The 461,373-nt window shown below is 41.1% G+C and carries 395 protein-coding genes, 2 tRNA genes, 1 other RNA gene, 2 pseudogenes and 1 riboswitch (2 of these 401 running past the window's edge); of the genes and pseudogenes, 177 read left to right on the forward strand and 223 right to left on the reverse strand.

The window, feature by feature from the left end:
- Together ACOI22_RS06565 and ACOI22_RS06570 are read left to right on the forward strand one after the other, a co-directional pair.
- On the forward strand, positions 1–105 hold the end of the coding sequence (locus ACOI22_RS06565; RefSeq protein WP_420671216.1) for a LysR family transcriptional regulator. The gene continues 756 nt to the left of window position 1, outside the view; only the last 105 of its 861 coding nucleotides appear in the window; its start codon lies beyond the left edge, outside the window; its stop codon occupies positions 103–105.
- 293 nt (positions 106–398) lie between these two features.
- Positions 399–623: a hypothetical protein gene (locus ACOI22_RS06570; protein ID WP_420671217.1), complete on the forward strand. Its 225-nt coding sequence runs from the start codon at positions 399–401 to the stop codon at positions 621–623.
- A gap of 145 nt (positions 624–768) precedes the next feature.
- Here ACOI22_RS06570 and ACOI22_RS06575 read toward each other — a convergent pair whose 3' ends face one another.
- The 4 genes from ACOI22_RS06575 to ACOI22_RS06590 are packed head-to-tail and all read right to left on the reverse strand — an operon-like array spanning position 769 to position 5,130.
- On the reverse strand, positions 769–1,950 hold the full coding sequence (locus ACOI22_RS06575; protein ID WP_420671218.1) for an FAD-dependent monooxygenase: 1,182 nt from the start codon (positions 1,948–1,950) through the stop codon (positions 769–771).
- Positions 1,947–3,236, reverse strand: coding sequence for an FAD-dependent monooxygenase (locus ACOI22_RS06580; RefSeq protein ID WP_420671219.1), 1,290 nt, complete (start codon positions 3,234–3,236; stop codon positions 1,947–1,949). The genes ACOI22_RS06575 and ACOI22_RS06580 overlap by 4 nt, the downstream gene beginning before the upstream one ends.
- A gap of 44 nt (positions 3,237–3,280) precedes the next feature.
- A complete protein-coding gene (gene pepP / locus ACOI22_RS06585; protein ID WP_420671220.1) occupies positions 3,281–4,603 on the reverse strand; it encodes a Xaa-Pro aminopeptidase in 1,323 nt (440 codons plus the stop codon).
- On the reverse strand, positions 4,600–5,130 hold the full coding sequence (locus ACOI22_RS06590; RefSeq protein WP_420672329.1) for a UPF0149 family protein: 531 nt from the start codon (positions 5,128–5,130) through the stop codon (positions 4,600–4,602). Before ACOI22_RS06590 ends, pepP begins: the two co-directional genes overlap by 4 nt.
- Positions 5,131–5,418: 288 nt before the next feature.
- Between ACOI22_RS06590 and ssrS the strand changes: the two genes are divergently transcribed.
- From ssrS to serA, 6 genes are all read left to right on the forward strand, one after another.
- Positions 5,419–5,601, forward strand: a non-coding RNA gene (gene ssrS / locus ACOI22_RS06595) — 6S RNA.
- Between the two features lie 53 nt (positions 5,602–5,654).
- On the forward strand, positions 5,655–6,551 hold the full coding sequence (locus ACOI22_RS06600; protein WP_420671221.1) for a ribokinase: 897 nt from the start codon (positions 5,655–5,657) through the stop codon (positions 6,549–6,551).
- 22 nt (positions 6,552–6,573) lie between these two features.
- Positions 6,574–7,515 (forward strand): nucleoside hydrolase, encoded by a 942-nt coding sequence (locus ACOI22_RS06605; RefSeq protein WP_420671222.1) that lies wholly within the window; start codon positions 6,574–6,576, stop codon positions 7,513–7,515.
- Positions 7,516–7,538: 23 nt separating this feature from the next.
- On the forward strand, positions 7,539–8,132 hold the full coding sequence (locus tag ACOI22_RS06610) for a 5-formyltetrahydrofolate cyclo-ligase (RefSeq protein WP_420671223.1): 594 nt from the start codon (positions 7,539–7,541) through the stop codon (positions 8,130–8,132).
- 12 nt (positions 8,133–8,144) lie between these two features.
- Positions 8,145–8,822 carry a ribose-5-phosphate isomerase RpiA gene (gene rpiA / locus ACOI22_RS06615; RefSeq protein ID WP_420671224.1) on the forward strand — a complete coding sequence of 226 codons (678 nt, stop codon included), beginning with the start codon at positions 8,145–8,147 and terminating at the stop codon, positions 8,820–8,822.
- A gap of 140 nt (positions 8,823–8,962) precedes the next feature.
- Positions 8,963–10,192 carry a phosphoglycerate dehydrogenase gene (gene serA / locus ACOI22_RS06620; protein WP_420671225.1) on the forward strand — a complete coding sequence of 410 codons (1,230 nt, stop codon included), beginning with the start codon at positions 8,963–8,965 and terminating at the stop codon, positions 10,190–10,192.
- A 67-nt stretch (positions 10,193–10,259) separates the two neighbouring features.
- On the opposite strand, the gene ACOI22_RS06625 is transcribed toward serA, so the two are convergent.
- The 9 genes from ACOI22_RS06625 to ampE all read right to left on the reverse strand — a co-directional run bounded on the left by ACOI22_RS06625 (position 10,260) and on the right by ampE (position 21,526).
- Positions 10,260–11,012, reverse strand: a complete 753-nt coding sequence (locus ACOI22_RS06625; RefSeq protein WP_420671226.1) for a DUF481 domain-containing protein — start codon at positions 11,010–11,012, stop codon at positions 10,260–10,262.
- Between the two features lie 113 nt (positions 11,013–11,125).
- Positions 11,126–11,965: a DUF481 domain-containing protein gene (locus ACOI22_RS06630; RefSeq protein ID WP_420671227.1), complete on the reverse strand. Its 840-nt coding sequence runs from the start codon at positions 11,963–11,965 to the stop codon at positions 11,126–11,128.
- A 46-nt stretch (positions 11,966–12,011) separates the two neighbouring features.
- Positions 12,012–12,833, reverse strand: coding sequence for an HDOD domain-containing protein (locus ACOI22_RS06635; RefSeq protein ID WP_420671228.1), 822 nt, complete (start codon positions 12,831–12,833; stop codon positions 12,012–12,014).
- 107 nt (positions 12,834–12,940) lie between these two features.
- Positions 12,941–13,183 carry a DUF1289 domain-containing protein gene (locus ACOI22_RS06640; RefSeq protein ID WP_420671229.1) on the reverse strand — a complete coding sequence of 81 codons (243 nt, stop codon included), beginning with the start codon at positions 13,181–13,183 and terminating at the stop codon, positions 12,941–12,943.
- Between the two features lie 164 nt (positions 13,184–13,347).
- A complete protein-coding gene (lpdA, locus tag ACOI22_RS06645) occupies positions 13,348–14,772 on the reverse strand; it encodes a dihydrolipoyl dehydrogenase (protein WP_420671230.1) in 1,425 nt (474 codons plus the stop codon).
- A 176-nt stretch (positions 14,773–14,948) separates the two neighbouring features.
- Positions 14,949–16,913: a pyruvate dehydrogenase complex dihydrolipoyllysine-residue acetyltransferase gene (aceF, locus tag ACOI22_RS06650; RefSeq protein WP_420671231.1), complete on the reverse strand. Its 1,965-nt coding sequence runs from the start codon at positions 16,911–16,913 to the stop codon at positions 14,949–14,951.
- Positions 16,914–16,927: 14 nt separating this feature from the next.
- A complete protein-coding gene (aceE, locus tag ACOI22_RS06655; RefSeq protein WP_420671232.1) occupies positions 16,928–19,600 on the reverse strand; it encodes a pyruvate dehydrogenase (acetyl-transferring), homodimeric type in 2,673 nt (890 codons plus the stop codon).
- Between the two features lie 116 nt (positions 19,601–19,716).
- Positions 19,717–20,490: a GntR family transcriptional regulator gene (locus ACOI22_RS06660; RefSeq protein ID WP_420671233.1), complete on the reverse strand. Its 774-nt coding sequence runs from the start codon at positions 20,488–20,490 to the stop codon at positions 19,717–19,719.
- Between the two features lie 190 nt (positions 20,491–20,680).
- Positions 20,681–21,526, reverse strand: coding sequence for a regulatory signaling modulator protein AmpE (gene ampE, locus ACOI22_RS06665; protein WP_420671234.1), 846 nt, complete (start codon positions 21,524–21,526; stop codon positions 20,681–20,683).
- A gap of 143 nt (positions 21,527–21,669) precedes the next feature.
- On the opposite strand from ampE, the gene nadC reads away from it, so the two are divergent.
- The 8 genes from nadC (at position 21,670) to ACOI22_RS06705 (ending at position 28,082) form a co-directional block, all read left to right on the forward strand.
- A complete protein-coding gene (gene nadC / locus ACOI22_RS06670) occupies positions 21,670–22,518 on the forward strand; it encodes a carboxylating nicotinate-nucleotide diphosphorylase (RefSeq protein ID WP_420671235.1) in 849 nt (282 codons plus the stop codon).
- 228 nt (positions 22,519–22,746) lie between these two features.
- Positions 22,747–23,175 carry a pilin gene (locus ACOI22_RS06675; protein WP_420672330.1) on the forward strand — a complete coding sequence of 143 codons (429 nt, stop codon included), beginning with the start codon at positions 22,747–22,749 and terminating at the stop codon, positions 23,173–23,175.
- Between the two features lie 84 nt (positions 23,176–23,259).
- A complete protein-coding gene (locus tag ACOI22_RS06680) occupies positions 23,260–24,468 on the forward strand; it encodes a type II secretion system F family protein (RefSeq protein WP_420671236.1) in 1,209 nt (402 codons plus the stop codon).
- A 79-nt stretch (positions 24,469–24,547) separates the two neighbouring features.
- Complete coding sequence (locus ACOI22_RS06685; protein WP_420671237.1) at positions 24,548–25,408, forward strand: prepilin peptidase; 861 nt, start codon at positions 24,548–24,550, stop codon at positions 25,406–25,408.
- Positions 25,409–25,434: 26 nt separating this feature from the next.
- Positions 25,435–26,076: a dephospho-CoA kinase gene (gene coaE / locus ACOI22_RS06690; protein WP_420671238.1), complete on the forward strand. Its 642-nt coding sequence runs from the start codon at positions 25,435–25,437 to the stop codon at positions 26,074–26,076.
- A gap of 62 nt (positions 26,077–26,138) precedes the next feature.
- Complete coding sequence (zapD, locus tag ACOI22_RS06695; RefSeq protein ID WP_420671239.1) at positions 26,139–26,891, forward strand: cell division protein ZapD; 753 nt, start codon at positions 26,139–26,141, stop codon at positions 26,889–26,891.
- 35 nt (positions 26,892–26,926) lie between these two features.
- The gene (gene yacG, locus ACOI22_RS06700) at positions 26,927–27,166 is read left to right on the forward strand and encodes a DNA gyrase inhibitor YacG (protein ID WP_420671240.1); all 240 of its coding nucleotides are present in this window, start codon (positions 26,927–26,929) and stop codon (positions 27,164–27,166) included.
- 16 nt (positions 27,167–27,182) lie between these two features.
- Positions 27,183–28,082, forward strand: a complete 900-nt coding sequence (locus ACOI22_RS06705) for an aspartoacylase (RefSeq protein WP_420671241.1) — start codon at positions 27,183–27,185, stop codon at positions 28,080–28,082.
- Positions 28,083–28,350: 268 nt separating this feature from the next.
- On the opposite strand, the gene ACOI22_RS06710 is transcribed toward ACOI22_RS06705, so the two are convergent.
- The 3 genes from ACOI22_RS06710 to ACOI22_RS06720 all read right to left on the reverse strand — a co-directional run bounded on the left by ACOI22_RS06710 (position 28,351) and on the right by ACOI22_RS06720 (position 30,262).
- Positions 28,351–29,241, reverse strand: coding sequence for a trypsin-like serine protease (locus tag ACOI22_RS06710; protein ID WP_420671242.1), 891 nt, complete (start codon positions 29,239–29,241; stop codon positions 28,351–28,353).
- Positions 29,242–29,360: 119 nt separating this feature from the next.
- Positions 29,361–29,669: a hypothetical protein gene (locus ACOI22_RS06715; protein WP_420671243.1), complete on the reverse strand. Its 309-nt coding sequence runs from the start codon at positions 29,667–29,669 to the stop codon at positions 29,361–29,363.
- A 128-nt stretch (positions 29,670–29,797) separates the two neighbouring features.
- Complete coding sequence (locus ACOI22_RS06720) at positions 29,798–30,262, reverse strand: nuclear transport factor 2 family protein (protein WP_420671244.1); 465 nt, start codon at positions 30,260–30,262, stop codon at positions 29,798–29,800.
- Positions 30,263–30,733: 471 nt separating this feature from the next.
- Between ACOI22_RS06720 and ACOI22_RS06725 the strand changes: the two genes are divergently transcribed.
- Positions 30,734–31,006: a hypothetical protein gene (locus ACOI22_RS06725; RefSeq protein WP_420671245.1), complete on the forward strand. Its 273-nt coding sequence runs from the start codon at positions 30,734–30,736 to the stop codon at positions 31,004–31,006.
- Between the two features lie 33 nt (positions 31,007–31,039).
- Here ACOI22_RS06725 and mutT read toward each other — a convergent pair whose 3' ends face one another.
- The 33 genes from mutT to ACOI22_RS06890 all read right to left on the reverse strand — a co-directional run bounded on the left by mutT (position 31,040) and on the right by ACOI22_RS06890 (position 72,771).
- A complete protein-coding gene (gene mutT, locus ACOI22_RS06730; RefSeq protein ID WP_420671246.1) occupies positions 31,040–31,459 on the reverse strand; it encodes an 8-oxo-dGTP diphosphatase MutT in 420 nt (139 codons plus the stop codon).
- A 4-nt stretch (positions 31,460–31,463) separates the two neighbouring features.
- Positions 31,464–34,172, reverse strand: a complete 2,709-nt coding sequence (gene secA / locus ACOI22_RS06735; protein WP_420671247.1) for a preprotein translocase subunit SecA — start codon at positions 34,170–34,172, stop codon at positions 31,464–31,466.
- A gap of 174 nt (positions 34,173–34,346) precedes the next feature.
- Positions 34,347–35,219: a M23 family metallopeptidase gene (locus tag ACOI22_RS06740; RefSeq protein WP_420671248.1), complete on the reverse strand. Its 873-nt coding sequence runs from the start codon at positions 35,217–35,219 to the stop codon at positions 34,347–34,349.
- Positions 35,220–35,509: 290 nt separating this feature from the next.
- Complete coding sequence (lpxC, locus tag ACOI22_RS06745; protein WP_420671249.1) at positions 35,510–36,439, reverse strand: UDP-3-O-acyl-N-acetylglucosamine deacetylase; 930 nt, start codon at positions 36,437–36,439, stop codon at positions 35,510–35,512.
- Positions 36,440–36,713: 274 nt separating this feature from the next.
- A complete protein-coding gene (gene ftsZ / locus ACOI22_RS06750; protein ID WP_420671250.1) occupies positions 36,714–37,859 on the reverse strand; it encodes a cell division protein FtsZ in 1,146 nt (381 codons plus the stop codon).
- 73 nt (positions 37,860–37,932) lie between these two features.
- Entirely contained in the window at positions 37,933–39,162 is a 1,230-nt protein-coding gene (ftsA, locus tag ACOI22_RS06755; RefSeq protein WP_420671251.1) for a cell division protein FtsA, read from the reverse strand.
- A 16-nt stretch (positions 39,163–39,178) separates the two neighbouring features.
- Entirely contained in the window at positions 39,179–39,985 is an 807-nt protein-coding gene (locus tag ACOI22_RS06760; protein ID WP_420671252.1) for a cell division protein FtsQ/DivIB, read from the reverse strand.
- Complete coding sequence (locus tag ACOI22_RS06765; RefSeq protein WP_420671253.1) at positions 39,986–40,933, reverse strand: D-alanine--D-alanine ligase; 948 nt, start codon at positions 40,931–40,933, stop codon at positions 39,986–39,988.
- A complete protein-coding gene (gene murC / locus ACOI22_RS06770; RefSeq protein ID WP_420671254.1) occupies positions 40,926–42,401 on the reverse strand; it encodes a UDP-N-acetylmuramate--L-alanine ligase in 1,476 nt (491 codons plus the stop codon). The genes ACOI22_RS06765 and murC overlap by 8 nt, the downstream gene beginning before the upstream one ends.
- Positions 42,402–43,505 carry an undecaprenyldiphospho-muramoylpentapeptide beta-N-acetylglucosaminyltransferase gene (gene murG, locus ACOI22_RS06775; protein ID WP_420671255.1) on the reverse strand — a complete coding sequence of 368 codons (1,104 nt, stop codon included), beginning with the start codon at positions 43,503–43,505 and terminating at the stop codon, positions 42,402–42,404.
- On the reverse strand, positions 43,498–44,709 hold the full coding sequence (gene ftsW, locus ACOI22_RS06780) for a cell division protein FtsW (RefSeq protein ID WP_420671256.1): 1,212 nt from the start codon (positions 44,707–44,709) through the stop codon (positions 43,498–43,500). Before ftsW ends, murG begins: the two co-directional genes overlap by 8 nt.
- Entirely contained in the window at positions 44,706–46,082 is a 1,377-nt protein-coding gene (gene murD, locus ACOI22_RS06785; protein ID WP_420671257.1) for a UDP-N-acetylmuramoyl-L-alanine--D-glutamate ligase, read from the reverse strand. The genes ftsW and murD overlap by 4 nt, the downstream gene beginning before the upstream one ends.
- Before the next feature lie 5 nt (positions 46,083–46,087).
- Positions 46,088–47,170, reverse strand: coding sequence for a phospho-N-acetylmuramoyl-pentapeptide-transferase (mraY, locus tag ACOI22_RS06790; RefSeq protein ID WP_420671258.1), 1,083 nt, complete (start codon positions 47,168–47,170; stop codon positions 46,088–46,090).
- Positions 47,170–48,609, reverse strand: coding sequence for a UDP-N-acetylmuramoyl-tripeptide--D-alanyl-D-alanine ligase (locus tag ACOI22_RS06795; protein WP_420671259.1), 1,440 nt, complete (start codon positions 48,607–48,609; stop codon positions 47,170–47,172). Before ACOI22_RS06795 ends, mraY begins: the two co-directional genes overlap by 1 nt.
- Positions 48,606–50,180, reverse strand: coding sequence for a UDP-N-acetylmuramoyl-L-alanyl-D-glutamate--2,6-diaminopimelate ligase (locus ACOI22_RS06800; RefSeq protein WP_420671260.1), 1,575 nt, complete (start codon positions 50,178–50,180; stop codon positions 48,606–48,608). Before ACOI22_RS06800 ends, ACOI22_RS06795 begins: the two co-directional genes overlap by 4 nt.
- A complete protein-coding gene (locus tag ACOI22_RS06805; RefSeq protein WP_420671261.1) occupies positions 50,167–51,963 on the reverse strand; it encodes a peptidoglycan D,D-transpeptidase FtsI family protein in 1,797 nt (598 codons plus the stop codon). Before ACOI22_RS06805 ends, ACOI22_RS06800 begins: the two co-directional genes overlap by 14 nt.
- Complete coding sequence (ftsL, locus tag ACOI22_RS06810) at positions 51,963–52,283, reverse strand: cell division protein FtsL (RefSeq protein ID WP_420671262.1); 321 nt, start codon at positions 52,281–52,283, stop codon at positions 51,963–51,965. Before ftsL ends, ACOI22_RS06805 begins: the two co-directional genes overlap by 1 nt.
- Positions 52,280–53,212: a 16S rRNA (cytosine(1402)-N(4))-methyltransferase RsmH gene (gene rsmH / locus ACOI22_RS06815; RefSeq protein ID WP_420671263.1), complete on the reverse strand. Its 933-nt coding sequence runs from the start codon at positions 53,210–53,212 to the stop codon at positions 52,280–52,282. The genes ftsL and rsmH overlap by 4 nt, the downstream gene beginning before the upstream one ends.
- Entirely contained in the window at positions 53,209–53,667 is a 459-nt protein-coding gene (gene mraZ, locus ACOI22_RS06820; RefSeq protein ID WP_420671264.1) for a division/cell wall cluster transcriptional repressor MraZ, read from the reverse strand. The genes rsmH and mraZ overlap by 4 nt, the downstream gene beginning before the upstream one ends.
- Before the next feature lie 522 nt (positions 53,668–54,189).
- Complete coding sequence (locus ACOI22_RS06825) at positions 54,190–54,963, reverse strand: SapC family protein (RefSeq protein WP_420671265.1); 774 nt, start codon at positions 54,961–54,963, stop codon at positions 54,190–54,192.
- A gap of 188 nt (positions 54,964–55,151) precedes the next feature.
- Positions 55,152–56,216: an alpha/beta hydrolase gene (locus ACOI22_RS06830; protein ID WP_420671266.1), complete on the reverse strand. Its 1,065-nt coding sequence runs from the start codon at positions 56,214–56,216 to the stop codon at positions 55,152–55,154.
- Positions 56,217–56,233: 17 nt separating this feature from the next.
- Positions 56,234–56,959, reverse strand: a complete 726-nt coding sequence (locus tag ACOI22_RS06835) for a glutathione peroxidase (protein ID WP_420672331.1) — start codon at positions 56,957–56,959, stop codon at positions 56,234–56,236.
- A gap of 26 nt (positions 56,960–56,985) precedes the next feature.
- Positions 56,986–58,353, reverse strand: coding sequence for a PEP-CTERM-box response regulator transcription factor (gene prsR / locus ACOI22_RS06840; RefSeq protein ID WP_420671267.1), 1,368 nt, complete (start codon positions 58,351–58,353; stop codon positions 56,986–56,988).
- A complete protein-coding gene (prsK, locus tag ACOI22_RS06845; protein ID WP_420671268.1) occupies positions 58,350–60,395 on the reverse strand; it encodes an XrtA/PEP-CTERM system histidine kinase PrsK in 2,046 nt (681 codons plus the stop codon). Before prsK ends, prsR begins: the two co-directional genes overlap by 4 nt.
- A gap of 5 nt (positions 60,396–60,400) precedes the next feature.
- Entirely contained in the window at positions 60,401–61,525 is a 1,125-nt protein-coding gene (locus ACOI22_RS06850) for a beta-ketoacyl-ACP synthase III (RefSeq protein ID WP_420672332.1), read from the reverse strand.
- Between the two features lie 134 nt (positions 61,526–61,659).
- On the reverse strand, positions 61,660–63,198 hold the full coding sequence (locus tag ACOI22_RS06855) for a sensor histidine kinase (protein WP_420671269.1): 1,539 nt from the start codon (positions 63,196–63,198) through the stop codon (positions 61,660–61,662).
- A gap of 1 nt (position 63,199) precedes the next feature.
- Positions 63,200–65,101 carry a PAS domain-containing hybrid sensor histidine kinase/response regulator gene (locus tag ACOI22_RS06860; RefSeq protein ID WP_420671270.1) on the reverse strand — a complete coding sequence of 634 codons (1,902 nt, stop codon included), beginning with the start codon at positions 65,099–65,101 and terminating at the stop codon, positions 63,200–63,202.
- A 16-nt stretch (positions 65,102–65,117) separates the two neighbouring features.
- Positions 65,118–66,029, reverse strand: a complete 912-nt coding sequence (locus ACOI22_RS06865) for a hydrogen peroxide-inducible genes activator (RefSeq protein WP_420671271.1) — start codon at positions 66,027–66,029, stop codon at positions 65,118–65,120.
- Between the two features lie 44 nt (positions 66,030–66,073).
- Positions 66,074–67,366 (reverse strand): inorganic phosphate transporter, encoded by a 1,293-nt coding sequence (locus ACOI22_RS06870; RefSeq protein ID WP_420671272.1) that lies wholly within the window; start codon positions 67,364–67,366, stop codon positions 66,074–66,076.
- A gap of 120 nt (positions 67,367–67,486) precedes the next feature.
- The gene (gene phoU / locus ACOI22_RS06875; protein WP_420671273.1) at positions 67,487–68,200 is read right to left on the reverse strand and encodes a phosphate signaling complex protein PhoU; all 714 of its coding nucleotides are present in this window, start codon (positions 68,198–68,200) and stop codon (positions 67,487–67,489) included.
- Between the two features lie 14 nt (positions 68,201–68,214).
- Positions 68,215–69,021 (reverse strand): phosphate ABC transporter ATP-binding protein PstB, encoded by an 807-nt coding sequence (pstB, locus tag ACOI22_RS06880; RefSeq protein WP_420671274.1) that lies wholly within the window; start codon positions 69,019–69,021, stop codon positions 68,215–68,217.
- Between the two features lie 4 nt (positions 69,022–69,025).
- Complete coding sequence (gene pstA, locus ACOI22_RS06885; RefSeq protein ID WP_420671275.1) at positions 69,026–70,621, reverse strand: phosphate ABC transporter permease PstA; 1,596 nt, start codon at positions 70,619–70,621, stop codon at positions 69,026–69,028.
- A 2-nt stretch (positions 70,622–70,623) separates the two neighbouring features.
- A complete protein-coding gene (locus tag ACOI22_RS06890; protein WP_420671276.1) occupies positions 70,624–72,771 on the reverse strand; it encodes an ABC transporter permease subunit in 2,148 nt (715 codons plus the stop codon).
- A gap of 94 nt (positions 72,772–72,865) precedes the next feature.
- Between ACOI22_RS06890 and ACOI22_RS06895 the strand changes: the two genes are divergently transcribed.
- The 4 genes from ACOI22_RS06895 (at position 72,866) to ACOI22_RS06910 (ending at position 77,640) form a co-directional block, all read left to right on the forward strand.
- Entirely contained in the window at positions 72,866–73,372 is a 507-nt protein-coding gene (locus ACOI22_RS06895; protein WP_420671277.1) for a glycine cleavage system protein R, read from the forward strand.
- 21 nt (positions 73,373–73,393) lie between these two features.
- Positions 73,394–75,454: a polyphosphate kinase 1 gene (gene ppk1, locus ACOI22_RS06900; protein ID WP_420671278.1), complete on the forward strand. Its 2,061-nt coding sequence runs from the start codon at positions 73,394–73,396 to the stop codon at positions 75,452–75,454.
- Between the two features lie 4 nt (positions 75,455–75,458).
- Entirely contained in the window at positions 75,459–76,988 is a 1,530-nt protein-coding gene (locus ACOI22_RS06905; RefSeq protein ID WP_420671279.1) for an exopolyphosphatase, read from the forward strand.
- Between the two features lie 70 nt (positions 76,989–77,058).
- Entirely contained in the window at positions 77,059–77,640 is a 582-nt protein-coding gene (locus ACOI22_RS06910; protein WP_420671280.1) for a YSC84-related protein, read from the forward strand.
- A 69-nt stretch (positions 77,641–77,709) separates the two neighbouring features.
- Here the strand turns inward: ACOI22_RS06910 and ACOI22_RS06915 are convergent, their stop codons facing one another.
- From ACOI22_RS06915 to tkt, 4 genes are all read right to left on the reverse strand, one after another.
- A complete protein-coding gene (locus tag ACOI22_RS06915; protein WP_420671281.1) occupies positions 77,710–78,609 on the reverse strand; it encodes a fructose bisphosphate aldolase in 900 nt (299 codons plus the stop codon).
- A 140-nt stretch (positions 78,610–78,749) separates the two neighbouring features.
- Positions 78,750–79,925 carry a phosphoglycerate kinase gene (locus ACOI22_RS06920; RefSeq protein WP_420671282.1) on the reverse strand — a complete coding sequence of 392 codons (1,176 nt, stop codon included), beginning with the start codon at positions 79,923–79,925 and terminating at the stop codon, positions 78,750–78,752.
- A gap of 25 nt (positions 79,926–79,950) precedes the next feature.
- Positions 79,951–80,970 carry an erythrose-4-phosphate dehydrogenase gene (gene epd / locus ACOI22_RS06925; RefSeq protein WP_420671283.1) on the reverse strand — a complete coding sequence of 340 codons (1,020 nt, stop codon included), beginning with the start codon at positions 80,968–80,970 and terminating at the stop codon, positions 79,951–79,953.
- A gap of 29 nt (positions 80,971–80,999) precedes the next feature.
- Positions 81,000–82,991 carry a transketolase gene (gene tkt / locus ACOI22_RS06930; RefSeq protein ID WP_420671284.1) on the reverse strand — a complete coding sequence of 664 codons (1,992 nt, stop codon included), beginning with the start codon at positions 82,989–82,991 and terminating at the stop codon, positions 81,000–81,002.
- A gap of 410 nt (positions 82,992–83,401) precedes the next feature.
- Here tkt and metK point away from each other — a divergent pair, with 410 nt between their 5' ends.
- Positions 83,402–84,553, forward strand: coding sequence for a methionine adenosyltransferase (gene metK, locus ACOI22_RS06935; protein WP_420671285.1), 1,152 nt, complete (start codon positions 83,402–83,404; stop codon positions 84,551–84,553).
- Between the two features lie 37 nt (positions 84,554–84,590).
- Entirely contained in the window at positions 84,591–85,397 is an 807-nt protein-coding gene (locus ACOI22_RS06940; protein WP_420671286.1) for a M48 family metallopeptidase, read from the forward strand.
- A gap of 109 nt (positions 85,398–85,506) precedes the next feature.
- Here the strand turns inward: ACOI22_RS06940 and ACOI22_RS06945 are convergent, their stop codons facing one another.
- Complete coding sequence (locus ACOI22_RS06945; RefSeq protein WP_420671287.1) at positions 85,507–86,346, reverse strand: mechanosensitive ion channel family protein; 840 nt, start codon at positions 86,344–86,346, stop codon at positions 85,507–85,509.
- A gap of 216 nt (positions 86,347–86,562) precedes the next feature.
- Between ACOI22_RS06945 and ACOI22_RS06950 the strand changes: the two genes are divergently transcribed.
- The 5 genes from ACOI22_RS06950 (at position 86,563) to ruvX (ending at position 89,708) form a co-directional block, all read left to right on the forward strand.
- Positions 86,563–86,754, forward strand: coding sequence for a hypothetical protein (locus ACOI22_RS06950; RefSeq protein WP_420671288.1), 192 nt, complete (start codon positions 86,563–86,565; stop codon positions 86,752–86,754).
- Between the two features lie 185 nt (positions 86,755–86,939).
- Positions 86,940–87,668, forward strand: a complete 729-nt coding sequence (locus ACOI22_RS06955; RefSeq protein WP_420671289.1) for a 16S rRNA (uracil(1498)-N(3))-methyltransferase — start codon at positions 86,940–86,942, stop codon at positions 87,666–87,668.
- Between the two features lie 73 nt (positions 87,669–87,741).
- Positions 87,742–88,686, forward strand: coding sequence for a glutathione synthase (gshB, locus tag ACOI22_RS06960; RefSeq protein ID WP_420671290.1), 945 nt, complete (start codon positions 87,742–87,744; stop codon positions 88,684–88,686).
- A gap of 21 nt (positions 88,687–88,707) precedes the next feature.
- A complete protein-coding gene (locus tag ACOI22_RS06965) occupies positions 88,708–89,289 on the forward strand; it encodes a YqgE/AlgH family protein (protein ID WP_420672333.1) in 582 nt (193 codons plus the stop codon).
- A complete protein-coding gene (ruvX, locus tag ACOI22_RS06970; protein WP_420671291.1) occupies positions 89,289–89,708 on the forward strand; it encodes a Holliday junction resolvase RuvX in 420 nt (139 codons plus the stop codon). Before ACOI22_RS06965 ends, ruvX begins: the two co-directional genes overlap by 1 nt.
- Positions 89,709–89,718: 10 nt before the next feature.
- Here the strand turns inward: ruvX and ACOI22_RS06975 are convergent, their stop codons facing one another.
- Positions 89,719–90,027 (reverse strand): DUF2007 domain-containing protein, encoded by a 309-nt coding sequence (locus ACOI22_RS06975; RefSeq protein ID WP_420671292.1) that lies wholly within the window; start codon positions 90,025–90,027, stop codon positions 89,719–89,721.
- A gap of 233 nt (positions 90,028–90,260) precedes the next feature.
- Between ACOI22_RS06975 and ACOI22_RS06980 the strand changes: the two genes are divergently transcribed.
- The gene (locus ACOI22_RS06980; RefSeq protein ID WP_420671293.1) at positions 90,261–90,425 is read left to right on the forward strand and encodes a hypothetical protein; all 165 of its coding nucleotides are present in this window, start codon (positions 90,261–90,263) and stop codon (positions 90,423–90,425) included.
- A gap of 57 nt (positions 90,426–90,482) precedes the next feature.
- Here the strand turns inward: ACOI22_RS06980 and ACOI22_RS06985 are convergent, their stop codons facing one another.
- A complete protein-coding gene (locus tag ACOI22_RS06985; RefSeq protein ID WP_420671294.1) occupies positions 90,483–91,601 on the reverse strand; it encodes a PilT/PilU family type 4a pilus ATPase in 1,119 nt (372 codons plus the stop codon).
- Between the two features lie 48 nt (positions 91,602–91,649).
- Complete coding sequence (locus tag ACOI22_RS06990) at positions 91,650–92,693, reverse strand: type IV pilus twitching motility protein PilT (RefSeq protein WP_420671295.1); 1,044 nt, start codon at positions 92,691–92,693, stop codon at positions 91,650–91,652.
- Positions 92,694–92,728: 35 nt separating this feature from the next.
- On the opposite strand from ACOI22_RS06990, the gene ACOI22_RS06995 reads away from it, so the two are divergent.
- From ACOI22_RS06995 to ACOI22_RS07010, 4 genes are read left to right on the forward strand one after another with little or no spacing between them, the layout of a single operon-like run.
- Positions 92,729–93,427 (forward strand): YggS family pyridoxal phosphate-dependent enzyme, encoded by a 699-nt coding sequence (locus tag ACOI22_RS06995; RefSeq protein ID WP_420671296.1) that lies wholly within the window; start codon positions 92,729–92,731, stop codon positions 93,425–93,427.
- 41 nt (positions 93,428–93,468) lie between these two features.
- The gene (proC, locus tag ACOI22_RS07000) at positions 93,469–94,287 is read left to right on the forward strand and encodes a pyrroline-5-carboxylate reductase (protein WP_420671297.1); all 819 of its coding nucleotides are present in this window, start codon (positions 93,469–93,471) and stop codon (positions 94,285–94,287) included.
- A 15-nt stretch (positions 94,288–94,302) separates the two neighbouring features.
- Positions 94,303–94,848 carry a YggT family protein gene (locus ACOI22_RS07005; protein WP_420671298.1) on the forward strand — a complete coding sequence of 182 codons (546 nt, stop codon included), beginning with the start codon at positions 94,303–94,305 and terminating at the stop codon, positions 94,846–94,848.
- Between the two features lie 57 nt (positions 94,849–94,905).
- Positions 94,906–95,355 (forward strand): DUF4426 domain-containing protein, encoded by a 450-nt coding sequence (locus ACOI22_RS07010; protein ID WP_420671299.1) that lies wholly within the window; start codon positions 94,906–94,908, stop codon positions 95,353–95,355.
- A gap of 8 nt (positions 95,356–95,363) precedes the next feature.
- On the opposite strand, the gene ACOI22_RS07015 is transcribed toward ACOI22_RS07010, so the two are convergent.
- Together ACOI22_RS07015 and yaaA are read right to left on the reverse strand one after the other, a co-directional pair.
- A complete protein-coding gene (locus tag ACOI22_RS07015; RefSeq protein WP_420671300.1) occupies positions 95,364–95,870 on the reverse strand; it encodes a DUF3087 domain-containing protein in 507 nt (168 codons plus the stop codon).
- Positions 95,871–95,897: 27 nt separating this feature from the next.
- On the reverse strand, positions 95,898–96,683 hold the full coding sequence (yaaA, locus tag ACOI22_RS07020; RefSeq protein ID WP_420671301.1) for a peroxide stress protein YaaA: 786 nt from the start codon (positions 96,681–96,683) through the stop codon (positions 95,898–95,900).
- Positions 96,684–96,965: 282 nt separating this feature from the next.
- On the opposite strand from yaaA, the gene tal reads away from it, so the two are divergent.
- From tal to ACOI22_RS07035, 3 genes are all read left to right on the forward strand, one after another.
- Complete coding sequence (gene tal / locus ACOI22_RS07025; protein ID WP_420671302.1) at positions 96,966–97,922, forward strand: transaldolase; 957 nt, start codon at positions 96,966–96,968, stop codon at positions 97,920–97,922.
- A 20-nt stretch (positions 97,923–97,942) separates the two neighbouring features.
- A complete protein-coding gene (pgi, locus tag ACOI22_RS07030; RefSeq protein ID WP_420671303.1) occupies positions 97,943–99,592 on the forward strand; it encodes a glucose-6-phosphate isomerase in 1,650 nt (549 codons plus the stop codon).
- Positions 99,593–99,822: 230 nt separating this feature from the next.
- Positions 99,823–99,996: a DUF3545 family protein gene (locus ACOI22_RS07035; RefSeq protein WP_420671304.1), complete on the forward strand. Its 174-nt coding sequence runs from the start codon at positions 99,823–99,825 to the stop codon at positions 99,994–99,996.
- Between the two features lie 13 nt (positions 99,997–100,009).
- Here the strand turns inward: ACOI22_RS07035 and ung are convergent, their stop codons facing one another.
- Genes ung through thrA form a run of 4 tightly spaced genes read right to left on the reverse strand, consistent with a single transcriptional unit; the run spans position 100,010 to position 105,506 of the window.
- Positions 100,010–100,705: a uracil-DNA glycosylase gene (gene ung / locus ACOI22_RS07040; RefSeq protein WP_420671305.1), complete on the reverse strand. Its 696-nt coding sequence runs from the start codon at positions 100,703–100,705 to the stop codon at positions 100,010–100,012.
- 35 nt (positions 100,706–100,740) lie between these two features.
- Positions 100,741–102,024 (reverse strand): threonine synthase, encoded by a 1,284-nt coding sequence (gene thrC, locus ACOI22_RS07045; protein ID WP_420671307.1) that lies wholly within the window; start codon positions 102,022–102,024, stop codon positions 100,741–100,743.
- Between the two features lie 14 nt (positions 102,025–102,038).
- Positions 102,039–103,010: a homoserine kinase gene (gene thrB, locus ACOI22_RS07050; protein WP_420671308.1), complete on the reverse strand. Its 972-nt coding sequence runs from the start codon at positions 103,008–103,010 to the stop codon at positions 102,039–102,041.
- Between the two features lie 21 nt (positions 103,011–103,031).
- The gene (gene thrA, locus ACOI22_RS07055; protein ID WP_420671309.1) at positions 103,032–105,506 is read right to left on the reverse strand and encodes a bifunctional aspartate kinase/homoserine dehydrogenase I; all 2,475 of its coding nucleotides are present in this window, start codon (positions 105,504–105,506) and stop codon (positions 103,032–103,034) included.
- A 452-nt stretch (positions 105,507–105,958) separates the two neighbouring features.
- On the opposite strand from thrA, the gene ACOI22_RS07060 reads away from it, so the two are divergent.
- Both ACOI22_RS07060 and ACOI22_RS07065 read left to right on the forward strand, forming a co-directional pair.
- Positions 105,959–107,107, forward strand: a complete 1,149-nt coding sequence (locus tag ACOI22_RS07060; protein WP_420671310.1) for a tetratricopeptide repeat protein — start codon at positions 105,959–105,961, stop codon at positions 107,105–107,107.
- A gap of 117 nt (positions 107,108–107,224) precedes the next feature.
- Complete coding sequence (locus ACOI22_RS07065; protein WP_420671311.1) at positions 107,225–108,325, forward strand: polysaccharide lyase family 7 protein; 1,101 nt, start codon at positions 107,225–107,227, stop codon at positions 108,323–108,325.
- A 64-nt stretch (positions 108,326–108,389) separates the two neighbouring features.
- Here ACOI22_RS07065 and ACOI22_RS07070 read toward each other — a convergent pair whose 3' ends face one another.
- The gene (locus tag ACOI22_RS07070) at positions 108,390–109,973 is read right to left on the reverse strand and encodes an ABC-F family ATPase (protein WP_420671312.1); all 1,584 of its coding nucleotides are present in this window, start codon (positions 109,971–109,973) and stop codon (positions 108,390–108,392) included.
- Between the two features lie 288 nt (positions 109,974–110,261).
- On the opposite strand from ACOI22_RS07070, the gene ACOI22_RS07075 reads away from it, so the two are divergent.
- Positions 110,262–110,744 (forward strand): DUF1456 family protein, encoded by a 483-nt coding sequence (locus tag ACOI22_RS07075; protein WP_420671313.1) that lies wholly within the window; start codon positions 110,262–110,264, stop codon positions 110,742–110,744.
- 4 nt (positions 110,745–110,748) lie between these two features.
- Here ACOI22_RS07075 and ACOI22_RS07080 read toward each other — a convergent pair whose 3' ends face one another.
- The 6 genes from ACOI22_RS07080 to ACOI22_RS07105 form a co-directional block, all read right to left on the reverse strand.
- Positions 110,749–111,264 (reverse strand): GNAT family N-acetyltransferase, encoded by a 516-nt coding sequence (locus ACOI22_RS07080; RefSeq protein WP_420671315.1) that lies wholly within the window; start codon positions 111,262–111,264, stop codon positions 110,749–110,751.
- Positions 111,264–114,257: a M16 family metallopeptidase gene (locus ACOI22_RS07085; RefSeq protein WP_420671316.1), complete on the reverse strand. Its 2,994-nt coding sequence runs from the start codon at positions 114,255–114,257 to the stop codon at positions 111,264–111,266. Before ACOI22_RS07085 ends, ACOI22_RS07080 begins: the two co-directional genes overlap by 1 nt.
- 102 nt (positions 114,258–114,359) lie before the next feature.
- Positions 114,360–114,857 (reverse strand): hypothetical protein, encoded by a 498-nt coding sequence (locus ACOI22_RS07090; protein WP_420671317.1) that lies wholly within the window; start codon positions 114,855–114,857, stop codon positions 114,360–114,362.
- Positions 114,858–115,025: 168 nt separating this feature from the next.
- A complete protein-coding gene (locus ACOI22_RS07095; RefSeq protein WP_420671318.1) occupies positions 115,026–115,661 on the reverse strand; it encodes a GntR family transcriptional regulator in 636 nt (211 codons plus the stop codon).
- Positions 115,658–116,827 carry a benzoate/H(+) symporter BenE family transporter gene (locus ACOI22_RS07100; RefSeq protein ID WP_420671319.1) on the reverse strand — a complete coding sequence of 390 codons (1,170 nt, stop codon included), beginning with the start codon at positions 116,825–116,827 and terminating at the stop codon, positions 115,658–115,660. The genes ACOI22_RS07095 and ACOI22_RS07100 overlap by 4 nt, the downstream gene beginning before the upstream one ends.
- Positions 116,828–116,936: 109 nt before the next feature.
- Positions 116,937–117,359, reverse strand: coding sequence for a hypothetical protein (locus ACOI22_RS07105; protein WP_420671320.1), 423 nt, complete (start codon positions 117,357–117,359; stop codon positions 116,937–116,939).
- Between the two features lie 393 nt (positions 117,360–117,752).
- Between ACOI22_RS07105 and ACOI22_RS07110 the strand changes: the two genes are divergently transcribed.
- The 3 genes from ACOI22_RS07110 to aceK all read left to right on the forward strand — a co-directional run bounded on the left by ACOI22_RS07110 (position 117,753) and on the right by aceK (position 121,108).
- The gene (locus ACOI22_RS07110; RefSeq protein ID WP_420671321.1) at positions 117,753–118,037 is read left to right on the forward strand and encodes a hypothetical protein; all 285 of its coding nucleotides are present in this window, start codon (positions 117,753–117,755) and stop codon (positions 118,035–118,037) included.
- Positions 118,015–119,214, forward strand: a complete 1,200-nt coding sequence (locus ACOI22_RS07115; protein WP_420671322.1) for a hypothetical protein — start codon at positions 118,015–118,017, stop codon at positions 119,212–119,214. The genes ACOI22_RS07110 and ACOI22_RS07115 overlap by 23 nt, the downstream gene beginning before the upstream one ends.
- 157 nt (positions 119,215–119,371) lie before the next feature.
- Entirely contained in the window at positions 119,372–121,108 is a 1,737-nt protein-coding gene (aceK, locus tag ACOI22_RS07120) for a bifunctional isocitrate dehydrogenase kinase/phosphatase (protein WP_420671323.1), read from the forward strand.
- Here the strand turns inward: aceK and ACOI22_RS07125 are convergent.
- Positions 121,105–121,491 carry an MAPEG family protein gene (locus tag ACOI22_RS07125; RefSeq protein ID WP_420671324.1) on the reverse strand — a complete coding sequence of 129 codons (387 nt, stop codon included), beginning with the start codon at positions 121,489–121,491 and terminating at the stop codon, positions 121,105–121,107. The genes aceK and ACOI22_RS07125 overlap by 4 nt on opposite strands.
- Positions 121,492–121,563: 72 nt before the next feature.
- Between ACOI22_RS07125 and ACOI22_RS07130 the strand changes: the two genes are divergently transcribed.
- A complete protein-coding gene (locus ACOI22_RS07130; RefSeq protein ID WP_420671325.1) occupies positions 121,564–122,244 on the forward strand; it encodes a response regulator transcription factor in 681 nt (226 codons plus the stop codon).
- Between the two features lie 3 nt (positions 122,245–122,247).
- Positions 122,248–123,630: an ATP-binding protein gene (locus tag ACOI22_RS07135; protein WP_420671327.1), complete on the forward strand. Its 1,383-nt coding sequence runs from the start codon at positions 122,248–122,250 to the stop codon at positions 123,628–123,630.
- Here the strand turns inward: ACOI22_RS07135 and ACOI22_RS07140 are convergent.
- Entirely contained in the window at positions 123,627–124,166 is a 540-nt protein-coding gene (locus tag ACOI22_RS07140; protein ID WP_420671329.1) for a DUF3833 domain-containing protein, read from the reverse strand. The two genes, ACOI22_RS07135 and ACOI22_RS07140, sit on opposite strands and share 4 nt — an antisense overlap.
- An 18-nt stretch (positions 124,167–124,184) precedes the next feature.
- Positions 124,185–124,706 carry a chalcone isomerase family protein gene (locus ACOI22_RS07145; protein ID WP_420671330.1) on the reverse strand — a complete coding sequence of 174 codons (522 nt, stop codon included), beginning with the start codon at positions 124,704–124,706 and terminating at the stop codon, positions 124,185–124,187.
- Positions 124,707–124,902: 196 nt separating this feature from the next.
- Here ACOI22_RS07145 and ACOI22_RS07150 point away from each other — a divergent pair, with 196 nt between their 5' ends.
- From ACOI22_RS07150 to ACOI22_RS07165, 4 genes are all read left to right on the forward strand, one after another.
- Entirely contained in the window at positions 124,903–125,856 is a 954-nt protein-coding gene (locus tag ACOI22_RS07150; protein WP_420671331.1) for a 1-aminocyclopropane-1-carboxylate deaminase/D-cysteine desulfhydrase, read from the forward strand.
- Positions 125,857–126,056: 200 nt separating this feature from the next.
- On the forward strand, positions 126,057–127,256 hold the full coding sequence (locus ACOI22_RS07155) for a saccharopine dehydrogenase family protein (protein ID WP_420671332.1): 1,200 nt from the start codon (positions 126,057–126,059) through the stop codon (positions 127,254–127,256).
- A gap of 76 nt (positions 127,257–127,332) precedes the next feature.
- A complete protein-coding gene (gene nspC, locus ACOI22_RS07160) occupies positions 127,333–128,472 on the forward strand; it encodes a carboxynorspermidine decarboxylase (RefSeq protein WP_420671333.1) in 1,140 nt (379 codons plus the stop codon).
- 257 nt (positions 128,473–128,729) lie between these two features.
- Positions 128,730–131,054, forward strand: a complete 2,325-nt coding sequence (locus ACOI22_RS07165) for an EAL domain-containing protein (protein WP_420671334.1) — start codon at positions 128,730–128,732, stop codon at positions 131,052–131,054.
- A gap of 139 nt (positions 131,055–131,193) precedes the next feature.
- On the opposite strand, the gene ACOI22_RS07170 is transcribed toward ACOI22_RS07165, so the two are convergent.
- On the reverse strand, positions 131,194–134,220 hold the full coding sequence (locus ACOI22_RS07170) for a TonB-dependent receptor (protein WP_420671335.1): 3,027 nt from the start codon (positions 134,218–134,220) through the stop codon (positions 131,194–131,196).
- Between the two features lie 197 nt (positions 134,221–134,417).
- On the opposite strand from ACOI22_RS07170, the gene udk reads away from it, so the two are divergent.
- From udk to ACOI22_RS07185, 3 genes are read left to right on the forward strand one after another with little or no spacing between them, the layout of a single operon-like run.
- Positions 134,418–135,053 carry a uridine kinase gene (udk, locus tag ACOI22_RS07175; protein WP_420671336.1) on the forward strand — a complete coding sequence of 212 codons (636 nt, stop codon included), beginning with the start codon at positions 134,418–134,420 and terminating at the stop codon, positions 135,051–135,053.
- Positions 135,053–136,264 (forward strand): NupC/NupG family nucleoside CNT transporter, encoded by a 1,212-nt coding sequence (locus ACOI22_RS07180; RefSeq protein WP_420671337.1) that lies wholly within the window; start codon positions 135,053–135,055, stop codon positions 136,262–136,264. Before udk ends, ACOI22_RS07180 begins: the two co-directional genes overlap by 1 nt.
- Positions 136,265–136,306: 42 nt before the next feature.
- The gene (locus tag ACOI22_RS07185; protein WP_420671339.1) at positions 136,307–137,146 is read left to right on the forward strand and encodes an isopenicillin N synthase family dioxygenase; all 840 of its coding nucleotides are present in this window, start codon (positions 136,307–136,309) and stop codon (positions 137,144–137,146) included.
- Between the two features lie 11 nt (positions 137,147–137,157).
- Here ACOI22_RS07185 and ACOI22_RS07190 read toward each other — a convergent pair whose 3' ends face one another.
- The 4 genes from ACOI22_RS07190 to ACOI22_RS07205 all read right to left on the reverse strand — a co-directional run bounded on the left by ACOI22_RS07190 (position 137,158) and on the right by ACOI22_RS07205 (position 141,745).
- Positions 137,158–137,826, reverse strand: coding sequence for an exonuclease domain-containing protein (locus ACOI22_RS07190; RefSeq protein ID WP_420671340.1), 669 nt, complete (start codon positions 137,824–137,826; stop codon positions 137,158–137,160).
- Positions 137,826–139,658, reverse strand: coding sequence for a DUF294 nucleotidyltransferase-like domain-containing protein (locus tag ACOI22_RS07195; RefSeq protein ID WP_420671342.1), 1,833 nt, complete (start codon positions 139,656–139,658; stop codon positions 137,826–137,828). The genes ACOI22_RS07190 and ACOI22_RS07195 overlap by 1 nt, the downstream gene beginning before the upstream one ends.
- Positions 139,659–139,768: 110 nt before the next feature.
- Positions 139,769–141,475 carry a sodium:solute symporter family protein gene (locus ACOI22_RS07200; RefSeq protein WP_420671343.1) on the reverse strand — a complete coding sequence of 569 codons (1,707 nt, stop codon included), beginning with the start codon at positions 141,473–141,475 and terminating at the stop codon, positions 139,769–139,771.
- Positions 141,476–141,478: 3 nt separating this feature from the next.
- Positions 141,479–141,745 (reverse strand): DUF4212 domain-containing protein, encoded by a 267-nt coding sequence (locus ACOI22_RS07205; RefSeq protein ID WP_420671344.1) that lies wholly within the window; start codon positions 141,743–141,745, stop codon positions 141,479–141,481.
- Positions 141,746–142,029: 284 nt separating this feature from the next.
- On the opposite strand from ACOI22_RS07205, the gene ACOI22_RS07210 reads away from it, so the two are divergent.
- Positions 142,030–145,464: a PAS domain-containing hybrid sensor histidine kinase/response regulator gene (locus ACOI22_RS07210; protein ID WP_420671345.1), complete on the forward strand. Its 3,435-nt coding sequence runs from the start codon at positions 142,030–142,032 to the stop codon at positions 145,462–145,464.
- Positions 145,465–145,531: 67 nt separating this feature from the next.
- On the opposite strand, the gene ACOI22_RS07215 is transcribed toward ACOI22_RS07210, so the two are convergent.
- From ACOI22_RS07215 to ACOI22_RS07265, 11 genes are all read right to left on the reverse strand, one after another.
- Complete coding sequence (locus tag ACOI22_RS07215) at positions 145,532–146,179, reverse strand: response regulator (protein ID WP_420671346.1); 648 nt, start codon at positions 146,177–146,179, stop codon at positions 145,532–145,534.
- A 233-nt stretch (positions 146,180–146,412) separates the two neighbouring features.
- Entirely contained in the window at positions 146,413–148,356 is a 1,944-nt protein-coding gene (gene acs / locus ACOI22_RS07220) for an acetate--CoA ligase (protein WP_420671347.1), read from the reverse strand.
- A gap of 231 nt (positions 148,357–148,587) precedes the next feature.
- On the reverse strand, positions 148,588–149,640 hold the full coding sequence (locus tag ACOI22_RS07225; RefSeq protein ID WP_420671348.1) for an aldo/keto reductase: 1,053 nt from the start codon (positions 149,638–149,640) through the stop codon (positions 148,588–148,590).
- 89 nt (positions 149,641–149,729) lie between these two features.
- Positions 149,730–150,653 (reverse strand): histone deacetylase family protein, encoded by a 924-nt coding sequence (locus ACOI22_RS07230; protein WP_420671349.1) that lies wholly within the window; start codon positions 150,651–150,653, stop codon positions 149,730–149,732.
- Positions 150,653–152,524, reverse strand: a complete 1,872-nt coding sequence (locus tag ACOI22_RS07235) for a GNAT family N-acetyltransferase (protein ID WP_420671350.1) — start codon at positions 152,522–152,524, stop codon at positions 150,653–150,655. The genes ACOI22_RS07230 and ACOI22_RS07235 overlap by 1 nt, the downstream gene beginning before the upstream one ends.
- Positions 152,525–152,683: 159 nt before the next feature.
- Positions 152,684–154,030 (reverse strand): CDC27 family protein, encoded by a 1,347-nt coding sequence (locus tag ACOI22_RS07240; RefSeq protein WP_420671351.1) that lies wholly within the window; start codon positions 154,028–154,030, stop codon positions 152,684–152,686.
- Positions 154,031–154,045: 15 nt separating this feature from the next.
- Positions 154,046–154,651, reverse strand: a complete 606-nt coding sequence (locus ACOI22_RS07245; RefSeq protein ID WP_420671352.1) for an energy transducer TonB — start codon at positions 154,649–154,651, stop codon at positions 154,046–154,048.
- Between the two features lie 3 nt (positions 154,652–154,654).
- A complete protein-coding gene (locus tag ACOI22_RS07250) occupies positions 154,655–155,059 on the reverse strand; it encodes an ExbD/TolR family protein (protein WP_420671353.1) in 405 nt (134 codons plus the stop codon).
- Between the two features lie 60 nt (positions 155,060–155,119).
- Positions 155,120–155,647 (reverse strand): MotA/TolQ/ExbB proton channel family protein, encoded by a 528-nt coding sequence (locus tag ACOI22_RS07255; RefSeq protein WP_420671354.1) that lies wholly within the window; start codon positions 155,645–155,647, stop codon positions 155,120–155,122.
- 11 nt (positions 155,648–155,658) lie between these two features.
- Positions 155,659–157,014, reverse strand: coding sequence for a MotA/TolQ/ExbB proton channel family protein (locus tag ACOI22_RS07260; protein ID WP_420672334.1), 1,356 nt, complete (start codon positions 157,012–157,014; stop codon positions 155,659–155,661).
- 64 nt (positions 157,015–157,078) lie between these two features.
- Entirely contained in the window at positions 157,079–157,843 is a 765-nt protein-coding gene (locus ACOI22_RS07265; protein WP_420671355.1) for a DUF3450 domain-containing protein, read from the reverse strand.
- Positions 157,844–158,108: 265 nt separating this feature from the next.
- Between ACOI22_RS07265 and ACOI22_RS07270 the strand changes: the two genes are divergently transcribed.
- Positions 158,109–158,837 carry a hypothetical protein gene (locus ACOI22_RS07270; RefSeq protein ID WP_420671356.1) on the forward strand — a complete coding sequence of 243 codons (729 nt, stop codon included), beginning with the start codon at positions 158,109–158,111 and terminating at the stop codon, positions 158,835–158,837.
- Between the two features lie 76 nt (positions 158,838–158,913).
- On the opposite strand, the gene ACOI22_RS07275 is transcribed toward ACOI22_RS07270, so the two are convergent.
- The 5 genes from ACOI22_RS07275 to phoB form a co-directional block, all read right to left on the reverse strand.
- Positions 158,914–161,613, reverse strand: a complete 2,700-nt coding sequence (locus ACOI22_RS07275; RefSeq protein ID WP_420672335.1) for a TonB-dependent receptor domain-containing protein — start codon at positions 161,611–161,613, stop codon at positions 158,914–158,916.
- 211 nt (positions 161,614–161,824) lie between these two features.
- Positions 161,825–165,892, reverse strand: a complete 4,068-nt coding sequence (locus ACOI22_RS07280) for a hypothetical protein (protein ID WP_420671357.1) — start codon at positions 165,890–165,892, stop codon at positions 161,825–161,827.
- Between the two features lie 155 nt (positions 165,893–166,047).
- On the reverse strand, positions 166,048–167,055 hold the full coding sequence (locus ACOI22_RS07285; RefSeq protein WP_420671358.1) for a PstS family phosphate ABC transporter substrate-binding protein: 1,008 nt from the start codon (positions 167,053–167,055) through the stop codon (positions 166,048–166,050).
- Positions 167,039–168,349, reverse strand: coding sequence for a phosphate regulon sensor histidine kinase PhoR (gene phoR / locus ACOI22_RS07290; protein WP_420671359.1), 1,311 nt, complete (start codon positions 168,347–168,349; stop codon positions 167,039–167,041). Before phoR ends, ACOI22_RS07285 begins: the two co-directional genes overlap by 17 nt.
- Positions 168,350–168,406: 57 nt before the next feature.
- A complete protein-coding gene (gene phoB, locus ACOI22_RS07295) occupies positions 168,407–169,096 on the reverse strand; it encodes a phosphate regulon transcriptional regulator PhoB (RefSeq protein WP_420672336.1) in 690 nt (229 codons plus the stop codon).
- A gap of 143 nt (positions 169,097–169,239) precedes the next feature.
- On the opposite strand from phoB, the gene ACOI22_RS07300 reads away from it, so the two are divergent.
- Together ACOI22_RS07300 and rdgC are read left to right on the forward strand one after the other, a co-directional pair.
- Positions 169,240–169,386 carry a hypothetical protein gene (locus ACOI22_RS07300; RefSeq protein WP_420671360.1) on the forward strand — a complete coding sequence of 49 codons (147 nt, stop codon included), beginning with the start codon at positions 169,240–169,242 and terminating at the stop codon, positions 169,384–169,386.
- Positions 169,368–170,267, forward strand: coding sequence for a recombination-associated protein RdgC (gene rdgC / locus ACOI22_RS07305; protein ID WP_420671362.1), 900 nt, complete (start codon positions 169,368–169,370; stop codon positions 170,265–170,267). Before ACOI22_RS07300 ends, rdgC begins: the two co-directional genes overlap by 19 nt.
- 79 nt (positions 170,268–170,346) lie before the next feature.
- On the opposite strand, the gene ACOI22_RS07310 is transcribed toward rdgC, so the two are convergent.
- From ACOI22_RS07310 to folB, 5 genes are all read right to left on the reverse strand, one after another.
- Positions 170,347–171,180 carry an HDOD domain-containing protein gene (locus ACOI22_RS07310; protein ID WP_420671363.1) on the reverse strand — a complete coding sequence of 278 codons (834 nt, stop codon included), beginning with the start codon at positions 171,178–171,180 and terminating at the stop codon, positions 170,347–170,349.
- A 137-nt stretch (positions 171,181–171,317) separates the two neighbouring features.
- Positions 171,318–171,680: a histidine triad nucleotide-binding protein gene (locus ACOI22_RS07315; RefSeq protein ID WP_420671364.1), complete on the reverse strand. Its 363-nt coding sequence runs from the start codon at positions 171,678–171,680 to the stop codon at positions 171,318–171,320.
- A 94-nt stretch (positions 171,681–171,774) separates the two neighbouring features.
- Positions 171,775–172,575: an undecaprenyl-diphosphate phosphatase gene (locus tag ACOI22_RS07320; protein WP_420671365.1), complete on the reverse strand. Its 801-nt coding sequence runs from the start codon at positions 172,573–172,575 to the stop codon at positions 171,775–171,777.
- The gene (folK, locus tag ACOI22_RS07325) at positions 172,572–173,072 is read right to left on the reverse strand and encodes a 2-amino-4-hydroxy-6-hydroxymethyldihydropteridine diphosphokinase (RefSeq protein WP_420671366.1); all 501 of its coding nucleotides are present in this window, start codon (positions 173,070–173,072) and stop codon (positions 172,572–172,574) included. Before folK ends, ACOI22_RS07320 begins: the two co-directional genes overlap by 4 nt.
- An 11-nt stretch (positions 173,073–173,083) precedes the next feature.
- Positions 173,084–173,455, reverse strand: coding sequence for a dihydroneopterin aldolase (folB, locus tag ACOI22_RS07330; protein WP_420671367.1), 372 nt, complete (start codon positions 173,453–173,455; stop codon positions 173,084–173,086).
- Between the two features lie 148 nt (positions 173,456–173,603).
- Here folB and plsY point away from each other — a divergent pair, with 148 nt between their 5' ends.
- Positions 173,604–174,197, forward strand: coding sequence for a glycerol-3-phosphate 1-O-acyltransferase PlsY (plsY, locus tag ACOI22_RS07335; protein WP_420671368.1), 594 nt, complete (start codon positions 173,604–173,606; stop codon positions 174,195–174,197).
- An 8-nt stretch (positions 174,198–174,205) separates the two neighbouring features.
- Here plsY and tsaD read toward each other — a convergent pair whose 3' ends face one another.
- Positions 174,206–175,219, reverse strand: a complete 1,014-nt coding sequence (gene tsaD / locus ACOI22_RS07340) for a tRNA (adenosine(37)-N6)-threonylcarbamoyltransferase complex transferase subunit TsaD (RefSeq protein WP_420671369.1) — start codon at positions 175,217–175,219, stop codon at positions 174,206–174,208.
- A 388-nt stretch (positions 175,220–175,607) separates the two neighbouring features.
- Between tsaD and rpsU the strand changes: the two genes are divergently transcribed.
- The 4 genes from rpsU to rpoD all read left to right on the forward strand — a co-directional run bounded on the left by rpsU (position 175,608) and on the right by rpoD (position 180,314).
- Positions 175,608–175,823: a 30S ribosomal protein S21 gene (gene rpsU, locus ACOI22_RS07345; protein ID WP_014109792.1), complete on the forward strand. Its 216-nt coding sequence runs from the start codon at positions 175,608–175,610 to the stop codon at positions 175,821–175,823.
- A gap of 137 nt (positions 175,824–175,960) precedes the next feature.
- Positions 175,961–176,404, forward strand: coding sequence for a GatB/YqeY domain-containing protein (locus ACOI22_RS07350; protein WP_420671370.1), 444 nt, complete (start codon positions 175,961–175,963; stop codon positions 176,402–176,404).
- Between the two features lie 14 nt (positions 176,405–176,418).
- Positions 176,419–178,188: a DNA primase gene (gene dnaG, locus ACOI22_RS07355; RefSeq protein ID WP_420671371.1), complete on the forward strand. Its 1,770-nt coding sequence runs from the start codon at positions 176,419–176,421 to the stop codon at positions 178,186–178,188.
- Positions 178,189–178,484: 296 nt separating this feature from the next.
- Positions 178,485–180,314: an RNA polymerase sigma factor RpoD gene (gene rpoD, locus ACOI22_RS07360; RefSeq protein ID WP_420672337.1), complete on the forward strand. Its 1,830-nt coding sequence runs from the start codon at positions 178,485–178,487 to the stop codon at positions 180,312–180,314.
- A 99-nt stretch (positions 180,315–180,413) separates the two neighbouring features.
- Here the strand turns inward: rpoD and ACOI22_RS07365 are convergent, their stop codons facing one another.
- Positions 180,414–183,524, reverse strand: coding sequence for an efflux RND transporter permease subunit (locus ACOI22_RS07365; RefSeq protein ID WP_420671373.1), 3,111 nt, complete (start codon positions 183,522–183,524; stop codon positions 180,414–180,416).
- The gene (locus ACOI22_RS07370; protein WP_420671374.1) at positions 183,524–184,588 is read right to left on the reverse strand and encodes an efflux RND transporter periplasmic adaptor subunit; all 1,065 of its coding nucleotides are present in this window, start codon (positions 184,586–184,588) and stop codon (positions 183,524–183,526) included. The genes ACOI22_RS07365 and ACOI22_RS07370 overlap by 1 nt, the downstream gene beginning before the upstream one ends.
- A gap of 128 nt (positions 184,589–184,716) precedes the next feature.
- On the opposite strand from ACOI22_RS07370, the gene ACOI22_RS07375 reads away from it, so the two are divergent.
- The 4 genes from ACOI22_RS07375 (at position 184,717) to ACOI22_RS07390 (ending at position 189,371) form a co-directional block, all read left to right on the forward strand.
- Entirely contained in the window at positions 184,717–185,250 is a 534-nt protein-coding gene (locus ACOI22_RS07375; protein WP_420671375.1) for a hypothetical protein, read from the forward strand.
- A 241-nt stretch (positions 185,251–185,491) separates the two neighbouring features.
- A complete protein-coding gene (locus ACOI22_RS07380; protein ID WP_420671376.1) occupies positions 185,492–187,252 on the forward strand; it encodes an acyl-CoA dehydrogenase family protein in 1,761 nt (586 codons plus the stop codon).
- Positions 187,253–187,500: 248 nt separating this feature from the next.
- On the forward strand, positions 187,501–188,526 hold the full coding sequence (locus ACOI22_RS07385; RefSeq protein ID WP_420671377.1) for a GGDEF domain-containing protein: 1,026 nt from the start codon (positions 187,501–187,503) through the stop codon (positions 188,524–188,526).
- 377 nt (positions 188,527–188,903) lie between these two features.
- Positions 188,904–189,371, forward strand: coding sequence for a DUF3718 domain-containing protein (locus tag ACOI22_RS07390; RefSeq protein WP_420671378.1), 468 nt, complete (start codon positions 188,904–188,906; stop codon positions 189,369–189,371).
- A 128-nt stretch (positions 189,372–189,499) separates the two neighbouring features.
- On the opposite strand, the gene ACOI22_RS07395 is transcribed toward ACOI22_RS07390, so the two are convergent.
- Positions 189,500–190,690, reverse strand: a complete 1,191-nt coding sequence (locus ACOI22_RS07395; protein WP_420671380.1) for a methionine gamma-lyase — start codon at positions 190,688–190,690, stop codon at positions 189,500–189,502.
- 124 nt (positions 190,691–190,814) lie between these two features.
- Between ACOI22_RS07395 and ACOI22_RS07400 the strand changes: the two genes are divergently transcribed.
- Positions 190,815–191,273, forward strand: a complete 459-nt coding sequence (locus ACOI22_RS07400) for an Lrp/AsnC family transcriptional regulator (protein ID WP_420671381.1) — start codon at positions 190,815–190,817, stop codon at positions 191,271–191,273.
- A 68-nt stretch (positions 191,274–191,341) separates the two neighbouring features.
- Here the strand turns inward: ACOI22_RS07400 and ACOI22_RS07405 are convergent, their stop codons facing one another.
- The 3 genes from ACOI22_RS07405 to ACOI22_RS07415 all read right to left on the reverse strand — a co-directional run bounded on the left by ACOI22_RS07405 (position 191,342) and on the right by ACOI22_RS07415 (position 196,288).
- The gene (locus tag ACOI22_RS07405; protein WP_420671382.1) at positions 191,342–191,878 is read right to left on the reverse strand and encodes a hypothetical protein; all 537 of its coding nucleotides are present in this window, start codon (positions 191,876–191,878) and stop codon (positions 191,342–191,344) included.
- A gap of 33 nt (positions 191,879–191,911) precedes the next feature.
- Entirely contained in the window at positions 191,912–195,589 is a 3,678-nt protein-coding gene (locus tag ACOI22_RS07410; protein WP_420671383.1) for an ExeM/NucH family extracellular endonuclease, read from the reverse strand.
- 213 nt (positions 195,590–195,802) lie between these two features.
- Positions 195,803–196,288 (reverse strand): GNAT family N-acetyltransferase, encoded by a 486-nt coding sequence (locus ACOI22_RS07415; RefSeq protein WP_420671384.1) that lies wholly within the window; start codon positions 196,286–196,288, stop codon positions 195,803–195,805.
- 184 nt (positions 196,289–196,472) lie between these two features.
- Between ACOI22_RS07415 and ACOI22_RS07420 the strand changes: the two genes are divergently transcribed.
- Positions 196,473–197,810 (forward strand): magnesium transporter, encoded by a 1,338-nt coding sequence (locus ACOI22_RS07420; RefSeq protein ID WP_420671385.1) that lies wholly within the window; start codon positions 196,473–196,475, stop codon positions 197,808–197,810.
- Between the two features lie 116 nt (positions 197,811–197,926).
- Positions 197,927–198,793 (forward strand): protease HtpX, encoded by an 867-nt coding sequence (gene htpX / locus ACOI22_RS07425; RefSeq protein WP_420671386.1) that lies wholly within the window; start codon positions 197,927–197,929, stop codon positions 198,791–198,793.
- A gap of 84 nt (positions 198,794–198,877) precedes the next feature.
- On the opposite strand, the gene ACOI22_RS07430 is transcribed toward htpX, so the two are convergent.
- Together ACOI22_RS07430 and ACOI22_RS07435 are read right to left on the reverse strand one after the other, a co-directional pair.
- Positions 198,878–199,426, reverse strand: coding sequence for a DUF3016 domain-containing protein (locus ACOI22_RS07430; protein ID WP_420671387.1), 549 nt, complete (start codon positions 199,424–199,426; stop codon positions 198,878–198,880).
- 68 nt (positions 199,427–199,494) lie between these two features.
- On the reverse strand, positions 199,495–199,863 hold the full coding sequence (locus ACOI22_RS07435; protein WP_420671388.1) for a hypothetical protein: 369 nt from the start codon (positions 199,861–199,863) through the stop codon (positions 199,495–199,497).
- A gap of 426 nt (positions 199,864–200,289) precedes the next feature.
- Here ACOI22_RS07435 and ccoG point away from each other — a divergent pair, with 426 nt between their 5' ends.
- From ccoG to ACOI22_RS07475, 8 genes are all read left to right on the forward strand, one after another.
- Positions 200,290–201,723 carry a cytochrome c oxidase accessory protein CcoG gene (gene ccoG, locus ACOI22_RS07440; RefSeq protein ID WP_420671389.1) on the forward strand — a complete coding sequence of 478 codons (1,434 nt, stop codon included), beginning with the start codon at positions 200,290–200,292 and terminating at the stop codon, positions 201,721–201,723.
- The gene (locus ACOI22_RS07445) at positions 201,716–202,702 is read left to right on the forward strand and encodes a serine/threonine protein kinase (RefSeq protein ID WP_420671390.1); all 987 of its coding nucleotides are present in this window, start codon (positions 201,716–201,718) and stop codon (positions 202,700–202,702) included. Before ccoG ends, ACOI22_RS07445 begins: the two co-directional genes overlap by 8 nt.
- A gap of 97 nt (positions 202,703–202,799) precedes the next feature.
- A riboswitch (cobalamin riboswitch) is annotated at positions 202,800–203,047 on the forward strand.
- Between the two features lie 65 nt (positions 203,048–203,112).
- Positions 203,113–205,011 (forward strand): TonB-dependent receptor plug domain-containing protein, encoded by a 1,899-nt coding sequence (locus tag ACOI22_RS07450; protein WP_420671391.1) that lies wholly within the window; start codon positions 203,113–203,115, stop codon positions 205,009–205,011.
- A 137-nt stretch (positions 205,012–205,148) separates the two neighbouring features.
- On the forward strand, positions 205,149–205,775 hold the full coding sequence (locus ACOI22_RS07455) for a thiol:disulfide interchange protein DsbA/DsbL (protein ID WP_420671392.1): 627 nt from the start codon (positions 205,149–205,151) through the stop codon (positions 205,773–205,775).
- Positions 205,776–206,183: 408 nt separating this feature from the next.
- Positions 206,184–207,176 carry a polysaccharide deacetylase family protein gene (locus tag ACOI22_RS07460; RefSeq protein WP_420671393.1) on the forward strand — a complete coding sequence of 331 codons (993 nt, stop codon included), beginning with the start codon at positions 206,184–206,186 and terminating at the stop codon, positions 207,174–207,176.
- Positions 207,176–208,333: a glycosyltransferase family 4 protein gene (locus tag ACOI22_RS07465; protein ID WP_420671394.1), complete on the forward strand. Its 1,158-nt coding sequence runs from the start codon at positions 207,176–207,178 to the stop codon at positions 208,331–208,333. The genes ACOI22_RS07460 and ACOI22_RS07465 overlap by 1 nt, the downstream gene beginning before the upstream one ends.
- A 1-nt stretch (position 208,334) precedes the next feature.
- Entirely contained in the window at positions 208,335–209,507 is a 1,173-nt protein-coding gene (locus ACOI22_RS07470) for a glycosyltransferase family 4 protein (RefSeq protein WP_420671395.1), read from the forward strand.
- The gene (locus ACOI22_RS07475) at positions 209,504–210,865 is read left to right on the forward strand and encodes a putative O-glycosylation ligase, exosortase A system-associated (RefSeq protein ID WP_420671396.1); all 1,362 of its coding nucleotides are present in this window, start codon (positions 209,504–209,506) and stop codon (positions 210,863–210,865) included. The genes ACOI22_RS07470 and ACOI22_RS07475 overlap by 4 nt, the downstream gene beginning before the upstream one ends.
- A 28-nt stretch (positions 210,866–210,893) precedes the next feature.
- Here ACOI22_RS07475 and ACOI22_RS07480 read toward each other — a convergent pair whose 3' ends face one another.
- Genes ACOI22_RS07480 through ACOI22_RS07500 form a run of 5 tightly spaced genes read right to left on the reverse strand, consistent with a single transcriptional unit; the run spans position 210,894 to position 216,624 of the window.
- Complete coding sequence (locus ACOI22_RS07480) at positions 210,894–211,592, reverse strand: sugar phosphate nucleotidyltransferase (protein ID WP_420671397.1); 699 nt, start codon at positions 211,590–211,592, stop codon at positions 210,894–210,896.
- 10 nt (positions 211,593–211,602) lie between these two features.
- Positions 211,603–212,202 (reverse strand): D-sedoheptulose-7-phosphate isomerase, encoded by a 600-nt coding sequence (locus tag ACOI22_RS07485; protein ID WP_420671398.1) that lies wholly within the window; start codon positions 212,200–212,202, stop codon positions 211,603–211,605.
- Complete coding sequence (locus tag ACOI22_RS07490) at positions 212,190–213,233, reverse strand: dehydrogenase (RefSeq protein WP_420671399.1); 1,044 nt, start codon at positions 213,231–213,233, stop codon at positions 212,190–212,192. The genes ACOI22_RS07485 and ACOI22_RS07490 overlap by 13 nt, the downstream gene beginning before the upstream one ends.
- Positions 213,230–214,165 (reverse strand): NAD-dependent epimerase/dehydratase family protein, encoded by a 936-nt coding sequence (locus tag ACOI22_RS07495; protein WP_420671400.1) that lies wholly within the window; start codon positions 214,163–214,165, stop codon positions 213,230–213,232. Before ACOI22_RS07495 ends, ACOI22_RS07490 begins: the two co-directional genes overlap by 4 nt.
- Positions 214,159–216,624, reverse strand: a complete 2,466-nt coding sequence (locus tag ACOI22_RS07500; protein ID WP_420671401.1) for a hypothetical protein — start codon at positions 216,622–216,624, stop codon at positions 214,159–214,161. The genes ACOI22_RS07495 and ACOI22_RS07500 overlap by 7 nt, the downstream gene beginning before the upstream one ends.
- 317 nt (positions 216,625–216,941) lie before the next feature.
- Here ACOI22_RS07500 and ACOI22_RS07505 point away from each other — a divergent pair, with 317 nt between their 5' ends.
- Entirely contained in the window at positions 216,942–217,961 is a 1,020-nt protein-coding gene (locus ACOI22_RS07505; RefSeq protein ID WP_420671402.1) for a diguanylate cyclase, read from the forward strand.
- Between the two features lie 38 nt (positions 217,962–217,999).
- Here ACOI22_RS07505 and ACOI22_RS07510 read toward each other — a convergent pair whose 3' ends face one another.
- The 3 genes from ACOI22_RS07510 to rlmE all read right to left on the reverse strand — a co-directional run bounded on the left by ACOI22_RS07510 (position 218,000) and on the right by rlmE (position 220,665).
- Positions 218,000–219,565, reverse strand: a complete 1,566-nt coding sequence (locus ACOI22_RS07510) for a SulP family inorganic anion transporter (RefSeq protein ID WP_420671403.1) — start codon at positions 219,563–219,565, stop codon at positions 218,000–218,002.
- A gap of 103 nt (positions 219,566–219,668) precedes the next feature.
- Positions 219,669–219,989 carry a BolA family protein gene (locus ACOI22_RS07515; RefSeq protein WP_420671404.1) on the reverse strand — a complete coding sequence of 107 codons (321 nt, stop codon included), beginning with the start codon at positions 219,987–219,989 and terminating at the stop codon, positions 219,669–219,671.
- A 55-nt stretch (positions 219,990–220,044) separates the two neighbouring features.
- The gene (gene rlmE, locus ACOI22_RS07520) at positions 220,045–220,665 is read right to left on the reverse strand and encodes a 23S rRNA (uridine(2552)-2'-O)-methyltransferase RlmE (RefSeq protein ID WP_420671405.1); all 621 of its coding nucleotides are present in this window, start codon (positions 220,663–220,665) and stop codon (positions 220,045–220,047) included.
- Positions 220,666–220,812: 147 nt separating this feature from the next.
- Here rlmE and ACOI22_RS07525 point away from each other — a divergent pair, with 147 nt between their 5' ends.
- Entirely contained in the window at positions 220,813–221,556 is a 744-nt protein-coding gene (locus ACOI22_RS07525) for a TrmH family RNA methyltransferase (protein ID WP_420671406.1), read from the forward strand.
- Between the two features lie 87 nt (positions 221,557–221,643).
- Here the strand turns inward: ACOI22_RS07525 and ACOI22_RS07530 are convergent, their stop codons facing one another.
- A complete protein-coding gene (locus tag ACOI22_RS07530; RefSeq protein WP_420671407.1) occupies positions 221,644–222,285 on the reverse strand; it encodes an alpha-ketoglutarate-dependent dioxygenase AlkB family protein in 642 nt (213 codons plus the stop codon).
- An 89-nt stretch (positions 222,286–222,374) separates the two neighbouring features.
- Entirely contained in the window at positions 222,375–224,348 is a 1,974-nt protein-coding gene (locus ACOI22_RS07535; RefSeq protein ID WP_420671408.1) for an alpha/beta fold hydrolase, read from the reverse strand.
- A 239-nt stretch (positions 224,349–224,587) separates the two neighbouring features.
- Between ACOI22_RS07535 and ACOI22_RS07540 the strand changes: the two genes are divergently transcribed.
- The 7 genes from ACOI22_RS07540 (at position 224,588) to ACOI22_RS07570 (ending at position 232,099) form a co-directional block, all read left to right on the forward strand.
- Entirely contained in the window at positions 224,588–225,769 is a 1,182-nt protein-coding gene (locus tag ACOI22_RS07540; RefSeq protein ID WP_420671410.1) for a methyltransferase, read from the forward strand.
- Positions 225,770–225,806: 37 nt separating this feature from the next.
- The gene (locus tag ACOI22_RS07545; protein ID WP_420671411.1) at positions 225,807–226,430 is read left to right on the forward strand and encodes a peptidylprolyl isomerase; all 624 of its coding nucleotides are present in this window, start codon (positions 225,807–225,809) and stop codon (positions 226,428–226,430) included.
- Between the two features lie 108 nt (positions 226,431–226,538).
- The gene (locus ACOI22_RS07550; RefSeq protein WP_420671412.1) at positions 226,539–227,003 is read left to right on the forward strand and encodes a hypothetical protein; all 465 of its coding nucleotides are present in this window, start codon (positions 226,539–226,541) and stop codon (positions 227,001–227,003) included.
- Positions 227,004–227,101: 98 nt separating this feature from the next.
- On the forward strand, positions 227,102–227,323 hold the full coding sequence (locus ACOI22_RS07555) for a TIGR02450 family Trp-rich protein (RefSeq protein ID WP_420671413.1): 222 nt from the start codon (positions 227,102–227,104) through the stop codon (positions 227,321–227,323).
- A gap of 158 nt (positions 227,324–227,481) precedes the next feature.
- The gene (locus tag ACOI22_RS07560; RefSeq protein ID WP_420671414.1) at positions 227,482–229,122 is read left to right on the forward strand and encodes an acetolactate synthase large subunit; all 1,641 of its coding nucleotides are present in this window, start codon (positions 227,482–227,484) and stop codon (positions 229,120–229,122) included.
- A 15-nt stretch (positions 229,123–229,137) separates the two neighbouring features.
- The gene (locus ACOI22_RS07565; RefSeq protein WP_420671415.1) at positions 229,138–230,592 is read left to right on the forward strand and encodes an aldehyde dehydrogenase family protein; all 1,455 of its coding nucleotides are present in this window, start codon (positions 229,138–229,140) and stop codon (positions 230,590–230,592) included.
- Between the two features lie 121 nt (positions 230,593–230,713).
- On the forward strand, positions 230,714–232,099 hold the full coding sequence (locus tag ACOI22_RS07570; RefSeq protein ID WP_420671416.1) for a diguanylate cyclase: 1,386 nt from the start codon (positions 230,714–230,716) through the stop codon (positions 232,097–232,099).
- Between the two features lie 55 nt (positions 232,100–232,154).
- On the opposite strand, the gene ACOI22_RS07575 is transcribed toward ACOI22_RS07570, so the two are convergent.
- Positions 232,155–232,952: a siderophore-interacting protein gene (locus tag ACOI22_RS07575; protein WP_420671417.1), complete on the reverse strand. Its 798-nt coding sequence runs from the start codon at positions 232,950–232,952 to the stop codon at positions 232,155–232,157.
- Between the two features lie 143 nt (positions 232,953–233,095).
- On the opposite strand from ACOI22_RS07575, the gene ACOI22_RS07580 reads away from it, so the two are divergent.
- Complete coding sequence (locus tag ACOI22_RS07580; RefSeq protein ID WP_420671418.1) at positions 233,096–233,521, forward strand: MarR family winged helix-turn-helix transcriptional regulator; 426 nt, start codon at positions 233,096–233,098, stop codon at positions 233,519–233,521.
- A 79-nt stretch (positions 233,522–233,600) separates the two neighbouring features.
- Here ACOI22_RS07580 and ACOI22_RS07585 read toward each other — a convergent pair whose 3' ends face one another.
- The 8 genes from ACOI22_RS07585 to efp all read right to left on the reverse strand — a co-directional run bounded on the left by ACOI22_RS07585 (position 233,601) and on the right by efp (position 242,122).
- Complete coding sequence (locus ACOI22_RS07585; protein WP_420671419.1) at positions 233,601–234,698, reverse strand: PepSY-associated TM helix domain-containing protein; 1,098 nt, start codon at positions 234,696–234,698, stop codon at positions 233,601–233,603.
- A 30-nt stretch (positions 234,699–234,728) separates the two neighbouring features.
- Entirely contained in the window at positions 234,729–236,876 is a 2,148-nt protein-coding gene (locus ACOI22_RS07590) for a TonB-dependent siderophore receptor (RefSeq protein ID WP_420671421.1), read from the reverse strand.
- 129 nt (positions 236,877–237,005) lie between these two features.
- Positions 237,006–237,431, reverse strand: a complete 426-nt coding sequence (locus ACOI22_RS07595) for an acyl-CoA thioesterase (RefSeq protein ID WP_420671422.1) — start codon at positions 237,429–237,431, stop codon at positions 237,006–237,008.
- Between the two features lie 47 nt (positions 237,432–237,478).
- Complete coding sequence (locus ACOI22_RS07600; RefSeq protein WP_420671424.1) at positions 237,479–238,417, reverse strand: DUF808 domain-containing protein; 939 nt, start codon at positions 238,415–238,417, stop codon at positions 237,479–237,481.
- A 190-nt stretch (positions 238,418–238,607) separates the two neighbouring features.
- Positions 238,608–239,552, reverse strand: coding sequence for an exopolyphosphatase (locus tag ACOI22_RS07605; protein ID WP_420672338.1), 945 nt, complete (start codon positions 239,550–239,552; stop codon positions 238,608–238,610).
- 219 nt (positions 239,553–239,771) lie between these two features.
- Entirely contained in the window at positions 239,772–240,440 is a 669-nt protein-coding gene (locus ACOI22_RS07610; protein ID WP_420671425.1) for a hypothetical protein, read from the reverse strand.
- Positions 240,427–241,452 carry an elongation factor P--(R)-beta-lysine ligase gene (gene epmA / locus ACOI22_RS07615; protein ID WP_420671426.1) on the reverse strand — a complete coding sequence of 342 codons (1,026 nt, stop codon included), beginning with the start codon at positions 241,450–241,452 and terminating at the stop codon, positions 240,427–240,429. Before epmA ends, ACOI22_RS07610 begins: the two co-directional genes overlap by 14 nt.
- Positions 241,453–241,552: 100 nt before the next feature.
- Positions 241,553–242,122, reverse strand: coding sequence for an elongation factor P (gene efp / locus ACOI22_RS07620; RefSeq protein WP_420671428.1), 570 nt, complete (start codon positions 242,120–242,122; stop codon positions 241,553–241,555).
- Between the two features lie 91 nt (positions 242,123–242,213).
- On the opposite strand from efp, the gene epmB reads away from it, so the two are divergent.
- A complete protein-coding gene (gene epmB, locus ACOI22_RS07625; protein WP_420672339.1) occupies positions 242,214–243,248 on the forward strand; it encodes an EF-P beta-lysylation protein EpmB in 1,035 nt (344 codons plus the stop codon).
- 39 nt (positions 243,249–243,287) lie between these two features.
- Here epmB and ACOI22_RS07630 read toward each other — a convergent pair whose 3' ends face one another.
- The gene (locus ACOI22_RS07630; protein ID WP_420671429.1) at positions 243,288–243,464 is read right to left on the reverse strand and encodes a hypothetical protein; all 177 of its coding nucleotides are present in this window, start codon (positions 243,462–243,464) and stop codon (positions 243,288–243,290) included.
- An 89-nt stretch (positions 243,465–243,553) separates the two neighbouring features.
- Here ACOI22_RS07630 and ACOI22_RS07635 point away from each other — a divergent pair, with 89 nt between their 5' ends.
- Positions 243,554–243,859 (forward strand): hypothetical protein, encoded by a 306-nt coding sequence (locus ACOI22_RS07635; protein WP_420671430.1) that lies wholly within the window; start codon positions 243,554–243,556, stop codon positions 243,857–243,859.
- Between the two features lie 18 nt (positions 243,860–243,877).
- On the opposite strand, the gene ACOI22_RS07640 is transcribed toward ACOI22_RS07635, so the two are convergent.
- The 4 genes from ACOI22_RS07640 to ACOI22_RS07655 all read right to left on the reverse strand — a co-directional run bounded on the left by ACOI22_RS07640 (position 243,878) and on the right by ACOI22_RS07655 (position 247,521).
- Positions 243,878–244,747 carry a TraB/GumN family protein gene (locus ACOI22_RS07640; protein ID WP_420671431.1) on the reverse strand — a complete coding sequence of 290 codons (870 nt, stop codon included), beginning with the start codon at positions 244,745–244,747 and terminating at the stop codon, positions 243,878–243,880.
- Between the two features lie 2 nt (positions 244,748–244,749).
- A complete protein-coding gene (locus ACOI22_RS07645) occupies positions 244,750–246,033 on the reverse strand; it encodes a hypothetical protein (protein ID WP_420671433.1) in 1,284 nt (427 codons plus the stop codon).
- A 117-nt stretch (positions 246,034–246,150) separates the two neighbouring features.
- Positions 246,151–247,245 carry a DUF748 domain-containing protein gene (locus tag ACOI22_RS07650; protein ID WP_420671434.1) on the reverse strand — a complete coding sequence of 365 codons (1,095 nt, stop codon included), beginning with the start codon at positions 247,243–247,245 and terminating at the stop codon, positions 246,151–246,153.
- Positions 247,246–247,362: 117 nt separating this feature from the next.
- Entirely contained in the window at positions 247,363–247,521 is a 159-nt protein-coding gene (locus tag ACOI22_RS07655; protein WP_420671435.1) for a YqaE/Pmp3 family membrane protein, read from the reverse strand.
- A 188-nt stretch (positions 247,522–247,709) separates the two neighbouring features.
- Between ACOI22_RS07655 and ACOI22_RS07660 the strand changes: the two genes are divergently transcribed.
- On the forward strand, positions 247,710–249,242 hold the full coding sequence (locus tag ACOI22_RS07660; protein ID WP_420671436.1) for an AbgT family transporter: 1,533 nt from the start codon (positions 247,710–247,712) through the stop codon (positions 249,240–249,242).
- Positions 249,243–249,331: 89 nt separating this feature from the next.
- Here the strand turns inward: ACOI22_RS07660 and parE are convergent, their stop codons facing one another.
- From parE to nudF, 4 genes are all read right to left on the reverse strand, one after another.
- Positions 249,332–251,221: a DNA topoisomerase IV subunit B gene (gene parE / locus ACOI22_RS07665; RefSeq protein ID WP_420671438.1), complete on the reverse strand. Its 1,890-nt coding sequence runs from the start codon at positions 251,219–251,221 to the stop codon at positions 249,332–249,334.
- Positions 251,222–251,369: 148 nt separating this feature from the next.
- Positions 251,370–251,939 (reverse strand): YqiA/YcfP family alpha/beta fold hydrolase, encoded by a 570-nt coding sequence (locus ACOI22_RS07670; protein ID WP_420671439.1) that lies wholly within the window; start codon positions 251,937–251,939, stop codon positions 251,370–251,372.
- A 48-nt stretch (positions 251,940–251,987) separates the two neighbouring features.
- Entirely contained in the window at positions 251,988–252,344 is a 357-nt protein-coding gene (locus tag ACOI22_RS07675) for a DUF1249 domain-containing protein (protein WP_420672340.1), read from the reverse strand.
- 99 nt (positions 252,345–252,443) lie between these two features.
- Entirely contained in the window at positions 252,444–253,055 is a 612-nt protein-coding gene (gene nudF / locus ACOI22_RS07680) for an ADP-ribose diphosphatase (protein WP_420671440.1), read from the reverse strand.
- Positions 253,056–253,326: 271 nt separating this feature from the next.
- Here nudF and tolC point away from each other — a divergent pair, with 271 nt between their 5' ends.
- Positions 253,327–254,712 carry an outer membrane channel protein TolC gene (gene tolC / locus ACOI22_RS07685; RefSeq protein WP_420671441.1) on the forward strand — a complete coding sequence of 462 codons (1,386 nt, stop codon included), beginning with the start codon at positions 253,327–253,329 and terminating at the stop codon, positions 254,710–254,712.
- Between the two features lie 67 nt (positions 254,713–254,779).
- Here the strand turns inward: tolC and waaA are convergent, their stop codons facing one another.
- Positions 254,780–256,105, reverse strand: a complete 1,326-nt coding sequence (gene waaA, locus ACOI22_RS07690; protein WP_420671442.1) for a lipid IV(A) 3-deoxy-D-manno-octulosonic acid transferase — start codon at positions 256,103–256,105, stop codon at positions 254,780–254,782.
- A 201-nt stretch (positions 256,106–256,306) separates the two neighbouring features.
- Between waaA and ACOI22_RS07695 the strand changes: the two genes are divergently transcribed.
- Positions 256,307–257,371: a glycosyltransferase family 9 protein gene (locus tag ACOI22_RS07695; RefSeq protein WP_420671443.1), complete on the forward strand. Its 1,065-nt coding sequence runs from the start codon at positions 256,307–256,309 to the stop codon at positions 257,369–257,371.
- Between the two features lie 7 nt (positions 257,372–257,378).
- Complete coding sequence (locus ACOI22_RS07700; protein ID WP_420671444.1) at positions 257,379–258,476, forward strand: glycosyltransferase; 1,098 nt, start codon at positions 257,379–257,381, stop codon at positions 258,474–258,476.
- Positions 258,477–258,481: 5 nt separating this feature from the next.
- Here the strand turns inward: ACOI22_RS07700 and ACOI22_RS07705 are convergent, their stop codons facing one another.
- Entirely contained in the window at positions 258,482–258,712 is a 231-nt protein-coding gene (locus tag ACOI22_RS07705; RefSeq protein WP_420671445.1) for a hypothetical protein, read from the reverse strand.
- Between the two features lie 108 nt (positions 258,713–258,820).
- On the reverse strand, positions 258,821–259,831 hold the full coding sequence (locus ACOI22_RS07710) for a LacI family DNA-binding transcriptional regulator (RefSeq protein WP_420671446.1): 1,011 nt from the start codon (positions 259,829–259,831) through the stop codon (positions 258,821–258,823).
- A 119-nt stretch (positions 259,832–259,950) separates the two neighbouring features.
- Between ACOI22_RS07710 and manD the strand changes: the two genes are divergently transcribed.
- The 5 genes from manD (at position 259,951) to pckA (ending at position 266,959) form a co-directional block, all read left to right on the forward strand.
- A complete protein-coding gene (gene manD, locus ACOI22_RS07715; RefSeq protein WP_420671447.1) occupies positions 259,951–261,168 on the forward strand; it encodes a D-mannonate dehydratase ManD in 1,218 nt (405 codons plus the stop codon).
- A gap of 27 nt (positions 261,169–261,195) precedes the next feature.
- Positions 261,196–262,338 carry a Gfo/Idh/MocA family protein gene (locus ACOI22_RS07720; RefSeq protein ID WP_420671448.1) on the forward strand — a complete coding sequence of 381 codons (1,143 nt, stop codon included), beginning with the start codon at positions 261,196–261,198 and terminating at the stop codon, positions 262,336–262,338.
- An 11-nt stretch (positions 262,339–262,349) separates the two neighbouring features.
- Positions 262,350–264,122, forward strand: coding sequence for a sodium:solute symporter family transporter (locus tag ACOI22_RS07725; RefSeq protein WP_420671449.1), 1,773 nt, complete (start codon positions 262,350–262,352; stop codon positions 264,120–264,122).
- Positions 264,112–264,957 carry a hypothetical protein gene (locus ACOI22_RS07730; RefSeq protein ID WP_420671450.1) on the forward strand — a complete coding sequence of 282 codons (846 nt, stop codon included), beginning with the start codon at positions 264,112–264,114 and terminating at the stop codon, positions 264,955–264,957. The genes ACOI22_RS07725 and ACOI22_RS07730 overlap by 11 nt, the downstream gene beginning before the upstream one ends.
- Positions 264,958–265,336: 379 nt before the next feature.
- Positions 265,337–266,959, forward strand: a complete 1,623-nt coding sequence (gene pckA / locus ACOI22_RS07735; protein ID WP_420671451.1) for a phosphoenolpyruvate carboxykinase (ATP) — start codon at positions 265,337–265,339, stop codon at positions 266,957–266,959.
- A 50-nt stretch (positions 266,960–267,009) separates the two neighbouring features.
- On the opposite strand, the gene ACOI22_RS07740 is transcribed toward pckA, so the two are convergent.
- The gene (locus tag ACOI22_RS07740) at positions 267,010–267,807 is read right to left on the reverse strand and encodes an ion transporter (RefSeq protein ID WP_420671452.1); all 798 of its coding nucleotides are present in this window, start codon (positions 267,805–267,807) and stop codon (positions 267,010–267,012) included.
- Between the two features lie 108 nt (positions 267,808–267,915).
- Positions 267,916–270,705, reverse strand: a complete 2,790-nt coding sequence (gene prsT / locus ACOI22_RS07745; RefSeq protein ID WP_420671453.1) for an XrtA/PEP-CTERM system TPR-repeat protein PrsT — start codon at positions 270,703–270,705, stop codon at positions 267,916–267,918.
- A 260-nt stretch (positions 270,706–270,965) separates the two neighbouring features.
- Between prsT and ACOI22_RS07750 the strand changes: the two genes are divergently transcribed.
- The 10 genes from ACOI22_RS07750 to ACOI22_RS07795 all read left to right on the forward strand — a co-directional run bounded on the left by ACOI22_RS07750 (position 270,966) and on the right by ACOI22_RS07795 (position 289,576).
- Positions 270,966–272,702 carry a DEAD/DEAH box helicase gene (locus tag ACOI22_RS07750; RefSeq protein ID WP_420671454.1) on the forward strand — a complete coding sequence of 579 codons (1,737 nt, stop codon included), beginning with the start codon at positions 270,966–270,968 and terminating at the stop codon, positions 272,700–272,702.
- A 136-nt stretch (positions 272,703–272,838) separates the two neighbouring features.
- Positions 272,839–274,224 (forward strand): siroheme synthase CysG, encoded by a 1,386-nt coding sequence (gene cysG / locus ACOI22_RS07755; RefSeq protein WP_420671455.1) that lies wholly within the window; start codon positions 272,839–272,841, stop codon positions 274,222–274,224.
- A gap of 78 nt (positions 274,225–274,302) precedes the next feature.
- Positions 274,303–275,235: a hypothetical protein gene (locus tag ACOI22_RS07760; RefSeq protein ID WP_420671456.1), complete on the forward strand. Its 933-nt coding sequence runs from the start codon at positions 274,303–274,305 to the stop codon at positions 275,233–275,235.
- A gap of 201 nt (positions 275,236–275,436) precedes the next feature.
- The gene (locus tag ACOI22_RS07765; RefSeq protein WP_420672341.1) at positions 275,437–276,720 is read left to right on the forward strand and encodes an ABC transporter substrate-binding protein; all 1,284 of its coding nucleotides are present in this window, start codon (positions 275,437–275,439) and stop codon (positions 276,718–276,720) included.
- Between the two features lie 54 nt (positions 276,721–276,774).
- The gene (locus tag ACOI22_RS07770; protein ID WP_420671457.1) at positions 276,775–279,495 is read left to right on the forward strand and encodes an ATP-binding protein; all 2,721 of its coding nucleotides are present in this window, start codon (positions 276,775–276,777) and stop codon (positions 279,493–279,495) included.
- 89 nt (positions 279,496–279,584) lie between these two features.
- Positions 279,585–282,944 carry an amidohydrolase family protein gene (locus ACOI22_RS07775; protein ID WP_420671458.1) on the forward strand — a complete coding sequence of 1,120 codons (3,360 nt, stop codon included), beginning with the start codon at positions 279,585–279,587 and terminating at the stop codon, positions 282,942–282,944.
- A gap of 179 nt (positions 282,945–283,123) precedes the next feature.
- Complete coding sequence (locus ACOI22_RS07780) at positions 283,124–284,383, forward strand: HlyD family secretion protein (RefSeq protein WP_420671459.1); 1,260 nt, start codon at positions 283,124–283,126, stop codon at positions 284,381–284,383.
- Positions 284,380–286,593: a peptidase domain-containing ABC transporter gene (locus ACOI22_RS07785; protein WP_420671460.1), complete on the forward strand. Its 2,214-nt coding sequence runs from the start codon at positions 284,380–284,382 to the stop codon at positions 286,591–286,593. The genes ACOI22_RS07780 and ACOI22_RS07785 overlap by 4 nt, the downstream gene beginning before the upstream one ends.
- A 1-nt stretch (position 286,594) precedes the next feature.
- Complete coding sequence (locus tag ACOI22_RS07790) at positions 286,595–286,810, forward strand: response regulator transcription factor (RefSeq protein WP_420671461.1); 216 nt, start codon at positions 286,595–286,597, stop codon at positions 286,808–286,810.
- A gap of 453 nt (positions 286,811–287,263) precedes the next feature.
- A complete protein-coding gene (locus tag ACOI22_RS07795; protein ID WP_420671462.1) occupies positions 287,264–289,576 on the forward strand; it encodes a TonB-dependent receptor in 2,313 nt (770 codons plus the stop codon).
- Positions 289,577–289,640: 64 nt separating this feature from the next.
- Here the strand turns inward: ACOI22_RS07795 and ACOI22_RS07800 are convergent, their stop codons facing one another.
- Positions 289,641–291,239, reverse strand: coding sequence for a tetratricopeptide repeat-containing sulfotransferase family protein (locus ACOI22_RS07800; protein WP_420671463.1), 1,599 nt, complete (start codon positions 291,237–291,239; stop codon positions 289,641–289,643).
- 36 nt (positions 291,240–291,275) lie between these two features.
- The gene (locus ACOI22_RS07805; RefSeq protein ID WP_420671464.1) at positions 291,276–291,776 is read right to left on the reverse strand and encodes an Lrp/AsnC family transcriptional regulator; all 501 of its coding nucleotides are present in this window, start codon (positions 291,774–291,776) and stop codon (positions 291,276–291,278) included.
- A 154-nt stretch (positions 291,777–291,930) separates the two neighbouring features.
- On the opposite strand from ACOI22_RS07805, the gene ACOI22_RS07810 reads away from it, so the two are divergent.
- From ACOI22_RS07810 to ACOI22_RS07820, 3 genes are read left to right on the forward strand one after another with little or no spacing between them, the layout of a single operon-like run.
- Entirely contained in the window at positions 291,931–293,229 is a 1,299-nt protein-coding gene (locus ACOI22_RS07810; RefSeq protein ID WP_420671465.1) for a purine-cytosine permease family protein, read from the forward strand.
- 21 nt (positions 293,230–293,250) lie between these two features.
- On the forward strand, positions 293,251–294,840 hold the full coding sequence (locus ACOI22_RS07815) for a hydantoinase/oxoprolinase N-terminal domain-containing protein (protein ID WP_420671466.1): 1,590 nt from the start codon (positions 293,251–293,253) through the stop codon (positions 294,838–294,840).
- The gene (locus tag ACOI22_RS07820) at positions 294,827–295,909 is read left to right on the forward strand and encodes a DUF917 domain-containing protein (protein ID WP_420671467.1); all 1,083 of its coding nucleotides are present in this window, start codon (positions 294,827–294,829) and stop codon (positions 295,907–295,909) included. Before ACOI22_RS07815 ends, ACOI22_RS07820 begins: the two co-directional genes overlap by 14 nt.
- 34 nt (positions 295,910–295,943) lie before the next feature.
- Here ACOI22_RS07820 and ACOI22_RS07825 read toward each other — a convergent pair whose 3' ends face one another.
- The 7 genes from ACOI22_RS07825 to ACOI22_RS07855 all read right to left on the reverse strand — a co-directional run bounded on the left by ACOI22_RS07825 (position 295,944) and on the right by ACOI22_RS07855 (position 307,960).
- On the reverse strand, positions 295,944–300,020 hold the full coding sequence (locus ACOI22_RS07825; protein WP_420671468.1) for a translocation/assembly module TamB domain-containing protein: 4,077 nt from the start codon (positions 300,018–300,020) through the stop codon (positions 295,944–295,946).
- Position 300,021: 1 nt separating this feature from the next.
- Complete coding sequence (locus ACOI22_RS07830; RefSeq protein WP_420671469.1) at positions 300,022–301,794, reverse strand: autotransporter assembly complex protein TamA; 1,773 nt, start codon at positions 301,792–301,794, stop codon at positions 300,022–300,024.
- 192 nt (positions 301,795–301,986) lie between these two features.
- Positions 301,987–302,877 (reverse strand): multidrug transporter, encoded by an 891-nt coding sequence (locus tag ACOI22_RS07835; protein WP_420671470.1) that lies wholly within the window; start codon positions 302,875–302,877, stop codon positions 301,987–301,989.
- A gap of 156 nt (positions 302,878–303,033) precedes the next feature.
- Positions 303,034–304,362, reverse strand: a complete 1,329-nt coding sequence (gene hslU, locus ACOI22_RS07840) for an HslU--HslV peptidase ATPase subunit (RefSeq protein WP_420671471.1) — start codon at positions 304,360–304,362, stop codon at positions 303,034–303,036.
- 32 nt (positions 304,363–304,394) lie between these two features.
- On the reverse strand, positions 304,395–304,919 hold the full coding sequence (hslV, locus tag ACOI22_RS07845) for an ATP-dependent protease subunit HslV (protein ID WP_420671472.1): 525 nt from the start codon (positions 304,917–304,919) through the stop codon (positions 304,395–304,397).
- Between the two features lie 111 nt (positions 304,920–305,030).
- Positions 305,031–305,666: an SPOR domain-containing protein gene (locus ACOI22_RS07850; RefSeq protein WP_420671473.1), complete on the reverse strand. Its 636-nt coding sequence runs from the start codon at positions 305,664–305,666 to the stop codon at positions 305,031–305,033.
- A 98-nt stretch (positions 305,667–305,764) separates the two neighbouring features.
- Complete coding sequence (locus ACOI22_RS07855) at positions 305,765–307,960, reverse strand: primosomal protein N' (RefSeq protein WP_420672342.1); 2,196 nt, start codon at positions 307,958–307,960, stop codon at positions 305,765–305,767.
- Between the two features lie 254 nt (positions 307,961–308,214).
- Here ACOI22_RS07855 and rpmE point away from each other — a divergent pair, with 254 nt between their 5' ends.
- Positions 308,215–308,427, forward strand: coding sequence for a 50S ribosomal protein L31 (rpmE, locus tag ACOI22_RS07860; RefSeq protein WP_420671474.1), 213 nt, complete (start codon positions 308,215–308,217; stop codon positions 308,425–308,427).
- A gap of 79 nt (positions 308,428–308,506) precedes the next feature.
- Here rpmE and ACOI22_RS07865 read toward each other — a convergent pair whose 3' ends face one another.
- Complete coding sequence (locus ACOI22_RS07865) at positions 308,507–308,959, reverse strand: DUF302 domain-containing protein (RefSeq protein ID WP_420671475.1); 453 nt, start codon at positions 308,957–308,959, stop codon at positions 308,507–308,509.
- 286 nt (positions 308,960–309,245) lie between these two features.
- On the opposite strand from ACOI22_RS07865, the gene ACOI22_RS07870 reads away from it, so the two are divergent.
- Positions 309,246–310,490, forward strand: coding sequence for a malic enzyme-like NAD(P)-binding protein (locus ACOI22_RS07870; RefSeq protein WP_420671476.1), 1,245 nt, complete (start codon positions 309,246–309,248; stop codon positions 310,488–310,490).
- 58 nt (positions 310,491–310,548) lie between these two features.
- Here ACOI22_RS07870 and ahpF read toward each other — a convergent pair whose 3' ends face one another.
- On the reverse strand, positions 310,549–312,141 hold the full coding sequence (gene ahpF, locus ACOI22_RS07875) for an alkyl hydroperoxide reductase subunit F (protein ID WP_420671477.1): 1,593 nt from the start codon (positions 312,139–312,141) through the stop codon (positions 310,549–310,551).
- A gap of 277 nt (positions 312,142–312,418) precedes the next feature.
- Positions 312,419–312,982: an alkyl hydroperoxide reductase subunit C gene (ahpC, locus tag ACOI22_RS07880; protein ID WP_420671478.1), complete on the reverse strand. Its 564-nt coding sequence runs from the start codon at positions 312,980–312,982 to the stop codon at positions 312,419–312,421.
- A gap of 401 nt (positions 312,983–313,383) precedes the next feature.
- Between ahpC and ACOI22_RS07885 the strand changes: the two genes are divergently transcribed.
- The 4 genes from ACOI22_RS07885 to ACOI22_RS07900 all read left to right on the forward strand — a co-directional run bounded on the left by ACOI22_RS07885 (position 313,384) and on the right by ACOI22_RS07900 (position 316,967).
- The gene (locus ACOI22_RS07885) at positions 313,384–313,725 is read left to right on the forward strand and encodes a 5-carboxymethyl-2-hydroxymuconate isomerase (RefSeq protein ID WP_420671479.1); all 342 of its coding nucleotides are present in this window, start codon (positions 313,384–313,386) and stop codon (positions 313,723–313,725) included.
- 44 nt (positions 313,726–313,769) lie between these two features.
- Entirely contained in the window at positions 313,770–314,774 is a 1,005-nt protein-coding gene (ylqF, locus tag ACOI22_RS07890) for a ribosome biogenesis GTPase YlqF (protein ID WP_420671480.1), read from the forward strand.
- Positions 314,775–314,834: 60 nt separating this feature from the next.
- On the forward strand, positions 314,835–315,728 hold the full coding sequence (locus ACOI22_RS07895) for a dihydrodipicolinate synthase family protein (protein ID WP_420671481.1): 894 nt from the start codon (positions 314,835–314,837) through the stop codon (positions 315,726–315,728).
- A gap of 129 nt (positions 315,729–315,857) precedes the next feature.
- A complete protein-coding gene (locus ACOI22_RS07900; RefSeq protein WP_420671482.1) occupies positions 315,858–316,967 on the forward strand; it encodes a hypothetical protein in 1,110 nt (369 codons plus the stop codon).
- Here the strand turns inward: ACOI22_RS07900 and ACOI22_RS07905 are convergent.
- The gene (locus ACOI22_RS07905; protein WP_420671483.1) at positions 316,957–318,045 is read right to left on the reverse strand and encodes a M20 family metallopeptidase; all 1,089 of its coding nucleotides are present in this window, start codon (positions 318,043–318,045) and stop codon (positions 316,957–316,959) included. The genes ACOI22_RS07900 and ACOI22_RS07905 overlap by 11 nt on opposite strands.
- A 610-nt stretch (positions 318,046–318,655) precedes the next feature.
- Between ACOI22_RS07905 and ACOI22_RS07910 the strand changes: the two genes are divergently transcribed.
- The 3 genes from ACOI22_RS07910 to ACOI22_RS07920 are packed head-to-tail and all read left to right on the forward strand — an operon-like array spanning position 318,656 to position 323,739.
- Positions 318,656–319,588 carry an ATP-grasp domain-containing protein gene (locus tag ACOI22_RS07910; protein WP_420671484.1) on the forward strand — a complete coding sequence of 311 codons (933 nt, stop codon included), beginning with the start codon at positions 318,656–318,658 and terminating at the stop codon, positions 319,586–319,588.
- Entirely contained in the window at positions 319,585–321,051 is a 1,467-nt protein-coding gene (locus ACOI22_RS07915) for an ATP-grasp domain-containing protein (RefSeq protein WP_420671485.1), read from the forward strand. The genes ACOI22_RS07910 and ACOI22_RS07915 overlap by 4 nt, the downstream gene beginning before the upstream one ends.
- Before the next feature lie 15 nt (positions 321,052–321,066).
- Complete coding sequence (locus ACOI22_RS07920; protein ID WP_420671486.1) at positions 321,067–323,739, forward strand: M14 family zinc carboxypeptidase; 2,673 nt, start codon at positions 321,067–321,069, stop codon at positions 323,737–323,739.
- A 104-nt stretch (positions 323,740–323,843) separates the two neighbouring features.
- Here ACOI22_RS07920 and ACOI22_RS07925 read toward each other — a convergent pair whose 3' ends face one another.
- Together ACOI22_RS07925 and putA are read right to left on the reverse strand one after the other, a co-directional pair.
- The gene (locus ACOI22_RS07925) at positions 323,844–325,343 is read right to left on the reverse strand and encodes an inorganic triphosphatase (protein ID WP_420671487.1); all 1,500 of its coding nucleotides are present in this window, start codon (positions 325,341–325,343) and stop codon (positions 323,844–323,846) included.
- 10 nt (positions 325,344–325,353) lie between these two features.
- Positions 325,354–329,157 carry a bifunctional proline dehydrogenase/L-glutamate gamma-semialdehyde dehydrogenase PutA gene (gene putA / locus ACOI22_RS07930; RefSeq protein WP_420671488.1) on the reverse strand — a complete coding sequence of 1,268 codons (3,804 nt, stop codon included), beginning with the start codon at positions 329,155–329,157 and terminating at the stop codon, positions 325,354–325,356.
- A gap of 269 nt (positions 329,158–329,426) precedes the next feature.
- Here putA and ftsB point away from each other — a divergent pair, with 269 nt between their 5' ends.
- The 9 genes from ftsB (at position 329,427) to ACOI22_RS07975 (ending at position 335,673) form a co-directional block, all read left to right on the forward strand.
- Complete coding sequence (gene ftsB, locus ACOI22_RS07935; protein WP_420671489.1) at positions 329,427–329,708, forward strand: cell division protein FtsB; 282 nt, start codon at positions 329,427–329,429, stop codon at positions 329,706–329,708.
- A 66-nt stretch (positions 329,709–329,774) separates the two neighbouring features.
- On the forward strand, positions 329,775–330,488 hold the full coding sequence (ispD, locus tag ACOI22_RS07940) for a 2-C-methyl-D-erythritol 4-phosphate cytidylyltransferase (RefSeq protein WP_420671490.1): 714 nt from the start codon (positions 329,775–329,777) through the stop codon (positions 330,486–330,488).
- A 63-nt stretch (positions 330,489–330,551) separates the two neighbouring features.
- Positions 330,552–331,028 (forward strand): 2-C-methyl-D-erythritol 2,4-cyclodiphosphate synthase, encoded by a 477-nt coding sequence (gene ispF / locus ACOI22_RS07945; RefSeq protein ID WP_420671491.1) that lies wholly within the window; start codon positions 330,552–330,554, stop codon positions 331,026–331,028.
- Positions 331,022–332,134, forward strand: coding sequence for a tRNA pseudouridine(13) synthase TruD (truD, locus tag ACOI22_RS07950; RefSeq protein WP_420671492.1), 1,113 nt, complete (start codon positions 331,022–331,024; stop codon positions 332,132–332,134). The genes ispF and truD overlap by 7 nt, the downstream gene beginning before the upstream one ends.
- Before the next feature lie 30 nt (positions 332,135–332,164).
- Positions 332,165–332,908 carry a 5'/3'-nucleotidase SurE gene (gene surE, locus ACOI22_RS07955; RefSeq protein ID WP_420671493.1) on the forward strand — a complete coding sequence of 248 codons (744 nt, stop codon included), beginning with the start codon at positions 332,165–332,167 and terminating at the stop codon, positions 332,906–332,908.
- A gap of 15 nt (positions 332,909–332,923) precedes the next feature.
- A complete protein-coding gene (locus ACOI22_RS07960) occupies positions 332,924–333,562 on the forward strand; it encodes a protein-L-isoaspartate(D-aspartate) O-methyltransferase (protein WP_420671494.1) in 639 nt (212 codons plus the stop codon).
- A complete protein-coding gene (locus ACOI22_RS07965; RefSeq protein WP_420671495.1) occupies positions 333,559–334,137 on the forward strand; it encodes a YqaA family protein in 579 nt (192 codons plus the stop codon). Before ACOI22_RS07960 ends, ACOI22_RS07965 begins: the two co-directional genes overlap by 4 nt.
- Before the next feature lie 18 nt (positions 334,138–334,155).
- The gene (locus tag ACOI22_RS07970) at positions 334,156–335,034 is read left to right on the forward strand and encodes a peptidoglycan DD-metalloendopeptidase family protein (RefSeq protein WP_420671496.1); all 879 of its coding nucleotides are present in this window, start codon (positions 334,156–334,158) and stop codon (positions 335,032–335,034) included.
- Positions 335,035–335,109: 75 nt separating this feature from the next.
- Positions 335,110–335,673, forward strand: coding sequence for a hypothetical protein (locus ACOI22_RS07975; RefSeq protein ID WP_420671497.1), 564 nt, complete (start codon positions 335,110–335,112; stop codon positions 335,671–335,673).
- 16 nt (positions 335,674–335,689) lie between these two features.
- On the opposite strand, the gene folA is transcribed toward ACOI22_RS07975, so the two are convergent.
- The 4 genes from folA to rplU all read right to left on the reverse strand — a co-directional run bounded on the left by folA (position 335,690) and on the right by rplU (position 338,150).
- Entirely contained in the window at positions 335,690–336,187 is a 498-nt protein-coding gene (gene folA, locus ACOI22_RS07980; protein ID WP_420671498.1) for a type 3 dihydrofolate reductase, read from the reverse strand.
- A gap of 11 nt (positions 336,188–336,198) precedes the next feature.
- On the reverse strand, positions 336,199–337,359 hold the full coding sequence (gene cgtA / locus ACOI22_RS07985) for an Obg family GTPase CgtA (protein ID WP_420671499.1): 1,161 nt from the start codon (positions 337,357–337,359) through the stop codon (positions 336,199–336,201).
- Positions 337,360–337,562: 203 nt separating this feature from the next.
- Positions 337,563–337,820: a 50S ribosomal protein L27 gene (rpmA, locus tag ACOI22_RS07990; protein WP_420671500.1), complete on the reverse strand. Its 258-nt coding sequence runs from the start codon at positions 337,818–337,820 to the stop codon at positions 337,563–337,565.
- An 18-nt stretch (positions 337,821–337,838) separates the two neighbouring features.
- Entirely contained in the window at positions 337,839–338,150 is a 312-nt protein-coding gene (gene rplU / locus ACOI22_RS07995; RefSeq protein WP_420671501.1) for a 50S ribosomal protein L21, read from the reverse strand.
- A gap of 246 nt (positions 338,151–338,396) precedes the next feature.
- Between rplU and ispB the strand changes: the two genes are divergently transcribed.
- The gene (ispB, locus tag ACOI22_RS08000) at positions 338,397–339,368 is read left to right on the forward strand and encodes an octaprenyl diphosphate synthase (RefSeq protein WP_420671502.1); all 972 of its coding nucleotides are present in this window, start codon (positions 338,397–338,399) and stop codon (positions 339,366–339,368) included.
- Positions 339,369–339,476: 108 nt separating this feature from the next.
- Here ispB and ACOI22_RS08005 read toward each other — a convergent pair whose 3' ends face one another.
- From ACOI22_RS08005 to ACOI22_RS08015, 3 genes are all read right to left on the reverse strand, one after another.
- Positions 339,477–340,331 (reverse strand): putative RNA methyltransferase, encoded by an 855-nt coding sequence (locus ACOI22_RS08005; RefSeq protein ID WP_420671503.1) that lies wholly within the window; start codon positions 340,329–340,331, stop codon positions 339,477–339,479.
- Positions 340,332–340,345: 14 nt separating this feature from the next.
- Positions 340,346–341,677 carry a Xaa-Pro dipeptidase gene (pepQ, locus tag ACOI22_RS08010; protein WP_420671504.1) on the reverse strand — a complete coding sequence of 444 codons (1,332 nt, stop codon included), beginning with the start codon at positions 341,675–341,677 and terminating at the stop codon, positions 340,346–340,348.
- A 126-nt stretch (positions 341,678–341,803) separates the two neighbouring features.
- The gene (locus ACOI22_RS08015) at positions 341,804–343,885 is read right to left on the reverse strand and encodes a transglycosylase SLT domain-containing protein (RefSeq protein WP_420671505.1); all 2,082 of its coding nucleotides are present in this window, start codon (positions 343,883–343,885) and stop codon (positions 341,804–341,806) included.
- 415 nt (positions 343,886–344,300) lie between these two features.
- Between ACOI22_RS08015 and fadB the strand changes: the two genes are divergently transcribed.
- The gene (fadB, locus tag ACOI22_RS08020) at positions 344,301–346,451 is read left to right on the forward strand and encodes a fatty acid oxidation complex subunit alpha FadB (RefSeq protein WP_420671506.1); all 2,151 of its coding nucleotides are present in this window, start codon (positions 344,301–344,303) and stop codon (positions 346,449–346,451) included.
- Between the two features lie 18 nt (positions 346,452–346,469).
- Complete coding sequence (gene fadA / locus ACOI22_RS08025) at positions 346,470–347,633, forward strand: acetyl-CoA C-acyltransferase FadA (protein ID WP_420671507.1); 1,164 nt, start codon at positions 346,470–346,472, stop codon at positions 347,631–347,633.
- Positions 347,634–347,839: 206 nt separating this feature from the next.
- On the opposite strand, the gene cspE is transcribed toward fadA, so the two are convergent.
- From cspE to orn, 7 genes are all read right to left on the reverse strand, one after another.
- Positions 347,840–348,049 (reverse strand): transcription antiterminator/RNA stability regulator CspE, encoded by a 210-nt coding sequence (gene cspE, locus ACOI22_RS08030; protein ID WP_420671508.1) that lies wholly within the window; start codon positions 348,047–348,049, stop codon positions 347,840–347,842.
- A gap of 349 nt (positions 348,050–348,398) precedes the next feature.
- Entirely contained in the window at positions 348,399–348,896 is a 498-nt protein-coding gene (gene ilvN / locus ACOI22_RS08035; protein WP_420671509.1) for an acetolactate synthase small subunit, read from the reverse strand.
- Positions 348,896–350,614: an acetolactate synthase 3 large subunit gene (locus tag ACOI22_RS08040; protein ID WP_420671510.1), complete on the reverse strand. Its 1,719-nt coding sequence runs from the start codon at positions 350,612–350,614 to the stop codon at positions 348,896–348,898. The genes ilvN and ACOI22_RS08040 overlap by 1 nt, the downstream gene beginning before the upstream one ends.
- Positions 350,615–350,789: 175 nt before the next feature.
- Positions 350,790–351,176 (reverse strand): DUF413 domain-containing protein, encoded by a 387-nt coding sequence (maoP, locus tag ACOI22_RS08045; RefSeq protein WP_420671511.1) that lies wholly within the window; start codon positions 351,174–351,176, stop codon positions 350,790–350,792.
- Between the two features lie 159 nt (positions 351,177–351,335).
- A complete protein-coding gene (locus ACOI22_RS08050) occupies positions 351,336–351,827 on the reverse strand; it encodes a DUF4442 domain-containing protein (RefSeq protein ID WP_420671512.1) in 492 nt (163 codons plus the stop codon).
- Positions 351,828–352,031: 204 nt separating this feature from the next.
- A tRNA-Gly gene (locus ACOI22_RS08055) sits at positions 352,032–352,107 on the reverse strand.
- A gap of 99 nt (positions 352,108–352,206) precedes the next feature.
- Complete coding sequence (gene orn, locus ACOI22_RS08060) at positions 352,207–352,752, reverse strand: oligoribonuclease (protein ID WP_420671513.1); 546 nt, start codon at positions 352,750–352,752, stop codon at positions 352,207–352,209.
- 123 nt (positions 352,753–352,875) lie between these two features.
- Between orn and rsgA the strand changes: the two genes are divergently transcribed.
- The 4 genes from rsgA (at position 352,876) to ACOI22_RS08080 (ending at position 356,543) form a co-directional block, all read left to right on the forward strand.
- Positions 352,876–353,916, forward strand: a complete 1,041-nt coding sequence (gene rsgA / locus ACOI22_RS08065) for a small ribosomal subunit biogenesis GTPase RsgA (protein WP_420671514.1) — start codon at positions 352,876–352,878, stop codon at positions 353,914–353,916.
- A gap of 77 nt (positions 353,917–353,993) precedes the next feature.
- On the forward strand, positions 353,994–354,854 hold the full coding sequence (asd, locus tag ACOI22_RS08070) for an archaetidylserine decarboxylase (protein ID WP_420671515.1): 861 nt from the start codon (positions 353,994–353,996) through the stop codon (positions 354,852–354,854).
- 41 nt (positions 354,855–354,895) lie between these two features.
- Positions 354,896–355,768, forward strand: coding sequence for a DMT family transporter (locus ACOI22_RS08075; RefSeq protein ID WP_420671516.1), 873 nt, complete (start codon positions 354,896–354,898; stop codon positions 355,766–355,768).
- A gap of 64 nt (positions 355,769–355,832) precedes the next feature.
- Positions 355,833–356,543: a glycerophosphodiester phosphodiesterase gene (locus tag ACOI22_RS08080; RefSeq protein ID WP_420671517.1), complete on the forward strand. Its 711-nt coding sequence runs from the start codon at positions 355,833–355,835 to the stop codon at positions 356,541–356,543.
- A 31-nt stretch (positions 356,544–356,574) separates the two neighbouring features.
- Here the strand turns inward: ACOI22_RS08080 and ACOI22_RS08085 are convergent, their stop codons facing one another.
- The 4 genes from ACOI22_RS08085 to typA all read right to left on the reverse strand — a co-directional run bounded on the left by ACOI22_RS08085 (position 356,575) and on the right by typA (position 361,284).
- Positions 356,575–356,955, reverse strand: coding sequence for a MerC domain-containing protein (locus tag ACOI22_RS08085; protein ID WP_420672343.1), 381 nt, complete (start codon positions 356,953–356,955; stop codon positions 356,575–356,577).
- Positions 356,956–357,152: 197 nt separating this feature from the next.
- Complete coding sequence (locus ACOI22_RS08090) at positions 357,153–358,007, reverse strand: divergent polysaccharide deacetylase family protein (protein ID WP_420671518.1); 855 nt, start codon at positions 358,005–358,007, stop codon at positions 357,153–357,155.
- Between the two features lie 108 nt (positions 358,008–358,115).
- Positions 358,116–359,240: a MalY/PatB family protein gene (locus ACOI22_RS08095; RefSeq protein ID WP_420671519.1), complete on the reverse strand. Its 1,125-nt coding sequence runs from the start codon at positions 359,238–359,240 to the stop codon at positions 358,116–358,118.
- Between the two features lie 217 nt (positions 359,241–359,457).
- Positions 359,458–361,284 carry a translational GTPase TypA gene (gene typA / locus ACOI22_RS08100; RefSeq protein WP_420671520.1) on the reverse strand — a complete coding sequence of 609 codons (1,827 nt, stop codon included), beginning with the start codon at positions 361,282–361,284 and terminating at the stop codon, positions 359,458–359,460.
- Between the two features lie 511 nt (positions 361,285–361,795).
- Here typA and glnA point away from each other — a divergent pair.
- The 4 genes from glnA (at position 361,796) to glnG (ending at position 366,480) form a co-directional block, all read left to right on the forward strand.
- Positions 361,796–363,205, forward strand: coding sequence for a glutamate--ammonia ligase (gene glnA / locus ACOI22_RS08105; protein WP_420671521.1), 1,410 nt, complete (start codon positions 361,796–361,798; stop codon positions 363,203–363,205).
- A 108-nt stretch (positions 363,206–363,313) separates the two neighbouring features.
- A complete protein-coding gene (locus ACOI22_RS08110; RefSeq protein ID WP_420671522.1) occupies positions 363,314–363,838 on the forward strand; it encodes a DUF4124 domain-containing protein in 525 nt (174 codons plus the stop codon).
- A gap of 141 nt (positions 363,839–363,979) precedes the next feature.
- Entirely contained in the window at positions 363,980–365,071 is a 1,092-nt protein-coding gene (gene glnL / locus ACOI22_RS08115; RefSeq protein WP_420671523.1) for a nitrogen regulation protein NR(II), read from the forward strand.
- On the forward strand, positions 365,071–366,480 hold the full coding sequence (glnG, locus tag ACOI22_RS08120) for a nitrogen regulation protein NR(I) (protein WP_420671524.1): 1,410 nt from the start codon (positions 365,071–365,073) through the stop codon (positions 366,478–366,480). The genes glnL and glnG overlap by 1 nt, the downstream gene beginning before the upstream one ends.
- Before the next feature lie 81 nt (positions 366,481–366,561).
- Here glnG and panP read toward each other — a convergent pair whose 3' ends face one another.
- The gene (panP, locus tag ACOI22_RS08125; RefSeq protein ID WP_420671525.1) at positions 366,562–368,178 is read right to left on the reverse strand and encodes a pyridoxal-dependent aspartate 1-decarboxylase PanP; all 1,617 of its coding nucleotides are present in this window, start codon (positions 368,176–368,178) and stop codon (positions 366,562–366,564) included.
- Positions 368,179–368,348: 170 nt separating this feature from the next.
- Between panP and ACOI22_RS08130 the strand changes: the two genes are divergently transcribed.
- Positions 368,349–369,056, forward strand: a complete 708-nt coding sequence (locus ACOI22_RS08130; RefSeq protein ID WP_420671526.1) for an EAL domain-containing protein — start codon at positions 368,349–368,351, stop codon at positions 369,054–369,056.
- Between the two features lie 60 nt (positions 369,057–369,116).
- Here the strand turns inward: ACOI22_RS08130 and trmB are convergent, their stop codons facing one another.
- From trmB to nhaD, 4 genes are all read right to left on the reverse strand, one after another.
- The gene (gene trmB, locus ACOI22_RS08135; RefSeq protein WP_420671527.1) at positions 369,117–369,800 is read right to left on the reverse strand and encodes a tRNA (guanine(46)-N(7))-methyltransferase TrmB; all 684 of its coding nucleotides are present in this window, start codon (positions 369,798–369,800) and stop codon (positions 369,117–369,119) included.
- A gap of 48 nt (positions 369,801–369,848) precedes the next feature.
- A complete protein-coding gene (locus tag ACOI22_RS08140; protein WP_420671528.1) occupies positions 369,849–370,619 on the reverse strand; it encodes an ABC transporter permease in 771 nt (256 codons plus the stop codon).
- A complete protein-coding gene (locus ACOI22_RS08145) occupies positions 370,619–371,551 on the reverse strand; it encodes an ABC transporter ATP-binding protein (protein WP_420671529.1) in 933 nt (310 codons plus the stop codon). The genes ACOI22_RS08140 and ACOI22_RS08145 overlap by 1 nt, the downstream gene beginning before the upstream one ends.
- A 161-nt stretch (positions 371,552–371,712) precedes the next feature.
- A complete protein-coding gene (nhaD, locus tag ACOI22_RS08150) occupies positions 371,713–373,137 on the reverse strand; it encodes a sodium:proton antiporter NhaD (RefSeq protein ID WP_420671530.1) in 1,425 nt (474 codons plus the stop codon).
- A gap of 190 nt (positions 373,138–373,327) precedes the next feature.
- Between nhaD and ACOI22_RS08155 the strand changes: the two genes are divergently transcribed.
- Positions 373,328–373,774, forward strand: a complete 447-nt coding sequence (locus ACOI22_RS08155) for a hypothetical protein (RefSeq protein ID WP_420671531.1) — start codon at positions 373,328–373,330, stop codon at positions 373,772–373,774.
- A gap of 62 nt (positions 373,775–373,836) precedes the next feature.
- Here ACOI22_RS08155 and ACOI22_RS08160 read toward each other — a convergent pair whose 3' ends face one another.
- Positions 373,837–374,901, reverse strand: coding sequence for a CNNM domain-containing protein (locus ACOI22_RS08160; RefSeq protein WP_420671532.1), 1,065 nt, complete (start codon positions 374,899–374,901; stop codon positions 373,837–373,839).
- 721 nt (positions 374,902–375,622) lie between these two features.
- On the opposite strand from ACOI22_RS08160, the gene ACOI22_RS08165 reads away from it, so the two are divergent.
- Positions 375,623–376,051, forward strand: coding sequence for a DUF2721 domain-containing protein (locus tag ACOI22_RS08165; RefSeq protein WP_420671533.1), 429 nt, complete (start codon positions 375,623–375,625; stop codon positions 376,049–376,051).
- An 18-nt stretch (positions 376,052–376,069) separates the two neighbouring features.
- Here ACOI22_RS08165 and ACOI22_RS08170 read toward each other — a convergent pair whose 3' ends face one another.
- From ACOI22_RS08170 to rplK, 11 genes are all read right to left on the reverse strand, one after another.
- On the reverse strand, positions 376,070–376,690 hold the full coding sequence (locus ACOI22_RS08170; protein ID WP_420671534.1) for a fumarylacetoacetate hydrolase family protein: 621 nt from the start codon (positions 376,688–376,690) through the stop codon (positions 376,070–376,072).
- 155 nt (positions 376,691–376,845) lie between these two features.
- Complete coding sequence (tuf, locus tag ACOI22_RS08175; RefSeq protein WP_420671535.1) at positions 376,846–378,030, reverse strand: elongation factor Tu; 1,185 nt, start codon at positions 378,028–378,030, stop codon at positions 376,846–376,848.
- Between the two features lie 59 nt (positions 378,031–378,089).
- Positions 378,090–380,192, reverse strand: a complete 2,103-nt coding sequence (gene fusA, locus ACOI22_RS08180) for an elongation factor G (RefSeq protein ID WP_420671536.1) — start codon at positions 380,190–380,192, stop codon at positions 378,090–378,092.
- Positions 380,193–380,341: 149 nt separating this feature from the next.
- On the reverse strand, positions 380,342–380,812 hold the full coding sequence (gene rpsG, locus ACOI22_RS08185) for a 30S ribosomal protein S7 (protein ID WP_420671537.1): 471 nt from the start codon (positions 380,810–380,812) through the stop codon (positions 380,342–380,344).
- A gap of 73 nt (positions 380,813–380,885) precedes the next feature.
- On the reverse strand, positions 380,886–381,260 hold the full coding sequence (rpsL, locus tag ACOI22_RS08190; RefSeq protein WP_420671538.1) for a 30S ribosomal protein S12: 375 nt from the start codon (positions 381,258–381,260) through the stop codon (positions 380,886–380,888).
- A 272-nt stretch (positions 381,261–381,532) separates the two neighbouring features.
- The gene (gene rpoC, locus ACOI22_RS08195) at positions 381,533–385,738 is read right to left on the reverse strand and encodes a DNA-directed RNA polymerase subunit beta' (RefSeq protein WP_420671539.1); all 4,206 of its coding nucleotides are present in this window, start codon (positions 385,736–385,738) and stop codon (positions 381,533–381,535) included.
- Positions 385,739–385,828: 90 nt separating this feature from the next.
- Positions 385,829–389,857, reverse strand: coding sequence for a DNA-directed RNA polymerase subunit beta (gene rpoB / locus ACOI22_RS08200; RefSeq protein WP_420671540.1), 4,029 nt, complete (start codon positions 389,855–389,857; stop codon positions 385,829–385,831).
- Between the two features lie 339 nt (positions 389,858–390,196).
- Positions 390,197–390,571, reverse strand: a complete 375-nt coding sequence (gene rplL, locus ACOI22_RS08205) for a 50S ribosomal protein L7/L12 (protein ID WP_420671541.1) — start codon at positions 390,569–390,571, stop codon at positions 390,197–390,199.
- A gap of 53 nt (positions 390,572–390,624) precedes the next feature.
- Entirely contained in the window at positions 390,625–391,143 is a 519-nt protein-coding gene (gene rplJ / locus ACOI22_RS08210; protein ID WP_420671542.1) for a 50S ribosomal protein L10, read from the reverse strand.
- A 340-nt stretch (positions 391,144–391,483) separates the two neighbouring features.
- Positions 391,484–392,182: a 50S ribosomal protein L1 gene (gene rplA / locus ACOI22_RS08215; RefSeq protein WP_420671543.1), complete on the reverse strand. Its 699-nt coding sequence runs from the start codon at positions 392,180–392,182 to the stop codon at positions 391,484–391,486.
- A gap of 3 nt (positions 392,183–392,185) precedes the next feature.
- A complete protein-coding gene (gene rplK / locus ACOI22_RS08220) occupies positions 392,186–392,614 on the reverse strand; it encodes a 50S ribosomal protein L11 (protein ID WP_420671544.1) in 429 nt (142 codons plus the stop codon).
- A 337-nt stretch (positions 392,615–392,951) separates the two neighbouring features.
- Here rplK and ACOI22_RS08225 point away from each other — a divergent pair, with 337 nt between their 5' ends.
- Positions 392,952–393,341, forward strand: a complete 390-nt coding sequence (locus ACOI22_RS08225) for a VOC family protein (protein ID WP_420671545.1) — start codon at positions 392,952–392,954, stop codon at positions 393,339–393,341.
- A gap of 95 nt (positions 393,342–393,436) precedes the next feature.
- Here ACOI22_RS08225 and nusG read toward each other — a convergent pair whose 3' ends face one another.
- The 3 genes from nusG to ACOI22_RS08240 form a co-directional block, all read right to left on the reverse strand.
- Entirely contained in the window at positions 393,437–393,973 is a 537-nt protein-coding gene (gene nusG / locus ACOI22_RS08230) for a transcription termination/antitermination protein NusG (RefSeq protein ID WP_420671546.1), read from the reverse strand.
- Between the two features lie 3 nt (positions 393,974–393,976).
- Positions 393,977–394,354 carry a preprotein translocase subunit SecE gene (gene secE / locus ACOI22_RS08235; RefSeq protein WP_420671547.1) on the reverse strand — a complete coding sequence of 126 codons (378 nt, stop codon included), beginning with the start codon at positions 394,352–394,354 and terminating at the stop codon, positions 393,977–393,979.
- 56 nt (positions 394,355–394,410) lie between these two features.
- Positions 394,411–394,487: transfer RNA gene (locus ACOI22_RS08240), tRNA-Trp, on the reverse strand.
- 303 nt (positions 394,488–394,790) lie between these two features.
- On the opposite strand from ACOI22_RS08240, the gene ACOI22_RS08245 reads away from it, so the two are divergent.
- Positions 394,791–395,654, forward strand: coding sequence for a crotonase/enoyl-CoA hydratase family protein (locus ACOI22_RS08245; RefSeq protein ID WP_420671548.1), 864 nt, complete (start codon positions 394,791–394,793; stop codon positions 395,652–395,654).
- Between the two features lie 27 nt (positions 395,655–395,681).
- Here ACOI22_RS08245 and ACOI22_RS08250 read toward each other — a convergent pair whose 3' ends face one another.
- Both ACOI22_RS08250 and ACOI22_RS08255 read right to left on the reverse strand, forming a co-directional pair.
- On the reverse strand, positions 395,682–396,239 hold the full coding sequence (locus ACOI22_RS08250; RefSeq protein WP_420671549.1) for a pesticin C-terminus-like muramidase: 558 nt from the start codon (positions 396,237–396,239) through the stop codon (positions 395,682–395,684).
- Positions 396,240–396,392: 153 nt separating this feature from the next.
- Positions 396,393–398,234, reverse strand: coding sequence for an ABC transporter ATP-binding protein (locus tag ACOI22_RS08255; RefSeq protein WP_420671550.1), 1,842 nt, complete (start codon positions 398,232–398,234; stop codon positions 396,393–396,395).
- 233 nt (positions 398,235–398,467) lie between these two features.
- On the opposite strand from ACOI22_RS08255, the gene ACOI22_RS08260 reads away from it, so the two are divergent.
- Positions 398,468–399,592, forward strand: a complete 1,125-nt coding sequence (locus tag ACOI22_RS08260) for a peptidase M14 (protein WP_420671551.1) — start codon at positions 398,468–398,470, stop codon at positions 399,590–399,592.
- 31 nt (positions 399,593–399,623) lie between these two features.
- Here the strand turns inward: ACOI22_RS08260 and ACOI22_RS08265 are convergent, their stop codons facing one another.
- The 5 genes from ACOI22_RS08265 to ACOI22_RS08285 all read right to left on the reverse strand — a co-directional run bounded on the left by ACOI22_RS08265 (position 399,624) and on the right by ACOI22_RS08285 (position 403,143).
- On the reverse strand, positions 399,624–400,043 hold the full coding sequence (locus tag ACOI22_RS08265) for a secondary thiamine-phosphate synthase enzyme YjbQ (protein ID WP_420672344.1): 420 nt from the start codon (positions 400,041–400,043) through the stop codon (positions 399,624–399,626).
- A gap of 68 nt (positions 400,044–400,111) precedes the next feature.
- Positions 400,112–400,930: an HNH endonuclease family protein gene (locus ACOI22_RS08270; RefSeq protein WP_420671552.1), complete on the reverse strand. Its 819-nt coding sequence runs from the start codon at positions 400,928–400,930 to the stop codon at positions 400,112–400,114.
- Between the two features lie 274 nt (positions 400,931–401,204).
- Positions 401,205–401,663, reverse strand: a complete 459-nt coding sequence (locus ACOI22_RS08275) for an acyl-CoA thioesterase (protein ID WP_420671553.1) — start codon at positions 401,661–401,663, stop codon at positions 401,205–401,207.
- 1 nt (position 401,664) lies between these two features.
- Positions 401,665–402,696 carry an RDD family protein gene (locus tag ACOI22_RS08280; RefSeq protein ID WP_420671554.1) on the reverse strand — a complete coding sequence of 344 codons (1,032 nt, stop codon included), beginning with the start codon at positions 402,694–402,696 and terminating at the stop codon, positions 401,665–401,667.
- 33 nt (positions 402,697–402,729) lie between these two features.
- Positions 402,730–403,143, reverse strand: coding sequence for an MAPEG family protein (locus ACOI22_RS08285; protein WP_420671555.1), 414 nt, complete (start codon positions 403,141–403,143; stop codon positions 402,730–402,732).
- A 176-nt stretch (positions 403,144–403,319) separates the two neighbouring features.
- Here ACOI22_RS08285 and ACOI22_RS08290 point away from each other — a divergent pair, with 176 nt between their 5' ends.
- From ACOI22_RS08290 to ACOI22_RS08300, 3 genes are all read left to right on the forward strand, one after another.
- Complete coding sequence (locus tag ACOI22_RS08290) at positions 403,320–403,715, forward strand: DUF3224 domain-containing protein (RefSeq protein WP_420671556.1); 396 nt, start codon at positions 403,320–403,322, stop codon at positions 403,713–403,715.
- Positions 403,716–404,235: 520 nt separating this feature from the next.
- Complete coding sequence (locus tag ACOI22_RS08295) at positions 404,236–404,475, forward strand: hypothetical protein (protein WP_420671557.1); 240 nt, start codon at positions 404,236–404,238, stop codon at positions 404,473–404,475.
- A gap of 140 nt (positions 404,476–404,615) precedes the next feature.
- The gene (locus ACOI22_RS08300) at positions 404,616–405,431 is read left to right on the forward strand and encodes a mechanosensitive ion channel family protein (protein WP_420671558.1); all 816 of its coding nucleotides are present in this window, start codon (positions 404,616–404,618) and stop codon (positions 405,429–405,431) included.
- 138 nt (positions 405,432–405,569) lie between these two features.
- Here ACOI22_RS08300 and zapE read toward each other — a convergent pair whose 3' ends face one another.
- Complete coding sequence (gene zapE, locus ACOI22_RS08305) at positions 405,570–407,030, reverse strand: cell division protein ZapE (RefSeq protein ID WP_420671559.1); 1,461 nt, start codon at positions 407,028–407,030, stop codon at positions 405,570–405,572.
- A gap of 452 nt (positions 407,031–407,482) precedes the next feature.
- Between zapE and ACOI22_RS08310 the strand changes: the two genes are divergently transcribed.
- A complete protein-coding gene (locus tag ACOI22_RS08310; protein WP_420671560.1) occupies positions 407,483–407,959 on the forward strand; it encodes a hypothetical protein in 477 nt (158 codons plus the stop codon).
- Positions 407,960–408,751: 792 nt separating this feature from the next.
- Here ACOI22_RS08310 and ACOI22_RS08315 read toward each other — a convergent pair.
- Positions 408,752–410,227 carry a PepSY-associated TM helix domain-containing protein gene (locus ACOI22_RS08315; RefSeq protein ID WP_420671561.1) on the reverse strand — a complete coding sequence of 492 codons (1,476 nt, stop codon included), beginning with the start codon at positions 410,225–410,227 and terminating at the stop codon, positions 408,752–408,754.
- Between the two features lie 511 nt (positions 410,228–410,738).
- On the opposite strand from ACOI22_RS08315, the gene ACOI22_RS08320 reads away from it, so the two are divergent.
- The gene (locus ACOI22_RS08320) at positions 410,739–411,194 is read left to right on the forward strand and encodes a hypothetical protein (RefSeq protein WP_420671562.1); all 456 of its coding nucleotides are present in this window, start codon (positions 410,739–410,741) and stop codon (positions 411,192–411,194) included.
- 240 nt (positions 411,195–411,434) lie between these two features.
- Here ACOI22_RS08320 and ACOI22_RS08325 read toward each other — a convergent pair whose 3' ends face one another.
- Entirely contained in the window at positions 411,435–411,749 is a 315-nt protein-coding gene (locus ACOI22_RS08325; protein WP_420671563.1) for a hypothetical protein, read from the reverse strand.
- A 2-nt stretch (positions 411,750–411,751) separates the two neighbouring features.
- A complete protein-coding gene (locus ACOI22_RS08330; protein ID WP_420671564.1) occupies positions 411,752–411,925 on the reverse strand; it encodes a hypothetical protein in 174 nt (57 codons plus the stop codon).
- A gap of 310 nt (positions 411,926–412,235) precedes the next feature.
- Here ACOI22_RS08330 and ACOI22_RS08335 point away from each other — a divergent pair.
- A pseudogene (locus ACOI22_RS08335) lies at positions 412,236–412,852 on the forward strand (transposase zinc-binding domain-containing protein); the annotation flags it as partial.
- A 518-nt stretch (positions 412,853–413,370) separates the two neighbouring features.
- On the opposite strand, the gene ACOI22_RS08340 reads toward ACOI22_RS08335, so the two are convergent.
- The 5 genes and pseudogenes from ACOI22_RS08340 to ACOI22_RS08360 form a co-directional block, all read right to left on the reverse strand.
- Positions 413,371–413,841, reverse strand: a complete 471-nt coding sequence (locus ACOI22_RS08340; protein ID WP_420671565.1) for a hypothetical protein — start codon at positions 413,839–413,841, stop codon at positions 413,371–413,373.
- A 33-nt stretch (positions 413,842–413,874) separates the two neighbouring features.
- Positions 413,875–414,621 carry a substrate binding domain-containing protein gene (locus ACOI22_RS08345; protein ID WP_420672345.1) on the reverse strand — a complete coding sequence of 249 codons (747 nt, stop codon included), beginning with the start codon at positions 414,619–414,621 and terminating at the stop codon, positions 413,875–413,877.
- Positions 414,613–414,699 (reverse strand): annotated as a pseudogene (locus ACOI22_RS08350) (helix-turn-helix domain-containing protein); the annotation flags it as partial. The pseudogene ACOI22_RS08350 and the gene ACOI22_RS08345, both read right to left, overlap by 9 nt.
- A 300-nt stretch (positions 414,700–414,999) precedes the next feature.
- Positions 415,000–415,293: a type II toxin-antitoxin system RelE/ParE family toxin gene (locus ACOI22_RS08355; RefSeq protein ID WP_311362571.1), complete on the reverse strand. Its 294-nt coding sequence runs from the start codon at positions 415,291–415,293 to the stop codon at positions 415,000–415,002.
- Complete coding sequence (locus tag ACOI22_RS08360) at positions 415,280–415,516, reverse strand: ribbon-helix-helix domain-containing protein (RefSeq protein WP_420671566.1); 237 nt, start codon at positions 415,514–415,516, stop codon at positions 415,280–415,282. The genes ACOI22_RS08355 and ACOI22_RS08360 overlap by 14 nt, the downstream gene beginning before the upstream one ends.
- A gap of 846 nt (positions 415,517–416,362) precedes the next feature.
- Between ACOI22_RS08360 and ACOI22_RS08365 the strand changes: the two genes are divergently transcribed.
- The 13 genes from ACOI22_RS08365 to ACOI22_RS08425 all read left to right on the forward strand — a co-directional run bounded on the left by ACOI22_RS08365 (position 416,363) and on the right by ACOI22_RS08425 (position 429,859).
- The gene (locus tag ACOI22_RS08365; protein WP_420671567.1) at positions 416,363–416,686 is read left to right on the forward strand and encodes a PadR family transcriptional regulator; all 324 of its coding nucleotides are present in this window, start codon (positions 416,363–416,365) and stop codon (positions 416,684–416,686) included.
- Position 416,687: 1 nt separating this feature from the next.
- Complete coding sequence (locus ACOI22_RS08370) at positions 416,688–417,170, forward strand: permease prefix domain 1-containing protein (protein ID WP_420671568.1); 483 nt, start codon at positions 416,688–416,690, stop codon at positions 417,168–417,170.
- Positions 417,171–417,498: 328 nt separating this feature from the next.
- The gene (locus tag ACOI22_RS08375) at positions 417,499–417,930 is read left to right on the forward strand and encodes a hypothetical protein (protein WP_420671569.1); all 432 of its coding nucleotides are present in this window, start codon (positions 417,499–417,501) and stop codon (positions 417,928–417,930) included.
- A gap of 87 nt (positions 417,931–418,017) precedes the next feature.
- On the forward strand, positions 418,018–419,004 hold the full coding sequence (locus ACOI22_RS08380; protein WP_420671570.1) for a DUF4238 domain-containing protein: 987 nt from the start codon (positions 418,018–418,020) through the stop codon (positions 419,002–419,004).
- Between the two features lie 45 nt (positions 419,005–419,049).
- The gene (locus tag ACOI22_RS08385; RefSeq protein ID WP_420671571.1) at positions 419,050–420,060 is read left to right on the forward strand and encodes a Swt1 family HEPN domain-containing protein; all 1,011 of its coding nucleotides are present in this window, start codon (positions 419,050–419,052) and stop codon (positions 420,058–420,060) included.
- Positions 420,061–420,110: 50 nt separating this feature from the next.
- Positions 420,111–420,581, forward strand: coding sequence for a hypothetical protein (locus tag ACOI22_RS08390; RefSeq protein ID WP_420671572.1), 471 nt, complete (start codon positions 420,111–420,113; stop codon positions 420,579–420,581).
- 116 nt (positions 420,582–420,697) lie between these two features.
- A complete protein-coding gene (locus ACOI22_RS08395; RefSeq protein ID WP_420671573.1) occupies positions 420,698–420,892 on the forward strand; it encodes a hypothetical protein in 195 nt (64 codons plus the stop codon).
- Between the two features lie 518 nt (positions 420,893–421,410).
- Positions 421,411–423,762 carry a TonB-dependent receptor domain-containing protein gene (locus ACOI22_RS08400; RefSeq protein ID WP_420671574.1) on the forward strand — a complete coding sequence of 784 codons (2,352 nt, stop codon included), beginning with the start codon at positions 421,411–421,413 and terminating at the stop codon, positions 423,760–423,762.
- 68 nt (positions 423,763–423,830) lie between these two features.
- Positions 423,831–424,874 (forward strand): alkaline phosphatase D family protein, encoded by a 1,044-nt coding sequence (locus ACOI22_RS08405; protein ID WP_420671575.1) that lies wholly within the window; start codon positions 423,831–423,833, stop codon positions 424,872–424,874.
- A gap of 21 nt (positions 424,875–424,895) precedes the next feature.
- The gene (betI, locus tag ACOI22_RS08410; protein ID WP_420671576.1) at positions 424,896–425,474 is read left to right on the forward strand and encodes a transcriptional regulator BetI; all 579 of its coding nucleotides are present in this window, start codon (positions 424,896–424,898) and stop codon (positions 425,472–425,474) included.
- Between the two features lie 28 nt (positions 425,475–425,502).
- Positions 425,503–426,966: a betaine-aldehyde dehydrogenase gene (gene betB / locus ACOI22_RS08415; RefSeq protein ID WP_420671577.1), complete on the forward strand. Its 1,464-nt coding sequence runs from the start codon at positions 425,503–425,505 to the stop codon at positions 426,964–426,966.
- Positions 426,966–428,666, forward strand: coding sequence for a choline dehydrogenase (betA, locus tag ACOI22_RS08420; RefSeq protein WP_420671578.1), 1,701 nt, complete (start codon positions 426,966–426,968; stop codon positions 428,664–428,666). Before betB ends, betA begins: the two co-directional genes overlap by 1 nt.
- Positions 428,660–429,859, forward strand: coding sequence for a BCCT family transporter (locus tag ACOI22_RS08425; protein ID WP_420671579.1), 1,200 nt, complete (start codon positions 428,660–428,662; stop codon positions 429,857–429,859). The genes betA and ACOI22_RS08425 overlap by 7 nt, the downstream gene beginning before the upstream one ends.
- A 71-nt stretch (positions 429,860–429,930) precedes the next feature.
- Here ACOI22_RS08425 and ACOI22_RS08430 read toward each other — a convergent pair whose 3' ends face one another.
- Entirely contained in the window at positions 429,931–430,731 is an 801-nt protein-coding gene (locus tag ACOI22_RS08430) for a GGDEF domain-containing protein (protein ID WP_420671580.1), read from the reverse strand.
- Between the two features lie 192 nt (positions 430,732–430,923).
- On the opposite strand from ACOI22_RS08430, the gene ACOI22_RS08435 reads away from it, so the two are divergent.
- Positions 430,924–431,061 carry a hypothetical protein gene (locus ACOI22_RS08435; RefSeq protein WP_420671581.1) on the forward strand — a complete coding sequence of 46 codons (138 nt, stop codon included), beginning with the start codon at positions 430,924–430,926 and terminating at the stop codon, positions 431,059–431,061.
- 256 nt (positions 431,062–431,317) lie between these two features.
- Here ACOI22_RS08435 and upp read toward each other — a convergent pair whose 3' ends face one another.
- From upp to pyrC, 3 genes are all read right to left on the reverse strand, one after another.
- The gene (upp, locus tag ACOI22_RS08440) at positions 431,318–431,947 is read right to left on the reverse strand and encodes a uracil phosphoribosyltransferase (RefSeq protein ID WP_420671582.1); all 630 of its coding nucleotides are present in this window, start codon (positions 431,945–431,947) and stop codon (positions 431,318–431,320) included.
- 92 nt (positions 431,948–432,039) lie between these two features.
- Positions 432,040–433,452 (reverse strand): ATP-dependent RNA helicase DbpA, encoded by a 1,413-nt coding sequence (gene dbpA, locus ACOI22_RS08445; protein WP_420671583.1) that lies wholly within the window; start codon positions 433,450–433,452, stop codon positions 432,040–432,042.
- A 3-nt stretch (positions 433,453–433,455) separates the two neighbouring features.
- Positions 433,456–434,487 carry a dihydroorotase gene (gene pyrC, locus ACOI22_RS08450; RefSeq protein ID WP_420671584.1) on the reverse strand — a complete coding sequence of 344 codons (1,032 nt, stop codon included), beginning with the start codon at positions 434,485–434,487 and terminating at the stop codon, positions 433,456–433,458.
- A gap of 244 nt (positions 434,488–434,731) precedes the next feature.
- Here pyrC and ACOI22_RS08455 point away from each other — a divergent pair, with 244 nt between their 5' ends.
- Together ACOI22_RS08455 and ACOI22_RS08460 are read left to right on the forward strand one after the other, a co-directional pair.
- Positions 434,732–436,510, forward strand: coding sequence for a lysophospholipid acyltransferase family protein (locus tag ACOI22_RS08455; protein WP_420671585.1), 1,779 nt, complete (start codon positions 434,732–434,734; stop codon positions 436,508–436,510).
- 163 nt (positions 436,511–436,673) lie between these two features.
- A complete protein-coding gene (locus ACOI22_RS08460) occupies positions 436,674–439,004 on the forward strand; it encodes a methyl-accepting chemotaxis protein (RefSeq protein WP_420671586.1) in 2,331 nt (776 codons plus the stop codon).
- A 14-nt stretch (positions 439,005–439,018) separates the two neighbouring features.
- Here ACOI22_RS08460 and ACOI22_RS08465 read toward each other — a convergent pair whose 3' ends face one another.
- From ACOI22_RS08465 to ACOI22_RS08475, 3 genes are read right to left on the reverse strand one after another with little or no spacing between them, the layout of a single operon-like run.
- Positions 439,019–439,534 carry a gluconokinase gene (locus tag ACOI22_RS08465; RefSeq protein ID WP_420671587.1) on the reverse strand — a complete coding sequence of 172 codons (516 nt, stop codon included), beginning with the start codon at positions 439,532–439,534 and terminating at the stop codon, positions 439,019–439,021.
- Positions 439,531–441,852 (reverse strand): GH36-type glycosyl hydrolase domain-containing protein, encoded by a 2,322-nt coding sequence (locus ACOI22_RS08470; RefSeq protein ID WP_420671588.1) that lies wholly within the window; start codon positions 441,850–441,852, stop codon positions 439,531–439,533. The genes ACOI22_RS08465 and ACOI22_RS08470 overlap by 4 nt, the downstream gene beginning before the upstream one ends.
- Positions 441,842–443,218, reverse strand: a complete 1,377-nt coding sequence (locus tag ACOI22_RS08475; protein WP_420671589.1) for an MFS transporter — start codon at positions 443,216–443,218, stop codon at positions 441,842–441,844. The genes ACOI22_RS08470 and ACOI22_RS08475 overlap by 11 nt, the downstream gene beginning before the upstream one ends.
- Positions 443,219–443,366: 148 nt before the next feature.
- Here ACOI22_RS08475 and ACOI22_RS08480 point away from each other — a divergent pair, with 148 nt between their 5' ends.
- Positions 443,367–444,404: a LacI family DNA-binding transcriptional regulator gene (locus ACOI22_RS08480; protein WP_420671590.1), complete on the forward strand. Its 1,038-nt coding sequence runs from the start codon at positions 443,367–443,369 to the stop codon at positions 444,402–444,404.
- Here ACOI22_RS08480 and ACOI22_RS08485 read toward each other — a convergent pair.
- Positions 444,401–444,958, reverse strand: a complete 558-nt coding sequence (locus ACOI22_RS08485) for a PhnA domain-containing protein (protein ID WP_420671591.1) — start codon at positions 444,956–444,958, stop codon at positions 444,401–444,403. The two genes, ACOI22_RS08480 and ACOI22_RS08485, sit on opposite strands and share 4 nt — an antisense overlap.
- 139 nt (positions 444,959–445,097) lie before the next feature.
- Entirely contained in the window at positions 445,098–445,598 is a 501-nt protein-coding gene (locus tag ACOI22_RS08490) for a DinB family protein (RefSeq protein ID WP_420671592.1), read from the reverse strand.
- 309 nt (positions 445,599–445,907) lie between these two features.
- On the opposite strand from ACOI22_RS08490, the gene ACOI22_RS08495 reads away from it, so the two are divergent.
- The 4 genes from ACOI22_RS08495 (at position 445,908) to ACOI22_RS08510 (ending at position 450,720) form a co-directional block, all read left to right on the forward strand.
- A complete protein-coding gene (locus ACOI22_RS08495; protein ID WP_420671593.1) occupies positions 445,908–446,873 on the forward strand; it encodes an aldo/keto reductase in 966 nt (321 codons plus the stop codon).
- A 30-nt stretch (positions 446,874–446,903) separates the two neighbouring features.
- Positions 446,904–449,045, forward strand: a complete 2,142-nt coding sequence (locus tag ACOI22_RS08500; RefSeq protein ID WP_420671594.1) for an alpha-amylase family glycosyl hydrolase — start codon at positions 446,904–446,906, stop codon at positions 449,043–449,045.
- A 74-nt stretch (positions 449,046–449,119) separates the two neighbouring features.
- The gene (locus tag ACOI22_RS08505; RefSeq protein ID WP_420671595.1) at positions 449,120–450,274 is read left to right on the forward strand and encodes an iron-containing alcohol dehydrogenase; all 1,155 of its coding nucleotides are present in this window, start codon (positions 449,120–449,122) and stop codon (positions 450,272–450,274) included.
- Between the two features lie 8 nt (positions 450,275–450,282).
- Positions 450,283–450,720: an acyl-CoA thioesterase gene (locus tag ACOI22_RS08510; protein WP_420671596.1), complete on the forward strand. Its 438-nt coding sequence runs from the start codon at positions 450,283–450,285 to the stop codon at positions 450,718–450,720.
- Here the strand turns inward: ACOI22_RS08510 and ACOI22_RS08515 are convergent.
- Complete coding sequence (locus ACOI22_RS08515; RefSeq protein WP_420671597.1) at positions 450,697–451,137, reverse strand: DUF2177 family protein; 441 nt, start codon at positions 451,135–451,137, stop codon at positions 450,697–450,699. The genes ACOI22_RS08510 and ACOI22_RS08515 overlap by 24 nt on opposite strands.
- Before the next feature lie 33 nt (positions 451,138–451,170).
- The gene (gene folE, locus ACOI22_RS08520) at positions 451,171–451,860 is read right to left on the reverse strand and encodes a GTP cyclohydrolase I FolE (protein WP_420671598.1); all 690 of its coding nucleotides are present in this window, start codon (positions 451,858–451,860) and stop codon (positions 451,171–451,173) included.
- A gap of 145 nt (positions 451,861–452,005) precedes the next feature.
- Between folE and folM the strand changes: the two genes are divergently transcribed.
- The 4 genes from folM to ACOI22_RS08540 are packed head-to-tail and all read left to right on the forward strand — an operon-like array spanning position 452,006 to position 456,732.
- On the forward strand, positions 452,006–452,713 hold the full coding sequence (folM, locus tag ACOI22_RS08525; protein WP_420671599.1) for a dihydromonapterin reductase: 708 nt from the start codon (positions 452,006–452,008) through the stop codon (positions 452,711–452,713).
- Positions 452,710–454,776, forward strand: a complete 2,067-nt coding sequence (locus ACOI22_RS08530; protein WP_420671600.1) for a TonB-dependent receptor — start codon at positions 452,710–452,712, stop codon at positions 454,774–454,776. Before folM ends, ACOI22_RS08530 begins: the two co-directional genes overlap by 4 nt.
- A gap of 1 nt (position 454,777) precedes the next feature.
- Positions 454,778–455,827: an agmatine deiminase family protein gene (locus tag ACOI22_RS08535; protein ID WP_420671601.1), complete on the forward strand. Its 1,050-nt coding sequence runs from the start codon at positions 454,778–454,780 to the stop codon at positions 455,825–455,827.
- On the forward strand, positions 455,824–456,732 hold the full coding sequence (locus tag ACOI22_RS08540; protein ID WP_420671602.1) for a carbon-nitrogen hydrolase: 909 nt from the start codon (positions 455,824–455,826) through the stop codon (positions 456,730–456,732). The genes ACOI22_RS08535 and ACOI22_RS08540 overlap by 4 nt, the downstream gene beginning before the upstream one ends.
- A 15-nt stretch (positions 456,733–456,747) precedes the next feature.
- Here ACOI22_RS08540 and pdeM read toward each other — a convergent pair whose 3' ends face one another.
- Both pdeM and ACOI22_RS08550 read right to left on the reverse strand, forming a co-directional pair.
- Entirely contained in the window at positions 456,748–457,458 is a 711-nt protein-coding gene (pdeM, locus tag ACOI22_RS08545) for a ligase-associated DNA damage response endonuclease PdeM (RefSeq protein WP_420671603.1), read from the reverse strand.
- A gap of 63 nt (positions 457,459–457,521) precedes the next feature.
- Positions 457,522–460,020 (reverse strand): ligase-associated DNA damage response DEXH box helicase, encoded by a 2,499-nt coding sequence (locus ACOI22_RS08550; RefSeq protein ID WP_420671604.1) that lies wholly within the window; start codon positions 460,018–460,020, stop codon positions 457,522–457,524.
- A 149-nt stretch (positions 460,021–460,169) separates the two neighbouring features.
- Here ACOI22_RS08550 and ACOI22_RS08555 point away from each other — a divergent pair, with 149 nt between their 5' ends.
- Positions 460,170–461,177 (forward strand): ligase-associated DNA damage response exonuclease, encoded by a 1,008-nt coding sequence (locus ACOI22_RS08555; protein ID WP_420671605.1) that lies wholly within the window; start codon positions 460,170–460,172, stop codon positions 461,175–461,177.
- A gap of 2 nt (positions 461,178–461,179) precedes the next feature.
- Positions 461,180–461,373 carry the 5' end (the start) of a cisplatin damage response ATP-dependent DNA ligase gene (locus tag ACOI22_RS08560; RefSeq protein WP_420671606.1) on the forward strand. 1,474 nt of this gene lie beyond the right edge of the window, so only the first 194 of its 1,668 coding nucleotides appear in the window; it begins with the start codon at positions 461,180–461,182; the stop codon falls past the right edge of the window.

Below are 461,373 nucleotides of genomic sequence, written 5' to 3' on the forward strand. Positions count from 1 at the left end.
AATTTAGGCAGTATTAACATATGCTTATTGAATCAAGATACACAACACCCGCAAGTATCACAAACCCTAGCAAATTACATTAGGGCGCGCATTGGCGTAAACTAATTGTTAAACTAAAGTAGCACTTCGCCAATGGTGCAGCATAATCCTGTTCAAAAATTATAGATTATTCTGAGGCTTTACGCCCGTAAATAGAGCCTTACAGGAGCATACATAATATTTATGTCAAATATATGTAATAAATGCGGCTTTGCTATTAACATTTACTGAGAATTTGATATGATGATTTTGAAGTAATCGGATGAGTTGTTTGCATTGCAGTATTCGTTGGCTGTATCGCGCATTAATGTAAATAACCGTTTTCCTCTTTTCATTTTTAATATAGAAAGAAGCTAACCATGTACAGATCTGAAAATTATTTTGCAGTAGCACGTTTAATGCGCGTTTTCGTATTGCTAGTGATGGGCGTTTTGTTGTTTACCGCTCTAGCTTATGCCTCTTCAGAAAACACAAATGCTAATGGCGCAAATGCAACAGTATCAAGTTTGAATACGCAGTCAAATGTACAGGATGTATCAGTTTTAGGTAGTGCTACCATAAACAGAGAAACGGAAGTCGCATAAAGTAAGCTTGTTTGTTGTTTTATTCTTTTGAGTTTTATTCGTAAAAAACAAACTAGCGTTTAATGCAAAAAAACCGAACATACTCAATGTTCGGTTTTTTTATGTCTGCACTTTAGCTTAAGCTTCAAATCAATGGCTTACAAAATTAGCTTGAAGCTTGGTCAATAAAAAACTTTTTCACAAAAGCGAGTTTATTTGCTGCGAATAAGCCGGTATTGCGCACTAGCTTTTTAAGTGGGTCAGAACCGTCAAACAGTCGCTTAAAGCCTTCCATGCTTGCTATTACTTTAAGCGCTTCTGCTTTTCGCCAGCGCTCATATTTTCTAAGTTGAAACAAACTCCCTAATTGCTCAGGTGATTGCGAAATAATTTGTAAAAGCGACTGTACATCAGCTAAGCCTAGGTTGGCTCCTTGCCCCGCTAACGGGTGAATGGTATGCGCGGCGTCACCAACTAAGGCAACACTGTTACCTACCCATGTTCGCGCATAGCGCATGCGTAAATTTAGAGCTTTTCTTTCGCTCAATAGCTCAAGCTTCCCGAACTGGTTATTTATGGCCACCAATAAGGCTTTCTCAAATTCAGCGTTAGGTAAAGCCATTAATTCACGCGCTTTTTCGCTTTGCTGAGAAAACACAATAGAGCACACATTTGGGTCAGCCAAAGGTAAAAACGCCAAAGGTCCATAAGGAGTAAAGGCTTGTTTGGCAGTATTGTTATGCGTTTGATTGGTTTTTACATTTGCCACAATAGCCGTATGATCATAATCCCAAAAGGTTTGTTTGAAGCCAAAGGCACGCCTCACTTGGCTATTTGCGCCATCAGCGCCTACAAGTAACTTTGCGTTAATCATTTGGCCTGATTCAAGTAACACTTGCGCGCCAGTTTCATCCGCATGCATGTGCTGTATACTTTGCTCATATAAACAGCTTATTTCATTACGCTGTTCAATAGCTTTTTGCAGAGCATCGGTAAGCTGGTCATTTTCAATAATGTGCCCCAATGATGCAGGCCCTTCAAAAGCATTACTTTGCCCGCTAGTGTCAAAATCAATGTGGCCAAACCCGTCTTGGTCCCAAACTTCCATGTGAGTGTAAGCTTGCTTTCGCTGAATCAATTGCCAAGCCCCCAAACGCCTCAAAAATGCTTCACTGGCTGATGAAATTGCACTTACTCGAACAGAAAAATCAGTGTTAGTTTGCGGTAATTTAGGAGCAGGCAGTTTATCAATTATAGCAACACTTATTGCTTGCTCAGCTAGCCCTAAAGCTAACGCTTGCCCCACTATTCCGGCGCCAACTACAATTACATCTACATTTGTTTTCATGCTTTATTGCTCTTAACTTTGTTTCGCTGGCCCATGGCAAAGTTTGCAAATTGCTGCTTTAGCAACTTACTTTTGTTCATGGCAAGCAAACTGATATTTCTTCCAACTACTAAGGGGAAATACTGGTTTGAAAATATACTCACTAAACTGTCGGTTGCGTTAACGGTTGCAAATTTATCATGCTGCCTACTCTTTTTGTAAGCTTGGGTGTTTGAAAATGCGCCTACATCTATAGTGGCGTCAATCGTGTTTACTAAGTCAAACACATCGCGAATACCTAAATTAAAACCTTGCCCTGCTATAGGATGCAAGCTCTGAGCTGCGTTTCCTAAACATATACTTCTATGCCCCACAAAGTTTTGAGTTTGGCTAAGTATTAAGGGGTACTTTACCACCTTGCTTATAGCTTCAATTTTGCCTAGCTTATAACCAAACAAAGGCTGGAGTTGCTGAATAAACTGCGCTTCACTTTTATTCATTACCGCATCTACGTCATTATTATTTATGCACCACACCACCGACATTGCATGCTTGCTTGGCGCATTACCATTGTTCGCATACATCGGCAAAAAGGCAATAGGACCTTGGCTAGTGAACCGCTCAAAGGCATAGTTATTGTGCGGTAGCTGCATGTTAACATTAGTTATTATTGCGCTTTGGCCATAGTCATAATGGCTTTTATTAAAACCTAATAACGCACTAGTGGGCGAGTTAGCGCCATCGCAAATTAACACTAACTTGGTGCTTTTGCTCATGGTAGCTTGCTTGGTCTGCTCAAGGTTTTCTAGTGTTAGCTTTATGCACGCTTGCTGCTTGTGTGCCTGCTTAATTTTAACGGGCGCGTAATATGTCACATTGCTGCACTGCTTTACTTTGTTTAGTAAATACAATCCAAAGGCTTTTATTGACACCACCTTACCCAATTCGCTGCGGCCAAACTCTTTTGCACTTAGTTGCACTTGCCCTAAGTGGCCTTTATCAGACACATGAATGTGTTCAATACTTTGGGTAACTATTTCACCAATATCTATACCTAATTGGCTCAGCAAATGTAAAGACTCACCCGCTAATGCAATAACACGTTCATCAAACTGATGCTGCGTATTTTCCGCTTGGCTTTCATCAGGTATATAAGCTTCAAATAATGCAATGCGTAAGTGTGAAAACTGACTTAGTGCTAACGCGGCTAAACACCCTACTACGCCACCACCACTAATAGCTACGTCGTAGTCAATAGCGCTGGGGTTTACGTCATTTTCTAAATGTTGTTCCGTCATGTTTTGCATATATTGGCTAGTTACTGCTTATTGTGAGTATCAAGGTAAGTTGGCTAAGCTTCTGCCATTATGGCTTCAATATCTTTTACTGTTTTAGCAATATTTTGGGTCATTACCGTATTGCCATTGCTTGTTATTACAATATTGTCTTCAATGCGTATACCAATACCTTTGTATTGCTCTGGTACATTGGCCTTTTGCGAAATATATATACCCGGCTCTACCGTAAGTACCATGCCTTCTTCCAAGGGTTTGTCGTTGCCGGCTTGTTTGTAGTCACCTACATCATGTACGTCTAAGCCTAGGTAATGCCCTAAACCATGCATGAAGAATTCTCGGTGCGCATCATCTTCCAAGCAGGCTTCTAAAGTGCCTTCTAGTATCCCAAGCGCTAGTAAACCTTGCGTTATTTGCCTAACTGCCAATTGCATAGCGTCGGCAATAGTTTTACCGGGAACAAGTGCGTCAATGCACGCTAATTGTACTTCTAACACTAAATTATAAAGTGCCGTTTGTGCTTCGCTAAACTTCCCATTTACCGGAAAAGTACGGGTAATATCAGCCGCATAACCTTGAAATTCAGAACCAGCATCAATTAGCACCAAGTCACCCTCTTTAAGAAGGTCTTGGTTTTCAGTGTAATGTAAAATACAGGCGTTTTCGCCACCACCTACAATTGTATTGTATGCGGCAAAGCGAGCGCCGTTCATAGCAAAGTGATGCAAAATAGTCGCTTCTAGTTGGTATTCATACATACCCACTTTACAAATTTGCATGGCTTTTTTATGCGCTTCACAAGAAATATTAGCGCTTTGCTGCATAAGGGCTATTTCGTCACTGTCTTTTATAAGCCGCATAGCGTGCACAATAGGATTTACATCATGAATGCTTTTAGGCGCAAGCATACTTTGCTTAGGTGCTTTTTTGCATACCATTAAACTCGCTTGAACAATAGCGTCAGCGGCGTCATTGCTGCCAAGGCTGTAATAAAGCTGTTCGTGCCCATCTAATATAGCGGGGAGTAAATGGCTAACGTCATCAATATTGTACGCTTCATCTACTTCCAATACGCTTGGTGCCGCTTCCGCGCCAAGGCGTCGGCCTTGCCAAATTTCAGCCAGTTCGTTTTTGGCTCTTACCAGTAAAATTGATTTTCCCTTAGCAGAGCTTGAATCACCTTGGTTTGACAGTATCAAAAATGCATCGGGTTCGTTAAAGCCCGTTAGGTAATAAAAGTCGCTGTTTTGGCGAAAGTGATATTCCGTATCATTACTGCGAGTGCATTCTTGAGCGGCGGGAATAATAGCAAGGCTATTTGGCGCAAGTTGGCTCAATAAACGTTTACGCCGCGCTAAAAAAGAGTGTGTGTTTATCAATGGATCACCGGTGACTGTTGGCGCGAGTCAATAAGTGATTTGCCCATTTCATTAAAGCAAAGCATGGCGCTAATACGCACATATTCCACTACTTCAAAAAAGGCTTGTTCAGACTCTTCGGTTTCATCCATTGCTTCATCAAGCTTACTAATTTGCGCAAAATCTTCTAAGGCTTCTTTTGCCTCTTCAGAACATTTGGTTAAGTCATCTTGATGCAAGCCAAAGCCCAATAGAAATCCATGCACCCAGTTTACTAGCGCTTTACCTCTCACATTAATTGAACTGCTATCTTCTGGTAAACACATACGAAGCGCAAAATCAGCTTCTATAAACTCTTGGCATATTTGATTGAACATAAGCACTATGTTTTGCTCAGCGGTAGGGCTAAATTTATCACCCTGATTAACTACGTCAGCCAGTGCTTCTATCCAGTTTTGATCATCTAAATTCATTCCTCCGGCTAACATGCCACACAAAATACCGTGAATTTCGGATGCATCCACAATAATGTTTTCGGCGCTAAGCATGGTATTAAATAGGTCGCAGTCAATTAATGGTGCGTTTGGCGAAGAAGGAGGAGTAGTTTGCGTCACTGGATATTCTCTAATATTGAAGTAAGTTAATAATAACAAAGCAAAGAAAACAATGCACCTAGCATAAACTGTACGCGATTCACGCACTTAACTAAACTGTCGCCCTTTAGTACTACCTTTGCCCTTATGTTTGCGTTAATATACGCACTTAGTTAGCCCAATGCGTGCGTGGCAGTATTGCCAAATTGTTGCAAAATTTGCGCAATGAATTACGCAGCACTATGCTTCCTGAAATGTTTGCAAGTCACTTCATGTTCCTGGCCGATGCTTAAAACCCAGGAAGTTGATTCCACTGCTATTGTGTAAGCTCGGCTAGTATCGAGAAACCTACGGCAGTGATGATACTTCCACCGTGCACATGTCGGCGCACGGACGAAAAGTGTACAGCGGCATTTTGGGAAGCTCCCTTTTCAATACTCAATTACAAACGCTAGTAGTTCATCTACCAGAGGCAATAAATGGCAATTTATAATTTTGGTTCTATCAATATTGATCATGTTTATTTAGTTCCACACTTCGTAGCCCCCGGCGAAACCTTATCTTCAACTGATTATCATTCTGTACTAGGTGGCAAAGGCGCAAACCAATCTATTGCCTGTGCTCTTGCAGGTGCCGATGTAAAACATATAGGTGCAGTGCATTCTTCTGATTCAGCCTATATAACTAGCATTCGTGCAGCCGGTGTAGATTGCCAATATATAAATGAACAAACGGCTGTTGCCTCAGGTCACGCTATTATTCAAGTGTCTGAAAGCGGCGAGAATGCCATTGTGCTTTTCACTGGTGCTAACCATACCCTTCAGGCTAGTGACATTAACAAAGTAATTGAGCAAGCGAACAGTGATGACTGGGTACTGCTTCAAAACGAAACTAACGCAATTGAAAGCATTATTGAAATTGCAGCTAGAAAAGGTTTAAAAATTGCCTTTAATCCAGCGCCAATGACACCAGAAGTGGCGCAATTACCCTTGGAAAAAGTAGAGCTTCTTATTGTTAATGAAATAGAAGCAATGCAATTAAGCATTACCAACAGCGTTGAGCAGGCTTATAAAGCGCTGCACGATAAATATCCAAATACCAAAATTTTAATGACTTTAGGTAAAGCAGGCGTTAAGTATATTCATGGTGATAAGCACATTGATATGCCTGGCTTCTCGGTAGAGGCGGTTGATACAACAGCCGCTGGCGATACCTTCACTGGCTATTTTTTAGCAAATTACCTTGATCAACAAAATCCAGAACATGCATTGAAAAGTGCTTGTGCAGCGGCTGCAATTTCAGTAACACGCTCGGGTGCAGCGCCTTCAATTCCGCACAAAGACGAAGTAGACGCGTTTTTACAACAAGCTAAATAATAGCTGAACATTGGAAAAATTCATGACACATAAGATTATATTAGATACTGATCCTGGCATTGACGATGCAATGGCAATATTTTTCGCTTTTCAAGCAAAAGAAATAGACGTACTAGGCCTAACCACTGTTTATGGCAATGTGCCCGTTGAAATGGCGGCGCAAAATGCCCTAAGCCTAGTTGAACTTGCCGGGCTTGATATTCCCGTGTGTAAAGGTGTAGGCCGTCCTTGGGTTGGCCCTGAATCAACGTATGCGCATTTTGTGCACGGTGATGACGGTTTTGGCAATATTGATCACCCACCTTCAAGCCGTACCTTAGACCCACGTTCGTCAGCACAGTTTATTATTGATAAAGCCCGTGAGTTTCCTGGTGAAATTACTATTGTTGCGGTTGGCCCATTAGGGAACTTAGCCCTTGCTTTACGCCTAGAGCCTGAATTACCAAAACTAATTAAAGCGGTCAATATTATGGGCGGTGCAGCGTTTGTTCCAGGTAACGTAACACCTGTAGCAGAAGCCAATATTTGGAACGATGCTCATGCGGCTGATATCGTATTTTCTGCTGACTGGACTATTAACATGTTTGGTTTAGATGTAACTTACGACGTACCATTTGCGCCTCAATTTATTGATACTTTAGCTGAAGTTAACCCCATACTAGGTGGTTTCGTAGCGAAAGCATCTCAGTTTTATATGGAGTTCTATTCGCAGGGTAAAGATGAGCAAGTATGCTTTTTCCACGATGCTTATCCAATTGCCCACCTCATGCATCCAGAGTTATTTGAAATGACCAACGGCAATATGCGTATTGGCACAGGTGAACTTGATAAAGGCCAAACTATGTTTGCACCGGCAAATACCACCATGAGCCCTCTTTGGTTAGAGTCACAAAAATCAAACGTGGCAACGCAGGTTGATCACGAAGCTCTGACGGAACTGTTTGTATCAACCTACGCTTTGTAAGCGTTATATAAGGCATTGTTTACGTGCTTAGACAGGAATTACGGCGCACTTTTCGTGAAAAGCGCAATGCCTTAAGCCCACACGAACAACACCAAGCCGCCACTGCTATTGTTGATATTTGGCGCAGCTACGCTGAGCCAAATATCAATGTCCAAAAAGTGGCTATCTATTTAAGCACCGATGCTGAGCTTAACACTTCTTTTTTAATAGAATACTTTTGGAAGAATAATACTGAGGTATATTTACCTGTTATTCATCCTTTCACGAAAGGGTATTTACTGTTTTTAAAATACACCCGCAATACCCCCATGAAAACCAATCAGTTTGGTATTTTAGAGCCGATTTTAGATATCACTCAAATGTGCTTAGTCGAAGAACTTGATGTGATTTTTACGCCATTAGTGGCTTTTGACCAAAGCGGTAATCGTTTGGGAATGGGCGGTGGCTTTTATGATAGAACGCTTGTTAAGTTAAACAACAAGCCTTCCACGAAAAAGGCAAATACCCGAATAATTGGCCTTGCCCATAATTGTCAGAAAACAGTGTCATTACCTGTTGAAACATGGGATATTCCCTTACCTTATATTCTAAGCCCTAGCCATTTTTATACTTTTTGATAGGAAATCAACATGAGCACTAGTGAAGCAAATTTAAGCCAAGATGAGAAGAAACAAGCCGCTGCTAAAGCTGCCATAAAATACGTTAAAAGCGATGCTATTGTGGGAGTGGGTACCGGTTCTACCGTAAACTTTTTTATTGATGCCCTAGCTGAACATAAGCATAGAATCCAAGGGGCAGTATCAAGCTCTGATGCCTCTACTGAGCGTTTAAAAGGCCATGGTATTGAAGTATTTGATTTAAACGAAATAGACCAACTTGATATATACGTTGATGGCGCTGACGAAATAACAGAGCATAAGCATATGATCAAAGGTGGAGGTGCTGCACTTACCCGTGAAAAAATTGTGTCAGCGGTGGCTAAAACCTTTGTTTGCATAATTGACGATACAAAGAATGTACCCGTGCTGGGCAGCTTTCCTTTACCCGTAGAAGTGATTCCTTTAGCACGTTCATACGTAGCGCGAGAAATTGTGAAGTTAGGCGGCGACCCAGAGTATCGTCAAGGCGTTGTAACTGACAACGGCAACCACATAATTGATGTACACAATTTGCGAATTGTTAACCCCTCGGAATTAGAAACACGATTGAACCAGATTGTGGGTGTAGTAACGAACGGTTTGTTTGCTCATCGCGGCGCAAATGTGGTAATTACGGGCACCAATACAGGTGTAGAAATAAGCGAATAAAGATTACGTACTCATTTAAGTAGCTTGTTTATAGATTTGCTTTAAATAGTACTTGCGAAATAGCTGTATTTTGCTATCTTTCAATCTTCATTAAATAGACGTCTAGATGTCTTAATTTCAAGGACAAGGTTAGTACCCTCATGAGTAAAAAGTCATTAGCTAAAGATAAAATCCGCATATTGCTCTTAGAGGGCCTTCACAACAGTGCCCTTGAAACATTTAAATCCAATGGCTATACCAATATTGAGTCCTTGAAAACGTCTTTACCTGAAGACGAACTAATTGAAAAAATTAAAGATGCTCATTTTGTTGGCATTCGCTCGCGTACTCAATTAACAGAAAACGTATTCCAAGCGGCTAAAAAGTTAATTGGCGTGGGTTGCTTCTGCATTGGTACGAATCAGGTTGACTTACTTGCAGCGCAAAAACGAGGCATTGTAGTTTTCAATGCGCCATTTTCAAATACTCGTTCTGTGGCTGAATTGGTACTTGGTCAAATTATTTTATTGCTACGTGGTGTACCAGAGAAAAACGCAAAAGCCCATCGCGGAGAATGGGAAAAGAGCGCGGTTGGCAGTTATGAAGCACGCGGTAAAACCCTTGGTATTATTGGTTACGGACACATTGGTACGCAGTTAAGCATTCTTGCTGAGCATTTAGGTATGCGCGTCCAGTTTTATGATATTGAAGATAAGCTAGTGTTAGGTAATTCAACCCAAGTTAAAACGCTTAAAGAGTTGTTGAATACCTCTGACGTAGTAAGTTTGCATGTGCCAGAAACTGATCATACGCAAAACATGATTGGCAAAGCAGAACTTGAACAAATGAAGCCCGGTGCAATTTTGATCAACGCCGCACGCGGAACGGTAATTGATATTGAAGCCCTAAGTGCTAGCCTTGAAGCCGGTAAACTCAATGGTGCGGCTATTGATGTATTCCCTGTTGAGCCAAAATCTAACAACGAAGAATTTGTGTCACCTTTAAGAAAGTTTGATAACGTTATTCTAACGCCGCACGTGGGCGGTTCTACTCAAGAAGCCCAGCAAAACATTGGCATTGAAGTGGCCGGTAAATTGGTTAAATACAGTGACAATGGCTCTACCCTTTCAGCGGTTAACTTCCCTGAAGTGTCGTTGCCATCACATACGAATCGTTCACGCCTATTACACGTGCACGTTAACCGCCCCGGTATGCTGACGCAAATTAACCAAGCCTTTGCTGATAAGTCTATTAATATTGCAGCCCAGTACCTGCAAACAGATGAGAACATTGGTTATGTAGTGGTAGATATTGACGCTGAGAACGCGGCCGAAGGCCTTGCACAGTTAAGTGCAATTGAAGGCACCATTAAGACTCGATTACTTCACTAATTGTGATGTTTATTAGGCATAAAAAAAAGCGCTAAAAAGCGCTTTTTTTGTGCCTGTAATTTATAGCTTAGAAAAAGCTATAAACCAAAGTTACTGCAGTTTCTGTATCTAGTTTTTCAACACCAACAGCTACATCTGTATTGTGATCAAATTTCAAAGACAGCTTCATAGACAAGCCGCCAGCAATTTGCGCTGATAAGGCGCTTTCTGCTCTTGATTTGGTGTTCTCGTCACCAATTTCAGTACTGAACGTTTGCGTAAAACGAGCTGTTTCAGAAATATTCCACTTGTAGTTTACCGCACCACGAATAATTAAGCCGCTAACTGATTCGTCATTCAAGTCTTTAGCATAAGAGTAACCAGGACCAACACTGTAGTCGAAGCTGCTGGTTTCATCTTCCCAAACCTTCTGGTTCCAACCCGCAGCAATTGTTGATTGGTACTTATAGCTGCTGAAACGGTCATCTTCATAAGATGCGAAACCGAATAAACGGTGGTTAGGGTTTTCTAACTTGTAGTTACCTTGCGCAGATGCAAAGAATTTTTGAGCAGATGTTTGCTCTTCTTCAATTGTTTCACCATCTACCACATTTTCAACAGTGTCTTTTTTATACAATGCGGTGAATTTATATTCGTTGCTCCACTCTTCTAGCTCTTGCTTAGCTGACAAACCAGCACTACCTGAGGTAGTTTCAGTGTTACCTGAGGTGAAGATAAATCCGAATTCACCGTCCATTGTTAAGGCTTTTTCGTCTGCGGCAAATGCAGTAGAAGTGGCTAAGGCGCTCAAAACTGAGGCAAAAATAAGTTGCTTTTTCATGGTTAGTCCTTTGTATAATGTTCATCGTCACGCTTGCAACAGCTAAAATTCAAGCGAAACTTGCTGATTTGCTAAGTTTGCGGCATTTTAGCGATTTTAAGCTAATAATCAACCTAAAAGAACTGATAGACCATAGAAACACTAGTTTGTGTAGACAAAACCCGGTCTTCTTCTGCCACGTTTTCGTTAAATACCACGTTAAAAGATAGCTTCATTCCAAGCTTTTTAAATATGGTTGAGGTGAAAGAGGTATTTGATCGAGCTTTGGTGAGTCCGCTACCCACTTCAGCAGAAATTTCTTGTCTGAAGCGTGCATTTTTATTGAACTTCAAACTATATAGCAAGGTGCCGCGTGCTATAGGACCCGACAAACGAATGCCCGTTCTTTCCTGTAAAAAATGACTGTACCCTGGACCTATGCTGTATCTAAATTCCGATTCGGGATTTTGCCACATTACCTGGCTCCAACCCGTAACTGCGGTGAATTGCTCGCGCAATAGATTAAATTGGTTGTCATCATATTCTACGTAGCCAAATAACCTTTTTGTTTCGTCAGTTAGCTTGTAGTCAAATTGGCCAGAAACTGAAATACGCGTTGTTTCGATTTCATCGGTTCCGCTTTCACTACTAGATGAATCAACCGTATTGATTCGTTGAAGGAGCTGTACTTCGTAGCGATTACTCCAATCTACTAACTCTTGGCTTGAATCTAGCGCTAGCTTAATCATGCTAGTATCGGAATTACCGGTGGTGATTAACAATCCCACTTCGCCATCTAGTGCAAAAGGCCTATTGGGGTTTTGTTTTCTATCATTAGTTTTGAAAAGGGAGGCAAGTAAGTCTTTTTCTTTACTAGGATCTTTAAAAAAATCCGACGCTTTGCTTTGTCCAAAGCATGGCAACTGCCATGCTAACAAGCCCAGTAAAAAAATTGTTTTTAAAATCTTCAACATTGCGCGTTCTTATTTTTTTGTAATAACGCGCAAATGCCAATTTATTTTAATTTATGGCCTGTGCTATTTTAAACGTTTCTGATTGCGCGAATTCAAAAATGATATCATATTCATAGTCATTTAAGCCAATAGATTGCGTCGCTTGAAGATTAAAATCTTCATGGCTAAGCAATGCCTTCCCCTCTTTCTTTTCTGCCATAGCCGCTGCCATGTATAACACCGACTCGTCAAGACTCAACTGTTGATGTGGGAAAAGCGTTAACTGTGTTAGGGTTTCGTGTAAATTGGCGGGCAACTGGAAACTTTCAAGAATTCGCCCCGAACAATGGCAAAAAGTGAATCCGAATGCAGCACGCTGGGCCTCGAGTGGGAGCATAGTGTCTTTTGCATCAAGGTATTTTTTATAGCCAGCTTGTAGCTTGGTGGCGCAAATTAGCTCAGCTAAATTCATTAAAATACCCATTACGAAAAATCGCTCGCTTCCCCTGTTTTGAATTTGCTGTGCAATACTTCTAGCAATAAGCCCCTGCATCACCGCTTTTTCCCAAAAGGCTTTAAAATCAATTGGCTCACTGCTTAAGGCTTTAAATGCCAAGTTTGCGGTTTCTGCCATTGTTATATTGTAGGCAGCTTCGCCACCAATAACGCCTAAGGCTTTATTAACGCTAGTTACCTGAGACGGGAAGCGAAATAATGCGCTGTTAGCTAACTTGAGTACTTTAGCGGCAAGTGATGGATCTAAAGATATAATTTGTGCAATATCATCTGAGCTAGACATAGGATCATCTAATAACTGACGTATCTTCACGCAGGTATCGGGAAGCGTAAAACTTTTATTAGCATATTTTATTAAGGGCATCATCGACATAAGTTATCTCTCATTGGCACAACCACATTGTACTATGAGTCACTGTAAGCTTAGGTGCAGGTGTTAATACCATGTTGATGTTATGCATACCATTTGAAAAATGGTCGCTAGAATAAATCGCCTTGCTGGAAATGAGTCTCGCTTTTTGAACCCGCTTTTTTGCGAGCGTCAAAAGCTTTTTTACGCCTATTGCATGCTTTCACAATTATTCGCTTCGTGCCGTCATCAACATCATTCCAATGCTGACGCTCCTCTCTGCTTCTAAAACAGCCTAAACAGTAGCCACGAGGTCCCGATTGGCAAACGCCAACACAAGGGCTTGGTATGTTAAAAAACTCCAACTGCTGCATTTAGATGATTACGACTGAAGGGCTAGAATGAGGATATTATAAGCACTTTTTTTCTATATACGCCAGTAATGAAAACTCGCAATACCAATAGGCTTAAATAAAACTTAAAAAAAAAGCCAAACTTTCTACAAAGCTTGGCTTTTATATTCTTCAAAAACTAAAAGCTATTTCTTCTTTTTGGCTTTTGGATTGGGTAAATCAGTAATTGAGCCTTCAAAAATCTCAGCAGCTAAACCAATAGACTCGTTTAACGTAGGGTGTGCATGAATAGTTAAACCAACGTCTTCTGCGTCAGCGCCCATTTCAATTGCTAAACCAATTTCACCTAACATTTCGCCCGCGTTTGTTCCAATAATCGCACCACCAATTACTCGGCCAGTGTCTTTTTCGAAAATCATCTTGATCATGCCATCGGTTGCAGCAGATGCAATTGCGCGCCCTGATGCCGCCCACGGAAAATTAGCTGTTTCGTAATTAACGCCTTGTTCTTTGGCTTCTTTCTCAGTTAAGCCTACCCAAGCGATTTCTGGCTCAGTGTAAGCAACAGATGGAATACATTTAGGGTCAAAGAAGTGTTTCATACCAGAAATAACTTCAGCCGCTACGTGGCCTTCGTGCACCGCTTTGTGTGCAAGCATAGGCTGACCAACTAAGTCACCAATAGCAAAAATATTTGATACGTTTGTACGCATTTGCTTATCAACACTAATGAAGCCACGCTCATCAACTTTAACACCAGCTTTGTCGGCGTCAACAAGTGAACCATTTGGTTTACGGCCTACCGCAACAAGTACTTTGTCGTAACGCACTGCCTCGGCGGGTGCTTGCTTACCTTCAAAGCTCACATAAACGCCATCTTCTTTAGATTCCACAGCCGTTACTTTTGTTTCAAGCATGGTGTTGAACTTATCTTTGATGGTTTTCATATATATTTTGATGATGTCTTTGTCAGCTGCTGGAACTAGCTGATCTAAAAACTCAACCACATCTATTTGCGAACCTAGTGCGTGGTAAACAGTGCCCATTTCTAGACCAATTATACCACCACCAAGTATTAGCATTTTCTCTGGAATGTCTTTCATTTCCAATGCGCCGGTACTATCAATAATACGGTCGTCATCTTTTGGAACGAATGGCAAAGAAACTGGCTCAGAGCCTGCAGCAATAATTGCGTTATCAAATGTTATTGTGGTTGTTCCGCTATCGCCTTCAACAACTAAAGTATTTGCACCTGTAAATTTACCGTAACCTTTTACATGCTCAACTTTACGCATTTTAGACATACCCGATAAGCCACCCGTTAATTGCTTAACTACTGAGTCTTTCCAATCACGAATTTTGTCTAAATCAAAGGTAGGCTCGCCGAATGTTACGCCATGGGCTGATAAGTGCTTTGCTTCTTGAATAACTTTAGAAACATGAAGAAGCGCCTTTGAAGGAATACAACCTACGTTTAAGCAAACACCACCTAGGGTGTCTCGTGCATCTACCATTACGGTGTCAATGCCTAAATCTGCGGCTCTAAAAGCAGCTGAATAACCACCAGGGCCCGCACCTAATACCACTAAACTTGTTTTAATTTCGCTCATTTGAATTATGACCTCAAAATTTTTATATGCGCACTATAGTAAAGTAAAATATGCGCTAGTTCATCCCCATATGTTTTAAAAGTGAGCGCCACCGTTAATAAAACATACAAGAACGTGAAATAATAATGCTGTAAGTGAATCTGCGCTTTACATCACTTACAGCTAAACCAATCACTTTATAAAAGGATACGTCGTATATCTGCCAAACAATCTGATAAATGCACCGCGAATCTTGCCGCTAATGCACCATCAATAACACGGTGATCGTAAGACAAAGATAAAGGGAGCATTAAACGAGGCTGGAATTCTTTACCATCCCATTTTGGCTTAATTTCGCTCTTTGATACACCTAATATGGCTACATCTGGCGCATTTACAATAGGTGTAAACGCCGTGCCACCAATACCACCTAAACTTGATATGGTAAAACAGCTCCCTTGCATATCGGCGGCTTTTAATTTGCCATCACGTGCTTTAACACTAATTTCCATTAGTTCACGTGAAATATCTAGCACACCTTTCTTATCAACATCACGCACCACCGGCACTACTAAGCCTCCAGGAGTGTCTACAGCAATACCTATGTGGTAATACTTTTTCTGAATCAGGGATTCGCCCGATTCTGAAAGTGAAGTATTGAAGGTAGGGTACATTTTCAATGCATCAGCAACCGCTTTCATCATAAATACAAGTGGTGTAATTTTTACCCCAAGTTTACGTTTTTCAGCAATTTGATTCTGCTCTTTTCTGAATGTTTCCAAATCAGTAATATCAGCTTCTTCGAACTGCGTAACATGGGGGATCGTTACCCAATTACGGTGTAAGTTTGGACCTGATAATTTCTGGATGCGCGTTAACGGCACTTCTTCAACATCACCAAACTTAGAGAAATCAACTTTAGGCGGTGGCAATACCTGTAAACCACCAGAACCTTGACCCACATTAGTGCCTGGAGACATTTTAGGGCGTGACAGTTCATATTTAACATATGACTGAACGTCTTCTTTTTGAATTCTGTTTTTGCGACCACTACCACTAACTTGGCTCAAGTCTACACCAAATTCGCGCGCTAAACGGCGCACAGAAGGCGATGCATGAATATTACCTGTTGGTTTTTTGTCACCCACTGAAGGATGATGCGGCACCGGCGGCGCTTTTTGCGCAGAAGGAGTGGATGCAGGTGCTGGCGCTTTAGCTGGCTCCGGTGCAGGCGCAGAAGCCGCAGGAGCAGATTCGCTGCCAGCCACTTCCATGGTTAGCACTAAGCTACCCTCAGACACTTTATCACCTACTTTCACTTTTAAAGAAACCACTTTACCAGCGCTTGGCGCAGGTACGTCCATGGTTGCTTTGTCAGTTTCAAGGGTAATTAAACCATCTTCTTCACTTAGCTCATCACCTTCGCTTACCAATACTTCAATAATTTCAACGTCAGTATCCCCACCTATATCAGGGACTTTCACTTCAACTATTGAGGGTTCACTATTTGATGCTTGCGGTGCTGCTGCGCTTGGCGCTGAACTTTCTTGTGCAGGTTCGCTTGCACTCTCTTGAGATTCGCCACCGGCAACTTCAAGAATAAGCACTAAAGAACCTTCAGAAACTTTGTCACCCACCGCAACTTTCATTTCCACAATTTTTCCCGCTTGAGGAGCGGGTACATCCATGGTTGCTTTGTCAGTTTCAAGCGTAATTAAGCCATCTTCTTCAGCTACCGTGTCACCCACGTTAACAAGCAGTTCAATAATTTCTACGTCAGTATCACCACCTATATCAGGTACACTTACTTCAATGGTACTTGAAGCGCTGCTTGCTGTAGCTGGTGCAGGTGCAGAAGTTTCAGCCGCTGGTTGTTCGGCTTTAGCTGGTTCTGCTGGCGCTTCTTCACTAGCTGCCCCTGCAGAAGCCGCTTCGGCTTTACCTAGCAAATCGCCTTCTTTGATTTTGTCACCAACCGCCACACTTATTTCTTTAATAGTACCGTCAAAAGGTACTGGAATATCCATGCTGGCTTTATCGCTTTCAACGGTAACAAAGGCCGCTTCTGCTTCAACTGAGTCGCCTACTGCAACACATACTTCAATAATTTCAACTTCTTCACCGCCAACATCAGGAACAAGAATGTCTTGTAAATCTGCCATGATTCAATCTCCGTTTATGCGTAAAGTGGGTTAATTTTGTTGCCGTCAATTTCAAGCGCTTTTTGCGCCTTACTTAAGGTGGCGGCATCAATATCACCGGCTTTGTACAATTCATACAGTGAAGCGTATGCAATGTTTTGCGCATCTACTTCAAAGTGGCGACGCAAGTTCTCGCGGCTATCTGAACGGCCAAAGCCATCGGTTCCTAGCACGCGGTATGCACCTGGTACATATGCTCTCACTTGGTCAGCGTACGACTTAATATAGTCAGTCGCTACCACGGTTGGGCCGTCAAAACCGTTTTCTAGTACTTCGGTAATGTATGGAACACGCTGCTTAGCTTCAGGGTTGCGCATATTGAAGCGATCGCAATCAATACCGTCACGGCCTAATTCATTGAATGAAGGCACGCTGTACACTTCACATGTTACGCCAAATTCATCACTCAGTAGCTTCGCGGCTTCACGCACCTGCACTAATATAGTACCCGAACCAAGTAATTTAACTTTCTTCTTAGCTTTGGTATCGCCTACTGTATCAAGTAAATAAATACCTTTAAGAATACCTTCTTCACAGCCTTTAGGCATTTCTGGTTGAATGTAGTTTTCGTTCATTACCGTTAGGTAATAGAATACGTTTTCTTGTTTTTCAAGCATTCTGTGAATACCGTCTTGAACAATAACCGCTACTTCATAACCATAGGTTGGGTCATAACTTACGCAGTTTGGAATAAGCCCAGCTTGCACGTGGCTGTGTCCATCTTGGTGTTGTAAACCTTCGCCGTTTAGTGTGGTTCTACCCGCTGTTCCGCCAACAAGGAAACCACGGCATTGTGAATCACCTGCAGCCCAAGCCATATCACCAACACGCTGGAAACCAAACATTGAGTAATAAATGTAAACCGGAAGCATTGGTAGGTTGTTCAGTGAATAAGATGTACCGGCAGCAACAAATGATGACATCGCACCAAGTTCGTTAATACCTTCTTGTAACACTTGGCCTTTCTTATCTTCACGATAATATGCTACTTGGTCTTTATCTTGCGGTACATATTTTTGCCCCGAGTTGCTGTAAATACCAACTTGTCTAAATAAGCCTTCCATACCAAAGGTACGTGCTTCATCAGGAATAATAGGTACTACGCGTTTACCCATTTGCTTATCTTTAAGCATAACGGTTAATACACGTACAAAGGCCATGGTAGTTGAAATTTCACGATCGCCAGACCCTTTCGTTACCGCTTCAAAAGCTTTAAGTGGCGGAGCCGGTAGTTCTTCTGTGCTAGTTACTCGACGAACAGGCATGTAGCCTTTCAAGGCTTCGCGTTTTTCACGCATGTACTTCATTTCAGGGCTATCTTCTTCAAATTTGAAGTAGCTCAAATCAGCACATTCTTCGTCAGAAAGTGGAATATTGAAACGGTCACGATATTGCTTAACTGAATCAACGTCCATTTTCTTAACGTTGTGCGCAATGTTTTTGCCTTCGCCAGCATCACCTAAACCATAACCTTTAACGGTTTTAGCTAAAATAACTTGCGGGCGTCCTTGTGTTTCAGTAGCGCGTTTATATGCGGCATATACTTTTACTGGATCGTGTCCACCACGGTTCAAGCGCCAAATATCTTCGTCAGACATATTAGCAACCATTTCTTTTAGCTCAGGGTATTTACCAAAGAAATTCTCGCGGGTGTACTGGCCACCTTTTGCTTTGTAGTTCTGGTACTCACCGTCAACGGTCTCGTTCATTACATCAAGAAGCTTGCCTGATGTATCACGAGACAACAATGAATCCCAATAGCGGCCCCAAATAACTTTAATTACTTCCCAGCCTGCTCCGCGGAATGTACCTTCAAGTTCTTGAATGATTTTGCCATTACCACGAACAGGCCCGTCTAAGCGCTGTAAGTTACAGTTAATAACAAAGGTTAAGTTATCAAGGTTTTCGCGTGAAGCTAGGCCAATTGCACCTAATGATTCTGGCTCATCAACTTCACCATCACCCATAAAGCACCATACGCGTTGATTTGAACAATCACGCAAACCACGGTTAGTTAAGTACTTTAAGAAACGGGCAAGATAAATGGCTTGCATAGGGCCTAAGCCCATCGATACCGTTGGGAACTGCCAGAAATCAGGCATTAGTTTTGGATGCGGATATGACGATATACCTTCGCCATCTACTTCTTGGCGGAACATATCAAGTTGGCCGGCACTTAAGCGCCCTTCAATAAACGCACGTGAATATATACCTGGAGAAACGTGCCCTTGTACAAACAAGTAATCGCCGCCATCTTCATCAGTAGGCGCGCGGAAGAAGTGGTTAAAACCAACATCGTACAGCATCGCTGAAGATGCGAAACTTGATATATGACCGCCTAGTTCTAAATCTTTCTTAGAGCCACGTAACACCATCATCAATGCATTCCAACGAATCGCATTTCTAATTTTGGCCTCAATACTTTGGTCACCAGGCATAGTAGGCTCTTGACCTGCCGGAATGGTATTGATGTACGCAGTGGTGGCATCATAAGGTAAGTGAGCGCCATTACGACGAGCTTTTTCAATAAGTGATTCTAATAAATAATGGGCTCTATCAACGCCTTCATTTTCTAGAACTGCTTCTAGTGCTTCAATCCATTCCTGCGTTTCAATCGGATCCACGTCAGGTTGTTTCACATCCGCCATAGTTTTTTCCTATTCTCTTGTTCAACTACTCTTGTTCAACTATAAAAGGCCATACGTGTCGCAATGCAAAACCCGCATCTGATATAGCCATATCTGGTTTTGCTAGCTAAAACACACTAGCCATTACTTATTATCCTGCGCAAACTACGTTGCACAGTGGCATCTTTCTGATTTATTTCTAGTAAGGTTTTTTCAACATACGATAAATGCGCGTGGCTAGCATCTCTTGCTAATTCAGGATTACCCGAACTAATAGCAGATACAATGTCAGCTCGTTGTTGAAAAATGGTGTTATTTATAATGGAAATATCGTCGCCTGCTGCACTATAGGCATTTCGCAGCATAGCTAAGTTTTGTTTAATATTATCAATAAGCATGCCTTGCACTGCTTGCATAACCTGCACTAACACCATGTTTTGTGATGCTTTTGCCATAATCATGTAAAACTCACCTAAGGCTTCTGCCTCAGCATCGGCGTTTATTTTGCACGCTTCGCTGTTGAGTTTATCAAGCGCGTCTCGTAATGCTGCGCTGTCATTTGCGCTGCCTCGCAATGCCGCATAGAAAGCAGCCATACCCTCTAAAGAATGTCTAAATTCGAGTAAATCAAATTGTGTTTCAGGGCGCTCAGAAATAAGTGCTAAAAGAGGGTCAGATAAACGGCGATTAAGATGCTGCGACACAAATGTGCCTCCGCCCTGTTTGCGCTCAATTAAGCCCTTGGCATGTAAGTTTTGAATAGCTTCACGCAACGAGGGGCGTGATACTTGAAACTTGCTGGCTAATTCTCGCTCAGGCAATAACTTTTCTCCAGCACTCAAGGTGCCGTCAACAATCATAGATTCGAGTCTCTCGGTAATGACGTCAGAAAGTTTAGGTTGCCTGATCATACGTTCCTAGTGTTAAAACAATCGTACAAAAAACGGGCTATACCTTAGCATAACCCCACAATATTTTAATTTAAAGTAATTTAGCGATTTCAGTAGAATTGCGCTGTATACTGGCGAATCGAGAATTTAATTGGTAATACCAATTAACCAATTTGGTACATTTTAATTAAATTAATGTAAATGTAAAGCCCTAGGCAACTAATCCGACTAAAGTCATAACCGAAATTGTCATTAATAAGAACACAATATTGCGCTTAACCAAATTGACCATTTGCAAGGCTTCGTTCAAATATGGCTTGTCATTACTTGGGATGGCTTCGCTTGCTTTGGCTACCGACGCTAGCAAATCGTAGGCGTCTATTTTAATGCTAAGAGCAGTTTCTAACCATTTTCCAAGGCCGCTACTGAAATGACCTACCAAAAGGAAACCAAAAGCAGTTATGCGAGCAGGAATAAAATCAAGAATATTAAGTAAGCGTTTAGCTTTAGATGGCTGAGCGTTATCAGTGCTTGCTGAATCCCCACCCCCAGTGCTTAGGGAGGAAAAATGCCATTCTTTTGCAATAGAGTAAAACACCATTCCCGGCAAGCCCAGCAATACAAAGAATATAATTACGCTGGCGTATTGGCGGTAATTAACCAGTACTAACTGTTTACCCACTTCTGAAAGCGCACCGCCTTTATTACCAAATGATTCACTATATAAAGAACAGGCCTCAAAATCGCCTCTATCAGCTGCTTGTAAATAACGTTTATAGGTTTGCCTAGTTACAGGGCAGCCTAAACATACCCACAGCGCAAACAAATATAAAGCAAACACAAACAAGCCTGGAAGCAAAATTACAAGAGCAAAAGCTATTGCGGCCGGTACGCCTGCCACTAAAACAGCCACTACTATGCTGTTATTATTTTTAACAATGCGCTTTTTGTTTAAAAATGCAAAATATTGGTTTGCCAAAGTGGTTATATGAAAGCGTTTTGATTTGACTGAGATGCGTTCTAATGCCATTACAATTAATAGCGTGAATAGTGTCACGTCGAACTTTCCTTTTAAATTTGTAGATTATCGTTATTTTATAGCATATTAGAATACTTGCCGCACCTACTTGTGGCTTGTCGCTTGTATGTAGCCTCTGTACAATACGGCAAGTTTAATAATCTTTAAAAATAGGAAGTAAAGTGACTCAGCCAAATACGCAGTACATAGAAGCACAGGTAAAAATTGCATTACTAGAAGATTTAGGCGGCGAAGTAACTATTAATAATGATGTAACCGCCATGCTCATTCCAGCTGAGCACCAAGCAGATGCGCATATTATTACCCGTGAAGATATTATTTTATGTGGTTTGAGCTGGGCCAAAGAAGCGTTCAATCAAGTAGATAGTTCAATTAAGCAAACATGGCATTATAAAGATGGTGACAAAATAGCAGCTAACTCGGTCTTGGTTGATTTGTCAGGGAATGCTCGCAGCTTATTAACAGCAGAGCGCACTGCCCTTAATTTTTTGCAAATGCTAAGCGCAACTGCCACCACCACACATCAATATACACAATATTTAAATGGCAGCAGCACACAGCTTCTTGATACCCGCAAAACCATACCTAGTTTTAGGCTGGCACAAAAATATGCAGTCACTTGCGGCGGAGGCACTAATCATAGAATAGGCTTGTTTGACGCATACCTTATAAAGGAGAATCACATTAAAGCTTGCGGTTCAATAGAAGCTGCAATTAATAAAGCAAAAAGCTTGCATCCTGAAATAAAGGTTGAAGTAGAGGTTGAAAGCCTTGAAGAATTGCGCACCGCCATTGCTGCAGGCCCCGATATTATTATGCTTGACAACTTTTCAACAGAACTGATCCATCAAGCAGTTATCTTAAATAATAAGCAATGTAAACTAGAAGTGTCGGGAAATATCACGGAAGAAAGACTGACCGAACTAGCGAAAACAGGGGTCGATTATGTATCAACAGGAGCTATTACCAAACATGTAAAAGCGGTAGACTTATCACTTTTAATTAAATAGTTTCAAAAGCTTAACTAAAAAAAACCCTCTTATCCGTGGCGTTTATTTGTGTCAATTTGAAGACTTAAGTATGCGCCTACATACTTCACATAGTCGTTTTCCGTCATATACTCATTTCCGAGGTCAAGGCACAGGCGTTTCTTTAAACGCTAATCCATTGACCACTTTTAACTAACTTTGTAACAAAAATTGCGTTCAAACAACGCTCGGAGAACTACCATGACTAATATGAAAAAAGCTCAACAAAAAGGTTTCACCCTTATTGAATTAATGATTGTAGTAGCAATCATTGGTATTTTGGCAGCCATTGCACTTCCGGCTTACCAAGATTACACAAACAAAGCTAAATTTACCGAAGTTGTAAACGCAACGGCAGGCGCGAAAGCTGCAGTTGAAGTTTGTGGTCAAGTTCAAGGCGCACTTACTGCTTGTACGTCAGGTAATAACGGCATACCAGCTGCTGTTACCGGTGCCCCAGATACTCCGACAAGTGAAGTGGTAGGCTTAACTGTAGCGGCGAACGGTGTTATTACTGCAACCTCAAGTGGCAGTGCTGGCCTAAACGGTAATACTGGTGCAACTATGACACTAACGCCAACTTTAGCTAACGGCAAGGTTACTTGGGCGAAAGTTTGTAACCCTACTAACTATTGCTAAGCTATAAGTAACAAACAAGCGTTGAAAAGCCCAGTATTACTGGGCTTTTGTATCTAAAACTTTTATTAATAGGGTAGCGCTATTATGGCGAAAACAGTTGATACCTTTTTATGGGTTGGCTCTGACAGAAAGGGCAATAAAAACCGAGGTGAAATTGCCGCAGCAAGTTTAAGTGAAGCTAAAAACTTATTGCGACGCCAAGGCATTGCCGCTACTAAAGTCAAAAAACAAGTTAAACCTTTCTTTAAGAAAAAAGACAAAATTACCGCTGCCGATATATGCGTAATGTCACGGCAAATAGCCACCATGCTTGGTGCAGGCGTCACACTAATTCAAAGCTTAGAAATGATTGGCCAAGGCCACGGCAAAGAATCTATGCGTAAGTTGTTAAGTGACGTAACCAACGAAGTTAAATCGGGTAACCCTTTATCCAATGCCTTGCGCAAACACCCCCTTCAATTTGATGATTTATACTGTGATTTAGTAGAAACCGGTGAGCAGTCGGGTGCGCTTGAAACCATTTATGACCGAATTGCTCTGTATAAGGAAAAAGCAGAAGCGCTAAAATCGAAAATCAAAAAAGCCATGTTCTACCCTATTGCGGTTCTTGTGGTTGCCTTTATTGTTACTACCGTATTACTCGTATTCGTGGTGCCGCAATTTGAAGAAATATTTGCAGGCTTTGGCGCCGAACTCCCCGCTTTTACGCAAATGGTTTTACAGTTATCTAAATTTGTGCAAACTTACGGGATATTTATAGGGGCTGGAATGGCCGCTGGCGGTTTCTTGTTTGTGCGTGCCCATCGTAAATCTCCTAAATTACGTGACTACGTTGATAAGCGGATATTGGGTATTCCTGTTATTGGCGCTATTTTAAAAAAAGCGGCAATCGCACGTTTTACACGTACCTTGTCAACTACCTTTGCAGCAGGTGTACCTTTAATTGGCGCTTTAGATTCAGCGGCGGGCGCTTCGGGCAATGCGGTATTCCGTGACGCAATACTGTTTATCAAAAAGGAAGTTGCCAGCGGTATTCAAATGAATGTTGCCATGCGCGTAACGAACGTATTTCCCGATATGGTGACGCAAATGGTGGCAATTGGTGAAGAGTCGGGAGCGGTTGACGAAATGCTAAGTAAAATTGCAACCATATACGAAGCCGAGGTTGACGACATGGTTGACGGGCTCACTAGCTTACTTGAGCCCTTGATTATGGCGGTATTAGGTGTAGTGATTGGCGGCTTAATTATTGCTATGTATTTACCTATCTTCCAAATGGGTGCCGTGGTATAACACAAACTGTATGCTCGCATCTTTATTAGAGTTATTATAGGCTTAACCATGTTAAGCCTTTTTTATATGTGGAATAAGTATGATTGAATTTTTAGCCAGTAACGCCCTCGCCTATTTAATTTTTGTGTTTATTCTTTCATTGTTAGTGGGTAGTTTTTTAAACGTGGTGATTTATCGCATTCCTGTTATGATGAAAAACGCTTGGCAAGATGATGTTGACCAACATACTAAGGGCGAAGACCACGTTTCAACGCGCCCTACTTTTAATTTAATTAAGCCTGATTCTACTTGCCCTAAGTGCCAGCACAAAATTAGAGCATGGGAGAATATTCCAGTAATAAGCTGGTTGTTTTTGCGCGGGAAATGCAGTGCGTGTAAAACCCCCATTTCGTTTCGCTACCCCTTTGTAGAATTACTCACCGCTTGTTTAAGCACCTTAGTGGCGCACCAATTAGGCTTCAACGAGCTTGCTTTCGGTTTTATTTTCGTAACTTGGCTACTTGTTGCCATGACATTCATTGACCTTGATGAAATGCTATTACCTGACATTTTTACCTTATCCATGCTATGGCTAGGTTTGTTGATGGCGGTTTATTCGCCGCTTATGAATGCGCACGATGCTATTATTGGCGCTGCGCTTGGCTACTTAAGCTTATTTAGTGTGTACTGGGGCTTTAAATTACTTACCGGTAAAGAGGGAATGGGCTTTGGTGATTTTAAATTACTGGCGGCCATAGGTGCATGGGTAGGTTGGCAACATTTACCTATTGTTATTTTGCTGTCATCAGTAGTGGGTGCCGTAGTAGGTATTGCGTTAATGATCAAGAAAAATGAAAATGGCACCTTAGCCATTCCATTTGGCCCCTATTTAGCTGCGGCAGGATTCTTAACCATGCTATATGGAAATGATATAGCTACTTGGTACTTATCAACTCTATAATAGGTTGGCATTAAGTAAGGATATTTATGCAAGAAGAGTTAATAAGGCAGTTACAAGAAACGAAATATATAGTGGGCTTAACAGGCGGCATAGGATCGGGTAAAACCACCGTAGGTAATTTGTTTGCCGCGAAGGGTATAGACACCGTAGATGCCGATGTAGTTGCTCGAGAAGTAGTTGCACCAAATTCGTCTGGTTTACAAGCAATTGAACAACGCTTTGGCCCATTAATCTTATTGGAAAATGGGGAGCTGAACCGCCAAGCTTTGCGCGAGCTAGTATTTTCCGATACTGCAGCAAAAAACGATTTAAATGCCATTCTTCATCCTTTGATTCGCTTAGAAATGCTGAACCAATTAGCTAATACACAGTCAGAATACTGCTTACTTATTGCGCCGCTCTTATATGAAAATCAATTGGAAGGCTTTTGCAATGCCAGTATTGCTGTGGATTTAAGTGAACAGCAGCAACTTAGTAGAGCCATGGCACGTGATGGCAGCAAAGAATCAACAATTCAAGGTATTATGGCAGCGCAAATTAGCCGGAGTGAAAGGCTTAAAAAAGCGGACTATATAGTTGATAATAGCCAAAACCTTGATGCCTTGCCTGAACAAGTAAATGATTTACATAAAAAACTTATGACTAAATCAAACTTACATCTAAAATAATTAAGTAAAATAGCGTACACTAGCGCCTTATATAGAATAAGACTTACTTAAAGGAGAACAAAATGTCAGTCGCATTATATGAATTCCCACTTTCTGAAAAAGTGAGAAATTACTTGCGACTAGAACAGTTGTTCGCCCAATTGCATGAAGCAAAATCAGCGCAAAGCGATTATCAATACTTACATTTCCTAGAAATATTATTCACTCTTTTAGATTTAATAGACCGTTTAGATTTACGTACCGATTTTTTACGCGATATAGATTCTCACGAAAAGAAGCTAGTACTTTGGTCACAACACCCTGATATTGATGATAAAGCATTAGAAGAAGCAATACAGAACCTACACGTGTTAAGCTCGCAAATTAAGCAGAATAAAAAACTGGGTGCCAGTTTACGCGAAGAGCGTTTTCTTAGTAGTATTAGGCAGCGATTTAGCATTCCTGGCGGCGTAAACAGCTTTGACTTACCGGCTCTATTTTGCTGGCTCAAACAAGATAATGAGCCAAAACTAGCAGATATGAAAAATTGGATTGACCAACTTAAGTTAGTTGATAACGCCTTAGCCATGATGCTGGCTTATTTGCGAGAAAAATCACGCTTTCAAACCTTAGAGTGCAAAACGGGATTTTACCAGGGCTCTGTTGAAGAGAAGCTTGAACTGGTTCGTATAAAAATTGATAATAGCGACGGTATTTACCCTGTTGTGAGCGGCAGCAGAAACCGCTATGGCGTGAAATTTATGCGCTTACATGCTAATGAAAGTGGCTCAACTGCGGTAACTACTCGCGTAACATTTCAGCTCGCTTGCGGCTAAATATTTCTTCTTAATTTCAATATAAGTACTCTATTATGAAAGTTAACTGCCCTACGTGCAAAACTCAAATTGAATGGTCTGAAGCCTACGAATTCAGACCTTTTTGCTGCAAAAGATGCCAATTGATTGATCTTGGCCAATGGGCCGATGAAGCTCATGCCATCCCAAGTGATAAACATCAACACGACCTACTTCCTGACAACATAGACGTTGAAGAAGTAGAAGCGATGCTAGCCAAAGCGGCTAAAAATGCCGACGATTTCTTTCAATCATAAGTAAGGCCTTTTTTACATGTTTAACCAGCAGCCTATTAGTAACGTTGTGATTACCGCCGCTACCCATGGTAACGAAATGTCAGGGATTCAAGCCATTAAGCAGTGGCAATTAAACCCTGAACGCATTGCTAAATTTGCGCCATCAAGTGCCGTTCAACTACACCTAGTTAACCAAATGGCAATGGCGGCAAACAAGCGCTTTATTGATCAAGATTTGAATAGGCAATTTACTCACAAGGCATTGAGTGAAAACAAAGCATCAAGGCTTAATGAGCATTTAATTGCACAAAGTTTTAATGACAAGTTTGGCCCTAAAGGTCACTCCGCCACTGATTTATTAATAGATATTCACAATACCACTAGCAATATGGGCCCTACCCTTATTGTTTTAGTGAATGATGAATTTCACCAACAACTTGCGCGTTTTGTTAAAACCAATATGCCCGAGGCTATTATCTTAATTGAAGACTTCCAAGCGTATGACGACTTTGGCTATTTGTGTACAGTGGGCAACAAAGGCGTAATGATTGAAGTGGGTCCGCAAGCCCAAGGGATCTTAAAAGCTAAGGCTTATGCCGAAACCGTAAAGATGACAGAGCTAATTCTTAGCTTTGTTGAAGCATATAATTCAAATACACTTTGTGCGATGGAGCCTGTTGAAGCATTTAGGTTGGGTCAAGAAATTGCCTTCCCTACCATAACCGTTGATGGCGCGACTCAAAAAGCCGCTATGATTCACCCACAACTTGATGGGCAAGACTTTACTTTGCTAGCAAAAGGCTCGCCTTGCTTTATTGATTTTGACGGCAATGAAATAATGTGGGATGAGGAAGACACCTACCCTCATTTTATTGGAGAAGCAGCATACAATCACTTACATTTAGCTTTCGCAACTTCAAGTAAGTGTTTGTTCTAAGTTTGTAGCGCCTGCCGTCGTGGCTACCAGCAGCTCCGTCATCTTGGCTGCCATCAATTCCGTCATCGTGGCGAAGGCCTCGACCTCCGTCATCGTGGCGAAGGCCTCGACCTCCTAATTCACCCTCACTAGAATATTAAAGCAAGCTCTGAATCTGCAGCATCACAAAATTTGAACACTGTAAGCTTAGAAGAGTCCGCGTTATAACTTATAAATATGGGATACAAGCACGCAGGCAGGCGACTTAATTTATTTTTTAGTTGGCATACTATTGCAAGCTTTCATCTGAACGTCTGTTTTCATTCAATACTTCATCAATCCAATTTTTGAAGGATGACGCTCTGACAAAAACTGCAACTGAATTATATTTTCCGGAGACAAATTGATTTAACGGAGAGTCTATTTCGACCCAACTAGCTAAACCGACTAACACGGGTATATCATCGTGAAATATGACGGCTGGCCCTCCACTGTCCCCTGCGCCTATTGTACCCTCTAAAGGCAATGCCGTTTCATCTGCATCAAATTTAAATCTAATCCAGCGTTCATCAACTTCAGTTATGACATTATTATAATAATTAAGCTGTCTGAACTTTTGAGTCGGTGCCAACTCTGTAAATGGTTGTCGAAGCCAGTTATAAGCTTTTTCTAAAAAACCTGCATTTTTTGTTTCTCTTATTTCACCAGTTAAACCATTTCCCACGGCACCCTTACCGTATACAGTGACTTTAAGACCTAACTCAGTTTTTCCGGAAAAAATTGTAATTGGATTAATATGAGTTACCGAATTGGAAAGTTTTATTAATGCTATATCGCTATGATTATTCAAAAAGTCCATCAGTGGTTGGGGATTACCATCTCCCCAGTCAGTTTGGTCGTGCACATATTCAGGATGGAACACAATTTTTTCTATTCTATTTTCGACACCACCTACCTCTAGAGGCTTTCCAAGATAATCGTAATAAAACGTATAAATCACATGTGCGGGGGCTAACAACCAATTTTTATCGATTAAAACAGCCGTTCCTTCAAAAGGCATATCTACGTAGTATTCTGGAGGACTTTTTAGTTCGTATAGCTCCGACTTAACATCATGCCGTTTAACAACAGCCTGCGAATTAAAAGCAACCATCAATACAAAAATAATAATTTTTTTCATCTAAAATCCTTATAGAAAATGACAAAAAGCTTAAGCTTTTGAGCTTACCGGCCCTTTGCACCTATCGCCTTGCTAAGAGGCGTTACCCGTTCTTGGCAATGTCCGCTTGAATTTTCTTGTTAGCTTCCATTGTTTATTTGACTTCTACGGGACCTTATTCGTTCAATCTTACTTTTGTCGAAACCACCAAACGTTGAGTGGTGGATAATCCAATATACACCAGCAAGAAAAGGACCCAAAACGAGCACAGCGAGTGACCAACCTATCGGCCATATAAACCATGTTTTACTCCCATCAACTTCACCTTGCTTTGCAGCTGAATATACTCCCATCGCAAACAGGATATGGATAACAATTGTGGCAAATAAAATAAACACCGCGACAATTCCACTGCCAGCAGCCATTGATACTGTGTTGCTAAAATTCATAACGTAAAAAATCCTTCATTTAAAGAGCTAACACCAAATTAAGCGGCGAAGTTTAGCTTGCTAAAATGTTTGCCGAAGGCTCGAGCAAGCTATTACGAGACCTTCTTGAACCACTTGTTAGGCTTACATCAACCGTGATGTCGGCGGATATGCTTTATTAAACCTGACTCGTTGAACTCTAATGAGACAATATTAGTTTTACTATATCCAATGGTTTTATCTAAATGTGAAGGCTTAACTTTACCTACTTCAGTCATTTTTATAAAAACAACATTAGCCCCTACCATAATTTCATTTATCTCAATGTTACTGTTTATAACTTTATCTTTTAGTTTACCAACCATATCTGAACGGAGTTTCGACTTATCAGTATACGAAAAATTATATTTAACATGCTCATCAATAAAATTATCAGATAACAACGATATAAATTGGTCTATTTCTTTAGTGGTTGTATTTGGTTGTTGGCGTGCATTTTTGGCTGATACAAATACCTTTGCTTTTTCGATTAACTGTTCCGCCGTGAACTTGTCATTCGCAGAAGTTGAAAAAGAAAAAATAAGGGATATGAATACTAAAGTTAACTTTTTCACTGAACTCTCCTTGTATGCCTAACGCCGCATTAAACGGCGAAAATTGCCTTTTATTTTTGTCCGATTCAATGGTTTGTTAGCATAAAATGATGAACTCACAAGCGCGCTCCACCCGTAAACGTTGATAACGATACATTGATAATTATTGGTAGATTAATACGACATTGTCTGGAAAGCAAAATAACGTCCTTTGTTTATTTTTAGCTTGAATTAAGTAACAACTTGTTTGGCTTAAAAAGCATTAAACCGAAATTGCCAACACCTTTTAAAAACTGCCCATGATGCGATGTTTATATTTCCTAGCGCATGCCAGCTAATAATATTTAAATAATTCTACTGCTAACACCTTATTACAATGATCTCATAGTAACCAACAACTACACTCATTTCAAAATCTTTAAATTTTTAATCTATTTTAAATAAAGGATATTGGGTTTGAGGTAGGTTTGTTAGGTCGTGGCCTTCGCCACGATGACGGGAGTTAGCTGCGAGGTCGTGGCCTTCGCCACGATGACAGTATTTAGCTATCAGGTCGTGGCCTTCGCCACGATGACAGTAGTTAGCTATGAGGTCGAGGCCTTCGCCACGATGACGGTAGTTAGCTATGAGGTCGTGGCCTTCGCCACGATGACGGTAGTTAGCTATGAGGTCGTGGCCTTCGCCACGATGACGGTAGTTAGCTATGAGGTCGTGGCCTTCGCCACGATGACTGTAGTTAGCTGCGATGACGGTGGAGAGTTGTGACGTCGAGGCCTTTTTATTTTATTAGTTTACGTTTTAAAATGACTTAACCAAGGTTTCAATAATTTGCTTGTTTGCGTCAGGAAAATCTAATGTTTGCAGTGTATTAATATCACACCATTTAGCTTCTTGACCCTCTGCCCCTATGGCATTTCCGCTGAATTTATCAACCAGGTATACGTGCAAGCTTACCCGAACTTCTGGATAGGTGAAGGTGATATTGGGAAGGGCTTTACATTGCTCTACTACAATGGATATTTCTTCTTTGAGTTCACGAGCAAGGGCTTGCTCGGGGGATTCACCAGGCTCAATTTTACCGCCAGGAAATTCCCATTTACCGCCTTGATGTTTATGATTTTCGCGGCGGCAAACAAAGAATAAATTGTCTTTGAAGACAACCCCTACTGCCACGTCAATTTGTTTCAATTTATGGGTAGAAGGGGCTTGTTTCGTCATAGTATTAGCTTAATTTACCACAGCATTGTTTATATTTTTTACCTGAACCACACGGGCAAGGCTCATTTCGACCCACTTTAGGACCTTGGCGCTGCGGTGATTGAGCTTTCTCAACATCACTTGGGTGCGTAGCTGATTCAGCTTCTTTATGCTCAAAGTTCTTTTCAACTTCGGCACGGCGTCGTTGTGCTTCAACCGCTTCAACATCAGATTCTTCACGCACTTGAACTTTACTAAGTATACTAATAACTTCAATTTTTAAGTTGTCTAACATTTCAGAAAACAACTCAAATGATTCGCGCTTATATTCTTGCTTCGGATTCTTCTGAGCATAAGAACGCAAGTGAATACTCTGGCGCAAATAATCCATAGCGGCCAAATGCTCTTTCCAATGCCCGTCAAGGGTTTGTAGCATAACCGCTTTTTCAAACTGGCGCAGTACATCAGTACCCACTGCTTTTTCTTTTTCGCTGTAAGCATTCGTTATTTGCTCATGAACAAATTCACGCAATTTTTCTTCGTATAATTTGTCATCTTCATCAAGCATTTTTTGTAATGGTAAATCTAATAAGAAATCACCGCGTAAACGCTCTTCAAGGCCGGCAACATCCCACATTTCTTCCAATGACTGAGGCGGAATATATTGGCTAATAACCGTGTTTACAACGTCATTGCGTATATTAGTAATAGTGCTTTGAATATCCCCCTCATCTAACAACTCGTTACGTTGATCATAAATGACTTTACGTTGGTCATTTGCTACATCATCGTACTCAAGAAGTTGTTTACGAATATCAAAGTTACGCCCTTCAACTTTGCGCTGGGCATTTTCAATTGCTCTTGATACCCAAGGGTGCTCAATAGCTTCACCTTTTTCCATACCCATGCGCTTCATCATATTGCCCATTTTTTCAGAGGCAAATATACGCATTAATGGATCGTCAAGTGCTAAGTAGAATCGTGAAGAACCTGGATCACCTTGACGACCTGAACGCCCGCGAAGCTGATTATCAATACGGCGCGATTCATGGCGCTCGGTGCCTATAATATGCAAACCACCTGATGCTAATACCGCATCATGACGCTCTTTCCACTGTTCTTTTAAAGTATTAATCGCAGATTCGCTTGGTTCTTTTAAATTGTCGATTACAACATCTAAGTTACCACCTAGTACTATATCTGTTCCACGACCTGCCATGTTGGTAGCAATAGTAACCGCTTTAGGCATACCCGCTTGCGCAACTATATCGGCTTCTTCTGCGTGGAATTTCGCATTTAGTACTTTATGTTTAATCTTATTTTTCTTCAGCAAACTCGATAATAATTCTGAATTTTCAATAGAAATAGTACCTACAAGCACCGGTTGACCGCGCTCTACGCACTCTTTAATATCTTCAATAATGGCAAGGTACTTATCTTCTGCTGTTAAGTAAATCTTATCAGCGTGGTCTTTTCTTACCATAGGTTTATTAGTAGGAATTACCACGGTTTCAAGCCCATATATACTATGGAATTCAAACGCTTCGGTTTCAGCGGTACCGGTCATCCCGCCTAGTTTGTTATATAGTCTGAAGAAATTCTGGAACGTAATAGATGCTAGGGTCTGATTTTCATTTTGAATATTCACACCTTCTTTAGCTTCAACAGCTTGGTGTAAACCTTCTGACCAACGTCTGCCTTCCATTGTGCGGCCTGTGTGCTCATCAACAATTACTATTTGATCATCTTTAACAATGTAATCTACATCTTTAGTAAACAATTTGTGCGCGCGAAGAGCTGCATTAACGTGGTGAAGCATAGGAATATTAGCAGCGGCAAATAAAGAGTCGCCCTCTTCAATTAAGCCTACGCCTTGAAGAAGTTCTTCTACAAATATTTGACCATTTTCCGTTAAGTGAACTTGCTTGCCTTTTTCATCAATGGTGTAGTGACCATCGCCGTGGGCATCTTCCTCGTCTTCTTTGTCTTGCTTTTGAAGCTTAGGAATAAGGGTATTAATTTTTTTGTATAATTCAGAGCTGTCTTCAGCCGCGCCTGAAATAATAAGTGGCGTACGAGCTTCATCAATTAAGATTGAATCAACCTCATCAATAACTGCGAAGTTTAATTCACGCTGCACACGCTCTTGTGGACTAAACGCCATGTTATCGCGCAGGTAGTCAAAACCAAATTCATTGTTTGTACCATAAAGCACATCCGCTTGATAAGCTTCTAGCTTTTGCTGGTAATTCATGCCAGGAACGTTGCAACCTACCGTCATGCCTAGGAAAGAAAATAACTTTCGGCTCCAATCAGCATCACGCGTAGCAAGGTAGTCATTCACGGTAATAACGTGCACGCCTTTCCCTGATAATGCATTTAGATAAGTAGGGAGAGTTGCGGTAAGTGTTTTACCTTCACCGGTGCGCATTTCAGAAATTTTGCCTTCGTGAAGAACGAGGCCACCTTTCATTTGCGCATCAAAATGACGCATACCATACACACGCTTGCTTGCTTCACGAACTACAGCGAAGGCTTCAACCATTATGCCATCAAGAGTTTCACCCTCTTCAAGCCGCTTTTTAAACTCAGCGGTTTTAGCTTTAAGCTCGTCGTCACTAAGTGCTTCGATAGTTGGCTCAAGAGCATTAATTTGCGTGACTGTTTTACGTAACTTTTTCAATAAACGGCTGTTACGGGTACCAAAAATCTTCTTAAATATACTAGCGAACATGCGATGAAGACGTCCAATTTCTAATTTGCGTTAAAAAAAGCGCATGTTAGCACAAAAGCGTCCTAATATGGCGGTAAAAATACGATAGCAGTAAAAGCGTTAAACACTTACCCGCATCGTAAAAATTCTTAAGCAAATTGGTATTGGCAGATTTTATAAAAACTATTTATAAGACTATTTGTAAATATATGGAAGGGGATCTACTTGGCGGCCATCTTTTAGCACTTCATAGTGAACATGTGGCCCTGTAGAACGACCTGAGTTACCCATTAAAGCAACAGCCTGTCCTTTGGTCACAACATCTCCAACTTCAACCGTTAACGTGTGGTTATGGCCGTAGCGCGTTTTTAAACCGTTTCCGTGATCTATTTCTATTAAATGGCCATAGCCATAACGTTCACTTGCCCATGTTACTACGCCTGCACCGGTAGCAATAACTTCGCTTCCAACCTTGCCAGCGAAATCAATGCCTTTATGCATAGCTGGAGTGCCAGAGAATGGGTCTTTGCGAACGCCATAATAAGAAGATAACCAACCCTTACCAATCGGCCTGCCAGCCAATTTGCTTTCTTGTTCTATATTGAGGCCTAATAAAATAGATTCAAGGGCATTGAGTTGTTGAATTTTAAATTCAAGTGCATCAGACATTTTTTCTATTTGTGTAGTCAACTTTGCGTCTTTACTTAAGTTCGTTCGAACTTCATCTGATAATGCGAAATCTTCTATATTTAAACCACTTTTTTCAGCCATGTTTGCTGACATAGTATCTAAGTGGTTTAGTTGAGATTGCATAGATGCAAGTTGCTGGATTAGGCCATCAATTTTTTGATCTGTGTTGTCATGAAGTTCGTTTACAAGGTCTACTTGTTCTTGCAAGCCTGTTTTCACCACATTAAGGCGAATTTGGTTCTCAAACACTGACTCGGTAGAACGGCTTGATACAAGTAAAACTAGAGAAACACCCACTAAAAGGCTTACCGTTTTACGAATCGAAATACGCTTAGCGATTCTGGTATTTTTGCCCTTTACTAATATGGTAATGCTCATGGTTTCTAGTTCTTCTCTTTGACAATCTGTATTTCATTAAATACTTGCTACGCAGTGTAGTAAGCTTATCGGCCAATTGGAACAAAATTATATACACAAACTTATAAACAACTATAACTATTGTGGAATACATCCCCAATTAAATACCATTAAGCCTTTATTTTATTAGTGTTGTAAGCATTCATTAAATTACTTTGGTATAACTAAATGAATACTTACAAGAGCTTAGTTTAGCTACAAATTCACCTCTGGATAGTACAATATTTAAGCAAGAATCATGCGCGTTTTTTCTACGCGAAATTAACACCTAAGTGAGATGAGTTTTCAATATACTTAATAGGCATGCTTTCTTCGTCTTCAAACTCAACATATTCCCAAGCTGACTTTTCATTCAAAATAGCGTTGAGCAGCTTATTATTAAGACCATGGCCCGTTTTATAAGCCACTAGCTCACCAATCAAGTTATGACCACCTAAAAATAAATCACCCACGGCATCTAGAATTTTGTGTTTCAAAAATTCATCAGAATATCGTAAACCTTCTGGATTTAATACACGGAACTCATCTAAGGCAACGGCATTGTCCATGCTGCCACCTAACGCTAAATTCATCGAATTCATTGTTTCAAGGTCACGCATAAAACCAAAAGTGCGCGCGCGGCTAATTTCATCAATGTATGAATCTTTAGAAAAATCTAATACACAATGCTGGCGAGACTGCGAAATAGCAGGGTGAGCAAAGTCAATTCTAAAATCAACTTTAAACCCATTGTAAGGTCTAAATTCAGCCCATTTGTCACCGTCTTCAACACGGATTGTTTTGTTCACTCGAATAAACTTTTTAGGTTTATCTAATTCGCTCACACCAGCGCTTTGGAGAAGAAAAATAAATGGGCTAGCGCTGCCGTCTAATATAGGAAGCTCATGGCTGTCTACTTCAACAATAATGTTATCAATACCTAAACCCGATAGAGCTGAAGCAAGGTGCTCTACTGTATGAATTGAGTGGCCTTCGGCATTTGTAATACATGTACATAACATAGTGTCGCCCACATCCTTGGCGTTCGCATGTATATCCGCAGGTGGATTAACATCCATGCGGCGAAATACGATACCGGTATCAGCTGGGGCTGGGCGTAAGGTCATGGTGACTTTACGGCCTTTATGTAAGCCAATACCCGTTTCGGTAATTGATGTTTTAATAGTGCGTTGTTTTAACATGTCATACCTTATTAATGTGGGACAGCCGCGCATTATACTTAAATAGTCTAATAACATCAAGGGCTTTAAATTTTGCAAGCTATTTCTGTTAAAAAACCAACTGCTCAGACCACCCTTAAAAGTATATACTTTTGTACAACATCTAAAATAGATGATTACTTAGCTGACTTTCTTTTACAAAATATTCGGCTTAAAACGCAAAAAAGCACAGCTTTTTATGAGCTGTGCTTTTGAAAATGGTTTAAAAACCAAAGCCTTGTATAACTAGTTTGACTTAATCAGCCTGCCTACGTAAAAACGCAGGGATATCCAAGTAATCAAGTTCTTCAACCTGCTCTTCTTCAGCCCTTACAGCTTGTGTGCTATCTACAGAAGGGCGAGCATCGCTAGTGCCTGTCATTTCACGGCCACCATTTGGCGGAGTATGACCATCTTTCTTGATAAGTGAAATATCTGGTTTACGCTCAGCGCCTATGCCTGTAGCAACAACGGTCACGCGAATCTCATTCTCAAGTTCAGGATCAATTACTGTTCCTACAACTAGCGTTGCGTTTTCAGAGGCAAACGCTTTTACCGCGTTACCAATTACTTCGTATTCATCAATGGCGAAGTCTAAACCGGCAGTAATATTTACCAGAATGCCTCGTGCACCTGACAAATCAATATCTTCAAGTAACGGACATGCAATAGCAGCTTCAGCAGCTTCTTCGGCGCGGTCTTCACCACGTCCAATACCACTTCCCATCATAGCAGTGCCCATTTCAGACATAACGGTTTTAACGTCAGCGAAATCCACGTTAACTAAACCAGTACGAGTAATAAGTTCTGCAATGCCCTGCACAGAGCCTTTAAGTACATCGTTAGCTGCACTAAATGCTTGTAGAAGCGGTGTGCCTTTGCCCATTACTTTTAACAATTTTTCGTTAGGAATGGTTATTAAAGAATCAACATATTTGCCTAATTCAGCAATACCTTGATTAGCAAAGTCTAAGCGCTTTCTGCCTTCAAAAGGGAAAGGTTTAGTGACTACTGCCACAGTAAGAATGCCCATATCTTTAGCAAGTTTAGCTACTTCTGGTGCAGCGCCTGTACCCGTGCCACCACCCATACCGGCGGTAATAAACACCATATCTGCACCATCTAAAGACTGGCGAATTTTTTCGCGGTCTTCATGAGCAGCTTCACGCCCTACGTTTGGATCAGCGCCTGCGCCTAAACCCTTAGTAAGCTCGCTACCAATTTGTATTTTAACTGTTGCCGTTGACTTTTTAAGAGCCTGTGCATCAGTATTCATGGCGATGAAATCTACGCCTTCTATTGTTTGTGAAACCATGTATTCAACGGCGTTTCCGCCACCACCACCCACGCCAACGACTTTAATGACCGCTTCGTCGGTAGGTGTATCCATCAGTTCGAACATAATATTCTCCGAGACCGTTTGAGCCAGTGCATACCTGGCTCGTTATTGTTTTAGCGCCTAGTTCAAAAGCCCCCTAAAATGCACCTTTGAACCACGTTTTGATGCGTTTGAAAACGCTATCTTCGTCATGTCTAGATGACGATTTTTTATTATTAGTATTTTGTTTACCGTACTGTAGTAAGCCTACCGCTGTTGCAAAGCAGGGATCATCTACATATTCAGCTAAGCCCTTTACACTGTGAGGCTTGCCGACGCGTACTGGCATTTGGAAAATTTCTTCTGCGAATTCAACGGCACCTTCCATTTTGGCTGTACCGCCAGTAATCACTAAACCAGCTGCTATTTGTTCTTCTAAACCGCTAGCTTTGATGTGATCGTAAGCAATTTCTAGTAGCTCGTGATAACGAGGCTCTATTACTTCCGCAAGTGTGTGGCGTGACATAGCACGAGCAGGTCGGCCTCCAACACTTGGCACATCAATTGTTTCTTCCATGCTAACCATATCTTTTAATGCACAAGCGTAATTAACTTTAATTTGCTCTGCATTGTTCATTGGTGTTCGGAAAATTTTAGCGATATCGCTCGTAATTTGGTTTCCCGCCAATGGTATAACAGCAGTATGTCTTATTGCGCCGTCTGTGTAAATGACTATATCAAGAGTTCCGCCCCCAATATCTGCCACACAAACGCCTAATTCTTTTTCATCATCAGTTAAAACGGCATAGCTTGAGGCTAAAGCGCTGAAAATAGTTTGATCAACGTCTAGGTCACAGTTTTCTACACATTTTACTAAATTCTTAGCCATGTCATCAGCACAAGTAATAATATGTGCTGCGGCAACCATTCTTACGCCACTCATACCAATAGGATTTTTGATGCCTTCTTGGACATCAATAACGTATTCTTGCGGCAATACATGCAATAATTTGCGCTCTGCAGCCATAGGAACTGAGCGGGCTGCATGAATAACGTTGTCAACGTCGTCTTGTGTAACTTCCTGATTATTAATTGGCACCATGCCTGATTCATTCTGGCACTGAACATGGCGTCCACTAATAGACATAAACACGCTAGATATATGGCAATCGGCCATTAATTCCATTTCATTAATTGCGTGGCGCACTGAATCAACCACTAAGTTAAGATCGTTCACGCCGCCTTTTTCCATACCTCGGCTTTTGTGCTTCCCCACACCTACTATGCTAATGTTGCCATCATCAAGTATTTCACCTAAAACCGCTTTCACGGTACTCGTGCCAATATCCAATCCAACAATTAGGTCTCTATCTAAAGTTTTAGACACAATTATTATCCGTCCTTTACGTATTATTTCTTGGTTGATTTACATTGGCACTTTCATGCCAGCCAACCGCTAAACCCGTGTCGTATCTTAAATCTACATACTTCACCGGTTTTTCTTGTTTTGTTATTAGGGGGTAAACATCAATATAACGCTGCAAACGATTTATGTACTCTTGCCTTCCTAACTTTAATACCATGTTATTGCCCAGTTTAGCTTGCCATGCAAAACGCTCACTCAATACTAATTGCTTAATTTGTTGGCCGCTGCCATTTAGCAATCGTTGCATGTGTGTGTAGCCTGTCAACACGGTTTTTTCACTGCCTCCCGGGCCATACAATTGAGGCAAACTATCCACTACGTTTTCAGTATTTGTTTGATACCGGATTCTACCCTCAAATGTATCTCCGTATCGGTTAAGCAGTAAATCATCGTTCCATTTTGCTACCGCCGTTTGTTCAATAATGTGAATGTATAATTTGCTTGGCCAACGCTTTCTTATTGAAGCGGAAAACACCCACGGCTGCTCTTCCATTAATTGATGAACTTGATTTACATCCAGCGCAAAAAAACTGCCTTTCGCATCCTTTCTTACAATTCGTTCTAATTCAGGCGCCGATAGTTGCTTTAAGTTCCCACTAAATACAATTTCTTGCACTGGCAGGCGTTGTTCATCTTGCAACCATGAGCTGGCCCAAAAACCTGCGTAAATCAGTCCAAATAAAACAAAAATAAATACGGGCAAGCCAACGGCAATTGGCGCCTTCTTTACTTCCGTTTTCAGCTCAGGCTCTTCCACCTTGGCTGGAACTGTTTCGCTAGTCATTTAGTCCTCTAATGTCTGCATTAAAATTGCTATTACGAGTTCAGTAAAGCTCAAGCCCGCCTGTTTGGCGGCTTTAGGCACTAAACTTGTGTTTGTCATTCCCGGTACCGTATTACTTTCGAGTAAGTAAAACTGTCCGTTATTATCGCGCATCAAATCAACTCGTCCCCAGCCCTTGCCTTGTAAAGAGGTGAAGGCTTCTAAAGCAATTGACTGAATATTGCGCTCATCTTCTTCACTTAAACCACTGGGGCAAAAGTACTGCGTAGAATTACTATTGTATTTTGCATCGTAATCGTAAAAACCTTCGGCGGGCTTCATACTGATTGACGGCAAGGCTTCATTACCTAGAATGGATACAGTGTATTCTGGCCCGGTAATAAACGCTTCAATAAGCACTTTTTTATCAAATTTAAAGGCCGTTTCAATCGCTTGCCTTAGCTCATTTTCGTTACTAGCTTTGGCCATGCCTAGGCTAGAACCCTCTAAACTAGGCTTCACCATCACTTGGCCACCTAATTCTTGTAAAATAGAAGCGCAATGAGTGGGCTCAAATGAATCTTGCACAACCACTTTATAAGGTGCAATGGGTAACTGTTGCGCGTGCCAAATTAATTTCGTTAACACTTTGTCTATTGCAAGAGCCGAGCCAGTTACACCCGATCCTGTATAGGGTAAATGTAAGTAATCAAGCGTGCCTTGAATTGTACCGTCTTCCCCCCCTCTCCCATGCAAGGCAATGAATACTCGGTCGAAGCCATCTTGGCGTAAATCACATACGTTCCTGTCTTTTGGATCAAAGCCATGCGCATCTATGCCAGCATCACGCAAAGCATTTAACACAGCCGTTCCTGACGCTAAGCTTACTTCTCGTTCAGCAGAAGTCCCGCCTAATAAAACGGCAACCTTGCCAAATTCTTCAATTCGTTGCTGACTAAGTTTATTCATCGTTTTCTTTACTCGCTAAAACAGATAAATCAAATTGATGTTTAGCTAGCTCTTGTGCAATATTGCCAATATTTCCAGCGCCTTGTAAAAACACAGTGTCTTCGTCTTGTAGCACGTCTTGCATAACGCTATACAGTTGCTCTGGCTGGCCTACGTATATAGGGTCTACTTTGCCGCGTTGTCGTATAGAGCGGCACAAGGATTTACTATCCACCCCCTCTATTGGCGATTCGCTAGCGGCATAAACATCTAATAACAAAAGCACATCGACTTTAGACAACACCGCTACAAAATCTTCGTAGAGGTCACGCGTTCGCGTATATCGATGTGGTTGGTACACCATGACTAAGCGTCTATCAGGCCAATTGCTGCGAGCCGCAGCAATTGTCATGTCAACTTCAGTTGGGTGATGTCCATAGTCATCAATTAAGGTAAGTTTAATATCTTTTTGTTGATTATCCGGTACAGCAAAATCACCTAAAATTTGAAACCTACGCCCTATTCCAGCAAATGACTTTAACGCAGATAAAATGTCAGTATCATCAACACCTTCTTCTGTAGCTATTGCCACAGCTGCTGTCGCATTTTTGACATTATGTATACCGGTTGCGTTAAGGCTTATATTTATTGGTGCTAAATTTTTACGAATTACCGTAAACTGGCTGGTGTTCAAACCATAAGTAATATTAGTCGCGACATAATCGTTGCTCTCATCAGTGCCGTAGGTAATGTATTTTCGTTCAATCCGAGGAATTAGCTCTTGAATCACATCATCATCACCGCACAACACGGCCAAGCCGTAAAATGGCAGGTTATGTAAAAACTCTACGTAGGCAAGTTTCATTTTATTGAAATCACCGTCATAGGCTTCTAGATGATCAGGCTCTATGTTGGTTATAACCGACACGGTAGGTTGTAAATGTAAAAACGATGCATCACTTTCATCGGCTTCAGCAATAAGATACTTGCTCACGCCTAACTTTGCGTTTGTGCCTGCACTGTTAAGTAAACCGCCAATCACAAACGTGGGGTCAAGCTCGGCTTGAGTGAATATGGTTGAAATCAAACTGGTAGTAGTGGTTTTACCGTGAGTTCCTGCAATTGCAATTCCGTAGCGAAAGCGCATTAATTCAGCAAGCATTTGTGCGCGTCGAATAATAGGTATGCGTTGCAATTGTGCTTCAATTATTTCTGGGTTTGTGCTTGATATTGCAGATGACACTACAAGTACATCAACAGCACTTAAATTATCTTTTTCGTGGCCTATGTAAACCGTTACGCCCATGCTTGATAAGCGGCGGGTCATATTGTTAGCTTGTTGATCAGAGCCACTTACCTTGTAACCAAGATTCACCATAACTTCGGCTATGCCACCCATACCAGCGCCACCAATGCCAACAAAATAGATATGTTCAACGGCTCGCATTTTGTGCGGCTGCTGCGTCCAATTATTTACTTTACTATCCATTTAAGAGGGCTCCTTACTGCTGCGCTTAAGCGTATTTTCAACAATTACGCTTGCGACCTTTTCCGTGGCATCACTTATGGCACACTGTCGCGCTTTTGCAGCCATTTCAATTCTATAATTTTTATCAGTACAAAGTTTACGAAGAATATCTTCTAAACCACTATCTATATCTTTTTGCGCAAGCAATATTGCGGCTTGTTTGTCACTTAAATTTTTTGCATTTGCCGTTTGGTGATCATCTACAGCAATAGGTAAGGGCACAAATATAGCTGCACGGCCCGCGCCTGCTACTTCAGCTACGGTTAGCGCACCGGCTCGACAAATAATAATATCAGCCCACGCAAAGTCATCTTGTATGTTTGGCAAAAATTCAAGTAACTCAGCTTTACATTCATCTTTGTAAACATGTTGCAAAGCTTCTAGTTTACCTTTTCCTGATTGATGCCGCACATTAATATTAAGGCTTTCGCTTAATCTATTTAAAATAGGCGGTATATTTTCATTTAGCGCTAGCGCGCCTAAACTCCCACCTACTATTAAAATATTGACCGCATTATTTTCACGAGAAATAGAAGAAAGCGCCGGGATTTGGAAAAAGGCCTCGCGAATGGGGTTTCCTACAAATGTAGCCGTTATGTTTTTACTTGCCGCATTTTGGCTATTTGATAAGTCAAAACCAGACAAAGTCGCCCTTGCGAGCTTTGTTAAGTAGCGGTTTGTCATACCAAAAACAGCATTTTGTTCATGAATAATAATGGGGATACCCAGCAAATATGCTGCCAGGCCACCTGGGCCACTGGCATACCCGCCCATACCTAAAACAGCATCGGGTTTAATACGTCTTAATAAGCGAAAAGCTTGAAAAACCGCGTGGCATAATTTAATAGGTGTGAGTAATTTAGTTATCGCGCTTTTACCGCGCACTCCACCAATGTCTATAAAATGAATGGGAAAGCCATGCTCAGGTACTAATTGTGCCTCCATTTTGTCAGCTGTACCTATCCAGTCTATTTGCCAAGCTAAAGACTGCATTTTATGCGCAACCGCTAATCCAGGAAATACATGACCACCGGTTCCACCGGCCATAATAACAAGCTTATTCATTAGGCTCTCCAGGTGCAGATTTGCTAGCCTTTGGTTTTCGAGGAATAGCCTGAACACCGTCTACGTTAAGCTCAAAATCAATTCTAATTAATATGGCAACAGCAATAGACATTATAATTAACGAGGAGCCCCCATAACTTACTAGCGGTAAAGTAAGTCCTTTGGTTGGTAGCATACCTGTACTTGCACCAATGTTTACTGCCGTTTGTAAACAAAACCAAATACCAATGCCATAAGCCGTAAAGCCTTCAAAGGGGCGCTCATTGCTAAGTGCGGTGTTACCTAAGCGCAAGGCTTTTACAATCAAATAAAACATTAATAGCAATACCACTAACACGCCTATATAACCTAATTCTTCGGCAAGAATTGCCATTATAAAATCAGTATGCGCTTCGGGTAAAAACTCTAATTTTTGAAGGCTATTACCTAAACCTTGCCCCAACCAGGAACCTCGCCCATATGCCATTAACGATTGGGTCAGCTGATAGCCGGTGCCAAAAGGGTCAGCCCAGGGATCAAGGAAACCTATAATTCGATTTCGCCGATACTCTGAATACACAATTAAAAATACAACCGAAGTGATACCGGTGAAAATGAGCCCAAAAAATTGCACCAGTTTTGCCCCTGCCAAAAATAGCAAAGCAAGAGTGGTGGTAAACATCACAATAACGGTTCCTAAATCGGGCTGCATTAAAAGCAAGCCAGCAAACAAACCATATACAAATAGGGGTTTAAAGAAACCCTTTGCACCTTCGTTCACTTGTTCGTAACGTCTAACTAAGTAACCTGCTAAATACAAAAAGAAAAATAGCTTAGCAGGCTCGGCGGCTTGAATCGTAATAGGGCCTATTACTATCCATCGGGTACTTCCGTTAACCGTTCTACCAATGAACAAAACCGCCACTAACATGGCCAAAGCTGCCAGCATTAAATACGGGTTGCTGGTGCGCCAAAATTGCATGGGCAAGTTTAAGGTAATTAGCCCCACGGCTAGTGCCAATAGAATATAAACACCGTGGCGGCTGGCAAAATAATACGGGTTTGCGTGAAGGCGATCAGCAATGGGCATAGAGGCTGATGTAATTATCACAAAGCCAATTGTCATTAGCGCTACCGCTACCAGAATTAAATGAAAGTTGTATGAACTGCGCGGCTTGTCATGTTTAGCCGCAAATAATTCTAACAAAGAAAGTTGTGAATTCATGGGCTCACCACCTCTTTAGCTAAAACGTTTACTGCTTGTGCGAATTCATTTCCGCGATGTTGATAGTTATCAAACATATCTATGCTTGCACAAGCGGGTGACAATAAAACCGCTACATCACGCTCTTCGCTTAGTTTCAAGTCATACGCAGCAGTTTGCGCAAATTCTACGCATTGCGATATATTATTGGCAAGTTTGAAATCTACCCCTGTGTGGGTAAATAAGTGTTTATCTTTGCCCATTAAAATTAGCAAACTAACGTGTTGGTTTATAAAACTTGTTAGTTCGCTTAAATCAGCGCCTTTGCTATCACCGCCAGCAATTAAAATAATGGCTTTATTTTTACTCACTAACGATTCTAGTGCTGCAATACATGCTCCAGGATTAGTGGCTTTTGAATCATTAATCCACTCAACCCCCTGCTCTAGCAACACGCGTTCAAAACGATGAGCCAAACCGCTATAAGCACTTAGGCTTTTTACCACTGTTTGAAGAGGCAATTGTAAGTGCATAGCGCAAGCCAGTACCACTTGCATATTGAGTAATTGATGCTGATTCACATTGTCAATTTTAGCGGCACTCAGTAGCAAGTTGGTATTAATCCAAATGCCTTCGGCGTTTTGAAATAAAGAAGGAGCAGTAGCGCTTTCACTGTGTATTTGTTGCAAGCCAAAGCTCGCCTGGGTCTGATTTGTATATTTTAGCGGGAAGGTTTTTTCATCATCCCGATTATAAATAACATGATCTGCTTTGTTATAAATACTCAGTTTTGCATCAGTATAGGCCTGCATGCTGCCATGACGGTCAATATGATCTGGGCTAACATTTAATACACACGCTATTTTAGGCTGCAAGCTATGAGTAGATTCAAGTTGGAAACTGGAAAGCTCAAGCACAATGTAGTCAAAGCCTTGGTCTAATAATGTTAATGCGCTGCGGCCAAAATTACCGCCTAATCCTACTTTAAAGCCTGCAGCCGCTATAGCCTTGCTTAGCATATCAACCACAGTACTTTTTCCATTAGAACCGGTAACAGCAATCACGGGGCATGTGTTTTCTACCGCAAATAGCTCTATATCGCCTATAACCGGTTTGCCTGTTGCCTTAAATTTTTGAATAAATGCTTGGCATAGGTTTACGCCGGGGCTTACTACTACTTGGTCGAAAGCATTTAAATCGCTTTGTTCGTGCAATTTGTGAGTGCTTGCTTGTTGATGGTTTTCACTTAGTTGCTTTGATAAGTCAGCTTTGTCGAAAATAGCTAAGTTAGCGCCTTTTGCAAGCAAATAATCAGCACATGCTTTTCCCGTTACGCCATAGCCAATTAAGGCTATGTGTTGGTTACAGTACTGATGACTATCTTGCACGTTCATTTTCGTTATCTCAACTTAAGTGTTGCTAAACCAACAAGCACTAAAATTATCGAGATTATCCAAAAACGAACAATAACTCGCGGCTCAGGCCAACCCTTTAACTCATAATGGTGATGAATAGGTGCCATTCGAAAAATTCTTTTGCCGCGCAGCTTGAAGCTTCCTACCTGCAGAATAACTGACAGGGTTTCAACAACAAATATCCCCCCCATTATAAATAGCACTATTTCTTGGCGAACTAACACAGCAAGAACACCTAATGTTCCGCCCAGTGCTAATGAACCTACATCGCCCATAAATACTTGTGCTGGGTAAGTGTTAAACCATAAGAAGCCTAATCCTGCCCCCACAATTGCCGTACAAACAATTACCAGTTCGCTGGTCATGGGAATAAAGGGGATGTTTAAATATTCAGAAAACTTTATGTTTCCAGTAGTGTAAGCAAATATAGCAAAAGCACCGGCGACTAAAATAGTCGGCACAATGGCAAGCCCATCAAGGCCATCAGTTAGGTTTACGGCGTTACTGGTACCTACAATAACAAAGTAAGTTAACACCAAATACCATAAGCCTAATTGCGGCATGACTTCTTTAAAAAAGGGGACCAACAGCGCTGTTTCTTCTGCCTGGCTTGAATTAATAAATAGGAAAAATGCCACGGCCAATGCTATTACCGATTGCCAAAAGTACTTCCAGCGGGCTATTAAGCCTTTGGGATCTTTGCGAACAACTTTTCTGTAGTCATCAATAAAACCAATTATACCGAAGCTCACCACTACAAATAACGTGACCAATACATAAGTATTTGTTAAATCAGCCCACAATAAACAACTGGTTAAAATGGCGGCTAAAATTAGTACGCCGCCCATAGTAGGGGTACCTGATTTAGATAAATGGCTTTGCGGGCCATCATCTCTAACGGTTTGCCCTATTTGCATATTCTGCAACCACTTAATCATTTTAGGCCCAATTAAAATGGCAATTGCTAAAGCGGTGAGCGTGCTTAAAATTGCACGCAGGGTAAGGTAAGAAACAACATTAAAGCCGCTTTCAAATTGGGTTAGCCATTCGGCGAGCCAAATTAACATTATTTAGGCTCCTTCTTTATATTAGGTCCAAAATCAAATGCACAAAGTGCATCTACTACTTGCTCCATTCGAGCGCTTCGTGAACCTTTAACTAAAATGGTCACTTTGGTTTTTTCTTTTGCTAGGGCCCCATTTTGAATCATGGGAGCAATCAATTTTAATAAGGCATCAAACCCTTCTTGTGCATCAGCACATGCCATACCTTTATTCTGCATAGCAGAACTAGCATGGGCGCTCAATTTACCGCAGCTAATTAACGCGTCAATATTATGCTCAGCAGCGTATTCGCCTATTTGTTCATGGTACATAGCGGCTTGATCGCCCAACTCGCCCATGTCACCAAATACAAATACCCTAAAGCCTTCTAAATTACTGAGTAAATCTATAGCGGCTTTCACTGAACCCACGTTAGCGTTGTAAGTGTCGTCAATAACTTTAATGCTCTCATTGATAACTTTTACACCTAAGCGCCCTGCCACACTCTGCATGGCAAATAAGCCTGTTTTTACATCCGCTAAATTAGCCCCCACACTAATGGATAAAGCTGCACTTACTACCGCATTACCCACATTATGAATGCCGGGCACACGTAATCTTATAGCAGCGCTGCCAATAGGTGTGATTAACTCAAATTCAGCGCAGCCCTCAGCATTAATAGACACTTTATTAGCATGAAAGTCACCGCGTTCGCTTTCATACGAAAACGTTAAAATTTGCTCGGTGGAAGATTTGCCCTTCCAGAATTCATAAAACTGGCTATCATGGTTAAGGATAGCTACTGCATCTGGTGCGAGCACTTTAATAATTTCACTTTTAGCGCGCGCTACACCGAACAAACTGCCGAAGCCTTCAATATGAGCAGGGGCTGCATTTACAATGGTGGCTACGTCAGGCTTAACTAGGCCGCAGGTATATTCTATTTCACCTTGATGATTCGCGCCCATTTCAACAACCGCATACTCGTGTTCTTCATTTAAACGAAGCAAGGTTAAAGGCACGCCAATATCATTATTGAAATTGCCTTTGGTTGCTAACACTTTACCGCGTTGGCTTAAAATGGAATACACCATTTCTTTTACGGTAGTTTTGCCGCTTGAGCCGGTAATACCAACAGTTTTAGGGGATACTTTTTGTTTTACCGCGCTTCCTAATAGGCCTAGCGCAATAGTCGTATTGCTTACCATTATGGCGGGTAAATGCGTATTGGTTTTTTGACTAACGATGACGGCAGCAGCGCCTTTTTGCGCGGCCGTATTTAAGTAATCGTGGGCATTGAATTTAGGCCCTACTAAAGCAATGAATAAATCATCAGGCTTTATATCGCGAGTATCTGTGCTTACGTTTTTAATGATAACTTGGGCTGCTGCATCAGCGCTATTTACGTTTAGTAACTCACCGTTTACCTGTTGTGCAATCCAAGCTAATGAAACTGTAATCATAATTTAGCCCCATTGTTTATAATAGATTGAACAACTTCTCGCTCATTATAGGTAATCCGTTCGTCCCCTAATTCCATATAGGTTTCGTGCCCTTTGCCGGCTACTACTATCATGTCTTTACTACAACTATTCTGCCATGCCATTTTTATTGCTTGCTCGCGTTCTAATTCTATTCGTACATTTTTACTTGAAGCGAAACCACTCAAAATTTCATTTATAATTATTTGAGGATCTTCGCTTCTTGAATTGTCTTGTGTTAACACCGTTTCATCGGCGTATTTACACGCTATACTTCCCATAATTGGGCGTTTAGAGGTATCTCTGTCACCGCCACAACCAAATACACACACTAGCTTTCCTGGGGTGTGCTTGCGCGCAGCCTTTAGAGCTTGTTTCAGTGCATCGGGTGTGTGTGCATAGTCTACCAATATACTGGCCTTCGTGCTGACAAAAAGTTCCATTCTTCCAGCAACGCCACTTAATAAATGAATGTATTTAACAATTTCATCAAATTCAAATTGTTGCGCCAGTAAGGCGGTAATGGAAGCTAAAACATTGGCAATATTAAACGGGCCAATTAATGCAATTTTAGCAGGCGAATGCCCCCAACTTGAATGCAGCATAAAAGTGCTACCCTTTGGAGTGAAATCGATCTCACTCACCCAACAGCCTTTGTGTTTTGCTTCAACAAAAAATTCAGGCTTGTCTACTGAATACCAATACACATCTACATCGCTATTTACGCTTTGTTGCCATTTATCTGATTCTTCGTCATCAGCGTTTAGTACTAGGTTTTTTAAACCATCTGCTTTTAAAAGTAAGCGCTTAGCCTCACCATAACTTGCCATGTCACCATGATAATCAAGATGGTCTTGACTTAAATTGGTAAAAATAGCTGTATCAACCACCAATGACTGCAAACGGTCTTGTGTTAATCCGTGTGAAGACGCTTCTATTGCTGCATGTTCAACACTGTGTTTGGAAAGTTGGTGTAAGTGCGTGACCGTAGATACAATGTCAGGGGTCGTGTTAATAGTTTCGTTAAATAGAGAAACATTACCATTGGTAAATTTGTTGACCCCCAAAGTACCAATACTTGCGCTTGGAAAACTAAGTAAGCTGCACATTTGTGCATAAAGGTTTGCCACCGAGGTTTTACCATTAGTGCCTGTAATAGCACATAACTTAACTGCATCTTGATAATGATAGAATGCGCGCGCTATGCCGCCTAATTTAGAAGATAAGTTTTGCGTATGAATGAGTACGTAAGCGTGGGCTTGTTTGCTACTCGTAATACTCACACTAGGTAATTTAGCTTCATTGTTTTGGCTAATAACTACTTTGCAGCCATTGTTGCAAGCGTCATCAATATAATCATTCCCATTTTTGGAACTACCGCCAAGCGCTATGAAGATGCTTGAATCATTTACATTGCGGCTATCAAGACTAATAGACGTAAGTTCTTCGTTGAAACTTATGCTGGTAAGAGCAAACTTGAGCTGCGTGAATAAGTTGCCACTTGGACTAATCTCCAAGCACAGCTTTTCTAGGGTAGAATTAACGCCCTGCATGAAGCTGTCGCTCTAATACCACATCAACACTCATGGCATCAGGTGGAGTATTCAACATTTGTAGCGTATTGCTGACCACTTTAGAAAACACTGGTGCGGCGGTATCACCCGCGTAGTAGAAATCACCGCCAGGCTCATTTATGAGTACAACAACTGCAATTTGTGGGTCAGACACGGGGGCTATGCCAGCGAATATATTCACGTATTCTTCACCGTAACCACCTGCTACCGCCTTTTTACTCGTACCCGTTTTACCAGCCACTCGGTATCCAGGTACACGCGCTTTATAACCAGAGCCGCCTTTTTCTGTCACTGTTTCCATCATGAGTAACACATCATGTGCCACTTGCTCAGATATAACGCGGTCGGGGTAAACTTCTGCGTTCATGTCTTTAACAATACTAAGTGGACGCTTCATTCCGCCATTTGCAATAGTGGCATATACTCTAGCTAACTGCATGGCAGTCACCGAAATATTATAGCCAAATGATAAAGTGGCTATTTCATGTTGTGACCACCTAGAGCGCTCATGGAAAATACCATCTTCTTCGCCCACCATATTGGTGCCGGTATCACTCATTAAGCCTAAGTTGTAGTAAAAATCTATTAGCACTTCTTTTGGCATTGAAAGCGCCAGCTCTGAAATACCCATATTACTTGAGTATTTAAGCACTTCCGACAAGCTAATTTCGCCTAAATTTCTTGAATCTTCAACGCGGCTACCACCTAATCGCTTCCAACCAGGCGATGTGTCAATAATACTGTCAGACTCATATGATTCATTTTCTAGCGCAGCAATAACGGCAAGTGGCTTTAAGACCGAGCCTGGTTCAAATGCGTCGGTAATTGCTCGGTTACGAACGCGGTAACTAGAAACTGTAGAGCGATTATTAGGGTTATACGATGGCGTGTTCGCCAGCGCAAGAATCTCACCGGTGTGCACATCCACCACTACAACAGAGGCAGACGTAGCTTGGTACAAAACAGTCGCTTCTTTGATTTCACGATAGGCAATGGCTTGAATTCGTTGGTCAATGGTTAGCTTGATATCTTGCGCTTTTTTACCGGCTTCTTGCTCTAAAATTTCTACTTGGCGGTTATTTGCATCGCGGCGAATGCGTCGTTTGTCAGGAGTGCCGGTTAACCATTTATTATATAAGCGCTCAATTCCCTCAATGCCTTTATCGTCTACATCGGTAAATCCCAAAATATGGGCCGAGGTTTCTCCGGCAGGGTAATAGCGCTTCGCTTCGTTACGTAAAAACACACCTGGAATTTTAAGTTGTTCAACAAATTTAGCTACTGCCGGCGTAATTTGGCGCTGAATATAAACAAACCTACGCTTTGGATTCGACACCCGTTTAACTAGCTTTTTAGGGTCTATATTCAATACCTCGCCTAGTGCATCCCAGCGGCGCAAATCATCAAGGGCGGCATTGTCATGAATAATTTTAGGGTCAGCATAAATTGCTTGGGCTGGCACACTTACCGCTAACTGCTGGCCATTTCGGTCAGTAATTAGGCCTCTGTAGCTTGGAATATCACGCACTCTGATTGTGCGGTTGTCACCGTGTTCAATTAAATCATCAGGTTGGATTACTTGAATAAATGCCGCTCTTGCAGCTAGGGCTACAAATACAAAAATCACACAAGCTAATACAAGCAAAAAACGCCATTGTAAAAAACTAGGTGCTAGTTTAGGTTTTGCTTGGCCGTTTTTTGCATTGGCTTTGCGGTTGCCGTTGCGCTTACGCGGTTTTTGAAGTGTAGCTGCAACCGTCATTATTTAACCCTCAATAACACTTCGTCTTCGCGGGTTGGTCTGCGCATACCTAGCTTCTCATCAACCATCCGCTCAATTCGATTGTGCTCAGTTAACGAGCTTTGTTCAATAATAAGGTGGCGCCATTCAACGTCTAGCGAGTCTTTTTCTTGAATTAAACGCTCATGGGCTATCATTAATTGGCGATTTTTATGCGCGCTAACCACTACTGACAGCGCACTGGCAACCACTAAAAAGTACAATATTATAAGAAACAAATGCCGGCTCAAGTCCGACATTATTAAAATCAACAAATTAAACTTCGTGACCGTTTTACTCATAGCTTTTCTGCCACCCGTAAAACCGAGCTTCGCGCTCGCACGTTTTTATTTATTTCAGCTTGGCTGGGTTTTATTGCTTTGCCAATAGGCTTTAAGACTTTTCCTTGATCAAGTAATTCTTGTGCAACTGGCAGTTTGCTAGGATATTGCTTACCTTGCGATTGCTTTTTAATAAAGCGCTTAACCATTCTATCTTCAAGCGAATGGAAACTGATAACCGCAAGGCGTCCACCCGACTTAAGCACGTCAACACCTTCACTTAAACCCAGCTCTAGTTGTTTCAACTCACCATTTATGAAAATCCGCACGCCTTGGAAAGTTCGCGTGGCTGGGTGCTTGTGTTTGTCTTTTACGGGTACTGCTTGATCAATTAATTTGGTAAATTCGGCGGTGGTTTCAAGAGGCTTGATTGCGCGCTGTTCAATAACAGCATGAGCAATACGAGTACCAAATTTTTCTTCGCCATATTGCTTTATTACTTTTGCGATTTCTTCTAAAGATGCACAGTTTAACCATTGTGCAGCGCTCATACCTGAACCGGTATCCATGCGCATGTCTAAAGGGCCGTCTTTTTGAAAACTAAACCCACGGCTTGCATCATCTAATTGAGGGGATGAAACACCAATATCCATTAAGATACCGTCAATTAAACCGTATAAACCTAAATCGTTTATTACGACTTTCATATTGGCAAAGGCACAATGGTGAATGCTGAAGCGGGGATCAGATAAAAATGGCTGGGCGGCGTCTATGGCGGCTTTGTCCCTATCAAAAGCAACCAAGCGTCCGTGCTCGCCAAGACGAGATAAAATTTCTCGACTATGGCCGCCCCGTCCAAAAGTGGCATCTACATAAACCCCGTTAGGGTCAATGTTAAGTCCGTCTACTGATTCACTCAGTAGAACAGAGTGGTGTATTAATTCGCTCATAGCGAGAAGTCCTGAAGCCTTTCCGTTTGCTCATATTGGCCGGCTTTTTCAACACTTAAATCTTCTGCAACTTGTGCATTCCATGTGTCTTCTTGCCAAATTTCAAAACGATTACGCTGACCTACTAGCATAATCTCTTTTTCTAAACCTGCATATTGACGCAGTGTGGGAGCTACTAAAACTCGCCCACTTTTGTCCATATCAACTTCGGTTGCATAACCAATTAACAAACGCTGAATACGACGTTCGTCAGGATTCATGGTAGAAAACTTACTGAGCTTAAGCTCAATTTCTTCCCATTCGGGAAGCGGGTAAAGTAGCAAACAGGCTTGTCTATTATCAACAGTGCACACCAGTTGTCCCTGGCAATCATCCATAAGGGATTGACGATATCGCGTGGGTATCGTCAGTCGACCTTTGTTGTCAAGATTGATTGCGTTAGCGCCGCGGAACATTACCCCTAGCCTATTTTATTGTTAGTAGCTGTAAATATTATTGTTTTTATCTTTTAACCTGATGCGAATGTTGATGAGCCAGTTATGACACATTTTTACCACTTTACTTCAGACTAAACCCTTTTTTGCCACTTTTACCCACTTTTTGACAGTTTAGGGACTTTTCATGGTTAATGTCAAGTTTTTTTACAGCGTTGTGGCTCTTTTTTGAGCGACGTTTTAGCTACAAAATTAAAAGAGGCTAAGTGAATAATCACCCTATAATTTATTACGTTCGCCAAGTGCATGATTTGTATATTAATGATGGTAAGAAAAACTTAGTTGAATGATTCTTGAACGTGTAATGGGTAAAAATGAGGCTCGGACAAACTTAATATTTTTTAAGCTTGCGTTGAAGCCCAGAAGTGAAAATAGTAAATTTGTACTATTGAATAAATGGAATAGAAATAAAAAAGCGCAGGAATTTTCATTCCTGCGCTTTTACCAATTTTCGCGTTTCTTTTAGTGCTTTTACAGGCGCTATTAAGCCGTCGCTTCTGGCTGTTGTTCTTCAGCGGGTGCGTTGCTTGCTTGGCTAATTTGAATAGCTTGAACAGGATTATCTGTTTTGCTACTTAGTTCAACCAAACGATTTAATTGGCCTAAAGAAAGCATCATAGAGTAAGCTGCGCCTAAGTAGCCCGCTTTATGCATAGCAAGTACTTTGTCATCATCTAGTTCTACTAGTTTCTTTTCATTGATAGACAAAACACCCGTTACATTGCGAACTTGTCCAGAACGGTATTGAACACGCAATGTAATTTCTTCTAGTAAATCAAGCTCTTTAACTTGCTTGATGAAACGTTGGTTTTGAACTTCACTGTTAGCTAAGTCACCTAAGAATTGCTGACGGTTTTTCAACAATTCACTTGGCTCACCATCTTCTGTAAACAAGGCTTCGCCTTCGTCAGAAATTTGGTCACTGTTTTCATCAATGAATACGCCTAATTTTTCACCATCAGGGCGAATATCGAAAGGGTAACGCTGAATATTTAGCGGAATATGAGGACCCTGCCAGCGATCTTCGTTAAAGAACAAGTTATTGCCTTGCTCTAAACCTAACATAGCAACAGTGTGCACGTTTTTGGTATTTGGATCTTCAATAAACACAAGCGGCATGCTGCCAGATAATTGTGCAAACTCACGTATAGTGGCTGCAGCAAGATGAGATTTGCTCACTAAATCAAAGTTAATTTTAGGAATGATTTTTAGTGCGCTGTGCTTGGCTTTATCAAGCGGAATATAATTAATTGCCATTGTAAACTTCTCTGTTATGTTTTTTTCTCAGCCAACTTCCCGACTGCGATTTGTTTTTTTAAATGGAGGTACAGTATGGCGTAAAAGCCCTTAAAAGTCACTGCATAACCAAATATTAACATTAAAAAAAACACTATTTAAAGGTGCCTGAATATACATATTTGCTAAGCACCTGTTTTGAATATTTTTTATTGTTTTGTATCTACCATATGCCTTGCTAAAAAATCATTAAGTAACATCAACATTTGGGCATGTAGGGGGTTATATGTGGGTAGCGCACATCGTTCTGACTGATTCACCTGCGTTTTATCAAACTGCAGCCCTATTAGTTGAACTTGGCTAATAGGGACATTTGCATGGCACAAGTCATAAGACTCATCAATCTTAAATACCACATGCTCTCCCTTTAGCTGCTCGGTTAATGATTCAACTCCCTCAAATGGCGTGACCGTATCGGCCATAGAGTGAGCTGCAAAAATGGGTAAAGTAATTTGCACATCGTTATCTTTATCCTCTTCAAGTTTAGCACGAACATCACGTATTACATCCATCAGTACCAAGGCAGAATATCCGGCTACACTTGGATATTTGTAAGGGTGTGGCCCCATTGTTTCGTAGTCTCCGTCTATCCATTTCGCGAGGCTTTTAATTCCCCAAATCTTTGATAAGGTTTCGGCCGAGCTACTAAGAGCCAAGGCGCCCGAAAATAATACCAAGGCGTTTACTTCTTCGGGATGATTAAGTGCATAGCGCGTAGCTAGGGCGCCGCCAGTTGAAAAGCCGCCCAAGGCCAAGGGGCCATCAAATGTTTTGGCGAACGCTATAATTTGGTCAAAATGTGCATACCAACGCTGTTGAAGTTTGTCATCGCGCATATCGAAACTTGCATCTTTTTTACCGTGCCCAGAATTAAGCGGTAAAATGACCACATATCCTTGTTTCTGTAAAAATTCACCTGGAGAACTTACGAAAAAAGGAGAATCACTAAGGCCATGTAAAATAACGACTACGCCTTTTGACGTCCCTTTTGGCAATAATACCATTGGCGCGTGGCCATCGTTTTTTAAAGATTTTGAACACAAGCCATATTCAAGGGCCGTATTCTTAGAACACGCATATACGCCATTTAACTCATCGCTATAAATATTCGAAAATTGTTTTTTTTGCTCCAATGTAAGCGTTTCGGCATGCGCACTTGAAACACTCACAAAAAAGGCAGCAAATGCTGCCTTTAATCCATTAACTAAGGTCATGTTAAGTCTCGTTAGTATTATTCAAAGTAGGCAGCAAGGTCGTCGCTTCCACCTATATGCTTACCACCAATAAATACTTGAGGCACTGTATCACGACCACTAATTGCTTTTAAAGAAGCTAGAGACGCGCCTTTACCTAGCACTATTTCTTCGTAAGTGAAGCCTTTGTCACTTAATAGTGCTTTAGCTTTATCACAGAATGGGCAGCCAGGCTTAGTGAATAAAGAAACTTCCTGCGGGGCTTTTTCGCCCGGAGAAAGATAATCTAACATAGTATCGGCATCTGATACTTCAAACGGGTCACCCGGTTGATTCGGTTCAATGAACATTTTTTTAACCACACCGTTTTCAACAAGCATAGAATAACGCCAGCTGCGCTTACCAAAGCCAATATCTGATTTATCAACCAACATGCCCATACCATCGGTAAATTGTCCGTTGCCATCAGGCACTACCGTAATATTTTCAGCTTCTTGGTCAGCTAACCAAGAATTCATAACAAAAGTATCGTTTACCGACATACATACAATGTCATCAACGCCTAGCTTTTTAAACACTCCTGCCAATTGATTATAACGGGGTAAGTGAGTAGACGAACACGTTGGCGTAAATGCGCCCGGTAAAGAAAAAACAATGACTTTTTTGTTGCTAAAAAGCGCGTCGGTAGTAAGCGTTTTCCACTCTTCACCTACACGTGTTGGCCAACTAACTTTTGGTACGCTTTCACCTACTTTGCTCGGCATATCTACAGGATGTGTCATATTGTCTCCTAAGTATTGTTTTTTAAATCTTCTAAATGATATTTATCTATTAACGAATACAACGTAGGGCGAGTAACTCCCAGTAATTCAGCCGCTTTCGACATATTTTGTTCAGCCTGATGATAGGCCTTTCTAATTGCCTTGCTCTCGGCATTTTCTCGCACTTCACGTAAATTAAACACGAGTTCTTCTTTCGGTGCGCTTGTGTTAGTTAAATCTAAATCAACGGCGTCAACATAACTGCCCTCGGCTAGCACAACGGCCGATTTAATCTTATTTTGTAATTCGCGAATATTGCCAGGCCAAGAATGATTTAACATGGCATTAATAGCTTCTTGGCTGAAGCCTTTAACACTTGATTTATAATCTTGAGCATACATATTTAAAAAGGTTTTTGCTAGCAATACTACATCATCATCACGGTCTTTTAGGGGCGGAATCATAATATTTATTTCGCCCACTCTGTAAAACAAATCTTCGCGGAAAGATTGGTCTTTAACCATTTCAGGAATGTCACGGTGAGTTGCACAAATAACACGTACATCTACTGGAATTTCATTGCGTCCACCAATGCGCTCAATCACTCGCTCTTGTAAGAAACGCAATAGTTTGGCTTGTAAGCCCATGGGCATATCACCAATTTCATCTAAAAACAGTGTGCCCTTTTGCGCAGTCTCTATTTTACCAATAACCGTTTTATTCGCGCCGGTGAATGAACCTTTCTCATGCCCGAACAATTCACTTTCAAGTAAATTTTCTGGAATAGATGCACAGTTAATAGCAATAAAGGGTTCATCTTTACGATTACTGTGTTCATGAATACTTCGCGCAAATACTTCTTTACCGGTGCCACTTTCACCTAGTAGCAGAATACTGATGTCTGTTTGCGCTATTTTCTCGGCTTTTCGGCTCGCACCTACAATTGCGTCACTGTTGCCTACAATTCGCCCCATACTCGTTTGCGCTTTACCCAACATCCTATTTTCGAATTCAAGTTCAGCTAAACTTAAAGCACGCTCAATCAGTAAGTTTATAATGTCACTATCAATAGGTTTTTGATAAAAGTCATAAGCACCTAACTTAACGGCATCTAAAGCTATTTGTTTTTCATTGTTTCCAGTAACAACAATAACCTTAGTGTGGGGGGCTAATGAGAGTATTTCTTGTAAGGCTAATAAGCCTTCTGAAGCATTAGTTGGGTCAGGGGGAAGGCCAAGATCTAGCGTAACCACACTAGGTTCTACGCGTCGAAGTTGCGAGATTGCAGATGGCCTGTCTGAAGCAAATGTTACATCAAAATCAGTCAAAGCCCATTTCAGTTGTTTTTGAATCCCTAAGTCATCATCTACGACCAGTACTTTTCCTTTCTTACTCATTTGTCTTCTTCGTCCTTTGCGTCTGGAATGTAAAGAGTAAAGCAACTGCCTTTACCTAATTCACTTTTTACCACTAGATTGCCACCAATGCTTTGTAAAAAGTTTTTTGCATCATAAGCACCAACTCCCATACCTGCATTCCCTTTAGTTGTTTCAAATGGTGTAAACAATCTTTCTTCTATAAAAGATTGTGACATACCTTCACCATTGTCAATAATGTTAATCATAATCTGATGCGATTGTTGAGTTGCATCAATTGATATATCACCATTGTTATCGGTTGCTTGCTGAGCATTATTAATTAAATGATACAAAACATTGGCAAATTTCTCTGCATCTATAGAAACCATAACATTTTTTTCACCGGTAAACTGAGGTATAGGCAATAAGCCTTGGCATTTTGATTCAATGACCGATTCAATTAATTGTGAAACATTTACCGCTTCGGTATTCGTGTTTTGATCAATTGACTTATCCATTAACTGCTTAAGCATATTATCCATACGTGCTTTTGTATGCTCTAAGGTTTCAAAAGTATCATCAATAAATTCTGGATTTGATTTATGTTGTTTTGCATTGGCTAGGAGCAAATTAATTTGTGCCAGCACGTTTTTAAGATCATGTACTACAAACGCCGACATTCTATTAAATGCGGCAAATTTTGCATTTTCAGATAATGTTTGATTACTTTCAGCCTGAAAAATAAAGTGAGCGGTTTGCTCGGTTACGGCAAGTAGGTAATCGCGAATTTCCCAGTTCAAGGTGTGTTTGTCAGCGGTTTTGGTATTTACGCACACCATTCCCCATAGTGAATTGTTGTTATAAACGGGGATCATGAAATGAAAGGGATAATTAGCTATCATATTGTTTCGATTATCAATATCAGCGTACATTTCGGGTTTAATACGCATTTCATCAAAATCTATAATCCAGTCTTTTTTAGTAAAGTATGTGCGTAAATGATGGCTATAAGACTCAATTATTTCTAGCTCACTAGCTTGCACGTTCCCTATACTCGCCACACAGGAAGTAAGGTTATTTTCAAGCTTAAATAATAAGCCTTGTTCATACTTAATGCCCTGCACCCAACCCACAAGTGCTGTGTGATAAATATCAGCTAGAGATTTATTTTCCGCTGACAAGGTTTTTGTCAAGGCTAGCCACTCTACTCTGTAGTCAAATTGGTTAGCATAGAAATTTTTGGTGATAAATACTTTTAGTTTAGTCCTAAATTCATTGGATAAAAACAAACTTGCCAGCAATACAATAGAAATTAGAAATAACACTATTTGAATAGGCACGCCCCACTGCCCACCAAAGTATTTCACCATATATCCAAGCAATGCCATGATCATCAGGTATGCGCCTGATAGCATTAACAGCGTACTATGGAGCACCACTTCCCGTGACACAAATATGTCAATCCCCCATTGCTGTATGCGGCGAATAGCTAGAATCAGAAAAGGTAAAAGGGCTAAATAGATATATCCGCGAGCCGCAAAGAAGCTCCAATTCAAGTTATTTACCATAGCTGCATTAGCGTAGGTAAAAAAGTCGAACGTGGTAAGCGCGCCTAAATAAATAATGAGGGGTTTGTATGCCCATTTTTGCTCACCCGCTTGACGAAAAACCTGTTCTAACACAACCAGCATCTGAACGGTTACTAACGTAAATATAAGATATTGCAGAGAAGGTGAAAATGGATTGAATACAGATATTGCTACCGACAGAGTGGGCAGAATCATCATTATTAAGGGTATGGGCCGGCTGAACATTTGCCAAACCGAGGTAAACTCTTTGTGTAGGCATGCGCCTAAAAACAAGGTCCAAATCCATAGGCGAACACTATCGAGTTGTGCATATTGAGATATGTCAGTAACCCACCCCACAAGGCTGATATGCGCTACTGACCACAAGCAGGTTATGGTGGTGGCCGCTAATAGCAATGTTTTAGCAAGGCCTGCTTTCCTGACCACCATTAGCAAAAATATAAGCACTAAATAACCGGCAGCGGTTAATCCATAACCAATATCAAATATCAAACGTCTTACCTTTTTTGAAGCAACAAGCTTCCTATTGAATAACCGGCTCCAAACGAACACAAAATACCGTAGTCACCCGCAACTAAGTCTTCATTATACAAATTAAACGCAATCACTGAACCCGCGGATGCAGTGTTTGCATAGCGGTCAAGGACAACTGGCGCTTCATCTAAATTAGCCTCGCGTCCTAATAAACGCTTACTAATAAGCGTGTTCATATTTATATTTGCTTGGTGCAACCACCATCTACGCAGGTTTTCGGGCACTAATTCGTGCTTAGCTAAATGTTCCGTAATATGTTGCGCCGCTAGCGGGCAAACTTCTTTAAATACCTTGCGTCCTTCCTGATGAAATAGCTTATCAGGTCCGTATGGGTCAGCGTCAGTGGCATGCGACATATACCCAAAGTTTGAGCGAATAGTATTTGAAAATTTCGTTAAGGCTTTAGTGCTTAAAATATTATACGCGTTGTCACTCGTGACTGTTTCGGCCGTTTCTAGTACGGTAGCAGTGGCCACGTCACCAAAAATAAAATGACTGTCACGGTCTTTATAGTTTATTTGTGGCGAAACTAATTCTGGGTTAATTACCAACACAGCTTTTGCCGTTCCAGCTGCCACCATTTCGTAAGCTCGGTGCATACCAAAGGTCGCGGCAGAGCATGCCACAAGCATATCAAAACCAAAGCCTTTGATACCCAGTTCTTCTTGTACTTCAATCGCAATTGCTGGATATGAACGCTGAGTATATGCACATGACACAATTACCGCATCAATATCACTGGCCTGCTTATTAGCCGCCGCAAGTGCTTTTTTAGCGGCTTTAACGGCGATCTCTGCTTGTAATGATAATTCGTCGTCAGCGCGTTCTGGTAAAAGGGGACGCATTCGATGAATATCAAGCACCCCCTCTTTGCTATAAATATAACGACTTTTAATGCCCGATGCTTTTTCTACGAATGGGGCGCTTGAATGCGGCATTGCTTCAAGCGTACCCGCTTCAATCTCGGCTTTATTTTCTTGGTTAAAATAATCGGCATATTCGTTATATGAACCAATTAATTCTTCGTTGCTGATACTGTGAGGAGGTGTCCATAAACCAGAACCGCTTAGTACAACTTGCTGCATGATTAATCCTAATGTAGTGGCGAAAAATCACCCGTGTAAATTGATAACTGCTTTTATATAAAGAGCCTAGCTTGTTGTGCGGTCTTTATTAGCGTATCGGTAATAGTAGTCTTTAGTCAGTATGGGTTCAAGTATGTTTAATGAAGAGGCCACTTTATTACAAACTTAGCGCCTTTAGAGTAGCTGGTATCAAGCGTAAGGCTTCCTTGATAGCTTTCAACTATTTTGCGCGCAATGGCTAGCCCCAACCCATATACTTCAGACGCATTAGAATCTTTAGTGCTGTAAAACAAACTGAATACTTGCTCTGCATTTTCATCAGCTATGCCTTTTCCGTTATCACATAATGTAATCACATGATGGTCCTTTTCGCTATGATAATCTATCCCAATAGTTAGCTCATCAGTATTGCTGTGTTCAATTGCATTGCACATGATGCATTTTAAAACTGTTTTAAACGGTGGCAGCGGTATTTCAAATTTAACATCATCAATCGTCGTTCGCACATTACTTGGGGCTTTTAAGTCGCCCAGTAAATCTACTGACATAGTGGTAAGTACCACACTGCCATTTCTGTGCTTATCTCTGCCAGCGAACCAGTAGTTGTACAATGCGCCTAATAGCTTGTTTATTCGCGTTGTACGTTGAGTTAATTGCTCTACATGTTCGTGTACATCCGGTAAATCTACATGAGCTAAATCTTCTTTCAACCACCTTAGTAGTTTCATCATAGCCAGTGCAGGAGTGCGAAGATCGGTGGCAATTAAACTTGCTATTTTATCTAAATCAGCATTTTTCTTTTCTAGCAGCTCTATAAGTTCGTATTTTTGCGTTAAGTCATACGCCACACCAAGTATGTAGTCCTCGCCCTCACGAGTTACAAAGTGTTTCTTAGTGGTTTCTAGCACTTTTCTTTCACCGGAAGGGAAATCAATCGTTTCAACAACCCGTTTTTCGCCTTCGTTAAATGCTTGTTGATCATCTTGTAAAAATAATTCTCGTTGCTGCGGCTCATAGTCTTCGGCCGTCGTAAAACCAATTACCTTATCTTGCATTTCTGGCGGGTAAAAAGACATAAACAAATCATTTGCAAACACAATTTTTGAATCTTTATCTTTTGCAAAAATGGCATGCGTTTGGGTGTCAGCAATGAGTATTTGCAGTTCTTTTTGGTCTTGATTTAGGCGAATATTTTTTTGTAGCAATAATTTATCAATAATTGCATCTTCAAACATCATAAGTGCTGAACCCAGCGTTTCCCAATTTTCGCGCCTTTGCCCACCGTAGAATACGAAATAGCCATTTATATTATTTTTTATATCACTTATTAAAAGAAATAATACAAACCCAATATCCTGTCCATCACATTGCAAGTTTACATTTTCAATTAGCGCATTATTAGACGCCGGCGTAAACCACTCAAAGCGCTTACTCAGATCTTTATTTGCCCAAAGTGAATGTAGGGCTGCTTTGTTTTGAACTTGTTCACCAACAAAAAAATCAGCACCATCGCGGTCATTAAATAAATTAAGGTACGCACCGCTGGCACCTAGTAAATCCATCATGCGTACACATGGTTTCATCAGCAACTTTTTAAGTTGTGACTCATTTAAGCCGTATTCTTTTTGCCACGTAACATCGTGGTGCAAATTTAAAATTTCTGAAGATATTTTCATATTACTTTCTCAAGCAGCGTTGAATGGTTTTAAGTAAAATATCCATATCAAACGGTTTGGTCACAATTTCATCTACCCCTAAGTCAAACCACAACTCAGAATCAATATCAAATGCGTCTGCTGTAACGGCAATTATAATAGGTTGAGTATCAGGATTGGTGTGCTTGCGAATTTGCTCGGTAGCTTCAATACCATTCATATTCGGCATATGTTTATCCATAAGAACCACGTCAATCGCCTTATCTTTTTCCACCATCTTGACCGCTTCATAACCATCTATTGCTTCTATGCATTGTGCGCCCACATCTTCCAGTAATGACAGTACAATTTCACGATTAATATCACTGTCATCTACAATCAATACTCGTATCCCTTCAAGACTGGCTGTAGTGCTTGTTTCCTCATACTTCACGGTTTTAGACACTGTATTATTCGGCATGGGTTTGCCTAAGGTAAGAGAAAACAACGAGCCTGAAGTACTTGACACTAAATTAAGATCAATGCCAAGTAAATCACTTAATTTCTTCACAATTTCTAGCCCTAGTCCGGTGCTCAATGAGCCTAATGCATGTCCTGACTCTTCTTGCTTATAGGCATCAAAAATATCAACCGTATTCTTAATCCCGATGCCTGTGTCTTCAACGCACAGCACTAAGCGGCTATCTTGCATTTTTGTATATACATGCACACTTCCGCTATGCGTATATTTAATTGCGTTTGATACCAAGTTGCACAACACTTGCGTTAATCGCACTTTGTCTGTCATAACCATGTCGTGCTGGAGGTCAGGCAAGGTTGCGTATAGCGATAATTCTTTCTCTTGAGCTTTGAAAATAAATAGCCGTACCACTTGCGTAAATACTTCGGTGACCGACACCATTTCAATAGAAATTCTTAACTTCGCTTCATTTAACTTTGCTAAGTCTAAAATATCATTTAATAGAAATGATAAATGTTCTGAGTTAGCAATAATTTTGTCTATTTTGTCTGAAGAAGATTGCGGTGATAACTCTTGTTTCATCATAGCTAGCATACCTAAAATCGCATGCAGCGGTGTACGAATTTCATGAGATACACGGGCAAAAAATTGATTACGAGTTGATAAAGCCGCTAAAGCTGATAACTCACTCTCGCGCTGCTCAGTTATATCGCTATGCGACATATTTAACACAAGGTTCTGATTTTGCTTGTTAATATAAAGACTGGCGTGGAGCATATGATGCCTCCACTTACCAGATAAATGGCGGACCCTTACGACTTTATGAAACTTAGGCTGTTTGGCATTTATGAAATCGTTTAGCTCAGATTTAAAATTTGCTAATTCATCAGGGTGGATTAACGCGTAAAAGCGACTAATACGTAAGCTTTTGACCGGATTCGGGAAACCTACAAGCTTTGACCAGCCATTGTCACAATATATGTTGTCATCGCTTGTATCCCACTCCCACAAGCCAAAGCCAGCATTGTGCAACACCCCTACTAAGCGCTCTTTTTCTGCTTCGAGTCTTTCTCTAACTTGCATATCTGAGCTTACATCTGACAACAAATGTATAACAGATGTTGCCCGTCCGTTTTCCCGAACGACTTGGGCCGCATCTTTTACCCAAACGGTAAAACCATTCTTGTGAACTAAGCGATAAACAGTATGAACAATTTCTTCGCATGCCTCATCAAGTAAGCCCTGTTGGCTTTCTAACAAATAATGCGCTGTATCATCTTCAAAAATTAAATCATCGAACAGTGTTTGTTCGTTACATAGTTCTGAAGATGCATATCCCAATAATGTATTTATATTGTCAGACGCCGATAATATGGGTTCGCCAGTAAGATTGCTCGACTCAATAAAAAAGGTGTTTGAGTGCTTAAATGCGCGTAGAAAAATTTCACTACTTATTTGCTTCATACTAGCGATTCGCCTCTTAAAGAATATCGTTTGGTTGCGGCAATAATGGGGCGAATAGTTTAGCCAAATGTCTAAACAGCTGCATACGCGTTGTGCCCATTCTCCATACTAAGCCTATTTCTCTAAAAGCACTGTCATCATCTGACATTGCAACAACATCTGAGTTTTGTAAAATCCCTTTATTTAAAGCCATTTGTGGTAAAAACGTATAGCCCATTTGGCTATTTACCAGTGAAACTAAGGTGTGCAAACTATTAGCAGTAAGTGAGCTTACTTGTGCCTTATGCGCCAAATTACATGCACTTACGGCGTGTTCTGTCAAACAATGCTCTTTTTGCAGCAAGAAAATACTGTTTTCTGGCAACTGTTCTATTTCTAAATGCTCAGGCAAATCGGCAGCCTTGTCTTTATGGGCAATCAGGTGAAATGGATCTTTCCCCAATACCATTTGTTTACAACCTGGCGTTTTCATCGGCAAAGCCAAAATGAGTAAATCTAATTCGCCTTCTGATAATTTACTTAGCAAATTGTCGGTTGTATCTTCCAATAATTTTAGCTGAATTTGCGGCAATGATTGTTGCATGCTCGTGATGAGCGATTCAAATAGAAAGGGGGCAATAGTAGGTATAACGCCGAGTTTTAGCACACCGGTTTGCCAATCACCCGATGATTGAGCAAAGGTTATCCAGTCTTGGCTGTGTTGCAGCAATATTTTACTGCGCTCAACTAACGCTTCGCCAAAGTCAGTAAACACAAAAGCTTTGTGTTCGCGCTCAAGCAATTGCTGACCTACGCTCTCTTCAAGATTCTGAATAGCAGCGCTAAGCGTAGATTGGCTTACGTTGCATTTATCTGCTGCACGTAAAAAGTGCTGCTCTTTGTGCAGCACTGTTAAGTAGTGTAAATGTTTTAAATTTGGTGGACGCAAAGGTAATCAAACGAGTTATTTATCGTGATTACACTTATAGCACACTAGACTCCAAATATCAGCCTCAAGAAATAAAAGAACATAATTGAGAACGCTGCACCAGCGGGTAAGGTAATTACCCAAGACGTTACAATGCTCTTCACTGTTTTAGCATTTAGAGCAGATATACCTTGGGCTAAACCGACTCCTAGTACGGCACCCACTAATGTTTGTGTAGTAGATATAGGAAGACCAGTCCCAGAGGCTATTAACACGGTGGTCGCCGCTGAAAGTTCTGCAGCAAAGCCCCTTGAAGGCGTTAGGTGTGTGATGCCTTGACCTATGGTTTTCATAACACGATGGCCAAACAAGGCTAAGCCCATTACGATACCAAAGCCGCCCAAAGGTAGCACCCACCAAGCTAAATCTGCTTTGCCAGCTATGTCACCATTATTCGAAACTACGCTTACTACGGCCGCCAAAGGCCCAATGGCATTAGCAACATCATTCGAACCATGAGCAAAAGCCATACAACATGCCGTAAGTACCATAAGCACCGCGAAAACACGCTCTACACTTATATTTTGCTCTTCGGCCGATATGATTAATTCAGCTTCTTTTGAATGTAGCATTTTACGGCTAAGCCTGCGCACTAAAACCATGCCTACAATAGCAACCAAAATACCAATTGCGGCTGCCAAGACTAAACCTTCCATAAATGGTAATCCTAATCCCACATGCTTCAAACCTTTCTGAATGGTGATTAAGGACATAATAAAGCCAGCTAAGCCCATATAATAAGGGATGTACTTTACTGCAGCTAAAAGGGGATGTTTTCTATCAAGAATAAGTTTTTTGGCACTTAAGAAAATCGCTACTGCAATGATACCGGCAAGCGCAGGGGTAACTATCCAGCTACCTACTATGCCTAATATTTTGCCCCACGCTACCGCTTCTGCGCTTACACCAACAGCAGTGAAACCTACAATGGCCCCCACAATAGAGTGAGTTGTAGATACAGGCCAACCTTTATACGAGGCAATAATAAGCCAAAGCCCTGCCGCAAAAAGCGAAGAGATCATACCTAAAACAAGTAATTCAGGGATATCAGTAAAGTAATCGGCATCTATAATGCCTTTTCTGATAGTGGCGGTAACTTCGCCACCGGCTAGATAAGCACCTGCAAATTCAAACACCATCGCAATAATAATAGCTTGCTTAAGTGTGATCGCTTTCGCCCCAACCGAGGTTCCCATGGCATTCGCAACATCATTGGCGCCAATACCCCAGGCCATAATAAAACCCACAACTGCGGCAAGTGCCACAAGAATTAGGCCATAACTTTGAATTAAATCCATAAGTAAAAGAAATAACGTCCATAATGAAATTAATGGTGGAATATAAATGCAAACATGTGAAACCGCAACCTTAAACGGCCAATATCAGAAATTGTCAAAAAACTGCAACAATTGAACCCACTATTTTAATAGTTTCTTAACCGTTTTTTTCATGCTTGTACTGCTAAGGTCTCTGCCGTAAGTTAAATATATAACATACTCACAAATGTTTTTACAACGGTCACCCACGCGCTCAAAAGCGCGAATCGCCCATAATACATCTAACCATAAATTAATATCATCTGGGTTATTTTGAATTTCAAGCGCAGTATGTTCCAGTACCTTTTTGTAAACCTTATCTATTTCATGATCTTGCTGGTGTGCTAATACAGCGGCTTTGTCGTCTTGTCGAGCAAATGCGTCAAAAGTTGCTCGCATCATAGCCACGTTTCGATTACCAATATCCATCATGCCTGATAAAACCGTGTCAGAATTAGGAATCTTATTTTTAGTGACCAATTTCGCAACACGCGCTATTTCATCGCCTATTCGCTCTAAATCAGTTGCTGTTTTTGAAACAGTCATAATCAAACGTAAATCACCTGCAGTAGGATTTCGCTTGGCAATTATGCGCATACATTCTTGTTCAACTTGGGTTTCCATCGAATCTACGCGGGTATCATTAAGTGCCACTCGCTCAGCCAAACTTGGTGCGTTTTCCTTAAGCGCAACAAGTGTGTTAACTAGCTGCTGCTCTATCACCCCTCCCATAGTCAACACAGAGTGCTTTAAATTCTCTAACTCTTGGTTAAATTTAGCAGATATATGCGTACTTAATTGAATTTGACGGCGCACTTAATATTCCTCGGTTAGCCGTATCGGCCAGTAATATAATCTTCGGTTTGTTGCATATTGGGCATGGTAAATAACGAATCGCTATCAGAGTACTCTATTAGCTCTCCTTTATGAATAAACGCCGCATAGTCAGACACCCTAGCAGCTTGTTGCATATTATGCGTCACAATCAATATTGTGCATTGTTTTTTCAGCTGTATGATTAACTCTTCTATATGCAATGTAGTTAATGGATCAAGGGCTGATGTAGGTTCATCTAACAACAATATTGGTGGCTCTAGGGCGAGTGCTCGAGCTATCATTAATCTTTGCTGTTGGCCTCCTGATAACACTAAGGCTGATTCAAATAACCTATCTCTTACTTCTTCCCATAACGATGCTTTCTTTAGTGCTGACTCTACCGTGTCATCCAAAACTCGGCGGTTATTCTCGCCTTTAATACGCAAACCAAAGGCCACATTTTCATAAATGCTCATGGGAAAAGGATTTGGCCGTTGAAATACCATGCCTATTTGCGAGCGCAGTTTTGATACACGCTCTCGTTTATCATAGATATTTCGATCATCAATCCAAATTTCGCCACTCATTTTGTGCGAACTCACAAATTCATTCATTCGATTAATGCTATTTAAAAGTGTTGTTTTACCGCAACCACTTTGCCCAATTAACGCCGTAATTCTATTTTTAGGAACGCGGAGATTAATTTTATTAAGCACATTTTTTGCATCCATACTTACACTTAAGTCTTTTACGGTAATACTAGTAGTGGCCGAAGAAAACTCTTCTACCGGCATTACATCTCGTTCAAATAGCTTAAACATCTTGTTATATTCGCTTATATTTGTTGCGCAATTTATTACGCAAAATTATGGCTGATACATTCAGGAAAAATACAATTAGTAGCAACAGTAAACACGTTGCAAACATCAGTGACGATACTTGAGATTCCGTTTGATTATGAAATGCGCCATCGTAAATAAACACACCTAAATGCATGAACTGGCGCTCTAAGTGAATGAAAGGGAATTCACTATCAATAGGTAAACTAGGGGCAAACTTAACCGCGCCCACTAGTATTAAAGGCGCAACTTCGCCAGCTGCTCGGGCGATAGCTAAAATGACTCCGGTTAGAATACCAGGGCTTGCCATAGGCAACACTACGCGCCGTATAGTTTCATATTTTGTCGCGCCAAGAGCTAATGCACCAGCGCGTAGGTTTTTAGGTACGCGCTTTAATCCTTCTTCAGTAGATACAATTACTACAGGTAAGGTCAATATTCCCATGGTTAATGCAGCCCATAATAAACCGGGCGTGCCAAAGGTGGGGCTTGGCAAACTTTGCGAGAATAGCAATTGGTCAATGGTTCCGCCCATTCCATAAACAAAAAAGCCTAGGCCGAACACCCCATAAACTACCGAAGGCACTGCTGCCATATTGCTTACACTTATACGAATAAACGTGGTTAAACGCGTTGCAGGAGCATATTCATGCAAATATATAGCAGCGATGGCACCAAAAGGCGTAACAAACACCGCCATTAGTATTACCATTAATAAGGTGCCGAATATTGCGGGAAACACGCCGCCGCTGGTAGATGCTTGTTTAGGCGACTCAGTTAAGAAGATATAAAGCTGCTTAAAAGTGTAAGCAATCGCGTCCCAATTACTAAATGCATTGGGTTGATAAAATTCAACCACATCAATAAAAGCAATACTTAGCTCATCTTGAGAATCAATGCGTATATTGATTCTATGACTTTGAATTTGATCTCTAATATTATTAGCGTACTGCTGCCAACGCCTAAATTCAGCCAGTTTTCGTTGAAACATGGGCGTTTCGATACCTACGCCTTTGTCAGTAAAATCACCAATAGTTTCGTGTAAAGGCTTGAGCTTGCTTAATTGAATATCTGATAAATTTCGCGATAGTGTGTTTACGGTAGTGGTTATCTCGTCAAACTGAGATAAATCACTTAGTATTTTTTCGCCCAGCTGAATACTCGAAAATTTTCCTAAGTATTTTTTACCCGCTCGCGTATTCAGTAAATAAACATCATCTGGCTTATAAACCTCAAGTACGAGTTCTTCGGCTAAGGCTAAATTTGTGTAAGCTTCGTTCTTTTTCTCAAACATTCGCCTTACTTCGAGCTTACTATCATGGCTCAATACATACTCAATATGAGTATTTGGGGCAAGCGGTGTGTATTGAGCGCCATTATGTTCTGTAATTGAAGTTCGTACTTCAAACACTGACATTGGTAAAAAATAACGACCGCCTTGAAGGGCAACAAATACAAATAAAGATAGTAATAAAAGTAATAAAATAGAGCATGCTAGCATCACACATACTTCAACTAGCGATTGTTTAAATTGCTCTTGGTAATCATCATTACTTTTATTTTGATATATACTTAAAGCCACATTTATTCCCCTCGGTGCATTCGGCGCTTAAGTAATGCAGCCATAGTATTAATAATAAATGTGAATACAAAGAGTAATGCTGCCGTGAGGAACAAAATATGATAAAGCGTGCTATCAACCTGCGCTTCTTGAAGCTCAATGGCTAAGTTAGATGTAAGCGTACGTATACCTGAAAATAAATCCCAATTCGCAACGGGTGTATTTCCCGTTACCATTAACACAATCATGGTTTCACCAAAAGCACGTCCAAAGCCCAGCATAATAGCCGATATAATACTTGGTAAGGCTACCACCAATACTACTTTAAACAAGGTTTGAACGGGTGATGCACCTAAAGCGAAAGCGGCTTGCTTTACGCCGTCAGGGACTTCATAAATAGCATCATCAATTAAGGTGTAAATAGTGGGTGATATCGCGATTCCCAGCGCAATTGATACCACTACAGCGGTTTTCGAGAGTGTGTATGAGCTTAAAAAGTGAACCGAATCATTGCTCTGGAAATAACTGGGTAATTGATTGAAAAACAAACTTAGCACTAAAATTATACAAATGAAGGCAAGCGTAATGAGTAAAAACTGCCATTTGTACCAATTTGTATCTTTCATTTTGGGCTGCAAAATACTATGCATTGCCGTTAAAAATAAGACCACCAATGGGAAAAACAACACCACTGAAAAAATAACCACTAAGTGTTGCTCAGCAAAAGGAGCCAACCAAATGGCAGCAATAAATCCAATAATTACCGAAGGCACCGCTTCTAGCATTTCAACTAATGGTTTGATTTTATTGCGCAGTGAATCACTGGCAAAATATGCGGTATAAATAGCTGAACCTAAGGCTAGCGGTATTGCTACCACCAGAGCCAGAAGTGACGCTTTTATGCTGCCCATAATTAATGGCACTATACTGTATTTAGCTGATTGCGCATCTGACGACATAGAGGTTTGCCATAAGTATTCAGGCTTCTCGTAGCCTGAATACTGATTTTTCCCAAACAATGTTTGAAGACTTATCATACCCTGCATATTCTCAAGCTTAAAATGCGCAAAACTTGCTTGATTTCGCCCTATAAACTCCCCTCTAAAATAGTCAATGTATTGCGGTGTGAAGCCAAGTTCGATGTGGCGCTTGTGTTCACCCGTTACAGCGTTGAATATGGCTAGGCGGCCAATCTTGTCAAATATAAGCAGTGCACTATGCTGAGGTTCTAATTTGAGTGAAAACGGAGGCTCATGTGTTAATGCGCTCATTTCATTAATGGGTTTAAAAAATGGTAGCAATGAGTCATTAAACACTAGCCCTAGCGCAAATGTGCCATTTTTATTAAACACGGAATATTTATAAAGCTCGTATGTTTGCGTGATCACAGCTACATCCAGTCCAGTTTGCATCGCATTAATTTGTATAATGGGTGATGCGTACTGAATTTGTTGTACCACGTTACCTTTATGATCAATCACATTTAAGGTATTGCCATTTGCACTTAGAATAATATTTCGCGCCAAAATTGGAACTACAAAAGGGCTGCTTTCATATATCGTAATTTCAGGTTCTACCAAACTTGCTAAATGATGGTTTAGCGTAATACTACCCTGTCCATTTTGCTGACTTATAAATAATTGGTCATTGTGAAAATATATGTGCCAATTTGCGTAATTTGTTTGCCCGAGAAATGAAGAGGGAAGAGCAAATGACGCTTCTAAATTAAGTTCGTAGGCTAAAGCGTTAGAAAATTTGTAAATTTCAAAAATGCCCTGCTTTGTTATCATCGCTACATAAACATTATTTGCGTCAAAAACCCCCACTAAACTCTTGTCACATTGAGGAGCAAATTGCTTAGCTTTGACTGCACCTTCTTTTGATGAACGATCTATTTTAGATAAGCTAAGAGCGCATTTATCATAGTTAATGCTAAGCCAGTCACCATTTAACTCAATTGCCCCCGCACTAATTTTGGCAAAAGAACTCTCAAGGATTGTATTTTTCTGTACACTGGGTGAAAAGAATAGCGGGCTGGCATTATATAAAATGTGAAAAATGAGGGTGGCGAAAGTTGCCAACACTAGCAAACCAAAGATTCTTACAAAGCGACCAAAGGCGTAATCTTTTCGTAATCGTTTTGTTTCAATATGCTTAGTTTTGCTTTTCATTTTCTATTTTTAGTATTAAATTCATAAAGCTGCAATGTTTTTGCGATAATAAAGCATTATCAGGTTCACAAATCAACAAAAAGGTACATTTAGTATGCATGCAATGGTTCTCTCAATAATTGGTCAAGACAAACCAGGCTTAGTAGACGATGTTGCCAAGGCCGTTGCTAACGCGCAAGGAAACTGGCTTAAAAGTAGCTTTTGTCAATTAGGTGGTCATTTTGCCGGATTTGTTGAGATTATGCTGCCAAAAGATCAGCATGACAAGCTAGTCAATGATTGCAAGGCTTTGTCTAGTCTACAAATTACGCTCATACCCGCGCACGACTTTATACCACAGGCATGTGACAAATATATAATAAAAGTGACGGGCAACGATCGCCAAGGAATAGTGAGAGACATCACAGGCGCCTTAAAAAGCTTTGATGTAAACATTGTTGAACTTGATACCCTATGCGAAAGTGCACCGAACTGGGGAAGCCCTCTTTTCAGTGCCAGTATTACCGTGGAGCTGCAAGATGGTATGGATGCAGAAAAACTACGCGACGCTATAGAAAACATCGCCGATGACCTAATGGTCGATTTACAGCAAGTTAGTTAACAATATGGAATAGTTAAAGACATGAGTACATTATATTTCCCGAAGGAAATTAGTTGGTTATCTTTTAACGAAAGGGTTTTGCAAGAAGCCGAAGACATAAACACGCCCCTTATTGAAAGGATTCGATTTTTAGGCATATATAGCAACAACTTAGATGAGTTTTATCGTGTAAGAGTGGCTGACGTTAAGCGCCAAATCACCATTTCACAAAATGAAGAACAGTTTGAAACCGCCCAAGAGTTGCTGTCATTACTAAGTTCAATGCAAAAGATTGTGCATAAGTTATCAGCTAAATTCGATAAAATTCACAGGCAAATTACCAAAGAGTTACAACGCTACAATATTTTTATTTTGGGCCATGATGAGTTATCAGAGCAGCAAGTGCTGTGGGTGCAAGATTACTTTAGAAATAAGGTCTTGCTGCACGTAGCTCCTATTTTACTTGATAATAAAGTGCAACTAATCCAGCGCTTAAATGATAGTTCAGTATACTTAGATGTGGCTTTATATCGTCCTGGTCGCAATACAAAATACGCAGTGGTAGAAATTCCAACTAATTCTATTAGCCGCTTTGTGGTGCTCCCCTCGGAAAAAGATAGAAAGAAAAAACTAATTATTTTGCTAGATGACATCATTAAACTTTGTATTCACGAAATATTTAAAGGCTTTGTGAAATTTGAAACGGCTGAAGCTTATTCATTTAAAATTACGCGAGACGCCGAGTACTCAATAAACGATGAAATCGATGAAAGTTACGTAGAAAAAATGTCTGAAAGTATGAAGCAACGACTCATTGCTGAGCCTGTTCGAATTATTCATGACTCAGGCATGCCAGAGGAGATGATTTTAGATTTGCGTAAACGTTTGCGAATATCGTCTACCGATACGATTCAGTCAGCAGGTCACTATAGAAACTTTAAAGACTTTATCGGTTTCCCAAATCCAGGACGTGCATATTTAGAACACAGCTTCTTACCAAAAATAAAATGCAAGGCGTTTTTAGAGCACGACACGGTGTTTGAAGCCATTGATAAACAAGATATTTTACTTTATTACCCATACCATGACTTCCTGCATTTCACAGAATTTGTGCGCCAAGCAGCCTTTGATCCAATGGTTAAACACATTCGTTTAAATATATACAGAGTAGCATCTCAATCACGTATTATTAGCTCATTGGTTGATGCGGTAGACAACGGTAAAAAAGTGACTGTGGTGGTTGAATTGCGAGCTCGCTTTGACGAAGAAAATAACATTGCGTGGTCAAAGCGTATGACCGATGCGGGCATTAAAGTGGTTCTAGGTAATCCCAGCATTAAAATTCACAGTAAGTTATGCATAGTGACCCGTGAAGAACGCGGTAAGATACGTCATTATTCACACTTTGGTACCGGTAACTTTAATGAAAAAACGGCAAAGATATACACTGACTTATCATTATTTACCTGCAACGAAGAAATGGCGCTAGAAGGCATCCAAGTTTTCGATATGATTCAAAATCCGTATAGAAAATACAGATTTAATCACTTACAAGTATCACCGGTTAACGCTCGCAGTAAAATACAATCGTTAATACGCCAAGAAATACAACGCAGTACCGAAGGGTGTTTTGCTCGCATAACAATTAAAATTAATAATATTGTTGACCAAGAACTGATTGATGACCTTTACCGCGCGTCGCAGGCGGGGGTAAAAATTAGAGCAATTGTACGCGGAATGTGCGCACTCATTCCTGGGGTGAAAGGACTGAGTGAAAACATTGAAATCATTAGTATTGTTGACAGATTTTTAGAACACCCAAGGATAATGGTGTTTGAAAATGGCGGAGATAGAAAAGTCTATATATCGTCGGCCGATTGGATGACCCGAAATATGGATTATAGAATTGAGGTGGGTTGCCCGGTGTATTCTGAAGATGCCAAGCAAATGATAGTGGATTTGCTGGAACTGCAGTTTCAAGATACCTTAAAAGCGCGTGTAATAGATGCCGAGCAAACAAACCAATATGTGAAGCGTGGCAATCGTAAAAAATTGCGTTCGCAAATTCAAACCCACCACTATTTAACCCAGCGCGAGGAATAATGGCTTGAGCGATTTATACAAAGTCTTTGATGATAGCCAACAACGCAAAACTGAAATGTATGCCGCACTAGATATTGGATCTAACAGCTTTCATTTAGTAGTAGCACGAGTAGTAGCCGACGCGGTTCAAATTGTAAGCCGTGTTAAGCAGAAGGTACGATTAGCGCAAGGGCTTGATAAAAACAATGTATTGTCGCAAGAAGCTATTGAACGGGGTGTGCAAACTCTTGAGTTAATGCAAGAGTCATTGCAGGGTGTTGATGTGGGCTCTATGCGAATTGTCGCTACGCATACTTTGCGCCGAGCTAAAAATTCGCGTGAATTTTTAAGACGCGCTAGAGAAGTATTCCCCTACCCCATAGAAATTATTTCAGGTAACGAAGAAGCCCGTTTAATATTTGTTGGTATTGGTGCTTATTCATCATTCGCTGGTGAACGTCTTGTGTTTGATATAGGCGGCGGGTCAACCGAATTTGCGATTGGTAGTGGTACCGAAGCTATTATTTGTAAGAGCATTCAAATGGGCTGTGTGAGCTTTCAGCAGCGCTATTTTGAAAACGGAAAAATCAATAAATCTCGCACAAATAAAGCAATTACGGCGGCAAAACTTGAGCTTGAGTTATCGGCGGCCAAACTCAGTAAATATAAATGGAAACAAACGGTTGCTAGTTCTGGCACCGCTAGAGCTGCCTGCGCAGTCATCAATACTGCAAAAGGCTTGGCGGTAGATTCCCCCGTAAACGGCAGTGATTTAAAGCAATTGCTAAAACAGTGTATTGCGGCAGAGCATGCTGATAATTTAGATTTTGAGGGCTTAACAGAAGATAGAACCTCAGTATTTGTTGCTGGCTTATGCATCTTAATTGCCATATGCGACTTACTTAAAATTGAAGAGATTATTTTCAGCGATGCAGCATTAAGAGAGGGCGTGCTGCATGAGTTACAACCCACTCATAGTACTCAAAGTGTGAGAGTAAGAACGGCGCAAAGCCTAGCAACACGCTACGACGTTGATACCGCATATGCACATAAAGTACTAAAAACGTGCATGTATATTTTTGAAAGGGTGAAAGACACTTGGGAATTAAATTCATCGCAGCTGCGCCATTTACTTGGGTGGGCTGCATTGCTTCATGAACTTGGTTTACAAATAAACTCCAGAGGCATTCAAAAACATTCAAGCTATGTTTTGCTTAACACCGAAATGCCCGGCTTCAATCAAGAGCAACAAATGATTATTGCCAATTTAGTGCGCTTTCATAGGAAAAAAATTCGCTTAGATGAAATAGTGAATGAATCAAGCCTCGACAAACTGCACTTTGGCTATTTACTCACCATATTACGCTTAAGCGTGCTACTGAACATAAACCGCCATCAACCCGAGCTTCCCGAGTTTACGGTAGAAGCTAAGCAAAATACCATTAAGCTAGGCTTTGCCAAAGAATGGTTTGAATTGTCACCTTTATTAGTGGCCGACATTGATAAAGAAAGTGCTTATTTGCAAGCCATTGATGTGTCTTTAGGGATTGCATGATTTTGCAATGTGCTGAGAGTTTTGCTTAGGTTTCAGCATAAAAATGAGCGTTAACTACAAAGGAAACATAATGAATATTAAATGCATTGCCTCACGCGTATCTTTAAGTTTTGCGCTTATTGCAATTATGGCTATTGGCGGATGCGCCTCAATGGGAAGCGGAAGTGTTAGTGAAAAACGCCAAGCTATACTTAATATGCAGCAAGCTACGCTCAATAAATTATATGCCGAAAAACCAGATACCCGCGCTCAAATAAGCAATGCTGCAGGCTATGCCGTATTTTCTAACGCAAACATTAATATTATATTTTTTGCCGCAGGCACAGGATACGGGGTAGTTACCAATAAACTCACTGGGGCGCAAACCTATATGAATATGGCCGAAGGCGGTGTTGGCCTTGGTTTAGGGGCGAAAGATTATCGTATAGTCATGGTATTTCACACGCAAAAGGCAATCAAGCATTTTGTTGAAAATGGATGGACTATGGGCGGAAATGCTGACGCCACTGCCAAGGCCGGTGACAAAGGTGCCTCAGCTGACGGTGAAGGCTACTTAGGTGGTGTAAGCGTATACTCAATGACCGAAAGCGGTTTAGCTTTGCAGGCTACGGTTAAGGGCACTAAGTTTTGGGTAGATAAAGCGCTTAACTGATTACACGCTTACTTTTTTCAAAGCAAAAAAACGAGCATTGAATGCTCGTTTTTTTGTGACTCACTAATACTAGGTATTAGATGCGTCGTAAATGCCTTTAATAGCAGCGTCTAGCATTGTGTTAAATTCGTTATCTGACTGCTGCGCACTTAAGCCTTGAGTCAATGCACGTGAGAAGCTTGCAATCATACCCTTGTTTTGAGTGAGCTTGTTGTTTGCATCTTCACGGCTATACCCGCCTGACAAAGCAACCACTTTAAGTACTTTCGGATGGCTTACACATTCAGCATAAAAATTTGCTTGCTCAGGAATAGTGAGCTTCAACATCACCACTTGATCATCATCTAATTTATCAAGTTCAGACAAAATTGCCGCCTTTAATAACGCTTCGGCTTCTGCTTTTTCTGGGCTGTGAATGTCTACTTCTGGCTCTATAATTGGCACTAAGCCAGCTGCAATAATTTGCTTACCTACCGCGAATTGTTGTTCAACTACAGCGGTAATGCCTGCTTGATTTGCCATTTTAACCACTGAGCGCATTTTGGTGCCAAACACATCTTGTGCATTTGCTTTTGCAAGTAACTCGTCAAGGTTTGGAATAGGCTTCATCACTTGAGCGCCGTTTTCTTCATCAGCAAGGCCTTTATCCACTTTTAAAAAGGGTACCACTTGCTTGTTTTGCCACAAATAATGAGCAGACGATTTGCCATCAACATCACGATCTAAGGTGTTTTCAAACAAGATTGCGCCTAATACACGCTCCCCATCAAAAGCTGGACTCGTCATTATGCGAGTACGCATTGCATGTACGCAAGCAAACATTTCTTCATCATTGCTATAGCTAGATTCATCTACGCCATATAATTTAAGGGCTTTTGGCGTACTGCCACCACTTTGATCTAAAGCGGCAATAAAACCTACCGTGTTTTTAACTTTTTCCAACATAGCTTGCTGCGCTGCTGTCGTCATGTCTTACTCCTTTGTGGGTGTGTAGTGTATGTAAACATTTACATTTAGTGTGTGTAGTGTGAATGTAAATTTCACTTAGCGAACATTCAGCATAATCTAATACTGAATATTTCGCTAAAAAAATGCGCGAATAGTTCCTACTATTCGTCGCGGTCTAAAATAGCTACTGCGGGTAAGGTTTTTCCCTCTAGAAACTCTAAAAAGGCACCGCCACCAGTAGATATATAAGATACTTTATCAGCAATTTCATATTTGTCGACTGCGGCTAAGGTATCTCCGCCACCGGCAATCGAAAATGCATTACTTTCTGCTATCGCTTTAGCAATGGCTTTGGTGCCCTCGCCAAATTGATCAAACTCAAAAACGCCTACGGGTCCGTTCCAAACAATCGTTCCCGCGTTTTTCAGTATATCAGCTAAAGCTTGCGCTGAATTTGCGCCAATATCAAAAATCATGTCGTCGTCTTCAACTTCGCTCACATCTTTAATAACTGCTTTTTCATTTTCTGAAAATTGCTTACCTACCGCAACGTCGGTAGGTATAGGAATATCACCGCCATTAGCTTTAGCTTGGCTAATTAATTTTTTAGCTTGGTCTAGTAAATCCATTTCAACTAACGATTTACCTACATTGTGCCCTTGAGCAGCAATAAATGTATTTGCAATACCACCGCCCACAATAAGTTGATCAACTTTGCTTGATAAACTCTCAAGTACGGTAAGTTTAGTACTCACTTTAGAGCCACCTACAATGGCAACCATAGGGCGCGCTGGGTTATCTAAGGCTTTGCCTAGCGCGGTCAGTTCAGCATCTAATAATGGCCCTGCACATACTTCTTTGGCATATTTAGCCACGCCGTGAGTACTGGCTTGTGCTCGGTGAGCTGTACCAAAAGCATCCATTACAAATACGTCGCACAAATCTGCATATTGCTTGGCAAGTGTATCGTCGTTTTTCTTTTCACCTGCGTTAAAACGCACGTTTTCAAGCAGCACAACTTCGCCCGGCGATACATCAATGTTTTTACCTAAGTAATCAGCCACAAACTTAACGCTTTGCCCAAGATGTTCAGACAAATAATCAGCCACTATTTGTAAACTATATTGCGCCTCACCTTGGCCTTCTGTTGGACGGCCTAAATGTGACATCAAAATAACCGCAGCGTTTTTCTCAAGTGCCGTTTTGATAGTTGGCATAGATGCTCTTAAGCGTGCATCTGAGCTAATAACGCCCTTATCAACAGGCACGTTTAAATCTTGGCGAATAAGAACTTTTTTCTTGTTTAAATCAATGTTGTGCATCGCCTTAATTGGCATAGTATGTTCCTCTTACAAAGATAGTTTATTTGGAATAACCAATATTATGCATATGGTACGCAGTATCGAGCATACGATTTGCAAATCCCCACTCGTTGTCACACCACACTAGGGTTTTTACCAAGGTTTTATGAGACACCCTAGTTTGTGTGCCATCAACAATGCAGGAATGTGGATTATGATTAAAATCTATAGATACCAAAGGGTCTTCAGTATAGTCAATAATATTGACAGGGAAATGACGGCTCGCATTTTTTAATACAGCATTCACCATATTAGTATCAACTGAATCGCGTAAGGTTACGCTTAAATCCATGGCGGTCACATTTATGGTGGGAACGCGAACCGCTATGGCTTCAAATTTTCCGGCAAACTCAGGCAAAATACGTTCTATGCCTGCAGCCAATTTGGTATCTACAGGAATAATTGATTGGCTCGCCGCACGTGTTCGTCTTAAATCGGTGTGATAGGCATCAATGACTTGCTGGTCATTCATAGATGCATGAATGGTAGTAATTGTGCCGCTTTGCACGCCAAAGGCTTGGTGCAAGCATTGGATTACCGGCACAATACAGTTAGTAGTGCATGAGCCGTTTGACACAACGGTGTCACTTGCTTGTAAGCTTTTATGATTCACGCCATAAATAATAGTGGCGTCTACATCTTGGTTACTGGGCTGTGAAAACAAGACTTTCTTCGCGCCTTGTTGAATATGCTCAAGCGCATCAGCAGGTTCGCTATATACGCCTGTGCATTCAAGCACAATATCTACACCAAACTTGGCCCAGTCAATGTCAGATATATGAGCTTGATGTATAAGTGCTATTTGGTCAGTATTTATGTTCAAGGTTTGGTCGTTACTGCTAACGGTTTCACCAAATTGGCCATGAGCAGAATCATACTTTAATAAATGCGCCATTGCCTCTGGCTCAGCTAACTCATTAATGGCAACCACTTGAATATGCGTACGGTAGTTGTTCTCGTATAGGGCGCGCACAATGTTGCGCCCTATTCTACCAAATCCGTTTATACCAACCTTAAGCAAGGTTTTTACCTGTTAATACAAACTGTGACTTATAAGGCATTCACTGTTTCTACTATGGCACTTGTTGTAATTCCAAAGTGTTCAAACAACTCGCCAGCAGGTGCAGATTCACCAAAAGTGTCCATACCTATAACAGCACCGTCAAGGCCAACATACTTATACCAAGTATCTTTTGCTAGCGCTTCAACAGCAACACGTTTGGTGACCGATTTAGGCAATACCGCTTCACGGTATTCTTTTGATTGGCGATCAAATACATCAGTACATGGCATTGATACCACGCGAACGGCTTTACCTTGAGCACTCAACTCTTTCGCAGCATCTACGGCCAAATGCACCTCAGAACCTGTTGCAATAAGAATAACGTCAGGTGTGCCATCGCTATCAATAAGCACATAACCGCCACGCTCAGCGTCCATTAACTGCTGCTGTGAGCGCGCTTGCTGTGGCAAGCCTTGACGCGTAAATACCAAGGTAGTTGGACCGTCAGTTCGTTCTATGGCCGCTTTCCAAGAAATAGCTGATTCCACTTGGTCACACGGACGCCATGTATCCAGATTTGGCGTTGCTCGCAAGGCAACAAGTTGCTCTACTGGTTGGTGAGTGGGGCCATCTTCGCCTAAGCCAATTGAATCGTGGGTATACACGAATATAACCGGTTGCTTCATAAGAGCTGCCATTCTTACCGCGTTTCTTGCATATTCCATGAACATTAAGAATGTTGCGCCGTAAGGCTTAAAGCCGCCGTATAAACACAAGCCGTTCATCATTGCTGACATACCGAACTCACGTACACCATAATAAATATAGTTACCGCTAGCGTCTTCTGCAGACACGCCCTTACTGGTGTTATGAATGGTTAAGTTTGAACCCGCTAAATCAGCAGAACCGCCTAGCAATTCAGGTAAAATTGGCGCATACGCGTTTAAGGCATTTTGTGATGCTTTACGCGTGGCTGGGCTTTCAGGGTTTTGCTGAAGTGCTGAAATGTACTTAGCACATGTTTTGTTCCATAACTCTGGTAGCTCACCTTTTTTGCGGCGAACAAATTCAGCGGCTAATTCAGGATGCGCAACTTGATACTGGTTAAACATTTCATGCCAATCAGCTTCAGCCTGTTCGCCTTTTGATTTAGCATCCCAACCAGCATATACATCATCAGGAATTTCAAAAGCACCGTATTCCCATCCAAGGGCTTTGCGCGTTAATACAATTTCGTCATCACCTAGTGGTGCACCATGGCAACTTTCGCTACCTTCTTTATTAGGTGACCCAAAACCAATCGTGGTTTTACAACAAATTAGGGTAGGCTTGCCGGTTTCAGCTTGTGCCTTTTCAATTGCCGCTGCAAGTTGCTCTGAGTCGTGCCCGTCAACATCGCTAATTACCTGCCATCCGTAAGCTTCGAAGCGCTTTGGTGTATCGTCGCTAAACCAACCTTCAACTTCACCGTCAATAGAAATGCCGTTGTTATCCCAAAATGCGATTAGCTTACCTAAACCCAAAGTACCTGCTAATGAACATGTTTCGTGGGAAATCCCCTCCATTAAGCAACCATCACCCAAAAAGGTGTAAGTATAATGATTGACCACGTCAAAGTTATCTTTGTTAAACTGTGCAGCCAGTACTTTTTCAGCTAACGCCATACCTACGGCATTACTAATGCCCTGACCTAACGGCCCAGTAGTGGTTTCTACACCCGGTGCGTAACCATACTCTGGATGGCCTGGTGTTTTAGAATGTAGTTGTCTGAAGTTTTTAAGTTCTTCAATTGGTAAATCATACCCACTTAAATGGAGTAAAGAGTAAAGCAGCATAGAGCCATGACCGTTTGAAAGAATAAAACGATCGCGGTTTGCCCAGTTTGGGTTAGCTGGGTTGTGTGATAAATAATCACACCATAGTACTTGAGCAATATCAGCCATTCCCATTGGGGCACCAGGGTGACCTGATTTGGCTTGTTGAACTGCATCCATACTTAACGCGCGAACTGCATTGGCTAAATGACGACGAGAAGGCATAACTACTCCTTGAAAAGATAGGTTAGCGTACTGATATTAGTAAACTGTATTAGATTTATTAAAAAAATCGGGTTGTATTGTTACTCAGCAGTTAACGTACTTCAATAATTAAATCTTGTTTTAGCCATATTTTATTACAATGTCTAAGAACAAAATTTGAAAAGTTTACGTATTAGGAATCTTGGGGTAACACATCCTATATTATTTATAGACATTTAGACGTCTAGAAGTAAAGACTGGTAAATCATTTTCAAGCGTTTATAATGCACGGGTAAGCATTATTTGAATTTTAAAAGTTAGCGTAGAAAGTATTATATGAGTGTAGCAAATGTTGCACACGTTATTGAGTGATAGAAAACAATAGCGCCTTGTATACTCGCGATAACTTCTACCATTAATCAGGAACAATTATGACAACACATTTGTTTACTTCAGAATCAGTATCTGAAGGCCATCCAGATAAAATAGCTGATCAGATATCAGATGCGGTACTTGACGCTATTTTAAAAGAAGATCCAAAAGCACGCGTAGCCTGTGAAACCTTTGTTAAAACAGGAATGGTATTAGTGGGTGGCGAAATTAATACTCACGCATGGGTAGATATTGAAGAAATTACCCGCCAAACGGTCAAAGAAATAGGCTACACCCACTCTGATATGGGCTTTGATGGCGAATCTTGCGCGGTTCTAAACGCAATTGGTAAGCAGTCACCTGATATTAACCAAGGTGTTGACCGTGAAAGTCCTGAGAAACAAGGTGCGGGTGATCAAGGTTTAATGTTTGGTTATGCGAGCAATGAAACTGATGTACTTATGCCCGCCCCTATTACCTATGCTCATAGATTGGTAGAACAACAAGCGAAATTAAGAAAAAACGGAAAACTTGATTGGTTGCGTCCTGATGCAAAAAGCCAAATCACTTTCGTGTACGAGAACAATAAACCTGTGGGTATAGATGCGATAGTTCTGTCTACTCAACATTGCGATAGCATTAGCACCAAAGATTTGCGCGAAGCGGTAATGGAAGAAATTATTAAGCCCATTATACCTGAGCAATGGCTAACATCTTCTACCCAATTTCATATTAACCCAACCGGGCGCTTCGTAATTGGCGGGCCTATGGGTGATTGCGGCCTAACGGGTCGTAAAATTATTGTTGATACATACGGCGGCATGGCTCGCCATGGCGGCGGTGCATTTTCAGGTAAAGATCCATCAAAAGTAGACAGAAGCGCCGCATACGCAGGGCGTTATGTTGCTAAAAACATTGTGGCCGCGGGCTTGGCTGAGCGCTGTGAAATTCAAGTTTCGTATGCCATTGGTGTTGCACAACCTACCTCTATTAGCGTTGAAACGTTTGGTACAAGTAAATTGCCAGAATCTACCTTAGTTGAGTTAGTAAAACAGCACTTTGATTTAACCCCTTATGGCTTAATTCAAATGCTAGCGCTAGAGCAACCCATTTATCAGGCAACAGCTGCTTATGGGCACTTTGGCCGTGAACAGTTCCCGTGGGAAGCTACTAATAAAGCAGATGCACTTAGAAGCGATGCTGGGCTATAATAGCCCATCATTTATTGCTTAGTAAGGAATGCTAAATATGAAAGTTTCACTCACCAGCATGAAAAAAACGGTCTTAGCTTTGGCTACCGCTTCTATTTTGGTGTCTTGTGCTACGTCACCAACGGGCCGTTCACAGTTAATCATTTTTCCAGATTCACAGTTAAATGAAATGGGCGAGCAAGCCTTCACCAGCATGAAAAGCGATATAAAAATATCGAACCAACGTGTTGAAAATGCATTGGTTCAATGTATTGCTAATGAATTGCTCGAATTTGTGCCTAGTTCAGTATTTGACGGCGAATGGGAAGTGGTGGTGTTTGATGATGCCCAAGTAAACGCTTTTGCATTGCCAGGCGGTAAAATTGGTGTTTATACAGGCTTGTTGGGCGTTGCCGTTAATCAACATCAAGTAGCCGCGGTGGTGGGTCACGAAATTGGCCACGTAATAGCGCGCCACGGTAATGAGCGTATGTCGCAAAGTGCTGCAGCGAGTTTTACTCAGCAAGGCATTGCCGCTATTTTGCAGTCAAATGAAGTGGCGCAAACACCGCTTATTATGCAAGGTTTAGGCTTAGCGACACAATTAGGTACGCTGTCATATAGCCGTGATCATGAAACCGAGGCGGATATTATAGGGCTTGATTTAATGGCTCGTGCTGGTTTTCAACCACAAGAATCAGTTGAGCTATGGAAGAACATGGCTGCGAACAGTAGTGGAGAAAAGCCGCCTGAATTTTTATCTACTCACCCTGCTGAAAGCACTCGCATTAAGAATTTAAGCGCCAACATGCCAGCAGCTACAAAACTGTATAACAACGCAGCCAATAAAGCTGATTGTAGTTAAACTTACTTTTACGCCTTGTTAAGGTGATTACATCTACGTAAACGCATAAATTGAAGACAAAAAAAACCCTTGCTTAGCAAGGGTTTTTTGTTACATCAAAGATAAAAGCTTAGTCTTTGCTTTCTGATTCGTCTTTGTGTACATGTACATCCATTTGCGGATATGGAATAGAAATTCCTTCAGCATCAAAACGTAATTTAACCGCTTCAGTGAAATCAAATTTCAAGCCCCAGAAGTCACCCGCTGCCGCCCAAGGACGAACAATGAAGTTAACGCTGCTATCACCTAGCTCAGATACTGCAACTTGTGGTGCTGGCTCAGCTAGAACGCGAGGGTCAGCTTTAATCATTTCTTCTAGAACAGCTTTAGCTTTCTTAAGATCATCATCGTAACCAATACCAAATACCATATCTACACGGCGAGTATCTTTAGCACTGAAGTTAGTGATGTTGCCACCATAAATAGCACCGTTTGGAACAATGATTTCTTTGTTATCAGGAGTAGTCATAAGAGTAGTAAAAATACCTACGCTGTTTACTGTACCCATAGCGCCGCCAGCTTCAATGAAGTTGCCTGCTTTGAAAGGACGGAATACTAGTAACATTACGCCTGCAGCAAAGTTTGATAATGAACCTTGTAATGACAAGCCAATCGCTAAACCTGCAGCTGCTAAGATAGCCGCTAGTGAGGTAGTATCAACGCCTAGTTGGTCTAATGCAGCAATAATAACGAACAACATTAAGATAGCTCTTACAATTGACTTCAAAAAATCAATTAGCATGTCGTCGTATTTAGATTTAGCCATTAATTTGCCGAAAACATTAACTAAAATGCTTACAACAATTTTACCAACTACATAAATAACAAGTGCCATCGCAATGTTAATTGCAAATGGGATAATAAATTCATCTAAATACCTAGATGCATCTTCAGCAGTTAAATCGAACATGGTGTAATTCCTTTATTTTTTATTGTGTTTCTAATGAGTGTTGCTTTAAAAGCGGGTATAAAATACCAACAAGTAGCAAAAAAACAACAAAAATCTTTGTAAAAGTGTCACTAATTTGCAACACTATGAAGATACAGTATAAAAAAAATCACAAACTCAATCATGCTTTAGTCTTGATTGTTCGAAAAATCAGCAAGTTGGGGAGGAAACCGTACCATGAACGTAGATTTGTTGCTTATGCTCGGTTCATTGCTTTTATTAGCTATCTCGGGTTTATTAGTATTCTGCTTTACCGAAGCAAAGGGAAAAAACACACCCCATGCTCGTAGAGAACGCACAGTAAATATGCGAGAAAACCTAGATAAGCCAGTTAACAAGCAGATATCGATGGGAAAAGAACTCATTTAAATGAGTTTGTATTAAATATAATTTAAAAAAAGGCGAGCATTACATAATGCTCGCCTTTTTTATTTTTCTAACTTGTTATGCCTACTTATTATAAATGCATTGCAATATAAAGCGAAAATACTAAACTCCCAAACTATCATTGCTAATTACAGCATTTCGTATTTCCCGTCAGTAACGAGTCTTTAATGAGAATACCGCGCTTTTACATCAACGATAATTTAATTATTGATAACACCATTAATTTACCTGCAGAGCTAGCGCATTATATGGCCAATGTTCTACGCTTAAAACCAGGCGCACCTATTATACTGTTTAATGGCAATGGCAGTGATTACCCTAGTGAAATTGCCGATATTACAAAGCGCAAAGCCAGCGTTTTAGTTAATTCACAAATTAGTATTTCCCTTGAGTCAAAACTTCATCTGCATTTAGGCCAAGGTGTGTCTAAAGGGGATCGCATGGATTTTGCCTTGCAAAAGGCTGTAGAATTAGGCGTGACTGAAATCACGCCTATACTCACTGAAAACTGTAATGTGAAACTTGACGAACAGCGTTGGCAGAAAAAGCACCTTGCATGGCAAAAGCTAATCATAGGTGCATGTGAACAAAGCCAACGAAATGTTGTGCCTACCTTACATGAGCCGGTGACTATGCAGCAATGGATAGGCCAAAGCAGCGAATTAGACAAGGTAATACTTGCCCCGGGCGCTAAAACTTATTTGTCGGGCTTAAATAAGCCGCAGAAAGGTTTTCGTATAGTAATTGGGCCTGAAGGTGGTTTGAGCGAACAAGAGGTTTATACTGCTCAGCAAGTGGGTTATACGCCAGTGAATATTGGTAGTCGAATTTTACGCACAGAAACCGCAGCTATAGCAAGCTTGTCGATACTGCAATCTTTGCACGGTGATTTATAAACACACTCGGTCTTGGTTTATGTGAATTAGACCATACTTATTGAGTCATACTACACGGATATATCAAAGCATAATGACAATTAAACTCGGCATAGTAATGGACCCAATTGAGTCTATTAACATAAAAAAAGACACCAGCTTCGCTATGATGCTTGAAGCACAAAAACGTGGTTACGAAATTTATTATATGCAGGTGAATGACTTGTATATTGACAATGGAGAGCCGCGAGCAAGCGTAAAACAGATATCGCTTAAAGAAGACCCAGCCACGTTTTTCAAGGTAAATAAAGAGCTAGATATAAACTTAGGTGAGTTGTCGGTTCTACTTATGCGTAAAGATCCACCTGTAGATAGCCAATTTATATATGCCACTCACATATTTTCATTAGCGCAAGCTCAGGGCACTTTAGTGGTGAATAATCCGCAAGCCCTGCGTGACTTCAATGAAAAGCTGTTTACCTCATGGTATGCCAACTACATTCCACCCACCATGGTAACGGCAAAGAAAGCGCAGATTAAAGCTTTTCATAAACAACACAAAGATATTATTGTTAAGCCATTAGATGGTATGGGCGGCACCAGTATTTTTCGCGTAAAAGAAGATGCCGTAAATTTAGGCGTAATTAGTGAAATAATTACGGCAAACGAAACCGAACACGCAATGGTACAAGCATACATGCCTGAAATTAAGCTAGGTGATAAACGCATATTGCTAGTAGATGGTGAAGTTATTCCTTATTGCCTAGCTCGTTTACCTACTGGCACTGAAACCAGAGGCAACTTAGCCGCTGGCGGACGCGGTGAGCCACAGGAAGTTAACGAAGCTGATATGCAAGTAGCACAAGCCATTGCCAAAGATATGTCTGAAAAAGGTATTTTGTTTGTGGGCCTTGATATGATTGGTAATAAAGTTACCGAAATTAATATTACCAGCCCAACATGTGTGCGTGAAATTGAAGCCGCATATCCTATCAATATATGCGCTCGACTATTTGATGCCATTGAAAAACGCTTATAATGAGTTAATAAAAACGTGCCAATAAAAGAACCGAATATTACCCTTGTAGATAGCCTTCAAAATCACTTTTTGATTGCTATGCCCAGCTTAACCGATAAATACTTTAACCGCTCGGTTACTTATATTCTTGAGCATGGCGAGCAAGGTGCAATGGGCATTGTGATTAATCAGCCCTCTAACATGACGTTTCGCGAACTACTAGGCCAAGTCGATGAAAAAGCCCCGGTAAGTGATAGCATAAGTGAAAAAATTATTTTATGCGGCGGCCCTGTTCAAGCTGATCGAGGATTTGTCATTCATGAGTCCAGCGGTGCGTGGAATTCGTCAACTCGTATCACTGAAGATATTATGGTCACTACTTCTAAAGATATATTGTTAGCTATTGGCAAAGAGGATGGCCCTCAAAATAATATACTCACCTTAGGGTATGCTGGGTGGGAAGCGGGTCAATTAGAGCAAGAAATACAGGAAAACAGTTGGCTAACAATTCCTGCGTCAAAAGATATTCTGTTTGATACGCCCATTCACAAGCGCTGGGAAACGGCCGTAAATAAGTTAGGCATAGATATTTGGCAGTTAACGCAACAAGCTGGGAGCGCTTAATGAGCACTCAATGTTGCCTTGCCTTTGATTTTGGTATGAAAAGCATTGGCGTTGCTGTAGGGCAATCGCTTACGGGAACGGCCTCACCCTTAGCGGCTCTTAAAGCACGTGACGGCATTCCTGATTGGGACATATTGGCTGAGCTTATTCAGCAGTGGGGTCCTAACGAGTTACTGGTTGGTTTACCTTTAAATATGGACGGCAGCGAACAAGATATAACCAACAATGTGAAGCGGTTTGCCAATCGCTTACAACACAAATACAAACTTAAGGTACACCTTCACGATGAACGACTATCTACCGTGGATGCTAAAGAAAGGTTGTTTGCTTTAGGCGGGTATAAAAAGTTAACAAAAGATAAAGTAGACAGCGTTAGCGCCTGTTTAATTTATGAATCATGGATTTTAAACGGCAATTAATAGGGCTGTATTAATTTGCATGCTGGCATTGCCAACAAATTTTAAACTGCCCTTCATTACTTTCACCACATTGGTCACAGCGCCAATCTGCTTTAGGTTCGGCAAGTTCTCTTTCTAATTCATCTACAATGGATTGTGCTTGGGGTAAGTTGCCCGCATCAATTAACCACACTTCGGGTAGCGCTTCATGGGGTGGAATTTCACCCGCCGCACCTTGAATGAATTCATTCTTAACAAAGCTGGGTATATTTGCCTCATCTAAGAGCGCTTTTACTTGGCGTAATTTAACTTGATTATAGTCGCTGTAAAACTTCATCATAATGGTACCTTTTTATCTTTCGACAAGCATGTTGGTGTTGGTTTTATACACTAATGCTAGAAACTTAGCTCACTTGCCTATTGTTTATGCTGGTTGCTACAGCATCCTACTCACTTAAATCGTTTTTTACGTTTACCTTGATTAATTTTGTTCGCTTTAACTAATTGGCAAGCAAAATTAGTATTAGTTCATTAAATAAATACAACAACGTAATATTAGTTAAAAGGAAAAACATGATGGGTAAAATAATTCAAAAAGCAGCTAACTGGGTAGTAGTAAAACAGGCGAGTGAAACCAAAATATGTAATTTTACTAACAACTATTATGGTGACCAACAATGTTATGTGGTTAAAACCCACGCTAGCAAAAAGGCGCTGAGCGCGCCTTCATATAGATAGATACCTAAATTAGGGTCGCTTAAGCAAATAGCAAGCGACCTAGCTTGACTTGGCTTATTAGTCCATGTCTATTGAGACTTTTGCCAATGATCCCAAAGGGCTACCTGTATCTTTTGAATCTAGCTTTATCATTAAGCGCAAGTCATTGGGTGAATCAGCATGGTGTAAAGCTTGCTCTTGGTCAATTAAGCCACGTTTAAACAAATCATACAAAGCCATGTCAAAGGTTTGCATCCCTTGCTCTTTTCCTTTCATCATGGCTTCTTTTAATTCACCAATTTCATTTCGCTGAATGAGGTCTTTAATAAACGACGAATTTAGCAAAATTTCAATGGCGGCAACCCTTCCCTTACCGTCAATAGTAGGGACAAGTTGCTGCGCTACAATAGCGCGAATGTTTTGGCTTAAATCAAATCGAAGTTTTGAATGTAACTCTTTGGGCGCTAAATGCATTATTCGCTCAATGGCTTGGTTTGCGTTATTTGCATGCAGTGTAGCTACACATAAATGCCCTGTATCAGCAAACGACATTGCATATTCCATGGTTTCCATAGAGCGAATTTCACCTATTAAAATAACGTCGGGCGCTTGTCGTAAAGAGCTTTTTAAGGCGTCATCAAAAGTATGGGTGTCAATACCCACCTCACGCTGGGTTACTACACAATTTTTATGTTCGTGAACAAATTCAATAGGATCCTCTATGGTTAAAATATGCCCATGAGAATGCTGATTTCTATGCCCTATTAGCGCTGCCAGTGAGGTTGACTTACCTGTGCCAGTTCCGCCTACAAAAAGCACTAAGCCTTTTTTGGCCATAATAATGTCTTTGAGTACTTCGGGTAAACCAAGATCATCTGCTTTAGGGATCTCGGTTACAATGCGTCGTATCACCATACCCGCTTGGTCGCGCTGCCAAAATGCGCTACAACGAAAGCGTCCAATATTATCGCGAGCAATAGCGAAGTTACATTCTTTGTCTTCGGCAAATGCACTTTGCTGCTTTTCACTCATAGCTTGATGCACTAAATTAAGCGAATCACTTTCACTTAAGGCAATACTGGTCAAAGGCTCTAGCTTACCGTTAATTTTTGCACTAACGGGCATGCCTACCGTAATGAATAAATCTGAGGCTGAATGTGCCACCATATCAGCTAGGCATTGATCAAGTGTCATCATATTAGGTTCTCTTTTTTAATTATGGTAGCAAGCTGCATATTTGGCACCTTAAAACCCTGGCGTAGCAGGCTTATCAATAGAATGCTCATTTGCTTCTTGCTGAGTAATTAAGTTTTGTGCCACCAACTTTTGCAAACACTGATCCATAGTTTGCATACCATGGCGTTGCCCAGTTTGAATTACTGAGTACATTTGCGGAACTTTATCTTCTCTAATAAGGTTTCTAATAGCAGGAATACCAATCATAATTTCATGCGCAGCTATTCTTCCACCGCCTACTTTTTTAAGTAGCGTTTGCGATATAACAGCGCGCAAAGATTCTGACAACATAGAACGTACCATTGATTTCTCTTCAGCCGGGAAAACATCAATGATTCTATCAATTGTTTTAGGGGCTGAATTTGTATGTAGGGTGCCAAATACCAAATGCCCTGTTTCCGCTGCTGAAATAGCTAATCGTATGGTCTCTAAATCACGCAATTCCCCTACGAGTATTACGTCAGGGTCTTCACGTAAGGCCGAGCGCAATGCTGCGCTAAAACTATGGGTATCTCTATGCACTTCCCGTTGGTTCAATACCGACAATTTATTGTGATGCACAAATTCTATTGGGTCTTCAATTGTTAGTATGTGTTCACGCTTATGTGCATTTATATGATCAACCATTGCCGCCAAGGTTGTGGATTTACCCGAGCCCGTTGCCCCAGTTACCAGAACGATACCCGTGGGTTGATCTATAATTTGTTTAAAAATATCAGGCGCGCCTAGTTGGTCTAAACTGAGTATGTTGCTAGGTATGGTACGAAGCACCGCGGCTGCACCGCGGTTTTGATTAAATGCATTTACCCTGAAGCGCGATAAGCCATCAATTTCAAAAGAAAAATCCACTTCTAAATTTTCTTCGTATTCTTTACGCTGCTTGTCATTCATAATATCGTAAATAAGCGCATTTACCGCTTTATGTTCAAGCTCTGGAACATTCAAGCGGCGCATTTCGCCATCAACTCGTATAATGGGAGGCAAGCCAGCACTTAAGTGTAAATCTGACGCTTTATTTTGCACACTAAAGGCTAATAATTCGTTAATATCCAATATGATATCTCCAACTCAATTTAATTGTGGACTTTATGGCAACAAACAACAGTAATATTGCTTCTAAACTACAGGCGGTTAATAACAACATTAGCGCCTCTGCTGCGGCCTATAATCGCGATGTAAACAGTATTCAATTGCTGGCAGTAAGTAAAACCAAACCCGTATCTGATATCGTAACTGCGTATGAAGCACAACACCGTCATTTTGGTGAAAATTATGTGCAAGAAGCGGTTGATAAAATTCAGCAACTGAAAGATTTATCGCAACTGTGTTGGCACTTTATCGGCCCCTTGCAATCAAACAAAAGTAAATTTATTGCTGAATATTTTGATTGGATGCATTCCTTAGACCGATTAAAAATTGCTAAACGTTTAAACGAGCAGCGAAGCATTCATCAAAAACCGCTGCAAGTATGCGTTCAAGTCAATATAGACGATGAAAACAGCAAAGCCGGAATTGCCCCAAGTGAAGTACTTGCGTTTGTTGAGCAATTGCAATCTCTTGAAAAAATTCAATGTAGAGGCTTAATGACCATACCTAAAGCAGGCGTAAGCGCTACTGAACGCGAGGCTAGCTTTGCTCAAATGCAGCAATTATTTACACAATGCCAAGAAAAATTCCCCAATTTTGATACCCTATCCATGGGAATGAGCGATGATATGGACTTAGCTATAAAATATGGTGCTACAATAGTACGAATAGGAACCGGTATTTTTGGTTCTCGAAATTAAATGAGCAAAACTAAACTGCCAGTCACAAAACAGGAGATGGTTTGAACAACACATTAAAAATTAGTTTTATTGGTGCGGGTAATATGAGTAAGGCCATTATAGGAGGCCTAGTTGAAAAAGGATTTAAGCCTGAGAATATTATGGCGAGTAATCCAAGCAACCCTAAATTAATAGCGCTAAATGAAAAATTTGGTATTCAAACCACCAATGACAACCAAGCTGCAATTAATTTTGCCGACGTTGTTATGCTATCGGTTAAGCCTCAGTTGATGGAAGACGTTTGTGCTAATTTTACAAATGATAAATCTAGCCGATTATTCGTTTCTATTGCCGCGGGTTTAACCATTGAAAGACTAAGTGACTTTCTGCCCAAAGATGCAAAAATTATTCGCGTAATGCCCAATACGCCTTCGGCTATTGGAATGGGAATGTCAGGTATATTTGCACCCAGCACAATTAACGAAGAAGAAACCAATAGCGTTGCCGACATTATGCAAAGTGTAGGTGAAACACTTATTGTGGCTAAAGAAGATGACATCAACACTGTAATTGCTGCGGCAGGCTCAAGTCCGGCATATTTTTTCTTGATTGGCGAAGCGATGCAAACAGCCGCAGAAAATATGGGCTTGAATGCCAACGACGCACGCAAGCTAGTGGTGCAAGCAATGTTAGGCAGTGCATACCTTATGCAAAAAGAGCAAGGTCTTGAATTATCAGAGCTTCGTGCCCAAGTTACATCTAAAGGCGGCACCACAGCAAAAGCAGTTGAAAGCTTACAAGACGCCGATATACACAGTGTGTTTGCGAATGCTATGCAAGCAGCGGTAGCCAGAGCCAAAGAAATGTCGAAACAGTTTTAAACGGAATCCAAAAATATGAATGCCACAGTTTTTTTAGTAAGTACTTTATTTAATCTCTATTTAATGGTGATTATTTTACGTTTATGGCTACAACTGGCACGAGCTGATTTTTACAATCCGTTTAGCCAATTTGTGGTGAAAGCCACTCAGCCTGTGGTGGGGCCATTACGCCGCATTATTCCTTCTATTGGTAGGCTTGACACCGCAACCCTGGTTTTTGCAATATTGGTGGTAACCCTCAAATTTGTGGTGTTAACGGCTTTATTCGGCAATGGGAATTTCAATATTGTTGCCATACTTATTACCGCCTTAGCGTCGCTGGTATCTGAAATAGTTAATTTGGTGTTTTGGATTCTAATTTTGCGAGCGATCCTTAGCTGGGTAAGCCAAGGGAATAACCCTATTGAGTTGGTAATGTATCAGTTAACCGAACCGTTTTTAGCCCCAATAAGAAAAATACTACCTCCTATGGGTGGTTTAGACTTGTCAGTGCTAGTTGCCATTATAGCTTTACAGTTTATTCGTTTGCTAATTGGTGATGTATTTGGTCCGCTGGCTTAGGTCGGCGGTATACATAATACAACTCTTCATTTACGAACTTTCAATACGGTAAAAAATATGCAGTTATCTAAAAAACGTACTTTCGCATCATGGCTGTGCCTTAGCATCTTTTGTTTAAGCTTTGCCTTGCCTAGCCAAGCTGAAATAAAGAAGACGCTGGGAAGCTGGGAGGTGCATTATATTGCGTTTACGTCTACCTTTTTAACGCCGGAAATAGCTAGGGCGAACAAGATTCTTCGTAGCAAGAAAAACGCATTGGTAAATATATCGGTACTAGATAGGCGAAGCAAAGAAGCTCAAGCAGTTGAAATGACAGGCACTGCGCGAAATTTGCTGGGCACACTAAAACCACTAACATTTAAAGAAGTCGTTGAAGGTGATGCTATTTATTATTTAGCCTCAGTCCCCTTTAGCCATAAAGAAGTACTGCGCTTTGATATCAACATAAAGCAAGGTTCCACTACACAAAATTTGAAATTTCAGCAAACCATGTACGTAGACGAATAAACGTTTATTTAAAATTGCTTAAGCATGTGTGGCTTGTAGTCATTAGCATCAAGCTCAACTAAATATTTAGCAGCTAAACTGTCTAGTTCAGCTTGTGCCAATGCTAGTTCATCCATAATAATGGTGTTGTCATCTAGCTGCCAAAGTAAGCGAGAACCTGCATAGCTATAATGCAGTATAATTAAGGCATCTACATTTCCCTCTTGTGCAGCAGCCTTAATTTTACTTAGCTTCCTATTAATTTTATTCAGCGATTGTTTAAGCTCCCACACATATACCACCTCAGTCATATAATCATGCCTGCGATACTTATTAAGTAGCGTAGTTATAACAAAACCCGTAATAATAACGCCGGTAAGATTCCAGTGAAAATGACTGCCCGATTCAGACGGAAACAAAGCTATAAGCCCTTGTGCAATTCCTAAACTGCCAATAACGAAGGCAGCAATACACGCCACAATTAGCCTATTTAGATGTTTTCGATAACGCAGTTTATTTACTTGAATAAGTTTCATGAAGCTCCTTGTTTCATACTACATAAACTACTTAGTTTCGTTACGCTTAAACACTAAATCACTTGCGTTTGATTCTTCTGCAGAGAAATAATAGCCATCTACATCAAAGGCTTTAAGCTCATCAATAGTGCTCACTTGTTGTTCAATAATATAACGAGCCATTAAGCCTCGGGCTTTTTTAGCAAAGAAACTGATAATTTTGAATTTACCGTTTTTTTGGTCTTTAAAGTGTGGAGTAATAATATCGGCTTCAAGCAAGGCAGGTTTTACGGCCGAAAAATACTCTTTAGAAGCTAAATTAACAAGCAATTTATCACCTTGTTGCGCAAGTGCCTTGTTAAGTTCTTCAGTAATTGTATTTCCCCAATATTTGTAAAGAGTATCGTTGTTTCCAAACTTCAACTTGGTTCCCATTTCTAGGCGGTATGGCTGCATTAGGTCAAGCGGCTTTAACACGCCATATAATCCTGACAATATGCACAAATGTGTTTGAGCGTAATTTACGTCTTTGTCAGATAGTGTTTTAGCATCAAGCCCTGTGTATACGTCACCATTAAATGCGTACATTGCAGGGCGAGCGTTATCTTTTGTAAATGGAAACTCAAAACTTGAAAATCGTTCGGCGTTTAAAATGGCGAGTTTATCGCTTATTTTCATTAAAGAACTTAAATCTGCGGGGCTCAACTTTTTGCATACTTCAACTAGCTCTTTCACTTCACTTAATAAGGCTGGTTGGTTCGTTGCACTTGCTGCAACAGCTGGCAAGCTAGATGCAAAATCAAGATTTTTAGCGGGAGAAACAACAACTAGCATAAGGCATCCTTTAGATAAAATTAAACATTAGAATAAGCAATGTGCAGCTTATACATATTATAAATGAGTATAGCAAAATACTTAATCGGGTCACAGCAATGCGGCATTAAAATGAAATATCTTAGATATCGAATAAATAAGGGAAAATCACTAGGCAAGCCGCCTTAGAACTTGCTATGCTAATAAAATACAAGTCTTATTTAGCGCTGGCGTATTTACATCAAAATATCGCGTCTATTCAGTGCCTAAAATTATAATCCACAGAAAGGTTGAGTTATATCCATGTCGAATCAATTAGAATCTTTACGCGCCATTACTACGGTTGTTGCTGACACCGGTGATATTGAAGCTATTAAAAAATATACACCTGTAGATGCTACAACAAATCCGTCGCTATTGTTAAAAGCCGCATCTTTGCCGCAGTATTCTAGCCTTATTGATGCATCAGTTAACTATGCCAAAGAGCAAAGTAGTGAGCTAAGCGAACAACTTTTAGCCGCGGGTGACAAACTATCGGTGCTAATAGGCCAAGAAATATTAACCGTTATCCCCGGGCGAATTTCAACAGAAGTTGATGCGCGTTTGTCTTTTGACACTGATGCCACCATTGCCAAAGCTAAACAGCTTATTGCAATGTATGCTGAAGCGGGTATTGATAAAAGCCGCATACTGATAAAAATAGCCTCTACTTGGGAAGGCATTAAAGCGGCTGAAAGCCTTGAAAAAGATGGTATTAACTGCAACCTAACTTTGTTGTTTAGTTTTGCTCAAGCTAGAGCGTGCGCAGAAGCCGGTGTATTCCTAATATCGCCGTTCGTTGGCCGTATTTTAGATTGGTATAAAGCTAAGTCGCCACAGGAAGACTTTACCGGTGACAAAGATCCCGGCGTTATTTCAGTATCAAGTATTTATAACTATTATAAAGAGCACGGTTACACCACAGTAGTAATGGGTGCAAGCTTTAGAAATACCGGTGAAATCATGGCCTTAGCGGGCTGCGATCGCCTAACTATTAGCCCACAATTACTAGATGAACTTGCCAATACTGAGGGTGAGTTAGCTCAGAAGCTTGTGGATAACGGAGCAACTTCAGCTAAGGTTACCCCACTTGATGAACAAGCATTTAGATGGGATATGAACCAAGATGCTATGGCAACCGAAAAACTAAGCGAAGGTATTCGTAACTTCGCTGCCGATCAAGTAAAACTAGAAAGCCTACTTGCTAAAAAATTATCATAACCACGAGGCCAATTGTAAATATGGATAAGTTAAAGCAATCTCCCGCTTGGATTAACCTAGAACATCATGCTCAGCTTGTAAAACGCTATCACATGCGAGATATGTTTAATGCGGACCCAAATCGAGCAGAAAAATACTCGTTTAGCGCTGCTGGAATTTTCTTAGATTATTCTAAAAACCTTGTAACCCAAGAAGTACTTGATAACTTATTTGATTTGGCCGAGCAACGTGGCGTGAAAGCTAAAATGGAAGCAATGTTCAGTGGTGAAAAAATTAACACCACCGAAGACCGAGCAGTGCTGCACACTGCGCTTCGTAATTTCTCTGGTAAGCCCGTTATGTTTGAAGGTAAAGATGTAATGCCTGACGTAATGGATACGCTTAAGAAAATAAAAATGTTTACCGAGTCTATTCATAATAAAACGCACACAGGATATACCGGCAAGCCAATTGATAAAGTGGTTGCGATTGGTATTGGCGGTTCATTTTTAGGGCCTAAAATTGTAACCGAAGCGCTTAAACCATATAAACATAAATCACTGGATGTGGTATTTGTAGCTAACGTAGATGGCTGCCACATTGCTGATGTACTAGCTGACTGCGACGCACAAAGCACTTTGTTTGTTATGTCGTCTAAATCTTTTGGTACACAAGAAACCTTGCAAAATACCTTAACGGCTAAAGATTGGTTTTTGAAACAAGGCACTAGCCAAAAAGATATAGCAAAACACTTTGTAGCCGTTTCATCTAATGTAAAAGCTGCCGTTGACTTCGGCATGGATGAAAACAATGTATTTCCTATGGGTGACTGGGTAGGTGGACGTTATTCATTATGGTCAGCCATTGGATTGCCCATTAGCTTAGCCTTAGGTTACGAGAATTTTGAAGCCATTTTAAAAGGTGCGTTTGAAATGGATACGCATTTCCAAGAAGCGCCTTTAGAACAGAACATGCCAGTGATTTTAGCAATGCTTGGCGTGTGGTACAGAAATTTTGTGGGTGCGCAATCACATGCATTGCTCCCTTACTGCCATTACTTGCGCGGGTTCCCGGCTTATGTGCAGCAACTTGATATGGAAAGTAACGGTAAATCGACTACCTTAGATGGGCGAACGGTTGATTACGGTACTGGGCCTATTATTTGGGGTAGCGAAGGTAGCAACGGCCAGCATTCGTTTTACCAGCTTATTCACCAGAGTAACGTGCCCGTTCCTGCTGATTTCATGTTCCCATTAAACACACCTCATCATGAAGGTGAACTGCAAAACTTGCACCATCAAATGCTAGCGTCGAACTGTTTTGGACAAACTCAAGCACTAATGCAGGGCAAAACGTTTAAAGAGTGTTTAGATGACCTTAGCGAAAGCTCGTTAAGCCAAGAGGAAAAAGAGCGCTTAGCTGCCCACAAAACCATGCCTGGCAACAATCCGAGCAATACCTTAATATTTGATCAAGTTGACCCAAGTACACTTGGTGCACTTATTGCTATGTATGAGCATAAAGTGTTGGTCCAAGGCTGTATTTGGGATTTGAACTCGTTTGATCAGTGGGGTGTTGAATTAGGGAAAGTGTTAGGTAACCAGGTTCTTGATATGATTCAAGGAGAATTACCTTTAGACAACGCAGATTCGTCTACACAGGCTCTTATTAAACGCTTTACTCAATCTTAGTAACGAAAACGCTGTCTTGCTCAAACATTTAGCAAGGCAGCAACTCCCCCCAAATGCTTCTTTTGCACTACTCTTGTCATATTATTGTAAAAATAGTTTAACAAAAATTTAACTTAATTGTTTTAATTCTAGCGTTGCTATGGTACAAAATAAAGGTGACCCTTAATATTACCAAGCGTCTTTAGTATGTTTTGTTAACCCGTTTCGATGTAGCTTAAAGGAGCAAGTTCATGGAATCAGTTGATCTTCTGGATACTGTTGAGAGTGAAAGCCGCGGTGTAAAAACCAAAAGTAAAAAAAGAAAATGGCGTGAAATTGAAGCTATTAAAGAAAAATATCGCTTAAAACAAGAGCTATGCGATATGGATCTTGGCTTAGAGCTTGAACTTGAAATGGCTCGTTAAGCTAGCTTTAGATTTACAGTGACCACGTAATTGGTGTTTGATTAGCCGAAACAAGCAGTTTGTTGGTTTCGCTAAAGTGTTTACACCCTAAAAAACCTCTGTACGCTGATAAAGGCGATGGATGGCTTGACTCTAAAACATGGTGTTTAGAGGTATCTATTAAACTCGCTTTTTGTTGCGATGGTTTGCCCCATAACAAAAATACAACGCCTTGTTGCGTGTCGCTTATGTGCTTAATGCTAGCATCAGTGAAGGTTTCCCAGCCCAAGCTTTTGTGCGAGTTAGCTAAGCCCTCTTCCACTGTTAATACAGTGTTGAGTAAAAATACCCCCTGCTTAGCCCATGCGGTCAAATCACCATTGGCCGGCTCAGTAAAGCCTTCAATATCTTGCGCCAATTCTTTAAAAATATTACGCAATGAAGGCGGTATTTTTTGACCTTGTTGAACAGAGAAACACAAGCCATGAGCTTGATTTGCTCCGTGGTATGGGTCTTGCCCTAATATTACAACCTTTACATTCTGCAAAGGACACAAACTAAACGCAGTTAATACATCTTCTGCAAGTGGAAACACCTTAGTTTCACCGCGTCTTTTTTCAATGTGCTCATTTAAGGTGAGAAAGTAAGGCTTACTCATTTCAGCGTCTAAAAACGTTTGCCAACTTGGCTCGCTCTCACAAACGGGGGAAGCTTGCTTACCGCTTTTCACACCTATTTCTCACCTTTCATTATTCTAATGTCGCCTTACTTAAGAATAGAAAACATATGCGCTTTTAATGCTTCATAACTGTTTTCTAATTCTGACTCAAGGCCTTCTTTAGATGATACATCCACTAACGCTTGTGGCAAACGAATAGGTTGGCCTAGCACATTTTCAACGGTTTCTCTAAACTTAGCCGGATGCGCTGTGCCTAAGAAAATCCCCACTTCATCTTCTTCTAATTGCTTACTTAAGCATCGGTACGCTATAGCAGCATGGGGTTCCGATACATAACCTAAGCTGGCTAATTTGCGCATTGCTCCTTGGGTGTATTCTTCGTCAACTGCCTCACCTACTAGCAAGTCAGCATCAAACAAGCCTTTATCAACCATCGCTTGAATACGCGGCCAGTTATTGGGTTGGCTTACATCCATTGCATTTGAAATAGTAGCTACCGTTTCATTTGGCTCCCATTTACCGGTTTGCAAGAAGCGCGGTACAGTATCATTGCTGTTTGTTGCGGCAATGAATCGTTTAATGGGTAAGCCTAAAAGCTTGGCAATAATGCCGGCAGTTAAGTTTCCGAAGTTTCCACTTGGAACCGAAAATACTACTTTGTCTTGTTGCTCTTTAGGGACTTGTGAAACCGCTTCAAAATAATAGCAAACTTGTGCCAGCAAACGGCTAATATTAATAGAGTTAGCTGAGTTTAAATGCAAGCCTTCGCGCACATCTTCATCATCAAAAGCTGTTTTTACAAGTTGCTGGCAAGCATCAAAATCAGCGTCAATAGCAACCGTATGAATGTTGTCACCCAATGTTGTAAATAACTTCTCTTGCAAAGGGCTAATTTTCCCCTTAGGAAACAATATAACTACCTTGATGTTGTCTATGCCATGAAACGCATGCGCAACCGCTGCACCAGTATCACCTGAGGTAGCGGTTAAAATAGTCACCGGCTTACCTTTGCTAATATGCTTTAAGCATTGCGCCATAAAGCGCCCACCAAAATCTTTAAATGCTAAGGTAGGGCCATGAAACAATTCTAAGCTATGGATATTTTCACTTACATGGGCAAGAGGCGCTTCAAATGTGAAGGCATTATTCACAAATTCACTAATTGTGCTAGTGGGCAGTTCATCGCCAATAAGGTGTTTGAGTATATGAATACTGCGCTCAGCCAAAGGCATGCTCAGTAGCTCATCAATGTTATGTAAAGGAGCTACGCTTTCAGGAAAATATAAGCCCTGATTTTTACCTAAACCCTTCGCTACCGCTTGGCAAAAGCTCGCGGTATCACTACTATCTTTTAAATTTACTAATTCCACAGTGTTTACTTTCCTTATTGATCTGCGTTGAGCAATCGTGTGCCTGCAGTATCAATTTTACAAACGTGACTAAAACCATCTTGGTTCTGAATATAATGTTGTTTAAGCCAAGCTTCAATAGCTTGAGCACTCTCTAAAGTTCTGGTAGCCGCAAAAACAGTTGGGCCAGAGCCTGATATACCAAAACTCAAAGCGCCTTGGCTTTCGCTAAATGCACGCGCGTTGTCAAATTCAGGTAACAATACTTTGCGGTGCTTTTCAGCAATCACATCTTGCATCATTTTGGCCGCCAAGCTTTCATCTTTAGCATAAAGGCTGTTTACAAACACAGCCAACTGCCTACCAAAAGTAAGGGTATCGGCTAAGCTGTATTCCTTAGGTAACAATGCGCGAGCTTTGGCAGTTGAAACTGACAAGCCAGAATAACACGCCACCCAATACCAATTATCGAAGGTAGGTAGGTTTACGGCAATAGGCGAAGTTTCTCCAGTCATTAAGGTCAAACCGCCTAAGTAACTAGGAGCAACGTTATCATAATGAATACTTCCACTAATTTGCCCTTCTAACTCCCCCATCATGGCTAACAATTGGTCTTTCCCAAATGGCGCATGGCCATCGCGTTTCGCTGCATGTTCATTAAGTGCATAAAAAGCAGCAACAATTGAACTGGCGCTAGATCCAAGCCCGCTTCCTATTGGAAGATTCTTATGAAGATGCATACTCACCGACAATTGCGTTTTATTCGCATCTAGCAAAGCCGCTTGAAAAAACTCATAACTACGGGTAACAATATTTTCATCCACACTAGGCGGAAGTTTATGCGCAAATTGGCCATCTTGAGTCAAACTAAATGCATCAGCATCTTTTACTTCAACCCAATCACCCAGTAAGCTGTTATCAATGGGGGCTAGTGCCGCACCTAATACGTCAAACCCTAAACTTACATTACCTATAGAGGCTGGAGCGAAAGCACGTGTATTGGTCATATTTCTGATTCTCGCGCCTGTTTAGTTAAATTCTAATTGTATTGGCATGGTGCGCAATACATCGGCAAATACACCTGCAGCCGTTACGGTTGCACCGGCACCATATCCTCTTATTACAAACGGAATAGGTTGATAATAGCGGCTGTGAATAGCCAAGGCATTTTCGCCGTCTTTTACCGCCGCTAAAGGATGGCTTTGTGCCACAGCCTGAATACTAACCTTACACTTTCCATCAGCAATTGAGCCTACGTAACGCAGAACTTTATCTTCAGCTTTAGCCTTCGATGCTAATTCAGAAATATGCTCATCAAGCTTAGGTAAATTACTCATGAAAACATCTACATCGCCAGAGGCATCAAACCACTGTGGTAATACTGACTCTATTTCTATATCACCTAATTCAAGGCTTAAGCCCGATTCACGCGCCATTATAAGTAATTTACGCGCCACATCCATGCCGCTTAAGTCATCACGAGGGTCTGGCTCAGTGAAGCCGTTATCTTTGGCCGTTGCGGTAGCCTGAGAAATACTCATGCCATCATCAAGCTTGCCAAACACATAAGATAAAGAGCCCGACAAAATCCCTTCAAAGCGTTCTAGTTCATCACCGGCAATAACCAGTTTTTGAAGGTTATCAATTACCGGTAAACCAGCACCTACGGTTGTCTCATATAAATATTGGCGGTTAAATTTAAGCGATGTTTTCTTCAAACTTAGGTAGTCAGCATAAGAGCTTGTATTGGCTTTTTTGTTTGGTGTAACCACATGAAAACCCGCTTGCATCATATGCACATATAAATTAGCAATGCTCGCGTTACTGGTACAGTCAATAATTACAGGATTAGTAAGGCTGTTAGTACTGGCAAAATCAGCTACCTTCTCAACGCTGAATGCATCTTTAGCGCTATCTAATGCGTGAGTTAAATCGCCGTGCAAATCTATCCCTAAAGGCTCTAAAGCACAGCGCTTAGAATTTGCGATACCATAAACAGTCAGCTTAATATTTCGTGCTAATAAAGCTTCTTGCTGCTTGCCTATTTGCTGAAGCAACTCCTTTCCAACTAAACCCACGCCAATTAAGAATGCATCAATATTGCGCATTTCGGTAAAGAAGTTTTGATGAATAATCTTAACCGCTTTTTTCGCTTTGCTGTTCTCAATAACCGTTGAAATAGAACGCTCAGATGAGCCCTGTGCAATGGCTACGTTATTTACTCTGGCTTGCGCTAGTGCTTTGAAGAATTTCGCTGCCAAGCCTTTAGAATGACGCATGCCGTCACCTACTAAGGTCACAATGGCTAAATCTTCGCGCACTTCAATGGGCTCAAGAAAATGATTTGCTAACTCTAAAGCAAAATTCTCTTCTAGTAATTCACGTGCTTTGTCTGTGTCTTTTTGCGCAATACAAAAGCTAATACTATATTCAGATGAGCTTTGCGTAATTAAACTTATGGATATGTTACCTTTTGAAATTACGTCAAATATACGGCTAGCCATGCCTACCATCCCTTTCATTCCGGGGCCTGATAAGTTAAACATAGAAATATTTTCTAACTGCGAAATACCTTTAACGCTGGTCCATTTTTCGCTAGCTTCGTGGCTAATTAAGGTACCGGGGGCTGCAGGGTTTAAAGTGTTGCGAATCAAACAAGGAATGCCAAATTGGGCAATTGGACCAATTGTTTTGGGATGAAGCACTTTGGCACCAAAATAAGATAACTCCATGGCTTCTTGATAAGTCAGTTTATCTAATAAAACTGCCCCTTCAACTTGGTTTGGATCCGCGTTATATACGCCATCAACGTCGGTCCAAATTTCACAGCAACTCGCATTTATACAAGCGGCTAAAATAGCCGCCGAGTAATCAGAGCCATTACGACCTAGTGTGACTTTTTCGCCTTGTTCATTTACGGCAACAAAACCTGGCATAACCAACAGCTTACTGCCGTCTGTAGGTATTTCAGAAAAACGCGCTCGGCTTTGTGATAATAAAGCTAGGCTATCTAAGTAATCACCTTCTGCAACTACATATTCAACTGGGTCTACAATAAGGTTGTCTATGCCCTTCGCGCTTAAAATAGCACTGAAAATTTTAACTGAAACGTACTCACCCATACTTAAAATAGTTGCGGTAACTTGGTCAGGGCAGCTTTTTAATAAGCTAATACCTTTAAGCTGCTGTTCAAGCAAATCCAAGCGTTCACTAATAAATGCATCTACATCCGCAAAATCAAAGCCACTAAGTGTTTCATTTAGTTCTGTGGAAATACCGTGTAATGTCATCGTTAATTTAGCAAACAGTTCACCGTAATCATTTCCTTGCTCGGCTTGTTCGCAGAGTAAAGACAAAGCATTGGTTACCCCTTTGGGCGCTGACAATACCACCGCGGCGCCTTTTGTATCAGCACTTTGGTGGGTATTGGCACTAATTTCAAACACCCTTAAATATCGAGTAGCATCAGCTAACGACGAACCACCAAACTTTAACACCTTCATTGACCACTCCTGCCCGTATTCTTTATTCAAATCAATCCACTACAGCTACAAAAAAGCCCGCTTAATCTGCGGGCTTTCGTTAACTAAAAAATGGCACAAGCTAACGACCGCCCTCGTAAAAGGTGGTTATAATCATCATAATAATGTTCATATTGATGTGATTAGTCATGTCGTTAGTTTCTTTTTCTTTTTGTATTTACTTTATGTGATTCAATTTGCCGTATAGACGTCTAAAAGTCAACTGTAAAATAAGATTAATACAATGTTTTTCCTATTACATGAAGTCTTAGAACATCGTAGCTAGCTTATTAAAGCACTCGCATAGGTAATTGCTTTTCAAAGCAATTTGTATATTTTTGTTAAATATTTGTTAAACTTTAGTTGTAGGCGTATAATCCTCTTTAGTCTTTAGACCTAAGCTTTTCAAACAGCTTATGAGATTAAGGTGATTTATGCGTAATGTTAATGTTAGTTCTTATATACTCCTTTTCTTTTCAGCCTTGTGCCTAAGTGCATGCCAAAGCACCAATGTAAGCACTAGGCCAACGCCAAGCTTGCTTGATGCAAACTTCCCTGAATACTCAAGTTACAAAATAGAAAGCAGTGAAGAAATATTTGCGCTAGATGACGCAATGAAATCTTTTATCAACACAAATACAGCTGAACAAAGCGGTGATAAAGCCAAACTTACCCATTTAATAAAAGCTATTTTTGGCCAAGCACAGTTATCGTTATCATATCAGGCAGGGGCTAATTCAACGGCTATTGAGACCTTTCATCAAGGCGCTGCCAATTGTTTATCGCTCACCATTATGATGTACGCCATGAGCGAACACCTCAATATGCGTTCACAATTTCAAAATATCGACATCCCTGAATATTGGACCCGCCGCATGGGGCAAACCATGATCAATCATCATATCAATCTAAAAGTATATCCCCGCGAAAGCAAAAATAAAGCATTGCTAGTTGATTTCGACCCGCAAGAAAATATAGAGAAGCTTGACGCTACCCTTATAAGTAAAGCAAACACGGTTTCTTTATTTTATTCCAATAAAGCCAGTGACTACATGTTAAAAAATGATGCAAACAAAGCCTATGCTTATTTAAGAGCCGCCATTAAGAAAGACCCAACGAACACAAGCGCATGGCTAAATTTAGGGGTGTTATCAAGCCAAAACAAATTGTATCAGCAAGCGGATTCATATTATCGAATGGCACTTAATTTAAAGCCCGGGTTTAGTTCGGCCTATGAAAACTTAGCCTTACTATACGAGCGCCAAGGCAAGGCTCAAAAGGCTAAGCAAATTTTAAAGCAACTCCACAAAAAGCGTTTAGCTAACCCCTATTATCACATGATAAACGGTGACCTAGCCATGGAAAACGACGCATATAGCAAGGCTATTCAACACTATAAATCAGCTATTTCACTGAATAATTTATCTCATGAATTTCACTTTAAGCTAGCCAAGGCATATTTTGAAAATGGTGATATTAACCGTAGTCAACGTTACTTAGAAAAAGCCATGATGCGCACTAAAGATAAGCGCTTAAGCGAACGCTATGCCAGTAAACTCTCAGATATGTTTACTGCCAGTTAAAGCGAGGCGTCAAAATATATATTGCAAGGCTATTCATTTATTGTTTCAATCAGGCGCTCAAATTTTCCCTGCAAGCTAGGGTATACAATCAAGCCAAGATCAATAAAGAGAGTATTCATGCCATTATCTATTTATCGAAAGAAACCCATTATGTTCCTTAGCGCACTTTCCTTAACGGCCGCGTTAAGTGCTTGTGTACCAACTATGCCTGAAAATAGTGAGCCAAACGTAGCGCTTGTTCATCCTAGCGACGTAATTGACCTTAGCTACTGGAACATTACCTTACCGACTGACGTGAACAAAGACGGTAAGCCTGATATGGTGACAACCAAAGATATTCAATCGTACACCCATCCAAATTTCTTTTACGTAAATGCACAAAATGAAGTGGTGTTTACTAGCCCCAATGTAGCGGTAACAACTGCAAATTCAAAAAATGCCCGCAGTGAACTTCGCCATATGTCACGTGGTGCCAACACAAAAATCCCAACGAAAGCCCCACAAAACAACTTTGCCTTAGCCTCGCATGAAAATGCGAATGAATTTGCCGCTATAGGCGGAAAAATGGAAGCAACACTGCATGTTGATCACGTGGCCGTAAGCAGTCAATTCCCTAATAAGCCACCTAGTTATTCAGTGGTTATTGGGCAAATTCACGCGGGTAGCTCTCCTGATAAATCACAAGGCTTTGGTTACGGTAATGAACCATTAAAGATTTATTATAAAAAATTTCCTGGCCATAAAACGGGCTCTGTATTTTGGACCTATGAGCGTAACTTACCAAAAGCAGATCCAAAGCGTACCGACATAGCATACCCAGTATGGGGAAACACGTGGGAAAACACACAGAACCCTGGTAGCAAAGGCATTGCCTTAGGCCAAGAGTTTAGCTACACCGTAAATGTTGAAAACGACATTATGGAGCTCACATTCAGCGCTGAAAACCGAGAAACCGTTCACTACACAATAAATTTAGCCAATAATGTAGACGCTTATGGCAACGTAGACGAACAAGATTTCGAAAACGGTTATGCTGGCGACTACCATTATTTTAAAGCGGGCGCTTACAACCAATGTAACGGCGGCACAGCGCATCCATTTTGGGGTACAGGTTGTAGCGGCTCAGGCAAGTGGGAAACTGATTTTGCCAACGGTGACTATACGCAAGTGGTATTTTCTAAATTAACATTGAGCAAAAGTTCACCTATTACTCAATAATGATTTTGCAAGTACAAAAAAAGGAGCCAAATGGCTCCTTTTTGGTACTCATATTATAAAGTAATTATCGTGCACTCACGTATTCGTCGTAAGAACCTTGGAAATAATGTAATTTTTGGTCTTTAATTTCAATAATTGAAGTGGCCAAGGTAGACACAAATTCGCGGTCGTGGCTCACAAAAATAAGCGTACCATCAAAGTTTTTAAGTGCTACGTTTAGCGCTTCAATAGCTTCCATGTCCATGTGGTTAGTAGGTTCATCCATAATCAGCACGTTAATTTCCAGCATCATTAACTTGCCGAACATAAGGCGGTTCTTCTCTCCACCAGAACACACTTTAACATCTTTGTTTACGTCATCCGAGGTAAACAACAAACGTCCTAAAATAGCACGAACAGCTAAGTCGTCATGCTTAGGGGTACGCCACTGGCTCATCCAGTCAAATAAGGTCATGCTAGTGGCAAAATCGCTGCTAACATCTTGCGCGCAGTAACCAATAGTTGCATTTTCCGACCACTTCATTGTGCCGCCATTGGCTTGCAATTCTTCAACTAAACAACGTAAGAAGGTGGTTTTACCCGCGCCGTTTTCGCCAATTACAGCCAATTTAGAACCCGCCTCTAAAAGAATATCGCCGCCTTTAAACAAAGTTTCACCTTCAAAACCATGCTCAAGATTGTGCATCTCTAGCGCTAAGCGATGCAGCTTTTTGTGTTGCGTGTAGGTGATGTAAGGTGATTGTCGGCTTGACGCAACCACTTCTTCTAATTCAATTTTTTCCATTCTACGTGCACGTGAAGTTGCCTGCTTTGCTTTTGAGGCGTTCGCAGAAAAGCGTGCTACGAAGCTTTGTAACTCTTTAATTTCTTCTGTTTTCTTCGCATTTTCAGCAAGCAGTTGCTCTTGTACTAAACTAGATGCGGCCATATAGGCTTCGTAGTTACCTGGATATATGCGTAGTTCGCCATAATCTATATCGGCCATGTGGGTGCAAACCGCATTTAGAAAGTGACGGTCATGCGAAATAATAACCATTGTGCATTTGCGTTGGTTAAGCACATCTTCGAGCCATTTAATGGTGTAAATATCAAGGTTGTTGGTGGGCTCATCGAGTAGCAGAATGTCAGGGTTAGAGAAAAGCGCCTGTGCAATAAGCACTCGTAATTTGAGGCCTGGAGCCACTTCTGACATTAAACCAAAGTGATAGCTTTCATCAATACCCGCTTCAACAAGCAGTTCAATTGCACGCGTTTCTGCTGTGTAGCCATCTAGCTCTGCAAATTCAGACTCTAAATCGGCAACTTTCATGCCCTCTTCTTCTGACATTTCAGGCAAAGAGTATATGCGGTCGCGTTCTTGCTTAATTTCCCACAAATGCGCGTCGCCCATAATTACCGCATCTACCACTGAAAATTCTTCAAAAGCAAATTGGTTCTGATTAAGCGTACCAATGCGCTCACCAGGAGATACAGATATATTGCCTGAGGTTGGTGCTAGTTCACCACTTAGGATTTTCATAAAGGTTGACTTTCCGCAACCGTTTGCACCAATCAAACCATAACGATTTCCGTTACCAAATTTGGCTGAAATATTTTCAAATAATGGCTTAGCGCCAAATTGCATAGTGATATTAGCGGTGGTGATCAAACTTAATTTCCTTAGGGATGTGAACGCGATAAACGAGCATGAAAAATATGAGCAATGACAAGCTCAAACGCGCGCACTATACAGTAAAGCGCTTGCGCAATAAACCTCCAATTAGGAAACACTTGTTTATGCTGAGATTTTGTATATTGGCTAAATGTCTTTGCACATGTACTTAAATGAATTATACCTTCACCATGCTAATGCTCTTGTCCCTTTTGCTCAATATAGCGACAAAGGCTGCAATCGGTTATACTGCGCCAAAATATTTTACCGACTAAGAATATACCTATGCTATTGAATGATGTAATGCGCCGTTTGCGCTATGCCCTATCCCTTGACAACAGTGCCACCATTAGCATTTTCAAACTGGTTGACTACACTCTTGAGGAAGAATATTTAAGCAATATGATGAAGCGGGAAGACGAGGAAGGCTTCTTACCTTGCCGAGATAAAACCCTCGCTATGTTTTTAGATGGTTTAATTATTAAAAAACGCGGTAAACGTGAAGGGGTAACGCCTCCTGTGCTTGCAAGCGGTGAGCGTTTAAGCAACAACGATATTCTACGAAAAATTAAAATTGCTATGAATTATCAGCAAGAAGATATGATGAAGATATTACGAACAGGTGGTTTTCCTGTAGGCAAAGGCGAATTAACTGCGCTTTTTAGAAAAGCTGATCACCGTAGTTATCGCCCTTGTGGGGATCAACTTCTGCGTAATTTCCTGCAGGGGATGGTAAAAACCTATCGCCCCGAAGCGCATAAAAAATAAACGCTTAACTGATAGACATGCCTTGAGCATTCAGGGCATATTTCATAGCTACATCACAGCGTTCATAACTCGTGCCATATTCTTGCATAACGTTGCCACAGTGAACAAAGCCGTTTTTCTCATATAAATGAATAGCAGCCTCGCATTTCTTATTCGTTAGCAAAAACAGGGTTTTTATTCCAATTATAGAACGATTTTGCTTAATTTCATTGAGTACCTCTTGTAGTAAATACTCACCTACCTTCAGTCCTCGAGCTGACTTTTCCACCCCCATTTTAGTCAACTCGTAAGCGCCATTTCCTTTGTTCAATAAAGCGCAAGTTCCCACTATGCCTAGGTCAGGATGGCGAGCAAACCAAATTTTCCCACCTTTATTAATAATATGTTCCTGAGGCTGACTTAACACCGCTTTATCAATGGGTTCTAGCACAAACATTTCGTTAATCCATTGCGTATTGATGGACTCAAAAAATGGAGCATAAGTCTCTTTATATGCCAATATTTCAAGCTGATTACTCATTATTCAAACTCTTCTGGTACTAATGTTGCCAAATATTTATTTTCACGGTTTAAATACCGCTTCGCCGCTTTGTGCACATCATCTAGGGTAATACTTTCAACCAAAGTAGAATATTCACTTAAGGGAACGCTTTGGTATGGTTGTACTTCTGACAGTAAACGATATAACCAAAACCCGTTTTCTTTAAGGCGCTTTTGCCTTTCGGTAAGCATCCGAGTTTTGCTGTTTTCTATACTCTGAGGGTCAATTTCACCCGCCATAAATTCGGCAAATATTGCCTTTACTTCATCTTTTAGTTCATCAATTCGCATAGGATCGCAGGTAAACGCAACAAGAATATTATTTTCTTGATACGGCCATTGGCTAAAACCACCGCCCACACTTACCCCATAAACACCCGCCAATTCTTCGCGCAAGCGAATCATCAAACGGTTTTCTAAACTCGATTTTAGGGTGTTAAATACAAGCTGTTCTTTAGGTGACCAACTCGCGTCTCCCCACATGTTCATACGAACGGTGGCCTTGGCCTCTTTGCCTTTTGCCAGTGTAATTGTGAAATCACCTTGTGCGTCGTAGTCAGGTAACAGCTTGAGCGAATCTGTGTTTTCATTCGAAGGTAAACTAGCAACATAGGTATTTAACATCCTTTCCATATCATCAAATTCAAAGTCACCCACAAACACAAAAGTAAAGTCTGCTGCATTCTCGAAACTTTGCTTACGTATATCATAAATGGTGTCTAAGTCTTGATGCGCTAACATGGCTAAATCAAATTCAACATCACGTGGATTACCCGCACGAGTTACTTCGCGTATTTTTGATGAAAATAAAGCATTCGGGTTGTTATAACGCTTTTCTATTTGAGGTTTATATAAACCCTTTAACCAATCGAATATTTCATAATCTTTTCTAGGGGCTACAAAGTTTAAATGCAAAGTTTGCATAAAAGGCAGTAACTCTTCTTTTGTAGTACTTCCGCTAGCGCCTTCACTGTAAGTGCTAATGTAGCTTGAAAAGCGAAAGCGTTTATCACGAGAGTATTGATTGTAGGTAGGCGTATCTAGCTCACCAAGCCCCATTGCTGAAATAGCACCCATCATCCCAAAGCTGCGCAAATAAGTATCATCGTCAAATTTTGCATAGCCCCCAGGGCTATAGGCTGAAAAGCGAATATTGTTTTCCTCAAATTTGCTGGCTTTTAGATATACCTTAGCTCCGTTAGAAAGTTCCCATAAGTGAGCATCCCACTTTTCTATGTATGTTTTATTTATGACCTTGCCTGCCTCAGGTGATGTCGTCATCAACTTAAGAACTTGTTTTGGCGGAGTGTAGGGCGGTGGTGTAGCCTGCCCCGATGCAGTATATATATTTAATAAATCACTTTGTGAAGGAGCGTCATCTACTTCACTTTCGGGCATGCTTGCCACTAACACGGCATCATCATTCGCTAACCAAGTATTTAATTTTTCCTGCAATTCATTCGCCGTAATGGTGGGCAAAATTCGCTTAGCTTGCTCTACATAAAATGACAAACTGGCAAGTGATACAGGCTCTTCAAACAAAACGTATTCTTTGTAGTGCTGAATATAACCAGCATGTTGATAGCTAGGCTGCTGGCTAAGTGCTTTGTTTAGGCCATCAATAAAAATTTTACTTTGCTCTGCAAGTTCATTTGGCGTTATGCCGCGCTCCTTCACTTGCTGCAACATAAGTAAACTGTGCTGTACGCTTGCAGCAAGCTGCAAAGGCTTGCTACCTACGCCTAGCGTAAACTGAAAACCTAAATCATAGTTGCGAGAAAAATTCACGCTTGCATGCGTGTACGGGGTATCTGTTTTCCAAGATGCTTCATTAAACCGAACATTAATGCTTCCTAGCAATAAATTATGAATAATCTGCTGGCGAATATCTGCTACATTATTTATCTTAAACTCAGGCTGGCGCCATGTAATATAAAATGAGGTCGCGCTTAAGTCTTTGTCCCCCACTATCTTAATCGCCGGCTTTGTATACTTGGTCAGTGTTTGCGCCTGCATACGTTTTTCAGGCAACATTGACCCAGGCTCGGGGGCTTTTATCGTTGAATAGTAACGCTCAATGAGTTGACTAACACTGCGAACACTTGGATTAGACTCATCCCCTTTAGCAAGGCTACCTTCGAAACTTGGTTGTGTATTAATGCTTTGGCTGAAATCGCCCACCACAATTACGGTCATTAAGTCAGGTCTGTACCATGTATCGTAAAAACGTTTTAAGTCACTATGGGTGCCATTAGTAATGTTGCTATCGGTACCAATAGGTAAACGCTGAGCATAGTCACTGCCATTCATTAAAATGGGAAAAGTTTGCTCACGAATACGATCTTGTGCGCCTTTTCGGCTTCGCCATTCTTCTAACACAACGCCTCGTTCGTCATCAATATCTTGTGCTTCAAAACTAATTTTATGCGCCCAGTTTTCCAAAATATGTATGCCAGTCTCAAGCGCGCCCTTTTGCCCTAAGGGTATTCTCAATTTATAAACCGTTTCGTTAAAAGACGTATAGGCATTTAAATGCGCACCAAACTGCATACCTATTGACTCTACAAATTCAATTATTTCGCGTTTCTTAAAATCTTGCGTGCCATTAAACGCCATATGTTCAACGAAGTGAGCAAAACCAAGTTGCGCCTCATCTTCTTGTATTGAACCTGCTTTAACAACGAGACGAAGTTCAGCGTAGTTCTCTGCCCGCTTGTTTGCTCTAACAATATAACTAAGACCATTGCTAAGGGTGGCTTTGTGAATGTTTTTGTCAACCGGTATCACCAAAGACGCCTGCAAACTAGATGCTTGTTCATTTAGCAACTCATTGCTAAATGAATCTACATTACTAGGGACGTTTTTAGTGCCGCATGCATTTAGCAACATTAGTGATGCAGCGGTAACTAACACTCTACTAATATTGTGAAATGTATTTGATAAAGAACATGGATGAAGAAAGCTTAACAACATGTATTTTCCGAAAGTGTTAATAAAGAAACGCGACTGAAGAAAGCGCGTTTTTACGAGTATATGAATGATTGCCCTCAAAGCTAAATGCTAAGGAATACTGAATTAAGCGCTATGCGTCCAATTGAAAGTTTGTTGAATAATAAGTGCATCGTTACTAGCTCTATGACGTTTTAACTGAAGTTTATTAATGACTTTGTCTTTTGTTGTATGCCAAAGGTTCATTTGATTTTCATTTAATATCATTTCTAAAGAGCTCAAACGAAAGCTCATTTTAACACCCGCACGTTCAAATAATTTAATGACCCACGGTGAATCTACCACCCAGCCATCAGAATAAGCCGTTTGCCCACTTAGGAATTCATTAAGTTCGTGGCACATTTCAACGCCACTTGCACCATAATGCATTAAATCCTGCCGCGTTATCCCGTGCACTTCTTGTGCACTTACTTGCCAAAAATCCCAATCGTCAAAAGGGCGAATTAGTCGACAATAGCGCTCACCATCGTGGCGTACAACACCTATTTCAATAGGATAACTTTTAGGACCAAAACCACTTGCTTCCACATCTATAATAGTTGGGTTGCTTATATTGCTTTTCATACTAATTTTACTTGTGATTATGTTGCGTTTGCTTAATTTCGCCTAACAGCAAAATTTCTCAGATATCGGACTGCATTACGAACTTTTTCATTAAGTAAGTTATCGACTCTATGCCTGTATTGCTTAGTAAGCTTGAACACACTGTTGCAACAACTACATGTGTTTAACTTATCTGCTTTTTAAATGAGATACCAGCTTCTCACCCGCATTTTGTATATGTTGTTGCAAAATAGTTTGTGATAAGAGCAAATTTTCAGCCTCTATAGCAGCTAGTAGTTGATGATGCTCTTGCTCACTAATGTGCATATAATTTAGCTCACGGTTGTGAAAGCCAATGTATCGGCTGCATTTAAAATGTAGTGTTTCAATGCTCGAAAACAATGTATCTCGTTTTGCGCACGCATATAAGCAGGCATGAAATTGCCAATTTAGCTCACCTACTTCTTGACTTGATAAACCTGTGTTTTTTTCTATATAAGCCAAAATGTCTCGAGCTTTACCAATATCTTGCAAGGTGATTTTTTCAATAACATGTTCCAAAATCATGGGCTCTACTAACACACGCAACTTATATAAGTCTTCAGCTTCTTCTGCGTTAAGCGGCGCTATTTTTACCCCTCGCTTACCATGAGGCACAAGCCAGCCATCTGATTTAAGCCTAAGTAAAGTATCGCGCACTGGAATTCGACTTACCCCATAACGCAGTGATAAAGCCTCTTGCTTTAAGCCTTCGCCGAAAGGTAACTGTTCATCAAGAATATCTTGTTTAATGCGCTCGTATAAACTTTGCTTTGCTGTATTCATGATTTTTTTAGCTCCGCCACTTTTAAAACAAGTAAGCCTAGTATCACGCCCCAGAATGCTGAAGCTATGCCAAGAAAGCTAAGCCCTGAAGCCGTCACTAAAAAGGCAATAATGGCCGCCTCTCGTTGGCTTGGTTCAGCCAATGCTGACGTTAAACTACTCGATATGGTTGATACTAGCGCAAGGCCCGCCAAGGCTGCCACCATAGTAACAGGGAACGCAGCAAACAAACTGACTACAGTTGCGCCAAACAAGCCCGCCAACACATTAAACACGCCTGCTGACAATCCCGAAATATAGCGCTTTGAAGGGTCACTGTGGCACTCATCACTGGTACATATTGCGGCAGTAATCGCCGCTAAATTGAAGGTAAAGCCACCAAAAGGTGCTAAAATTACTGTACTAAGGCCTGTTACCGTCATTATGGGTGATACATTTTGCTGAGCATAACCACTGCTCTTTAAAATAGCCACGCCGGGTAAATTTTGCGAGGCCATGGTAACTATGAATAAAGGAATACCAATACCTATAATGGAAGCGAAAGAAAACTCAGGCGTGACCCACTCAGGGCTTGCTAAACGAAATTCAATAGCTGTTATGTCAACGCTACCATTTAACAAACAAATAGCGGTTCCAACGGCCAGCACACCCAAAATGGTATATCTAGGTAAGGTAAATTTAAGCAAAATATAAGTAGCCAACATAGCTAAAACAAGGCTTGCATCAACCGAAATGGCTGTAAAAATACCTATACCAAATTGCAATAAAATTCCCGCTAGCATAGCCGAGGCGATCGGCATAGGAATAAGCTGGGCTAATTTATTAAATAATCCCGATATTCCTAATACAACAATGAGTAGGCCAACAAAAATAAAGGTGCCGGTTGTTTCAGCAAGGCCACTGCCTTGTAAACTTGAGGCCAATAGCGCGGCTCCTGGCGTAGACCAAACTATAATTAAAGGGCGTTTGAAGTAAAGCGACAAACCAAAGGTAGTAAACCCCATGCCTATGCCTAGCGCCCATATCCATGATTCAATTTGAAGCGCATTAGCGCCAGCGGCTTGAGCCGCTTGAAAAACAATTGCGCTGGCACTGGCAAATCCAATGAGTACCGCAATAAAGCCTGCGACAAATGCTGAGCTAGAAAAATCTTTAAGTACTGACACACAAACGCCCGGAAAAATGTATACATTTTAAAATTGTATACATTTTTAAGGGCCTAGCAATATTTTTTGCTCAATTAAATACTTTTCTTAGCCTTGCAATTAGCTACATTTAAGCAATCCAATTTTTATTTTTGGCTTTAAAAGCAAGGTAAATAAGTGCTATCGCAATAAGCGCGACAATACTTTGCATGACTAAAACACCTACGCCTAGCACACTGACCGCATCAACAATAATAAAAATTGCAATATCTTGAATAACTAATGCAAGAAACGAGACAATAAACAATGGGTAGGCCCATGCTTTTTTAACTAGTAATCCAATACAGGCAAGAGCGCCAGCAAGAACAGCAAGTAATGAAGCATAGCTCCCCCAAACGGGGGTGTCTGCATACATTTGCTGCTGCTCTATTGGCAGTGCAGCAATCTGTTCAGGCGTTACCATAAAATTCACAATTACGGCTGCAGCGCCTATTATGTTCCAGATTAACGCTATTATTCCAATTATTAAAAACCACGTAGGTGCTTTACTCATTGTTTTTACCCTTTTTATTGTTATTTCACATGAAGCAGTTTGTTAAACGCTTGTTGAAAATAAGTATCGTGTTGTTAAGTCATGATTGCAAGACATAGCTTAGTTTTCCTAAATTCATATGACTACGTATACCTACTTATCAATAATTATACCTTTTAAAGCTTGAATTTCCGTAACCTGCTCACGTTAATTTCGATTTATATTCCTCTACAGGATAATTATTTTTCTTATATGCTCAAGTACTTAGCTTTTTTCATTTGCTTATTCCCCAGCTTTACTATTGGCCAAGACACCGTCAACACGGCAGAGTATCTGGTAGTACTAGCTCATAAAACGAACACCCAGTTAGGTCCTGAAAATATTTATATGCTTTATTCCATGAAGCAAAACGTAATGCCCAATCAATCACGAGCAGTAGTTGTAATTCAAGATTTATCCAGTGAAGCCAGCATTCGCTTTTTTAGAGAAATTTTTGACTCTTTTCCTTATCAAATAAAACGTTTATGGGATATAGCCATTTTTTCTGGACGCGCTAAAAAGCCTGTTACTAAAGATAGCGATGAAGCTGTACTAGCGTTCATACAACAGCAAGAGAGTGCAGTAGGCTACGTTTACTCAAAACCTGAAAGCATCCAATTTCTTAAAGAGAATTATCATGTTATCTCGATTTACCAATAGCATATTATTGTTGAGTTGCTTGGCCCCTAGTGTATGTTGGTCAGGCCCCGATGACGTTCAAATTAATGGGTTTATTGGCCTTGGCTATATGCATGAGTCAGCCAATAACTTTGTTTCTTTGGAAAAAGATGAACAAGAAATTATAGATATTGGCCTGCGCTTTTCTTATGATTTTAATAGCCAATTTAGTGCTACAGGCCAACTCGGTTATAGACGTTTCAGCGATTACGCAAATGATCACGGCCCAAGAGTTGACTACGCGCAACTAAGTTACCTCACGAGCTTGTTCAATAATTCAGAGCAAATAATTTCTATCGGGCGCGTGAAAAATCAACTAGGTTTATACAATTTAGCTCGTGATGTCCCAACTGGACGCAACAGCATTATTTTGCCTCAATCAGCTTATTTAGAATTTTTACGCAACTTATTTTTAAGTACTGACGGCATCTCCTTTTCTTCAAATACATTTCTAGACAAAGGCGTATTGTCAGCATCCTTTTCATATGGACGCGTGAATATTGATGAAAACTTTAGTAAAAATATGCTTGGTGATTTCACTAGTGGTGATTGGTCAAACAAGCAAAATTTAGTGGCTGATGTTCGATTTAGTAATGAGAAATTTAAAATTGGTGTGTCTTATAATGATATAGAACCTCACTATAATGCAGCTAATGATGATCTAATTCCTTTTATTCCTATTGGCACTTACATAAATGGCATAGATGGCCAGTTAGGTATGCAAAGTTATTTTGCCTACGCGCAAATTTATTGGAAACAGTTTGAATTTAGTACTGAATACACCTATAGAAACGTAAACGCAAATGGCTTTACCGCAGGGCAAGCGCTAAATCGTTCTTTAGAAGGCTACTACGCACAATTAAATTACTTAAAATCTGCACAACTTTCACTGACTTTGCGCTTTGAACAGTTTTATCGCTTGGCAAAGTATAAGCATGGAGTAGTTACACCATTCTTTACCTTTGAACCTTATTACAATAATTCTAGAACATTGAGTTTTGGTGCCGTTTATAACTTCAACGATAGTTGGTCAATTATGGCTGATATACATTTTGTAAAAGGTTCTGGATTTTTAGCCCCATTTGCAACGCCTGTGGAAGAAACAATAGAGAAAAAATCATGGACTCTAACGGCAATTCAAGCCGTTTATAATTTTTAGCGTTGGGCACTGCCTTTAGCTTTATATTTTTAGTACTTGCGGTGTTAAACATTCGCAGTGGCTATTTACGGTATTCGTGAAAGCGTAGCATTTTACCTTGCTTGAAACATCCAAGCCCCCTATATTCTTACTAAATACTGTAAGAATGATGTAAGTAATGCACTCAGCCCTAAATCAAGAAGAAACTAAAGTAGCCCAACATTTGGCTTACCAAATCATTACTGGGTTTGACAAATCTTATCGCCTATTTAGCCGCATAACAGCAGGCGCACAAAAAAGATTTGAAAGCAGTGATTGGCCTGCATCTCAACAGGCAATAAAAGACCGCATTACAATTTACGATCAAAGTTTGTCAGAAGCAGTTTCAGATGTTTATCAACGTGTACACCCTCGCCAGCAACACAAAGAATTTTGGCTTGAGGCAAAAGCGCAATACTCGCGCTTGTTAGCCAACCACCCCCAATTTGAATTAGCTGAAACGTTTTATAATTCTGTTATTGGACGAGTTTTTAAGCATCAAAAAATTGATAACAGTATTATGTTTGTAACTGAAAGCCGCTGTTACTTATTAGGTCAAGACCGCCATAAAGTGCTCAACAGCTTTGATACTTCGCTTACGGTTCGCGGCTTGTTTGAGGAAATTTTCACCCAGTATCGATTTAACGTTCCTTTTGATAACGTAGAGCTTGACCTTGACAACATGGACGGGGCTTTGCGCAGCCGCTTAAGCCCGCAAGCGCTTGCATCGGTGCATTCTGTTGAGCTACTCAAATCCGTTTTTTATAGAGGCCGCGCAGCGTATTTGGTAGGTAGAATTTGTATGCCCGATACCACGCTGCCTTTTGTAATTGCATTACAAATGACCGAAAACAAAACCATTGTAGTAGATGCTTTGTTAACTGAGCGTGCCCATATGAGCGTAATTTTTGGTTTTGCGCGTGCCTATTTTATGGCTGACACTCAACACCCGGCTGAGGTAGTTTCTTTTTTACAAGAGCTATTACCCCATAAGAAAAATTTCGAGTTGTACATGTCGATAGGGTTTTACAAACATGGCAAAACCGTGTTTTATCGCAATTATTTAGAACACTTAGCCAATTCGAATGACCACTTTGCTATCACACCGGGTATTAAAGGATTGGTTATGGCGGTATTTCATTTGCCTAGTTATGGCGTGGTATTTAAAGTGATTAAAGATGAATTTGCCGAGAGTAAAAAAATTACTCGAGATTATGTGAAAGACCGCTATCGCTTGGTAAAGATGTCAGACAGGGTTGGTCGCATGGCTGACACACATGAATACGTGAACTTTCGTTTCCCTAAAAATAGAATTGACCCTGAGCTACTCGTGTATTTACTAGAAACTTGCGCCAGTAGTATTGAAATAAATGAAAATGAAGTGGTAATTAAGCATTTGTACATAGAACGAAAAATGACGCCACTTAATTTATACCTGCAACAAGAAACTAACCCGGTAAAAATTCGCAGTGCCATTGATGATTTAGGCCGTTGTATCAAACAAATAGCTTACGCTAATATTTTTCCAGGTGACATGCTTCATAAAAATTTTGGCATTACAAAAACCGGAAGAGTCATTTTTTATGACTATGATGAAATATGCTATATGAACGAACGTAATTTTCGCGAGTTGCCAAAATCAGACGACCCATTTGCCCTTGATACTTTATCGGTTGCGCCGAATGATGTTTTCCCAGAACAGTTTGAACACTTCATAGTGGGAAAAAAACACCTTAAAGACCTACTAAAAGAACTGCATGGGAATTTGTTAAAACCGCAATATTGGAAAGAGGTGCAAACAATTGCGGCGCAAGATGTTATGCAACATTTTACGCCCTACCCACCAGCTCTTCGCTTTAAACGCCAGCCGAATTAAGCTAGCAACATCCAATAATGCGCAATTAACGTTCCCATTCCTATGGCCCAGGCTAAGCTACGTGCAATATCCCAATTGGCTAAATAAAACCCAATGTAACTCAGGCGTGCCGCAACAAATGCCATGCATAATTGTGCGGTGTATACATTGTGTTCATCGAGTGCTAACACTAGGAGTACGGTAGGTGCAAAGTAACAAATAGCTTCGTAACAGTTTTCGTGCGCCGCCTGCGCCCTAGCCCCTAATCCAGTGAGCTTGCTTTGCTGAGTGCGAGGATGTTTATTGTCGTAACCACCGGCCTTATTCATTTGAATAGCTAAAGGAATTTTGGCGAGTATAGGCATAAACACAACGGCGGCCATACAAATAATTATAATAAACACTTGTTAATCCTTTATATAATAATTACAGTTATTTAACCTGACAAAGTGTACCCGTTTGGCTATGGTTTGAGAATGAAAATTTTATTAGTAGAAGACGAGCCAACGGTTGCTCGGTTTATTGAAGATGGTTTAGTCGAACACGGCCACACTGTTGAGCATGCTAACAATGGAAGCCAAGGCTTATCATTAGCAACTAGCCAAAACTATGATGTGGTTATATTAGACCGTATGCTGCCCGAAATGGACGGTATAGAGGTTCTTGAAACGTATCGCAGTCAAGGTTTAACAACCCCAACTCTTATTTTAAGTGCTAAAAATAAGGTAGATGATAAAGTAAAAGGATTACGCGCTGGCGCTGATGATTATCTAACCAAACCCTTTGCATTTGAAGAATTATTGGCAAGAGTTGAAATTTTAGCCAGCCGAAGCGCAAACAACACCCCCTCTCAAACACATATTACCTTAGGTGAACTGCATCTTGACCTAATAAATCGCCAAGTAACACGCAACAATACGGTGATTGAATTACAATCAAAAGAGTTTAAGTTACTCGAGTATTTGATGCTTAATGCAGGGAAAATTGTGACTCGCACTATGCTATTAGAAAAAGTATGGGAATATAACTTTGATCCGCAAACAAATGTAATTGATGTGCACATTAGCCGATTACGCAACAAAATTGATAAAGGCTTTGACCACCCAATGATTGAAACTATTCGGGGTGCTGGCTACATGATTAGCAGCCGCACCTAGTTTATGCGTGCAATAAAAGCCTACAGTAAAAGCTCAAGCTTTGTCGTGAGTTTTGTTTTCACCGCTTTAATGATGTTAGGTGTTGGCTTTAACATGTACACCTTAAATGTAGCGAATGACGAACTTTTAATTCGTGAGAGTCAAGCGGCTATTCAAGCTGACATAGGCGGATTTAGGAGCTTGTACAATACCGCAGGGCGAACTGCAGTAGTAAGCGCTTTAAAAGAGCGTGTAGATAGTCGCACTAACGATTTTTTATATTATTTAAAAAGTGCTGACGATACATTTATTGGCGGCAATTTAAGTATTTGGCCTGCGCAAAATTATGAGCTGGTTAAAAACGGGGTTATTGAAATAGAGTACACCCCGCCAAACGCAAATAACGATTCCCCCCCTAAAACACAAAGTGCTATTGCCATGGTGGTAGAGTTTGAAAATAAAGACACTTTGTTAGTGGCGCGAAGCGTTCAAGATATTGAATTTGCCGTAGCCCTTGCACAAACCTCGTCTTGGGTCATGATAGTAATATTATGTACTGTCGCGGCAATTAGCTTAGCGGTTGCTTATTACGTGGTGTCGCGTATCAATAAGATATCTGAAACCGCCGACGACATTATTAGAACAGGCGATTTAAGTGACCGCCTTCATGTAGATTCCAGCTGGGATGACTTAAGTAAATTAACCTTAGTACTTAACGAGTTGCTCGATAAGATAGAGCATTCAGTGTTAGCCATTCGCTCAGTTTCCGACAACATTGCACATGATTTGCGCACACCATTAACGCGCCTTAAAAGTCACATTGAAGTGATTAGCGACGAAAGAGAAAAAGCTGAGCTTATAAGCGAATGCGATAATTTAATGGGCATATTTAATTCATTATTACGCATAAGTGATATAGAAAATAGCGCCAAAAAAGCCGGTTTTCAAGCCGTTCAAGTGCGCGACGTTGTTGATGACGCAGTAGATTTATATTCGGCATTGTTTGAAAATAAAGATATAAGCTTCACTTACAAGGCTTATAACATTGATGTTTTTAGCGCTGACAAAGATTTGTTATTTCAAGCTTTCGCCAATGTACTAGATAATGCGATAAAATTTACCCCCAACGGCGGTAAAATTGCTATAGCGCTGAAATACGAAGCGCCATTTGCTATATTCTCGGTGGATGACACTGGCGTTGGTGTTAGCAATGAAAGTATTCAAAGCCTTACTCGCCGGTTTTATCGAGAAGATAAAAGCCGCAGCACGGTGGGTAATGGCCTTGGCTTAGCGCTGGTTAGTGCTATTGTGAGTTTGCATGGCGGAAAAGTATGGTTTGAGCCTTCACGCATTCAAACGAATACAAGTAAAGGCTTACGTTGTGCTTTTAGTTTACAAATCGACTAATTTTGTTTTTGCATGAAAATGGTCACTTCGGCCATTACAATGCCAAACTTTCTGATATACGATCTATTCATCATAGTTTCACTATCCATTGCCCAAAACCAATCATCAAATACAACGCGGTAGCTAGAGTCATCTACCTTTAAGTCCATTTCGTAAGAGAAGTTAAACGCATTTGCGTACGACACACCAAGCGCAGGGCCCGCTATATCTGCTGCGTTACCGGTGTAGGTACCATCTGAATTTTTGTTTATTGTCCAAACGCGTGACTTAGCGCCGTCGCCTTTACTATAAGTAAATTGTTCATCTAGGGTTAAGGTACCGTTGTTCGTGCGAGCGTCAATATCAACAACGAAGCGCTGCACAATTTCGCCCGAACGATTTTGAACAATGCCCCAAGCTTTCACCTTGCCATCGAAAAAGTCTTCAAGTACAAATTCAGGTGTGTCATCAAGGTATTGCTGGCCTTCGATGTTGACAGAACATGCGCCTAATAAAAATAGGAATACCAGCGCAGCATAGTGCTTAAATGTTTTCATTATTTAGTGTACCTTTTGTTATGATAATCCAAGTAGTTTCGCGCGCATTTTAGGCTCTGAGGTTTTTTCTGATAGCCAAATATTAAAAAACCACTGACTAAACTCTTTGTCGTTTACCTGGCCTAAGCTCTGCTCATCAATGAAAAAATGACTCACTTGCTGAGCATCCACTACGCCAGTGATGGTTTGTCCTTCTTTTACATCGGGAAACAATTGCTGCATTTTTTGATACCATTTTGCCAGCTTTATTTCGTCTGTCATACCTAGTTTTCGCATTTCATCAACTGAACGACTAGCTATATCATCGCCTTCAAAGTCACGTAAATATTTAAGCGACAAAGCAAATGGACCTTGTTTGTTAAATTTACCTTGCGGCGCTAAAAGTTCGGCGTCGTATATATCCCAAAACAAAACAGATAAGCGGGCTTCACCCACTTTTTGCGGTTTATCAATAAAGCTTTCTAAAGTATTAGCATCTACTTTATGCGCTGCAACCATTGTTATTACCAGCACAACAAAACATGTTGCTAAATTTTTCATATGTATCTCTCTTCGTGTATCATAAAAAATCGTAATTGACTTCTGCGTGAGTTCACGCAAAATCAAAACTTGCACAATCATACGTTTGTATCGGTCCAATAGTGCTATTTAGAACATTAAGTTTGTGTAATGCTCTTGCTCCATTGGTAGCGTATTAACAATCCCTTCCCTTTTATTGGCACTATCAATTACCCGAATGAATAAAACTGAAGCCGCTCAAAAGACATTTAATATTAATTTACCATCGCCAATTGAGCGCATCACTTGGCCTGGCATTGGCAATACCAATGCTTCTTTGCACAATGAAGTAAATGAAACAATTGAAATTTACGTTAAGCGAGATGATTTAATACACCCTGTTATTTCAGGGAATAAATGGCGAAAGTTACTTCCCTTTGTAAGTGAAATGCAAAGCAAGAATGTTCAACATGTGCTGAGTTTTGGCGGCGGGTACTCAAACCACTTACATGCACTGGCGTATTTGTGTGACCAATTAAATATTAAACTAAGCGCTATTATACGTGGCGATTATACCCATAACCTTAGCCCTACTTTACAAGATATGAAACGCTGGGGAGCAGAACTTCGTTTTGTAAATAGAATAGAGTACAAGCAGCGACATGACCCTCAATATTGCCAAGCATTACAAAATCAATTTCAAGCCGATTTATTAATCCCCGAGGGCGGGTCACATGCCCTCGGGATTGAAGGTGTTAAAAGTTTCGTTGATGAATTTAGGCAGCAGTTGCCTGAGGCAACGCATGTTATAGTGCCCGTAGCCAGTGGCGGCACCATGGCTGGAATTATAGGGAATGCGCTACGCAGCGACGTATTTAATCTAATTGGCATTGCTGTGCTAAAAGGCGAATCGTATTTAGAAGATTTAGTAAATGAACTACTTCCCCCTAAAAGCGAATTTACAGATTGGCATATTGAGCACGAGTATCATCATAAAGGGTACGCGAAATCGAGTGAAACACTGCAGGCATTTATGAGACATTTTGAAAACCACACTAATATTCCGTTAGAAGCGGTTTATTCAGGCAAGTGCTTTTACGCATTAGACCAACTTTTACGCAAACAGTACTTCCCAGCCAACAGTAAAATAATGATTACCCACACTGGCGGCCTGCAAGGAAAAACAAGGTAAACAGATTTACTGATTGCTCAGTAAAGATATTTTGTACCGATTATGGGCGAACGCCTTGCGATTTTTCTTATCATCGGCATACTAAATCACTTGTACAATATTAGCTTGCTGATATTATGCGCAAAATTTTTAGGGGTAAATCCCCGCTATAATAATCTACTATGCTTAACTTAACGGCAGTAGCTACTTAAGGATTCAATATGTCTAAAGTTTTAATTATTGGCGCTGGCGGCGTTTCATCAGTTACCGTAAAAAAATGCGCACGCTTACCTGAAATGTTTGATGAAGTATATCTAGCCAGCCGCACGGTATCGAAGTGTGAAGCATTACAAAAAGAGGTAGGTGCTGACCGCGTTAAAGCTGTATTTGCCGTTGATGCAGACAGCGCTGAAGAAGTAGAAGCCTTAATATTAAAAGTACAGCCTGATTTGGTGGTCAATTTAGCATTGCCTTACCAAGACTTACCTATTATGGATGCTTGTTTAGCCACTAAAACTGACTACTTAGACACCGCAAACTACGAACCCAAAGATGTCGCAAAATTTGAGTATTCTTGGCAGTGGGCGTATCAAGAACGATTTAAAGAAGCCGGTATCATGGCTTTATTAGGCTCAGGATTCGATCCAGGTGTTACCAACGTTTATACCGCTTATGCGGCGAAGCATTATTTTGATGAAATCCACTATTTAGATATTGTTGATTGCAACGGTGGTGATCATGGCCAAGCCTTTGCTACCAACTTCAATCCTGAAATTAACATTCGTGAAATTACTCAACGCGGCCGTTTCTTCGAAGCCGGCGAATGGAAAGAAACTGATCCACTAAGCGTTCGTGAAGACTTAGACTACCAAAACATTGGTGTTAGAGCGTCGTATTTAATGTATCACGAAGAACTAGAATCTATTGTTAAGCATTTTCCGAGTTTAAAACGTGCGCGTTTTTGGATGACATTTGGCGATGCCTACTTAACTCACCTTCGTGTACTAGAAGCCGTAGGCATGACACGCATTGATCCAATAGACTTCCAAGGCCAAAAAGTGGTTCCGCTAGAATTCTTAAAAGCCGTGTTACCAAACCCTGGCTCATTGGCAGAAGGTTATACCGGTAAAACCTGCATTGGCACATACATTACAGGTATGAAAGACGGCAAAGAAAAAACGATATTCATTTACAATAACTGTGACCACGCCGCTTGTTTTGAAGAAGTGGGGGCTCAAGCCGTATCTTACACCACTGGCGTTCCCGCTATGATTGGCGCGGCTCTTATGCTGAACAAAACTTGGCATCAAGCCGGTGTTTGGAATATGGAACAGTTTGATCCTGACCCATTCATGGCAATGCTTAATGAGCACGGTTTGCCTTGGCATGTTATTGAGTGCGAGAGCCCTTTCGCCAAATAACTGAACTGTTTAAGCTATACGCGTCCATCAAATTGATGGATGCTTTCTCCTCCCCTTAACAATATTCGGAACAACAATGAATCCACTTTTACTCGATAAATCTATCCCTAGCCCATGCTATGTGTGCGAAGAAGATAAGCTAAGCGCAAACCTGCGTTTAATGCAAGATGTGCAAAGCCGAGCCGGTGTTGACATTATTCTTGCCCTTAAAGGGTTTTCGATGTGGTCCACTTTCGATTTGGTTAAGCAATATTTGCAAGGGGCAACCGCCAGTTCAGTGTGGGAAGCAAAATTAGCAAAATACGAAATGGCAAAAGAAGTACATGCATATGCTCCTGCTTATAAGCAAAAAGACATGGATGAACTAGTTAATTTGTGTGAGCACATTTCATTTAACAGCTTGAATCAATGGCAACAGTTTAAACAGCAGGTGTTAAACGCAGGTGTGTCAGCGGGGCTTAGGGTCAATCCTGAGAATCAAGAAGCAGACACTCCACTGTATGACCCTTGCGCGCCGGGTTCGCGTTTGGGCATATTAGCCTCACAGCTATCAGGAAAGGATTTAAGCGGTATTGATGGGTTTCATGTGCACAACCTATGTGAATGTGATTCTTTTGCCACTGAGCGCACTTTGAAGGCCATAGACGAGAAGTTCTCAGAATATTTACCGCAATTAACTTGGTTAAACTTAGGGGGTGGCCATTTAATGACCCGCAAAGGGTACGACGTAGAGCATCTTATTTCTGCCTTGACCAAGTTCAAAGCGAAGTATCCACACCTGCGCATTATTATGGAGCCGGGTTCTGCCGTTGCTTGGGAAGCAGGTCCACTAGTAGCGGAGGTTGTTGATATTGTTGAGAACGAACAACAAATCGCTATTTTGGATATATCTGCTACTGCGCATATGCCTGATGTGCTTGAAATGCCGTATCGCCCCAGAGTGACCGGCAGTGGTCAGCCGGGCGAAAAAGCTTACACCTATAAATTAGGTGGCAACTCTTGTTTAGCGGGTGACGTTATTGATGAATACAGTTTCGATGCCCCCCTAAAACCTGGCGATCGCCTCATATTTGAAGACATGCTGCATTACACCATGGTAAAAACCAGCTTTTTCAATGGTGTAGAACATCCTCATATTGGTATTTTGCGTAGCAGTGGCGAATTTGCGCTGATCAAAAGCTTCACTTATGAAGATTTCAAAGGCCGTTTGTCATAAGCAACGCCCTGTAAAAAACGCTAGCTGTAAATTGTTACTCAAACTTATAAGACCTTGGTCGATATTATCTCCATTGGTTTGTCTAAATTTGAGGTCGTATGCGCTTAAGCTACTTTATTATTTTTGTTGTATTTTCGTATTTTTACAGTGTAAGTGCTAAAGCAAATGAATCCTCTTATGATTTTACAAAGACCCTAGTTAACGAGCTAAGTGATACGCAGCCATGCACGAAACATTGCAGGCGAGGCAACGTATAGATGGCCTCTAGTTCGTTACATCAGGGCATTTTTCGACTGGTTATAGGCTTAGTTTTAACCACCAGTTTAACCATTCTTTTTAATGTGTGGTTATCTACCTACCAGCAAGCGCAGCAGCGAATGGCTAAAGACATTAACTTAGCGCAAACTGTGTTAGCACAAGCCATTGAAAGTCGAGAAGAATTACTCTTTACCACCGCTAGGGTATTGGCTGACGATTTTGGTTTTAAACAAGCCATAGCCACAAATGACGCAGCAACCATTACCAGCGCTCTGGATAACCACAGTAGCCGCATAAATGCTGACGCTATGGCAGTTTTTAGCTTACAAGGTAGCGCTATTGCCAGCACAGCAAACGTATCAATAGGCGCTACTAGCCCGTCCTTATTTTCAAATGGGCAGTTAGAAGAGGTCATAAACTCTGGCGGTCTATCTAGCTTTATGATTTTAGACGACAAACTATACAAAGTAATTTTGCTTAGTATAAATGCTCCTACCCCTATTGCTTTAGCATTAGTAGGCTTCGAAATTGATCAAGCATTTCTAGAAAATTTGGAGAAAACCGTACAGTTGTCGGTTGAGATTATTGCGAGCGAGGGCCCGCTTGTTTACTCCATCAATAGCATGCCAAGTAATCTAAAAACAACAGAGCCAGATGTATACTCTTCGTTGGAGTGGCATCATATTGTTATGTCAAACGATGCTCTCGTTTCTCAAAGTTTTACAATTTATAATAAGAACAAGTTACAAATATCACTCATTCTTACGCAGTCAGTTGATAAGCTAATCTCAGAATTTTCGGCGCTAAAAACCAGTGTTACTGTCATCATTATAATTGCTGCTATTTTAGGTTTTATAGGCGCTTCATTGTATGCAAAAAGGCTTGTGCGCCCTTTAAACGAGTTGTCTCAGGTCGCCACTAGTATTTCATCAGGAAGTTACCAACAAACTATTCATACCAGCCACGCATCTTCAGAAATTGCTAACTTGGCCAATGCCTTTAAAAATATGCAACAAAATATTCGCGAGCGCGAGCGTGAAATAACCTATCAAGTAGAACATGACCCATTAACCGGCTTATTCACGCGCTATCATGCCGGTCACATAATTGACGAAAAAATAAGCCTTAAACATTCATTTCAAGTGGTGGCCATAAACATCATGGGATTTAGGAATATCAACGATGTGTTTGGTTATCAAGACGGAGATGTTTGTTTGGCGGCGCTTGGTAGCCGCATTTCTAATTTAGGAGGTATTTCAGCTAAGTTCACCGGTGGCGAATTTTTATGGATCCCCGACACTAAACTCAGCGAAACCCAACTCAGTATTATTAAAACAAAATTAGAACAAGACATTGTAGAAAACGATGTGACCATTCCCCTTACACTGGCATTAGCGAGTATTAGTTGCCCAAGCCAAGCTGATAACGCCGAAACCGTATTTAAACGTTTAAATATTGTGCTTGATGAAGCGCAAGTTGATTTACACCAAATACTTTGTTTTGAAGACAAGTACGAACACAAATATGCAAGACGTCTAAAAATTATTGCCCGTTTGAAAAAAGCCTTATTGTCAAACAGCCCTGATTTATCTCTTCACTATCAACCCAAGCTTGATCTTAGCAATCAGCAAGTGAATGCGGTTGAAGCACTGATACGCTGGACCGACGCAGGCTTGGGTTTTGTGCCACCTGATGAATTTATTGGCATAGCGGAACAAGCAGGCCTAATAGGCGGTGTTACCCAATGGGTTATACGCCGTGCAGTTGATGACGCTGAAACTATGCGTAATCATGGATTACTTTGTTGTATTGCTATCAACCTATCAGCTCGCGATTTAATTGACCCTACACTGCTGCCTTTGGTAAGAAAATCCCTATTAGGTGCTGGCTTACCTGAATCGGTAATTAGCTTTGAGATCACCGAGAGTGATTTAGTGCAAGACCCTGAATTAGCCATTTCTTTACTTAATGAATACCGAGAACAAGGTTATCAAATTGCCATAGATGACTTTGGCACAGGCTATTCATCCTTAGCTTATTTAAAAAGCTTCCCAGTGAATACTATAAAAATTGATAAAAGCTTTGTATTGGAGCTTAGCCAAAATAAAGACGACCAAGATATTGTTGAAACTATTCTTGCGCTAGCTCAGAAATTTAAGCTATCAGTTGTAGCAGAAGGCGTTGAAGATAAAGCCAGTTTGGCAATGTTAACTCAAATGGGGTGTGACGTAGCCCAAGGTTATTACATGTGTAAACCCATTCCCTTAGATTCATTAATAAAGTGGTGTGAGCAACATAAGTACACAAACTGGATTGAAGCCTAGCTTATATTCGGGTTAATCAAACCGCGTAAAATACACTCTGACAAAACCTGAAAACAAAAAAAATCCCATGACCTTAGTCATGGGATTTTGTATTTCGACTAGCTAAAATACATGAGTATTGTAGCTTACGCTGTGTTTATTAGAACTTGTAGCTAACACCTAAGCGCATTTCCCACAAAGACGCGTCACCTTGACGGCTTTGAGGAGAAGTATTACCAACATAAGCAGTGTTGAAGTTAACTTCGTTCAAGATACCCCAATCATCGCTAAGCATGTTAGTGAAGTTATCAATCGTTAAGCTAACAGACGCTTTGTGATCTTCAGAGAACGCAGGAATTTCTTGTCTTACTGCGATATCTACTTTAGTCCACCAATCACTTTCTTCGCCATTACGCTCATTACCCATAGGTAATACGCCACCGGCATCAATGTAAGGAGTGAATCCAAAGATAGCGTTACTGTCATCTTTGTTGTAAACGTAGCTAAATGGACGGCCTGATTGCGTTAACGCGTATACGTTAAAGCGAGTTTCTAAACCAGGGATTAGCTCTACTACGTAGCTAAAGTCAGCTGTGAAGCGGTGCTCAATATTCCAATCAGACAAAGATGAAACATCTTCGTTTGGATTAGTAAACGCTCTGTACTGGTAGTTAGAGAACGCAACTGAGCTCGTCATAGGTTGAACGTCTTCAGCATGGTTATAAGAATAACCGGCTACTAAACGTAAACCGTTATCCCATGACTTCTGCATAGTAGTTGTAATTGAGTAAGACTTTGAAGTTTCGCCAGAGTTAGTTAGCTCAAGTGAACCATAACCATTACGGTCATAATCAATGTAGCCTTCATCAGTGAAACCAGCTTCTGTAATACCTACGTACTTAATCATTGCTTGGTCTTGAGTGTAAGACACCAATAGATCAGCATTTAAGATGTAGTCAGAATCAGTTACGTGCGTCACACCAGCAGAAATTTTCCATTCGCGTGGCATTTCAAAATCAGGGTCTAAGTTGTTTGACTCAAAGTTACCTGCATCACCGTTATCAAGCAAATCGTCAAGTTCAGATGGTACACCGTAACCAGGGCCTACTGGCGCGCCGTCTTCAACGTTTACGTATACAACATCTTCATCAAACAAGCTGCGAGTACCGTCATCATAACCGAAATCGCCGCCGTCTACTTCACCACCGGCAACGTTTGTACCAGAGTAGTTGTTAGACATCCAAACATTTGGGTTACCGCCTGAGAACAAGCCAATACCACCACGAATTTCAGTGCTGTCACTGTAAGTATAGTTCAAGCCAATACGTGGCTGAAGCAAGCTTACGCCATCAAGGTTAGCTGAGTTGCTATAACCGTTGCCAGCAAGAAAATCTGCGTTTTCTTCCGGGTTGTCGCTAGACGTTATCCAGTCGTAACGTAAACCGGCATTGATTTTTAAGTCATCAGTCAGGTAGAAGTCATCTTGGATATAAACGCTGTGTGCAGTGTAGCCCCACTCAGCCGCTCTATCGTTAATATCACCAGAATATGCATAACCGTATTCTACGTCACTTGCAAAACCGCTTTCAAAGTCAGCGATGCTGTCAAATGAAAGTGATGTTTCAGCGTGTTGTACGAAAATGTTAAATACATCAAGGGTATCGCTTTCGTAACCAAAAGTAACACTATGACCATTGTCAAAGTAATAGTTACCGCGGAACATAAGGCTAACAGCATCCCAATCAAGGTCATTTGCTTGGCGGCTATCATCAGAACCTAAGAAAACAGTTACGTCATCAAGGAAAAGTTTAACTTCACCAAAGTCATTACCGCCTAGTGTACCGTCACCCGATAAAGAGTTTTGACGGTTATCTAACTCGGTGTATGAAACACGTACTTCGGTAGAAAAGTTATCTGTCCAATCAGAGTAAAGCACACCTGAGTAAGACGTCATTTCTGCGCCGCGCTCGTATAAGTGGCTTGATAGCTCAAATTCATCTGCATCGCCATCAGATTCAGAGTAGTTATTACCATCATTGTAGTTGTAAGTTAATGACGCACGATGTTGCTCATTAATGTTCCAGTCTAATTTAATTAGAAGTTTTTCATCTTCGTTTGCAAGGCTAGTAGGTACTGAACCTGGGTCAAACTGATATAGCTCTGAAGAAATACGTACGATTTCATCAAGCTCGGCTTGTGTAAGTGCAACGTCATTAATTGCGCCAGCACCTGCAACACCACGGTCAAATAAGTTTGCACCTTCAAGCTTCTCATAAGCTGCGAAAATAAATAGTTTATCTTCAATTAAAGGAGCACCAATTGAGAAGCCATAACGTTTTTCAGTATAGTTACCGATGTTTACGTCATCACCTTCAAGTGAATCGCCACGTAAGTCATCACTTCCGTAGTCAAAGAATGCGCTACCGTGAACTTCGTTAGTACCGGTTTTACTTACCGCACTGATGTTACACGCTGAAAATCCACCGTAGATTACATCAAAAGGAGCAATTTCAACTGCAACGCCTTCAATTGCGTCATAAGAGAATGGCATTCTTTCAGTTGGGTAACCGTTAGAGTTAAGACCGAATAGGTCATTCATGCGAACGCCGTCAACAGTCAAGCTGTTGAAACGAGGGCTTTTACCTACGCACTGAATGCCACCGTTACCACCTTCATCTACGTATACACGTGGGTCAATACGCACAATATCAGTGATATCGCGGTTGATTGCCGGTGCATTTTCTAAGGTAGTAAGATCAAAATCCGCGCCTGGACCTTTCTTACCGAAAGATAAGCTGCTGATTTGAGATGCGGTTACTGCAATACGCTCAACGTCTTCTTCAGATTCTAATTGACGCGCAATAGACGCAGTTTCGCCTAAGCTTAAGTAAATACCATCAATAGTTTGGTCAGCAAACGTGTCTGAATCTACTTCAACCTTATACGGGCCGCCTACTCTAAGGCCGTTTAAGTTAAACGTACCAGCAGCGTTAACTGTAGTAGTTTTTACTGCACCTGTAGGTACGTGAGTAACTGTAATTACCGTGCCTTCAGCAGGATTGCCATTTGGTCCAACAATCTGACCAGCCATACTTGACGATGTAACTTGCGCCATGGCTGCAGTTGAGATACCTACAGACAACGCTACCGCTAAAGCGACTTTGCTTATTTTGCTGTTTGTAAACATTGAATTTTCCCTATGTGTAAATTTTTATATATGACAACGTGTGTTTCATGCGCACGATTGTCCATCCTTATAATTACAGATTTATTACAGTTTTGTCATGTGTTTATGTAAATTATTCTATAAACTTTGTAATATTGGCCAAATATCCCTAAAATAGTGACCAAAATATAAACCTAAAACGATGTAGCTCTTTATTTATGCCAAAACCCATTATACTCGCAATATCAGGAGCTTCAGGCTCGGGTAAGTCACTATTTACACAGAACCTAAAGCTAACCCTTGAGAAGCATGGGCAGGCGGTGTTGGTGTTACAAGAAGATCACTACTATAAATCGCAAGATCATATACCAGAAAGTGACCGCGCTCGTACAAATTATGACCATCCTGATGCTTTTGAGCACGATTTACTCATGCAACACTTGCAAAAGTTATGTGAGGGTAAGGCGATTGAATATCCGAGTTACTGCTATAAAACGCATACTCGCTTAAAAAAAGCACAAAAAGTAAAAGCTAGCCCTATTATTATAATTGAGGGCATAATGTTGCTTACGCAAATACAATTGTTTGATCATTTCGACTTTAAAGTATTTGTAGATACACCTTTAGATGTTTGTTTAATGCGCAGAATGTTGCGTGATACTCAAGAGCGCGGACGTTCTTTAAACTCTGTTGCGATTCAGTATGAGCAAACCGTAAAACCTATGTACCACAAATTTATTCGCCCTAGTAAAAATTTCGCTGACTTAATTGTGCCTCATGGCGGTGAAAATTATTTAGCTGTTGATGTATTAAGTGCATACCTATTTAAACAACGAAATGGAAATCAAATATAATGACCAGTTTACTTGGAGTAGCATTTATATTGCTAGTTGGCTTCGCATTAAGTAAGTCTCGTAAAAACATAAATTGGAGAACCGTATTAGGGGCTTTTGCTATACAAGCCTTAATTGGTGCATTTGTACTTTACTCCAGTTTCGGTGTTGTGTTTTTAAATGAAGTAACCAGCTTTGTTCAAAACATTATTGATTACAGCAAAGCCGGTATAAATTTCGTATTCGGCCCTGTTGGGAATTATTCCTTAGGTTTTATATTTGCCTTTAACGTATTGCCGGTTATTGTGTTTTTCTCATCCCTAATCTCTATTTTGTATCATCTTAAAATTATGAGCGCGATAATTGGCTTTATTGGCGGCGGACTTAAAAAGTTACTTGGCACCAGTAGCCCGGAATCAATGTCAGCGGCGGCGAATATATTTGTAGGCCAAACCGAAGCTCCTTTGATTATTCGCCCTTTTATTCCTACCATGACCCGCTCTGAATTATTCGCTATTATGGTGGGCGGCCTAGCCTCGGTTGCTGGCTCAATTATGGCTGGCTATTCAGGATTAGGTATTGAATTAAAGTACTTAATTGCCGCAAGTTTTATGGCCGCGCCTGCCGGCTTGATGATGGCCAAATTAATTGAGCCTGAAACACAAACGCCTAATGAAACCTTGACCGATGTTGAATCTGAAACTGAAACCTTTGCCAATGTATTTGATGCAGCGGCAAGCGGCGCAGCATCAGGAATGAAACTGGCCGTTAACGTGGGCGCTATGCTACTTGCCTTTATTGCCCTTATTGCAATGTTAAACGGAATTTTAGGCGGCTTGGGCGCTTGGTTTGGTGTTGAAGAGCTTACCATTGAGCTAATTTTAGGTTATGTATTTCAACCTATAGCTTGGTTGATTGGCGTGCCTTGGAATGAAGCACAATTAGCAGGAAGCTTTATAGGGCAAAAAATAGTCGTTAATGAGTTTATCGCCTATTCTGACTTTATTGTTTATAAAGATTCTTTATCAGAATCGACCCAAGCGATTGTAACTTTCGCCTTATGTGGATTTGCTAACTTATCATCAATTGCCATATTAATGGGCGGAATTGGCGCAATGGCACCTAACCGCCGCCCCGAAATAGCCCGTTTAGGTTTAAAGGCAGTAGCAGCAGCCACTTTAGCCAACCTTATGAGCGCTGCCTTAGCCGGTATATTTTTATCTTTGGCCTAATAAAAGGCCTACGTATTAAACTATTTGTAAAAGAGTAAGAACATGAAATTAGAAGCTGTAGATTATAATTCACCAACTGCTGCAAAAGACTTTGTAGAGTCATTGCGTCAAACAGGATTTGGGGTATTAAAAAACCATCCTATTGCTAAGCAGCAAGTAAGTGATATTTACAACACTTGGCAGACGTTTTTCAACAGCAGTGAAAAAGAAAACTTTGTATATAACAAAGGCACGCAAGATGGTTTTTTCCCGCAATCTGTATCAGAAGTCGCAAAAGGCTTTAAAAAGAAAGATATTAAAGAATATTATCATTACTACCCTTGGGGCCAATGCCCTGATGACCTTAAAGCTAATATTCATGAGTATTATGAAAAAACCAATACATTAGCTACCGAGTTATTAAACTGGATTGAGCAAGAATCACCTGAAGAAGTAAGCAAGCATTATCGTGAGCCGCTTTCTAATATGATCAAAGACAGCGACCAAACCTTATTGCGTATATTGCACTACCCGCCATTAGCCGGTGATGAAGAGCCTGATGCCATTCGCGCAGCGGCCCATGAAGATATTAACTTAATTACTATTTTACCAGCCGCCAATGAGCCGGGTCTACAAGTTAAAGCCACAGACGGCTCATGGTTAGATGTGCCAAGTGACTTTGGTAACCTTATAGTGAATATTGGTGATATGCTGCAAGAAGCATCAGGTCATTATTTCCCATCTACCACTCACCGTGTTGTTAACCCTGAAGGCACAGATACCTCTAAATCTAGAATATCTTTACCGCTGTTTTTACACCCTAGACCTGACGTAAAACTATCTGATAAGTACACTGCTGGTTCATACTTACAAGAGCGTTTGCGCGAACTTGGTGTTATATAGCAAAAACTAGTTTAGCCCAAAGTAAATGTTTTAACCGCGCGAGTGTGTGACAACTGTTGCAAACTCGCGTTTGTTGTTTTGTCTAGCTGATGGAGCTGGGCGTAAAGTAGGGTTAAGGTTGCCAAGGCATCATCTAAAGCGTTATGTTCTGGCGCATGGCTTAAGTGGTAGTAACTTCTACATGATGCAAGCGTTACACCTCCGCTTGGCACATATCCTTGTGTTTTTTCAAGCACATACACTTGCAGCAACATGGTATCAATTGTAGTAATACTCACACTTTCAAACTCAAGCAATCGCCATAGTCGAGAAAGCATTTTCACATCAAGTGTCGCATTATGAAACACCCAAACATGGCTCTCAACGAAGGCTTTTAAGGCTTCAACATGCTCACGTATGTGGGTCCCCTTTGCTATTTCTTTAGCGCCTAAGCCATGAATCACTGGGCTTTGATGCAAATCACCACTGGCTCGCACAATATCATAGTGAGCACTTGATAAATCAACATCAAACATTTTTCCCTGAATCCATCCTATAGAGGTTACTTTTGCACGCTTTATGTTTAAATCGGTAAGCTCTAGGTCTATTGAAATTAAAGGTAAACTCGAATAGCTACACCGCTTAAATGGCTCTGGTATTGGACTTCGTCCCAATATAAGCTCAGACAAAAAATTAAGCATTATCCAATACCACCAGAAAAACGCAGCACCACAGCTTGTTGCGCGCGATGAATAGCTTGGAAAGCCGCCTTAAGTTGGTGCTTTTCCATAGAGGATAAATCACTTATACGAACAAAATTATCATCTACGTTGTTCGTTAATTGATGGCGCCAGCGTAGTCGATTTAAAAACATCCATATATCACGTAAGTTAGTTCTATCTTTTGGTGATAACCCTGAATCAGATGGTAAGTTATTCAAGCGTGCAACCGTTGATGGCAAGCTGAGGCCGCTAGCTAGCGCATAAAGGCGAACTACGTTATTAATGATTGCCACAGCCGACTTTTTAATATCAATACTGTCTTTGTGGCTTTGCCCTTTTGCGTACACAAACTTTTGAAACATAGACAAGGGCACACTGCCCTCATTTGCATTGCGTGCTAATGCCGCTAAAAACATAGGCTGTTTAAATATGGGTTTACGGTATTCTTGTAAGGATTTAAGCAAGGTGTTGTCACCCGCTACTGAGCGCGCATCAAGGAAAATATTAAAATTTAAAATGGCTTCATTGGTAGGGCTCTTTACCCAACGTTCAGATTGTTTTTTAGCGGCCTCTACCGATAAACGCAAAGTAGGATTGCTCGCCATAATATTACCATCACATAACTTAATACCGCATTGCCCTAATCCTTCACAAACATAAGCAGCTAAACGTTCAAAGTAATCAGCTTGTTTTTGATTTGGCGGGCTGGCAAGCAACAAAGCGTTGTCTTGATCTGAGCCCATTGTTTGGTCTTCTCTGGCCTGAGAGCCAAATACCATCCAACAAAATGACATAGGGGCCTTGCCATTTTCTTGTTGGAAAAAGGTAATTAACTTACGCGTCATTATATCAGTCGCTTGTGCAAGCACTTTTCCGGCTAGATCAAAATCCCCAGCTCGCTTAGCAGTACTGGCAATGTACTGGGGGACTTGAAACGCGTTACTTGATAGTTCTTCCAAATTTTGTGAGTTAGATATATCACTAATTGCAAACAACACGTTAGCTCGCTGCTGACGGGAAATATCGGTATTGGTGATCATGCCATATGGCTTACCGGTTCTAGCATCAAGTATGGGAAGATGATGAATGCCTTGTTCGTTCATTAAGCAAATGGCATCGAAAATGGTTTTGTTTTTAGTTAGAAACGCAGGGTTTTCGGTCATAATATGTTTAACCGGCTCTTGGGTATCAAAACCTGTCGACACCACCCTATTTCTGAAATCGCGGTCAGTTACAATTCCCAGCAACTCTTGTTCTTGCATAACTAACACTGACGACGCTTTATGTTCACTCATTATAATCGCAGCAGACTGCACGCTTTCGTTTGGGCCAATACATAAAGGAGACGCTTGTACCACTTCAAACAAAGGTTTATATAACCACATTGAGTTTGAATCGGTGACGGCTTGGTTTTGCAAGGCATTCGCGTTGCTCGCGGTAAAAAACTGCTTAAACATGGGGTTTTCTAAGCATTGTTCAAAATCACTTTTCGCAATGCATAGCACTATACCGGGGCTATCAACCACTACACTTAAGCCATAATCAACATTATCTAGCAAACTAGAAAACCCAAAATAATCACCATCACTTAAATGCTTTATGGGCTCTTGATTATCTTTTACACCAAATTGGCCAGTTTGTATAAGGTACAAACAGTTAGCATGTTCAGTCAAAAGGGTTTGTTGATTTTCTTGCGCCAAATAAATGAGATGACTGTTGTGCGCAATGTCCTCAACCAAGGCTTTATCGAGTTGATCAAACGGACTTTCGTGACTAATAAAGTCTAATACTTGTTGGGCAATAGTGCTCATAATTGAGTGTTCCGTGAAATATATTTGTTTGCAAACTTAGCATAATGCAAAAGCCCAGCAGATGCTGGGCTTATTAGTGACCTTGTCACAGTGTCAACTTACATCAATAATTAGTGAGCAGATGCTTCACCCGAACCTTTAGGGAAACGAATGCTTTCTACTAATTGTTGAATTTCTTCTGGTGCGTCACCTGTCATCTTAAATACAACATAAGCGACTATGAAGTTTACGCACATACCAATGGTACCAATTCCTTCAGGCGAAATACCTAAGAACCAATTTTCGCTTGTATTGGCCGCAGGGTTCACAAACTTGAAGTAAATAATATAAGCCATTGTAAATACAATACCGCTTACCATTCCTGATATTGCACCTTTGTTATTCATGCGCTTAGAGAATATACCCATAATAATTACTGGGAAGAAACTAGAAGCAGCTAAACCAAAGGCAAAGGCAACAACGGCGGCCACATAGCCTGGTGGGTGCACCCCGAAGTAACCGGCTATACCAATCGCAACGGCAGCGGCAATACGCGCACTTAACAGCTCTCCTTTGTCACTAATATCCGGCTTAAAGGTTTTCTTCAATAAGTCATGGGAAACAGAGGTTGAGATTACCAATAGTAAGCCTGCTGACGTTGATAATGCTGCAGCAACCCCACCGGCGGCAACTAAAGCAATTACCCAAGCAGGTAAGCCTGCAATTTCAGGGTTAGCCAGTACCATGATGTCACGGTCAATTTTCATTTCGTTGCGCTCATCGCCCGAATAGAACATTTTACCATCGCCATTTTTATCATCATGACTAATTAAACCGGTTTCTTCCCAATTTTTAATCCACGACGGCGCATTGGCATAATCTGTTCCGGTTTGCTCAACACCATTGATTGTTTCAATCATGTTTACACGGGCAAACGAAGCAAGTGCTGGCGCTGTAGTATATAGCAAGGCAATAAAGGCTAGCGCCCAACCCGCTGATTTACGTGCATCAGATACTTTTGGTACAGTGAAAAAGCGCACTATTACGTGAGGCAAACCAGCCGTACCTACCATTAAGGCAAAGGTAATACAAAATACATCGATCATGTCTTTTGAACCCGAGGTATATTCGTTGAACCCTAAGGAAGTTGATAATCCATCTAGCTTATCGAGCAAGTAAACACCCGAACCATCTGAAAGTGTAGCGCCAAAGCCCGTCATAGGAAGAATGTGCCCTGTTACCATCATCGAGATGAAAACAGCCGGTACTAAATAAGCAAAAATGAGTACACAGAACTGTGCAACCTGCGTATAGGTAATACCTTTCATTCCGCCTAGTACGGTGTAGAAGAACACAATACCCATACCAATAATTACACCGGTAGTAATATCTACTTCTAAGAAGCGTGAGAACACAACACCAACGCCACGCATTTGGCCAATTACGTAAGTAAAGCACACAATAATCGCGCATATTACCGCAACGGTTCTTGCTGTTTGGCTGTAGTAACGGTCACCAATAAAGTCAGGCACCGTGAATTTGCCGAATTTACGAAGGTAAGGTGCTAAACAAAGAGCAAGTAAAACATACCCGCCAGTCCATCCCATTAGGTAAACCGCACCGTCATAGCCCATAAATGAGATAAGGCCCGCCATTGATATGAAAGATGCTGCTGACATCCAGTCAGCTGCAGTCGCCATGCCGTTAAGCACAGGTGGTACGCCACCGCCTGCCACATAAAATTCGTTAGTTGATCCAGCACGAGCCCAAATAGCAATGCCGATATAAAGTAAGAACGAAGCCCCTACTATTAAAAAAGTTAATACTTGAACACTCATGACTTACTCCTCATCTACGCCATATTTTTTATCTAAAGCATTCATTTTTGCCATATAAACAAAAATAAGTGCTACGAATACATATATCGCGCCTTGTTGAGCAAACCAGAAACCTAGTTTAAAGCCGAAAACATGAATTTGGTTGAGTACATCAACAAACAAGATGCCCGCTCCAAACGACACTATGAACCAGATGGCTAAAAGCGTGAAAAGGATATTTAAATTTTCCTTCCAATACGCTTTTTGATCGCCTTCGTTTTTAAATCCCATCGCTAAATCCTCTGCATAGTTAGTGAATAGTTGATTAAATTAGTAAAAATTTTATTTACGTTATTTTTTTTACATTTTGTTAACGATAGATATTGCACGATATTTTACAAAATGAACTCTATAAGCCTTGATGTAGAAACATTCCGCAATAGCTATCCATAAAGGGTTAAGTTCACAATAAACATTATATTAACAAGGTAAAATGATACCTTGGTCTTACGGTGTTAGTATTAGATGGATATATGATAAAATAGCACTTGTTAACAATATGTATGGAAATTAACATGTCGATCAGTTGGCTAGCCTTGGCTCTAGCGTATCTTACGGTTTTATTTTGGATAGCCCGATGGGGCGATAAAAACACGCCTACGGCGCGTTGGATAACATCTCATCCTTTGGTCTATACCTTGGCTTTGGGCATTTACTGTACTGCCTGGACATTTTTCGGTGCCGTAGGACAAGCCAGCCAGCAACAGTGGATGTATTTACCTATAATGCTAGGGCCAATTTTGGTTTATTTGCTGGGTTACCGCTTTATTTACAAATTAATTCACGTGAGTAAAAAACAACACATCAGTACCATTGCTGACTTTGTGAGCTCGCGTTACGGCAAGCGCCAAATTGTTGCGTTAATGGTCACCATTATTGCTTTGCTGGCCACCATTCCATACATCGCCTTACAATTAAAAGCCATTGGGGCCAGTTTTCAGCTTATTACCGCACAAACCGATAGCCAAATAATCATTGTGTTCGCTACCTTATTTATAGCCTTATTTGCTATGTACTTTGGCACACGAAATACCGATGTTACTCAGTATCGCCGTGGCTTAATTTTAGCCATTTCATTTGAATCATGTATTAAGTTACTTGCTCTTGTGCTGATTGCTTATGTTGGTTTTCGCTATTGGTCAGAAGCGCAATCGGGCGCTATTTTGCAAGAATATACCTCGGCCAGTGCCCTTAATAGTTTCCTCACGTTTGACTTTTGGGCACAAACCTTAATGGCTGCTGCTGCCATAATATGCCTACCACGCCAATTTCATGTGACCGTAATTGATAACCTTCGCTTAGAACATGTGGCAACAGCTCGCTGGATGTTTCCGCTTTATTTATTTGCCATAGCGCTAACCATTCCAATTATTGCCGCAGCAGGGAAAGCGATTTTTGCCGACCAAGCACTAGAAGCGGATTCATATGTAATGGGTATTGCCCTTTACTCTGACTCACTGCTTTTACAAGTAATTGTATTTTTGGGCGGCTTATCAGCATCTACCGCTATGATAATTGTAGCCACCCTAACCTTAAGTACTATGATCACCAATGATGTAGTGCTGCCCAAACTCATGGACCAAGATACTTATTCAGGCATAAACCGAGTTAAACGTATTAAGCTTATTCGCCGTGCCGTCATCTTTGTTATCTTGGTATTGTCTTTTGCGTATCAGCAGCAAATGGCCAATCAAGCCTCGCTTGCGTCTATTGGCTTACTTGCGTTTTCGTTGGTAGTTCAACTTATGCCCGCTATTGTGGGTGGATTGTATTGGGAAAGAGGCCACGCCCACGGGGTTTATGCAGGGCTAATGGCCGGCTTATTTTTGTGGCTCATGTTCTTGTTTTTACCCATGTTTAGTGGCCAAACACTGGGTTACTCAAGCCACTTGCTAAGCCAGGCAGCTATATATAGTTTACTCGCCAACATCGTATTTTATGTGGTATTTTCATTACTATCTAAACCACGCCTTATAGACAGAATACAAGCCAAAGTATTTGTACTACCTGCCACCCTTTCAGACCAATATACTGACAAAGCCATATTTGAAGTAAGCGTGGGTGACCTAAAAACTTTAATAGCTCGCTTTACGGGTGACCAACGTTGCGATCAACTCTTTAGCTTGTATGCTAAACAAAGCGGTGAGCAGCTTGCTCCTAATAAACGCGTAAATGAAGACTTACTTGCTTTTTGTGAGCGAGCACTTGGCGGAGTTGTGGGATCATCTAGTGCAAAAGCTTTAATTGATAGCTTAGTGCGGGGCAAAAAGCTTGATATTACAGATGTCGTGAACTTTTTTGACGATACTGCACAGGCAATGCAGTTTAATATGAGCGCCCTACTCACGTCTTTGGAAAATATTGACCAAGGCATTAGCGTTATCGACAACGACCAACGCTTAGTGGCATGGAACAAGCGCTACACTGATTTATTTAATTATCCAGAAGAACTCGTTACCGTAGGCGCAAAGGTAGAACCCTTAATTCGCCACAACGTACTGCGCGGTGATTGCGGCATAGGAGAAGTTGAGCTTGAGGTGCAAAAGCGACTTGAGCACTTACGCAACGGCACGCCCCATCGCTTTACTCGCCAACGCGATGATGGCCATGTAATTGAAATGGTGGGTAATCCCCTGCCTGGTGGTGGTTTTGTTACCAGTTTCCACGACATTACCGGCCACGTGGAAATTCAACAAGCGTTAAAAGAAACCAATATTGACTTAGCTGCCCGCGTAGCTAAACGGACCGAGGAAGTTCACTCTATCAACGCGGAACTTCGGCTGGAAATTGAACGCAGAAATGAGTTAGAAAAAAGCTTAATTAGAGCTCGCCAAGAAGCAGAATCAGCGAATGAAAGTAAGACCCGTTTTTTAGCCCTTGCAAGCCATGATGTTTTGCAGCCTCTTAATGCGGCAAAACTGTATTTAACGGCCTTGCAAGAAAGTGACATGGACAGCGAAATGCGCAATACCCTGTCAAAACTAAACGATTCTGTTGTTTCAAGTGAAACACTCATTAGCACTATATTAGATATATCTCGCCTTGACCAAAATGAACTTAAACCTTACATAGAGACCATTCAAATTCAAGAAGTGCTTACCCCTATTGTGAATGAAATGGGAATGAAGGCTAAAGAGAAAGGCCTTGATTTTAGAGCTCGAATACAAGATTGCTGGATAAGTGCAGATAAAACTTATTTTTATAGAATTGTACAAAATTTAGTTTCAAATGCTGTTAAATACACGCGTAAAGGTAAGGTTTTACTTACTGTGCGCAGGCAAGGCGACAAGGTTTATATTCAGGTTCGAGATACGGGTATAGGCATACCCAAACTCCAGCAAGCTGCGATATTCAGTGACTTTTACCGTGTTGAAAATTCAGATGAACAAGGAATAGGTTTAGGCTTAAGCGTGGTTAAGCGTTTAAGCCAGCAACTAAGTTGCCAAATTAAAGTAGATTCTATTGAAGATAAAGGCTCATGCTTTAGCATTGAGTTTATGGCTGCTACGCCTCCGGAAAAACCCGCCATTATAAAACAACCTGTGCTATCCATATTCAACAAACTTACAATATTGTGCGTTGATGACCAACAAGAAAATTTAGATGCCATGAACACTCTGCTAAGTAAATGGGGCATAGAAGTGGGCTTGGCGAAAAATCATAAACAAGCCTTAGAAATTGGTGCACAGTTAAAGCCTCATATATTGTTAGTTGATTATCAACTAGGCAGAGGCCCTGATGGTTTAGAAATTATTGATTTGCTACGCCAACAGTCAAATACCATTTTGCCTGCGTGTTTAGTTACGGCTAAGCGTGGTGATGATTTACTGAAACTGTGTGCTGATCAAGGCGTTAATTACTTGGCTAAGCCCTTAAAACCAGCAAAGCTTCGCACCTTGATTCAAAGCATGGCTAAATTTATCAAAAATGTGGATGTAGAAAGCAAATAGAATAAAGCCGCTTGTTGAAAAATCAATAAGCGGCTTATGTAAGTGTTAAGCATGCAGTAAATAAAGACTAGTCTTTTACAGGCGGCTCAAGTTGTAGCTCTGAGGCAATCAGTACCGCTTGGGTACGATTGTTAATGCCTAACTTACGAAATATCGCGGTTACATGCGCCTTAACTGTGGCCTCAGCTATATCAAGGTTGTAGCCTATTTGTTTGTTTAACAAGCCATCGCGCATATAACAAAGCACCTTGTACTGAGAAGGCGTTAGACTGGCTACCGATTCAGCTAATTTACTGAAGTTCTCATCTACATCTTGAATCTTTAAACGAACCGATTCGGGCAACCATACATCCCCTTCAAACATGCTTGTAACCGCTTCGTTTATTTCTGCCGCACTGGCTGTTTTAGGAATAAAGCCCATGGCCCCTAAACCAACAATTTTTGAAATGAGTGCCGCATCTTCAGTTCCCGAAATTACCGCAATGGGAATATCAGGAAACTGTTTTTGAATATGTAAAAATCCAAATAAGTCACTGCTACCAGGCATGTGCAAATCAAGCATTACCAAGTCAAATTCATTATGTTTAAGCGCCTCTACAGTGCTATTTAAATCACCCGACTCTGCAATACTAATGTCAGAATGATGTAATTTAAGGGCGCCTTTCAAGGCATCTCGGTATAGAGGATGGTCATCAGCTATGAGTAAAGAAATCATAGTAATTCCTGTTATTGTGCTGCTTCATGTGAGCCATTGCTTATCAATACAGTTAATATTGTGATTAAAAGCGCTAACCAACGTAAGCAAAATTATATGCGCCAAAGTAAATTATGTGTGCGTAATTTCTTGGCATTATTATTGTAAATTTATGCGTTTATCAACTTGCAACTTAACTTTAACATTTTGATAGCTTAAAAAAAAGGCAAGCTAAGAGCCTGCCTTTAATTTCGTTATTTATTCAGTCGTTTATCAATTAAAGAGTCAACTACTGAAGGGTCAGCCAAGGTAGAAGTGTCACCTAAAGCATCGTGCTCATTAGCAGCAATTTTACGTAAAATTCTACGCATAATTTTACCCGAACGAGTTTTAGGTAAGCCCGAGGTCCATTGAATTAAATCAGGCGAGGCAATAGGACTTAACTCCTTTCTTACCCACGTACGTATACTTGCGGTAAGTTCTTCGTTCACCTCAACGCCTTCTATAGGCGTAACATACACGTAAATACCTTGCCCTTTAATATCATGAGGGTAGCCTACTACAGCTGCCTCAGCAATATCAGGGTGAGCCACTAGCGCACTTTCAATTTCGGCTGTGCCCAAGCGATGCCCCGACACATTAAGTACGTCATCTACACGCCCCGTAATCCAATAGTATCCGTGTTCATCTCTTCGGGCGCCGTCACCGGTAAAATACACATTGGGATATGCACTAAAATAGGTTTCAATAAAACGCTTATGATCGCCATAGACGGTTCTTGCTTGGCTAGGCCAACTGTCTTTTATAACTAGGTTGCCTTCACTCTCGCCTTCAAGCTCGTTTCCGTCAGCATCAAACAGTGCAGGCTGCACACCAAAGAGTGGGCGCGTAGCCGAGCCAGGCTTTAATGCCGTAGCACAAGGCAGCGGTGCAATCATCATTCCACCGGTTTCGGTTTGCCACCAAGAATCAATAATTGGGCAACGACTTTGACCTATAACGCGGTGATACCATTCCCAAGCCTCTGGGTTGATGGGTTCGCCAACTGATCCTAGCACGCGCAAGCTTGATAAATCGCAGCCCTCTACTGGCTTCTCACCATGGGCCATTAACGCTCTAATAGCTGTTGGCGCAGTGTATAGACTATTTACTTTATATTTTTCAACAATTTGTGCAATTCTGCGGATATCAGGGTAAGTGGGTACGCCTTCAAAAAATACCTGCGTTGCACCGTTAGCCAACGGGCCGTAGGTCATGTAGCTGTGGCCGGTAATCCAACCTACATCGGCTGTACACCAATATACATCGTCGTCTTTATAATCAAAGGCATAGCGAAATGTAATAGACGTATAAAGTAAGTAGCCGCCAGTAGTGTGCACGACTCCCTTAGGTTGGCCGGTAGAGCCCGATGTATACAATATAAATAGAGGGTCTTCAGCATCCATTACTTCAGGCTCACATTGACCTGAACAATCTTCAACTAAGGTATGCCACCATACATCTACATCATCATTCCAGGTAATATCGCCGCCAGTGAGTTTGTGAGTAAGCACAGCCGTAATACTGGGGCACGCGCCATTGGCAAGAGCTTCATCAACGTTGGCTTTTAGCGGCACGCTGCGCCCAGCGCGTCTGCCTTCATCAGCGGTAATAATTACCTTGGCAGAGCTATTGTTAATACGATCAGCAATCGCGTTAGGCGAAAAACCGCCGAATATGACAGAGTGGACCGCCCCTATTCGAGCACAAGCCAGCATAGCGTAGGCAGCGTGTGGCACCATAGGCATGTATATGGCCACACAATCACCTTTCTTTACGCCTAGTTCTTTAAGGCCATTGGCTAATTTGCATACTTCATAATGCAATTGTTGATAGGTGACCTTTTCTTCATCTTCAGGTGAGTCACCTTCCCAATAAATAGCGACCTTTTTGGCATTATCTTTTAAATGGCGATCAATACAGTTGTAGCTTGCATTTAATTGCCCATCCTCGAACCACTTAATAGCGCAATCATCAGGGGAAAAATTAGTGTTCTTGATGATAGTAGGCGTTTTATACCAGTCTAATTCTTCAAGCTGGCTTGCCCAAAATGCATCTGGATTTTCTACTGATTCAGCATACATCGCTTTGTAGGCTTCATCACTAAAATGAGTTCCTTGCGTTAAGTTACTGGGAACTGGGTATAATTTGGCACTCATTGTAAGGCCTCCGTTATATACTTGTTAGTTATGGGTTAACAATAGCGTTATATTGAGAAACCAAAATGATACTTTGGTATTACCATTTAACGCGCGCCCCCATTTACGCAAATACACATTACTCAAATCTTTGTTTTTTCTGGCTTTCGCTTCTATTGACACCTTAGTCGCATACAATCTATGCATAAGAACAACGCGATGCAAGGCGCCAATAAAAGCGCAATATTAAACTTAAAATGGCACAGGAAATTGTTTAAGCGTGGCTTCAATATCGCTCAAGCATTCACTCGATAATTGAATATCAAAGGCTTCAATATTCTCTTTTAGTTGGCTCATTTTAGTTGCGCCAATAATAGTGGAAGTAACGCCATCTACTTGATCACACCATGCTAAAGCTAATTGAGAGGGAGTTAGCTCATAACGCTTTGCGATGTCGCAGTAAGCGCGAATAGCCGCTTCACTGTTGGGTGTATCGCGAAAAAGTCCATTGCGCTGTTGGAATGTCCAGCGACTCCCCTCAGGCATGGCGCCATCTAGGTATTTACCTGACAACATTCCCCCCGCTAATGGTGACCACGGCAAATAAGCTACGTCTTCATAAACACAACTTTCGATTAAAAATGGCCAATCTTTAATGTGCAATAAACTAAATTCATTCTGAATAGACACGGGTTTCGCTATCCCCATTTCTTCGCACAAGGCAATATAAGTATGAATACCCCAAGTGGTATCATCTGACAAAGCCCAATGGCGAATTTTGCCTGACTTAAGAGCGGTATCAATGCCACTTAGAATATCGCGCATGTCAGCCTTTTCTTTGGCAACATCTAAAGAGCTTGGCTTAATATGATTAGGCCAATGTTTATTAAAATGAGGCGTGGTTCTATTAGGCCAGTGCAACTGATACACATCAATATAATCGGTTTGTAAGCGCTCAAGCGAGTCATTCAAAGCTTGCGCTATTGTGCTCCCACTTATTGGGCTATTGTCACGTACGTATGGGAACCCTGGCCCGGCTATTTTACTGGCTAAAACAATATCTTGTCGGCGCTCTGGGTTTTGCGCAAAGTAATTGCCAATGCATCTTTCAGTGTCACCATAGGTTTCGCCATTTGGCGGAACAGGGTACATTTCAGCGGTATCAATAAAGTTAACACCTTGCGCTAAAGCGTAATCTATTTGCTCATTTGCATCACTTTGCGTATTTTGAATGCCCCATGTCATACTGCCTAAACACACACGCGACACTGATAAACCTGAACTACCTAAAGTTGAATAACGCATAGCCATCCTTTTCTAAATTAATAAAATTATAGTGAGTGTATACGAAATTATGCCAATTAGGAGCTATTAAATTTAGCTTAATTTATGTCTTAACTGGCCAAAGTTTTTATATGAGCCACTGCACTTCTGGCTAAGGCGCTCAATGCATAACCCCCTTCCAAAACAGACACTATTTTCCCACCACAGTGTTTTTCACTAAGGATTTTGATTTGCTCGGTTAACCACACATAATCTTCCTCTACCAATCGAAGGTGGGCTAAGTCGTCTTCGGCATGGGCATCAAAACCTGCTGACACAAAAATAAGCTCTGGGGCAAACTTATCAATCGCATCAAACCAATGATTAACCAACTCGCGGTATTCACTCCCTTTGGTTCCTGCGGGAATAGGCACATTAATAATTCCTTCTCTAGCCGCGCTATCACCTGTGAAAGGATAAAATGGGTGCTGAAATGACGAGCAAAACATAATTCGCTCATCGTCTTTTACTATATCTTGCGTGCCGTCACCGTGATGTACATCAAAATCTACAATGGCAATGCGTTTTAAGCCATATTGCGCCATGGCGTATTTCGCGCCTACGGCTACGTTATTAAATATACAGAAACCTGATGATGTATTATGCCCAGCATGATGCCCAGGGGGGCGAACCGCACAAAACGCACTGGTGGTTTCTTTGGCCATTACCATATCAACCGCATTCACCACTGCACCGGCTGAATACAAAGCCGCATCAAGGCTTTTATCCATCATGATGGTGTCATCGTCTATCCAAATGCGCTCCCAATCTTCTTTCGGTGCGCGGTCAAATATGCTTTGAATAAAGTCTTTATCATGTGCTAGCGCAAGGGTTTCTTTGCTAACTGGTGTGGCATTAGCAAAATGCACCACATATTCTAAGCCTGAAGCTATTAATTGGTCGTTAATTTGATGAAGGCGGCCAGGCTGCTCTGGATGTTCATCTCCCATATTATGCAAATTGCACTTAGGGCTACTGACAATAGTCACGCTCATTATTGTGCCTCCTGGGCTTGAGGCTTGTGCTGGTCCAAATCATACACCAGTTCAACTTCGCCAGGCTCATCACTATTAATACGGGTAAATCCAAAATGTTCAAATACCGATATCATGGCTTGATTATTTCGTTTTACTAAAGCAAATATTTTCTCTAAACCACGAAGTTCAGCTATTACCATCATTTCGTGTAATAAGCGTTTTGCCATTCCCTTACCTTGGTTGGTTTCTCGGGTAACAAAGGCGACCTCACAAGCATTTTGTTGCTCATACAAATAATAACGTCCTACAGCTTCTATGCGAATTCTAGAACCTTCTTGACGCACAATAGTAAGAGCCAAATCTTTATTTTGATCAACGCTAACTAAATCACATGACTTCTCTCGTGTCATGGCGCCAGGGTTATAGTTATAACGCATACGAATAGTTTCTTTGGTATGCGAATAGAAAAACTCTTGCAAGCGGCGCTCATCAGCCGGATTTAGTGGGCGTAAATAAAAACGCTCCCCTTGTATATCTACGGGCTTTATTTGCATATGCCCAAGCTCAGGAATGTCAGTTGGAAATTTCTTTTGGTAATTAGGTACCCAATATTGCTGCCTAATTTGCTGTAGCAAGCCTTCTCGGAATTTAGGGTGCGCCACGCGGATTAACTCAAGTGCCCGCTCGCGCACACTTTTGCCTTTTAAGCTAGCAATACCAAATTCAGTCACTACATATTGCACATGACCTCTAGAAGTTACCACGCCTGAGCCCGAATCAATATTAGCAACAATACGCGATACTTCGCCATCTTTGGCAGTAGAAGGCAGTGCAATAATAGCTTTACCATTTTTACTCTTTGAACTCCCCGACACAAAGTCAACTTGCCCGCCTATGCCGCTATAAAATTTACTGCCAATAGAATCAGCCACCACTTGACCACTTAAGTCGACTTGCAAAGCGCTGTTAATTGATACCATGTTGTCATTTTTAGCAATATTGGCAGGTTTATTCACATACGATGAAGGGTAAAATTCAACATGCGGATTGTTATGCACAAAATCGTATAGCTTTTGAGTGCCGATGCAAAAACTGGTGACTATTTTCCCTGGGTGAAACGTCTTAAAACGATTGGTAATGACACCAAGCTTCATAAGTTCCATCATACCATCGCTTATCATTTCCGTATGAATGCCTAAGTCTTGATGAGAATGCAAATACCGCGTAACAGCATCGGGTATTTTGCCTATACCCAATTGTAAGGTGGCGCCGTTTGATACCAACATTGCCACGTACTGCCCTATTCTGTCGCTTATTTTTGACGTGTCGGCCACATTGACTTCAGGCAGTGCTTGGGAAAACTCAACACATGCGCTAAATTCACTAATGTGTAAAAATGAATGACCCATTGTACGGGGCATAAGCGGGTTAATTTGCGCAATTATATGTTTACTTGCCCTTGCCGCTGACATCACTACATCTACCGAAACACCTAAAGAACAGTACCCAAGTTCATCAGGGGGTGACACCATAATAAGCGCGGCATCAAGTGGTAAGGTGTCATCGGTAAATAAACTCGACACTTCTGATAAAAAACAAGGGGTATAATCAGCGCGACCATCTTCAATAGCTTGGCGTACGGTAGGCCCATGTATAAAAAAAGTATTTACTTTGAAGCGTGATTTATATTCTGGTAAGGCCCATTTATTGTCAGAAATAGTTACTATGTGGGTCAGTTCGATATCATCTAAACCCTCACCGTCAGCAATAAGGCTATCAACTAAAGCGTTAGGAACCGCGGCATTTGAGCCTATAAATACACGGTTTCCCGAGGCCAGTAAGTTATGCCAATCAACCTTGTTTGTAAATTGTGACTTAATGGACTGCATAGGTTTTACTCGCTAAATGTTTGAAGTAACATCACTTACTATAACAAAAACCTAAGAATTGGATATTGATCTATGTAGTGTTTTTTATTCTAAATGAAAAAAACACCGAATATGATAAGCATATTCGATGTTTTTAAGTGTTAAGTCATACAGGGTAAATTAAGGAGCCGCAGCAATTTCCTTGCGCGCTTCAAAGGTATCGCGCTCTTTTAGTACATACTTACTCCACTGCCTAGCTGCCGCGCGGCTACCGCTAAAGGCTTCAGCTTTGGCCAGCTGGTCTAAAGCATTCGCAAAGTCGCTTTTGTTATACAGCGATAAACCTATAACCATGTGTAAGTCACCAGGGCGTTTGAGGCCGCCTTTTTCAAGCGCTGTATTACCGGCTGCAATTGCTTTGTCGTATTGGTCAATGTTGTAGTAAAGCACGGCTAACTGTGCATCTAATTCACCGTCTTCTGACAACTCAGCGGCTTGTTCCATTACCGGTACCGCTTTATCTTTTTCTTGCGCAAGTTGCCATGAATTAGCTAAAAATTTCAAATTACGTAAGTTTGCATCAAGCATACCCGACTCTACCGCCTGCTCCATGAGTAGAGCACCTTTGTACGGTACACCATGGTAATAGTAAAGTTGCGCTAAGTTAAATGTGTCAGAAGCGGTAGTAACAAAACCTCGTTGATACGCAATTTCCATGGTAGCAAGTTGCTTTTGCTCTTGCTCAAGCTCGCCGTACATGCCCGCCAATTGGATCCAGTATTTAGGTGCATCATATAAGCGAATCAACTTAATAATAATATCTTTTACTTTTTCAGGCTGCTTAAGCTCAAAATAAAGCGCGCGTTGAAGCACCAACCAGTTTTCGTCAGGCAAATAACCGGCTTCTTCGTGATTCTTAATAGCGTCTTCAATATAAACAATGGCCTCTTCGTAAGATTTATTTTGGTACAAGGCTTGTGCTTTTAAGATATAATTTTTAGGCGGAATTTTACCGTCGTTTAAGGCTTCCCAGCGCTCTAAGTACGAAATAACTTCGGTATAATTACCTTGCGCCATACTCAATTGCGCCAAGCTATATAGCGCCGTTTGTTCAAAGCTAACAGGAATCGGAGATTCATTTACCGCTGAATTAAATGACTCAATGGTTTTATCAAAGTCTTCTTGAGCGTAGTAAATAAAACCGTAAAAGTTGTACATCATGGCGCGCTCATAGCTATTCATGCTGTCAGCTTTTTCTTTCACCTCATCAAGAATAGCAATAGCCCCTTTTGAATCACCCTCATCACCTAAGGCTTGAGCTCGCGAGAGTTGGTCATACACTTTTGAGCGAAGAGCTGGCGTTCTGCGGGTTTTGCGCTCAGCCAAACTTTCGTCTTGAAGCGCAGCTGCTGATGGCGAATATACTAGCGAAGTAGTTACACCTGTGGCCAATAATGCAGCACACAATCCGCTTAACAAACCTGCTTTAAGCCAGTTACTCGGATTAACACGTGTTAATACATTCATGTTTTTATCCTCGTCCTAATCTAGATTAAAAGTAATTCGGTTTTGCACACCCGAAACTTCGGTTGGCTCACCGTTAATTACTCGTGGTTTGTATTTAAATTTCACCACGGCATCAAGTGCGGCCTGTTCAAAAATACCTTGGGGGTTAGCTTCAACCACAATAGGATTAGTTACCGCACCTATTTTATTTACGGTAAATTCAATTACCACGTAGCCTTGAATACCACGTTGTAAGGCACGGCGTGGATAAACGGCCTGCACTTTAGTAATTGGTACATATTCGCCGTCACCTGAATCAAGGGCCAAACCGCCATCAAGGGCAACATCATTACCTAAATCAGCAGCAAAATCCAAACCACTGTCACCGCCATCAGGGGTAGGGGCATCCATTTGAGGTTGCTCCATTTGCGGGGGCGGCTCTTGCGGCTTAGGCGGCTTTTTCGGCTTACGTTCTTTTTGCTGTACCTGCTCTTCTTGTTTAACACGCACAAAATCTAAGACCTTGCCTGCTGCAGGATCATCTAGCGTGGTATCACCTGACGCTATAAGCGAATGCATCAAAAAGAATAAGCCTAGCGTAATGATGCCGGCTAAAACGATGGCTATAAGATATCGAAGCATGATTTACTCTTGTGTCGCTACAGCGGCGTCATCTATGCCCGCAGCACGCGTTGCATCAAGCACCTTCATTAGCATTTCGGTGGTTGACTTGTTATCAGCCTGAATTACCACACCGCCTTGTGGGTTCTCTGCAATTAAACGTTCAATATTGGCTTGAACGGCTCTTACATCAACTCGACGTTTGTTAATCCAAATCTCGTTTTTCTCACTTATTGCAACCAAAATACTGGTTTTGTCTTTGGTCACTGCAGTAGAGGCTTCTGGGCGGTTAACATCAATACCTGACTCTTTTACAAATGAAGCCGTCACAATGAAGAATATCAACATAATAAATACAACGTCCAACATAGGCGTCATATCAATATTGGCTTCTTCTTCATCCATCAAATTTTGAAAATGCTGTTTCATAATATTTCCTTTACGTCGGGCCCTGCCCGATAACTAACGCTTAAACACTAAAACGTGATATCAACCAATATCACGTTGTAAGGGTAAAGCGTCTTCTAAATGTGAACGCTCTGTTTTAGATGTACGCATTAACCACGTTGATGCAAACACGCCTGAAAGTGCACCCACCATTCCCGCCATTGTGGGAATAGTTGCTTTAGATACACCCGATGCCATTGAACGTGCATTACCACCGCCTGAAATAGCCATTACGTCAAACACTTCAATCATGCCGGTAACCGTTCCCATTAGCCCAAGTAAAGGACACAAGGCCACCAAGGCCTGAATAATAGGAATGCTACCGTTTAAACGAATAGTTAAGCGCGAAATGTGAGCTTGTCGTATTTGCTCGGCATTCCATGATGAACGCTCTTTACGCGCCATCCACTGTGCTACAACTTCATTTTTAAGCTTTTTGTGAGTAATACGAACGTACATAATGCGTTCTAAAATTAGTAACCACATCACGAATATTAGCAAACCAATGACCAAGAGAACTTGGCCACCTGTCTCTGTAAAATCGCGAATGTTTTCGAAAAATTCAACCATAGTGATTGACCTTACTTCGACGTAGTTGCGTTAACTTTCTCTGCGCGATCTGCAATTACACCAGACGCTTGCTCTTGCAGAATATAAACAATGTTTTTACTGCGCGTATTAAGCATTGCGTAGAGTAAAGTAGTTGGTATGGCTACAACCAAACCTAGCACGGTGGTAACAAGTGCCGTTGAAATACCACCAGCCATAAGTTTAGGGTCACCCGTACCGAACAAGGTAATTTGTTGGAAGGTTACAATCATACCCGTTACCGTACCTAGTAAGCCCATTAGCGGTGCTACTACTGAGATAATTTTGATAATCGTTAAGAAGCGACCTAATTTTGGCACCTCACCTAAAATAGCTTCTGTTAAATGCAGTTCAAGTGATTCAACGTCTGCATGGGGATATTTATCACGCACTTGCATAACACGCCCTAGTGGGTTGTTGTCAGTGTATTTATCAGACTTAAGCTGCTTATTAACGGCCGCTTTTGTAATCGTTAAGCTAATGAGCAAGTAAATAGATAATGCTAAACCAACCGCACCTACACTTAAGATGATGTAACCTACTAGACCACCCTGTTCAACACGCTCTTTCAAACTTGGTGCTTGTACTAATAAACCCAAGATTGAACCACCCGTTGGGTCAAGGCCAAAACCTACTAACTCACCGTTAGAGTTTTCAAGCGCGCTTACTGTATCAAGGAAGCGACCTTGTGGTTGGCGAATAAGCTCAGCTACGGTTTCAGTAATACCGTCATACTCTAGGTATTTGCCGTCAGCAACTAAGGCAAACGGCCCTACGCGAGTCACTTCTTTCGTTACTTTTTCACCACCGGCTTCTACAACTTGCGTTGTAAACTTAGTTACCTTGCCCGCTTCGGTCATTTCACGTTGCACTTCAAACCAAACACGCTCAATTTCTTCAATTGACGCTAATTTAGAAGAGTTGCCCATTGACTGCGCCATTTCGTCTAAAAATGCAGAACGGCCTGGAATTTGAGCGCTAATAACAGAGTTATAAAATTTATTTTTGGTATCACCAGCCACTTGCTGTAATACACCAAACAATTCTTTTAATGAACCTAAACGTGTATCTAATGCGCCGCTTAAATCTGCTAACTTGAATTCATTTTCTTCAAAGTTAGTTTCTAAACGCTCTGAATCATTTAGTAAAGCATCACGACGAGCACGAGTTTCACGTAGAATGCGGTCTTGTTCTGCGCGCTGGGCAGCAAAATCGGCTTCACGAGCTCGGTTTTGTTGAGATTGCGAAAACTTACCTTCTTCTAGCTGCTTAAGAAGCGCATCTAGGTCAAGGGCTTTGTCATTTTCTTGGGCGTTCACACCGCTTACCAAAGCTACGCTTAAAAGCATAGTGGCAGCTAATTTTTGAACCAAAGATTGAATTGATTTCATGGTACTTTTCCTTAGTCCTAAATTAATCTGTTATAGCCACTGGCACGGTTAATAAATCAGGTGCTAGTTGTTTCTTGGCAATACGTAAACCTTTGGTGATTTGCGTGCGATAACTTGAATCTAACTCGTCCCATTGGCGAGTTTGCTTATTCCATGCACCTTGTAAACCGCCGTCACGCGTTTGGTAAATAAGTGCCGTGCGACCTATACGTAAAAAATCAACATTACGCTCTTGGCCATCAATAGTTTGTAAGCCGCTGTATGCTTCAATAGTGCGGCCATAATCCATTTCCACTTGGAAAGCTTCCATTACGCGGCGAAATTTCTCTGAAGGAGCCACGTTAGCTTGATCCATCATGGCGTTTAAATCTGCAATACGGTCTGAACGCTCTTGCTTTAAAAATGGAACATCTAGTGCAACAAATTGCTCTAAGCCACTAATCATCTTAATCATCAATGGGGTAATTTGACGCTCAATAACACTCACTTCATCAATGGCATCATTAATATCAACCATCTCTTGTTCTTGCGAATTGATTTGCTTGCGTAATTGACCGTTGTAAATTTCTAATCCTTCAATCTCTTTAAGCAAGGTTTTGTACTGCTGAACCTTTGAGTCAATTTGATCAGTAATCGCATTCACTTTTTCTTGAGTGTCTTTTGCAGACTCATTGATTTGCTGTGCAGTTTGCGTAGCACCTTCTAGCAGTTGTTCTTCCTGAGCAAACGCATTTACGGCAGTTAATGCCAGTAAACCCGTTCCCAAGATAGCGTGTAAAACCTTCATACAAATTCCTATTGAAGTGACTTTGGTAGTAATTGGTTAATTTCTTAAGCAATATAAATTACTCGAGAGGATAGGGAATTTGTATGACATTTTTATTACAGGAATTATCATCAGCAATGTCTTCACAAATTTGTCATATAAAGCAATTTGCATAACAATATTCATTGCCTTCTAAGCGCCTTGTAAATTGTAGGATTCATGAAATTTAAAGCATTTTTAACAAATGCTGTATACTACCCACCTAACTAACGAATGAGTAAATAAGATGTTTCGTTGTATATATTTATTAGGCAGCACCGCAATTTTTGGAAGTTTAGCAAGCACGGGAGCACTGGCAAATAATGGCGGTGTTCACGGTCCAAATGTGAAAGCGGGGGCAAGCTCAGCTGAATTTAGATTAAACACCACCGAGTCAAACGGTGCACGTGATGATCGCCAACAGTATCGCATCCATTACCAGCAGTCGATGAATGACCGCTTACAAGTGCGTTTTGTTCTGCAATATAGAGACTTTGGTAATTTCGAGTACGACAATGCAAAAGCGGAGTTTTTATATAACTATAAAAAAGCAGGCTCTGGTAATTACTCAGCCGGGCTTCGCCTTGATGTGAGAACCTCAAAAGGGGAGCGCCCAGAAGATGTAGTGGTTAATTGGGTTAACCAATATAATATTTCAAGTACACTTCACGTGCGGGCTTTAGCCATAGTAGGTAAAAATGTAACAAGTAATGGCAATGGCGATAAACCCAGCAGCCTAGGTAGCCGCTTTGCTCTTACGAAAAAGATGCCCGACGGCATTCAATTAAGCGCCGAAATATACAACACCTACGGTGAAATTGACAATATTAGCGGCTTTGAAGATCAACGCCATCAGTTTGGCCCCTCAATTCGATATAACCATAATGATTGGTATATTTACGGACGTTACTTAGTTGGCTTAACGTCAGCAACTGAAGATCATAACTTTCAATTTAGAGTAGGTACGCGTTTTTAAAGCCATAAAAAAACCCCAAACTATGTTTGGGGTTTTTATCTTATTATGCCACTAAGTTACTTAGCAATTACCCGGCTTAGAATTCCCAAGAGTAACTCACACTAAATGAGGTACCCTCTTCTTCGCGAAGCAAGCTCAAGCCTTCTTGCGTAATTTCTTTTTGCTCATTTAAGATGTTTTTAACACTTACCTTAACCGATGACTTAAAGTCAGGGTAATAAGTATAAATCAAATCTAATGAGTGAAAGGTTTCTTCCTCAGCATCTTGGTTACCACGCGTTCCTGGCACTATAATACGCGGCCCGAATGCGTTGTATACAACCGTTGCCGTGTGCTCGCCATTACTTGAGTCCCAACCTAATTGCAAGTTAGCCACCCACTCAGAATGCCCCACCAGTCGGCGCGTATTGTTTGTCACAATGTTTGAGGCACTTGTGGCGTCAAGCGCATCAAGTAGCTGTGATTCAAACAATGAGGTAATACCGTCATCTTCTGCGCCAATAGTCACTTCTGACTCTGACAAGGTTAAATTTCCGCTCATATAAAAATTAGCAAAATCATTACCTACAAAAGCCAAGTCTTGTAAAAACTCAAGCTCAACGCCGTAGAGCTCCCCTTTTTCACCATTTGCAGTTAACAAGTTTGGCGCTGCACCACCAACGGTGCCTAGCTCAACAAGTTCTATTGGCGTATCAATATCTTTGTAGAAAAGCGCTGCTGAAATATTGTTACCACCTGAACGATACCATTCCCAACGAAAATCAAGGTTAGTTAACTTAGAGCTTTGAAGTAAAGGGCTACCGCGAACCAAAAATTCAGTGATTGGGTCAATAAAAAAGCTTGTGCTTATGTCTCGCATATCAGGGCGAATAGTGGTTTCGCTTATGTTTAAGCGAAACTGCATTTCGGCATCCAACATGTAAGTAAGCGCTAAAGATGGGAAATAATCTTCATCTTCAAATGCAATTTCATCAATTTCTTCCCCTTCAACAGAGAACGTATTCGCATGAGCCGAAAATGGGACAGAAAGCTGTCTAAAGTTTTCGTATCGAATACCGCCACTAATACGCCAGGTGTTGTCAATAAACGCATCGGCCATGAAATAGAAGGCATCAATCATTGTGCCTGCAGCGTATTTATCGCCATCAGCCACACCTGATTCTAAAATACCCGCACCTGTGCTGCTGTTATAAAAGGCATCATTGGCTAAGTTATCAGCTGAAAATATTTCATCAATGCGAGAACCAAAAGTGTATTCATCACTAATGGCTCTGTGCGGCACAGCAATTGAAATATTATCGGCAGAACGGGCTTTTTCAAAAAAGTCAGCGCCCACTTTTATTTCAAGTTCTAAACCACTTTTATATATTGGAATACCGGCGTTCCAACCGAAGGATTCCGACACATCGTTTAGGTCTTGATATTCACGTGTTACGTTGGTTGCCGCTACATCTTGTAGTTGCTGCGTAATAATGCCATCTTGAGCATTCTTTTGGTAAACCACGTCTAAACTACCTGGTTGTTGTCGACGCGCTCTGCTGCTGCCGGCATACCAATCAAAAAAGGCATTATCAAGCTTAGGGAAATTGTGCGTACCCTTTATTTGGCTTGATGTCATTCTGCGTTCTTCGAATAACATGTCTACTCGGCTTAACTCACGCTCACCAATAACCGTTTCATTTACATCAATATAATCACGAACTCTTACGCGGTCTCGCATATCATGTAGTATTACGTTTGTTATGTCTAAGCGATGGTTATTATTATATTTATACCCAAGGTTTAACATGCCGCTCCAACTAATTGACTGTTCAGTTGAGATGCCATCATAGCTTTGTGCAAAACATTTGCCGTCTTTACTTAAACTAGATGAAATATCTTCACAGCCAACGGTACCTAAGTTAGTACCATTGAATTGCTCTTCAATTTTCCAGTCATTGTCATAAGCAATGGTGGAAAGAAAACCAATTTCGCTTTCATCACCAATGTCATACACGTCACCTAAGGTTGCGCCTAAACCAAAGTTTGGATCAACACTTTTTGAATCAGGACCAATGTCCCAAAACATTGAACTAATCATTTCTTGGCGCTGTGCTAAGGTAAGTGGATAACGTCCACTTCCCTCAATGCCATCGTCAGATTGTGCTGACTCAAAGCTATCTTTAATGAGGCTTGATAACCCGCGCGTGCCATCATCTCGCCCAGTCCAGTCATCATCACTGCCATCATAAAAGAAGCCATCATCACTGTTGTTGGAATTCGTGCCTACGCTACCGGATACTTTGAATATAAATTCGTTAGGAATCGTTTTTGTTCTTACATCTACATTACCACCACCGAAATGAGCGGGCATATTGGGTGAAAATGACTTTTGTACATTAAGGCTTTCAATGATATCAGCTGGGAATAAATCCAGCGGCACAACTGAACGGGTAGGATCAGGGCTTGGCACCCCCATTCCATTTAATTGGGTACTTGAGTAACGTTCACCTAAGCCACGAACATAAATAAATTTACCGTCGACTAAGGTCAAGCCCGTTACACGTCGCAATGCGCCTGCAGCGTCACTGTCACCGGTTCTTGAAATTTGATCTGCGCCCAAGATATCAGCTACGAACGCTTGGTTTTGACGCTCTTGTAATACAGCGGTTGCACTGCCTTTTAGGCGAGTACCTGTTGTGACCACTTCTTCAATTGCTTCTTCTTCAGCCGCTTGAGACTGAGCGAATGCATTAATTGATGCACCGCTTAAAGCGAATGAAGCAATAACGGCCATGGATATTGCTGACTTTTTAGGACCCGCTAACGATTTGTTGCGAGCGATTGTTGCAGCATCTCGTAAATCGTCTTTTTGATTGAGACTCATTGTCTAATAACTCCGTTTATGCTCATTATACTTGGCATAGCTTGTAACAAACAGCAAAGGCGCTTCATTTTGACAGCGCCTTAACTTAACCACATCGTTGATGTTAAGACTAATTATTAAATTAGTCTTCAAGTCCAACGGTTACCCAACCTTGAGTCCAATCATCGTTTTCGTCCATCGCGCCAATATAATCAACACTGTCAAAGAACGTGCTGACTTCAGATGGATCTGCACCTGCACCTAGTAAAGTCGAACCAGCAAGAGGTTGATAACCATTTGCGGCAAGTGATAAATCAGCTACGGTAGATATGCTGTTAGTAGACTCACTTGTAAAGAAGGTTTCAGCAAAGGTATCACCGAAGTTATTCGCTGCTTCACAAGCTACAACAGAGTTTTTAATAAATAAATCACCTGACGTTGCATTAGCTTGTGCTTCCGTTCCGTTTACACGTAAGCAGTTGCTGTATCCAGCCCCACCGGTAATAGCAAAGTTCCATAAACTACCCGCTGTACCCGCTCTTAAACGAACACCATTTGTGCCACTTGCGCCCACAATAGTTACGTTAGCAACGTTAGGGTTAGTAAGTGGTGTAGCGGCGGCATCAAATTCACTGTTATCAGACTCAAAAGCGTTGTCACCGTCTGATTCGCCTTGCTTAATAAGTACAAATTGAGCGCTTCCAGTCCAACCAAATGACCAATCAAATGAATCATCGCCAATCTCAGTCAGTACTACGTGTTTAACGCTTACGCTTCCGCCAAAGAACTCAATACCATCATCTAAGTTTTCGTGTACGTGGATGTAGTCAACCACTGTACCTGAACCTACACCGGCAAATGAAATACCGTTAAGCTCATCACCGTTACCTAAAGTACGTCCAGCGTGCTTAACAACAACGTAACGCAAAGTTCCTGAGTCATCATTGTCCATGGTGCCGCCAAATTGTCCAGCATCACCTTCAGCTGATACACCACATTGCTCTAATTCAGCTTGTGTTGTTTCGCCTACTTGGTCACCACAAGAGTTTGCTGGAGCGCGACCTAGAAGTACAATGCCGCCCCACTGGCCAATCGCCGTTTCTTGGCCTGTTACATCTTGCACAGACGTAAAGGTAATTGGCGCATCAGCGGTACCTAGTGCTTCTATTTTTGAGCCTCTGCGAGCAACTAAGAAATCTTCACCTTCTTGACCAAAGATAGTGGTACCTTCTTCGATGTACAAAATTGAAGAATCAGTTTCGTCACCGCCTACCGCTGTTCTTCCTTGCAATACCCAATGAGCATCGTTAGTAAGCGTTACGTCAGCCGTGAAGGTCGTATCATTACCTAGTTGATATACTGGCTTGTCAGTAATTTCTGGGAAGTCAGCAGATACATCTGTTGCCAATGATTGCTCAAAAGCATTTTGAATGTTAGTAGGAATTCCGTTACTTAGGCCGAAGGTCCATCCTGCAGTCCAGTCGTTTGTTCCGTCAAATGCGCCTACGTAGTCTGTAGATACAAAGTAATCGTTGTCAGCAGATAAGTCTGCACCAGCACCTAATAAAGGTGAAGTTGCTTCTGGCATTCTGCCATCAGATGCAAGGTTTAATTCACTTGAAGATGCTACCACTTGGTTTGTTGATTCGCCAGTAAACCACGTTTCAGCAAATGAGTCGCCAAAGTTAGCGCCATCTTCACATGCAACAAATGAGTTGGTCATGCTTAGCGTGCCTGCAGTTGCATTTGCCTGTGACTCTGCACCGTTTACGCGTATGCAGTTTGAGTAGTCAGCTGGTCCAACAATAACGAAGTTTTTAAGCATACCAGCAGTACCGGCTCTTAAACGAACACCGTTTGCTCCCGCTGCACCTTGAATAGTAACGTTAGCAACAGTTGGGTTTGTTAGTGGTGTTGCAGCCGCGTCAAATTCACTGTTGTCAGACTCAAACGCGTTATCGCCATCTTCGCTGCCTTGAACAATGTAAACAAACTGCGCATTACCCGTCCAACCAAATGACCAATCAAACGAGTCATCACCGTTTTCAGTCAGTACCACGTTACTTACGTTAACTGTACCACCGAAGAACTCAATACCGTCATCTAGGTTTTGGTGAACTTGGATAAAGCTTACTTTTGTGCCTGAACCCACACCGGCAAAAGAAATACCGTTTAATTCGTCGCCATTGCCTAGTGAATTACCCGCATGTTTAACAACAACGTAGTTCAATGTACCCGAGTTATCTTCTGGGTTTGTACCACCAAATTGTCCAGCGTCACCCTCAGCTGAGACACCACACTCTTCTAGTTCAGTTTGCGTGGTTTCACCAGTTTGGTCGCCACATGAGTTAGCCGGTGCGTTACCAAGTAACACTAAACCGCCCCATTGGCCAATGCCTGTTTCATCACCAGTAACATCTTGAATCGATGTCATAGTAATAGGCGCTGCAGCAGTACCTAATGCTTCAATTTTAGAACCACGGCGTGCTACTAAGAAATCTTCACCCGACTCACCAATAATGGTAGTACCGTCTTGAATATGTAGTACAGCGCTGTCTACGTTGTCACCGCCAACCGCTGTGCGACCTTTGATTATCCAATGTGCATCATTGGTAAAGCTTACGTCTTCAGTGAATACTGGATCTTCATCAACCATATAAACAGGTTTGTCAGTAATAGTTGGGTATTGGCTTGATACGTCGGTTGCATAGCCTTGTGCTAATGCATTTTGCACATCTGTTGGGAAGCCGCCATTTACGCCTACCGTCCAACCTGTCATCCAGTTAGTTTGGCCGTCAAATGCACCAATGTAACGAGCGTCATCAAAGGTAGTACGAGTGTTTTTGGGGTTGGCGCCTGATAAAAGCACAGAACCACTAAGAGGTGTATAGCCATCAACATCCACACCTAAGCCTGCAGGTGTTGTTACAGCGTTACCTTCTTGACCCAAGAACCAAGACTCAGTTGTACCCGAGCCAATAACTTGGTCATTAAAGTTATCAGAAGGGTCTTCACAAGCAATAACTGAGCTAGTCATGGTTAATTCACCAGCGGCAGCATTTGCCGCTGACTCATCGCCATTAACGCGTAAACAGTTTGAATAACCTGTAGGGCCTGTTACTAATACGTTGACTAAGTTACCCGCAGTACCTGCGCGTAAACGAGCACCGTTTGTGCCGTCAGAACCAACAATAGTTACATTAGAAATAGCGGGTTTAGTAAGAGGCGTTGCCGCTGCGTCAAATTCACTGTTGTCAGCTTCAATCGCATTGTCGCCATTGTCGCTACTTTGTTGAATGTAAACGTACTGAGCCGTTCCAGTCCAACCGAATGACCAGTCTAGGCTATCATCACCAATTGCAGTAAGAACAACGTGTTTTACGTCTACTGTACCGCCAAAAAATTCAATTCCGTCATCTAGGTTTTCATGTACCTGAATATATTCTACCGTAGTAGCAGAGCCTACGCCGGCAAATGAAATACCGTTAAGTTCGTCTCCGTTGCCTAAAGTACGTCCAGCGTGCTTAACTACAACGTAACGCAAAGTACCTGAGTTATCAGCTTCATCAGTACCACCAAATTGGCCTGCATCGCCTTCAGCTGAAACACCACAGCCTTCTAATTCACTTTGTGTGGTGTCACCGGTTTGGTCGCCACAAGAGTTGGCCGGTGCATTACCAAGTAATACTAAACCGCCCCATTGGCCAATGCCGGTTTCTTCACCGGTTACATCTTGCACAGATGTCATAATAATGGGTGCTGCGGCTGTGCCTTCAGCTTCAATTTGTGAACCACGGCGAACCACTAAAAAGTCTTCACCGGCTTCACCAAAAATAGTGGTACCCGCTTCAATAGTCAGTACCGCTGAATCAACTTTATCGCCACCTACAGCTGTGCGGCCAGTAAGTACCCAATGCGCATCATTTGTTAAGGTTGCGTCAGCTGTAAAAGTAGTATCTTGCGCTAAACGGTATACTGGTTTGTCAGTAATTGCGGGGAAATCTGCAGAAGCGTCAGTTGCAATACCAGCAGTAATAAGTGCGTTATCTTCAACTGGATCCGGGGTATTGTCACCGCCATCCGTAGCTGGGTTATTTACAACAGTGCTATTATCAACATCGCCTTCTGATATATTGATGTCACCACCACATGCGGCCAACATCACAGATGCTGATATAAGCGAAACTTTAAACAATCCGGTCAACTTCATTTGAACTCTCCATTGGGTACAAAATATAGAATTTTAAAAACGCCAAAAGATTACTCCATACAAGTGACAGATTTGTTACATATTAAACGTGTCACAAAAGCTTCACATGTAAGTTTTAAATCGTTGATATAAAAGCTTTATTTTTTTGGAGAGTTTTAAAAAACGCTGAGCAATTGTTCTTTTTGCTTTTTAATTGAGCGTTCTGAAACAGTAAAATAACCACTGTCAGCTACAATTTTTTGGCCCTCTTGCGACATAACGAACATCAAGAAAGTGTGTTCTAGCACAGACAAAGGTGATTCGGGTGACTGATTAACAATAATATATAAAAATCGCGTAAAGGGGTAAGCGCCAGTGCGAACATTATTCGCGGTGGCGTTAATATAATTTACGCCATTAGCGGATAAGGCAAGTGTTCGCACATTCATACTTTGATGACCAAGCGCAGCATAGCCTATGGCGCCTACACTAGAAGCTACAGATTGTACTACCGACGAAGAGCTTGGCATCTCATTTACGCTTCTCAAGTAATCTCCATTACATAAGGCTTGGCTTTTAAATAAGTCGTAGGTTCCCGATGCGGAATTACGTCCGAATAGTTGTATTGTTCTTGCCTCTCCGTAAGCGTTCACACCAAGATCTTGCCATGAAGTTAAATTTTTGGCGCCGCCGCATAAGCGTGTAGCTGAAAATAAGGAATCAACTTCGGCCAAGGTAAGGCGAGTCAAAGGGTTATTGTTTTCAACGTACAGTGCAACCGCATCTATGGCCACTATCATAGTAGTGGGTGAATACCCATACACTCTTGAAAACTGTGCTATTTCGCGCGTATTTGGTTTACGCGACATGGGGCCAATATTGCTGGTTCCTTGAATAAGAGCGGGTAAAGCCGTTGACGAACCACTGGCTTGAATCTGAAATTTTACGTGAGGGTAGAGTTCTTGAAAACGCTGTGCCCAAATTGTCATTAACCCGGCGAGTGTTTCAGAGCCCACAGACGTTAAGGTACCATGCACACCCGGCACTGACCGGTAGTCATAATCATTAGGGTTTACTATCGAAGCCGATAAAGGAATATCAATTCGCGGCGTTTGCGCGTGAAGAGGCGCTGCAATTAGCGCAAACACAATACTTAATATAATACGTTTAATCATGCCAGTCATCAGCAATAAGCTCTTGAGGTAATACAAACGAAAACTCACTGCCCTTACCCACTATACTATTGATCTCAAGGTTTGCATTGTGATGATGTAGCACATGTTTCACAATAGATAATCCTAATCCAGATCCGCCGGTTTTACGAGAGCGCGCTTTATCGACTCTATAAAAACGTTCGGTTAACCTTCTTAAGTGTTTGTCTTCAATACCGTCACCGTTGTCAGACACAGCAAAAAAGGCTCCGTTTGCACGGCGCTTCCACACTACTTCTATTTTGCCTTGCGTAGGCGTGTAATGAACGGCATTAAAAATCAAGTTAGAACAGGCGCTGCGTAACTCTGTTTCAACACCATATACTTTCAGCTCTTTATCCACCTTAAATGAGATCTCATGTTTTTTGTCTTTATTCAAGGCTTCTGCTTCTAAAGAAATTTGTGCAAACATTGCCTGCATGTCAATAACGCTCTCGAAGATACGATCATTAGACGACTCAATGCGTGACAATATTAATAAATCTTCAATTAATACTTGCATACGTTTGGTTTGAGAACCCATTTCAGATAGGGCTTTATCTACAATAGGCGGTGCACCTTCGCTTGTTGTTTCAAGCACCTCTAAGTAGCCGTTAATTACGGTTAATGGAGTCTTAAGTTCATGTGATACATTGGCAACGAAGTCTTTTCGCATTTCTTCTAAATGTGATACGCGGGATACATCACGAATAATAAGCAGTAACTGGTCTTGCCCATATTCCATGATCCTATATTCAAACATTTTATTTGGATTAGTAGGCGCAGGTACCTCAATTGGGTATTGATAGTCGCCATCGTGTAAAAATTCAATAAAGCTTGGATGGCGAATAAGGTTATCAATACGACGGCCTTTATCATCAGGCCACCTAAGTCCGAGTTCAATGCGAGCATTTCTATTACACCACATAATATTAGCGTCTTTATCAATAACCACGACTGCATCGGGTAATGCTTCGGAGCCCTCGCGGAAACGCTTTACAAGTTCGCCTAAATTTTTACGCTTGGTTCGATTTCTTCTTTGCAGATAATAAATGCCCTCGTATATATGATGCCAAATGCCAGGTGCACTTGGCGGTGACATATTGCGGCTTTGCCACAGCCATCGGGTCAACTTATAAAGGTGGTAATAATTGGTTAGCAACAGCACTGATAAGGTAACTAGAATGGTTAAAAGCAACTCATCAAGAAGTAAACCCACCAGTATTGTGATGCCAAAATAAACACTGAAGCGAAGCAGTGTTTTAGACCAAGATTGTGGGTAGTACATAAAGTATCAGCCGTTGCCTAAACAAATTAAGTGGTACTAAAACAATAACGAATCGCTCTAGGCTTTTGCTGAAAAACGATAACCAGAACCGCGCACGGTTTGAATCATTGCATCGTGGCCATTAGCGGATATGGCTTTACGTAATCGTCGAATATGAACGTCAACCGTGCGATCTTCTACATACACGTTAGTTCCCCATACGTTATCAAGCAATTGTTCGCGGCTATATACACGCTCAGGGTGGCTCATGAAAAAATGCAACAATTTAAATTCAGTAGGCCCCATATCAATGGCGTCTTCATTACTCGTGACTCTGTGCGAAATAGGTTCAAGCACTAGTCCGTTAAATTCAATAGGTTCTTCTTTTGAAGTTGGCGTAACGCGGCGCATAACCGCTTTAATGCGTGCTACTAATTCTTTGGGCGAGAAAGGTTTGGTCACGTAATCATCAGCCCCTGCTTCTAAGCCACGAATTTTGTCATCTTCTTCGCCGCGAGCGGTTAGCATAATAAGCGGAATTTCTTTTGCATATTCATGTTGTTTTAATTTTTTCGCTAACTGCACGCCTGTACCGCCAGGCATCATCCAATCAAGTAAAATTAAATCTGGATAAGGTTCTCTTATTTTTTCTAAACCTACGTCAAAGTCTTCCGCTTCTTCAACGTTAAACCCAGCTTGTTCCAATACAAAACTCAACATGTCTCTGATTGGCGCTTCATCCTCTACTACTAAAATTGTGCGTGACATTTTCTTTTTCGCTTTAGTCATGAAATTTGCTCGTATTATTAGAGTGATGTATGACAGTTTTATGAATTCGAACATAAAAGCTGCTAACAAGTCTATGATTATTACAGTTCCGTGAAGCTTATATTACAGCAAAGTGAAAAGGAATGAAAAAACAAGCAATAAGGTGTAAAAAGATTCTAGCATTAGCAATAAATATTTATCTCTTAGCTAACACTCAAGGGGCGATTTCTGCTACTCTTCGCCATCGTTTTTTTGAAGGTGGCAAAAGTATATGTGGTTTAAAAATTTAAAAATTTATCGATTCACCAGTGATTTTAAGTTTGACGAAGCTCAACTTCAAAATCAGTTAGAGAGCATGTCGTTTAAAACATGTAGTTCTCAAGAAATTCAAAGCATGGGGTGGGTAAGCCCTATTCCTAAATCTGAAAACTTGTTTCATCAAGCTAATAACGCGTTTATGTTCAGCCTAAAGCGTGAGCAAAAGTTACTGCCAGCCAGTGTGATTAATGAAGAACTCGCGCTTAAAGTAGGTGAACTAGAAGCCGAAAGTGGCTCTCCTATTCCTAAAAAAGCGCAAAAAGATTTAAAAGAAGAAATTACAATGCGCTTATTGCCGCGCGCTTTTAGTAAATTTAGCGTAGTGCAAGGCTATGTATCTATTGACCAACAAATTGTTGTAGTTGATGCAAGCTCAGATACAAATGCTGAAGTGTTTTTAGCTTGCTTACGAAAATGCATAGGCTCATTACCGGTAGTACCTCTTGCGAAAACCCCACAACAAGAAGTGTTAACCAGTTGGTTGATGCAAGATGCGCCTGATGATTTCGAAATACTTGATGAAGCAGAGTTTCAATCAAGCGCTGATGACGGCGGTATCATTCGATGTAAAAAGCAAGACTTAGACGCAGAAGAAGTATTAGGCCATATTCAAGCGGGTAAGCTGGTACACAAACTAGCGGTTTCTTTCCAAGAAAGACTTAGCTGTATCATTGCTGAAGATTTATCAATCAAGCGTTTGAAATTCACTGATTTAGTGATGGAAGAAAACCAAGATATAGACAAAGACAATTTGGCTGCAAAACTAGATGCTGACTTCGTATTATTCACTAGTGAAGTTAAAGGCTTAGTAAATGCACTGAAAGATGCTTTTGCCTTGAGCGAAGATGATTAAGTAAAATCGCAAAAATACAAAGCAGTGTTAATACACTGCTTTTTTTACATCTAAAACATAGCCTTGAGGCTATAAACGGCTAGGCAAAAATCGCTTTTGCGTTGTCACGAAGTTCAGTAAATTCATCAGATTCAAATACGTCTAAATCAGCAAATAAACCTCTTTCAATCGCAGTATTTAAAACAGCTTCAGCATCATCAATATTATTTGTTAATGCCGCGCCAACGCGAATAAAATCAAGGTAACCTATAGACGATTCTTGATATTCGGTATCACGCCAATGTTCAGCCGCTTCAATAAAAATTTCATTAAATTGCCATTCGCGCATTATACTGCCACCAATACGACCTGACAGCTTATCAATTGCAACGTCTAGAAAGCTTGAATTTGCAAACACGCTATCATGACGTTCTGCCTCGGTAAGCACGGGTAGAGCACCAATATCGGCTACTAGAGCAGATAAGGTCATGGTGTCTAAACTAAGAGAGTTATCTTTGTTACTGGTTTTGTAAAGCAACATAGCCGCCATTGCATTTGCTACCATGTCTACCGTTTTATTCCAGTGGCTTGCCATATATGCTTTTACGACTTCGTTTTTAGAAACAAATAATTGCTCCATAGCCAAAGCGGTAGAAATATTTTTTACTTGCGCTAGGCCAATTCGGGTTACCGCCTGTGAAGTAGAGCTCACCTTAACGGTTCGGCCTAAATAAGCACTATTGGCAATTTTAACCAAGCGGGCACTTAAAGAAGGGTCTTGACCAACAACTTCCGCCAATCCTTGTAAGTTAACATTAGGATCATCCGCAGCTTTTCGTACCTTAAGAGCAATAGCGGGGAGAGTGGGCAGAACTAATGTATCGTTGTTTATCTTTTCAACCAAAATGGTTAGTAGTGCATTTTGTGTAGACATGTAATGAGCCTTTTTTTCCTGAGCCAAATAAGTGTCAATCCATGAGCGTTTAAATAATAAACAATCGTTCTGTCCCTTAACGATTACTGACTAAACAAACAACAAGATGCGGTACCAGCAGCGCCTATTCTAGCGCCCTATTCAAGCTTGAGTACATCAGTGTACGGAGGCCATCCTAGTGGCTTGCCAGCTAAAACGTGCAAATGAATATGGTATACGGTTTGACCACCATGTTCATTGCAATTCATAACTGTTCTAAAACCTTGTTGCGCAACACCTAAATCAGAAGCCACCTTTGCAGCCACTCTATGCATGTATCCTACTAACGCATCGTCTTGTTCACTTATGTCGTTAGTAGTCGCAATTTCTTTTTTAGGAATTACTAAAAAATGCACCGGTGCTTGAGGATTTATATCTTTAAAAGCCAGCACCTTTTCATCTTCATATAAAATATCGGCAGGGATTTGTTTTTCAATAATTTTTGTGAAAATAGTTGTCATTTTTTTATCCTAATAAAATGTAAGCATTAACGCTGCTTCCTGCGTAACTTAGCACACGATTAGCACAATCATTAAGCATAGTATTCACTTATTACTAAGCGAATACTATGTAGAGTAGAATTAAGCCAAGCGCCAAACGATATATAACAAAAGGCAACATGCCAATTCTTGATATCCAGCTCAAGAATAAAAATATACATAAATAAGCCGCTACAAAAGAAAAAGCTGCGCCATAAAGAAGAGCTTGCCAATCCACTGCAGTATTTGCTTCTAATAGGTCATATGCTGAAAACAGGCCCGCGGCTAAAATAATAGGGATAGAAAGTAAAAATGAAAAACGGGCCGCACTTTCACGTGTTAGACCAAGCATAAGCCCTGCCGTCATAGTGATGCCCGAGCGTGATGTCCCAGGTATAACCGCTATAGCCTGCGCACAACCAATGACTAGAATATCTTTCAAGGTTAATTTATCAGTGGTTTTACTTTGTTTTGCCTTTAAATCGGCATACCAAAGCAGTAAACCAAAAACAATAGTAGTAACGGCTATAACTAAAGCGGAGCGCGCATATAGCTCTATCCAGTCTTTCATTAAATAGCCAAATAAACCCGCAGGTATAGTACCAATTATCACCCACCACGCTAGTCTTGAGTCGGTGCTTTGTTGCTTAGAAAAACCTTTTGAAAACCACGCTATTACTAATCGTACAATGTCTTCTCTAAAGTAAATCATTACCGCAAGCAAGCTACCTACATGTACGGCCACATCAAATGCTAAGCCTTGATTGTTCCACCCTAAAACTTCGGCAGGTAAAATTAAATGCGCAGAGCTTGATATAGGTAAGAATTCGGTTAATCCTTGAATTATTGCCAGAATGATAATTTCAAATATGGTCATGTTGCTGCATTACTCCATTGCATGCCTGAAGGCCACAGGCGTTGTTGTTCGTTGGAAAATTCTTGCCATAACTGGGCATAGGTCTTTCCGGTGAGAGGATGAATGTCATTTGGCACTATTTCTGCCATTGGCTTAAGTACAAATGCATTATATTCTATTTCAGTTCTTGGTAAGACTACGGGCTCTTTACACACTTGCTGATCATAAGTAAGAAGGTCTAAATCAAGTGTACGATTCGCAAACTTTTTGTCTCGCACGCGCCCATGTTTATCTTCAATCTGTTTAAGTAATTTGCAAACCGATGCAATTGAATCAACGGTTTGCGCTTTTACTACTAAATTTAAAAAATTACTGCCCTTAAATCCAACCGATTCACTTTCAAAAATTGTTGAAATTACCAGCTCGCCATACGCGCAGTTTAACGCTTGTAAACCACTGTGAGTATTATGCTCTTTATCAACATTAGACCCTACACTAATTAAGATTTTATGACTCAAGACTTATATACCTAATTTAATTTAGGTGCAGCGCTGCGCTGTTTATGCAGCACAACACCCACACTTTGCACGTTTTTCAAAATGTCAGGTTTGTGCATGGTCAAAACAACTGAGCTCACTGGAAACTCATCCATAATGGCATCAATCATTTGCGAGGCTAGTGCTTCAAGCAATTTAAAACTCGCTTTGTTCGCTAATTCAGCTAAGCGCTCGGCTACCGCAGCATAATTTAAGGTATCGTTAACATTGTCACTTATTCCAGCGGCAGTTAAATCGGTACACATTTCTAAATCAACGAGGACTCTTTGCTTGGCGTTTCGCTCAAAATCATACACGCCAATTAAGGTGTATAACTCAAGCCCTTTGATGAAAACCTTGTCCATACTACAAAATTCCTAGGTATTGATATTGGATGTCAAATAGGCCAAGTGAAGTATTCAAAATAACAATATTAATTATTCACGTACTGGCACAATTGGCACTGCTTTAGTAATCTACGCATATTCTATCGCGATTTTGCCGAATAAGTATATGACTAGCTTACCGGTTTTTTTTATTATTGGTGCATACCTATTGGGTTCTGTATCTAGTGCCATTGTTGTAACTAGAGTGTTTACACGCCAAGACATCCGTACACAAGGCTCTGGTAACCCTGGGGCCACAAATGTTTATAGAGTGGCCGGCAAAAAAGCAGCTGCCATTGTCTTTTTATTTGATGCCTTAAAAGGCGCGCTCCCCGTGTATTTGGGCTTTTTGTATGGGCTTGAGCCACTTGTATTAAGTGCTGTAGCAATAAGTGCGTGCTTAGGACATATTTTTCCTATTTTCTACAAATTCAAAGGGGGGAAAGGTGTTGCTACTGCTATTGGTGCTATTTTCCCTATTCATTGGGGCTTAACTTTGTGCTTATTATCTACTTGGACTATTGTATTTTTCGTTAGTCGAATTTCTTCACTTGCCGCAGTTGTATCGCTCACCATGGCTCCTATTTATACTTATATTTTTAAACCTGACTTTACACTGCCAGTGTTACTTTTGTGCTTAATCATTCTGCTTAAACACAAAAGCAACTTAATTAGCTTGGTACGTCATCAAGAAAGCTCTTTTCGCAAACGCAATAAATAAGCCCAAAGCTATATAGCATCTAATTCTTCTAACGACCAACGCGGTAAGGATTTACTGTTCAGTGGTGTGGTTTCACCTGCCACTAAGCGCTTGCAGCCTGCGTAGGCAATCATGGCTCCATTATCGGTGCAATATTCAAAACTAGGGTAGAACACTTCAAATTTATCTTTTTGACTCGCCTTGGCAAACTCTTCGCGTAGCATTTTGTTGGCCGCAACCCCTCCCGCCATCACAATGCGCTTCAGCCCAGTTTGCTTTAACGCACGGCGACACTTAATTAATAAAGTGTCAACCACCGCCTCTTGAAATGCATAAGCAATGTTGGCATGTGTTTGTTCGTCATCGGCTTCTTTTTTAATTGTATTTGCAACAAAAGTTTTAAGGCCACTGAAACTCATATCTAAACCAGGCCTGTCAGTCATGGGGCGAGGAAACTTATAATGACCGCCACTGCCTTTTTCGGCTAATTTTGCGAGTAATGGACCACCAGGGTAATCTAAGCCTAATAATTTTGCGGTTTTATCAAATGCTTCACCTGCTGCATCATCAACTGACTCACCTAATACTTCGTATACGCCAATACCTTGTACATTGACCAACATACTGTGCCCACCTGATACCAATAAGGCAACAAAAGGGAATGAAGGTGAAGGTTCATCTAACATAGGCGCCAACAAATGTCCTTCCATGTGGTGTACACCAATGGCCGGAATTTGCCAAGCATAAGCTAATGAGCGCGCCATTGATGAACCCACCAGTAATGCGCCAATAAGGCCTGGCCCGCGAGTGTAAGCAATACCATCAATATCAGATTGCTCAATACCCGCTTGCCTTAATGTTTCTTGCACCAGCGGTACAATTTTACGAACATGATCGCGCGAGGCGAGTTCAGGCACTACCCCACCATAGTCAGCATGCAACTTAATTTGGCTATATAATTGTTGGGCAAGCAGCCCTCTTTCAGAGCAATAAAGCGCTACGCCAGTTTCATCGCAAGAAGTTTCTATACCAAGTACTATCATTTATGTTTATCTTTACCTTAGTTTGAATCTGCGCCATACATAAAATATTCGCATTAAGACACTATTTTAATAGTGATGATTATCGCATTAGTGTAAACTAATGCTAGGTTGAGTCCGAACAGTTTTTTAAGCAATTAGTAAACTAAGTGGAACACATACTATGCCTTTATTGGCGGGATCGTTGCTTGTTTATCAAGAAGATAACAAAAAGATCCAAATAATCGCGTTATTTTTACTCTTTATCCTTTACATTTTTAAAAATAAAAAGTAGTATTTCGCACCAATTTTTAGCCCGGGTAATTAAATCAATGCGAAATCGTGGTGTTTATACCAACAGATTTCAACAGATACCCGGTTGATTTATATTATTCAAAGGTGAAGAGTTAACATGCCAATCGTGAAAGTAAGAGATAACGAACCGTTTGACATCGCATTAAGAAGATTCAAACGTTCATGTGAAAAAGCCGGAGTACTTTCTGAAGTACGTCGTCGTGAGTTTTTTGAGAAGCCTACGTGGGAACGTAAGCGTAAGAAAGCTGCTGCGAAAAAGCGTCACATGAAAAAGTTAGCTCGCGAAAACGCACGTCGTATTAAGTTGTACTAATACACGAACAAGTTTTTTCGAAAAAAAACGGGCGTCTTATTGACGCCCGTTTTTGTTTGTATCTAATATAATTTAAGATTTCAACTAAGTACCCATTGTTTAGGTACTTAACTCGCATAAAATAATAGGAAAGCAGTATGTCATTACTAGTTACTCTAAAAGACGCACAAAAAGATGCAATGCGCAGCAAAGATAAATTAACACTAGGTACGGTTAGAATGGCCTTAGCCGCCGTAAAACAGCGTGAAGTAGATGAGCGCATAGAGCTTACCGATACCGATGTATTACAAATTTTGACGAAAATGGTTAAGCAGCGCCAAGAGTCTATTACACAATTTGTGAAAGGCGGCCGCCAAGATTTAGCTGACGTAGAAGAACAAGAAATTGAAGTGCTCAAGCGCTTTTTGCCACAGCCGCTTTCTGATGCAGAAGTACAAAGCATTGTTGATAAAGCCATAGCTGATACTGGCGCAAGCACAATGCAAGACATGGGTAAGGTAATGGGCGCAGTTCGCGGCCAATTACAAGGCCGCGCCGATATGGGCGCCGTGAGCGGTATCATTAAAAATAAACTCGCTTAATATACTGCTTATTTATGGCTGGACGTATCCCACCTGACTTCATTGAAGACTTAATTGCCCGAAGCGATATAGTTGATGTTATTGATAGTCGTGTAAAACTCAAAAAAGCAGGCCGAAATTATCAGGCTTGCTGTCCTTTTCACAACGAAAAAACCCCCTCTTTTTCAGTTAGCCAAGAAAAACAATTTTATTATTGTTTTGGCTGCGGTGCTAAAGGCAATGTGCTTAGCTTTTTAATGGAATTTGACCGCCTTGATTTTGTAGAAGCAGTAGAAGATTTGGCGCAACAACATGGTTTAGAAGTACCACGTGAAAAAGGCAGTGCGCCGCTTAAGAGCTCACAAGAAAAGAGTGAGCGTGACGCTTTATATGCACTAAATGAGCAAGTTGCCAAATACTTTTCACAGCAAATCAAACAACATAAAAACTCCGCCAAGGTAATAGAGTACTTAAAAGGTCGCGGGCTGAGTGGACAAATAGTTAAGCAGTGGGATATTGGTTACGCGCCCGAAGAATGGGACGGCGTGTTAAGCAACTTTGGCACTAGCGCAAAAGCCATTGAACATTTGCTTTCCCTGAAGTTAATTAACGAAAACGAAAACAAGCGACGATACGATTTTTTTAGACACCGCATAATGTTTCCTATTAGAGACAAACGCGGACGCGTAGTCGCGTTTGGTGGTCGAATTATTGATACCGAAGGTCCTAAGTATTTAAACTCACCCGAAACCCCTGTGTTTCATAAAAGCTATGAACTCTACGGCCTATATCAAGCCCGTCAAGCGAATCGTAATTTAGAACGCTTACTTGTGGTTGAAGGCTATATGGACGTGGTTGCATTAGCGCAATTTGACATTACCAATGCAGTTGCTGCACTAGGGACGGCCACCACACCTGACCACATTCAAACCATGTTTAAATCATGCTCTGAAATAGTATGCTGTTATGACGGTGACCGCGCCGGACGTGATGCTGCCTGGCGTGCCCTTGAGAATGCCCTAGCCTATTTGCAAGACGGTAAAATAATGAAATTCTTATTTTTACCTGACGGCGAAGACCCTGATTCAATGGTTAGAAAAATTGGCAAAGACGCATTTCAAAAGTTAATGAGTGACGCCAAGCCTCTTTCAAGCTTTTTCTTTGACAGCTTATTAAGCAAATTTAGTATTGGCTCTATTGAGGGAAAAGCCGCGTTAAAAGCATATGCCACCCCCCTTATTGAAAAAATAATAGGCGAGAATCAACAAGGTTTGATGTTTGCTCATTTGGGCAAACTATGTGGTGAAGGTGACGGACACGACTACAGTGCTGATGTTAAACAAGCGAACAAACAGCGCAAAATAAAACACATTGATTACAAAGCACCCAAATTGGTTAGTCTTTCCCCATTACGCATGATGATCAGAATATTACTTGAATCTCCAAATGTTGCTTCAAAAGAACCACTGGCGAACCCAAGCATGCTAAACCCCAAAATGATAAACGGCTTGGCCATGCTTATTGAGATTCACGAATACTGCCTGCGTTCACCTAATGCTAATACAGCGCAGTTGTTTGAAGCTTTCAGAGAACATAAACATATACAGCATCTAAATAAATTATATTCTGCGCCAATTGAAGATAATATTGATTTGGAAGAAGAGTTTGTGGCTTGCTTTAGAACCCTTGTAAAATGGCAGGTAGATGCGCGCTTAGATGAACTAATGGCTAAGCAAAATGGACAAACGCTTTCTGAAAAAGAACGCGAAGAATTGAAAGTTTTAATTTTACAAACCGATAACTAGAAAAGTAACTATTGAATCTTAAGCGAATGCCCCCATTAACCATTCGTGAAATCGATCAAAAGATAAACTGCTTGCTGTTAAATACTCGATTCAATGAGGTGTAGGTAAATTTTATTGGGTGGAAATATAAGCAGACTTTATGCTATACTAGCGAGTTCGGATTAAAAGAGGTATGACAAGTTCTGATTCGGGCAAACTTTCGTTTATTTAAAACGTTTTAAGTTTGTATAGGGCTTAAGTTAACAAGGCGAAGTTGAACACAATTTGTTCGGCTTCCCATCTAAGGTGTAAGGTATATTGTGCAGAGCAAGCAATCCCAGATAAAACTCCTGATTGCCAAGGGTAAAGAGCAAGGTTATTTAACTTTCGCTGAAGTCAATGACCATCTTCCAGCTGACATCGTCGATTCAGATCAAATAGAAGATATTATCCGCATGATCAATGACATGGGAATTCAAGTGTTCGAAAGAGCGCCTGATTCTGATGAATTGTTAATGCAAGAAACCACTACGGATGAAGACGCCGCTGAGGCTGCCGCGCAAGCGCTAGCCACTGTTGAAAGCGAAATAGGTAGAACAACTGACCCAGTACGTATGTATATGCGTGAAATGGGGACTGTTGAGCTTTTGACGCGTGAAGGCGAAATTGAAATTGCGAAAAGGATTGAAGAGGGCATAAACCAGGTACAGTGTTCTGTAGCTGAATATCCTGAAGCCATTACGTATTTGCTTGATCAATGGGATTTATACGAAGCTGAAGAAATTCGCTTAAGCGATATTATTATTGGTTTTGTTGATCCTAACGAAGAAGACGTTGCCCCTACCGCCACTCACATCGGTTCTGAATTATCAGAAGAAGAACTTGATGAAGATGATGACGATGATGACGACGATGATGACGAAGAAGACGATAATTCGGTTGACCCTGAGTTAGCGCGTGAGAAGTTTGTTGATCTTAGAAATCAATATAACAAAGCACGTGACGTGATTGAATCTAAAGGACGCGCACACAAAGCTGCTAAGAAAGAAATAGCCGCATTGAGTGACGTATTCAAAGAATTCCGTTTAGTGCCTAAGCAGTTTGATCGCATGGTTAAAAACATGCGCGACATGATGGATCGTGTTCGTATACAAGAACGCTTAGTAATGAAATTCTGCGTGATTAACGCAAAAATGCCTAAGAAAGACTTTATCAAAGCCTTTGCAGGTAACGAAACCACCACCGAGTGGTTGTATAAACTTCTTGATGGAAAAGCTGACTATGTTGAGCGCCTGTTAGAGTTTAAAGAAGAAATTGAACGCTGCGTAAGTAAAATGAACGCAGTAGAGCAAGAAACGGGTTTAATCATCCCTGATATCAAAGATATCAACCGCAGAATGTCGATTGGCGAAGCCAAGGCACGAAGAGCGAAAAAAGAGATGGTTGAAGCTAACTTGCGTCTTGTTATTTCAATCGCGAAAAAATACACCAACCGTGGTTTGCAATTCTTGGATCTTATTCAAGAAGGTAACATTGGTTTGATGAAAGCGGTTGATAAATTTGAATATCGCCGTGGTTATAAGTTCTCTACTTATGCTACCTGGTGGATTCGCCAAGCAATAACACGTTCAATTGCTGACCAAGCAAGAACCATTCGTATTCCAGTGCATATGATTGAAACTATTAATAAGTTAAATAGAATCTCTCGCCAAATGCTACAAGAAATGGGTCGTGAGCCTACACCTGAAGAATTGTCTGAACGTATGATTATGCCGGAAGATAAGATTCGTAAGGTACTTAAAATTGCGAAAGAGCCTATTTCAATGGAAACGCCTATTGGTGATGATGAAGATTCGCACTTAGGTGACTTTATCGAAGACGTGACTATTACTCAGCCATTAGATTCGGCTACAGGTGGTAGTTTGAAAAACGCGACTCAGGAAGTGCTTGCAGGCTTAACGGCTCGCGAGGCGAAAGTATTGAGAATGCGCTTCGGTATTGATATGAACACTGACCACACTCTTGAAGAAGTGGGTAAGCAGTTTGATGTAACTCGTGAGCGTATTCGTCAGATTGAAGCGAAAGCGTTGCGTAAGTTACGCCACCCTAGCCGTTCTGAGCAACTTAAGAGTTTCTTAGACGAATAAATAGTAGGCACTATGTGAGAACAGCCTCACACAGTACTAATCTACATAAAAAAGCCAGCTTAATGCTGGCTTTTTTGTATCTGAAATCAAATGTTACGCTTACTGCTCAGCACCTTTTTCGTAAGGTACTTGCTCACTTAATTCTTCGAGTTGTTTAGTTCTTCGAAGCGGCGAACCGGTGTTACGCGCTAGGTATGAATATGCAGTTGGCACAATAAATAGGGTCATGAAAACACTAAACAATACACCTGCGAATATCACCATGCCAATTACCGAACGTGATTCAGCCCCTGGTCCTGATGCCATTACTAAGGGAAGTGCACTAAATAGTGTTGTAAAGCCAGTCATAACAATGGGACGTAAGCGCATCATAGAAGCACGTTTTACCGCCTCTTCGAACTCTGTGCCGGCATCGCGTAACTGGTTGGCAAATTCCACAATTAATATACCGTTTTTCGCAGCTAATCCAATAAGCATGACCAAACCAATTTGGCTATAAATGTTGATTGAAAAGCCAGCTAAGTATAATCCTACATAAGCACCCACTAATGCTAGAGGTACCGTAAGCATTATTACTAGCGGATGTATCCAGCTTTCAAATTGCGCCGCTAACACCAAATACGTAACAGCCAAGGCCAACGCAAATATAAAGACAAAAGATGAGCCTGACTCTTGATACAACTGCGATTCACCTTTGTAATCAATTGACACGCCAGCAGGTAATTCAGTGGCCACTATATTTTCTAAGTAAGCTAGAGCTTCACTTATCGTGTAATCACTTGCTAAGTTCGCACTTATCGTCACTGCCCGCATTCTGTTATAACGGTTTAAAGTATTTGACGTAGCTTGTTCTTTCACGCTCAATAAATTATCAAGCGGAATAAGCTGCCCACTTCTATCGCTTCTTACATATATGTTATCAATGCTGTTAGGGCTTCTGTAATCAGCCTCATTACCTTCAAGCACTACATCATACTCTTGCCCTCGGTCAAGGTAAGTTGATACTCGGCGCTGCCCTAACATTGTTTCTAGGGTGCCACCAATTTCCGATATAGATACGCCTAAATCAGCGGCGCGGTCCCGGTCAATATTCACAAGAAGTTGCGGTGAAGTTTCTTTGTAATCTGAATCTATGCGAAGTAGCCCTGGGTTTTCAGAAGCCTTTTGAATAACAATATTTCGCCATTCTACAAGCTCTTCATATGTATTCCCCTGCAATACAAATTGAACAGGGCGACCTAAGCCCCCACCACCTAATGATGAGCGCATAATTGCAAACGCTCTCACATCCGGTATTTGTGACAACTTAGCGCTTATTTCATCCATCACATCAAAGGTTGAGCGCTCACGATTTTGCCAATCAGCCATGCCCACTATAGCAATACCGGCAGAGCCGCCGAATCCAGGGGTTCTGACTAATACTCTAACCACTTCGCCAGATTCACGATATGGCATGAGTAAATCTTCGATTTGCTTTAAGTTTCTTGAATTACTTTCATAGCTGGCCCCTTCTTGCGCCTGCATTAAAATGAAGAAATTGCCTCTGTCTTCTCGCGGTACAAATTCTTCAGGTACTTTACCTTGCAACTGAATCACAATCGCAATACTGGCTAATACAATGATTGCCATTAAAAGAGGCTGTTTCATTGTAGTACCTAAAGAGCGGTAATAAGCACCTTCTAGTTTTTTAAAGCCTCTGTCCATCGCAGCACCAAAGCCCTTACTGCGCTTTTGTTTCTTAAGAATTTTTGATGCCATCATGGGTGACAGTGTTAAAGCAGTAAAACTCGAAAACGCCACCGCGGCGGCAATCGCTATAGCAAATTCGGTAAATAAGCGGCCAATATTACCTTCTAGAAATACTAAGGGAATAAACACTGATATCAGTACTAACGTGGTAGCAATAACAGCAAAGCCCACTTCTCTTGCTCCGCGATAGGCGGCCAATATTGGCGCTTCGCCTAGCTCAATTCGTCTGTAAATGTTCTCTAGTACCACAATGGCATCATCTACTACTAATCCTATGGCTAACACTAAAGCAAGCAAGGTAAGAAGGTTAATTGAAAAGCCCATCATAAACATAACAATGAACGCAGCCACTAATGAAACAGGCACCGTTAAGGCGGGTATTAGGGTAGCTCGTACATTGCCTAAAAATAAATAAATAACGACTATCACCATAATCATGGCAATGGCTAAGGTGTTGTATACTTCATCAATAGATTCTTCAATAAAAACAGATGAATCATAACTTGGCACTATAAAGATGTTTTCGGGTAGGGTTTGTTCAATACGAACAATAGCCTCACGCGCAGCACGCGCCACTTCTAGTGTATTCGCTTTAGATTGCTTAACAATGCCCAGGCCAATCATGTTAGCCCCGTCACCTCTAAATTCTGTTTCATCATCTTCTGCGGCTAGTTCAACTTGCGCCACATCAGATAACTTAACTAAAAACCCATCGGCTCCGGCGGCAATGGTAAGGTCAGAAAAATCATCTGGTGTTAAAAAGCTGCGTGCAACGCGCACATCAAAGTCGCGGTCTACTGATTCAACTCGCCCTGCTGGCAATTCTACATTTTCTGAACGAATCACTCTTTCAATATCACTTACCGTAATACCTCGCGCGGCCATTGCGTTGCGATCAAGCCAAACTTTCATTGCGTAAGTTCTTCCGCCACCTAATCGCACCCGAGCTACACCGTCGGCAATAGAAAGCCTATCTACAAGAAAGCGATCTGCGTAGTCAGTTAACTCCATAGTATTTAAATTAGTTGAACGCAAGTTGTACCAAACCACCACATCTTCATCTGAGTTAGACTTTGATACTTCTGGCGGGAATGCTTGGTCAGGCAAGTTATTTAATGCTCTTGAAATGCGTTCACGTACGTCGTTAGATGCGGCATCGATGTCACGGCTTAAATTAAACTCAATGGTAATACTAGAGCGGCCATTGCGACTTGACGAAGTAATATTTTTAATCCCTTCAATGCCGCTAATTCGCTCTTCGAGCAGTTGCGTAATACGCGTTTCAATAATTTCGGCTGAAGCACCGGGGTAGTCGGTATTAACCGACACTATAGGAGGGTCAATATCAGGGTATTCGCGCAGCGATAAAAAAGTAATAGCAACAATGCCAAAAACTAATAGTAGTAGGTTAATAACACTCGCGAAAACAGGCCGTTTAACTGATACATCAGATAAAAGCATTACATTTCCCCTTCAAGCTTAAGTAACTTAACGGGAGAGTTATCTCGCACGCGCAGTGTGCCTTGAGTAATAACTCTATCGCCTGAGTTTAAACCACCAAGAATTTGGACTAAGCCTGGTTTACGCTCCCCTACTTGCACTTGGGTTTTAATGGCTTTACCGTCTTTTACTAAAAATACAAATTGTTCTTCGCCTTCAGGGACTAGTGCGCTTTCAGGTATCACTAGCGCATCTAATACCCGTTTTTCTAGGTTAATTTGTAGCAACATGCCGGGTCTAAGCTGTAAATCAGGATTTGGCAATTGCGCTCTTACACTAATGGAGCGGGTTTGTGGGTCAATACGCGAATCTATATTGGTGATTCTGCCGTTAAATTCCTCACCAGGGTATGCAATGGAAGTCGCAAATATACGCTGGCCTTGTTTGATACTCGATAGGTGTAATTCTGATATCGAGAAATCAACTTTCACAAGGCTTAAGTCATCTAAAGTAGTAATAGTATCGCCGGGGCGAACCAAACTACCAACACTTACCATTCTTAGGCCTAAGCGCCCTGAAAATGGCGCCGATACACGCAGCTCTTGCAAATCGGCATTAGCCACTTCACGCTGAGCGACTAAGCTCTCTACTCGTGCGCTTTGTTCATCAAGTAACTGTTCAGAGGCTGCGCTTTGTTTGGCTAAGCCTTTAATACGTTCAAGTTGGCGACGTGCTTCGCTTAAGTTAATTTCTATTTCGTTTAATCTAGCCAGCTCAGCTCTATTGTGTAACTCTAACAATAGCTGGCCTTTTTCAACGAGTTCTCCGTCATTAAAAAACACATTGGTTACAGTTTGCGCTTTTTGAGCCGTTATATTCACTGACTCATTAGCCACCGCAGTGCCCAAAGCCTCTACAATAATGGGAAAAGACTGCTGAGAAGCGGCTGCGGTAATTACTGGGGTTTCCCCTGCCCCTTGTTTATTTGTTTGTATATTTGGCTGGGGTAAATTGATATATATTAAAAACGCAGCTAAGGCGAGTACGCCTATTAGTAAGGGTGAAAACTTTACAAATTTTGACATATCTCTCTCAGTAGCATGTAGAATAGTGAGTACGCTTTAAACGTACATTATTTTTATGTAAACCCGATGAACAAAACGTACGTGTTGTTTATCCAATTGACACTAATACGGTTATGTTGAATTACGGATTGAAATTTTTAGTTATTTTTACCGCTATACTTTTTATGTTTGCCTGCTCGCAAGAGCCATGGCCTGAGCCTAGCTGCCGCGTAAAAACTAATTATATATCTAACCATCAAGGCGCAGGCGCATGCATAGTTAGGCTTAATAACCGTTTATTGGCCATGAAATTAGATAATTCCTTATATGACCTGCCTAGCTCTCATTCAATTTCACCCATTTCAGCACAATGTTCTGCCCACAATACTCTTTGGCTACAAACAGGCCTCAACGTTGAAGTTGAAGACGTAGTTGGCTTACAAGCTGATGGCACTTGGCTGTTCGGCTGTCACTTAGAAGCAGGGTTTGACGGTAGCGAAAGCGCTTTTATGCCTTCAGATACAAGCCGACCAGAAGTAGAACATATTGAGTTTGTAGACCCATTTACTCTTGATATGTATGACTGGGATAAACCCGACCAATTCATTGTTGTGCGTGATGCTTTTGTGGCTCAAGGCCAGCATCAAAGCAAATTACAAAAGCAAAAAATGCAAACAAACTAGACAAAAGTCTAAATCCGCGGCTGATGATAACTATAGTTAAGATAAATCACAATCATCACTATGGAAAATTAAAGAAGCCGTGAAAACTTGCTATAATTTCCCTTTAACAAAATCAGTAGTAATCCGTATTATTATTCAAGCGTAATGAGTATGTAGTAGTACGGTAAGTATTTTTATGTGTGTCTAAGTTAATTTTTAGCGCTTGGTAAAATACCTTTTAACATTTCTTCAGGAGTAAACAATGCCTCAATACCTAGCCCCCATGGCCGACTTTCAATTTTTATTGAATGACTGGCTAAGACTAGACAACCATTATTTATCAGTAAATGCTGAGGGCATGGATTCCGAGTTAGTAATGGAAATTCTTAGCCAAGGAGCTAAATTTGCTGAATCAGTAGTTGCCCCTCTAAATAGAGAGGGTGACGAAGAAGGCTGTAAGTTAGTAGATGGTCAAGTCACTACGCCAACTGGATTTGCGCAAGCGTATCAAGAATACGTAGCTAACGGCTGGAATGCTATGCTGGGTAACCCTGAATATGACGGTCAAGACCTACCTTTTACCGCAGCGATTCCTGTGCACGAAATGTTAAATTCAGCTAATTTGAGCTGGCGCTTAACTACAATGCTAACGGAAAGTGCGGTGCTAGCAGTCAATAAACACGCATCTGACGAGTTAAAGGAGAAATACTTAAGCAAGCTAATTAGCGGCGAGTGGACGGGCACCATGAACTTAACCGAGCCTCAAGCTGGGACTGATTTAGCTTTATTGTCGACAAAAGCTATCCCCAGCGGTGACGGCTCTTATCAAATTACGGGTAACAAAATATTCATTACCGGTGGCGAACAAGACTGGACCGACAATATCATTCACTTAGTACTTGCCCGCCTGCCTGATGCACCAAAAGGCGTAAAGGGAATAAGTTTATTTTTAGTTCCTAAGTTTTTACTCAACGAAAATAATGAACCGGGCGAGAAAAATAGCCTAGGCGTGGGTAGCATTGAAAAGAAAATGGGGATTAAAGCAAGCCCAACATGCGTTATGAATTTTGACGGCGCCAAAGGTTGGTTGGTAGGCGAAGAAAATAACGGCCTAGCGTGCATGTTTACCATGATGAATGATGCCCGCTTCCAAGTAGGTATGCAGGGCTTAGGAACCAGTGAAGCTTCTTATCAAGGCGCACTTACCTATGCACGTGAACGCTTACAGTCTCGCTCACCATTGGGTCCACAACAAGTGAATGACAAGGCTGATGCAATTATTCATCAACCTGACGTGCGCAGAATGCTGCTAACACAGAAAACACTGACCGAAGGAATGCGTGCACTTTCTTTAATATATGCACAGCAAATGGACATTGAAAAATATTGTAAAGATCATCGCAAAGAGCAAGCTCAGCAAATTGTTGCTTTCTTAACGCCTATTTGTAAAAGCTTCATGACCGACACAGCTACTGAGGTAACCAACATTGGTATTCAAGTATTTGGTGGGCATGGATTTATACGCGAATGGGGAATGGAACAGTTAGTTCGTGATACTCGCATTGCACAACTGTATGAAGGAACCAATGGTATCCAGGCGGCTGACTTGATTGGCAGAAAGTTAAACCGCGATGGCGGATTGATGCTTAATGCAACTGTTGAAATGTTATCGGGCCGTATTAATGCTATGAGTAATAAAAAGCAGTTAGAAAAAGCGCAGCTGCTATTAGATGAGTGGCACCAAACGTCTTGTAAGTTACTTTCAGCAAATGCATTAGACCTTGCTGGCGCGGCTACTGATTATCTAAATTACAGTGCATACGTAATTTTAGGGATACTGTGGTTAGATATGGCTGATGCCGCTCAAAGTTCAAATAATGAACACATTAAAGCCGGTAAAACCAAAGCGTGTGATTTTTACATGAATCGTATTTTACCGCGCAAAGACACTCACTTGGCCCTTGCGCTAGCGTCAGCAGATGATCTAATGGCGACTCAAGATCAAGAGTTTGATTACATATAAAATAACGATCGCATGATCAATAACCATACGACCGCTCACTTTTTGAACGGTCGTATTTTTTTGCACTTTATTTTGCTTTTCACTTTACGCCATAGCTAAATTATTGTTCATAAGATAACTCAAGGCTTACAGCCGATTAGCGCTTGCTCAAACCCTAAAATCCACTTTTAGCCTAGTACTAAAGATTAAATTTTCCTCAATATAAGCCGATAGTTAATTGAATTTATAGAATTTAACAGGGTAAAACAATGAAGTTCTCTGATGACTCGCAAAGCGCCGCTAATTACTTGCGACAAGCCGTTCCTACAATGGTTAAACACGGTATTGTTCCCAATCCATTAAATTATACGCTTTGGTATAGCTATTATTCCAACGAGTACCCAAAACTAAATGAAGAGTTAGACCATGCTATTAATTATTATGGTACTTGCCCACCGCGTGTAGGCGAGGCTTTATTTTTGCAGCATTTTAACCAAGTAGATGATAAGAACGCTGAGCAACTTGAGTCAATGCAGCAAGCCTTCTCCCAAGTGGTGACTTCTCTTTCCCATTCACTTAGTGATAGTAATGAACAGTCTAAGGGGTTTGCTGAAGCTCTTAAAGGGAATATCTCTAACCTCGATACATTTTCTTTAGATGAGGAAATGCGCTCTGTGGTGAAAGATTTAAGTGCCAATGCGAATGCAATTTGTGATAATAACGAATCTGTCAGTTGTAAATTGAATTCTGCTCAACTAGAAATTAACGCTTTAAAAAGAGAATTAGCCGCCACACGCGAAGAAGCGAATACAGACCCTTTAACGAGGCTTTCTAATAGGCGGGTATTTGAAAGTATTTATCATGAATTTGTATCAAGCTGCTCTGAAGATGAAAATTTAACACTTATAATGATGGATATAGATAAATTTAAGGCCTTCAATGATACCCATGGCCATTTAGTGGGCGATCAAATACTTACGTATGTAGGCAAAATGCTTAAAAACGAATGCCCTGAATCTATTACTCCTGTCCGCTTCGGGGGAGAGGAGTTTGCCATACTTTGCCCAGGAATTGACCAAGCTAAAGCAAGCGAATTTGCTGAAAAAATTAGACGTAAACTGGCTTCTACGCCTTTGAAGAATTCACATTCGGGCGAAAAAATAGCCCCTATTACGGCCTCTTTTGGAATAGCAAGAAAACAAGCCGATGATGTGTTAAGCACTATTATTGAACGTGCAGACATTGCCTTATATGAAGCGAAAAATGCAGGAAGAAACCAAGTTAAAGTTGCTTAGTTTTTTACGCTTTCGTAAAAATTCAATTGTTTCACCAATAGGAATAAGGATATTCCTTGTCCATTTCACTTTTAGAAAACAACAAAATCCAATTTACTATTCCTTTTACTCCAACTAAGCTGCACGCTCCCCTGCTGTCTATATTGTTTATTTGATCGAGTTGTTATTCAAAACAGTCATTTGTTAATACAAAATTAAGAAAGCTCGAACAAAGCATAACAAAATGTAACTAACTTACAGAAATATAGTAAACCCAACATTAAAACATCAGTTTTTGTAATTTAATTACAAAAAAGGCTTTATTTATGTCAGTTTTTGTCGATAATACTCTTAACGCAAAGGCGTTATTCTAATTTTATTACATTCTGGAGAGTATTATGAAATTTTCAACATTAGCAGTAGCAGCAACTTTAGTAGTAGCATCATCAAGCGCATTGGCCAAAAACGTAGTTTTCAAGCCAGTGAGTGACAACTTCGAAACACAAGTATGTTTAACAGCAGCCACTGAAGGTTTAGCCGCTGCAAAAACACTAGTATCTAGCAATGACATGAACTATGTTTCATTTTCTCGTACAGTAACGTGTAACGAGCAAAGTATTGCTGATTTCGCAAACGCCCACGCTAAGCAAGAAGCAAGCTCAGGCAAGCCAACTCGCATAGCTTTAAAAGCTAAGAACACCAATGTTGAATCACAGCTATGTTTAGATGCTGTTGTAATTGGTGAAGACGCAGCTCGCGCTAAATATGATGTATACGGTGAAGTATTATGTAACCGTAGAAGCCTTAGCAGCTTTGTAAGCCGCTATGCTAACCAAGACGTTGAATTACGTACCACTGAAGATTAATTCTTAACTGCAGTAAGCTAAGAACTTCTAATTTCTCCTAAATAGCTCGTTGCACATGTTGTTATTATTGTTGCAACGAGCCATTTAAGACGAACCCCTCCTAATTCAAATTTATAGTTTCACATTAATTACAAAGCATTAAACGACTCAGTTAAATCAGCGATTATGTCATCTACTGACTCTAAGCCCACCGAAAGCCGAATTAAATCATCACTAATGCCATGTGCTGCACGTTCCTGTTCAGTATAAGTACTGTGCGTCATGCTAGCAGGGTGTTGAATTAAACTTTCCGCATCCCCCAAAGACACTGCGCATTGAATAAGTGATAAACCATTTATTAAGAGTTTACCTGCATTTATTCCCCCTTTAAGCTCAAAGGCAATCATGCCTCCAAAAAGAGCCATTTGTTTTTTTGCCAACTCATATTGAGCAAAGTTCTTAAGCCCGGGATACATAACGGCGGTAACCTGAGGTAAAGATAATAGATACTCAGCCACTTCCATAGCAGCTTGGCTATGTTGTTTCATTCTTAGCTCTAATGTTTTGAGCCCGCGCAGTATAAGCATGGCAGTAAATGGTGACATGCACGCACCTGTCATATCTTTTACGCCCTCTAAACGGATTTGCTGAATTACATCTTTTTTGCCCACCACAAGGCCGGCAATTAGATCGCCATGGCCGCCTAAATATTTGGTAGCCGAATGCACTACAATGTCAGCGCCAAATTCTATAGGGCGAGTTATGAACGGCGTGGCATAGGTATTATCCACTACGGTACTAATTTTGTTCGCCTTCGCTAATTGGCTCACGCCTTCAATATCAACTATGCGCATATTGGGATTAGCGGGCGTTTCAAAATAAATAACGCGCGTAGTATTACTAATTGCTTGGGCTAACTCATCTAAGTTAGTCATATCTACATGGGTAATACGCACACCAAATTTTGCTAAGCCTTTATGTAAAAAAGCATAGGTACAACCGTATAGTGTTTTATCCACTATTATTTCGTCGCCGGCTTTAAGCAACGTCCACAACACCGAGGTAATAGCCCCTATACCCGAAGCGGTTGCCAAACCTGCCTCTGCACCTTCTAAACAGGCAATACGATCTTCAAGTACGGTTAATGTAGGATTGGAAATCCGCGAATAAAAGTGCCCGTCTTGTTCACCTGCAAAAATATCACCGCCTTGCTCGGCCGATTCAAAAGTGTATGTAGAGGTGAAATGCACGGGTGGATTGAGCGCACCTTGGTGGTCTTGTGCCTTGTATCCATGGTGAATAGCTTGCGTGGCAAAACTTGGCTTATTTTTATTGTTCATGTACTTATTCGGTAACTAGACTTTATGAAATATTACCAACAAATTAACGCAATTAACTTGCTTTATATTCCACAAAGAAATAGTTTATTGGCAGATTATGCCAAAAGACTAAGGTTTAAGTTAAATGGATGCTGTAGATAAACAAATAATTCGATGTTTGCAAAAAAATGCGCGCATAACAAACCAAGATTTAGCGGAACAAGTGAACTTATCACCCTCCCCTTGCTTGCGCCGTGTTAAAGCTTTAGAAAAAGCGGGAATTATTAAAGCTTATACCTTAGAGGTAGACAACGAAGCTTACGGCTTACCCGTTACTGTATTTGTGAGTGTGCAACTAGAGAAGCATACCCAAGAAGTGGTTAGGCATTTTGAAGCACAAATTAAACAAGACGAAAAAGTACTAGAATGTTTTGTGATGACAGGAAAAGCCGATTACTTACTAAAAGTAGTGGCAAAAGATTTACATGACTATGAACACTTTGTGCGCCATAGCTTACACGCCATTGGATGCGTGGCTTCTATTGACACTAGCTTTGCGTATGGGGTGGTTAAAAAAACGAGCTTACTGCCTGAGTCCTACTAGCTTATGAGCATAAAAAAAGCGCTTGGAAAACCAAACGCTTTTTAACTAATTTATGTGCAAGCTAATGATTACGCTTTGCGGCGAAAACCGGCAAAGGCTAAAACAGCTGCCGCAAATAAAGCGATGGCACTAGGCGCTGAAACAACAGCAGGGCTTACTTCTGTGGTCGTTGGCACGGTGGTATCAATACTTATTGGGGTAGCTGTATCAGAACCACCCAATCCAGCAACAAAACTTACAATATCAAAGCTTGTTACCCCTTCACTAATAGCAGTAAGTGAAAATGATGAAGCTACATAGTTACTTGGGAAAGCCCCAATGAAGTCGAGCATATAAAATGAAACACCGTAAGTTTGGCTAGTTAGCTCAGCTATAAAAGCGAAGTCTAAATTAGAACTAAATGAGTTCGCATCATATTCAAACACTGAGGTATCAAACTCAAGCTCAAAATATAATGTGTCAAACGCATCCGTCATATCTACCACTACAGATGCATCAATCGACTCACCCACTTGCACTTCTGTATTATCTACAGAAACGCTGATTATGTTTGCATTGGCGCTAAATCCTACTAACAGGCTTAACGCAATTAATAATGTTTTCATGTTTATTTCCTACTACTTTATTTAAAAAAATGTTTACGCTGCACAACGTGTACGCGTACACATGGACATTAGTACTCGGGCGTCATTTATATTCACAACGCCGTCGTTGTTTAGGTCATATGCCATATCAATTTCTTGGCGGCTTTGTACTGCCATCATAAAGCCACGAATGTCATTAATATCTACATCACCATCGTTATCCCAATCACCTACTAAGACATCAGCTTCAAGCATAATAGACACTACTACAGGATCATGATCTGACATGCGGTAAGGGCCTGGCGCAAAGAAACTATCAATTTGCGTGCTGCTCTTAAACTCTAAGTTGTAATCAAGCACAACAGGCTCATCAGCATTAATGTGCCACTCGGTTGCATCTACTACTTTATCAACTAAGCTTGGGCTAGCTAATGCATGGTCTAAGTAACCTAGTTCACCATTAAAGCTGTAAGAATACGCTTCACTGCCTGCAAACATGTTCGCAAGGTCAGTATAAGCTGGGCCTGAAGCATCCGTTAATGTAGTAATTGGGTCTTCAAGTGCATAAGCGTTTAAGTCACCAATAATCAAGGTAGGCGTATCGGCAAAGTTATCTTCTAAGAAGGCAGCTAAAGCTAGTGATGCGCGCGTTCTTGTTAAGTTACAGTTACCTTGGCCTGTTGATGTATCATCATCACCTGCGCCACAGCTAGAACCTTTTGATTTGAAGTGGTTTACGCTTAATACAATTTCTTCACCGTTTTCAACTAGCGCAAACTTTTGAATGAATGACGGGCGGTTTTTACTGTCGTTAAACAGTACACCATCATCATCACTAATTGAGTTGCTGCTATCAAGAACAAGTGAAGCGCCACTTAAATTAACCACTGAAGGTTTGTAAATAAGCGCAACAGTAATTGCGTCAGTACCAATTGGGCCGTCATGCTCAACTACTGCGTATGTGCCTTCTCCCATAAGCGCATTAACGCCGTCCACTAAATCAGCTACGGTGCTATTGGCATCAAAACCGTTATTTTCAATTTCCATTAAACCCACAATATCTGCATTCATTGCTACCAATGCAGCCACTGTTTTTGCTTTTTGGCGATCAAACTCTGTTAAGCCATTGCTGTCAGTGCCGTTGTCATCAGCCCCGCGACATTCTGCGTTGCCACTAGGGCCGCAAAAGTCAACACCCGCATCAATACTGGTAAAGTAGTTAAGTACATTTAGGCTTGCTACGGTTAAATTACCTAATGCTAAATCAGGTGCACTTGTACGCGCATTCGTTTCAACAATAGTAGGTGTAACGGTAGGGATAACTCTGTATTCACTGAAGCTATAATCTACCACCCCTTCTACAGATGACACCGTATAACCCATTCTAAGGGTATTGTTGGCTGACAGTCCACCGGCTGGGTACGGCAGTACTTCAGGGTTTTGCGCCGAATTAGCATCGTCTAACAAAATGCGGTTAAGCGCATTAGCAGCAATTATTTCTGCATTTTCAGCAGAGCCTGGTAAAGAAATATTGTTTGGATTGAAAATTCTACCGTGTGATAAAGTTACCTCTCCAAAGCGTCCTAAGGTAAAGTTATTTGTCACTGTTAGTTCCACAGCGTTTTTAACGAACATACCTTCAAGGCTTTCTAAGTCGGCACTACTTGTAATAGGCAAGCTAAATTCGGTAGGCTCTACCGTATAGTTTCCACACACTAAAGGCGCAGAGCTAAGTGTAATTTGCGTATTACCGAAGAACTCAGAAACGCTACCGCTTACATATACAACATCGCCTACTGCCGGAGCAATAAATGCTTCGTTTTCGTCAAATACAAATATACCTTCAGAGCTAGCTGGATTATTGTCATAGTCCTCTAATTCTTCTTGTATATAGAAGCCTTTTTTACCCGGCATAACCGCAGTAACAGCCGCTTTAACGTTTGCAGTACCTGTAAAGCTTGATTCAAAACCCGTGCCTTGAATGCTTGATATTAGATCAAAACTGCCATCTGTAGGGCACGAAGCAATTAAACTTGTGGCAAAGTTAATACTAATATCTTCAGTTAGCGCATCGCTTTGCCCGTCTAGGTCGGTCACATCGCTTGCTAACACTGAGAAACTACAAGATTCATCTGCATCTAATGGTATAGCTGGGCTTAACATAAACTCGGCACCACTAGTATTACCTAGCAAGGCAACTTCACCGCTTACCGAACAGTTTAATGCGGGCCACTGTGAAACCATCACTTCTTCGCTGAATACAAGTTGTAGTACTGCATCTGTAGCTACACCAAGCTCGCCATCAGCAGGGCTAATGCTCACTAGTGATGGCGCGGTATCAGGCGCTGTACAACCGGAGAAGGTGCTTCCATCTGCTTTTGTACCCGGTGAAAATAACGCGCCTTGTGCCGCGGCTAGAGTACTATGCTGGGCATATTCAGTGCCGATAACATCAGGGTTAAGTGTTAAACTTTGGTTATTACTGCCTTCAGAACCATAAATGTACGTTACGTTTCCACTACCGTTATCAACAGCTATGGTGTCACCGCCATTATTAAGCCCTAACGATCCTGTGCTTGCCGTTTGAACTAGCGCACCACCAAAATTACCCGTTGGTTCGCCGCCGCCAAATACAACTACCGCACAACCGGCTTCTATTAGCGTATCAATGGGGAATACATGCCTTACACCAACGCCATCACTAATTGTCCAGCCACTAATATCTAAGGCTTCTAATCCTGGATTAACCAATTCAACAAATTCATCTTGGCTTGAGTTACGTGCGCCGTCACCATTGGCATCACCAGGTAAATCAGCTGCTGGGTCTGATAAAAACTCGTTTATAACTAAGTCAATATCCGCAGCCGGCTCTGCTACTGTAAAGCTAATGCTTATACCTTCAAGTAAGTTATTAGGCTCGCCGTCTAAATCCACCACGCTTGAAGCTTGTAATACATAACTACAATCATCAGCAGCTGGTAAATCTATGTCAGGGCTAACAGTATAAGTACGACCGCTACCACTTAGGGTAAGAGGAACAGAAAATTCACTCGTACAACTTAATGTACCAACTGCGCTAACAGTCACATCTTCATTAAAGGAAATTACAATATTGGTATCAACCGCTACATTAGACTCGCCATCTGCAGGGCTTATAGATAAAACACTAGGAGGCGTATCTTCAACTGAACCACCAATAGTTTGCGCGGAGTTCATTACACTAGGTGTTTCAGCACTTGAATCGGCCCACGAAAAATCAGAATACACACTACCCGTTCCACTTAGTTGTAGCGAAGTACCTGCGTCAGTCGACGAAGCTTCAGCCACACCTATATCGGTACTTGTTACGCCCTCTGCTGGGCCGTTAGTGGCTGTCATTGTGCCTTCGTAACTCAGTAATTGAACTACCGTTCCGGCGCCATTAACAAGAGCTATCGCATCAGGGGAGCCATTTTGAATGCTCGAGGGATATATAGAGATAAACCCATAACCATTGCTTTCGGTAAGTCGGTAGTCACCTAAATTAAATTCACCATATGAAGTACCGTTGCTACCGTTGTACAAAACTACAGCCCAATCTGTAAGGTCAGCATCCAGTGGTGCGGCAATTTCTACAAACTCCCCCACATCACCGCCGCTATTGTCATAGTGAATTTCATTAATAAACACGTCAGTTGCATATGCGTTAGTTGCGCATATCAACGACACTGCCGCTGCTAATTTCAATTTCATGTTGTCTCCGAAAGATTTGTTCGAGTCGATTTCGTGCCGCACTAAGCCGCTATTTATTTTAATTTTTTTTACAAGGTATTTGCTCGATGGTCATATATTTCTGTGACAGGTATATGACAATTTTTTGACGCTTTTCTATTTAAGCACGGGACGAATGAAATTCATACAGAAATTTTTTTGAGTAAAATCAACTATACTTTAGGCTAATTGAAGCTATAAATTTTTCTGCCAAAACATAGCGTTACCCATTTCAGGGGCTAACTGATACGCAGAAAAGCCTGCTTTTTGATAAGCCCTTACAGCTGATTTATTTCCCTCTAATACTTCTAAGGTTAACTTACTACACCCTATTTTAGTTGCGAAATTCTGAATGCCTGAAAGCAAAAACTGGCTTATATTTTGACCGCGGAATGTTGGCATTACGGCAAAGTCATGGATATTTAAAACCCCTTTTGCCGAAAAAGTTGAAAAGCTCTCAATGCAGTTTGCAAAAGCAATGGGCGTTTGATTGGAGTACACTAAAAATGAATGCATGAAAGAACGTGCTTGCAAGGCTTTAGGAAGGGTGTCTATTATTGATTGGTCAATGGCTTTATTACCGCCCATAGGGTCTTGCGCATACATTTGCAATAAACTTATAAGAGCCTTTGTATCTTGCTCATTTTGATAATCTACCTTAACTAGTTGTAATGCTTCCATTGTTTCCCCACCTTTATGAACATTGATTTTGTAAACATTAACACATTGTTGTTTAGAGCTCTTGCTTGTGGCAATAAAAACAGCCTTAAATTAATCACCCTAGATAAATTCAATTTTGCGTATACACTGAACCATAATTTGCATAGCATAGCCGTATTATTTTAGTTATGGCAATTTACTCTTTATGGCTGAATTACTGCCCGATTTAATAGACGAAATTGTTTCGTCTGATGAAATGCTACAAAATAGCAATATAGCCAATACTATTGCGAGTACTGATGTAGAAAGCCTCGCTCTATTGCTTGAATCCATTCCTTTAGAATCAAGAATACAAAGCTGGCATCAAATCCCCAATAGCAAAAAACTAGCCGTGCTAGTAGAAATGCGCGGTGACCCTCGTGCCACACTAATAGATTCAACCGCCACTGAAGAATGGGAAAGTATTTTTCAAGATGTAGATGCTGAGCAATTGCTTGAAATTTCCGATACTTTACCTAATCACTTGGTTGATCTTGCCTTGTCAGCTATGGACAAGCAGCAACATCAGTTTTTCAAAGACGCTAGCCAATTTAAAGATTCGCAAATAGGGCATTGGCTAAACCATGATGTATTAGTGTTACCTATAAACGCTAAAGTAAGAGATGGGCTAAGGCTGCTACGCCGAGAAGTGCCTGAAGTAACCGACACTATTTTTATTGTTAACCGTGCAGGGCAGTTCTCTGCGGCGGTACAATTAAACAAGTTGTTTAAATCACCTGAGCACATCCCATTAGTCGATTTAGCTGAAGAATATATAGAAACGGTAAAAGCAGAGCAAGACGCCGTGCTAGCCGCTCGCGAAGTTCAAACGAGTGGATATATGTCACTCCCGGCGGTAGATGAAAACAACAAACTATTGGGGCGCGTTGACATTATAACGGCTTGTGAACTGGTTAACGAAGATTATGAACGCCAAGTGATGTCATCTGCAGGCATGAGCGAGAATGAAGATTTATTTTCCTCGGTGCGCTTAAGCGCTCGCAAACGAGCTATTTGGCTAGGCATAAATTTAGTGACCGCATTTCTTGCCTCGTGGTTTATTGGATTGTTTGAGGCTACCTTGCAAGAGGTTGTTGCACTTGCTGTGCTCATGCCAGTTGTAGCCAGTATGGGCGGAATAGCGGGAAGCCAAACACTAACGCTTATTGTTCGTGGCCTCGCCTTAGGGCAAGTAACCAATAGCAACCGCAAGGCTTTACTTGAAAAAGAGCTAAAAGTGGGCGTTTTAAACGGTTTTATTTGGGCAGCGGTTGTGGGCGGTATTGCCTATTTTTGGTTTAACAGCAGTTTGTTAGGCGTGGTCATTTCAATTGCGATACTTTTAAACATTATTATGGCCGCAATAACCGGTGTGTTACTACCCGTTGTGTTATCTAAGTTAAAAATTGACCCGGCATTGTCAGGCTCAGTTATTCTTACTACTGTTACCGACATAGTGGGCTTTGTTACTTTTTTAGGTTTAGGTAGCTTACTGCTTTTATAATGAATAAAAAATAGTTAAATAAATATTTGCTTGGGGATATTGATCTTTTCTAACGCCAGTCCCATTTAGTAAGTCTATTGTGAAACACCCACCCTTTTTACGTATTAGGATAAAACATGCTTCGTATTATGTTATTTTTAGGCACTAACATTGCCATTATTGCTTTGTTAAGTATTACCTTTAGCTTGTTTGGCATTCAAGGTTTGCTTGCTGAAAATGGCGTCGATTTAAATTTAAATGCACTGATGATTTATTCCGCTGTTATTGGTTTTAGTGGCGCCTTCATATCCTTATTGATATCTAAGTGGATGGCCAAGCGCTCAATGCGCGTCCATGTAATTGAAAATCCAGAAAATTCAACTGAGACTTGGCTACTTAATACCGTTCAGAGACTTGCCCAGCAGTCAAAAATCGGTATGCCTGAGGTAGGCATTTTTCAAAGCCATAGCCCGAATGCATTTGCAACGGGATGGAATAGAAACAACGCGTTAGTAGCCGTCAGTACAGGCCTAATAGAGGCTATGAACAAAGATGAAGTAGAAGCCGTTCTAGCGCATGAAGTTGCTCACGTTGCTAATGGTGACATGATCACAATGACCCTTTTACAAGGCGTAATGAACACCTTTGTTGTGTTTTTATCAAGAGTAATTGGCCACACCGTTGACCGTGTGGTATTCAAAGTAGAACGCGGCCATGGACCTGCCTTTTGGATAGTGTCTTTTATTGCCGAAATTGTTTTAGGTATTTTAGCAATGACCATTACTATGTGGTTCTCACGTTATCGCGAATTTAGAGCGGATGCAGGTGCAGCAAAGCTAGTGGGCAAGCATAAAATGCGCTCTGCGCTGATGCGCTTAAATGCGCAAAAGGGTACACCTGACATGCCTGACGAAATGGCTGCATTCGCTATAAACGCGGGTAAAATACATAAATTATTTGCCAGTCACCCACCTTTAGAAGACAGAATTAAGGCGCTTGAGTAGGGTAAACGCGTAAATAAAACTAACAAAAAAATGCCGCAAATTATATTGCGGCATTTTTGTTTGTTATTTGCTAATTAAACCTCATTAGGAAATAAGGTTATCTTCAAACCATTGCGTTAGCATTCGTTTTTCGTAAGCAAAGGGAGCATCTTTGGCACGAATACTAGGTCCTCGCATAAAATTCATGTCTTTCAATTTAACATTGTCTTCTTTGATTAACTCCCCTTTAGCTGAAAATAACTCATAACTAAATGTAATTCTGGGAATGTCTATTTCTCGCACAACGCGAATATCATCCATAGTATTCACTAAGCCAGTGAAACGGCCCGGCTCGACTCTGCCGGCTAAATCTAGGTTGGTCACTTTTAAACGTAAAGATTGCCCATTTGGTAGGGTGTCAGAAAGCTTCGCCATATGCGCTTCTAGTTGCTCAAATATATGTTCTCGATGTTTTGATGCTGACATACTTGCAGAACGTGTATCCGTAAACTTTTCTGGATTTTCCCAAACGATGTGAATACGAGAATCAGATTCACTTTCTTGTTCATTGTTCTGTGCCACGCTGTTATCAGCAGCTAGCAAACTAAGTGGTAAGAACAAGCTTGTAATCAACACAATAGCTGTATTTTTCATAGTGCCCCCTTATGAATTTTTTGCTGAATATCATTCTTACGAAGCAAGAATATAATTCGCTCAATCCTTTAGAGTGATTCAGAGTACAAAAGTTCAGAAGCGCGAATGTTGGCGCAAAATTTTTCAAGGTTTGCCCCATATAGAAAAGGGTTTTTATCTTTGCGCACACAATAGAGCCCGTAAAAAGTATTTAGCTTTTCAACGGTATCACTTACTTCAATAACATAATCAACTTGATGGACCTGCAATGACATATTATTGCGCATAAAAGTATCACGCAAACGGTTAAGTTTGTTTCGTTCAGGTATGTGAGTAAAATCTGAATACCATTGTTTGATATATTGTACTGAATCACCAAACAGATGTTTTGCAAAAGTTGTTTGCAAAAATATTATGACGATTACAAGCTGAATAAGTATAATTATTTTTTTACGCATATTTAGTTTGAGGCCTACGTTACTACTAAGCTATTTATCACAATAGCTAAAACGACGATGTGCTTTAAGTATAATGTATTTTGCCAATTTGGGTAGCTATACAATGGGCTAGATTCTACTTCCAAAGTGTTCCTGTAGGTTCTACATATTCATACCTATATTCTATTTATTTATACCTATATAAATAAATTTAAGGATTGGTGCTAGTGGCGCACATACTCTGACCTCACAATAAATGTTTTGTTTTAAAAGGCAAACAATAAAGCAGGTTTTACACATCCAGTAAATTAGTCGTACTTTATTGATCTCTGATAACTTTTCTTCACTGCTTTTTGCTATACTCTGCCTCACTAGCCATAGAGCTGAATAAACAATCTTCGATTCTCATGCAAGTTATGCTAGCTTGCATTTAAGTAAGGGTTCGTTATGAACGACAAAATCCCCATTAAGGATGTCACCCCGGTAAAAATAGAAAAGCCGGCCGAAGTAACTAAACCAAGTTATGCTGCCCGCAGTCGCATATATGTGCGTTCAGTAAAAGGTATTTTTGAAAATTTCCGCCGTATTTTTGGTTTCATTTTTATTGCCGCTTTTGCAATAGCTCCGTGGATCACATACCAAGGCCAACAAGCCATTTTATTTGACTTAGCCGAGCAAAGATTCAATATTTTTGGTATGACACTGTGGCCTCAAGATTTAACTATATTGGCCTACATTTTTATAGTGTCAGCCTTTGCGCTGTTTTTTGTAACTACCTTTGCTGGGCGGGTATGGTGTGGCTTCATGTGCCCGCAAACCACCTGGGTGTACATCTATGTATGGCTAGAAGAAAAGTTTGAGGGGGCTAGAAACAAACGTATCAAGCTTGACCAACGTCCAATGGATGCAGACAAATTCCTCCGTAAAACAGGTAAACACATTTCGTGGGTGGCTATAGCCTTACTTACTTCGCTCACCTTCGTTGGATATTTTATTCCTATTGGTGAGCTATTTATTGACTTCTTTACCTTCAATGCAGGGTTTTGGTCAGTTTTTTGGATACTGTTTTTTACAGTATGTACCTACGGTAATGCCGGTTATATGCGCGAAATTATGTGCACCCACATTTGCCCCTATGCACGTTTTCAGTCAGCGATGTTTGATAAAGATACGTTCACCGTTGCATATAATAGCGAACGCGGCGAAACGCGCGGACCGCGCTCGCGTAAATTAACCCATGAGCAAGTTGAAGCAAAAGGCTTAGGTGACTGTGTTGACTGTAACCTTTGCGTGCAGGTATGTCCTACCGGTATTGATATTCGCAATGGCTTACAGTACGAATGCATAAATTGCGGCGCGTGTGTTGATGCATGTAACGAAGTAATGGATAAAATGGGGTACAAAAAAGGTCTTATTAGCTTTACTTCTGAACATCAGCTTGCCGGCGGCACTACAAAAATTGTGCGACCTAAACTCATTGGTTACGCAGTAGTGTTGCTTGTTATGACAAGCTTATTAGTGTGGGATATTGCTTCTCGCGTGCCTTTAGAGGTTGATATTATTCGTGATAGAAACTCTTTAGACCGTGAAACCGTTAGTGGCCTTATTGAAAACGTATACACCTTAAAAGTACTAAATAAAAGTCAAACTACACAAACCTACACGATAGAAGTAAAAGGTTTAGACAACGCAAGTTTTTACGGCGATACTGAAGTTACGGTTGAAGGGGGAGGTGTGTATACCAACCCAATTAGTGTAGCAGTAGATCCCATGAGTATAGAAGCAGGCACAATAAGCATTTATTTTAGAGTTACCACCACAGTTAACGGAGAGCTAGTAGAAATAGAATCACCTACTACCTTTATATACACGGGTGTCTGATTTCACATTTGAAGGCCTAGGGCCTGACCTAATTTTAGATGCAATTGAAAGCCTTGATGTTTATGTTACATCAGGGCTTTTAGCCTTAAACAGTTACGAAAATCGCGTTTATCAGTTTACCACTGAAAAACATGGGCGCTTAGTCGCTAAGTTTTACCGCCCTCTTCGTTGGACCAATGCGCAAATAGAAGAAGAGCACAACTTTTCATTTGAATTACAGTCACACGAATTGCCGGTTGTAGCCCCCCTTCTATTCAGCGGTAAGAGTTTACATGAATATGCAGGCTATCGATTTGCCTTGTTCCCATCGGTAGGCGGGCGGCAATTTGAAGTTGATAACCTTGACCAACTAGAATGGATGGGCCGCTTAATTGGACGCATCCACGCTACCAGTGCAAAAAAACAATTCGAACACCGCTTTAGCATAAATACACAAGAGTATTTAGACGAACCCGCTAAGCAATTGGCGAATAGCGATTTGGTGCCCAGCCATTTACACAGCCCGTTTTTTACTATTTTGGAACACGTTGTAAAATTAGCGAATACACAATATAGCGCAGTTGAAAACAAAATTAGCCCTATACGCTTACACGGTGATTGCCACCCTGGTAATATTTTATGGCGAGATGGCCCAACGTTTGTTGATTTAGATGACTGCCGCTCAGGCCCTGCTATTCAAGATTTATGGATGATGCTAGCGGGTGACCAACGTCAGCAGCACATGCAACTCGAAACACTAATAGAAGCCTACGAAGAATTTAATCCCTTTGATAACAAAGAACTCGCACTCATTGAACCTTTGCGCGCCATGCGCATGGTTCATTATATGGCGTGGTTATCAAAACGTTGGCAAGACCCAGCATTCCCTCGCGCTTTTCCATGGTTTGGTGAAGATAAATATTGGGAAAATCAAATTTTAGCCCTTAAAGAACAATTTTCTGCTCTACAACAAGATCCCATCACCTTACAGCGCTTTTAAAGCATAAAAACACATATAAAAGATTGATATTCTATTGGTATTTATATGGCAACTCTTTATAGTGTTGCCACGTAAGGTGCTTTTCTAAAAATGTCTAATAATGAGTAATTTAACAGGCATTACGAAGAGGTAAACGGGAAATAGGTGAAATGCCTGTGCTGCCCCCGCAACGGTAAACAATCGAAAGTAAGTATTTCAAACTGATTTTCACATAAACCCGCAGTTTTAATAACTAAAGCGTTTATGCGTCAGCCACTGTTATGTGCTCAACAACAAGCACGTAATGGGAAGGATTAATCAGTTAAATTGTAAGCCCGGATACCGGCCTAACTACAGGTAAACTGTACATAATCAGTACAGCGTTACAATTTTAGCTATTACTCGGGCGGAGTAATATTAAGGACATATAAATGAAAACCTCAATATCTTATATATCAGGCGCGTTACTTACTAGCCTCACTTTTTGCGTAAGCGCACAACAAGCATCCACTATTGAAACAATCACTATAAAAGGTAATAACACACCCGTTCCAACTCCTTTTATAGCCGCTTCAACCAGCGTGATTAACGAGCAAACCATAAAGGCTTCCGGTGCTATAAGCATTACAGACCTTCTTCGCACTGTTGCTGGTGTGAATATCAGCCAATCTGGCGGCTTAGGTAGCTTAAGCGAACTTCGTTTTAGAGGCAGTGAAAGCAACCACGTAATGGTAGTGCTTGATGGCGTAGAACTAAACGATGCCGCCCAAGGAGGCGCCGTCGATTTTTCGCATATTCTATTAAACAATATTGAAAGAATTGAAGTATTGCGCGGTCCGCAAAGTGCATTATGGGGTTCAAATGCTATTGCTGGTGTTATTAGTATTAGCACCAAAAGTGCACAAAGCAAACGCATAAGCCCGTCTGTAGGACTTAAGCTAGGTGACAGGCAAACCTATCAGGCCAATGCCAGTGTTAGCCAGCAATTAAAGTCAATCAGCTATTCCCTTAACGCAAGTACCTTAAAAACCAGCGGGGAAAACATAAGCCGTATAGGCAATGAGGAAGATGGCTACAAAAACACAAGCGTTGGGGGCAAAGTCACTTATAAAATCAATCAAACTAACCAAGTGCGATTTAACGGCCGACTAGTGAACTACGAAAGTGACTTCGATAGCACTGATTTTAGCACCGGCTTGCTAAGTGATGCCGATAACCACACACAGGGCGAACAATTATCTATTGGGCTTGATTGGCATTTCACACCACAAGACCCAAGTGAGATTTATTCACAAAGCCTAGCGTTTCAATATTCTGACCAAAGCAACAAAAATTACGAAAGTGACATTTTGGGTAATACGAGTGAAGCAAGTAAATTACGCGTTCATTGGAACAATCATTTCTCTTTTGGCAAACAAAGTTTTGTCAACCTAGGCCTTGAGGGTGTTGAAGAAGATTTTGAACAAAGCGGACAAGTGATTTTTGGCGATCCGAATCAATCACAATCAGTTGGTAGCTATTCATTTGTGAGTAACGGTTTATACACATTAAGTGATTCAGTTAATCTTAGTGCCAGTGTTCGATTCGACAACAATGACACTTTTGACAACGCAAGCAGTTATCGAGTGGGAAGTACATATATTCTTAACGCTGATTGGCATGCATTTGTAAGCTATGGCAAAGCGGTTAAGAATCCAACGTTTACTGAACGCTTTGGATATTTCCCGTCATCGTTTTTGGGTAACCCTGACTTACGCCCTGAAGAGCAGAAAAGCTTAGAAGCCGGTATTGAAGGAAGGCTTGATACAATATCCATTCAGCTTAGTTGGTTTAAAGCTGAGCTAAAAGATGAAATATTAGGATTTGTTTACGAGCCAATTAGTGGGCAGTTTACAGCCGATAATGCCGATATTGAAAGCGAGCGAGAAGGCTTTGAAATGGCAGTAAATGGCAGTATTCAAAATATTGACTACAAAGCACAATATAGTTACTTAGACGCTAGTGAGAATGCACAAACTGAATTACGCAGAGCGCGCCATACTGGCTCAGTTAGCGTACTTTACAATGTGCATAGTCAGCACGCAGTATACCTACAGGCCGATTACACTGGGGCTCGTACTGATATATTTTACCCACCGTTCCCTGCTGCATCACAACTATTAAGCTTAGATGCACATTGGTTAGTTAGTGCAAACTATCAATATAAGCACAATGAAAATATAACTTTCAGCTTGCGACTTTCAAACCTGTTTAATAAACAGTACGAAGATGTAATAGGATATAGTGCTGAATCAAGCCGAGCCTTGGCAGGCCTTCAGTATACTTGGTAAGTGCTTCAAGTTACCCTTTATATGCAAGCTTTAAACTTGCTTATAAAGGGGCTTATGCTATATCCTTGCCCCAAAATATTGGAACTTTTGATTCTTAATAGGGTCAATCATACGAACAATTACCATAGGAAATTTTAATGACTCGAATAATTGCAGCTCTTTTACTTAGCGTGATGATACCTTTGCAAGCTTGTGCACAAGTTGCATTATGGCAAGAAGGCAAGCACTACAATGTGATTGCAGAAAAAGCTTCAGCAAAACCTGTAGTAAAAGAATTTTTCTCATTTTGGTGCCCAGCTTGTTATCGTTTTGAGCCATTAGTTGAACAAATGAAAGCCGACCTAGGGGATGACGTTAAATTTACTAAAGTACAAGTCAACTTCATGGGTTTCACCAGCGCTGACATTCAAGATGATGCAACGAAAGCGATGATCATGGGCCGCGTAATGAAAATGGAAGATGAAGTAAATAGCGCTATTTTCAACTATATTCATCAGCAAAAAGCAACTATTGGCGGCATGAGTGATTTACGCAGTATATTTATTGTAAATGGTGTAGAACCTGAGAAATTTGATAAAACAGCAGCTAGCTTTAGCATCAATAGCTTAGTCAATCGCAACAATAAAGAAGTTGAAAAATTCAGAGAACATTTAGGTGGCGTACCAAGCTTTATTGTAAATGATAAATATCAGGCTACTTTTACTCGTGACATGTCTACGAGTGATTATGTGTCGCTAATTACTTGGTTAAGCAAACAAAAATAATTTTTTGTGAAACGAACTATAAAAACCAACCTACCAGGTTGGTTTTTTTATAACTGATGAAAACCTTTTCAGTGTTGAATAGACCCTTCGAGTCGGGTATTCTGCATCATTAAATTAAGCTATTTTAACGCCTTGGGTTAATGCTTTTGCAATCCTTCACGATACAGTATTGATATACATGGAATATATCGATTTTTGTATTATGCAAAACCCAATAAAATATATTGCTTGGCTTTGCTATTGAATAATGTAATTTCAACCTGAGCAAATTAGTAAAATGATGAAAGAGAATAACATGGACGATTTTGGCAGTACTCAAATAAAATCAAGTATTTATGTTCAGCAGGTAATAATGACAAACACACAATTTGTAGGCAATAAATGTGTTGTGATTAGCGAGACTTACCCATGAGTGATTTTAGTCAAAATTGTATTGAGCTTACCGATAAATTATCTCAGTTATTGGTGTCTAATCGTAAGCAAAAATTACTTGTCTTGATCTACCATCAGGTGTTTAAAGAGCTCAACCCTTATTTTCCAACTGAGCCTGATATCAGCATCTTCGAACAGCAGATGAAAACGGTTAGCGCTCATTTTAACGTTTTGCTCTTAAGTGATGCGCTAAAACAGCTTAAAAACGGCACTCTTCCACCTAAATCAATAGCGATTACCTTTGATGACGGCTACCAAAATTGCCGAAAAAATGCGCTGCCTATTTTGAATAAGTTTGCACTTCCTGCAACCTTGTTTATTCCAACTGACGCAATGGATGAAGGCGTTATGTGGAACGACAAATTATTCCAAATAATCCATAAAACCACATCACCAAGCTTGGTGCTCGAAAACATTAGCTATGATTTATCTTCGGTTAAATATAAAATTAAAGCGTTTCATGATTTAAACTCAGAACTTAAATTTATGCTACCCGATGATAGAAACGCCTTTATTGCTAAGTTATCTGATGCACTGAACGTAAATTCGTTTACGCGCGTTATTATGGCGCCTGAGGAAGTCGCTCAAATTAAAAATCAACGCGTGGAAATAGGTTCTCATTCTAAATCTCACCCTATATTTTCAATGCTTGACGACAAAGGCGCCACCTTCGAATTTATAAGTAGCCATGAAAAGCTAACGCAAGTTATTAAAGATGATGTAAAAGGCTTTGCTTACCCAAATGGTAAGTATGTGCGAGATTTTACAGATGAAACCCTTAGCGCAATAAACAAGACCCCATACGAATACGCAGTTACAACCAATTGGGGAATAGTGACACCGCAAACTAACCAACATAAAATCCCTCGTTTCACCCCGTGGGATAATACACCTTATAAATTTTATCTACGATTACTCAGTAAATTCATTTTTCCTTCAAGTATCGTGAACAAGGATGTAAAAAAGTAGTGAAGATCATAATTGATGCAAGAACCGTTTTTGCAAAAGCTCGCCGAGGAACCGGAAAGAACTTGGTAGATTTGTATGCGCAAATTGAACAAAAACGCCCTAACTGGGATATTGAGTTTTGTTATTCAAAAGGGTTTGATAGCTATGGAAGTGATTTAAACTTTAAACGCATTAAGCTTTCCCCCATGTTAGACGTGGGTAATCGCTTCAAACTTTGGCAAGATTATTTTTTCCCTCTACGTGGTAAGCTAAAAGGGGCAAATATATTGCATTGCCCAGCTCAAACCAGCCCTAAACTAATCGGCTCTCCAACCATAGTAACTATTCACGACATTATTCCGCTTAGAATGGACGATGGAATGCCTGAAGCAGAGAAACAAGTCCTAGAGAATAATATTAAGCACTCCCTAAATAAAGCAAAGGCCATTATTACCGTTTCTCAATACAGTAAGAACGACATACTGGATTATTTTGGCCAGCAATATGAAGATAAGATCAAAGTTGTTCATTGGGCGCCAGAAGGTAAACTCCTTAGCCCGCCCACTCAAGAAACACAGAACAAGGTATTACAAGAATACAAATTACTTAATGGGCAAGACTTTGTGCAAAATGGGCAGCCCCCTCCTTTCTTTTTTAGCCTGGGAGCGGCATCACCACGAAAAAATACAGAAAAATTACTCAAGGCGTTTGCTGCGTTTTGTGAAATAAACAAAGAATGGAAACTGTTGCTCGGCGGAATTCAAGAGGGTGCAAAAGCAAAATTTGCACAACAAATTGAAGCGTTGGGCCTTAGCGATAGAGTATCGTTAAATGGCTTTTTACCAGAGGCGCATATGCCACAACTATACTTCGCTTGTGACGCATTTATCTTTCCATCCTTGTATGAAGGTTTTGGACTTCCCGTTATTGATGCCTTTGCTAGCAACTCACCATTGATTGTTTCTAATGTAACCTCTTTACCTGAAGTAGCAGGCGATGCAGCCATGTTTTTTGACCCCGAATCAGTAGAAAGTATGGCCAGTAGTTTTGTTGAGGTCGCGGCCAGCGAAACGCTTAGGCAATCAATGATAGAAGCCGGTCATAAACGTTTAGAGCAGTTTTCGTGGAATAATACTGCCAATCAAGTCATTGAAATTTTTGAGCAGGTTAGCCAATAAGATGAAAATATTATTGATGACCGATGCCCTACCTTTTCCACTTGATCATGGTCTAAAGCTACGCGTTTTTAATTTTTGCAGAGAACTTTATAAAATTCATGAAATAGATCTGCTTTGTTACGACACTTCCCCGTTGCCCGAAGAGCTAGCTCCATTATTTCACCGGGTATTTCAATTTGAAAAACCGAAAGCAAACGACACGAGCAACAACATTGTACACAAAGTGCTAAATCCATTTTCCTATGAAGGCTTAGTTCGAAGTAGCGAGGATGCAAAGCTCAGTTTTCCAAATTTGATTAACGAATATGAATATGATCTTATTTGGGTGTATCGAGGCATGATGACTACCCTGCCTGAAAAACTAAACACACCTGTAGTAGCTGATATTATAGATGACTACATGCTTGATTATTGGAGGCGCCTGAAAGCCGCCACCAAATTAGTAGATAAAGCAAAATACTACAAGTGGTATAAAACGGTGTGTAGTTATGAACGAGAAGTGTTTAGCCGAGCAACGCGCTTAGTATTCGCGTCAAGCCCTGATGCAGAGGCATGTGCGCGCCAGCTCAAACACACGCCATGTGATGTGGTAAGTAACGGCGTTGATGTAAATTATTACAACGCGCTTGAAGGCATACAAAAAGACCCTAATCTCATAGTGTTTGAGGGTAAAATGGACTTCGCGCCTAATGAAGATGGTATGTTGTTTTTTTGCGAAGAAGTCTTTCCAAAAATACTTAAAATTCGCCCGCAAACAAAGCTAAGAATAGTGGGTAAAAATCCCACGCCAGCAATTTCAGCATTGGCGTCACCGAATATTGAGGTAACCGGATTTGTTGACGACGTACGAACATATGTGCAAGAGGCTTCTGTATTTGTTTGTCCGCTTCGTTTTGGAAGTGGCGTAAAGAATAAAATTTTACAGGCATGGTCTTTAGGGATGCCAGTAGTAGGCACCACTAAAACCACTGGTGGCATAAATGCTATTGATGGCCAAAATATGCTAATTGAGGATGACGCTAGCCAATTTGCGATAAAAGTATGTGACTTACTTGATGATACCAATATGCAAGCAAAGCTAGGCGCGAATGCAAGACGCGATATAGTGGCTGATTTTTCATGGCAAACAAAATCAAAAGAGTTGAATGCTTTGTTTGAAGAGGCAGTTCGGTGAGAGACTTACTAATACTCGTAATATTAATAGTCGCCCTATTTTGGACGTTTAAGCGTCCTTGGATAGGGATTATGACATGGAACTGGATAAGTTTGATGACACCTCACAGAATGACGTGGGGCTTCATGTTTGGTATGCCAGCTGCCGCTATGACATTTGCTGCACTATTTGTATCATTGTTTATTAATAATAAGCCCAATGACAAGATGCCATTTTACTTCAATTTTCAAGTTGTTCTAATGGTTCTGCTTCTGCTCCACTGCTTAATCACAACGCTAAACGCTTGGATGCCCGAGCAAGCCATGGAGCAGTGGATAGCTTTTTTAAAGATAGCCCTTCTTGCTACCATTTCAACTAAGCTAATTTTCGGTCCGCACAAAATATATTGGTATGTTGCCATCATTGGCTTATCAATCGGTTTGTTAGGCGTAAAAGGCGGCCTCTTTACCTTATCAACAGGTGGTTCTTTCCGTGCACAGGGCCCCAGAACAAGCTTTTTATTCGACAACAACCACTTTGCACTAGGCTTGAATATGGTCTTGCCCTTTTTATTCGTATTAATTAAAAATAGAATGAATGTAGGGAAATGGAACAAGATGTATAGAATACTTTTGTGGGTGACGTTCATAATGACCATCATTTGCATTCCATTTACCTACTCTAGAGGCGGCTTCATTGGTTTAGCTATTATAGTATTGTACAGCGCGTTTCAAAGCAGACACCGACTCAAGTTTTTTACGTTTCTGTTTGTCAGTATTATTATTGCCATTCCGTTTTTACCAGAGAAGCTAACCAATCGACTGGATACAATCAATACCTACAATGAAGATAGCTCGGCGAACCAAAGATTCCAGGCTTGGGACATTGCCTACAACATTGCAAAGGAAAACCCCATTACAGGTGCGGGATACCATTATTACAGAGTAGGGTCTGCTATTTGGCTATCATACGCGTCTGAGCAACGCGAGGGGATGTATTTTCAGCAATCAAGAGCCGTACACAGTATTTATTTTCAAATGATGGGGCAACATGGTTTTGTTGGTTTAGCGCTGTTTTTAACTTTACTGATATCAAGCTATTTCAGGTTCTTAGCCTTGGAAAAACACTTTAAGAAACGAAAGAATCAACTGTACAGTGATATATGTGTAGCAGGTAAGCTGTCTCTCACCGTATTCTCTATTTCAGGCGCATTGTTGAACGCGGCTTTCTTTGACCTCTTTTACATGATCGTGATTCTGTCAGCCTTATTGCATAGGGAGTCTAAGAACCCAAGTTTGTACGAGAATATAGATATTAACAGTGATGGTAAATCTGAAGGCGAGGAAGCTGTGCAAATTACAGCAAAATCATCTAAATGATGACTTTGCTGTAAGTTTATTAAAACAACTAAGCAAAATCCCGTTTTGCACGGGCCAAGTCGGCGGGTATACCAATATCTATAAAATATCCATCGGCTTGGGCAAAACTGAAATTGCCCTGCCCTACATATTTCTCTAAATAATCTTTCTCAAATGAATACACGCCGTCAATCTCGTCAAGCTTACATTGCGCGTTATCTATTAAGTATATACCCGAGTTAATACTACCTGAGGCACCTGATTGCTTTTCAGCAAAGCCCGTTAGCATGTTTTCATGAGTTTCAACTCGCCCATAGCGATCAGTATCATCCATATAACGAGTCAGCATTGTTAAATGTGCGTGCTGGCGAGTGTGTATGCTTAGCATTTTGGCTAAATCAAACTCTACGCTAGTGTCACCATTAACCACCAAGTAATGTTGATGCTTTAGCTTGTCGCAACGAATCGCATTACTTATGCCGCCTCCGGTTCCAAGCGGATCATCTTCAATTGCGTATTGAATATGTAAACTCTTATACTGTTTCCCGAAATGCTCAATAAATTGCTCTTTTAAGAACGACAGCGAGAAAATAGCCTGCTCAACGCCTTGTTCTATTAAGGCGTCTAATACAAACTCCAAAAACGGCCGCCCAGCAACGTCAACCAAAGGCTTTGGAGTGCTTTTAGTGATATCACCTAAGCGAGTTCCAAAACCACCCGCTAACACAATTGCACAAGGCTTAGTCATAAAAACTCACTTATTTATTGGCAGGGTCGTATTCGGGGAAAAACATTTTTTCAACAAAGGCACATAACATATGACCCACTAAAATGTGCGCTTCTTGAATACGAGGAGTATGAGTACTCGGCATCGACAAACATAAATCAGCCAAGTCTTGAATTTTGCCGCCAGCGCCTGCAAGACCAATGGTAAATACGCCCATTTTTTTCGCTTCTTCAAATGCTTTAAGCACGTTTTTAGAATTCCCTGAAGTACTTAAGCCTATAAACACATCGCCCTCAACCGCATTGGCTTGAATTTGCCTAGAAAACAAGTTTTCAAATCCGTAGTCATTGCCAATAGCAGTTAGAATTGACGTATCAGTAGTTAGCGCCAAAGACGGTAAGCCAGGGCGATCAAATTCGAAACGACTTACAAATTCTGCTGCGATGTGCTGTGCGTCTGCGGCACTTCCGCCATTCCCAGCAATAATGACCTTGCGGCCTTTTTTATGGGCGTTGTAACAAATTTGCCCAGCTTTAAGTATTTTTTCAAGCAATTCATCTGACGCCAATATTTTCTTTTTAATGTCGATTGAATCTTCAATGTGTTGCTTAAAGTAATTTATATTTTCCACGTTTGTGTACCTTCATTTGTAAACTTAAATCGATAGAATTCGCCTTGGCTATCTTTTAGTGCATTAATAACATCGAGGCGCTTGGTAGGCTCTACAAACATCATTATAAAACCGCCACCACCTGCACCTGAGACCTTCATAGAAATAGCCCCGGCTTGCGCTGAAAGCGTCTCTATTTCATCTATGTAATCATTGCTAATAGATGAAGAAGTTGATTTTTTTGCCATCCATGCGGTTTTAAACGATTGTGCCATTTCAGATATATTAGACATAAGTAATTGCTCTTTTAGCTCATACGCTAATTCTTTTACTTTATGCATAGCTTCTAGAGGCTTTTTGTCTGCTGACGAGGTGGTTTTAACCTGATCGTCTATAATCTTGGCTGAAGAGCGTGAAATGCCTGTGTAATAAAGCATAATATAGCTTTCGAGCTCATTTATAATTTGGTCTTTTATGCGCAGCGGGTTAACTATGACCTTGTCTCCGTCATAAAACTCCATAAAATTAAACCCGCCAAATGTTGTAGCGTATTGGTCTTGTTTACCCCCTGATAAAGCTAAATCTTTACGCTCTATGTCATAAGCTAATTTGGCTAAGTCATATTCTCCTAAGGGCAAGTTCAACAATTGCTGGAACGCGCCTAAAATCGCAACAACCATAGTGGAGCTTGAGCCTAAACCACTGCCAGGGGGGGCGTCAGAATAAGTCGTAATGTCTACTGCTAGTGGCTTACCACCGCAATAGTCCTTTACTACACGGTTATAAATACCTACATGTAAATCGAGTTGATGACCCAGAGGTAAAACGGCATCAAGCTCATATTCATGCTCAACTTGTAAATCTTTTGCAACAAAGTTAATTTTGTCGCCTTCAGGGTGAAAAACAATTGTGCAGTAGGCGTACATGTCTATGGTTACATTTAAAACGCAACCACCAAACTCTTCTGAATATGGGGAAACATCAGTCCCGCCGCCGGCTAAACCTAAGCGCAAAGGCGACTTTGACCTTACCGTAATGGCATTGTTTTTCATAAAAGACTCTCAATATAATTAGCGATTTTTTCTTTATTATTTGTCGCCCTATTGGCAATCCACTCGGGCACTTCCATTGCGCAGGTATAAAATTGAAATTTGTTTTGTAAATTTTCAGGGAGCGCAATAGTGGTAACTAAGCCTTGCTCGTCTACATTGTTTTTCTGCGAAAACACTTTCGCTGCAATACCAGCAATTTCATGATGTGATATGGGAGTACCACAACCTGCATTGTATATACCGTTACTGACTTCATCTGAGGAAAATGCTTGCCAAATTATTTCGCATAAATCATCCACATGAATGTAATCACGGTCAATTTGCTCGTCAAACACATCAATAAAGCCTTTGGTTTGCAAAAACTCAGTAAATCTACGCGGGATACTGGCATTGTGACCTTTATGTGATTCGCCTTGACCAAATACATTGAAAAAGCGCAATGAAACCACACGGCTATTAAGCTCGGTAAAGTCATTTGCACGCAAGTAATTATCAAACATCAGTTTGCTCATACCATAAATATTGTGCGGTTTTTCAGAAGCTTTATCTACAAAACAATTTCGAGTTAATCCATATATCGCTGATGTTGAAGCAAAAACAAACGGGACTTTTTGCTGTTTAGCAAATTCAAAGTAGGCTTTAGAATGAACAAAATTATCGTTCATCATAACGCTGAAGTCTTGGCACATTACGTCAGCATTTGCGCCAATATGAAAAATACCCGAAATATTACACTCACTCAGTTTAGTTATAATTGCATCTACACCATCGCGATAATCCAGAAAGTCGTAAATATCTAAACCAACTAAATTACCCCAATGCTCATCGCTTTTAAATGAGTCAATTGCGATAATATCTTGCCTACCGTAGCTATTGAGCAATTTTATCAAATTAGCGCCCACAAATCCGGCCGCTCCCGTCACAACTAGCATTGATTATCTCCGTTATAAACTGCACTTACAAACAAACTAACACTTGTGCCTTTTGTAAAATTAATCGCTTGGCGAGCTGCCGTGTGCGACGCATTTTCAAATACTTTACATTCGCCTTTGCTTGTCATTCTTACCTTTAAAGGCCTTCCCCCCATCATCACTACAACGCTTTTGATGTTGTGATTTAAGGTAATTGTATAATCAATAGTATCATTAGCAAGTAGCACTAATGTGTCACCTACAGAAAAGCTGGCAAGTTTTGGATTGCGCATGTAATACTGCACTGTTTTTTTAATTTCATCTTCAACCCGCGCTTGCAGCACCACAAGCGATTGATAAGTGGGATTTTTCTGGGCATCTAGTAACTCTAAGCGCCACAATGGAAGTTCGTAGAAGCTATCAGACTTCGCTCCTTCATCCATATTCTTGCCGTCAAAGGTATCTTCACTCCCATCTACATCAACATAATATTGGTAATTTGGACCACCTATCAGCTGCAAGGCTGGTTTTATTGGCAGTAACACGTCAGCGTATAGTCTAGAGCCTTTGTTTTGTACTTCAAATTGCGTGGCGTCACTTCTTAATATGCCATTACTAGCGGTACCCACTAACACGTTTTCTTTACCAAACACCTCGGGTTTCGTATAAGTGTGAAATAGTGACTTAACGGTGTAGTCTTTAGATGCCGCTTTAACCGAATCGGCGATTATCAAAGCATCTTCGTTGGGAAGATAAACGAGTTGGCGGATTGCTTCTTCAGCCTTTGTATTGCCACCAATCAGCGAGCGATCATTATATGCAGGAGCAATATCAACTGAAATTGATTGAATATCATTTTGTGCAAAATTTTCATCAAGTAAATTTACCGAGTAAAAATCGCCCTTTTCTGTAATATTCTCAAGCCACTCTTGGTAACTACTTATTGAACTGCCCGTTGGCATAATCACTCGCTGACCACCGTCATTAATGTCCGAACTCACAATGCTGTTGTGTTCATCCTCCTGCATAATTAGCAGGCTGTTTTTAGCAACCGTTCTAACGTAGTAGTTTAAACGGTGTTCTGAGGTATAAGCACCATAAGTACCTGAGTTTGAAATAAGGGGGGCCCCTTTAAAGAGCGTAAAATGGCCCGCATCATAATGCTGATGGTGAGTAAATACATTGCTTGCTCTGAAACTTATAAACGTATCATCTTTTCCCCAACCTGAGCGCATAACTGCATGGTTGGCATACCCTTTCCCAAATAACCTTGCGTTTGGTAATAATCCTTCAAAATCAGATAAATGTTGCTCAGGGCCTTTTAACACTGCACTTGTTTGAACGTAAGATTCAGGTGATATAAAGTAAGGAGTCATCCATCGATAGTCGCGAAAATAAGAGGCCCGTGGATGCAATTTTTTTAACCAATTTGAGTACATCAGAATAGGAACATCACCCGTTACTTTAGCAATAACATCGATTACTTTTCTCGTTTCTTCTTTTAAATCTATTCGGCTGCCTTCATCAGCATAGCCTTCAATCTGGTTATCAGGCCGGGTCAAATATATGTGTGCATACCCTATATTGAGAAGTAATTGATAGGCCCTGTCTTTTTGATCACTGGTGGGATGATTTACCATCGCAGCTAATCCTAGTACAACAAGATGCGCCCTATTCTGAATCCAGTAGTTATATCCTTCAGGCCAAGTACCTGAAGCTTCCACTGCGTTCATTAAATCTAAAAAATGACCATACGCCCTAGAGTACAAAACTTTATTGTTTGGTTTATCTAAATCTAAGACCGAGGCTAATAAAAATGCGGTAGACGCTAGAGATGCGCGCCCGTGCCATAAGGATGCCGACTCCCTATCGAGTTTTTTAAGATATATCTCTAGAACCACAGCAATTCTATCGTCAATCTGATTAACAGTGTTGCTATCAAACTTAGCTACTGCTCTTGCGATATCGTAGATGAAGGCGAAACTCCACCCGTTACCATAATATCCAGATTCTTTTGGCTCATCTAAAGTGAAGTCTATTAATCCGCTTTTCAAGTTTTCAAATGCACTGTAATCAGACTCACCGTAATATAGAAAACATGCCAGCTTATTATAATAATTTACGCTTTCACAATTGAGATAGAGCCGTTCTTTTCTTTCTTTGAGAATATCAAAATGACGAATAAAATATTCGTGAGGATTTTCAACAACGCTGTATTCTTTGTTTAAAATACGAGGGTAAGTTTGATTAAGCGCTAAATATTGGTAGCGGGTAGTGTATTTTGCTTGTGAACTTAAAAGCTCGTCATTCTCTTGAGTGATACCTGATTTACTAGCAACTTTATTAATAAACTCTGTTGGGCTTAAATTTGTTTGCTTGTAAAACAAATAAGCCCCTATTAAGGCAACGGTTACACTTATTAAACCAACGCTGCTAAAAAGATATAACATCCATTTTGATAATGTCCCTTTACTGCTCATTAGCATCTCTCTTTGCATAATTACATTTCTGTAATCGTTTTAAATTTAGTAAGTTTTGCACACGTAAGGATACAAGCCCATATTAAGGGGATGATCTTACAAAATAAACACAATAACAAGCTATACTTATTTGAAGTTCACTTATAAAAGCTTGCTTAAGTTGGCTATTTATTGTTCTAATAAAGCGATTTAGTGAAGTCGCCAATGATGAAAACAGACACATTGGCTCAGGATTTATTTTATAGGTCGATAAATAACAATCAAATATGATTTCATTCCTATGCTTTTTAAATGCTAAATAAAGAACATATAAAAAAATGAGGCAAGCCAATTTGTGGGCAACAGAATTTGAATATCGCCGCACTTTACTAAAAGTTTTATTACTTATTATTGTTGTGGTGGGTGCTATATTTACAATACACAATTGGTCAGTAGGTTTGTATATTCTAGCAATTGTGGAATTTGCTACCATATGCTTTGCTATGGGCGTATTGTCGATACATAAGACGTCTAAAAACATTCATTTTTGGGCATCAGCTTTTTTAGCGACCTTATACTTGGTTATCCTTTTCGGTGTATATGCATCCAAATTTTCAGCCTCGCTTTATTCTTGGTTATTTATAATTCCTGTTTTATCGTATTTGTTGCTCGGCACCAAGCGAGGCAACATCTTTAGCGCCGTTTTTGTTAGCCTTGGGATTGCCGTTTTGTATGCTAAACATATAAATAGTGACGGCGCAGTGCCTTTTATCGCCATACTTAATATACTGTTTTGCATACTAGCCATTTGGGGGCTTTCATACACCTATGAGTCAAAAAGAGCGTCTATGGTAAAACAGCTTCAAAATGCAGCCGCGTTGGACCCATTGACTAATTTATATAACCGTTTGAATTTTGAATCTATCTTTTCGTCACTATGTCAACGCGCCCATAAAGAAGATACAGGGGTGGCTATGCTCCTACTAGACCTAGACCATTTTAAAAGTATTAATGACCAGTTTGGACATATTATTGGTGATAAGGTGTTAAAAGAAGTGTCGAGCCGCATCACGAATTTTAAAGGCAATTATGATTGTGCTTTTCGTTTAGGCGGTGAAGAATTTTGCTTGCTTATATTTGATACCAAGGAGCCTTTAACGTCACAAGTAGCGGAAAACTTGCGTAAAGCGATCATGTCCAGTATGGAAATAGATGGTCATCAATTAAGTGTTAAGGTAAGTATTGGCGTATCACACTGGACTAATGACGATAGTCATTTATCGCAAGTGTATCAACTAGCCGACGAACGTCTTTATAAAGCAAAAAGCATGGGGCGTAACACGGTTGTAAGTAGCTAAGCCAGTATTAAAATTATTCTGACTTAGCTTTATCTTACTTATCCGAGGGAGTCTGTGGCGACCTTGTAACGCGGATCTTCGTTTACATTGATTTCAACATAACGGCCTGCCTTTTTAAGCAAGATTCTACATTCAGGGCTAATGTGCCTAATGTGTAATGTTTTGCCGTTTTCTTGGTATTTGTCAGCCAAATTATCTAAGGCATCAATACCTGATGAATCCCAAATACGAGACTCGTTAAAGTCGATTACAACGTCTTCTGGATCGTTCTGCACGTCAAATAAATCTTTAAAATGAGATACCGAACCAAAGAACAGCGGGCCTTCTAAATCATAGACCTTCCAACCATCTTTATCAGTATGAGAGCGAACCATAATATGAGTCGCATGTTTCCAAGCAAATACAAGTGCTGAAACAATAACACCCACCACTACTGCAACGGCTAAATCTGCAATTACCGTAACCGCAGTTACTAAAAATAGTACAAACGCATCTTCTTTGTTCACGCCACGTATAATTCTAAATGAGGCCCATTCAAAGGTACCAATAACGACTACAAACATTACCCCTACCAATGCTGCCAGTGGGATCATTTCAATTAGAGGTGCAGCAAATAAGATAAATGCAAGCAACACTAAAGCTGCTGTTATACCTGACAAACGTCCGCGGCCACCTGAATTAATGTTGATCATGCTTTGGCCAATCATGGCGCAACCGCCCATACCACCAAAAAAGCCGTTAACCGTATTAGCAACACCTTGGCCAACACATTCTTTGTTGCCTTTCCCGCGAGTATCGGTCATTTCATCAATTAAGGTTAGAGTAAGTAATGACTCAATTAAGCCCACTAAAGCCAAAATAATACTGGTAGGTAAAATAATGTAAAAAGTTTCTAGTGAAAACGGTACCATTGGGATAGAGAAGCTAGGCAATTCACCCGCTAAAGAAGCGCTATCACGCTGGTCTGCTGGTAGCATATCGCGAACATAATCAATTACCGTACGAGCTTCTAAATCTAGAAAAGTCACTAACAAAGTAACGGTTACTATGGCAACAAGTGAAGCTGGAATAGCGGTGGTTAGCTTAGGTAATAGATAAATAATTGCCATAGTTAGCGCAATTAAGCCAGCCATCATATAAAGGGCCGTACCACTCATCCATTCCCACTCACCTTGAGCATTGAGCACTTCAAATTGTCCTAGCTGCGCAAGAAAGATTACAATAGCTAAACCGTTCACAAAACCTAACATTACAGGGTATGGAACCAACCGGATAAACTTACCCATTTTAAATATGCCAAAGGATATTTGGATTAACCCCGCCAGTACCACCGCGGCAAATAAATACTGCACTCCATGATTCATAACAAGCGCAACCATTACCACGGCCATTGCGCCAGTAGCGCCTGATATCATGCCCGGTCGCCCGCCAATTGCTGAAGTAATTAAACCCATCATAAATGCTGCATACAAGCCAACCATTGGTTCAACACCGGCTACAAACGCAAACGCAACGGCTTCCGGCACTAATGCCAAAGCCACTGTTATGCCTGATAAAACGTCATTTTTGACGTTCCCTTGGGCACCATTAAAATTATTAAACATTACTTTTCCACTAGGTTGTAAATATTAGATCATAAATTGGCGCGAGTGTAACAGATGCCAATGCACAATTCTTTTAACAAAATGTAAATTACACTTGCATGTATTATTTTTTACCGCCGCCTAAACAATTTGGCGAATCTGGGCTTATGCCTTGCTTCTTTTCCCAGCCTTCTTGAGTAAATGCATGAATAGCTAAAGCATGCACAGGGCCTGCTAATTCATCTTCAAGCGCGGTGTTAATAGCACGATGGCGCTGCAACAAACGCAAGCCCTCAAAGGCATCGCTCACTACCGTTACTTTAAAATGTGTTTCAGAATTAGCTGGAACATTGTGCATATGACTCTCATTTAGCACTTCTAAATAAAGTGGTGAAAAAGCTTCTTGCAATTTGTCATGTATGCTTACTTGAATGGTTTGACTCACAAATTAACTCTCTTAGGTTTAAAATAATTCTAAATGTTGCGTATAGCGCTTAGTGTTAGCCTTTAAATCCTTTGGCTACAATATAAACTTCGCGGGAACGTGGCCTTGAAGCCTCTGGCTTTCTTACCAGTACTTTATCAAATGAAGTGCGTACATCTTTTACATATTCTTCGTAGCCTACACCTTGAAAAACCTTTGCACAAAAACTACCGCCTGGCTTAAGTACGTTTCTAGCCATATCTAGCGCTAGTTCTACTAAATAGATTGACGAGTATTGATCAGTCGTGTTTACGCCACTCATGTTAGGTGCCATATCAGACACCACCACATCAGCTTTATTGCCGTTAAGTTCATGCAGAATTTCGTTGTAAACACTTTCTTCGGTAAAATCACCTTGCACAAATGTAACGCCAGCAATCCCGTCCATAGGTAAAATGTCGGATGCAATTACGGTACCTGCATTGCCTACCCATGGCGCCACTATTTGTGACCAGCCCCCGGGCGCTGATCCTAAGTCCATTACTACATTGCCAGGCTTTATTAACTTATCTTTTTCGTTAATTTCAATTAACTTATAGCTGGCGCGCGATCGGTAACCATCGGCCTTGGCTCTTTTTACATATGGGTCATTAACGTGTTCGTCTAACCATTTTTTACTGGTTTTGGATCGGGCCATGTATTGATTCTGCCATTTACCTTGCTAAAACAAACACTATTGTACGCGCTTGTTATTGTTTAAGGCAAATACCCATAATAATTTAATGATTAATTACAAAAGTTTGCGTGTTATTATTCCTACGTACACTATTTTATCAGGCTGAACATGAAACTAGATGACCTAAAAAAGCTCCACCAAAAAAAATACAGAACACAATTGGGCTTTTATTTGGTAGAGGGTGAGCATTTAATATTAGAACTAATAAAGGCCAACAAAGCTTCGAGCATTTTTAGCAATGTCACCATATATTTTACTGATAGTTTTACTGAACTTTTAAGTCAGTTAAACCACCCATTTAAAACCCAGCTTGTTAGCACTAAGCAAATGGCACAAATTAGCGATACAAAAAGTCCGCAGGGCATTGTTGCTTGTGTCCCCCTGCCTAGCGCGCCTATTAACACTACGCAAATCAATACGAAAGAACGCTGCGTGTATTTGCATGAAATACAAGACCCAGGCAACCTTGGCACTATTATTCGTACCTTGGCGTGGTTTGGAAATTTTAGATTATTACTCAGCAGCAATAGCGTAGATCCATTTAACCCCAAGGTAGTGCGAGCAAGCATGGGGGCAATATTTCATGTTTCTATAGAACAAGGCGTTAAATTAGAAGATTTGCAACAACGCTTTAGCCGCTTCGCGTATTTAGATATGCAAGGGGAATTAGTAAGCGCAAAGAGCTTTTCAAATCACCAGTGTTATTTGTTTGGCAACGAAGCGCGCGGCGTACCTCGAGAAGACCTAATTGCTTGTAAAGCACAAGCATTTACCATTGCGGGTAGCGGCAGTATTGATTCATTGAACGTAGCCAGTGCCGTAAATATTTGTGCGTATCAGCTGTCACTTTAATGTAGCCTAGTTAAGCGTTTTATTAATGGCATGGCAGAAAAGTTTAACGTTACCACTTTATTGAATTGGCTTTAACATTTTTATTTATTAGCGTTTTACAACATATCGAAAAGTGAAATTTAGGCGAAGGCCTACCTGAGTTTTGCTTTTATTTATACCGTGTTGCCAGTTTGCTTGTGTTGCCCCTTTCATAATAAGCAATGAACCTGGCTCAAGTTGAATACGTTGCGTGTCTTTACTATGAATATGCTTAAAATTCATTCGTCTTGTCTGCCCTAAACTGACTGAGGCTATTACAGGTTCAAATCCCAACTCAGGCTCGTTGTCAGCATGCATACCCATGCTATCATTCCCATCGCGGTACATATTTGCCAAGGCAGAATTAAATTGATGGCCACATGTTTGCTCACAAGCTTGTTTCATTTTGGCTAAGCGATTATCCCAAGGTAGGGGTGTCATTTTTAGTTTTGAATATTCGTAGTCAGTATTTGGGTCACCATACCATGCTTGTAAGCGCGGAATTTTGTGCATTTTCCCATATAGCTGAATGCTTGCTTGTTGCCAAGCTAATTCATTTTTAAAGTACTCTAGTAGATCATTCGCATGCTTGTGGGTAAGCCAATTTGGAAAGTATTCAACGTGTGCGTTTTGCATCGGCAAAACCAAAGAGTGCAAGCTATCTTCTAATCGTTCGTTTGTCTGTTTAGTTGAATCTTTGGGACTGCTCACTCGGCGCCTTTTACAGTGTAAAATTAATAGTTACCTTACACTTTACAACAGTAGTGCAAGGTAACTCAACAATCGTAAAATGCTAGTATTTATTTTAAGTTCTTATCTAAAAATGCTAATAGTGCGGTATATAGTTGCAATCTTCCTGCTTCGTCATACACACCATGCCCACTTTTATCGAAGTTTAAATATGGTACATCTTTACCTACTTTAGCAAACGCCTCAACCATCGCCTCAGCGTTTTTAACTGATACCCGAGAATCTTTTTCGCCATGTATAAGCATTACATCGGCTTTAATATTGGCTACATGGTTAATTGGTGAAAACTCAGCGAGCACTTGTGGGTCTGTACCTATAGCTCTGCGTAAATAGGCCTTACCGTATCGCAAATGCTCACTCACGTCACTATCGCTATACATTAAATCCATATCGTAAATCCCCACATAGCCTATTGTACATCTGTAGAGTTCAGGCGCTCTTATAGTCAGCATTAGCGCAGCATATCCCCCATAACTTGCACCGTATGAGCAGATGCTGTTTTCATCGACAGGGAAATTGGCGATGCTGTAGCGGGTACCATCAATAATATCTTGAATCATTTTCCCGCCCCATTCACGATATCCTGCGCGCATGAAACGTTGACCATAGCCACCACTTCCTCGGAAATTCACTCGCAATACCGCATAGCCTCTGTTGGCTAATAGTTGTACCTCACTGTCAAATTCCCAAGAATCTCTAATGCCATGCGGTCCGCCATGCACAAGTACTACCATAGGGGCTTTCTTATTTTCACTTGCGTCTTTAGGCAATGTTAAATAGCCATGTATAGTAAAGCCATCATTTGTTTCGTAACTAATTGCTTTTGTAGGTGCTAAATCTCGAGGGTCTAACCATGAACGATTCGCCCAAAGAAATTGCGCACTCAGCTTTTCAGTATTGAATAAATAGTACTCACCCGGATTAACATCACTGCTTACGTGCAATAACATTAAATTTGCCGCTAAACTTTCACTTTCTATTCTTAGAGTAGAACCCGGAAAGCTTGCGGTGAGTTCTTTGTGCAGCTTAACGGTTTGGCTTTCAAGATCAGCATAGTGGTAAGTAGGCTTGTTAGGAGCAGAGATGCCTACCACGGGCATTTGTGTTGCTGGGTCGAACATAAGACTTTCAATATCAGCATTCATATCAGTAAAGACCTGATTGTATTTACCCGTTTGCAAATCAAGCACATATACCGTGGCTAATCTTTTTTCACCTACGTTTCCGGTAAAGAACACTTTGCTACCATCATTGCTAATACCAATAGGCGCTAAATACACATTGTTTAATGCATCAATTTCAGTCCATTCGTCATCATTGCTTTTGCGATAAGCCGACTGAGTATAACCCTGATTATCAATCCATCGTATGTATCTGACTTCACCTGTTTCAGTCGCGTATGGCGTGGCGCCTGGGTAAGGTATAACTTCTATCTTTCTCTTTTTACCAGAAAACACATTTAACATGGTAATTATGGTTTCTTGCTCACGATTATTTCTATAAACGTTTTTATCAAGTGTCCAGGGATATTCAGCAATCAAGATATATTTTTCTTGCTCTACTAAGGTGCTGATAACTTCGGGCGAAGCAAGCGTTCTTTCACGCTTCTGCATCCGAGTTCCTGTTTGTTTTTCACCCGCTCTGAAACCATACAAAATTTCACGGCGTGATCCATCAATATTGGTTGCGAACAATTCGCCAGTGGCTACTGCTTGATCAAAGTTGGCTAATTTTTCTTTAAATTGGTAAACAACTCTTTCATTGCTAATCCAGCGAACAGAATGAATCTCATCATTAGCTCTTGGTTTTACCCCGCCAACTAACTTTAAGTTTTCAGTATCAAGGAATACCACTACTACGCGCCCTTCAACACGAATTCGAGCTGCAATATGCTTTCCATCTGGTGACAAATCCATATTAAGGTAGTCACCATGTTTTACGAAGTCATTAAGTGGGATTTCTGTAGAATATGCTTGGGGTATAATAAATAAGCACATTAAAATTATGCACAAATAGTGTTTCATATAATTCCTTTTAGTATAATTTGGCCTACAACAACTTAAAGCCAATTCCTACTTCAATCCTAACAAAGATTAAGCTTAAATTAAACTTCCCTTTGGTACAGGTCACATCAACTTTCTACACTTTTGTGATGGCTTGTGTTCATGGTATTATTAATGTTAATAATTTTAGCCTTGTTATGAACAGTTCGATGACACGCTCTACACATAACGGGTAACACTACTTCAGGCTAGGCTCACCCTTGAACAATACACATTTGCACATTGCTGACGAATCTTTTTCACTTAAACGCTTTCCCCTTAATCAGTTCGATAAATCCCTTCGCGCATGGGATGCGGGTGATGAGTACCTTATTTCACATGTAGTCGAAAATATAGATTTAGCGTCCACGAAACACATTGTGATAGTTAACGACAGTTTTGGCGCACTCACCTGCGCTATGGCTAGGTTGGCTCCACACGCCCGTATTGACGTATACACTGACTCATTCATGAGTGAAACCGGCATATTAAAAAACCTAGTGGCATGTAACTTAGATAAAAACTCGGTAAACATTCACAGTGCTCTTGAGTTAGCGCAATTAGAAAGCGCGAATACACACATTGATCTCATGTTAGTCAAAGTCCCGCGTACACTGTCATACCTAGAGTTTTTGCTCATTGAGCTAAACAAGTTATTGAATGACTCAACACAAATAATTGCAGCGGCTATGGTCAAACTTATTACCTCTTCAGCGCTAAAAGTATTTGATAAGTGCTTAAGTAATACTCGTACTTCTTTAGCGCGTAAAAAAGCACGCTTAGTTTTTGCTGACAAACGTGATGCTATCACCGAATCACTTCCTGTAAATATAGTAAGTGACGCTGAACTTAACTTTGATTTACATAATTATGCCAACGTATTTTGTCGAGACCAAGTAGATATTGGTGCTCGTTACATGCTAAAAGCTATGCCAAAACATATTAATCCAAATCAGGTAGTGATAGATTTGGGTTGTGGTAACGGTATTTTAGGTACGCAGGTATTGCTCAATCAAGCACAGGCTAAAGTTATATTTGTAGACGAATCATATATGGCAATTGCCTCAGCCAAGGAAACGCTTGCTAACAGCGGTGCCTTGGAAAGCAGTGGTACAAATAATGCCGAATTTGTGATTAGCCATTGCTTACATGATTTCCCCGACAACAGCGCTGACGTAGTATTGTGTAACCCGCCGTTTCATCAGCAAAACACAGTAATTGACGACATTGCCTGGCAAATGTTTGTAGATGCAAAGCGCGTACTGAAAGAAGGTGGGGAGCTTAGAATAGTGGGTAACCGGCACCTTGATCATCGGGTAAAATTAACCAAGCTGTTCGGCGGCTGTAAAGTGGTAGCCAGTGATACTAAGTTTTTAGTACTAAAGGCAATTAAGCATAGCTAACGGTACAGTAAATACATAAATCAAAAGGATTCTTACAATGCGCCAATTTTTCACCCTTTTCCTTCTTGTTTGCATAGCATCGCTTAACCCAGTGATGTCTAAGGCAAAAGAAAAGCCACGTATGTCAAGCCCCATAGGCGAGGCCGTGCAGCGCGATAATTATTACCCAAAAGTAAAATTTGAAACTAACATGGGTAACATAGTAGTTGAGCTAAGGCGGGATCGTGCGCCTATTACCGTGAATAACTTCTTAACTTACGTTCGCGAAAAAGAATACGACAACACCTTATTCCACCGCATCGTAGCTGACTACATTGTGCAAGGTGGCGGTTATGATTTAAACATGAAAGAAAAAAAATCTAACTACGCCATTATTAATGAGTCAGGTAATGGCTTAAAAAATGACGCTTACACAATCTCGATGGCACGTATGACCAACCCTCATTCAGCTAAGCGCCAATTCTTCTTTAATATGAAAGAGAATGACAACTTGAACCCAAGCAGAACATGGGGCTATACGGTTTTTGGTGAAGTAATGGAAGGCCAAGAAGTGCTCGATGCCATGGCTGGTGTTGCAGTCCATGTTGACCCTGATACTGGCCTAGGTGACTCACCCGTTGAGGATGTAATTTTAAAACGCGTAAGTGTGATAGCTGAGTAAAATTAAATTGGCATAAATGCACGACAAGCCCTAAAGAATCAGGTTTTGTGTAGGATAAAGAGTAAACGTATAAATTATTTCAGTAATTTTATTAAAAGGTTTATCTCAATGAATACACTCCCAATTGTAGTACTTATTGTTTTATGCACTGTATTTACTTTTGACGCCAAGGCCAAAGATGGTTATCAGCATTTTCCTGGTGTATTTTTAGGGGCAACCCATGCTGACAGCGAAACCGACTTCACTTACGCGCTAGAATATGAGTATAAGTTTAGTCAACATTTTGGTGCAGGCTTAGTGTATGAAAAAATAAATGACGCCCACCATGGTGACGGAATAACTATAAAACTCGCTTCTATTTACTATCACTTTGGTCACGATTTTAGACTTGGATTAGGCTATGGTGAAGAGAAGATTGGCGGATATCACCCGCACAGCGAAAATATTACTCGCGTTAATTTAAGCTACGAATACCACTTTGAGCACTTTTCTTTGGCACCAAGCCTGTCTATAGACTTTATAGATGGTGAAAATGCTACCGTGTTTGGCCTAGCCTTTATTAAACCTTTCTAATATTAGAAAATAAAAGTATTACAAAGCCCCTGCCCATTTGAGCTAAACCATATAAAAAACGGTATAAGTAATTATATTATTTTTAGCCGTTTTTAATTATGAATCCAATGAAGCTCAGCCCTAAAAAATTACTCCACAGCAAATGGACTGCGGTAAATCCTATAAAAAAACAAAAACACTTTATGATTGTTGATGTTGAATTTGACGAAAACAATATCGTTATTCATTGTGAAATTCAGGCAATTATGAGCAAACAAAATACCAGCATAAACTGGCGAGATTTAAAAGATGATAAGCAATGGCTACAAGGTTGGCAGTGAGTTATTAATTGGTCTTGGAAAATGCGCTTCTCTATGTGGTTATTTATTTGATGAAAACCGAATAAGAAACCACAAAAGACTATGTTAAGGTAATCGAATAATGATCTAACTACGTAGTTAATCTACATTCAACACCATACTCAAAGAAAGGGACGCAAATGAAAGCATCTGATTTAATGGTTAAAGCACTCGAAGCAGAGGGTGTGGAATATATCTTCGGTATCCCAGGCGAAGAAAATCTCGATTTACTTGAATCCTTACGCAATTCTTCAATAAAACTGATTCTTACACGCCATGAACAAGGCGCTGGCTTTATGGCCGCAACCTACGGCAGATTAACTGGCAAAGTAGGCGTGTGTTTATCAACCCTTGGCCCCGGCGCAACGAACCTTGTAACACCGGCTGCCTACGCCCAATTAGGTGCTATGCCCATGCTTATGATAACCGGGCAAAAGCCAGTTAAAACAAGCAAACAAGGGCGATTCCAAGTAATTGATGTAGTTGACATGATGCGCCCTATTACTAAATACACTACGCAAGTGGTCAGCGGTGATCGCATTCCTTCGGTAGTGCGTGAGGCCTTTAGAATTGCCAGTGAAGAGCGCCCAGGTGCGGTACATATTGAATTACCAGAAGATATTGCCGATGAGCATACTTCTGCCCCCTTATTGGCTCCAAGTGCGGTTCGACGCCCCATTGCCGAGTACAAGTCTATTAAAGCCGCGGTTGATATGATAGAAGCGGCGAAGTCTCCGGTATTGCTTATTGGCGCCGGAGCGAACAGAAAACTTACATCAAAAATGCTACGCGAATTTGTTGATAAAACAGGAATCCCATTTATTACTACTCAAATGGGTAAAGGCGTGCTTGATGAAACAGATAAGAAGTTTATGGGAAATACCGCGCTTTCTTCGGGCGACTTCGTGCACCGCGTAATAAGCCGAGCAGATCTTATTATAAATGTGGGCCATGACGTAGTAGAAAAACCCCCTTTCTTTATGGAGGCTGGCGGCCAAAAAGTTATTCATATTAATTTTGAGACCGCAGCGGTTGACCCTGTGTATTTCCCGCAACTTGAAGTAGTGGGCGACATAGCCAATAGCATATGGCAAATTAACCAATCTATAGATGCAAACTGTAAATGGCAGCTAGATTTTTACAGTGATGTACATGATGCATATATTGAACACAAACAAGCATCTGAAGATGACGACCGCTTCCCGGTGTTACCTGAAAGAATGGTAAAAGACGTGCGCTCAGCCATGCCCAAAGACGGTATTGTCACGCTTGATAACGGCGTATATAAAATTTGGTTTGCACGAAACTACCCTGCTGCGCTGCGCAATACGCTGCTATTAGACAATGCCCTAGCAACCATGGGCGCTGGGCTGCCTTCGGCTATGGCAGCAAAACTTGTTTATCCTGAACGCTCAGTTGTTACCGTATGTGGTGACGGTGGTTTTATGATGAACAGCCAAGAGCTTGAAACCGCCGTTAGACTCAACTTACATATTGTTGTGATTATACTGCGCGATGATGCCTACGGCATGATCAAGTGGAAACAAAGTAACATGGGCTTTAATAACTATGGCCTAGATTATGGCAATCCTGATTTTGTGAAGTATGTTGAGAGCTATGGCGGAAAAGGGTGGCGCATTGAGTCAGCAGGTGAGCTAAAAAGTGTGCTTGAGAAATGCTTAGCTGAACCTGCCGTTCACCTGATTGACCTACCTGTAGACTACAGCCTAAACGATGAAACCTTAAATGTTCAAATTCGCGATTTAAGTGCAAAACTGTAAAGCAAAGGAGATGACATGACCGATTTTAGTAAACAGAAATTAGCTGAAAGCTACCCATACTATTTAGCCAACAAAGCTGTATTTGCCAATAGTGACCTAGAAGTGAGCAACAAATACACCGGTGAGTGCGCAACAAAGGTAGCCCTTGCCGATGCACAAGTAATTGACAAAGCTATAGCCGCTGCTGAGGCGGCGCAGCCTGCGCTCAATAAAATGCCCGCCTATGAACGCCAAGCAATATTGGAACACTGCGTGACTCGCTTTAAAGAGCGCTTTGATGAACTTGCCTATGCACTTTGTATTGAAGCGGGCAAACCTATTAAAGACGCACAAGGCGAAGTTACGCGCTTAATCGACACCTTCAAAATTGCCGCAGAAGAAGCTGTGCGCATAAATGGAGAAGTAATTGAACTTGAGATTACTGCTCGAGCAAAAGGTTACAGTGGTATGAGCAAGCGAGTACCTATAGGCCCATGTTCGTTTATTTCGCCGTTCAATTTCCCTCTTAACTTAGCGGCGCATAAGGTTGCCCCGGCTATTGCTGCGGGCTGTGCTTTTGTACTCAAACCGGCTAGCCGAACGCCCATAGGTTCAATTATTATTGGTGAAATACTGGCTGAAACTAACCTTCCAGAGGGTGCATTTTCGGTCTTACCTTGTAGCCGTGACGGTGCTGACTTATTCACCACTGACGAGCGCTTTAAGCTACTGAGTTTTACAGGCTCGCCTGATGTGGGTTGGGCCTTAAAAGCAAAAGCCGGTAAAAAACCCGTTATATTAGAGCTAGGCGGCAATGCCGCGTGCGTGGTTGACCATGATACTGACATTGACGATGCAATAACGCGCATAGTATTTGGCGCTTATTATCAAAGTGGCCAAAGCTGTATTAGTGTGCAGCGAGTTATTGTGCATGAAAGTATTTACGACACATTTAAAAAAGCCTACCTTGAAAAGGTAAGTAGTTTAGTTGAAGGTGACCCATTAGACACTGATACATTCATAGGCCCCATGATAGCCGAATCAGAGGCTAAACGCTTAGAATCATGGATTAATGATGCGGTTAGCAAAGGCGCTAAGTTACTTTGCGGCGGCAAGCGCGATGGAGCCATGCTAAGTGCTGCAATACTAGAAGATGTACCTGTAGATTGTGACATAAACGCTGATGAAGCCTTTGGCCCTGTATCAGTTTTAAGCAAGTTCAGTACCTTTGATGAAGCATTGGCATCTGTTAATAACAGTCAATTTGGTCTGCAAGCTGGTATTTTCACCCGTGACATTTACAAAGCCCATCAGGCATGGGATGAGTTAGAAGTTGGCGGCGTTGTAATAGGTGATGTGCCTAGTTGGCGAGTTGACAACATGCCTTACGGCGGCGTAAAAGAATCAGGCTTGGGCCGTGAAGGTATTCGCTATGCGATTGAAGACATGACTGAACTTCGTTTAATGGTGCTGCGAAACCCTAAAGCTTAAGTGAACTTTTGATATATCTAATGTTGCTCAAGCGGTAGGCATTTCTTAAGGCATACCCACCGCTTGAAATTTGAGAATAGCTAGATTAGTATCATTAAAAACCAAAAAGTTAGACTTAAGTATGAAATTTATTGAAGGTTTAAGTTTTCAAGCTATTCTCAAACATGCTCATATTGGTGTCATCATTCATGATTGGAACACCTCAATAGTTTACATCAATCCTAATGGCCTCAAAATGTTAAGGTTAACTTACGAGCAGGCGATTGGACGAGATTCATACGATCCCCATTGGACTTTAATTGACGAGTCAGGCAATATTTTAGCCGTAGAAGACTACCCAGTTAATATTGTAAAGCGCAACAAAGAAAGAGTGAAAAATAAAGTTGTAGGAATCATTGATAGTTCGCAAGATGCTATTAGTTGGTTTCTAACCAATGCCTATTATGAAGGGCTTGATTCTAAAGATGAGTTTATAGTAGTTACTTTTACTGATATTTCTGCATCTAAACAACATTTCTCATTTCAAGACATTGTTGAAAATACCCAAGACATGGTGATAGTTACCGACGCAAAAAATATTAGCTACCCTGAAGGCCCTAAAATAGTATATGTAAATAAAGCATTTGAAAAATTAACAGGTTATTCCGCGACAGAAGTGGTAGGTGAAACGCCTAGAATACTGCAAGGAAACCTGACTAATTCCGAAAGCAAACGCAGAATTGCTGAAGCATTAAATAATGTAGAAGAAATTACCGAAACGCTTTTAAATTATGATGCAAGTGGACGCCCATACTGGGTTGAAATAAATATAATCCCTTTAAAAAATAAGTTCGACGAAGTCACTCATTTCGCCGCTATTCAGCGTGACGTTTCAAAAATGACGTTTCAAACAGAACAACTAGAAAGAAGAAATAGCGATCTTAAAGTACTGAAGTCTAGTTTGGAAAGTTTAGTTAATGAACGAACCCTCGAATTAGAAAAAGCAAAATCTGAACTTGAAAAAATAGCATTTTTCGATCCTTTAACCAAAATTCCCAACCGAAGATTCTTTTTAGAACAAGCCAGCAAGCTTGTTAAATCATGCATTAGGCGCGGTGGCATAGTCGCTTTCGGCTTAATAGATATTGATAATTTCAAACAAATAAATGACGATTACGGCCATAATATTGGTGATAAAGTATTAGTTTATTTAGCAAATTTATTAGCGAGTACGCTGCGCGAAGATGATGTTTTTTGTCGCTATGGTGGAGAAGAGTTCGCATTTGCTATTATCATCAATGACTTGGCTCATGCGACAGCTGTGGCTGAAAAAATACTGACCAACATAAATTCATTAAAAATTCCAATTCCTGATCAGAATAATTTGCTGGTAACAGCTAGTATAGGCGTGAGTGCCGTGACCCCTGAAATAGGGTTCGAGTTTACGGAAGAACTACACAAAGCTGATATGGCGATGTATGATGTTAAAAAAGCTGGCAAAAACGCCTATAAAGTAATAAGCGATTAGCCGTTTGTTTTATTTAAAGGAGCTCTTTTATTCCTGAGTAAATTTTAGCGTAAAATTAAGCTGCTGTTTTTGCATCTTCCTGCTTGAATTTTTTGTGCTGCTCTTCATTGCTACCTTTTTTCCAGTAGCTTGATGCATATAAGTGAGAGCGCTCTATTCCTTTCTCTTTTTTCAAATATTGTCTTAATTTTTTCATCACATTGTACTCGCATGCAATCCATGCTGAGAACTCACCAATTGATAATTCTGTATTTTCTAATGCTTTAACTAATGGAGAGTTAATGTCGCCTGGTTTCGGATTAATTAGCCATTCGACGCTTACTCCATCGGGTTTAGTTAGCTCTTGAATATCACTTTCAGCGAGCACTTCAATAATCACTTTCCCAAGCGCGTCAGCATCTAGCTTTTTCAAGTTAGCGGTAATTGCAGGTAAGGCTGTCATGTCGCCAAGAAATAATAAATAACTGGCTTGTTGATTTATAAAACTTGCTGGCCCTGGCCCAGCGATAGATATATTGTCGCCTACTTTTGCATTAAGAGCCCACGATGCCGCTAAACCGTCAACCGTATTATCAGACTTTTTGTCATGTAACATAAAGTCAATATCTATTTCCTCTTCTACATAACGCTGCCTAGCAATGGTATACGTTCTCATTACTGGCTTTTCTGAACCTGCTTGGGTGAATAGTAATTTTACATATGCACCTTCGGAATTTTCTGGAAAATTACGCAAAGCAGCTCCTTGTAAGGTCACTCTGCGCATGTTTTCGGTCAATTGCGTGACTAATTTCACAGACACAGCAATAGACGATTTTCGTGCTTTTACATTTTTAAAACGGTCAACAATGCTCATATCATACTCCAAATTATAGGACTCTTATTTCGACTCAACTTATTCTGAGTGCTCTATTGCTTGAATTGCACAAGCAGATAGTTGATAATGACAACTATATGGCAACAAGGTTGATAATGTCAACCAATATATGGATTCATTAAATGATGTCAGGTAGTAGACCATTAGATACGCTTTTTCATTTAGTACATGGAGTAAAGCGTCAATTGCAAAGCATTGCGTCTTCAATTGATGAGGATTTAGCGCCAATGCATATTAGAGTTATTAAAATTATTGACCGAAAAAAATTATGTACCGCAATAGACATTGCAAATTATTTAAACCGAGATAAAGCGCAAGTAACACGCCTAATTTCAACTCTGATTAAAAAAGGCTTGATTACTAAACAGCCCAATAAAGATGACAAGCGCAGCCAATTCTTAGTAATAAGCAATGAGGGAGAAGATGTGATCAAAGCAATCGCGCAATTTGACAAGAACATAATGGAAATAATGACCCGCGGCCTTGAAGAAAATGAAATTAAAGAGTTTGAGCGAGTCGCTAAACTCATGACCGCTAATCTTGAGTAAAGATTAAGCTATCATCGTCTATAATAAGAATATTCGCCGGGCGCATAACAGGCTTAGCTCTTTTGCAAAGTAAAAAGGGCTAGCGAGCCCTTCTTTGCCGTTTAGGTGACTTTCTAAGCCAATACATTATTAAACCTGTAACACAAAGTATTACCGGTGCTAAACCAATAATGCACCAAACTATTTTTGACCAAATCCCCGCAAAGTAGCCAAAATGCAGTTTACGAGTGCTGTCATCAAATTTCGCGAAGAAACCCGCGTTTCGAATATCGTATTTTGATAGCAGCTCACCGCTGTCTTTATCATAGGTAACCATACTGGCATACTGGCTAATAAGTGGGTTTGCGGTGTCTACCTCACCATAAAAAGTAATGTGCATTCCAGGCTCATTTGGAATGGCCAAATACGTGCCTTGAAAACTTGGAATGGCTTGCTCAGTATTTTGCTTAAGTTGCTCAAATGAAATGCTAGGCGAATGATAGGCCTGTGTAATATACACATGCTCTTGCTCATCGCTGTGCTCCATTACTTCGTGCAATATAATAGCCACATTCCAATACACGCCCGTAAAGGATATTAAAATAAATATGGGGCTTGCAATAATGCCTATAAGCTTGTGCAGGTCGCTGAACATTATTCGACTCGCTGCGTGCCATCTTAAGGTAAATATTTTACGCCAAAAACCTCGATATAGTATAATGCCGCTAATACCCAAAAAGAGCATTAACAAACCCACTATTGCGCCTACTACGGTGCCGTTAAAATGCATTAAAAACGCGTAATGTAGCTCTAGTAGCCAGTCAGTAATATAGTGCTCCATATCAGCCGGTTCTGACAATATTTCACCGCTGTACTGGTCAATATAAATTTTAAACCAGTTTTCGGTATTCAGCTCAATAACATAAGCGGTGTCAGAGCGGTTATTGTCATCAAATAACTCCCAACCTGCCAAGGCATACTGCGGGTGTTTATGAGTGATATTACGCATTAAAGTATCTAAGTTTACCCGCCTTGAACTTGTAGTACCTTGTTCATTTACTACCATATGATGGGGGCGCAATAAGCTGTCAATTTCAACTTTAAATACCAATAAGCTACCAGTAATTGAAACTATTAATACTGGCAGCATTGCTACTAAAGCCAAATACGAATGCCATTTAAACAATGATTTTCTCACCCGTTGCTCCCTATATTGGCTTTGTAATACTTAAAGTGCCCACGATAAACTCAAACTATACGTACGCGGTGCGCCATAGTATGCTTGCGCCCAATAAAGGCTAGTCAGGTATTTTTCATCACTCACATTAAATACGTTAAAATTAAGCGTAATATCTTCGTTAATATCATACTTAATTAAAAAATCGGTAATCGCATAGGCTTCTTGCTCAGTAACAATAGTCGCCCCAGCGTTATCAAAGCCAGCCGCTACCACACCTTGCTCACGCGATATGTCATCTTGCCAACGCATATTCAAGCCAAGTGACAAACCATCTACCTGCTCAATATTATAAACAGTGCCTATTTTAAGCATTTTACTTGGCGTGTAATGTGCCACTAAGTCATCACCCGAAATGCTAAAATCGGTATACCCTATACTGGCATGTAAATTAGGTAAAATTTCACCTGCAAAATCCACCTCAAAACCATGGCTATCAATACCATCGCTACCTATGTAGCGTTGGTCGGTAGGCGGCAAAGCAGCCGTTGCTGGGTCTGCAATCGCTAAGTTAACTTGTTGAACATCAAAATAGGCGAAACTCGCTACCGCATTGCTATCAAATAATGTGAATTTTGCGCCAACTTCTTTACTTTCCCCTACTACAGGATCAAGCTGTTGATTATTAATATCTAATTCGTTTTGCGCTTGAAAGGTCTCGGTGTAACTAGCATACAAATTAACGTTTTCATGAACACCATACACAATCCCTGCGTAAGGAATAAAGTCAGACTCTGTTACATCTCGGTCTACGCCGTATGATGTGCCTACCGCTTCCCATTTGTTGTATCTACCACCGGCTAAAATATAGAGGTCATCAAGTACGTTGAATCGGCTTGTAAAATAAGCGGCTTTTTGCTTTTGTTTTACTGCACTTCCTGCTTCGCCATCAGCCAAAGTGGGGAAAGTGGCATTTCCGTCCCAAGTGTTTAAATCGGCAATAGTGGGGAAACCATTTCCTGTTGTGAAGTCATATAAGGAACGGTCAGTGTATTTGAGTTTAGAGTAGTTTACGCCAACCACAAGCTGATGCTCTCGGCCAAATAGATCAAAATCACCATCAAGATAAACGTCATACAAATCATGTTTATCATCTAGTATGTATTCACTCGCGTAACCGGTTAAACCAGCTTCTGTTTGGCTATCAGGAGTACCAAACACATAGAACAACTCGCTGTCTTCATCGGCTTTTTTCTGCGAATACGTAGCGCGTAAACGCCAATCTTCATTGAAGAAGTGATTTAACTCCACTACCGTATTGTTGTTAACCACTTGCCAATTTGACCAATCTGCTGATGTACTAGTTGATCGATCGTAATTTGTGGCGCTTCCATCAGTATAGAATAAAGGTAAAGCTCCCCATAAATTACCTTGTGCGTCACTGTTGTTATAGCTATGGCTAATAGATAACTGAGTATTATCTGATAAATCTGCGTTTAAGAATAAGTATAATAAAGTGTTTTTACGGCTATAACGGTCAAGGTAGGAATCTTGGTCTTGGCTAACGGCCACACCTCTTGCTGATATACTTGAGTTAAATTGATAACTCCCGTCTGCTTCAAGTCTATATAAATTGTGGCTTCCAAGGCTGGCACTTAAATTTAACTCATCTTCGGCATTCGGACGTTTTCGTATATAGTTAACGGTCGCTGATGGGTTACCTACGCCAGTCATTAGTCCGTTTGCGCCTCGCACAACTTCTATACGGTCATACACGGCCGTATCATCGCCTGCATGGTTATTCCCAGAAGTTAAGGGTAAACCAATGCCATCAATTTGAAAGTTGGTAATATCAAAACCACGAGCCGTATAATAGGTTCTGTCAGTTTCAATACGTTGAACGTTTACGCCCGTTGCTGTATCAAGAGCTAAATTAATATCGTTTAACTGAAAATCATCTAATTGCGCTGATGTAATTACGGAAACCGATTGCGGAATATCAGTAATGGCAAGTTCCATTCGTGAAGCACCACTTGCTGAATGCGCGTTGTAACCGTCAACATACGAACCTGTTACGGTAATTTTCTCCACGCTTTCATCGCTGTTCGCGGCAGTATCCTGAAGCGCGAACACAGGCTGAGCAGAAAGTAATAAACAAATAGATGTGGTGATGGCTGATGGTTTGAATAAAGTTCTCATGTAGCTTTTGTATGTTCCTGGTTCCCATTAAGTGGGCAGAATCATACCTACACAAAATTTAAATGTAAATAGTAATTATTATCATTTGCATTATTACAAGGGTGGCTTGAATTAAATCTTTACCTATTATTACCAGCTTTCTTTTACGTAATCAGGTAACTCATTCTCATCAGGAATAGGCGTTGACTTCCCTTCGCTGTCAATAGAAACAAACTTAAACATGCCTTCCGTCACTTTTTCGCGCAATCCTATTCTGTCTCGCCTTACCCAAGCTTCAACATGGATCGTCATTGACGTTCTACCCAGCTCACTAACGTGAGTGTATAAACCTAAAATATCACCTACTTTCACAGGGCGAATAAAACTCATGCTATCAACCGCTACGGTGACCACGCGGCCTTGGGCTCGTTGGCCAGCACAAATCCCAGCGGCAATATCCATTTGCGATAAGACCCAACCGCCAAATATGTCCCCAGCAGCGTTTGTGTCAGCCGGCATGGCTAAGGTACGTGTGGTAAGCCTTCCAATAGGCTGTATATGTTTCGCGGCTTTCATCTGATTGTACCCTTTTGGCAGTTTTGTTAGTAATGTGTCGAAATTGACTACTTACTTGGTTTCAGTTTACTGAGGCCCATTATAATTAGCAATGTTCCAATGCCAGCAAGCACGCCAGTTAAGCCTTCAAGTAAAATAGGCGCTACCATTAATGCAATGTCCCCTACTACTGATTGTATAGATTGAACAATTTTTTCAATAAAATGATGCACGGCTGGAATACTATGCACCAAAATTCCACCACCCACTAAAAACATAGCCGCCGTGCCAATAATAGCCAATGACTTCATTAATACCGGCGCTAGGCGCAACAAAAAACGTCCAAGCAATCTTTGTATGCTATTAAATGAGCCCGCAACTGACTTTCTTAATAGGTATAAGCCCGCATCATCTAGTTTAACGATACCGGCTACTAACCCGTAAACACCCACGGTAATAAGAATGGCCAAGCCTGATACAATTAAAGCTTGGGTTAGGAAAGGTTCTGCACTCACTGTGCCTAGCACAATAACGACTATTTCAGCCGAAAGAATAAAATCCGTTCGAATGGCACCTTTAATTTTATCTTTTTCCAGTGCCACTAAATCAACGGCAGGATCAGCAATAGCTTTTAACTTTTCTAAGTGGGCTTGTTCATCACTTTCTTCATGAGCTAAAAACTTATGCGCAATTTTTTCAGCGCCTTCGTAGCATAAATATATGCCGCCAATAACCATTAATACTGTGATTAACGGGGGGTAAACTGCACTAATAAGCAGTGCACTGGGAACTAAAATGAGCTTATTTAGGAATGAACCTTTTGCTACGGCCCACACCACAGGCAATTCCCTTTCAGCCCTTACTCCTGAAACTTGCTCAGCGTTAAGCGCTAAGTCATCACCTAATACCCCGGCTGTTTTCTTCACGGCTACTTTCGAAAGCACTGCAACGTCATCCAGTAAAGTAGCTATGTCATCTAATAATGCAAGTAAGTTGGCGCCTGCCATGGTTCATCCTTAAGGGGTAATAATCAGGTTTATTTACAAAGTTAACCAAGCGCCTAAGCGTTAGTCAATCTTTATATAAGATTATTAAATTCAAAGACTTTCGATAAAACCATGAGGCACAAAAAAGCCGAGTATCAATTGGCTATGAATACTCGGCTTTGCTTGTTAATTACATTCTGTTAGAAATTGCTTAACCGTCAGCAGTTATTTGTTTAATTAACGCTTCTTTGGTTTCTTCCACCTTATTTTGCATTACTTGGCAAGTACCAGCAGCCATGTGCCCACCTCCGCCAAAACGCAAACATAACTCACCCACATTGGTATTTGAGCTTCTATCTAAAATTGACTTTCCAATGGCAAATACGGTGTTTTGACGCTTAAAGCCCCACATTTGATGAATAGAAATATTACATTGGGGAAAAAGCGCGTAAATCATAAATCTATTACCCGCGTAAATAATTTCTTCATCACGTAAATCAAGCACAACCAAATTATTGTGAACCGTTGCGCAACGTTTAACTTGTTCAGTAAACAATTCAGCATGTTCTGTATATAACTCAACGCGTTCTTGTACATCGGGTAAGGCAATTATTTCCTCAATGGTGTGGTTACGGCAGTAATCAATTAACTCCATCATTAATTGGTAATTTGAAATTCTAAACTCACGGAAGCGGCCTAAACCTGTGCGACTATCCATCAAATAATTAAGTAGCACCCAGCCTGATGGATTAAGAATCTCATCTTCATTAAATTGCGCCGCATCAGCCTTATCAACTGCGTCCATCATGTCATTCCACGCCGCTGGAAATACGTCTGCACCACCATAATAATCATACACAACGCGCGCAGCCGATGGTGCTTTCGGGTCAATAACATGGTTGCCTCGTAGGCCCTCGCTTGCTCTTGATATTTCACTTAAGTGATGGTCAAACGCTAAGTGGCAACCTGCTACGTAAGGTAAATTAGTGGTAATGTCGTTAGGGGTAATGTCAATAATGCCATCTTGCATGTCTTTAGGATGCACAAATTTAATGTCATCAATTAAATCTAATTCTTTAAGTAATACTGCGCATACTAATCCGTCAAAGTCGCTGCGGGTAACTAGTCTATACTTGCTTTCTACTGACGCGGTCATGGTCGACAAAATAACTCTCCTGGTAATATCGTTAATGCGCTCTCCGCACATCTCTATACGAAAGTTGAATATATTAGTAACAGAGCTAATTGTAGGTATAAATTGAGATACTTAGGTTTATTAATACATATATATTTTAAATAAATCCCTTAACTATTAAGCAGATGTATATTTGCGTTTCAAAACTATTTGTTGGGTATATTGCGCTTCAACTAACTGCTAAAGCTTAAGCGATTGTTTAATAGCATTCTCTATTAAACTTGTAGTATCCCAAGGGGGATTTAGGGAAATAGTCGCTCGCGGATATAAGGCTTTGGTTGCGTCATCATTAAAAACCCCTGAATCCCAGCCTTGAGTGTGTTCGAAAAAAGATGCAATACCCGCATTGGCTCGCTTTTCATAGCAGCCTTGTATACAGGTGTTTATATAAGAGTAGTTTACCGGGAAGTCGGTAGAAGAAGTTTTAGCATCTAACGTTTCACAAATATAAATAGGCACTGAGTCAAGTAGTATTAATAATGCTTCCCACGCTTGTGAATTTTGGTGTTTAGCTTGTATTTCATTCAAATCAATATCGCTTAACTGCAAACGGCTAAAGCGATAGTCTTTTTCACGTTTTTCAAACTTTTCATTAAACTGCAGTGCAATAAGTTGCGCACACAAGCGGCTGTTTGAATCAGGCACTGCGCCCGCATATGTTTGATGTTCGGTAGTAGAGCGGGTGATCCAGCCCCGTTGCCAACCTTTTACGTCAACCGCTAAACTTGTTGACAATATTTGACTATAAGTTTCGCGTGAATACTGGCTAAGCAAGCTACCATAACCAGCGATTATCACTTTGTTTTGAGCGTCATGTATAAAACGCTCAATATCACTAACAGTTGTCATAATTAAAACTTAGTACTTCTTTAATGTTTTGTTTATTAAGCGCCAGCATTATTAAACGGTCTACGCCTAGGGCTACGCCAGAGCACGCGGGTAAACCAGCTTCAAGAGCACTCATAAAATGAGTATCAATTTCATTTACCGGTAAACCTAATGTTTTACGCTTTTCGTTATCAGCTAAAAATCGCTGTTTTTGTATTGCTGCATCTTGCAGTTCATTAAAACCATTCGCGAGTTCTAAACCTTTAAAATATACCTCAAACCTATGAGCACTTAGGCCATCGTCTGCAAGCGTAGCCAAAGCCGCTTGTGAAGCAGGAAAATGACTCACTACAGCCGGAATCTCTTGACCTATATGGGGTTCTATTTCTTGGTTGAATAGTACCTGAAGTGCACTGTCTTTTAATAAGATCGCTTGCTCACCTTGCAAGGCTTGGCTTGGTTGCTTTAGCGTTAGCTGCTGCTCAATTGATGCTATGTAGCTAGCTAAACCCACTTGCTTGCAACAACTCAATATAGTATCAACAGAGGCCGTCAATGGGGAAAAATTGCAGTATTGCTCAAATAGTTCTGAATAGGTGAATTGTTCTACTTCTGATATAGGCAGAATCTGAATAAGTAATTCGCCTACTTCGTTTATTAAATCTTGCATAGAAAACCCCAACCTATACCACTCTAGCATAGTAAATTCAGGGTTGTGGTGCGCGCCCACTTCATCATCACGAAATGACTTACACAATTGAAATATATCACCGCTTCGGGCAGCTAAGAGGCGCTTCATGGCGTATTCGGGCGATGTTTGTAAATACAGCGTGTTGCTAGTACTTGCTCCGGGCTCGGTATGTTTTGTTGATAAAGCGCTTAAGTGTGGGTCAGTAATGGTGGCATGTGACAAACTAGGGGTTTCAACTTCAAGCACACTGCGCTCGTAAAAGAACTGGCGAATAGAAGCCATTATTTGAGCTCGTTGTTGCAGCGTACTAATAGATGCGCTAGGTAACCAAGCTTTCGACATTCGCTCTTACCTTAATTTTATATAGCAGAAGTATTTTGCTGGAAGAATAGAAAGCAGCGGGCTAGGTATACTTATGCCCGCTTCTATTTAGTCAATACAACTATTTTTGCGCGCGTGACGAATACTCACCCGTGCGCGTATCAACACGAATCACTTCACCGGTTTGTACAAACAAAGGAACACGTACTACCGCGCCAGTAGCTAAAGTTGCTGGCTTACCTCCTGTTCCAGCGGTATCCCCTTTAAGGCCTGGATCGGTTTCAGTAATTTCAATTTCTACAAAGTTTGGCGGCGTAACTACAATTGGGCTACCATTGAATAATGTTAGGGTACACACATCGTTTTCAACCAACCATTTAACTGAATCGCCCACGGCTTTTTCGTCAGCCGCAATTTGTTCAAATGTTTCGTTGTTCATGAAATGCCAAAACTCACCATCGTTGTATAAATAAGCAAGTTCGGTATCCATTACGTCAGCGCCTTCCACTGATTCGCCTGAACGGAATGTTTTTTCAAGGGTTTTACCTGACACTAGCTTACGAATTTTTACGCGGTTAAAAGCTTGGCCTTTACCCGGTTTTACGTATTCATTTTCCAATATGTTACATGGCTCGCCGTCTAGCATTATCTTAAGGCCAGCTTTAAATTCGTTGGTGCTGAAATTAGCCATTCAATCCTCTATTATAATTGTTAAGGTCATTTCTAAAAAAAGTGGGAAAACGATAGTGAAACAAGAACCTACTATGTGTAATATCCCGCATATGAGAATAATACCTAAAAAAATCCATTCTGTAGAGACTCATTGGCAAAAAGAATTAGCCAATAGCTTTACTACCCTTGAAAATTTGCTGACTTATTTACAAATTGATAGCCAAGCTTTGCCTATTTCGGTGGCTGAACATTCAAAAGCACGCAAGTTATTTCCAATGCGTGTGCCCAAGCCTTTTGCTGATTTGATGGAAGCAGGAAACTGGCATGACCCATTGCTTCAGCAAGTTATACCACAGCATGCCGAGTTTATTGAAAAAAGTGGTTTTGTAGCAGACCCACTAGAAGAGCAAAGTTCTAAACAAAAAGGGCTTATTCATAAGTACAAAAGCCGCGTACTTATGGTGCTTAAAGGGGCATGCGCGGTTAACTGCAGATACTGTTTTAGACGACATTTCCCGTATCAAGATAATCATATTCGCAGTAGCGACCATGCTAATATTATTAAGTACATCAGTGAAGATAGCACATTAAATGAAGTGATTTTCTCTGGCGGTGACCCACTTATGGCTAACGACACACAGCTAGCTGAAATAGCGAGCCAAATTAGCAATATACCTCATATAAAACGCTTGCGAATACACACTCGATTGCCTGTGGTTATTCCTAGTAGATTAAACGATGAGTTTATTGCGTGGATAAGCAAGCTAACTATTAAACCCGTCTTAGTGCTGCACATTAATCATGCAAATGAAGTCAGTGACAGCTTAGCGCACAGGTGTAAGCAATTAGTGGCAGCCGGAGTCACGGTGTTAAATCAGTCGGTACTACTAAAAAACATTAATGATAACGCTTCTGACCTAGAACACTTAAGCGAACGTTTATTTGAAGCAAACATTCTTCCATATTACCTGCATATGTTTGACCGTGTGCAAGGAGCAGTTCATTTTGATGTAAAACGCGATGAAGCTCGCGCAATAATGGCAGAGTTGATAAAGCGCTTACCAGGCTTTTTAGTACCCAAACTCGTACAAGAGTTTGCTGGGCAGCCTGGTAAGACACCAATTGATTTAGGCCTTGAGCCTTAACAAAATTAGCTTCTAGCTTATTTTGCCATTACTTCATAACTACGCGTAAGTATTAATGCTGCTACCTACGCTTGAAGTACTAGGCGCTGGCACAGTTGCGGCTCCTTCGAGCAATTCTAATACCGCTTGGCCTTCTTGTTTCTGCTGGCTGTTCGCCATTTGTACAGATTTAACTTCGAGCGTATAAGCAACACTAGATGCACCTGAAATATCCATTGCGTTTCCTTTTACTGTTTTACTTGTAGCAATAACTAAATGAAGGCACAATTGCCCTCTTCGCAGTTATCGGCCAGAAAATTCCATTCATGAATAAAATTATAAACGCCCTAAACGACAATCTTAAAGTAATTTACCGCAAAGCAGTTGACGCTGACGCCGCTTTAAATAGTTTGCAAGCCAGTGGGAAAGGTAAATTTGCTACCATTTTCGGTGACAACACTGGCTTTACAACGCGCAGCAAGAGGTTTTCACCTTATGTAGAAGAAATTGCAGGAGAAGTGTCAGTGCTTGTAGACGCTGACGAAAGCACATTAAATAATGCGCTTCCGCCATTGGTGAAGAAAATCGAATTGATGCTAACCACCTTAGACCAATTCAAACGTACCTTATAAGTACAAGGTAGTGCTGGCTTATTTAAGCTGCTCTACCGTAAAACCTTTTGCTTCAAGCTGTGTTAATAGGCCATCTTTACCCGGCAAGTGCAAAGCACCTACCAAAACAAACTCGGTATTTTCATCGCTAAACATTGGCAAAATTGATGCCATCCATTTGTCGTTGCGGTCTTTAATAAGCGTATTATATGAGTCGGGAAACTCTTCAAATTCGGTCAAGCCTGATTTTTGAAGTAAGGCCATATCGCCATTTCTCCAGCCATTGTGCAAGTCATCCACTATCGTTTCTAGCCCATCAATAGACTCTAGCATGTAAACAATAGGTTCATTAGGATCGCCTTGATCTAAACTGTCAAGAAATGCGACCTGCTCTTCTAACGATTCAAACCATTTTACTGCTTTGTTATCAGCCTTGGCTTTCTCAAACATATGCTGATCAACTCCTGCTAGGGTAAAGCCACGCGCCTGATATTCCATTATGGTAATAGTTAACATAACACCCGTTGGGCTTAAATTAGCAAATTGCTGAGGAGGAATGCCTTTGCTCTTTAAATACGTCACAAGGTCCTTGTAAACAGGCTCACTTAATATACTTTGCAAAGTTTCGCCGCCTTTAAGCATCATCACATTCATCATCATTGCTTGAAATTTAGGGTCGCTAGTAGTGCCTTCTATATCTGTTTCAAAGTAAAGTTCATCCACTTTCTCATACACATCATAAAACGGCTGAGGGAGTGGAAAGTCTTTTGCGGTTAAAATATGAAATGTACCGCCAATATAAACATCGTTACCATCTTTACTAATTTTAAACACCGGCGCGGCCATCGCAGAGGCGCTAAATATTGCTGCAACTACACTTAATAAGGCAAGTTTTACTAGGTATTTCATTGTCAATCCTTTGTTATAGGTAAACGTTCAAGTCGTTGATTAATTTGTCGAACAACGCGCCTATATGCAGGGCTATCGACCTCACTGTACTTCGTTTCAAATTCAGCTTTACTCATGCCTTCTTCAAGGGCGTCAATACTGGTCATGAATAAATCTTCAGAAGGTGCATTCATTAATATGTTTTGCACATAAGATGCGCTTCGTGGATCGGCCGCTAATGCCGCAAAATGCGCGCCTGAAAGGTCAGCCGACAAATCAACAAAACTATAACCTGAGCCACCTTTGCCACGGTCCATTAATTCTTTAAATTCACCCACTGCTACACTGACCCCTTTTTCAGATAGCAATTTAATAGCTGCTGAAAATATAAAGTGAAGGCTTAAATCTGCGCGATTTCTTAACACTGGTTTAGGCCTAGCTACCGGAATACGGTCTATAGCAAAGCTCAAATCGCCTACTAGCGCTGCAAAGCGAGGGCTGCCAGCGTAAATAGTCAAGGCCATAATAGCGGCTTCATTTTCAAGCGCGGCGGAGCCGTTGACGCTCCTCGCATGCGCTTCTTGCATTAAAGCATGGATATAGTGTGATAAAGATACACCTTTTTCATTTGATGACAAAGCGGGCACATTTACGGTATCAAGCACCCTTAAGTAATGTGCAATACGCAGCTTAAACATTCTTGATTCTTCAGAGCCGCCACTGGTTTTTATGTTTTTAAATTCGCGTAACAAAGGACTCAAAGGCGTAAGCGATATATCTACCCCATTTGGGTTAATATCAAGCGCTTCTACCGTGGCAATGGCACGTGTTGCAACTTCGCTTTGCGTATAGCTATTAGCGGCATATTCAGCCGCAGCCAATACCCAAGCGCCAGGTAGGGGCAATGAACCAACACTAAAATGAGAAATATTTACACCCTTACCCTCAATTACCGAGGTATGTAAATTAATATAAAAAGAGTTAAAGGGGCTAGGTAACTGATAACTTATGTTGATCGACATGTTGGTTTCAGAAAAAGCGACATCTGCTTTTGCTTCACTTACCGCTCGCTGCAAAAACCCTGCTAGACTTTGCGCTTGCTGTGAAGTGAGTGCTAACTTCTGACCCTGATTTCGCTGGCGAAAGCTTGTACGAACTTGGTCAAGCAGCACTTGAACTGACTCAGCATTATTGACCTGGGCACCGGCATTGGTTTTTACTGCTGGTGATAAATCAATCAGTAATATAAATAGAATAACCAACGAAACTACTAATATAAGCAGTAGTGATTTTATTGCTTTGCGCATTAAAGAGCCTTGCAGATTAAAGGGAAATGAAGCGTTTTATGGATAATATCCTAAGTTCCTAAAAAAAGAAAAGCCAGCACGTAACAAATTGTAAACGCCTTAGTTGTTTTTAAGTGCTTATTCAGGTTCTTTCTCTTGCTCAGCTTCTGATTCGTTATCAACAGTTATATCAAGCGACTCTATAAACGCGTTTTTAATAATGCCATAAATAGCAGGCCATAATGGTGTTTCAATGTTATCAATTTGCCCTTCTAAAGGAATTTCCGTGGCAATTAAATCACGCGTGTCATCTTCAAACAGGCCGGCAATACCACCCGTAAAGGCTTCAAATAACCACTGAAATGGATTATCGCCATCCACTTGCACATCATCATGCCACTCAAAAACCTCTAGTTCATATACGCCCGCTTTTACAAACCCATTCACCTTGCCCTGATCGGCGGCAAGTTCCATAGCAAAATCAACTTCCCCTGCTTCTACATCAAAAGGCGCGTAAAAAGCAATTAGGCCATCAATTTTTTCTACCGGCAATCGCTGCATTTCAACATCTATATCAAACGTAGGTTTATTGGCGTATGAGTCAATTGAGCCACTTATTTGCAGTGGGCAAATGCTCTCAATCATTCCTTCTATTTGCATAGTTGTCACTAAGGAACCTGAATGGTCTTTACTGTTTGTAATGTTACTAATAAGCCCGTTTACACCGGTAATTTCGCTCACACTGGTTTGTTCTGTGGCAATGGTTTCAAGTGTAATAGTGCCGTTTAAAATATCTATGCGGTCAATTGAGAACGGTACTAAGCTGTTGGCAAGGCTTACCCAGGTTTCTTCATTACTAGCGTCTTCATTAATTTCTTGTTGCTTACTGCTGTTGTCAGCATAGTAAAATTGAGGTTCCAAAAACTGCATTTCGGCCACTACGGAGCCACGAAACAAGGCTGACCAAAGCACCGAAATATCTAGGCGTTTAACTTTAATGAGAGGCTTTTCTAGACCACCATCAATTAAAAATAGTTGTACATCGTTAATTTGATAAGCCCCGCGGTAGAGTGCTAAATCAACGTCACCTATTTTCCCGCGCAAACCGGGGGTAGTTTTTAACGCTTGGTTCACCCCCTTTTCTATAGCATAAGGGGCGCCTAGGCGCAGAGCAGCTAATATCAAGATAATTGACACAATGACTATGTAACTTGATTTACTAAATTTGCTCATACACTTTCCTTAAACTGCAACTCAACACGCTCTTACATTAAGTAAAAAAACGAACAAGGCGTGAAAAATGTACAGGGTAATTTACTTTTTTACGCAAAGTCCGTTTTCTTAAATTTGTTAACGTTTAGCAATAATCCATACTGCGTGAACAATACCGGGAATGTAGCCTAAAATAGTGAGCAATATGTTCAACCAAAAGGCTCCGCCTAGCCCTACTTGTAAAAATACGCCTACTGGAGGTAGTAAAATTGCAAAAATAATTCGAATTAAATCCATAATTGAGCTCCTATAAAATGAAAAAACTAACGCATTATTACGCTATACATATTTTGTTAGAGCAAATGCCATACCGATAATTAACAATTGCCAAATTAAGGCCTGATAGATTGGCACTGAATAAAAGCTGTGGCACACTGAATATTGAAAACATAATTAACTAATAATAACGATAAATGGGAATTCTTATGTCTGAAAACACATGGACAATGCGGGCGCTTGATAAAGTCGAAAAAGTAGGAAATAAACTACCCGACCCAGCCATAATATTTGCAGTGTGCCTTGGGATAGTATGGGCACTCTCAGCGCTTCTCTCAAACGTAAGCTTTAGCGCGGTAGACCCACGCACAGGAGATGTTGTTGTAGTTACCAACTTATTAACCGGTGACAACATGGCTAACTTTCTTTCCCGTATGGTGACTATATTTACAGGTTTTGCGCCTTTAGGCGTTGTTCTTGTAGCTATGCTAGGGGTGGGTGTTGCTGAGCATTCCGGCTTTATTAGTGCAGGTTTAAAGCGTATGCTTGATTCTACGCCCAAGGCCTTACTAACGCCCATGGTAATATTGGTAGCCATTGTAAGCCACACCGCTACCGATGCCGGATACGTTCTTGTAATTCCCTTAGCTGGTGTCATTTTTTATGCTATGGGCCGCCATCCTTTGGCAGGCATTGCTGCCGCCTTCGCTGGTGTGAGTGGGGGTTTTTGTGCCAATTTCATTCCCTCGGCTATTGATCCACTACTACAAAGCTTTACGCAAAGCGCCGCCCAAATTATAGACCCTAGCATGCAAGTAAATCCGCTAAACAACTGGTTTTTTAATTCAGCTTCCACTTTATTGGTCGTTTCAATTGGCTGGTATATAACTGATAAAGTTATTGAACCACGCCTTAAAAACGTTGCGATTGACGGAAACAAAGAAGAAATTCCCCGCTTTGACGAGCTAAACAAGCAACAAACAAAAGCCTTACGTTGGGCTACATTTTCAATGCTAGTAGGAATTGTAGCGCTAGTCGCAATATTGATCCCTGAAGCTTCTCCTATGCGAGCCCCTAACGGCGAATTAACGAGCTTCTCTGCCCCTATTATGCAATCTATTGTCCCGCTCATTTTCTTACTGTTTTTATTGCCAGGGCTAGTTTATGGCTATGTGTCGGGCACTTTTACCTCAACCAAAGACATGATTGATGCCATGACCAAAGCAATGCAAGGCATGAGTTACTACATTGTAATGGCATTTTTCTGCGCATTGTTTATAGACGCATTCGGCAAATCAAACTTAGGAGCGCTACTTGCAATTGAAGGTGCGCAGCTATTAAAAACCCTGCAACTACCCAGTATGGTTACTATTGTTGGGATAATTTTCTTAACCGCATTTGTGAATTTGTTTGTAGGTTCATCTTCGGCTAAATGGGCTCTATTAGGGCCTATTTTCGTGCCCATGTTAATGCAGCTAAATATATCACCTGATTTAACCCAAGCCGCTTATCGCTTAGGTGATTCATCCTCGAATATTATTACGCCGCTCATGCCTTACTTTCCACTTGTAGTGGTATATTGCCAGCGCTACGTTAAATCTACAGGTATTGGCACCTTGCTGTCGTTAATGCTGCCTTATAGCATTGCTATATTACTTTTATGGACAGTGTTTTTACTTGGCTACTGGGCACTTGGCATTCCTTTGGGAGTTCAGGCAAGCTATGTTTATCCGGCGGGTTAGTATAATGAACTTAGCTAAAAAGCTAAGTTCGCTTTTCTTGAAAACATAAAAAAGCCCAGCATTGCTGGGCTTTTTTACACTTGCTAATCTTACACCTGCGCTAAGTTACCTTTGCTTTCTAGCCACGCTTTGCGATCAGGTGAGCGCTTCTTAGAAAGTAACATATCCATAAGCTCCAACATACCCTCAGCATCTTCGCTGGTAAGCCTTACTAAGCGACGCGTGTTCGGGTCCATCGTAGTTTCGCGCAATTGAAGCGGATTCATTTCACCCAAGCCTTTAAAGCGTTGAACATTCACTTTGCCGCGTTTCTTTTCTGCTTCTATACGGTCTAACACGCCTTGTTTTTCGCTTTCATCAAGGGCGTAATACACTTCTTTGCCAATATCTATTCTAAACAATGGCGGCATAGCCACGTATACATGGCCAGTATCAACAAGTTTGCGAAAATGCTTTACGAACAAAGCGCAAAGCAAGGTAGCAATGTGCAATCCGTCTGAGTCAGCATCGGCAAGTATGCAAATTTTTCCATAACGCAAACCACTTAAGTCATCAGAATCTGGGTCTATACCTAGTGCAACTGATATATCGTGAATTTCTTGAGAGGCCAATACTTGAGACGAATCCACTTCCCAGCTGTTTAGTATTTTTCCGCGTAACGGCATTATGGCTTGGAATTCTCTGTCGCGCGCTTGTTTTGCTGAGCCACCAGCTGAATCACCCTCAACTAAAAACAATTCTGAACGGTCGTTATCTTGCGTAGAACAATCAGTTAATTTACCTGGTAGCGCAGGACCTGATGTGATTTTTTTACGTGCCACCTTTTTGCTTTGGCGTAAGCGCTTTTGTGCATTATTAATACACATTTCAGCAAGGAGTTCGGCCACATCAGTATGTTGGTTTAACCACAAACTAAAGGCATCTTTTACTATACCTGATACAAATGCAGAGGCTTGGCGTGAAGATAAACGCTCTTTCGTTTGTCCTGCAAATTGTGGGTCTTGCATTTTGGTTGACAATATATAACAACATTTGTCCCAAATATCGTCAGCCGTAATTTTTACGCCGCGCGGTAATAAGTTTCTAAATTCACAAAACTCACGCATAGCGTCAAGTAGGCCTTGGCGTAAACCGTTTACATGTGTGCCGCCTTGTGCGGTGGGAATAAGGTTAACATAACTTTCCGTTACCATTTCGCCGCCTTCTGGCAACCACATTACCGCCCAATCAGCCGCCTCACCGTTACCCGAAAAAGCGCCTGCAAAAGGGGCGTCTTCAGGCAAAGTTTCAAAATCTTTTAAGCCATGTATTAAATAATCACGTAAGCCATCTTCGAAATACCACTGGTGGGTTTCTTTACCTATTTTGTCTTCAAACTTAATGGTTAAGCCAGGGCACAATACCGCTTTGGCTCTTAAAATATGCAGTAATTTAGTCACCGAGAATTTTGGCGAGTCAAAGTAGCTGCCGTCAGGCCAAAATCTAACGCGCGTACCTGTATTACGTTTGCCGCAGCTATCAATTACGGCTAATTCTTCTTTTTTATCACCGTTTTCAAAGGCTATTTGGTGTACTTGGCCATTACGGCGAATGGTAACTTCTACGCGGGTCGACAAGGCATTTACAACTGAAATACCTACGCCATGCAAACCACCTGAAAACTCGTAATTCTTATTAGAAAATTTACCACCGGCATGCAGCTTGGTCATGATTAACTCAACACCACTCATGCGCTCTTCTGGGTGAATATCAACCGGCATACCGCGGCCATCGTCTATAACTTCAAGCGATTGGTCTTCGTGCAAAATAACTTTTATATTACTCGCATGCCCGGCTAGTGCCTCATCTACACTGTTGTCTATCACCTCTTGGCTTAAGTGATTAGGACGTGTTGTGTCAGTATACATGCCGGGGCGGCGTTTAACTGGGTCTAAGCCATTTAAGACTTCAATTGAATCAGAATTATATTGTTCAGACATCTTTTACACTCAAAAACCGGGGTTATTATTATTGTTGTTGTTTAGCAACAAGGTATTTGCTTACTTAGTATTGCGCAAATTAATAGAGGCAATTATACCTGTATATAAATCCAATACTAGCAAGCTATAGCATATTCAGCAAACGCCCTTAACGTAAAAACGAGAAAATAGACGCTAAGTGATTTTCATAAGCAATAAAACTATGATCGCCGCCTTGTTCTACCGTTATATCAGCGCCTGTATATTTTGCCTCAGCCAAACGATAATCAAGGGTTTCATCACCAGTTTGCAGCAATACTTTATAGGCTGATGCTTGTTTCAAGCTAGTGCAGTATAAACTACGTAAACAGGCAATATGCCCACTATGGATAGAGAATTTTTCGCCAGTATACGGATTAATATGCAAACCTATATAGCCTGACAATAAATCAAACGGGCGAACTGCAGGATTGATTAATACCGCTTTTCCACCATATTTTTCGCAGGCATAAGTAGATAAATAACCGCCCATAGAACTACCAATAAAGCGTAAATTACCTTTAGGTAATGAACGAACAAGTGTATCAACTTGTTTTACGGCTTGTTGAATGTTGCCGGCAAGTTGCGGCGTATGCACGTTAAGGTAAGGGTAATGTTTTTTTGCAAAAGCCAATGTTTGTTGTGCTTTTTCTGATTGTGGGCTCGATAAAAACCCATGTAAATAAATAAGATGCTGCATATACCTACTGCTTATTGAAATTGCGTGTTCACGCTTAATATTATTTGCTTAAAGAGAAGACGCTACCTGTTGGCTTAAACAAAAATGTAGCCACTCTGCTAAAAATACATTCACCATATACTTCTCATTACGTTGGTGCATGTTTAAATTTGGGTACTCATAAACTGGTTTTAACTGTGATGTACGCTGAGCCTCTAGCACCTCTGCTACTTTGGCATCATGATAAAGCCGTATCAACATAGTTGGCCTTAAAAAAGCAGGTGTATTAGCATTATACTGCGACATTCTAAGGGTACTAGTGTAGCGGCTTGAATCCACAATGGTAATGCGGTATTTAAAGCTCTCACTTATGTCGAATTCATACTTAAGATCTTGGGTGTCGCAATCAGGTAAAAGTTTTAGCATACACACATAGTTATTCTCACACGTAGCAAGAATAGAGGGTAAATGCGGTACATATTTCTTTTGCAAAACAGTTGCCTTATTGTGTTTTATGTTGTGAATTTACAGCGCCCATTCTTCTAACAGGGTGCGCTTATTTAATAACAGCCACTGAAGCGCGATAATGGCGGTACTATTATCAATCTTGCCTTCATTTAGCCATTTTTCAGCATCGCTTAAGCTGACTCTTATTACCTTTATGTCTTCGGCTTCATTGTCTAAACCATGAATACCACTTGCCGTGGTGGCATCTACTTTAGCCACATACAGGTGAATACGTTCTGAACACGCACCTGGACTTGCTAAGTATGTATTCATTTTTCTTAAATGAGTTAAGCTAACACCTGCTTCTTCCTGCGCTTCTCTGTGGCAAACATCTTCTAAGTCTTCGCCAGGCTCAATAATACCTGCCACAACTTCTATTAGCCAAGGGTAATCAGTAGTTTCTAGCGCCGGAAAACGAAACTGTTCTAATAATACTACCTCATCTAATATTGGATCATATGGCAACACTGCCACTGCATGCCCACGTTCAAATACCTCGCGGGTAACTACCTTGCTTGTGCCGCCATCAAAAAGTTTATGGGTAAAATGGTATCGCTTTAATGCAAAAAAGCCATCAAACAAGTCTTCAACTTTAATTAAATTAACGTCGTCTTTCGTGTAATTTGTCATATTTTGTATTCGTTCTTTGCTCAGTTTTTAATTCTTTAGGTAGTTTGTTACCTATGAATGCATCCTATTGTGGGTCTTTATAGTATAAAATAAAAGACATTCACACAGTTTGCACTGCAAAAGCATTACATTCTGTTACACTTAAACCAATTTTGATACAAGCAATAGTTATTCAAATAGGCTTGAATAGCCTAAACTTATCTCCATATTAGTGCATTGCGTTTTTGCACTTTACGTTACTTACATTACCGAAATAACAGAGCACTCATTCATGAAAAAAACATTTGTATCTATTGTTCTTGGGCTAGCCTTTTCAGGGGCTGCGTTGGCTGATGACCTTTCTACCGTATACCAGTTAGCACAAGCTAATGACCCACAAATAAATAGAGCCAAAGCTCAAAAAGACGCGGCGTACGCGGGAATTGACTTAAGCCGTGCTAATTTGCTGCCGCAAATATCGGGCTATGTATCTTACTCTATGAGCAGCTCAGAAAGTTACGGCCAGTTTATTGATGGCGTTACTACTGATGGTAACCCAGCGTTTGTGGGCCGAGTAACTGACACCGATACCGATGCTTTGGCTTATGGCTTAGATTTAAACATGTCATTGTATGACCATGCAAATTGGTTAGGAATGGATCGCGCTGAATTAGTAGCTCAGCAAAGTGATGCTGCCTTAGGCGCTAGCTTACAAGGTTTAATATTAAGAACCGTTAATGCGTATTTGTCAGTACTTCGTGAACAAGATAGCGTTGAATTTGTAAAAGCGGAATTAAAAGCGATTGAACGCCAGCTAGAGCAAACTAAACAGCGCTTTGAAGTGGGCTTAACTGCCATTACCGACGTGCACGAAGCGCAGGCAAATTACGACAACACCGTAGCTCGCCAAATACGTGCAGAAAACCTACTTGAATTACGCTTAGAAGAGTTACGTGAAATTACCGGCAAGTATCATGACCGAATTGAAGTGTTAGATACCGAACTGTTCAGTGCCGTAGCGCCCGCTCCTGCAAAAGTAAGCGAATGGTTAGAAATGGCACAAGAGTCTAATTTAGACTTACTGACTCAGCGCTTTGGTAAAGATATAGCCAAAGAGGATATTGAAATTGCACGTTCAGGCCATTATCCATCATTAGCACTTAGTGCTTCTTATGACATGAGCGATTCTGAAACTGACTTTATTAGCACCAACGGCCAACCGGCTACCATTAACAATGGAGCGCTTAATAGCCATAGTGTTGCCCTTTCATTAAGTGTACCAATTTATCAGGGCGGCGGTGTTAAAGCGGGTACTGAAAGAGCTAGAGCGAACTACGTGGTAGCGAGCGAGAATCTAGAGCTGACTTATCGCCAAACGGTTCGTTTAGTACGTAGTTCATTTAATGATGTTAAAGCGGCTATATCTACCATTCGCGCATTGGAGCAGTCAGTAGTTTCTGCTGAAAGTGCTTTGAAAGCCACTGAAGCAGGTTTTGATGTAGGCACACGAACTATTGTTGACGTGCTTGATAGCACTCGTAACCTATTTGATGCTCGCAGAAATTTAGCCGACGCACGTTATAGCTTTATAATTGCTATTGTTAGCTTAAAACAAGCTGCCGGTACGCTTACTGAGCAAGATTTGCTTAATATTAACAAAGTGCTAAAACCAGCTTAAGTTGACTTTGTATGCAAGCAGTTAAGTTTCTTTAACTGCTTGCCCTTCCTTTAATAAAAGCAACTTGCTACATATCTTCTAAAATAACCATCAGCGTTTTATCAATCGCACCTTTATTCTTCGCTAATATTTGAGCACCGGCCTTACCCTGTTGCTTTGCAAGCTCAGGCGCTAATAACCAGCTTTCAACTAAGGCACTTGCCTTTGAATCGTCTTCTACAATATGTAACGCGCCCGAACCTTCTAAAGATTCCACTATTTCTGCATTATTGAATATATGAGGCCCCATTATAATTGGCATAGAAAACTGCGCAGCTTCCAAAGGGTTATGCCCGCCTTTTTTTACTAAGCTGCCACCTACAAAGGCAATGTGCCCCAAAGAATACACCTGATTCAACTTGCCCATAGCGTCTACTAGTAGTACATCAGTTTGTGTGCTTATAGCCACATTAGCTTGCCAAGTTATGCACTGATACTGGCCTTGCCTTATTACATTTTCAACTTTAGGGAAACGCTCAGGATGGCGCGGCACTATAACTAGCAGCAAGTTAGGAAACTTAGGCTTAAGGGTTTTATAAAGGTTTAAGCAAAAGTCTTCTTCGCCTTGATGTGTTGAGGCACCAATTATAACCGTTCGCTCTTGAACATGTATTTGTTGTTGGTAAGCCAACACCTCTTTGCCAATACTTGGCATTACCGTTTGGTCAAACTTAATGTTCTTAGCTTCGCTAAGCTGCCTAGCATTAACATCTATTTTTAAGTAATTAGTATAATCTAGCTCTGATTGCGGAAAAATATAGCTTAACTTTTGGCACATAGGTGTAAATAAATTAGGATACTTTAAATAATTATTGAGTGCTTTGGTGGTCATACGTCCATTCATTAGAATACTGGGGATATTGCGTTTCCAGCACCCATGAATAAGATTAGGCCAAAGCTCTACCTCTGCAATAATCACCTTGCTTGGCTGTATTCTTCGCAGTAATTTGCTAACGAAATAAGGCGTGTCAAAAGGCAAATAAAAATGCAGAACTGTATCGCCAAATAACTCTTGAATGCGGTCAGATCCAGTAGGCGTTGTGCAGGTAAGGGTAATGGGAATATTAGGGTGGCTAGCTAAAATAGATTTAATGACGCAAGCCGCGGTATTTACCTCACCTACCGACACACAATGGAACAACAGGCCTCCTTTTTGTTTCGCTTTTGGGATAAAGCCAAAGCGCTCATATAAGCGAAAACGGTAGGCTTTAGACTTTTTAAAACTTTTAAAAATAAGAAGAAGCGCTGCAAAAGGCAACAATACGTAAAGCAAAGCACTATATACGTAACGAACTCGCTTTTGTTTGCTGGTTTCTGACACAAAAGCACTTTGCTTGCTGGGTGATAAAGGCACGGCGGGGATTAACTCCAATAGACCGATTTTGAAAGCTCAAAATCTAAACAACTGATTTATAAAAGGTGCAATATTACATTCCCTCAATAAACCAGTTCACAATTAAATAAGGGGCATCAGAGCTAAAAAGTACAATAATTCATTAATTTATCTCGTAGCCGTGCTAGCATTATAAACATAAAGTAACTAGGTTCAAATACTATGCAAACGCCCCATTTTTTAATTATACGCTTAAGCGCAATTGGCGATATTGTTATGGCTTCAGGATTAATTCAATCCTTAAAAGCACAGTATCCTGATTGTCAAATAACTTGGTTAGCTGAACCCGTGGGTGCGTCGTTGCTTAAACAAGATGAGCGTATTGATTCTGTATTAGTATTCGATAAACCCGCTATTCAAAAGCAAATGAAACAAAAGCATTATTTAGCAGGTTTTCGCTTCTTTTCATCATTTGTAAAGCAACTGCGCGAAACCACCTACGATTACGTAATTGATACCCAAGGCCTGCTTAAAAGTAGTGTGCTAGCAGGTTTCGCCAAATCAAAACACAGCGTAGGTTTCAAAAGCAAAGAAAAATCACATTGGTTTGTCAAACAGGCATTAGTGAAACAGTTATCAATGCAAATAAGCTCTGAGTACCGCCAGCTGGCGCAGTATATGGACTGCCCTCCCGAGGAGTTTCAGCTGAAGTTAAAAACAAATGACAGCACCAAACTACAAGCAAGCAAGGCACTTTCGGAACTGGGCATTGAATCTGATTTTATTTGCGTAGCGCCCTTTACAACTCGCCCACAAAAGCATTGGATAGAATCGCACTGGATTGCCCTTATTTTACAATTACGCGCAAAATATTCATTGCCAATTGTGATTTTGGGTGGCCCTGGCGATGAACCGGCCGCCAAGGCAATGCTAACGAATAAAGGCGTTCATTCCTTGTGTGGCAAAACGTCTTTGCTTGGCGCGAGCGAAATAATTAACAAAGCAGCCTTTTTTGTGGGGGTTGATACCGGCCTAACGCACATGGCAGTAATGCACAAAAAACCTATGGTAGCCATTTTCGGTTCTACTTGCCCCTACCTTGAAACCGACAACCCTGATTGCAAAGTCTTGTACGAAAATTTAGACTGCGCCCCCTGTAAACGCAGGCCAACTTGCGGCGGTGAATTTACCTGTATGCAAAACATAAAGCCTGAACGTATTGAGCACATTGCGAGTGAATATTTAGATATTCATTCGCGTGTTATATCTACCTCACAAGAGCATTAAGCCCCTTATGAAAGTTCTACACATTGAAGCCGGAAAATCTTTATTTGGCGGTGCAAAGCAAGTTGTTTATTTAATGAATGGTTTGGCTAAGCACAATATAGAAAATATGCTTGTGTGCCCTACAGGCTCGGATATTGCCAGCGAAGTGGGTGCATTCAACAGCCCGCTGATGCAAGTACAAGCCACTAAAATGACCGGTGATCTTGATATTGGTTTTATTTTTCGACTACGCAGCATTTTAAAAACTTGGCAGCCCGATGTAGTGCTTTGCCATAGCCGCCGCGGCGCTGATGTATTTGGTTTAATTGCGGCGAAGCTATGCAAGATCCCAGTAATTTGTGTGCGCCGAGTAGATAACACAGAAGCCCACTGGCTTGCTAAGTTAAAATATGAAGCATTTAGCAAAACCGTTTGTATTTCTAAGGCCATTGAAAATGTCTTACTTGAACAAGGGGTGGCGCCCGAAGCGTGCGAAGTAATTCGTTCAGTAATTGACACAAATGAATATACTCCCCAAGCGCCAAATACATACTTACAAAAAGAGTTTGGTTTTACCGAGCAAAATTTGGTTATAGGGTGCTTTGCCCAATTAATTGAACGCAAAGGCCAAGCTAATTTGCTTCGTGCGTTCAAACAAGTTCACGCCCAATTTCCCAATAGCCGCCTATTAATTTGTGGTAAGGGAAAAAAGCGCCAAGAATACGAAGCTTTGTGCCATGAATTAGGCTTGCAAGATGCCGTGGTATTTGCTGGATTTAGAACCGACGTAGCTAACTTGCTGCCGCAACTAGATGTACTTGCCCACCCAGCCTTCACTGAAGGGCTAGGCGTAACTTTAATGCAAGCTAGCGCCTGCGGCTTGCCTATTGTTGCCACTAAAGCCGGCGGCATACCTGAGGTAGTTATAAATGACCTTAACGGCTTGCTAATACCTATTGACGACGAAGCCTCGTTAATAGAAAGCCTAAACGCTTTACTTGGCTCAAAAGAACAACGTGAAACTTATGCCAAAAACGGCCGTGAATTTGTACTCAACAACTGCAGCATAGATTCAATGGTAAACGGCTACCTAGCGTTGTTTAAGCGTCTAGCAATTAGCCGGTAAGGCCATTATGTACGTGCGGGTTCAGAACAATTTTTTAATTGTTTAACACAGCGTACAAATAAAGATAAACCGGTAACGCCGCCACACAGAATGCCAATTTGAAAAATGGATAGCTCAATTGTGCCTAATTCAAACATCTTGCTAATGGTTGAGCCAAGTACAATAGTAGCCGCTATACACACTAGTAGCGCAATAACTAACATTGACCACGTTGCGGCTTTTCCCCATGAAGACATACTCTATTTTCCCTGCTAATTTACTTAAGTGGATAGCATCATATTATAAAGACGCAATAGCTTCTACAATAGTAATAAGGCTAGTGTCTCAGAAGCATACCAAGCGCCTTAACCGTTAATCGCTCGGCATGATTCGCGCTTATCTATTGAGCATGATACTACCGTACGTTGGGGTGGTGTGTCAGGATGGTCAATTAAATTTAACACACACTTGGCTGAAAGATGCCCTATTTCATATGGGCGTTGGCGCACTACAGTAATAGGCACTTTAAAAAACTCAACCATGGGGATTTCATCAAATCCAAGTAAAGAAATATCTTGTGGAATGTCTACATTATTATGATTAAGAATATTTAAAAGCTCAGTGGTAATAGCTAAATGCTGGGTAAAAATCGCAGTAGGTTTTACCTCATTAATTACGTCCATTACGTCATTAGTAAAGCCTTCTTCCCGATTCCAATGTTGCACAAAGCCAGGTTCAATATTAATTTTATGCTTGGCCATGGCTTGTGTATAACCTTCGAAGCGCTCATTCCTAGATTTCACATCGGCAAAATCTTGGCTAGCAAAGCAAATTCGTTTATGCCCTAACTCAATTAAGTATTCGGTAGCTTCAAATGCGGCTTTTTTATAGTCCGACATAATAATATTCTTTTCGCTATCATCATGATCTAACTGAAATTGAACAATAGGCAAACCCTTTGCTATGTAGCGAGATATTAGCTGCGTATTTTTACCTGACGACGCAATAATAATTCCATCTACTCTAAGCTGATACAGTGATTCGAGTGCTCTGGCTTCAAGGGTTGAATCAAAATCAGTATTGTAAATAAGTGCGTGGTAATTATTGGCTTTGCAATAATCATCAATACCTCTAATGGCTTTACTACTGTAGTAGCCAGTTATATCGCGCACAATGACCCCAATGGTTTTTGTTTTACTCGCTTTTAGGTTTCGTGCAATTGGATTTGGGACATAATCTAATTCGCTAATAGCCTCTTTAACTCGGGCTTGCGTTGCCTTAGACATATATTCAAATCGGCCGTTCAAATACTGCGAAACAGTACTTTTCGACACTCCCGCCATTGCTGCTACATCGGTTAATTTTGCTTTAGACATTGTTATTTTTTTGTAAAGAATTATTTAACATGATTGACATGCTCCTATATTATGATAATTTAATCAACTAAACCGATTTAGTAAATAATCTTTACTGATTTTTTAAGCGAGCCAATCTTTTGAAAATTAGCGATATAAAAATATTTGTAACATGCCCTGGCAGAAACTTCGTAACGGTTAAAGTGATAACCGACAATGGCTTATTTGGCCTTGGCGATGCTACCTTAAACGGGCGTGAAATGGCGGTAGTTGCCTACCTTCAAGAGCATGTTGCCCCTTGTCTTATTGGCAAAGATGCCCACGCAATTGAAGACATTTGGCAATACTTGTACAAAGGCGTTTACTGGCGTAAGGGCGCAGTAAATATGGCCGCTATTGCAGGTATTGATATGGCGCTTTGGGATATTAAAGGTAAAGTTGCCGGTTTACCGGTGTATCAATTGCTGGGCGGGAAAAGTAGAAAAAGCGTGGGCTTGTATGCGCATGCCAGTGGTGATGACATTGCTGACACTTTGCTAAAAGCTGAAGCTTTAATGGCGCAAGGATTCAAAGCCATTCGCCTGCAGTCAGCCGTACCTGGTTTGAAAGTCACTTATGGCGTATTGGGTGACAAAGAAAATTACTATGAATTGCAGGGGAACCGCCCTCTTCCTCCAGAAGAAGATTGGTCTACCCCTAAATACTTTAATATGGTGGTTGAATTATTTAAGCAAGCACGCGAAAAATTAGGGAACGATGTGCAACTGCTGCATGATGTGCATAGCCGCTTAACCCCCATTGAATCAGCGCGCTTAGGTAAGCTATTAGAACCCTACAACTTATTATTTCTGGAAGATGCATCTATCGCTGAAAACCAAGATTCCTATAAAACTATTCGCCAACATACCACCACCCCATTGGCTATTGGTGAAACTTATAACACTATATGGGACTGCAAAGACTTAATTCAAAATCAGCTAATTGATTATATTCGAACCGCGGCAACCCATGCTGGTGGTATCACCTCGTTAAAACGCATTGCTGACTTTGCCGGTATTTACAATGTTAAAACCGCGCCTCATGGTGCGCCTGATTTATCTCCCATTTGTTTTGCGGCGCATATGCATTTAAATGCTTGGGCACCCAATTTTGGTATTCAAGAGTTTGTAGGGTTTGGCACACAAGAAGCTCAACAAATTTTTACACACGATATACAAGTTAAAGATGGCGCAGCCTTTGTTAGCGACAAGCCCGGTTTGGGCGTTGATTTTAACGAAGACGCTGCCGCCTTATATCCTTATAAACGCTCGTACTTACCCGTTAGCAGGCTTGAAGATGGCACGCTTTGGAATTGGTAACGCCGCTAAAACATAATTGAGATTCACATGAAAAATAAACAAAACGTTCGCGTATTAATTCACGGCACTGGTTTTGCGGGGCAAGGTCACGCTGAAGCATTCCGCTACGCAGGTGCTGAGGTAGTAGGAATAGTAGGCAGAACGCCTGCAGTTGTTCAGCAAGTAGCTGAGGAGTTAAATATTCCCTACGCTGGCACAAATTGGCAAGAGGCTTTAGCTGAATGTAAACCTGATGTGGTATCTATTGCCACTCCAGGTGGCGCGCATGAGCTCCCCATAAAACAGGCACTTGAATTTGGCTGCCATGTATTTAGTGACAAGCCGCTTACCGCTGATGGAGAAAGTGCCCATGCCTTGTATGAACTTGCTACTCAGAAAAAGCTTAAAACAGCCTTTGCAGCAAGCTTTAGATACATGCCTGATGTTATTCATGCCAAGCGCCTAGTGGCTGAGGGCGTAATTGGCGAACCTTTAGAAGTAGAGTGCATATCACATTTTAATTTAGAAAAAGACATCCCCTTTGGGTGGTCACACAGAAAAGAAGACGGTGGCGGACGCCTTAATAACAATTTCACGCATAAGTTATCAATAGTGACTTCCATTATTGGTGAGAAAATTTTATCTATTATGGGGGAAGTGCGTGATGATTTAGGAAAAGCGCCTATTGTTGAAGGGGTGCATAATTTTAAAAAACGCCGCGATTTTATCCCCTCTGATTTAAATGACCCATCGCTAAAATGGGGAGAATCAAACGTAGAATGGTCATACACCGTGCTGGCGCAGTTAGAAAGTGAGTTTGCCACAAAGCCGGTTTCTGTTTTATTTAAACATGGTGGTCTGCATCCTCGGTTTAACGAAGATCACGTTGTGATATATGGCAGTAAAGGGGCTCTATACATTAAAGGACATTATGCCAGTGGGCCTATGTATAGCTACTCTAATAATCAGTGGCATGAAATTCCACTGCCTGATGATATTAAAAGTGATATTCCAAACGTTGAGGGTGACACTGAGCGCAACTGGCGATACTTAATAAATAAGCTGGTGAAAGATATTCAAGGCGACGCCGTAGCGCCATATCAAACATTTAAAGAAGGCGCGCAATACCAGCAACTTATTGACTTAATACGCAAAAATGAAAGTTGGCAAGACGTGTCTCATCTTGATTAAAAGGCTCCCTTATGTTTTATGATTATGTAGTAATTGCGGGATACTTTTTATTGGTGTTAGGCATTGGCTTTGCTTTTAGCAAGATGGCCGACAACTCCACCAGTGATTATTTTAGAGGTGGTGGCCGTATGCTGTGGTGGATGGTTGGCTCTACCGCATTTATGGCGCAATTCTCGGCATGGACATTTACCGGTGCAGCGGGAAAAGCTTTTACCGACGGTTTTGCAATCAGTTTAGTTTTCTTCGCCAATACTTTTGCATATTTTTGCGGTTGGGCCTATTTCTCTGCTCGCTTTCGCCAAATGCGGGTAGACACACCCACCCAAGGCATTAAGCGTCGATTTGGTAAAGAAAATGAGCAGTTCTTCTCTTGGGCATTAATCGTTTTTAGCTTTATAAATGCTGGGGTATGGCTAAATGCTTTAGGTGTTTTTACCAGCGCAGTGTTTGATGCTGACATAAGCGTAACCATAATTGCCACGGGCTTGGCGGTATTGTTTGTATCGGTATTATCAGGCGCGTGGGGGGTGGTAGCATCCGACTTTGTCCAAACACTCATAGTAGCGGTGGTTTCAATAGCTTGTGCCATTGTTGCCTTGGTTATGGTTGGAGGGCCGGTAGCGCTTGTTACAGACTTTCCAGCAGACTTTGTAATGGGTCCAGATATGAACTACGGGCTAATATTAGTGGGCTCGTTTGTGTTTTTCTTAGCCAAACAAATGATCACGATTATGAATATTCATGACTCATTTCGTTTTTTAAATGCTAAAGACTCAATTAACGCGCGTAAAGCCGCCTTATTAGCAATGAGCTTAATGGCGGTAGGCAGCATAATTTGGTTTATTCCGCCTTGGGCTTCCGCCATTTTGTATCCTGATGCAGCCTCTGCATATCCGGAATTGGGTAATAAAGCTGCCGATGCTGTGTACCTCGTGTTTACTCGAAACGCTATGCCTATAGGTACTGTTGGCTTGTTATTAGCCGGCTTGTTTGCCGCATCTATGTCGTCAATGGATTCTGCGCTGAATAAAAACTCAGGTATATTTGTACGCAGTATTTACCAACCTCTATTACTAAAAAGAAACACCGAAGTTAACGACGCACACTTACTCAGGGTAAGCCGTTTGGTCAGCTTTATAAGTGGTATATTAGTCATTGTGGTTGCGCTGTTTTTTAAATCACTCACTCAGCTAAGCTTGTTTGAATTAATGATGAGCGTTTCCACCATGATTCAAGTCCCCTTACTAATCCCCCTAATATTCGGGCTGTTTATTAGAAAAACCCCTGTATGGGCTCCATGGGCTACGGTAGCCTTAGGATTATTTGTATCGTGGTTTGTTACCAATATTTTTACGCCCAATGTGTTTGCCAACATTATTGGCTTAGAAGAAGCTTTCACGCGCAGAGAAGCTGTTGACGTTAACTTAATGATTACTATAGGTGCTCACTTAGTTATAACGGCAGGTTTCTTTTGTGCAACAAGCTTGTTCTACAAAGAAAAGAATGATCATCACAAAACTGAGCGGGAAACCTTTTTTGATGATCTTGAAACACCTGTTATTGCCGATGAATTGCAAAGTGAGTATGACCGGCAACAGCGCCACAAATTAGGCACTATGGTGATATTTATGGGCGCAGGCGTATTCGCTATGATGCTAATACCCAATCCGCTTTGGGGGCGAATTGTATTTGGCCTGTGTGCACTTACTATTTTGAGCATGGGTGTATTGCTAAGGCGAAGTGCTCGTAACCTGACTAATAAGGAAAGTTATAATGCGACCTAAATTGGGTTCCTTGATTTGTATTATTGGCTTATTTAGCTTATTAAACGCCTGCGCAAGTGCACCATCTACCCGTGCCGTTACATTAGAATATGGAATAGATGAAACCGCAGGTGGGCTTGAGGCGTTTATTATCAGCAATAACAATGCAAGGTTCTACCTTGAGAAAAGCGGCGGCGGTTTATCAAGCATGATTGATAAAGACGGTGTTGATTGGATTGGCTTTAACAATAGCAAAGGCTCTGGCTGGAAAGGCGAATACCGAGGTTTTCCAAACGCCGTGCATAAACAAGATGGCAATTACTTTCATGCTATGAATGCGAGTACTGATCCATCTACATCAAGCGTTGATATCATTAGCCCTGAGCACATACGTATTACTTTCACTTCACAAAATGGAAAGTGGCAGGCTCAGTACGATTTTCTACCTGATCGCCTTGAATTTACCATGGCTAAAGTTAGCCAAGGTTATCATTATTGGGTGCAGTACGAAGGCGTGCCTTATGGGGCGATGGACGAAAGCGACTTTTGGTATGCATCAATTGATGATAAAAAACATTCCATTAATGAGAGCTTTTTAGGTGATCTCCCCTCACCTGAATGGATTGCTTTTGGCGATAAAAACGTAAACCGAATGCTTTATTTGTTACATCATGAAGATGACGAGTTTCCTGATAACTATGTAAGCCGCCCTTACATGACGGTCTTGGGTTTTGGCCGTAGCGAGAAAAACAAGTACTTACATGAATCACAAACCTTTTCATTAGGCTTCGTTGAATCAAGTACTTACGCACAAGTTAGCAAAGCAGTTACGCAAATTTCTCTCCCTCTAAATTAAGTTATCGCCTTTGCAAAAGTGTGCTGAATTTTAAAAATCAGCACACTTTGGATAAAAGTTACCATTTTTGTAACTTTCATTAAATTTTCCTTAAACAATTAAGCCTTCATATTCAAACATTTTCCATAATATTTCCTTCGTTTTTCTGCAAAAACTTACCTGCAAGCCATATATATTATAAGAATAAATGCATTATGTAACATTAATGTAACTCACCATGTAATAAAACAACGTATATAAAAAACATAAAATAACAGCCCACTTAAATAAATATGATTTAACGCAAATTATTGCGTTTTATTGGGATTTAAGTGTAGAAAACTGCTCAAAATTTAACTATTATCGAATAAGGCATACATTTTAACAAAGAGTGAATCACGTGAACCTGATCAAAGACCTGAAAACTTACGGAATTACAAACAAAAACGAAATTATTCATAACCCCAGTTATGCGGAGTTATTTGAAGAAACAACGCGCAGCGATTTGAAAGGTTTTGAGAAGGGCTATATTACAGAGTCTGGAGCTGTATGCGTAAAAACAGGGCAATTTACCGGACGCTCTCCTAAAGACAAGTACATTGTGAAAGATGACGTAACCAAAGATACTATTTGGTGGTCAGATCAAGGCAAGAATGACAACAAGGCGATTGATCAGTCAACGTGGACGCATTTAAAATCCTTAGTCACTCAGCAATTGAGCGACAAACGATTGTTTGTAGTGGATGCTTATTGCGGCGCTAATCCTGATACTCGCTTAAGTGTTAGATTTGTCACTGAGGTAGCGTGGCAGGCGCATTTTGTTACGAATATGTTTATACGCCCAAGTAGTGAACAGTTAGCAGATTTTGTGCCTGACTTCATTGTTATGAACGGCGCAAAAACGGTCAATAAGCAGTATAAAGAGCAAGGTTTACACTCAGAAAACTTTGTTGCCTTTAACCTGACTGAGCGCATTCAGTTAATTGGCGGCACATGGTATGGCGGCGAAATGAAAAAAGGTATGTTCTCTATTATGAATTACTACCTACCGCTACAGGGCATTGCTTCTATGCATTGCAGTGCAAATGTGGGTGAAAAAGGCGATGTAGCTGTTTTCTTCGGCCTTTCAGGCACAGGTAAAACCACCCTGTCGACTGATCCAAAGCGTAAATTAATTGGTGATGATGAGCACGGTTGGGATGACCATGGCGTATTTAATTTCGAAGGCGGTTGTTATGCAAAAACAATAGATTTAAGCGAAGAGAATGAGCCTGATATATATCAAGCAATAAGACAAGACGCATTACTTGAGAATGTATCTATAGATGAGCAAGGCAAAATTGATTATAGCGACAACAGCATTACCGAAAACACCCGTGTTTCTTACCCGATACACCATATAGACAATATTGTGAAACCCGTTTCTAAAGCAGGCCACGCTAAGAAAGTCATATTCTTAACGGCCGATGCTTTTGGCGTACTACCTGCGGTTTCCAAGCTTTCCCCTGAACAAGCCCAGTATTATTTACTATCAGGCTTTACCGCTAAACTTGCTGGTACTGAACGTGGTATTACTGAGCCAACGCCTACTTTCTCTAGTTGTTTTGGCGCAGCATTCCTTACATTGCACCCAACACAATATGCAAGCGTTTTGAAAAAGCGCATGGAATTAGCAGGAGCAAAAGCCTATCTTGTTAATACTGGTTGGAATGGCACTGGCAAGCGTATTTCCATAAAAGCAACTCGTGCAATTATTGACGCAATTTTAGATGGCAGCATTGATGATGCTAAATGTACTACATTGCCACTGTTCAATTTAGAAATACCTAAACAACTTGCGCATGTGGATTCTGCCATTTTAGATCCAAGAAGTACCTATGAAGCGCCTGAGCAATGGGAAGAAAAAGCTGACAATTTAGCGAATTTATTCGTTGAAAATTTTGTGAAATTTACAGATACAGCTGATGGACAAGCACTAGTTGCCGCTGGACCGCAATTAGAAAAGGTGCTTGAAAATAGCTAAGGTATAACAATTAGCTGGGTATGCTCCTTTGCAAACCCAGCTATTGCTGCTTAATCAATTTTAGTTCTGTTTAAGTCTTTAATTTGCTTGCTGAGGCTTTGTATTTGCTCTTGAAGTTCAAGCATGGTTGGTTGCCCAATGTTACGCTCTTTGGCATGCTCTTCTTCCATAACCCCTACTACAATACCTATTACCATATTTAAAAACGCGAAGGCTGTGAAGAATATAAACGTCATGTAATACAACCAACTCATGGGGTAAACATCCATGGTTTCATATTGAATATCAGTCCAATCTTCAAAAGTCATCACTCTAAACAGTGTTAACATGGAAATTGCTATATTCCCCCATAGCACTGGGTTTATATCTTTAAATAAATAGCTACCCACCGCGGCATATATATAGAAGATAATAAACATAAGCAGTACCACGTAACCTAGGCGAGGCAATGCCTTTAGTAAAGAATTAATGAGTATGCGCAGTTCAGGAATAATTGAAATCATTCTTAACACGCGGAATATTCGAATAAGTCTTGCAAGCAAGGCCATTTCAGACTCACTTATTGGCACTAAGCTTATGGCTACCACTAGAGTATCGAAAATATTCCAACCCGATTTGAAAAAGTCTTTCTTATTTTCTTCTGCAATAAACCTAACGACTATTTCAAACAAGAAAAATACCGTAATAAATATATCTAAGTAGTTAGTCAGGGTCATTGCACCTGGGCCTAACTGATAGGTTTTCGCGCCTATTTCTAAAGCAGAAATAATAATGACGGCAATAACGAAAAATTCGAATGCTCTATTGTGGCGCAAGCGCACAAAGGCTGATTGAATGGTGTTTATCACAACTGAATATCTCACATAAGAAAGACTACAACGAACGCAGGCACATTTTCTCAAATGTGCCTGCGTGCAAGTCAGGTTTTATACTGCGCGTTACAAGGTATTGTTACTTTATAACGCGTATTTCGCTTTAAGCTGGGCTAAACGTTCTTGCGATTCTGCTTGCTTGAGCGCTAAATCATTCATTCTTCGCTCAGCAATCACGCTGTTCCCGTTTAACCATAGCGTTTCTAAATAATTTAAAAACACTTCTTCGTTTTTCATATCTTTATTCATAACTCGGTTGTAGGCCGATACAGCTTCCTCGGTTTTACCTTGGCGTACTAATATTTGTGCGTAGGTATCAGCGGTAGCTGCGTTGTCAGGTTGCATTTCGTATGCTCTTGCGCCGTATTGAGCTGCCTTTTCTAAGTTACCTTGCTGTAGCTCCATATAAGCGATGTTATTAAGCACAATAAAGTTATTAGGCAGGGTTTCAAGCACGGTTTCGTAGGTTTCGATAGCACCTTGAACATCTCTAGAAATTTGACGCTCCGCAAGCAGCATATGCGCTTGCATGTCTTTAGGATTACTTGCAACATGGTTCTTTATAACTGTATATGCAGCGTCCATGTCACGCGAATCTTCCAGCGTTTTCACCAATACCAGTAAGTTCGCGCTATTTTTACTTGCATCGTAAGCGACCATTGCATCTTCAACGGCTTCTGCGCCTCTGTTTTCTGCTATCGCAATTCTCGCTTTTACGCCTTTTATAAATGGCAGCGCTTGATACTTCTCATCTACATTTCTAAGAACGCGTTTTGCACCCTCAACATTGCCCGACAATACGTAAAAGTACGACTGCATTAAACGCACTTCAAGGCTATCTTTTTTCGCAAGGAAATCAGTGGCAACTTGAGACCCTTCTTGGTACTTGCGCTCAGTATCAAGTATCACTAACTGGCCAATCACTGCGTTTTGTTGATTAGGAAATAAATTTGCCCAGCGCTTATAGTGGTTTAACGCTTCAGCAGTTTCGTTGTTGCGAAGCCAAGCAACGCCCATTAATGGCCAATATGCAGGTAACACGGCGCGATCAGCTTCAATAGGTTTTAATACCTCAAGCGCTTCTTGGCTTTTATTAAATGACAAACTTGCACGTGCTAGTAAAATTCGCATGTTGTCATTTTCAGGCTCTTTAGCTAGTAGCGCATTCACTCTACTTGCTGCTTCATCAAACTGTCCACTTTTTTGCTTTAACGCTATTAAGCTTGCTACCGCATTCAAATTAGACGGCTCTTTTGCTAATACCGCTTCTGTTTTTACGAGGGCGTCATCATATTTTTCTTGGCGTAAATCTAAGCGAATTTTAGCAAGATCAACAGAAGTTCCACTATCTAACTTACTTGCCTTATTTAGCGCATCACTTGCTTGTGAGAATTTCTGCTGGCGTTGATACACTTCTGACTCTAACAAAAGGGGTTCAAATTTTTCAGGCAACTCAGCTTGCCATTCTTTTGCTAAGGCTAAGGCTTTATCAAATTGATTGGTGCGCAAATAAGCACCCGCTAAGGTCGCCTTTGCTTCAGCAGACTTCGGTGCTTTTTCAACCGCGCTTTCTAAATCAACTAAACCCTCAATATCATTTATAGAAAGTTTAAGTACGCCTAATCGAGTTAAATCCTCAGCGGTTTCACTTACCTTATCAGCCTGCTCAATAACAATTTTAGCCGCGTCAGTATTTCCGCTTTTAAGCAATTCATAACCTGCTTTTGAAAATAAGGAAGCATCTTCACTTGAAATATCATTTACCCGCGATAGGATTTCGCCAGCGTCATCACCCATATTTGATTGCAACTGGCTAGCGGCTAAAATTCGTAAGCCTGGGTGGTTGTCAGGAAGCAACGATGCCACGAACGATAAGTGCATAACAGCGGCTTCGTAGTCTTCTACTTTATACGATGCTAATCCAGCCACTAATCGTAGGGTAGGATCATTTCGCCCTTCTGCGATTGCTTTCTCGCTATATAGTTTTGCACCTTCATAATCTTCTGCTGCCGCTCTAACCACGCCTTTTAATTGATTAAGCAAAGGATTATTGGCGTTAATGGCCATGAGTTCATCAATATACTTTTCTGCTTTTTCTGGCTGGCGCTGTTCTACGAGCATACTCGCTAATGCAAATTTTGATTCAATATCATCTGGCGCTACTTTTATATACGCTTCGTATATTTCTGCGGCAACTTCAGGATTACCATTTATGGTATGCAGGCGGGCGGTAAAATTCAGTACGTCACGGTTAAGCGGCGCTCGTTCGTGCATCTCTTTTGCTGTTTCCAGTGCAGCTTCAAACTCTTGGTTAAGCACCTGCTGGTAGCCGCTTACTAAGCCTTTGTATACGGTATCAGAATTTAATTGCATGAGTTCGTCAATCAACTCTTGCGCTTGTAGGTTTTGTTTTAGCTGCACTAATGATTGTAGCTTTCTAAAGCCAACCTCAAGCTTTTCAGCCGAAGTAAGATTTGAATCCACTATATCTATTTCAGACAATTCAACATTCGCCCCACTGCGCTGCAAGGCCATGGCTAAAAGCGGAATCACTTCGTTAGGTGCATAGCCTAACTCAAGCGCGCGTGACAATTCTTTTTCTGCAGATTCAAAGTTACTTTGCTTCAAGTATACATTGCCTAACTTAAAACGAGATGAGGCATCACGTGGCGCTTGTTGAATGGCGTTTTTAAGTGCTACTACCGCGGCGGCGTTATCGCCTTGCTCAATAAGTGCATTTGCCTCTGCAATATACTCATCTGACGATTTATCACTACACGCTGATAGTGCAACAGCCATGACTAACGTAATTGAGGCGCGCTTAAACATGCGCGATAATGGAAATAAACGAGAAGATTTAGCGATAGTTTTCATGTAATAATTACCTTTTTGTGCCTTAAACAAGCAAGTATATTTGTGGCTTTCTGCGCCACACAATACGGTACTTAAGGAGTAGCTTCCGTGTGTACATTTCATTAACAAAACATAACTTTTTCTAGTGTGACATTTAAACACAAGATTGCAAATTTGTTTAATGGTATCTGAAGCGAATTTAATTTATAATACGCGCTTATGTTTTGGCGTTCGCATCCTCTCTGCTTTGCCTTTTGTTCTTTTACTACTCAGGATTTACCATGACCGACACTGTCGACGTGACATTTAAAGATTTAAATTTGCCGAGCGCCATTCTGCAAGCTCTAGAAAAAGTAGGCTACGAAAAGCCTTCACCCATTCAAGCTAAAAGCATCCCTTTACTGCTTGAAGGCCATGATTTACTTGGCCAAGCACAAACAGGTACGGGTAAAACCGCCGCGTTTGCGCTTCCTATGTTAGCTAATATTGACCCAGATGAGTCGTTCACTCAGCTGTTAGTGCTTGCACCTACGCGCGAACTGGCCATCCAGGTTTCAGAAGCTTTCCAAGTGTATGCTAGTTTCTCTAAAAAGATTCGTGTTTTGCCTATTTACGGCGGGCAATCTTATGACAACCAAATTCGCCAACTAAAACGTGGCGTACAAGTTGTGGTAGGTACACCGGGTCGAGTTATTGACCATATAAAACGTAAAACCCTTAAATTAGACCAACTTAAATTCTTAGTGCTAGATGAAGCTGATGAAATGTTGCGTATGGGTTTTATTGATGACGTAGAACTTATCTTAAGTCACGCGCCTGCGACAAGACAAACCGCCTTGTTCTCAGCGACTATGCCACCACCAATTAAGAAAATTACTCAGCGCTACTTAACCAATCCACAACACGTGAAGATTGAGTCTAAAGTATCAACTGCAAGCACTATCCGCCAAAGATATTGCCAAGTGGCTGGTCATCATAAACTTGAAGCACTTACTCGCATTATGGAAGTTGAAAACTTTGATGCGGTTATTGTGTTTGTTAGAACCAAAACTGCCACTATTGAGCTAGCTGACAAACTTTCTGCACGCGGATATGATGCAGAAGCCTTAAACGGTGATATAGCCCAGGCTGCTCGTGAAAGAACAGTTGATAAACTTAAGCAAGGCAAAATTGATATTCTTGTTGCCACTGACGTAGTTGCACGTGGACTTGACGTAGAACGTGTAAGCCATGTAATTAACTATGATGTGCCCCATGATACAGAGTCTTACGTACACAGAATAGGTCGTACAGGCCGTGCTGGACGTGAAGGTGATGCAATTTTGTTCATCTCACATCGTGAAAAGCGCATGTTGTTTGCTATTGAAAAAGCAACTAAACAGCAAATTACGCCAATGGAAATACCTTCAATTTCTGAGCTAAATGAATCTCGTTTAGGCCGCTTTAAAACTAGCGTACTTGAAGCTATTAATGACGATAGCATTGAATCATATATGCCAATTATTGAAGCAATATTGAAAGAATCAGAAGCTTCTCCTGAAGTTGTGATGGCTGCTTTAGCACGTGTTGCACAAGGTGATGAACCTTTACTGTTAAGTGAAAAAGACCGCCCTGACGTACATGCTAAACCTTCATTCAAAGACCGTGGTGATCGCGGTGATCGTGGTCCAAGAGAGCGTAATTCGCGTGACCGTGGTCCAAGAGAAGGCGGTAGAGATCGTAAACCACAGCGCTCACGTGGTAAACCAGAAGCTGGCATGAAGCGCTTTAAAATTGAAGTGGGTTATGTGCATGGTGCTAAGCCAGGCAACATTGTTGGCGCAATTGCTAACGAAGCAGATATTAGCAGCAAAAACATTGGTGCAATTGATATCCATGACAACTACACCCTTGTAGATTTGCCTGACAGCTTGCCAAGTAAAGCGAAGGAAACATTGCAAAAAACTCGTGTAGCTGGACAACGTCTAAATATACGTGAGTGGAGTGATGAGCCACCTAAAAAGCGCGGTAAGAACTAGTTATAAAACGCTTTTTGTTCTTAAGGCGTGATTGATATAACAAAAAGGAATAAAAGCACTGCTTTTATTCCTTTTTTTATGCCTCATACTTTGTTCAAATTAGATAACATTCGCTAACATACTTTTGAGACCTTACATGAAATATTTCCCCATTTTTATAGACGCCGAGCATATTCATTGCTTAGTAGTTGGCGCAGGGGAAGTGGCTGCGCGCAAATGCGAATTGTTATTGAAAACGCCGGCAAAAATTACCGTAGTTGCACCATGGGTAAGTAATGCCGTTCGAGAACTCGCAAAATCAGAACAACTCACCTTAATTGAGCGCGAGTTTGATGCGAATGATTTAGACCAAAAACAAATGGTGTTTGTAGCTACTGACAACGAAGCCCTTAATCAATCGATTCATGATCAAGCTCATGCAAAAGGCATACTGGTTAACGTGGTGGATAACACCCCACTGTGTAAGTTTATTACCCCCTCTATTGTTGATCGCTCCCCTATAATTATTGCGATGTCGAGCGGCGGTGTAGCGCCAGTTTTGCTGCGCTACATTCGCCAAAAACTAGAATCGGTGATTCCACATAATATTAAGCGTTTAGGTGAGTTTTCTGAAAAATATAGAGACAAAGTCAAACAGGCTTTAGGTAGCGTGACTGACCGCCGATATTTTTGGGAAGACGTTCTTGACGGAGACATCGGCGAAAACGTATTGCAAAACAATACGAGCCTTGCCTCAGAGCAGCTACAAAATAGCCTAAACGCATATGCTAGCGGCAATAAACCTGCTGGCCAAGTGTATTTAGTGGGAGCAGGCCCTGGTGACCCTGATTTGCTCACGTTTAGAGCATTAAGGTTAATGCAAAAAGCTGACGTAGTTGTGTATGACCGCCTAGTTTCAAACGATATTTTGGAATTGGTGCGCCGTGACGCTGAAAAAATTTATGTGGGTAAAGCACGAAGCAATCACACGGTTCCACAAGAAGAGATAAATGACTTGCTGGCAAAATTAGCAAAAGAAGGCAATCGAGTGGTGCGCTTAAAAGGCGGTGACCCATTTATATTTGGCCGTGGCGGTGAAGAAATTGAAACGCTAGTTGAGCAAGGTATTGATTTTCAAGTGGTGCCGGGCATTACTGCGGCCACCGGCGCATCAAGCTATGCGGGTATTCCTCTTACTCACCGTGACCATGCGCAATCGGTTACCTTTACTACTGGTCATTTGAAAAATGACACCATTGATCTTGACTGGCCTTCACTGGTTAAGCCGAACCATACCTTAGTATTTTATATGGGTTTAACTGGCCTACCTATTATTTGCGACAAGCTAATTAAGCATGGGATGCGAAGTGATATGCCAATAGCACTTGTTGAAGGCGCCACGCGAAGTGAGCAAAAAGTGGTAACAGGCACACTTGATACCATTAGTGACTTAGAAGCAACCAAAGCATTAAAGCCACCTACTTTGATTATAGTAGGAAGCGTAGTAAACTTGCATAAGCAACTTAATTGGTTCAATAAATAGCCACTAATATACGAGTAGCCATGGCCTTAAGTTGACATAAAGTTTAGATTCTTATTATTTATAAGGAATTAACAAGTTATGCTAGTGTTAAGATATGTCTTGGTATTTCTGTGTTGTTCCATGCACTGTGCTTTCGCACAACAAACTGCGTTTCACGCTAAAAACAGTAATAAGCAAACGCAGTTTAGCTACAAGTGGAAAGAGCACGACAAAACATATAATCTGTCTTTTTCCATCCCAAACACGACCCTTTACGCAATGCCGGCCTCACCGGCAAGTTTTAATCAGCAACTGTTAATTGATTCCGTATACAGAAGCGTAATGTTGCATGCTAAAACGATTGACCCACGAGTAGCCCGCATACGCGTGCGCAAAGCCCGTGATGGCTTGTCATTTAATGTGCAAAGTAGCCAAAATGCCGATGAAATTTTAGCGCAGCTCAGCGCCGCAAATGAACAAGCTAAACAAGCTTACTTAGATGAAAAGATGCTAGTGGCTCATCAAGTTGTAAATAACAATACCAGCCTTCGTCATGACTATACAAAATATGTGTCGTTAAGTAGCAGCAGTCTAAAAGTAGTTGCTGATGCAATTGCTGAAATTCAGCAAAATAAAAGCCCGCGAGAATTCGTAGAAATAGCGCTTAGTTGGATACAAACCATTCCATATAACACTATTGAAAGCCGTTTAAACTCTAACGGTTCAGGGTTTATATCTCCCCGTGATTTGTTGGTTCAAAATAAGGGCGATTGCGACAGTAAATCAACCCTCCTAGCCGCCTTATTAAAAGCCTATAATCCCAGACTTAATGTACAGATGGTTTATTTGTCGGATCATGCGCTTTTAGCTCTGGCCATAAAACCGAAACCTACCGACATAACCGTAAAGCAACAGGGCATAGAATATGTGCTAATTGAGCCTACAGGCCCAGCTCAATACCCCATAGGTGAAGTCTCAGATAGTACGAATATCAGTTTGCACAACCGACAATTTTCTATGATTAAATTGTAAGATTGCGTTGTGGATTGCCAACATTATTTTTATATTTCATTCGTATCCTTACACGTTTCAACACCTTAGTTAACATACAGGCCATATTACTTGCAGTTACAAGGCTAAAGTAATAAAGTGTAAGCCGATTGGTGGTTTTTTGCTCAAAAGGAGACGCCCGTGAGTGTGCAAGGTAAAGATGGAGCTAAGTCCCTACATAAAATGAGTAATACCCCCTCTAATTTACCCCGTCGAAAAGCCATAAAATCTTTAGCCGCTGCTAGCGCTATTGGCGCTGGTTTAGCTACCGGCATCTCTACCTTTGCCATAGGAAAAGAAAAGCCTACACTGCGCGTATTAGGTACTCATGTAACTTTACAAGAAGAGTTGCGCAAACGCGCCATGGATGATTTGGGTATCAATCTAAAGTTTGAACCTAAAGGCAGCGCCGCTGTTTTACAAAAGGCAGCAATGGATCCAAGTAGTTTTGATTTATATGAGCAATGGTCAAACAGTATTAATGTGCTTTGGAGAGCGGGTGCAATACAGGCTATAGATAAAAACAAGCTGCTTTACTGGGATGAAATTAATAACCTAACTAAAACAGGAAAAATAAGTGCCAATGCTAAGATTGGCGCCGGTGATGCTCCTTATAAACTATTACATGTTCAATCGAATAACGCGCTAAGTAGCCAACATACTCAGCACATTAGTTATTTGCCATATGTTCACAATGTTGATTCATTTGGATACAACACCGAATTTATTGAACAAGGCACTCCTTACGATTCAGAAAGCTGGGCATGGCTGCTTGACCCTAGTTTTAACGGCAAAGTAGCCATAGTAAACGCCCCAACAATTGGCCTATTTGACCTTGCGTTATCAGCACAAGCTCGTGGTTTAGTGCAATTTGACGATATAGGAAATATGAGCACAGTAGAATTAGATAAGCTCTTTAAGGTGCTAATTGAATATAAACGCACGGGGCATTTCAGTGGGTTTTGGACGTCTGTGCCGGAGTCTGTTCGTTTTATGAAATCAAAACGAGTGAATATTCAAAGTATGTTCTCACCTGCCGTATCTAGTTTGAACGGGCAAAATGTTCCGGTTACGTTTGCCGCACCTAAAGAGGGTTACAGAGGCTGGCATGGAGTAATGTGTTTGTCTTCTCAAACTAAAGGAAGAATGCAAGACGTGGCTTATGAATATATGAATTGGTGGCTGTCGGGTTGGCCAGGTGCATTTATAGCCAAGCAAGGCTATTACATTTCAAATCCTCAGCGTTCTCGCTCGTTTTTAAGTGATGCCGAATATGACTACTGGTACGCAGGTAAGCCTGCTGCTGAAGCCCTCACGGGAACAGATGGCTTGGTTTCAGTAGCGAAAGGGCACAGTAGACGCGGCGGTTCCTATGAAAAAAGATTTGAGAATGTAGCCGTTTGGAATACCGTCATGCCCACTTACGAGTATAGCCTACAAAAATGGTATGAGTTCTTAAGTGCATAGTTCTCAACTTACTTGTTCTATTCTTTATAATGAACTGAGGATGAATATCTCTTAATGATATCCTTAAAAAACCAAGTTATATTCTTTTTACTGTGTTTTGCATTAATAATTAGCACGCAAATTTTGTTTGCTAATATTAACCAAAATTCCTTAATAGATTCGTTTTCTGATTATCACCGAGCTAGCACAGAAGAACGTTTAGTTAAGCGCCTTGAGCGTGATGTATTAGATTTACAGCGCTTTGTATTAATTTATAATGAAACCGGAAACTCGTCGCTTATTGAGCGCTTTACAGTGTTGCATAAAGAGATTTTTAACGCCCTTGAAACAATCAATAAAAATCTTCCCTCTGATTTAAAGACAGCGCAAAGCGCTGACACTATTCAAGCGATGCAATTGCATATTAGTGATTACAAAGAAAATTTTGAAAGCGCACAAGCCGCTCGATTTGAAAGAGACAAACTATTAAACGAGCGAGTGCTTAGTGGTATTAATGAACTGATTGCAGAAGCACCACTTCGTTTTCCCTCTGCACAATTGTCTACTAATAGGCATGAAGCGCAATATCGAAATCAATTAATCTTGTTAAAAAACATCGTTTTTCAATACGTGCTTAATCCAAGTTCACTCCACCAAAAAGACTTTTTTAGTGTTTTAAATGAAGCAAGCAAGCTCACTCAATTTATGCTCAATGACCAACAAAGTGTAGCGCAGCTAAAAATTGAAGATATTAAAGAGCAGTTTGTTAACTTGACTCAAGTAACCCAAAGCTATTTGTTTTTAGTCAAAGTAGTTATGGCTGGTTCAGCAAATGAATTTCTATATTTAGCTGATGAGTTGTCGGTAGCCACTCGCAACTATTCTGAACAAATGAACGAAGTTATTGCTTATACCATTGCTGACTCAAAAATGAAGCTAAACTTATCTTCGACTTTAGGTATTTTGCTCACCATTTTAATAGGGCTTTTTATCGTTTTACGCATTATTCGCCCTGTTAAGCACATTACGAATGCCTTCGATGCCCTAATTGATGACAAAGAAGTAGAAAAAATTCCAGGCATAGATAGAAAAGACGAAATAGGGAAGCTGGCTCAAGCCGCCAAAATATTTAAAGCTAAAAGTAATCAAACTCGTTACTTGTTGAAAAACGCTCAAGAACAAAATGAAAAACAAATATCGCTTAATAATCAATTAGAGCAAGCCATTGTAAGAGCCGACAACGCAAATAAATCAAAAAGCATATTTTTAGCCAATATGAGTCATGAAATAAGAACACCAATGAATGGAATTATAGGTTTGGTAGACTTGTCTTTGCAGCAAGAACTTTCCACTAAAGTCCGGCAAAACCTAGATAAAGTGGCTTATTCCAGCCAAATATTAATGAATGTTATTAATGATATTCTTGATTTTTCTAAAATTGAAGCCGGAAAATTGCAAATTGAAAATAGCTTTTTCTCTTTTGCTGCCTTGTTCGATAGCTTGCTTGCGGTAAGCTCAGTTAAAGCCGCTGAGAAGAACTTAAACTTACAATTATATGTTGACCCTGACCTGCCAAGAAACGCACTGGGCGACCAACTTCGCATATCCCAAGTTATTTTAAATTTATGTACTAACGCCATAAAGTTCACACAAACAGGCACTATTAACATAAGAGTGACGCATGAAGGTGTGATTGATGCCCCATCAAAATTTAAGCTAAAGGTAAGCGTAAAAGATTCTGGAATAGGTATCGAAGAGCAGCAACTTAAGACTATATTTAGCCCATTTATTCAAGCTGATAGCCAGAATAATAGACAGTTTGGAGGCTCCGGCTTGGGCCTAGCTATTGTTAAGCAGTTAACAGAGTTAATGAAAGGTGATGTAAGCGTTGTTTCTAAGGTAGGCGAAGGCAGTGAATTTATCAGTACTTTTTTGCTTAGCCATGAAAATTCCCCTCATCCCCTCATTAACGATATTAACCAATATCAAAGTAACATTATTTATGTATCTGACTATGAAGATCCCTTAATTGCATCGAATTATGTTGAACGTATCTCAAGCCATGTTGAACGTTTAACACATCGAGAATTTATTGATAGCTACGCAAACCTGAACCCTGAAGATATAGTGATTTTTGACATTGAACACGGCAGACAAGCTCGAACGATCTATCCTGTGATTACCGAATTGCACAACTTAGGTTTCATGTTTGGCGGTGTTACAAACACCCAACCTGACCAGCTCGGAAAAGTAGTCAGTGAGCAGTGGCGATGCCCTGTTTTAGCTCACCCCTTTTCACCAACTGAATTTTACTTGTTCAGCAATGCGCTGTACAAACAAGACAGCCTATTTAGTCACAAGCAAGAAAGCAACCTTCTTGGTGACTCAATTACTCCGGTGAATAACGTTCAATATCATGGGCATGTACTTTTAGTAGAAGATAACAGTATTAATCAAATGGTGGCGGGCGAAATGTTACATTCTTTTGGCTTAAGTTATGACATAGCCGAAGATGGTGAGCAGGCAATTCTAAAAGTAAAAAACTCCCCCTACTACGATCTTATTTTAATGGATATTCAAATGCCTAATTTAGATGGCTATGGGGCCACTACCGCCATACGCAAACTAAATCTTGCTGATATTGCCAACGTGCCGATTTTGGGTTTATCAGCCAATGCAATGAAAGAAGACTATGAAAAAGCGAAAGAATGCGGAATGGATGAATACTTAACCAAACCCATTCGCCACGATTTATTAAGAAAAACAATAGCGCGTTATTTGCCTAAATCAGATTAAACACCGTATTACAGATACAGGCTATTTGCTTGCCAAATAAATGATAAGTCTTTAATGTTGTAGCCTAAAAACAATTAAAAGACGACACCATGAAAAAACGACTGCATATAAAAACCGCACTGGCGGCTGTCTCAATAGCCTTATTGTCTTCCCTAAGTTCAATGGCAAGTGTTGATAAATCATCAACTGATGCTAAGGCGTCAAATTCAGAAGATACAAACACCGAATGGGACGTATTATCCCCTCCTTTGGATCTTAAAGAACTTACTATCACCACCGATGAAACTACTTGGTCAAGCCTTGATATTTCTCCTAACGGCAAACAAATGGTGTTTGATATGTTAGGTGACATATTTATAGTTGATGCTAAGGGCGGTGACGCCACTGCGCTTACTCAAGATTTTGCGTGGAATATCCACCCGGCTATTAGCCCAGATGGTAGCAAAATCGCTTTTATATCTGATCGCGATGGCTTGTCAAATGTGTGGGTGATGGACATAAACGGTGAAAACCTTAAACAAATTACCAAGGAATCAAAACACCTCATTCACGCTCCCAAGTGGAGTCCTGATTCCCAATACATTGTGGTGACCAAAGGAATTATGTCAGCGCGTTCTATTCCGGCAGGGGAAATTTGGTTATATCATCAAAGTGGTGGTAGTGGCCTCGTTATAAAAGAGCGTGAAAATGGCAAGGTAGAGCAGCAAAACATTGCCGATCCTAGTTTTTCGCCCGATGGACGTTACATATACTACACACAAGATATTAGCCCAGGTTCTGGCTTTGATTATAACCGTGACCCTTTAAAATCAATTTTTGCGATTATTAGATACGATCGCCAAAGCGGTGACGAAGAACGTTTTGTGTCAGGGACAGGCGGCGCAGTAGTGCCCACTCCATCTCCTGATGGTAAACAGTTAGCGTTTATTCGCAGAGTTAAAAACAAAACGGTGTTGTTTACTAAAGATTTAGCCAGTGGATTAGAAAAGCCGCTCTACTTTGATCTTGAACGAGACATGCAAGAGGGGTTTGGTAGCGAAGGCTATTTTGCTTATTTCGATTGGACGCCTGACTCAAAAAACATCGTATTTTGGACCAAAGGTAAGTTTCATAAACTCAATGTTAGCGATAAATCACTGCAAACATTAAATGTAAATGTGCAAACCACACTGCAGTACGCAGATGCCTTGCGATTTAAAGTTGATGTAGCTCCCGAAGAATTTGAAGTAAAAGCCATTCGCTGGGCGCAAAAGTCACCTGATGGAAAATCAATATTGTTCCAAGCACTGGGTAAGCTCTATTTGCACAATATTAAGTCAGGCAAAATAAAGCGTTTAACTAAACAGAATGATCATGATGAATATTACCCTCGCTATTCGGCGAATGGTAAAAAAATTGTTTATACCACTTGGGATGACGCCCAATTAGGTTCCATTAGAACCATTTCCTCGCGCGGTGGAAGTGGTAAAGTGGTGAGTGTTTCTAAAGGACACTTTGTAGAGCCTAGCTTTTCAAATGACGCAAAGCTTATTGCCTACAGAAAAGTCACCGGTGGCGATTTACTTGACCCAAGCTTTTCTAATGAACCGGGTATTTATGTCCTGAACATAGACGACGAAAGCGCAACTCGCGTGGCGAAAAGTGGCTTTGAACCACATTTTGCAAAAACAAACGAGCGTGTGTACTTTACTGAAAACGCAAGCTCTGGTTATCGCGAAACGCGCTTTTCGAGCGTTGATATTAATGGGCAAGATCACAAGCAGCACCTTAATGGCGCAGACAAAGTAAGCGAATATAGGCTTTCACCTGACGGCAAATGGATAGCCTTTGTTTACCAATATAAAACCTATGTAGCGCCTTTTGAAACCAATGGCAAAACCGTTAATATTGGCCCAGATATTACCGCGCTTCCAGTAAAGCAACTGTCGGCACGAGCGGGGAATTACATGACTTGGCATGACAACAGTTCGCTTGTTGGCTGGTCGCAAGCGGCAACTTATTTTGAACGTTCACTTAATGACACCTTTAGCTTTGTTGGAAATAACCAAGAAACCTTACCTGAGCCTGTGACTGAAGGCATAAAGGTGAATTTCACACATAAGACTAATAAACCCAATAAAATAACCGCAATAGTGGGCGGAAAGTTAGTTACCATGCGAAATGCGAATACCGAGCAAGAAGTAATTGAAGACTCGGTGGTATTGATAGAAGACAACCGCATAAGCGCAATAGGTACGCAAAATGAGCTGGCTATTCCTGAAAATGCACTAGTGATAGACGCAAGAGGTAAAACGATTATTCCAGGGCTTATTGATGCTCACGCACATGGTTCGCAAGGGAATAATCAACTGATCCCTATGCAAAACTGGCGACAGTACTCAAACCTATCATTTGGAGTAACGACAATTCACGACCCATCAAACGATACCAGTGAAATTATGGCCGCCGCTGAAATGCAGCGAGCAGGTTTACGCGTAGCACCGCGCATATATTCAACCGGCACAATTTTGTACGGGGCTGAAGCTTTGGGTTACAAAGCCATAATAAATAGTTTTGATGACGCTTATTTCCACGTTAAACGACTGCAAGACAAAGGCGCTATTTCAGTAAAGAGCTACAACCAACCACGACGCGACCAACGTCAGCAAGTACTAGTTGCGGCAGAAGAACTTGGCATGATGGTAGTGCCCGAGGGCGGCGGTAAGCTACAGCAAAATATGAGTATGCTGGTAGATGGCCACACAGGTTTAGAGCACAGCCTTCCAATTGAGCGGGGTTATAATGACTTAACGCAATTGTGGAAAGCCACTGAATTTGGATATACCCCCACTTTTGTAGTGAGTTACGGTGGCTTGTCAGGCGAAACATATTTTTATGATAAAACTGAAGTGTGGAAGAACGAGCGCTTAATGCGTTACACCCCTTCTTACTTAGTTGATCGCAGAGCGATTAGACGCCCCACAGCACCGGAAAACTACTACAACCATTTTGAAGTAGCCAAGTATGCCAAGAAACTTCGTGATGAAGGTGTAAGGGTGATGATTGGCGCTCACGGCCAACGAGAAGGCTTAGCCTCACATTGGGAAATGTGGATGATGGCGCAAGGAGGCTTTACGCCATTTGAAGCCATTCGAGGCGCAACCATTGATGGCGCAATTCATTTAGGAATGAACGAAGACATTGGCAGTATTGAAGTAGGTAAGCTTGCAGATATGGTGCTTATTGATGGCGACGTACTAAATGACATTCGCTTAAGTGAATTTGTAAGCCACACGCTTATAAATGGCCGCGTATTTGAAAGTGCCACAATGAATGAAGTGGGCGATTATAAAGGTATAACCAAGCCCCGAGATGATTTCTTTTTTGAAAACAACAATGCCCTATTTATGCCTGAACACACTAGGCAAATGATGGAAGAGAAATCTGAACGCTTTCACTGGGTTCATTAAAGACTGCAAGAGGGGCGATTTCGCCCCTCTTTTACAACAGCCATTCTATAGTACAGAGCAAATTTAAGGACAACGATTCACCTTGTTCGTAAATATAAAACCCTAGACCCCAAATTAACAGCTTCAACATATTCGTGCCGCTAGTATTTACGCTATTACTTAATATCAGGAATAGCGAAGTGAGCTCTAATCAAGCACAAAACAGTTTATATCGCCCAGCCGCCCTTGAGGCTGCTTTTATGCACAAGCATGGCAAAGTTTTGCTTTTACCTGCTATAAGCCATGTAAAGCTAAGCATCGGCTTGTTTCTTATTTGCACAAGTATAGTCTCATTTGTGGCAACACAAACATTTCAGCAGAAAGCCTCTGTGAGTGGCTACCTAGAAAGTACAGGCAGCGCTGTTTCAATCAATAGTAAAGAAAGTACCGGTATAGTAGCAAAGGTACTAGTAAAAAATGGACAATTTGTAAATAAAGACACGCCCTTACTCTCAATAGAACGTGCAGAGGTGAATATTTCGGGTAAGCATGCCCACGCTCAACGACTTCTTCGCTTGCAAAATGAAGAGGGAATAATGGACAAAATGTATGAACAACGATTTAGCTCTTGGCGCAATACAGCCGCTCAATTAGCGACTAGAATTAAAGCCAGCCAAACTAATCTATCTATATTAAACAAACAATTACACGTTGCTGAGCAACAACGGGCTATTAGTGAGAAAACATTCAATGGCGCCCTAGCACTGAATAAGCAGCAACTGGTGGCGCAAAGCGAACTTGATCAAGCCAAGCTGCAAGTCCTCAACTTGACACAAAACAAAGAGCAACTGCTACTTTCAATCAATCAAGAAGCCAGTATTTTAAATGACTTAACACAACAACAAAGCCAACATGAACTTGATTTTGAAGCAATAGAACATGAACTTGCAATAGCCCAACTTGACATTCAAACACGCAGGCAAAGCCTAAATGAAAGCGGTATATACACTGTATATTCGCCTACAAAAGGTGAAATACATAATTTATACGTAAAAGCAGGAGATAACTTAAATTTTCAGCAAGCTCTGCTACAAATTTTGCCTAAAGAGCAAGAATATGAAGCGGTATTGCATGTACCTAATAAAGATATTGGCTTTGTGGAAGTAGGCCAAAATGTTGAAATAAAGCTAGATGCGTTTTCCTTTCAAAAGTACGGCAGTATTAAGGGTAAAATTAGCTTGGTATCAAAACAAACTTTTACTGTTAATAAGACCCAAACTAGCCAATCGCCCAGTGTATATATTGTTAAAGTAGCATTACTAAAAAATAGTATGCGAGCGAAAGGTGAAGACTGGCCGCTTAAAGCGGGCATGCACCTAAGTGCCAATATAGTATTAGATGAGCCTACTTTACTTGAGTACTTGCTTGCCCCACTTAAAGATATGCTGGGGGCCGCATGATAAAGCAGAACTCAAGGGTAAACTCACCTACGTCTTGGTTTAACAAACTTCGGTTTTCAAGTAATAAACGTATTTCATGTGAACTGCAAAGTGAAGCAAGTGAATGCGCCCTAGCTTGCTTAGTTATGATATGCCAATGGTACGGACATCATATTTCTTTGCGCGAACTACGCCAAAGTATGCCAGCGGGGCATCAAGGCCTAAACTTAAAAAATATCATAGAATATGCAGGTGAATTGCAGCTTTCTAGCCGTGCAGTGAAGGTCAACTTAGAAGAGCTTAAAGACTTACAACTGCCCGCCATTTTGCACTGGCAAATGAATCACTTTGTTGTGTTAACAAAAGTGAGCAAGAAAGGCATTTATATTTGCGATCCCGCTATTGGCAACCGTTTTGTTTCATTCCATGAGGCTAACACTTCATTTACGGGTATTGCGCTAGAACTTGCTCCAATGCATAACTTTGAGCAAAAGCAGCCTAATGCAAAACTCAAGCTGCTAGATTTTGCAATAACAAGTAAAGGGCTTAAGCGCCACCTCTTCATGCTACTAGGCTTATCGAGTGTGCTACAAATCTTTGCCCTTGCAGCGCCTTTTTATATGCAAACTATTGTTGATAACGTGCTAGCTAGCAACAATGGCTCGTTGCTAAATACCCTTAGCCTTGGCTTTGCTCTACTACTGTTAATTGAAACCGCCTCTATGTGGCTTCGCGATACAATAGCATTGCGGTTTTCAAATCAATTTAACGTACTTATTTCTAGCAGCGTATTTGCTCATTTGCTCGCTTTGCCTATTCGATACTTCGAAACCCGCCATATGGGCGACATAGTCAGCCGCTTTGGTTCGTTGCAACCGGTGCAAACACTGTTAACTCAAGGTTTAGTAAGTGCAATAATTGATGGCCTTCTGGGTGTACTCACTTTAAGCCTTATGTTTATTTACTCAGCAAAACTTACCTTTTTAGTGTGTGGCTTTTTGGCAATATACTGCATTATTCGCTGGTTTTTGTACTACCCGGTTAAGTCATTGAATCAAGAGGTACTGCATTCAGAAGCGAAATACAGCAGTTATTTTATGCAGTCAGTTCGCGCTATTCGTAACATAAAGCTGAGCCAAACCCTTAATCAAACCCATGCGAATTGGTTGAATAAATTTATTCACAACAGCAACCAAACAATTGCATTGAGCCAATGGAACATCCGTTTTAATGTGGCAAACAAAGGCCTGTTTGGTCTAGAAAACTTATTGGTGATTTATATTGCCGTAGGTTTAGTGCAACAAGGAAACTTAAGCGTTGGTATGTTGTTCGCTTTTGCTAGCTATAAGAGCCGCTTCATTGCAGCAAGCGTTAGCCTTATAGATAAGTTCATAGAATTTACATTGTTAAATGTGCATTTGCATCGCCTTGAAGACATTCTATTTACGCCCATTGAGGATGCTTCACACAATCGAATAGCCTCACGTGGCCAAAAACACGTTTACGACTTACTTGACGACCAAACGCAACAGGGCGCAAGCATTGCCTTAAAAGATATTAGCTTTACGCATGCGGGTAACACCCAGCCCGTATTTGAACAACTGAATTTACATATTGCAAAGGGTCAATTTGTCGCAATAGTGGGCGCTAGCGGTTGCGGTAAATCCACCTTACTACATTGTTTATTAGGCTTAAACAAGCTCAGTAGCGGGCAAGTACTCATTAACGAACGCGAGTTAAATAGCACAAGTCGAAATCAATTTCAGATAGCAGCAGTTATGCAAAATGACACGCTATTAAGCGGCAGTGTGCTTGACAACATAAGTAATTTTTCAGAAAAAGTAGATGTTAAAAAAGCCATAGATTGCGCAAGGTTAGCCTGCGTACACGAAGATATTATGGCGATGACCATGCAGTATCAAACTTTAATTGGCGACATGGGTGACAGCTTAAGTGGCGGCCAGAAGCAACGCATTATTTTAGCGCGTGCGCTGTATCAGAACCCTCAATTACTTATTTTAGATGAAGCCACTAGCCACTTAGATTTAGAAAGTGAAGCCCGCGTATGCCAAAACTTAAAGCAGCTTCCCCTAACAATTGTCATGGTTGCACACCGGCCGCAAGCTATACAAAGCGCGCAAAAAATTTATGTTCTATCGTCAAATGGACTGACTGAAAGCAGTTATTCATGCGGTAACTACCCACCCCCACATGTAAATAAGGAAAATTAATATGCTTACCAATATTGAGATATTATCAAAACGAGAAAAACAAATAGCTTTAAAAATTATGGATGGTTTACCCAATAAACTCATAGCGTGTGATTTATTTATAAGTGAACGCACAGTGAAATTTCACTGTGCTAATATTTATAGAAAACTAGACATTCGAAACCGTCATGCTTTAGTGGCGCAGTACTATCGTGATTTAGCTAGCTTAACTTTATAATAAAAAGAGCTACCACCATTGCATTGATAGTGCGGTAGCCTCTTTTTATCAGCCTTCCTATTTTATAGACTTTAGGCTACAGCCCTTTATTTGCAAGCAATATTGACATAACTCTAGCATCCAAGTACATTCCTTACTGAGCAGTAAAGACACTTCTTTTAAGAATAACTCAACACAATCTTTTGCTACTTAAGCTTATTTAAAACGTATCTTTCGTGTAAACACGAAATACTTAAGATTATTTTGCTTTGCATGTAATAAGATTAATAATGCTAAATAGGTAAATGGTGCAAGCACCATTGCTATGGCAATAACACACAACAAAAATAATTATAATAGCCAAATACCTAAATTAAATTCAACACTATGGGAATTCACATGAACCAGCACAGTACTAAAAAGGGGCTGTTCCACTATACGGCTATTGCATTAGCTATAAGCACCTCACTTTGAATGCCATCAATATTGGCAGCACAAGAAGCAGACGCTAACGAGGCAACAGAAGACGAAGGCTTTGAGCGAATTCTTGTATCAGCAACTCGCCGCGTTAACGATGTACAAGATATTCCAGTAAATATAATGGCCTTAAGCGCTTCGCAATTAGAGCGTGACCGCGTATACGATTTGGTAGACATATCTAAATGGGTGCCAGGTTTAACCGTTGTCGATCAAGGTGGCCGTAACAGCAATACTATTATTGTGCGCGGCTTAAATACTGACTCATTAGGCCCTTCTGGCACCAATACTGGTGGCGGAACCGTTGCTACATACTTAGGCGAAATTCCGCTTTATTTAGATATGAAGCTTACCGATATTGACCGCGTTGAAGTATTAATAGGGCCACAAGGCACACTATATGGAGCAGGTACCCTAGGTGGCGCTATTCGTTACATGCCTAAAAAGGCAGAAATGGACCTTACCTCGGGGAAAGTTTACGGTAGCGTATCTAACCTAGCTCATAGTGACGATATTGGCTCATCGTTTGGTGGCATTATAAATGTTCCGCTTATTGATGACACCCTTGCCCTACGCGCTAGCTTTCAACATTTAGAAGAAGCAGGGTTTATTGACTACGCTAACGTGGTACGCGAAGTAGGCGTATCTAACCCTCAGCCATCGGCAGCAGATTTTGATGCTAACATCAAAAACGTAAAAGATGCCAACGACGAAGTTACCGATACCGCACGTGTGTCGTTACGTTGGACCCCCACTGAAGATTTGGAAGCCAATCTAAATTATTATTATCAAAATCAAGATGTTGGTGGCCGTTCACTAGTGCATCAAGAATCTTACGGTACGGGTAAATATGAATCAGGTTTACGCGTTGAAGAACCTAATAACTTAAAAAGCTCATTATTAAGCCTTGAAATTTCCTACGACTTAGGATTTGCAGAACTTGTGTCGGCAAGCGGTTATTCTGAATATGACGAATTAGGAAACCGTGATCAAACTGACTTACTGCTTGATTTTGAATACGGCTATGAAGACTTCCCTTCATTCACCGCATTCACGCGTGAAGTTCAAGAAGACAGCACTACCACCCAAGAGTTACGTTTGGTGTCTTATTCAGATAGCGCATTTTCATGGATTGTGGGCGGTTTTTATAATAAGTACGAGTCATTTGCTACCAGTGAGGAATTCACGCCAGGTATTCCTGAGTTCTTTGGCGTAGATAGGCCTGATAATCTTGAATATTACTCAGTAGCTGACCTAGAAGTGACCGAAACTGCTCTATTCGGTGAAATTGCATATGAATTTACCGACGATCTAACCGTTACTTTAGGTGCTCGCTTCTATAATTACGATACCGATGTTACCCAAGGCTTTGATTTGCCATTACTTGATACTTTGTACGGTGCACCCTCAGACAGTCTTGAACCCGACTTAGTTACAAACACAGCCAGTGATGAAGGTAGCCTGTTTAAGCTAAACGTAGGTTACGATATAACGGATGACGCCTTAGTTTATTTTACCGCCAGTGAAGGGTATAGAATTGGCGGCGTTAACTCAGTGAAGGCATGTACTGAAGAAGACTTGAGCGGGCAAAGCCAAGCATTGTGCGCGCTACCTGACGAAGTATCTATTTTACCTGATACAACACAAAACTATGAAATTGGTATGCATAGTACGTGGTTGAACAATACCTTAATTGTAAATGCATCTGTTTTCTTAATTGACTGGGATGATATCCAAATTGGTGACGTTACCGCCAATGGTGGTATCAACATTACTAGAAACGGCGGAAAAGCGGAATCTAAAGGCTTAGAGTTATCAAGTAGAGCCTTGTTAGGTAACGGGTGGTCAATGCAGGGTTCTTACGCCTATACAAAAGCTGAGCTAAGTGAATTTGCTGAAGGCTTGGTAGATGGCAGTGACGCCTTCTCGGGGGATCGCCTACCAGGCTCGCCTGAGCATTCATTGTCATTTGGCATTACCTATGACACCGAAGTATTTGACGGCATGCCCTTGTTAGTAAACTACGGTTTATCATACACCGGCGATGTATATACCCGCGTAGGGTTACGTGATTTCGGTGAAGTATTGCCAAGTTACACGCTACATAACTTCTCAATGACCCTTTCAGGTGATGCTTGGGATGTAACCTTGTATGCAAAAAACTTGTTTGATAAATACGCTATTACCTCTACTCGAAGTGGTGTAGAAGATATTCGACCGGTAAATGGCTTTGATGTTCGCTCTTATGGGCGCTACGTAAATCAGCCACGTTCAGTAGGTGTTGAATTTAGTTATACCTTCGGTGAGTAAAAGACTGCGCTAAGCTATATAAGCGAAAAGAGGGCCTAATGGCCCTCTTTTTTTATGGCTAACGCTATTCACATAAGTCGTGCTTTTGTAAGTAGTTTTGCATCTCTTCTAAGGCATTTCCATATCGCTGCCAGCGGCCAATTGAACTACTATTAATAGGCTGCCTAACTTGCACACTACTGGCGGTTGAAACCGGCGCAGGATTGTTATGAAATGCCAAACACTCTGCTTGCCAAGGTAATTCGCAATAGGCCAGAATGCGTTTAATTTGCTCCTCTGGATTAGCCACCAATGCTTCATATTTTACTTCTAGTAATTCGTTTGGGTAACTTGATTGCCAAAAATCCATCAACATCTTAAATTGGTGAAAATACCTAGCACAATCCAATAAATTATAAGCGTAATTGTAGTATGAAAAGTTAATCGCAAATAAGGTTCTAAAGTTGCTTAAACAAACGTCCATTGGATGGCGATTTAATATAATTATTTTGGCATTGGGCAAGGCTTTTTTAATAAACCCAATTTGTAGGAAATTAAGCGGCATTTTATCAATAAAATGAATAGCCTGGTCACTAACAGGTTTGGTGCTTTGAAGATACCTTTCGCCTAAGGCTCTGAAATCTATACTTTTAGCCGCCGTAATTGTGTTGGGATCAAGTACTTTGTTGCCCGGGGTTTGCGTTAATTTTTTAAGTTCTACTGCAAAGTTTTGCAGCTCCCCCGCTGATACCACATCTGAGTGACTCGACAAAATCCTATCCACTAAGGTTGTACCTGAACGCGGCATACCCAATACAAATATAGGCTGTGTTGTTTTAAACCCTAGGTGCTTTTTGTCAATAAACTCTTGGCTAAATGTTGTTTTTAAAACAGAAAACAGTGCGTCATCGTCTTTACTTGTATAGGCTAATTGCGCTTTCTTTTTACTATTCCCTCGCTCAAGTGCTTGTAGCGCTTTTTCGTATTCCCCCACGCATTCATATTCTTTAGCCAATGCATGGCAAAGGTGTAACTCACCGTCTACATGCTTACCTACGCTTTCTAATAAGGTAAGCAATCGGCTTATTTTGTTATTCGTTTTAGTGCTTAAATTAAGCTCAGCCAGCGCAGAGTGCGCTTGATAGTATTTAGGATTTAGTGCAATAACTTTTTCGTAGGCTTGCTGCGCTTGCTTGAAATCTCCTAGAAATTTTAAAGAAGATGCCAAATTATAACAGAAAGAAGGATTTGAAGCTTGTTTACCAATAGCTTTATTAAATAGCTCAACCGCGCGTGCATGTTCGCCTAAGCGGCTAAGTACTACTCCCATCGTATCGTTAACTAAAGGGCTATTGGAGCCCAGTTTCATCCCCTTTTCTATAGCGGTTCGCGCTTCTTCATAGCGATTCACTAATGACAAAGAGCGCGCATAAAAAGCCCAATATTCAGCATTTTGTGGGGCAAATTGAATGGCTACTTTGTTCAGTTCTATGGCTTTGGTCATTTGCTGCATATTTAGTGCAATCATACTAAGTAGAAAATGCGCATCGGCATGCTTTGGATCTAACTTAAGCATTTCCACACAGGCTTGATGAGATTGCTTTAACGCATTTTTGTTGCTTGCAGCCTGGTTAAGATATTGCTGAGCAGCACGATGTAATTGAGTGATTTTTTCAGCGCTCAATGTGATTCCTTTATGTTTATTAAATGTATAGACGTACTAGTCTACCCATTTTAGTTTATCTATTGGGTAGCCTAAGCACCATTTAGCTCGGTCTAAAATCATGCGTATTTTAATTCGCTTAATACCTAATTTAGGCTGATTACTAAGTTCGTCGCAGGTTTCGTTTAAAGCTTTTACATCAGGAAAGCAAGTAAATGAAATAAAGTCGGCATCATCTCCCACCCGCACACAATCCATAAATTCAGGTATGCGCTCTATTTCTTGCTCAAATGCTTTGCGCCCTAGTGAGGTGTTACTTTCCAATGTAAATTCAACATATGCAAGTACGTGTTCACAAATTCGGTCTAAATCCATCTCAGTGTGAAAATTAATGAAATACCCCGCTTCTTTTAAGGCCTTGGTTCTTTGAAAACAAGCACTGGGTGACAAGGCAATAATGTCGGCTAACTCTTGGTTAGACAAGTTCGATTGCGTATGCAGAGTTGATAATATTTTCTTGTTTATTGCGTCCATTTTAACTGATTTATTTTGATTCATAGTTCAATACACCACACTCGTTTACGCAAGTAGAAAAGCTCATTTTGATATAGACAAGCAAATAAAGAAAATGTTTTTATAAAACCACTTTAATAACAAGATTATTTTGCCCTATTTAACATAGTATAAGTATATCTAGTCAGGAGAATATTAAATGGATAAGCCAAGTAGTGGCGATGTCGCGCACATAAAAGATTTGCATTTAGTGCCTTGGCCGCGAGTGGCTGCCGTGTCAGTCATGATTGCGTTTTCGTTGCCTACCTTCATGAGTGGCCTTGAAGTATATAATGGTTTGTCGGTGTCAGATCATTTAATTGCGCTTATTGTTGGTTCAATACTACTCACACTTATTGGCGCAACCATGGGCGTAATAGGTGCAAAAACGCGAATGAGCTCGTACGTGCTTGTGCGCATAGCGTTTGGAGACGCCGGAGCAGGCATAGTCAATATAGCTTTCGCATTATCGTTAATTGGTTGGTTTGGTGTAAATATTGATTTATTTGCAGGCGCCGTCAATAAACTGTTAAGTGAGCGCTATGACTTACTTCTACCAGAATGGGGCATTGAAGTAGGCGCGGGTATTTGCATGATTGCTACTACGGTATTCGGCTTTAAAGCAATAAATATATTAGCCAGCTTAATGGCCCCAATTTTAGCGGTGGTTACCGCAGTCATGTTTTGGTTTGCTTTTGCCGAAATCAGTTTCGCTGATTATTGGGCCATTGAAAAAGAAGCCACTTTAAGCTTAAGTGATGGTGTTGGTGCAATTGTTGGTGGAATTATTGTAGGGGCGATTATTCTTCCCGACATCACTCGGTTCAGTGCCAATTGGCGCGGCGGTGCTTACACTGCGTTTTGGTCATACATGGTGGTAGAGCTCATTGTATTGTTTGTTGCGGGCTTCGCTGCTGCGGCTATTGGCGAAACCGGCATACTAAACTTAATGCTTGGCTTAGGTTTAGGCCTTGCCGCATTTATTATTGTAATAGCCGGTAGCTGGGTGCTTAATTCACTTAACTTATACAGTACCATGCTAAGCGTTGAAGCGACCTTTCCTAAAGTGAAAGGCGGGGGCTATGTCATACTATTTGGTTTAGCGGGCGTGGTAGCGGCATTTTTCAATATTCTAGATTACTTTATCTCATTTTTAGTCTTTCTTACCGCTATTTTTGTACCGGTAGCGGGTGTCATTATTGCAGATTATTTACTTGCTCCTGCACAAAAGTATCATGCAAAAACCTTAGAAAAGAACCAAAAGTTTAGCCTTCCTGCCTGCATAGCGTGGTTAGTGGGCGCTGGTATATCGGTGTTTGATGATTCACCGTTTGTGCCTTCAATAAGCTCAATAAGCGCTCTAGATGCCATATTGGTAACAGGCCTACTGTACTGGTTATTGTCTCGGCTATTACCTTTAGCTGCAAACAAGCAAGACACTTCAAACAACAGCCAATAACCCCATTCGGAGAACTATTTAATGCGTATAGGAATAGATGTAGGCGGCACTCATACTGATGCAGTGTTAGTACAAGGCTCTGATATATTGGCAAGCACCAAAGCGCTGTCATCGGCCGATGTGCTAAGCGGCATTTTAAATGCGCTGCACACAATATTAGATGAAGCATCGGTAGAAACAAAACACATTGAAGCCATTATGATTGGCACCACACAGTTCACCAATGCGGTGGTAGAGCGCCGAGAGCTATCAAAGGTAGCAGCTATTCGTATAGGAGCCCCTTCAGGTAAGGGCCTTCCCCCCATGATTGACTGGCCTGAAGACTTAAGTGCCATATTGGGCAATCATGTTTATACACTTCAAGGCGGATTTTTATATGACAACTGGCCCCTTGCAGAGCTTGATGAGACTGAAATAAGCCACACAATTGCAGATATTAAAAGCAGAGGCCTTTTAAATATTGCAATATCATCGGTGTTCTCATCAATGAACCCTGAGCCAGAAATCAGTTTAGGTAAAAAAATCAAACAAGCTATTCCTGAGGCTCGCATTACTTATTCGCACAAAATTGGCCGAATCGGCTTACTTGAGCGTGAAAATGCCGCCATATTAAATACCGCATTATTGCCTTTTGCTGAAAAAGTCATTGATGCATTTGAAGGTGCTATGTCACACATGGGCATGACATGCCCCGTGTTTGTTAGTCAAAATGACGGCACCTTAATGAATACGCAATTTGTTAAGCAATACCCGGCCTTAACGTTTTCATCAGGACCCACTAACTCCTTACGTGGCGCAAGCAAGCTAACAGGGATTAAAGATGCCATTGTTGTAGATATTGGCGGCACTACCTCAGATATAGGCGTATTACAAAATGGTTTTCCACGAGAATCAAGCTCCATAGTGAGTGTGGGCGGCGTAAGAACCAACTTTCGTATGCCTGATATTAACCCCATAGGCTTAGGCGGCGGCAGTATAGTTAGTAATAACGGCAACACCATTGGGCCGGTGTCGGTGGGTCATAATTTGGTGACCCAAGCACTCATTTTTGGCGGCGACACCTTAACTAGTTCTGACATTATTGTTGCTGCAGGTAAGGCGCAAATGGGAAATAAAGAAGCGGTAACTGACATACCAAGGGACACTATTAAACAAGCGCTCGCAACCATGCAAAGTATGCTTGATGACGGCGTTGATGCAATGAAATTAAGCAGTGGGCCTGTACCTGTAATTCTGGTAGGTGGTGGCTCAATTTTAGTTACCGGTGAATTAAATTCAGCCAGTGAAATTATTCGGCCGAAACATGCTGAAGTCGCGAACGCGATTGGCGCATCCATTGCCCAAATAAGCGGTGAGAGCGATATGATGGTGTCGTATCAAACTACTCCTCGAGAAGACGCTATTGAGATGGTGACTCAACAAGCTAGCAACATTGCTGTAGCCGCTGGAGCCGCCCCCAAATCTATTTGCGTAGTTGAGCTTGAAGAAACCGCAATTCCCTATATGGAAAATGCCAGTACCCGAATAAGAGTGAAGGTAGTAGGTGATGTTGCCGCACTAAGCAGCCAAACAAAATCCAAGCACTCGCAAGGAGCACATGATGCTAATTAAATATACTGACTTAGATGATTTATCCTTAGGCGCTGTATTTCTTGCTACTGGTGGTGGCGGTGACCCATACATTCCGCAGCTATTATGTACGCAAATATTAAAACAATATGGCCCAGTGACTTTGCTCAATGTAAATGAATTGGCCGATGACGCACATGTTATATCCTTAGGCGGCGTTGGTGCACCTACCGTTGGCTTGGAGTTACTTCCCTCAATTGATGAGAGTATTCTTGCACTGGAAGCTTATGAGGCATATACGGGCAGGACGGTTGATGCGCTTATAGCCTTTGAAATAGGCGGTGCAAATTCTTTAGTGCCCATTATGGCAGCCGCCATGAAAGGCATTCCGTTGATTGACGGAGACGGCATGGGCCGCGCCTTACCAGAGGCGCAAATGATGACCTACGCAATAAATGGTGCCTCACCCACTCCGGCTGTATCTCTTGATTATGCAGGCAATGTAACGTGCTTCTCAAGCAAAGACACCCCAACTTATGAACGCCATATTCGCGCATTAACTCAAGCATCGGGCGGCATGTTAATAAGCGCTGAGCACCCAATGCGCGGTGACTTCTTAAAGCAATCGGTGATTAATGGAACGGTGAGTTTTTCTATGCGCCTAGGCAAGGTGCTGCGCGAAAATAAGGGCAATGCAGAGTCATTGCTTGAACCATTACAGGCCATTTTAGATGGCTCGGTTTACGGCGCTTGCCGGCTATTGTACACAGGTAAAGTCACTGACTACGCAAGCAGCATAGTGAACGGGTTTGATGTGGGAAAAGTAGTGATTGAGTCTTTCAGCAAAGATAAACCCGCTATGACAGTGAACATCAAAAATGAATACTTAAGTGCGCATATTGGCAGTGAACTCATAATAAGCGTACCCGATTTAATTGTAATAGTGGAATATGAAACATCAGTACCCATTAACGCTGAACGGCTTAAATACGGCCAACGGGTTGCTGTGTTTGGCATAACCTGCCCTGAATTCTTTCAAAGCGAAAAAGCCTTAAAAGCAGTATCCCCAAGATGCTTCGGATTTGATTTTGACTACAGCCCATTAAAATAAACCACTCGCTGAAAATCACGCAGGGAATACGAGCTTAATCGTTTTCCCCGCGGGTCATTTCGTAGAATAAGTCTACCGCGCTATTAGTCCCGCTTTTCGCTTCAATATATAATTTAGGCATAAGCTGATATTTCAAAATTACCTCGGTGACAGAATCAAATAAGCCTACTCCGTAGGTAACTTGAATTCTATCTGAAATACGCCCGGTTACCTGCACTTGCGTGCTGTCACCGCCACCGGCAGTTTGAATATTCAAGGAGTCAAAGCCTAAGTTTTTACCTAGCTTATTCACTTGATTACCCCCACTACTAATGCCAAAGTTAACCAGCGCATTAACTAGTTGCACATCGTTTGATGTGCTTGTGCCGCCGTTTAAATCAGTGCCTTGCAATAAGTAAGATAACTGCCTTGCTTGAATCATGTCGGGTTCTGAAAAGAGCTCAACTTTAGGCACCATAGGATTCCCGGTAATTTGCACACCGGCAATTACTTGGTCTTGCGTATTTAGCGGATTGCGAATAGCGGTAATGTCAAATTGTGGCAAGCTAGGCGGGCCATTGAAGTAAATGTCACCACTGCGTATTTGAAGCATTTGGCCATAGGCTTCATATTTACCCGAGAGTATATTAATACTGCCGTTTAAATAGGTTTGCATAGGCGAAAACTGCTCACTGGTCTTATTCACTTTTTGAATAACACGTAGTTGTAGGTCACCCGCTAAACTGGCTTTTAGATCTAAGGCTTCAATATTAACTCGGCTCAATTTAGGCACATCAAGTAAAATATGTAAGTCTACATCTAGGCCTATTGGAATAGCTGGTGGCTCAACAGGCTTACCAATAACAATGGTGTCACTTGAAGGTGACTTAGCTGACTTAGGCAGGTTTTTAATTTGAATATCAGCATTGGGAATCGTAATACTGCCACTTAATTTTACGTTGTCAGGTGTTACGTCAAAAGTGAAATTCGGTGAGGCTAATAGTTCGCTGTTTTGATACGCCAACTGCATACCTGAGCCTTGTACTTCGCCCGATATCGACAAACCATCAGCAAAACTCGCTTTTGCATTGTAATTAGCATCCCCCGAGCCTAACTCAAATTCCCCTTCAATGGTTGCCTCACTATTTACCACCTCTATTGTTTGGTTAAAGTTGCTAAACGGATAGGGGTAATTATCAATAATGAGTTCACCTTCGCTTACGTCCAACTTACCGTTTACAAGTGGCTGATCTAACGCGCCCTCAAAGCGCAAGCTACCATCAATAGTGCCGGCTAGCTTCTCTGCCCCCGGTAAAAATCTCAGTAAAGGAGATACATCAAAGGCTTCTATTCTGACTTCACCTTTGTGGCTTCTTTCAACAGGCGCTAAATTCAACACAGAGCGCAGGCCAAATGCCCCTGATTCCGTTGTACCGGCAAACACGTTGCTGGTAACTACATCATCGCTTAGTTGTAGGTTGGCCACTATTGCCGATAACTCTATGTTATGGCGAGTCGTTTGTAAGTTGGCCGCAGTGATAACGTTAAACATATCTGCACTCACGCCATTTTTTGTATTACTGCTTAAATTAATGTTTGAACGTAAGGGAACCTTACTGCCCACTTGAATCATATCGGGTAAATAATGAATTAACGCGGCGGCTAAATCGTATTGAATATTGGCACTAAGTTGCGCTTCTTCGTTTTCATATGTGGCGTTGTTTACACAAATTTCGTTTTCACTTGTTGCGCTTGTGCTATTAAGTGATACCCAACAATGCGCACCTAGGTAACTGTTGCTGGCCGATAGCGAAATGGGCGCGGGCGATTGCAGGCTTATTTGGTCAAAGGGCAAGCGCCACTCGCCTTTCTCCCACTTTCCTTTCCATTGACTTTGCTTATTTGCACTAGCTTGCTTAAATGAGCCATTAAAGCTATGAGCCAAACCATATTCAGGATGTTCAAGCGCCAAGCTTAGTTGATGTTCGCCGGCATCCCCCTGCGCTTCAACGGTAATACTGTTAGCCAATAGTTCATTTTGATATAGCTCGCTAATACTCATGCGTAATTCACTTGCAAAATCATTGGCAATATCAGAGCTTAAGCTCATATCTAAGCGCTTTAATGTGAAGGCCTCATACGCAATTGAATCTGCGGCTATAGTGGCTTGCAATGTAGGTTTGGCAATTTCACCCGCTAACTTAATATTACCCTTCAATTGGCCTTTTATAGGTGCATACAAACTACTTAGCTCTGGCATGTCTATTTGCAAAGAGAAGTCACTGTTACTTTGTTCTAGTTTCGCCAGTTCTTGGCCTAGTTCACTGGCGCTAAGGGCTGATGGTAAGGTTATTTTTCCTTTACCATTTATACTGTTTTTCCCTTGCTTAAAAGATAAGTTCTTAACGCTCAACAATCCACTTTTAGCAAGTTCAATGTCGCACAACAAGTTCACATCAAAGTTTTTTGAACTACTTTCAGTGTTGGTACGAGTAATGTTGCCTTGGATATTTTGGCATAGCAAACTGCCGCTTAGTGTGTCAGCGCTGTAGCGCGCGTTTAAGGCTAGCTTACCGTTAATTAATGCGCTTATATCACTGCTAGTTGCTTCGGCATTATTGGCGCTATCAATTGTGCTAGGTACAAGGAGCATTGGTTTAAAGGCTTGAAACGCTAAATCGAGTTTGTTCACTAAGGCTAGTTTGCCGGCTTTATTTTCAAGTTGATGCACACTCGATGCATCAAATACCCCTAAAGCGCCATTAGTACTTATTTTTGACAGCTTAAGAAATTTGTCTGTTAGCGAGGCTTCACCCTGAGCCACAATACGGCTAGCCTTTTCCTCAATGGTATTTGCATGTATATCAAGCTGATACAAATTAGTATTGCCGTTTACCACTGCAGTAAATGAACTCAAGGGCAAGCTGATGCTTTTGAACCATTGTGAGAAACTTGCATTAATGCTGCTTGCATTTGCGCTTAGCTCAAGTGGGAGTTGGCTACTGGCTATATTTGCGGCAAGCTTAAGCTCTACAATTGTCTTATTATTATTTTCAAGCACCAAACTTGTGTCAAATGCATTGCCCACCAAGCTTAAGTGTAGGGGTTTTGCTTGTTCGCTGGTTAGCGCAATATTGGGCTCAAGCGCAAGTGAAAGCTCGTGCTCAAAATTGCTCGCCAAGTCAATTTTAAATGTGCTATCAAGGCTTTGTACTTTCAAATCATTGGTTTGCAAGCTTAAAGCCGCATCAAGTTTCTGCTCGGTGAGTTTAGCTTTTATACGTGTGTTGTTAATACATAAAGGCTTTTCACCTTGTAAGCATATTAACTTTATTAAGCCGGCTTTTAGCTGGGCATTAACCGGAACAAACACCTCAGGCAGTTGTATGGGGGTGTACTGCCAATTCGCAAGCATATTTAAATCAAACGCTTCACTCTTTTGCGGGGCATTACTACTTTCGCTCGTTTTTGCTGTATCGCTTTTGTTATCATTTTTATTATCATCAGCACTCGATGCATCTTTTACATCCGCTTGCTGATACACATTAATTTGCTTTATATCTAAGGCATCAATTACAAAACTTTCGTGAGCAAATAACGAGGTTTGCAAGCCTTGTAAACTAAATATGGGAAGCACATTTCCAGCATTATCTTGCTGCTCAATCACAAGGCTATTAAGCTTAATTTTCTCAAGTAAAACGGGCAGCGGTAAGCTTACGTATTGTTTGCTAGTCTCTGTTTCGGGCTCAGGCACTGTCTCTTGTGCTTTTAATACCGTGCTCACGCTTTCCACGCTTATTTCAGGTACACATACTTCGCCTAAAAACAAGCATGATAAACTCAAATCAAGCAAAGCTTGATTCACTTCTAGGTCAATTTGCTCACTATTAAATTGGATTTTTTCGAATTGAAGTGAGGAATAAAAGCTCCCCGATTCACCTTCAATGACCAAACCTTCAAGTTTATTCGCTTGCCCTGCAATTATGGATATTCCTAGTGGAGACAACGCTAGCATAACAAGCAAAACTACAAAGAGTATTAAACCTAAAAAAGCATAGGCTAGCCTACGTGTCCAATTGGTATGTTTGCGAGGAGCGCTTGGGATATTTGTATCGGTAGTTTGTTCTGACATGTTATAAACCTGGCCCTATGACTAAATGCAGACGCCAAGTATTTTCAAAATCAGACTGCCCTCGTGCTATGTAAATTTGTACGTTGCCAATGGGGGATAACCAATGCACACCAGCACCTGTGCCGGTGGCTAAACTCTCACCAAAAGTTTCACTGGCGCTTCCTGCATCAAAAAATACCGCCGCGCGCCACGAATCGGCAAAACGGTAAGCATATTCAAGGCTAGCTACTGCTAAGAATTTTCCGCCTACGCGCTCATATTCAATTTCACCATCTACCTCTACTTCATTTACATCGGTAACCTCGTTTAAACCAAATCCTCGTACACTTTGATCCCCCCCGGCAAAAAAACGATGGGTAGAGGGTACTTCTGAAAAATCGTTAGTAGCAATTGCGCCTATATCCCCTCTAGCGACTACTCTATGACGGTCGTACTCGCGTATCCACTTGGTGCGCGCGGTTACCTTGAACAAATCAATATCCGACAACAAGCTTTCGCTGGCACCTTCTACAGTAAGTTGCTGCCTATCTCCCCAGCCCACAAAAATATCACCACGCTTGCGTACGCGATTTAAAGTAAAACCTGGCATCACCAAAAGCGTGGTTTCTTCATCTTGCAAACCTTGCGTAAATGATTCTTGCTCTACTTTCAAAAAACCAATTTTATCCCACTGCATTTCTTCTTTAGCCCCCCACTGCCTTTGTATAGCGAAAGTTAAAGTATTACTTAAGGTCTGGTTTTCATCGGTTCGTTTTACGCCCACTTGGTAAGTTAGAAAGTCTTTAAGGGGGTTATCTTTTGGAATTTTATACACTAAGCTCAAGCTTTGTTCAGGACTTGAAAGGTAAAGGCTAGCACCTAATGAGTTACCTGCGGTATTTACCCATGGGCGTGTCCAGTCAATGCTAATTCTAGGGCCTGTATCGGTTGAAACACCAATGCCGTATTTAAAAAGATCTTTAGGTTTGGGTTTTAAAATCACTTCAATAGGGACGAGTTTATTCTCAGCGTTTTCTACGTTAGCCCTTGCAATAGCACTGCTGAAATATTTGGTACTTGCTAGGTTAATAGAAAACTCACCTACCTTACTTTGTTCAAAATACTCGCCGGTTTTAAAGGGTTTGACGCTAGTGGCTATGTCGTTACCTCGCGTGTTGCTTAAAAACACAAGATCACCAAACTTATAACGTTCACCAATATTAAAAATCCAATGGACTGTGCCAGTACTGGCGGTGTTTGAAGCATTTTCAAGCACAAGTAGTTTGTGCAAAATAAACTGAAAATCAAAATACCCATATAACAAAGCGTAAGTAGATAGCTGATTTTTTAAGGACTCATATTGGCTATGATTTAGCGCTTTGCCTTTTAGTGCATTGGTACTGTTAACTACATTAGCAAGGGCTTGTGGTAAGGCACTAATGTTTGAAATATCATGCTGCATTACTACATTAGTCACCATGGCAATTTCATTTAAGACAATGCTAATTTCTACGTTTAATTCTGTATTTGCATTATATTTGATAGGAGCAATAGACACTTTGCTATTGTAGTAACCAAAAGCTTCTACGGCTTTTTGGGCTTTTTGAATTAAGCTTTGTTCGTAGTCATCAATTTCATACTGTGAAACCGGCGCATTGACTTCATTTAAGTAAATAAGCACATTTTCTTGTATCTCAGAAGAGGCTTCGCTATTAATCACAAAGTTAGCTGCATAGCTCAAATTACTGCATGCTAACAATAGCAAAGTAAGAACAATTGAAAGGTTTTTTATCACTTTATTCCTTTACGGGTTACATTCCCGCCCAATGGACAGTTTTTAATTTCACTCTACTTGTATATTATTTCAATCACTGCACGGATGCAGCGAAAGCACAAGGATGTGTTACCCAATTTAATAGCGTGAGCAATTTCTTATTTTAACACTACTTAGCCATTCCCACTACGCAGAGTTAAAATAAGTGCTCTTTTACGCCCACATTACTAAAATTGCCGCGCACGCTATTAATAAGAGGCCTGCTATTTCATGTAATTTTACTTTGTTTTTTAACCAAAAGTGCGCCAAAAGTAAGGTGCTAAGTACTTCTAATTGGCCTAAGGTTTTAACATAGGCCACGTGCTGCAATGCCATGGCACTGAACCAACATATTGAGCCTAAACAACTTGTTGTGCTTGTTGCGATGGTTGCTTTCATTTGGCGAATTAATTGGCCAAAAACATAAGGCGAAGTAAGCGCAATATAAAGTATTAAACATAATGTTTGTATACACAAAACCCATAACAGCACCCACGCCGCACTAAAAGGAAACGCTACATCCAGTAATAGGCTTGCTTCCCTAACCAATAATGATGTTAAAGCAAAGCAGGTTCCACACAGCAAACCGGTAAGTAGGGTTTTGGGGCTTAAACCTTGTAAGCGGTTACCGCTGCTGAGTACAAATACAGCCATAGCGCCCAATAAAATCCCCAACCACCCTAACAAGCTTAACTGCGAACCAAAAAATAGCGTTCCCAATACCCCCGCAACCAAGGCTTCACTTTTTGCAAGCCCCGCGCCTATGGCAAAGTTTTTCTGCTTAAATAGCATCACCATAAATGAGGTGGCGGCTATTTGAAATAAGGCAGCTAAGCACACCAACACTACAAATTTGACTGTGAAACTGGGAATAAGTTGCTCAAAGCCTAGCGCAGGAGCGAAAAAATATAGCAAGCACAAATAAGCGAATGCTATTGGCGGGGCAAAAATAAAGCGCGCTAAGGTAACGCCAAGAGTATCTACCTTAGCGCTTAATTGGCTTTGCAATGCATTTCGAATGGTTTGCATAATTACCGCGCCAATTGTCAAAAATATCCAAGCCACTGGCTGGTGTCCTTATGCAAGTTATTTTCAATTGCCCAATAGGCGCACTACTATATGAGTTTTACACCTAAGCGCAAACTAATTTCAAGAAAAATAACAGGCAATAAAAAAGGGCTGTTTAGTACAGCCCTTTTAGAAATTACATTGTTGGTTTAATTACAATATAAAGCGTGACAAGTCTTCATTTTCAACCAAGGCTTCGAGGTGCTGATTCACATAAGCTTCATCAACTACTAGCGCTTCACCTGAACGGTCAGATGCGTTGAAAGAAATTTCTTCCATTAAACGCTCCATCACCGTATGCAAGCGGCGCGCACCTATGTTCTCAGTTTTCTCATTCACCTGCCAAGCGGCTTTAGCAATGCGCATTATGCCTGATTCTTCAAAGCTCACATTCACACCTTCAGTGGCAAGTAAGGCCTTGTACTGTTCAGTTAAAGAAGCATTTGGCTCAGTTAATATACGCACAAAATCTTCTACATTTAATGCTGACAACTCAACACGAATTGGCAAGCGCCCTTGTAGTTCAGGGATAAGATCAGAAGGTTTAGCCATTTGGAATGCGCCAGAAGCAATAAACAGGATATGATCAGTCTTCACCATCCCATGCTTAGTTGACACCGTTGAACCTTCAACTAAAGGCAGTAAATCACGCTGAACACCTTCACGCGACACATCTGCGCCACTATTACCTTCACGCTTACAAATCTTGTCTATTTCGTCAATAAATACAATGCCCGTTTGCTCAAGTGATTCTATTGCATCTTGCTTAAGATCTTCTTGATTAATTAACTTAACAGACTCTTCTTCCACTAAAATTTTAAACGCTTCTTTAATTTTTAGCTTTTTCTTCTTCTTTTTATCACCCGACAAGTTTTGAAACATACCCTGAAGTTGGTTAGTCATTTCTTCCATACCAGGGGGCGCCATAATTTCTACGCCTACTTGCGGTAAAGCCACATCTAACTCAATTTCTTTATCATCAAGTGAGCCTTCGCGTAACTTTTTACGAAAAACTTGGCGAGCGCCTTTTTCTTCCACCGGCTCTTTGTCACCAAAAGAGTTTTCAGCGGGTGGAATAAGAATATCTAAGATACGGTCTTCAGCCGCTTCTTCTGCTCGAAATTTAACTTTCTCAGCCGCTGATTCTTTGGTCATTTTCACGGCGATGTCAGCTAAATCACGTATAATGGTTTCTACTTCTTTCCCTACATACCCTACTTCAGTAAATTTAGTCGCTTCAACCTTGATAAAAGGGGCATTTGCCAGCTTGGCTAATCTTCGAGCAATTTCAGTTTTACCCACGCCAGTTGGGCCAATCATAAGAATATTCTTAGGCGTTACTTCTTGGCGAAGTTCAGGTTCAAGCTGCATGCGGCGCCATCTATTTCTAAGCGCAATAGAGACTGAACGTTTAGCCGCAGCTTGGCCAATAATATGCTTGTCTAATGCATGTACAATTTCACGGGGAGTCATATCAGACATAAATTTTCCTATCGTTATTCTTTCAAGCAGGTCTAAAAATCAAGTGTTTCGATTGTTTGATTTTGATTGGTGAATACACAAATATCACCTGCAATGGTAAGGGATTTTTGCGCAATTTCTTGTGCGCTTAAGTCGGTATTTTGCAGCAATGCAGTGGCGGCCGATTGCGCGAATGCGCCACCTGAGCCTATGGCGATAAGGTCATTTTCGGGCTGAACAACATCACCAGTACCAGTGATAATAAATGAAGCGGTATGATCAGCTACAGCTAACAAGGCTTCTAGCTTTCGAAGCGCTCTGTCAGTGCGCCAATCTTTTGCCAGCTCTACGGCTGCGCGGGTTAAATGCCCTTGATGAATCTCTAATTTGCTTTCAAAACGCTCAAACAGAGTAAATGCGTCAGCGGTGCCGCCAGCAAATCCGGCTAGCACTTTACCGTTGTATAAACGGCGAACTTTTTTAGCATTACCTTTCATAACGGTATTGCCTAACGATACTTGTCCATCACCGGCCACCACGACTTGATTGCCACGACGTACAGACACAATAGTTGTCATATTCTACTCCTAATAATGCCGCTTGAACGGCTGTATCAAAAGTAAATGGGGCATCTGCTACGTAATTCAAGGCTCATTTACAAGAATAAACGCCAATTTAGCGGCCAAGTGCTACCAAATTTTGCAGCGCTGAATATCATTGCGCTTAAGTGTATGGCGGTCTTTCTCGGCGTCACGCTTGTGTTCGTATGGCCCGAGTACCACTCTGTACCATTTCCCGCCGTTGCTTTCAATTACGCGAGACTCAAACCCTTGAAAGGCAAGTCTAGCTTTTAATTCTTCAGCTCTTTCTGCGGTTCTAAATGAGCCACACTGCATAATGTATTCGCGGTCACTTTCTTTGGGGCCTGTAGCATCCACTTCTACAGAGGCTTCAGGTAAGGCATCAATGTACTCCCACTCTTCTTCACCTAATACGGGTAAAGGAGGTAAGGGCGGCACTTCACTTTGTACATCATTTACTACCTCTAGGGGCGAGCTGCTGTCATCTTCGCCACTTTCCATAACAGGCGTTTCATCTTGAGATGAACCACTAGGGGCTTGCTGGTCAGGTTCAACATCACTTTTTTGCAGCGCGTATAAACCATAAATAAAAGCCACAATAACAAGCACCGCTAAAACAATACGCGCCCACGGGGTTGTGGCAGCAAGTTGCGTCTGCTTTTGTGGTTTGGTTGATTTTGCACGCGTAGCCGGTTTGCGCTTGCGGGCTTGAGGTTTGCGTTTTACGTAGTCTTTTGGAGCCATTGTGCCTGTATTAACCCAGTTTTATTATTGTGATGCTAGCAGCAACACAGTATAAGAAATTTACCTTGTATTAAACACACATTTTTTCAAACATTTGTTTAACTAAAGTCGGTTGGCATAATATCTACTATCCAACGAAGCTTAGCCGCAAATTGATGCTTCTCTAAAGCTTCTTTTGCTTGCTGCATTGCTTTTACCAAATAAGCACTTGAGTTTGACTGCGCTACCGTAATGAATCGATACCGCCCTTGCTTTTTTTCTACTCCTGCGGGGAAAGGCCCCACAAATTCTAGTTGCTTAAACTGCCCTAACAACTGCCCTGCATATTCTAAAAAGTTAAGAATAGGGGCAAGTTCGGTGTGCTCTACCCGAATAGCTGCTTGATAGCTAGCAGGCGGCAGCTTAGCTGCAATCCGTTCACTTAATAATGTTCGAGCAAAATGACTATATCCGTTGTTGACCAAATCTTGCAATAACGGGTGCCCTACTTGATAGCTTTGAAGCCAAACTTCCCCGGGCTTATTCTCGCGCCCTGCTCTTCCACTAAGTTGCGTTACTAACTGCGCTAGTTTTTCTGGTGCGCGGTAGTCTGAACTAAACAAAAATGAATCTACATTTAAAATGAGCGCTAGGGTAACATTGGGGAAATGATGCCCTTTTGAAAGTATTTGTGTACCTACCAATAGCTGATGTTTGTTTTGATTTATTTCGGTAAGTAGCTCATTTAATTTTCTTTTGCCACGGGTGGAATCACTGTCAATTCGCACGCACGAATAATCGCTAAAACGCTTAGCCAGTATTTGCTGTATTTGCTCGGTACCAATTCCTTGTGTGCTTACATTTTTAGAATGGCACTTTTTACACGAATGCTGGTAGGGCTCAAACTTACCGCATCTGTGGCATTGCAAATTGTGCGCACTTAAGTGCACTGTGAATGGGTTGTCGCAATCTAAGCAAGTTTCAACATGCCCGCACTGTTCGCAAATTAACGCTGGCGCATAGCCTCGTCGGTTCACATATATGAGTACTTGATTACCCGCTTTGAGCTGCTGCTCTATTCGCATCATCATTGATGGCGCTATGCCTGCGTCAAGTACCTGACCACCTAGGTCAATTAGGTGCTGGGTTGGCATGCTCGCGCTACCCGCACGCTGCGCTAAAATTAAATGACGATACTTATGACTAAGTGCATTATGCAGGCTTTCTAGCGACGGCGTAGCGGTCCCTAAAACCAAGGGGATGTTATACTGATTTGCTCTATAGGCCGCAATATCACGGGCATGGTAGCGAAGTTTATCTTGTTGTTTGTATGATTCATCGTGCTCTTCATCTACAATAATCATACCGGGCTTTGCTAATGGCAAAAATACTGACGAACGCGTACCAATGAACACCGCCATTTGATTGTGCTTAGCTTGTTGCCATACTTGAAGGCGCTCATTATCGGTTAAAGCCGAATGCCACACCGCCACCACATTCCCAAAGCGCTCTTCAAACCGCTTAACCGTTTGCGGAGTTAGCCCTATTTCAGGCACTAAAATAAGCACCTGCTGACCTTGTTGTAGTACTTCTTCAATAACTTGCAAATATACTTCGGTTTTCCCGCTACCGGTAACCCCTTCAATCAAAAAACCAGTGTAGCCTTCGGCTTGATTAATACTGGCTATAGCAATTGCCTGCTCAGGGTTGGCTCGCTTCTTTTCGCCCAGCAGCATGTTTTCTTGCCATGTATTGGTTTTTGGCGTTTGCAAATTAACGTGTACCAATGATTTATCAACGAGGCCCTTTACTATGGAAGGCGAATAAGCTTTTTTTGCATCTTTTAACAACATTGGATGCGAGCTTATGTACTGAAACAGTTGCGCTTGCTTTTTACTGCGTTTAAACGTTTCAATGAGATCTGATTGCGATATTTTAGCTAAGCTTTCTTTGCAAACATGCAGGTATTCAAGCGCTGTAAGCTCTGCGCTTTCGCCTTTGCGAAGGAGTGTAGGAAGCATAGCTGACAACACTTCACCCATAGGATAAATATAAAAACGAGATATCCACTTAGCCAAGCTCATAAGCTCTTGGCTGAAAATAGGCGCCGTGTCTAAGGGTTTTATAGCGGGCTTTACTTTTGCGGCATCAAACTCGCACTCGCTATTTACCGCCAATACCACTCCCACCCGTTTTTTATTGCCAAAGGGCACTTGTACGCGCCCGCCAATTGGATAGTCGTTAAGCTGTTCTTTACTAATTGAATATGCAAAGTCACGATGCAAGGGTACGGCCAAAGCAACACTTAAATACATGGTAGGCTGGATAGATGGTAGTGAGTCGGGCAAGGCACTAATTTTTCTGTAAACTGGAATAAAGATAAAATACCACAAACTTATCGCTTTTATCAGCCATGAAATAAAAACAACTTGAATTAAGTGCTGTGTTTATATAAACTCCGCTCTCCAAAATTCCGAGTATAGCAATGCTGTACTCATTTTTAATTAACGACGTTTGGTGTGCAACTTCGGGTTGTATAGCGAGACGGCCTTGTAAATATAGGTAAACCATGAAAGCTGATATCCATCCAAAATACGAAGAAATGACTGCAACTTGTTCTTGCGGAAACGTAATGAAAATCCGTTCTACTCTAGGTAAAGATATTAACCTAGACGTATGTTCAGCATGTCACCCTTTCTACACTGGTAAGCAACGTAACGTTGATACTGGTGGCCGTGTTGATCGCTTTAAGAAGCGTTTTGGTGCACTTAAAGCTAAGTAAGCATTACGCTAATTTAGATGAAAAATTAGAAAGCCGCTATTTAGCGGCTTTTTTTATGCCGGTTAATTTTTTAAGAGTTTTATTTTTTAGCAACAGTGGCTTTTGACAAACTGCTCAGCACACCTGAAATTTTAACAATTAGTTCATCGCACCCTACCATTTCATGACGCGCTTTAAGATAACTAGGATTGTTATAAGATAACCACACTTTATCATTAGCATCTTGGCTAACGAGTATTTTCTGCGGTAAATCAATCGCAAGGTTTTGCGCACATTGCATTAAGGGTGTCCCTACTTTGGGATTACCAAAAATAATCGTTTCAGTGGGCCGAAGTGCAAGCCCTACGCCGCTAGCATTTTCTGAATGATTCACGCGGGCAAATAAACTCAAGCCTTTATTCTTAGCGATACTTTCAAATCGGTCAGCGGTTTCTTTTACAGAATATGGGCTTTGAACCGACACTAGCCCCTCAGATGCAAGTGCTGCATGTGACAACATAAGTAACGCTGCCCCTATTGCCATGATTTTCATTATTTACCCCAATGCTGATTTAACCAATTTGACCTTACAAATAACATATAAAGACGACTTTAGCAGTAACATTCACCAAACAACGGTTTTCAATGACGAACATTCATACAATTAATTAACATGTTGATTTTATTTTGTAGCCCTTGATTTACTTGGTCTAACCAGTTGCTATTAGCGCCTTATTACGGCTAGGCTAGCGTTTTATCTGAATAAATTTGTGTTATTGTGCTTACAAATATTATTTTCTTATTTCACTAACATAATTCTCGTAAGGACTTATACCTAGATGTCTGATTTTCGCCAACGAGCACTGGATTATCATGAGTTTCCCAAGCCAGGGAAAATAAGTGTTGAGCTTTCAACACCTGCGGCCACTGTAGATGACCTCGCCTTAGCATACAGCCCCGGTGTGGCCGAGCCTGTGCGCGAAATAGCAGCCGATCCTAACGAAGCGTATCGCTATACGGCAAAGGGCAATATGGTAGCTGTTATATCAAATGGCACCGCTATTTTGGGGCTGGGAAATTTAGGTCCTTTGGCTTCGAAACCGGTTATGGAAGGTAAGGCTCTGTTGTTCAAACGCTTTGCTGGCTTAGATTCAATTGATATTGAAGTCAAACACAGAACCACCGAAGAATTTATTAACACCGTTGCAAACATTGCTGACACTTTTGGCGGTATTAACTTAGAAGATATAAAAGCACCTGAGTGTTTTGAAATTGAAAAAGAGTTAATTAAACGCTGCAAAATACCCATTTTTCATGATGACCAACACGGCACGGCTATAGTTACCGCCGCAGGCATGCTTAACGCCTTAGAGATTCAAGGCAAAAATATTAACGAAGTAAAAATTGTTTGCTTAGGTGCCGGAGCAGCCGCGGTTGCATGCATGGAATTGCTTATTAAATGCGGCGCATTGCGTGAAAAAATCTATATGCTTGATCGCCAAGGTGTAATTCATACTCGCCGTGAATCATTAACTGAGCACAAAGCGCTATTTGCCAATAACACTGATAGCCGAACATTAGAAGATGTGATGGACGGCGCTGATGTATTTTTAGGTGTGTCAGGCCCTGACTTGCTGCCACCTGAAACACTGGCCCTAATGGCTGACAATCCAATTGTATTTGCATGTTCAAACCCTGATCCAGAAATTACCCCCGAGCTAGCCTTTGAGGTGCGCCAAGACTTAATTATGGCTACCGGACGCTCTGACTACCCTAACCAGGTAAATAATGTACTGTGCTTTCCATTTATTTTTAGAGGAGCATTGGATGTTAGGGCTTCTGAAATAAACGACGAAATGAAAGTGGCAGCTGTTGAGGCCATTAGAAGCGTATCAAAAATGTCAGTGCCACAGGAAGTGCTAGAAGCTAGTAACAGTGAATCACTTAGCTTCGGTAAAGACTATATTATTCCTAAACCTATGGATCCAAGATTGTGCAAAACCATTGCAACGGCCGTAGCGCAAGCTGCGATTGATTCTGGGGTGGCAGCCATTGAAACCCTGCCTAGTGACTATTTAGCGTAAGCCATTAAAAAAGGGCATGCAAACAAGGTTTACATGCCCTTTTCTCACTTAGCTGCTGTTATGCAGCTTGTTCTTTTTCAGCTTGCTCGCTCACCGGATTCATTAGTAAGTAGTCAAACGCTGCTAACGATGCTTTTGCACCTTCACCCATTGCTACAACAATTTGCTTATACGGAACGGTTGTTACATCACCACAAGCAAATATACCGCTTTCACTGGTGGCGCCCTTTTCATTGATAATGATTTCGCCGTACTTAGTTAAATCAACTACGCCTTGCATTACTTTAGAGTTAGGTACTAAGCCAATTTGTACAAATATACCTTGTAGTGGCTGTTGTTTAACTTCTTCGGTAGCGCGGTCAATATACTCAATTGCCGTTACCTTACCGTTTTCAGCAATTACTTGCTTAGTCGCTGCATTTTTAACAACGGTAATGTTGTCACGTTTATATAGCTGTTCAACAAGTACTTGGTCGGCTTTAAGTTCAGGCAGGAACTCATAAACCGTTACCGACTTAACAATTCCAGCTAAATCTAGCGCCGCTTCTACACCTGAGTTACCCCCGCCTATTACAGCTACATCTTTACCTTTATAAAAAGGGCCGTCGCAGTGCGGGCAATAAGCTACGCCGTTACCGATGTTCTCTTTCTCACCAGGTACACCTAGCTCTCTCCAGTTTGCACCGGTTGCCACAATAATTGAGCGGGTACGTACCACTTCGCCATTACTTAGGGTAAGTGTTTTAATCGTACCGTTTTCAATTTTATCTACGCGAATGTGTTCTTTCTTGATGATTTCGTGCTCATCTAAGTGTTCAACCAAAGAACCCGTTAACTCAGGGCCTGTGGTGTACTTCACAGAAATAAGATTTTCAATGCCCATGGTATCTTTCACTTGGCCACCAAAGCGGTCTGCAATAATCGTAACCGCCAAGCCTTTACGAGCTGAATAGATTGCCGCAGATATACCTGCTGGACCACCACCAATTACCGCTACATCTTGCAAAGGAATTTCTTCTGCGTTGCTGTCTTGCTCTAAAATTTCAGGCTGCGCGGCACTTAGCTTTTCAATAATACCGGCAATCTCAACTTTACCACTGGCAAACACTTCGCCATTCATATAAACAGTAGGTACACCCTGTATGTTGTTTTCTTCAATCAATTCAGGATAAACGCCGCCGTCTATCATCTCAGCTTCAATGTTAGGATTAAGCAAGGCAAACTGATTCATAGCTTGAACTACATCAGGGCATGCATGGCATGACAAGCTTACGTATACTTGGAATTTAAGCTTATCTTTTACTTTTTTAACCATATTTTGAATGCTTTCATCAAGCTTTAATTGGCTACCGCCTGCTTGTAGCACGGCTAAAATAAGTGAGTTAAATTCGTGTCCGCCTGGTACACCTGAAAAAGTAATGCCGGTGTCTTCACCGTTAGCTTGCACTAAAAAGCTGACAGGGCTGCGCAATGTGTCACTGCGATCACTCTCAACTAAGGTAATTTTGTTCGACGTGCTAGCCAACTGTGACAACATCTCTTTTAACTCAGCGCGCTTTTCGTGCTCGCCTGTTTGAAGAACAAAAGTAATGTCCTTGCTTAAATCTTTCATATAGCCTTTTAAGGCGTTTAATATATCTTGAGTTAACATAGGTGTAATCCTCATAGTTCGAAAATGGATAAGTGCTCAACACTTCTAATTTAAAGGTATGAGCGTACCGTCAGCAAAAGTTTCTGCTTAACTGTGTAAAATGGTTAATTAACTTTCTGGGCTGCTTAGTTGATGTAGAATCAATAGGAAGTAAATGATTGATGTGCATCTTGTTATGTAGCATAGCAATCGTTTACTTCCTTCACCCTAAGGGCTTTGAAAGTTGCTCGCAGATTTCTCTGCGAGCAGTCAGTTTATGTTTCATTTAAACAAAAACTTAGATTTTACCTACTAGGTCTAGGCTTGGAGTAAGTGTCGCTTGACCTTGTTCCCAAGCTGCTGGACATACTTCACCGTCGTTGTCAGCTACGTACTGAGCGGCTTTAACTTTACGAAGCATATCTTTAGCACTACGGCCAATACCTAGGTCGTGAATTTCAGCAACCTTGATAATACCTTCTGGGTTAGCAAGGAAAGTACCACGAAGTGCACGACCTTCTTCTTCAATTAGTACATCAAAGCCACGTGATAATGCAAAAACGTTGTCAGACAATAATGGGTAAGTTACTTTACCGATTGCATCTGACGTGTCATGCCATGCTTTGTGTACGAAATGAGAGTCAGTAGATACACCGTAAACTTCAACGCCAAGGTCGTTTAATTCACCGTGGATTTTAGCCATATCTTCTAATTCAGTAGGGCATACAAAAGTAAAGTCAGCTGGGTAGAACAAGAAAATTGACCATTTACCTTTTACGTCTTCACTAGAAATAGTTTTGAATTCACCATTGTGAAAAGCTTCTACAGAAAAATCAGGGATAGACTGGTTAATAATTGACATACAATATTTCCTTTTCGTTAATTAAATAATTAGAGTTAAAATTCGTTACAACCCAACAATTAGTTATCTTGCTGAACCTGTGTTGTTACGTTGATAGTAAAGATATAGATGTTTTGCACTTAAATAAAACTAAAAGATTCGATTCGCTTCATTAGAAAAATCGATTAAGCCTAAATACATTTAGCGATACCCGCTAATTCAGCGCTATTTAAAGCATATCAACCTATTGTTTAGCTAAGTGTTTTATATATGGTGATCAACCCACTGTTTTTCTAGCCCCCTGTTAATAAAAAATAAATTTAATACAAAGCCTCGCTCGCTTTATCAAACATTGTTTGTTTTATAAAGCCTTGGGGCAGTGTAAACTAAGCGACTCTCATTTTTTATAAGAAGATTTTCTAATGCCTAATTTTGTTATTGAACATAGCCACTCTGTTAGCTCACAAATTAGTTCTAATGAGCTTATGGACAAAGTATTTGAAGGCGCTAAAGCCAGTGGTCATTTTCCACCAGAAGCAATTAAAATTCGCTGTGAAGAGCGCAGTAATTTTCGCTTACACGGCGAGCAAAAAGATTTCATCCATGTATCTGCCCATATACTAAGTGGCAGAACTGACGAACAAAAGCTTGAGATTTCATCATCGGTATTGAAAAAACTACAAAACTTAAGCGTAAAAAGTGTGTTTGTATCCGTTGAAGTAGTAGATATTCATCGTGCCAGCTTTGTTGACCACAGCTACTAAACCCTTTTTTTTAGCTTTCATTCACTTTTTTAAGGAAAACGAGCATGGCAGTACATTGGTTCCCAGGGCATATGCACAAAGCCTTAAAGGAAATAAAAGACGCACTTAGTGGCGTCGATATTCTTATTGAGGTCTTAGATGCACGTATCCCTTATTCGAGTGAAAACCCTGAAATTGCAAAAATACGCGGCAACAAGCCCTGTATTAAGATTCTCAATAAGTCTGATTTAGCAGACCCAGCAATTACGGCTGACTGGCAAGCCCATTTGGAATCAGAGCGTGGTGTTAAAACCATTACAACGTCAAATGACAATCCAGCAAAAACAAAGCAGCTTATTGATTTAATTCGTAAAACCTGTGCGCAAAAAGACCAATCAATTAAAACTATTAATGCCATGATAATGGGCATTCCCAATGTTGGAAAATCAACGCTTATTAATATTTTAGCTGAGCGCACTATTGCTAAAACCGGTAATGAGCCTGCCGTGACCAAAAGCCAACAGCGTATTAATTTGGGTAGCGGCATAGTGCTGTTTGATACCCCAGGCGTGTTATGGCCAAAACTTGAAAACCCCAATACGGGCTATCGTTTGGCGGCATCTGGCGCAGTTAAAGATACGGCCATGGAATATGATGATGTAGGTTTTTTCGCAGCCGATTACTTGATTAAAGCCTATCCAGAAGAAATGAAAACGCGCTTTAAACTTGATTGCTATGCGCAAACTGAGCTGGAGTTTTTGGAATTAGCCGCAGGTTCGCGCGGCGCCAAAATGGCTGGGGGGCGTGTTAATTTACATAAAATATGCGAAGTGTTAATTAATGAACTTCGCTCTGGCAAGCTAGGACGTATTACTTTAGAAACACCCGCAATGCTGGTAAAAGAAAAAGAAGAAATGGCAGAAGTAGCGGCTAAGAAACTAGCCGATAAAGCGAATCGCAAGCAAAAATTTAAAGATGGCTCATTAACACCTGACAAAAAAGATCGTAAAGAGAAGCGCACTGAAAAACGCGAAGAGCAAAGTGCTAGGATGAAAAAACGGCGTAAATAGTCAAACATAGGCGTTTGTAAGTAGAAGCTATTGAATATACAAACTGAAAAGGAATCTCATATGTTCTCAGGTTTATCGGCATTTCCCTTAACGCCTTTTAAAGACGAAAAGATAGATTATTCAGCTTTTGAATCATTGCTTAGCAACTTAGTAGACGCAAAAGTAGATTCAATTTGTCCTTTAGGGTCAACCGGCTTATACCCTTACCTCAGTGTTAAAGAAAAAGAATCATTAACCACAATGGCCGTTCAAATGGCCCTTAATATTCCTGTAATGGTGGGTATTGGAGCGCTACGAACAAGTGATGTTCTGCGCAATCTTGAAGTTGTTCAAAAAGCAGGGGTAGATGCGGTTTTGCTAGCGCCTACTTCTTACCACCCTTTGAAGGAAGCAGAGGTCTTTGCTTTGTATGAGAAGGTCTCTGCTAACTTATCAATTCCGTTATGCATATACGACAACCCAGGCACAACCCAATTTAGTTTTAGCGACGACCTTTACGTTCAACTTGCGCAATTAAACAAAATTGAAGCCATAAAAATGCCCGGCAAACGATTTGAATGCACAGATGCTAGAGATGCAACCACTGCCTTGCGGGCATCCTTACCGGCCAATTTTGCGCTAGGGGTGAGCGGCGATAAGTTTGGCGTAAGGGGTATGCAAGCAGGGTGCGATATGTGGTTGTCGGTATTAGGCGGCTTGTTTCCAAACACGGTCAAGCAGCTTATTTATTTAGCCAAGCAGCAAAATACAAATGAGGCTAATAATGCCTCTGAAAAGCTCAGTCCAATATGGGATTTGTTTGTTCAACATAAAGGTGGCATGCGAGTAATGGCTGGTGCAGCACACTTGCTAGGCTATACCGAAGCCCAATGCTTGCCGCAGCCCTTACAAGCACTGGACAAAGATGAAATGCTAGCTTTAAAAATAGTGTTACAAGAACTCAACATGGTATAGATGATACCTCAGTGACTCGCTTGATAAGTTCGCAGTCGTGGTTTATGGTTAAAAACACCACACCTAGAGTAAAAGCTGTTTACTAGGTAATTCTTTGTTTCACTTTTGTAGGGGAATAGGATGAACCTAATGAGATACGCCCAATACCTAAGCCTTACTCTTATTATGCTTATCCTATTGGCTTGCGGGGGCGGGGGCAGTTCTGAACTAACTAACAATCCTGTTCCACAACCTGTGCCAGACCCTGCCAATCAAATCACTTTTTCAGACCCCGTATTAAGCAATGTAGTCATTAATAAACTTCGCTTTTCCGGCGCCACTAAACTAGGCGCAAGCAACAGTGGTATATATAAGTTGGTTAATGACCAATGGACACTGCAGTCATCTAACGCTTGGATGGTATTTGATGTTGCCATTGTATCAGCAAGCCACTTCGTTGCATCCATACAAATCAACAATACCTTTCAACTTGCTCAAAGCACCGATGCCGGAAATACGTGGGAATTTATAACGCATGATTTTGGCGGCCCTACGGTTACGCCGGGGTTAAGCAACGAAAAAGTACAAGCCATTGTTTATGAGCCACAAACAGGCATTCTTTACGCGAGTGGTTACAGCGTTTTAGCGAGTTCGAATGATGAAGGCCGAACATGGCAGAAGCTATCAGGTACGTGGCAAGGGCTAGCGCGAGGCGCAGCCGCATTAACTGTTAATAGTGCCAATCAAAGCGTATGGTTTGGTGGACAAGGCGCAATAGAAAATCCAATTTTACAAGAGTATTCAAGCGCTTCAAATACCACGCAATCGCATAACGATGCAGTAAGTGCACTGCTTCCCATACCCAGTACAATAGAAGGTATTGTAATACACCCTGATTCAAGCGATGTTGTTTTTGCTGCCGGTGAAGGCGGCATAATAAAAACTGAAAATAACGGTGAAACATGGACAGGTGTATTGCTAGATAATGGCTATCGCTTTTACTATTCACTTATTATTGACCCCAGTAATACCAGCACAATGTATACCGCTGGCTGGTCAAAGGATATAAGCACCACACAGCCCCTAGTGCTTGAACTTACTAACGATGGCGGCCAAACTTGGGAAGCGTTTACTCACCCTGATAGCACCCTATTTGGCGGGGTAAGGTCCATGCAAAGCGAGGTAAACGAAAACGATGAGTTTGCGCTTTATTTCGCCTTGCAAAACGGAGGCATTGTTCAGGTCAGTATTACTGATTGAAGGCCAGCAATATTTTAGTGACTTCACCTATGCGGCGTGTAAAACTGGCTTTACTGGCGCGTTCATGAATAGTATGGTCACCATCACCAAAAGGGCCAAAGCCATCTAAAGTAGCCACACCAGCAGCTGAAACAATGTTTGCGTCACTTACGCCACCACGTTTTTCCGTTTTCAGCGGGTAACCTAAAATGTTATTAATTTGCTCAATCAACTGGCTTTGAGGCTCAGAGCTTTGCATCACATCACGCTGAATGCCGCCACTTAAGCTAGCACTCACCCCATCTACTGCTGGATTTTGGCAAATTTCTTTAATACCTTTTAGTAAGCGTTCTTTCTCTGTGCTTTGTGTGTAGCGCAGCTCAACAATAATTTCAGCTTTTGGTGAAATGGTATTTGCGCCAATGCCGCCACTTATTTTCCCGGCATTCACTGTGCTATTTTGGCTTAAATCAGTTAAAGCGGTTAAGGCGATAATCATATGGGCAGCGGCCAAATTGGCATTGCACCCATCACTGTAGTGATTTCCCGCATGGGCAGCTTTGCCAGTTAGCTGGATGGTAAAGGTCCCTACCCCTTTGCGCTCAACAACCACTTCATGGTCTTTTCCAGCGGCTTCAAACACTAAGCATATGTCATAGTCTTCGGCTAATTTTGCACTTAAAAGCTTGCTGTCATCGCTTCCGCTTTCTTCGTCACTTACCAGCAGCATATCAATATTGTTTAGTTTGCCTTGCTTGTTCTTAACTGCCCGTAATGACTCTAAGGCAACTACGTTACCGCCTTTCATATCGCATACACCGGGGCCATATACCCACTCATCGTCTTCAGAAAAATCCGTGAAAGTATTGGGCGGAAATACAGTATCTAAATGGCCTAATAACAACACTCGCTTTTTGCCTTCCACAACGGGGGAGCTGTATAAAACATGATCGCCTATATGCTCACGAGCAAACACTTGCGTGCTAAAGCCTAAGTCTTCCATCCATTGGCTGAAAATAACGCGGTTTTCGTCTACACCCGATTTATTTTTAGTGTAAGAATTTAAATTAATAATGCTTGCTAGTTCAGTGAAGTCCACTTGTGTTCCTTTAAAAACAATGCCTTTGGCATAAGTTATTTGTTAGGGGCTTGATTACCACAATTAGCTACAAGCAATTGCAATACCAATTAACCGAAGGTGTTTGATTTTCATATTAATTGAAGGGCCCCCTCGTGCTAGCCCTACGTGGCGAATATTTTGCGCCAGCCCCTCGTTTATTTTCGCTTACTTATCCAAACTTAAAATACATGCACCACAATGTAACAACTGCATGATATTGGGCAATAATTACACGCATTTGACCTTACATGATGAATAGAACAAAAAGAACGAAACGATCATGCTCTACGACTAAAGGCTATATTGTTATGTTGAGAATCAAACACGCATTCTCTGTAAACTAAGCGCCAAAGGTCTTTCCTTACCTTATCACTAACGTCAATGTTGATTGAAAGTGTCAAGAGTGCTTATTAATGCAGCAAGTAGAATGAAAGTGGCAGGACCAATTTCGAATTGGCTTCATTATTGCTCAAGTGTTTATAAATACATCATATTTTAGTTGCTATATAAGCGTAAAAATTTACGTACCGTCATAATTAAAAAGTAGACTCTAGGCTTAGGTCATGAGTTTTTTAGGGAGAATACTGCGATGCATACAACAAATTTTGGTTCACAGCCAACCATCGGTATGTGGATGTACCAAAATAGTGGTGGAAGTGAATTGCAACTTCAACTTGTTGATTTACTTAAAAATAAAGGGATACATGCTATCACCAATTTGGATTTAGCCAATTCTTCGGCTCACAATGGTGAAATTGTATGTAACGGCATAGTAATGGAAGGCTTATCTGCCTTTTTCTCATATAATGCAGGTGAACAAACTGCATACCAAGTTTATATGTACGACGCGCTAAGTCACTCTATTCCTACTATTAATAATTATGACGCGTTTACTATTACGGAAGATAAATTTTTAACGGCACACTTGCTAAACAGAGCCGGTATTCGTACGTCTGAATACCGTTTAATTGGGCATATGGATATTTCCTTACTTAAAAATACCGTACGGGAATGGCAAGGGCACGTTGTTTATAAACCCACTGATGGTTGGGGCGGCAATGGCATAGTAAAAATTGAAGATGAACGCTCACTTGATGTACTTATTCCATTTTTAAATAGAATGGATATGAAACATTTCTACCTTGAAAAATTCATCAATTATGACAAGTCAGATTGGCGAGTAGATATAGTTGATGGGGAATTTGTAGGCTGCTATGGCCGCACAGCACCTAAGGATGATTGGAAAACAAACATTACCAGCGGTGGCTCTGTCATATTACGTAAACCTGATGACGATATTATTGAGCTTGCCATTAAAGCGGCTAAGGTAACCGGCTTAGAAATAGCTGGAGTAGACTTACTCTACGACCTAGACACCGAGGAGTATGTGGTACTTGAGGTAAATGGCATTCCTGCATTTGCCACGCCAGAGCAAGAAAAGCTAGGCATTGATTATAACAAATTAAAGCTTGAGAAAATTGCTAACCTGATTGAACGAATTGTAGAAGAGAACGCAGAATGACTAAAAAAGGTAAAACCAAACTTCCTAAAATAGGCTTGTTGTATTTAGACCATGTACTGCAATTTTTTAATAAATCTAATTTTAGAGGCTGGCCTGATAAAATAGATACTGTCACGTATCATTGGCGAAATGATAAAGATCGCTTTATCAAAGAAGTGAAGCGTAAAAATATCGAAATCCTTATTGGCAATATTCCGGCGACTGCCTACGAAACCTTTCGTGAAATAAGCCGCGCCTTACCCAATGTTGAGTTTGTTCCGTCACTCGACACACAATTTGCTAACAAATCTAAAGAAAACGTGACCCTGTTTTGCGAAAAGTACAATATCCCAATTCCTAAAACTCGTATTTTTTATGAAAAGCAAGAAGCTGATACGTTTTTGAAAAAAACCAGCTACCCCAAGATCATTAAAAAATCATACGGGCCTTCAAACTACGGTGGCTATTTTGTTCACAAAGTGGATAGTTACAAAGAAGCGCAAACCTTACTTGAAAAGAAAAAATACTACCCAGTTTACCTGCAAGATTTTGTGCCAATGGCAGCCGATATTCGCGTTATGCTAATTGGTCATAAGCCTGTTTGTGCATTCTGGCGTCGCCCACCTGAAGGTGAATGGTTAACGAATACCAGCCAAGGTGGTTCAATGGATTACCAAGACGTACCACAAGAGGTACTAGACCTTTCAGTAAAAGTATCGAAAGCCGCAAAAGCGGAATACTGGGCTTGTGACGTTGCAGTAGGCGTTGATGGTAAATATCGAATATTGGAATGTGCTACCGCATTTGCTGCTTTTCCTTATATTCGAGATTGGATTGGTCAGTACTTGATGTGGAAATTTTCTAAGGGTAAATTTAACTTGCCGAACATTCCTTTATATAACTGGGAAGAGCTGTCTAAGATAAATTCTTCAGTGCTTCGTACAATGCGCTACATCACCTTTGGTAAAGAAGTTCTGCCAAGCTGTGACGGTGGTGAACTATTTACAAAAATAAGTGATGACAACTACCCCATAGTTGACACCATTGACGAAAAGAAAGAAGAATGGCCTAGTGAGAAGTGGAACCGCCAAGATAACTACCAAACAAAGAATTCTAAAAAGACGTCTAGCGCTGAAAAATCAAGCAACTCTGGCGCAAAGAGTGCATCTATACAGGGATCTACAGAATTAAATAGCCAAGTAATACAAGCAGAAGCCGATGAAACGGCTGAATCGCAGGAAATAGAACAAATTAACAGCGGTTTAACGTATAATGCCGAGCAGTTTGAATTATTTTTTGCAAGCATAAAAGGTTTCGGTAAAAAGCAGGTTTCATTAATATTTGAAACCTTAGACTTATCCGTTATTCATCAATCATTAGAAGCAGATGGCGCTGAATTTTACAAAGTTAAAAATATAGGTGAGAAGAAGCTCACTAATATGCTAACTAAGTGGAAGGAGTTCAAAAGCGAAACTGCTCTATAAACGTTAAGTAGAAGAATGAAAAAACAATATTTTTCATACAAAGAAACCATTGAGTTTCTAAATGAATCAGCAGCTGCATATCCTGATTTAATCAAAGTTGAGAGCATTGGTGACACATGGGAAGGCCGCCCCATTATGATGGCGACTATTAGCATCGATGTTAAAAATGCTGATAAAAAGCCAGCTATGTTATATACCGGTACCATTCACGCTCGTGAATGGATTGGTATTGAACTGGCAAACACATTTATAAAGTACATTACTGACAACTATCAATTTAATCCAAAGTTGCAAGAAGCGCTTACGCGCAATACTTTGTACATAGTACCTTGCCTTAACCCTGACGGGTTTGAGTATTCACGTACGCATTTCTCTTTTTGGCGCAAGAATAGACGCAACAACGGTGATGGTTCGTTCGGCGTTGATTTGAATAGAAACTTCGGCGTGCGATTTAAGGCTCGTTCAGATCCCTCTTCAAACACTTATGGTGGTCCTTCGGCATTTTCAGAACCTGAAACACGCGCCGTTCGTGATTTTGTAGATGCACATAAAAATATTACCATGGCCTTGGATTATCATTCTCAGGGCAACGTTTTCTTCCCTGCGCACAAATTTGATCACGAAGCTGAAATTGATACCACAGACTTAAACACTCTTTGCGCCAATATGGCTTTTGAAATTGAAAAAGTCACTGGCAGAAAATACGGCATTCACCGCGGAAAACCGCCCACTAATTTAATAAATGGAAGTGGCCGAGAGTATTATTACAGCTTAGGTATTATTTCAACCGTTGTTGAGGTAGGTACAAAAAACATTCCTGATTACATGGAAAATATGTCTCAGAATGTAAATGAAAACATTCCTGCCTTAGTTCATGCGCTGAGTTCTGCGGTCAACTATTCTGATATAGCGCCACCTCGCCCCGATGATTTTAATATTGGTGAAATAAGCGAAAATTCTGTATTGCTAGAATGGTCTTACCCTTCCGATGAAGACGTTTATTTTGAAATTTATAGAAACACTCAGCATAAGGGCCCCTGTTTAGATGACAATCTTGTTGGGATTACTAAAGCGCTAAATTTTCAAGATATTCAGTTAAAGCAAGGGCAGCATTATTTTTATAAAATTCGTGCGGTATCAATCAGTACCCAAATTAAAAGTCCTTATGCACCGGAAGTTAAGTTACGTACTTTATTAGCTCACGAGCAATTTAGTAAAACGCTTTTCCCTAGTGCAAAACAAATTGGGTATGTTGGACAGTATACGCAAGAACGCAATTTTGAACATTTCGGCCATAACTCCTTGTTTATTGGAGTGAACAAAAGCCGCGGTGTTTGCTATGGCGTAATTTCATTTTCACTAGACCGTTTACCTGACGACGCAGAAATTACACAAGCGTGTTTCTCTATTTATCCGATGAACCGCGTAAGTGCTAAGCTGACGGGTTACGGTGAATGGGGGATCTCATTTTTAGATGTGGATTCGGTGCCTAACATTCGTGATTACAACGATATTGTTAACGCCAAAGTTATTCACTCGGGCCAAACTATTGAGTCCGACCGCGTTACCCAAGGGGTATGGAGTGACTGGCAATTAAACGGTAAAGAACGCAGTATTTTGCAAGAGCAGCTAAAAACAGGCAATGTGCTTATTCGTATTGATGGGCCCACCACCTTACCGAATGGCGCTGATTCTCAAATGATGCAGTTTGATATTGGTTATGGACGCTTTGGCTCAGGTATTCACTACCGTCCAAACTTACAAATAACCTATACCCGCCAGGCCAAAAAACTAGAATTAGCCCCTACTAGCGTTAATACTATTACGGCCAATGGAAATACCTCTGGTAAGCTACAAACTGGTTACGATAAAGACGGTAATAAAATATATGGGCACTTAGCCTTTGCCCTGCACTCTATGCCTGAGCCAAGTAAAACCGTTATTACAAAAGCATATTTAGCCTTATCAAACAAAAATGCGCTTGGTCCTAAAAAGGATATTCGCTTTACCGTTGAACTAGCTGAGTTTGAAGATATTGATTATGAAAGCGTAAAAGAACGAAAGAGCATTCAGTACATAGGTTACGAAGTTAGCAATGCTGAACTACGCAATAAAAAACAACACTATTTTGATTTTGATAGTTACAGCCGCAATGTACTTGAAGAAATTCACAGTGAAAATGCGCAAGCTTACTTCCTCATTCGTGCTACATCTGGTTTTAGAGATGGGCAAGATGAATTAGTGGAATGGGTGAACAATGCCATTGAAAACGAGCAAGCGACTTTAGTACTTGAGTATATTGAACGCAATAAGACGCCGCTTGATGCGCCAACTAATGTGCAAACCAAAATTGAAAACAACAAAGTGAAAATTTTATGGGATAACCCACAAAGCGAAGACTTCGTTGGCTCATTTGTAGTACGTAATCGCTTCCATCCGCCCCGCTCTCCTTTTGATGGCGTTAAGCTTTATGGTGGCCCTGACAACTACACCTTTGACAGTTTTGGTAACCCAAATGTACCTAAGTACTATGCAGTGTTCAGTTACGACAATGTACCTAACTATTCACAAGCCAGTTGCGTGCATTTTAGCGTTGAGCAAACCATTCCAATTGATGAAATTGATCCAGAAGAAATGGAATCGCAAACTGACGACGCAGCAAATGAATTACCTGACGAAGAGGCCTAACTAGGCAGGTTTGTAAGCTTGTAAAAAAGCCGTTTTTGTTATTTTTGCTTTTATAGCATTAACAACAAGAACGGCTTTTTTGTATTTAGCAGAAGCAAGGAATGTTACCAGTACGTATCTAGCCCCATCGCTACTTTTCGAGTTTGCTCCATTACTTTGATTAAGCTATGGGTTTTGTCTTGGATCCAGCTAGAAAACTCGGCTTTATCATCTACCTGCATATCATTAAGAGCCTCGTGCAATAGCAAAATCGCCTTTAGCTCGACAATACCCGAAGATAAATCAAGCCAAGGGTCTCTAAATTGGCCCCGGCTATCAGCAAATAAGCCAGAAAGCATGAACCCATTAATAAGCGATTGTTTTAACAATACCTCTATTGCCACGTACTGATTTTCATTCATACTCGCATCTGCAGGTAATGACTGAATCACCGTTTGCCAAGTTTGTGACAACCAACCATTCGCGTGTTGTTTCACACTTATTTCACTGCCTGACTTTTGCATTTGCCACGGCTTTTCAATTAAGATTCTAGACGCTGCCAGCTGCACCTTTGCACTCAATTTTGACATATTCAATTCATGGGGTTTATGTGCATTGAGCAAACCTTCTCGGCGTCCCATTAGGTAATTCATCAAATTTTGATTTTTAGGAATTCTACGGCTAAACGGCCCCTTGCGTGAACGCAAGCGATGAATGCTTTCTAGTTGGTCTTGCCATGCCCACGCCTGATTCAGCGTGAGTAACGCTTTATGCAATTCAAGCAGCTCTTTACATTGCAGCACAGGCAAGTACAACGACACCGCCTGCAAAAGTATCAATAGGCTTTCGCGTATCTCTAATAAAGCTTTTAAACGATTCGTTTGCGAGTATACATGCTGATGATACTGCCAGTGCTGTAGGCCTATAGATATCGTTTTGCAGAACGCATCTTCTGTACTCAGCCCTTCATTTAACTTTAAATAAGCGGGTAAACTGCGTTTTTCAGGCACGTTACCATGCAATAGTTGATAGCCACGCGCCGCCTTTGTCACATCGCTTAAACGGCTTGGTATATGCTCTACTATCATCGAAGCGATGTTAAATAAGTGAATCGCTTCACCGTCTATTAATTCCAGCTCAATTTCACAAATGGGAATAGCGTCTTGCTTGCGTTTAACTTCACCAAAATCAAACACCACTTCCATTTTGTAATCATTCTGGCTTAGAACAAATGTAGTTCGTTCAAAATGCGTTGAAAACAAACCTTCGAGTTCGTCGTTAACTTGTTTAATGTTGATAGAATCTTCCCAAATGTCGGCTGGGAATTTTGCTAAATCAGGTACCGGAGATTCTAACTTTACGTTATATTCGGGGCGCTGATGAAGCCCCCCGGTTACCTCGCCGTTCGTTTTAACCGTTTGCTCATACTCATGGTTTTTAGCGCGCACCCTACAACCCATTTTACGCTTTCCAAAAAATTCAGATGGCGTATCAAAATACTCATTGTATAAATGCGCATGAGAGCGCTCTACATCAATGCCTTGGTTTGTAAGTAAAGGCAGCACACTATTCTCAAAGCGCTCAAGCGCATCCGTTTCGCAAGCTAGTTTAAGTTCTATCTCCATAGCATTCCCCTTATTCGTCGTCTTCGCTAAGGGTCATTAGGGAGGTATTTCCACCAGATGCGGTGGTATCAATACTGATTGTTTTTTCAGTTAATAAGCGCTGAATCATGTTGTCATTATACTCAGCGGTAATTACCGGTAAAATAGCGCCAGAACGAGCCGCCATTTTTTGCACAATGTTTGCCGTTCTCGATGTATTACTGTCAATAATCATACCGGCAATGTCAGCATGCTCAAGTAAGGCTTCTAAGTGCTTAAGTTTGGCTACTTGGAAAACGCCTTTAGGCGCGCCCGAACTTTCGAATTTATCTTTAAAGGCCAGAGCTTCATCATAAAATAAGTCTGATACCACTGATATCACAACATTACCCGTAGCTAAACCCGTAACAATTGATAAGACCCAATATTCAAACGTTACTTCTTTATCAGCGAACGTTACCAAGGTGCCCCTTGGTTCAAGGTGTAAGGTATTTGATTCACCTGTAGGACCGGGTAACACCTGTGGCTTTTTCAAACGTTTTTCAATCGCCAGTAACTGCGATCTAGCGCTTGCTAAGGTTGTGTTCAAATCATCGGCTAATTCATCAACAATATCTACATTCGCTATTTTTGCCAATAGCTGTCGTACACATGACAACCTTGACGTAAGCGTGGTTAAGCGCCATTCACGGCTTACTTTTGACGCACTGCTTACTAATGCTTGCACTTCGCTATACGCTGACTCATCACTCACTAAGGCTTGGTCATCAGCAAACTCATCGCTATCATTTGTTAATTCAGGTGTTACCTTTTCCATCATTAAGCGAGGTAAGTAATTCGGGCCACCGGCTTTAGGGCCTGTACCCGATAAACCTCTACCACCAAATGGTTGTACGCCAACAATTGCACCAATCATATTGCGGTTAATGTATACGTTACCTGCGCGTGATAATTTAGCCAGCTCATAAGCTCGCTCTTCAATACGAGTATGCACCCCCATAGTCAGGCCATAGCCAGTGTCATTAATTTGATCAATCACCTTATCTAAGTCTTTGCCTTTAAAGCGCACAACATGAACGCAAGGGCCAAACACTTCTTTTTCAAGCACGTTAATGTTATCAATCTCGTATAAACGAGGCGCAAAGTAAGTGCCATCTAAATCATCACTTAGCTCACATTGGTAAAGCAGCTTACCTTTGTCTTTCATAAACTCGGTATGGCTAGTAAGTGTGTTTAATGCTTTTGTATCTATAACTGGGCCAATATCGGTAGACAGCCATTGTGGGTCGCCAATGCTTAAGGTTTTCATTGCGCCAATTAACATGCTTATGAAAGTGTCAGCCACGTCTTCTTGAATAAATAGCACGCGCAAAGCTGAGCATCGCTGGCCTGCACTTTGAAAGCCCGATTGCACCACATCATCAATCACCTGTTCAGGTAGCGCGGTAGAATCTACAATCATGCAGTTTTGCCCACCGGTTTCAGCAATTAATGGCACCTGCGAGCCTTCCCTTTGAGCAAGGGTTTGTGAAATCAAGCTACCCGTTTGGGTTGACCCAGTAAACATAACACCTTGAATACGTTCATCAGGTAATAAGGTATCGCCTACATCAGGGCCTGACGCAATAATCACTTGCACTACATCTTTAGGCAAGCCTACCGCGTGCATCAATTCAATGGCTCTGGCGGCAATTAAACTGGTTTGCTCGGCAGGTTTTGCCATTACGGTATTGCCCGTAACAATAGCGGCGGCTACTTGGCCTAGGAAAATAGCTAGCGGGAAATTCCATGGGCTGATACACAATATAACTCCGCGCGGCACTAGGCGGTTAGTGGTGTTGAGCTTTTGCGCTTCAACCGCATAATAGCGGCAAAAATCAACGGCTTCTCGTATTTCGTCAATGCCATCTTGCGCAATTTTACCGGCCTCTTTTATACACAAGCCAATTAGCTCGTCCATGTGGCGTTCAAGTATATCCGCTGTGCGATTTAAGATTTCAGCACGTTCTGCCACCGGCAACTGTGACCACGAACTAAAAGCGGTATCAGCCGCATCGAGTTTTGCGAGCATTGCATCTTTTGTATCAAATGTGTGGTAGCCAAGTACTTCACTTAAGTTAGCAGGGTTGCGAACTACATGATTCGCCTCATCGTTTTGCGGCACTTCAAGATGCTTGGTATGCAAGGCAAACCACCGGCCAATACTTTGGGCAAGCAGTGTTGTTTTAGCAATATCGTATAAATCATGCCCTTTTGAATTGGCTCGGCTTTCACCGTATAAATTAACGGGCATGGAAATTTGCGTGTTCATACGTTTGGCTAGGCGCTGAGTATGCTCAACCGGATCCCCTAGCAACTCTTCCACGGCTTTGGTGTCATCCACTATGGCATTCACAAATGACGAGTTTGCGCCGTTTTCCAACAAACGTCGCACTAAGTAAGCCAATAAGTCTTCGTGCTTTCCTACCGGCGCGTAAACGCGGCACTGAATGTTATCTTGCTTAACAATTTGGTCATAAAGGGTGTCTCCCATGCCATGCAAACATTGAAACTCAAAGCCTTCTTTGTCATCACCGGCTAACTCTAAAATAACCGAAGCGGTATAGGCATTGTGCGTAGCAAACTGTGGGTAAATACTATCTCTGTAGGCTAGTAATCTATTGGCACAAGCATGGTAAGACACATCGGTAGACGCTTTTCGCGTGAACACTGGAAAATCTTCAAACCCGCCTTGCTGGCTGTGTTTAATTTCAGTGTCCCAGTAAGCCCCTTTTACTAGGCGCAGCATCAGCTTTTTATTTACTTTTAAACTAAGCTCTCGTAGCCATTCAATCACAAAAATGGCGCGCTTTTGATAAGCCTGTACAGCTAAACCAAAGCCATTCCAATCACCTAAATCAGGATCAGAGAACACCGCTTCAATAATATCCAACGAAATTTCGAGGCGTTCTGATTCTTCAGCATCAACCGTTAAGCCTATATCGTACTCTTTGGCCAACATGCAAAGCGCTTTGAGCTTGGCTACTATTTCAGGCACTACTTGTTCATATTTAAGATGGTCGTATCGAGGATGAATAGCCGACAACTTAACCGATATACCTGGGCTTTTACGCGGGCCTTTTCCTTTTGCGGCTTTGCCAATCACTTTAATAGCATCTTCGTATGCTTGGTAATAACGCTGTGCATCATTGTATGTGCGTGCGCCCTCACCTAACATATCGTATGAATATACATAGCCTATTTTTTCTTTGTCTTCGGCGCGCTTAACCGCGTCTTCTATGGTTTCGCCCATTACAAATTGTTTGCCCATAATTTTCATGGCAATATTCATTGCGCGGCGAATAACCGGTTCACCCATGCGGCCTAAGGTTTTTTTCAACAGTCCAAATTGTGCGGCTTTGCGCTCATTGGCGTAGTTCACCATGTTACCTGTGAACATTAGGCCCCAGGCAGAAGCATTCACAAAAATAGAATCACTATTTCCTAAATGGCTTGACCACTGCCCTTTAGAGAGTTTGTCACGAATAAGCTCGTCTTGTGTTGATTTGTCAGGCACTCTCAGCAAAGCTTCGGCCAAGCACATCAAAACAATGCCCTCTTCTGTTGATAACGAGAACTCGTTTAACAATGCATCAATACCACCGTGCCCTTCTTGCTCATCACGAATTCGCAAAACCATAGTACGCGCACGTTCCCACGCACGACTTCTTGCACGCATACTTACCTCGGCTTCAGGCAAAATATGCTCAAGCGCTTGTGATTCATTAATACGATAAAACTCGCGAATTCTTTGGCGAATAGCAGACACAGACTCTGCATGGGTATTCATTAACATTTACAAACAACTCCTTTGATATGAGTGTATTTAAGAGGCGCGCACGGCCTATTAGAATAAATAAGGTACGTACTGATTTTCGCTACGATAAGCTTAATTGAAGCGTTTTTCCACCTTAGTCGATAATTATCTGCACTAGCGGTGGCAAGAGGATAGTAACTTTCATACAATATGGATGTTTTACAGTGCTTTATGCGGTAAAGTAAGGTATACGGCCAGTACATTAGTTTAAATGTGTATTGGATGTGTTTAATCAAAGGTATGCAAGAATGAAAAACAAATGGATAGCAGTACTGCTTATTACATTGCTAGGTGCATTGCAATATCGCTTGTGGTTCGGTAAAAACAGTATTTCCGACTACAAAGGCATGCAGGTACAAATTCAAGTGTTAGAGCAGCAAAACGCAAACCTTAAACAACGTAATCAATTGCTCAAAGCCGATATAGACGATCTTCAGTTAGGCATAGAGTCAATGGAAGAACGCGCTCGAAATGAACTAGGCCTGATAAAAGAAGGCGAGACGTTTTATCGCATCTTACCCAAGCAGTAAACACCCAAATACAAACGGCGCACAAGATTCAAAAATATTAACCCGCCATAAAGAAAAGCAAATATCGTGACCAAACAAGCCCAACAGCAACAAATTCGTTTACCGGTAGTGATTCCCGCTGCAGGGATTGGCTCTAGAATGCAAGCGCCGAAAGCCAAACAATACCTAGAGATACATAGTAAAACTATTCTTGAACATACCATTTCATTAATGCTGAGCCACCCCAATATATCCAAGGTGATAGTTGTGCTGCACCCTGATGACACTATTTTTAATCATCTTGCCATTGCTGATAATAAGCGCGTACAAACCATAATTGGCGGCGCAGAAAGAGTGGATTCAGTGCTAGCGGGGCTGAAGTATTTGGCAAGCACCACAAATGACCAGCAAGTCTTAGTGCACGATGCGGCTAGGCCATGCTTAAGTCACAACGACATTAGCAAACTAATACACGCCTGTGGTACACAAAATTCAGGTATACTTGCCATTCCAGTGGCTGATACCATTAAACAAGCGGAACCGAGTAAGCCGCTAATTAAACAAACAATTGACCGCTCTGTTTTATGGCAAGCGCAAACACCTCAATTAAGTAACTTAGCACTACTAATTGACGCAATTGAAAGTGCTTTACGCGAAGGCGCCACAATTACAGATGAAGCCTCTGCGCTTGAATATGCAGGGGTAAAGGTAATGTTAGTAGAAGGGCAAGCGAGTAACTTAAAAATTACCCGCCCTGCTGACTTAGCACTTGCCGAGTATTATTTGTCAAAAAGTAATTAATGGAAGCTATGCCAACTAGCATAGGGCCAATATTTCACACTACGATTTTCATGGAACAACAATATGATTCGAATTGGGCACGGTTACGATGTACATAAATTTGGCGGTGATGGCCCCGTTATTTTATGCGGTGAAAAGATCCCGTATGACCAAGGCTTAATAGCACATTCAGACGGAGACGTTGCCCTTCACGCACTCAGTGATGCCTTGTTAGGCGCATTGGCACTTGGCGATATAGGCAAACATTTTCCTGACACCAGCAACGATTATAAAAACGCCGATTCAGTCGTATTGCTACAACACGTATATAAGCTTATTCAGGAACAAGGCTTTGAATTAGTGAATGCTGACATCACTATTGCCGCACAAGCCCCCAAGCTTGCACCATTTATTATTGATATGCGCAGCAATATCGCTGACGCGCTTTCCATCGATGTATCACGAATTAGTGTAAAGGCTACCACCACCGAAAAGCTAGGATTTGTTGGTCGAAAAGAAGGCATTGAAACCCATGCCGTGGTGTTGCTTCAAGCATGTTAAATTTAACCGTAGATAACTGGCAATACTTACACGGCGAGCCTCTTGTTAAGGCTACCCTTAAGCAAGAGCTAAGCGATTTTCAGGTAAATGAAATACTAAGCTTTGAGCCTAGCGGAAATGGTGAACACACCTTTTTGCACATTGAAAAAACCGGCCTAAATACCGCTTTTGTGGCAGAAGAAATTGCCAAGTTTGCCAAAATCCCCTTACGCGCGGTGAGTTATGCTGGCAGAAAAGATAAGTACGCTACAACCAGCCAATGGTTTGGGGTTTATTTTGGTGGTAAACAACACGCCTCGCGCAAATCATCGGTAGTTAAACCGGCTGACATTGATTGGTCAGCGCTTCAAATTGAAGGCCTACGAATACTAAATGTTACTTATAATGACAAAAAGCTACGTTTAGGCGCAATCAAAGAAAATCAATTTACGATTGTGTTACGAAATATGAGTGAGTTTGACCACAACGCTTTAAATGAGCGAATTGCGCTTATTGAGCAAAAAGGCGTACCTAATTATTTTGGTAACCAACGCTTTGGTGAACTTATAAAAGCTGATGGCAGCGTGCAGCTTGGGGGCAATTTAGCCCTAGCTGAAAAGCTTGTTAATGGCGAAGATATTCGAAATCGCAATAAGAAATCAATGGCGGTTTCAGCCCTTCGCAGTTGGTTATTTAACCACTTCGTTAGCTACCGGTTAGCCAATACACAATACATGCAAGTATTTGATGGTGATGTATTGTCATTAAGCGGAAGCAATAGCTTTTTTATTCATGAGCAAAACAGTGAACAAAGCGAAGAAACGCTTAAACGATTAAACCTGCGCGATGTTAATATTACCGCGCCTCTTTGGGGTAAAGGTAAACTAGACGCCAAAGCACAAGCGCTAGTATTTGAACATGAAAAGGCCCTCGAACACGAAGCAGTATGCGAGGCCTTAGTAAACTTAGGGCTAGAACAGCAACGTAGGCCTATTTTAGTATTTCCTAAAAATTTATCATTTGAAGTATTTGAAAATACACTCACGTTAAAATTTAGTTTACCCAGCGGTTGTTTTGCGACTTCTGTAATAAGAGAAATTGCCGAAGTAAGTACAGGCAAACGGTAAAAGCTCAAGGTAGTTAAAAGGAAATATTTGATGCGTATATTGTTAAGTAATGATGATGGTGTTTTCGCTAAAGGCATTGAAGTAATGCATGCTTACTTAAGCCAAAAACATGAAGTTACGGTTATTGCCCCTGATAGAAACTGTAGCGGTATGAGTAATGCTTTGTCATTGCATCAACCTTTGCGCATCCAAAAAACTGAAAAAGGTTTCTATTCAGTAAATGGCACGCCATCAGATTGCGTGCAATTAGGTATAAATAGCGGCATGTTTGAAGAGCCAGAATTAGTTGTTTCAGGTATTAATCATGGGGCTAACTTAGGTGATGACACTATATATTCAGGTACGGTAGCCGCCGCACTTGAAGGACGCCACTTAGGCCACCCTGCGCTGGCGGTATCACTATGCGGCAAAAAAGACCAATTGTTTGAAACCGCAGCGAAGTTAAGCTGTGATATTATTGATAAATTAGCGAGTCACCCTTTAGAAAATAATCAAATTTTGAATATTAACGTGCCTAACATACCATTAGAACAAATTCAGGGAATTCGCTCTACGCGCTGCGGCAAAAGACACCGCGCCGAAACAATGGTAAAAAGTACCGACCCATTTGGAAATACTATATTTTGGTACGGCAAATTAGGCGAGGAATTAGATGCGGGTATTGGCACCGATTTTGACGCAGTAGCAAAAGGTTATTGCTCGGTAAGCCCTTTATCAACCGATATGACCGTGCATAAGCAAATAAAAGCCATGAAACCATGGCTAGAAGAATAACTACATTGAGCATAAGTGAACATGGCATCTAGAAAAGGTCGTGCCTTGGCTAATATATTAGCGGGCGAAGGCATTAGCAATCAAACTGTATTGGACACAATTGCAGCCCTTCCTCGTGAATTATTTTTGCCCTTGGCCTTAGCGCACAAAGCATACGAAAATAATGCCCTGCCCATAGGGCAAGGGCAAACTATATCTCAGCCCTATACGGTAGCTAGAATGACCGAGCTTTTGCTCAATAAAATAGGCCCAGAAGCTAAAATACTCGAAATAGGCACAGGTTCAGGTTATCAAACGGCGGTGCTGGCAAGTTTGTTCAGCCAAGTATGCAGTGTTGAGCGTATCAAAAGTTTGCAATTTCAAGCCAAACGAAAACTGAACCAATTAGATTTGCATAATGTCAAAATGAAACACGGTGACGGTTGGCAAGGCTGGGCAAGCAAAGGACCTTTCGATGCTATAATTGTTACCGCGGCAGCAGCAACGCTACCACAAGATTTAGTCGCCCAACTTAACGAAGGTGGTCGCTTAGTTATTCCTGTAGGGGAATCTGAGCAAAAACTTTTATGTATTGATAAAGAACAAGGAGACATACAACAACAGGTTGTTGAGGTAGTCAAATTCGTTCCCTTAGTGGCAGGAGCCATTTCATGAAGATTTTCACACCCTTATATGATGCATGTTTAAAATGGGCAAGGCACAGGCACGCAGAAAAATATTTAGCGGCGCTAAGTTGTGCGGAAAGTACGTTTTTTCCTGTACCACCCGACGTAATGCTTGCGCCTATGGTGTTAAGCCAAACAGAAAAAGCGTGGCGTTTTGCCTTAGTAACTACTATAGCCTCAGTAGTGGGCGGCGTATTTGGTTATTTTTTAGGAATGTTTGCGTTTGAATCATTTATTGCCCCTCTTATTGAGCAATGGGGTTATGGGCCTAAATTAGCTTTGGCTGAAAGCTGGTTTGCTGATTACGGTGTTTGGGTTGTATTTTTAGCTGGATTTTCACCCATCCCTTACAAAGTATTTACTATAAGCGCAGGCGCACTGAGTATGGCCTTTTTCCCATTTTTAATAGCCTCTGCTATTGGCCGCGGAATGCGCTTTTTCTTAGTAGCCGCATTTATGAAATATGGCGGCCCTCCTATGGAAGCCAAACTTAAAGATTACATAGAGTACCTTGGTTGGGCAGTTGTGATACTTGCTGTACTCGCTTATTTAATCTTTATGTAAGTGGTTAAAGGCTCTCGCATGAACAGTATCTTGCTTAATTATTCTGCGAAAGTTAAACGCAATTTATGCTTAAGCTTTTTGCTATGCCTAATAGCTGCGTGCACCTCACGTAGTGTTCCTGCCCCTGTTGTAAATTTATCGACGAAAACCGCTACTAAGCAAAATTTAGCGATAATTGAAGGGAACAGTTACAAAGTTCAAGCCGGCGACACCTTATTTGCTATTGCTTTTTATAGTGGAAACGATTACCGCGATTTAGCGCGCTTTAACAATATACCTGCGCCCTACAATCTTGATGTTGGGCAAACTTTACGCTTAACTGCGCCCCTTGCATATGCTGCAACTAAGCCAAACAACAGCGCACCCGTCTCTACCCCTAGCGCTAGTAAGCCCTCTAGTGCGAATAAACCAACTACTGCGCCGCAAACAAATAAACCAAGGCCGGTTGTGAGCAACAAGCCGGTGATTAAACCGCGCCCTCAGCAAACATCTCGCCCCCAGCCTAATTATCCGCCTAGCAAAACGAGCAGTCCATGGATATGGCCTGCTTTTGGAAAACACACAGTAGCCACCGTAGGCAGCGATGGAAGCAAACGAGGATTGGATATAAAAGGCGAGCTAGGCTCTAAAATTGTAGCCGCCTCTGCAGGTAAAGTGGTGTATGCTGGGAATGCGCTGAAAGGGTATGGAAACTTAGTGATCATTAAGCACAATGAAGAGTTTTTAAGTGCCTACGCCCATAACCAAACCATATTAGTTAGTGAGCAAAGCTACGTTACCCAAGGCCAACAAATTGCCACTATGGGGGATTCTGGTGCAAGCGATGTTATGCTGCATTTTGAAATTCGTAAAAAGGGAAAATCAGTAGACCCTTTCACTTATTTGCCGCGTAAATAAGTATTTTGAAAGATAGGCTTATGCTACACGGTCTTGTTTAATAGTGTCACACTTAATATTTGAATATAACGCGCCATGAATACTGCTACTATTTTTCGACTTGTAATATCAGGGCTAATAGCTTTTGTCAGTTATGCTGCGTGGGCTTACTACGCTAATAGTTTGGTCACCCAAAACACTACCGTACTTTATAAAGCCGCTATTGTTCAAGGTAGCTACAGTGGAGGGGTAACTCTCGCATTTACCTTTTTACTTGAGGTGTTTTATCGAAAATTCGGTGCTAGCACTTATTGTTTACCTTTAATAATGCCTCGAATTTCCCGCAAGCCTGATGCCTCCCACCCATGCTCTACCCTAGAAACGTTTCAAAAAGCGATTGATGAGTCTGAGCAAAAATGCCACGGCAAGTGCTTACCTGGGGTGATTATTTCACCGTTACCGGCCTTGCTTATTCAAAGTGTATTGGTAATTGCCATTAACGTACTGTTTAAGACACCTAATTTATGGTTAACAGTGGCGCCTTCAATATTATTTAGTGGCATTTATGGCTATGTTTATAGTGCAGGGCTATTTCGTAAAGAAAAGGTTCGTAAAGAAAAGCTTAGTAAAGAAGAGCACGCTAAGAAAAGCGCGCTATAGTCACTTGAAGTCATGTTTAACTGGGGCGTTTTTCTAGGCTTACAAACTCGTAATCGTAAATGTTTTTATCATCTTTAACATGTGCTTCGCGCTCAATTTCTTGCCAATTTGCAATAGCGTTGTAGTCAGGAAATTGAGTATCGCCTTCTACGTCTAAATCAATAAACGTTAAATACAAGGTATGAGCTTGGCTTAAGAAGTGTTTATAAATACTGCCGCCGCCTATGATCATAACTTCCTCGTGTTCGCTAGCGGCTAAGGCTAACGCTTTGTCACAAGTGTTCACCACAATAGCATCAGGCAACGAATAGCTCGTATTACTCGATACAACAATATTCGTTCTACCAGGTAAGGCCCTACCTATAGACTCATACGTTAAGCGGCCCATTACTACAGGTTTACCTAGGGTAACGGCCTTAAAATGCTTAAGATCTGCTGGTAAGTGCCATGGCATTTTATTATCTTTGCCAATTACCCTGTTGTTAGCCATAGCGGCAATCATGCTAATTTTCATAAATTGGCGCTTTACTCTTTTACGTATACTACATTGGGATGATCGTCATCTTCATCATCGTCTTCGTCGTCAAAGTCATCTTCGTCAAGTACTTCAGGCTCAACGTTGCGCTTATACTCATCCCACTTAAAATCAATTTCTTCATCTTCTTTTATTTCTTCAGGTGGAAGTTCATCTAAGAATTGCATGATGTCTTGGCAAATTTCCATTGACCCCATTTTATGAAATGCCGAAATTTGATAGTAATCTTCTTCCCAGCCCATCTGATCAGCAATTTGCTGGCAGAGTTCATCGGCTTCTTCTTCAAGCATTAGGTCAACTTTGTTGAAAACTAACCATCTTGGTTTGGATGCAAGCTTTGGATTATAAGTTTCAAGTTCGTTAATAATCGTTAAAGCGTTTTCAACTGGGTCACTGCCATCAGCAGGGGCTACATCAATAAGGTGTAATAAAATTCTACAACGTTCTAGATGCTTTAAAAATTGAATCCCTAAACCCGCGCCTTCAGATGCACCCTCAATTAAACCTGGGATATCAGCAATTACAAAACTTGCTTGTGAATCAAGACGTACTACGCCCAAATTAGGTACAAGAGTGGTAAATGGATAATCAGCTACTTTGGGCTTAGCCGATGATACAGAACGTATAAAGGTAGATTTACCTGCATTCGGTAAGCCCAACAAACCTACGTCAGCAAGCAACATGAGCTCTAAAGATAAATTACGTATTTCACCAGGTGTTCCGTTTGATTTTTGGCGCGGAGCACGGTTAGTTGCCGTTTTAAAACGTGCATTGCCTAAACCATGAAATCCACCCTGGGCGACTTTCATTCGTTGGCCATGCTTGGTCAAATCACCTAAGGATTCACCGGTGTCTTTGTCTGTAGCGCGTGTTCCCACAGGTACTTTAAGTGTTAAATCTTCACCTTTGCGACCTGTACAGTCACTTCCCTGACCGTTTTTTCCGCGCTCTGCACGATGAAAACGTTCAAATTGAAAATCAATCAGGGTATTTAAATTTTCGTCGGCCTCAAGATACACGCTGCCGCCATCACCACCGTCACCACCATCAGGACCGCCTTTGGGTATATATTTTTCACGTCTAAACCCAACTACACCATTGCCGCCATCACCAGCTTCAACGCGTATGTCTGCTTCATCTACAAATTTCATTTGCTTACTTAAATCCTGTATTACTATAAGGGGTAACGATAGTCGTTAAACTCATTATATCAGCTTTCAGCAAAATCAATAAGACCTTGTAAAGAACACTTACTATATGTGCCTGAATCTGATAAACGCGCTTAAAGTGCAAACTTTAGCGCGCAAAAAAAACCCCGCATTCGCGGGGTTTTCGAATTACTTAAAAAACCGAATTATTCAGTAACAATACTTACGAATTTACGGTTTTTAGGACCTCTCACGTCAAACTGAACTTTACCGTCAGCAAGTGCGAAAAGAGTATGGTCACGACCAATACCCATGTTGTCCCCAGGATGGAATCTTGTACCGCGCTGACGAACAATAATGTTGCCTGCTAATACGTCTTGACCACCAAAGCGTTTAACACCTAAGCGTTTGCTTATTGAGTCGCGACCGTTTTTGGTACTACCACCAGCTTTTTTATGTGCCATGTGTTCGTCTCCTACTTATTATGCGTTAATCGCAGTGATTTTCACTTCTGTGAACCACTGACGATGTCCCATCTGCTTGCGCGAATGCTTTCTGCGACGGAACTTCACAATTTTAACTTTATCACCACGACCATGAGTCACTACTTCAGCAGTAACTTTGCCACCAGCAACATAAGGTGTGCCGATCTTAATATCGTCACCATTACTCACCATCAAGATATTATCGAAGTTTACAGACTCACCAGGAGCTACTTCAATCTTCTCAAGACGAACGGTTTGGCCTTCAGCCACACGGTGTTGTTTGCCACCACTTTGGAAAACCGCGTACATATATTTCTCCGCTCTGCGCAATCATGCGCTCAATTCAAAAAACAGGGCGCAGATTATATGGAAACTTGTGCTTTGATACAAGAGGAAATTGCAGTTTATTTACACAATTATAGAGGATTCTTTTAAAACCACGCCCTCACTGCCTTATTAGACTCAAAAACAGGTACATATATTCACATACATCTAGAGTTAGTGTTCAATTAATGTAAAAATATGCCGCAAAGAATATCATCAAAATGCGGTTTCATGGATCTTAACACAATTAAAAGCTTGTCTGATACTGATATGCAAGCGGTCAATAAATTAATACAGCAGCAAGTATCTTCTGATGTAGTGCTTATAAACCAATTAGGGTTTTACATTGTAAGCAGTGGTGGCAAAAGGCTCCGCCCTTTATTAACCGTTCTTGCTGCTCGAGCATTAAACATCCAAAACACTGATCATCATACCTTAGCCGCTATTATTGAGTTCATTCATACCGCAACGCTTTTACATGATGATGTAGTAGATGAATCTACCATGCGACGCGGTCGCGAAACCGCTAATGCGGTGTTTGGGAATCAAGCCAGTGTATTAGTTGGTGACTTTTTATACTCTCGCGCCTTTCAAATGATGGTGGGTTTGAAAAGAATGGCGGTGATGGAAGTGTTGTCTGATGCAACCAACCGTATAGCGCAAGGTGAAGTCATGCAGTTGATGAACGTGAATGACCCAGACACCAGCGAAGAAAGCTATATGGAAGTTATTTATAGCAAAACCGCTCGTTTGTTTGAAGCCGCTACGCAATTAGCGGCTGTACTTACTGATCAACCCCGCGAAATTGAAATAGCTATGCAAGATTATGGCAAGCACTTAGGCACTGCGTTTCAGCTTATAGATGACGTGCTTGATTACACTGCACAAGAAGATGAAATGGGTAAAAACGCTGGTGATGATTTAGCCGAAGGAAAACCTACTCTGCCACTACTTCATGCTATGTGGCATGCTAAAGAAGAGGACGCAGCCTTAATAAGAAGCGCTATTGAAAACGCTGACGGCATGGCACATTTTGATCATATACTGAGTGTTATGGATAAACATGGCTCAATTGAATATACGCAACAAAAAGCCATAGAAGAATCGAATAAAGCAAAAGCCGCGCTTAGCCTCATTCCTGATTCACCTTATAAAGATGCCTTAATTGGCTTAGCTGATTTATCAGTTAATCGCGATAGTTAAAAAAAAGGGCAAGCCAAATAGCTTGCCCGAAGACATCGATAAATCATCTTTCGGATGACTTGATATAATAGTCCCACTTTTTGCGCTCAAAGAAACCTGTACTCCAGGCTAGTTTTGCGCCATATCTGCGTTTTGCATGACTTTTATGTCAAAATCTATTTGTACACACTGCAGTTCTTGCATTAAGCGCAATTTATTTTCATTAGAAATAGTCCAATAAAACGGTGTCATCTTTAATAAATTGCTGCGCTGCTCTTCGTTGTGTAACTGTATTTCGAAAGACAAGCGCTCTTGGCTTACCATCTCAAAGCCGACTTGGGCTTGGTCACTTACATCATGCTCTTGAGGAGTATCGTAAATAATAGACTTCATTTGATGTAAGTGCTCACTAGCAGGGTTAACACTAATCCACTTACCTTCGGGTTTTAAAATACGCTTAATTTCCACAGGTGAACTAGGCGCAAATATTTGCACCACATAATCTTGGCTGGCACTGGCGAGAGGAATATTATAGCAACTCGCCACGGCAAATTGGCTATGTGCCTTTGCCTTAGCTGCTTTTTGCACCGCTGATTTTGAAATATCAATGCCACTAGCTAAGACCTTCAATCCGCTCTTTTGAACAAGTTCTTGTATTTGGCGAATGTAATAGCCTTCTCCGCAACCCGCATCAAATATGCTTACTTCCGTTTCTTTTTGTTCATGCCCCTGAGTAATAATGTGTGCAATTTTTTGAGCTAAGGGTAAATAATGATCTTGTGATAAAAAAGCACGCCTTGCTAAAACCATTTCATTATTGTCGCCTGGCGCTTTACTGTTCTTTTGATGAGCAAGCAATAAATTAACATAGCCTTCTTTTGCTTTATCGAAGCTATGCTTATTCTCACAAAGCCACGTACGTTCAAGGAGTGTTAAAGCTTCCCCGCATGAAGGGCAGCGCCACGTAAATTGAGTATTTTCCATAGTCAGGTTTAGCCTTACGCCAAACCGGCCTCTCTGGTCATATTTTCGTTGCGCTCACGATGCACTATTACGTTATCTTCAATACGAATACCACCGAAAGGACGTAAGTTGTCAATTTCATTCCAGTTCATATATTTTGAATTTTCGCTGGCCTTTAAATCAGCAAGCAAACTGGGTATGAAATAAAGACCCGGCTCTACCGTATATACATGATTAGCCTTTATGGTTCGTGTACAGCGCAAGAATGGATGTGCTTCAGGGCTAGGTTGCGGAGTGCCTCTATCATCGGCAACGTGGCCAGCTACATCATGCACCTGAAGGCCTAGCATGTGGCCAATGCCATGAGGGAAAAACGTGCTGACTATGCCTTTTTCAACTGCATCGCTAGGATCTAAATTCATCATATTAAAATCACGAAGAATGGTGGCAACGCCTAAATAAGCAGCTTCATGCAGGTCGCTATAGCTACGCTCAGGCTTTAGCATGTCAATTATACGCAAGTTTAAGGCATCAATCGCTTTAATCAAATCTGCAAATATATGCTCTTGAGTACAATAGGTGCGTGTTATATCAGCAGCATAGCCATGAAAATTAGCTCCGGCATCAATCAAAAATGACAAATGCTGTTTAGGCTTTTGCGTATCTACATGCATATAGTGCAAAATTGCACTGTGCTCATTAAGCGCCACGATATTATTGTAAGGCACATCGTTGTCACCCTGCTGAGCACCTAACAGGTAAGCTTGGTTAATTTCAAATTCACTAGCACCTGCGAAAAAAGCATCTTTTGCGGCTTGGTGCGCATTCACGGCTATTTTATTTGAGGCGCGCATACAATCAAGTTCATAAGCCGTTTTATAAGCTCGATGAAAGTGTAAATAATGTAAAACGCGGTCAGGATTTACTAGCTCAAAGCCTAATGCTTTAGCTACTTCTATATATTCACCAATGTATGCAAAACGGCTTTTATCATAAGGCAGAAATTTCTCAACCCTATTAGCTTGTTTTAAATACACCACATCAAAATGCTCTACCCAAAAGTCAGTAGGTGTTTGCGGCACAACATGCCAAAAATCCACTGGCTGATAAAACACTAGCTTAGGTTTATCGACGCCATTAACTACCAACCAGCAATTGGGATTATCAATAACAGGTAACCAAGCTTTAAATTGCGGGTTAACTTTAAACGGATAGTTATTATCATCTAAGAATAAACGTTTACCTTGTCCTGAATGTATCACTAATCCATCAATACTCTCACGGGCTAAGGCTTCGCGCGTACGCGCCTGTAAAATATCTATGTGTTGAGAATATAAGGTGCTATCGAATTCTTGCGTGTCTGTCATGGCGTGCTCTATGTTTATTATTGGTATTTTTTAACAGCGAAATAATATCACAAGCGAAGTCACTCGTCAGGTTAAGGCATGAAAACCCACCATGTAGCAGGCCTTCTTAGTTAATTCACAATAAATTTATAACGAAACGGGGATATCGGTGTGAATCAAGTCGTTAAAAACCTTGCTTGAATTGGCAGTTACAGTGCCATCCTCATTTAATTGTGAATGATATATTTGCTTATAAGCCATCACGGCCTTCACGTAATTGCGAGTTTCTTTGTAAGGAATGAGTTCAACCCAAATATCAGCTTCTAGAGCTTCGTTTTCGGGCAACCACTGCTTAACACGGCGCCATCCTGCGTTATAAGACGCGGTTGCCAAAATACTATTGTTATTTAACTTATTCATTAAGTAACGTAAGTATTTATTGCCAATTTTAACGTTAGTATTAGCATCTAAAAGTTGGCGTGCAGTTATTCGGCGTTTTTCGAGATATTTGGCTGTACTTGGTAACACTTGCATTAAGCCTCGCGCATTCGCCGGTGATACCGCATCAGGCATAAACGAACTCTCGCGCCGCGCTATGGCAAATGCCCACTCCGGTTCAATCTTATTTTTTAATGCCTCTTTTACAATAATGTCCTCAAAGGCAGTAGGGAAACGACGTTTAACATCATCTAAATATCCTTCTCGAGAGAATGTAAATATGCTTTGGTCATGCCATTCCCAAGCGCTTGAAATAACTGCAGCGGCGAGTTTGTCAGCCTGATCCAGCTGACGCTGAGCATGGCGCCACTCTAAGCGAGCTTCATGAAAACGCTCAAGCTTGCGTAATTCAAATGCTCGTTGCGTTTCAGGTAATGCAAGTACTGCCTGCACTGACTGCTCGCTAACGCTCACAGGCGCGTTTTCTAATTGATGGGCTTGCCCTAGTCTCGCGCTAGCCAAAAAACCGTAATAATGACGTTCTTCAGCCAGCTGTTGGTACAAGACTTTTGCTTCATTTTGCCTACCCAAGTGCTCATACGCGCGCGCCAACCAGTACGAATAAGCGTTTTCAGATACCTTTTGTGCTGGCGAATTTTCAATTAATAAAATGACACGCGCCCAATCTTGTTGCTTCAATAAGTGCGCCAAATGCCAACGCGTCACAGCGGTATCATCACTTATGGCATCGGCCTTTAATAAGTACTCACTTGCCTTTTGATGATCATCAATGGCTAATTTAATAGCAAACTGCCCATAAACACGTGACTTCTGTGCGTTGGTGAAAATCACCTTTTGTTCCGCTTTTTTAAGGGTTTTTAAGGCTAACTCAGTATTACGCCAAATTAATCGAGACAAACCATAATGCATAATCTCGGCTTCCACCAAAGGGTACTTGGAGGGAAACAACGAGGTTTTTGCGACACTTGCTGGGTCACGACGAGTTTTATGCCATAAATCTGCTAGGTATTTTTTATCATCATCTAATAAACCCTTTAAATAAGGGATTAATGTATGGCTCCCGCCATCGGCTGCCTTTTTAATTCTCAATAAAACTAAATCTTCACTTAACTGCCCCGCCTTTTGCCAACGTTTAAAAATGCTGTCACATTCTTTTGGCTGCGAACGACCAACCGTCCATAAATCAGCAATTGCACTGTATAGCTGGGTTTCATCTACACCTTGTGATATTTGAAAGGATAAAAATGAGCATGCGAGTTTGGCATCACGACTAGGCGTATAATAGTGAATAAACTTTTTTGCTTCATTTTTACGCGCTAAGTACTTTAGCCACTTTGAGTGTAATTTATTGGCTAAAGGTGTATCTGCATAACGCGTTAAAAAGGCGCTAATTTGAGCTTCATCATTCAGGCGAATGTTGTCACCTAGTTTTCGCGCAAGCAAATAGGGAACTAAGGGATAGTCGCCCAAACTTTGAGCGGCTTCGGCTAAATCTTGACTATCCATCTTCCACACTGACTTTTCTAAACGTAAAAATTGCGCACGCTGTTTTTCGCGCTCAGGTGAATCTAAATTATATTGAAAACTCGTATTAGCAAGGTGTGTTTGCTCGGCAGCAATAGCTTTAGCGAGTGGCGCGAGCATTAATAAACATAAGGGAATAGATACATTTCGCAAATACTTCAGTGTATTTAGAAGTGGCTTATGGTTTGATAAAAAATCAGGAGAAAAAACCATTAAATCGATAAATTTGAAACCCGCTTTGAGCATTAACTCACTACCTCGTATAAATTTAAATGTGGAGCATCAAGGTGAATTTGTTGTTATAGTGCGCAACATTCACAAGATGTCTGACCAGTATTCACGCTACTACTGCTTATTTAGCAAAAAAAGAAGAAAACTCATGGATGAATAGCGTAGTATTTACGGCAACATATTTTATACAATCTTTTAAAGATTAAGTTCGATGTGTTTGGATACTTATTTTAGCCTATCACTCCTAGACTAAAGTACATAGTTAAAAAGTATACTTTTTAAACATATTAATATGAGTTATACAATACTCGTAAACGAACAAGCAATTATACTGTCTATACATTACGTATCGGCACAAAACACAAGTAGATAAAGTAATAATTAACATTCTTTAATCAGCATTTATCAATTATTTAAACAGGAGATAAAGATGATATATGAAGGCAAGTGTCTCTCGGTAAGCATGACCGACGAGGGGATTGCTGAACTGGTCTTTAATGCCCAAGGTTCAGTAAACAAATTTGACCAAATTACTGTAACAGAGTTAGGTGAAGCCACAGCTGCTTTACAAACTGCTGATGGCGTAAAAGGAGTGCTAGTTCGCTCTGACAAATCTACATTTATTGTAGGCGCAGATATCACCGAGTTCACGGCCCTGTTCGCTTTAGAAGAATCGGAAGTACTAGAATGGGTAGCCAAGACGTCACAAGTGTTTAACCACTTTGAAGACTTACCTTTCCCTACTATATGTGCCATTAATGGCTTTGCATTAGGTGGCGGATGTGAAATGACTTTAGCTTGCGACCTTCGAGTTGCCGACACTACCGCTAAAATTGGCTTACCGGAAGTTAAGCTTGGCCTTATGCCCGGATTTGGTGGCACAGTTAGATTGCCTCGCGTAATAGGTTCAGACAATGCCTTAGAGTGGATGACCACCGGACGCGATCGCAATGGCCAAAAAGCATTAGCTGAAGGCGCTGTGGATGCAGTTGTAGCGCCAGAAGCCTTGCATCAGGCGGCCAGAACAATGTTGCTTAGCGCAATTAACGGTAAGTTAGATTGGCAAGCTCGCAGAGCGCAAAAATTAGCGCCCTTAAGCCTAAATACTAACGAAGCAATGATGAGCTTCTCAACGGCTGCCGCCATGGTATTTGCTCAAGCGGGGAAACACTATCCTGCTCCGCATAAAATGGTTGAAACAGTTCAAAAAGCCTCTGCTAGCGGTAGAGATGGCGCATTAAAACTTGAAAACGAAGGTTTTGTTGCACTTGCTAAAACAGATGCATGCCAAGCTCAAGTGGGTATATTCTTAGCTGACCAACTTGTAAAAGCTAAAGGCAAGAAAATGGCTAAAGCGGCCACTAAATCTGTTGCTAGCCATGCGGTACTTGGCGCTGGCATTATGGGTGGCGGTATTGCGTATCAAGGTGCGGTTAAAGGCATCCCAACTGTGATGAAAGATATTGCGCAACCTGCTCTGGATTTAGGCTTGAACGAAGCGGCTAAAATTCTTGGAAAAGGAATGGAGCGCGGCAAGGTAAATGCGAAAACAATGGCATCTACCCTGAACAATATTTCTGCCACCTTGGATATGAATGCTATTGCTCATACTGACCTAGTAATTGAGGCCGTAGTAGAAAACCCGAACGTTAAAGCAGCGGTACTAAAAGAAACAGAAGAAACGGTAGCAGACGATGCAATTATCTGTTCTAACACGTCTACTATTTCTATTAACCAGTTAGCGAAAGCCTTAAATAAGCCTGAGCGTTTCTGCGGTATGCACTTCTTTAACCCTGTGCACAAAATGCCATTAGTTGAAATTATTCGCGGTGAAAACACCAGCGATGCAACCATTTCAGCCGTAGTTGCGGCCACCCTTAAAATGGGTAAAACCCCAATTGTGGTGAATGACTGCCCAGGTTTCCTAGTTAACCGTGTATTGTTCCCTTACTTTGCTGGCTTTAGCCACCTGTTAATTGATGGCGCTGACTTTACCGCTGTTGATAAAGTAATGGAGAAAATCTTTGGCTGGCCAATGGGCCCTGCATACTTACTTGACGTAGTAGGCATGGACACAGCTGATCACGCTTCTGGTGTAATGTCTGACGGCATCCCTGAGCGCATGCAAAAGATTGAAAATGATCCAGTAACGCTTCTGTACTCAAATAAACGACTTGGTCAGAAAAATGGCAAAGGTTTCTACAACTACGGCACTGACAAACGTGGTCGCCCTAGTAAGTCACCTGCACCTGAAGCTTATTCATTGTTTGAAGGCCACGTGGCAGAAAAGCGTGATTTTGATGCCGATGAAATTATCGCTCGCGTAATGATCCCCATGGCAAATGAAGCGATTCGTTGTTTAGAAGAAGGCATAGTGGGCAGCGCGGCTGAAGCCGATATGGCGCTACTTTATGGCTTAGGTTTCCCTCCGTTTAGAGGCGGTATTTTCCGTTACATCGAAACAATGGGATTAGATAACTTTGTTGCACTTGCTGACAAATACGCTGACCTAGGACCAATTTACCAAATTAGTGACGGTGTACGCGAAATGGCGGCATCGGGCAAGTCTTACTTCGCCTAAGCACAAAGGAGAATAAATATGAAAGATGTAGTAGTTATCGATTGTATCCGTACCCCTATGGGACGTTCAAAAGGCGGCGTTTTTCGTAACGTGCGCGCGGAAACTTTATCAGCGCACCTAATGAGCAAGTTACTTGAACGTAACCCCAACTTGGATCCAACAGAAATTGAAGACATTATTTGGGGCTGCGTGCAGCAAACCAAAGAACAAGGCTTTAACGTTGCAAGAAACGCACAACTGTTGACTGATATCCCAAGAAGTACGGGCGCTGTAACAGTTAACCGTTTATGTGGTTCTTCAATGCAAGCGCTACATGATGCGGTTTCAGGCATTATGACTGGCCGCGGTGATGTTTACATGATTGGCGGTGTTGAGCACATGGGGCACGTTCCTATGAACTACAACATTGATTTTCATCCAGGCCTAGCGAAGCACACTGCAAAAGCGTCGGGCAGCATGGGTATGACAGCTGAATTGTTAGGTCGTCAAAATGGTATTACTCGTGAAATGCAAGATGCCTTTGGCGCGCGCTCACATCAATATGCGCACAAAGCAGCGTTAAACGGCGGTTGGGACAACGAAATTGTGGCAACTGAAGGCCATGATGAAAACGGTCTATTAACCTTAGTTGAGCAAGACGAAGTGATTCGTCCTGAAACTACGGCTGAAACGCTTGCCGGTTTACGCCCAGTGTTTGATCCAGTCAACGGAACAGTTACTGCTGGAACATCATCGGCAATATCAGACGGCGCGTCAGCAATGCTAATAATGTCGGCTGATAAAGCAAAAGCAATGGGTCTTACCCCTCGTGCAAAAATTAAAGCAATGGCTGTAGCCGGATGTGATGCAGCAATTATGGGCTTTGGCCCAGTACCTGCAACTAAGAAAGCTTTACAACGTGCTGGCATGACCATGGACGATATTGAGATTGCAGAATTTAATGAAGCGTTTGCAGCTCAAGCATTATCATGTATTAAGCACCTTGGCTGGTTAGATACTTACGAAGAGAAAGTAAACCTTAAGGGAGGCGCTATTGCACTTGGTCATCCTTTAGGTTGTTCTGGCTCACGTATTTCGACCACGCTAATAAATGTAATGGAAGATAATAATAAGTCTGTTGGCTTGGCAACAATGTGTATTGGTTTAGGCCAAGGCATAGCCACTATCTTCGAGCGCGTATAAATATACGTAAACAATTACGCTAAAACTTATTTGGCGTAACAAGAAACGAAAAAACCAGTTTAAACATTTAAACTGGTTTTTTTATATCTGAATTCTGTATAGCACTGTTTATATTTCATAAACTGCAGATACAAAAATGGCACCTTATCAGTGCCATTTTTAAAGAGAAATAAATTTCTCTTAGTTCAAGCTAACGAACTAGAAACTTATAGCGTTTCTACGTTTGCAGCTTGAAGACCTTTTTGGCCTTCTTCAACTTCAAAAGATACGCGCTGACCTTCTGGAAGCGTTTTATAACCTTCAGCAACGATAGCACGGAAATGAACGAAAACGTCCTTGCCGCCATTATCTTGCGTTAAAAAACCGTAACCTTTTTCAGGGTTGAACCACTTAACTGTGCCTGTAACTTTAGACATGTAAACCTCAAATAAATAAACTATAACGCGCAACTATTTGCGCAATTGAATTCTTGCTAGGAGTGTTTCTTAGGGATTTATAACTGAGGAATAACAACATCTAACACTAGTACTACAGGTGGAACAAGAGGTTATATACACGTTAAAAGCGAATCTAATAAACTATTTCGTAACAAAAACAAGTTTAGTGTATCACAAATGCAAATTACTGCATGTAAAATCAGCGTTTTTTTATGAATTATTTATTAAATGAATAATTTCTAGCATACTCTTGGTTATAAATGGCATAAAAAACCGCGCTTTATCTAAACAAAAACTAAAGCACGGCTATATTTATTTACTAGGAAAATTAGATTCTTAGCGCTCTATCTCCACGAGACAAACCACAAACACCCGTTCTAGCCGATTCAGTAATGTCGGCACAATTTCCCATTACATCGGCAAATGCACTTAGCTTGTCACTCGTACCGGTAATTTCAATTGTGTAGTGCTGTGAAGTAACATCTAAAATACGCGCTCTGAATATATCAACGTTTCGTTTTACTTCAGCTCTAGCAATTTCAGTTCTTGTAGCCACTTTTATTAGCATCAATTCACGCTCAACATGCGGCGCTTCTGCCAATTCAACCACACGCAATACATCAATAAGTTTATTGACTTGCTTGGTAATCTGCTCAGTTACTTTATCATCGGCTTCGGTAATAATCGTTAAACGAGACAAACTGGCATCAGAGGTAGGTGCAACACATAGTGAATCAACGTTGTAACCACGCTGCGAAAAAACACCAACTATACGAGACAAAGCACCAGGGGCGTTTTCCATTAAAACAGATAAAATTCTTCTCATTATGTACGCTCCGTTTTGCTCAAGCGCATATCATCCATTGCGCCGTACTTAATTTGCATAGGGTATACATGTTCATTTTGGTCAATCAATATGTCCATAAACACAAGCTTGTTCTTTTCAGCGAAACAACGTTCCATTGCACCATCAAGCTCATCTAATGAGTTAACCTGTATTCCTACATGGCCATACGCTTCTGCTAGCTTCACAAAATCAGGCATTGAATCCATATAAGAATGTGAATGGCGACCTTTATAAATCATGTCTTGCCATTGCCTTACCATGCCTAAAGCACGGTTATTAAGCGATATAATCTTAATGGGTAAGTTGTACTGTAAACAGGTTGAAAGCTCTTGAATATTCATCTGAATACTACCGTCACCGGTTACTACAACAGAGCACGCTTCTGGATGAGCAAATTGCACGCCCATGGCCGCCGGTAAACCAAAGCCCATAGTTCCTAAGCCACCTGAATTGATCCAGCGTCTTGGTTTGTCAAATGGGTAATATAGCGCAGCAAACATTTGATGCTGCCCCACATCAGAACTCACATAAGCATCACCATTGGTATGCTTGTATACCGCTTCAATTACGCGCTGCGGCTTAATAACAGAGTCACCTTGCGTATAATTTAAGCACTTAACCGAGCGCCATTCATTAATTTGTGACCACCACTGGGCAAGCTTTTCTTTTTGTTGCTCAGCATCAATTTCGCCCATGCGCTCTAGTAGTTGCTCTACCACTTGGTCTACTGAGCCTACAACGGGAATATGCGCATTTACGGTTTTTGAAATTGAGGCTGGGTCAATGTCTACGTGAATAATGTCAGCATGCGGGCAAAACTTTTCAACGTTATTGGTTACGCGGTCATCAAATCGAGCACCTAAGGCAATTATGCAGTCAGCGTTGTGCATCGTTTTATTGGCTTCTAAAGTACCGTGCATACCTAACATACCAACAAATTGCTCATGCACACCTGAAAACACACCTAAGCCCATAAGGGTACAAGTAACAGGTGCGTTTAACTTTTCAGCTAAGGTGGTGACTAAACTTTGCGCTTCTGCTGCAATAGCACCACCGCCTACGTAAAGAACCGGGCGCTTAGCTTTTTCAATACTTTTTACAGCCTTGCTTATTTGCTTGTTATGGCCTTTTAGCGTTGGGTTGTACGAACGCATGGTTACATCAGTAGGAAACTCATAAGGATGTTCGTCTTGTACATTTACCAAGTCTTTAGGTAAATCAACTACCACAGGGCCTGGGCGGCCTGTATTTGCAATATAATATGCTTTGGCAATGGCCATAGGTATATCAGTGGCTTTTTTCACTAAAAAGCTATGCTTAACCACTGGGCGTGAACAACCCACCATATCGGTTTCTTGGAAAGCATCTTCGCCAATATGCATTGAAGGAACTTGGCCTGATAACACCACCATTGGAATTGAATCCATATAAGCGGTGGCAATACCGGTAATAGTGTTAGTTGCGCCGGGGCCTGAAGTTACGAGTACCGTACCTGTTTTGCCCGTTGAACGTGCATAGCCATCAGCCATGTGAGCAGCTGCTTGTTCATGTCTAACCAAAACGTGCTTTACATCATCTTGCGCAAATAATGCGTCGTATATATCTAAAACAGCACCACCTGGGTAACCGAAAACGTGGGTTACCCCAATATCTTTTAGTGCCTCTACTACCATAGCGGCGCCTGACATCATTCTCACTTGAATGACTCCTTATCTATTTAAATTGCATTGTTGAGGAATATACCTCAGGAAGAACAAAGAAAAAACCGCTTTTCGGTAAAAAGTGAAATGCTTATCCCAATATACGCATAAATTAGGATGAAAATACTAAAAGTTGACGAAAAAATTAAAAAAGCGGGAAATCCCGCCTAATTTAATCAAGATCCATGTCTAAGTCATCATCAAGGTCACTGACTAAATCGTCATTCGCTGTATCGCTTGATGCTTTCTTTGTACCGTAAATACTGCCAGCTTTTGGCCTATTTATCCTTTTTTGATATTTCAGCCAAGCTCGTTGTTCAGTGGTTGATGGCTCTATTTTACCGTGGGCCGACTCAATAAATGCAATATCGTCGTCACTTTCAGCTTGAATATGTCCATCAACTAAGGCTGCAATATAACACCCATAGGCTGCTAATGCTTTGCTTTCGTTAATTGAAAAATCACCCGAGCGTGAAAAACCATAAGGATAGTTCTTAGGATCGGTAAAAACCTGTTTAAGTAAAGTTTGTTTTGATAAACCATTTCGTACATTAGACACGTAGACGCACTCCGATAGATAATTCGAAATAATAGACCTTGCATAAATTGCAATTTCTACTATCGAATATCGGCTGAGTCAACAGAATATTAGGCTTAACCTGACAAAAATTTAAATGTTCAAAAAAGTGTCACAAAACGCAAGGTAAAAGCAATTGAATTAACTGCGTTTTTCTACCCAAGCCCAGTTCATTTCACAAATAATAGGTTCTTCACCACTTTCGTCGGTCACCGTTACTTCTACCATAATGTCGCCTTTAGGCAGGCTTTGCATAAGGGCTATTTGTTCGTCACTCACTCGAGCAACTGCTTTCATGCTGCCAACAGAGCGGCGCACGTATTTTAAATCCATTGATTTAATCAAAGGCAGTTTATCACCCGGTAAATTTAGACCCACAACAAAACCCGTAGCCGATTCAGCTAACAAAGCCATAGTTGCCGCATGCACTTGGCCAATATGATTGCGAACTCTAGTGCGGTTTTTAACGAAAAATGTGACCGTTTGTAAATCTGTATCAAGAATTTTTATCTTGCTTGTACCAACAAGTTTCACCTTGAAGCGAAACACACTGGTAAGCAAAAACATGGCGAACCAATGAGGATAGGTTAACGCTTTTTCTGCGAATTTGCGTAAAGGGTTAGGTTTAGGCATGTTTTTCTCTTATAAATTTGCGTGGCAGTATGAACGCCAACTGGTCAGACAAGATGCGAGTATAGCAGGCACGCAAAATTAATGTAAGACAATACAGAACTTCAAAATTAAGAAAATTTTTTAAAATAAGAATGATGAATTAAGAGATGTTTTCGTGCTTAACTCTTTCATACAAACCTAAAGGATTTAGGCCTAAAGAAAGAGTGGAGCGGGAAACGAGATTCGAACTCGCGACCCCGACCTTGGCAAGGTCGTGCTCTACCAACTGAGCTATTCCCGCAAACTGGAGGCGCATTATAGGAGAATTTCGCGCCTGTGCAAGTGTTTTTTTAAGTTTTTTTGTAAGTCCTTAATCAAGCGCCTAAAATATCATCAAACCTTATATCTTAAATACGGTTTCACGGTAATATTTCATTTCATCAATTGACTCAATAATATCATCTAGCGCTAAATGCACGCCTTTTTTCTTAAAACCTTTGGCTATTTCTGGTTTCCAGCGAGCACATAATTCTTTAATTGAGCTTACATCTATATTGCGATAATGAAAAAACGATTCTAACTCAGGCATATATTTGACTAAGAATCGGCGATCTTGCCCAATGCTGTTTCCGCAAAGTGGTGATTTGCCCTGCGGCACATAATCTTTTAAAAACGTAATAGTTTGTTGCGCCGCTTCTTCTACCGAAATAGAACTTTTTTGGCAGCGTTCTGTAAGGCCTGATTCACCGTGCGTCTTTACGCACCATTCATCCATTGCATTTAGTACCGCATCTGATTGATGCACGGCAATAACAGGGCCTTGAGCTATAATGTTTAAATCTTTGTCAGTTACAATACTGGCAATTTCAAGTACCACGCATTGTTCGGGATCAAGGCCTGTCATCTCCATATCTATCCAAACAAGGTTCTCTTCATTAAATGACATTACTACTCCTGAAACTATTTACGTTTAAACAAACTCTTTTTGATTTGCCCACAATCGCTAGGCTAAAACTACACAACAAGGTATCATGTTGGGCAATATTCGCCAATACGCGCATGGGAATCTGTGTCTAAAAAACCAAAACTTTCAAAAAATCAGCAACGCCAAATAGCGGCCAATAGAAGCAAACGCTTAAATAGTGATCATTCAAAAAGTGATCAAGATAATAGCACGTTAGGCGATGCAATAAATGGCCGCGTTGTGAGTCGTTTTGGAAAACATGCCATTGTTGAAACATTAGATGAATCTCGCGACCAACATAAATGTTATATCCGCAGAACGGTAAAATCAGTGGTATGTGGTGACCAAGTTGTTTTTAGACCCAGTGTAAGTAGCGAAGAGCGAGATAGAGGCATAGTGGAAACCGTGCTTGATAGAAAAAGCACTTTGTCACGCCCTGACTATTACGACGGCATTAAGCCAATAGCGGCTAATATTGACCAAATTATTGTGGTTAGCTCCATTATACCTGCGTTATCTACCCATATAATTGACCGCTACCTAGTGGCGTGTGAGCACGCGCAAATCCCTCCTGTTGTTGTTATCAATAAGGTAGAATTACTTACTCCTCAAGCGCTTGATGAAACTAAAGCCACCCTTTCTATTTATGAAAAAATTGGCTACAAGGTTATTTTTGCTAGTTGTAGAACCGATGAAGGTTTAGCCGAACTATCGAGCATACTTATAGATAAAGTAAACGTTTTGGTTGGCCAAAGTGGTGTGGGTAAATCAAGCTTAGTTAACCAATTACTCCCTCACTCAGATGAAGTAGTAGGTGAAGTCTCTGGTAACTCAGGTTTAGGGCAACATACCACAACGGCAGCTAAGCTTATTCCATTCACACTCGGCGGAGAACTTATTGACTCACCAGGTGTAAGAGAATTTGGTTTGTGGCATTTACCTGTAGAAGATATTACCAATGGCTTTGTTGAGTTTCGTGAATACTTAGGGGGCTGTAAATTTAGTGATTGCAAACACAGGAATGACCCTGGATGTTTGATTCGCGCGGCTGTTGAAGAAGGCAATATTGATGCAGAACGATATGACAGCTACCTTAAAATAGTAGATTCGTTAGACCAAAACCGCCCTGCTTATATCAAAGAATAATCGCCTAATCATTTTTATTACTTCTATATTCGCGCGCATGTTATACAATACGCGCCTTAAATACGGAGACATTAACAGTGATTGACTGGATTAAAATTCGCGCCCAATATATTTTACCGAAGCATTTATTATCACGTATGCTTGGCAAACTTGCGGCTAAAGAAGCTGGCTTTGTAACACAGTTTCTTATCAAAACCTTTATCAAAGCTTTCAACATTGATATGAGCGAAGCAAAATGGGAAAACCCATCTTCTTACAAAACCTTTAATGCATTTTTTACTCGCCCCTTGAAAGAAGGCACTCGCCCTATTGCAGAAGGTGAAGATGTTTTAAGCCACCCTGTAGATGGCACCGTAAGCCAATTTGGCGATATTATTGGTGACGATATTTTCCAAGCAAAAGGCCACACTTTTAGCTTAACCTCATTGTTAGGTGGTAAACCCGAACTCGCCGAGTGTTTTAAAGGCGGAAAATTTGCCACTATTTACTTAGCCCCTAGAGACTACCATCGCATACATATGCCTGTTGACGGCACACTGACTGACACCTTGCATGTGCCAGGTGAGTTATTCTCAGTGAACCCGTTAACCGCACAAAATGTACCTGGATTGTTTGCACGAAATGAGCGCGTAGTCACCTTGTTTGACACCCCAGCGGGAAAAATGGCGCTAGTGCTTGTTGGCGCCACGGTAGTAGCAAGCATAGAAACGGTTTGGGCGGGAAATATTACACCTCCGGCCGGTAAGTACGTTCAACATTGGCAGCACCAAAACGAAAACATTGCCCTGAACAAAGGGGATGAAATGGGCCGCTTTAAACTGGGCTCTACAGTAGTGCTGTGCTTTGAACCAAATGCAGTTGAATTTGAAGAGTTATCAAGCGGCCTTGTTACTCGCTTAGGCACTCCTTTTGCTAATAAAATTCAGGAAAATAAGTAGGTTTGCTGACTATCCTAAATACCCATGGCTGGATGTAAACTGTGGATCCAATAAAGCGCAGCCTCATCAATTTGCACATTACAGTCATGCTATTAGGCGGGACGGCACTGTTTTCTAAGCTCATCCCCTTATCAGCCCTTGATATTACTTTTGGGCGTGCTGTACCAGCCTGCATTCTGCTGTTTATATTTGTAAAGCTCAGTGGGCACTCGCTTAAGCTAAACTCGTCTAAAGATTACCTAATTGGTATTGGCTTAGGTATTCTTATGGCAGTGCATTGGGTTACTTACTTTGCGTCAATGCAATATTCCTCTGTAGCAGTGGGAATGATAGCCATGTTTACCTTCCCGGTAATCACCGTATTGCTAGAGCCGTTCTTTGAGAATACAAAACTGTGTTTGCAAGATATTGTAAGTGCGTTGGTCGTGCTGTTGGGAATTTGGTTAATTGTACCAAGTTCATCTATTAATAATGACGTAACCCTTGGCGTCCTTGTTGGCGTTTTCTCAGCCTTACTTTATGCCTTACGCAACTTGTTACACAGGAAATACTTTTCGCACTACCCCGGAGCGAAAGGCATGGCGTATCAATGCTTGGTTATTTGCCCTTGCCTTATATTTTTTGTGTCAGAAGATATGACGGGTATAAGCTTAGAAACAGCGGGTTTATTATTATTACTCGGCACCGTTTTTACAGCATTACCCCACGCAATGATTGCATCAGCTCTTCAGCACTTGCGCGCAAAAACCTTCTCTTTAGTTGCCTGTATGCAACCTTTCTATGGCTTCGTGCTTGCTATTTTAGTGTTAAATGAATCTCCCACTTGGCAAACCTTGATTGGTGGTTTATTAGTTATTTCAGCCGCAGTATACGAAACGGTTAACGCACATAAAGAAACTGGCAATAAAGAGTAAGACTATCTTTTTACCCCTCTGATGACTAATATGACCCAAATTCTTTATAATATGGCTATTTACAATGGAAATATTAGCTCATCGCGGCGTTAGCGCTCATTATCATGAAAACTCAATAGAAGCTTTTGAGCAAGCACTCGAACTAAATATATTAGGGATCGAGTGTGATTTGCATCAGCTTGAAGATGACCTAGTGGTGTTTCATGATTTTCAGCTAAATAGGCTATTCAATCGCAGTGGTTTTTTAAGTGATTTACGCCTAAGCGAATTATCTGAAATGCCCCTTTCTAACGCCCAAGCAGTTCCTCGCTTAAACGACTTGTTACAGCTAGTAAAAGGCAAATGCGTATTAAATCTTGAGATTAAGCAGCTTGATGACCCTGCCCTACTTATTCAACAAATTACTCCTTATTTGTATCAATATGAAGATGCAAGCATTGTTTTATCTGCATTTAACCATCCTTTGTTAAAGCGGCTCCAAGCGGCGGTAAGAAACACACGTTTTAGCAGCAGAATAAAGTTTGGTGCTTTAATAGCGCATCTTCCCATAAATTTAGCGCAATACGCGATAGATTTGCAGGTAGATATTGCTGCCATTAACGTCGAGATGCTTACAAAAGAATTTGTGGAGCACGCGCATATGCATAACCTAGATGTGTGGTCATATACGGTGAATACTCAAAAGGAAATACTATTACTACAAGATATGGGAGTGGATGCAGTTTTTTCGAATGACCCTGCGCTAATGCAAAGTTATTTAGCTAAAAGCGTTTAATAAAACATTTCAAACATAAGTTGTGTAGCCTTTAGCAGGTTTCACAACTTTTGCATTTTTTGCACAATTTTAAATTGGTAATATGGGCGGCAATAATAAGTACCGCACCTACGGCTACAGTAATAGGCTCGTAAGCATCACCAAACATGCCTTTATTCCAATAAATTAATCCGCCCAAGGTTAAAGAGTACAGCGGGTAAAGTTGGCGATGATACTGAGCAAAACCAATAAATAAGGCTGCAAAGCCCACTAAAATAGAGAAGCTTAGAATAGCGCGTTCAAACCATGCAGAAGCAACAAAGCTACTCGCAATTAGGGGAGCTAACGGCAATAAAAGTGGCAAGGCCAAACAGTGCACCGCACACAAGCTCGTGATCCAGACGCCTAAACGGTCTAAACTACGGTTGTTTATTCGCTGCGGATTTAAACCAACGGTTGCGTTAAAGCCACCTTGCCCAGCACTTGGACTAGTTACTTCAGGTGATTTAATTTGCGTTATTTTCAAAATACTTGCCCTTTACCCATAAAAAAAACAGCGTGTTCGCCGTCAGTGTTATAGTATAACGTTAGAGTGTGGTAAATGGAACTACTTGTTCGAAATTTTGTTATTTATTGAGGTGCAGCAGGTAAAACGTATAGGTTTTGTAAATCATCTGGCTTAGCTTCTTGCTTAGCTAATCGAGGATTTACGCGAAACTTATTTTTTTCATTTAAATATTCGCTAACGGTTATTATTTCAACATTGCTAGGTAACGCCGCCAACTTTTTATTAAGAAAAGCTAAAGTAACAGGGTAAGGATGGGCAATACCTATTGCTTTTCCTGAGCGTTGCGCTCGCTTAATTAACTTATCAAATTGCTGCTCAAGAAACGCTTCTGTTTGAACATGATCTAAAAAGATATGTCTGCTCGCTGATTTAACGCCCATTTTATGAGCAATGATACTGGCTTTTGTAAATTTGGTTGTGCGGCTATCAACAAAAAATAGGTTGTTAGTTTCAAGTACCTGCATCAATGAATTCATCTGCAAGGTCATTTGCGTTAGTTTGCTTCCCATATGATTATTAACGCCTACAGCATGAGGCACTGTTTCAAGTGCATTAAGCAAAGCAGACTTCACTTGAGCCGGATACATATTCGCAAGAATAGGCCCTGGCCCTAAGTTATCTTTGTGTAATGACTCCATTGGCATATGTAACATTACTTCACGGTTTTGTTGGCTTGCCCAATACGAAAATTCTGTCGAGTAATTGGTATGCGGCAATATAGAAAAAGTCACTTCTTTTGACAGCGAAAACGCTTTTGCATCTGAGGCTTTAGCGCCAATATCATCAATAATAATGGCAATGCGCGCTGGTTTATAAGAAGAGTTATTTGCAAAGGAAGGGAATACATACAACAAAAACGTGCATAGAAGCGTAATATGTATAACAGTAGCAATTTTAGTTTTTAGCACAAATATCATTCTTATTAGTATTAGCGTCAGATTATCAGCACTTTGGTGCTTTTTGCAATACCTAGCAAAATTTGCACCAAAAAGTGAATATAATCAAATGAATACCAAAGCAGAATACTATTTGCTTAAACGCGCCACCACATCTTGCAAGAATGACAATGAACTGCCGTAATTAATTCTAAAGAAGTGCTTGTTGCCGAAATCAATACCAGGTGATGGGCCAACCCCTTTTTCTTCACACCACTTTTGTGTATTTTCAACACCTAAGCCTGAGGCGTCTACCCATAATAAGAACGTTGCATCTGGCGTGGCGGCAGATAATCCATCTATGTTATTGATGGCCTCAACCAAGTAATCTCTATTTTTACGCAAATAATCTAATTGAGCCTTGTACCAATCATCGCATTGCGTGAAGGCAACTTTGGTAGCCTCTAAACCTAGAACGTTTGCCCACGGTACTATTCCCATGCCTGCTTTAACAAAATTGGCGCGAACTTTCGCATCGGGGATAATCGCAAAAGATGTGCCTAAGCCGGCTACGTTAAAGGTTTTGCTAGCGGCCATAAGCGTAATAGAGTTGTCTGCAATCCTGGCCACAGAACCAGCAGGAATGTGTTTCTTATTTTCCAAAATTAAATCACAGTGAATTTCATCACTGCACAGCATCACTGAATGCTTGTTACAAATATCCACAATCCTATCAAGCTCTTGTTTACTCAATACGCTACCAACCGGATTCATAGGATTACACATAATAAAGAGCTTACACTCTTCTCGCGCAGCGGCTGTTTCTAATGCCTCAAAGTCAATTATCCAACGGCCGTTTTGCATAATCGTAGGCACGGCAACTTTTTCTAGTTGGTTAATTTCAGGAGCCGCTAATAGTGGCGGGTAGTTAGGCGTTTGCACAATAACCGCATCACCGGGTTCACAAAACGCTTTACAAGCCATATTAAATGCAGGTACTACGCCAGGGGTCCAAACTATCCACTTAGTGTCAATTTGCCAATTATATTGTTGTAAACACCAATGTTTAATTGCTTCACTTGCGTCACTGTGCTGCGCCGGAAGGGTATAACCTAATGCTGCGTTATCTACTCGCTGCTTTAAGGTGTCGCTTATAGGCTTAGCTACTGCAAATTCTGTGTCAGCCACCCATACAGGTAAAATGTCTTTACCCTTATACTTTTCCCATTTAAAGCTAAAAGTGTTATTTCGATTGGGGGGGTTATCAAAATTCATGCAGATTCCATTAGTTGATACTATTTTTGAGTATCATGAAATATTACCTGAATGAAAAGGTATTTAGTATCTTTTATAGGGGGCAATAGTTGGAACGAAAAAGCATATGAAATTAAAAAATAACTGAAGCGTAAATTAGAAGTGTTAATTGAAATAAATAAAACAACCAAGCATTAAAAGATATTTCAATGCTTGGTTGTAAGAAGTGCAAGATATATTACGCTTTAGTACGTGAAGCGCGTTTACGATCGCTTTCCGTTAGTAGCTTTTTACGGATACGAATGCTTTTAGGTGTTACTTCAACCAATTCATCGTCATCAATAAATTCAAGCGCTTGCTCTAGCGTGTAAACAATAGGCGGTACAAGCGTTTGTGCTTCATCAGTACCTGATGCACGTACGTTAGTTAATTGCTTACCTTTAAGAGCGTTAACCGTTAGGTCGTTATCACGGCTGTGAATACCAATTACCATACCTTCATAAACTTCAACACCATGACCAATAAACAAGCGGCCACGTTCTTGTAAGTTAAACAAGGCGTTGGTAAGGGCTTTACCAGTTGCATTTGCAATTAATACACCGTTCTTACGTTGGCCAATGTTGCCGCCTTTATGAGGGCCGTAATGGTCAAACGTATGATAAAGCAAACCAGAACCTGAAGTTAAGGTCATAAAGTCTGTTTGGAAACCAATTAAACCACGGCTAGGAATAGTAAAGTCAATTCTTACACGTCCTTTTCCATCTGGAGACATGTTAGTCATTTCTGCTTTACGCAAACCTAACTGCTCCATAATTGAACCTTGGTTTTGTTCCTCAACATCAACCGTTAAGGTTTCAATTGGTTCCATTAACTGCCCGTCTTCTTCTTTAAGAATTACTTCTGGGCGAGAAACTGCAAGCTCGTAACCTTCACGACGCATGTTTTCTATTAATATACCTAAGTGAAGTTCACCACGGCCAGATACTCTAAACTTATCTGGATCAGCAGTTTCTTCAACACGTAGCGCAACGTTATGAACAAGCTCAGCTTGCAAACGCTCTAAAATATTACGTGAAGTTACATACTTACCTTCTTTACCCGCGAAAGGAGAAGTATTCACTTGGAAAGTCATAGTAACAGTAGGCTCATCAACTGATAATGGCGGAAGTGCCTCAACCGTATTTTGATCACATATTGTGTCAGAAATTTTAAGCTCACCCAAACCAGTAATAGCGATGATGTCACCCGCAGCTGCTGAATCAACATCATGGCGGTCAAGGCCTAAGTAACCTAATACTTTACCTACTTTACCGTTACGCTTTTCGCCACTAGCTGTAACAATAGTAACTGCTTGGTTAACTTTTACCGAACCGCGAGTAATACGGCCAACACCAATTACACCCAAGTAAGAGTTGTAATCAAGTTGTGATATTTGCATTTGCAGTGGACCATTCACGTCAGCGTCAGGTTGAGCTACTTTACCCACAATTGTTTCAAACAATGGGGTCATATCTTCAGATTTAGTATCAGCATCGTTAGACGCCCAACCATTAAGTGCTGAAGCGTAAACCACGTCAAAATCAAGTTGTTCATCAGTCGCGCCAAGGTTATCAAACAAGTCAAACACTTGATCCATAACCCAATCAGGGCGAGCGCCTGGCTTGTCAATTTTGTTAATCACTACAATTGGCTTTAAACCCTGAGCGAACGCTTTTTGCGTCACGAAGCGAGTTTGCGGCATAGGGCCTTCTTGAGCATCAACAAGAAGTAATACAGAATCAGCCATTGACATTACGCGCTCAACTTCTCCACCGAAATCGGCGTGTCCAGGAGTATCTACAATGTTAATGCGGTATTCGTTCCAGTTAATCGCGGTATTTTTAGCAAGAATGGTGATACCGCGCTCTTTCTCGATATCATTTGAATCCATTACGCGCTCTTCGGCTTCGCCGCGGCTTTCCAAAGTACCTGATTGTTGTAACAACTTGTCTACCAGTGTTGTTTTACCATGGTCAACGTGAGCTATGATCGCAATATTGCGTAAGTTTTTGATATCGTTCGACAAAATTTTAGCCTTTACTTTATTAAACTGCCCATCCAACATGAATAGAGCAGACTGTAATCTAAATTGTGCATTTTTAACGCGCACAAAAAAATGAGCGCGCATTATACATGCAATTACATGACAATCAGAGTGAATTTTATCAAATTGCCTAAAATAAAGTCATAAACTCATTTTTTTAACAAAGCTGTAACCTTAAATCCGATTTAACATGATATTTTTGTGTGAAGCTTGTTAAATGCTTGCTAAAAATCGCATTGCACCAAAATAAGGCTTTGCGCCAAATTGACGCACCAAAGCAAGGCAGTAGCCGCTATGCTAACATTTTAGTGCCACTTTAAATTATTGATTTATAGGATGTTTTATTTCATTGCACAGTGGCATGAATATAGCTTAAGATGACTATTGAAAATAGCACTATGATTTACTGCTGTGTTTGAACACTGGCATTCGCCGCGGGACAACCAATCACAACAGATTTTTCATATTATGGACACTTAAACTGGAGGACGTTATGTCATACGAGTCAGCATTGGAACTGATTAAAGAAAGCGAAGCAAAATTTGTCGATTTACGCTTCACCGATACTAAAGGAAAAGAGCAACACGTATCTATACCTACTCATCAAGTAAATGATGACTTTTTTGAAGAAGGTAAAATGTTCGATGGTTCATCAATTGCTGGCTGGAAAGGCATTAATGAATCAGACATGATCCTTATGCCTGACCCTTCAACTGCGGTTCTAGACCCTTTCGCAGAAGAAACTCAAGTTAACATCCGTTGTGATATCCTTGAACCGTCTACTATGCAAGGTTACTCTCGTGACCCTCGTTCAGTAGCTAAACGCGCTGAAGAGTTTCTTAAGTCTACAGGCATTGGTGATAAAGTATTAGTTGGTCCTGAGCCAGAATTCTTCCTGTTTGACGACGTACGTTTCCACACAGATATGGCCGGTTCTTTCTACAAGATTGATTCTGAAGAAGCTAAATGGAACTCAGGCGCTGAGTACGAAGGAGGCAACCTAGCCCACCGTCCAGGTGTGAAAGGCGGTTACTTCCCAGTACCTCCAGTAGATTCAGGCCATGACATTCGTGCTTCTATGTGTATGATCATGGAAGAAATGGGCTTAACAGTTGAAGCGCATCACCACGAAGTTGCAACGGCTGGTCAAAACGAAATTGCTACGCTTTTCAATACCTTGGTATACAAAGCAGATGAAATACAAGTATACAAGTACGTTGTTCACAATGTAGCAAATGCTTTTGATAAAACCGCTACCTTTATGCCTAAGCCATTAGTTGGCGATAACGGTTCGGGTATGCACGTTCACCAATCTATCTCTAAAGATGGAAAAAACATCTTTGCTGGTGACAGCTACGCTGGTTTGTCTGATGACGCACTATATTATATTGGTGGTATCATTAAACACGCACGCGCTATTAATGCATTTACTAATGCATCAACTAACTCGTATAAGCGTTTAGTACCAGGGTTCGAAGCGCCAGTTATGCTTGCATACTCTGCTCGTAACCGTTCTGCGTCAATTCGTATTCCTTACGTAACTAGCGAAAGAGCTCGTCGTATTGAAGTACGTTTCCCTGACCCAACTGCTAACCCTTACTTAGCCTTTACCGCTATGCTTATGGCTGGTATTGATGGAATTAAAAATAAAATCCATCCTGGTGAGTCAGCTGACAAAGACTTATACGACCTTCCACCGGAAGAAGCTGCTGCCATTCCAACTGTAGCAAGTTCATTAGAGCAAGCTCTTGATGCACTAGATGCTGATCGTGAATTCTTAACCGCTGGTGGCGTTATGAGTGACGAAATGATTGATGCTTACATTGGTCTTAAGCGTGAAGAAGTTCAAGCTGTTGCTATGACGACTCACCCTCTAGAGTTTGATATGTACTACAGCTGCTAATAAGCACCTACATTTACCATGTTGAACAAAAGCCTGCTTATTGCAGGCTTTTTTTTTAGCGCCGATAAGGTATTATAAATTTGAATGTAAATAGCCCAAGGTATTGCGATGCAGTATGGTTTAAATGTGAAACGAGTGATGTATGTTGCTATGCTTTTAGTGGTAAGCGAGAGTAGCTACGCTGATCCTGAAAAAATTTATAAGACTGTACATGCTGATGGAACTGTTAGCTATTCAGACCAACCTTCCAAAGGTGCTATTGAAGTTGAAATGAATACCAGTAGCACTACCATTCAAAGTGTAGCACCTCCTTCAACTTCCACTTTGCCTAGTCCTGCGAATCAAGTGACTTACTCTGTTAACATTGTAAGCCCCGTACAAGATGCTACATTTCGCAATAACACCGGCTCTGTGAGTATTGCTGCGCAAATAGCCCCTCCTAGTCCTGGCATTTTTGAACTGAGCATTAATAAGCAAATATATACTTCTACAAGTGGCTTATTTAATGTTTCTGATCTAGACCGTGGAACATATCAATACCATGTAAAATATACTGACAACTCGGGCAAGGTAATTGCATCTAGCGAATCAAGAACCTTACATTTGCACAAACCATCGGTACTAATTAATTAGTTAAGCTAGCGCAGTACCCCGCAACATAGGCGGGCTATGCCGTTCAATTAATGAATCAAATTGATACTCGAATTTGCGTAAATGTTATATTATGATGCCTTGCACCAATAGTGTGCATATATAATTTACGTGGAGCGCCCCTTGGTTGCAGATAGGCTAAATTACGAGTTGTTTTTAAACTCAATGAAAACTGCCTTAATATTGGTAGACGAAACACTAACGGTTAGTTTCGTGAACGATGCCGCGCTTAATTTATTAGAAACTGGTGTTAGCCAAGTTAGAGAGCGGCCGCTCAATGATTTTTTCCTGCCAGACAATTTTAATACGGATCAATTTTTAACTGCGCTATCTAACGGCGAAGATTTTATCGAAACTGAGGTGCAAATGTGCTTCAGAGATGGACGTTCGTTAATGGTAGATATGAACGCGAATGTGATTGTTGCTAATAATAAACATCAAATCTTAATTGAAATAGCGCCTATAGATAAGCAGAGAAAAATAACCCAAGAGTCTCAACAACGTGCGCAGCAAAATGCAGCAAGAGAGTTGATAAGAGGCTTAGCACACGAAATTAAAAACCCTTTAGGCGGTATTCGCGGCGCCGCACAGTTACTCGAAAAAGAATTAACTAGCCCCCAGCAAACTGAATATACGCAAATGATCATTGATCAGTCAGACCGTTTGCGTAAATTAGTAGACCGCTTACTAGGCCCTAACGCCTTGCCGCGAAAACGCACGTTTAACTTACATGAAATAATTGAAAAGATTTGCACCTTAATTAGCGCCGACCAAAGTTACAGTATTTTAACCGAGCGTGATTATGACCCATCTATACCCGATATTTACGCTGACGCTGACATGCTACAACAAGCTGTATTAAATATAACAAGAAACGCCAGCCAAGCATTGAAAGCGTCGAAAACAGAAGAGCCAAGTATTATATTTAGATCGCGTATTGAACGCCAATGCGTGATTAAAGGTGTACGCCATCCCCTTTGTGCCAAAATTAGCATTATAGATAATGGCCCAGGCATATCTGCCGAGATCAAAGACACCTTGTTTTACCCAATGGTGAGCACGAAAGATAACGGTAGTGGATTAGGTTTATCTATTGCACAAACCTTAACGGACCACCATAACGGTAAAATTGATTTAGAAAGTTTCCCCGGATACACAGAATTTAGCCTGTACATTCCCATAGTGAAAGAAAGTACCAAAAAGGAAGTAAAATAATGAGCCAAACAGTATGGATAGTCGATGATGACAACTCAATTCGATGGGTATTAGAAAAGGCCCTAAAAGCCGCCAATATTGATTGTTTGAGTTTTGAGAATCCAGAAGACTTACTCATGCAAATAGAATCTGGCCAAGCGCCTATGGTTATTATTTCAGACGTACGTATGCCGCAAATGGACGGTATGCAGCTACTTGAAGAAGTGCATAGGCATGTTCCAGAATTACCAATCATAATAATGACGGCCCATTCTGATTTAGATAGTGCAGTTAATGCTTATCAAGGTGGCGCATTTGAATACTTGCCTAAACCTTTTGATGTAGATGAAGCGATTGCGCTTACGCAACGAGCTATTGAGCACGCTAAAGAATCATCGCAGGCTGTCAAGCTAGAAGAAAATAGTCCTAGCAAAGATATTATTGGTGCCGCGCCGGCAATGCAGGAAGTGTTTCGTGCCATAGGCCGTTTATCACGTTCGTCTATTAGCGTTCTCATTAATGGTCAGTCGGGCACAGGTAAAGAACTGGTGGCTCATGCCTTACATAAACATAGCCCTCGTGCTAGAAATTCATTTGTTGCATTGAACATGGCGGCGATTCCCGCTGACTTAGTAGAATCTGAATTGTTTGGACATGAGAAAGGCGCTTTTACCGGTGCTCAAAATGCTCGCACGGGGCGATTTGAACAAGCTGATGGTGGCACCCTATTTTTAGATGAAATTGGTGATATGCCAGTTGACGTGCAAACAAGGCTATTACGCGTATTGGCTGACGGTCAATTTTATAGGGTGGGTGGTCACAGCCCCGTTTCGGTAGATGTAAGAATAATTGCCGCTACCCATCAAAATTTAGAAAAGCGGGTTGAAGAAGGCAAATTTCGAGAAGATTTGTATCATCGTTTGAACGTCATTCGGATTCATATTCCGTCATTAAACGAGCGCCGTGAAGATATTCCTTTATTGGCGAAACACTTTTTAGTTAAAGCCGCTAACGAGTTAGGGGTTGAACAAAAAAGCTTAAGTAAAATTGCTGCGCAGCGTTTATCAGAGTTAAGCTGGCCTGGGAATGTGCGACAATTAGAAAATACCTGCCGCTGGTTGACGGTTATGGCCAGTGGACAAGAAATCTTGCCTAACGATTTTCCGCCTGAGCTAAATACGACGAACGAACAAATCCAAATAGCCAGTGAACAAAATGACTGGACGGTATTGCTATCAAATTGGGCTGATGAACAAATGTTATTAGGCAAAAACAATATTCTTGATCATGCTCTAGTAGATTTTGAGCGAGTGTTATTAAATTGTGCTTTAAAACATACCAAAGGGCATAAACAAGAAGCGGCAAAACGCTTGGGCTGGGGAAGAAATACGCTTACGAGAAAGTTAAAAGAACTGAACGTAGATGCCTAGAAAATATTAAGCATTGCTTATATAACAAAACCGCTTTGAAGCGGTTTTGTTATGTTTAGCCATAGTTGCACTTAACTGAGCCTAAGTATTAAGCGTTATTTTACTTAAGGTTTTCCACGAACGCGTATTTTTAGCAATGCGAAGTTGTTCTTCTAATATATTAACTAAGTCTTGCTTTGTGGTAAGCGGGTTTGCTAACACCACTCTAAAAACTGTGATAGCGTGGTCTTGATACTTCTGCGCTTCAATTCTTGTTCGCGAAACGAAAGACTTTCCAGCCTCACGCTGCTGTTTTTGTACCGCAACACTAAGCTTATCAATCGTTGAATTAATTTTCTCTTGGGTAGGCGCATCAACTTGGGCTAAATTTTGTAAGTGCTTTGGCGTGATTCTATAAGTGAGTAATGATAGTACCGGGGAGGTAACCAGCTCAAAATCATCATGCTCGTTAATCATTTGCGCAAAGCTATTAGCTAAATCAATCGCTTTATCAATGAGTAGTTGATAACCTCGCTTTCCAAAAATATGTAATGACGAATACACCATTAAGGCCATGCCGTTACGAGAACCTTCAAGCGTGGTTGCGCCTAAATCTTTTGAGCCTTCGCGTAAAATATACTGAGCATGGTGACGTACTACGTTGGCGTCATGTGGGTTTTTAAATAAGGTCATGCCTGCCCCCATGGGCACATACATTTGCTTGTGCGCATCAATGGTGACTGAGTCTGCTTGCTCAATACCTGACATGACTCCGCGGTGCTTGTCTGAAAATAGCGTTGCTCCGCCCCACGCTGCATCAACGTGGAACCAAGTGCCCAATTCTTTTGCCACATCCGCTAGCTCATCAAGAGGGTCTACATGCCCCGTTTCGGTGGTTCCCGCAATACCGACTATTGCAAGTAGCTTATTGCCTTGTTCTTGATATTCTTTGCCTACTTTTAAAGCGGCTTCGGGTGATAACACATGCGGCTCGCTTGCCACTGTAAGCATATTGTTGCGTCCTATTCCTAGCACATCAACTGCTTTGCCCAAGGAATAGTGACCACGCTTAGAAGACATCACTCCTAAACTCTTTATATTTGCGTGCTGATAAGCGGCTGCTAGGCCTAGTTTTGAAACGCCGGCGAATCCGTCTTGAGGCCCTAGTAATTTGTTACGAGCCACCCAAAGCGCGGTTATATTCGCGATTGTGCCACCTGAGCAAAATGCGCCTAAAGAGTGCCTCGCGCTATGAATGTATTTATCGTAAAACTTAGCATCGTTTTGGTAAACAAGATTATGCATCATGCCCAAAACTTGGCGCTCAAGTGGTGTGAACGCTTTTGAGGTTTCGATTTTTACGAGATTTTGATTTAAGCCAACCAGCAGCTTTGCAAGCGGTAAGTGGAAATACGGCAAAGCCGATGTCATATGGCCTATAAAAGTAGGCGAATAAGTATTAACCGAATGCGCAACTAAGTTATCCAGAAGGTGCTGTGCGTGAGATGAAACAAAATCGGGCTCACTGGGCACACAGTGCTCCATGAAATCTTGCTCAATTTCCTCAAGAGACGTTTTTTTAGTCACCACGTGTTGCGACAAAAAGTCTGATACGTTATCAGACAAATGACGCTCTATTTTGGCAAGAGTAGAATCATTGTTCTCAGGCTTGGTAAAAACCTTGTATAAATGCTCTAAACTGACTTCAGCTTTAGACAAAAACGTGACCTCAAAGGAATAGTAAGCTCGGCACTTTACCCGATTAAGTAATAATAACCAAGTTTGTATGGCTTATTCGCTTATATTTACGGCATAAATAGTAATTATACTAAAGCTATTTTTTAAACGAAAGATAACCTATATACCCTTAAATGTAATTTGGACCTAACTTGCAAACTCGAGCTGTGTTAGAAGACTTTTCCATTGAGCACATAGTGCCATATTTTCAGCCAATATATGAATTGGAGACTAACTGCGTATTTCGCTATGAATGCCTTTCGCGCTTAGTGACCGCTAAAGACCAAATGTATTTACCCAGCGAATTCCTATACATTGTTGGTCCAGCCCAAACAAATGCCCGTGTTACCCAGCGCATTTTCGAGCTAAGTAGTGCCTTTTGCCTGCCTAAAAAGATGAATTGGAGTATTAACTTATTTCAAAGTGACCTTGAGAACACGCGTTTATTGAGCTGGCTTGAAAAGTTAACGTTACACACTAGCAAGCACCTTGCAGGAATTGAAGTGAGTTACGACAACGTAAAAGACCAAGCTGAATTACTTAGCGAAATTGTAAAACGCTTACCCAAGTTGCATATTACAGTTGATAACGTATACGAGTGCAATGAAAATATTTATGCGCTAATTGATGCAGGTATTCAAGCCATAAAACTGCGCGGCGAGTTACTTGAAGAGTTAAACGAAATTAATGACAAAACGGACACGCTACAAGCTTTAATTTCTTGTTGTAAAAAGCACACATGTGCCGTCATAGCTGAGCACATAGAAAACGAAGATAGTTTAAATGCAGTCAAAAAAGCGGGGATTAAATATGCTCAAGGCTTTTATTTGCAACCCCCTTTTAGCTCAAACGCTTCGTAGTGTTAAATAGCTAGTTCGGCCTTACATGCTTTATGAGTGCGCGCTTTTCTTACATAGGTATTACTTTGATTCACTTAAAGATAACTGAAAACACGACTGCCCTGCATCGCTATATTTGCGTTCAAATGGCGTCATAGCTTCGCCCTTGAGCACGCTTATTTCCCCGCTTAAATTATATTGCTGAGAAGCTTGATAAAACTCCTCAAGGTATATTCGCCAGTTTGAACGTACTTCTATATTTTTACATGCATCAACAACGAACGGAAAAATAGCGCTAGCGTGCCAACGCTTGCTTAGCTGCGATTTTTTAGGGTATGGATTAGGGTATAAAATATATTGCTTTACCAGTACCCATGCCGGCGAATTGTTTTCAATATGAGCACAAAGTAGGCGCCAAAAATCGTTAAGGTCAGCCTGCATTAGTAAATAATTAGTACTTGCTTCGTGTGTTTTGTAACTATTGTGCTTATCTAGCCTAGCAATTGATTTATCTATCCCAATCACCTTTGCGTTAGGGTATTGAGCGGCAATTTTGATGGTGCTTTCTCCCACGCCGCAGCAAGCGTCTAGTATCACATCGCCCTCCCAACCGCTTAGGTATGTTAGCACTTGCTCAAAGGCAGCAAGGGTATGATCAGCAATAGGCCGCTTAAACGTAGAGTTTTTATGCTTAGCAACCTGCTTAAGCAGGTCTTCATGCACGCCCTCTTGGTTGCTACTAATTGCGCGAGCTTGATTATTCACTATTACTTACACCTTGCACTCGCGCATAAAACTGCGTTAAATACATCATTAACTTCTTATACCCGAGCCACGTTTAAGCAAAAAATTCGCCAATAAAAGTAGCACTAAGTTGAAGCCAATCAACAAAGCAATAGACAACCAATGGTTAACATCCGATGCACCTAGAAAGCCATAACGAAATCCATTTACCATATAAACAATAGGGTTAGCTTGGCTCACCATTTGCCAAAATTCAGGCAGTAAACTTAAAGAATAAAACACGCCACCTAAATAAGTTAATGGTGTCAGCACGAAGGTTGGAATCACGCTAATATCATCAAACGTTTTAGCATAAATGCCATTTATAAGCCCTGCTGTAGCAAATAGAACCGAAGTAAGAAAAAGAGTTACTACAATCACAAAGAAATTATGAATACGAATATCAACAAACAACATTGATACACAAGTTACAATCACGCCAATAATCAAGGCTCTTGCCACTCCCCCACCTACAAAACCGAAAATAATTACCCAAGTAGGTACTGGTGCAACTATTAACTCTTCAATATTTCGTTGAAATTTAGCGCTGAAGAATGACGATGAAACATTAGAGTAAGAATTCGTAATAATAGACATCATAATTAAGCCTGGAACAATAAACTCCATGTAGGTGAAACCACCCATAGTGCCTATACGCTCTCCAATTAAACTTCCGAATATCACAAAGTAAAGGCTCATGGTAATTGCTGGCGGGACTAAAGTTTGAATCCAGATGCGCAGGAAACGAGTGCATTCTTTAATCCAAATTGTTTTTAAAGCAACTAAATTGCGGTTTCCCATTATTCGCCCTCTGCCTGTTTTTGACTGCCATTTTTCACTAAATTAACAAATAATTCCTCTAATCGATTGGCTTTGTTTCGCATGCTCATAACTTGAACATTGTTATGAGATAGATACTCAAATACTGCGTTTAAACTATTCGTTTTTGGTACGTCTACCTCTAAGGTTTGGTCATCATTTGCGCGAACTGTGAAACCAGGAATTGCAATATCTGATGCGCCAGATTGCAAATCAAATATGAAGGTTTCTATATTCAAGGTCGACAACAAAGCTTTCATACTAGTGTTTTCAACAATCACGCCTTTGTCGATTATTGCAATATTTCGACACAGCATTTCAGCCTCTTCTAAATAATGCGTTGTTAGAATGATGGTAATGCCTTGCTCATTAATTTCTTTTAAGAACGCCCACATAGAGCGACGAACTTCTATATCAACTCCCGCTGTGGGTTCATCAAGAATCAGCATTTTGGGTTCATGCATAAGCGCTCGGGCAATCATTAAACGACGCTTCATACCGCCTGATAGCGTTCTAGCGGGTGAATTACGTTTATCCCAAAGTTCAAGCTGCTTTAAATATTTTTCAGCTCGTTGTTTCGCAATGTTTCGAGGAACGCCGTAATATCCAGCTTGATTGATGACTATTTGCATCAAGGTTTCAAATTGATTGAAATTAAACTCTTGAGGTACTAGCCCTATACAGGTTTTTGCTTCAACTTCTTGTTCCACTGAATCGTGACCAAATACTGACACCGAGCCTAATGATTTATTGACCAATGAGCATATGATGCCAATAGTTGTTGATTTGCCAGCCCCGTTAGGACCTAGTAGCGCAAAAAAGTCGCCTTGGTCCACTTGCAAATTAATGCCTTTTAGTGCTTTTACATTACCCGCATAGGTTTTTTGTAGCCCTTTAATATCAAGTGCTTTCATTAATATCCTAATCGTTTATAAAAATGGTTGAAATATGGCATATTAGCCATTTTTGCTTGAGCTAATTACAGCATTATACATTGAACCGACCTTGCATGGCGACCCACTGCCTAGGTAAAATTCTATAATTGCAGCAAATACGTGTTTTTCAGAAATCAGGATTAGTTTATAAGCAAATGAACAGCTATGCTTGCAAAGTAGCCTATTGCTATCACAGGCATCCACTTAAGGTGGCCGAAAAATGAATAGTAGCCCCTTGCTTGCCCCATTAAAGCTACCCCAGCTGCGGAGCCTACCGACAACAAGCTTCCCCCTACACCAGCGGTTAAGGTAACCAATAGCCATTGCGTGGTATTCATGTCAGGGTTCATGGTTAATACAGCAAACATAACCGGGATGTTATCAACTAAGGCTGATAAGATGCCAACAAGTACATTAGCCGGTAAGGCACCCAGTTCACCGTACATAAAATTAGAAGCTAAACTTAAATATCCCATAAAACCAAGGCCGCCTACGGCCAAAATAACTCCGTAAAAGAAAAACAATGTGTCCCATTCGGCCTGAGCAATTTTATTAAAAATATCAAATTTACCGTAATCGCCATGAGGCGTGCTTCCGGGTGAAGAATCAGGTTCTTGCTCCCAATTTGACGACTGCGTTTTTAAAAAATACGAATAAATTTTTAAGTAAGCAAAGCCGAACATCATGCCAAATACTGGTGGGATATGCAGAAATGTATGAAAACTTACGGCCGTGACTATGGTAGCTAAAAACAAGCCCACTATGACATACCCGCCTGGCTTTAGAATATTGTCATCATTCGCGGTATTTGGCTGCGGTATACCCTGAGGGACCGCAAAACTCATTATTACTGCAGGCACAAGGAAATTAACTAGTGAGGGAATGAACAATTTGAAAAATGTACCAAATTCTATGATTCCTTTTTGCCAAACCATTAAAGTAGTAATGTCACCAAATGGGCTGAACGCTCCTCCGGCATTGGCCGCTACCACAATATTTATGCAACCCAAGCCTATAAATTCAGGCTTTTGCTTTCCTACTGCCATTAGCACCGCACACATTACCAAGGCGGTCGTTAAGTTATCAGCAATAGGAGATATAAAAAATGCGAGTATGCCGGTTAGCCAAAATATCCCTTTGTAACTAAAGCCTTTTGCCACAAGGATTTGGCGAAGGCGATTAAATACACCCCGTTCTAACATGGCATTAATATATGTCATGGCGACTAATAAAAAGAAAAATAACTCTGCGTATTCTAAAAAATTATGGCGGATGGCGGTTTCTACTAAGTGTTGGTCACTCGCGTTTTGGTAAGCAATGGCAATAATTATCCATATAAGCCCAGCTGCCGCCATAACGGGTTTAGATTTTCTTAAATGTATTCGCTCTTCTAAAATAACAAACGCGTAAGCCGCAACAAATATGGCGAGTGCAAGGTATCCTAAAACTGAATGCGTTAAATCTATATGTTTTGCTGCTGCAGAAGAAGAATCACTAGCGAAAACACTCAAAGAAAAAGTCGAAATGGCTAATGCCACGAGGTAGTACAAAGTGCGATTTAACACGGGCTTATTGTATCCTATTATTTACGTTATTATTGCTTAAGTCTAAATAGCTATGACCTACTCACCTATAAGACCATAGTCGTTTTTTAAAGCTTCAATCATGCCAATTTAAGTCAAAGTCTTTTATACTGTGTCTCTGCTAAATATAGGTTTAATGAATATTGAAGATATGCTTTAGGGGGAACACCTTATGTCAGAACAAAAATTAGTAGACCCTCGCTTACAGGCAAGGGAGCAAAGCTTTCAACAGCTTCATTTGAGCAGCTTTGAAACAATGGGCTATGCACGTACTATTCAAGAAATGGTTGCTAAAACAGGTTTGGATATTGAATCTGACAACACAGAGTATTTGCAGCTTTTACGCGATTATCAAATCACGCGCAACTTAGCCACTATCAAAGATGCGCCCATTGAAGCATTATGCGCACAAACCAATGCCTTACTTGAACAAACAGACATGGCGTACGCCAACCAAGCTCAGCTTTGCGCAGCGGCAACTACCGCTTTAAATTACTGGCGAATTTTAAGTGACATCCCCCTTGATCTTCGAGACGATGACACCGTTAGCAAAGCCTTAAAAGAAAAATTCGCGCAATATATGGAAACATGGGAGTACATACTTCAAGACTTAGCTTAAGTCACTTAGATACATAAAAGCGTATATTTCCCTTAAATCTAAGAGCGCAAAGAAAGCGCCCTTTATTTATTGTTAGTTTCTTGGGCCTGACTCACCATGCGCTTCTCTCGGCGCTTCCACATTATTTTAGCTAAACGTTTCATACTTACTGTGGTGTCTTGTTCATCAACAATTTCAATGCCTAACAAACTTTCTAATAAATCTTCAAGGGTAAGAATACCCTCAAGCCCGCCGTATTCATCAACCACTAAGAGCATGTGCACTCTTGAGTTTAAGAAATGATCAAACGTAGTTGAAAGCGGCATGTTCCCTAACAAAGTTACTAATGGGCTACAAAAATCTGATAGTGTTTTCTGTGTGTCGCCTTTTGCCGCGGCTAACAATATTTCGGTACGAATAATATACCCAACAATATTTTCGCTTTGATTGTTTTCATAAACAGGCACGCGCGAAAACGCAATATTTGAATGTTGGTCAACAAACTCGGCTACCGTCATGGTTTCAGGAAGCGAGAAAACTACGGTTCTGTGAGTCATAGCATCACTAATTCTACGCTCGTGTAATGACAATAAATTTTGTAAAAACATCGCTTCTTGCTGTGCTAATTGCCCTTCTTTACCCGACAACTCTGCCATAGCCAATAGCTCACTTCGGCTTAAGCCTTTGAGGGGGCTCTCTTCGGTAAAGCCGCTTGTTAATTTTTGCGACATTTTCACAAAGGGGTACAGCACAATAATTAAGTACTTTAAAAAATAAGCCGTTATGGGCGCTAATGAACGCCAATAAGTTGCGCCTAAGGTTTTAGGAATTATTTCTGAGAAGACTAAAATAAGTAAGGTAAGAACGGCAGAGATAACACCTAAGTATGCCTCTCCGAATACACTTGCCGCTTGAGCACCCGCGCCCGCAGCACCCATTGTATGGGCGATAGTATTTAAGGTAAGAATAGCCGATAAAGGTTTATTAATATCGGTAGTAAGCGTATTAAGTAGCTTACCTGCAGGCTTATCGTCTTTCTCTAATAACGATATATAAGCTTGAGAAACACTCAATATAACCGCTTCAGCGACTGAGCAAATAAAAGAAAAACCCAGTGCTATGAACACGTAAATAATTAATAAAGCCATAAGCTCGCGTTTTGCTACCTATTAAAACTAAAAAAGTAGTCTACCATCAAACTGTGATGATCGCGCACCACAAGCTATCAATTATTGAAATTTTTATACTTACAATTTAGGTTTGCGTAAAAACACATAAAAGCAAACAATCACTAAGCTCGTTAATAAGAGCGCATCATAATTTATGTCAAAGTGAATATTTAGTTGCTGAGGACTGATGAATTCTGACAAAATCACTAAATAAATTGCAGCGAACGCTACAAAGCTAATTCGAAATAATTTTTGAGATAACTTCACTGTATCTATCCCTAGTTGCAAAGGCCTATTTGGCCTGTAATTTATTATTATTAATGTTCACGGCTAAACTTAAGGCTTAGCCCTTTATTATTTTCTGTCTTGAAGTGGGTAGATCGTAGGCAGTAATAAAAAATACACCTAGATTCTTATACTTAAGTTGGCGTCAAAAAATTGACTCTGCAATAATATCAAGGAAAATATTGAAGATGCAATATTCATTTTGCGCAGTAAGTTTAGTAAACATCTAAGTATCTGTTTTATCGATCATATTATTTTGGGGTGTAAAATACTTTTTTTGAGGTGTCGCAATAAGGCGTCATCTTATTTTAATATTTAAGTGATAAGCGCATGTTTAAGAAAAGGTGCAAGATTAGTTGACCACAGGATTAAATAACACGTATCCTTAGCGTAAATAATTCAAAGAGTATAAACCTTGCAAGAGCCTGTATCCGCTATTTTAATCATTCAACAAGCACTTACTCCTGTATTTCTTATTGTTGGTATTGGCACTATTTTAAATTCACTAACCGCCCGATTGGCCCGAATTGTTGATAGAGTGCGTTGGTTTGATACCCCTGAATCTGAATTATCTAAAACTAATAAAGAAAGAGAGCTTAAATACCTCGCGCGCAGAATGCGCTGGGCAAATTGGGCGATAAACTTTTTATGTGGAGCCACCGTTGTAGTATGTATTAATATATTTCTATTAGTAATAAACGGTTACTTCTCAACTGCTTTAGATAAATGGATTGTGATTAGCTTTGCTTCCACACTTGGGTTTTTATCAAGCGGCTTAATATGCTTGTTTGTAGAAGTGAGTTTAGCTACCGCTACTCTTCGAGTGGCGCCGGGCAATAAATAACACATTTAGGCAGCGCTTTTACTCACTTAGCTCTGCCTTCCAACTGTGCTCAAGTAAACACTCAGCCCCATTAAACAAGGCTACTTCAAAAATATCTCCCGCATTGACCACGCCCACGCCCTTTGGTGTGCCCGTCATAATAATATCGCCATCTTCTACACTCATGAATGTTTGAATTTCAGAGAGTATTGCTTTAGGTTTGTGCAACATTAATTCAACGCCGCCTTCTTGCTTGAGCTCACCATTAATAGTTAATCGCAAAGAAACGTCTCTTATATCATCTGGCATAGGCAAAAATGGCGTGAACACGGCAGAACGGTCAAACGATTTTGCTCTCTCCCAAGGTAAGCCTTTTGCTTTAAGCATACTTTGAATGCCTCTTTTAGTTAAATCTAATCCTAAGGCAATGCCGCAATATTGCTTGTCTTTAACAAGCAAGCTAATTTCTGTTTCATAGTGAATTTCGTCAAGTTTGTGCGTGTATAGCTTGCTACTTATTGCCGAATTAGGCTTCAAAAATATTACCGGCTCACTGGGTACTTCATTATTTAGCTCTGCTATATGATCAGCATAGTTGCGCCCTATACACACAACTTTACTAGGTGTCACAACGAGCTTTTCAAAATTAACAGTATTCATAAGAAGGCCTATAGTTGGAGTTAATACAAAAGTGTAGTGTAAACAAGCGCAGTGTTTTTACACTAACATTAATTAATCCGCAAGATTTAAATATTAAAGCCTAGGCATAAAAAAAGCCGCTCAATGAGCGGCTTTTTAAAATTACTTGACTAAAATTAGTCTAAGATTTTAGCAACAACACCAGCACCTACGGTACGGCCACCTTCACGGATAGCGAAGCGTAAACCTTCGTCCATCGCGATTGGTGCAATAAGCTCTACTACGAACTTAAGGTTATCACCTGGCATTACCATCTCTACGCCTTCTGGAAGCTCTACAGCGCCAGTTACGTCAGTTGTACGGAAGTAAAACTGTGGACGATAGCCTTTGAAGAATGGAGTGTGACGTCCGCCTTCATCTTTGCTTAGTACGTATACTTCAGCTTCAAATTTAGTGTGTGGGTTGATTGAACCAGGCTTAGCTAGTACTTGACCACGTTCAACGTCTTCACGCTTAGTACCACGTAGTAGAACACCAACGTTCTCACCAGCGCGACCTTCGTCTAGAAGTTTACGGAACATTTCAACACCAGTACAAGTTGTCTTAACCGTATCTTTAATACCTACGATTTCAACTTCTTCACCTACTTTAACAATACCTTGCTCAACACGACCTGTTACAACAGTACCACGGCCTGAAATTGAGAATACATCTTCAATTGGAAGGATGAATGGCTTGTCGATGTCACGCTCTGGCGTTGGGATGTATGTATCTAGGGCTTCGCCTAGCTCAACAATTTTAGCTTCCCATTCCGCTTCGCCTTCTAGGGCTTTAAGCGCTGAACCTTGGATTACTGGTAAGTCGTCACCAGGGAATTCGTATTCAGTTAGAAGTTCACGAACTTCCATTTCTACCAATTCTAGTAATTCTTCGTCGTCTACCATGTCACATTTGTTCATGAATACGATCATGTAAGGAATACCAACCTGGCGACCTAACAAGATGTGCTCACGTGTTTGTGGCATAGGACCATCTGTAGCAGCTACTACTAAGATACCGCCGTCCATTTGAGCAGCACCAGTAATCATGTTTTTAACATAATCGGCGTGTCCAGGACAATCTACGTGTGCGTAGTGACGTGTTGGGGTGTCATATTCAACGTGAGAAGTTGCGATTGTGATACCACGCTCGCGCTCTTCTGGAGCGTTATCGATTTGATCAAACGCTTGTGCTGCACCGCCGTAAGTCTTTGCTAGAACAGTAGTAATTGCCGCTGTTAACGTCGTTTTACCGTGGTCAACGTGGCCAATTGTACCAACGTTCACGTGCGGTTTCGTACGTTCAAACTTTTCTTTTGCCATTGCTTTTATTTCCTAAGTTTAACGCCCGTTCCAACATTAGACCGGACCGAATCAAAAATCTACATGCGTGAGTTAATAATAGCTTGCGCTACATTATTAGCTGTTTCCGCATAATTGTGAAATTCCATTGAGTATGACGCACGTCCCTGCGTTTGTGAACGCAAATCTGTGGCATATCCAAACATTTCTGAAAGTGGCACTTTAGCACGCACAATCTTAATGCCTGCAACGCCCTCTTCCATACCTTCAATAATCCCGCGACGGCGGTTGATGTCACCAACAACATCACCCATCCATTCTTCAGGAGTTGTTACTTCCACTTTCATAACGGGTTCAAGTAAAATAGGGCTAGCATCTGCAGCACCCTGCTTGAATCCCATTGAAGCAGCAATTTTAAACGCCATTTCAGAAGAGTCAACATCATGGAAAGAACCATCGAACAAAGTTACTTTAACATCAAGCATAGGGTAACCGGCCAATACACCGTTTTGCATTTGTTCTGAGCAGCCTTTTTCAACTGCTGGTATAAACTCTTTTGGAACTGCGCCGCCCACTATTTCATTCACGAACTCAAAGCCCGCGCCTTCCTCTAGAGGCTCCATTCTCAACCAAACATGCCCAAATTGGCCACGTCCACCTGATTGACGAACAAACTTACCTTCTGCTTCAACTTTATCTTTAATCGTTTCGCGATAAGCCACCTGAGGCTTACCTACGTTACAAGAAACGTTGAACTCACGTTTCATGCGATCAACAATAATATCTAGGTGTAACTCACCCATGCCTGAAATAATGGTTTGCGCGCTTTCTTCATCAGTATGTACTTTAAATGAAGGGTCTTCAGCAGCTAGCTTTCCTAAAGCAATTCCCATTTTTTCTTGGTCAGCCTGTGATTTAGGCTCAACAGCAATAGAAATAACTGGATCAGGAAAGTCCATTTTCTCAAGTGTAATAACACTATTGGTATCACACAAGGTTTCCCCTGTGGTAACGTCTTTTAATCCAATTGCAGCAGCAATATCGCCTGCACGGACTTCTTTAATTTCTGCTCGATCATTAGCATGCATTTGCACTATACGGCCAATGCGCTCTTTTTTACCTTTAATTGGATTATAAACAGCATCACCTGTCTTTATAACACCAGAATATACTCTGAAGAAAGTAAGCGTGCCTACGAATGGGTCAGTGGCAATTTTAAAAGCCAGTGCCGCAAAAGGCTCATCATCATCAGAATGGCGCTCTGCTTCAGTTTCTTTACCGTCATCAAGTATACCGGTAATTGCTTTTACTTCGGTAGGTGAAGGCAAGTATTCTATAACAGCATCTAGTACCGCTTGTACGCCTTTATTTTTAAATGCAGAGCCACATGTCGCTAGCACTATTTCATTATTTAGCGTACGAATTCTTAAACCTTGCTTAATTTCAGCTTCAGTTAAGTCTTCACCGCCTAAATATTTATCCATGAGCTCGTCGTTAGCTTCTGCTGCAGCTTCAATCATATCTGTACGATACTTTTGCGCGCGCTCTAACTGGTCAGCAGGAATTTCTTCATAGGTAAATGTTGCGCCTTTGTCGGCTTCATTCCAGTTAATAGACTTCATTTTAATTAAGTCGATTACACCACGGAATTCTTCTTCCGCACCTATGTTTATTTGAATGGGTACACAATTTGCGCCTAAACGCTTGCGAATTTGTTCAACAACGCGATCAAAATCTGCGCCCGCACGGTCCATTTTGTTTACAAACACCATACGAGGTACTTCGTATTTGTTTGCTTGACGCCATACCGTTTCTGATTGTGGTTCAACGCCTGAAGAACCACAAAACACAACAACTGCGCCATCAAGCACGCGTAATGAGCGTTCTACTTCAATAGTGAAGTCAACGTGCCCAGGGGTGTCAATAATATTGATACGGTGTTGGTCAAACTGCTGCTCCATACCTGACCAAAAGCAGGTAGTTGCCGCTGAGGTAATAGTTATTCCGCGTTCTTGCTCTTGCTCCATCCAATCCATAGTAGCTGCACCGTCATGCACTTCACCAATTTTGTGTGAAATGCCAGTATAGAAAAGTACACGTTCGGTAGTTGTAGTTTTACCTGCATCTACGTGGGCGACTATGCCTATATTTCGGTAACGTTGAATCGGGGTCTGTCGAGCCATCAGCTTTTATTACTCTCTTTTTATTAGTTCTTTAAATAAACTTTTAGATCGTTGTTTCTTAACAATTATATAAAAATTTACTTCACAAAATTACAAAACAGTCTGCCTTATACAGACAGACTGTTACAGAAGTATGACTTAAAGTCTTATTACCAACGGTAATGAGCAAATGCTTTGTTAGCTTCTGCCATACGGTGAACGTCTTCACGTTTCTTAACCGCACTACCTTTGTTATCTTGCGCATCCATCATTTCTGCAGCTAAACGCTGAGCCATGGATTTCTCGCCACGTTTACGTGCCGCTTCAACCATCCAACGCATACCTAGTGCGTTACGACGAACTGGACGAACTTCTACTGGTACTTGGTAAGTAGAACCACCAACACGACGAGATTTAACCTCTACTGTTGGGCGGATGTTCTCTAGTGCATCTTCAAACACGTCTAGATGTGGTTTGCCGGTTTTTTCAGCAACAATTTCAAGGGCACCGTACACGATTTTTTCAGCGGTCGATTTCTTGCCGTCGAGCATTACGACATTCATGAACTTTGCAAGTAACTCTGATTTAAACTTTGGATCTGGTAGGATTTTTCTTTGACCTACGACTCGTCTTCTTGGCATCTTAATTCTCCGTGGAATTCAGGGGTTTCCCAAAACTCTAATTTAATAGTTTGGCCTTACTAACGGAGAACCGTTAAGACTTAGGCTTCTTAGCGCCGTACTTAGAACGGGCTTGTCTTCTGTCGCTTACACCTGAACAATCAAGTGTTCCACGAACTGTGTGATAACGCACACCTGGTAAATCTTTTACACGACCACCGCGGATAAGTACCACGCTGTGCTCTTGTAAGTTGTGACCTTCACCACCAATGTATGAAGACACTTCAAAACCGTTTGTTAAGCGAACACGACATACTTTACGCATTGCAGAGTTCGGCTTCTTTGGAGTGGTTGTATATACACGTGTACATACACCACGGCGTTGTGGGCAAGCTTGTAAAGCAGCTACGTTAGATTTCTCTACCGGCTTTTTACGGGGCTTACGCACTAACTGGTTAACTGTTGCCATTAACTAGCTCCTGATAAATATAAAATATCCGAAATTTCGGATGCGGTTTACAAAAATATAAGCTATTGAATACCTTGTATTTTTGTTGCTCTTGTACCCTAAACCCAACGCCATTGTTTATATAAACGTCAAATTTGGGTCGCGAAATGTTATAGATCAAATAGGGGGATGTCAAGTGTTATAAGGCATGCAAGCTAAGATTGATTAAGTAAACACGCAAAGAAAAAAGGCCAAACAAATGTTTGGCCTTTTAATATATCACTTGGCTTTAATTACTCAGCGTCGTCGCCAGCATTCAATGCTTCAGCTAATTGCGCTTGCGCTTCATCAGCTGATACTGAAAACTCTTCTTCACGTAAAGCTGCTTTGCGAGCAGAGCGCTTTTGATGATACGCAAAACCTGTACCTGCAGGAATTAAGCGACCAACAATAACGTTTTCTTTAAGGCCACGTAAGTCATCTTCTTTACCTTGAACCGCTGCTTCTGTAAGAACGCGAGTGGTTTCCTGGAAAGATGCCGCAGAAATAAATGACTCTGTCGACAATGATGCCTTAGTAATACCTAGCAACTGAATTTCGTAAGTTGCTGGAATCTTGCCTTGCTTCTCAAGCTCACGGTTAGCGATTTTAACCTGAGAAACTTCAACCTGCTCACCCGCTAGTAATGTGCTGTCACCAGCATTAAGGATCATACACTTACGAAGCATTTGTCTAATAACAACTTCAATGTGCTTATCGTTAATTTTTACACCCTGTAAGCGGTAAACTTCTTGTACTTCGTTTACGATGTAGTTAGCTACAGAGCTAACGCCACGTAAGCGCAAGATGTCATGTGGAGACTCAGGTCCGTCAGATACAACTTCACCTTTTTCAACTGACTCACCTTCAAACACGTTAAGTTGACGCCATTTTGGAATCATCTCTTCGTATGCACCATTCGCATTTAATGAAATATGCGCTGGAATAGATTGGTCAGGCTTAGGCGTAATAGTTAGACGCTTCTTACCTTTAGTTTCTTTACCGAAGCCGATAACACCTGAAATTTCAGCTAAAATAGCTGGCTCTTTAGGCTTACGTGCTTCAAACAAGTCAGCTACGCGTGGAAGACCACCGGTAATATCACGAGTCTTCGAACTTTCTTGCGGTATACGAGCTAGTACATCACCTTCGTTCGCTAACTTACCATCAATAGCTTCAATGGTAGTAAAGCTTGGTAAACGAATTTCTTGTAGTGCACCAGTTTCGCTTTCTAGGATAAGTTTAGGCTCTTTCGCGTTTGCTTTAGATAAGTCTTTAACAACTACGCGGGCAATACCAGTAAGCTCATCTTGCTGTGTTTCGGTGTTAGTATCATCGATGTCAGCAAATGTAATCTTAGAAGGACGCTCTGTAACAATTGGGTGACTATGCGGGTCCCAAGCTGCAACAATGTCACCAGCATTTATAGCTGCGCCATCATCTACAGATAAGATTGAACCGTAAGGTACCTTATAGCGTTCTTTTTCACGACCTTGGTCGTCAATAACTGTTAATTCAGTTGAACGCGAAATGATGACTAACTTGCCATCAGTGTTACGTACTGACTTAGCATTATGTAACTTCAATGTACCAGTAGTTTTAACTTGTACGTTGTTTTCAGCAGACTGTCTTGATGCAGCACCACCAATGTGGAAGGTACGCATGGTAAGCTGTGTACCCGGCTCACCAATTGACTGAGCAGCAATAACACCAACCGATTCACCAGAACCAACCATGTGTCCGCGAGCTAGGTCACGTCCATAACAGTTAGCACATACACCGTGATCATTATCACAGGTAATTACTGAGCGAACCAAAATTTGGTCAACTGAGTTAGTTTCTAGCATGTCTACTAAGTGCTCGTCTAATAGAACATTACGTTCTACTAGCACGTGGTCTTTAGTACCCGGCTTAATTACGTCTTCAGCAACAACACGACCTAGTACACGTTCGCGCAATGGTTCAACAACATCACCACCTTCAATTAACGGTGTCATTTTAACACCTTCGAAAGTACCGCAATCGTCATTGGTTATTACCAAATCTTGTGCAACGTCAACTAGACGACGAGTTAGGTAACCCGAGTTAGCTGTTTTAAGTGCCGTATCGGCCAAACCTTTACGAGCACCGTGAGTAGATATAAAGTACTGTTGTACATTTAGACCTTCACGGAAGTTCGCGATAATAGGTGTTTCAATGATTGAACCATCTGGTTTCGCCATCAAGCCACGCATACCCGCCAACTGACGTATCTGAGCAGCACTACCACGAGCACCAGAATCGGCCATCATATAAACCGAGTTGAAAGACTGCTGCTGTTCTTCTTCGCCTTTAGCGTTGATAACAGTCTCAGTTTGTAAGTTATCCATCATGGCTTTAGCTACTTTATCGTTAGCCGTTGACCAAATATCAATAACTTTGTTGTAACGCTCACCAGCTGTAACAAGACCAGAGTTAAACTGTTCCTGTATTTCAATTACTTCAGCTTCAGCGGCTTCAACAAGTTCTTTCTTCTTAGCTGGAATAACCATGTCATCAATACCAACAGATGCACCCGCGATCATCGCGTAGTGGAAACCGGTATACATGATTTGGTCAGCAGCAATAACTGTGTCTTTAAGACCAAGCGTACGATAACAAGCGTTTAATAGCTTAGAAATCTGCTTTTTACCCATTGCCTGGTTAATGATCTCAAATGGCAGTCCTTTAGGAAGCATTAATGAGAAAATAGCGCGGCCAACAGTAGTGTCCGTTAAGGTAATTCTTTCTTTTTTGCTTCCGTCTTCAGCAACGTCATACTCAGTAATACGAACTTTTACGCGCGCATGTAACTCAGCTGATTCAGTACGGTAAGCTTTTTCAGCTTCGTGCGGGCTGGTAAATACCATGCCTTCACCTTTACCATTAACACGGTCACGTGTTAGGTAGTACAAACCAAGTACAACGTCCTGTGAAGGAACAATAATTGGCTCACCGTTAGCTGGAGAAAGAATGTTGTTGGTAGACATCATTAACGCACGTGCTTCTAGCTGTGCTTCAATCGTTAATGGAACGTGAACCGCCATTTGGTCACCATCGAAGTCAGCGTTGTACGCCGCACATACTAATGGGTGCAATTGAATAGCTTTACCTTCAATTAGGGTTGGTTCAAACGCTTGGATACCAAGTCTGTGAAGTGTTGGTGCACGGTTAAGTAATACTGGATGTTCACGAATTACTTCGTCAAGAACGTCCCATACTTCCGGCGCTTCACGCTCTACTAATTTCTTAGCAGCTTTAATTGTTGTGGCTAAACCACGGCCTTCTAGCTTGCCATAGATAAACGGCTTGAATAACTCAAGTGCCATTTTCTTAGGTAAACCACACTGGTGTAAACGCAGTGTAGGACCAACAGTAATTACAGAACGGCCAGAGTAGTCAACACGCTTACCAAGTAAGTTTTGACGGAAACGACCTTGCTTACCTTTAATCATGTCAGCAAGTGATTTCAATGGACGCTTGTTAGAACCGGTAATTGCACGGCCACGACGACCATTATCAAGAAGAGCATCTACTGCTTCTTGAAGCATACGTTTTTCGTTACGTACAATAATGTCTGGTGCGGCTAAGTCAAGAAGACGCTTCAAACGGTTATTACGGTTAATAACACGGCGATATAAATCGTTCAAATCAGAGGTCGCAAAGCGGCCGCCGTCAAGAGGTACTAAAGGACGAAGCTCTGGCGGTAATACCGGAAGAACAGTCAAAATCATCCACTCTGGCTTGTTGCCAGACATTTGGAAAGATTCTAGTAGTTTTAGACGCTTAGTGATTTTCTTACGCTTAGTTTCAGATGTTACACTTGGTAGCTCTTCACGCATTGAAGCAACATCAGCATCAACATCAAGGTCTTTAAGCAGTTCAAATACAGCTTCGGCACCCATTTTAGCTTCGAATTCGTCGCCATGCTCTTCAAGTGAATCTAAGTATTCTTCTTCATTAAGCAAGCTACCTTGCACTAATTCAGTCATACCTGGCTCTGTTACTACGTATGATTCAAAATACAACACACGCTCAATATCGCGAAGTGTCATATCTAGCATTAAGCCAATTCTAGATGGTAAGGACTTAAGGAACCAAATATGTGCAACCGGGCTTGCTAATTCAATATGCCCCATGCGCTCACGACGCACTTTAGTTAAGGTAACTTCAACGCCACATTTTTCACAAATTACACCACGGTGCTTCAAACGCTTGTACTTGCCGCACAAACATTCGTAATCTTTTACTGGCCCGAAAATACGCGCACAGAATAAACCATCACGTTCAGGCTTGAACGTACGATAGTTAATCGTTTCAGGCTTTTTAACTTCACCAAATGACCAAGAACGAATTTGGTCTGGTGATGCAAGACCAATTTTGATGTTATCAAATTCTTCAGTCTTGTTTTGTTGTTTAATAAACTTTAATAAGTCTTTCACATTTCTCTCCCAACGGAGTCTTTATTATCAGACCCAGCCACGCCAATGCGCGGCTGGGTCAACCTGTAGGTTGCTTGTAAAGCTACGTGCTTACTGTTCTTCAAGCTCGATGTTGATACCCAATGAACGGATTTCTTTCAACAATACGTTGAATGATTCTGGCATGCCAGGCTCCATTCTATGGTCACCGTCTACGATGTTCTTATACATCTTAGTACGGCCATTCACGTCATCAGACTTAACTGTTAGCATTTCTTGTAGCGTATACGCTGCGCCGTAAGCTTCTAGTGCCCAAACTTCCATCTCTCCGAAGCGCTGACCACCAAATTGAGCTTTACCACCAAGAGGCTGCTGAGTAACCAAGCTGTAAGAACCAGTTGAACGAGCGTGCATTTTATCGTCAACCAAGTGGTTCAGTTTCAGCATGTACATATAACCAACGGTTACAGGTCGCTCGAAAGAGCGTCCAGTACGGCCATCAAATAATGTAATTTGACCCGAACGTGGGATGTCGGCAAGCTCAAGCATGTCTTTGATTTCTGCTTCAGTAGCACCATCAAATACAGGCGTGGCAATTGGAACACCTTTACGTAAGTTCTCAGCTAAGCGCGTCACTTCATGGTCGGTAAACTCATCGATGTTTACTTCCTGATGCGACTGACCTAGGGTATATACTTCTTTCAAGAAATTACGCAATTTGGCAATTTCTTGCTGTTCTTTGATCATTCGATCAATCTTCACGCCTAAACCATGTGCAGCCATACCCAAGTGAGTTTCAAGGATCTGACCGATGTTCATACGCGAAGGTACACCTAGCGGGTTAAGAACGATATCTACCGGCGTACCGTTAGCATCGTAAGGCATATCTTCTACAGGCTGAATGGCCGAGATAACACCTTTGTTACCGTGACGTCCGGCCATTTTATCACCTGGCTGGATGCTACGTTTAACCGCAAGATACACTTTAACTATTTTCAATACGCCTGGTGCTAAATCATCACCTTGTGTGATTTTGCGACGTTTTGTTTCAAACTTCTTATCGAAGTCATTTTTAATTTCAGTGTACTGTTCAGCGTTTTGATCAAGTTCGTTTTGAGCGTCTTCGTCTTTAAGAGCGATATCGAACCATTTTTCACGCGGTAAACCGTCAAGTTTAGCTTGGTCTATCCCGTTGTTTAACAACAAGTTAGTAGCACGAGCAAAAATACCGTCAGCAAGAATATTAAATTCATCACTTAGGTCTTTCTTAACCTGGCGTAACTGCATGTCTTCAATTTCTAGTGCGCGCTTGTCTTTTTCAACACCGTCACGAGTAAACACCTGAACATCAATAACGGTACCAGTAACGCTGTTTGGTACGCGTAATGAAGTATCTTTAACATCAGATGCTTTTTCACCGAAGATTGCTCTTAGTAGTTTTTCTTCTGGAGTAAGCTGTGTTTCACCCTTAGGTGTCACTTTACCTACTAATATATCGCCGCCTTTCACTTCAGCACCAATATATACAACACCAGATTCATCTAATTTACCTAGCGCAGATTCACCTACATTAGGGATATCAGCACTAATCTCTTCTGGACCAAGCTTAGTATCACGAGCAATACAGCTTAATTCTTGAATATGAATAGTAGTAAATCTGTCTTCTTGCGCTACACGCTCAGAAATCAAGATTGAATCTTCGAAGTTATAACCATTCCAAGGCATAAATGCGATACGCATGTTTTGACCAAGAGCAAGGTCACCTAAATCAGTAGATGGACCATCGGCCAGTACATCACCTAATACAATAGGGTCGCCAACGTTACAAGTAGGACGTTGGTTAATACATGTGTTCTGGTTAGAACGCGTATATTTGGTTAGGTTATAAATATCGATACCAGCTTCACCTGGTGTCATTTCATTTTCGTTAACTTTAATTACAATGCGTGAAGCATCAACAAAGTCAACAGTACCGCCACGTTTAGCAACAACGGTAACACCCGAGTCAACAGCAACCGTTTTCTCCATACCGGTTCCAACTAGAGGCTTATCAGCCTTAAGTGTAGGTACAGCCTGACGTTGCATGTTTGATCCCATCAATGCGCGGTTAGCATCATCGTGTTCTAGGAACGGGATAATACTTGCTGCAATTGATACGATTTGCTGTGGAGATACATCCATGTAGCTGATGTCTTCTTTTTGTACCAACACGTTCTCGCCGCGTTGACGACAAGCAATAAGGTCATCTACAAGGTTGTTGTTATTATCTAAAGCTACGTTTGCCTGTGCAATCGCATACTGACCTTCTTCAATAGCTGACAAATATTCAATATCGTCAGTTACTAGGCCATTTTCAACTTTACGATAAGGGGTTTCTAAGAAACCGTAATCGTTAGTACGTGCAAAGCTTGAAAGCGAGTTGATCAAACCAATGTTTGGACCTTCCGGCGTTTCAATTGGACATAAACGACCGTAGTGAGTTGGATGTACGTCACGTACTTCAAATCCAGCACGTTCACGTGTCAAACCACCCGGGCCTAAAGCAGAAATACGACGCTTATGCGTTACTTCTGAAAGCGGGTTGTTCTGATCCATAAACTGAGACAATTGGCTAGAACCAAAGAACTCTTTTACGGCAGCAGAAATAGGCTTCGCGTTGATTAGGTCTTGCGGCATAATTGCGTCAAGGTCACCAAGGCTCAAGCGCTCTTTAACTGCGCGTTCAACACGAACTAAACCAACTCTGAATTGGTTTTCTGCCATTTCACCAACACTACGTATACGACGGTTACCCAAGTGGTCAATATCATCCACTTCATCTTTACCATCACGTATTGTGATTAATTGCTGCATTACCGCTACAATATCTTCTTTGCTAAGCGTGCCTGCACCCGTGCTTTCTTTACGGCCTAATCTTCTGTTGAACTTCATACGACCAACGGCTGATAGGTCGTAACGGTCTTCAGAGAAGAACAAGTTTTCAAATAAGTTTTCTGCTGCATCTTTTGTTGGTGGCTCACCAGGACGCATCATACGGTAAATTTCAACCAAAGCTTCTAAACGATTGTTTGAAGGGTCAACATTTACAGTGTCAGAAATATAAGAACCGTGATCAAGTTCATTGATATAAAGCGTATTGAATTCAGTAATACCAGCTTCTTTAAGGGCTAACAATAACTCCAATGTTAACTCTTGGTTAGCCGTAGCAACCACTTCGCCTGTGCTTTCATCAATGTAATCTTTATCTAGTACCTTGCCTACTACATATTCAGAAGGTACTACTAGCTGCGTAATATTGGCTTTTTCAAGCGAACGTGTATGGCGTGCAGAAATACGACGACCGGCTTCAACAAGTACTTCACCGTCTTTACCTAATATATCGAATTGTGCAGTTTCACCACGTAAACGATCAGGCACTACATCCATCATGTAGTTGTCGCCGTCAATTCTTACCGCTACTTTGTCAAAGAATAAATCTAGGATTTCTTCTGTGCCCATATCAAGCGCGCGAAGTATAATAGTTGCAGGCAACTTACGACGACGGTCAATACGAACGAATAAATTATCTTTTGGATCAAACTCAAAATCTAACCAAGAACCACGGTAAGGAATAACGCGTGCGTTATACAATACTTTACCTGATGAGTGAGTTTTGCCTTTATCGTGATCAAAGAACACGCCAGGTGAACGGTGTAATTGAGATACAATAACACGCTCAGTACCATTAATTACAAAGGTACCGTTATCCGTCATTAATGGGATTTCGCCCATATAAACTTCTTGTTCTTTTATATCTTTAACGGTGCCTGGTGCTGCTTCTTTATCAAATAAGACAAGTCTTAGTTTGACTCTTAATGGCGCTGAATAGGTCACACCACGTATTTGACATTCTTTTACGTCAAACACAGGTTCGCCTAGTCTATAAGCTACATACTGTAATTCTGAATTACCTGAATAGCTTTTTATTGGAAACACCGAGCGGAATGCCGATTCTAAGCCATATTGGCCATCGGGATCTTGATCGATGAACTTCTTAAATGAATCCAGTTGTATTGAGAGAAGGTATGGAATTTCCAATACCTGAGGGCGCTTGCCAAAATCCTTACGGATACGTTTCTTTTCACTATAAGAGTAAACCATGGGTTCCTCAGCCGACTGATTTTAGACCCAACCTGCTACACTGATGCGCATTGCAATGACCATGCTTTCGGGCAGAACAAAGACAAAAATACTGTGTAACAAACTTCCAGTACCCTTTTACAGCTTGGGTATTTGCTAAAGTTTTGACCAACAAAGCAGATAATGCTTTATGTAATCATTCACTTATTGCAAGCCCATGCTATCTTATTATTACAAATAAAGGGAATAAAATTTGTAATAAGCATTGTAAAATTTTTACAAATTATACAGCGCAAAAAGGCTGATGATTAAAAATCATCAGCCTAGACCTGATAAAAGGTCAGTAATAGCAAGTGCTAATTACTTAACTTCAACTTCAGCGCCAGCTTCTTCAAGCGTCTTCTTAAGTTCTTCAGCTTCTTCTTTAGCTACACCTTCTTTAATAGCTTTAGGTGCTGATTCTACAACTTCTTTAGCTTCTTTCAAGCCAAGACCTGTAGCGCCGCGAACAGCTTTAATTACTGCAACTTTGTTTCCACCGAATGAAGTAAGAACTACGTCAAATTCAGTTTGTTCTTCAGCTGCTTCGCCAGCTGCTGCTGGACCAGCTGCAACAGCTACTGCTGCTTGAGCTGATACGCCGAATTTTTCTTCAGCTGCTTCGATCAATTCAACTAAATCCATTACTGGCATTTCAGCGATTGCGTTTAATATATCTTCTTTTGTTAGAGCCATTTCTCTAAACTCCTGGGTATAATGTTAAAAATTCAAATTGCCAAAGAGACCAATTATTTGGTTTCTTTGATCGCCGCCAATACACGAGCAAACTTGGTAGGTATTTCGTTAACTGTTTGAACGAATTTACCAACCGGTGCTTTGAAGGTAGCAAGTAATTGTGCCAATGCTTCGTCTCTGGTAGGTAATGAAGCCACTGCGTCCAATTTCTCTGGACCCAACAAACCACTACCAATCGATAACGCAGTAACATTCAATTTAGGATTTTTCTTCGCGTAGTCTTTAAACAAACGCGCAGCACCGCCTGGTGCATCAATAGAAAAGCCATAAATTAATTGACCGGTTAACGCAGGATCGATATCAGCAAACTTACTGTCGGCTAAAGCACGCTTAGCAAGTGTATTTCTGATAACTTTCAGATATACGCCTTGTTCACGAGCTTGAACACGAAGCTCAGTAAGCTCCCCTACTTCCATACCACGGTATTCAGCGACGGCAACAGATAGAGCACGAGATGCAACTTCGTTAACTTCCGCTACGATCTCTTTTTTTGCTGCTAAGCCTAGTGCCACTGAGTTCACCTCTTTTAATTCTGATAGTTAGTTAGTAAATCAACCGCGTACCAGGTTTACAGATTGATATTTACAACACTCAATTAAACTTACGTTCAAATGGTGCTTATAAATACCGCACTACGGTGTTCATTTCCCAGAGAGTCTGGGTTGAATTCACCGTCTGCGCAGGTTCGTATTAAGTAATACATTTAACTAAATAAACTTTATTTAGCTGCAATAGGTCTCTTAAGTCTATTGCTGTATTACGCCTGCGGTCTTGGACGGGAGCTGCAATAAATTAACGATAACGTTAACTATTCAGCTCCAACCCACAACCTTTTACAAGAGAAGTAAGCTATTAAGCTTGACCTAGAGTGCTTTGGTCAATTGAAACACCAGCACCCATAGTTGTGCTTAAGCTTACTTTTGCTATATATGTACCTTTAGCAGATGAAGGCTTCGCTTTACGCAATGCGTCCATAAGTGCTTCTAGGTTTTCTTTAATTGCATCTGCTTCAAAGGCAATTTTACCAATGCTAGCATGAATAATACCGTTCTTATCGTTACGGTATCTTACCTGGCCAGCTTTAGCATTTTTAACTGCAGTTGCAACGTCTGGCGTTACTGTGCCAGTTTTAGGGTTAGGCATAAGTCCGCGTGGACCTAAGATTTGACCTAATTGACCCACAACACGCATTGCGTCAGGGCTAGCTACTACTACGTCAAAGTTCATTTCGCCTTTCTTAACTAACTCAGCAAGGTCATCCATACCAACGATGTCAGCACCAGCTTCTTTAGCTGCTTCGGCGTTTGCACCTTGAGTGAATACTGCTACGCGAACTTCTTTACCAGTTCCGTTTGGAAGCACAGTAGCGCCACGAACGTTTTGGTCAGATTTACGTGCATCAATACCAAGATTAACAGCAACATCTACACTTTCTGGGAATTTAGCGGTCGCTAATTCTTTTAAAAGGGCAACTGCTTCGTCAAAAGCGTATTCTTTGGTTACATCTACTTTTTCAGCGATATTGCGAGCGCGTTTTGATAATTTAGCCATGTCTTATCCCTCTACCTTCAAACCCATGCTACGAGCAGAACCCGCGATGGTGTTTACTGCTGCGTCTAAGTCAGCTGCAGTTAAATCTGGTTCTTTCGTTTTAGCAATTTCTTCTAATTGCGCGCGAGTAACCGTGCCCACTTTTTCAGTGTTAGGACGGCCAGAACCACTCTTGATACCAGCAGCTTTCTTAAGTAAGAAAGAAGCAGGTGGAGTTTTAGTTTCAAAGGTAAATGAGCGGTCTTCGTATACAGTAATAACTACTGGTACAGGAGCGCCTTTCTCTAAAGATTCTGTTTTTGCGTTAAACGCTTTACAGAATTCCATGATATTTACACCGTGTTGACCTAGTGCAGGACCAACTGGTGGACTTGGGTTTGCCGCGCCAGCAGCAACCTGTAGCTTAATTAAGCCAGTGACTTTCTTTGCCATTGTTTTTGTTCTCTATTTTATGGGTATAACGCCTTGAAGATAAAGAGAATATCTTCTCGAACGGCTTCCCGTACTTAAAAAAAGGGCGCAAATTATATGCTTTGAACGAATATTATGCAATAGCTATATTCATTTATTTCTCATATTTTGCCGGCTTTCTTTAAATTTCTATTCGTATGCCTATTACCATCTTTCAATATACATCTTAAATGAGTAATTAAGCCCTAAAAATTTCGAGGGCGGAGTATAACACAAAATATAATTAATATGCTTACAATTTCAACAATAGCGTGTAATGTAAACCTAAAATTACATTAAACCCATATAGGAGTGTAAAATGAGTGAAGCATTAGCAAATCCCGTTAGTTGGTTTGAAATTTACGTAGACGACATGCCCCGTGCTATGTCCTTTTACGAAGCCGTATTTCAAGTGAGCCTTGAGTCTATTACTGATCCTACAGATGATAGCGTTCAAATGTATGGATTCCCTTCAGATATGCATGGCTATGGTGCGAGCGGCGCCCTTGTGAAAATGGAAGGTATGGCTGCAGGTGGCAATAGCACCTTGGTATACTTCAGTTGCAAAGACTGCGCAGTAGAAGAAAGTAGAATAGTTGATGCTGGTGGGCTTGTTGAAAAAAGCAAAATGTCGATTGGCGAATATGGCTTTGTGAGTATTGTGATAGACACAGAGGGCAACTGTTTCGGCCTTCACTCCTTAGCTTAAAAGAGCTGGGCACAAAAACGAATACGCTTAAATGCAAAAAGCCTGATGCAATAACATCAGGCTTTTTTATGTATAACGGTAAATGGCGTTTGGATTTAGCCTTTCTCAACTTGTCCAAATTCTAGTTCAACAGGAGTTGAACGACCAAAAATAAGAACAGATACCTTCAAGCGGCTTTTCTCGTAATCCACTTCTTCAACTGTGCCGTTAAAGTCTGCAAATGGGCCGTCAGTAACGCGTACCACTTCGCCTGGTTCAAACAATGTTTTAGGCTTAGGTTTATCAACTGACTCTTCAAGACGATTTAATATCGCATCAGCTTCGCGTTGCGTAATAGGCATTGGGCGATCAGATGTTCCGCCAATAAAACCGAGTACACGAGGAATACTTTTCACTAAGTGCCAAGAGTCTTCGTTCATTTCCATTTCTACTAATACATAGCCTGGAAAGAATTTACGCTCAGATTTGCGTTTTTGACCTGCACGCATTTCTACAACTTCTTCAGTCGGCACTAAAATTTCACCAAAAAAGGCTTCCATTTCGTGCATCTTAATGTGTTCTTCTAAAGTCTTTTTAACGCGACCTTCGTATTGTGAGAAGGCTTGAACAACGTACCATTTTTTGTCAGACATGCTTTATACTCCGATACCAGTCACTAATCCTACTACCCAAACTATAATCATATCAATAAAATATAGTAAAACACCTACAACAGCAGTAGCGGCTAAAATTACTAAGGTCATACGCACTACTTCTTGACGAGTAGGCCATACAACTTTACGCACTTCCGTTTTTGCGTCTTTTGCGAAGGTTAAAAAAGCTTGTCCTTTGAACGTAGTTGCCGCAATAAGGCCAGCAATTACAACTGTTACTAACGCACCTAAGGCACGATAAAGTACAGACACATCTGAAAACGCAGTGTAGGCATAAACCAAGCCACCAAGTAATACAAATACCAATATCCATTTCACAGTATCTAAAGGATTAGATACGTTTTCTGCCTTTTCACTCATTCGTGTTACCTATTAGCCATAACGCCATTAAAGCGTTAATCAAAAAATCTGTTAAATGGCAGGGGTGGAGAGACTCGAACTCCCAACCGTCGGTTTTGGAGACCGCTGCTCTACCAATTAGAGCTACACCCCTACAAGCATACGTTCTCCGGTTTATAAACGTACACGGTACTTACACCACCCTTGTGTGCTGTTTTTCTTATTGGGAAAATTTCATCGTACAAGGGAGGGACGCGTATTATACTTATGCAAGGCAATGTTACAAGAAAAATATATCACTAAATGCAGAAATAGAAATGTTATGTATCACTATATTAAATAGTGCTTTAAAAAAATACTGTTACCTTATGTAAATGTTAACGGTATGTAATCATGGTAATACTTATTTAAAATATTAAACCATTACAAAGCCAATCATTCAAACAAAGGAATTATTATGTTTAGCGATGCCAACTCACAATCAGCACTTCAAGCAGAATATAAAACACTTAATGTTAGTATTGAAAATCATATTGCGCATATAGTTTTGAATCGTCCTGAACAACTCAATAGTATGATTGCCGAGTTTTGGTTAGAGCTACCTCAGTGTGTAAGGGCGATAGACGCAAGCGCACTTGCACGGGTGATTGTAATTAGTTCCACCGGCAAACATTTTTCAGCAGGTATGGATTTATCTGTATTTACGAATATGGCGGCAACATTTGAAGGCGAACCTTCAAGGCGTGCAGAGCGCATGCGCAGAAGCGTTTTGCAATTACAAGATAGCTTCAGTGCGCTTGAGCAAGTTCGCGTACCTGTGTTGGTAGCCATTCAAGGCGGTGCCATTGGCGGCGCAGTTGATATGATAAGCGCTTGTGATAGCCGGTATTGTACCAATGACGCTTATTTTTGTGTGAAGGAAACGCAATTAGGTATGACGGCGGATGTGGGTACTCTTCAACGCTTACCGCATTTGTTATCACACGGTATAGTGCGAGAGCTTGCCTATACCGGCCGTAACTTTTCAAGCGCTGAAGCATTACAGCATGGGTTTGTGAACCAAGTGTTTGAAAACCAAGAAACTATGCTTGCGGCAGTTATGAAAATAGCTAAGCAAATTGCTATTAACTCCCCTATGGCAGTGAGTGGCTGTAAAGAAATGCTTAACTATGCCCGTGATCACAGCGTTGAAGATAGCTTAAATCATATGGCTACATGGCAAAGTGGTATGTTCCAAATGCCTGATGTGCATGAAGCAATGGCTGCCGGGCAACAAAAACGTATGCCAGAGTTTGAGCCTTTATTTAAAAAAGAAAACTAAAAGAGAAAAGATAAATATAGAGGCTAATTAAATATTGGCTTCTATATAATGGGCTTCACGGGGGCTAAACTGCCTAAGTGCGCTTTTTGCATCATCCCAATGTGCATTGGTTACTGCACTCCAAAAATTAGCCTTATTATGGGCAAGATCATTTACTTGGATTGAGAGGGAAAATAGAACCGTTTGCCAGGTTTTACTCAATTCACAAAAAGACTTTTGCGAGCTATGCTCAAACTGTAAAATAAGTTCGTTTACTTGATTTTGCCAACAGCCTAAATTTACTGCATCGGTTTCAGCTAAGCTGAGTTCTAAAGGGTGTTCGAGTAAATAGTCTGCCGCTTCTTGCCCTATTAAACCTACATATGGATAGAGCTTTCCTAGCAAAGCTGGATTTAAGGCCATAGAACGAAGTTTAGTATGAGATATTTTACCTAAGTTACAGCCTATACCCACGCAAACTCCACTGTATTGCCCGTTATCTACGGCAATATAGCCCACACAAGCATTCTCTCCTTCACGCTCCGCTATAAACGTGAAATCAATAATTGGCCTAGCATTTATTGGCTCTTCAGTATTCGTAGACACTTACCCTCTCCTTATATTTGATCAGCACTTCCCAGTGAAAACAAAAGCAAGGTATTACAACGCATTAGTGTAATAGGCAAACAGCACGCTTTATGGTTTGAGTATACCTGAAAAAGCTTACTGGTCAAAAATTATACGAATTTAAATGCCACTTTATTCTAGGCCAATAAAACCTCCGGTTTGATGAGCCCATAATTTAGAATAAATGCCGTTGCGATCAAGCAGTTCTTGATGAGTACCTGATTCCACAATTTTCCCATCATCAAGCACTAACAGCCTATCCATTTGTGCAATCGTTGATAAACGGTGAGCTATGGCAAGTACGGTTTTATCTTCCATAATACTCACAAGGCCATTTTGAATAGCGGCTTCAACTTCTGAATCTAAGGCCGAAGTGGCTTCATCAAGAATAAGAATAGGCGCGTTTTTCAACATTACTCGTGCAATTGCTATTCGCTGGCGCTGACCACCCGATAGCTTAACGCCGCGCTCGCCTACGTGGGCATCATATCCAGTTCGGCCTTTCGCATCACTTAATTGCTGAATGAACTCGTGGGCCTCTGCCTGTTTAGCCGCCTCAATCATTTGCTCTTCGGTAGCATCAACTCGCCCATACATTATGTTGTCACGCACTGAGCGGTGCATTAACGAAGTGTCTTGGGTGACCATACTAATATTACCGCGTAAGCTTTCTTGAGTAATTTGCTGAATGCCTTGTTCATCTATTTTAATACAGCCTGACTGCACATCATAAAAGCGCAGTAGTAAATTAACTAAGGTAGATTTACCCGCTCCTGAGCGCCCTACCAAGCCAATTTTCTCACCCGCTTTAATTTGAATATTTAAATCATTAAACACATTAATGGTGTTGTTGTTTTTCCCTTTGTAAGAAAAATTCACATTCTTAAATGCAACTGCGCCACCCGCTATTTTGAGTTTTGTGGCTTGTTTATCGTCTTTAATACTTGCGGGTACGGCGAGCGTATTTATTCCATCTTGCACTGTGCCTATATTTTCAAATAATGACGACACTTCCCACATAATCCATTGGCTCATACCGTTTAAACGTAAACTCAAACTTACGGCTATGGCTATATCACCCGGGCTCACAGTACTATGTATCCATAAATATATGGCTAATGCAGATATTGAAAATACTAGAATGTAGTTAATTCCCCAAACCAAAGCCTGTAGAACGGTGACTAATCGCATTTGTGGATACACCGTTTGCAAAAAGCCATCCATGCCTTCTTTCGCGTAGTTTTCTTCACGCTTATGATGTGAGAACAGCTTCACCGTCATAATATTGGTATAGCTATCTACAATTCGCCCCGTCATGACTGATCGTGCATCAGCCTGTTTTTGCGAAACCTTTTTTAACTTAGGTAGCATTATTCGCAAAATAATGACATACAACACTAACCACACTACCAAAGGAATGGCTAAGCGCCAGTTACTGGCAAATACCAAAGCCACTACCGACACAAAGTACACTGATATATAAACCGCTAAGTTGAGAATTTTGGTCACGGTTTCACGCACCGACAACGCGGTTTGCATTACCTTTGTTGCCACACGGCCCGCAAACTCATCTTGATAAAAGCTTAAGCTTTGTTTAAGCAAGTATTTATGCGCTAACCAACGAATGCGCATTGGATAGTTGCCTAAAATAGATTGATGCATAAGCATCGATTCAAGCATAATCAAAGTGGGCAGTATAACTAACACCAACAGCCCCATCCAAATTAGCGTGCCTTTTTCTTCGGCAATAAAAGTACTTGGATCGCGTGTTGAGAACCAATCAACTAGTTGCCCCATAAAGCCAAATAGCGACACCTCAAGAAAGGCAACCAATCCACTTAAAATCGACACCGTAAAAAGTACATGCCACATTCCTTTTGAATAGTGTTTGCAAAACGCCACTATGGTTTTGGGTGGCTGGCTTGCGGTTTCATCAGGGAATGGCTTTGTTAAGCGTTCAAAAAAAGAAAACATGAAAAATACATCTCACTTTAAATTATGAAAAAGGGGCTGGTAATGTTCGAATTACAGGTTTGGGCAATGCACGATAACCGGCAGGATGATAACACATTTTATACGGCAAAAAAGTGACGAATAAGCCGAAATAAATTTCATTTAAAGGCCCTAGAAATAAGATTCTATTTTACAAGTAGCGCACAATACCTATACTTCCTGCAAATATAAATAAAACGACAAAGTGGCTTTTAATGACTGAATCTACCCGATTACAAAAGACCTATATTTCGGTTGCGCAAAATGCATCAGGGCGAAATTTGCATGTGCCAATATACACAATAGATGACGGTAAACCCGGCCCAACGGTGTATATACAAAGCTCCATTCATGGGTCGGAAGTTCAAGGTAATGTAGTTATTTATCAGCTTATAAAGCTACTTAAAGATATTGAAGTGCATGGAAAGGTGATACTGGTACCCAACTGTAATCCAGTAGGGACAAATATAAAAGCTGGCGAATATACCCTAGGCCGCTTTGACCCAGTAAATGGGACAAACTGGAACCGTGGATATTTTTTTGATGAAGCAAAAGTACATGAGTTTGCGAATAATCTAAGCCCCAACACACCGCTAAATACAATCAAAGATAACTTTAGAAATATGTGGCGCCAAGCTATTAATGAAAAGCTGGCTCAACCTTGGGGGCTTGGCTTAGCGCAACAACTAAACTTAAAACTTCAGCAAATAGCGGCAACCGCAGACCTAGTCCTTGATTTACATAATGGCCCGGTGTCATGCCGGCATTTATACGTACCTGAATATGCAAAATCAGCAGCTCTAGAGTTTTCTATTCCCCATTGTATATTCATCCCTAACAAATTTGCTGGCGCATTAGATGAGGCCTGCTTTTGTCCTTGGTGGACCTTACAAGAAATATTACATGCTAAGTGGGGTGAAGAAGTTGATTTCAAGGTACAAGCATTTACCTTAGAAATGGGCAGCCAGGAACATATTAATTTTGCCGAAGGTGAAGACGATGCTAACAGTATTTTAGCTTACCTTGCCTGCCATGATGTACTTTTCACTACCCAATATAAGCCTAAAAAAATGAAACGAATAGGCGTGGCCTTAAGCGATTATAAAACCCTTTATACTGATTTTGGTGGCATGGTTGAATATTGCGCAGAGCCCGGCGTATTGGTTAAGAAAGGCGAGCATTTAGCCAAAATTTTGAATATTGATGAACTAGACAACCAAGACGCCATGCATGAATTATTCGCCCCCTGTGATCTTATTCCTATTTTGCACTTTCCGTCAGCATCGGTGTTAAGCGGTACTCAACTATATAAGTGCTTTACCAACTTTTTTGACATTTAACTTTGCCGGTAGTTATAAAACCAGGAAAGGGCTAGTTGCCCTGCAAGGTAAGTACTAAAGAGCGCGGGCCGCCGTGGTCACGATGCTCGCACAAGTAAATCCCCTGCCATATGCCTATATTAAGTGCACCTTTTGTAACAGGAATGGTTACGCTAGGCCCAAGTATACTGGCCTTTAAATGGGCCGGCATGTCGTCAGGGCCTTCGTCAGTATGCTCATAGTAACTTTGGTTTTCAGGAATTAAATGATTGAATGCTCTTTCGAAGTCTCGGCGAACGCTTGGATCGGCGTTTTCATTAATAGTTAATGACGCTGAAGTATGCTGTATAAAAACGTGCAGCAAACCTTGTTGACATCGCCCTAAAACGGGCAATGATTGAACCAGTTCACGGGTAATCAAATGAAAGCCACGTGGCTTTGCGGGCAAAGTAAGCGTTGTTTGTTCAAATATCATATTTATAACCTTCATTGAGTAAAATGCCAACTACCGGTATTTATAGGACATTATGCTTTTTCAGCTTAGCCAGTGCTACCTTGCTCAAGTAGTGACGCGTAGTTGCTTTTGCTACAGGCATTTTGCATTTTGCTTACTGTGCGCAGCTCACTTGGCACAAGTGTGAGGGAATATTTGCTCACTACTTTCATAAACGCACCAATGTATTCACACCTATAAGCATGGTTAGGTGGCAGCCACTCATCTAAGCCTTTTGCGCCTTTTTGCCTATTTAGTGAAGCTTTAACTAAAATTAGATTATCAGTATCATTGGCGAATTCCTGCCGAGTGGCTCTGCTCCAGAAGCTTCCCCCGCGTCCATGGGCAAATTTAAGCGGTACAATGTGGTCTAAATCTAGGTCGGTTGATTCAAAATAAGTGTCATTTGAATACGGGTCGTACCAAGCGCCCTTTAACACCTGGCACTCGTTCTGTGTTTTATAAGCAACCGCCTTAGTAGAGGTTTCAATAAGTAATTCATGGCGAGTGTTTTGGCAGTCTTTATCTTGGTCAATCCAATGCGGCCAATCTTTGCGGTTGTATAAATATGAAAACTTACGCCCTTCATTTAAGGCGTCATTAGCGGCTTGCTTAACAATTCTTTTGGCGCTTGACTTAGGTAATTTGCCGTTGTCGTCTAAACATGCTTGTACTGAGGGGTATGCAGTAAATCGTTTGGTTCGCGTATAAGAGCCACTGTGTTCGTCATGGCATATGCCTGAACTCGACTTTTTTACTATGGCCGGGGCCTTAGTTTCATCAATAGCGTAAGCAGTTTGTACTAGCCCAATAGATACGGAAAACGTGAATGCGATTAAGCGGCCACTAAAAGCAAATATACTCATTATAAACAATTATTTGAGAACGAATAACGCAATGGTAACCGAAACCTGTACTTTGGTACAGGGCATCTAATGTTTGATGATACAAGTACTTATATATATGTTTTTAAAAGCACGGCTGTTTTCGAGCGCAAACAAGTAGGAATGCCCTTGGATAGGTGCAATAAATTTGTAGCGAAAAATAAGAGTGGAATGTAGCTATTAGCTAAGATGCAGTTATTTAGTAGGAAGTAATACTAGTAAATGTTAGTTAAGAAAACGTACTCATTTAAGCATCTTAAATGAGCTTACCCGCCAAGTTTACTTGTACACTTGGCGCACCAGCCAGCAAACTTTCTTTTAGACTCAATGGAATGGGAAGCTTTTTAAATAGCTTTGCATCAACCATTACATACACAATTTGCGCGGTAGCAATGGCTCGCCCCGTGGTAAATTCAAACATATCAACTTGCATACAAAAGCTACTATTCCCGGCTTTTATTACTCGGGTTTTTAAACTCAGAATATCGTCAAATTTAGCAGAGCTCTGCCAGTCTATGTGCATGCTTACCACTTGATTGTCAAAGCCCATATCAAGAATGTGCTGGTATCCCCCCATTACTTCCCGCATAAATTCGGTCGACGCTAAATCTGCATAGTCAGCGTATCGCGCGTTAAATACAACGCTTTGGGCATCGCATTCAGAGTACCTAACCCTAATTAGCAGCTCAAATGGCTCAGTTTCTGTTGTATGCATGTTAGCTCTCCTCTTCCACTTGAGATTCATCCAATGCCTGTTCACTACTCGCCACTTTTGAATGAATACGCAGTACCAGTGTTTCTGATATTTTGTCTTGAATTGCTTGGCGGTTAGGATCCCAATAAAGCTGTAGAAAGCCAAGGAGCCCCGTTGCAAATCCAGCGCCATAACCACCATAGCGCCCAAAACTTTCCCATAAATTGGGGGCCGTGCCGTCTAATTTAACCACTTTAATTTTGCATAATTTTTTGCCTATGGTTTGGCCGTTCGCCCATGCTGTAAATACACTAAAATATAGCGCTGCCCAGCCTAAACCTAAGCCTAAATCAGCCATAATTCCCTCAACCCAAGCAATCACACTAGGTGAGCTTGACTCATTTGGCGAACTATTGACTTGGGGGATATCGTTTTCTAATTCATATTTTATTTTTTCGCTGGTAAATATTTGGTCAAACAAATTAAGCATATTAGTTTTGTTTTGCTCATCCCACGGCATGGCGTTTATTTTCTCTGCCATTCCTTTATTAAATTCGCTTGCCTGCATATCAGTTTTTGCTAGCTCCGCCGCTAGCTCACTGCCCTCTTCTTCAATACACAGCATATCTTGTTGGCATGCGTAAAATATGACTACCTCGGCTATTTTTGCTTGCTTACTGCTAACCTCACTGGGGGCATTGTTATTTTCGCTAATGCCTTGCACCACCATATATGCAACAATAAAAACAATAACAGCCCCACTGCCGCGTAAAAGTTTTCGGGTTGCATGGCGAGCTCCTGTTTCGCTTTTTTGTTTTAAGCGTGCATCGGCTCTAAAAAAAGTTAAGGCGACAAATACAGCAAAAATTAGCGCACTAATTGAACTTAGTACGCTAATTAAAAATACGTCGATTAAAATTGCGATGCCTCGCCGCATTGGGCTGGCTAAAGGGTGCCCTAATAAATGCGGTGATACAGTAAATGCATAAGGCGTGACTATTTCTCGAGTTTCTGCGTTTGAGCTTTGTTCAACATTCTTGTCACTAATTTCCATAATCTTGCTCTTAGTATTATTGAGTTTTCTAATTTAGATGAATTTTTGCATGATGCAAAATAGCCAGTATCCACTAATGATAAACTGCACAAGAAAAAACACGAATCGTGCTGATATTGCCGCATTTGAAGTGGAGCATATATGAATGGATGACTGCACTATTCGAGCGCCCACTACCACCAAGGCAAGTGGACTGGTAATGTGAGCCGAGTTTGTTGCTAAAGCAAGTAGCATAATTGCCCCTATAAAGGCGAATGACTCATAACAATTAGCGTGGGCTCGAGTTAAACGTGAACCAAGCGCACCAACATCATTGCCGCTGCTGTCAAACTTAAGCGAACTGCGTGCGTGTTTTTTATTAAAAACTGTTCTATACAAAGCTATCGCAAGAATTAACAGCATTGTCCAAGCGATATAAATAACAACAGCCAAAATGGTTTCGTTCACAAAAATTCCTCTTTCTTTTTATTATTTTTAGCATAGCCCATTGGCTGCATTTTTCCCATTAGAATTAGGCTATTGCAATTGTTCGCTAATACCTTTACTGGTATTGGTGCAGTTTCCATGCTAATAATTAAACAGCTAAAAAACAATGTGATGTAAAATTTTTAAAGGGAGTATAAATGTCTATTCAATTGCAGGGTGTTTTTCAAATAACCGCATGGGACGAACAGCCATACACAGAAAATGATGACGGCTCAAAACTTACCAATGCTAAAATTACGCAAACCTATAGCGGTGATATTGAAGGTACAAGCGAGCTGCAATATTTAATGGCGTATTCGCCTAGCGGTGCGGCGCATTTTGTGGGAATAGAAACAGTTACATGTACTATTGAAGGGAAGCTTGGCAGCATAGTTTTGCAACACATAGGTAAGTTTGAGGCAGGCGTAGCAAGCAGTAAATTTACAATACTCGCTAACTCGGGCAATAACGCCCTTTCAGATTTATCAGGTTCTGGGTCTTTCACGTCAGGCGAAAACGGCCAAGCCTCTTACCTTATTAATTTAGAAAAATAAGTCAGGCGTTTTAATTAGCACTATTGAAGAAATCTTGAATACCCATATTGTTGGTATATGAAAAACTCGCTGCGCCATCACACTATAACATCGCCAATGCGCTCCTGCGTTTATATTGTGCTGTTCGCATTAATGCTACTTGCTGCGTCACCTTTTCAGGCTGCAAATGTTGCACCTAGCAACTACAATATTAACACTAGTGAAAATAGTTCACTGGCTTTACAGTTACCGGCTAAAAGCGAGCATACCAAACACTTTCAAAACACAAAGTATAAGCACGAAAAAGTAAGCAAAGTAAGAAGGTTTCTACCTTACAAACCTAAATTTCATTTAATACACTATTATAGTTCCACGTTTCATTTATTCACTTATATTGAAATAAATTGGCTTGCTAAGGTTAATTTGATTTCATATTTGCGTTATCAATCCGTTCCGTAAATCTTTCACCAATACCAAAATAACACATAACTAACGTAGCGCTTTATGGTGCTTCAAATTTTCCTGTATTGAGCAAAAGATTATGACTTTATTTACCCAAATTTTATTTATTATTTTTCCTTATATTGGCTTTTTATGCCTTTTATGGCTATTTTTTACATTTTACAAATGGGCCAAAAAACGCAAAGCGGCGGCAATAGGGCTAGGCATGATGATGCATGTGTTAGTTCCAGTACCAAATGCCGAGAAAGCTATTGTTGAAGTAATTGAGAAAAAGAAGATACAAGAGAGAAAGTCAGCGCAAATAAAAAGTGACAAATAGCGGTATATTGGCCATAAAGTATTATACTTTGTGGCCGTGTTTGTTTTTACACAAGCATAATTGAATAGTAAGGACTTGTAGATTATTCTAAGAGCCGTCAAATTTATTAGCTAACGCAGCTCCTTTCTACCGAGAAAACCATGACCGAAGATATAGAACAAATACAAAAAATAACCGACATGATAGTCGAGTATTTACTCACCTATAGCTTTCAAATAGCTGGTGCCATATTCGTATTTATTTTGGGCATGTGGATTGCTGGTAAGGTAGGCAAAAAAGTCGAAAGACTCATGCTTCAACGCAAAATTGACGTTACGCTAAGTGCTTTTACCGGCAGTATCGTTAAGGTCATTTTAATTGTAATGGTTGCCATTATTGCCCTGCGTAATTTAGGCATTAGCGTTACACCGTTGTTGGCGGCTATTGGTGCTCTTGGTTTAGGTTTTGGTTTAGCGATTCAAGGCATGCTTTCTAATTATGCCGCCGGCTTTACAATTATTATCACGCGGCCTTTTGTGGTGGGCGATACCATTAAAGTACAAGGCGTTACTGGCTTGGTTTCAGAAGTGCAACTGGGTTACACCATACTCATTGATGAAGATAGCGTGCGTATTCAAATACCGAACCGCTTAGTAATTGGCGAAATTTTGCATAACTCCAATAACAACAGCTTAATTGAACTCTCTATTGGTGTTGCCTATGATAGTAACACCCAGGAAGTTATTGATTTAATTGAAGATGCGCTTGGCGGAGTGTTAGATATTGCTGAAAGTAACGAGCCAATTGTGGGTATTGATAACTTTGGCGATAGCAGTATTAACTTTGGGGTGCGCTTTTGGGCACCTACTACCAAACATTATCAGGTGCGATATCAAGCCAATAAGCTCATTCACGATGCTATTACACAGGCCGGGATTGTTATTCCGTTCCCTCAGCGTGAAGTTAAAATGGTTTAAGATGCGAAGCGAAATTTCTATGTGGCTTTGCAAAGTTGCGTGTTAGCGTTTTTACACAAGCTGAGCCGATTGCAAACGTTCGTGGTCATAGCGATTCAGGAGCAAGAAGTCTAAGTTTTAGCACCTTTGCGTAAGTCGTTATTGCCGCCCCCATTCCTTTCCCCCCATTTCTACCAACCTAGACTCGGCTCGTCGAAAGGAAAAAGCGAGATCATTGGCGGCCGATAATTGTGCCAGTGACACGCCAATTCGACCCGTAGCCGACCACTCATAAACTTCTCCCTTTTTGGTGCGAATCATGGTCGTAGCAAAAGAACTCGAGTTTCCTCCCTTATCATTAACAAACAATTCTTCATCACCGTCACTGCTTTGTACTTGCGCTTCAAAATCGACAAACAATTCGTCGAGCGGGACTTGTGCCGTCAGCACCAAGCGGGTGCGAGATTCATAACACGCGTCAATGAGGGTAACAAAGCGTCGCGCTTCGTTGAGGTGATTAGCGTCTAGTTGAGGGACGCGTTCCATAATGATCACCGGAAATCGGCGGCAGAGGGAAATATAATCGGCCGCCCCTAGCGGTTGGTAGCACAAATCTGAAAAATCAAACCAGGCGCATCGGTCATTCAATCGGGCGACCTGAACGGTGCGACCAAAGAGGACAGGAATACTCTCGGCCTCAGTTGTGGATGCAGTGCCACCATATATTTCTTCCAACTGCGCCTGCACCTTGTTACTAATATTATTATCGCCGTGCCCCCCATTGTTTGACCAAAAATAGGATTGGCCATCTGCTCGATTTTCGAGTCGATAATCATTCTGGGAATCCTCCATGGAAATAATGTCGGACGTGTGTTTCAACATGTCGATAAATGGCAAAAAGAGGGATCGGTTAATGCCTCCCTCATACAAGGCATCGGGTGCTCGATTCGAGGTGGCCACCATCACGACATTCCAATCCGATATTAATAGTGAAAACAGTCGTTTCAAAATCATGGCATCGGCAATTTCTGTCACTTGAAATTCATCGAAACAGAGGAGTTGGGCTTCTAGTGCTAATTGTTGCGCAACGACGGGAATCGCATCACCTTGTGGGTGCTTCTGTTTGTAGACAAAAATTCGATGGTGGACGTCTAACATGAATTCATGAAAGTGAACGCGGCGTTTGGTAATCTTTACGTGTTTAAGGCTGTCATTATTACAGCAAGAATTATCATCAGGAACAGTAAGCGACGCGTAAAATAGATCCATTAGAAAGCTTTTGCCTACCCCTACCGGCCCGTGAATGTACATGCCTCGCGGTGGTGGACCAAAAAACCACAAATTAAACTTCTTTCGAAAAAAGGACTGGGCGGACGCTAGGGAGCGCGACAGCAACAGTAATAGTGAACTGCTGCTTGTACAGCTGCTCTGCGCCGGATCGTCGGTACGCACGGGTACTGGTGGGAGCAAGGCAAGAGAATCGTGCAGGGCATCAAACTTTGCCGCCAGAGCCACTTGCGCGTTATCTCGTCGCACCTCTCCCGCGTTTACCTTGAGTTCATAAGCCGCTGACACGGGGCCTTTCGATAAGCACCGCCGAGCTACGTGACCTTGTGCCATTATCGCCTTTATCATCGTCGCCTTTATCATTATCGTTTTCATCATAGAGCTGATGAATTTATCAACATAATAATATGGTACGTTAGATTTCTGAATGGGTATCAAATGGATTTGTATTAAAGGCTCAATCTTCGCAGTTCAACTTGTAAAAATTTCGCATAAATAACTGAATAATAAAAAACCACCCGCAAATATAGCTAACATAGAGACTAGTTGGTAGCGTTAATTTCTCCTATACTCTAGGGAGAGGAAAGAGTGGTATGGTAGTGGGAACCGCTTATGGAAGTGTGATGAGCTATATCACAGCAGTAATTGCAGACAGGGCTCGTGAAAATTTGGAACAAGAGTATCATGAAGCTATGTTGACGTGTGATTGAATAGGTGGCACGGTTGATAACTATCCATTTTAACCAGTGCAAAAAATACTATAAACAAGAGTCTCTCAGGTGAATATGCAAAAAAAAATGAATTTTAAAGACTTAGTGCGGCGTGAAAATTCCGTCTGTGAGTCAGTCAGCCCTGTTAAGTCTGCTATTATGTCTTTGTATGGGGTGTTTAAGGCAAGTGTGTTATTGTTAGTTCTCACACTTTGTGGCAGCCTCCTTTTAAAAGACACAGTTCCGCTGATTCAACATTTTTATTACTCGCTAGGGTTGTCTGTGTTTTTTTTTACAGCTTTGACCGTCGGCGAAGCCTTAGCCTTTATTAAAACAAGCGTGATCGGCAGTTTCTTACTTGGAAGTCCTTCAGTAGCTCGTCATCATATCGTAAAAGCGGGTGTACTATATTGTTTAGTATTGGTTTTTTTAGTTGGCATTTTGTCGGTTACCCGACCTTCTCTTGTATTGACGGATGAAACAGATAATAAATTGGAAAAGTGTTACGATATCGTCGAGTGTAACTCATTAACGCCAACAGATATTAATTAACATGTAATTACAGAGCAAGAGAAAGTCGTACAAACCCCATTAACGATGATGACAGCGTAGGAGAATTACTGAAAATGTTCAGCCCACAAAACAAAAAGGGGTTAGAAACCTTTGAACGTTGGAAGAGAGAAAATGGTGGTAAAGATTTTAGTGTTGCAAAGTAGGCTTGGTTGAGCGTGATATGGAAAGCAGTTTTCTCAATTTGCCACTAGATGACGAAGACAGCTTATTCCACCTCCGAGACTTAACCCCACCCGATTCCGGTGACCGGCGCAGTTCGGCCTAATTCGCCCCTAATAGCAAACTTCGCGCCTCACTATAGTAATAGTGAACTGCTGCTTGTACAGCTGCTCTGCGCCTGACCGTCGGTACGCACGGGTACTGGTGGAAGCAAGGCAAGAGAATCGTGCAGGGCATCAAACTTTGCCGCCAGAGCCACTTGCGCGTTATCTCGTCGCACCTCTTTCGCGTTTACCTTAAATTCATAAGCCGCTGACACGGGGCCTTTCGATAAGCTCCGCCGAGCTACGTGACCTTGTGCCATTATCGCCTTTATCATCGTCGCCTTTATCATTATCGTTTTCATCATAGAGCTGATGAATTTATCAACATGATAATATGGTACGTTAGATTTCTGTATGGGTATCAAATGGATTTGTATTAAAGGCTCAATCTTCGCAGTTCAACTTGTACAAATTTCGCATAAATAACTGAATAATATAAATAAAATCAGCAATCAAGTTAGCGCCCAAACCGGACACTTAGCCAGTCGTAAATTAGCACTAAAAGTCTTTAAGCGCTATTTAGTGGTTTTGCTAGTTTAGACAAAGCTAAATAGTCTAGCGTAAAGATAACTATAATCGCGATACCACCAAGCGGAAAAAGAATACTAAGCGCAACAAGTGCTGTTAAACCAGTTATCCAGACGCCATCGCTTTGAAACCGAGGAGGAGGGCTAAGTGAATTTTGATCACGCGGACGACGAATCCACCACATAATAGTTCCTAACACCGATATTAGTATAAAACTAATACAAAACATTGCGTTTACTGTTTTATTAATAACGCCCATGTCGCCTTGATGCAAGGTCACCCCCAAAGCAACTAATTTTGCCAAGCTCGAGTATTGATCCCAAGTAACATCCATAAGCACTTCACCAGAGTATTGGTCAACATGAACAGTGCGATCATTCGACGGATCGATTATATCGCCTGCCATTGAGTTTGCAGTAATTGTAAACACACCCGTTTCAGTTTTTGGGAAAAATATGCGATATTGTTTGAAACCTAAACTAGATGCTAACTCAATAACTTTGTTTATGCCTATGTTGTTCATGTTGATGTCTGCACTAGCTAAAAAGGGCTCAGCTTGTGAGCTTTTTTGAAGCATCTCGTTGTGCAGCATTTTAGAATGATCATGCGGTTTTTGTGAGGATTCTGGAACAGGTGTAAGCTCTAAATTCCAAGGCATTTCTTCTTCTGAAGCATGGTTTAAATCAGCATGAGTGAGCGATTGCCTTGTGCTAGAAGCAGGCTTTTCGCCCCACACGTAGTGGCTTGGGAAACTATTCCAAGCTTGCACTATTTTTGCTCCCCAAAGACCCGTCCAAGATAAGCCCGAGATAAAGAACAAAAGTAATATTACCGAAAATACCCCCGCTGTATTGCTATGTAGGTCTCGAAGCATAACTCGGCGGCCAAACTTAGTGCGAACTTTCAAAAAGCCCATTTTAGAAACTGCGTCGCGTGGTAGCCACAAGTAAATACCACTGATAAGCATCAATATGCCCAAGCTAGCCGATATTTCTATCAAATAATCCCCTAAATCCCCAATTAAAAGGCTGCTGTGTATTTTATTGGCAGTATTATAAATGCTATTGCTTCTGTCGATGGTGCCTAGCACTTCGGCGGTATATGGGTCTACAGTTACAAACAGCTGCTTGTTCTCTTGAGTCTGTATAGAAAAACGATTTGCAATACTTTGGTCTTTAGTCGCAATAAACTGCGTTACAACTGCAGTTGGGAAGGCGTTTTGTACAGCCAGAACTTGTGTTCGAATATCGGTTTGTGTGCTTTGGTTTTGTATTTCTAAAATAGAAGAATAACGTGCCGTTTCAATTTCATCATCAAACAACATCACCAAACCGGTGACAGATAGCATCAACAAAAATGGGACTACATAAAGTCCAGCATAAAAATGCCAGCGCCAAACCAAATGATAAATTGATTTTTGCTTGCGCTTATTTATTTGTATCGAAGGGGGGCTCAACGTTTAGTGCTTTCCGTTTAGAAGTTGTTTAAAGAGCGTTCGTTAAAGAGACAATAGCATGACGCAATTTATCCGTCATCAATAAACCATTTAAAAAATAAAAGAGACTAACGACATATACTAGAATCATAGATTGATAAATAGTGTTGCATCTTTGCGATCGAGTCCCCTTACTTATAACTCTAATAATACATGCTTGGCGATATTCACGAGAAGTGTACACCAGTAGCTGTCATACTGATTTTTTAGTAAATCGTCACTCGCGCTTTTATGTATGAAAAGGTGACGAATGTTAAACTGACGTAGCAGTTCTAATTCGCCTTTATCTTTTAAGAAGTTATTAATAGATAGACTAACGTCTGTAGGCTTTGTAAATAGATGACTGGCAAAAACATCCAATTGAAGGCATTTTATTGTGTCATTACTCGTCCGTCACCCTCGCATAGGCGAGGGTCTACTGAGAACTCAAAGCGCCTTCTCGTGACGGCACCGATTACCGGCTAGTACACACGTGTTCTTTGACCCTATCGACTTTATTGGCAAACTAGCGGCTCTCATTCCACCACCAAGACTCAACCTCACACGATTTTTCGGTGTTTTCGCCCCTAACAGCAATCTTCGTGCACAAGTCACTGTATCACAACGAGGAAAGAACAGTCCTCGACTTGCTGATAAAGAAGGTGTGCAATCTGGCAAGCCTTATCACGCTAGGGGCATGAGTTGGATGCAGCGCTTAAGGCGAGTATTTAACATCGACATTGCCGAATGCGAAAAATGCGAAAAACACAATGTAAGCATCATCGCTTGCATTATAGATATCCACGTGATTCATAAAATACTGAAGTATTTAGATAAAAAGCACCCAAACTCTGCACAAACAACACTGTTGCCACCTTTGCGTGCACCACCTAAAGAACAATACGCAAACGATTTTACTATTCAACGTGACTTCAACTTTGGGGCATAGATTACCTTTACTGCAAGAGTGAAAGAAACACACTATTAGATGGCGGGGACATTCGCGCTCTAATTTCCCTATTCCTGTACCAATAGCTCGTCTTCGCAAGACATTGCAAACTAACACCTTATACAAAACTTACACAATTCGACATTTCAACAAACCGACCGAATCAAAAGGACAGCTGTAACCAAGGGTAGCATATAGTGTTAATCCACCTTATTCACGGGGTTGTGGGAATGTCGGCTTTCAATCTAGGCTCTTACTATCAATTTCGTAGGATAGGATCTTAGCCCCTACGTACAGCACCATAAAGATATCGGCTGGCAGAATCAATACAAGTAAATAGAGCCAATCGACAATATCGAAGAAATAACAAACAACCAAAAATGTAAGTGTAGAAGCAAGTAAAACTGAGCAAAACCAAGATAAATGTACCAAGGTTTCTTTTTGAGCATCGAAGCTATCCCCTTGCTCGACAGAAGTTTGTCTATTCGAGATGGCCCAAGCAAAAAATATCATCATTGGCAATGCAAGAAAAGGGGCATAATTAAAAATAAACATCGTTACTCCATATTAAGCAGTTGATTATCCAATACGCTCTCTAAAAATTTGAACTTTTCAGGCTCAAACTCTTGATATAGGTGAACAATCTCAATATGAGAATCTTCGACACTTGAGCCTGTATCTACAAGATACCTTATCATCTCTTCGTAATCGGTAACATAAGGAGACCGCAAAATTTACTCCAAGGCATCCATCCCCTCAACTCTACGGGGTATATCTAAATCATTTTCAAAATATTTCAAAAGCTCGAGCATTCCAAACGCAGCGGCGTAATAAGAAAGGTTTTTCCCTTTATAATTAAACGATAAATCTGCTGACGTTTGTCGAAGTATACTTTCGACTTCGCTCCTATAAGTCGAGTTGCTAAGATAACTGACAAGTCGATACACTGGCAACTCACATCCAAAACCGGTCATTCAGCCAGTCGTAAATTAGCCCTTTTTTTGCCACACTCGTCGTTACATAATTCAGGGATGAACGAATGTGCTGGCAAAGCAACAAAGTGAAATATATAAACGGCATAGACCTGAAACAACGCTTCTCTATCAATTAGTTGAACTTTACTATCCAGATTTTATCGCAAACTTAGCCGAGCAAGGCAAGTATTTACCCACATATGTTGAACGTGAGTTTGATGACTTCTTGCGTTGCGGTCGACTAGAGCACGGTTTCCTACGCGTGGTGTGTAATGACTGCAAGCATGAAAAGTTAGTCGCGTTTAGCTGCAAACGCAGAGGCTTCTGCCCTAGCTGCGGTGCAAGAAAAATGGCAAAACTGCCGCGCTTCTTGTAGATGATGTATTACTAGGTTATCCAATTCGCCAGTGGGTTTTAAGCTTACCCATTCCACTTCGGCTGTTGCTAGCAAGAAACCCGAGTGAATTGAGCAAAGTGATGCAAATCATTCATCGCGCCATTTCCACGCATATTGTGAACAAAACAGGCTTTACCAACAAACAAGCGAAAACTGGAGCTGTGACCCTTATTCAGCGATTTGGTAGCGCCCTTAATCTAAATATCCATTTCCACATGTTGTTCTTAGAAGGCGCAATCAGTGAAAATCCATGGGGTGGCACGACTTTTACGCGCATCAAAGCACCACCTAAAGAACAATACGCAAACGATTTTACACAAACCAATCTAGTCAAAAAGGCAGCTGTCACAGGGGGTAGCGAATAGCTTTAATTCTTCTTATACTCCGTATGACAGTTTAGCTGATGCATACGAAGCGAATAGACAATTCAGTAAAGCCCTGAATATGAGGGAAATGGCGCTCCAGAAAAGCCTAGTCGAAAATGTTGAAAACAATGCTTATAAGACTCGTCTTGCCAATTTAAAAGCGCTAATTAAGCAGGACGCGAAAGATGATTAAAAGTTAAGCTTTGTCTGCTAACGTCAGCGATGACGCCGCTGCTGTAGTCAATGATAGGGGCTCAACGGCGGCTATTGGATGGGGCCAGAAATACAGTGACCGATGTTTCTCCTGGCAAACCAATGGTTGGAAAATCCAAGCCTTTAACAGATTCTGTGCAACTGCCATTAGTTAATGTGTTTTTAGAGGCGTTCCTCGAACTCAATAGCAAGCTGAGCGTAATACTTATCTAGGTTATGTTTCGTTTTCAAAACGCTAGCTTTTTTGACGAAACGCTCCCTTGTTGTGCAACTTCAGTTGCGCCGCAGCATAGAAACAACCAACGAAGGTTGTCAAAGCCCGAAACTGGAAAACCTTCGATTTTCAAATAAACATCGATGTAATCATTTTCCTTAACGTGGCCTGCCCACCAAAACCAGTCACGTTCTTCGCTAAAATATCTTACTTTGCCAACCTGACAACAGAGTTCATCACTTTTCACATCACAGAGTAAGTTTGTTTTAAACCAAGTTTCCAATAATTCATAGCTGTTTTCTGTGCGCCACTCTTCATGATATTCACAAATTTCTTCTACCGACAAAATCAGCATTAAGCATTCTTTTATTCGCTCAAAAACCAGCTCTGCATTACCATTACACTTAACGCTAACATGCATTAAGTCATATTCTTCTGAGCTATTAGCACCAAAAACTAGGCGTTTGAGTTCATCATTTAACATCTTTATCTCTCGAACTGTGGAAGTGTGGCTTTTCTATGTATGCCAAGTAGTTGGAACTTGAATGTTTTCAATTAAGAAATCGATAAATACTCGTACTTTCGCCGTTAACACATTCGATTTTGGATATACTAACCAAACAGCTGCGTTATCATCATATTTGTAGTCGAGCAGGACTCGGATCAAACTTCCTTCTTTTAATTCAGTGTGTACGTTCCAAATAGAGCTCATGCAAATGCCAAGACCAGCTTTAGCTGCTATGCGAATACTTGAGCCATCGTCACATATTACTCTCGATTTTACTGGATGAAGTGGAAAGGCATAACTATCTCCTGCTGCGGTAGAAACGAGCTTTCTTGTTTTATTGCTGTCAAACAAAATTAACTGGTGTTGCTCTAAATCGCTTGGTTCTTTAGGTATACCGTGCTTTTTGAGATAGTCTGGCGACACACATAAAATACGTGTATCGTCAGCTAGTTTTCGCCTTATAAGACTACCATCTTCAGCTGGGTAGTTGCGCAAAGCAAGGTCATAACCACCATCAATAAGGTTCATTTGGGTGTCGGATAGCTTTAACTCAAGATTGATTTGGGGATACTTGTCGGTGAACTTTGGTAAAATTGGTACAATAAACAACTGCGCAAACGTGCTTGAAGATGCGAAGCGCAATGTGCCGCTAACCTTCTTACTTCCGCGAGCCAATGCAGCTAAAGCAGCATCTTCTTGTGCTATGATTTCGCGTGCGTAAGGCAAAAACTCCATGCCTTCTAAAGACAGCGACATTTTGCGCGTTGAGCGGTGGAACAGGTCAGCTCCCATATGAAACTCTAGCTTTGATAAGCGAGCACTCGCAACAGATGGAGCTAAGCCGAGCGTTTACTGCAACGAAATAGATAACGATTACAAGAACCAAAGGGTTGAGATATTTCAAATTTTTAGCCTCGATTTTTAATTATTTGCTACATCCTAAAGTCAGTATAAAGAGATTTGCATGAAACAAAAGTATAATAAGATTATATGCTATTTATTAGTGCGGCGTCGGCTACTTGATACAGATTCTGCCTAGGTCCTTGCATTAATATGAAGCTCAGATGGCAATTGGTTTCGATAGAAGTTGGTCGCAAAGCATCCAAAAGCGGACATAGTATGAGTGTTTGCAACCTATAGCCAGACATCCATATCTTGACTACCAAGGATGGCCATAACATCTACCCAGTCCTGATTAATACGATAGTAAATAACATCAGCGCGATGAGGAAATCGTCTATAGCCTTGCCTAAAATGGTCGATTGATTGATAAGCTAGAGGTGTTGCTGCTATCTTTTCAAAGGCGTCAAAGAAACTTTGGAAATACTCATCAGCTTGCTTTTCACCAAATTCTTTATAGCCATAGACATATATTCGCCGTAAATCTTCTTTCGCTTCAGAAGTTAAACGGTACTTAGTCACCATCATTGACGCTATGTTTGAACTCCGAAAGCATTTCTTGAGGGGATTGATACACAAAATCGCTTTTTTCTGCTCGGTCAAACTTTTGATTAATATATTCGGCTCGTCTAGCTCGTCTAACTAAATCATTGATTAGTTCACTTTTGTTAGCGTAATCGCCAGCACTATCGACTTGCAGTTTGAGCCACTCGTCATTCTTTTCAGTTAGAGTTACGCTTTGCCTAGGCATATATTATTGCTCCTATTTAAGTGGTGCAATATTACACCAACCAATTTAGTCTTTCCACTTGAACTTTAGTCCAGATTTGTTTGATCGAAAAACGATAAATAGGAAGCGCAAGCGATACTTTCTGGGTGATAACAGGTATAAAGCAAATATTGAAGAGGAAATTAGGGCCTGCTTGTATTTAATAACGGTCATTCGAAGTTACTCCCGCACATCGCTAGAAATTTCATACACGTCATCACCGCAAAGGCGGTGATCTACCAATATGTGCCTAAATTTCAAATAAGAATTTGGCGTTGAGCATATATTGGTATGACTGAATTAGTATGATTTGTTGGGTTTTCAGGTGGGGTTAGGAGGTTACCGCCTTCGCGGTAATGACCGAGGGTGTTTTTGGTAATGACCGAGGGTGTTTTTGGCAATGACGTAAGATGTTGGAGGTAATGACCGAGGGTGTTCTTGGCAATGACGTAAGATGTTCGCGTAAATGAAGTAAGGTGTTCTTGGTAATGGTCTAGGATGTTTGAACATTAAATGTGTCCAATCGGTCCGCTTACTGCCTCATAGGAGCCAGTCATAACTTCAATAATTATCGTTAAAATGAATATTAAATTTACCGAAATTTTAAATTTGCTATGTCTGGTTTAGCCTCACAGCAGCCTACCAACCTTCTAAGAATCGCTCCTGAACTATGATGCATATTTATCAAGAACGATACTCCACCTTCAATCTACAACAACCTTTAGCTAGGCCTACCAATAAGTACCTACTTTGTAATTAATTATAATTCGTCCTTGCATACCTTGTAGTTCTATGTATAGTTATACATAGAACTACAAGGTATTAATTATGACACTGTCAAAAGATTTAGTAGCTGCATCGTCAACGCCATTAATATTATCAATACTTAGCCAAGGGGAAAGTTACGGCTACGCCATTATTCAACAAGTACATGAACTTTCAAATGGCACCATAACTTGGGCCGACGGCATGCTTTACCCAATCCTGCACAGAATGGAAAAAAAGGGCTGGATAGAATCTTTCTGGGGCCAAGCTGGTACAGGCCGTAAACGCAAATATTATCGCTTGTGTGTATTGGGGGAAAGCGAGCTTAAACAGCAGCGGCAACAGTGGCATCAGTTGTCGCAAATGATTAGTAAACTGGAGGCATAACATGTTTAACCTAGACTTAGCTGTGCATCAATGGTGCGCTCAGGTACTGCGTTCATATTCTATTAAAAATAGGAAAATAGATGAATTAAAAGACCATTTATACTGCTTAATTGAAAAGCATGAAGCTAATGGGCTTAATGAACAAGAAGCCTTCGAACGCGCCATTGAAGAGATTGGAAGCCAAGACGAATTAAAAGCACAATTCGACCAAAACTTAAGCTTATTAAACAAGCTTTGTACATTTGAATACGGCTCAATTGCCGACACCGCTCATCAAGGAGAAACTATTATGAAGCTACACAAAAATACGCAAATAACACAAGCCATATTATGGGCCACAGCTATGCTTGCTAGCGCACTGGTATTACAAGGAACTGAGCAAGCCCACACAGTAACTATGCTTATAATATTACCCTTGGCGCTTGTGAGTATATTCGCTACCCGCAAACAGTTTATGTGCAAACGAAATCAATTAGACAATTAAAGCAAACGCGCCTAGCTACTTTTTATTTAGATATAGGCGCTTTTTGTCTCTTTGTGATTCCACACACTCACTCTATAAAAACAAGCGCTCCTCATTAAAACTACATTCACACAACTCAAAAGCAAGACATCTCAGATACCTCTTGGTTTAACCGTCATTGTGCATGCAGCTATTACTATGCATTCATAGTAATGACAAACAAAGTTGTGGAAATTATAATCAAAAAAGTAGTAAGCTATTGAAACTAATAAGATATGGAGATTTTGGGCAATGACTTTCATCGGTTGTTACACTGAAGTCTGCGTAATAAGCTGTTAGGTACCACGACATGGAAAAGATTAAGCTTGTTCACCCTTATTGGATTAGAATTATTGGGTGGTGTTTTTTACCCTTGATGTTGATAGTAAGCTTATATTGTCTTTTCCTCCCTGTTTGGGAAGACGATTATAGTTTAGCGTTACTTGCTTCTGGGTTGTTTCTGGGTGGCGGCTGTCTTTATATGACGATAAATGCCTTGATGACATTGCCTTTCATGAATGTTGAATTAACCTTGTCAGAAATATCAATACAGGTTTCGAGTAAACGTAATGTTCTAGAAATGCCTTGGGAGTCTATTTCTAAAATCAGACACGTAGCTAGTACGCAAGTACTTCATCTGTATGATGAAAATGGTAAACGTTTCTTGTCGGTAACAGAGCAGTTGACTGGATACAATATTCTAGTGGGGATGCTAAGTGAAAAAAGCGGCCTGGAGGTTTAAAGTACCTAACAAATACATTAACCGGATTTTGGCAAGAGCGGCCAAAACCGGTTATGTAAGGTGTTAGAATTCTTAGGGAGAGTGCGATTGAATGTTGAAACCAAAAAGCAGCATTATGTTCCTCAATTTTTACTTAACAATTGGTCGTGTGGTAAAAAAAAGCGGCTACACATATTTGATAAAAAAGAATCAAAATCATTCTGTTCAAGTGTCAGGAACTCTGCTCACGAGAATAATTTTTATAACGATGATATTCTTGGTTACGGGAACAAAACTGAAACAAAGTTGTCCTCTTTGGAAGCTGATGTAGCTCCAATAATAAAAAAAATTATTTCTGCTGGGAGTTTAATAAGCATCACACAGGAAGAACATCATGTTTTGTGTTTATTTACGGCCGTTCAAATGCTGAGAACAAACTCAACTCGGGAATTTATTACCGATTTTCAAGAAATACTAGATAATAAGTTTGGAAGTATGGGGTTTGATATCGATAAAGATGAAAAGAATAGTTTTAAGCTATCAGATAAAGAGATCAAAAGTAGCTCAATCAATATACTTAATACCTTACCTGGTGATTTGTTAGAGCTATTTATAGATAAAGACTTGATTTTGCTTAAGGCGCATAGTGATTCTAGTTTCTATATTTCTGATAATCCAATTGTGAAACACAATAATATAAAAATTCCTCATAGAGGGAGTCTTGGTTTATCTCAAGAAGGAATTGAAGTTTATTTCCCATTATCACCGCACTATTGCCTTTTGTTTTTGTGTGAGAAAACTTCAACAACTATCCGTAAAAAATATACAAATTATAGAGCCCAAAGTGTACTTGGAACAACAAACCCTGATGTAGACTTAAGTAATTTGGAGTTCGTTTATGAAAGCCTAACAAACAAGGCTGTTCTACATACTTCTAAAGAGAATATAGAATTCAATAACTCCCAACAAGTTATTCAGTCCACGCGGTTTGTCTATTCAAACAACGCGGACTTTGATCTCGCGTTTGATATGCTCAAAACTAATCCTGAAATTGCAACGCAATCAAAGGTAGTAGATGGCAGTACAGTATTCTAACAAACGCTTCGGGCGGATGTTAGTTGCCAATCAAGGTGAGAAACTATGTTTTCAGAATTGGAAAAAATTGCAGAGGTTGATGAAAGCTCCCTAATTTTATACGCACGTCTTTGGCAACTTGAAAAGTGGCTCAGGGAAATGGTATATGTTGAGTTAAAAGCGAAAAAAGGTAGAAGCTGGTTCAATTTTAACAAAACTAAAAAGACCTATGAGTCAGATAAATCCGTTACTCATATACCCACATCCAATGACAACCCACTAAGTTTCACTACATTTACTGAACTGATTAAACTCATTCAAAATAATTGGGATCTATTCTCGGAGTACTTACCTCCGAAGTGCATATGGGAAGTGAAGCTAGAAGAGATTGTACACATAAGGAACAGGGTTGCTCATTTCAGAAGTGGCCACACGGATGACATCGAAAGATTATTACAACTCATGAGGGATATTGATAATGGATTCTGGAAGTTTTGTACTGATTATAATAATTTGCAGCCAGTAGTGCCTCCTGACAAGGATATAGTTGCGAAGGCATATGTTGATCTGAATCCATTTTCGTTTAAAGAAGTTGCTCCCAACGAATGGGCACAAATCGGATCGGCGCCCCCGGATTTGAGATACATTGTATCTATCTCTTCACAGAGACGGAGATGGGCAGAAAAATCTGTAGTTATTGATGGAACGCCTGGTTATATATACGACCTGAGCATTCATCTACGAGATAACAGACAGTTTGAATACTCCAAGTTTTTAGCGGAAACAACTAGGTATAAGGCAGAAATAATTCATATCTGTTTAGACACGTTTTCAAGTACAGTTCGAGTAACTATTCCAGCAATACTTGGTAGTGAGAAAGTTTGTAAGATTATTGATGGCCTGATCAATATCACAGAGCATTCAATAACAATACATCGGCCTACTAATAGTGATGATAATTCAGTACAAAAATTGTCTGAAGAATGGCCTGAATATGTACTTGGCCCCAAGAACCCTTTAACTTTTCTCGGGCCTGACATGCCATGCTCTTTTTTCAACGTAATAAAAAGCAGCTAACAAATCCGTCAATTACGCAGCTTAGCAATGCATTATGCCTCGGGGGTACAATGAGTAATATTCGATTTAAAGATGGGCGAGAACATAGGCTTACCATTAGCAAACCTACAGAAGCTGACCCAGTTTTGATTGTTTGTCCTAAATGCTCAAGTAAAGCTGTAGTTATTCCCCTCGGGGAAGATAAAGTCCGAGCATCTTGTGTTGAATGCGGATTTACCATGGATAAATCATCAAATGGGCGTACATTTTATTGGAATAGCGATAACCCAACTGATGGTCACTTTGGTTTTGACTTATGGTTAAGAACTAATTGTGTTGGAAATTCTTTATGGGCTTTCAATAAGGAGCACTTAAAGTTCTTGGAATCTTACGTTTCAGCCAATCTGAGAGAGAGAAAAGAAGATGAAGAATTGGGTTGGCGTAATGCTTCCTTAGCGAGCAGGTTACCCAAATGGATAAAATCATCAAAAAACAGAATTGCACTACTGAAGGCCATAAATGAGCTTAAAGCAAAGTTATAACAAACACAGCTTGTCGGAAAGCGTTTTTGCTTCCGCAGTTGCTAAAAGTCGTCCGCAACTGCGGGCCTTACTCAGCTTAAAAATGCTGAGCTTAATTCAAACTCTGGAGTTATAAAATGTCATCAGATAAAAAAGACAAAGCTAAATCACAAAAAGTTGGTGCTGGCATAGCTCTTGGTGTTGGTATAGGCTTGGCTATTGGAGCTTCAATGGGTAATGTTGGTGCAGGGTTGGCAGTTGGAATAGCGTTAGGTATCGCTTTTGGGGTTAATATGCAAAAAAAAGAAGACTCTAAAAAAAATGACAAATAGTTATCGTGTTCAAGCTAATTAATAAGGGCCAATCAACTGGAACATATGAAAAATAAATTTTTAAGTACGCTACAATAAAAATCATCGAACATGCGAAAAAAACTAATTGCGAATTTTATAAAGTAAATCACATAGTGTGCCTCTAATGTACTCACAAAATGCAAACCCAATCATTAGAACCCTAATAAAAAATCGCTAATTCCACCTAAAAACCACTATTAAAATTTCATTTTCGCGCTCATTTTATGTACTAAAACAATGCGCAAAGATTTAAAACTAAGCAAATAATACTTAATTATTTGTATTGAAAATAAATCTCCCTGCTTCACCCACCCTAGCGAAAAACACATAAATCATTGTTTATTAATGATTTTATTAACTTAAAAGGCTCCTTGTATGTAAACTAGTCGGTTTAATTAATTTGTTATTAATTGATTGTTCAATTAACATTAATGATATTGTCACATTGCCTCAGTATTCTAAAAACTCAAAATAAAATACATTCAACAGGAACTTTTATGAAACCTTACGTGCCCATGAAAAGAAGTTTAGTTGCACTATCTGTACTAACAGCGGTAACGCTAACGTCAATCTCAGCAACTGCACAAGAGGCCCCTGACAAGGACGCCGAAGAAAAAGAAGTAGAATCTATTCAAGTAACGGGGCGTAGTGTGTCGTACGCTAACAGCACTACGTCGTCAAATATGGTTAAGCAGCAAACCCCTATGACGAGCGCCTTGTCAATTATTGATAACCTGCCGGGTGTATTAATCAACGAAGGTGACCCGTTTGGTTCAGACGAATGGTCAACAAGTATCTCTATTCGAGGTTTTACTCTTGACCTAGAAGCGCAGCAAATAGGAATGACGGTAGATGGCATTTCTAACGGTAACTCTAACTACGGTGGTGGCACAAAAGCTAGCCGCTATATTGATACTGAAAACTTACTTAACATTGACGTATCACAAGGTACTGCAGACGTTAGCTCTCGTTCAAATGAAGCATTAGGCGGTACGCTTGATTTCAGAACAATTCTTCCAAGCTTTGACGAAAAAGTAACGGCAAGTGCAACCTTGGGTGAATTCAATGCCCAAAAATTCTATGTTCGCTACGATACAGGTGAAATAGCACAAGACACCTTTGCTTGGGTATCACTGTCAACTCAGCAAAATGATGACTACATCGACGGCTCAATAACCAATACGCGTGATCACGCAGAAGCGAAAATAATCAGCCGTGTTAACGAAATAGATTTAACCGGTTATTTCAGTTATGACGATGCACAAGAATACACCTACCAACGTATTTATGGTTTGGGTCAGTATGAACAAAACCCAACTTGGGACGGTTTAACCGAAGACTGGAGCGGTATTCCTTATCAAGACCAAGTATATCGTGGTGGCTGGACAACAGAACGTGAAAACATATTCACCTACCTTAAAGCTGATTTCATGGTGGGCGAAGTTGATGTAAGCACTAACGTTTATTATCATAAAAATGAAGGAACTGGCGGCTGGATACCTTACTACATGGTAGACGTAACTGACGACGGCGCAGGCAATCCTCATTCAGAGCTTGACGCATCAACAACCGTTTTAGGCGGCGCGTCACAAGGCCTTATTTATTTTGTTAACCGTGCCGGTGAATCGGTATCCCCCATTGCCGAGTGTGAAAGTGCGGTTGCCTTCCCTTACGGTGGCGGCGGTGCAGCAATTGATCCTGGCTGCTACGAGCAAGGTGCTATTCCAGTAAGTTCTCGTCGTCATAGCCATTACAACAAAGAACGTTACGGTATTAACGCTGACTTTGTGTGGAATACTACGATTGCAGGTATGGCAAACACATTACGAGGCGGTTTTTGGTATGAAGATTACCAACGCGAAGAATACCGTGACTGGCATAAAACCATTGATGCAGCTTCTGGGCCGCGTGCTGAAAATAACCCTTATTGGATTCAATACAGCCGTGAATTCCCAGTTGAAACATTAATGTATTATGTTGAAGATGAAATAGACGCTGGTTTCGCGAAACTTCGTTTAGGCGCAAAACAATTTAATGTTGACGTAGCAAAAGACGATCGCTTTACTGCTGCAAACAATCTTGACGTGTCTTCAGATTCAGATGTATTAATTTCAGCAGGTTTTGTTGCGCCAATCAATGAGGGCTTAGAGTTCTTCGGTGGCTACGCTGAAAACTTTGCAGCCATTAAAGACGCTGTTTTAGAACGCGATGATGCCGACGTAAGTTTGGTTGAACCAGAAACAGCAGACAACATTGACGTAGGCTTACGTTATTCAAGCCCAGGATTTAACGCTAGCATCACCCACTATAACATCAAGTTTGACAACCGTATCACGTTCATCAGCAATGAAGATGTTAACGGTATCGACTTTTTAGAAGCCGCAGCGGGTGGTTTTGTAAATGATGGTGGCGTGGAGTCTGACGGTATTGAAGCTTCAATTGATTACCGATTAAGCGATACGTTTTCTGCATATGTGTCATATACGAAAAATGACTCAACCTACACTGACGACGAATTTCGCGGAAAAACGGTTCTAGGTAGCGCACAAGACATGGCCGTATTAAGCATTGATTACACTAAAGGCGATTTTTATGCTGGCTTTAGCACCAAATATGTAGGCGAGCGTTTCTTAGATCAGGCTAATACTCAACGCGTTGATTCTTATACTGTGAGCGATTTGTATTTGGGTAAAACTGCATACGATATTGGCGGTTCAATCGAGAGTATTGAAATGAGCCTAACCATCAATAACGTATTTGACGAAGAGTATCTTGGTTCAATCGCGCAAAATGCGGGTTGGATTGGTGCACCAAGAACAGCCGCGTTTAACATAAAAGTGGTTATGTAATATATAGCTAAGCCACATGCGCGTTATTGCGCATGTGGCAATTTTATTTACACAAGGTTACACCTCGCATGTTTAGATTATTTACACTTTGTTTAATATTATTCTCCTCAGCAGCATATGCTGATGCACCATCGCGCATCCTATTTGGTTCGTGTTCACATCAAGACAAAGACATCCCTATTTTCGAAAGTATTATTGACGAAAACCCAGACCTATTCATATTTCTTGGCGACAACGTTTATGGCGATACTGAAGATATGGCCTTGCTACAAGAAAAATATCAAAAACTAGGTGCAAAACCTGGTTTTCAAAAGTTAAAAGAGCAAACAGAACTTATTGCTATTTGGGATGATCACGATTACGGCGCTAATGACGCAGGTAAGCACTTCCCACAAAAAGAAGCCTCGCGAAATATCATGCTAGATTTTTGGGGCGAGCCCGAGCAATCAATACGCCGTACCCGAGATGACGGTATTTATACGGCTTACGAATACGGGGAAGGCGAACAAAGTATTCATGTTATTTTGCCCGATCTTCGTTGGAACCGAGATGACATCGCACATGTTACACCTGCGCAATACGCCAGTGATCGTAAGCCTAAGAATATGGGCCCATACAGTGTGCACAGCAACCCAACAGCCAGTATGCTTGGCGAAAAGCAATGGTTATGGCTTGAAGAAGAATTACAAAAGCCATCACGTATTAAAATCATTGGGTCTAGCCTTCAATTGCTAGCTGACTTTACTGGTTGGGAATCATGGGCAAATTTCCCTGCTGACAGGCAGCGTTTGTTCTCGTTAATTAAAAAGCACAAAGTGAATGGCGTAATACTCATTAGCGGTGATACTCACTGGGGCGAAGTGAGCTATTATGATGAAAACATTGATTATCCATTATGGGAAGTTACCGCTTCAGGCCTTACTCAAGAATGGAAAGAAGTAAGCCCTAATAAACACCGCATAGGGCAATATACGAGCAAGGTAAATTACGGTGCATTAAACGTAGATTGGGAAAAAAAAGATCCTACTATTTCGCTAGGGCTGTATGATGAGTCGGGTAGTGTTGTAAATGAACATACGTTCAGATTATCAACTCTTGAACCCTATCAGTAAATATAGTTAAAAGAGATTGCCATGCCAAAAGTAGGAATGGAGCCAATGCGCCGCCAGCAGCTAATTGATGCAACCATAGACGTGGTTGCAGAAGTTGGTTTAAAAAGTGCCACTATAAACCTCATTTCGCGTCGTGCCGGAATGTCGTCGGGCATTATTAGCCATTATTTTGGGGGCAAGCAGGCCTTAATTGAAGCGTCAGTAAGGTATTTGCTTACTCAGTTAAAAATGGTGGAGCTTTCGCAAACACCGCATGAAAGGTTAATGAAAATTGTTGATCTTAACTTTTCTGACCTTCAACAAGCCGATGCCAGCACTAAAACATGGCTAAGCTTTTGGGGCCAATCAATGCATGACCCTAACCTTTACCGTTTACAAGAACTTAATAAACGCCGTTTGGTGAGCAATTTACGCTACAGCTTTAAGCAGTTACTGCCTACTGAAAAAGCGAGCCAAGCAGCAGAAGTGACAGCCGCCTTAATAGATGGCTTTTGGCTTCGCTGCGCACTAAGCCGCGCGAATCATGAAAAATTTAGCGAAGCGAAAGCGCATTGCAAACACTATATAAATGATGTGCTTAAACAGCACAGTATTACTTAAACATTATTCATAAACTCCGGAGTTATCGTTGTCTTTTACACTACTTAAAAACTTCATTGATGGTTGCTACATTAATAATAGCAACCATGCCACTTTTGACGTCATTAACCCAGCAACAGCTCAGGTTATTTACGCCGTGCAAACAGCATGTAAAGCTCGTTTAGACGACGCTATTAGCTCTGCTCAGAAGGGCTTTCAAATTTGGTCAGCCACCCCTGCTGTTGAGCGCGCGCGCATTTTGCAGCGAGCAGCGAATATTCTTCGAGCGCGCAATGATGAACTTGCTAAAATTGAAGTGAAAGATACCGGTAAACCGTGGCAAGAAGCATCGGTGGTAGATGTGCAAACAGGCGCAGATGCCATTGAATACTTTGGCAACCTATGCACCTCCACCATGGGCGAACAGCAAAGTGTGGGTAACGATTTTTTCTACACACGCCACGAACCTCTTGGTGTATGTTTAGGTATAGGCGCATGGAACTACCCTATACAAATAGCCTGTTGGAAAGCTGCCGTTGCGCTAGCGGCTGGTAACAGCATGATTTTCAAACCCTCTGAAGAAACGCCACGTGGCGCAAGTATGTTAGCTGAAATATTTATTGAAGCAGGCGTACCACCAGGCGTATTTAACGTAGTTCAAGGCGACGGCGCAGTGGGAGACTATTTAGTTAGGCACCCTGCTATTGCAAAAGTATCGTTAACCGGTGAAGTTGGCACAGGTAAAAAGGTCATGGCTGCGGCAGCAGGCTCATTGAAAAATGTGACCATGGAGCTTGGTGGTAAATCACCCTTGATTGTATTTGAAGATGCCGATATTGATGAAGCGGTAACCGGTGCCATGCTGGGTAACTTCTACACGCAAGGCGAAGTTTGTACCAATGGTACGCGAGTATTTGTGCATAAAAGTTGCTACAACGATTTTGTTACTCGCTTAGTTGAGCGCACACGAAATAATGTAATTGTTGGCGACCCATCAGACCCTGCTACCAACTTAGGTGCGCTTATTAGTGAACCTCATATGCAAAAAGTAATGTCTTACATAGAGTTAGGTAAACAAGAGGGAGCAACACTTGCATTTGGCGGCGAACGAATAAGACCGCAAGGTTGCGAAGATGGCTATTTTGTTGGCCCAACTATATTTACCGACTGTACCGACAACATGCGTATTACCCAAGAAGAGATATTTGGGCCGGTTATGTCTGTTTTAACATTTGAAACAGAAGACGAAGTTATTACGCGTGCTAACAATACCGATTACGGCCTAGCTGCGGGTATTTTTTGCAAGGATATTCGACAAGCACACCGAGTGATTGCAAAATTACAAGCGGGTATATGCTGGATAAATGCGTATGGCAATTCGCCTGTTGAAATGCCTGTTGGTGGTTATAAATTGTCGGGCATAGGCCGTGAGAACGGCGTTGAAGCGCTACGAGCTTACACACAAACAAAATCTATTTACGTGGGTATGGACAAGCTTGAAGGGCCATTTTAATGGGCCTTAGCAATACCGAAAGTTTTGATTATATAATTGTTGGGGCAGGCTCTGCCGGGTGCGTGTTAGCGAACAGGTTAAGCGAAAACGCGCAAGTGTCGGTGTTACTAGTAGAAACAGGTGGTTCAGACCGCAGTATTTTTATTCAGATGCCCACTGCTTTATCAATACCCATGAATACAAAAAAGTATGCATGGCAGTTTCATACCCAACCCGAACCTTTTTTAAATAACCGTGAAATGCATTGCCCTAGAGGTAAAGTCCTTGGTGGCTCTTCATCAATAAACGGAATGGTTTATGTACGCGGGCATGCCCGTGATTTTGATGAATGGCAAGAACACGGTGCGCAAGGCTGGGATCACCAACATTGCCTCCCTTATTTTAAAAAAGCGGAAGACTGGGCTTTTGAAGAAAATGACTACCGCGCAACAGGCGGGCCGCTTGCCGTAAATAACGGCAACAATATGCAAAACCCTCTGTATCAAGCCTTTATTGATGCCGGCGTTGACACAGGATACATGCAAACAAACGACTATAACGCCCATCAGCAAGAGGGCTTTGGCCCTATGCATATGACGGTAAAAAACGGTGTGCGCTGGTCAACCGCGAATGCATACTTAAAGCCGGCGATGAAACGCGCCAACCTAACAATAAAAACAGGCGTACAGGTTGAAAAAATTCTGCTTGAGAATAAAAAAGCCGTAGGGGTTGAATTTTTTTCAGGCAATAAGAAAAGCAAAGCATTTGCAAATAAAGAAGTTATTTTAAGTGCAGGCTCAATAGGCTCTCCTCATATTTTGCAGTTATCGGGTATTGGCGACGAAACAACCCTCATGCAGGCAGGTATTGAAACACAACATCATCTGCCGGGCGTGGGTCAAAACCTACAAGATCACTTAGAGTTTTATTTTCAATACCGCTGCAAACAGCCTATTACCCTAAATAGCCAATTAGGCCCATTGAGTAAACTTGCCATTGGCGTGCGTTGGATATTATTTAAAACAGGATTAGGTGCAACCAATCACTTTGAATCATGCGGTTTTATTCGCTCAAAACCTGGCGTTGAATGGCCTGATTTACAGTATCACTTTTTGCCTGCAGCGATGCGCTACGACGGCAAATCGGCGTTTGACGACCACGGTTTCCAATTACATATTGGCCATAATAAGCCTAAAAGCCGTGGCTGGGTGAAGGTAAAAAATGCCAACCCTACCACACCTCCGGAAATTCAATTTAATTACTTGCAGCATCCAGATGATATTGAGGCATTTAGAGCCTGCGTGAGGCTGTCTAGAGAGATTATTGCACAGCCTGCTATGGATGCGTACAGAGGCAAAGAAATTCAACCCGGAGAGCATATTGTAAGTGATGAAGACATTGATGCATTTGTGCGCGAGTTTGTAGAGAGCGCTTATCATCCTTGCGGTACTTGCCGAATGGGTGATAACAGTGATGACATGGCCGTTATTGACTCAACAATGCGGGTACGAGGGATTGAAGGCCTTCGCGTAGTAGATTCGTCAGTGTTTCCAACGGTGCCAAATGGCAACTTAAACGCGCCTACCATTATGGTAGCTGAACGCGCCGCTGACATCATTAAACAACAAGTGCTTCCACCTGTTCAGGCTACTGTTTATCAAGATGAGCACTGGCAAACCCAACAACGAAACAATGCGCCAAAGCGGACTATACCATGTTGATTTTGGTGAGTGTGGGCATGCTATTTTTTATGGCGATGGTGGTGTTCATATTGACCCGCTGGGGAAAACTTGAGTTAAACGGGCGCTACCCTGTTTCAACCCTAACATTTGTTGCCATACTATTCACATCAGGCCTTGATGTGGGTTTAATTATGTTTCCGTTAACTGAGTTTCCGGTGTATGCCAATACTTTAGAAAACGCTGAATATGCCTTTGCAAACCCACTGGCAATTGAGTTTGGTTTTTGGGGTTTTCTTGTATGGGCAATATACTTTGTCACCTGCTTTTACTTTTGTGCCATTGAACCTCGTGTGAAGTTTTTCGAAATACCGTGGGTAAAATGGATTAATAATTTCGTTATTATTGGCACATGCGCATTTACTGCACACCTTTTGTTCGCCAATTTAAGTTGGTATTTACCTTCCATTGCTATTGAAAATGGTTTTCCTTGGTATTACACGCTTATTGTAGGCGCCACTATTTTATTTGCGGTTTATTCAAGTACAGACATCAAATTCGTTAAAGTATTAAGCCTGTCATCTGGGGGCTTATTTTTAGCGTTAATAGTGTTACTTGGCGTTACAGCGCTTATGTCTTCTCGTATTTCAGGTTCAGATTTAGTCAGCACGCTTCCGCTTATTTCTGAGTACTTCTTACACTTAGAGAAGTTTGTACTGCCCATTAACGATTACCATGCATTTTACTTATTTTGGTGGTTTGCTTGGAGCATTATGATAGGCCAGTTTACCGCAAGGTTTGTAGGCAGTATGAACACCACAAAGCTCTTTATTGCGATGCTAGTATGGCCTTCGTTATCAATTGGGCTATGGTTTAGCGTATTGTATTTGTTTCATTTAAAGGGTTTGGAAACTACCGGGCTAATCAATATTGCCATGGTGCTTGTAGGAATCGTGTTTGTTATTAACTCATTAGATTCACTTATTCGCTTGTACTCTGACAACTTACAGCTAACGGTTGCCCGTTTTGGTAAGCAAAAATACATGATGCTGCACGCGTGCTTGATGATCACCCTTACGGTACTTTTCAGTTTACAGTTTATCCGCATTCAATGGGTAGGCGCGCTTGTTATAGCGGTAAGTCTGTGTTGTTTTGTATATATAATCGTTAATAGAAACAAACTCACACTACCGAAGGCCGCCACTGTACTGAGCGCAACAAAAGAGAATCAATAAATACAATTGTTAATATAGCGGCAGAATAAGAGCAATGGCTGCGCTACGCGCACTTTGCTCGGGCCGCGAAATTAATCGCTGGCGCTATACTGATACACACTAATGTTGTTTTTGCCTTGTCGTTTTGCCGCATATAGCGCTTCATCAGCACGTGATAAAAGCTCTTCTGACAAATTACCCGAGTATTCAATACCCGGTTTTACACTAACGATTCCAAACGAACAGGTGGCAGAAAACGAACTAGCGTTTTGCCCAAATTGTGTTTCCTCAATGCGTTTTCTAATTCTCTCAAGCACGAGTTGCGCATTGTTTTCGCCTTGTTGTTCGGTAAGTAAAATAACAAATTCATCACCACCTAAACGAGCAATACAATCAGACGGTTTAATACTCTCTTTAATTAATACGGTAAGTTGTTTTAATAATTCATCACCGCTTACGTGTCCGTAGCGGTCATTTATAGACTTAAAATCGTCAATATCAAATACGCAAACCACCAAAGCTGATGATTCATTACTTGTGAGTAAATCTATTTCTTCTGCTAACTTAATTTCCAAATATTGACGCGAAAACGCCTGAGTAAGATGGTCAAACATCAAGCGATTACTCAGTTGCATTTTTTCTTCGTAGAGTTTGTCAATATGAAGTACTAAAATCCAAGCAATACTGCAGGTCACCATAAATGAACCAATCCAAGTAAGCGGTGGAAAATCAATTAGTTGAATACCTGTAAAGGTGTCACATACTCCGGTAATCATCCAAACTATATTTGCAAACAACAGCAATTGAACCGCACTAATATTATTATTGGTATGCCGCCTGCGCTGCCTAATATACACCTTTACAAGAATGTAAATGCAGTACATTGCTAACATTAAAATCCATAAACCCCACACTTGAAATATAAGGCCATACTCTAAGCCTACGTAGAATTTTGATGTGGAGTAGAAGGCTTTTATAAGAAAATATTGGTTGGGTACTAGCGCAATTAACGCAAATACTGCGCAAATGTAATAGCTCCATTTAAGAAACGCGGGGGCCTTGTATCTAAAAAAAGCGATATAAAAATGAAGACTCAACACTATGGTAAACATAGCGCCAATAACGGTTATTCGGTTAGCAACATTGAGTATATTAAGATTATCGCCCGAGTTGAGCAAAACGCCAAAAGCACTGAAAAAAATACCGCTAACAACAGCGGATAAAGAAAATATTAAATAGTATGCGACAGACTCTTCGTATCGATATTTTAAACGATAAAAGAGGAGCATAAAGAACAAGCCTAATATAAAGCTTATGCTTGCCGTAATAAATAAAGGTAAAGACAATATGCTAATCAAGATTACCTTTGCTCTCTTGTTGTTAGTTTTGCAGGCCTAGATCACCCTAACATTTTTTGAGCGATTAGTGCTAACGAATCTCTGCATTTATTGCTTTATTTTTCGCTAGCACAATCTTGTATTATCGGGTACCGAAAATTTTGTCACCCGCATCCCCTAAACCAGGCAATATATAACCTTGTTTATTCAGGCGGTCGTCAATTGACGCAAGATATATATCAACGTCAGGATGCGCTGAAGTTACCTCTTTAATACCCTCTGGTGCGGCAACCAAAAATAAGCCCATGATATTGTCACAGCCCTTCTGCTTTAGTAAATCTATGGTGGCTACCAAAGTGCCTCCAGTGGCAAGCATTGGGTCAATAATAAGCGCCGTGCGGTTAGCAACATCTGCAACCACCTTGTCAAAATAGGCAACGGGTTGAAGCGTTTCTTCGTCTCGATATAAACCCACCACGCTTATTTTGGCATTAGGAATTAAGGTTAACACGCCATCCAACATGCCAAGGCCGGCCCTGAGTATGGGAACCACCGTCATTTTTTTCCCTTTAATTTGCTTAACCGTAATGGGCTCGCCTGCCCAGCCGTTAATATCAACATTTTCCGTTTCAATATTGCGAGTGGCTTCATAGGTAAGCAAACTACCTAGCTCGTTAGTTAATTCTCTAAATTCTTTACTACTGATATCAATAGCACGCATAAGCCCTATTTTGTGTTGTATCAGTGGATGTTCAATTAAGTGCACAGCCATCGTTTATAAGTCCTTTCGTGAAAAGTTAATTTACAGTACTCAAGTTCATTGTTTCTGAAAAATACATTACTGACTAATAGTTGGGTTTACGCTTATTTGAGTTTTCGTGCGCGTAAACTTTTTCCCTTCACTTTATGTTCGCGAAAGTGAGCTAAAGCACGTTTTACGCTTCGCTGTTTAATTGCAACGTACGACTTGTCATGGGTAATTTGCATTTTACCTATATCATCTTTCACAATTTCTGCTTGTTTAATAAGTGCACCAAGCAAATCACCTTTACTAATCTTTTGCTTTTTACCGCCATCAATCATTACGCACTCATGTTCAGGCAACGCAATTCTATTGGCGTGAAAACGTAAGGCTTGAATGTGTTTAACCGGAATATGGCTATTAGTAAGCTCAGCTATTTGGGCTAAGGCTTTTTGCTGGTTGTCTTGAATTAAGGTAATGGCTGTGCCGGTTTGCTCAGCTCGCCCAGTTCGCCCTACTCTGTGGGTATGAGTTTCTGCTGAGTCAGCCAATTGAGCGTTAATAACCAAATCAACTTGGTCTAAATCTAATCCACGCGCGGCTACGTCAGTAGCGACTAATACATTACACGTTTTAATAGAAAATTGTGTGAGCACTTGCTGGCGTTGAGCTTGGGTTAAATCACCGTGAATGGTGTGAACACTAAACCCCATGCCTAACAGTTCATCGCACAAGGCTTGTGTTTCATGTTTGGTTTGGCAAAACACCATACAAGATTGCGGTTGATAATGCGTTAGCAAGGCAGCAACAGCATACACCGAACGATCATCCTGAATTTGATACCCAAGCTGCGTAATTTGAGAATGCTGTTCATTATCTTCTACCTCAATTACTGCAGCTTTTTGCAAGTACTGCTTAGTTAAGCTTTGAATAGCAGAACCAAAAGTAGCGGAAAACAACATGCTATGTCGGGCTTTAGGCAAGGCATTTAAAATCCAGCCCATTTGATCAGCAAAGCCCATGTCTAAAATTCTATCGGCCTCATCTAGTACCAAGGTTTTAACTGCGCTTACGTCTAATTTTTGCTTGCTTATAAGATCCATTACGCGCCCTGGCGTGCCCACCACAACACTAGGTGCGTGCACTAAAGATGCAATTTGAGGGCCTATAGATATGCCGCCAACTAAGGTCAGTATTTTGGTATTAGCATGATGCTTTGCTAACAAACGTAATTGCTCAGCTACCTGCTGCGCAAGTTCTCGGGTAGGGCAAAGCACAAGGGTGTGTACTCCGCTATGCCCCGCTTCTTGCGCCTTAATTAAACTTTGTAATGCACCAAGGCCAAACGCGAGGGTTTTACCTGAGCCAGTTTTCGCTTTTACCGCTGCATCTTGCCCTTCTAGTACTACCGATAAACAGGCCTCTTGCGCCTTAGTTAAATGCGTATAGCCTAAGTCAGCCAGTGATGACTGCAAAGCCCCTTCTAAGGGGTATTCACTAAAGGCTTGTGGTGTGTGGGTGTTAGTAGTATTCATAAACTAAGCAAGTTTCCAATTTAGTGTTTGCCCAGCAAAAAATGGGACTATTTCATCATTTGAAGGCAATGTAACAAGTTCAGGCACCTGCCAATCTTGTTGTTCAAGGGTAATTGTTCCTTCGTTACGCGCTAATCCGTAAAAATCAGGCCCATAGTGGCTAGCAAAGCCTTCGAGCTTATCAAGGGCATCTAGTTGATCAAAAATTTGAGCATAAAGTTCTATTGCACTCCACGCACTATAACAACCTGCGCAGCCGCATGCGTTTTCTTTCTTATGCTTTTCATGGGGCGCTGAATCGGTACCTAAGAAGAACTTTTTAGAGCCCGATGCCACAACCGCTTGCAATGCTTGTTGGTGAATGTTTCGTTTTAATACAGGCAAACAATAATTATGCGGGCGAACACCGCCCACTAATAAGTCATTACGATTTAACAGCAAATGTTGCGGCGTTATAGTAGCCGCCACGTTGTTTGAGCTGGCCATTACAAAGTCAGCGGCATCTTTAGTGGTAATGTGTTCAAACACAATTTTTAAGTTTGGAAAGTCATTTACAATATCTTTTAAGAAAGTATCAATAAACGCTTTTTCGCGGTCAAAAATATCAATATGCGCTTGCGTCACTTCACCATGAATTAACAGAAGCATGCCCACTTCTTGCATCTTTTCGAACACCGGATATAAGCTTTTGATGCCTTTAACCGCCGCATCTGAATTAGTGGTTGCGCCAGCGGGATATAGTTTACTTGCCACAATACCAGCGGCTTTGGCATTTACTATTTCGTCAGGGCTTGTATCGTTTGTTAAAAATAAGGTCATTAATGGTTCGAAAGTATCGGTACTAGGTACCGCAGCCAGAATTCTTTCTTTATAAGCAAGCGCAAGCTCGGTTGTTGTTACCGGCGGAACCAAATTAGGCATAACAATAGCGCGATTAAAACAACGTGACGTTGCGGGCACAGTTTCAGCGAGCATATCCCCATCTCGAAAATGTAGATGCCAGTCATCGGGTGTTTGGATCGTAATTTTGCGCATATATTAATACCTCAATTTGGAAAACAATTTATGCGCGTAATTATGCCTTAAAAGCGCACTTGATGCACAATTAATAGCACTCAGCTTGTTTGTTCAACGAACATTAGTTTATACTCAAATTTGAAAGTTTTTGCCTAATAAGCGGTCTATTTCCTAGGATATAAAAACAAGCTCTGTTTCAGGTGGTTTGTTTAACCGTATTTGCAATATTTTAATTAACGCCCTGTACAGAATTAGTCTTAGCATGGCAGTACAGGAGTCAGTTCGCTTGCCAGCACCTGCCACATATACCATTAGCATTAACAACCTTATTCCAAAAGCATCTTGGCCTACGCGAACCTTTGTTCGTGTGCTTGACCGTATTTTAGGTATAGCCAAAATGAATAGCCTGTATCAACTACATAATATGCAAGGTTTAAACAAAGAAGCTTTCGCAGACAAGCTTATATCCTTGTTACAATTAGATGTAAGGGGCATTGCTGAACTGCAAGCCAAAATTCCCAAAACCGGCCCGGTAGTGTTAGCCAGCAACCATCCTTTTGGTGGCATTGAGGGGGTAATTTTAGCAAGAGTGATTGGCCAAGTTCGCCCTGATTTAAAAGTACTTGCCAACAAAGGCTTGGGCATATTTAAAGAACTAAAAGACTATTTTATTTTTACCAATCCATTATCAGAAAAAGATCCCCAAAACGGCCCTTCGCTTCGACAATGTATTAGGCACGTTCAAAATGAGGGAGCGCTTTTACTCTTTCCTGCCGGCCGTGTTTCATATTACCAAGATGAAAAACAAGGCGTAAGTGAGCATCAATGGAACAAGATTGTTGGCCGTTTAGTAGGAATTAATAATGTGCGTTATGTGCCTATTTTCGTAGGCGGTACTAACAGTAAATGGTTTTATAGATTAGGCCGCGTGTATTACCGTATTCGTATGCTAATGTTGGCCCGCGAACTACTAAATAAAAATGGCAGTACAGTGCAATTGTGCGCAGGACAAGCCATAAAAGCGTCGCTCATTAAGGGCAATAATTATCAAGAGAAAGCCGATATATGCCGAGCTTTAAGCTACGCGCAAGATAACAACTGGCAGTATAAATGGCCCGAAGATAACAGTGTACAAATGCAAGCTATTCAGGCTGAAATTGCGCCATCTATTATTGCACTTGAATTGGCCGCCTTACCTAGCAATCAATTGCTCGTACAAACCGATGAGTACAGCGTTTATTTTGCCTACCAAGCACAAGCGCCTCACATTGTGAGTGAAATAGCTCGCCTACGAGAAATTGTGTTTAGAGAACACAACGAAGGTAGCGGAGAGCCTCTTGATACTGACCACTTTGATGCAACATATACACACTTATTTATTGTTAAAAATGAAACACAGCAAATAATGGGCGCCTATAGAATGGGCCTAAGTGACAGGCTTATTGAAAAAGACGGCCTTGATGGCTTATATCTGCATAAAATGTTTGATTTTAAACCGCAATTTGTGAACCGCACCGAACCCTGTATGGAAATGGGTCGCTCATTTTTAATTCCAGAGTTTCAGGGCTCTTACCAAGGTTTATTATTACTTTGGCGAGGGATTGGCGCATTTGCTTGCCTGTATCCACAATACCGTACGCTATATGGTACCGTTTCTATTAGTAAGCTTTATGATCCTAAAAGCGTAAAATTAATTGAACAAGTTTTGATTGCACCTGAAAATCGTGAACATGTAAGACCTCGAAACGAGTTTGATTTCAACTTGCATCACGAGATTGCCGACTTACACCATTCTCAAAGCCTTGATACTAACCTAAGTGCATTACTAGCAAGCATTGAACATGACGGCAAAGATATTCCTGTATTGGCTAAGCAATACCAAAAAATGGGGGCTAAATTTCATGCGCTAGGTATTGATAAAAGCTTTAATCACACACCAGGGCTTCTATTGAGTGTTCATTTACCTAGTGCACCTGCACGTTTGTTAAAGTTATATTTAGGTGATGCAGCCGAACAATACAAGGCATATAAAGTAGAGTAAATTACTTTTATTTCAATCATGTACAGCCCCTAAACCGTTCAAAAAACACACTTTCGAACAAAAATTGAACTAAAACCTATACTTTAGCACTATTCTGCCGTTAACTTGTTAAGTTGAAAATTTCCACAAATCCTTAACTCACTTCAGTGATAACGAGCTTTCTATGACAATGAAGCACAAACTAGTAATGACTTTAATTCTATTGGCAATTTTGCCTATGGCTGTATCTATTGTAGCTAGCACCCTAGTTGCTAAAGATAGTGGAAGCGATGCATTATTGCGTCAAACAGAGCTTAGGCTTATTTCAGAACGCGAAAGTAAAAAGCGTGAATTAGAAACGGCTTTTGAGTTATATAGAAATCAGATTGTAACAAAAGCCAGCAGTACAATGACTATTGAAGCTGCAAATAGCATGATAGCACCTGCCGATTACTATGCTGATAGTGTTATTACTGATGTAAGTATGGCGCAAATGAAAGCAGCCGTAGAAGACTACTATCAAAATAAATTTGGTGCTGAGTATGCTCGCAGGAATTCAGGAAAAACCGCTTCCATTGCGCAAATGCTAGGCAGTTTGAGTGACAACGCCATTGCACTTCAATACAGCTATATTGCTGCAAATACCCATCCATTAGGTGAAAAGCACAACTTAGATAAAGCGCTTGGGCAGTCTGTCTATAATGATGAACATGCGAGGTATCATTCTAGCTACCGCAATTTTGTGGAAACTTTCGGCTATTACGACCTTTTCATAGTTGATTCTGACACCGGGAATATTATTTATTCAGTGTTTAAAGAGCTCGACTTTGCTACATCGTTAATTAACGGGCCATATGCTCAAAGCGGCATAGGAAAGGTATTCAAAGAAGCCAATGCAGCCAACGAAGCCGGCGCCATTGCCATGGCTGACTTTGCATCGTATTTACCCTCTTACGATGCACCGGCTTCTTTTATGGCAACTCCCATTTTTAGTAATGGACAAAAAATTGCGGTGCTTATTTTACAGCTGCCAGTAGAGAAAATTGATGAGATAACCACCAGCCATGAATCTTGGAAGGATATTGGACTAGGTGTGAGTGGTGAAACGTATTTAGTAGGTGCAGATAGTAAAATGCGTTCTGTGAGCCGATTTTTTATTGAGTCACCTGAAAAATACATGGCATCTGCGAAAGCCCATGGCCTTGATGATACAACAGCCAAGATTATTGGAGCACAAGGCACTACTGCTAATTTGCAAACAATAAAGTCAGATGTGTTTAAACAAGCCATTGCTGGTGAATCGGGTTTTGGGGCATCGGTAGATTACAGAGGGATACCAGTGCTAACCGCTTACGCCAAGCTTGATATACCTGGGCTTGAATGGGCCATTTTAAGTGAAATGGACGTAGCAGAAGCGGTTGAACCGGCTAAAGACCTATCTAATACCTTATTACTATCCTCAGCCATTGTAGCGTCCATACTTTCTATTTTTGCGATAGCCTGTGGCTTGTGGTTTAGTAACAAACTCACTCGGCCTATTGAAAAACTGCAAGACGATATTGAAGAGATAGAACGCAACTCAGATTTGGCCACTCGCCTGCGAGCAAAACCTAGCGATGTAACCGCCGGCATTGTTGGCTCGTTAAATAAAACCTTTGAAAAAATCCATGGCATAGTGAATACCGTTGCTACCAATAGTGATCAAATGCTGCACGCCGCAGACAACGTTCGCCAAGTAAGCGCATCGGCAAGTACGGCCATGGCGCAACAAAATGCTGAAACCGATAGAGTGGCAAAGGCTATGGATGAGATGACAACAACGGTAGATGAAATAGCCAATAATTCAAGTGACGCCAATACCGCAGCAAATGATGCGAATCAGCAAGCTCAGCAGGGTAACCAAACCGTAATTGATGCCAGCGAGTCTATTAATGATTTAGCACAAGCGGTAAAAGAAGCCGCTTTGGTTATTAATAAACTGGCCAGTGATAGTGAAAGCATAGGCAGCGTATTAGATGTAATTAGAGGTATTGCTGAACAAACCAACCTACTTGCCTTAAATGCAGCTATTGAGGCTGCTCGAGCAGGCGAGCAAGGCCGTGGATTCGCGGTAGTTGCCGACGAAGTAAGAACACTAGCAAGCCGAACCCAAGAATCAACAGAAGAAATACAAGCTATGATTCAAACCTTGCAAACGGGGGCTGCAAACGCCGTAAGCGTAATGAACAGTGGCGAGAAACAAACTGAAACGAGCGTAAATAAAGCGCGTGAAGCTGCTGATGCCTTGCAAAAAATATCAGCGGCAATAACGCACATAACACAAATGAACCAGCACATTGCGGAATCATCAGAACAGCAACGAGCAATGAGCAATAATGTAACTAGCAGTATTGATGCAATTAAAGAAATATCAATATCAACCACCCAAGGTGCCCATCAAATGGAAACTGAAAGCAGCGAGCTTACGCAAATAGTTAAGTCGTTGAAGAAAGCGGTTGGACAGTTCCGTTTGTAGCACAATTGGCAGTTTTATATTGACTGAGTGAGCTGTAATTTACACAAATCTACTAGGGCAGTAATTGTTTGATTGCCATCAAGGACTGTTAAGCTTTCGCTAGCTTTTGGCTGCTCTAAGCTTGATAACTGGCTCTTTAACAAAGTAGCAGGGAAAAAGTGGGAAGCGCGTTGGGTTAAACGCGCTTCCAAGACATCACAAGGAAGGTCTAGTAGAAATGATTCGCAGTTTTTACAAGCCGCAGTTAGCTGTATTCTATGCGCGGACTTTAAACCAGAAACAGCCAATACAACCGACTTTCGTTTTGCGCTATATTGCGAAAGCATTTCGCATAGCGACAGTACCCAAGGTTCACGCTCTTTATCTGTTAAGGGTGTTCCTGCTGCCATCATGGCTTTGGACTCGGGCGAATGGAAGTCATCTGCGTCTATGAAGTCGCACGCAAGGGCTTGTGCAAGCGCTTTACCCACGCTAGTTTTTCCACTGCCGCTCACCCCCATAATGAGAATTTGTTGCGCTTTTGTGTTCATGAAAATAGAACCTCAATAGTTTGCGTGACTTCAGGCAATGGCATTGTGTTATCCCCTCTTTTGCCATCAAGGCGCCAGTGCAAGGTTTCGCCCGCCTTTCGAATATAATGAAGTGTGTATTCATGCCCTCTGAAATTGCGCGTAACGTGAAGTTCATGCCAAGTACTTGGCAGTTGCGGATTAACATAAAGGCCCTCTTCTGCGCCGCGTAAACCAAGCAAACCATCTACCACGCAATGATAAAACCAAGCGACGGTTCCGGTGTTAAATAAATGGCTTGAACGCCCGGCCATGCTTGGATATTGATAATACGCGCCGCGATAATAGTTAGGTAAATAAACCGGTAATTGGCCACGAAGCGTTATATCAGAATCCCGTGGCAGCATCTTATAAAGCACATCAAATGCTAAATCAGCTTCACCCTGCTCAAGCAAACCGGCCGCATAAAACGCCGCCGCATGATTATATACCGAGCCGTTTTCAGCCACACCCGGGGACTTCTGCGTAATGCGGCCTATATCGGTATGCATATGCGTATATGCTGGCGCAAGCATCATTGGTCCGAAGGGAGTATTTAATTGTGTATCAACGGCTTTATTGAGTTCGTGAACTCGCTCAACAGAAGGTGATAAGGCCAGCATTGCCCAAGCTTGTGGATTTAAATAAATACTGCCTTCGTTATCGTCACGGGTGCCAAAGCGCCTTCCATTATCAGTAATCCCTCGCGCATACCAATTGTCGGCCCAAAAGTACTTTTCTATTGCAAGATTTAATGCCTTCGCCTGTGCATTCCATTTCGCTTCATCATTGTACTCCCCTAGCTTATGACACAAATTCGCCCAGCTTGTAAAAGCTCGGCTAGTAGCCATACTCAACCATGCAGATACGCCTTTACCATCTTTGCCTACCATATTCATAGGGTCACACCAATCACCCTCTTTAATTAAGCTTAAGCCTCGTTCGTCAAGGTTTTCAACTAGGTTGTGCATGGCTCTATTAATATGTTCGTATACACTGGCTGTTTCCTTTGCATCACAAAAACCGGCGGTGGTATCAAAAAGTGCAGTGTCATGTGTTTCGTTTATATATACTTCTAAAAACCATAGTAGCCACACGTTATGATCAGAATGCGGAACTTGATTTATGTACTTTAAAGTGGCCTTTTCGTGAAGCAATACGCCGTCAGGCATAGCGCCGCTAAGGTGTTGCTGGGAAATAGCCTTTAAAAAGTTCTGCTTTGCCGCGCCAGCATCTAAGTAAATTAAGCCCATGCTGTCTTGCAAAAAGTTACGGGTTTGGGGATCAGTAGTTAGGCGGTTCATTTGCCCATGATAAGCAAGTTGCCTGGGAAGCCAATTGTTCACCATATCATTAAATTCGGAATTTGGGCTTTGCAAAGTCACCGCCCGCAAGGTATTACTGGCAGGTGTTTTAGCACTTGCTTCAAAATCAATTAAAGGGCCAATATCTTCAACTTTATTTACTGCGCCAAACCGCCAGTTCAATGTTCGTGTTTCACCCGGTGGGCAATGCAAAGAATACTGAAATACACCCACAGGCACTTCGTAATTTGCGTCTTCTTCGCCAAGTTTGCCGTTTAGTAATCCTTGCGGCGCACACAAATGCCCTTCTCCAAGAAACTTTTTGTAGTTACAGGTAAAGCCATCAGGCGCTGTTTTACTAGCAAAAAAGGTAATGTCTTTCAGGCTACTAATATATGGGTAGTCTTGTGTTTTTTGATACGGCGTAACTGATTTAGCCACAATGCATTGTAAAGATGCATCATAACTTGCAGACTGATTCATCCACGACAAATAGCCAATTGAAAACATAGGATAAATCACAGGGTTTAGGGGCTTGTTACTCGTATTAGTCACACTAAGCGACCAGTGTTCAACCACCCCTTCTGCCAAACTAAGCGTAATAACAAACTGCAAACCATGCTGCTCAATATGCCATCTCAGTTCATCTTTAGCATGCACAAAAACAAAGTTTTCAAGTGGCGCTTTAACTGGCTCATATGGCATTGAAAACAAGGGTTTATCATCTAGTTTTACATAAAAAAAGCGCCCCGGATGATCAGTGTAATAATGATGCTCAGGTTGCATAAACGTGGTTGATTCAAGCGCGGGGCCTTTACTGTATTTAGCTGGCTCAGGTTGCATATGTTGGGCACTGGCGTATCCACGGCAATTCATTTGAATCATCATGTCTTTGTTCCACAAAAAACCGCAGGCATTGGGAAGCGCCGTTGGGCTATGCAAAGCCACTTCATGATTTGCACTGTTAATACTGTAAATGGGGTTGTTAGAGGTCATGGTTAGCATCCGACTGGCGCGCACTTAAATCTGATTGAATAAGGGCAAGTTGTGACTCTGATAAAGAATAAAAGCGAATACAAAGCGCGGCAATAAGCGCAAATACAGCAGGAATTAAGGTCATTAACCATACAATACCTTGCTGTGAATCAGGTGATTGCTGCATGTTTGGTACATAACCCATACCACTTAACATGTAGCCTATAATTGCGCCAGCAAGCGCGCCGCCAAGTTTCTGAGAAAATGCAGCGGCAGAAAATATCATTGCAGTTGATCGGCGGTGAGTACGCCATTCAGAATAGTCAGCGGTGTCAGCGTACATTGAAAACACTAAAGGGGATTTAGGCCCCAAGCAAAAGCCAATTAAACCTTGAATAACAAAATGCATAGTAAGCATATCTTTAGTTACGAAATACTGCATACCGGCAAGTACAGCAACCGCGAGCATTAATACAATTAAGAGCTTACGTTTATCAAGCCATTTTGTTAGTAAAGGCGTGCTAGCTGCACCAATGGTGAGTGCCACCATGTATAAGGTCATGTAACTACTAATTAAATCTTCACGCTCTAAAAAATACTTTAAGTAAAAGGTGCCCGAGCTTGCGCGTATAGAAATGGTTAACATAATAATTAGCGCTAATGAAAACAGCACCAACCAAGGTTTATTCGCCAATAAGTCTTTTACATCAACCATAGGTGTATGGTGTTGCGGGCTCGCTGCTTGCACACGTTCTTTGCACATAAAAAAGCAAATACTATATAGCACCATGGCAATTGTGCCGTATACCGCTAGCGTTAGCTGCCAACCTAAAGCTTCATCACCTTGCCCCAAGTAAGCCACTAATGACGGCGTAAAATAAGCAACAATAGTTCCGCCAGTGAATGCGCCAATAAAGCGAAAGCTACTTAGCGCCGTTCTTTGTTGGCTATCACCAGTCATTATTCCCATCATTGCTCCGTAAGGGACATTAATGAAGGTATACGCAAGCATCATCGCAATATATGTTAAATAGGCCCAAATGACCTTACCTGGCTCAGATAAATCAGGCACCGTAAAAGTTAAAATACCAGCGGCTAAAAGAGGTATTCCTCCCCACAGCAAATAAGGCCTGAATTTACCCCAGCGAGTATTTGTTCTATCAGCAAGCGCTCCCATTATTGGGTCTGAAAATGCATCTATTAAGCGCGCGCTTAGCATCATGGTACCAACGGTAGCGGCTGGAATACCAAATACGTCGGTATAAAAAATAAAAAGAAAAACATCGAATAAGCGCCAGTACAAGTTACTCGCGGTATCGCCTAATGCGTAAGCCACTTTTTCAGCAAAAGGTAACTTGTGTTTAAAATTGTTAGATGAAGCCGTCATTAAAAACCCTAATTGGAAGCGCTTCCATTTAAGTTACACAAAGGTTAAGGATTAATCAACAACTTGTTCACATTTTAGCAGATTAGATGTAAGCTAGCCGCAATATGGCTATCATTTTTCGACTTTGAACTTATAAACTGCTCATACTATGAATAAAAAATTAAACCATGGAAGCGATTCCAAAGCGGCGACTATTTATCAGGTTGCAAAGCTAGCTGGGTGCGCAGTGTCAACAGTTTCACGAGTAGTGAACAAGCACCAAAACGTGTCTTCTAAAACTAAAGAAAAAGTACATTCGGCCATGGCACAGCTCAATTACCGTCCTAACACGGTGGCGAGTTCCTTAGCATCTCAGCGTTCAAACTGCGTAGGTGTATTGGTAAGCGAGTTGGCCAGTGAGTTTTTTGGGACATTTACAGGTGCGGTAGAATCGGTGTTAAGAGAGCACAATAAGCATATCATTGTAACGGCCGGCCATGGTGATGCAGCTTCAGAAAAAGAGGGAATTAATTTTCTTATAGACCGCAATTGCGACGCCTTAATACTTCACGTAGAAGCGCTTAGCGATGAGTACTTAAATGAATTATGCCAAGGCGATATTCCCATTGTTATTGTAAATAGAGAGCTATCTGATTTTCCTAACAATTGTATTGGTATTGATAACGAATTAGGTGGCTTTAAAGCCACAAGCAAAGCAATTGAGTTTGGTCATTGTGATATTGCTTATATAAGCGGCCCCTTAAAAAAGCATGATGCACACGCTCGCTGGGATGGCCACCTGCGCGCCCTAGCGCAAGCCAGCATTGCATATGATCCTGCGCTATTTATAGAGGCTGAATTTTCGCAAGAAAGTGGCGCTAAAGCGCTACTTGAGTTGCTTGCTCAAAACAAACCCTTTAGCTGTGTGGTATGCGGAAACGATGAAATTGCGTGCGGGGTTATGTCAGCGGCGCGAGATGCCAAAATGCACTTACCAAATGCGCTTTCGATTGTAGGCTTTGACAATTCAAATGTTGCCTCATACACCTATCCTAAACTATCAAGCGTTGACTACCCCATTGCTCAAATAGGTAAAGCTGCAGGCTTGTTGGTACTAAAACATGTTTATGTAATTGAGGCCGCAACAGCTGCAGTGCCCTTTAGCCCTACTTTTATCAATAGGGCTTCATTGCAAAGCAAGCTCTAATTCTTTTTAGTGTAAGCCGCTATAATAACGATACGTTGGCCGTTTACTCGCCCTTCTATATGCAAAGGATTTTCCGACAATCCAATGTTGCGAACAGGCGTGCCGCGTTTTGCAGTAAAACCCGCTCCCTTAACATCTAAGTCTTTAATAATCGTGACTGCATCACCTGCTTGTAGCGCAACACCGTTTACGTCAAGCGTAGGTTCACGCTCAGCCGCTATGCCGGCTTGCGCCCATTGCAATAGTTCATCATCTAAGTACAACATATCTAAGGCATCTTGTGCCCAAGGCTCACTATTACACTTATTTAGTAATCTATAACTTAGTACCTGCACGGCCGGTGTGGTTGACCACATACTTGTGCTTAAGCAGCGAAAATGCTGAACATCGCATGTTGCGCCAGCATCTATATTGCTTTGACAAGTATCACAAATAAAAACATGGCAGTTTGGGCTGGTGTCGGGAGATTCAGGTAACAAGTAGGCTTTTAAGGGCGCACTCGCCTGACAAATTTCACATTGATTGTTGCTTCGCTGTTCAAGAGTAGATTGCATAATAAATAGTAACCAGAAAAAAATTGTGGGTATATTATCATGCTTGTGGTTGCGCGCGATAGTTGCAAAGCAAATCTTGTTGCCTGCTCATACAAACCTTTTATATTCCGCGGGCCTTATTTAGACGCTACCAGTAGCTTTAGGCGCTTTTGATATGCGTAATGGTGGCCGGTGCATAGCCAAAATATTCGGGTATGGATTTATTTTGCATTGCACACATTATCTTTATAAGTGCGTAATGATGAATGGCATGACTGCTTACAAACACCAGTTCTCTTTCAAGGGTAGACTTACAGGTAGTTGAGTGTTCGCAGCTTACATCAATTTCGCTAGTAACCGCCAAGGGCTTTGCTAAGTCAACAGCGGGAATATTTTCTAGCCACCGTTTAATATCACTCAGGCGACTAAGAGCTAAATCAGGAAGTTGCTCTATATCGGCGTAACGCTGCCTTATGTTGTAATCAATGTGGGCATTTGTGCAACCGTTAATGAGTGCAGAAAAATGGTCTATAACATGGCGGATATGCGCGCCAATACTGCTAGGAAAGTGCGGTGGCAATTTCTTCTGATACGCGCTAGCACTTATATCTTCAAGCAATTCGATTGCTTGATCTACTATGGCTGAATAACTGTTAGACATATCTTTCCTTTTTATTTTGAAACAAGCCCATTGTTTTAAAACAAGAGTGATAAGCCTATCAATAACTCTTACCGCAACAACAACTTCTATATTGAGTATAAAGATAGACCACAAGTATCACAATTTTATTTCAAAATTCTAAAAAAACCATGTTTTTGCCCTGTTGCGCATTAAAGATGAAAATAAACGTCATACTTAATCAACAAACAAGCTTGAATTTGTACAATAAAATTTAACGCATACGTATTCACTCGGGCAAAACTGATATACTTTGCTAACATTCAGTTAACTTAAAAAAGACGCATATTTATGACATTACCTATACATCAATATTTCCCCGATGCCGGCCAATTAATATTGGGCACTATGCACCTTGGTGGAGGCTGGAATAGTAATCCGGTGTCTGGTCAGGATATCGACCAAGCCTTCGATTTAGTGAGTCGTGCAATAGAAAGTGGTATCAATGTAATTGATATGGCTGATATTTACACCTTTGGAAAATCAGAACAAACCATTGGCGAATTGTTTAAGCGTGAACGCTCTTTGCGTCATCACCTCATATTACAATCTAAAGTGGGTATTAAACTTACCCCTACATTTGACGTTAAGCAATACGACTTATCAGGTGACTGGATAAGCTCATCGGTCAATGCCAGCATAAAACGTTTGCACGATAACAATCTAGATATCTTATTTTTGCATCGCCCCGACCCTTTAATGCAACTTGACGATACCGCTAATGCCCTTCTTAAACTGCATGAGCAAGGTAAGTTTGAATACTTAGCTGTTTCAAATATGCATGCAGGCCAAATTGCTTGGCTACAAAGCGCCTTAAACATTCCTATTATTGCGAATCAGCTTGAGATGAGCTTAGCCTCAAGTGACTTTGTGGAAGATGGTATTACCACTAATATGGCGCAAAATGCACAAAACGGTTTCCCTAGAGGAACCCTAGAATATTGCCACCAAGCAGGCGTTCAATTACAAGCTTGGGGTGCAATGGCGCAAGGATTGTATTCAAGTGAAGGCGAGCATGACGATAAAAATGTAATGGCCACACGTGCCTTAGTAGCAAAATATGCAGAGGAGTTTGGCGTAGATGCAAATGCCATAGTGCTTGCTTGGCTTATGCAGCACCCTAGCAATATACAGCCGGTACTAGGAACAACAAACCCTGAGCGTTTAGCCCTTGCCACGAAAGCACTTGATGTAAAATTAACGCGCGAACAATGGTATTTACTATTTGAAACTCGCCGTGGAATCGAAGTGCCATAGGCACTTCTTAACAGCATTGGAAAGCCCCAAATGAATATAAGAAAAATCTCTTCACCCTTAGTAGTCGCCACAGGCTTAGGCTTGTTATTAAGCGCTTGTAGTGCCGACTTACCTTCTCAGGAAGCCTCTGCAGTGGCTGCAACAAGCGTTTCTCCAGCACAAATGGACGCGCTTGGTGCTCCTTCTTTTAGAAGGAATATACAAGATGAAGTGTTTTACTTTGTAATGCCTGACCGTTTTCACAACGCAATAACAGAAAACGATAACGGTGATCCACGTCGGCCTATTTCATTTGGGGGCTTAAACACACAATCTAAATGGGCGTTTCATGGAGGCGATATTGCCGGTGTAGAAGCCAAGCTTGATTACATTCAAGGCTTGGGCATTAGCTCTATTTGGATGACGCCAATATTACGTAATAAAGCCATTCAAAATGACGGTTTTGCTCACCACGGATACTGGGTAGTTGATTTTACTGAAATTGACCCACATTTTGGCAGCAATCAAGATTTAAAAGATTTAATTGATGCTGCACATAAACGTGGCATTAAAGTGTTCTTTGATATTATTACTAACCACACCGCTGATGTTATTAAATATAAAGAATGCCATGGCGAAAACGGTGACTATTTAGCGGCCGATCAAAAAGGGTGTAAGTTTATTAGTTCAAATGAACTTGCCGCGGGCAAATCTTATACGCCATTTTTGTTAGAAAACGAAAAATCTGTAAAATTCCCCGAATGGTTAAATGACACCAAATATTACAACAACCAAGGCGATTCTTTCTGGCAAGGCGAAAGTGCTATTAAGGGCGATTTTAGTGGCCTTGATGATATAGACACCAGTAATCCAGAAGTAATAGCGGGCCTTACCGAAGTATTCGAAAATTTAATTAGCGACTTTAAACCTGATGGCTTTCGTATAGACACCGTTAAACACGTTGATATAGCGTTTTGGCAAAGCTTCGGGCCTGCAGTTATTGAGCACGCGCAGTCAATTGGTATCCCTGATTTCTTTATATTCGGTGAGGTATATGATGGCAACCCAGCGGGTTTAAGTAAGTTTACTACCGAGGGGAAATTACCTTCAGTACTTGATTTTGGTTTCGCCTTTAACACTCGTGAAGTACTGTTAAAGAACAAACCTATTTCGCAACTAGCACAGTTATTTGATAATGATGATTACTATCGTGACCATGACTCAACGCCAAACGAGCTACTTAACTTTTTAGGCAATCATGATATGGGGAGAATTGGTCATTTTATTGAACAAGACCTACCTAATGCCTCAGAAGCTAACAAGCTACGATTATCACAACTTGCTCACGCCTTTATGTTTTTCTCACGCGGCATTCCTGTTGTTTACTACGGTGACGAACAAGGATTTACGGGTGACGGTGGTGACGTAGATGCGCGTGAAGATATGGACCCTTCGCTGGTTGATGTATATAACGACAACAACTTAATAGGTACGCAAAGCACCACCGCAGCGAACAACTTTGATATTAACCACCCTTTATATCAAACATTACAAGACCTCACTAAAATAAGAAATTCGAATGTAGCGCTTCGCCGCGGCGAGCACATTAATAGAATTATTGATAACGAAAAACGGATTTACGGATTCAGCCGTATTATACAAAACGATACCAACAAAAAAGATTTCTTAACGGTATTTAACTTTAGCAATGAAGAGCAAAGTGTGGTGCTTAATAGCCAAGGTTTGCAGTATAAAAATGTTGACTCAGGGGCTAGGTCATTGGCCTCTATTGCGCATAATATTTACCAACACAAAGCAATGGTAAGACCAAATCAACTTGTTATTACACTGCCTCCGTTAAGCTACACCATGCTTGAATCTAGTAATAGAGTAACGCCCAGTGAAATACTCGATATAAAAATGAGCCGCTCCTATACTGATAATAACCGAGTTATGCTGCCTTTTGAGCTAAGTTTTGCTAATAATAAGCAACTCAATATTGCCCGCATTGATATTTATGATGAATCTAATTTAGCCGCAAATGAAGAGTCTAAGCACCTTAGTTTTGATACGACCTTTCCTTACAGAGCGGTGTTAAATCAGCAGCAAGCCAGCAGTATAAGTAAACTTAAAGTCGTTGCTAGCAATTTAAATGGTCAAACCCTAGTTAAGCATTTCACACTTAAAGAATAAGGCATGCTATCGCAAAGCTTGTAGTAGTTGTAGTAAGGTAAGTTTGATTCTTTACTACAACTATAAGAAAACAAGTGAATACATTTCAATTTGACACAAGCAAACGTATTGTTAATGAAGTAGGCGGATTGCGCCATTGTCCTAATTTATGCAAAGAGCTTGGCGTTAAACACGTCATTATTGTTAGCGATAAAGGCTTACGCCAATTAGGCATGGTAGATGAGCTTGCGCACTGCTTACAAAATGCAGGTGTAAGTGCCACCGTGTTTGATAAAACCGTAGCTGACCCTCCTGATTCAATTGTACTAGAGGCTAGTGCCGCTGCAATTGAAAGTGGTGCAGACGGTGTAATTGGCATTGGCGGTGGCAGTTCAATGGATTGCGCTAAGTTAGTATCAGTACTAGTAAAGCAACAACAAAGCCTTTCTCAAATGTTTGGCCTAAACCAAATAACGGGCACCCGTGCTCCTCTAATACTTATTCCTACCACGGCGGGAACGGGCTCAGAAGTAACACCCATTTCAATTGTTACCACCGGCGAAACAACGAAAGCAGGGATAGTGAGTCATCATTTGTTACCTGATGTTGCCTTACTAGATGCAAGTTTAACGCTAGATTTACCGGCCCACATCACTGCCGCTACCGGTATTGATGCAATGGTTCACGCCATTGAGGCCTATACCAGTAAAATAAAGAAAAACCCTTATTCTGACATGCTCGCAAAGCAAGCTTTGCTCTTGTTGTCATCGAATATTGAAAAAGCGGTTACCACTGGAAAAGATCTGCCCGCTAGACAACAAATGATGTTTGGCGCGTGCCTTGCCGGGCAAGCTTTTGCAAATGCGCCGGTGGGCGGCGTTCATGCCTTGGCATATCCCCTTGGTGGGCATTTTCATATCCCCCATGGTTTAAGTAATGCCTTAGTGCTTCCTCACGTACTGCGTTTTAATGCCAGCCATGCCGCTTCAATGTATGGCGAACTCGCTGCGCAAATAAAGCCAAGTGCAAGTGTAAGTAACCCTTTATCTACAAGTGAAGATCTTGCTCAGTATTTTGAAGAGCTATTAAAAATATGCGGTTTACCTACTAGCCTAAAAGCGCTTCAAATACCCAAGAAAGACCTTACTGTATTAGCCCAAGATGCTATGTTACAAGAAAGGCTATTGGTGAATAATCCCAAACACATGCATTTTGATGATGCCCTAAACATATATGAACAAGCTTATTAAGGACAAAAATGGCAAAACCAAGCGTACCAAAAAGGCAAGACTATTCTATTTTTTACCAAGTAGAAACGCGCTGGATGGATAATGACGTATATGGGCATATTAATAACGTAGTCTATTACAGCTATTTTGATTCCATCACCAATCGATTTTTAATAGAACACGAAGCTTTAGATATACACAATGGTGAACAAGTTGGCTTAATGGTGCATTCACAATGTTTTTACCATGAGCCTGCCGCATTTCCAGATATCTTACAAGGTGGTTTTCGAGTTAAGCGAATTGGCAATTCGTCAGTTGAATATGAGCTTGCTTTGTTTAAACAAGGAAAAGATGAAGCCTGTACTCACGGCACTATGACCCACGTGTTTGTGAATAAGCAAACACAAACACCAGTGAGTATTGAGGGAACATTAAAAGCGGTGTTAAGCTCGGCTTTGTGCAGTTGATAAACACTGAAAACCCAGCCAGCCTGCAACCGCGCTTGCACTGGTTAGGCAAATACCCCAAGCCCAATCTATAAACAGTATGGTTAAGGTGAAACCTTCTAAAATACTGTAAGCCGTTAAATTATATGCGCCATAGCTGGCTAATCCTAGTAAGGCGCCGTCAATAGCCGCGTAATACCAAGGTTTGCTTCTATTAGGAATAACTGCCAGCACAAAGGTAACGAATCCATACATTACATAAAACACTAACCACGGCCATGTAATAAATTGCTCGCGCAACATCCCTTGCATTTCGCTTTTATACCAAGGCTCTGCTAGGTACCCTAGCCAAAATGCGTCCAACACACCAAAAGCAATGAATATGAACAACAACGACAGCCCAATATTGGGTAGCATTTGTTTAAGTTTACTTAGCATATGTATGTCCTTATAAGCTGCGAAATGCAATATTTACGCTTGAAAAAACTCTCTGCGTAAATCACGGTCAGTATTAAACGCGCCACCTAAGGATGAGGTTTTTGTAAAAGAGTTGGTGTCACGTATACCGCGCGCTTTAACGCAATAATGCGTGGCATTAATGCTAACAGCAACATCTTTAGTTCCGGTAAGCGCCTGCAATGCCACCATAATTTGCTGAGTAAGTCGTTCTTGTACCTGAGGGCGCTGCGCAAAAAATGCGACTAAGCGATTTATCTTACTTAAACCAATTACGGTTTGATTGGGAATGTAGGACACCGTTGCAGTACCATCAATCGTCACAAAATGATGCTCACACGTACTGGTTAAGCTTATGTCAGTGACTTGTACTGGCTGGTCAATACTCATTTTGTTTTCAATTTGCGTGATTTTCGGGAACGATTGGTAATCTAGCCCAGAAAATATTTCATTCACGTACATTTTTGCAATACGTTTAGGCGTATCTTGCAAGCTATCGTCGTTAAGATCTAAACCTAAAGCTTGCATTACGTCGGTCATGCTACTTTCAATTTTCGCGCGTTTTTCTTCTGCACTTAAACCGTTTTCAACCATAGGCGTTTCAAGGCCTGCGGTAACCAATGCATCACGCACTAAAATAGCTTGAGGTGTTAACGCAGATGCTTGATTAACCTCGTGTATCACCACATTTTCGTTTGCTAACATTACTTATCCAATTAATTATTTAATCATGTATACGCATAAATCGTTTGCTGGTTTACAATTGCAGTACAAAACGTAAATGAATGGGATCTTAGTATGTTCATTTTGCGTAACTATATATTTGTTTCAACAGGAAAAACGACCTTTTATGACAGCTCCCATATTGATAACCGGCGGCGCTCAGCGCCTTGGTTTAGCCATAGCTGAAAACCTGCTTTCCCAACATCATTCAGTGATTATAACATACCGTAGCCAAAAACCGTCTATTGATGACTTAGTAAAACTAGGCGCTACCGCTATTCATGCTGACTTTGCAACAAATGAGGGCGTGGTGGCCTTTATTCAAGCTTTGCAGGCTCAAACCTCATCGCTTCGCGGCATTATTCACAATGCCAGTGATTGGGAAAGCGAAAGTGCAGAGGCAACTACCGCTGAACATGCACAACTGTTTAATAAAATGATGCAAGTACATGCTAATGCCCCGTATCTTATTAATTTGGCTTGTGAAAAAATGCTTGTGCCTGGGGCCGATATTATTCACATGACTGACTATGTACAAGAAACTGGAAGCAAAAAGCATTTAGCTTATGCAGCAAGCAAAGCGGCGCTTCATAATTTAACCTTGTCATTTGCGAATATGTTAGCACCCCAAGTAAAAGTCAATTCTATTGCGCCTTCATTGTTAATGTTTAATGACGATGACACCGAGCAATATAAGCAAAAAGCCCTAAGTAAGTCATTACTAGAAATTTGCCCAGGGGCGCAAGAAGCCGTCAAAGCCGTTAATTATATTTTATCGAGTGAATATATTACCGGCCAAACCATACATTTAAATGGAGGACGTCATTTAAAATGACAGCCAGAATGAACCGTAAAGGCCTATGTTTAAGTTTGCTTGCCTTAAGTGCGCCTTTTAACGCACTTGCATTGGCACAAAGCAATGAACCACAAACAATACAAAGTGATGAGCTTGAGGTAATTAGTATTACCGCAAACAAACAAGATTTGGCCCTTGACCAAACCCCCGACAGTGTAAGCGTATTAAACGAACAAAGCATAAAAGCCATTGCGCCTGTACATATTGAACAAGTGTTAGCGCAAATTCCGGGTACGTGGATTAGCCGCGGAAATGGTCAAGAGCACTTAACGGCAATTCGTTCACCTGTGCTAACAGGCGCCGGAGGATGCGGCGCATTTTTTATGGGCGTTGATGGAATATCGATTCGCGCGCCGGGTTTTTGTAATGCAAATCAACTCTTTGACGTAAATTATGAGCAAGCGGCTCGCATTGAAGTTCTGCGTTCACCATCAAGTACCTTGTACGGTGCAAACGCGATGCACGGTGTAATAAATATTATTAGCCCGGATGCATTTGATGCTCAAAACAATAGTGTGGCACTTCAATTTGGCGGTGAAGATTTTACTCGCCTAAGTGGCGTATATTCGCAGCAAACTAACAGCAAGGCATTTTTAGTGCAGTCAAATATAAGCCAAGAAAACGGTTATCAAGATAATAGCGGTTACGACCAACAGAAATTAAGCGCCGTGTATCAAACTAGGGGCTTAGTTTGGGACAGCAAAACATTACTTGAAGTCAGTAATTTAAATCAAGAAACCGCGGGCTATATATCAGGTTTTAATTCATATAAAGACGAAGCGCAAAGAAAAATAAACCCTAACCCCGAAGCCTACAGAGACGTAAAGGCTCTGCGGGCTTACAGTGCATTTAGCCGTAATACCTCGTACGGGAAATTAGCGCTTACGCCTTATATTCGCAGCAACAGTATGGCCTTTTTACAGCACTATTTGCCTTGGCAAGCCTTAGAGGAAAATAGCCACAACAGCCTTGGTTTGCAAAGTAGTTTGCGTTTTGAAACATCAAACATACAGTGGTTAGTTGGCGCAGATGCTGATTACACCCAAGGAGAGTTAAAAGAAACACAAGAACAAGGCTTTTCTCCATCTATTCCCCAAGGCGTTCATTATGACTACGAAGTAGACGCCACGCAATTGGCCCTGTACGCGCAAGGCACTTGGACGCATAACAATTGGCAAATACGCTTTGGTGCGCGCGCTGAGCAAAATGTGTATGACTACAACAACCACACCAATAGTACTAGCGCGTGTGATGTTGGCGTTGCCCTTTGTCGCTTTACTCGCCCTAACGATCAGCGCAAAACATTTAATGCCATTTCACCCAACGTAAATGTTAGCTACAATTTCAATGAATACTTACAAGTTTACGCCAAATACAGCCAAGGCTTTAGGGCTCCGCAAGCCAGTGAGTTGTTCAAATTGCAAAACAACCAAACTATTAGCAGCATTAATAATGAAAACATGGACGCTTTAGAAAGTGGGTTTCGTTGGAGTAAGTTAAATACCCAAGTGCATGGCGCGGTTTATACTATGTTAAAAAAAGATGGGATTTATCAAGATACCCAACGGCAAAATGTGAGTGGAGCTAAAACCAAGCACCAAGGTGTTGAGCTAGAAATTAAGCATCAGTTTAATCAGCACTGGGATGTTTCTGGCCATATTAGCTATGCTCGCCATACTTACAATAATAACCCGCAGTTAGTAAATAGTGATATTTTAGGAAATGAAATTGACACCGCACCTAAGTGGATGTCACAACTTAATTTACGTTATAAAGTGGCTACTAATTTACAAGCGCAACTTAGCTACAAATACTTAGGCGAATACTACTTAGACCCACAAAATACCGCCATGTACGACGGCCACCAATTAGTAGATTTACATATAGACTATAAACTTTCGTCACAGGTGAACTTAGGTCTACATGTGCTAAACTTAAGCAACAAAGCATACGCTGAACGAGCTGATTACGCCTTTGGTAGCTACCGATATTTTGTAGGGCAAACTCGCCGCGCATTTATTAATTTACAGTGGATTTTTTAAGATGCATCAATACACATTGCTACCCGAGTGGGCCGAGCAAGAAGCGGTTATATTAGCATGGCCGCATAACAATACAGATTGGCAACATAACTTAAGCCAAGCACGCGCTACTTACATTGCCCTAATTGAGGCTATTAACCAAGCCCACAGTGTGGTGATTTTGTTGTGCCCTGAAAGCGAACAAACTTCGCTTCAAAATAGCTTACCTAGTGGCGCGAAAGTGTTAATTGTAAGCTGTGATTACAATGACACGTGGGTGCGTGACTACGGTTTTTTAACCGTAAACGATGGCAAGGTAAACCATCCTGTGAGTTTTGTGTTTAATGGCTGGGGGCAAAAGTTTAACGCTGAGCTAGATAATAAGGTGAATAAGTCAACATTGGCCAAGCTATGCCAACAGCCTTTAATTGAAAGTGATATTGTGCTTGAAGGCGGTGCCTTGGAAATAGATGAAAACCAGCATTTACTCACCACCGGCTCGTGCTTGTATAACTACAAACGCAATGGTCGCATGAGCGGTGAAGCATATAACGAGTTATTTAGTGATGTGTTGGGCGCAAAAACAATCAGTATATTTAACCATGGGCATTTGGAAGGCGATGATACTGACGGGCATATTGATACCTTAGCGCGTTATACACCGCTTATGGGAATAGTATTGCAAGGAGCCGATAACCGCCCCCTTGACCCACACTTTGCAGAACTTTTTAAACTGCAATACGAAGTAAGCCAAGCCTTGCCGAAGCATAAAATTTATTCCCTTCCCTTACCTCATGTAGTGAATGAAGACGGTGAAAGATTACCGGCATCGTATGCCAACTTTTTAATTCTTAACCGCCATGTATTAATGCCTATATATGGGCATGAAGAAGATGCCGAAGCCATGGCAAAAGTACAATCAGCCTACCCTAACTACACTATTATTCCTGTTGATTGTTTGAGTCTAGTGCAACAAAACGGCAGCTTACATTGCGTAAGTATGCAAGTACCCACAAACACTATAAAGCCCGAAATAGTTGAAAGAGCCCAAGAAGGAGTCAGTATTTTATGAGCCAAAACACCCCCGCCAATAAAACTTTGAAAGTTGGCCTTGTTCAGCAAAGTGTGGCAAATAATAATAAAATGCAGAACTGGGAAAAGTCAGCTCAGCGCGCACGCGAACTGGCCAAAGATGGCTGTGAATGTATTTTGCTGCAAGAGTTACATTCCACCTTATATTTTTGCCAAACCGAAGACGTTACGCAATTTGATTTAGCTGAGCCAATACCGGGGGATGCCACCGCATTTTTTGGTGCATTGGCAAAAGAGCTCAATATAGTATTAGTAACCTCCTTATTTGAAAAACGCGCAACGGGCTTGTATCACAACACTGCAGTGGTGTTTGATCGCAGTGATGACATAGCCGGTATTTACAGAAAAATGCACATACCTGATGACCCAGGCTTTTATGAAAAATTCTATTTTACCCCTGGGGATTTAGGTTTTGAGCCTATTCAAACCAGCGTGGGTAAACTCGGCGTTTTAGTATGCTGGGATCAATGGTATCCCGAAGCCGCTCGCTTGATGGCTATGAAAGGCGCTGAAATATTGTTTTATCCTACCGCCATTGGCTGGGATCCAAACGATGATATTGAAGAACAACAGCGCCAGCAAGGTGCTTGGGAAACAATTCAGCGCTCTCATGCGGTAGCTAACTCAGTACCCGTAATTGTTGCCAATAGAACCGGCTTTGAAGCATCCCCGAATGAAGATGATGCCGGTATCCAATTTTGGGGGCATAGTTTCATTGTAGGCCCGCAGGGTGAAATACTGAGCATGGCGAGTGACAACCAAGAACAAACCTTAAGTGCTGAACTTGATATGACAAGATCTGAGCATATTAAGCGCATATGGCCCTACTTTAGAGACCGCCGCATAGATGACTACGGTGATTTAACCAAACGCTGGCGCGATTAAAAGAAGCCCACTAGGCTAGAGCTGAAATATTTTTTGCTCGTATATCAAATAAGCGTTTACGCTTTTTCCTTTAAATAAAGGCGTAAATGCTTCACTAGTGTCACTTAAACCACCGGTGTACTTGCCAAAAGCAGGCATTATCAGCATGCTTTCACTGTTTAAGAAACACTTACCCCGCATTTTTCTGCGTGCAGCGCTATGGCTTGTTTTAGGATGATAATGCCCAATGATTTGTGCTTGGTTATTTTCTAAACGCGCATAATCGGGCTCGTGAGCCAGTAAAACATCATTTAGCATTATATGCTCAGCACGCTCGCCAGCAATACTTAAGGGGATGTCAGGGTCATGGTTGCCAAGCACCCAAGTAAATTTTGTGCATGAATTTACGAGCTCATTAAGCGAGTCTAAATCTTGGCTTTGCATTCTGCTAGCGGCATTTGCGTCGTGTAGGCTATCGCCTAAGCACACTACGTGCTCACATTCATAGTTGGCCATGGTAGTGGCCATACGGCTAATAGTATCAGCGCTATCAAAGCGCGGTAATGGATGCGCAAACTGGCTTAAAAAACTGCCTTTTTCTAGATGTAAATCACTAAATATAATCATGTTATGCTGCGGCCAAACAAGGGCGCCGCTGGCATCTAACAGTAATTTATTACCGGCATAGTTTATGGGTATAACTTGGTTTGCCAATAGGCGAGCCTGTAAATTTTCAAACGAAATCAATCAAGCATTTCCTTATCTATATTCGTTTTTAATGGCATAAGTATGGTCAATTTTTATAATGCCTTAAGTATTGCTGCTTGATAACAGCTCGCGAATATCATCAAGCATGTCTTCTGCTTCTTGATACAAGTTAGCTTGCTCTAACAAAGCTTGTGTACCCGCGCCAGTTACCTGTTCACTTCTAACATCCAGTACAATTGGTATTGCCATAGGAGAGGGTTTAGGTAGCGCCTTAAATACAAAACTATCGTGGAATCGAAACAACATATCGCGAGTACGGCTTAAATCAAGTAATTCGCGCTGCGCGTTTTCCCGCGTTACCTTTAATAGAATATGCTCACTATCGTACTGCTTTAATGTATCGTAAATTAAATCAGTTGAAAAAGTCACTTGGCGTAAGTTTTTCTTGCTGCTGTGATACTGCTGCTCAATTAAGCCACTCACTACCGCCACTTGCCTAAAACTGCGTTTTAGCATACTCGCTTCTAGCATCCAGTCTTCAAGTTCATCACCTAGTATATCAGGGTTAAATAAGGCTGGAATATTACTCTTTTCAATTGCCTGCACCGAGTTAATAGACAAGCCATAGTCAGTAATAGAAAAGCTCAAGGGCTTTAAACCCAATTTTTCCATGCGCCGAGTAATCAACATGCCTAATGTTTGATTCGCTTTTCTACCCTCAAAGGTATAAAGCAAAGTAGTTTGCGTGCCTCTAAACGGAAAGTGCTCTATTAAAATGCTTTGCTCAGCAGGCAACTCGCTAAACTCACTTTGCAAATTTAGCCATTCACGCACCAACTTTGGTAACGCTTTCCAATTATCGGGCTGGTTAATTAACGCTCGTACTGCATCGGCTAAGTAGGTTGATAAGGGCATTTGCCCGCCCACATAGCTGGGCACTTTAGGATTTTTGGCTTTACCGGGGCGTGCTTCAAGCATCATGTCACGAATGCCCTCAAACACAAGCACTTCACCCGCGAAATAAAAACTGTCTCCTTTTACCAGTTGTTGGGCAAAATACTCTTCTACCTCACCCACCACTTTACCTTGGTGCGCCCGGCGTAAACGCTTCACTTTTAAACGCCCCGCTTCAACTATAGTGCCTATGTTTTGCCTGTGGCGCATTATTACGCGTTTGTTTGCCGGCTTATATACGCCGTCTTCAAGTTGCAAGCGTTGGTAGCGTTCGTAAGCTTGAAGTGCATAGCCGCCATCTTGCGTAAACGCCCACAGCTGTTTAAAAGTGGTTTCATCTACCCCAGAATAAGGGCTGGCGTTTAGTACCTGTTGGTAAATCTGCTTGGGGGTAGTGCTTTGGCTACATACGCAATTCATAATAAACTGCGGCAATATATCCAATGCACCAGGCATAGGTGCGTCACCTTCTAGCTCGCCTTTTTTAATAGCTTGAATGGCTGATAAACACTCCAGTGCTTCAAAGCGATTGGCTGGCACTAACCATGCTTGCGATGGCGTATCAAGGGTATGGTTGGAGCGCCCAATACGTTGCAATAACCGGCTTACGCCTTTGGGTGCGCCCACTTGTATCACTAAATCCACGTCACCCCAATCTATACCCAATTCTAAAGCTGAGGTGGTAACCACTGCACGTAGTTTTCCTTGTGCCATCATCGCTTCGGTTTTGCTGCGCTGCTCTTTACTCAATGAGCCATGATAAATTGCTATAGGAAGCGTTTGAGTGTTTACTTCCCATAAGCTTTGAAAAATAAGCTCAGCCTGCGCACGCGTATTCACAAATATTAAGCTGGTATTGGCTTTATTTATGGCATCGAATATTTCTTGTTTGGCGTATTTTCCCATATACCCGCCAAAAGGAATGTATTTTTTATTGGTAAGTATTTTAACCCGCGGTTTAATGCGCGACTTAGCTTTAATCACCTCAACTGGCTCACCGCTCACGCCGAGCCACATAGCCAATGACTCAGGATGGGCTACGGTTGCTGATAAACCCACCCGTATAAAGTTGGGATTAAGCCAATGTAAACGAGCTAGCGCTAAAGATAAAAAGTCACCGCGCTTAGTGTTTGCTAAAGCATGGGCTTCATCCACAATCACGCAGCGCAAATTAGCAAAAATTGCCGGTGCATCGGCATACGAAAGCATCAACATTAAAGATTCAGGCGTGGTTAATAATATATGAGGCGGTGATTTTCGCTGCTTTTGGCGCTGATACGATGTGGTATCGCCTGTTCGTACCCCTAGTGTTATTCCTAAGTCCATTTCGGTAATGGGAGCTTCTAAATTCCGGTTAATATCATAAGTAAGGGCTTTTAAAGGCGAAATATAAAGCGTATGAAGGCCAATTTTCTTTTTACTTTTAGGGCTGTGTAATTGCTTATGTAGATCAACCAAACATGGTAAAAATCCTGACAAGGTTTTACCCGCCCCTGTTGGTGCTATCAATAAACTAGACGATTGATTTACAAAAGCGCGCTGCATTTGTTGCTGGTATGGGCGAACTCGCCAGCCTTTATTTGCAAACCAGTCTTTAAATATTTGCGGAAGATGCGCACGTTTTAATGCGGTATTGTTTTGCTCCAAGCTAGGTAAGCCCTTTTTTTGCGATTATGTAATTTCAAAAGCTCTTTTTATTAGAATATTTATACGCAATTTATAGGTTTTAGTTTTATCTTAATCAATTTTTTAGGTATTGCCGTATATATAACCATAATTCATTAACTGACCATAACGTGCACCCCGAAAACTGGATTAAGACTGATAAAAACGGATTGTATTGCCAAGCGCTAAACGCCTATATAGATCCTGTGGAAGGCGTGGAACACGCTATTATTACCCACGCCCATGCTGACCACGCACGGGCTGGACACACACACGTATATGCCACGCAGGCCACGCTTGATATTATGGCCGTTCGCTATGGGGTTGATCATGCCCAGCACTTTCATCCCCTTGCCTACGGCGAAACGCTCAACTTACATAAGGGCCAACTTAGCCTGCACCCTGCAGGCCATATACTGGGTTCGGCGCAAGTCTTAATTGAATATGAGGGCGCGCGTTTAGTACACACAGGCGACTTTAAGCGCCAGGCTGACCCAAGTTGCGAGCCTTTTAAAGCCATTCCCTGCGACGTGTTCGTGACCGAGGCCACTTTCGGATTGCCCGTGTTTCAGCATCCCAATATAAATGACGAAGTAAAAAAACTTATTCATTCCTTAAGTTTGCTTCCCGATTCGTGCCATTTAGTAGGCGTATATGCCTTGGGTAAATGCCAGCGCGTTTTATTGGCGCTGCGTGCATTAGGTTATAACAAGCCCGTTTATATTCACGGGGCTTTGGTGCGCTTGTGCGAGCTGTATAAAAGTTATGGCGTAGCCTTAGGTGAATTAATTGAAGTGTCGACCTTAGATGACCTTAGCGTTTTAAAAGGTGAAATTGTGTTGGCACCGCCCTCGGCGCTTCAAGATAGATGGTCACGCAAACTACCTAATGTGATCACCTCAGTAGCATCGGGCTGGATGCAAATTCGTGCCCGTTCGAAACAGCGCCGCGCTGAACTCCCCCTGATTATTTCAGATCACGCTGATTGGCAAGATTTACTGACCACGCTTGAAGAAGTGAAGCCTAAAGAGGTATGGGTGACCCACGGGCGGGAAGATGCACTTATTCATCAAGCCAAACTTATGGGCTTTAAAGCCAAAGCCTTGCGCCTTGTTGGCTACACTGATGGAGAAGATTAGCCATGCAGCAGTTTGCTGAACTTGTTGACAAACTTTATTTTCTAAACAGCAACAAGGCCAAAGAAGCCTTACTGCTAGATTACTTCGCAAGCGCTTCTGCACTAAATAGAGGCTGGGCCTTAGCCGCAATTGCTGGCGAGCTTTCATTTAAGTTCTTTAAACGAAAACTGATTAAAGACTTAATTACCGAGCGCGT

The sequence above is a fragment of the Glaciecola sp. 2405UD65-10 genome, assembly GCF_048820975.1.
Lineage (GTDB): Bacteria > Pseudomonadota > Gammaproteobacteria > Enterobacterales > Alteromonadaceae > Glaciecola.

Coding starts and splice junctions, on each gene's coding strand:
- ACOI22_RS06570 (WP_420671217.1), top strand. CDS start 399: ATGTACAGATCTGAAAATTATTTTGCAGTAGCACGTTTAATGCGCGTT.
- ACOI22_RS06575 (WP_420671218.1), bottom strand. CDS start 1,950: ATGAAAACAAATGTAGATGTAATTGTAGTTGGCGCCGGAATAGTGGGG.
- ACOI22_RS06580 (WP_420671219.1), bottom strand. CDS start 3,236: ATGCAAAACATGACGGAACAACATTTAGAAAATGACGTAAACCCCAGC.
- ACOI22_RS06590 (WP_420672329.1), bottom strand. CDS start 5,130: ATGCTTAGCGCCGAAAACATTATTGTGGATGCATCCGAAATTCACGGT.
- ACOI22_RS06600 (WP_420671221.1), top strand. CDS start 5,655: ATGGCAATTTATAATTTTGGTTCTATCAATATTGATCATGTTTATTTA.
- ACOI22_RS06605 (WP_420671222.1), top strand. CDS start 6,574: ATGACACATAAGATTATATTAGATACTGATCCTGGCATTGACGATGCA.
- rpiA (WP_420671224.1), top strand. CDS start 8,145: ATGAGCACTAGTGAAGCAAATTTAAGCCAAGATGAGAAGAAACAAGCC.
- serA (WP_420671225.1), top strand. CDS start 8,963: ATGAGTAAAAAGTCATTAGCTAAAGATAAAATCCGCATATTGCTCTTA.
- ACOI22_RS06625 (WP_420671226.1), bottom strand. CDS start 11,012: ATGAAAAAGCAACTTATTTTTGCCTCAGTTTTGAGCGCCTTAGCCACT.
- ACOI22_RS06630 (WP_420671227.1), bottom strand. CDS start 11,965: ATGTTGAAGATTTTAAAAACAATTTTTTTACTGGGCTTGTTAGCATGG.
- ACOI22_RS06635 (WP_420671228.1), bottom strand. CDS start 12,833: ATGTCGATGATGCCCTTAATAAAATATGCTAATAAAAGTTTTACGCTT.
- ACOI22_RS06640 (WP_420671229.1), bottom strand. CDS start 13,183: ATGCAGCAGTTGGAGTTTTTTAACATACCAAGCCCTTGTGTTGGCGTT.
- lpdA (WP_420671230.1), bottom strand. CDS start 14,772: ATGAGCGAAATTAAAACAAGTTTAGTGGTATTAGGTGCGGGCCCTGGT.
- aceF (WP_420671231.1), bottom strand. CDS start 16,913: ATGGCAGATTTACAAGACATTCTTGTTCCTGATGTTGGCGGTGAAGAA.
- aceE (WP_420671232.1), bottom strand. CDS start 19,600: ATGGCGGATGTGAAACAACCTGACGTGGATCCGATTGAAACGCAGGAA.
- ACOI22_RS06660 (WP_420671233.1), bottom strand. CDS start 20,490: ATGATCAGGCAACCTAAACTTTCTGACGTCATTACCGAGAGACTCGAA.
- ACOI22_RS06675 (WP_420672330.1), top strand. CDS start 22,747: ATGAAAAAAGCTCAACAAAAAGGTTTCACCCTTATTGAATTAATGATT.
- ACOI22_RS06680 (WP_420671236.1), top strand. CDS start 23,260: ATGGCGAAAACAGTTGATACCTTTTTATGGGTTGGCTCTGACAGAAAG.
- ACOI22_RS06685 (WP_420671237.1), top strand. CDS start 24,548: ATGATTGAATTTTTAGCCAGTAACGCCCTCGCCTATTTAATTTTTGTG.
- coaE (WP_420671238.1), top strand. CDS start 25,435: ATGCAAGAAGAGTTAATAAGGCAGTTACAAGAAACGAAATATATAGTG.
- zapD (WP_420671239.1), top strand. CDS start 26,139: ATGTCAGTCGCATTATATGAATTCCCACTTTCTGAAAAAGTGAGAAAT.
- yacG (WP_420671240.1), top strand. CDS start 26,927: ATGAAAGTTAACTGCCCTACGTGCAAAACTCAAATTGAATGGTCTGAA.
- ACOI22_RS06705 (WP_420671241.1), top strand. CDS start 27,183: ATGTTTAACCAGCAGCCTATTAGTAACGTTGTGATTACCGCCGCTACC.
- ACOI22_RS06710 (WP_420671242.1), bottom strand. CDS start 29,241: ATGAAAAAAATTATTATTTTTGTATTGATGGTTGCTTTTAATTCGCAG.
- ACOI22_RS06715 (WP_420671243.1), bottom strand. CDS start 29,669: ATGAATTTTAGCAACACAGTATCAATGGCTGCTGGCAGTGGAATTGTC.
- ACOI22_RS06725 (WP_420671245.1), top strand. CDS start 30,734: ATGACGGGAGTTAGCTGCGAGGTCGTGGCCTTCGCCACGATGACAGTA.
- mutT (WP_420671246.1), bottom strand. CDS start 31,459: ATGACGAAACAAGCCCCTTCTACCCATAAATTGAAACAAATTGACGTG.
- secA (WP_420671247.1), bottom strand. CDS start 34,172: ATGTTCGCTAGTATATTTAAGAAGATTTTTGGTACCCGTAACAGCCGT.
- ACOI22_RS06740 (WP_420671248.1), bottom strand. CDS start 35,219: ATGAGCATTACCATATTAGTAAAGGGCAAAAATACCAGAATCGCTAAG.
- lpxC (WP_420671249.1), bottom strand. CDS start 36,439: ATGTTAAAACAACGCACTATTAAAACATCAATTACCGAAACGGGTATT.
- ftsZ (WP_420671250.1), bottom strand. CDS start 37,859: ATGTTCGAACTGATGGATACACCTACCGACGAAGCGGTCATTAAAGTC.
- ACOI22_RS06760 (WP_420671252.1), bottom strand. CDS start 39,985: ATGACTAGCGAAACAGTTCCAGCCAAGGTGGAAGAGCCTGAGCTGAAA.
- ACOI22_RS06765 (WP_420671253.1), bottom strand. CDS start 40,933: ATGAATAAACTTAGTCAGCAACGAATTGAAGAATTTGGCAAGGTTGCC.
- murC (WP_420671254.1), bottom strand. CDS start 42,401: ATGGATAGTAAAGTAAATAATTGGACGCAGCAGCCGCACAAAATGCGA.
- murG (WP_420671255.1), bottom strand. CDS start 43,505: ATGAATAAGCTTGTTATTATGGCCGGTGGAACCGGTGGTCATGTATTT.
- ftsW (WP_420671256.1), bottom strand. CDS start 44,709: ATGAATTCACAACTTTCTTTGTTAGAATTATTTGCGGCTAAACATGAC.
- murD (WP_420671257.1), bottom strand. CDS start 46,082: ATGAACGTGCAAGATAGTCATCAGTACTGTAACCAACACATAGCCTTA.
- mraY (WP_420671258.1), bottom strand. CDS start 47,170: ATGTTAATTTGGCTCGCCGAATGGCTAACCCAATTTGAAAGCGGCTTT.
- ACOI22_RS06795 (WP_420671259.1), bottom strand. CDS start 48,609: ATGATTACAGTTTCATTAGCTTGGATTGCACAACAGGTAAACGGTGAG.
- ACOI22_RS06800 (WP_420671260.1), bottom strand. CDS start 50,180: ATGCAGGGCGTTAATTCTACCCTAGAAAAGCTGTGCTTGGAGATTAGT.
- ACOI22_RS06805 (WP_420671261.1), bottom strand. CDS start 51,963: ATGACGGTTGCAGCTACACTTCAAAAACCGCGTAAGCGCAACGGCAAC.
- ftsL (WP_420671262.1), bottom strand. CDS start 52,283: ATGAGTAAAACGGTCACGAAGTTTAATTTGTTGATTTTAATAATGTCG.
- rsmH (WP_420671263.1), bottom strand. CDS start 53,212: ATGAGCGAATTAATACACCACTCTGTTCTACTGAGTGAATCAGTAGAC.
- mraZ (WP_420671264.1), bottom strand. CDS start 53,667: ATGTTCCGCGGCGCTAACGCAATCAATCTTGACAACAAAGGTCGACTG.
- ACOI22_RS06825 (WP_420671265.1), bottom strand. CDS start 54,963: ATGGCAATTAATTATATTCCGCTTGATAAAGCCAAGCACAGCGCACTA.
- ACOI22_RS06830 (WP_420671266.1), bottom strand. CDS start 56,216: ATGACCTTAGTTAATGGATTAAAGGCAGCATTTGCTGCCTTTTTTGTG.
- ACOI22_RS06835 (WP_420672331.1), bottom strand. CDS start 56,959: ATGCCGAGCAAAGTAGGTGAAAGCGTACCAAAAGTTAGTTGGCCAACA.
- prsR (WP_420671267.1), bottom strand. CDS start 58,353: ATGAGTAAGAAAGGAAAAGTACTGGTCGTAGATGATGACTTAGGGATT.
- ACOI22_RS06855 (WP_420671269.1), bottom strand. CDS start 63,198: ATGAAAATATCTTCAGAAATTTTAAATTTGCACCACGATGTTACGTGG.
- ACOI22_RS06860 (WP_420671270.1), bottom strand. CDS start 65,101: ATGAAGCAAATAAGTAGTGAAATTTTTCTACGCGCATTTAAGCACTCA.
- ACOI22_RS06870 (WP_420671272.1), bottom strand. CDS start 67,366: ATGGATTTAATTCAAAGTTATGGCCTAATTCTTGTGGCACTTGCCGCA.
- pstB (WP_420671274.1), bottom strand. CDS start 69,021: ATGTTTAAGCTATTTGAACGAGATGTAATGCCGGTAGAAGAGTTTTCT.
- ACOI22_RS06890 (WP_420671276.1), bottom strand. CDS start 72,771: ATGAAAAGCAAAACTAAGCATATTGAAACAAAACGATTACGAAAAGAT.
- ACOI22_RS06895 (WP_420671277.1), top strand. CDS start 72,866: ATGCATGCAATGGTTCTCTCAATAATTGGTCAAGACAAACCAGGCTTA.
- ppk1 (WP_420671278.1), top strand. CDS start 73,394: ATGAGTACATTATATTTCCCGAAGGAAATTAGTTGGTTATCTTTTAAC.
- ACOI22_RS06910 (WP_420671280.1), top strand. CDS start 77,059: ATGAATATTAAATGCATTGCCTCACGCGTATCTTTAAGTTTTGCGCTT.
- ACOI22_RS06915 (WP_420671281.1), bottom strand. CDS start 78,609: ATGACGACAGCAGCGCAGCAAGCTATGTTGGAAAAAGTTAAAAACACG.
- ACOI22_RS06920 (WP_420671282.1), bottom strand. CDS start 79,925: ATGCCAATTAAGGCGATGCACAACATTGATTTAAACAAGAAAAAAGTT.
- tkt (WP_420671284.1), bottom strand. CDS start 82,991: ATGCCTTCTCGTCGTCATTTAGCCAATGCAGTTCGCGCGTTAAGTATG.
- metK (WP_420671285.1), top strand. CDS start 83,402: ATGACAACACATTTGTTTACTTCAGAATCAGTATCTGAAGGCCATCCA.
- ACOI22_RS06940 (WP_420671286.1), top strand. CDS start 84,591: ATGAAAGTTTCACTCACCAGCATGAAAAAAACGGTCTTAGCTTTGGCT.
- ACOI22_RS06945 (WP_420671287.1), bottom strand. CDS start 86,346: ATGTTCGATTTAACTGCTGAAGATGCATCTAGGTATTTAGATGAATTT.
- ACOI22_RS06950 (WP_420671288.1), top strand. CDS start 86,563: ATGAACGTAGATTTGTTGCTTATGCTCGGTTCATTGCTTTTATTAGCT.
- ACOI22_RS06955 (WP_420671289.1), top strand. CDS start 86,940: ATGAGAATACCGCGCTTTTACATCAACGATAATTTAATTATTGATAAC.
- gshB (WP_420671290.1), top strand. CDS start 87,742: ATGACAATTAAACTCGGCATAGTAATGGACCCAATTGAGTCTATTAAC.
- ruvX (WP_420671291.1), top strand. CDS start 89,289: ATGAGCACTCAATGTTGCCTTGCCTTTGATTTTGGTATGAAAAGCATT.
- ACOI22_RS06975 (WP_420671292.1), bottom strand. CDS start 90,027: ATGATGAAGTTTTACAGCGACTATAATCAAGTTAAATTACGCCAAGTA.
- ACOI22_RS06980 (WP_420671293.1), top strand. CDS start 90,261: ATGATGGGTAAAATAATTCAAAAAGCAGCTAACTGGGTAGTAGTAAAA.
- ACOI22_RS06985 (WP_420671294.1), bottom strand. CDS start 91,601: ATGATGACACTTGATCAATGCCTAGCTGATATGGTGGCACATTCAGCC.
- ACOI22_RS06995 (WP_420671296.1), top strand. CDS start 92,729: ATGGCAACAAACAACAGTAATATTGCTTCTAAACTACAGGCGGTTAAT.
- ACOI22_RS07005 (WP_420671298.1), top strand. CDS start 94,303: ATGAATGCCACAGTTTTTTTAGTAAGTACTTTATTTAATCTCTATTTA.
- ACOI22_RS07010 (WP_420671299.1), top strand. CDS start 94,906: ATGCAGTTATCTAAAAAACGTACTTTCGCATCATGGCTGTGCCTTAGC.
- ACOI22_RS07015 (WP_420671300.1), bottom strand. CDS start 95,870: ATGAAACTTATTCAAGTAAATAAACTGCGTTATCGAAAACATCTAAAT.
- yaaA (WP_420671301.1), bottom strand. CDS start 96,683: ATGCTAGTTGTTGTTTCTCCCGCTAAAAATCTTGATTTTGCATCTAGC.
- tal (WP_420671302.1), top strand. CDS start 96,966: ATGTCGAATCAATTAGAATCTTTACGCGCCATTACTACGGTTGTTGCT.
- pgi (WP_420671303.1), top strand. CDS start 97,943: ATGGATAAGTTAAAGCAATCTCCCGCTTGGATTAACCTAGAACATCAT.
- ACOI22_RS07035 (WP_420671304.1), top strand. CDS start 99,823: ATGGAATCAGTTGATCTTCTGGATACTGTTGAGAGTGAAAGCCGCGGT.
- thrB (WP_420671308.1), bottom strand. CDS start 103,010: ATGACCAATACACGTGCTTTCGCTCCAGCCTCTATAGGTAATGTAAGT.
- thrA (WP_420671309.1), bottom strand. CDS start 105,506: ATGAAGGTGTTAAAGTTTGGTGGTTCGTCGTTAGCTGATGCTACTCGA.
- ACOI22_RS07060 (WP_420671310.1), top strand. CDS start 105,959: ATGCGTAATGTTAATGTTAGTTCTTATATACTCCTTTTCTTTTCAGCC.
- ACOI22_RS07065 (WP_420671311.1), top strand. CDS start 107,225: ATGCCATTATCTATTTATCGAAAGAAACCCATTATGTTCCTTAGCGCA.
- ACOI22_RS07075 (WP_420671313.1), top strand. CDS start 110,262: ATGCTATTGAATGATGTAATGCGCCGTTTGCGCTATGCCCTATCCCTT.
- ACOI22_RS07080 (WP_420671315.1), bottom strand. CDS start 111,264: ATGAGTAATCAGCTTGAAATATTGGCATATAAAGAGACTTATGCTCCA.
- ACOI22_RS07085 (WP_420671316.1), bottom strand. CDS start 114,257: ATGTTGTTAAGCTTTCTTCATCCATGTTCTTTATCAAATACATTTCAC.
- ACOI22_RS07090 (WP_420671317.1), bottom strand. CDS start 114,857: ATGAAAAGCAATATAAGCAACCCAACTATTATAGATGTGGAAGCAAGT.
- ACOI22_RS07095 (WP_420671318.1), bottom strand. CDS start 115,661: ATGAATACAGCAAAGCAAAGTTTATACGAGCGCATTAAACAAGATATT.
- ACOI22_RS07105 (WP_420671320.1), bottom strand. CDS start 117,359: ATGAGTAAAGCACCTACGTGGTTTTTAATAATTGGAATAATAGCGTTA.
- ACOI22_RS07110 (WP_420671321.1), top strand. CDS start 117,753: ATGCCCAATCAATCACGAGCAGTAGTTGTAATTCAAGATTTATCCAGT.
- ACOI22_RS07115 (WP_420671322.1), top strand. CDS start 118,015: ATGTTATCTCGATTTACCAATAGCATATTATTGTTGAGTTGCTTGGCC.
- aceK (WP_420671323.1), top strand. CDS start 119,372: ATGCACTCAGCCCTAAATCAAGAAGAAACTAAAGTAGCCCAACATTTG.
- ACOI22_RS07130 (WP_420671325.1), top strand. CDS start 121,564: ATGAAAATTTTATTAGTAGAAGACGAGCCAACGGTTGCTCGGTTTATT.
- ACOI22_RS07135 (WP_420671327.1), top strand. CDS start 122,248: ATGCGTGCAATAAAAGCCTACAGTAAAAGCTCAAGCTTTGTCGTGAGT.
- ACOI22_RS07140 (WP_420671329.1), bottom strand. CDS start 124,166: ATGAAAACATTTAAGCACTATGCTGCGCTGGTATTCCTATTTTTATTA.
- ACOI22_RS07145 (WP_420671330.1), bottom strand. CDS start 124,706: ATGAAAAATTTAGCAACATGTTTTGTTGTGCTGGTAATAACAATGGTT.
- ACOI22_RS07150 (WP_420671331.1), top strand. CDS start 124,903: ATGAATAAAACTGAAGCCGCTCAAAAGACATTTAATATTAATTTACCA.
- ACOI22_RS07155 (WP_420671332.1), top strand. CDS start 126,057: ATGTCTAAAGTTTTAATTATTGGCGCTGGCGGCGTTTCATCAGTTACC.
- nspC (WP_420671333.1), top strand. CDS start 127,333: ATGAATCCACTTTTACTCGATAAATCTATCCCTAGCCCATGCTATGTG.
- ACOI22_RS07165 (WP_420671334.1), top strand. CDS start 128,730: ATGGCCTCTAGTTCGTTACATCAGGGCATTTTTCGACTGGTTATAGGC.
- ACOI22_RS07170 (WP_420671335.1), bottom strand. CDS start 134,220: ATGTTTACAAACAGCAAAATAAGCAAAGTCGCTTTAGCGGTAGCGTTG.
- udk (WP_420671336.1), top strand. CDS start 134,418: ATGCCAAAACCCATTATACTCGCAATATCAGGAGCTTCAGGCTCGGGT.
- ACOI22_RS07180 (WP_420671337.1), top strand. CDS start 135,053: ATGACCAGTTTACTTGGAGTAGCATTTATATTGCTAGTTGGCTTCGCA.
- ACOI22_RS07185 (WP_420671339.1), top strand. CDS start 136,307: ATGAAATTAGAAGCTGTAGATTATAATTCACCAACTGCTGCAAAAGAC.
- ACOI22_RS07190 (WP_420671340.1), bottom strand. CDS start 137,826: ATGCTTAATTTTTTGTCTGAGCTTATATTGGGACGAAGTCCAATACCA.
- ACOI22_RS07195 (WP_420671342.1), bottom strand. CDS start 139,658: ATGAGCACTATTGCCCAACAAGTATTAGACTTTATTAGTCACGAAAGT.
- ACOI22_RS07200 (WP_420671343.1), bottom strand. CDS start 141,475: ATGAGTGTTCAAGTATTAACTTTTTTAATAGTAGGGGCTTCGTTCTTA.
- ACOI22_RS07205 (WP_420671344.1), bottom strand. CDS start 141,745: ATGGGATTTAAAAACGAAGGCGATCAAAAAGCGTATTGGAAGGAAAAT.
- ACOI22_RS07210 (WP_420671345.1), top strand. CDS start 142,030: ATGTCGATCAGTTGGCTAGCCTTGGCTCTAGCGTATCTTACGGTTTTA.
- ACOI22_RS07215 (WP_420671346.1), bottom strand. CDS start 146,179: ATGATTTCTTTACTCATAGCTGATGACCATCCTCTATACCGAGATGCC.
- acs (WP_420671347.1), bottom strand. CDS start 148,356: ATGAGTGCCAAATTATACCCAGTTCCCAGTAACTTAACGCAAGGAACT.
- ACOI22_RS07225 (WP_420671348.1), bottom strand. CDS start 149,640: ATGCGTTATTCAACTTTAGGTAGTTCAGGTTTATCAGTGTCGCGTGTG.
- ACOI22_RS07230 (WP_420671349.1), bottom strand. CDS start 150,653: ATGAGCGTGACTATTGTCAGTAGCCCTAAGTGCAATTTGCATAATATG.
- ACOI22_RS07235 (WP_420671350.1), bottom strand. CDS start 152,524: ATGCAGTCCATTAAGTCACAATTTACAAACAAGGTTGATTGGCATAAC.
- ACOI22_RS07240 (WP_420671351.1), bottom strand. CDS start 154,030: ATGAATGTATTAACACGTGTTAATCCGAGTAACTGGCTTAAAGCAGGT.
- ACOI22_RS07245 (WP_420671352.1), bottom strand. CDS start 154,651: ATGCTTCGATATCTTATAGCCATCGTTTTAGCCGGCATCATTACGCTA.
- ACOI22_RS07250 (WP_420671353.1), bottom strand. CDS start 155,059: ATGAAACAGCATTTTCAAAATTTGATGGATGAAGAAGAAGCCAATATT.
- ACOI22_RS07255 (WP_420671354.1), bottom strand. CDS start 155,647: ATGGTTGAATTTTTCGAAAACATTCGCGATTTTACAGAGACAGGTGGC.
- ACOI22_RS07260 (WP_420672334.1), bottom strand. CDS start 157,014: ATGCTTTTAAGCGTAGCTTTGGTAAGCGGTGTGAACGCCCAAGAAAAT.
- ACOI22_RS07265 (WP_420671355.1), bottom strand. CDS start 157,843: ATGAAGGTTTTACACGCTATCTTGGGAACGGGTTTACTGGCATTAACT.
- ACOI22_RS07270 (WP_420671356.1), top strand. CDS start 158,109: ATGTTTCGTTGTATATATTTATTAGGCAGCACCGCAATTTTTGGAAGT.
- ACOI22_RS07275 (WP_420672335.1), bottom strand. CDS start 161,613: ATGGCCGTTATTGCTTCATTCGCTTTAAGCGGTGCATCAATTAATGCA.
- ACOI22_RS07280 (WP_420671357.1), bottom strand. CDS start 165,892: ATGAAGTTGACCGGATTGTTTAAAGTTTCGCTTATATCAGCATCTGTG.
- ACOI22_RS07285 (WP_420671358.1), bottom strand. CDS start 167,055: ATGACTGGCATGATTAAACGTATTATATTAAGTATTGTGTTTGCGCTA.
- phoR (WP_420671359.1), bottom strand. CDS start 168,349: ATGTACTACCCACAATCTTGGTCTAAAACACTGCTTCGCTTCAGTGTT.
- phoB (WP_420672336.1), bottom strand. CDS start 169,096: ATGTCACGCACAATTTTAGTAGTAGAGGATGAAGCGCCAATCAGAGAC.
- ACOI22_RS07300 (WP_420671360.1), top strand. CDS start 169,240: ATGAAAAAACAAGCAATAAGGTGTAAAAAGATTCTAGCATTAGCAATA.
- rdgC (WP_420671362.1), top strand. CDS start 169,368: ATGTGGTTTAAAAATTTAAAAATTTATCGATTCACCAGTGATTTTAAG.
- ACOI22_RS07310 (WP_420671363.1), bottom strand. CDS start 171,180: ATGTCTACACAAAATGCACTACTAACCATTTTGGTTGAAAAGATAAAC.
- ACOI22_RS07315 (WP_420671364.1), bottom strand. CDS start 171,680: ATGACAACTATTTTCACAAAAATTATTGAAAAACAAATCCCTGCCGAT.
- ACOI22_RS07320 (WP_420671365.1), bottom strand. CDS start 172,575: ATGACCATATTTGAAATTATCATTCTGGCAATAATTCAAGGATTAACC.
- folB (WP_420671367.1), bottom strand. CDS start 173,455: ATGGACAAGGTTTTCATCAAAGGGCTTGAGTTATACACCTTAATTGGC.
- plsY (WP_420671368.1), top strand. CDS start 173,604: ATGACTAGCTTACCGGTTTTTTTTATTATTGGTGCATACCTATTGGGT.
- tsaD (WP_420671369.1), bottom strand. CDS start 175,219: ATGATAGTACTTGGTATAGAAACTTCTTGCGATGAAACTGGCGTAGCG.
- rpsU (WP_014109792.1), top strand. CDS start 175,608: ATGCCAATCGTGAAAGTAAGAGATAACGAACCGTTTGACATCGCATTA.
- ACOI22_RS07350 (WP_420671370.1), top strand. CDS start 175,961: ATGTCATTACTAGTTACTCTAAAAGACGCACAAAAAGATGCAATGCGC.
- dnaG (WP_420671371.1), top strand. CDS start 176,419: ATGGCTGGACGTATCCCACCTGACTTCATTGAAGACTTAATTGCCCGA.
- ACOI22_RS07365 (WP_420671373.1), bottom strand. CDS start 183,524: ATGCTTTTATCTGATGTATCAGTTAAACGGCCTGTTTTCGCGAGTGTT.
- ACOI22_RS07370 (WP_420671374.1), bottom strand. CDS start 184,588: ATGTCAAAATTTGTAAAGTTTTCACCCTTACTAATAGGCGTACTCGCC.
- ACOI22_RS07380 (WP_420671376.1), top strand. CDS start 185,492: ATGCCTCAATACCTAGCCCCCATGGCCGACTTTCAATTTTTATTGAAT.
- ACOI22_RS07385 (WP_420671377.1), top strand. CDS start 187,501: ATGAAGTTCTCTGATGACTCGCAAAGCGCCGCTAATTACTTGCGACAA.
- ACOI22_RS07390 (WP_420671378.1), top strand. CDS start 188,904: ATGAAATTTTCAACATTAGCAGTAGCAGCAACTTTAGTAGTAGCATCA.
- ACOI22_RS07395 (WP_420671380.1), bottom strand. CDS start 190,690: ATGAACAATAAAAATAAGCCAAGTTTTGCCACGCAAGCTATTCACCAT.
- ACOI22_RS07400 (WP_420671381.1), top strand. CDS start 190,815: ATGGATGCTGTAGATAAACAAATAATTCGATGTTTGCAAAAAAATGCG.
- ACOI22_RS07405 (WP_420671382.1), bottom strand. CDS start 191,878: ATGAAAACATTATTAATTGCGTTAAGCCTGTTAGTAGGATTTAGCGCC.
- ACOI22_RS07410 (WP_420671383.1), bottom strand. CDS start 195,589: ATGAAATTGAAATTAGCAGCGGCAGTGTCGTTGATATGCGCAACTAAC.
- ACOI22_RS07415 (WP_420671384.1), bottom strand. CDS start 196,288: ATGGAAGCATTACAACTAGTTAAGGTAGATTATCAAAATGAGCAAGAT.
- ACOI22_RS07420 (WP_420671385.1), top strand. CDS start 196,473: ATGGCTGAATTACTGCCCGATTTAATAGACGAAATTGTTTCGTCTGAT.
- htpX (WP_420671386.1), top strand. CDS start 197,927: ATGCTTCGTATTATGTTATTTTTAGGCACTAACATTGCCATTATTGCT.
- ACOI22_RS07430 (WP_420671387.1), bottom strand. CDS start 199,426: ATGAAAAATACAGCTATTGTGTTGATTACAAGCTTGTTCTTACCACTT.
- ACOI22_RS07435 (WP_420671388.1), bottom strand. CDS start 199,863: ATGCGTAAAAAAATAATTATACTTATTCAGCTTGTAATCGTCATAATA.
- ccoG (WP_420671389.1), top strand. CDS start 200,290: ATGAACGACAAAATCCCCATTAAGGATGTCACCCCGGTAAAAATAGAA.
- ACOI22_RS07450 (WP_420671391.1), top strand. CDS start 203,113: ATGAAAACCTCAATATCTTATATATCAGGCGCGTTACTTACTAGCCTC.
- ACOI22_RS07455 (WP_420671392.1), top strand. CDS start 205,149: ATGACTCGAATAATTGCAGCTCTTTTACTTAGCGTGATGATACCTTTG.
- ACOI22_RS07460 (WP_420671393.1), top strand. CDS start 206,184: ATGAGTGATTTTAGTCAAAATTGTATTGAGCTTACCGATAAATTATCT.
- ACOI22_RS07470 (WP_420671395.1), top strand. CDS start 208,335: ATGAAAATATTATTGATGACCGATGCCCTACCTTTTCCACTTGATCAT.
- ACOI22_RS07480 (WP_420671397.1), bottom strand. CDS start 211,592: ATGACTAAGCCTTGTGCAATTGTGTTAGCGGGTGGTTTTGGAACTCGC.
- ACOI22_RS07490 (WP_420671399.1), bottom strand. CDS start 213,233: ATGAAAAACAATGCCATTACGGTAAGGTCAAAGTCGCCTTTGCGCTTA.
- ACOI22_RS07495 (WP_420671400.1), bottom strand. CDS start 214,165: ATGCTAGTTGTGACGGGAGCGGCCGGATTTGTGGGCGCTAATTTGATA.
- ACOI22_RS07500 (WP_420671401.1), bottom strand. CDS start 216,624: ATGAGCAGTAAAGGGACATTATCAAAATGGATGTTATATCTTTTTAGC.
- ACOI22_RS07505 (WP_420671402.1), top strand. CDS start 216,942: ATGAGGCAAGCCAATTTGTGGGCAACAGAATTTGAATATCGCCGCACT.
- ACOI22_RS07510 (WP_420671403.1), bottom strand. CDS start 219,565: ATGTTTAATAATTTTAATGGTGCCCAAGGGAACGTCAAAAATGACGTT.
- rlmE (WP_420671405.1), bottom strand. CDS start 220,665: ATGGCCCGATCCAAAACCAGTAAAAAATGGTTAGACGAACACGTTAAT.
- ACOI22_RS07525 (WP_420671406.1), top strand. CDS start 220,813: ATGAAACTAGATGACCTAAAAAAGCTCCACCAAAAAAAATACAGAACA.
- ACOI22_RS07535 (WP_420671408.1), bottom strand. CDS start 224,348: ATGAAACACTATTTGTGCATAATTTTAATGTGCTTATTTATTATACCC.
- ACOI22_RS07545 (WP_420671411.1), top strand. CDS start 225,807: ATGCGCCAATTTTTCACCCTTTTCCTTCTTGTTTGCATAGCATCGCTT.
- ACOI22_RS07550 (WP_420671412.1), top strand. CDS start 226,539: ATGAATACACTCCCAATTGTAGTACTTATTGTTTTATGCACTGTATTT.
- ACOI22_RS07555 (WP_420671413.1), top strand. CDS start 227,102: ATGAATCCAATGAAGCTCAGCCCTAAAAAATTACTCCACAGCAAATGG.
- ACOI22_RS07560 (WP_420671414.1), top strand. CDS start 227,482: ATGAAAGCATCTGATTTAATGGTTAAAGCACTCGAAGCAGAGGGTGTG.
- ACOI22_RS07565 (WP_420671415.1), top strand. CDS start 229,138: ATGACCGATTTTAGTAAACAGAAATTAGCTGAAAGCTACCCATACTAT.
- ACOI22_RS07570 (WP_420671416.1), top strand. CDS start 230,714: ATGAAATTTATTGAAGGTTTAAGTTTTCAAGCTATTCTCAAACATGCT.
- ACOI22_RS07575 (WP_420671417.1), bottom strand. CDS start 232,952: ATGAGCATTGTTGACCGTTTTAAAAATGTAAAAGCACGAAAATCGTCT.
- ACOI22_RS07580 (WP_420671418.1), top strand. CDS start 233,096: ATGATGTCAGGTAGTAGACCATTAGATACGCTTTTTCATTTAGTACAT.
- ACOI22_RS07590 (WP_420671421.1), bottom strand. CDS start 236,876: ATGAGAACTTTATTCAAACCATCAGCCATCACCACATCTATTTGTTTA.
- ACOI22_RS07595 (WP_420671422.1), bottom strand. CDS start 237,431: ATGAAAGCCGCGAAACATATACAGCCTATTGGAAGGCTTACCACACGT.
- ACOI22_RS07600 (WP_420671424.1), bottom strand. CDS start 238,417: ATGGCAGGCGCCAACTTACTTGCATTATTAGATGACATAGCTACTTTA.
- ACOI22_RS07605 (WP_420672338.1), bottom strand. CDS start 239,552: ATGACCGCGTCAGTAGAAAGCAAGTATAGACTAGTTACCCGCAGCGAC.
- ACOI22_RS07610 (WP_420671425.1), bottom strand. CDS start 240,440: ATGACAACTGTTAGTGATATTGAGCGTTTTATACATGACGCTCAAAAC.
- epmA (WP_420671426.1), bottom strand. CDS start 241,452: ATGTCGAAAGCTTGGTTACCTAGCGCATCTATTAGTACGCTGCAACAA.
- efp (WP_420671428.1), bottom strand. CDS start 242,122: ATGGCTAATTTCAGCACCAACGAATTTAAAGCTGGCCTTAAGATAATG.
- epmB (WP_420672339.1), top strand. CDS start 242,214: ATGAGAATAATACCTAAAAAAATCCATTCTGTAGAGACTCATTGGCAA.
- ACOI22_RS07630 (WP_420671429.1), bottom strand. CDS start 243,464: ATGGATATTTCAGGTGCATCTAGTGTTGCTTATACGCTCGAAGTTAAA.
- ACOI22_RS07635 (WP_420671430.1), top strand. CDS start 243,554: ATGAATAAAATTATAAACGCCCTAAACGACAATCTTAAAGTAATTTAC.
- ACOI22_RS07640 (WP_420671431.1), bottom strand. CDS start 244,747: ATGAAATACCTAGTAAAACTTGCCTTATTAAGTGTAGTTGCAGCAATA.
- ACOI22_RS07645 (WP_420671433.1), bottom strand. CDS start 246,033: ATGCGCAAAGCAATAAAATCACTACTGCTTATATTAGTAGTTTCGTTG.
- ACOI22_RS07650 (WP_420671434.1), bottom strand. CDS start 247,245: ATGAGCAAATTTAGTAAATCAAGTTACATAGTCATTGTGTCAATTATC.
- ACOI22_RS07655 (WP_420671435.1), bottom strand. CDS start 247,521: ATGGATTTAATTCGAATTATTTTTGCAATTTTACTACCTCCAGTAGGC.
- ACOI22_RS07660 (WP_420671436.1), top strand. CDS start 247,710: ATGTCTGAAAACACATGGACAATGCGGGCGCTTGATAAAGTCGAAAAA.
- parE (WP_420671438.1), bottom strand. CDS start 251,221: ATGTCTGAACAATATAATTCTGATTCAATTGAAGTCTTAAATGGCTTA.
- ACOI22_RS07670 (WP_420671439.1), bottom strand. CDS start 251,939: ATGCAGCATCTTATTTATTTACATGGGTTTTTATCGAGCCCACAATCA.
- ACOI22_RS07675 (WP_420672340.1), bottom strand. CDS start 252,344: ATGCTAAAACTTTTACCTGATTGCGACACCCAAGATCTTAAGTATGAA.
- nudF (WP_420671440.1), bottom strand. CDS start 253,055: ATGACAAATTACACGAAAGACGACGTTAATTTAATTAAAGTTGAAGAC.
- tolC (WP_420671441.1), top strand. CDS start 253,327: ATGAAAAAAACATTTGTATCTATTGTTCTTGGGCTAGCCTTTTCAGGG.
- ACOI22_RS07695 (WP_420671443.1), top strand. CDS start 256,307: ATGCAAACGCCCCATTTTTTAATTATACGCTTAAGCGCAATTGGCGAT.
- ACOI22_RS07700 (WP_420671444.1), top strand. CDS start 257,379: ATGAAAGTTCTACACATTGAAGCCGGAAAATCTTTATTTGGCGGTGCA.
- ACOI22_RS07705 (WP_420671445.1), bottom strand. CDS start 258,712: ATGTCTTCATGGGGAAAAGCCGCAACGTGGTCAATGTTAGTTATTGCG.
- ACOI22_RS07710 (WP_420671446.1), bottom strand. CDS start 259,831: ATGTCTAAAGCAAAATTAACCGATGTAGCAGCAATGGCGGGAGTGTCG.
- ACOI22_RS07720 (WP_420671448.1), top strand. CDS start 261,196: ATGAAAAATAAACAAAACGTTCGCGTATTAATTCACGGCACTGGTTTT.
- ACOI22_RS07725 (WP_420671449.1), top strand. CDS start 262,350: ATGTTTTATGATTATGTAGTAATTGCGGGATACTTTTTATTGGTGTTA.
- ACOI22_RS07730 (WP_420671450.1), top strand. CDS start 264,112: ATGCGACCTAAATTGGGTTCCTTGATTTGTATTATTGGCTTATTTAGC.
- prsT (WP_420671453.1), bottom strand. CDS start 270,705: ATGAAAACTATCGCTAAATCTTCTCGTTTATTTCCATTATCGCGCATG.
- ACOI22_RS07750 (WP_420671454.1), top strand. CDS start 270,966: ATGACCGACACTGTCGACGTGACATTTAAAGATTTAAATTTGCCGAGC.
- cysG (WP_420671455.1), top strand. CDS start 272,839: ATGAAATATTTCCCCATTTTTATAGACGCCGAGCATATTCATTGCTTA.
- ACOI22_RS07760 (WP_420671456.1), top strand. CDS start 274,303: ATGCTAGTGTTAAGATATGTCTTGGTATTTCTGTGTTGTTCCATGCAC.
- ACOI22_RS07765 (WP_420672341.1), top strand. CDS start 275,437: ATGAGTAATACCCCCTCTAATTTACCCCGTCGAAAAGCCATAAAATCT.
- ACOI22_RS07770 (WP_420671457.1), top strand. CDS start 276,775: ATGATATCCTTAAAAAACCAAGTTATATTCTTTTTACTGTGTTTTGCA.
- ACOI22_RS07775 (WP_420671458.1), top strand. CDS start 279,585: ATGAAAAAACGACTGCATATAAAAACCGCACTGGCGGCTGTCTCAATA.
- ACOI22_RS07785 (WP_420671460.1), top strand. CDS start 284,380: ATGATAAAGCAGAACTCAAGGGTAAACTCACCTACGTCTTGGTTTAAC.
- ACOI22_RS07790 (WP_420671461.1), top strand. CDS start 286,595: ATGCTTACCAATATTGAGATATTATCAAAACGAGAAAAACAAATAGCT.
- ACOI22_RS07795 (WP_420671462.1), top strand. CDS start 287,264: ATGCCATCAATATTGGCAGCACAAGAAGCAGACGCTAACGAGGCAACA.
- ACOI22_RS07805 (WP_420671464.1), bottom strand. CDS start 291,776: ATGAATCAAAATAAATCAGTTAAAATGGACGCAATAAACAAGAAAATA.
- ACOI22_RS07810 (WP_420671465.1), top strand. CDS start 291,931: ATGGATAAGCCAAGTAGTGGCGATGTCGCGCACATAAAAGATTTGCAT.
- ACOI22_RS07815 (WP_420671466.1), top strand. CDS start 293,251: ATGCGTATAGGAATAGATGTAGGCGGCACTCATACTGATGCAGTGTTA.
- ACOI22_RS07820 (WP_420671467.1), top strand. CDS start 294,827: ATGATGCTAATTAAATATACTGACTTAGATGATTTATCCTTAGGCGCT.
- ACOI22_RS07825 (WP_420671468.1), bottom strand. CDS start 300,020: ATGTCAGAACAAACTACCGATACAAATATCCCAAGCGCTCCTCGCAAA.
- hslU (WP_420671471.1), bottom strand. CDS start 304,362: ATGTCTGATATGACTCCCCGTGAAATTGTACATGCATTAGACAAGCAT.
- hslV (WP_420671472.1), bottom strand. CDS start 304,919: ATGACAACTATTGTGTCTGTACGTCGTGGCAATCAAGTCGTGGTGGCC.
- ACOI22_RS07850 (WP_420671473.1), bottom strand. CDS start 305,666: ATGGCTCCAAAAGACTACGTAAAACGCAAACCTCAAGCCCGCAAGCGC.
- ACOI22_RS07855 (WP_420672342.1), bottom strand. CDS start 307,960: ATGTATTTAAGTGTTGCTTTGGCCGTACCCTTGCATCGTGACTTTGCA.
- rpmE (WP_420671474.1), top strand. CDS start 308,215: ATGAAAGCTGATATCCATCCAAAATACGAAGAAATGACTGCAACTTGT.
- ACOI22_RS07865 (WP_420671475.1), bottom strand. CDS start 308,959: ATGAAAATCATGGCAATAGGGGCAGCGTTACTTATGTTGTCACATGCA.
- ACOI22_RS07870 (WP_420671476.1), top strand. CDS start 309,246: ATGTCTGATTTTCGCCAACGAGCACTGGATTATCATGAGTTTCCCAAG.
- ahpF (WP_420671477.1), bottom strand. CDS start 312,141: ATGTTAACTCAAGATATATTAAACGCCTTAAAAGGCTATATGAAAGAT.
- ahpC (WP_420671478.1), bottom strand. CDS start 312,982: ATGTCAATTATTAACCAGTCTATCCCTGATTTTTCTGTAGAAGCTTTT.
- ACOI22_RS07885 (WP_420671479.1), top strand. CDS start 313,384: ATGCCTAATTTTGTTATTGAACATAGCCACTCTGTTAGCTCACAAATT.
- ylqF (WP_420671480.1), top strand. CDS start 313,770: ATGGCAGTACATTGGTTCCCAGGGCATATGCACAAAGCCTTAAAGGAA.
- ACOI22_RS07895 (WP_420671481.1), top strand. CDS start 314,835: ATGTTCTCAGGTTTATCGGCATTTCCCTTAACGCCTTTTAAAGACGAA.
- ACOI22_RS07900 (WP_420671482.1), top strand. CDS start 315,858: ATGAGATACGCCCAATACCTAAGCCTTACTCTTATTATGCTTATCCTA.
- ACOI22_RS07910 (WP_420671484.1), top strand. CDS start 318,656: ATGCATACAACAAATTTTGGTTCACAGCCAACCATCGGTATGTGGATG.
- ACOI22_RS07915 (WP_420671485.1), top strand. CDS start 319,585: ATGACTAAAAAAGGTAAAACCAAACTTCCTAAAATAGGCTTGTTGTAT.
- ACOI22_RS07920 (WP_420671486.1), top strand. CDS start 321,067: ATGAAAAAACAATATTTTTCATACAAAGAAACCATTGAGTTTCTAAAT.
- ACOI22_RS07925 (WP_420671487.1), bottom strand. CDS start 325,343: ATGGAGATAGAACTTAAACTAGCTTGCGAAACGGATGCGCTTGAGCGC.
- putA (WP_420671488.1), bottom strand. CDS start 329,157: ATGTTAATGAATACCCATGCAGAGTCTGTGTCTGCTATTCGCCAAAGA.
- ftsB (WP_420671489.1), top strand. CDS start 329,427: ATGAAAAACAAATGGATAGCAGTACTGCTTATTACATTGCTAGGTGCA.
- ispF (WP_420671491.1), top strand. CDS start 330,552: ATGATTCGAATTGGGCACGGTTACGATGTACATAAATTTGGCGGTGAT.
- truD (WP_420671492.1), top strand. CDS start 331,022: ATGTTAAATTTAACCGTAGATAACTGGCAATACTTACACGGCGAGCCT.
- surE (WP_420671493.1), top strand. CDS start 332,165: ATGCGTATATTGTTAAGTAATGATGATGGTGTTTTCGCTAAAGGCATT.
- ACOI22_RS07965 (WP_420671495.1), top strand. CDS start 333,559: ATGAAGATTTTCACACCCTTATATGATGCATGTTTAAAATGGGCAAGG.
- ACOI22_RS07970 (WP_420671496.1), top strand. CDS start 334,156: ATGAACAGTATCTTGCTTAATTATTCTGCGAAAGTTAAACGCAATTTA.
- ACOI22_RS07975 (WP_420671497.1), top strand. CDS start 335,110: ATGAATACTGCTACTATTTTTCGACTTGTAATATCAGGGCTAATAGCT.
- folA (WP_420671498.1), bottom strand. CDS start 336,187: ATGAAAATTAGCATGATTGCCGCTATGGCTAACAACAGGGTAATTGGC.
- cgtA (WP_420671499.1), bottom strand. CDS start 337,359: ATGAAATTTGTAGATGAAGCAGACATACGCGTTGAAGCTGGTGATGGC.
- rpmA (WP_420671500.1), bottom strand. CDS start 337,820: ATGGCACATAAAAAAGCTGGTGGTAGTACCAAAAACGGTCGCGACTCA.
- rplU (WP_420671501.1), bottom strand. CDS start 338,150: ATGTACGCGGTTTTCCAAAGTGGTGGCAAACAACACCGTGTGGCTGAA.
- ispB (WP_420671502.1), top strand. CDS start 338,397: ATGGATCTTAACACAATTAAAAGCTTGTCTGATACTGATATGCAAGCG.
- ACOI22_RS08005 (WP_420671503.1), bottom strand. CDS start 340,331: ATGGAAAATACTCAATTTACGTGGCGCTGCCCTTCATGCGGGGAAGCT.
- pepQ (WP_420671504.1), bottom strand. CDS start 341,677: ATGACAGACACGCAAGAATTCGATAGCACCTTATATTCTCAACACATA.
- ACOI22_RS08015 (WP_420671505.1), bottom strand. CDS start 343,885: ATGCTCAAAGCGGGTTTCAAATTTATCGATTTAATGGTTTTTTCTCCT.
- fadB (WP_420671506.1), top strand. CDS start 344,301: ATGATATATGAAGGCAAGTGTCTCTCGGTAAGCATGACCGACGAGGGG.
- fadA (WP_420671507.1), top strand. CDS start 346,470: ATGAAAGATGTAGTAGTTATCGATTGTATCCGTACCCCTATGGGACGT.
- cspE (WP_420671508.1), bottom strand. CDS start 348,049: ATGTCTAAAGTTACAGGCACAGTTAAGTGGTTCAACCCTGAAAAAGGT.
- ilvN (WP_420671509.1), bottom strand. CDS start 348,896: ATGAGAAGAATTTTATCTGTTTTAATGGAAAACGCCCCTGGTGCTTTG.
- ACOI22_RS08050 (WP_420671512.1), bottom strand. CDS start 351,827: ATGCCTAAACCTAACCCTTTACGCAAATTCGCAGAAAAAGCGTTAACC.
- orn (WP_420671513.1), bottom strand. CDS start 352,752: ATGTCATTTAATGAAGAGAACCTTGTTTGGATAGATATGGAGATGACA.
- ACOI22_RS08080 (WP_420671517.1), top strand. CDS start 355,833: ATGGAAATATTAGCTCATCGCGGCGTTAGCGCTCATTATCATGAAAAC.
- ACOI22_RS08090 (WP_420671518.1), bottom strand. CDS start 358,007: ATGATATTTGTGCTAAAAACTAAAATTGCTACTGTTATACATATTACG.
- ACOI22_RS08095 (WP_420671519.1), bottom strand. CDS start 359,240: ATGAATTTTGATAACCCCCCCAATCGAAATAACACTTTTAGCTTTAAA.
- glnA (WP_420671521.1), top strand. CDS start 361,796: ATGTCATACGAGTCAGCATTGGAACTGATTAAAGAAAGCGAAGCAAAA.
- ACOI22_RS08110 (WP_420671522.1), top strand. CDS start 363,314: ATGCAGTATGGTTTAAATGTGAAACGAGTGATGTATGTTGCTATGCTT.
- glnG (WP_420671524.1), top strand. CDS start 365,071: ATGAGCCAAACAGTATGGATAGTCGATGATGACAACTCAATTCGATGG.
- ACOI22_RS08140 (WP_420671528.1), bottom strand. CDS start 370,619: ATGGGAAACCGCAATTTAGTTGCTTTAAAAACAATTTGGATTAAAGAA.
- ACOI22_RS08145 (WP_420671529.1), bottom strand. CDS start 371,551: ATGAAAGCACTTGATATTAAAGGGCTACAAAAAACCTATGCGGGTAAT.
- ACOI22_RS08155 (WP_420671531.1), top strand. CDS start 373,328: ATGTCAGAACAAAAATTAGTAGACCCTCGCTTACAGGCAAGGGAGCAA.
- ACOI22_RS08160 (WP_420671532.1), bottom strand. CDS start 374,901: ATGGCTTTATTAATTATTTACGTGTTCATAGCACTGGGTTTTTCTTTT.
- ACOI22_RS08170 (WP_420671534.1), bottom strand. CDS start 376,690: ATGAATACTGTTAATTTTGAAAAGCTCGTTGTGACACCTAGTAAAGTT.
- tuf (WP_420671535.1), bottom strand. CDS start 378,030: ATGGCAAAAGAAAAGTTTGAACGTACGAAACCGCACGTGAACGTTGGT.
- fusA (WP_420671536.1), bottom strand. CDS start 380,192: ATGGCTCGACAGACCCCGATTCAACGTTACCGAAATATAGGCATAGTC.
- rpsG (WP_420671537.1), bottom strand. CDS start 380,812: ATGCCAAGAAGACGAGTCGTAGGTCAAAGAAAAATCCTACCAGATCCA.
- rpsL (WP_420671538.1), bottom strand. CDS start 381,260: ATGGCAACAGTTAACCAGTTAGTGCGTAAGCCCCGTAAAAAGCCGGTA.
- rpoB (WP_420671540.1), bottom strand. CDS start 389,857: ATGGTTTACTCTTATAGTGAAAAGAAACGTATCCGTAAGGATTTTGGC.
- rplL (WP_420671541.1), bottom strand. CDS start 390,571: ATGGCTCTAACAAAAGAAGATATATTAAACGCAATCGCTGAAATGCCA.
- rplA (WP_420671543.1), bottom strand. CDS start 392,182: ATGGCTAAATTATCAAAACGCGCTCGCAATATCGCTGAAAAAGTAGAT.
- rplK (WP_420671544.1), bottom strand. CDS start 392,614: ATGGCAAAGAAAGTCACTGGCTTAATTAAGCTACAGGTTGCTGCTGGC.
- ACOI22_RS08225 (WP_420671545.1), top strand. CDS start 392,952: ATGAGTGAAGCATTAGCAAATCCCGTTAGTTGGTTTGAAATTTACGTA.
- nusG (WP_420671546.1), bottom strand. CDS start 393,973: ATGTCTGACAAAAAATGGTACGTTGTTCAAGCCTTCTCACAATACGAA.
- secE (WP_420671547.1), bottom strand. CDS start 394,354: ATGAGTGAAAAGGCAGAAAACGTATCTAATCCTTTAGATACTGTGAAA.
- ACOI22_RS08245 (WP_420671548.1), top strand. CDS start 394,791: ATGTTTAGCGATGCCAACTCACAATCAGCACTTCAAGCAGAATATAAA.
- ACOI22_RS08255 (WP_420671550.1), bottom strand. CDS start 398,234: ATGTTTTCTTTTTTTGAACGCTTAACAAAGCCATTCCCTGATGAAACC.
- ACOI22_RS08260 (WP_420671551.1), top strand. CDS start 398,468: ATGACTGAATCTACCCGATTACAAAAGACCTATATTTCGGTTGCGCAA.
- ACOI22_RS08270 (WP_420671552.1), bottom strand. CDS start 400,930: ATGAGTATATTTGCTTTTAGTGGCCGCTTAATCGCATTCACGTTTTCC.
- ACOI22_RS08275 (WP_420671553.1), bottom strand. CDS start 401,663: ATGCATACAACAGAAACTGAGCCATTTGAGCTGCTAATTAGGGTTAGG.
- ACOI22_RS08280 (WP_420671554.1), bottom strand. CDS start 402,696: ATGGAAATTAGTGACAAGAATGTTGAACAAAGCTCAAACGCAGAAACT.
- ACOI22_RS08290 (WP_420671556.1), top strand. CDS start 403,320: ATGTCTATTCAATTGCAGGGTGTTTTTCAAATAACCGCATGGGACGAA.
- ACOI22_RS08295 (WP_420671557.1), top strand. CDS start 404,236: ATGACTTTATTTACCCAAATTTTATTTATTATTTTTCCTTATATTGGC.
- ACOI22_RS08300 (WP_420671558.1), top strand. CDS start 404,616: ATGACCGAAGATATAGAACAAATACAAAAAATAACCGACATGATAGTC.
- zapE (WP_420671559.1), bottom strand. CDS start 407,030: ATGGCACAAGGTCACGTAGCTCGGCGGTGCTTATCGAAAGGCCCCGTG.
- ACOI22_RS08310 (WP_420671560.1), top strand. CDS start 407,483: ATGCAAAAAAAAATGAATTTTAAAGACTTAGTGCGGCGTGAAAATTCC.
- ACOI22_RS08325 (WP_420671563.1), bottom strand. CDS start 411,749: ATGTTTATTTTTAATTATGCCCCTTTTCTTGCATTGCCAATGATGATA.
- ACOI22_RS08340 (WP_420671565.1), bottom strand. CDS start 413,841: ATGTTAAATGATGAACTCAAACGCCTAGTTTTTGGTGCTAATAGCTCA.
- ACOI22_RS08345 (WP_420672345.1), bottom strand. CDS start 414,621: ATGTCGCTGTCTTTAGAAGGCATGGAGTTTTTGCCTTACGCACGCGAA.
- ACOI22_RS08355 (WP_311362571.1), bottom strand. CDS start 415,293: ATGATGGTGACTAAGTACCGTTTAACTTCTGAAGCGAAAGAAGATTTA.
- ACOI22_RS08360 (WP_420671566.1), bottom strand. CDS start 415,516: ATGCCTAGGCAAAGCGTAACTCTAACTGAAAAGAATGACGAGTGGCTC.
- ACOI22_RS08365 (WP_420671567.1), top strand. CDS start 416,363: ATGACACTGTCAAAAGATTTAGTAGCTGCATCGTCAACGCCATTAATA.
- ACOI22_RS08370 (WP_420671568.1), top strand. CDS start 416,688: ATGTTTAACCTAGACTTAGCTGTGCATCAATGGTGCGCTCAGGTACTG.
- ACOI22_RS08375 (WP_420671569.1), top strand. CDS start 417,499: ATGGAAAAGATTAAGCTTGTTCACCCTTATTGGATTAGAATTATTGGG.
- ACOI22_RS08385 (WP_420671571.1), top strand. CDS start 419,050: ATGTTTTCAGAATTGGAAAAAATTGCAGAGGTTGATGAAAGCTCCCTA.
- ACOI22_RS08390 (WP_420671572.1), top strand. CDS start 420,111: ATGAGTAATATTCGATTTAAAGATGGGCGAGAACATAGGCTTACCATT.
- ACOI22_RS08395 (WP_420671573.1), top strand. CDS start 420,698: ATGTCATCAGATAAAAAAGACAAAGCTAAATCACAAAAAGTTGGTGCT.
- ACOI22_RS08400 (WP_420671574.1), top strand. CDS start 421,411: ATGAAACCTTACGTGCCCATGAAAAGAAGTTTAGTTGCACTATCTGTA.
- ACOI22_RS08405 (WP_420671575.1), top strand. CDS start 423,831: ATGTTTAGATTATTTACACTTTGTTTAATATTATTCTCCTCAGCAGCA.
- betI (WP_420671576.1), top strand. CDS start 424,896: ATGCCAAAAGTAGGAATGGAGCCAATGCGCCGCCAGCAGCTAATTGAT.
- betA (WP_420671578.1), top strand. CDS start 426,966: ATGGGCCTTAGCAATACCGAAAGTTTTGATTATATAATTGTTGGGGCA.
- ACOI22_RS08425 (WP_420671579.1), top strand. CDS start 428,660: ATGTTGATTTTGGTGAGTGTGGGCATGCTATTTTTTATGGCGATGGTG.
- ACOI22_RS08430 (WP_420671580.1), bottom strand. CDS start 430,731: ATGTTAGCAATGTACTGCATTTACATTCTTGTAAAGGTGTATATTAGG.
- ACOI22_RS08435 (WP_420671581.1), top strand. CDS start 430,924: ATGAAGACTCAACACTATGGTAAACATAGCGCCAATAACGGTTATTCG.
- upp (WP_420671582.1), bottom strand. CDS start 431,947: ATGGCTGTGCACTTAATTGAACATCCACTGATACAACACAAAATAGGG.
- dbpA (WP_420671583.1), bottom strand. CDS start 433,452: ATGAATACTACTAACACCCACACACCACAAGCCTTTAGTGAATACCCC.
- pyrC (WP_420671584.1), bottom strand. CDS start 434,487: ATGCGCAAAATTACGATCCAAACACCCGATGACTGGCATCTACATTTT.
- ACOI22_RS08455 (WP_420671585.1), top strand. CDS start 434,732: ATGGCAGTACAGGAGTCAGTTCGCTTGCCAGCACCTGCCACATATACC.
- ACOI22_RS08460 (WP_420671586.1), top strand. CDS start 436,674: ATGACAATGAAGCACAAACTAGTAATGACTTTAATTCTATTGGCAATT.
- ACOI22_RS08465 (WP_420671587.1), bottom strand. CDS start 439,534: ATGAACACAAAAGCGCAACAAATTCTCATTATGGGGGTGAGCGGCAGT.
- ACOI22_RS08470 (WP_420671588.1), bottom strand. CDS start 441,852: ATGACCTCTAACAACCCCATTTACAGTATTAACAGTGCAAATCATGAA.
- ACOI22_RS08475 (WP_420671589.1), bottom strand. CDS start 443,218: ATGACGGCTTCATCTAACAATTTTAAACACAAGTTACCTTTTGCTGAA.
- ACOI22_RS08480 (WP_420671590.1), top strand. CDS start 443,367: ATGAATAAAAAATTAAACCATGGAAGCGATTCCAAAGCGGCGACTATT.
- ACOI22_RS08485 (WP_420671591.1), bottom strand. CDS start 444,958: ATGCAATCTACTCTTGAACAGCGAAGCAACAATCAATGTGAAATTTGT.
- ACOI22_RS08490 (WP_420671592.1), bottom strand. CDS start 445,598: ATGTCTAACAGTTATTCAGCCATAGTAGATCAAGCAATCGAATTGCTT.
- ACOI22_RS08495 (WP_420671593.1), top strand. CDS start 445,908: ATGACATTACCTATACATCAATATTTCCCCGATGCCGGCCAATTAATA.
- ACOI22_RS08500 (WP_420671594.1), top strand. CDS start 446,904: ATGAATATAAGAAAAATCTCTTCACCCTTAGTAGTCGCCACAGGCTTA.
- ACOI22_RS08510 (WP_420671596.1), top strand. CDS start 450,283: ATGGCAAAACCAAGCGTACCAAAAAGGCAAGACTATTCTATTTTTTAC.
- ACOI22_RS08515 (WP_420671597.1), bottom strand. CDS start 451,137: ATGCTAAGTAAACTTAAACAAATGCTACCCAATATTGGGCTGTCGTTG.
- folE (WP_420671598.1), bottom strand. CDS start 451,860: ATGTTAGCAAACGAAAATGTGGTGATACACGAGGTTAATCAAGCATCT.
- folM (WP_420671599.1), top strand. CDS start 452,006: ATGACAGCTCCCATATTGATAACCGGCGGCGCTCAGCGCCTTGGTTTA.
- ACOI22_RS08530 (WP_420671600.1), top strand. CDS start 452,710: ATGACAGCCAGAATGAACCGTAAAGGCCTATGTTTAAGTTTGCTTGCC.
- ACOI22_RS08535 (WP_420671601.1), top strand. CDS start 454,778: ATGCATCAATACACATTGCTACCCGAGTGGGCCGAGCAAGAAGCGGTT.
- ACOI22_RS08540 (WP_420671602.1), top strand. CDS start 455,824: ATGAGCCAAAACACCCCCGCCAATAAAACTTTGAAAGTTGGCCTTGTT.